A 420,000-nucleotide genomic window follows, 5' to 3' on the forward strand; every position below is an offset into this window, starting at 1 on the left:
GTAGGACCATATGATGATGAGAAGTTAGGATTTTACAAAGTAGCAAAGTATTACTACTACCCAGGTTGGTGGGAACCGAGTGCGAATTTGAGTTATCTCATCAATCTCGATGCATGGAAAGAGCTTCCAGAAATCTATCAATCAGTGATCCAAGTAGCAACTACTATAGCAAATCAAGACATGCAAGCAAAGTTTGATTATCTAAACCCTACTTCTTTAAAAAGAATTTTAGAAAAAGGGGTAGTTTTAAGAAAATTTTCCGATGAAATCCTAAACGAAGCCTATAAGATCACAAAAGAAATTATGGAAGAAACAGCAAAAGAAAATCCAAGCTACAAAAAAGTATATGAATCATGGAAAAAATTTCAAACCCTTACGAAAGACTGGTTAAAATTGGCTGAACTTACCTTTGAGAGTTTTAATTATCAAAAGAGCTGATTCTTTTTTTGGTGATTTCAATTCCAGTCCTCTTCGCATTAACAATGGCTTTAGGTTTAAAGACTTGAATCTTAATGCTTTTTAACAAATGGAATTTCTGGAGTAAATGTTCTCCCAAATCATGAGCTAATTTTTCTAGGAGCTTTGGGCTATGATTTTCACAGAAAGCGAGGATTTCTCGATAGAGTTCTTTATAATTGATTGTGTCAAAGATAGAATCCGAAACAAATGCTTGAGAAAACTCAACCTCGCATTCGATATTAAAAACGACTTCTTGGAACTGGGTTCGCTCTTCTTCTTTTACACCCACTTTCATGATGACACTGAGTTCTTCGATTAAAATTTTCATTATAGGTTTTCTCCACCATCAACAGGAATATTTATACCCGTTAAAAAATCATTTTCGATGATAAATCGAACGGCATGGGTGATATAATCAGGACTACCCGGAAGTCTTAGAGGGATCTTTTTGATGGATTTTTCATAGTAATCAACGGGGTTCCAGCTTTCATTTATGATCCCTTCTTTATTGATTTGGGCAGGGGGTAAAATAGCACCAGGAGAAATCCCATTCACTCTAACATTAGGAGCTAATTCTTTTGCCAACATATAAGTAAGCTTTTCTAAACAATACTTACTTAATCGATACAAGAAATGATCTGTTCGATGGAATCTCAAGCTTGCATCCAAAAAGTTAATAACAATCCCCTGATGCTCTTTCTTAAAAAAAACTTTTTTGATAATATAGCTTGGGGTGAAAAAATTCACATCAAAAATTTTTCTGTAGTTATCATAATCGAAGTTTTCCCAATTATCGAAATCAGGAAAAATCGATGCACTATTGATGACGATGTGAATCTCTTCTTTTTCAATGGTTTCGAAAAAACGCTTTCGATCATCTTCTTTTGAGAAATCTGACTGGATCAAATATGAATTGGGATTATAAGCTTGAATAGAAGACAATACTTCTTGAGCTTCTTTTTCAGAAGTTCGATAATGAATTATCCATTTTGGCTCAAACTTAGCCAAATCCAAAATGATGCTTTTAGCAATCCGTTTTGCACCACCTGTGACTAAGATTGTTTTATTTTTTAGTTCTTCTAGTTTCATTTTGCTTTATGAGCTCTAAGATTTTTCTATGATATGGATCATCAAGAGTAGGTGAATCTGAGGGGGGATAGATGGGAATAAAGTCTTCTATTTCAATCCAATTTTTTTCGTTAGTAGTGGGAATTTCTACATACCCAATCGTGAAGTTAAAAGCACCATAATTTTCTGTCGGTGATAAAGGGATTTGTTTTCCAATATAGACTGGTATTTCTCTTTTCGGACCTAGGATTGTTGCTTTTGGTGAGTTTTGAATCATCTTTGCTAATCCATATGAAAAAGGAGAACTTTTCGTTTGTAGTAAAACAATGATTTTTCCTGTATGAAAGATATCTTCTTTTGTTGTGAAGACTTCTGGATTTTTTTCTTTGGTGTAGATTTTCATGATTTCTTTTTTAGGAAGAAAGATATCTGAAATCAGAAAAATTTCATGTATATCTCCAGTGGATAAATACCTTAAATCCAAAACTATAATGTCAGGTGTGGGGCTATCGAAGAGAATTCGTTTTAATTCCTCACTTGTACCACGAGTTCCAAAGCGGATTTGCAAATACAGAATATCGGTTTTATCCGGCAATTTCCAAAAGGTTTTTCTTATAGGGATTACTTTTAAGTCAGTTCGTATGAGTTGATATGAAATGCCTTGAATGGTTAATTGAAGTGGGGTTTTAGGTTTGCCTCGAATTCTTGCTACGACATCTTCGATTAGAAAATTATCTACGTCCTCACCGTTGATTTGTTGTAAATACTGATTGGGACGTATTTCTGCTAAATAGGCGGGAGAACCTTCCATCACATCCAAAATAAAAAATTTTCCAATAGATTCTTCATAAAGTATAATGCCAACACCAGATAGATTTTCCGTTTCTTTCAAACGTTCTATAGTTGAAGGTGTGATGTATAGATTTCTTCCTTTTTTGGTTTTGAGTAATTCATACACAAAATTTTTATAAAATGTTTCTGATTGGTTTGCGTCTTTTTGAAAGTTTTTTCGTAGTAATTCGAGGGCATAATCCCGGGCATTGAGGTTTGTGACGTTTTGGTTATTGGGGTCTATTTTTTTTACAGCTCTAAAATAATCTTCGTTAATGATTGTATCGGAAAAAAAATAGTGATTTCGAAATTCTTTTTCTAAAGTTTGAAGAAATGCTTCAGGTTCCAAAAGGGACGTTGTTTTTTCTTTACAATAGACAAAAAAAACGAAAAAAAACAAGCTCAAACTAATTACGACTCTTTGCATGTTTTAACCACCATTTGGGATAGATTGCACGCTGACGAAAATACATATCAATCAATACTAAATTAATCACAGACTCAACAATTGGCACTGCACGAGGTAGGACACATGGATCATGCCTTCCACCAACAAGCAGGTTTACAGGTTCACCGCTTTCGGAAACAGTCTTTTGGATTTTATGGATGGAAGCTGTGGGTTTGAACGCTAAGCGCATAAGAATAGGCATCCCATTAGAAATCCCTCCTTGGATTCCTCCTGAGTGGTTTGTGCGTGTTTGTAAAAGGGGAATGTTTTCGAATCCTTCGATATTTTTGATATCTCGATTTTTTTCTATCAGGTCATGTTCGGGTAAATGTTCTTTTCCAGGAACAAAAAAGGAGTCATTATGTTGACTTCCTCGTAATTTTGTGCCAGAAAAGCCACTTCCACTCTCGAAACCTTTGCAAGCAGGGATACTCAAACAAGCTTTTGCAAACTCAGCATCTAATTTATCAAAAACAGGTTCACCTAATCCAGGAGGAACATTTCGCACAATCACTCCAATGGTCCCTCCTAAGGAGTCACCTTCTTTTCGAACCTCTTCTATGAGTTTTATCATTTTTTCTGAAGCTTCTTGATCAGGACAACGAACGGGTGAGGCATCTACTTCATCTTGGGTTTTTGGTGGATTTTCCATCACTCGGGATTCAATTTCCCCAATGGAATTTACCCAGGCAATGGTTTCAATCTCAAGTTCTGATTTTAGAATCTGAGCGGCAATACTTCCTGCAATCACTCGTGCCACAGTCTCTCTTACAGAAGCTCTTCCCCCACCCAATGGAGTTCGATAGGCATATTTCGCATGATATGTATAATCAGCATGGGATGGTCGATAAATATCGGCCCATTTTAAGTAGTCTTCAGATTTTATATCAATGTTTCTCACAATGATGGCTAGGGGTGTGCCCAAGGTCTTGCCTTTGTAAATCCCACTGAGGATTTCGAATTCTTCGGTTTCTTTTCGCTGGGTGGTAAGGCGACTTTGTCCCGGTCTTCTTCGTTGGAGTTGATGTCTGACTTTTTCGAAATCAATTTCTATCCCTGCAGGACATCCATCAATTACCACTCCAATTGCCGGACCATGAGATTCTCCGAAAGTAGTTACTCGAAATAGTTGATTTGTTGTAGAAGACATCTACTTCCATAAGTAGAAAAGATTTTTTTGTGTCAATAATTAGAGAAGTTTTACGGAATTCGAAAAAAACAAAATCACTTGCCATGAAACAAAAACGAAAAATTTTGACTTGCGAAGTGGAGTAAATTCTATGTTTGCGGTGATTGAACTCAAGGGCAAGCAGCACATTATCCAAAAAGATCAAGTCTTTGTGAGTGAACTAACGGGTAAAAGTGAAGGAGAAGAATTCGAGATTGATTCGGTTTTATTAGTCAACAAAGACAATGAAGTAAAAATCGGCACCCCTTATGTGGAAGGAGCAAAAGTAAAGTTAAAAGTAATCAAAAATTTCCGTGGACCAAAAATCCGAGGCTTTGTTTACAAAAGAAAAACGGGTTATGCAAAAAGATGGGGACATAGACAAAATTTACAAAAGCTTCAAGTGATTGATATTCTTGTTTAATTGGTTTGATTGAAGTTCTTATTTCTTTCGATACGGCTGAAAGAATCAAAGAAATACAAATTACAGGTCATGCTCCTATAGAAGAAAGTTATAGTTTGGAATGTGCAGTCGTTTCTACGATTGTAGAGATACTTTCTTTAGAACTCAAGGAATTTGGAAATGACTTCAACGAAATAAAAGAAAAGGGCTTATGGAGGGTGGCTTTCCCTGAGAATTCAGAACTTCAATCGAACTTAAAAAGAATTTTGTTTGCTAAACTACTTTTGTTAAAAAAATTAAGTCAAAGTCATTCAGATACTGTAAATCTAAAAATCAAAGAGGAGTGAACAATGGCACACAAAAAAGGAGCAGGTTCCACGAAAAATGGACGTGATAGTATATCCAAAAGGCTTGGGGTTAAAAAGTTTGGTGGTGAATTTGTGAGAGCTGGCAATATTATTGTGAGACAAAGAGGAAGCACTTTTCATCCCGGAAGAAACGTTGGTATGGGAAAGGATTATACTTTATATGCCTTGGTTGATGGTATAGTGAAGTTTGAGCATATCAATCGCCATAAACAAAAAGTGTCTGTTTATCCTGTGCAATAATCCTTGTGAGCTTTGTTGATGAAATCCAAATCATCGTAGAAGGTGGAAAAGGTGGTGCTGGGTGTGTAAGTTTCCATCGGGAGAAGTTCCAGCCCAAAGGCGGTCCAGATGGTGGTGATGGTGGGAAAGGAGGTGATGTTTACATCATCGCTGATGAGACCTTGAATAATCTTAATTCATTCTTAAGCCAACAGTATTTCCGAGCAGAAAACGGTCAACCCGGCAAAGGTCAGAAAAAACACGGAAGTGATGGTAAGGACCTCATTATCCGAGTTCCCGTAGGAACGGTTTTAATCGATGAAGAAACAAATCAAATCATTGGTGAGCTTGATGTACCCGGAAAAAAAATCTTAGTTGCTAAAGGAGGAAAAGGAGGTCTCGGGAACGTTCATTTTGCCTCAAGCACTAATCAAACTCCCCTATATGCTCAACCCGGGCTTCCCGGTGAGGTCAAAAAAATCAAACTCAATCTGAAGTTAATTGCTGATGTGGGTTTGGTGGGATTTCCGAATGCAGGAAAATCCACCTTGCTTAAAGCTTTAACTTCTCAAAATCCAAAGATTGCTGATTACCCTTTTACAACGTTAAATCCAAATCTGGGAGTCCTAATCAAAAAACACGATTTCGAAGAACGAAGACTTCTAATTGCAGATATACCTGGAATCATCGAAGGAGCAAGTAAAGGCATTGGACTTGGAATTTCTTTTTTGAAGCATATCGAACGAGTTCATCTTATTGTTTATATTCTTGATGTAAATTCATTAAAGCTGGCTAATGAATACAAAACCCTGCGTTGGGAGCTCGAGCAATATTCAAAAGAACTCCTCAAAAAACAAAGCCTTTTGGTTTTCAACAAGATTGATTTGGTGGACTATGACATGGAGTTATTAAAAAGTATTTATGAAGACTTTCTACAACTAGTAAAGCTCTTCGATGAAGAAATAACAAAGATTCCCGTTTTTTTTCTTTCTGCGAAGGATGCTATTGATAATGGGAATTTATTAAAAGATTTTGTTGATAGTTTGTTTTCTTTTTTTCCTCACGTTTCTTTTGCAGAAATTTTATCAAAAAAAAGGGTGATAGTATAATGAACCGAAGTGCATTTCTATCAGAATGGGATCAAATCAAAAGGATTGTGATCAAGATTGGCTCCAACTTGATTGTGGATCCAAACACTGAGCAAATTCAATTCGACTTATTAAATCATCTGATTGATGAAATTTTGTTTTTACGAAACCAACAGAAAGAAGTAATCCTTGTAAGTAGCGGTGCCATTGCTTTGGGGAAAAAGAAAATTAAAACTTTAATCCAAAATGATTCTTATCAAAATCCATCTGTCATAAAAAAGCAAGCCTTAGCATCCATTGGACAGATCGAATTGATGAAATTTTATCAGAACTTATTTGATGAGAAAAAAATTTTGATTTCGCAGATATTAATCACCGCAAAAGATTTTCGGGATCGGGAAACCTATCTTAACATTGGACATACCTTACAAGAGATCTTAAAATTAAATGTCCTTCCCGTAATCAATGAAAACGATACTGTATCAACAGATGAAATCAAATTTGGTGATAATGATTTTTTGTCTGCGGCGGTTGCGGCTTTATTGAACTCTCAGCTTTTGATTTTACTGACCTCTGTAGAAGGTTTTTTAATCAATAACCAAAGGGTTTCGTTTTTGGACAAAATTGATTCTGAAATCATCAAGCATGCAAAAGGACCACAAGGTTTTGGTAGTGGTGGGATGTATTCAAAAATCAAGGTTGGTAAGTTATGCCAACAAGCGGGACTACATCTGGCTATTCTTCCAGGTAAAGAAAAACATGTTTTGAGAAGATTCTATCAAGGAGATGATATTGGGACCTTGATATATTCTACAAAAAGATTTTTAAGAGCTCGAAAAAAATGGCTTTTGTTTTCTCGTTCCAAAGGGGCTATCATTGTCGATGAAGGAGCTGAGAAGGCTTTACGCTATAAGAATTCGTCCCTTCTGTGGGCTGGCATCAAAAACATCGAAGGAAGCTTTACTTATGGCGATGTTGTAGAAATCAAAAATCAAAAGCAAGAAATTTTAGGACGAGGCATCATTAACATACCTTCACGCATCTTAAGAAATAGATTGAATCATGAACAATATCCTTTAAAAGAGTTCTTTCCCTTTGAGGTGATTCATCGTGATGATTTAATTTTAGAAGATTAAGTTGCCCGGGGCGGGACTTGAACCCGCACGGGCTTTTGGCCCCCAGGATTTTAAGTCCTGTATGTCTACCTGTTCCATCACCCGGGCGTTGAGGCGTCGGTGGGATTCGAACCCACGATCGGGCTTTTGCAGAGCCCTGCCTTAGCCCCTTGGCCACGACGCCATGATTTTTCTCAAAAATCTATCATCAAGTAGAATCCGAATATGAAAATTTAACTTTCATGTCAAGTCATTTTATTGATCCTCCAGCTTGAGGCTTTTCTTAACCGATCATTGATGGCAAAACCAAGACCTCGATTTTCCACATTAAAGGCAACAATACCATCAAAGTTTTTTTCTAAATCATGTAGTGTTCGATATAGATTTTTCGCTATCTCAAATAAGTTTTCGTTGTGTGAAAGATGAAAGACACTATCATGATGTGGAAAATTTCCATATACAATAAAAGCCATTTTTTGTTTTTCTTGTAAAAAATTTCGTAGGGTTTCTTTTTCTGGGAGAACCTTATTTTTAGTAATGATTTCATCTAATAATTGTGAATAATCTATGATTGAAACTTTACGAAAATCATCGAGAAATTCTTTAGATAGTAAGATCAAAGGAATTTTGGGAAGGTAATGTTTTTCTAAAAGTCCTGGAGAGTGTAAGGTTTCACCTCCTTTTTTTTGATTTGAAACAATAACTTCATAACCGAGTGATTCAAAATCCTCTTTTGTAAAGATGCCTGGACGAAGAATTTCAATTGTGCTTTCATCACGAAATAAAACCACGGTCGATTCTATTCCCACATGACAAATCCCTCCATCCACTACATCTACTTTTTCTTGAAAGTAATCCCTGACCATTTCGGCACTGATTGGACTAAGTTTCGTAAAGGGATTGGCAGAAGGAGCGGCAATGGGCTTTTCAACAGAACGAAGGATTTCTAAAGCAATGGGATGATCAGGAATACGAAATCCACAATAGGGTGAACCTCCCGTAACTATCTCGGGGATCGTCGTTTTTTTTGGGAAAAGAATCGTCAAAGGACCTGGCCAAAATTTAAATAAAGGTTCATGGTAGTCTTTTAAAAAGACATATTCATCGAGCTGGTTCGGAGAACTAATATGACAGATTAAAGGGTTGTTTAAGGGTCTTTTTTTTAGTTCAAAGATTTTTCTTACCGCATTTTCGTTCGTTGCCAGTGCGGCAAGACCATAAACCGTTTCTGTAGGGATTGCTACAACTTCGCCTTGTTTTAGTTTTTCTACAGCTTCTTCAATAGAAATGATCATTTCTTAGGAAGTAGTTTCGCTATAAGAGGTTTTTCTGAAAAGGTTTTTTGGGCTATCTCTAAAACATCTTCTTTTGTGATGGCTTCTATTTCTTCTATCAAAGTTTCTACAGGGTTTCGATAATCATCTTGTAACATACTTTGTAGTAAATAACCGCTTAGTCCTTTGATAGTTTCAATCGAGGACCAAATCTGAGTTTTGATAGTATTTTTTGCGATCATGAAAAGATCATCACTAATATACTCATTCATAAGGGATTGGAGTATTAACTGGACCTCCTCTTTTAGTTTTTCGATTTGTTTGGGATCAATACCTGCAAAGATTTCCAAAATAGAAAAGGACTGATTTCGCAAAATGCTCGAGTAAATTTCATAGCAAGATAAACCCAATTCTTCTCGAACTCGGACATACAAAAGCGAAGAATCCATACCACCCAAAATATAATTCATAAAATTCTGCTTGATTCTGTCCTTGTGTTTATACGGAAGAGCAGGAAAAAGCATAAGAAAATACCCTTCTTGAATTCCTTTTTTCTGTAAGAGGAGTTCTTGTGGTCGATATTGTGCTTTTGGATAGGAAGGTTTTTTGGAGGTTGGCAAATCTTTAAATAATAATTCTACTTCTTTTAGAAATGACTCAACATCAATATCCCCAACAATAGTAATAAAAGTATTCACCTTTCCGTAGTATTTTGTTTTGAATTGTATCAAATCTTCTCGTTGAACTTCTTTTATATTTTTTTCTGTCCCTAAAATGGGATGATACTCGGAAAGAAAGTGCTTCATGGATTCTTCGAAAAGATATTGGGTAGGGTCGTCTTCTGCTTCTCGGTATTCACTTAAAATAGGCTGAATTTCTTTTTGGAGTTCATTTGCAGGAATCAAAGGATTCACATACATATCTGAAATAATGGGAAAGCCTTTGTGAAAGTTTTCTTTCAAAATTGAAAGAAAATAATTTGTATGATCATAATCAGTATATGCATTCAAATGTGCACCTAATTTGTTGTAGGAGTGGATAAACTCAATGCTATTAGGATAATGTTTGGTTCCTTTAAATAGCATGTGTTCTAATATATGGCTATAACCCCATTCATTTGGTTTTTCAACTTGTGAGCCTGTTCTATTGACAATTTGCAAATAAACGAGACTTCCGCTTTTAGGGATAAAACCAATATGAATATCGTTTACTTTGAAGTGAATGGGTTCAAAGGATTTGAGCTCAGTAGATTTTTGAAAATGAAAGATCTCTTTTTTTAATTTTGTTTTGAATTTTCCTTTCTTTAGGGATTGGGATTGGGAAGGGGATTTTTTTTTCATGATATCCAAACTATCTTAAGTTAATTATTAGACATTCTCTTTTCGTTAACAATCAAAAGAAATACGTCAATACCCGATTTCGATAAATGTCGAAAAACAAATCCATGTAATATGTATGAAATTGAAAGTCCATGATAAAGCCATTGTGTCCACCTTTATCCGTAATGTACAAATGAATATTGGGAATATCTTTAAAGAACTGAAAGTCTTCAACGGGAATGATAGGATCGTCTTTGGATGTGAGGATGTAAATAGGAATACTTAAATTTTCGTAGGAAAAGTTTGTTAATGTATATTTCGCAAAATATTCTTCTACGGATTTGTATTTGGTGTATTTTAAGATACCTTTTTCTGTGAGTTCCATCAAAGAATCAATTTTGAGAAGTGGCTGAAAATGGTAAAGGTAAGGGAAGTAGTATTCTTTAAGTTTTAAAGATTGTTTCCATTTACTAAGAAAATAGGATTTATAGATTTTATCTTCATCAATCACCATAGTGGATTTTTTTGGATCTATAGCAGGGGATACAGCAAACACAAATTCTAGGCGACCATTTTCTTGTCTTTTTTGTTTTTTTCTTTGGCTATAAAGTAGAGCAAATCGAATAGCGAAATTCCCTCCCAAAGAAAAACCAATAATAAACGTTGGTAGGGAGTAGCGATTCATGATTTGCATGATGGCATCATAGACTTCTTCAATCAGAGTTCCCATGAAAAGCCCTTCATTTAAGTGATGGGTGTTTCCATGATCGCGGAAATTAAGCCGAAAGACATGGAATCCATTCGTGATAAGAAAGTTCCCCATTCTCAAAATATAAGAAGAATCACTACTTCCTTCCCAGCCATGTAGTAGTATCACAATCCCTTTTACTCTTTGTTTTGTGGTCGACGGAGTGAAGTATCCCAAAAGTCTGGTATTATCTTTCGTTATAATTAGTTCGATTTTGGAAAGTTGACTTAAAAACTTTGCTTGATTTCCAAACTTTAAAGAAGAAAGACTGGTTTGCAAGAAATTGTTCTGCAACATCTTGGGGATTTTATAGTAGATTTCGTGAGTCACCATGATAATCAATCGTAAAATAAAAGATTAAATGTCAATTATAAAAATTTTAAAGTTTTGCAATTTTTAAAAAATAAAATTCATATAAATCACTCTCACTAAAAATGAAAATTCCACATAAATCCCAAAGTCTGTTCATTTTTTGTATTTTTTGTTTCCAAAATATCGACAAAAAATAAAGTAAGAAACAAGAAAGAAAAACCCAAAGTGGATCCAAATCGTATTTGATCTTGGTTGTAGTTTTTTATGAGCTTTCTTGCATTTAAGCTTTCATAGATTAAATAATTTCTAATAAAAGGGTTATTAGTTGTTCGGTTAACAAAAATCAAGTAATCTAACAGAGATAAGTTATTTTTGTTTAAAAATAAAGACGGTCGTTGAATCTTCTCGTAGTCCTTTAATTTTTGGTATTGAAAGCCAACTGCTGCGAGGGACAATAAAAAACCATATTTGATAAAGTATCCTTTGTCTTTTTTTCCTTCTTCAATGAGAATTTGACCAGGGACGGTTCTACGAATTCTTCTTTCTAATTCGACTACTTTTGGTGAGACTTTAGGTATTTCTTGAAAGTCAGTTATTTGTTTGATTTTGATCAAAGAAAGGGCAGGGATAGTGGTGAATTTTTTTTCTGAGTTTTGAATGACTATTTCATAATTCTTTGCTAAGAGCTCTTTAGTAGGGATTTCGATGAAAAGATTTTCGCCATTAAATTCATATTCTAAAGGTTTTTTCTCTAAACCTTCTCGTAAGAAAATTTTGGCATCATTTGTGATTCCCGAAACCTTCATTCTAAATTTTTGGGTGTCATCATCAAAATCGGTTAGTGTTTCAATACTTTCAACTTTTGGTGTGGGAATATAGATGATTTCAAATTCCTTCCATTCTGTGTAATAAAAAACTTCATTTTTTTGGTTAAGAAGTCCAAGACGTTTTTTATATCTTCCTGGTTTGATTTCTACAGTAGCTTCCGTTCCTTCAATTTCTTTTGTTAGTAATATTTTTTCTTCAAGATCTGCAATCTCTAATCGATATTTTCTTACATTTTGCACCGCTGCCCATCTTTCGGTGTAAAATATGGTTTGTTCTTGGGACTGTAATTTTATTGTGATAAAAACAAGAAAAAAAACAATCAAGACTCTCATTCAATTACGATTCGTTCTGGTGTTAAAAATTCAGGTTTGGATTGAATTTGGTATTCTAAAACAAATCTTACACCCACTTCGTTCGTTGGTATAATTCGTTCTTGGATTTTGCGAACCCCTTTTACACGAAAATCGTATACTCCAATTCCGAAATCCTCTAAGTTTGTGAGGACCACTTGATTTTGATTGGTTCGGTTCTTCAAGATAGGAGTTCCAGCTTTGAGTAATTCGTATTCATAGTAATCAACGTGCTTCGCTCTTTCCCATTGGATTGAAATTTGATTTACGGACAGAAGATTAAAGGTTTCGTTATTTTTTGGAATTATGATTCTTGTGGGTTTAGGTAGAAAATACATAAAAAACTTGGATGATTGGGTGTCTAAAACATCATTTGTATTTAATTTTCGTATATCTACTCTCCAGAAGTATTCTCCTTCTGAGTTCAATAGATTTGATGGTACAAGGAATTCTTCTTTTAGGGTTTTATTTGTTAAAAGAGGCTTTTGAAAGTTGGGTTCTTTTGCTAAAGAAACTATAAACTCTACTTCTCTTAGTTCATAGGACCATTTCAGGGGAATTTCTTTTGCATCCTCAAAAAGAAAAAGTTCGTTATTTCTGGGGAAGCTCAAAGTCAATCTGGGAGTTTCGATGACAAAAAAGGTTCCCACGTCAGAAGGGATTTTATCTTCGTTTATGATTCGCCAGTAATAGGTTCCAGTAGGAAATTCTCTTTTTACATCAAATGTGGAAACGGTGATATTACTTTGTTCGAATAATATTTCATTAAATTTGGAATCTTTGGCAATTTGGATTGTTTGTTTATTGGGTGAATCAACCCACCATTTGAAGACATAATTTTTCGTTTTTGTATGAAGAAAATATTCGTTTAAAGGGGAAATCAATTTTGCTGGTTTGAATTTTTCAAGTTCTTGGATTTGGAAAGATTGTACATCTGAAGTTTCTGTCAATTCTTCTAAGACACCTAAAGCAATAACTTTCCAATAGTAAGTTTGAGTTTGAACGTCAATTGGGACATTCACATTGTTAACAAACGTCGAAATCCTTTTGGGATTTGTAAAATTTGGATTAGTATCAATCAAGAGTTCATAGCCTTTTGCTAATTCCAATTTTGACCAAGAGAAATTTATATTCAACTCGGTTTTGGTTTTGAAAATTTCTAAGTTTTTTGGTGTGAAGAGCTGAGGTTTTTCTTTTTGGAAAACAACGAATTTTCTATAAGGAAATAGCGTGTGATCTTGATTTTTCTCGACGATCTTCCAGTAGTATGTGCCAGGCTTAAGTTGGATTTGGGCAATTCTTTTTATAGGGATTTTGATTAAAGTTGGACGAAACATGGAATTCATAGAAACCCAGAGCTCGTAATTTATTTCAGGATCACCTTGGTATTCAAACTCAATTACTTTATCTTTCGTGGTTGTGAAGAATCGTTCATCCTCTAAGGGTTTTATCAAGTTTAGCTTCATTTTGGTTTTTACGATTTTATCTTCGGTTTTTTGAGCGATTAAGACTTCATCTTTTTTGATTTCTTCTTTTTTTCCTTCTTTGATAAATTCGGCTTTTCCTTGTTGTAGTTGGATGTTTACACTTTCTTTGGTGTTGGTGATTTTCGCCTCCGCTGATTTTAAATCGATTTCCGAATCTCCGGTTTTGACTTTCACGTTGGTTTCTGCAGTTTTCGTTTCTAAGCTCCCGTAATTAAAATCGATCTTGGTTTCTTCTTTTGTGAAATTGATCACGATGAAAGAGTTTTCATTTAGGGCAATTTCAGTTCCGTCTTTAAGTTTCAAAACAGCTTCTGAAAACTCTTCTGTTTTGATGGAGTCTCCGTTATACACGGGATATTCATTTTGGAGTAATTCCCAAAGATTTTGGGTTTGAAGTTTTCTCAGAGCTGTCCTCTTTTTGAAAACAATCTTCCCGATTGGCTCTTCCTCAACAACATAAGTGGCATAAATATCTTTGTATAGTAGATAACTCAGAATTCCTATGATCAAAAAAGCTATAACAAAGAAAATATAATCCTTTTTACTTGGTTTGAATTTGATGTAATAGGGTGCTTTGGAGGTCATTTTTTATCTTTTGATGATTTTGATTTGTCTAAAATTTCGAATTTTTCTTCTTTATCGTCTTCGAGGACACTTTGATCCTCTGTTATCTGTGGTTTCCAATGGATACCTGCTATTTGTCGTAATTCTTCTAAGGTTTTCGGAGCCGTGGGATCATCTTTTCTTCCCAAAACACAGTAAATGGTTTGAGGTTCATCTTTCCCCTTTACTTTGATGGCGGGCATCTTTATAACGTTGAAAATGTCTTTTACTCTTTCATAAGCATCTTGGGATATTAAGATATCCGTTGCAAAGGGTTTGTTGAGTCCTTCAATTCGGCTTGCTAAGTTAACTGCATCTCCAATTACAGTGAATTCTAAACGTTTCTCGGAACCAATTTGACCGGAAATCACTTCTCCAGTATTGATACCACATCCAAAGTTAACCACAGGAAGATTGTGTTCTTTGTTGTATTTATTGAACTCAATTAGGGCTTTTCTCATCATGAGTGCGGCATTAATGGCATTTTCGGTATCATTTCCTTCTGTATAGACGGCACCCCATGTTGCCATGATGGCATCCCCAATGAATTTGTCTACAATGCCATGAGTTTTTTCTACACAATCAACCATCAGAGTGAAATAGCGATTTAAGTATTCCACAACCTCTTCTGGTTTCATTTTCTCAGACATCGCAGTAAATCCCCGAAGATCGGAAAAAAAGATAGTGCAAACTTTTTTCTCTCCACCTAATTGGATTTCACCTCTCAGAGCTTTTTCAGCTATTTCTTTATTAACGAATCTTCCGAAAGCATCTTTCATTCGCTCACGTTCTTCAAGCCCCTTCACCATTTTGTTGAAGGAATAAGCCACTAATCCCACCTCGTCTTTGCTTCTTGGAACTACACGAACAGAATAGTCTTCTTCTTCAACTCGACCAGTTGCGAATGCAAGTTCCTTCAAGGGTATGGAAATATTATTCGCAAAAAAGTATACAATTACCACACTCAAAACCAAGACAATCCCTAAAATGTATAGGTTTCTTCTTTGAGTGGCAAAAACTTGTTGAAAAGCAATATCCGACTCCGTAATAGAAACAATCCCCATACCTCCAACAGCAAGTTTTTTAAAAGCGCCTATATATTCCTTACCACCAAAAGGGAAAGTATATAACCCATTATCCACTGTGCTCTTTTGCATAGTTTGGATGATGGGCAGATCCTGAACATTAGCTTGAAGTAGAGTGATATTTATGTCTGAATGTATCAACAGCTCTGAATAACGATTCACCAATAAAGTTTGACTTCCCACTTGGGAAGGAAAGTCATTGATGATTTTTCTTGCGTTTAAAAAAATCAAAGCATACGTATTAGGTTCAAACTTGATGGGGGCTATCATTAACAACACAGGTTTATTTAAAACTTTTGAAACATTGAATAAATTAAAAGTATTCGTTAAGGATTGTTGGATTTTCTCATTGTAGATAGAAATCAAACCCTCAAAATCCTCACGAATTAAGGCATCAGCTTGCATTAAGTTGTAATTATTCAACCATTTTTGTATGGTAAAATTTATATCTTGGGCTTTCAAAATGGCAATCGAATAAATATAAGGGTTTTCGAAAGTAAAAAGATCAATGTAGGTTTCATTTGACTTCATGTGGTTTTGATAGATGAATTCACTTGTGATGTAGATTTGGTTGACTAAGTCTTCTAATTTCTGCCCCAAAATTTGAACCAAATTGCTATTATTCGTTTGGATTTGAGTTTCTATATCTCTTTTGAAAAAGTAAGAGGCAATAAAAATCATCAAAGAAAGCGATAGAGTTACTAACACACTAATAATTCCTAATAGTTTAATTCGAATCGTAAATTTTGATAGTTTAAACCCTTCCTTTCCAGAAGTAGAGAAATCAATATTTTTGATTATTTGAATATTTTCTTTTTTTTCTTTTGTAGTGTGTATTTCTTTTTGCTCCATTTTTGGTTTTTCATTTAGAGTATTTGTGTTATTTTTGTTTTCATTGATTTTTATTTCTGTTTCTTTCAGATGTTTTGTTGTTTCGTTTGTTGTTGGGTCAGTTTTTTCTAATTTTTCTATGGTCTCTAAATCTTTTTGACTTTCATTTACTTGTTCGAATTCTAATTGAGTGGTTTGAGGGGTGTTTTTAGTTTCAGTTTCCTTGTTTTTGATTCGTGTGATTTCTTCTAAAATTTCCTGCTCAAGATTTAAAAATCTTCCGTCATCGTGAAAGGGGTCATGAGAAAATTTCTTTTCAAAGATTTTTTTTAATTGCTCCGACTCTTTTGAGAAAATAAGTATAGTTCGTTCATTTTCTTTTAGATACTCAAAGATTTTATCTTGATGAGCCAAAAGATTACGCTCTAACAACACAACTACTTGGATATTGTTTTGGATGCAATGTATGGCATATTTTTCATAATCTTGGTTGAATTTCGGGACTATAAGTATGATTTTTCGAATATCATTTTTTTTTGTTTTTTCACAAAAAGTTCGTATGATATCTTGATTTGACGAAGAAAAAATTTCTTCAATCTCAGTTTTTGTAATATAAACTTTGTAATGGATGTTTTTTGGAAGTATTCTCATTTCTCAGTATATATAAAAACTTATCGATTTTATAAGCAATCTTTTTTAAAAATAAAAATTCAAAAAAATTACTTTTAGTTCTCACTTAATACAAGTAATACAAGTAAAGATTTAATTGCTTATTTAAAGCAAAAAAAAACTTTGGATAAAAAAATCGTAAATATGATTGCTCAAACACCTTTAGTTAGCATAAGAAACGTAGCCATCATTGCTCACGTTGATCATGGAAAAACCACATTGGTAGATGGGCTTCTAAAAGCTTCAGGTCAAATAAAAAAAACAGAAGAAGAAAGGATTTTAGATAATTTAGAGCTGGAAAAAGAAAAAGGTATCACCATCAAAGCTAAGAATGCATCGATTTATTATAAAAATCATAAAATCAATATCATCGATACTCCAGGGCATTCGGATTTTGGTGGTGAAGTAGAAAGAGTTTTAGGGATGGCGGATGGAAGTCTTCTTTTAGTCGATGCAGTTGAAGGTCCCATGCCTCAAACACGTTTTGTTTTAGCCAAGAGTTTAAAGTTAGGACATCGCCCAATCGTAGTCATAAATAAAATCGATCGAGAATTTGCTAATCCTACAAAAGTATTGAATGACATTTTTGACCTTTTCGATGAGTTAGGTGCTACGTCAGAGCAGTTGGATTTTCCTGTGATATATGCCTCAGCAAAGTTGCAATATGCCACAAAAGAACTCAAACTTTTTGGAATAGAACTTCAAAAAGAACTCCAAAAATCAAACGAAACACCCACTCTTGCTCCAATTTTGGATTTAATCATTGAGCATTTTCCCAATGCCTATTCCGAGGAAAAAGTGAAAATGCCTCTACAACTACAAATCCGAAATTTGGATTACGATGACTACGTAGGAAGGGTTGGTGTAGGAAGGATCTTTCAGGGGAAAATTAAAAAAGGCGATATTGTCGATCTTGTCAAAAACGAAACCAATCAAATCATACGGGGGAAAATCACCAAAATTTTCGGTTTCGATGGTTTAACAAAAATAGAACTCAATGAAGCTCACACAGGGGATGTCGTGGGAATTGCAGGATTTGAAGAAGTCAAGATAGGAGACACCCTTTGTGAAATCGATAAAATCATACCAGGACCTCGAATTGAAATCGAAGAACCCACAGTTTCTATGTTTTTTTTGGTTAATGATTCACCGTTTTCAGGAAAAGAAGGAAGGTTTGTTACAACTCGACAATTGCGGGAAAGACTCTTCAAAGAAACCTTGATTAATTTCTCAATTCGTGTCTATGAAGATGAAGAAAAAAAAGATCGTTTCGAAGTTCAAGGTCGAGGTGACCTACAACTTGCAATCTTGGCGGAGACTCTGCGAAGAGAGGGATATGAACTTCAACTTTCCAAACCCGAAGTCATTCTAAAAACTGATCCCACTACTCAAAAAAAATTAGAGCCTTACGAAATCGTCGTAATAGATGTTCCAGAAATTTATAGTGGAAATATTATTCAAGAACTAAATCGTCGAAAAGGCATCATGCAGTCCTTTGAAACCTTTTCTCATGGAACCTGTCGGATTGTGTATTTAGCTCCTACCAGAAGTTTATTTGGTTTTCGTAGTTTTGTTCTGACAGAGAGTAAAGGAACAGCGGCTTTTACATCACGATTTTCCCATTATGATACTTTTTTGGGTAGTATTTCGAATCGCATTAATGGAACTTTGGTTTCTATGGTGGATGGGATAGCAGTAGCTTATGCTTTGTGGCAACTTCAGGAAAGAGGAAGGATTTTCATCGAACCTGGAACTGCTGTTTACAAAGGAATGATTATAGGAGAACATTCAAGAGAAGGAGACTTAGACGTAAATCCAACAAAAGAAAAAAAATTAACTAATGTTCGAGCAAGTGGTTCTGATGAAGCCATTCGCCTCATCCCACCCATTAAAATGAACCTCGAACAAGCCATTGAATTCATAGAGGAAGACGAACTTGTTGAAGTCACTCCTCTCAATATTCGTCTTAGGAAAAAATATCTAGATCCCACAGAAAGAAAAAAGATGTCAAAACTTTTAGTGCGTTAAAAGATGAGTGATAATATTGATAATGTTGTAAAAGAAACTCCCATCATTGCCAAAGGATTTGATTATGAGACTTCAAAAAAAACAGACAAAAAAATCCGGATGCAGATAGTTTCCACTCCAAGTTTGTTGAAGCCATTTCGAAATTTTGTTTATGAAGTTTCTGTGAGTTTTGGTATCAAAAAAGAAATTGCGTTCGATTTAAAATTAATTTCAAATGAAGTCGTTTCAAACATTATCAAGCACGCATATCGATTTGAGTTAGGATGGATTTTCTTTGAGTTTTTATTCCATCGAACTTATGTGGAGCTCCGATTTCGTGATTTTGGTAAATATAGTGTTCAGCCGACAGATTTTGTAATGAAAGATTTGTCTGATATTCGAGATAGAGGAATAGGTTTGTATTTGATTTCAAATATTTCTGATTATTATTACATAAAGAATTCAGAAGAGATGGGGAATTTATTTATAGTCAAAAAGAGGATTTAAATGATTATACACATCCCTGACTTAAAAACCCGTAATCCGATCATTTCTATTGCATTAGAAGAATCATTGGCCTTTTATTATAGTAAAGTTGAAGATTTTACGGCACTTCTTCGATTTTGGTTTAATCCTCCAAGCATTATTTTAGGGAGAAGTTGTAAAGTTTTGGAAAACATAAATAGTGAAGTTTTAATCGCTTTACACAATAAACAAAAGAAGTTTTTAAAAGATAAAAATATATGTTTGGTTCGAAGACTATCAGGGGGTGGAACTGTTTATCATACCTACGGGAATTTGAACTACACTTTTATAATTCCTTTGAAGAAATATCCTGAATTCTTTTCTATACCTAATTCTTATAACATCATATTGAATTTTCTCATCAAAGCATTGAAAAAGCAAAATATAGAAGCTCTAATTCAAGGGCTTTCGGATTTAGTAATAGAAACCAAAGAAGGCTATAAAAAGTTCTCAGGTAATTCCCAGTTTCGAAAATACCATATGTTGGTTCATCATGGGACGTTGATTTTACAAAAAAATGTGATAGAAGAAGTCCAAAAAATACTAAAACATCCACCTAAAGAACCAGACTATCGGATGAAGCGAAGTCATGAGGATTTTTTGACTACACTACCCAAAGAATTCGATATTTCTCTTTTTTATGAAAGCCTTTTAGAACAACTTCAAGACTACTTCCAGCAGGATCAAATCCGATTTGTTAATTATTCAGAATCAAAAGAACTAAGAAAAATACTCATAGATAAGGTAAAAAATGTATATTCTAGTTCAGAATGGATATATCAAGGAAAGTATACTCAAAAAGAAATTATTTTAGATTTTTGATGATTTGGAGGTAAGAATAAAATGCTAAAATCAAATCTATTCAAAACTGATCCTGAGGTTTATGAAATCCTAGTTAAAGAAGACCTCAGACAAGAAAATTCTTTAGAGATGATTGCCTCTGAGAATTTTGTAAGTAGGTCTGTATTAGAGGCTTATACTTCTACGCTGACCAATAAATATGCCGAAGGTTATCCCGGAAAAAGATACTACAATGGCTGTGAGTATGCTGATGAAATCGAAACCTTGGCTATAGAGAGAGCAAAAAAATTATTTCGTGTAAAACATGTGAATGTGCAGCCACATTCGGGTGCTCAAGCTAACGCTGCAGTATTTTTAGCATTCTTAGAGCCAAAAGATGTTTTTTTAGGGATGGATTTATCTCATGGGGGTCATTTGACTCATGGTTCGAAAGTCAATTTTTCTGGTAGAATTTATCAGCCAGTTTTTTACGGAGTCCGAAAAGAAGACGAAAGAATTGATTTTGATCAACTCTATAAATTAGCTAAAGAACATAAACCCAAAATGATTATAGCTGGGTTCTCTGCTTATCCTCGTGTTTTAGATTTTGCAAAATTTCGAGAAATCTCAGATGAAGTAGGTGCCATTTTGATGGCAGATATAGCCCACATTGCGGGAATTATTGCAGCGGGCTATCATCCATCTCCTGTGGGTGTTGCTCATGTGATTACTACGACTACTCACAAGACTTTACGAGGACCCAGAGGTGGTCTGATCATGACTGATGATGATGAGGTTGCAAAAGTGATAAATTCCCGAGTATTTCCTGGCACACAGGGGGGACCTCTTATGCACGTAATTGCTGCTAAAGCGGTAGCGTTTGGAGAGGCACTACAACCTGAGTTCAAAGATTATATTAAAAAAGTATTAGAAAATGCCCAGGTTTTGGCAGAAACTTTTCTTCAAAGAGGTTTTCGAATTGTAAGTGGTGGAACTGATAATCATATTGTCTTATTGGACGTAGGAATTAAAGGACTTACAGGAAGCAAAGCAGCAGATGAACTTCATAAAATCGGTATCACAGCAAACAAAAACACCATTCCCTTTGATCCCAATCCTCCGGCGGTGGCAAGTGGGGTGCGGTTTGGTTCTCCTGCTTTGACAACACGTGGGTTAGGGAAAGATGAATTTAAAAAAATTGGCAACATCATCTGCGATTTATTAGAAAATATTGACAATGACACCGTCAAAGAGAAACTCAAAGAAGAAGTAAAAGAAATTGTCAAAAGCTTTCCTATGAACTATTTTCGATTAGAATAAAAAATAATTTTTCGTGAACCGATATGAAGATTGACAAGAGAAAGAAGTTATCTATAGAGAGGTTAGGATGAAGAATAGGCAGTTTCCACCCAAAAATAAAAAAGAAGAACATCGAATTAACCGACAAATCAAAGCACAACAAGTGCGTCTTGTCATTGAAGGAGAAGGTGCAAGAATTGTCAGTCTTCAAGAAGCTCTGAAGATAGCCGAGGAGAAAGGTTTGGATTTAGTGGAAGTTTCGCCTAATCAAGATCCACCTGTTTGTAAGATCATGGATTATGGTAAGTGGAAATTCGATCAAAGCAAACGAAAAAAAGAACAACAAAAAAAACAACATGTCATTGAAGTCAAAGAGTTAAAATTAGGTCCAAACATCGGAGACCATGATTATCAAATCAAGCTGAAGAAAGCCATTGAGTTTTTACAAGAAGGAAACAAAGTTCGTTTGAATCTAAAATTCAAGGGCAGGCAATTAGCTTATCCTGAACTAGGAATGGAAATCATCAATCGTTTTTTATCAGATACCCAAGATTATGCAACCATAGAAATACCACCTAAAATGGATGGAAAACAAATCCTCGCAGTTATCGCACCAAAACATAAAAAATAGGATTGCAACCTAAAGCTTGAAAAAAAATTAGTTAAATAGCAAAGGAATTTGTATGCCAAAATTAAAAACAAAAAGTTCTGCTTCTAAAAGATTTAAGTTTACAGCAACGGGGAAAGTAAAAAGAACAAAAGCGTTTAAAAACCATAACCTTACCCATAAAAACTCGAAAAGAAGAAGAAGGTTAGTAAAGGGTGGTTTTTTACATCCAACAAATAAAAAATTAATTTTATCCATGTTTCCTTATTCTAAATAAAAAGAGTCAAATATGAGAGCAAAAACAACAAAGATACATCACAAAAAGCGAAGGAAAATTTTGAAGTTAGCAAAAGGTTATCGACAAGCAAGGCATAGGCTTTATAGAGTAGCCAAAACCGTCGTGATGCATGCTGGACAGCATGCTTATAATTCAAGAAAGCAAAAAAAGAGGAATTTTCGTTCCTTGTGGATTATGAGGATTAATGCTGCCTCAAGGAATCATGGATTATCTTATTCACAACTTGTGGATTTGTTAAAAAAATCAAATATTAAATTGAATCGTAGGTCCTTGGCCAATATTGCATTTTTGTATCCTCAAGTATTTGATAAAATCGTATTAAAAGTAAAAAAATAAAAAATCTGAATATAGATTGTCTTGGAGAGATAAATTTTTCAATCAATATCACAATTTTTTATTTACAAAAACAAAAGAGATGACGTTAATTACTTTAGAAAATTTTATTAAGGAGTTAAAATGATAACTCTTGAACAATTAGATGAATTAGAGAGTAAAATTATAAAAGCGTTAGAACTTATTAGCGATCTTCGAACAGAAAACTCAAGGTTAGAGGCAGAAAATCAAAAACTAAGAGATGAGTATGAAAAAATCAGTCAACTGTTAGAAAAAAAAGAAAAAGATATTAGTTCATTAAAAGAACAATTAGAAAAAGCAAATTTAGAATTAGGGCGTTTAAAAGAAAACGAAAGTGTCTTAGAAAAGAAAATCTTACAAATCCTTGCGAAATTAAATTCAGCTGAAACAAACTTTGCAACAAAAAGAAAAGACATACAGGATTCTAATGTTTCAGACAAAATAAAAGATGATTTAACCATCATAGAAGAAGACTCAGAAATTGAAGTTAAACTTGAAAAGCCTATTGAAAAACCGCAATTACTGGGCTTATCTTCAAAAAAGACTGATATAATTGAGAGTATTGATCAAGTAAAAGAACAATCTAATCTTGTTCGAGAAGCAACGCAAGTATCAGAAATGAATGATGATGAAATCATTGTTCTTGATGAAGATGAAGATGAAATCATTTTATCAGATAATTTAGAAAACGAAACGATTATAGAAGAAACTGCGGATACAATCATAATCGAAAATAGAGAAAAGCGAAGTGATATTTCTTCAGAAGAAAACTATCAAAAAGATGAAAACAAGGAAACCATTGTTGCTGTGGATGATGAAATTATTTTAGATGATGACGATATTGGTATCTTTGAGCTTGAGGATGATGAAGACTTTTTAATCATAGAAGAAAATGAAAACAACAAACCAACCTAAAAAAAATCACAAAGTAAGGGTAGAAATTTTTGGTCAAGAATATCAACTTAAAAGTGATAATACCAGTGAAGAATACATGATGATGGTAGCAAATTATGTTGACTCCAAAATGAAGGAGTTATCATCCCAGTTCTCACATCGATTATCCCACACTCAATTAGCCATTTTAGCTGCTATAAATATCACAGATGAGCTCTTTCAAGAAAGAAATAAAGCTATTTCAGAAGAAATTGTTCTTAATAAAACAAAATACTTAATTCAATTATTAGAGGAAGGGATCTTGGGGGATCCCGTAATTTAATTTCATCTTAAATCAACTTGTTTTGCGAACAAAATATTGGGTAGTTTTTGAAAAGCTTCTAATTGCTCTTTCGTCAGAAGATCATCAATTTTAATGACGGATTTAGCTAGCTCCCCTTTTTTGGTTCTGGATAATTCTAAGCTTGCAATGTTGATGTTTTCTTTTCCTAAAAAAGTTCCAATGGATCCAATCACTCCTGGAACATCTCGGTTTTGAATAATGAGTAATATCCCTTCTGGTTCAAATTCTAAGTCAAAGCCGTCCATTTTCACAACGATAGGTTTATTCAAAACTACCGTGTATTTAAGCTTTTGTAGATGATGATCATTTTCGAATTGAACATCCACACTACTAATGAAGTCAGATGTAGATTCATTGAAGTTTTCTATAATCCTTATTCCTCGTTCTTTCGCTAAAACTAGCGCATTCACGAAATTGACATTTTCATCACCAGAAAATTTCGATAATGCTCCTTTTACTATGCCCATTTTGATGGGTTCCACTTTTTTCTTAGCTATTTCTCCATTATAGGTGATCTGTATTGTTTTTAGGGGACTTTCAATGAGGTTTGCTAACAATTTACCTACTTTTTCAGCCCCAATAAAGTAAGGTTTTAAATAATCCATATCTTCGGGGTCCATACTTGGGAAGTTAATCGCATTTCTTGCAATCCCTTTTGTAAAAAACTCAATGACCTCATCAATTGTTTCCATTGCTACAGCAAATTCCGCCTCGGCTGTGGAAGCTCCTAAGTGGGGAGTCATGATGCAATTCTCAAACGGAATTAATGGGAAGTTCGGAGGAATAGGTTCTTGTGAAAAAACGTCCAAAGCAACACCACCAATGTGCCCTGATTTCAGTCCTTCAACTAATGCTTCTTCGTCGTAAATCCCCCCTCGAGCACAGTTGATCAAACGAACTCCTTTTTTTAATTTATGAAGATTTTGTTTGTTGATAAGGTTTTGCGTTGTTTCCGTTAAGGGTGTGTGGACGGTGATGATATCGCTTTTTTCTAGTAATGTATCCAAATCCACAATTTCGATTTCTAGATGTGATAAATGTTCACGGTTGATATAGGGATCATATCCTAAAACCTTCATTTGTAGACCCTTTGCTCGTTTTACCACTTCTCGTCCGATTCTACCCAAACCGATCACTCCCAGCGTCTTATTCATTAACTCAATACCTAAGAATTTACTTTTTTCCCATTTTCCTTGCTTCATGGATTGATTGGCTTGAGGAATGTTTCTTGCCAAAGCAAACATTAAGGCTATTGCGTGTTCGGCTGTGGTAATGCTACTACCACCCGGAGCATTCATAACAATAATGCCTCTTCGTGAGGCTTCGCTAATATCAATATTGTCTACACCGACACCAGCTCGAACAATCAGCTTGAGCTTTTTTGCATGTTCGAAAACTTCACCTTTGACTTTCGTTGCTGAACGAACAATCAAACAATCCACATCTTCGATATCTTTTAAAAGTTCTTCTTTGGAATGTCCGCCTTTATAAATTACCTCGAAGTTCGGAGTGTTTTTGAGTCTTGAGACTCCTTCTGCATCGAACTTATCTGAAATAAGAACTTTATAAGTCATGAGTCCAAGTTTTTGTTCTCCAAGTTAGTGAAAAGAAATAATTTTAATTTTTAAGTCTATGATGAAATAAAAAATGATTTTGCAGAGAGTTTTCAAAATTCGTTTTACAAAAATTTACTAAGAAAATTTTCAATATTATGAACGCAAAACAGAATCAATTGTCGTTTGTCAAAGTTTATGAGATTGTCTTTATTTTGGTTTCTATCGCAAATTATTTAATTGTCGTCTTTGATGCTTTGTATTTATACAAATTGCCTTATTATCATGGAACATTGAGGGATATATTGCTACATTACTATCCAGAACAATGGAAATCCCGATTTGATATTATTTCATTATGGGATTCTTTAAAGGGGATTGAACCACATCGATTTAATTTACGTTTTGAAGAGGAATACCAAAAGCTCAAAGAACTTTATCCAAAACTTGCTGGTGCTACCCCTATTGAACGCCTTGGTATTGAAAGAGAAATTGATAGACAACTTCAAATTCTCACATCCCTTACAGATGAAATGATTGATAAACGAGGAGTGGATAGTCATTTTTACATTGCAGGGAAAGATGGGGTTTTAGAAAAAATCAAAAACAAAATGAGGGCATACAAACCCAATCCCGAAAACTCTGCAAAACAATCATTCCGTGAGTTTTTCTCTAGAAAAAATTTGGATAATGATCGTTATATCCAAGAATTCGAATATTTCGATAAAGAAATTTTAATCTACATTAGAGAAAATTACTTTCGTTGGATTGATGAAGATGGAGAGTTAAAAGACTATTTCTTTAAGATTGATCGTTGGTTTGTTTTGTTTTTCTGGTTCGATTTTCTGGGAAGATGGATTTTGACGGCTCGAAGATACTCGAGGTGGTACTTGTTTCCCGTTCATCACTTTTATGAAATTTTTAATTTATATCCTCCGCATCATAATACGTGGTTTCGGCTTCTTCGTATCATTCCTATTTATGTTCGTATGAGGAGAAACCGTTTTCTTCCTGATGAAGGGATTTTACCTGAAATCATTCACGAAAATGCTAAGGTGATTGCGGATGAAATCTCAGGTTTGGTGCTTTTGAATATCATTGAACAAACCAAATCCCAGATTGCCCAAAAAGGAAAATTTCAATTAGAACCCCAAACCATTGAAGTCTTGCAAACGATTTTAAAAAAACAAATGGAAATCTTCAGCTTTAAAGTCATGCCACGTTTAGAACCCCTGATTACCGAAATGGTGCATTTTTCCATTAATCGTGCGGCAGAACCGTATCTTCTTTCTCCCATTGGACCTGTGGTTCGTTTGTTATTACTTAACATTCACACAACAGTTAGAGAAGGGCTTGAGGCTTCCTTCAATAGTCCAGAAGGATTAGAACGGCTGAACAAAATCCTTCAGACTTCGTTAGAAGAAACTTTTAATCATTTTGAAAAACAAGAAAACCAAGACCTTCTCATAGAAGACATCGTGAAGTTCTTGGAAATCTTGAAGATTGATTTAGAAAACAATTTTGTCAAAAATGGAAATATAACTACTTGATTTTAGCGTAAAATTCACTCAATTTTTCTCGTAGGGTCTCAAAATAAGAAAAAATAGCAGGGACTAAAACAACCGTTACAAACGTAGAAAAAAGTAAGCCTCCCACGACCGCGATTCCCATCGCTGTTCTACTTTTAGAGATTTCTCCATGAAGTCCCAACGCCACAGGAAGCATTCCACCAATCATAGCAAAAGAGGTCATCAAGATGGGACGAAGTCGAACCATACCTGCTTCTTTGATGGCTTCGTCTTTGGTCATTCCTTTTTCTCGTATATTTTGCATAGCCCGATCCACCATCAAGATTGAATTTTTTGTCACAAGCCCCATAAGTAAAATCAAACCAATCATACTAAAAAGATTGAGCATTTCCCCGGTGATGAGAAGAGAAAAAAATGCTCCACTAATGGCAGGTGGGATAGCAAAAAGGATTGTGATAGGGATGATGAAAGACTCATACAAAGAAGCCAGAACCAAGTAGATAAATAGTAATGCTAAGCCAAATGCGACGATGATGTTTTTTACTAAATCCTTGAAGTCCTCAGTTTGACCGATAAATTCATAGCTAATCCCAGGGGGTGGGGGATTTTTTTTGATGATTTCTCTGGTCTTCTCTTCAGCAGATTGCAATGCACCACCTGGAGCTAACTGGGCATTGACCTCGATGATCCGGGATCGGTCTCTTCGAAGGATATTGGCTGGAGCATACGTATTTTTCAGTTCACTGATCTCAGAAAGTTTGACGGGTTGAAAATTCAAGTTTGGAACATACAAGGTTTCATAATATTTTTGCAGATTTCGTTGCTCGGGTTTGAGTCGAAGTCGAACGTAATACTCATTACCATTTTCTCGGAACTTTGCCACCTTTACACCTTCAACAAAATATCGTAGTTCTAAACCTGCCAGTGCTGGAACAACCCCAAGTAATTGAGCTTTTTGAGGATCAATCTTGATTTGGAACTCTGGTTTTCCGGGTCGATATGAGGTATCAAAGTCCGTAAGATCCTGGATAGTTTGAAGTTCTGGTAAAAGTTTTCTTACATATTCATCAAGTGCTACGATGTCATTCCCTTTGAAAATCAATTGATAAGGATAATCCACACCTCCTGTGACGGGATTGTAGTCAGAGATTTGAAGTCGGTATTTTGCGTAGTCTTGAAGTTCTTCTCGTAACAGGTCCTTAAATTCCGTAGTGGTGAGATTTCTTTGGGTGGAAGGAACCATTTCTACACCTATGATGGCTTGGTTGGATTCTCCTGTATTTGTCCCAATCGTGATGAATAACTTTTGGACCTCGGGATGTCGTGATACCTTTTGATAGAGCTCTAATGCCACTTTTTCGGTTGCTTGGAGAGATGAGCCAGGTGGTAGTTCAAAAGTCATCAAAAACTCACCCGAGTCAAACTGAGGAAGAAATGTTTTTTGCACAAACAAAGAAGAAACCAAGCTCAAAATGAATACAACGAGAAATATCGTAATAACAAAGATTTTATGCCTCAGTGTAAAGTCGATGGTTCGTTCATATTGAACATCCAACCAATCTTGTAGCCGTTCGAAATAGCGAATGATGAGATACTTCTTTTCTGAGATGTGTCCACCGAAGTATGCCGAGAGCATGGGTGCCATCGTGACAGCATCAAACAAGCTAATGAGCATTGCAAATACAACCGTCAAACCAAATTCTTTGAAAAACTGCCCAACAATTCCTGTAAGAAAGCCAATCGGCAAAAATACAGCAATCACAGTGGCAGAAGTAGCCACTACTGCTAAAAGAACCTCCATTGTTCCTTTTTCAGCTGCTTCAACGGGTGGTTTTCCCATCTCCATGTGTCGGAAGATGTTTTCCCTTACAACAATGGCATCATCAATCAAAAGCCCAATACTCAAAGACAAAGATAAAAGTGTCATCACATTTATGGTAAAATCTGCAACATACATTAAGATGAATGCCCCTAACAAAGAATTTGGGATAGCCACTGCGGTGATAATGGTAGAACGAAAATTCCCCAAAAATAGATAAACAATCACAATCGTAAGAAAAATCCCGATGTAAATGGCGATCGCTACATCTTCTACATTGAGTTCAATCCATTTAGCCCCATCTCGAACTTGATACAAAACCAAGTTTCCCGGTTTGGTTTTTAGCTCTTGGTTTAAGGTTTCTATGGTTTTCTTTACTTTATGGACTACCTCTACGGTATTCGTTCCTGATTGCTTGTAGATCTGAATAAAGATTGCCGGACTTATTCCTTCGTCTTTGTTGTATAAGTAAGTGATGGTAGTTTTGTCTTCTAAACCATCACGAACTGTTGCAATGTCTTTAATCTGAATAGAGCTTCCGAGATCTCCAAAAAATATCGTAGCATTTTCGATTTCTTTAAGGCTTCGAAATTCTCCTATTGTGCGAAAGTTCAGTTCTTCTTGAGAAAGATCAATTTTTCCTGCGGGTATATTGGTTCCATAGTTTTTGATTCTTTCCGCTAAAAGTAATAAGGGTAGGCGATAAAAGTTCAGTTTGTCTTTATCTACTTCGATGTGGATTTCTCGTTTTTGTCCTCCTAAGATACGAACACCTCCCACGTTGGGAATTTGCTCAAATCGGGGTTTGATTTCATAATACGCCACATCATAGAGCTCAGCAGGGGGTAAATTTCCTTTGAGGGCTAAAATGTAAACAGGTTGATCCGCTGGGTCAAAACGAGAAACCAAAGGTTCTTCTGCGTCCTCAGGGAAATTTATCTTGACTTTGTCAATTGCGTTTTTCACTAATTGCTCTGCATAACGAACATCCGTATCCAAGGAAAACTCAGCAATCACCAAAGAAAAACTTTCTTGATTCCTCGAGGTTACGTGTTTTATCCCGGGCAGTGTGCTTAATTCTTCTTCTATGGGGCGGGAAATCAATTCTTCGACTTCTTCTGGTCCAGCTCCAGGATAAATTGTGCTAACAACAATAAAAGGAAAAGAAACATTAGGAAAAATATCCACTCCAAGCCGTGTCAAAGAAATATAACCCACTGAGATCGTAAAAATAAATATGCTTGTGATGAAAACTGGTCGCTTGATAGAAAGCCTTGCAATGTTCATAATATTCTAAATTAAATTTAACTGATTAGTTAGTCAAGTTATGGAATTTTTTACTTCCGATAATAGGAATTATGTCGCATTAGGTTTTCTTTTTTCGTTGGGCTGCGTAAACAATCCCCATGGCGTTTAGTTCTGCATCCATCTCGAATAAGAAACGGCGTTCCTCAGTTTCCATCATTCCCAGTTGTTTCAATTTTGTCCTGAAATATTCCATGAGTTCGTTTTTGACCTGTTGATGTTGTTCTTCTTGGGATTTATTACTTTTTACGCACCAGTCAAGGAGCTCTTCTGAGAATTTGAGTCCTTCCTTGAGTTGGTTTTTGGCATTTTCTAGATCTTGAATCATGCCATAATGAGTTAAAAAAACCTTATCACATTTTGTCTCTAAGATTTTATCTATCGAAAGGTAGGCTTCTTGAGGATCGAAATCCGTGGGGGTCGTCGTTGGCACGATAAAAAGTCCTTTTTCTTGTAAAGCCGGGTATGCCAAGCCAAAAGAATCTCCACTGAATACGCCATTGGTTTTGGAGTCGTAGATCACGAAGTGATGGTTGGCATGACCTTTGGTATGCAAGAACTTCAATTTTCTTGATCCAAATGTAATTTCTTCTCCGTCTTCAATGACTTGAACTCGGCTTTCTTCTATCGGAAGGATTTCTCCATAAAGTTGTCTAAATCTTTCTTCCCCATAGACTTGGATGGAACTTTGGATCAAACGACTGGGATCGATCATGTGTCTTGCAGCCCTTGGGTGTGCTAAAAGCTTTGCGTTAGGAAAAAGTTCCATGAGTTTTCCTGCACCACCTGCATGATCCAAATGAACATGCGTAATAATTACATAATCAACATTCTCAAGCTTGATAGAAGAATTTTTCATTTCCTCTAAGATATAAGGAACCGCATAGTTGGTATTGGTTTCGATAATTGCTGCTCTATCTTCTTCTATCATTAAGTAGCAACAAGCAATTCCTTCTCTTACGTAGTGTGCATCGATGATTTTGATACTATCAACAGTCTGTGTTTGCATAAGGAAAAAATATCATAGAACAAATAAAGGCAAACAAAATTTAGAATTTTTCTTTTCTTAAAATATAAACTTCGTTGAACATGGGTATCCAAAAACCATAAGATTCCCTTTTTTCATTTACATAACAACCCACGGGGAAAGCTCTGATGGTTCGGTTTATGTCTTTTGTGTTTTCGATGATTTTTGGTTTTGATGGTTTAATGCATATCTCGGGATTTTTTTTATCCCATTCAGAACAATCATGATGCTGTTCAATGGTCTTTTCTTTTTTTATGTGAAGAAGAATTTGATTATCTTTGATTTCGTACGTTCCATATTGATACGTTTCAACAAGTGAAATCAATCTTCCTTCTTCATCAGCCACCATGTGAGAAAGATGATAATCGATTTCGCTATCATAATCTGCCATGTAATTTACAAACTGATCTTTGTCTTTGAATTTCCAATAAATATCATACCCTGCATGGGGAGTGCCATCACAAAGACCTATATCAATACCAAAAGTCAAATTACTAAGATTTGGAATTTTATTTTCTATTTTAGCAAACTCGGGAAGAAACGAAACAAACTCTTGTTGGACATACCCAATCTGGTTTTGGATTTCAATTTTTTTCCATTCGCTTAATGTATATGGATCATAAACTTTAACCCACTCTTCTTCTGAAATGCGAAATATGACTTTTGAGCTTAAATTCGGTTTTTCATAAACATAAATGGGATACTCGAAATTCAAATCTTTCAATCCAACTATTCCTATGTTAACAACATGGTCTGGGTTATTTTGATGGTTTTGATTTTGCTCAGGCTTCTCTTTACAATTGAATGTTCCAAAAAGAACAAACAAAAACAAAATCTTAAGAAAGACTAACCTTAACATATAAAGAAAAAAACATGGATAAATCCTTTGTCAAGTGATCGCATAGTTAATTTTGTTTGTCATGGATTTAAACCAAAAAAAGTTGTTTTTGTGTTCGAAGTTCGTATTTATATAACACTTAAAGAATCTGTTTTGGATCCGCAAGGAATGACTATCTTAAAAAGCCTTAAAGATTTAGGATACCATCAAGTGGAGAATGTTCGCATGGGGAAATTCCTTCAACTTTGGATCAATGAAACCAATCCTGAAGTAATAAAAACCATGACAGATGAAATGTGTAAAAAGCTCTTAGTGAACGAAGTAATTGAAACCTATCATTACGAAATCATATCCCATACTACAAAAAAGTGAAAGCAGGTGTTATTACTTTTCCTGGTTCAAACTGTGATCGAGATGTTCAATATGTTTTGGAGAATTTTTTTTCGATTAAAACTTCCATTTTATGGCATAATCAAACTTTTGATGATAAAGGCTATGATTTGATAGTTCTTCCTGGGGGATTTTCTTATGGGGATTATCTTCGCTGTGGTGCTATAGCCAAATTATCCAAAGCCATGAATTCTGTTTATGAACATGCAAAAAAAGGAAAACCCATTTTGGGGATTTGTAATGGTTTTCAAATTCTTTGTGAGGCAAAACTCCTTCCCGGAGTTCTGATACGAAATCAAAATTTACTCCACATAGCAAAAGACGTCCCTATCGTAAAAGGAAATTTTGAACCTTTTCAGCATTTATCTCGAACTTATTGGATACCAGTTTCCCATTCGGAAGGAAATTACTATGCCGATGAGGAAACAATCAAACAGCTCAAGGACGAAGGAAGGATCGCTTTTTATTACGAAATCAATGTTAATGGCTCAAAGGAAAATATCGCGGGTATCTTGAGTGAAAACAAAAAAATCTTGGGTATGATGCCACACCCTGAAAGAGCCACCGATCCTCTAAACGGAAAAACAGACGGCTATATCCTATTAAAAGCCATACTTGATGCCTTATTATGATTTTATGATTCTCATAGGAGTTTCATTAAACCAAACAGCTCTGGACTGGGATGGAAATTTAGAAAGAATCCTTTTCTCGTTGGATTTCATCAAAGAGAAGTTTTCTTTTGATAATACGGCGAAAGTTGTTTTGTTCCCAGAACTTACGATTTCGGGCTATGGTTGTGAAGACGGTTTTTTGATGTCATACACAAAAACAAAATCATTAGAAAATTTATATCTAATCATAAATCATACCAAACAATTACCAAATACTTTAGTTTTTGTTGGACTTCCTTTTTACATGAGGGGAAATCTATACAACACAATGGCAGCGATTTATAGTGGTGAGCTCTTGGCTATTGTTCCAAAAAGTTATTTGGCTGGTGAGGGTATTCATTATGAACCCCGATGGTTCGTGCCATATAAAGCCAATTGGAAAAGGATACAACATGAAATTTACAAAAAAGAGTTTGGTTTTTACTTCGGTCAGGGAATATTTGAATTTGCTAACATCCGGATGGTTATTGAAATTTGCGAAGATAGTTGGGTAGTTCATCGTCCTTCTTTGCGTTTTTATGGTCATGATTTGGATTTGATTTTGAATCCTTCCGCTTCGCATTTTGCTTTGGGAAAGCACAATATCAGAAAAAACATTGCGATCACTATTTCGCAATATCAATATAGTTATTACTTAAGTGTGAATTTGTTGGGGAATGAAGCAGGGAAAGCCATCTACGATGGAAGTATTCTTCTTTCTTTGAATGGAAAAATGCTCTATGAAAATGAACGCTTCAGCTTTTCAGATGTTGTGATTCGAAGTTTTAACTTGGATTTTCGGGAGGTACACAACAAACGAGATCGCATATATTCACGTAGAAATGATAGAAAAAAAACAAAACAAATTGAAATCTTAAAAATTCCTTTGTTATCTCAAAAAAGACCCATATTTGAAGCTACAATTCAAACCGAAGAAACAAAAATAAAAAACGAAAATTTTATTCTCATTGACTATAGTCATGTATCACAACTGCCTTTGATTGAGAATCAACACCAAAATGAATACCAAGAATTTTTGGATGCAGAAAGGCTTGGATTATTTGATTATTTAAGAAAAACCCAAAATCAAGGATTTACGATTTCTTTATCGGGTGGAGCTGATTCTTCTGTTTGTGCCATTTTGGTATACCAAATGGTTCGAAAAGCTGTCATAGAAATGGGAATAAAAAATTTCCTAAAGAAATCGAAACTGCCAATATCCTTGGAAGACTTCTCTTCACTTACAGAAGAAGAACAAATCAAATCCCTTATGCCCAAAGTATTACATACAATCTATCAAAAAACAAAGCAAAACTCAGAACAGACTTTTCTATTGGCAAATGAATTAGCAGAAGAAATCCAAAGTGATCATTTTAATTTAGATATTCAAAATGTGTTTGAGTTTTTGATGGATCATTTAGAAAAAACTTTTTCGATTCAGTTTGATTGGGAAAAGCATGATTTGATTTTACAAAACCTACAATCTCGCATCCGAAGTCCCATCGTTTGGACCTTAGCCAATTTGACCCACTCAATCTTGTTAACAACTTCGAATCGAAGTGAAGCAAGTGTAGGTTACTCAACGATGGATGGTGATACTTCTGGGGGACTCGCTCCAATTGCTGGCGTTGATAAACCTTTTCTTTTAGGATTTTTGGAATTTATTTCGAAATATACGGATAAATACACCAAGCCCATCAAGACTGCTCAGAAGATTGCCAACCAGCCACCATCAGCAGAATTACGACCATTGGAAAAAAAACAAACAGACGAAAAAGACCTCATGCCTTATCCATTGTTAGCCATGATTGAAAAATTAGCAATCGAAGAACTTCTTTCTCCTGAGGAAATCAAAACAAAACTACTGAACTACAAAACAAAAAAACTCCCTCAAATACAATATTCCCTCCCCTATTTCGAGAAGTTTCTTATAGTGTTAGAAAACATCTCAGAGTCTCAATTAGATAATTACATTAATACCTTTTTTCGTTTGTGGCAGCAATCTCAATGGAAACGAGAGAGATTTGCTATTTCTTTTCATATAGATAGCTATAATGTGGATCCAAGAGGATGGTTTCGTTATCCTGTCATATCGAAAGCACCAAAAATTAAAAAAAATAATTGACACAAGAAGATTATTAATTGAATTTTTGCTATGTTATCAATAGAAAGTAAACTTGCAACTCTACTTCGAGAAAAAACAAAAATCGATAAAGAATCTTTTACAAAACATCTTGTTCATCATTTAGAGTACACTGTAGGAAAGTATGTTTATAACACCCATGAAAAAGACATCTTTTTAGCATTAGCGTATACAATTAGAGATTATCTTATCGATAGATGGAATGAAATAAGTGAAATTTATAAAAAACAAAAAGCAAAAAAAGTCTATTATCTATCCATGGAATTTTTGATGGGGAAAATGCTAAAAGCTAATTTAATCAACTTAGGACTCTATGATTTAGCAAAAGAAATAAGTAGGGAATTAGGCTTTGATTTAGAAAAAATTTTTGAAGAAGAACCAGATGCAGGTTTAGGAAATGGAGGTTTGGGAAGGCTTGCTGCTTGTTTTTTAGATAGTTTGGCTTCGTTGGATTACCCTGCAACTGGCTGTGGTCTTTTGTATGAGTATGGCATTTTTGAACAAAAAATTTATCAAGGAAACCAAGTAGAACATCCTGATCACTGGTTAGAAATTCCTAGTCCATGGCTCATCCAAAGAAGAGAATATATATATCCAATTGGATTTTATGGAAGGGTTGAGGAATATGTTGATTTTCATGGAGTAAAAAGAAGAAAATGGATACCCGACCAACAGGTCTATGCTCAAGCTTATGATATGCTTATTCCAGGGTTTCAAACGAACACAGTTGTGAATTTACGTTTATGGAAAGCAGAAGCATCGAAAGAATTTGATTTTAATTTTTTCAGTCATGGGGATTATGTAAAAGCTGTCCAAGAGAAGATTTTTTCAGAAAATATTACCCAAGTGCTTTATCCAAATGATAATAACCTTCAAGGAAGAGAGTTAAGATTAAAGCAAGAATATTTTTTAGTCTCCGCTACCATACATAATGCCTTGGTAGAAGTTTTTTATGAATATGGAGAAGAGACATTAGATCATAGCAAAATTCCTGAGAGAATCTTTTTTCAATTGAATGATACCCACCCTGCTATTGGTATCGCAGAATTCATCAGGATTCTGGTTGATGATCACAAGCTTGATTTCAAATACGCCTGGGATTTGGCAAAACAATGCTTTGGATATACGAATCATACTGTCATGCCTGAGGCATTGGAAAAATGGGATGTGGATTTACTACGCTATTTACTTCCAAGACACTTAGAGATTATTTATGAAATGAATCACTATTTCTTGCAAGAACTTCGTCAAAAAGGAGTGAGTGAAGATATAATAAGAAATGTTTCTTTTGTTGAGGAAACACTTCCTAAAAAGATTCGCATGGCAAATTTAGCTATCGTAGGATCAAAGATCACAAATGGTGTTTCCGAAATCCACACAGACATATTAAAGAAAAAAGTTTTCAAAGACTTTTATCAACTCTTTCCAGAAAAATTCCAAAACAAAACAAATGGAATTACTTTTCGTCGATGGTTGTTTAGTGCTAATGAAGAATTAGTAAAGTTAATCCAAGAAGCGATTGGAACAGATTGGATGAAGGATTTTACTTTATTAAGAAAACTTGAGAATTATCTCGATGATAATCAATTTTTAAAAAAGTTCAAAGATATAAAGTATCAAAAGAAACTACAGTTGACAAAGTATATTTATAACACTTTAGGAATCAAAATTGATCCCCAAAGTATCTTTGACATCCATGTAAAAAGAATTCATGAATATAAGCGTCAGCATTTAAACTTGATGAGAATTATTAACGATTATTTCTATTTGAAAGAAAATCCTGATGCTGCTTATTATCCGAAGGTGTTTATTTTTAGTGGTAAGGCAGCTCCAGGTTATTATCGAGCAAAGCTAATAATCAAGCTTATTCATGCTGTTGCTGATAAAGTCAATCATGATAGAGACATCGGAGATAAAATGAAAGTAGTATTTTTACCCAATTATGGGGTGTCTTTAGCTGAGCTCATCATCCCAGCAGCAGATATATCTGAGCAAATTTCAACTGCGGGAACTGAAGCCTCTGGCACAGGGAATATGAAGTTCATGCTCAACGGGGCATTAACCATTGCTACCCTCGATGGAGCAAACATTGAGATGCTCGAAGAATTAGGACACGATAACATTTATATTTTCGGAAAGACCATTCAAGAGTTAGATGAATTACGACCCAAATATAACCCTGTCGAAATCTATAAAAAAGACGAAGTAATCAAGAAAATACTTGATTCTATTTTTTATAATGTATTCAATCCATCGAGACCAGGAGAATTCCAAGAACTATTCCATGCTTTAACCTATGGTGGAGATGTTTATTTTCTTTTGGCGGACTTTCATGATTATTGGAAAACTCACAGAACGATAGAAAATGATTTTCAGAATGAAAAAGAGTGGACTCGAAAAATGGTAATCAATACTTCGAGGTCTGGAAGATTTTCTTCGGATCGAACCATTGAGCTATATGCAAAAGAGATTTGGGGACTAAAACCGATCCAAAACTAAGGGATTTCTTTTTTCTTTCCATAAAAATAAATACCTTGTTTGATGATTAAACCCTTTTCGTAAAGATTTTGGGCGATGTCTGCAATACTTTTGAGGGCTTCTTGGGAATGAAGGTTTTGGGAGTCTTTTTCTCTTTCAATGGCAAAGAACAATAACTTTTTTTGTTTTTCGTTCAAGATACTTAACAACGTTGCTGATAGTCTCGGATCCATCACAGGAAAAGCAGTGGCTAAAACATTCAAAGGAGTTTCTTGCAATACGTAATATAAAGCTAAACTATCAAAAAAAAGTAAATCTTTTATTTGTATGGAATTTTGGTTGAATTTGTTTTCTTTCATGTTTCTTTGTATTTCGATAACTAAAAGAAAACCTTTGTTTCACTTTTATCAAGTTTTTTTGTTATAATCCGAGTTTTTAGGTATGAAAAAGAAATTCTTATTGTTTATTTTGGCTTTACTTTCTTTTGGATTGAATGCCGAAACAAGGATTTATTATTACAATGGAGCAATCCAAGATTTTGTTCAAAAATTCATCGATGAGCTTTCTGAGTCAAAACTCAAATTTCAAATTGTTAAATACTATAATGAGAATACCGATGGAGTTTTAGGGTTTCGAATGTTGATTTTGCCCGGAAGAAGATTAGTGGATATAAGAATCATTGATGATCATCAAAAAACCACAATCGTAAAAATTTTTTATGAAAATCCATGGGATGGGAAAATGTTTCATGACATGTTCACAAAACTCAAACTAAAAGAACAAGGAAATCAGAATTTTGATGATTCGTTGCCGCCGGGTTGGCCAAGAATTAACTAATCTCTGCGTTCTCGATCATGATTTACGTAATTGTATAACCACAAAATCCCAAAAGCTCCAATAAAAGCGGTGATTAAGTTCACACGAACAAAAAAGCTTTCACCGAACTTGGGACTCATAAGCCAATTTACTAAAGGAATAAACCATGAGCCAGAAAGTAAAGTAATCAAAACAGCACCAATAAAGCCAATTATCCAAGCTCCGATAAGTTTACCGGGCAAAGCTTTTCGTTTATAGACAAAATAATACCATGCTCCAATGAAAGACACAATAGAGTAAGCTATGATTTCTGCAATGTATTGTAGAATTTGTATGATGGTATCATCCATAATAATGGCTCCTCAATGATTTCTAACGAGATTAAAAGATTGTCATTAAGAGACAATAAAATTTTCTGATTTATCACTTTATGAATATCGATGGTGAAACAAAAGTATATGGTATCATTGGAAATCCTTTATCCCATAGTTTAAGTCCCATCATCCATAATCACATATTTTCACATTATAAAATGAATGCTGTATATATTCCTTTTGCTGCAGAACTCAACAAAAACGAAAAAAAATATATTCAAACATTATTAAAAAACTTTCACGTTCAGGGTCTATCAGTAACGATTCCCTATAAAAGTTTTGCTTATGAAATTGCACATCTGCATGATGAGATTTCGAAATTCACTCATGCAAGTAATACATTGATGTTTAAAGATCAAAAGATTATGGCTTACAATACTGATGGCATTGGAGCTCTACGTGCATTACAAAAAGTGTCATCTCTTCATGACAAATCAATTTTGATTTTGGGTTATGGTGGATCCTCAAGTGCCATAACAGGAGCCTTGATCCACTACGAAAAACCCAAAAGAATCGTCATCACAGGAAGAGACCCCAAAAAAGGAAAAAACTTCCTCAAGAAATTTAAGGGACACCCAGTGGAGTTCATCGAAAACGAAAAATTAGAAGACAACTACGAAATCATCATAAACACAACACCTATTGGAATGAAAAACTTTCCAGAAAAAAAATTGTTTATCGATGAAGGCTTGATTAACAAAGATCAAGTTGTGATGGATATTGTGTATAATCCCATCGAAACTCCCCTATTGAAGCTGGCAAAAAAAAAGAAAGCAACAGTAATTGAAGGTTATTGGATGTTTCTTTATCAGGCAATCTATCAAAGCGAGCTCTTTATAGAAAAAAAAATTGAAGAACCTCTCATTCAAAAAATCAAGCAGTTAATCCTAAAAAACTTAAAATGACTTTTTTTGAAGAGGATCTAAACAAAAGAGTCAATCCAGAGAAATCACGAAACTTTTCAGAAGCATTTTACGAGGAACATCTATTAATTTTAAAAAAAATTTATAAAAAAATTCAAATTTTATTTCCCATCAAGCCATTAAAAATTAGCATCGTAGGAACCAATGGGAAAGGTTCTACAGGAAGTTTTTTGTCTCAGTTATTTTATCTTGATGGTGATACTGTTGGACTTTATACTTCTCCCCATTTAGTTTCCATTACGGAAAGAATTCAAATCCAGCAAAAGAGCTTGGATATCCAAACCCTAAACTTTTACTACCAAAAGTTTTTTGAAACGATATTACAACCAGAATTTTTAGATGAATACCAAAAACTTACGTATTTTGAAGCACTTACAATTTTTTGTGTGTATTTGTTTTATGAGAAAAATCTTCAAGTTCAAATTTACGAGGCGGGTTTAGGTGGAAGGCTTGATGCAACCAAGATAGTAGAACCGGAGGTAGTGATTTTAACTACCATCAAGTTGGATCACACAAAGATCTTAGGATCTACCCACGAGAAAATCCTAAAAGAAAAATTGGGAATTATCTCTTTAAATACGAAAAAGCTTTTTATCGGAGATCAACAGCTAAGACCCTATATAGAAAAAATTCCCATAAATGTTGAGAAAATTTACTATTTTTGTTTACGACCGCATTGGATCTATTTAGAAAATTTCAAGGGTTTTGCCTGTTTTGTTTTTGAAAATCTGAAAGAAAAAAAAGTATCTCTAAAAGTTTATCGGGAGCTCAAGAGCCCTCAAGGACGTTTGGAAATACACAAAATCCAAAATCAGTATTTTATTTATGATGTTGCTCATAATGTTTCAGCAATTTATTTTTTTTTGGTTTCATTAAAGAAAAAATTTGCTGAACTTGGTCCCGAGAATTCTCTTTTTTTGGTGGGTTTTTTGAAGGATCGAAGTTATAAAAATCTAAATCGGCTCTATCGTTGGACCAAAATCCAAAGTTTTGTTTCCAACCCAGTGATTGTAGGAAAGCCTGAGTTTTTAGAACAAAATACCTCTCAAAATCAAGTTCTTTACTTCCATGATTTAAAGGAATTTATAGAAAACATAAAAGAAAAAAAATTCATTATTTTTTGTGGAAGTTTTCGTCTTTATGTATTATTTGGAGAAATCATTAATTACCAAAAAAAAGCACTTACGGAAACATGATGGCAGAATCGAAAATCAACTGGCAAGTTCCGAGAAAATTGTATTTTCCGATACCAAAAGAAGAACTCCAACAAAGGATTTCGAGGCTGCAGAATTTTTTAGATAGGAATTCCGTTTGTGTTGTGATTTCGGCTATCCCCACTCTGTCGTATGATTCGATTTATTACCGTTTTCGCCAAAATACGGATTTTTTTTATTTAACAGGGTTGGAGATTTCTCCTGCGGCATTGATAATCACACCTGAGAATGTGATCTTGTTTTACAATGAACCAAAATCTGAGGATGAAATTTGGACCGGTGTCAAACCCAATCATCAAGAGATTCGTTCTTATTTAGAATTTATTGAAAATGTATATCCTTATGATTCCTTTAAGGTCAAGCTCTTTGATTTTTTAGAAAACAAAAAAAGAGTTTATTTTCCTTTTGGAGTGAATGAAGAGTTAGATCGTTATTTTTTTCAAAATCTTGAATACAAAATCCGAAGGGGAAGAGCTAATGTTTATTTCCCTACGAGGATTTTTCATTCATATGAGTTATTTTTTGAACTTCGTATCAAAAAATCAGAATACGAAATCCAAGAGATACAATCCATCATGGAAATTACAAAAGAAGGATTTTACCAAGTATGGAAAAATTTAAAAACATGCCAGTATGAATATGAACTTGAATCCATACTAATTGAAACCTACAAAAAACATGATGCTCAACCTGCTTATCCGCCCATTGTTGCTCAGGGGGAAAATGCCTGTATCCTTCACTATGTCCAAAACCGAGATAAGCTAAACCCACAAAACTTAATTCTGATTGATTCAGGTGCCAGTAAACATTATCTAAATACTGATATTACGAGAACCTTTCCTAAAAGTGGAAAATTTATCTCTATCCAAAAGATGCTCTATGAAGTAGTTTTGGAGGCTCAAAGGAAAGCTATCGAAGTATCCCAAATCGGAAGTTGTTTTGAAGATGTACACTACTCTGCTTTACTGGTGCTTATTGATTTCCTAAAACAAGAAAAAATCCTTCAGGGTTCGATAGAAGAAATCATCGTAAAAGAACTTTATAAACCATACTTCATGCATCGGATTGGTCATTGGTTGGGTTATGATGTTCATGACAAGGGATTTTATCTTTTCCCTTTCAAGAAAAAGCATGATCGTATCTGCCGAAGTCAATATTACCAAAGATTTCATCAAAAACCATCACCGCCTTATAGAAAGTTCGAAGAAAACATGATTTTGACGATTGAACCCGGGTTGTATTTTTCTCATGGTTTGGAGGTTCCAGAAGAATGGAAAGGGATTGGAATACGAATAGAAGATAATATTTTGATTTCAAAAGGAGTTCCAAGGGTTTTGTCAGAATCCATTCCCAAAACCATTCCAGAACTCGAAAATCTAATCGAATCGTAATTTTTTGACAAGGAATCTAAAAATATTTAGTTGTTAAAAATTCAAAATCCAAAAGAGTGTGATTTATGATTGCAGAAATCCCACTTGGCTTTACTATTCCTGGAACTTCCATCAATTCCATCTCTACGTTTAGTTTAATGATGATGTTGGCTTTTTTAGTAGGTTCGTATTTAGCCGCTAAAGAAGCCATGAGGAAAAACTTAGACTCTAAAGCCGTAGAAACCCATGTGTTTTTATCAGTAATCGGAACCATCATTGGAGCAAAGATTGGATTTGTTTTTGAGGTTTGGGAAAGGATTTGGATACCTGATCCTGAAGGCTTTTGGACTACCCTTAAATACGTTTTGTTTTATTTTCATGGCATGGGAGAAAAATACCCTGGAATTGCCGTTGGCTTGTGGGAGTCTCTTTTTAGTCGTGGTGGTTTGGTGTTTTATGGAGGAGTTTTTGGAGCAGCTCTATTTATCTACATTCATATAAAAATCAAAAAACTTGATACTTGGACGTATGGAGACATCTACTCTATGATGTTAGCGATTGGTTATGGAATTGGTAGAATGGGTTGTTTAATTAGTGGTGATGGTTGTTATGGCTATGCCTCGAATGTTGACATTCCTTTGCTTACAATGGTCTACGGACCCAAATCTGTGATGAGCACTATGGGGGTTCGGGTTTGGAATACTCCCTTGATGGAAGCTGTTTTGAGTTGGATTTTATTTGCTTGGATGTGGTTCAAAGGACGTCACATGAATTTCAAACCCGGCTTTATGACAGCTCTCTTGATGATCTACAACGGCATTGCAAGGTTTTTGGTTGAGTTTCTTCGCCTCAATGATGCTGTGATACCGATTTTACCTCATCCGAGTTATAACGGTCAGGATTTAATACATCATAATTTTTGGCCTGGAAATCCTCCGGCCTACTACTTCGAAAATTGGCATTGGTATGGATTCACCCAAAGTCAAATTGTCGGTATTGTGATTGCTATTGCCGGATTGATTTGGCTTTGGCGTGGAAAACTCTATCAAAGAGAGACTACAGCATAGATTAAAATTGAATTGTCTTGTTGTTGAAACAAAAAAAATCAATCTATGCAAAAAAGAAATGAACACATAAGAAAATTAGAATTGATTATAGAAAAAATTATCGAACAACCGGAACTCCATGCAAAATGGTTAAATACTTTGAGCTTTTTAGAACATTCGGGTTCCCGAAAAATCCACAAAGCAAACTTAGGAAAATACATAAACGAATCAATACTATCCCATGCAAGTGAAGAGGCACGTCATGCTTATTTTTTCAAAAGAATGATGAAGAAAGTTTTACCAGAGAAGAGCCAAGAAATGAATTATCGTTATAGCAATCTTTTGTTGGGTTTTCAAGCTTATCGCTATTTCCATGGATTGGATTTACAAGTATATCGATATTTCAAACAAAGCTATAAACGAGAAGACCTGCGTTTTATCTGCTATGCCTATGTTACGTATCTAATAGAAGAACGAGCAAGTTTGGTTTTTGGAATTTACGAAGAACGCTTAAAGAAAAAATTACCTGATATTTCCATTATGAGTGTCATCAAAGAAGAAGAAAAACATCTGAAAGAAATCTATGAACTACTTATTTCTTTTGATCCCAATCATTCTGAAAATCTGGCTTATCTTTCAGAAGTTGAAGCAAATCTTTTTGAACAATTCCTCACTCGTCTGGAAAAAAAGGTTCTTCTTTCCAGTGAGGATTCAGTGTTGGTTCAGTGAGAGGTTCGTAAGAAAAATCTTGATCATACATGCCTTTGACCTCGTCTAGCATCTTTTGTTTTATAGGGCGAGGTCGCCCTTCTTGGTTTAAAAACTGAGCAATGATTTCTAATTTTGTTTCTACTCGATTCAAATGTCGCTTGATGATACGTTCAAAATCCAATTGCTTATGGATAATTTCATATCGGTGGGTTTCTATCAAACCCAAATCCAACGTAAAAACGTAAGCACTTGCATTTTCTGCATATTCTTTGGCTTTCTGCCAGAATTTCAAAGCTTCGTTATAATACGTTCTTGCGATCAGGAAAGAAACTTCTAAATCATCCGCAACATCCAAATCATGAAAATACAAGTGCCTTTTATCGTATAAAGAACCCAAACGTAAATACATTCTTGTTAATAACAAATGAATTTCCATAAACATTAATAAACGGTATTTATGGTATTCTTCTTCGTTTTGGATTTTACACAGAGCATTTCTTGGATGTCGAAATTTTGATGAAAGCGCTAAGTATAGATAATAAATAGCCTCTTTGAGCTCTGGAACATTATAACCAATTTTTAGACCGTATAACAAGTAAAAATCCTCTAAAAACAAGGGTTGGAATTTCTTTTGATGATTAGGTATCCAGTCAGAAAATTTTACCCAACGACCTGATCGATCGTAGTAATAATTTAGACGTAACTCTCCGGATGGGTGCTGTGGATAGTAGGGATCCTTGAGTCCATAGGTTTCTGATGATAATTCGTTTGTAATAATGAGAAAAAATAAAATTACAATTAAAAATTTAAACACTAAATTAAAAATCGGAATTTTAAGAAAAATCCTGATACTCAAACTCGAATGGGGGTATAACCTGTATCTTCAATGGCTTGATAAATTTCCTCGAGTTGGATACGGTGTTCGTATTCCACTTCTACTTCTTTTTTTTGGTGATTGGCTTTTGCATTGATGACGTTGGGAATTTTTTTTACAGCATTTTCTACTGCCATTTCGCAATGGCGACAAGTCATACCTTCCACTTTGATAATGACTTTCATAGCATTTTAATAATTTACTATTTCAGGAAAAACGATCATAATGATGAGACCTATGAGTTGTATTATTATGAATGGCACAACTCCACGATAAATGTCCTGGATTTTGAGTTCTGGTGGAGCTACTCCTTTTAAATAAAACAAAGAAAACCCAAAAGGAGGTGTCAAAAACGATGTTTGGAGGTTCATTCCAATCATCACACCAAACCAAACCATGTCAATGTCTAACTTTATAGCGGCAGAGACCACCATGGGAACGACGATAAACACAATCTCAAAAAAATCAATGAAAAACCCCAAAATGAAAATCACAAAATTCACGAAAAACAAAAATCCCCACTTTCCTCCTGGAAGATTCGTAAGCAAATGATCAATCCAAACATCCCCATTGAAACCACGAAAGACTAAGGCAAATACGGTTGAGCCAATTAAAAGAAAAACCACCATAACTGTTAGTTTTGCGGTATCATCCATGGCTTCTTTGAGGTTTTTTAGATTGAGTTGCTTGTTAAGTGCGGCTAAAATCATTGCTCCGACTGCACCTAAGGCTCCAGCTTCTGTTGGAGTTGCAATCCCAGCGAAAATGCTTCCTAAAACCATCAGAATCAAAAACAAAGGAGGCAGGAGAACAAAAATTACTTTTTTGATGAGCTCCACTGTGGGGATATTACGAACTTCTTTAGGTAATGCAGGCACCAAATCAGGACGAACCAGTGCTACAATGATTATAAAAATAATGTACAATCCCGAAAGAAGAAGTCCTGGATACACGGAACCCAAAAACAAATCCCCGACAGACACACCCAATTGATCTCCTAATACCACCAAAACCACACTTGGAGGGATTACTTGTCCTAAGGTTCCTGAGGCACAAATCACCCCAGCTGAAAGTTCTTTTGAGTAATTGTATCTTAACATGATGGGAAGAGAAATCAAGCCCATAGCAACCACTGTGGCTCCTACAACACCTGTTGCAGCTGCAAGAAGAGTTCCTACAAAAACAACAGCGATTGCTAATCCACCTCGAAGAGGTCCGAAAAGCATTCCTATGGTTGTAAGCAGATTCTCAGCAAGCTTGGATTTTTCTAAAACTGTGCCCATGAAGATAAAAAACGGGATGGCAAGAAGAACATAATTGGACATGATACCAAAGAGTCTTTCAGGAAGTGTATTAAAAAAAGAAAAATCAAAAATACCAAGCAATATGCCAATGACAGAAAAGAAAATCCCAGTTCCTGCTAAAGCAAAAGCCACAGGATAACCACTGAACACAAAGATTAGTAATCCAATAAACATCAGAGGACCAAAAATGTTTTCCATCATATACTTTTCTCCGTAATAGGTCGATCTTCGGGGAATTCTTTATGAGTTTTTAGGTGAATATAATTTTTAATAAAATACGATATACCTTGTAGAAGTAAAAGAACAAAAGAGATGGGCACAAAAGTCTTCAAAGGAAAGCGAGGAAGTCCCCCGGGATCAGGGGACATCTCGAGAACCTTCCAAGAATTCACAACAGAGGGTATTGAAACCACAATCATCAATAAACTAAATGGCATGAGAAAAAAAAGAGTTCCAAAAAGATTGATTTTTGTTTTTACTTCATCCGAAAAACGATTGTAGAGAATGTCAATCTTGACATGAGCATTGTGAAGAAAGGCATAAGACCCTCCCAAAAGAAAAATCAAACTAAAAAGATACCACTGGGTTTCAATAAACGCATTCGAACTCAAATCCAATCCCAAATATTTACCCAAATATCTCGTGATAGCATTATATGCAGAAATGATGGTCATGATCCCAACAAGCCAAATGTGGAATCTACCTATCTTGTTAATAAAAGCATCGATTTTTGTTGATAGAGATATCAACTTTTCAAATTTCTGGTTTTCCATAGTTTTCCATAGAAATAAAGCTACTTCAAGTTAAAACCAAAACTTGCATAGGTTAGTTCTGTTGTTTTGAACCAATCGTTAATATCACCACGGAATTTTTTCCAAGAATCATAAACTTTTTTATATACTTTATCTTTTGATGCTAATTCTTCCATAATTTCTACTGATTTTTTATATGCTTCATTCATGATTTCATCAGAGAATTTTCGAAGTTGAACACCTTGTTTCAACATTTTTTGAAGTGCTTCTGGATTTTTGGCATCATACTTTGCGACCATATCAACATTTGCATATCCACATGCTGCTTCTAAGATTGCCTTGTAGTTTTCTGGCAAACTTTCCCAAGACTTTTTGTTCACTAAGAATGTTAGGGTTGTTCCAGGTTCCCACCAACCTGGGTAGTAGTAATACTTTGCTACTTTGTAAAATCCTAACTTCTCATCATCATATGGTCCTACCCACTCTGTAGCATCAATCGCTCCTCGCTCCAACGCTGGATATATGTCTCCTCCCGCCAACACCTGAACATTCACTCCCAAAGCACTCATCACCTTCCCACCTAACCCCGGTATCCTCATCTTCAATCCCTTTAGGTCTGCCAAAGTGTTGACTTCTTTTCGGAACCATCCCCCCATCTGAGCTCCTGTGTTTCCACCGGGAAAGTTGATGATGTTGAATTCACTGTAGATTTCACGTATAAGTTGAAGTCCACCTCCATGATAGAGCCAAGCGTTTTGTTGTCTTGCGGTGAGTCCGAAGGGAACTGCGGTATCGAAGGCTAAAGCTTCGCTTTTTCCTGTGAAGTAGTAGGAAGCGGTGTGAGCCATTTCGACGGAGGCGTTTTGGACAGCGTCCATGACTTGGAGACCTGGGACGAGTTCACCTGCTGGATAGACTCTGATGTTGAATTTTCCGTTGGTCATCTTGCGAACATATTCTGCCATCACCTCAGCACTACCGTAAATGGTATCTAAGCTACGAGGATAGCTCGAGACACAACGCCACTCAATTTTAGGAAGACTTTTGGCTTGTGAAAACAAATCCCTCAAAAGAAGAACACTACTACTTGTAAAAAATAACTTTTTAAGAAAGCCTTTTCGTGAAAACTCAAACTTCATAAAGACTCCCCACGAAAAGTCATGATAAAAGATAAAAATTTAGTTTCTTGGTTTCATGACAATAGAATTTTGAATCATTCTAAATGGAAATTGACTTTTTTTTAGAAGAATTAATCGATAAAGTTTTATATAAAAAAATTTATAAAATTTCTTCAATTTTTCATCAAAACCATTTTGAGTGTTATCTTGTTGGTGGTTTTTTGAGGGATGTTTTATTGAAGCGTGCTTATCGTTCAAAAGATATTGATATAGCCACCAATGCAAGACCAGAAGAGGTAAGCAAGTTATTTCACAAAGTCATTCCAACTGGGATCAAGCATGGCACCGTAACAATACTTTTCGAAGGTTTAAAAATAGAATGCACCACTTATCGCAAAGAAGGAATCTATCGAGATCATCGACATCCGGAAAAGATCGATTATGCAAAAACCATCTACGATGACCTGAGTAGACGAGACTTCACGGTCAATGCCTTTGCTTATGATGTTTTGAGAAACAAACTCATTGATTTATACAATGGCATGAGTGATCTTGAGAAAAAAATCCTTCGTTCTGTGGGTAATCCCATTGAGCGTTTTTTAGAAGACGGTCTTCGTCCAATACGAGCTCTGAGATTTCTTTCTACATTAGGATTCAAACTCGAGGACAAAACAGAATCTGCCATCAAGAACGAAGCTGTTCGAAAATCCATCCAAAGTATATCCATCGAAAGGTTTACGGACGAACTTTGGAAGTCTTTTCAAGCTAAACAAACTTCTTTCATGTTAAAGAAACTATATGAATTAAATCTATTAGAATTGTTTTTACCAGCTTCATTCTTAAAAATCAAAGAACCATCAAGGTATTGGTTTTTGTATTTGGATCAGTTTTCTAGTGATGTTTTCAAAATGGCACTTTGGTTTTGGAGTCATAAATTTTCTTCTTATGAAGTAGGAAAGCATTGGAAATTCTCCAACGAAAAAATCCAACACATTTCTTTATATATCACCTTGATAGAAGATTTTATCAAATATCATCCCTTTTCTGAATTCACAAGTGATGAAATAAATCACAAGCTCCTACAAGATTACTCAAAAATAGAAATCCAACGGAAACTCAGAGGCTTTCGAGAAATCTTGAGCAAAATCAAAAAAGAATTAGGTGAAAACTCATTAAAATTCCTAGATAACTTCAAAGAATGGTTTCTGCAAGAATCATTCAACTTGAATGAAAAAAAAATTCAAACTTCAAAACTACTTTTAGAGTTTTATCTGTGGTTGAAATTTTCTTTAGATAACGAACCTCTGGTTATTAAAGACTTAGCTGTAAATGGTATTGACCTACAAAAAGCAGGGTATCAAGGAAAAAAAATTGGGGAAAAACTACAAGACCTATTGAACTTAGTCTTGGAAAATCCCCAACACAACCAAAAAGACTTTTTGATTAGTAAATTAGTCAATCCATAGTACTTTGATTTTTTTGAAAATGTCTGTATTATCGTAAAAACCTTGAAAAACTTCGGCACCTGGTCCATGAGCAAATACGGGAACTAAAACCCCTGTGTGGCGTGTACTTGCAAATTTGGTTTGGAATTCCCATTGGTTAGGTTTCTTTGGATCAGGCTTACCGCTGGTGATGGTAAAACCGCCAGTTTCGTGATCTGAGGTTGCAATCACCAAGGTCTCTTTGTGCTTTTGAGCAAATTCTAACGCAACGCCAACAGCTCTATCAAAATCCAACATTTCTTCTAACAAATACGAAAAATTGTTATCATGGGATGCCCAATCAATTTGTGAACCCTCAACCATTAAAATGAAAGGTTTGTTCTTTGCCTCAAAGACTTCTAATGCTTTTCTTGTCATGACTTCTAACGCATCTTTGGGACGAGATTTCGAATAATCAGACCTTTTGGATAGATAATCATAATATTCTAAGTTTTTATTCAGCTCTGTTTTAATAGCAGGTGGAAGTCCATCCTTTGCCAGTAATGCTATGAACTTTTGATTTGGATCCTTCACACGAAAACGTTTTATCTCGCTTAAGTCATAAAATATGCGATAATTTTTTTCTTCTAATTTTTTGATTAAATCTATGCCATCGGGTCGGTTTTTAAAGTATTCAATACCACCACCAAAAGCAACGTCAGGTTCAATCTCAACCACATCCATTGCTAAATCATAATAATCTTCTCGATGTGGAGCATGAGCCAGAAACACCGCTGGAGTTGCATGAACAATCGAAGATGTCACCACTACTCCAAAAGCATATCCTTTTTCTTTAGCATACTCCATAATGGTTTTGATGGGTTCCTTTTGCATGTTGACCGAAATTCCATTGTTGTAGGTTTTTTGTCCAGTTGCGATGGCAGTTCCAGCGGCAGCTGAGTCAGTAATTAAGTTATCCAAAGAATGGGTCGTTGTAAAACCAATGTGCTGGAACTTCGTTATGTTCAAATGTTTGTTAGAGCTATACATCGCAGCTGAGATGTGTCCAATCCCCATTCCATCACCAATAAGTAAAATTACATTCTTTGGCTTTGTATTGTATATGAGTAGTAAGGGCAAAATCAAGATGAGAAATATTGATTTTTTCTTCATGTTTAACGCATTAAACTAACAGAAAAACTTGTAAATTTCAATTTATGTAAAAATCTTTACAAAAAAGTAAAAAAGAGAAAAACTAGGAATTTTATAAAGCTGTTTGACTAAATATTGAAAAAAAAATTTTTAGTTATTTTATGATGACTCATTACCGTGAATATGAATTGGTAGTTATTTTGAGTCCAGAGCTTTCCATTGAGCAAGCCAAAGAAACACTAGAAGAAATATTTCAAGAATTCCAAGTGAAAAACTTAAACTTAGATATAAAAGGAAGACAGGATCTCCAATACGAAAGACGTAAATTCACAAGTGGAATATATGTTTTTGGTGATTTCATCATGGATAAAAACAAAACATCAGAATTGAAATTTAAACTCCAAACCCACCCAAAAATTTTACAATTTTATTTAAAAAAAAGTTCAAAAAAGAAAGACATAATACAAAAAAAGAGTAACTAACTTTTAGTATGAGTGATATGAACTACGTTTTTTTGATTGGGAGATTAACGGCAGATCCAGTATTTAGAGTTGCACAATCATCGGGAGGTTCCTTTTGCACGTTTCACATAGCCAACAACCGAAGATTTAAAAAACAAAATGGTGAACTTGCAGAGGAAACCAGTTTCGTTCCTTGCATTGCGTGGGGGAAGCTTTCAGAATTTTCACGTAATTACTTAAAGAAAGGGATGCTTGTTGCCATTGAAGGAAGACTACGTCAAAATTCATGGCAAAATGAAGAAGGAAAGACTGTAAGCACAATCAATGTAGTAGTAAATAATATTCAGATTTTAACTCCAAAATCCCAATCTGAAACATCCCAACAACGGGAAGAACCAGTATCCTCAGAAGATATCAATCCTGTTTTGGATGGAACGGAAGACGATATACCGTTTTGATTTTAAATCAGGAGGAACTTATGAAAGTAATTTTAAAACAAGATATTCCCAATTTAGGTGATGCTGGTGATGTAGTTAAGGTATCCCCAGGTTTTGCGAGAAATTACCTAATACCGAAAAAATTAGTGATTCCTTATGATGAATCCAGTAGAAAAGTATTAGAACATCAAAAAAGAATCATCGAAATAAAAAGACAAAAAAGAAAAAAACAAGTCCAAGAAATAGCAAAGATTCTCGAAGAACTTAAAGAAATCGAAATACCCATGCGAGTTGGAGCAAAAAATAAGCTGTATGGATCTGTGACACCCGCAATTGTGGCAAAGGCTTTAGAAGAGAAGGCTAAAGTCTCGATTGACAAAAGAAAAATTCTATTAAACGAACCTATCAAACAATTGGGAGATTTTAAAATCAAAATCGAATTATCTGATGAACATCAAGTGGGAATAATAGTCAAGGTGGTGCCATATCAAGAAGAAAGTCAGGAAACACAAGAAAAAGAAGAAATAACAAAAACAGAAGAAAACAAAGAAATTTCTCCCGAGGAAACCAAAAACAACTCATAGGAGTTGTTTATTATTCCTACTGAATCCAGCTTGGATTTACCCAAAGACATAGAAGCAGAAATCCAAGTGCTGGGCGGTATCATGATACGCCCAGATATTTTCTTTCAGATTTCCCATATCATCAAAAGTGAAGACTTCTTTTTGAGGTCTCATCAAATCATTTTTAAATCTCTTGAACATTTAATCCGTGAGTCTGATTCAACAACAGAAATTGAGCCAATTCGATTTATTCAATATTTAGAAGATCACAACAAATTAGAAGAAGTCGGAGGAGCTGAGTATATATTTTCCATCACTGATAAAACCACCTCTCCTACTAATGCCATCCATCATGCTATAAGGATTCACAATTTTTCCGTCAGAAGAAAGCTAATTCAAAAATTATATGAACTTGCAAACAAAGCCTTCGAACCCCACGAAAACGAAGCAAGCTTTATTAAAACAGTCGAAGAAGAATTATTGAAAATCACGGGAGAAAGCATAGTCTCCAGCATACAACCGATTGAAAGTTTTAAAGAAGAATTCCTACAATACATTGGGAAACTTTTTGAAGCAAAAGGAGGATTAACGGGTCAACCTACGAGGTTTCATGAACTCGATCGCATGACATCTGGTATCCGAGGTGGAGAGTTGATTTTACTTGCGGCAAGACCCGGAATGGGAAAATCCACTTTTGCTCTAAACATTTCCATGAACATTGCCATGTATTACCAAAAACCTGTTATCATTTTCTCTCTGGAAATGAGCCGAATGGAATTAATCTTGAGGATGTTGAGTGCTGAAGCCCAAATCAATCATAGTGATCTTAAGCGCGGACATATCCCACGCCATAAATACGATGCCATCAAAGAAGCCATAGCAAGGATTTTTTCTTCTCCCATCTACATTGATGATACGGGAGTTTTAGATATTTGGGATTGCATAGCAAGAACAAGAAAACTCGAGATTGAACTACGTCGACAAGGGAAAGAACCTGGCATTGTCATCATCGACTACTTACAACTTTTATCGGATCCTGAGACCAAAAAATTTGGACGTCAAGTGGAAGTAGCCAGTATTTCCCGAAGCTTGAAGCTTTTAGCAAAAAAAACGAATCTGCCCATTCTTGCTTTATCTCAAATGAATCGTTCTGTTGAGCAAAGACGAGGTGAAAACGCACGACCTCAACTTTCGGATTTACGGGAATCAGGAGCTCTCGAGCAAGATGCAGATATTGTAATGTTTATCCACAGAGAAACACAGTTCGACCAAAATGATGCAGAGGACCCCGAAAATTTCGGAAGAGCGGAAATCATCATTGCCAAACACAGAAACGGACCATTAGGTAGCTTCAAACTTGCCTATCGACCAGAAATGTTTCGTTTTGATAACTTAGAAAGTTTTTAAAACTGCTTTTGATTTTTTCAAAAAAAAAGTAAAATTGAAAGATTATTACTTTGTGATGAAAGAAAAAAGAAAATATATTTGTTCTAACTGTGGTGAACTTCATCTAAGATGGAATGGTAAATGCCATAAATGTGGCTCGTGGAATACTATCATCGAAATCGATGCAAGCACCATTGAAGAAGATCTCAAAGACATTCACATTCAAGATTTATCGGACATCAATACAAAATTAGATTATCGGATTAAAAGCGGTATACCGGATTTGGATTTGGTTTTGGGAGGAGGATTTGTTCCAGGTTCGTTGATTTTACTAGGAGGTGAACCCGGTGTTGGTAAATCCACTTTAATGCTCACTATTGCTGAAAATTTTGCCAAATCCCAAAAAAAAGTTTTGTATTTCTCAGGAGAAGAATCACCAGAACAAATCAAAATCCGAGCTGAACGTTTGAAAATCTCAGGAAAAAACATTTATCTTTCCAAAGAGACCCATTTATCAAAAATCATCGCTCTCGTATTGAGGGAAAAACCAGAATTGGTAATCATTGATTCTGTGCAAACCATTCAAACCGAAAACGGAAATTTACCTGGGACGGTATCCCAATTAAAATACGTAGCTTTTCAGTTGATGGAAATAGCAAAGCAAACCTATATTCCCATGATTTTGATTGGACACATCACAAGAGAAGGAACCATAGCAGGACCTAAGCTTTTAGAGCACATGGTGGATACCGTGCTTTATTTCGAGAGTGATCGTTTAAATCATTTTCGAATCCTTCGGGCTATAAAGAATCGTTTTGGAAATGTGGGAGAGGTAGCCCTTTTCGAGATGCATCCTGATGGCTTGAAGGTTTTACAAACCATCCCTCAAGAAATCCATCGAGTGCCAAGCGCCGGTTGTGCTTACTCAGCCATTTTAGAAGGAAGCCGTTCCATCGCTGTGGAAGTCCAAGCATTGGTAACAAGAACCAATCATGGACCAACAAAACGAATGGCGGAAGGTCTTGATGTTCGAAGAGTGATACAAATTACTGCTGTGATGGAAAAGTTCCTAAAAATCAACCTTAACGAGCAAGATGTATTTACGAACTTAGCAGGTGGTCTAACTGCTCACGAACCGGGATTAGATTTAGCGATTGCAACGGCAATCCTTTCATCCCACTGGGAAAAACCGATTCCTAAAACAAAAGCATTCTTAGGAGAAATCGGACTTACAGGAGAAATCCGCCCTATCCCCAGAATCAATGCAAGAGTAAAAGAACTTCATAATCTGGGAGTCAGTTCCATCATAATTCCAGTTTCCCAAAAAAAGGAAGTCGATTTTCTTGATCTTGATATAAAAGAAATTGAACATATCAAAGACATTCAAGGAGTATTTCATGAAGAATAAATCGCTTTTATTGTTTTTGATATTCGCCTCATGTAGTGCCGAACCAACAAAAGTGGATGTAGAAAGGGTCATCAAGCATTTTATTCAACTACGAATTCAAAATGAAATCACAGGATCAAAACAATCCGATATGGAACTTTTTTATATAAGTTGCAGGAACAACCGAGTGAATTGCGATAAAGTATTAGAAATCCTAAAGAAGGAAAATCCTGAATTCTATCAAACTCTCACACAAAATCAATAAAATATGATTGGAATGGGGATTGAAACTTCTTGTGATGAAACCAGCATTGCCTTCGTAAAAGAAGGAAAGGTTTTATTATCGAATGTGGTGTATTCCCAAATCAAAGAACACCAAAAATTCTATGGCGTTGTTCCTGAAATTGCCAGTCGTTCGCACTTATTAAAAATCAACGAAGTATACGAAAAAGCCATCAAAAGCTCCAAAATCCAACCAGAAGACATTTCCTATGTTGCCGTTACAAACCGACCTGGGCTGGTGGGCTCTTTGATGATAGGAGGACAATTTGCAAAAACCTTTTCTTTGGTTTATCAAAAACCCATTGTAACTGTAGATCACGTTGAGGCTCATTTTTATGCAAACTTCTTGGAACGACAAGAAGAACCAACCTATCCCTTTTTGGGCTTACTTTTATCGGGAGGAAATACCGCCATTTATCATGTGGAAGGTTTAGGAAAACTCCAAACCATTGCAAACACACAGGATGATGCTCTTGGTGAAGCTCTCGATAAAGCATCAAGTCTTTTACAATTAGGCTATCCGGGTGGACCTCAAATTGAAAAGATGGCAAAAAAACACCAACCACAAAAAAACGATGAAAAACTCTTCCCAAAAATCTTAAAAGATCTACACGAAGAAGAAATCACTTTTTCTTTTTCTGGAATCAAGACTGCTTTATTATACCTTATACAAAAACAAAATTCTTTTTCTATTCCAAATATTTGCTATGACTTCCAAGAAACATGTTTTGAACTTGTTATCAGAATGCTAAAACGTGCCATCATAAAAACGAAAATCAAAAGGGTTGAAGCCGGAGGTGGGGTTTTAGCCAACGAGGAATTACGAAAAAAGCTCCACGAATTATCCAAAGAAATGGATGTTCAAATCTACTACCCAAAAAATAAACTCTTTTGCACTGATAATGGAGCCATGATCGCAACTTTAGGTTATTATTTATTCAAAGAAGGAAAAATTTCTGATCTTGATTTTAATGTTTATTCACATCAACTGATTTAATGATAAAAATTTGAGTTGTCAAAATAGCAATGAAAAAAAATCTTTCACAATCTTTCATAAAGCGAGTTTATTATGGGTGTTCCAAAGAGGAAAATCTCAAAAGAAAAAAAGCGAAAACGAAGGTCCCATCATGCTTTAGGGAAACCCAATCTGGTGACTTGTAAGAATTGTGGGAGTTTGATCAAACCACATCGAGTTTGTCCAGTTTGTGGGTTTTATAAAAATCGCATTGTCTTAGAAAAAATTCGAACAAGAACCTAAAAAAAAAAGAAACATCCCGAAGGATGTTTCTTTTAAATCATTGAGCTCGCTCAATCATTAAAGCACCTGCTACCCCACCATGAGCGCAAGCCGTCGTAATCACTCGATTGATGTCGTGGTTGTATTGAAAATCCATTACAGCATTGGCTATTAGACGGATCCCCGTTGCACCAAAAGGGTGTCCTATGGCAATAGAACCACCGTAGATATTGATTCGCTTTTCTTCAAAGCGTTTTTGCCAATCAAATCCTGTTTGGAGTCGTATCTCTTCTAAAGCTCCCGCAGCGGTTGCAGCAAATGCTTCATGAATTTCAATGGCATCAATATCGTTAGGAGATAACTGAAATTCTTTTAGTAATTCCAAAGTTGCTACTGCTTGTCCAATTCCCATGATGTTAGGATGAACTCCTTTCATCTTCCATCCTGTGAGGTAAGCAAGGATTGGTAGTCCCAGTTCTTTTGCTCTTTCTGGTGTTGTCAAAATCAAGCCTGCGCCTCCATCAGATCTAGGAGAAGCATTAAAGATGGTCACGGTTGGACCAATGTCATTTTTTAGGTCCTTTGCATATTTTGTTTTGAATTCCTCCCACTTCATAGCTGGGTTATCAAAAAGTAAAGTAGCTCTTTCCATGCGGCTGGGGTTTTCAACAATACCTTTTCTTAAAAGGACCGCCTCATCTGCCTTCAAAGGATTTCCTTCATCATCAATTACTTCTATCATGAAGGGTTCGTATTTACCTTCATTAGTTGCCTCATAAGCCCTTTTGAAACTTTCATAAGCAAGATGATCTTGGATTTGTCGAGAGATTTTATAATTTTGAGCAACTATTTCTGCCGTCATTGCCATGCCATAACTTGTTTCTCCATCCCCTAATCCATCTTCTAAGGTATCTCTGATTTCGACTCCTTCGGGGAGTTTATCTGGAAGTAATTTGATTAGTTTATCCAAACTTCCGGTTTTTTTGTTTTGTCGGGCGTTCTTAATGATAAAAGGCATTGAAGTTTGGGATTCTTCTCCAATCACAAGGAAAACGGAACCCTCACCTAAAAGTATCCTTCTTGCCGCTTCTACTACTGCTTCCATGGATGATACACAATTTTGATTTACCGTGATGGCGGGAATTTCATCCGGCAGTCCTACGAGATTGGCAATGACCCTCGCTGAGTTTGGAGCAAACGGGAAACCTTCACCTACAATCACACCATCAATCGCTGTTTTGTCTATCCCAGTTGTTTTTAAAATATCTTCTGCTACCATTTTTCCTAAGTGATGGGCAGGGAATCTTCCTAAGCCTTTCGCAATTTGAGCAAAGGGTGTTCTTCGAATGGAGCAAATAGCTAACTTTTTTTCTAATTTCATAAGTCGAAAAGAATTTGTCGAAAAACTTCGTCAAATCATGTTTTGACTCACAAATCAATTTTTTGATATAACTCAAATTACAGTAAGATTTACTTGATTTTATTTATGTAAAAAAAAATTTACAGCATGCATTCTGTAACTGCTGACTATATAAAAACAAAAATCCGAACCATTCCTAATTGGCCAAAAGAAGGCGTGATGTTTCGGGACATTACTCCCCTATTTCAAGACCCAAAAGCTCTTAGAGGTTTCATGGATGCCTTCGTACAAAGGTATATTGACAAAAAAATTGATGTCGTTGCTGGAATTGATGCTCGTGGTTTTTTGATTGGGGTTGGAATTGCCTATGCCCTGAATGTTTCTTTTGTTCCCATTCGTAAAAAAGGAAAACTCCCGTGGAAAACCATCTCTCAAGAATATGAACTCGAATATGGAAAAGAAGAAATCGAAATTCATATTGATGCCTGCAAAAAAGGAGATCGGGTAGTTATCATAGATGATTTGATAGCCACTGGTGGAACCATGCTTGCGGGGATTGAACTCATCCGTAGGTTAGGTGGTGAAGTCGTGGAAGTCGCTGCCATTGTGGATTTACCTGACCTTGGGGGTTCGAAAAAAATTCAAGAACAAGCTAAAGTTCCTGTTTTTACAATCTGTGAGTTTGAAGGTCATTAGTATTTTTTTCTTTTCTTGTGTAGTTTTGTGGGCAAAGCCTAATAAACCACCCTCTTACGAAGAAGGGAAAAACCTTGCCAAAACCTTAATCGATAGTATCTTTCCAAGACCAGAACAATCACCCTCATGGGAAATTCATTATGCTCCAAAAGGAAAACGTATTTTGAGAAAAATAGGTCCTCAAGGATGGATTTACTATTACCAATACCAAATCAAGATCCCCCTCTATCGAAACTTAGATGGAAATGTTCAAGCCCACTCCTTTCGAGAAGAAACGTTCTTTTTAGTTATCCAACCTCAAAAGATAGAAATTTCCTTTTTGCGAGAGGATCTTTTACCCGGCCATTCGGGTGTCTTCCTTCAATAATTCGAATTTTTTGAGTAAGGATTCCACTTGGGGTTCTCTTCCTCGAAATTGTACGTAGAGGACGAGAGGATCCTCTGTGTTTCCTTTTTCTAAGATGGTTTTTCGAAAGCGTGTTGCAACATCACGATTGAAAATGCCTTGTTCTTTGAAGAACTGATAGGCATCAGCCTCTAAGACTTCTGCCCATTTGTAGGAATAATACCCTGCAGAATAACCCCCAGCAAAGATGTGAGAAAAACTTGTGGCAATACATAGTTCTTTTGGTTCTTCAAATAATCGTGTTTTTTCTGTGACTTTTCGTTCAAACTCTTGGATATCGGTAATCTCTTCATATGGTGTCGTATGAAAATACATATCCAAAAAACCATATTGAAGTTGAGTGAGAAATTGTATCCCTGCATGGAATGTTTCTGATTTTTTTATGTTATTTAAGATTTCTTGTGGAATAGGTTCTTTGGTTTGGTAATGGCGAGCAAAAAGGTCCAAAGTTTCTTTCTCTCGTAGCCAATTTTCCATGATCTGAGAAGGGAGCTCTACAAAATCCCAATAGACATTTGTTCCTGCTAAACTTCGATATGTAACATTCGAAAAAAGTCCATGCAGTGCATGACCAAACTCATGAAATAATGTTTCCACTTCTTCCAAAGTCAATAGAGAAGGTTTGGTTTCTGTGGGTCTTGTAAAATTGCAAACAATCCCAACATGAGGGCGTATCACTTCATCAAAAAACAAACCTTGCTCTCTAATAGTGGTCATCCATGCACCGCTTCGTTTTGTCTCTCTGGGAAATAGATCAAAATAAAACAATCCTAAAAATTTCTTATCTTCATCATAAACCTCATAAACTTGAACCTCTGGATGATAAACAGGAATGTTCTCGTTTCTTTGGAAAGAAAGTCCATAAAGCTTGTTTGCCACCAAAAAAATCCCCTCAATCACATTTTCTAAAGAAAAATAAGGTCTTAGAGCTTCTTGATCTAATTGAAATAATTCTTTTTTGTATTTCTCCGAATAAAAACGATAATCCCAAGGATGAAGTTTTTCTTTTTCGGGGAAATTTTTTTTAACCCATAATTCCAATTCTTGTAGTTCTTCTTTGGCTTTGGAATAAACATACTGATAGAGTTTTTCTAAAAACTCAAAAACGTTATTAGGGGTTTTTGCCATTCGTTCTTCTAATACATACTCTGCATGATTTTGATATCCAAGAAGCTTAGCTCTTTTCTCTCTGAGTTCCAAAATACGCTTAATGATAGGACGATTGTCAAAATTTTCTTGTAAAGCCCGACTACGATAAGCAAGATAGAGTTTTTTTCGAAGTTCTTCTTTTTCTGCATAGGTCAAAAATGGTAAATACTCAGGAAATTGGAGGGTAAAAACATAGCCCTCTTTGTTACGTTTTTTTGCGTTCTCTTTGCCTTTTTCTTTCAGGAATTCTGGTAACCCTTTCAGATCTTCTTCGCTGGTAAGATGTAATTCAAAAGCATTTGTTGCTTTCAGAACATTTTCTGAAAATTTTGGAGAAAGTTTTGCTAATTCTTCATCGATTTGTCGAAGTTGTTGTTTTTGATCTGGCGGAAGTAAAGCTCCATTTCTTTTGAATTGATTCCAGTAGTATTGAAGGAGTCGTTCTTGTTCTTTGTTTTGAACTCCTTTTTTGGTTTGATAAACATAATCAACTTTTTGAAATAACTCTTCGTCTAAAAAAACATCATTAGAAAACCTTGCTAAAAACGTGGAAACTTCTTGAGCTATTGCTTGGATTTCTTCAATACATTCTGCATTAAATAAAACTTGAAAAATGGAATGAACCTCAAACAACTCTTGGGGAGCCACCTCCAAAGCCAAGATGGTATTATTAAAATCAGGAACTTCTGGATTGTTTTTGATTTTCTGGATTCTTTCTTTTGCTAACTTTTCATAATGTTCCAATGTGGGTAGAAAATCCATTCCTTTTCGTTCAATGATTGTTGTAAAATCAATCGGCTGATGTGGTTGAAGATGAAGTAAAGGATTATAAGTATCACTTTTCATCATGAGAATAAAGAAACTTTTTTTCTTTTTTTGTCAAGTGTCAACCCAACCTGATGTTAGAGTAGATATTGACCTATAATTAGTCAAAAAAAAAGTTTATCGAATGAAGAGTCGTTGGCAGGAGTTGTGGAAGTTTCTTTTGAGTCGATATTTTTTAATCCCCATCAGTTTAATTGTTTTTTTAGAAATCTTTCTTCGATTGGGTTGGTATGATTTTTTTCTCAAACCCCAATCCTATGCAGCAAATATTTTGAGGATCAAACACATCATCAAAACATCCCCAATAAAACCCAATTTCCTCATTGTAGGTACTTCCGTTCCTCATCAAGGGATACTTTTAGATTTGTTGAATGATTTAGCACAAGCTAATGACCTCCACTGGAAATTCCAGAGCATTGCAACACAAGCAGCTTTTTTAGAAACCCAAACTCTACTTTTGGAATATACCCTTCAATATCATCCGCAGATTAAATACATTATACATTTTGCTGATTTGGATTTTCCATGGCAACAAAGCCGCAATTTAGAAACTGCCAATCGTTCCATGTTAGCTCAGTTTGAGCTCCAAAAAACAATGGAGTTGTTGAAAAAAAATGAATATCAAATCACTTTTGAGGACTATCGATTTTTCTATGTGAAGATTTTCACTTACCAACAAGATTTAAAGGATTTTCTTTTGAATCCTTTTGGCAGATGGAAGAGCATCAAAAAACACCAAGAAAAATCAAATAGCTTATATCCCTATATCAATGATGCAAAATATAGCATTGGGATCTATGCAAAAACGATTCATGAATGTATAGAGAATGCAACGAAGGGAATCCCTTTCTTTCAAAACCAAATCCAAATAACTGATGAACCTCACAGAAAAGCCGTTCTCGATACATGCAGACTTTCGGAAATTGAATTGATGAACGAACCAGAACGAGAACAAAAAGAAAGGCTATTTATCCTCAGACTTTCTAATTTATATAAAATTATTCAAGAACAAAATTTAGGTTTGATTGTTGTTTTCCCACCCTATTCCTTTTTTGCAAAAAATCTTCGAAAAGAAGAAAAATTTGAATTCTGGAAAAAGACTCTCTTTTCGTTAAATCCAAATGTCATATTATTGGATTTACGTTTTGTTTTGGATGATGAAGAAAACTTGACTTACTTTTATGATACAATTCACTTAAACCAATATGGCGCAGAAGTTTTTACTCGAATTTTTTTCAAGAAGTTATTAGGATTACAAAAAAATTTCGTTTTCAGAGAGCTTAGATAAAATTTATTACTTTGTTTTCATATGAAAATATGCTATTTTCAACACGTTGATTTCGAAGATCCTGCAGCGATTTTCGATTGGGTAAAAGAGAGAAATTATATCATAAATGGTTTCCATATTTATCAAAATCAAATCTTCCCAAATATTGATGATTATGATCTTTTTATCTTCATGGGGGGGTCCATGAGTGTTTATGAAGATGACCAATATCCATGGTTGAAGCAAGAAAAATACTTTCTCGAGAAAATTATTAAACAACAAAAAAAGATTTTGGGTATTTGTCTCGGAGCTCAATTAATAGCGGAAGTATTGGGTGCGAAAGTATACCCAAATCATCACAAAGAAATCGGATGGCATATAGTCAACTCCACTGATGAAGCAAAGAAATACGGTATTTTTCCTGATGTATTCCATGCATTCCATTGGCATGGAGATACTTTTGATAACCCGAATGGTTCCAAACATTTGTTTTATAACGATGCAACCCAACATCAAGGCTTCGTATATCAAGATCACGTTTGGGCTTTTCAGTTTCACTTAGAAACTAACTTAGATAGCATCCAAAAATTATATCATCATTCGAAAAGTGATTTGAACGCTTTAAATCAAACCTATATTAAACCTTTCAATATCGAAGAATCCATGATCCATATTCCAACTTCGAATGGAATACTTTTTCGTTTTTTGGATTTTCTAAGTGGGTATCAAAAATAAAAATGAGTCTCAATTTTAGCGAAAAATTTTCCTTTTGACAACATTATGACAACTTTAATTTTTCATATGATAAAATCTGGAATAAAACTATATCAAAGCCAAAAAAGGAACCATATGAACTCTTTAGGCGTCATCAAAGTAAGTCATGAAATGATGGATAGTTTGGAGCTCTTAACCCCTTGGAAAGAAGGCTTGGATTTCTCCAAAGTAAAAGAAATCATCCAGCGATCTCCTTATAAGATTGATAGTTTTGTTTTTCTTTCTACATGCAATCGAGTTGAAGTTATTTACAAAATCCATGATCCTCAAAACCACAAAGCATTTTATCATTATATATTAGAAAACTTTCCCAAAATCCCTATTCAACCTGAACACATTACGGGAAGACCTGTTGCATTACATCTTTTAAAACTTGCTGCGGGTTTAGAATCCATGGTTCTGGGAGAAACCGAAATCCGATACCAACTCAAAGAAGCAGTAAAACAGAGTTTCCAGAACCAGCTCTTAGATTCTGTTATGAATCAGTTTTGGCAATCCATCTTTCGTGAAAGTAAGGAAATACGAAAACATATACCATCCAATATACCATTATCAATATCATCTTTAAGCATAAGAAACTTAGAAGAAAAATTAGGAGGTTTCGCAGCCAAAGAAGAACTCTTTGTTGTTATTGGATCAGGTCCTATCAGCAAAGCAAGTGTTGAATATATCAAAAAATGGAATGGGAGTAACGTCATTTGGGTAAACCGAACCCTCGAAAAAATACAAGAAGAAGCAGTAAGACTTAATGTTGATACAATTGGATTGGATGTGTTTTTAGATCAAGAAAGATTTCAAAAAATATACTCCCAACCAATTTGTGCAATTGTGACCGCCACTTCTGCAACATACCCCATTTTGACAAAAGAAATAGTTTCGAAGATCAAGAAGCAAAAGTTAGTCATTATGGATTTAGCAATCCCGAGTGATGTAGAAGAGGAAGTAAAGACTTTATCTAACGTAACAGTAGTAGATCTCCAATCCATCAAGGAACAATTAGAAAAAAACAAGAAACGAAGAGAAGAAGCAGCTAAAAATGCGTTAGAAGTTTTAGAAGATTCTTTTTATCGAGTAGAAACGGTATGGATTACTTCTATGTCATCACCCATGATTAAAGAAATCCAGGAGAAGGTACATTATCATTCTCGAAAAAGATTAGAGAATCTTTTCCAAGGTCACCTACAACACTTAAGCAATCGTGATAAAAGGATTTTATATGACTGGGCAATTCGTTTCCATCGAGAGATGAACCGTATCCATCGAGTTGGGATCGAAAAAATCCTAAAGTACTATTACACAATATCCCAAAAATAATTCATTCCCCATCAACAGCGCAGCGAAATCCAAAGTGATGAAAAGGTTGATTTTTGGGAAAATGAGCCCGTCGGTTATAGCCTTGAGCGTATTCTCCTTTCCACCACCAAGAACCACCTTTTACAATTTTTCGTTTTGAATAACATTCCATTTCACCTTGACATGGTCCTTTCGGTTGATGAGAAAGGCAATCCATTCCGCATATTTCATAATTTTCCGCATACCAATCATGAACCCACTCCCATGCATTCCCTGCCATATCATATAAATTATAACGAAATGCACCTTTGCTTCCTATCTTCCAAGTGGTTCCAACGCCACAGCCTGTTTTCTCATTTTCTTTGATTACTGCCTTTTGACAATCTGCTGGTTCATTTCCCCATGGAAAAATTTCTCCTTTTTCGCCACGAGCTCCTTTTTCCCATTCTGCTTCTGTCGGTAATCGCTTTCCTTTCCATCGACAATATTCATGAGCTTGATACCAATTTACTCCCACCATAGGTTGCATAGGATCAGAAAAGCCTTGATAATTAGGCTTTGCAAAAGAACAAATCCCTGCTTTTACACATTCCTGATATTCACCATAAGTAACTTCATATTGATCAATCCAATAAGAGGTCAAATAAACTTGATGCTCAGGGAAAGTATCATGAACAACCTTTCCTGTGTCTTCATCGATTGAAGGTCGATTGGATCCCAACACCACATACCCTGCTGGCACACAACTCATCTTTGAGTAATCAACGTTTAGTATGGATTTTTTACATGGTTCTTCAGGTTTTGTAAACATTTCTGACGATTTTTTGCATGAAGTTATAACAAGATTGTAACATGATATACTTATTACTAATAAAATTTTTTTCATTATAAAATAAGTAAATATTATTGATTGTGTTTTACAAGCATTTTATATGGTAATAAGAAATGGAAACAAATACATACCAACCATCCCGTGAGAAATTAAATGAATATTTAATCCAAGTCAAAGACTTAAACATTATTCCTCCAGTTCTCATACAAGTAATGGCACTTCCTGATGACAATGAGCTGAGCTTCAAAGAACTGAGTAGACTAGTCCAGACAGATCAGATTTTGGTTTCACGAATCATCAAAATTGCAAATTCCCCATTCTACAATCGTGGGATCGAAATCACGTCATTACAAAATGCCATTGCTCGTTTGGGTTTTCGCTTGATTCGTTCTATGATTGTGGTTGCCATGAATGATTCCATTTTTGCTCATGGAAACTATCGAAAATTTCGAGAAGAAGTTTGGCAACATTCTATCGCTACTGCCATTTATGGATCCAAACTAACAGAACAGTTTTTAGGAAAACAAGAGATTGATAAAGGGATGATTGGAGGTCTCCTACAAGACATAGGCAAGGTAATTCTCAACATGATTGATCGCAAAAAGTATGTTGAAGTTTTAAGAGAATTCCTCGAAACCAAAAAAGACATACGATGGATTGAAATAGAAAAGTTCGGGGTGGATCATACCCTAATGGGGTATGAAGCATCGAAGTTTTGGAAATTACCCAGCTTTGTTGTAAAAACCATCGAAGAACGACATTTACCTTTAGAAGAAAAAAGTACTTTGGGAGTTATTTTAACTGCCGCTGATATTTTGGTTCGAAAAGCAGGCTTTGGATTGTATACAGAAATTCATGAAAAAGAATACAAAGAGATCGATCTACACTTAAAAGGTGAATTATCCAAAATCCAACTCAATGAAATTCAAAAATACATCAAAGAAAATGAACTATATAAAAGTATTTTGTTTACTTAACTCTATAAGCTTTGATTCTTTCAATCTTTCCTTTGAGCTCAATAGAAGGGATTTCTTCGAATTGGTATCTTTTCTTGATTTCATCAGATAAAAACATAACTAAATTTTCATTTGCTAAAACTTCACTAGGTCCTGCAATCGATTCTAATCGAGCTGCGATATTGACGGTATCTCCGATGGCAGTATAGGACAGCTTTTGGAAGGATCCAAAATTCCCCAAAGTAGCTACACCTGATGCAACGCCAATACCCATTTTAGCATCGATACCATAGGTTCGCTTCCAGTTTTGATTCCACAATTCAAAAACACTCTGCATTTCCATAGCTGCTTGTAATGCTAAATCCCTGTGGGCTTCATTTGGTAGTGGGGCACCAAATATCGCCATAATGGCATCTCCGATATACTTATCAATCAAACCATTGAAGCTCAAAATTACTTCCGTCATGGCGGTAAAGTATTCATTCAAAAACGAAACGACATCCGTAGGTTTCATTTTCTCTGCAATCGCCGTATAGCCACGAATGTCAGCAAAAAGGACACTGATTTCTCTTTCTACACCTTTTTGTTCTAATGGTATTTCGCCACTGATTATTCCGTTTATAATATTGGGATCCACATAAAGTCCAAAAATGGTTTGAATCTTCTTTTTTTCTTCTTCTAAGCGAATCTTGTTTTTGTATTCTCTTTCCAACTCTTCTTTCATAATGATAACCATTTCCCTGAGTTCTTGGATTTGTTCTTCTGAAATGCCTCTCGCAATCTGTAAACTTCGGATCGAGTCACTAATTTGTTTAAATAATATCTTATTATTAAATTGGATTCGAAAATAGTTTCTTAATTTGTTTTCCAACAGAAAATAATCTAAGTTCTTTTTATGGAAAAATTCTATGATGCCGTTCTTATAAACATAGTTTTCAAACATGATTTCAGAATAATTTGATATCACTACCACCATTGTTTCTGCGATAACTGGCTCATTCACTAAACTATCGATGAAATCAGCAGGATCAATCCCCCATTCTACTTCTGTAATCAAAAAGTCTATCTCTCTACCTTGCAAAATAGGTATAATTTGCTCTTTTTCTGTGGTAGTGTAAACTAAGACAAATTCCCTGAACCAAAATTCTAATTTTTTTTTAAGTTTATCAGCGAATTCTTCGTCAGGATCAGCTATCAAAATGTTTAAAGTATCTTTCTCGACCATAGATATTATCGCTTATTAATTAATTCTCAAATAAATACAAAGTTAAAAAAGTTTAATACTTTATCACGTCAAGATTTCGAAGAATTTTGACATAGTGAGTTGCATTTTACTTGCAAGTTTAACAAAAATAAAATTCAAGATTCATAATTCCAACGAAGAGGATGTAAATGATTAAATATTCAGACCTTAATTTCAAAAACATCAAAAATGAAATCGAACACCGAATGAAATCAAAAGATCTTCATCCTCTTATTATTGAAGATTTTATAAAAAAAGTTCATCGAGTTTATTCAGGAGAATCTGGTTTAATGAATTTTCAATACGTAGAAGAGTTAAGTCAAAATGACCTAATTGATTTAGAAAAACTACCCTATCAATTAGATTATCATTCTGAGCTAACGAAAGAAATTATTAGTAGAATTGTGTTAATCAAACTAAATGGTGGCTTAGGAACATCCATGGGTTTAAACAAAGCAAAAACTTTACTCAAAATCAAAGACAACTTGACCTTTTTGGATGTGATCATAAAACAAATCGAAATCCTAAGAAAATCCACCGAAATAGAGGTTCCTCTACTTTTTATGAATTCTTTTAATACTCACGAAGATACCCTAAAATATGCTGGCATTCGAGGAATCAATTCCTCAAGAAATCTTCCAGAAAGTTTTATACAAAACCAAGTTCCAAGAATCGAACAAAAGAGCTTGAAGCCCATAGGTGATGGCACACAAAATAAAGACTGGTGTCCTCCTGGTCATGGAGATGTTTATATTTCATTAAAAATTTCTGGGATTTTAGATAAGCTATTATCTATGGGGATTGAATATGCCTTCATTTCCAATGGAGACAATTTAGGAGCTACATTTGAACCATCAATTTTAGCCTACATGATAGATCAAAATTTGGATTTTATTAGTGAAGTGACATTAAAAACCCCTGCAGACATTAAAGGAGGTATCCTCTTTCGCAATAAACTTACCCAAAGGATAGAGCTACTGGAAACCGCCCAAGTGCCACCTGAGAATAAAAAAGACTTCGAAGATACAACAAGATTTAAAGACTTCAACATCAATAACCTTTGGGTGAATCTGAAGTCTTTAAACAAACTCTTACAACAAGGACAATTAGAACTAAGCTTGATTGTAAATCCCAAAGAAGTTGATGGAGTTTCTGTGTTCCAATTAGAAACTGCTATGGGTTCCGCCATTGGACAATTTCCCAAAACAAAAGTAATACGGGTCCCAAGAAGTCGTTTTGCCCCTGTAAAAAAGTGTAATGACTTATTAATTAAACGAAGTGATGTTTATGAATTTGATGAAAAATTCGCTTTGGTAATGAATGCTTCTATAAAAAGTGAACCCATCGTCAAACTTAGTCGTGAATACGATCATATTCAAGATTTTGAAAACTACTTCCAATTCATCCCTTCTTTAAAAGAATGCACTGAATTAACAATCAACGGAAAGATCATTTTTGATAAACCTGTAAAACTCCAAGGGAAAGTTACCCTAAATAACGAAAATGATGTCCCCCTTCGTATCTCTGAAATTTATCCATGAAAATAATAAATCAAAAGTATATCTTTCTTTTAGCGTTGGTTTTTGTCTTCATTTTGAAAGATATAAATGAACCTTTGTGGGAGCAAGATGAAGCAGCCTATGCAGGTTTTGGACTACACTTTCTGATTCATCCTGATCATCAATTTATCCCTAATTTTCCTTTATCAGAACCTCATCGTAAACCTCCACTTTTGTTCTTTTTTATCGAGAATTCTTATCGACTTTGGGGTGTTAACGAGTTTGCCGTTCGTTTTATAAATTTAGTTTTGTCTTTATTTTTTTTGATTTCTCTGCCTATTGCCTTGAGGATTTACTTTCGAAAAAGAGAGATTGATTTTTTCGTTTTGGGGATTTTGGTTTTCTTTTCTTTTTTGATCATAAATACCTATGTTAGGATTGCTCTGACTGATTTCCTTCTTTTGTTTTTTCAGTTTTTAATGATTTTTGTTAATTATGCCTGGTATCAAAAAGATGGAGCTCAAAAAATAAGTCTTGGGCTTATTTTGATTTTCATTTTGATCATAGGAACCTTAATCAAAGGTCCAGTCATACTTGTTAATTTTTTATTGATTAATATTTTTTATATTTTTTTGTTGTTTATCGCTAAAAAAAAATTTGATGTATTAAAAAATATTTATAAAATAATTATCATTTTTATATTTTCAATTTTACCCATATCCTTTTGGTTTTTATATCTATATCAAAGCAATCAACGTGAGTTTGTAATTTGGTTTCTGGATTGGTATATTTTCAAGAGAGTGGGTGGCTCTGTGTTTGGTCAAACGGGTCCACCAGGTTATTACTTTCTCTCAATCCTGATAGCTTCTTTTCCTTGGAGTTTAGAAACTTTTAAAGTTTTAAAATCAAGTTTTTTTTATATTCTGAAAAAAATCAAGTTCTTTACCAAAAACAAAAAAGTCAATCTTTCCAACAAAATCCTTTATGAGATAAGTGCCTTTTTTTCTTTGTATTTTGTTTATGAATTTCTTCCATCAAAATTACCTTCATATATCTTAGCTTTTTATGTGGTTCTTTGGATTTGGATTTTACGTTTTTTGGTAAAAAATCCTATATCTTTCCCTTCCCTTTTGGTTCGAGTGATGCTTGCCGTAGTTGCCATTCAAACATTTTTATTCTTCACCTCCGACATGAGAAAAACATCAAAAGTATTGGGTTCTTTTTTGCAAAGGCACTGTGAGGATAAAAACGTCTTCATTTCAAATCAAATACGACTACCCGGTATTGTTTGGTATTATGTGAAAGATGACTCTCTAAACAAAATAAAAGAAAAATATCAAAAGATTCACGTTCTACAAGATTATATAAAAAGAGCTCCCCAACTAACAACGCAAAATAATTGCTTCTTACTTTTGAAAAGCGAATTCGAAATATTTAAAAACATCATCCATAAAGACAAACAAATCCTTCATAAAGAAGGCTGGATTTTTGATAAATTCAAAAAAGAAGAGTTTGTTATAGTTTATTGAACCTCACAAAAATTAGGAATTTCTTTGTTTAATCGAAAAACTGGGTTGGTTATAAGAATCCCACGAAGATCGAAAACCTCGATTCGAATAAACTCGTAATTCAAACCTTTGAGGTTGATTTTTCCATGCTGTTGGTTATGAAATTCAATGATTGTCTGATTATGTTTGGTTTTAAAAGAAATCTTTTGGACAGGTTCTTTGAAAGTAATCGAAAAAACATTTTCGTTTGATATGATTTCTTTTAGAGGAAAAGCAAAGCTAGTTTCTGGAAAGTTTTGTTTTACAGCCACGTAGCGTCCCTTGCAAAGACTTCTGAGAATATCTTCTTTTTTTGGTGTGGGAGCTTCTATCAAAAGATAACGCTTCAACGCTTCACTCCCATAATCTTCATTGAAAAAAAGCCATTCCCTCCATAAAGTTTTAAACAACGATTCATTTAAATACGTATCGATGATTTCTTTTGAAAAAACATGCAAGTCATCCGATGAAAAAGAAAAAACAGGTTTTCCCTTTGATAATACCTCATCCCATAAGTCTAAACTATCACCAAAGGGGGTAAAAACCTCCATGGCTTGAAATCCTTCCAAATCAACAATCATATCAGCGGTAAATCCATTTAGCAACTTAGGATGATTCAAAACAACAAAAGTAGAACCACGTCGGATTTGGGAAATCGACCATTGCAGATTCTCAAGCGAACGAAAAAAAGGAAAAAGATCAGGAACAACAAAAGAAGCCTGAATTGACAGAAAATGCTGCTTTTTGTTATTTAATCCCCACTCATAGACTGGGATGTAGGACTCAACCTCATGACCGAGAAAATCAGGATAAAAAATATGGTTATAATCCGAAACCGAAATCACATCAAAACCAAATTCTCGATAAACTTTATATAAAGACTCGATTGAGTGTCTTTCATAATGAAGTAAACTCTCAGAATGCATATGAAAAGTTGCTTTAAACCATTTTTGCTGGTTTGGATTATCATAAGGAAAGTAAGAAAAACCATTTTCTTTTGTTAGCCAAAGCGTTTTATTCAAAGGCTTAGTGCACGCGAAAAAAGAAAATAAGTTCAAAAGTATCAGACTAAACAAAATCGTAAAAATTAAAACAAAAACTATAAAAATGTTTTTTATATATAGATTTTGCATATGTTATTTAAAAAAGTTTCATACGAATTTAGAAATCAAAAGGTATTGACAAGAAAAAAAAATTTTGTATGTTTGTTTGAGTGAGAAAATATAAGTTCCTATTATTATTTATATTCAGTTTCAATGTTTTATGGGGGGAAATTCCTTTTTTGAAGTTCACTCAACCACTCGAGGTTACGATAAAAAAAGAATTTTTAGTTAACAATGTACAAAAACCAAAAACAACGAAAGGTGATCTTTTTTTCGAATTACCTACATTATACAATCTTCCATACGCTCCAAATCAAAACGAATTTCTAACATATCTAAACCTAATGGATAGCTGGTCCTTTCAAAATTTTAATAGATTAGGAAAATTTGATTTCACTTTTCTTCCCTATTACCATGAAAATCAACTTCCATGGGAGACTCATCAAAGAACTCTGTTTTTCCGAAGTTCTTTGTCATACTACATCCCTTTACAAAAGAATCGACATTTATATACTTTCTTTGGTTTCACCAATGAGCAACGTTTTACATCACAAACATGGGATCTTCGAGAACCCATCATCGAATACGGTAAAATATTCTTTACCCCAGGGATTCAACTCCAAAGTCGAAGCATAGTCTTAAAGACCCTTATAGAAATGCCACTATATCAATATGACTTCATAAACAAAAACGGAACCCTACATCCTCTCTTTCAAAGGGATAACTTTAAGACCCAAATCCAAATCCAAATCCAGCATTAGTTTAAAAAAACATCTTTTGGGATTTGGTAGGTTTTCAAAATTTGTTGATGTTCTTCTTTTTTGCTGAGATCCAAGTATAGTTTTCTTTTATCTGAAAATTCGATTTCAATGATCTGTTCTTGATGTTCTTGGATGATGGAATAGAAATGTTTTAGGTTGAAGATAGGCTTTCGATTTATCTTTGCAATAGGCTTGAACTGAAAGTTATTTAAGCCTACATTAACAGGATGGTGCAATATATCAGAGATAATCACAACCTTGTCTTTTTCATTGTGATCTTTATAATGCCTTTTTGTATCATATAGAAATGCTAATTCAATTGCCCTACTACGCCATTGCTTCCCAAACCTTTCAACCAAAAAAGAATGACTGAGTTCAATAAAAACAAATCCTAAGATTACGATGTAGGGTTGAGTTCCATAAACCTTCCAGGGTATTCTCTCAGGGTGGCTGGTTGATGCAAAAAAAGATCGCAAGACAATTTCTACTTCCATAGGTTTGAATTGACGGAGAAGTTTTACTTTGATTTTTTCTTCTGGTTTTCGATAACTGCCATCGGTCTTTCTTGAGAACAAAAGTTCCCAATCTTGCAATCCCAGCAAAGGATCATCATAGAGACAATCCATTTTTGGTTTGATGCCATCTATTTCTAAAATCACATCTCCTACGTTCAAAAATCCATATGCACTAGACCCTACAAGGATTTCCTTGATCATACAAGCTTGATCTTCTTCAGATAATCCAAAGTAAATCTTAGCATCATCTCTTAGAGGTTCAAGTTGAGTACCTCCAACGACAAAACCTTGATAAGTCTTTTTTGAGTATGTTTCCAAAAAATGAACAATGCGGGATACCGGAACAAAGTGTAATTTTTTTTCTCCTTTGTAAGAAAAAAAACCAATAATTTTATCTTTTACAAAAGCAATCGAACCAACAATCAAACTTTCTGAACTTGCAACCGAAAATATGGGAAGCCTTGTGAAACCATAATCAGAAGTGAGGTTGTATTCACTCACTACAAAATTTTTCGTTGTGATTTTTTGATTTTCATAAAATGCTACTTGGATATTTTGCTTGATACTTGGTTCTACTCCAAATGGGATTTTACGCCAGTGAAAATCTTTAACCTCCAGCCCTTTTACGTTAATGATACAAAAATTAATCTCAAAATCTGCAAATTCCAATGTTCCAACATACCGCTTTTTTTTGTATTCTACATGGATTGTGATTGCGTGTGGTAGCTCATCACATTGAGTCAAAACCATTTGAGAGTCGATCAAAATCCCATATTGTCGATAATCATCCCCTACTTCCACTTTCCATGGCTGAGTTTTGTTATAACGAACGGTGGAATATTGGATTTCTATCAAAAATGTTTCCAAGAAAGAAATGAAATCCTGAGACAACAATCCTTTAACAAAAAGAACAAAAAAAACAAAAAAATTCCCCAAAAAAATGAAAACTCTCATCTTTTATCCTTTATAAAATGATCATTTTGTATTTGATAGAACTTCATGATTCTTTGATGATTTTCTACAAGTTTTTCTGATGAAAGAATCATAGGCAAACTCTCTTCAAAAAACTCAAATACAATAAACTTTTTTCTTTTGGTTTCTTCATGGAGAAGATCATGTAGTTCCTTTAGGTTTTTTATTTCTTTACCATTGACTTTGTGTAAAATTTTATATAGGTAGAATCGAAGTTTTTGATTATCCCCAAACGGCAAGATGTTATTTAAGATAATGATTTGATCGTGGATTCCTCTCTGATTTTGTAAAGCGAAGTAGTAAGAATAAAAAATCTCTGAACGTTGGTGTTCCAGCCATTTAGAAGAAAAGGCATTTAATAAATTTGCCTCTAAGGGTTGAAATACCAACCCACTAAATAAAACATACACAGGAGGATAATCGTATGATTTTCTTTGGAAATCCAAAGCATGGGTAATCTTTGCAGGAAAGGAAATATCGATTACTTTTCCCTTTCGATAAACTTTGACTTGGATCTTTTCATCTTTTTCTAAATTATCTACTAATTCTATATAATCACGATATTCTCCATTCAAAAAAATTTCTCCATTTTCTGTGATAGGATATCCTTGGATTTCTAAAATTACATCACCTTGTTCTAAAAATCCTTCGGCACTTGATCCTGGTAAAATGTCATAAACATACAAACCATTTTGTTGATATCTTTTAGGAAGATTCAAAGCCTTTTTTAACATAGGATTTTCAGTGGTTTGAGTCAAAACTCCCAATTCAATATAACCATCATAAGCGCTATCCAGCTGAATATCGCGCAAAAACTTTTTTAAAACTGGTGGTGGAATTAAATATCCCAAGTTTTCTCCCGAGCGTAAAACTTGAAAAGCCATTCCCACAACTTTACCATTCTGGATGGCAGGACCTCCTGAATTCCCAGGGTTTATCGCTGCATCCACCTGTAAAATCAAATGACTATCAATCCCACTATGAGTATAGGTATCAAAATCAATTCGTGATACAATCCCTTTCGTAATGGAAATTCTTTTTCCTCCAATTGGATAGCCAACCACAATCACGGGTGAATTAATTTGCGGAGTTTCACCGATGGATAATGCCTTTGCGTTATCATAAAAATTTTCTCTTGAGCTCAGATTTTCATCAATGTCCAACAAAGCAAGATCACAATCATGAGCGATATGAACCACTTTTGCAAAAGAAAAAGAACTTTGGTTCGCTCTTTTAACTCGTATCTGGATGGCATTACTCACCACATGAGCATTCGTAAAGATATACTTTCGATTTTGAACTTCGATGATGAAACCACTTCCTGTATTTTGCTGTATTGAAGGTCTTTGCCATGGAAATTCATAATTGTATTTGTATCCGTAAGTTTCAACATATACTACTGATGAAAATAAATCCTGCTCTTCTGTTTGTGCGAAAAAACGAAAAATAAAAAAAAGAGTCAACGTTTTCATTATGAACCCTTTTTATGATATGAAAATAAATTCAATTTTCTTTTTTAGAATGTACTAAAATCAGAAAAACTACCAACGAATTCATATAAAAATCAAAAAAATCCAACAATACCCAACAAGAAAATTAATAAGAAAATTATCTAATCAAAAAAAAGCACTTTTGAAATGATTAAAAAGTTTCACAAAATCCGCTGGTATTGACTTAAAGAAAGATTCCATACGGAAACACCACAGAACCGTTCTCCTTCTGGACAATAGGGTTTTATTTGAGCTTCCTTTCGTAGTTTGCAAGGAGCTCCAAAGAAACCTTTGAATTGAGGTATTGCTTCTTCGATTTGCCTTATTTCTTCTACCGATGCATGAAAGATCTCTTCTTGGGCATTATAGCAAGTTCTCATCTTCCATTTGTGAATGAGGTAAATTAACGTCCCCGACTCATAATAACGAACAGGAAAGGCATTCGGTAGTAAATACACTACCAAATCTCTTTGATTTGTCCTTTCGACAAACTCATTGATTTTTGCATATAGACGATTCATAAATGAAACATAATACTCTAAAATTTCTTCGTTTTCTTTGATGAGTTTGGGAATGATATAATCAGGTTTTCCTGTATAGTGCCTGATTAGATAGGGCTTTGACGATGGGACCATCCGATGACGTTGATCCTGACTATCAGCGGTATGGGAAATCTTCTTTTGAAACACAAAATGAATATGATTAAGGATTGAGTTCAGTTTTGAGTGCATGGTTTCATTAAATACCGAACCAAGGTGCTTGTTTTTTGTTGGAGAAAAGAAAAATGTCAAAATCTCGTCATCAGACAAATTTTCGTCAACGAAACCAAAAACGCTATAAAAACTCTCTTTGAGGATTTCGATAGGGTTAGAAGTAAAACTGACGAGTTTGGAAAACAACTCTCCTTGTTTGGCATCAAAATACTCAATAAATTTCATTGCAGTCATTGATGAGATTTCTTGATAATGTTCTTTAAAAAAATGATATTCTGGAGTTTCTTCCAATGGGATTGGGTCTGTGATTTCTTTGGCATAGAGGGGATCGATCTTGTTGATATTTTCCCACATTTTTTGCACAAGCTCAGAAATTTCATCTGGGACATCGTTTATCATTGCCATCCTTCGGTATCGATGTAGTGTCAATCCATTGACAGTATGATAAAGATACGTAAAGGTCGCCAAAGGTAAAACATATCTTGCCAGCTCCATGGCTTTTTTTTCAATATCTTTTAACCATTTTTCTTTTGTCTTTTTTCTGTAAGGAAAGATTCGAAAATACTCTTTTTCAACGAAGGGTTTGAGCTTTTCGATAAAATCATAGTAAGTATTCATCTGAAACTCTATGATTTCGTTATACAATTCACTCCACTTTTCGTTTTTTCGGACAGCTTTTGGAACATAAAATTGATCTTTTTTTACCTTCACATAACGTTGACTTACTTGCTCAGAGTTGTAATAGGGATGAGAATGCAAAAAGGACCAAACAGCAATCCGACTGATATTCTTGATGGCAAAAATGAATTGTGGATGTTGTCTTGTTGTGAGATGTCCACCTTCTAATGTAATTTTCGCTACTCTGTCTCTAAGAACGATAGAAGATTCATCTTTTGAAATTTCTTCTGGATAAATAATTCCCTTTGAGGAATAACAAGTTCTCGCTGTTGCTATGGAAAGATCAAAAGGACGTTTCGTATAATCAATTAATTCTACAATAAGTTCTTTCATCAGAAAGAAAGTTCACTCTTTTCTTCCTATAATGGTAATACCCCAACTGTGAAAGGTCCCTGTATCTTCTGGTATTTTATCTTGAATGGAAATACGAAATTTTCCATTGGCGGATTCTTCTAAAAATCGAGCTATACCAAAACTCCATTCTTTTTCACCACGATCGCAGGAAATTCTCTTGATGGGGTTTTTTCCATCTGAACAATTGTGGGGTTCCATTAAAACCGCTTCTGTTCCAGAAGGTGAATATGCTTGAATTAAAAGATCACCCCAATAGTTATGAGTGATTTTGACTTTTATATCTACCCATTCTATTTTTTGGATATTAAATACTGTTGTTGAAATTTCTTCCATAATTGCATTCCCATTATCTGGAATTTGTTTTTCAACAGAGACATTTTCTATCTTACATTTTCGATATTCTCCTAATGGGGTCCATCGACTTGCCAATTCCACAGCTTTAGAAACATTTACCATTCCAAAACCATATTTGTGATTGATCCAATAACCTGCGGCATTCATTTTCCAATCCTTGTCTTGTGGATCATTTTTCGTTGCTGACTTAGCTAAGATAACTTTCACATCTCTCCAAGATAAATAGGGATTTGCTTGTAAAATCAAAGCAATTGCACCAGAGACCAACGGAGTAGAAGCCGAGGTTCCATTAAAGTTTTTGGTATAATTTCTATCAGACAAATCACTCTCAAATTTACTTATGTACTTTGAATTATAACCATAATCGCCTCTCAAATCCGTAGTTGTTAAACCAATAAAATCATTCCCCATAGATGGTGCACAGATCCATAAATTGGCACCATTCTCAGAATACTCTGCTTTTTTTCCGTTTTTTCCGACTGCGCATACAGCAATCACTCCATGAAAATTCGCATAGCCATCATAGTTGGAATTATCAGCAATTAATTTCTGACCATTGGATTCAAAATAAGCGCCATTTCCTGCGGCATACAAAAATATGGTTCCTAAACCAAACCTTCCCTCTTTGAGTCCATGAAGTATGGCATCTTTCCAAATTTGAGGAGAATCATGAAGTAATCCTGTTTTGTCAACAGGACCCCAACTATTATTTGAAATCCATACATGATATACATCACGCTGTATAGAATCAACAATGTTTGTGATTTGAGACACTAAAATGGAATTAAACACACGAAGTCTACTTCTTGGTGCAACTCCTCGAACTCCCAAGAAATTGTCCTTTGCTGCAATGAGTCCAGCAACCATAGTGCCATGAATCGAGTCATCTTCTTCTAAGTTTCCTGTTGGGTCAAAATCGTTATCTCTATAATCAAAACTTTTTGAGATTTCTATGTTTTCGTTTAAATCTTCATGATGAATATCAACACCATCATCGATGATAGCAATTTGAACGTTTTTTCCGCAATGTTTTGTCCAGACATCTTTCATTTGTAAATCTGCTAATGGATTTTGAAAATGCCACTGGTAAGAAAACAAAGGATCATGTATAGAAAAACAATTTTCCTGTTCTGTTTGGATTCTTTCTTTTGATTTGTTCGGAGGAATGTCAATGCACTCAATTTTAGGAACGGATTTTTGTTGGAATAACCACCACAAAATCCAATACTCTTGGTCATATTCTGATTTCTCTGATATAGTACAATAACCCACCAAAAAAGAAAATATGACAATCCATCTTTTCATTTTGCAATCATTAAAAAATCATTCTAAAAAAGATTTCAAGAATAAAACCCCATGAAGTAATCATATAATTCTTTTTTGATAGGATCCCAATTTCTTTGATATTTTTGTTCTTTAATACCTGCACGTATTGGGTATTGACTCCGGATTTTAGAAAAAAAAGAAACATGTTGTTTGAGCTTAGTTGTTTCCTCCATGATACTCGAGAAAATTTCGATTTCGTATTGTTTAGGAAAAAAATCACTTACTTCAAAAGAAAATTCAAACTGAAAATGATGAGAAAAATCTTTCAATATTTTGAACATCCCTCGAAACCGAGACTGCCAATGATAACCAGCTGTATGTGGTGTAGAAATCTTTAATCTTTTCGAGAGAAAATACTCAGCTTTAGGTGGTTCGAAATAGTAAACATCCATGATGGAATCAAAATTTTCTATACAATACAAATATGCTTCTTCTGTAAAAATTTTCCCTCTTGAGGTATTAATGATGATTGAAGATTTTAAATTTTTTAAAAACTCTAAATCAACCATGTGATATGTTGGATACTGATCCTTGGTTAAAGGGACGTGAAAGGTAATCACATCGCAATGACGGATCTCCTCTAAGTTTTTTTTATACTCCTTTGGAAAAACAAAAGGATCCACAGCGATGATCGGAATACCAAAATCCTTCAAAATTTTTCCTAATAGACTCCCAATTCTTCCATAGCCAATGATTCCTACACAAAAATCTCTTTTTCGCCATCTTTGATAATCCAAAACATATGAGAGAGCTGTTAAAACATATTCAACAACGGAGTCTCTATTTTCTCCCTCCGCAGAAAAAAAAGGAATCTTTACTTCCCTGAGAAAACTCTGATCCACATGATCCAACCCTGTTGATGGTGAACCGAAAGAACGAGGTTGATGATTTAAGAACTCCACTAACTCTTGATTAACCTGAATGGCTACAGGAACCAAAAATAGCAGAATTTGATTTTTTTGAATTAGATTTTTGAATTCTAAAGATAATGCTTTTTGATCTAAACTCTGTTTAAGATGATGTAGAGAATAAAAGTAGTAATCTAACTGATTTTTTTCACAAAAAGAATCTAAGAGTTCTCTTACTCCATGGAAATCATAAACATTTGGAATGAGGATGAGGTTTTTACGAACCGGTGCTTCCATAATGCTTTTCTCCTACCCTCCAAAACAACAATGATAAAAGAAAAAATACTACACCAACGGGAAAGGTTCCATAGATAAGCATAGGATGTAAAAAAGCTTCTTTTTTATCTAAAAATAAATGTGCAGGGTAATAATTTACAAAACCTATTGGAAAAATAAATGTAAGAAAAAATTGAACAAATCGATTATAAATATTGAGCGGATATAAAATAAATTCTCTTGTTGAAAAAACAACTAAATGTTGCAAGCTATCATTCTTGATGGCAAAGAAACTCACACCAGCAACAAAAATTCGTATCGCTCCAAAAATCAAAGAACCTCCTATAATCGTTAAAACAAAAAGAAAAATTCTTTTTAGATCCCACTCAATGGGAAGAAAATGGTGAGTTAAAATTAAAGCAATGATACCCAAACCAAAATGGATCAATCCTGTCAGATCAAAATTCATTGAAATGATTTGTCCTAAGGTATTCAATGGTCTGAGAAGAATACGATCGTAATCTCCTTTACGTATGAACTCACTAAAGAACAAAAGACCAGAAAACACGTTCGAAGTAATTCCATAAGAAAAAATAAAAAGAGTATAAAGTAAACTCAATTCCCCTGGACCCCACCCTTGAATACTTCGAAAATTATAAATCATAATCACAATCACAAAGATTTGAGAAAGATAAAAACTAACAATCGATAACAAAAAGACATAAAATGAACCTCGATATTCCATTTTTGATTGAATAGAACTCAAAATCAAGCGAAGATAAGTATTATCTATAAACATCAACCACCTGCAATGGTAAGTTTCCTCAAGCCCAGTCGATATAAACTATAAGATAGTAAAAACAAAATTGTAGCCTGAACAAGGTAAGAAATCAAGATATCTCCAAAGTTAGTAAAACTTTGAGACTTCACTAAAACCAAGGTTGGATAGTAAAAAAGATAAGGAAAAGGAGTAAGAAGAATCAAATCCTTCATCCCCTCAGGAAAAAAATCCAAAGGGATGATGGCTCCGGAAAAAAGAGTCGTTAAAGATAGATACACAATCCAAAAAGGAAAAGTCTCAGTAAAGAAAAACGACAATGAACTGATCAAAAGAGAAATAAAAAGGTGAATCAAAAAAGACAAACCAAACAAAAGAAAAAACTTCAAAAGAACAACACCATCAAAAGAAAAAGAAATTCCAAAAAGAAAATAACTCACCAAAAAGATTGGAAACCCTTTTGACAAAATTTGATACAAAAAAAGCCCAATTGTATCAGAAAAGAAAATGATGGCTAAAGAATAAGGTTTCATGAGATCAACAGCAATTTCACCGGTTCGAACCTTCGTGGTAAGGAAGCCTTCATTTCTTGGAAATATTGTTTTAATAACCATCGCAATAATGACATAAGCGGTCATTTGCTCTGAAGTAAAGGGAAGATTTGTTTTTTCTTTTAAAAGGGTCTTCCATAAAGTAATAAAAATAAAAATATACAAAAAAGCATTCAGTAAAGAAGCAAAATATTCAAACCGATAGGCAATAGCTTTTTGAAAACTCATGGAAATGTATTTTAAGTAAATCATAATTCAACAAACTGATTCTTATAGAGCTCCTTTAAGGTTTCTTCGAGTTCTCTTTTTTTTACGTGAATGTCAGCAATCAATCCCCCATGCTGTTGGATGTACGAAATTACGTGATTTACACTTTCATGAACGGGGATTTCGATCTCGTAATACTGATGATTTTCATTTTTGAGGATACGAAAGAAAGAATGATTTAATTGTAAAGGTTGTTCTAAATGAAAAACCACTTTTTTAGTTTTTTGGTAAGTTTGGATGAATTGCTCTAATTTTCCATCGTAGTAAATTTTTCCTTTGTCAATTAAGATCAAGCGTTGAGCGAGGAATTCAATATCACCAATATCATGGGTAGTCAAGATGACGGTAACTTGACGTTCATGATTGATTTTTTTTATTGTATTTCTCACAATATCTTTTGTGAGGATATCCAATCCAATCGTCGGTTCATCTAAGAACAAAATATCAGGATGATGAATCAGTGATGCTGCTAAGTCAGCTCTCATTCTTTGCCCAAGGGACAACTTTCGAACCTGCTGATACAAAAAGGGCTTCATCCCTAAAAGTTCTACAAGTTCATCGAAACGTCTTTGGAACTCTTTTTTTTCTATCTTATAGATTACCCTCAGCAATTCAAAAGACTCAATGAGAGGAAGATCCCACCACAATTGGGTCCTTTGTCCAAAAACAACGCCAATATTACGAACAACCTGCTTTCGTTCGAAAAAGGGTTCTTTTCCGTTTACTAAAACCCTACCCGAGGTTTGTTTGAGGATACCTGTTAGGATTTTGATGGTGGTGGACTTGCCTGCTCCGTTGGGTCCTACATAACCTACAATCTCTCCTTTAGAAATCGAAAACGAAATACCATCAATTGCTCGGATGGGGATTTTTTGTCTTTTGAATAAACCCAATATAGAACCCAACAAACCTTTGGGTCTTTGGTATTGATAAAAGATTTTAGTCAAATCCTCAACATAGATTTGACCTTCTGTGGTTTTCATAGATTTTCTTTGATGCGGTAAACTTCAGAAACATCCTTATCACCACGTCCAGATACCGAAATAAGAACATACGGCTTTTGGTTTCTTTCGTGATACTTTTGGATTTCTTTTTTGGCTAAGGCAAAGGCGTGAGCTGTCTCAAGTGCTGGTGTGATTCCTTCCATTTGGGATACTTCTATAAAAGCCTCTATGGCTTCTTCATCTGAAATGGCATAGTATTCAGTTCTTTTGATGGAATGTAGATATGCATGTTCTGGTCCAACACCTGGATAATCCAAACCCGCAGAAACACTATGAACGTTATAAATCTGCCCTTCTTCATTCTGAATAAATAGCGATTTTGTTCCGTGAAAATAACCTGTTTCTCCGAATTGGATTGATGCTGCGTTCTCTCCTTTTTTGTGGGAGATTCCTCCTGCTTCGGCTCCTAAAAGACGCACTTCAAAATCCGTTAAAAAACCATGAAATATCCCAATGGCGTTTGAACCTCCCCCCACACAAGCCACAACAAAATCTGGTAGTCGATTCGTCTTTTGTAGAAATTGCTTTCTTGCTTCTTTACCTATGATAGATTGAAAGTCCCTCACAATAGCTGGGAATGGATGAGGACCAATCACCGAACCAATCACATAATGAGTATATTCGACTGTTTTTGCCCAATCCCTCATGGCTTCATTAGTGGCATCTTTTAAAGTTGCATTACCTGATGTGACTGGGACGACTTCAGCTCCAAGTAGCTTCATTCGATAAACATTTAGATTTTGTCTTCGAACGTCTTCTGCCCCCATATAGATGGTGCATTGAAGACCAAACTTTGCTGCTGCGGTTGCGGTTGCAACACCGTGCTGTCCGGCACCTGTTTCGGCAATCACTCGGGTCTTTCCCATTTTCTTCGCAAGGAGCACTTGACCAACAGCATTATTGATCTTGTGGGAACCAGTATGATTTAAATCCTCTCTCTTGAGCCAGATTTCAGCTCCCCATTCCTGAGAAAGTCTCTCGGCTTTCGTCAAAAGAGAAGGTCTTCCACAAAATTCTTTGTAGTAGTAATTCAATTCCTTGATGAATTCTTTATCCTTAAGGAACTTTTTATAATTTTTTTCTAATTCTTTGATGGCTGGGATCAAAACTTCGGGGCTATAAACCCCTCCAAAGATTCCGTAATAGCCATCTTTAGGAACGAGCTTTCCTGATGAAAAAGGATACCTTGCTAATTTCTTTAAAAACTTTTTGTCTTTTTTCGATAGTGTTTTTGTTTCCATCATGCTTTTGGTAGTTGTGAATATAGATAATCTCGTAATTCACGGATTTTTGCGATTAGTTCCTTTTCATCTACAAAAAACTTCTGATTTTCTTTGCGTAGGTAGATTTCTATTTTGCCTTCTGAAAAATAATTCGAACCAAGAGTAATTCGAATGGGAAAGCCGATTAACTCAGAGTCCGTAAGTTTTACCCCTGCTCTTAAATCCCGATTATCCCATAAAATATCAAAATTTTCTTTTCGCAAGGTTTGATAAATCTTTTCTACTTTTTCTTTTTCTTCTTCTGTTTTTGTGATGTCTACTAACACAATCTCAAAGGGAGCTACACTAATGGGCCATGTGATCCCCTTTTCGTCATGATTTTGCTCGATGATTGTTGCCATGGTTCGATCAATCCCAATTCCATAACAACCCATGACAGGATAAATCCGCTTTTGATTCTTATCAAGAACAGTAAATTCCATTGATTTTGTGTATTTATCTCCCAACTTGAAGATATGACCTACCTCAATACCCTTGTATTGCTTGAGCTTTCCGTTTCCATTGGGGCTCGGATCTCCTTCTACTGCTAAAGCCAAATCAACGAGTTTTTCGTGCCAGTTTTTGTCAATCAATACAGGATGAAAATGAGCAATGTGGTATTCTTCCTTATTTGCGCCTGTTATCCAACTTTTTTGAGTTGCAACCGATCGATCGAACAGAAGGATAACGTCATTGGACTTTAATTGCCATGGACCAGCATAGCCGGGGACACTGCCAATTCGATAAAAATCCTCTTCTTTGGCTGGATAAACTTCAGTAGCTTTGAGGTGATTTTTTAGTTTGACTTCGTTAATTTGCCGATCCCCTCGGATGAGAATCATCACTAATACTTCTTTTTCTTCTGGTAAATCAGCTCGATAAAGTAACGTTTTTAAAAGTTCTTGGGAAGATTTTCGTAAAAACTTTGCCAAATCATCAATGGTTTTACAATTCGGAGTAGGAATCTCTTTGAGCTCTTTTTTCAAATGTTCAATTTCTTCTTCAGTAAACTTGAGCTTTTCATCAGTGATTTCAGGGTATATTACTGGAGTTTTTTCTTGATTGCTTCGATAAGAAAAATCTTCACTTACAAGTAGGGTTTCTTCGCCAATATGGGATAAAACCATAAACTCCTCAGAAGCACTTCCTCCCATAGCACCCGTGTCAGCCTCTACTGGTAATGTTTCTAATCCCACCCTTGCAAAGATTCTTCTATACACTTTTCTCATCTCTTCATAAGTTTGATTAAGGGAATCCTCATCTAAGTGGAACGAATAAGCATCCTTCATGATAAATTCACGGCAGCGAATCACACCAAACCTTGGACGGATTTCATCCCGAAATTTCGTATGAATTTGATATACATTGATTGGTAAGTCCCGATATGAACGAATGAATTTCTTTAATAAATCCGTAAACGTTTCTTCGTGAGTCGGACCTAGGACCAAGTTATTTTCGTGCCGATCCTTCAAACGAAACATTTCTTTGCCCATCGTATACCATCTACCAGTGCTTTCCCACAACTCAGAAGGAACCAAAATTGGGAGTTGGAATTCCAGAGCTCCTGCTCGATCCATTTCCTCTCGAACGATGGCTTCTATTTTTTTGATCACCCTCAAACCTAAGGGAAGATAATGATAAAGTCCAGAACCTAATTTTTCAATCAAGCCTGCTCGTAGCATCAAACGATGGGAAGCAACAACGGCATCTTGTGGGTCTTCACGTTTTGTATAAAGAAAAAAGTTTTTCATTGAGTTCGAAAATTTCTTATTTGTTTTGTTTACAATCCTAAAACAAATAAAACATCACGAAACATGATCCACAAACCTAAAGAAAGTAAAATAATAAAAGCCACTCTATGTAAATTCTCAATCAAACTTAAGGGGAGTTTTTTTCCTCTAATGGCTTCTATGAGAAAAAGCACGATGTGACCTCCATCCACTATGGGAAAGGGTATCAAATTAATGACCATCAAGGCAATTGAAATTGATGCCATCAAAATCAAGTAATCACGAAAGTCGGTTTCAATCACAATGCCAGCTAAAGCAAACATCCCAACCGGTCCCATGGTATTATCGATAAAAGAAATCCTTCCCGTGAATAGCATTTGAAAGAACTTCGGATAGATCATTATATTTTGTATTGTGTTTTCATAAGCATAAGAAATTGCTCCAACCAATGAGGCTTCCTTGGGAATTGTGATTTGCTCAATTACATTATTCGGTCGAAATCCCATCAAACCAATCTTAGATACACTTAGATTTGCTTCAAACTCGGCACTCCCAATACGAAAACGATACTTCTGATTTTGATTTTTAGAAATGAATTTGTAGATTTCTTCAAAGGAAGTTGTTGTAATCCCTTCAATTTGTAAGAAATTCAAGGCTCGTAAATGCTCAGGAACATAAGACAAAAGCTGAATTTCTTCTATGGTTTGATTATATTTTAGATCCTTGACGTTTCTAAAAGTGATTCGATATTCTTTTCGAAAAGGAACTTGGATCTCAAGGGTTTCTTTAAACCAAGGCACCAACCATGGATATTTTTCTCTTTCTACTTTTACGTTAACCACCTCTTTATCTAATCCTCCCAAGAGCTCTTGGAGTTCTGATGTGGATTGAACTTTTTTTCCTTCAACTTCAATGATGACATCTCCATCTTTAAAATACTTCATGGCTGGGTAATTCGTCGGTTCAACATCTTTTTGGAACAACGACAAGAGTTTAAACTTTACTAAATCTACAAAAGGAAAATCAACTTGGATTTTTCTTTCGCCTGGGATTCGAATACCGATTTGGGACCTTCCTGTTGAGTCAACTTCGGGAATGACTGTTATATTTAAAATTTTTTCTTCTTGGTTTTCGATACGTTTGATTTGAAAATCCAATGGCTGTCCACCTGAAAGTAAAATTGTTTCTTGGATGTCTTTGAAATCATCAACTGGTTTTCCATTGATGCTTAAGACATAATCGCCATTTTTGAGGCCAGATAATTTTGCGGGAGAATTTTCCATTTCATCCCACAAATAAATCATGGGGGGATTATCTTTGGGAAGAAATCCAACCACAAAAAACAAAAGAAAACCCAAAATCAAATTAAACAACGGACCTCCAATAACAGGGATGATACGTATTAATGGTGGTTTGGAAAAAAAACCATAAGAGACTTTATCAACATTGTGATAATCCTGTGCGTAGTCATCACCATAAAATTTCACATACCCACCAAAAGGAAAAGCAGTAATTTGGTATGTAGTATCTTTGAATTTCACCTTCCAGATACCCTTTCCAAATCCAATGGAAAAAATCTCAGCCTTTATACCTACTAATCTACCCAAAAGAAGATGTCCCAATTCATGAACTATGATGGTTATTCCTAATAATGCTATACCACCGAGTATGATCACTAACATATTTCTACCTCGTATATAAAGTTTTATAACGATTGATTACGTATTCCTTTACTTCTCGATTTATCTTTAATATAATATTGAAATCATGAATTTCGACAATAGGGATATTTTCCAATGCATCTTTTATAATCAAGGGAATTTCAGTAAAGTGAATTTGATCATTCAAAAACAAATCTACGGCAACTTCATTACTTGCATTCAATACGATTGGAGCTGACTTTCCTAATGTTCCTGCTTCTATGCATAGATAAAAACCCGGATACTTCTCTTTATCAACGGGATAGAATTTTAAGCAAGGCCAATTCTCGGGTTCTTGGAATTCTTTTAATTTCTCTGGGAGAACTTCAGGAAAAAACAAAGAATGAGCTATGGGAAAAATCATGTTCGGAGGAGATGTTGCTAACATGTAACTTCCATCATTAAGTTGAATCATGGAGTGAACAAAGCTATCTTTATGGATTTTTACATCAATTTTTTCATAAGGCAGTCCAAAGATATAATGAGCTTCTATTACCTCGAGACCTTTGTTAATCAAGCTTGCAGAGTCAACAGTGATTTTTTTTCCCATATTCCAAGTTGGATGTTTGAGGACATCTTCTTTTTTGACTTTTTTGAGCTCTTCTGTGGTATAGTCTCGAAAAGGACCTCCTGAAGCTGTTAAAATCAACTTCCGGATGTTTTTAGGATTTTGAGATAATAATAACTGAAAGGCGGCGTTATGCTCAGAATCTACAGGTATCAAAGGGGCTTGATATTGTTTTAACATTTGAAAAATCAACTCACCTCCAACAACCAATGATTCTTTGTTGGCAATACAAAGTTTTTTTTGATTTTTGATGGCTTCTATCGTAGCTTCCAAACCAATTGATCCTGTAAGAGCATTCAAAACTGTATCTCCCTGAGAGTGATTTATCATTTCCAAAAGTCCCTCATAGCCTCTGTAAAATTTAATCTTTACGTTGTGGTAGTTTTTTGTGAATTCATCAAACTTCGATTCGTCAGTAATGGTAATTTGTTTCGGTTGAAACTCCTCAATCAACTTCGGTAATTCTTTGATGGATGTATGAACGCTGATTTCTTCTAATTGGATTTGAGGAAACCTTCGCAATACTTCTAAAGTTGTTTTTCCAATCGAACCAGAAGCTCCCAAAAGAGTTAATTTTTTTGTTGGCGCTGCATATTTTAAATTTAGTCGTTCTCTAAAATCCATCGGTTTATAGAACAAATAAGGTTTTAATATAAAAATAAAAATATCCTAAAGGAAAAGTAAACAACATTGCATCCACTAAATCCAAAACCCCACCATGACCAGGTATGATCGTAGATGAGTCTTTCGCTTTTGCATCTCGTTTGATGGCACTTTCGACCAAATCACCAAATATGGTAGCAAACGAAAAGACCAAAGTCAAAATAGAAGCCTCCCAATAGGAAGGAAGAATCAATAAACTCTTAGACGAAAGATTTGAAAGAACCTTAATCCAAACGTATAAAAAGCCTAAATTAAAGAGATTTGCAAATAATACACCGGCAATATAGCCTTCCCAAGTTTTTCTCGGGCTTACCTTCAAACCTGCATTATGTTTTCCAAACCATCGTCCCCCAAAATATCCTCCTACATCGGTCATGATGGTAGAGAATGCAACGAAAACAAAAATAAAAATCCCTTCATCCAAAGAAAGCATGGGAAGAACAATTGATAATGGCAAAAATACATATAAAACTCCCGTAATAGTGCTCATCACATTGTAAGTATTCCCCTCAATAGGACGAAACATCATACTATACGTTTTAGTAACAATCACGAAAATCACTAAAATAGGAATGACGGGATTTTTGATATTTTGATATGTTTCTAAAAAATCTAAAAAAACAGGTGGGAATTCCAAATGTTCTTTTGACTCGTAAAGAAATTGAGCATAATATGAAATCAATATCAAGAAACCAAAAAAATGACCTAAAAATTTTATGGGTCTTCCTGAAACACCTCTATCCACCAGACGATAGTATTCCTCGAGCCCCAAAAAAGCAAAAAGATAAATGAATAATAATGCGGGAATGGCATAAAGAAAATACAAAAAATTTAATAATAAAATTACTATTCCACCAATAGAAAACCCAGCTATGATTCTTTTTAAAGTTTCACTCATTTTGTCTATTTTTTGTTTATAGTTTTTTCGAAAAGTAATTCTTTACACAGGTATCAAACCACCAAATTTTCTTTGTCTTGTGGAATACCAATCTAAAGCTTTTATTAAATCTTCTTTCGTAAAATCAGGCCATAAAGTATCCGTAAAGTAAATTTCCGCGTAGGCATTTTGCCAAAGCAAAAAATTCGAAATCCTTTTTTCTCCTCCAGGTCTGATTAAAAGATCCACAGGAGGAAGTGGATAAGTATATAAGCATTTTTCAAATTCTTCTATGTCGGCTTTTGTGTAATACCCTGTTTTTTTGTATTGTTCAATTTTTTGTTCCAAAAGCACATTACAAGCATGTAGGATTTCTTGTTGAGAACCATAATTTATGCAAAAATTTACTATTAATTTACCAAAAATCTTTGTCTTTGCTACAGCTTCGTTTAAAACTTGCTGATTTTCTATGGGTAGTTTTTGCGTGTCTCCTGATACTTTAATCGAAATTTGTTTTTCGATGCATTCATCAATATACTTTTGAAAAAACTCTTTCATTAGCTGCCATAAAAATTGGACCTCTGATTTGGGACGCTTCCAATTTTCCGTACTAAACGTATATAAAGAAATATAAGGTATTTGAAGTTCCAATACTACATCGATAAGTTTACGAAGATTCTCGCCTCCCTTCCGGTGTCCTTCCGTTCTTGGTAGGTTTCGGCGCTGTGCCCATCGACCATTTCCATCTAAAATGATGGCCACATGTTTAGGAAGTTTTTTTTCAGCTTCACTCATCAGAATTGCATTATACTTTCTTCTTTTTTGTGAGCCAAGTCTTCTAAGATTTTTATGTGTTTATCGGTGATCTTTTGAACTTCGTCTTGGTAATGTTTTTGTTCATCTTTTGAAATATTAGTGATTTTCTTTAGGTCATCCAAAGAATCTCTTCTTACATTTCTTATGGCTACTTTGGCTTCTTCTAATTTTTGTTTTACTTGTTTGACTAATTCCAAACGCCGTTCTTTGGTCATTTCGGGCAATACTAATCGAATCACAGATCCATCGTTTTGAGGGTTGATATTTAAATCACTTTTTTGTATTGCCTTTTCTATCGCAGTCAGAGAATTCTTATCGTAGGGCTGTATTACAATCAGTCTTGCCTCTGGAACTGATATAGTAGCTATTTGGTTTATAGGAACTTCAGTGCCATAATATTCTACTAAAATTCCATCCAAAATGCTTGGGTTGGCTCTACTAGACCGTATGCTATTCAATTCTTTCTTAAAAGCTTCTATGGTTTTATCCATCCTTTTATTGGCTTCTTCTAAGATACTCTTGATTTCAGAATATACATCACTCATACTCAACCTCCACATCATGGGAAATCAAAGTACCTACTTTTTCTCCACGTATTAATCTTGATAGGTTTCCATCTTTAAAAATGTCAAACACAATTACTGGTATATTATTTTCCATGCATAAGGCTAAAGCGGCAGCATCCATTACCTTCAATTGTTTGTGAAGAGCTTCTTTATAAGGAAGTTTGATATATCTTTTCGCTTTATGATTCTTTAAAGGATCAGAGTCATAAACTCCATCGACTTTAGTGGCTTTTAAAAGAATTTGACATCCAACCTCAATTGCTCTTAGTGCTGCTGTTGTGTCCGTTGTGAAAAAAGGGTTCCCTGTTCCCGCTGCAAAGATAACCACTCTATTTTTCTCAAGATGGCGCATCGCCCTTCGACGGATATAGGGTTCTGCAATGGATTTCATTTCTATTGCAGTTTGAACACGGGTGACTAATCCTATCTTTTCACATGCATCTTGCAAAGCCAAAGCATTGATAACAGTTCCCAACATCCCCATGTAATCAGCTGTTGCACGATCGATCCCAGCCTCTGCTGCAAGGTTTCCTCGAATGATATTCCCACCCCCAATCACAACGGCAACGTTTATACCTTGATCATGACACATTAAAATCTGTTCAGCTATTTTTTTTACCAACTGAAAGTTAATCCCAAATTCTCCTCGATTATTAAAGGACTCCCCTGAAATTTTTAATAAAATTCGTTTATAAGGAAACATTTTAGGAACCTACTTGAAAACGAGCAAAACGACTTACACGGATATTTTCGCCAAATTTGGCAATGTGCTCTTTTATGTATTCTTCTACGGTTTTCTTTTCATCTTTATAAAAGGGTTGTTTTAGCAAACAAACTTCCTCGTAAAATTTTTGTATCTTACCTTCGACGATTTTTTCAATTATATTTTCAGGTTTTCCTTCATTTCGAAGTTGCTCCCTTATGATTTCTTTTTCTTTTTCCACAATAGCCGGATCTAAATCTTCGGGAAGAATCGACAAAGGATTATAAGCAGCTACTTGAATAGCCAAATCTTGGGCTAATTGATAGAATTCTTCGTTTCTGGATACAAAATCAGTCTCGCAATTTACTTCCACAAGGGAACCTATTTGTCCATTTGTATGGATATATGAAGCTATTAAACCTTGATTTGTAGCTCGATCCATTTTTTTTGCTGCCTTCGCTATCCCCTTTTTTCTTAATACTTCAATCGCTTTTTCGATATCTCCATTGGTTTCTATTAAGGCAGCTTTACAATCGGTGATCCCAGCTCCTGTCATTTCTCTTAATTTCTTGATTTCTTCAGTAGATGGTGTATACATAATTTCTCCTTTGCTTTCCATTAAGTTTTTTAGGTTTCTTCTTTATCTAAATAGTCTTGGTATTCTTCACTGGTTTCATTTTCATAATCACCATAAGGTTCATCTTCAACAAACTCACCAGTCTCATCATACTCACCTTTATATTTAAGAGAATCTTGATGATCATCATATTTGGATTCATCATAATCTTCATCCGTAAATTGTGAGTCTGTGATTTTTCCTTCTTTTCCTTGAATTACGGCATCTGCCATAGTTTCTAAAAATAATGAAATTGCCCTTATGGCATCATCATTACCAGGAATTGGATAATCAATCAATTCTGGATTACAATTGGTATCCACAATAGCAAATATACGAATGCCCATTTTCCTTGCTTCTTTGACAGCGATACGTTCTTTGTCAGGATCGATAATAAAGATATTTTCAGGAAGTGTACTCATGTCTTTGATTCCTGCTAAATGCTTTCGAAGTTTTTCTAACTCTCGCCTGAGCATCAAAACTTCTTTTTTGGTTCGAGCTTCTAAATGCCAACTATTCTCCTCTTCCATTTTTTCTAATTTTTTGAGCCGTTCAATGGACTGTCTTACTGTTCGCCAATTGGTTAGCAATCCTCCGGGCCATCTTGTATTTACGTAAAACATCCCGCATCGTTTTGCTTCCCTTTCGACTGCACTGCGAGCTTGTTTTTTGGTTCCCACAAAAAGAACTCTCTCACCACGACTGGCGGCATCTCGTAAAGCCTCAAAAGCTCGCTTCGCCATCTGGACCGTTTTTTGTAAGTCAATGATGTGAATTCCATTACGAGCCATGAAGATATATGGCTTCATTCGTGGATCCCACTTGCTTGTCTTATGTCCAAAGTGAACACCCGCTTCTAATAATGTTTTCATGGAAATCTTTGACATAACACATCCCTTCTACGATGGAATTTTGTATAATAAATAAACACCTAAAAGGATACCCATTATTGTTGCAGGAGTTAATTGTATTGTTAATTCTTCGATAATGTAAAAATCCTTGATTTGAATGCCGGGTTTGGGAATCAAAGGATAGTTTAGAAACTTCAACCCAAAAACAGTTTCCAATAACGAACCCATAACTGCACCTATCAAACCCGATAAAAGAACCACTACGACAATAAAACTTATGGAATGCTTTTTCACTTAGTCAAAAAAATTGATCCAACATTTTGGTCAAATTTTTTTCTTTAATCAAAAACGTTTCAACAATGAATTATTCAATCTACAACCAAGATAATAAAGCAAAAGAATATCAAACACAAAAAGGTTCGTCTTTAAAAGTCGTATATTTCTTTTCTTTAGTAAAAAATAAAAATACCTTCCGATTTGTCTTGTCTTTGAGCATTCCCAAAAGTTGATTTGGACACTTGCTTAACGTAAAGGTTTTCATTTTCAATTTTTTCAATCATCCAGAATTTTCTTTTTCCTTTAGAGAGAAAAAAATTATCAGGGTAAGTATCAACATAGCCGATTTTTTTTGTTTTCAATATTAATAACCTTAAAGCTATTAGAATAAAGTAATAAAGTATATTCGAATGGATTTTTCCTTAATAACTCAAATTCTATAATTTTTCATCCGGATAATACTTTTGATAAATCTCGTGAAACTTTACATAATCTCCTTTGGTATTCATGAACTAAATGATTGAGTATTTCTTTTAAAAAGTTAGTTCCTTCATTTTGTAGAGATGTTCCACTACGAACAAGCTCAGACTCTTCTTTCACTTCGTAGAGATTTTTATATCATCCACTAATGGTTTCATCTCTTCGGTTTGATAATAGTAGCGAGAAAATTTGTAGAACCACAACACTCCTATCACGAACATAACAAATTTCTCCTAATAGATATTAGATTTTCTCTTGCCATTTCGAAAAAAGTTTCTATTACCTTTTCTTTATCGTCTCTACTTGTTTCGAAAAAAATCAGGATGACGGCACATCAAAGAATCCAAAGACTCAGGAGTTGTAATCAAGTGGTGGTATGCACTGACAAAATATAGTCAATATTGATTACTGTTGAGTTTCGATAAATTATAACTCAAATGTATCCATTATATTCATTGAATTTGCTTTTTTTGATTTTTGTTGGGAATTCAATTCTGAAGCAAATAATTCAACCCCAACAAAACTTCATGAAGATAAATTTCTGTGTGTATAAAAGCCTCACTCCATTGGCTTTTTTTCTGAAAGATAACGAGTTGATAAGCTGAAAACAAAAGTTTCAAAAATTGCTCATCTTGTAGGCTTTATATAATAAGTCTTGATGAAACTGAGAAAATCCATTGATAACCCCATCGATGCTTTTTTTGTTTTTGAAAATTTTTTACTTTCCGTCCAAACCATAAAGAAAATTCATCTTCTTTTACTTCTAACGTATACAAGAATACCCATTGAGAGTCTTGTTTTTCGTAAATTTCATTAGTATTTTCAGAGTAGTATTTGAGTTCGAATCCTATTCAATCCTTTCTTTCAAAATGAGAAATAATTTTTCATCATAAGTTTGTAGCTTGTTATCTTTTCATCGAGGTTTTCTACACCCTTCGAGAACTCATCAAGGTAAGTTTTTCGAAATTCGTTTGTTTGATTTCTTTCAAATTTTGTTTTAGTTTATAACGTGGCTTGGAATTTCTTTTGTTTTACTTGCTGATTAATCATTCCAAGTTTTGAGTACTTTATCTAATGATTTTTTGATAAACGTAAATTTATTTTTTGCTTTTGTATAATGTCAATTTTTTTTACAAAAGCATTTAGCGATTGATGATAATCTTATATAAATTTGAATCCATGAAACCTCCTATCACTTTATATAGCAATTGAAATCCCAGAATGTTTCAAAAATAAAAAAAAATTAAGAGAAGTAAAAAAAATTTCATGTTCTTATGAGGATGTTTTGAGGTTGGTGTTTAAATTTTGGAGAAGCTCTAAAAAAAAGCGAAAGCGAGAGTTTTGCTGTATTCTTTGGTGTTCTTTTTCTGTGGTTATAGGACCAACGAAATTATATCGTAAACGTAAAGGATTGGTGGTGAAAATCAAGGTTTCGGGGGTGCCCGTGATGATTTGATCCACGTCAATACGAAATGGTGGTTCCATGATGATCATAGGGATTGGGATGTTTCTTTTTTTTTGATCTTCTTTTAGAACTTTTTGCAAAAACAAAAAGCTTTCTTCGTCAAAAGGTCGATTTTCAAACTCTGGAGGAACAAAAGGAACGTTTCTTTCAATACTAGGTTCTACTGCTAAATACATGGAAAACCCAAACTCTCGTGCTTGTTCGTAAATGAGCTTAATGGCAGGAAGTTCTTCAATGCAAGGACCGCAAGTAGGGCTATAGAAATTCAAAATCAAGACCGGCTCTCGTATTTGGGTTAGAAAAAAGCGCTGGTTCTCCAAAGTTCGAACAGGGATTGTTTGAAAAAACAAATCATACTCATATTTTTTTTGGCACGAAATCAAAAATAAAGAAAAGAAAACCAAAAGAAACTTTTTCATAAAGACAATTTCTTGAAGATACCCTCAGGGATATGACGAATAATGAGCATTATGTATTTCCAAAACCATTTTGTGTATAAAACATTTTTTTTCTTTACCATGGAATGATAGATATCTTTGGCTACTTCTTCTGGTTCTGCTGTCAAAAGTTTGGGTAGTGTGAGATGTGCCGTCATCGCAGTTCTTACAAACCCAGGTTTTACCGTCATAACATGGATATTTTCTTTAAACAATCGATTTCTCAAACCTGACAAATAAGCAGTATAACCCGCTTTTGCGCTACCATAGAAATAATTACTTTGTCTTCCTCGATCTCCTGCCACTGAACTCACTCCTATGATGACCTTTTCAGAGGAATTTTGTGCCTTTAGAAGTTCTACTATTCTTTCAGTAAAAAGAGAAGGAAGCGTATAATTAACCCGAATGATTCTTTCGGCTTCTTTTGGATCTGATTGGGCTTTTTGTTGATCTCCTAAATACCCCACGAAGCAAGCAAAGATTTGAAAATCTCTCGGGAGCTGTGATATCACTGTTTCGATGGAGTCTTTCTCGATATCAAACGGAATGGCTTGAACATCAATATGATAGCGAATAAAAAGATCATTTTTGATTTTTTCTAACTTTTCTTGATTTCTTCCTAAAAGGGTCAGGTTGATTTTGTTAGTCCCTAGTTCCTTACAAAAAGCATATGCCATGTCAGAGGTGGCGCCTAAAATCACTGCCCTTTGGTAATTCATATAGTTCTCCTTTTGTTAGTTTGTGATTAATCCAAGCCTTTGGGCTTGTAAGGATGTAAACTGATTTTGAGGATCATATTTTTTTTTCACTCTCAAGAAATCTTCAACTGGGTAGGTGGAATAAAACATTTCTTTTTTCATCCTCGCATCTTTTGTTAAATACAATCTTCCATTGTATTTGATGACGATTTCATCCAATTTCGAAAGTAATTCTTCCAATTCAGGTTGCAAAGGAAAATCCAAAGCCAACGTATAACCTTCTTTAGGAAACGAAAACGGAAATTCTATCACTTTTTTTGATCCCTCTTGCGGGATTTTGTTAGGATTACCAAAAACTTTAAATACCACTAAAAAAGAACCCATTTTTCGTTTTGCAATTTCTTCAATGATGTGCTTCGTTCCATCCAGTCCATTTTCTTTGGGTAGAACAAACTGATATTGAACAAAACCTCTTTTTCCGTAGATTTTGTTCCATTCCAAAAGAGAGTCCAAAGGATAGAAAAAATGATCATAATCAACTATTTGAGGTTTCCCTAACTGGAACGAAGTATGATAGTAAAGAAAATTAAATATTTTCACCACGAGTGGGTTTAACACAAATGAAGGAAAATAAAAAGGTATCGTCAACGTTCTTCTTTTGGGTATTTCCAATGGCTTATCTCTAAGTTCGAGTGGTAGATCTTCTAATTTTGCATGATCCCCCGTAAAAAGGATTCCTCTACCCAAATTCCGTCCTGTTGCCAAACAATCCATCCAAGCTACTGTATAAGGTGAGTCTTCATGCTGATGAAATAAAGTTAACATTTCTTCTAAGTTTTTTGCTTTATAGGTTATTTGTTTGATGTAGGCGGTTTCAATTTTTTTCAGTTTTATGGTGGCAGTTTTGATCGCTCCTAAAAGTCCCATACCTCCACATATATACTGAAAGAGTTCTACGTTTTTTGTTGGTGAACATTCTATTTGTTTTCCACTGGCAAGAAGAACCTCCATTGAGACTACGTGCTTACAAAAAGAACCTTCTTTATGATGGTTTTTCCCATGAACATCAGAACTGATAGCACCCCCAATTGTGATAAACTTAGTCCCAGGAGTTACCGGCAAAAACCAACCCTTAGGGACAAAAACCTCCAGAATTTCTGCAAGACTTATACCCGCCTCACATGTTAAATATCCTTTTTCTTCATCAAAGTGAAGAAAATAACGATTCTTAGTCGTATCTACAATCCTCTCTCCTAAACTTGAATCTCCGTAGGATCTTCCCAAACCCCTAAGAGTGAAGCTCTGTTTTGATTTGATGAGATGATGGATTTGTTGGAATTCGAAGATATCGGCTTCAATTGTAGGGTAGTTTCCCCAGTTCGAAATGATTTTTTTCACATAGTCATATTTTTTATGAAACAGAATATGTCTATTGCATTATACCTTCTTAGAAAGAACACGAACTAAAAAATCCTCTATTGAGGTAGCCACATCGAATTTTTCTTGATCGGGCATAAGAGCTTTTTTTTGAGCATCAACCTCTTCCATGGCTTCTTTTAGCAATCGATTTCCATTCCTTGCAATGTATCGTTTTGAGATCAGAACAGGCCATTGGTATTTGGGATCATTAAGATTGATTTTTGGGGATTCTGGATTATGGGGAAGAATACGAAAAGAAAAGATTTTTCCTTTGCCATATTTTTTCAAAAATTGAATTAAAAAATCTTCGTTTTTTTGAAACTCAGGGATGCGCTCGATTAATGTTAAACGATTAGGTAGCTCTTTTCGACTCCATGCTTCATCTAGTACATCAAGAACCTTTTCTAATAGCTCTTCTGCTTTCTCATCTCTTTGGATGACTTCCCCTACTTTTTTTCGTTCTTCTTCGAGTTCTTCTGTTTTTTCTTCTTCGAATTCTTCTATTGATTTTTGAGCGATTTTTTGCTTAGCGATTTCTTTTGTTTTGATTTGTGCTTCTTTTTGTTTTGATTGGATTTGCCTTTGAACTTCTTCTTGTTTTAACTTTTCTTTCAGTTTTTCTTTTTCTTCTGGTTTGACCTTTTCTTTTCCAAAAAGCATCCTTATAAGTTTAACAAACCAAGGGAGGTGAGAAAATAATACATCATCCTCAACACTCTGATAAATTTTCAATTGTTCACCTTGCAAATATCTGTGAATTTCCAATTGCATTAAAACACGTATTTCAGTATCATCATTTTTTTCATAGAATTGTTTTCTTGCATGAACAATCGCAGGAAAGGCATTTTTTTTATGTAGTACAAAATTCAATACTCGATTGTTTATAAGAAATTCAGTATGAAGCACATCAGGTTGCGAAATGAAAGTCACAAAATCCACTTGGGATAATGATTTAAGATTCTGTGTAGGAATCACAAATTCAATTTTTTGGAGTTCTTCGATGGCTTTTTGGAGTTTTTGTTTTTTCTCTTGTTCTTCTTTTATTTTGTAAAGCTTGATGAGTTCTTCTATCAAAATCAAAAGTTCTTGATGTAAATTTCGTGATTTAACGTCTGCATTCTGGATTTGACTCAAAAACTGCTCAAGTTGAGGAATTTGATAATCCCCCGTAAAAGTGAATAGACTCGACTCCATCGATAATCTCGACAAGAGAAGCTGCATGCGGTCTCGAAGGCTTTCCTCATCAGGAAATTGCAAAGTAAAGAAATTATCTTTTTTTACATATGAAATTAACTTCTCATTGATTAAATCTTGTATGATAGGTTTTACAAATACACGATATGTTAAAGCTTTTTCCAAGGGAGTTTTATCTAAAGGATTTTGCAAGTAGTATTGTATCACAGCACCAGCATGGGAATTGTAGTAATTGTGTTCATTGAGGTTCTTCAAAATAAAGTCTCGATGATCTCCTTGCCACTTCGAATTCTTTCTCTGTATCCATTTTTGTATAGCATCAATACTTTTGGTTTTATAATAATCAAAATACCTCTTGTAGGAAATTCCATCATTTTGAAGTGGTCTACATAAAATCAAATGAGAAGTCAAATATCCACCACTCACTATAAAATCTACAGCAGGAAACATAATTACTACATTTGCTTTGAGAGAACCTTTCCCTATTAATTCTTTAATGTACTCTTCAAATTTATCTTTTGGTAAATTAATGTCTTTTTGGAGTTGATAATAATCTAATAATACTTTGTGTGTTTGAAACTTATTGGTTGCTTCTAAGATAGCATTAAAAATAGTATAGATGCCTTTATATTTAAAATCACCACGAGACTCAAGGGATTGAACATAATCTATCGCTTCTCGATAAGGTAAAACCTCGATTTCTGTTTCTGTATGAACTTCTTCTTTCATATTCTTCATTAGTAGATAGAAATTGTCATTTATGGCATTTTAATTTTATTTACATAAAAAAATCAATTTTTTTTCTCAATGACAAAGTTAAAAAATAATTTAAGGTAATATATGATAAAACTGAAAAATCTTCGTGATGTTCTCCCTAAACAGGATGTTAAAGAAAAATTTGTCAAAGAAAATTTCAACGACATTGCAAGGTATTATGACTTGTTCAATGATCTTTTTACTTTTCGTTTGCATAGAAACTGGAAGAAAAAATTAATTAAAAGCCTATCTTTAGAAAATGTAGAACGAGCGATTGACTTATGTTGTGGAAGTGGAGATATAGCCATTTACATGGCAAAATCTCCCAATATACAAAGAGACTTTAAAGTCATTGCCTGTGATTTTAGCGAAGAAATGTTGAAGTTATTAAACCAGAAAATTCAAAAACAAAATCTAAACGGAAAAATCGCTATTCTTAATAGTAATGTTTTAAATCTACCTAAAGAATTCGAAAACTCTTTTGATGTAGCCACAGTGGGATATGGCGTTCGTAATGTCAAAGACAGAGTCCAGTTTTTTCGAGAAGTTTATAGAATTTTGAAAGACAATGGTAGGTTCGGTATTTTAGAAGTGGGAGACATTCAACCTAAATTTTTACGTCCTATTGCTTATTTTTACATGAAATACCTCATCCCATTGATTGGATACTTTTTACAAAAAGAGAAAGTAAACATGTACGCATATTTGCCAGCTTCGGCTTTGGAATTTCCACCACCTGATGTAATCAAAAGGGAACTTGAGTCCGTTGGCTTTCAAAATGTCACTTACAAAAGAGTTTTTTTTGGAGCTTCAGTGATATATACTGCTTACAAATAAATTAGAAATAAAGATGAGTAAAACTTTTTTGGTTTCACTTAAGCGAACCAAATGGGAAAGAGATTTATTAAAGTACGGTTCCGTCAAGGAATTAAAAAGAATTTATCGATTGCAAAATCAAATTTTTCAAAGAGTTTATTCATCCCATGTAAGACAAAAAAAATCACAAGAAAAACTCATGAAAACATTTAATCACGATGCTACTTTCATTTATCGTGAAGAACTCTCTATACCCTTTGTTAAAAATTTTTCTTTTCTTATAAGTTTTGGTGGAGATAATCATTTTATTTATACAGCTCGATTTGCTTCTCAACCCATCATTGGTATTAACTCAGATCCAAAAACTTCTACTGGTGCTTTGTTGTATTTTCATGTTGATAAATTCATCGAACATTACAAGAAAAAAAAATTCTACGAAAATCAATACCTCATCGAAGAGTGGACCCTCATAGAGGGCATCATTGAATACCCTGATGGAAGTAAAATTTCAACAGGCAAATGCATTTCAGAAACCATCATCAGAAACGAATTTGCCGAAGCCATGAGTCGATACTTAATACGCATAAACCAAAAAGAATATGAAGAACAAAAAAGTTCAGGATTGCTTTTATCAACAGGTGCCGGTTCCACCGGTTGGTTTTATAATTGTCTGCCTCACTCCATCCAACTTTATGAAGATGCCACTTTCCCAAAAAACGCAGAGTATTTTAAAATCATTGCACGAGAGCCAGGCTTCAATCGAACCCATAAATTCAAATATCTCTATTGCACTTTACATAAAGATGATGTATTAGAAATCATATCCGAAATGGATGGGGTGATTGTGGTAGATTCTCATCCGGAGTGTAGTTTCTCTTTTCCCCCTGGTTCAAAGGCAAAATTCTTTTTAAGTAAAGAAAAACTGAAAGTCATAAAACCCTATAAAAATCAAAATTTGTAATCAATTATTTATTTTCTTAAAACAAATGAATTATTAATTTCTAACTAATGCCAAAAGAAATTAGTCACATTTACTTTGCACAACAGATACTTGATATTCTACCTGAAGAAATTCAAGAAACCATTTCAAAACATAAAGAATTATATTTTTATGGCTCTGTTGCACCCGACATTTATTACTACTATCTGCCACTGAATAAAAGTTACCAAAAGCTTGCCAAAATGGATATAGGGAAAAAAATACATGATTCCTCAAACAATTTGCAGCCTATCCACCATTTACTGGATGATTTAAAAAACTACCCCTATGAATTAAAAAACAAAATTTTGTGTTTTGTGGCAGGATATTTAACTCACGTAGCCGCCGATATTGTTTTTCATCCTTATATTTACTCCATTACAGGGCACTATTTTCATAATGACTCAAAAATTCAAAATTTTGCTCAGAGAAATCATCGTTTATTCGAGACCTGCATGGATTTATTTATCTTAAAGAAAATTTATAAACAATCCATAAAAGAATTTTCCCTACACCAAAAACTTACGATTCCCAAGAAAGATAGTGTCATCCTAGATCATTTTGGTAAAGCAATCAAACAATCTTTTCTTGATAACATTTTTTCTGAATACCTAGTTGTAAAATTTACTCATTATTGTTATAAAATGCATATTTCATTAATAAAACTATTTCAAAAGAACTTTATTCCTAAGTTGCTATTTGGCATTCAGAAGGAACTATATAAACATTCCACATTCGTTTTGTTTTATTATGATTTCGATTTTTGTAATCACTTTGATTACGAAAATTTTGATCCAGCTCCCCATCCTGTTACTAACGAAACCATAACAGGAAATTTTTACACTTTCACTGAAAACATCAAGAAAATTGGATATCAATTTATTACTTCCATTTTTGAAGCCATTTATGAAAGACCTTATCTACCCCAAGAATGGGAAAAGTTAATTCCACATTATTCTTTAAACACTGGATTAGTAGGAATACATATCGATGAAATGAAACACTTTCATATTCATCATGGATTTCAAGTCTAATCCCACTTGATGCTTTCAAGAGAAGCCTGAGCGTCTTTTTTTATACCTGTTGGGAAAGAAGACTGTATTACCTTCATAAGAGGAACAAAAGAACGTTTATCACCTAAGGCTCCTAGGGATTGTATCACAGCAGATACCAGACGAATATTATCAGCTTGCGGTCCTCTTTGGAGCTCAATATTCAAAGCATCAACTAACTCAATTGAAGCCATACTTGTATTTTTCCAAAATCTTCCTAAGCTCCTTGCAGCTTCGATTCGAACATCTTCATGTTCATTTACGTCTTTCAGTCTTCTTCCCAAAACAGGAATCACGTTTTCAGTACCTTTTTCATAAATAGCAAATACCCCTAAGGCACGACAAATATTAATCCTCAAAACATGGTGATGTGGTTCATTCGGATTGGGAGTCAAAGCACCAATCAAGGGGTTATACATTTTCTCAGGGGGAAAGTTGGGATTTTGTGCATAAATCTGCTGAACTATCACCGCCAAACGATCCACTGCTGCTTGCTTATCTTCGATACGTATTCCCGGGTCTGAAAGTAGTTTGTTGATTTCTTCTATCCCTTTTTCATTTGGCGGAATGCGATTGAAAATGGGTATAGTCTCTTGACCAAACAAAGGAGCCATAAAAAAAATCAAAAAAACAAAATAAAGCTTTTTCATAATTACTTCCTCTCTTTGGTATTAACATATCGTATGTATTCATTTATGACTTCTACTAGGTCATGAAATTGATCGGTTTTTCGGATTCGGATTTCTTTTACCGTTCCTGTTTCTATCATTTCTCTCAATGTTCGTTTGATATTGAAGATTGGTCCTGCCATACTATGAGAATAAAATAAACTAAAAATTACAATGATCAACAAATTCAAAACGCTTGTAAACAAGATTGGTTTCCAATAGAGTTGAAAGGCATTATAAGGTTTTCCTGGTTTGGGAATTTGAATAATTTCCCCATTCTCTTGAACACATTGAATCGAGTTTTGTATATCCATACTAAAGAGTAAACCACCTTCTCTCGTTAACAAAATGAAAGGATTTTCCCTTAATAGCCAAAGAACGATTAATGTACCCAATAAAACAAGCACAATCAATACAGCAAATCGAATCATGAAATCATTCTGAAATTTCTTATCAATATAATAACGCCACCGAATAGCTTTTTCTTTATTTTCCATAACTGCTCCTTGTTATATTCTTATCGATTTTGAGGAAACAATAATAAATCAATCATAAAATAAAAGAAGTCCTCTTCTGAAGCCTTTTGTTTCTGGAAAAACCTTCTTTTCAACAGACTGATTTTCCCATTGGATTTTCCAAATTTGTAATTGATTTGTATTATCTATGAAATAAAGATTATCGTTTCTATAGAAAAGACTATTAACTTTGAATTTAGGTAGTTTACCACTCCAAATAGCCTTCCTTTCAAAATGATAAATCTCAACCTGTTCTGTATCTTTGAGAATCGAAACAATTGTGTTATCAAAAAATAAATATTCACGATTTTCTAACTTTGGAATTTTTTCGTCGATGGAAAAATCTCTTAATAAATATATCGATTTATTCGTTTCTATTAAGAAATAATCATGAAATCTAAACGTATTCAAAAACATTTCCCCATTGGATGTTTCATATAGTAATTCCTTTTCTTTTTCGAAAATCTTGTTTTTGTCTTTATTTTCTACGAGTTGTTTATAAACTTGATTTTCTTTTTTTAGTATTAAATGACCTTTATGGTATAACATCGGTTCAGCATCAACAGTATAGTAATTGTCTTTGTAAAAAATATAAAATTCCTTATCGCAGTCTTTATTTGATAGAACTATCATCAAAGGCTGATATTTTATAACCTTGCACACTTTATATGAAAATTCCCATTTTTTTACTTCTTTGCCAGTTGGAATTTCTAAAGCAACTATGCTTCTATCACTCACCACCCAAAGATAATAATCTATGGCAACTTCTTTGATATTTTCATTAAAAGTAAGTTTATAAATTATTTTTTCTGAGTGACGTTGAATATAAGCGATGGTTCTTTCAGTATAAAAAAAGAGACCTTCATTCGTCGAAAGTAATTTCATCTCTGGCATTTCTTTCGAATAAAAAACCTCATACGGTACCTGGTTTTGCGTTGAATTTTCGTAGAGTTTCTTCACTCTTTCATAAAACTCGGAATCAGGATAATCTCTTAAAAACTGTAAGCTTAAGCTTTGGACTTCTTTTGTTTTTTTTGTAGCTTCATAAATCCTCAAAAGTCCCCAGTAATAAATATCTCTTTTTTTGAGTTCTATTGCTTTTTTTAAAAGTCTCTCGGCTTCGATATAATTTTGCTGTTTGTATTCTAAATACGAAAGGTAATAGTATGCTTCACTAAATTTAGGATAATACTTTATTATAGATTGTAGTTCTTTTTTGGAAATATCATATTCATTTTGATTCAAAGAAATCAATGCAGAATTTAATTTCGCCATGACCACTTCATACGAATCTTCACGTGAGATATCTTCAAAATATTTCTTAGCAGCAACATCTCCAAGAGAATGATACAAAGCTACCCCTTTTGCTACTTTTGCAGGAAAAAAGTCAGGCTTATAGAGTAACGAGTCTTCAAAAAAAACCAAAGCTTCTGAATATTTTTTTTGGTGAAGCTTGATAATCCCTAATTTGTAATAAGAAAAATAAGCATCTTCGTATTTTTTGATGATTTCACGAAATCCCTTTTCTGCCTCATCGAAACGCTTTAGTTCAATCAATCTTGTATAGAGAGCTTCTTGGATTTCAACTTCATCTGGTTGGTTTTTTTGAGCTTCAGTCAATAGTTTGAAACCTTGAACCTCATTACCTGTTTGAAATTCAATCTCCGCCAAACGAACTAAAATCATGGGCTTTTTCCATTTTTGATACACTTGCTGATAGAGTTCTTTTGCCTTTGTGTATTCTTCTTTTGTATAAAGTTCCTCAGCTTTTTGTAGTATGGGAACTAGGTTTTTGTATTTTTGATTTTCTTGGATGATTTTTTTGCTTGTAGTATAAAGAGGATTTTCTGGATCGAGTTCCATAGACTTTTGGATATATTCTAATGCTTTCTCAAAATTTTTTCTTTGATTTTCTTCATAAGCCATGTGGTAGTATACTAAAGCTAGGTTCAAGTTTGGGATTTGATTTTGAGGGTTTTGTTTTTTTAATGCCATATTCCATTGAATGGCTTGATCGTATTGTTTTTCTTTAATCAAAAGTTCATTGTATAATGAAGCAAATTCCGTTTGATTCGAGGCAATTTTTTTGATAGTTTCTTTGAATTGTTGGTATTTTTGTTGATTGGTTTTTCGATAATAATCCGAAAGGGCACGATGAACCGCTAAAGAAGTTTTTTCTTCTTCAAGGGCTTGAAGATAATATTTTTCTGCTAATTTATTATCATTCAACTGAAAGTAATAATCCCCATAAGCTAATGACACTCCATAAAAAGGGAAAGTCTTATGTGCTAAATCAAGGGAACTTTTAGCTTTCTTGAAATCATTCTTTTTTAAGAACTCATAAGCATTTTGGATTTGTTGTAAGGCTAAAAACTTTTTCTCCTCTTTTTTTTCTTCAGCTGTAAGGTTGGAATGTTTTAGAAATTGTTCTAAATGGTATTTTGCTTTGGGAAAATCCTTGTTCTCTAAGTATAAAAGATAAAGTTTTTTGTGGAGTTCTTTTGAATGAGGATCTTTTTGTAATAACTTGATGAATTGAGAAATGGCTTTTCGATACTCCCCGCGTTTCTCATAGTAAAGTCCTAATAAGATTTGTAAATTAATATCATTGGGAAATCGAGATAGCCCTTCTTCCAAACAACTTTTGGTTTGTATCAACTGATACATTTCTAAAAATGTTTTACATAAAAGAGAATATCCTTCTGGATTTTTCTGGATTTCCAATGCCCTTTGGAATTGTGCAACTGAGTCAGGATATCTTTTTTGTTCATAATATAAAATACCTAGCTGCGTATAACCAATCGTTTCTTTTGGAAATTTCTCGATGATCTGCTTATAATTACGTTCAGCTACACTCCATTGTTTTTGAAGGAAAGCACGATTCCCTTCTTCTAACAACTGAGAGAGTTCTAACTGAGCTTTCCCCCTTTGATAATATTCTGATTTAGGTTCAATAGCTTCTAATTGTTGATAAAATTTTGAAGAATTTTGAAAATCCTTTTTCTCGTAGTAAATATCCGCAAGCAATAACAATACATTTTTTCTATAAACAAAATCTTCTCTATTGAGCTCCTCTAATAATGGAATTGCCTTTTCATAATTTCCCGTTTCTTTGTAAAGTAATCCTAATCGATAAACATAAACATCTTCTTTGGGATAGAGTTTTACTAATCTTTCAAAACGTTCAATTGCAGAAGATACATCATTCAACGAGGAAAAAACCAGACCCAACGTCAGAAGGAGTTGTTCATGATTGGGATTTAAAACTTCTGCTTTTTTTAATGAATCTAAAGCAGATTCTAATTCATTCAATCGATAATACGAAATTCCCATTAAGTAGTAGCCATCAAATGTTGTATGGATTTTTAGGGACTCTTGAGATAATTGTATGGCTTTTAGATAATTTTGGTTTTGATATTCCAAATTAGCTTGGTTCAAAAGTCTTTTTGCTTCTATTAGCTTTTTTTCTTGTTCATTTACAAGTTGAGTAACTTCTTTTTTAGGTGGTGCTTGACACGAGAAAAGAAGAGTTGAAGCAATGATAAAAAAAAATATATACTTCACTATAACCTCCTATGGCTTAGGTTGAATATCCCATTGGCGTTTTTGATTAAAATCCCATCGTTTAGAAGTAAAGTAAAACCATCGACTCAGTAAATTCATAGACTTTTGATTGGAAATAGAAAGCTTTTTGATAACCAACTCAGAGTTTGACTGGTTTTCTAAACCTACCATTACATATTTAGAAAGAATCTTTTTCTCGTAGAGAGTTTTAGTATTAACAAAAATAGAAAGTTCCTGACTTTTCGTGTCGTAGTCAAAATAAAGATAAAAACCTTCCTTTGGGTAGGTAATCTGATAGTTATAAATATGCTTAAGATTAAGCAGTTCATTTCCATCATATACAAGTAAATAATTATGAGACTTATGGACAAGAACTTGGAATTTTTCAAAATACAAAATTATTTGAAATTCCTCACCATCCAAAATCATTTCTAAAGCAAGATCATCACAAATGAAATGAGAAGAAAATATTTTCTTTTGGGGAGCTATCAACAGCCCATGTTTGCTTATAACTGACTTTATTTTTTCTTGCTTTTGATTTGATTCTTCAAACCAAAGAAAAGAATCCTCTTCCCTAAAAGCATTTGGACGAAACTCTACATAGTAATCCTTCGGGTAAAAAAGATAATAACGGCTATTTCGTGAAAGATAGATTTCTCTTTCTAAATCATATACTTTGTTTTTGTCTTCGAGAGTAAAACGCAATACATAATTTCCCACTGGAATTTCAGAAAGATAAACAGAACTACCATAAGATTCACCATTGACGAAAATTTGAAACCTCGTATCATTCGATGACAAATTCAAAACATTTGATGCCAACATATCATCAGTTCGCAACAAAATGCGATGATGCTGATCTTCTTCGACAATGAAAGGGATTTTTTGTGGAATGTTTTTGTGTTCATAGTACATCAATTCATATTCGCCTTGGGGTAGTTCTAGTTCGATTGGGGTAATGCCACGATAAATTAAGTGCTCCTGCTGATAAATCCATGCCTCGTTTTTATAAGAACTGTAAATCGATATTTTTCCTAAACCGAAATCTTTAAATTTATTTAAAAATTCCTGAACATTTTGTTCATCACTCGTAAACATACGAAAACTTATGGGAAATAGAATTTTACTTCGCTTCGGATCTACTAAAACATGGTTTTTTGATACTTCTTTTTGGATTTTAACCATCAATCCTGAGAAATCATAGCGTTTCTTTTCGTTTTGGATCAAAAATCGGATTTCGAAAAAAAAATTGTCGTTGTCTTGTTCTTGATTCTTTTCTTTCACGAAAATCCGAAGATGATGAGTAGCATCTTGTTCTGTTGTTTGAAATACAATGTTTGGATATTGCTTTTCTATGGCACGAAAAATATAATCTAAAAATGTATTTATGGCTTCACGACTTTGTGGGTCGATATTTTCTGAGTATTTCATACTCTTAATGCCAATAATAAATTTCGATGGAAAAGATTTTTTAATACTTTCTTTCTGATCTAAGTTGATTACTCGTTTTTGAATTTTTTGTTCATCTTGGATGGAAATAAATCGTGAGACTTCCCTTGGAATTTCCGTTTCTTGCAAATTGGCACAACCAAAAAGAAACAAAAAAAAAAGAGAGGTTAACTTTTTATTCTTCATTTAAAACAATATTTAATTTTTTTTAGATTTGTCAATATGTGTTTTTCTTTACTTTTCGATTTGCTTGAACCAGTTATTGAATTCTTTGTGATATTGCACTAATCGTTTTAAGAAACCACGACGTTCTTCTATCAAAAGGGCTCTGGCTTCTGAAATAATATCGGCTATGCTTTCACGATGGAATGCAAGATGACTCAAAAACAAAAAACGAATTTCCCCATTTAGTTGACTTAGGTCTAATCGAGATAAACCCCTCCAGAATTCCTCTAAACGAGTAAATGACAGTTCCAAGTCAGAAGGAAACGTGCTGTTAATTAATGCCACTTTGTCTGTGATTTCTCTTAATATTGAGAAAAAGTTTTCTACTTCATCTTTGGTGATTTTGGTTAAATCCTTTTTTTCATCAAAGAATGCTTTTAAAAAATTTTTTCTTTCTTCTGAAAGGTCCTGTTTTGCATATGCCGCTTGTAAAGTATCAACAACTGTCATTTTATCAGAACCTCTTTTCGCCATAGCCCGACTCCATTCGATTTCTCATCGAAACAAAAAAAATATTGACCATAATTTTTTGATAATGTATTGTGTAAATATTTTTATAAGTTTATCGAAACTTTTTCGAAAAAATTCAATTACCCAGTTTGAATTTGAGATTGTGAAATTTCGATAATCACTCAAGCTTCCGACTAAAAGAAAATAAGCAACACTTGATATTATCAAAAAATCATAATTAAAAACTTGACTGATTGAAAAATAAGTTTACGAAAACAATATGACGAAAGAGAACAGTTTTTGCAGACCTTTCAAAATTGCTGTGTCGAATATAAGTCTAATAGGATAATCATATGGAACGGAGCTGGAAAGATTATTACAAAGACTTAGTAAAAAATGGAAGGAGCTAGTGTTCATTAGCTTCCTGTTGCTGTTTCCTTTGAAAAAGAAAAAGTCAAATATCTAAAACATATCATAAAAACAAGAGGCGAATTTGAATTTATCCTTTCTTTAGAAAAACATCTAAACGAAAAGATGCATTTTTTCAGCAGTTTGATTGGTGTTTTTTTCCAAGATTGATGAAAGTTTGAAATCTACCTACCCTACTTTGATTCTAAAAGCAATAATATAGCGAAATTCATTCCTGATTTTATCTTTTGGTTAGTAAAAGGTGAGCATTATTACTTGTTGTTTGTGGATCCAAAGGGAACTGAGCATACAGACGCCATGAGAAAAATTGATGGCTACGTGAGTTTATTTTTCAACAATGGTAAAACCAAAACAGTTTCTTACAAACATCAAAATAAAAACTCCCCTGAAGAATACATAGAATGCAAAGTGATGGTTCTTTTGAGGATGTTTACTGAAAAGGCAAGGTACCCAAAGAGTATAAAATTTATCTGAATTGAAAGATATTCTATCCGTTGCAGAACCAAGTCTTTTTCGAGTCTTACATGAAATCAAATTTGAAGACTTGTTCGTTGATGAAGTGAGTTTCTTGTTTTCGACGTTTCAAAGATTTTTCAAAATTTGGGTTTTCGATATAAAAATAGAATCATTTTAAAAAAAGCCTAATAATTATAAAGATGCACAAGAAAATCACTTTCGATCATAAAATACAAAAACTTATTCATTACTTCACATCAAACTCAATTTCATAATTTTCGGAAAAAACATTGACATAAAAAAGATAGAAAAAAATACAAAGAATGAATGAAAGTGAAGCTGTATGGTGTTCGAGGTTCGATCCCCACCCCTCTCTCTACGAAAGAATACCGAATGAAAATAAAAGAAATCCTAAAACGAGCCATCCGACAATCCATAAAAGAAGATCAAATCGATGCGTTCATAAAAGGACTCCCACTCAATCTTTCTTATGTAATTGGAGGAAATACTACGTGTGTGCGTGTTCAAACAAAAGAAAAGTTTTATATCATCGATGCAGGCACTGGTCTTCGAGTATTAGGGGAAGAAATCATAACCATGCAAAAAGAGACGTCTCGATCTCATGATTCAAACCGGCTATCACAAACTATACCCAAAGAACTCCACATTTTTTTGACTCATACACATTGGGATCACATACAAGGTCTGCCATTTTTCAAGCCATTGTATTTACCAGATTATACTTTACACTTTTACTCACCTTTTCCGGATATCCAAGAACGATTGGAATACCAGACAGAACAAAGATTTTTTCCAGCTCCAATTACAAAAACAGCTAGTAAAAAATTTTATCATTACATACCACCCAAAAGCATTTTTACATTAGAAAAAGAAATAGAAATCACCACATTCCCTTTAAAACATCCTGGGGGTTGCTTTTCCTATAAGTTTATAAATAAAGTCACCGGAAAAACTTTTATCTTTGCAACAGATGTGGAATTTACAGGAGAGGACTTTATCGAAAGATCAGAATTTTTGGAATATTTTGGAGGTGCAGATGTTTTGGTATTAGACGCCCAATATACTCTGGATGAATCTTTCATGAAAATTGATTGGGGACACACAAGCAATACTATGGCAGTGAACTGTGCTACCCAATGGAAAGTGAAAAATCTGTTTTTAACCCACCACGAACCTACGTATAAAGATAGTATGATCTACGAAAACTACAAGCACGCGATTGAACATCGAGAGAAATTGAATGCCTCAAAGCCGAATATTTACCTTGCCATTGAAGGGTTAGAAATCGTTCTGTGAACTTTCTACACAAAAAATATTTTCTTTTGAATGGTCTCATGCTGGTTTTTGTTTTCGGAACTTTTTTGACGTTATTGGAGTTTGAACTTTTTTTACACAAAAAAAACTACGAATTCTTGATTCATCGATCTATGAATACTTCAAATCGTGTTTTTGCAAAAATTGAAACCATACAAAACAAATCTTTCTTTGGATACGAACATTATTATTTTACTTTAAGTTTTTGGTTTCAAGGGAAAAAGCAATTTCAAAACAAAAAAGTATCTTCGTCTTTGTATTACCGCTACAAAGAAGGAGATCAAATAGAAGCCATCGTAATTAAAGATCTTTTTGAGAATCCAAAGATATTTTTGATTCCTCAAATTTTTAGCGAGATTGAGCTGGATAGAGCAAAATACAAAAATCTTAGTGAAATTAGTTGGATTTTGATAGCCATTGGGATTTTGTTTTTGTTGATTTCTTTTGTTGTGAAATCCTAACTATGTTAGAAAAAAAACTTTCTTTTGGTTTGACACCTTGTCCGAATGATACGTTCATTTTTTATCAGTTCTTGAAAAATCCCTTCATCGAGGGGCAATTTCATGACATTGAGGTTCTGAATGAATTAGCTTTCCAAAAAGCTCTGCCCTTGATTAAAGTTTCTTGTGCCACTGCCGTAAAACTCCAGGATTACATAATTCTTTCAGCTGGTGGAGCTATGGGGTATGATTGTGGTCCTATTCTGATTTCGAATTTTCTCAATCATGCCGAAACATGGGAAGATCTTTACACATCCAAAATTTATATCCCCGGAAGACACACAACAGCAAACTTTTTATTTCACCAATTCTCTAAGGAAAACAAAATCCCTTTTGAAAAACTAAGCATTCACTACGTTCGCTATGATCAAATCCTTCCTTTGCTCGTGAACAATCAAGAAAGGGCTTATGGAATCCTTATCCACGAGGAACGCTTCACGTATAAGAAGCATTCACTAAATCTTGTTTTGGATTTAGGCGAGTGGTGGTACAAGGAAAAAAATCTTCCCATCCCTTTGGGTTGTATTGTATTACATCAAGAATATCATGCTTATAAAGAATTTATTGAAGATAAGATTCGCGAAAGTTTACTTTACTCACAAAACCATTATTTTGAGGTTTTAGATTTCATGAAAAAGCATGCCCAAACTATGGATGAGGATGCCATCAAAAATCATGTTAATCTTTATGTGACAAAATTCAGTTATGATGTTGGAGTGGATGGCTGGAATGCCATCCAGATGTTGAAAACTTTCATTAACCAGAGTTAAACTACAAAAGAAAAATCAATGCCATAAGTAAAAATACCGGTTGTAAAATCAAGATTGAATAGATCATATATCCACCAAAGCTAGGCATTTTTATTCCTGCTTGTTCGGCAATTGAACGAACCATAAAGTTCGGTGCATTTCCGATGTAGGTATTCGCACCCATAAATACAGCTCCTAAAGACACTCCCACTAAAAGCATAGGATGATTTTGTATGAACTCTTGCACAGTTAGAGCTCCTTGTGCCGTAGTGAAAAACACCAAATACGTTGGAGCATTATCCAAAAAGCTTGAAAAAAGTCCTGTTGCATAGAAATACTCAATTGGGGTATCAAGTCCTAATTCTCCTCCATGAATTCGAAGGAGTATCAAAGCCGGAACCATCGTAATGAAGATACCAATAAATAATGCTGCAACCTCGATAATAGGATAAAAGTTGAAGTCATTTTCTTTTCGATATTCTACGGGTGTTGTGAGTTTTGAAAGTAAAATTAAGATCAAAAACAAAGGAACTTGGATGAGTTTATAGTATTCGTTTTCATGAATGAGGGATTTGAAGGGTTCATAGTTTTCATTGACGAATGCAACAACAAGAATCACACCGAGCAACCAAAGAAAGTTAATATATCCTTTAATCGTGATGGGCTCAACTTGTGTATCATCAGCTCTGAGATCTTCTTTGGTTTCTTTTTTATACATGATGCTATCCCAGATATAGTAAATGACTAATAAAGTACCTACAGTAAACAACCATTCAGGGAAAAGTCGAAACGTCCAAGTAAACGGAACTCCTCGTAAATATCCCAAAAACAAAGGGGGATCACCCAAAGGCGTCAAAAGTCCACCAATATTTGAAACAAGAAAGATGAAGAAAATCACAGTATGCACAACGTGTTTTCTTTCAGAGTTGGATTTCAACAAAGGACGTATCAAAACCATAGAAGCTCCAGTTGTTCCAATGAAAGAAGCAACTACGGAACCAACGAATAAAATTATGGTATTGTTCATTGGAGTGGCTTTAATGTCCCCACGAACTAAAATCCCACCACTTATGTAAAACAACGCCCCCAATAACGAAACAAAAGGAATGTAATCAAGAATGATTTGGTGTTTTAAATCCCCTAACCTTCCAATCGAAATCAGATATATAGCCACAGGTATCCCCAAAACCATTGAAACAATCAGTTTATTCAAGTTGCTATGCCACCAGTGTTCTGCAACTAAAGGTAATATCGCAATCGCAAGCAATATCAACACAAAGGGTATGACTGACCAAAATGCGGGTTCTATACCGTTATGCATATCAGCTCCTTGTTGAATTAAATTTTATTTAATTTGTTTCTTTTTTTTTAAAAAAAAACCAATAATGAAAAATCTATTCAAGAGTCAATTCTTTATCGAATACCAATATATGCACGAAATCCAATATACGCTATATAAAACGACAAAAGCACAATGCCTTGTATCCTTTGGATTGTGTGTCGCTTACCTAAAAACAACAGAAAAAACAAAATCAAACTTGATAATACAGAAACCAAAACATCAATATTGTTTTCTTCAGTAAACCTTAAGGGGGACAATGTGGCACTAACGCCTAAAATAAAAAACACATTAAAAATATTCGATCCTACTACATTTCCAACGGCTATGTCGGAATTTCCTTTGTAAGCAGCAACTCCTGTTGCAGCCAACTCAGGAAGCGAGGTTCCAACAGCCACAATGGTCAAACCGATGAATGCCTCACTTAAACCGACGAACTTCGCAATCTCTACAGCTCCATTGACCACCCAATCACCACCTAAAACTAACATCACTAATCCAACCACAACATATATAATTGACATCCATAAACTGAGTTCTTTTTTGGGGACCTCTTCTTCGAAGATTTCTCCTTTCTTGGCGATAGAAAAAATATAGTAAAGAAAAATCGTAAAGAAGAATAAGATAATGATACCGTCGTTATGAGAAAGTTGGTTTCTTTGAGTGGAGTCAAAAAAAACATCATTTGCCATTACCATTACAACTAACGATCCAAGTAAACTAAAGGGGATTTCTTTCCATACGGTGCTTTCACGAACGGTGAGTTCTTTGATGATGGCACTGATTCCTAAAATTAACAAAATGTTAGCAATATTGCTACCTAACACGTTGGAAATGGCAATATCGTCTTGACCGCGTATCGAAGAAAGTATGTTAACGGCTAATTCTGGTGAGGAAGTTCCCATTGATACGATGGTTAACCCTATGACCAAATCTGAAATACGAAATTTTCTTGCTAATGAGGAAGCTCCATCTACTAATAAACTCGCACCTTTAATCAATACAAAAAAGCCTGGGATAAACAAAATATACGTTATCAGCTTAGAGGTTTCCATGAACAACCAAAAAATGTTTGAACAAAAATCTGAAAAGTTGATTTGTGATTTTTAAGTATAACTCCAATAATATAAAAAAAATACTTGTTTACTTACAAAACGCATGATTTCTTACTTTAAAAAAACAGGTCTATTTATGAATGTCTTAGAAGAAACAACGATTCATGTTGGAGTATCTGAATGGAAGGTAGCGAAAAGTCCAGCAAAACTAAGAACTACTTTAGGTTCTTGCGTCGGGATCGTTCTTTATGATAAGACAAAAAAAATTGGAGGGATTAGCCATGCCTTATTAGATGAACCTCCAACTGGGAAGATCATCAATCGAGGAAAATATGCAAGAACTGCCATCGAAGAACTGATAAAAGATTTAGAAAAATTAGGAACTTCGAAAAAAAACCTCACAGCAAGGATATTTGGTGGGGCAAGTATGTTTCAAAACAGTGTTTCTAATATTTTCCAAAACATAGGTGAGAAGAACGTAAAAGTTTCTCGTGAGGTTTTAGAAAGCCACCAAATTCCAATTGTTTTTGAAGATGTTGGTGGACATAATGGGAGAACCATTACTCTGTTTTTAGATGATGGAAGGATACTTTTACGTAGTGGAACGATTGAAAAATATATATACAAAGTATAGGAGAATTTATGACGATTTCCTTCAAACAAGAGGTCCAACAAACACTAAATAACATAGAGAGATTACCTTCCTTTCCCGAAGTCGTTCATAAAGTTCTTAAATTACTACGTGATCCCGATGTTGAGTTTAAAGCTATATCAAAAGAACTTGTCAAAGATCCAGGACTTACCGCAGATGTAATTCGCTTATCAAACTCGGCTTATTACCATCCAACAAAAGAAATCCGTTCCATTGAAGAAGCCATTAAAGTTTTGGGATTAAAAGTATTGAAAGAAATCGTAATGGTAGCTGCAGCACGTGGAATTCTGAAACAACCCATAGAAGGTTATAAATTAGAAAGTCGTGATATGTGGGAACATTCACTTATGGTGGGGTATCTATCCATGAACATAGTAGAAAAACAAAAAATTCCCAATGTACCTAAAGATGTTGCTTTTACGGCTGGACTTATGCATGATTGTGGTAAGATTGTTCTTGCAAGCACATTCAAAAAAGCCATTTTATTAATACAGCAGGAATATCAAAAACATCCAAATGTTAGTTTCTTAGAATTAGAAAAAAAGTATATCGGTTTTACACACCCCGAAATTGGAGCTTTTCTTTTAAAAAACTGGAACTTTCCTGAAGAATTGGTTGATTCTGTTTTACATCTTTATGAGCCAGAAAAATCCACGAAAAATCCAACATTAACCTCTCTGATACATGTTTCGAATTGGTTGGTAATCTCTGCGGGAATAGGGGTTGATGTCATGGGAATGAATGAAACCCTAAGTCCTTTTGCTTTAAAACAAATCCATTTCAACAACTCATTGATACAAGAATATTATGAATCCATACCCGAGCTTATGGGAAACATAAAGGATTTAATAGAACTATGAAAATAGCCCTGATTGGTCCAAGAGGTGCGGGAAAATCAAAACTATCACGAAAACTTTCAAAAAAAATTGAATGGGTGGCATTTAGTACTGATATTTTGATTTCGTATGAAGCAGGTGGAAAAACCATCAAAGAAATTGTAGAACAAGAAGGCTGGTTTTCCTTTCGTAATCGAGAATATGAAATCTTAAAGAAACTTTATACTATGGATCGGATCATTATTGATTGCGGCGGTGGAATCTTATTTGATGTCGATCCATACACTCAAAAAGAGATAGAAAGCCAAAGAAAAATTGAACTTTTAAAACAAAATTCTTTTGTCATCTATATTCAGCGAGATCTCGATTGGTTATTGCAAAAAAATATTAATAATGCTCAACGCCCTAGTTTAAGCCAAGACGAAGATTACGAGACCCTTCTTCTTAGACGTCTTCCTGTGTATAAAAAATATGCTAATTTTGTTCTGGACATGAAAGATAGAGAAATCGAAGAAGGTGTAGAAGAAATCTTGTTCTTCTTAAGAAAGAAATCTCTATATTCAGAAATTTTTAATAAATGAGTTGTATCTTTTTTATATATAGCTTTTTTATGAACATAAGATGAATTTCCCCAACGACATTCCTAATATAAAAACTTTTGGTGAGTTAAAAGAAAGTGGATATCGCTATCGAAGTATTAAAGAAGAAATGGCTCAGAATTTAGCAGAAAAATTAGCTAAAAAACAGCCCATCTTTCCACAAATTCACGGATATGATGATACTGTGCTTCCACAACTATATCACGCAATCTTAGCAGGACATAACATTGTTCTTTTAGGTGAGAAAGGACAAGCAAAAACAAAAATCATGCGCTCTTTGGTGGAACTATTAGACCCTTATTTTCCCATCATAGAGGGAACTCCTATTCCCGAAAGTCCCTATCGTCCCATCACAAAAATGGCAAAAAAGTTGATAGAAGAAAAAAAAGAAAACACTCCCATTCGATGGCTTCATAGAAGTGAAAGATACGGAGAAAAAATAGCTCCAGGAAGCAGAATCTCCGATATCATCGGAGATATTGATCCTGCCAAGATTATTCATGGAACATCCATGGGAACAGAAGAAGCTCTGCATTATGGACTCCTTCCGAGAATGAATCATGGGATTTTTGCCATCAATGAATTACCTGATTTAGACTACTTAGTACAAGTTGCTATGTTTAATATCTTGGAAGAAGAAGACATACAAATTCGAGGGCTTCCTATCCGACTTCCGCTGGATGTTTGTATTTGTTTTACTGCTAACCCTTCGGAATACACAAGATCAGGGAAAATCATCACCCAATTGAAGGATCGTATTGGTGCAGAAATTCGAACCCATTATCCCAAATCAAGAGAAATCGGACTGCAAATCACTAAACAAGAAATCCAAATCCCAAACATAAAACCTGATGTGATTGTTCCAAAGTTTATAGAAGAAATCATAGAAGAAATTACAATCCAAGCAAGAAGGCATCCACTAATCAATCAAAAATCAGGAGTCTCAGCGAGATTATCCATTGCCAATTATGAAACCATTGTTGCATCAGCAAGGAGACGAGCTCTACTTTTAAATCAATCGATTGGATATGCAAGAATGACGGATTTTGGAAACATCTTTAGTTCAAGTTTAGGAAAGATTGAGTTAGACCCTTATCGAGATGAAGCTGTAACGGAATTTCAAGTGATAATGAAACTCATTGATCTTGCTATTAAAGAAGTTTTTGAAGAGTACTTTCCAGAAAAAAAATACCATACGGAGCTTGAAAACATTGTAAAACAAATCTACGAGGCAGAAGTTGTTGAAATCTCTGATTCTATGCCATCAAGTGAATATAAAAAATTTTTAAAAATAATACCTAGTCTTTTTGACTTACTGCGTGATCAAAATTGGAATCAAAACGATGAACTCATGGCTTCGGGAATTGAGTTTATCTTTGAAGGTTTGACAACGAAAGAAAAAATTAGCCGCAGAAGATTAGGTGAAGTAGTAAGCTTCAAATCCGTGGATTTATACTGATGCTTCCTTTTACCCACAAAGTCCTTTTTGTATTAGGAAAAGGGGGTGTAGGAAGAACTACGATTTCTACGGCTCTGGGATTGTATTTCGCTGAATTAGGGAAGAAAACTCTTATCATCCAATGGAGTTTAAAGGATCTCATATCACCAATCTTTCAAAAAGAACCCGTTGGTCATAAACATAAAGAAATCTATCCCAATTTATACATAATGAACTATGATCCTGAAATCACACTCAAAGAATACTTTGTAGATCATTTAAATATGACGTTATTTTACAAATTCATCATCGAAAATCCGCAAGTGAAGAAGCTACTTCAAGCAACTCCTGGTTTAGAAGAGGTGTTCTTTTTAGGAAGGATCTTTTGGTTAGTGGAACTAGCCAAAGAAGAACGTGGTTATGAGTTTGATAAGATCATAGTGGATACTCCTGCTACAGGGCATGGTGGTGCTCTTTTCGGAGTAATCTCAACGATTTCTAACTTTCAGTTTCAAGGTCCTCTCATTTATGAAACAACACGAGTAGCTAAAATGCTTCAAGATCAGGAAAAAGTAGGAACAATTCTAGTGACCCTTCCCGAAGAATTGCCTTTCGAAGAAACAAAAGAACTTTATTCATTGATTAAAAAAGAAATGAAACGAAATCCTATAGCTCTTTTTGTAAATAAAAGCATTCAATGGTATTTGAATGGAACCTATAATTTCAATACAAACTTATTTGAAAAGTTTGATGTTTATAAGGATACAATCAAAAGTGTTTACTTGTATTTGAAAAACAAGTTTGATTATGAAGTCATGATAAAAAATGAGTTTAAAGAGAAAACTAACGTTTACTCCATTCCTGATTTGATTTTCATGAAACAAAATTTTGATCAGTTTACGAGAATTCAAAAAATCAAAGAATTTTTCACGGACTATGGATAAAAAACCAAAACTTCATATTTTTTTGGGTGCTGGTGGCGTAGGTAAAACCACTCTTTCTGCCAGTTTTTCTCTTTATTTAGCATCCATTGGAAGAAAGGTTGGTCTATTAAGTATTGATCCAGCGAAAAGACTTAGGACAGCTTTAAATTTTGATAATATCAGTGAAAAAGGTAGCCTTTTTTGGAAGAATGATGAAAATGGTGGAGAAATTCGCGTTGCCATATTGAATTTACCTGACAGCCTTAAGCGTTGGATTCAAGATGAAGGTTTAACTATTGAGCACCAAAAACAATTATTCGAACATCCATTATATCAGACATTAGCAGAGAAAATTGCTTCAGCAGTCGAAACCTTAGCTCCTATAAGAATGGCTGAATGGATAGAACAATATCCAGAAACAGAAGATTTAGTCATTGATACAGCTCCAGGTATTCATGCAATAGATTTTATTTTACGTCCCGAAAGGCTACTTGCTTTTTTTGACAGTAAAATTTTGCAATGGATAAAATGGTTTGGTGGTGAAGAAAAATATATTTGGGTGAATGGTAAAAAGCAGGTTATTTCAGAAAAGAATTTCTTTCAGAAACTACTTCGAATGAGCGCTAAGTCAATCTTATCTGCCTTAGGAAAAGCGGGTGGTGAAAATATTTTACTGAGTCTTGCTGAGTTAATACTTTTAATGGATCAAATTTTTTATAAAATGGTAAATCGCCTACAGGAGGCAAGAGATTGGATAAAAAACGAAAACACCTCAGTGTATTTTGTTTTTTCATCAAGAGAAGATTCTGTTGCAATAGTATTAGAAATTTATCAAATCTTACAAACTCTTTTTAAACATAAGTCTTTTTTTATATTTAATCAGACTATTCCAGAATTACTTTATCAATCTCAGGAATGGAAAGACTTTATATCCCAAAATGAAGTACAAAACAAAATTGATATTCTTTTAAGAACATATTTAGAGAATTATCCCAAAATCAAACAAAGTATATATGAAAAACTTCATGAAAATTCGATAGAAAAACAAACCATCATCGAAGTCCCTTTGTGGTCCTCCATTGAAACTCAAGACAACCTAAAAATCAAAGATTTAATCCAATTAGGTTCTTTAATGAAGCCATCTATATTTTTATACTGAGAAGTTTTTTTGATTTACAATCCAAAAGAAAAATCCTAATATATAATATTATGAAACAATTTGGTGATTTTCATTCACTAAAGGGTAATTTTCTGATTTCTGAAACTACCATGTTAGATCCAAATTTCAAAAATACAGTTGTATTAATGATTGAACATAATGAGGATGGAGCTTTTGGACTCATTGTCAATCGTAAATCCAATCTAACTTTAGCAGACATTTTACCAGAATTTCAATCCCAACGCAGAGGTAGTGAAACTCCTATCTACATTGGAGGTCCGGTTCAACAAGAGTTTTTATTTGCTATTCATTCTCCCCTCTATGATCGATCTATTTCCACTACAGCGATAGAAGTCATCAAGGGTGTCTACTTTGAGCCTGGATTTCGAAATTTAGAGCAATATTTTAAAGACGATTATTGGAAAGATCTTCCATTAGATGATAAACCTAAAATCCGACTTTACATTGGGTATTCAGGCTGGAGCCCAGGGCAATTAGAAAGAGAAATTCAGGAAGGTAGTTGGATTTTGCATCCAGCCTCTACAAAAATTATTTTTCACCCAAATCCTGAAGAAGGATGGAAGGATGCTCTACGTCAAAAAGGAGGTATTTACAAAATCTTTGCCGATACAAATCAAGATCCTTTCATGAATTAAGACAATCGCACTACCATTAAAGTAGCATCATCCATCATCTCAAAATTCCCAATATAGTTCTGTACATCTTCGAAAATTTTATGAACCAATTCTTTTGGATGTAAAAAATGATATTTTTTTATTACCTCAACTAATCTCTCTATCCCATATTGCTCATAATTCTCTTTACATGCTTCTGTTATTCCATCTGTATATAAGACTAAAAGATCACCTGGATCATAATGATATAAGTTTTCTTTGTATTCTACTTTTGGTATAGCTCCTAAAGGTGGACCTTTAGCTGATATAAATTCTACTTTTTGACTTTCTGTTCGGTATAAAATTTGGTAGTTATGTCCAGCTGAGGCTATTCGTAGTCTCTTTAATTCCTTTTCGATTTGAACTAACATTACTGTAACAAACAAACCTATACGGGAATTTTTTATTAACTCTTCATTTACTTCTTGTAAAGTTTTCATTGGTTGTAAATACCTTGGTATATAGCTACCAAGAAGAGTTTTTGAATACTCCATAAATAAAGCAGCGGGAACACCTTTCCCTGATACATCAGCAATAACTAACGATAACATATTATCATTATGATAATAAAAATCATAAAAATCACCCCCCACATCTCGACACATTTGATATCCTGCTCCCAATTGGAATCCTGCAATTTCCGATGGTATATCTGGAAGGGAGTTTTTTTGGATTTCTGCTGCGGTTTCTAAATCTTTTTTATAGATTTTGATTTCGAATTCTCTTTTTCTTGCTTCAATGCGCTGATAGGCTGAAGCCAATTGATTTGCAACAGTTTGTAAAACTTTTAGCTCAAATTGATCAAAAGGCATTCCATTGATTTTATCTGCCACATTCAAAATGCCAATCACTTCACGCTCTCTTTTTATAGGAACTGATATAAATGATTTAGTCTTATATTTACTTGCATTTTCAGTAGAAATTCCCAATTCTTTGACTACATCTTTTATGAGTAATGGTTCACCTGATTTCAATACAATAGAACTAATACCTCTAGTAGGATCGATTCGTATATCATTTTCCTCTAACTGAAAACCTAAAGTTCGTTTCACATAGAATTCACGATTTTCATCTTTTAATATAATAGATAATCGTTCTACTTCCAATACTTTTGAAATTGCCTTCAAGATACCATCGAGCAGTGGTTCAATGTGATCATATTGATAAATAGCTTGAGAAATTTCAAAGATACAATTCAATTCATCCATACGAGTTTTTAACTCATTATATAACCTACGATTATGAATAGCTATGCCTGCCATCCCTGATAAAAACATTAGAAGTCTTACATCTTTTTCTTTAAAATCCCTACCATCTAAGGTGTTAACTGCCTCTAATACACCTATTATTTGATTCCTTGCCAACATGGGAACGGCTATTAACTTTTTTGTTTTAAAACCACTGGATTCATCAATTTCACGATGAAGTCGTGGATCATTTTGAGCATCATTAACTATGATAGGCTTGAGGGTTTTTACACATTCCCCTGCAATACCCTTTCCTGCTGGAACTCTTTGTCTTGCTAATAGATTACTTCTATCACCTCTTGCAATATCAAAGACTAAATCGCCTGTAATTTCATCATATAGAAGCAAGGAGGCTCCTTCTGTGTTTAGAAGTTCCCGTGCCGTATCCATGATTATAATCAAAAGACTATGCAAATCTTGCTCCGAATTGATTCGATATACAATATCACTGATTTGAGATAAAGTCAAATAATTACTTTTTTTAAAAAATGAAGTACTATTACTCATATAAGTTCAGATTTTTTTGATATATTTTTTTTAGTTCACTTAATATTAAGTAAGTTGCATTACTCTGATTTAATGTATAAAAATGTATTCCATCAATATCATTATTTATCAAATCTTCACATTGTTGGATAGAATATTCAATACTTACTTTGAGTAAATCCTCTTGAGAGTCTTTGTATTTTTCAATTAATTTTTCTAAGTTTTTTGGTATATGACATTGAACCATTTGAGTAAATTTTTGGATTTGTTGGTAATTCGTGATTGGCATTATACCCGCGATGATGGGAACATGAATTCCCATCTTTCTTGCCATGTCCCTGAAAAGATAAAATTTATCATTATCATAGAACAATTGCGTTATTAAAAAATCAGCTCCTGAATCAACTTTAAGCTTTAAATACTCAATATCTTCTTTTAAAGTTTTTGCTTCTGGATGTTTTTCTGGATAGCAAGCAGCACCAATAGAAAAAAAATCATTATATTGAAGTTTTATCCATTGTATTAATTCATACGCATAACGAAAATCATTAACTAAATGAATATCCTTGTTTTTTGGTAAATCTCCCCTTAACGCCATAATATTTTGGATATTTGCTTTTTTATATTGATTTAATAAAAAACCAATTTCTTCTTTACTTGAGCCTATACATGTAAGATGTGCCATGGAAACTAATAAGTCTTGATTTTGAATTTCTATGACCAATGCCTCTGTTTTTTCTTTTGTTGAACCTCCAGCTCCATATGTTATGGATACAAAATCAGGTTTTAATCGTTTCAAATCTAAAAGTGATAATTTAAATTTCCTTTCAGCTTCCTCCGTTTTAGGTGGAAAAAATTCGAATGAAAATGTTGGCTTAGTGTTCAAAAGAATGTCTTTGATTTTATGCATAAAAAATTTGTCGTTGTATATTTTTAAATACAATTTTTGTATTTTTCAAAATAAGTAAATCGATTTTTAATGTAATTCATGTTATCATGGTAAAACAAAAACCGATATTATAGAATAAAAAATGTCATCTAAGATTCTTTTATTATTAAAGAAATTTCGTGAATTACCTGAAAATAATTTGTCTTTAATCTTATCCCTTATTTTAAATATAATTCAACTTACAATTGTAATATACACAAGTGTCTTCATTCTACCGATTTCATACTTAGAGGCATTGAAATGGTTTTTTTTATTCAATTTAATTTTATTAACTCTTGAGAGTTTAGTAAAACTACTCTCTCAAAATAAACTCTTTCGTTCCTATTCAAAACTTGAACTTCTGTCATCATTACCCTCGTGGATTTTAATCATTTTCTTTCCTGAGAACTTTTATGATGCTCCGGGGGTTCTACTCATAAAAGGAATGTTATTCTTGCGATTATTTCCATTGTTACAAATCCTTTTAGAAGAAAAAACCTTTCACTTAAAAGAACACTTACCCATATTTTTCAATAAGATGGTTAGTGTAGTCAGCATAAGTAGTTTCATTTTTATCTATTCTGGTGGACTTTTTACGATAATGCTATATGATAAATACATTCAAAAAGAGAAAGAATATCGAATATCCCAAATTACTCATCTATTAAAAATTTATTCCATTGAGGAACTACCAAATCATTATCCTCAAAAATGGATATTAAAGATTGAGCGAAGAAAACAAGATAAACATTATGAGATTTTTTTCATTGATAGGGAAATGTTAAAATCATCATTAATCCCTAATATTCATTTCTCTTATGTGGTTGGAAAATTTCCTGATGAAAGCATTATAGTGAGTTTTTTAGATTTGTATCAGAATAAGAATTATCTTGAGTTGATTTACATGATCACATCTTTACTAATGATTGGAGGAATTTATTTTTTGTTATATTTTTATTATAAAAAGTTTGTATTTTTACCCTTGGAAAAAGGAACTATTGTATTGGAACTACGACTTATGGGAGAAGACATAAAAACAACTGACCTACCAGATTTGAAAAATCAACACAACGAAATCATAGAATTCATTAAAAAAAGTGATTTGTTATATAAAAAACTAACTGAACTAGAACGCTAAAATCTTAAAAGGTTAATAGAACTGGTATTTTTTTTACTCCTTGTTTTACAGTACCGAGAGCTTTACCGATGACAGTGCCTGGTTCAAAGCTTCCATCGTATTTCTCTGCACAACCTGATTGAAATGAAGACATTAGTAGATCTCCTGGTTCTACAGGTTTATATTCAGCAACCACTCTAACCAATGCTAAACCAAAAAATGCAACTAAAACATAATTATGATCTTTTTTATGTTCAAATTCATTCTTTATGTTTCCGTTTAAAATGATGGAAGCTGATTCAACAACAACACCAATTACCTTATTGCTTTTTTTATGATGACATTTTTGAACATATCCATCCTTTTGGGAAGACACAACCACATCTCCAGGAAGAAAATGTTCTTTTTCTTTGACTGGTAGATAAATTCCAATACTAGCTTCATAAGGATTATTTGTATTTAGCAAAAAAATATTATTCATAAATACACTTTTACCTTGCACCCACAAAGAAAATTTGTCTAGGGGTTTCATCTGTAAAAGATCTTCAACATATCTTCCTTCTTTGATTCCCACTAATAAATCAATAAACCTTTCAGAATAAAAGCGTCCTGCTATTCCATTCAAGGAATTTCCATAAATTGATGTTCCAGTTTCTGAGAGTCCTACTACACCTTGATAATCTCCATAGCCTACAATTCCTCGAAATCTACCTTTACCAACAACTCCACTTCCTTGACCTACGTTTATCCCATAAATAGGGCTATAATCAAACGGTGGAGGTAAACATTCTTCATAATGTTTCCCCATTTCTTCTTGCAATTTGATTGTTCCAGTATGGGTACTAAAATCATGATGTAGCGGTGCATATTCATGTTCATGAGGTAATGGAATTCGAGCATCATAAAGTCGAGGATCATCCCCTTGAACAACGGTATTTGGGGTGGATCTTCCTTTAGGACATAACTGCACGATTCCGTAGGAGTATTCAGTTGCTTTTTTGAGTCGTCGGTCATTCCCTTGAACCACTACCCCCTCTCGATCCTCACCATCCTCTGCTAACTCCACTATCCCCTTACTCGTCGTCGTCGCTGGCTTCAAACGATCATCATTACTTTGTACTGCATGAAGGGGTTTTTCCTCCCGATTTCTAGCAAAACGAACTATCCCAGGCATATCTTCAGAAGCGTATTTTAAACGCCGGTCATTCCCTTGAACCACTACCCCCTCTCGATCCTCCCCATCGGATGCTAATTCCACTATCCCTTTTGAATCTACTGTTGCATCTCTAAGCCTACGATCGCTAGCTTGCACCACAACCCCTTCTTTTACTTCGCCATCTAAGGCTAAGCGAACAATTCCAGAACGTAATACCGAAGCATAGGGTATGTTAGATAAACTAAAATTATAACTTTTCTTCTCTAATGGATCAGGTTCAGCATAAAGTTCAACCTCAATAATTTGAGATATGTACTTACCATCCCTCGTTATGTTATTTTCTTTTATGAGAATTTTTATATACCTCATATTAATGGGATAAAATTTCCATTTATACCACGTACCTGGTTCAGCAAAAAAGCCATTTTCTTCTATGAGTTGATACCAAACAATATTATCATCACTATAAGATATCTGAAAAGAAACAGGAAATAGTGTTTCTTTATGATCTTTTGATAGTAAACGGATCTCCGTTACTCGATTAACAGATCCTAAGTCTAATTCGATGAATTCTTCTTTGTCTTCTTTCTTGAGGGAACTTGACCAACCATAATCTTTTCGCTCATCGATCAAATTTTCTTTTACCCATAATCGATCTAATTGACTTGATGCTTTGATACTCACAACTCCAGAAATACATACTTTTATCGTCCCTATGGCTACTTGATGAATACTTCTTGTTTGACTTTTTTGATGATAAACGAATTTGATGTATTTTGCTTGTATTAAAGAAAAATTCCAAACATATTCTTGATCCTTAGGAAATCTAAAACCTGCTTCTTTAATGATTGGTTCCCAAACTTTCCCATCCATCGATATTTCAAAACGAAATGTCTCTGGCGCCAAATCATAAAGTTCTGGATGTGCACTTATGCGAATTTGGTTAAAACTAATTATCTCCGAGCTTTTAAATAGTATGGATTCAATTTCTTGGATTTCTTTTCTCTCAGAAAGGAAATATTCTAAATAACCTTCTTCTGATATTCGATATATACCACGAGCATAAACTTCTTGGAAAGAATAAACCTTTGGATGTGAAATCCTTACACTACTCATAAGCTTATCAACCTCCAGAATTTTTTAGCTAAATTTGCTGATTAAATTATTAACTCAAACAAAATCTAAATGTCCTAAAATGTTTTCTGCTATTTCAGGACTTTTACTACGAAAAATCCATTAATTAGTCTTTCAATCTACGCACAATTATGTTTAAAATTTCTTGTTCTCACTTAAGGAAAATAGTTTTTTTGTTCTTTTCTTGATTTTGATTTTCTTTTGTTTTTACTCCATCATTATAGTTAAATCGATTGAACTTTTTGAATTTACTGTTTTTATATTCCTTTTTCGTTTTTTATCTATAAGTTTGTCTATTTTTTCCTTCTTTAACGACCTTAAACGACTGAGCTACACATATCAAAAAATTCTTGTGATGTAAACCATATTCTTTACAATGATCTAATATTGTTTTTGAATTTGTATATACTCAGTAAATTTCCAATACTCATTAGCTTATAAAACTATTTGAAGCATACTTTAAAACACTCTTCTTTAAAAATGATTTTCTTCAACTACTACCCATGATATGTGTCTTAAAAGCTATATAGAAATGAGAAATAACTGGTTATTTTATTATTTTTGATAAACCTGTGCTTAGAGTAGTTGGGTAATGAATGTCCATAAGGTTTTTATATCTGGAATTATTCATCTTTTTATTTAAATTCGCCATACCATTGATAGAGAATTTCGCTGCTTGGGCAAGTATTAAAACATGCGATAAGGCTACCATGCATTGAATAATGATGGTGAACAATTAAATTAATAATAAAATAACCATAAACTACCCTTAGTGATCAAAGTGAGTCCTTTAAAATAAAAAAACATCAAAAATGTCAGTGTTGACTTCACAGCTAACCCTAATGTTGATGGTATAATATAGAAATTTTTTATCTTCGTTTCAAAAAATAATTTATTAATGATTTATAACAATATCTGCTAAAGTCTTCACAAGATCCCAAGAATCCAAAGAAAAGAAAGGAAGATTAGGTCAATAAATTTGCTTGTGCTATTAGCTTGTCGATCAACATCAATTAGTTATGTTCGGTATCCCTTTTTTGCTAATGAAACTACCAAATTTGTCGTAGTGGTTGTTTTTTCTTCTTTTTGATTTGCAATGGCAATAGTAATGTTTTTCTTAGTCTCATTTTTGTTCGGAAATACACGAAATAAAATTTAAATGTCGAAGAATATTATAACGTCGACTATCTTATACGATGCAAAGCTTATGAGATTTGATTCTAAAATATTGCATATTATAATGACAAAACAACGATGGTTAGATAAATTACTTAGTGATTATGCACTTTTTAAAATTCAAGCTCAAATAGAATTCATCTTGATTCAATGTAAAGGAAAATTTAAAGATAAATATTTATTGTTAGAAACCGTAGATAAGAACATTCAAAATTTAAAAAATTTTGATTCCTTAATTCAAGAAGTCCAAAGTGGATTTGATGAAAAGCTTTACTTTTTCTATGACCGCGAAAAGAATCCCCAATTTTGGCTAATGTTCAAAATAAACCCAAATTTACATCAAGAAGGTTTTATTGATCTTGCTTTTATTGCTTTTTTAAAAGAAATTGCTTATATAAATAACAAACTAAGAAAACTTCCTATATGGTATCAAGATATACTATGGAATAATATTCCAAAAAACAAATTTTTATTTATACAATCAGAAATCGGATCAAGAGAAATCTTATTTACAAAAACCCTACTAAGAATTAAATTTCCTGATAGAAAAATTTTACTATTTGAACCAAGTAGATTATCTCATAAAATACAATCTTATGAATTGTTTGGTATTCCACCTGGTGAGCGATATAATCTAAAAACTTCAATTCCCATCATAAATTCAAAAAAAGAATGCATAGTTATAAAAGAAATTTCATATCTAACTGAGGAAAATCAGAGAAGGCTTTTTCACAAATTAAGTAATGATAACTGGAATGATACCTTTTGGATTTTCACTAGTCATTATGATTTAAAAAAGCTAGTAGAAAATGGAATGTTTTTATTTGAATTATATGAAATCATAAAAAACCAAATGGTAATTATCCCCCCATTGAGAAAAGTTCGCCCTAATGAACTTGAGATGGAAGTAAGAAAATATTTAAATTATTTAAAAAAAAAATATCGAAAAAAGGTTGATATTAGCGAGGAGGTTCTTGATATATTAAAAAAACACAATTGGCCAGGGAACTTAACTGAATTTTACAAAACAATTGAAACAGCTTTTTTTCTAACTATGGATGAAGTTATAACAAAGAACCATGTAAAATTACAACTATGGGAACTTTATGAAAAAACAGACTTGGAATTAAGGAAACATATAGAAGAACTTGAAAAAAAGTTGATATTGATTGCTTATAGAATGACTGGAGGTAATTACTTGCAAATGGCAAGAGCATTAGGTATATCCAGAGGTTCACTCCAGTATAAACTACATAAATATAACTTTTATAAAAAATAGAATTAGAATAAAGCATTATAACACTATGAGTGAAATTGAAAAAAAAGAAATCAATGATTTTATTTATATATACAATTTAAACTTAAAAAAGTTTTTAGTCATTCGCAAAGAAGAATTAATTACAAGTAATGATTGGGAAGAATTCCTTGTGAAAAAAGGGAGGAAAATACCTTTTATATTATTTGTTGGCTCTGATATTGAACCCCTTGTTGAAAAAATAGGAGATGTCAACTTTTATAATGTGAGAAAAAACAAAATTGAGTTATTTTATAAATATACTGAAAACCAAAAAAACTATCGAACAATTATTAACGTTAATATACCCTATGAATATTATCCAGTTTTTGTTAATCAAATAGACAATATCAAAAAAGTAATAAACTTAGAACATAAAAAAAATTATGATACCATTATTTTTTCACCCAAAATAGACAGGATGGGGCTATTACAACTAAGGGTTCATTTTCCCTTAACTACTCTTGTTCAAGTAGATGAAAATACTTCAAGAAATCAAATTAACAAAAACAACTTATCAAAACAAAGAATGACCGATATTGTTGAAATCAAAGGGATTGATTTTGCTTTAAAGAATCCAGTATATTCAGCTAGGTATTTTTTACGAAGATTGGAGTGGGACAGAATGTATGAAATACCGATTAAAGTTTCATGCAAGAATGATGAAGTAGAAATGATATTAGCTTTTATTCAGCTAATGATTGAAAACAAAAGTAAAAATTTAGAATTAGAGATACATAAAAATGAAATACTAAAACTAAAAAAGTATTACGAATTTGTATTATTGATCTTAAAAAATGATTATAAAAATCTTGAACAATTTTTCTATGAAAACGAAGATTTTCTTAATAACGAGGTCTCAGTTAGAGATAAACTCTTACAATTTCTACAGTCCTACAAATATTTCAGAACCCAATCACAAAAAAAACTAACACGTGAGGAAGAAATTCAACTTTGGGAAATTGAAACTTTATTAAAATTTAAAGGTTAAAAATATAAGAACTAAATAATTATGAAGGTAAATGAGTATATTACATTACAATTTTTTTAATAAAATATAGTAGAATAGATCTTATTTTACAGAAAAATGGCAATTACAAGGAAATAAATATGGCAACAGCTAAGGGAAATCAAGGGATTCAAAAACTTTTAGCAGCTATGCGGAAGTTAATTCGTGAGGTGAATGACAGAGAAATTTGCAATCGTTTAGAAATCTTAGCAACATCTGAAAAAGAAGACATTCCTTCGGATTTATTAAAAGATTTATTAGACAACCCATTAAATTTCGATGCAAATAAAATCCCTGAACCTTATACACAGTATGTTAAACATTACATCTATATGGTAAAAAGAGAAAACCGAATTCAACAAAGAAAGGAACAAGAAAAAGGTAGAAGAAAAAAAAGAAACAAAGAAGATGACGAAGCGGAAGAAAACAATAAAGATGATTAAAAATCCATGTTAAAAAAATAACAATATTGATATAAAATTATCGTCATTTAATGGCAATTTTTTAACAGATATAATAAAATGGCAGAAGTCATAAGAATAAAGGTTAAATGTCATGCTTGTGGTTATGAAATGAAGGGAACGGCTAAATACGGTCCTGGGCATTATGTTCCAGATGGACTCGATTTTGAATTTATTGCTACGGGGAAAATTAAAACACAAAAAGGGGTTCGCGTAAAAGGTGAAGTATATATTGTCTGCCCAAAATGTTCTGTCAAAAATAAGTATGAAATATAGACCCAAAAAATGACCAAAATTAAAAACTTTTTAACTCATTGTTTAAAAATAACCAAAAACAAAAAAGAGACTAAAATTAATTATTAGATTGTATTTATAATGTAGTTAATTTTTAATTAAATTTAATCAAAAAAATATGATTATATTTAATCACTTTAAGCGAGGAATAGCTATTCAATAGACTTTGTTCGTTTCTTGTAAAAATACAAATAAATACTCGGTATATAGCTTTTTCTTTTAAATTGATTAAAATTAATCAAATAATCGTCTTGGATAAATTATTATTAAATTTAATCATAAAATTTATCTATTTTAAAATTAATCAAAATTAAACATTTTAAAAAGTTTTCAAACATTCGCATTTAATTAATACTAAAAAAAGAATCTACACTCCTCTATTTTGATTAAAAATCATCATAAAAATAAAAATATTCCTTTTATTAATTTGTACCTTTCCAACAATGAATAATGACTTCAGATTTTTTCAATCCTTGCTTAAATCAAACCATAAAGTTGCTAAAAATAAAGTATTTAATCTTCTAATTTATCAAATTATCAAAAGCTATAACAAACTACAAGATTGAGTTTCTTCAAAGTCTTTTATCTACTTACTCTATTCAACTAATTATACAGATATCGAAAGTTTATTGCATGCATACGTTTGTTTTTAAAAGACATTTATATTTAACTTTACGATAAATCTAAACTAAATTATTTAGATTTATGGAAAATGAAGGACAAAACATTGGTTTACCAAATCAAAAGATTTCATCCAATTTAGAACTTTACTCTCATACTGTTGAATCTTCCATAAAAATTACTGAATCAATTGAATCAAATGAAATTAAAAAATCAAAAGAAAAAATCCCCCTATCAACCCAAAGGCATAGTGCTGCTCACATCTTGGCTCAAGCAGTTAAAAGACTTCGCAATAATGTTAAGTTAGCCATCGGTCCAGATACAGAGAATGGGTTCTTCTATGACGTTCTCGTTGATCCCCCCATCAAAGAAGAAGAACTCAAAGAAATCGAAAAAATCATGAAGCAAATCGTAAAGCAAAAACAAGAGTTTCATCGATTTTATCTTCCAATCGATGAGGCTATCGAATATTTGAAGTCACAAAAAGAAGACTTCAAAGTAGAAATGGCATTAGAACTGAAAGAAAAAGGAGAAAAAGAACTCTCATTTTACAAAAATGTTTCCCCTGATGGTAAAACCATATACTTCATAGACATGTGTAATGGTCCTCACGTTCGTCATACTGGTGAGATTGGAGCTTTTCGGTTAGTATCCGTTTCTGGTGCTTACTGGAAGGGAAACAAAAACGAAACACAACTTCAGAGAATCTATGGTCTTCTTTTCAATACCCAAGAAGAATTAAACAACTACGAAAAGATGTTAGAGGAAGCCAAAAAGAGAGATCATCGAAAGCTGGGAGCTGAATTAGAAATCTATACTACTTCGGAAATCGTAGGTCCTGGTCTAATCATTTGGCTTCCTCGTGGATATATCATCAAAGATGAACTAGAAAAGTGGGCAAAAGAAACAGAAGAAGAATGGGGTTATCAAAGAGTCACAACTCCACTCATAACAAAAGAAGAACTATTTTACACAAGTGAACACCTACCCCACTATAAAGAACACATGTTTCCACCTATGGAATTGGATGATGGCGAGAAATACTACATCAAGCCCATGAACTGTCCTTTTCATCACTTGATATTTGCTATGAGACCAAGGAGCTATAGAGAACTACCCCTAAGAATAGCTGAATATGGTATTTGTCATCGTTATGAAGACTCAGGAGCTCTTTTTGGACTCATGAGAGTTCGTTCCATGACCATGAATGATGCTCATATTTACTGCACAGAAGAACAAGCTGTGGAAGAATTCGTAAGAGTGATTGAATTACACAAATACTACTATCAAGTTCTTGGGATCAAAGATTTCTGGATGGTTTTAGCACTGAGGAATCCAAAGAATAACAAGTATCATGGCAATGACGAGATGTGGAAAAAAGCAGAAGAACTCACTCGAAAAGCCATGGAAATCTCAGGCGTTGATTATGAAGTTGAACATGATGGAGCAGCCTTTTATGGTCCTAAGGTAGATTTTCAAATCAAAAGTTCAATCGGGAAAGTCTTTACTGCTAGCACTTGCCAATTGGACCTTTTTATGCCAGAAAAATTTGATCTGAAGTATGTAGACAAGGACGGAACTTTCAAACGACCTGTTGTCATCCATCGAAGCCCCCTTGGAACCCACGAAAGATTTGTTGGGTTCTTGATTGAGCATTTTGCCGGTGCCTTCCCCACATGGTTAGCTCCAGAGCAAGTACGCATATTGCCAGTGAGTGAAAGTTATTGGGATTATGCTAAACATGTTTACGATATACTGAAAAAAGAAAAAATCCGCACTCACATAGAAGTAGACGAAACCTTAGCAAAAAGAATACGAAATGCTGAGAAGATGAAAATTCCTTATATGGTTGTTGTCGGTGAGAAAGAAAAACAAAATCAAACCATCAATGTAAGAAATTACTTTACGGGGGAACAAAAAGAATGGGAAATTTCTGAATTTATAAAAGAAATAAAAGAAGAAATCAAAACAAAAAGAATACAAGAAAAAACTAAACCAAAAAAATAATTTAATACTTTATACTCAGAGATTATCTTTTAAAATTTTTAACTTACTAGAAAATTTTATCTTTCATTCTGAAAAAGTTATTGTCTTTTGTTGATATCAAATTATTCTAAAATTAGAATTTTTACAAATTTAAAAATAGGAGGTGGAGAATGTCAAAACTCAAAGGAACAAAAACTCATGAAAATTTAAAACATGCTTTTGCTGGTGAATCTATGGCTAACCGAAGATATCTTTATTTCGCGAAAATTGCTGATATCGAAGGTTATCCCGATGTTGCAGGTTTATTTCGCGATACTGCTGAGGGTGAAACAGGACATGCTCACGGACATTTGGAATATCTAAAACAAGTAGGAGATCCTGCAACTGAACTTCCCTTTGGAGATACCATCAATAACTTAAAGAGTGCTGTGGCTGGTGAGACCTACGAATACACTGACATGTATCCAGGTATGGCAAAGACTGCAAGAGAAGAAGGTTTCCCTGAAATCGCTGATTGGTTTGAAACCTTAGCAAAAGCAGAAAAATCCCATGCCGGAAGATTCGAGCAAGCTCTAAAGGCAATCTCATAAGGAGCAATCGCTCCTTATTTTTTAGGAGGAAAACAATGGAACTTATTTCCCAAACTGACACTCAAGATGCAATCTATGATCCTAAAGAACCAAAATACTGGGATCGTGCTTCCTTGAATCGTGAGTTGCTTCGCACTTTTGATATATGTCATGGTTGTAGAATGTGCTTCAATTATTGTTTTTCTTTTCCAACATTATTCAAGGCATTAGATACTTACGCTGATGGTGATGTAAGAAAAATCAATCAAACAGATATAAACGAAATCATACAAAATTGTTATCATTGTAAACTATGTTATGTAAATTGTCCCTATACAGATAGAGATAAACATGCATTCAATTTGAATTTCGCAGCATTAATGCAAAGAGCTGTTCATATTCAAGCAAAAGAAAAAGGAATATCCTTTCGAGATAAATTTCTGCAAAATGCTGACTTGGCAGGAAAACTAAATACAGGTCCAATTTCTGTTCTAGTCAACTATGTATTCCAAAGTGAAATCCTTCGTTCTGTCATTGAAATGCTTTTAGGAATACACAAGAAAAAAATAATGCCAAAATTCCATAAATCCAGCTTTGCAAAGTGGTTTGAAAAACACAAAAAAAAGAGAACTCATCAAAAAGAACAAATTAAACACAAAGTTGTTTTATTCTCAACATGCTTTGTAAATTTTAATAATCCAGAAATTGGAAAAGATGCAGTTTTTGTCTTAGAAAAAAATCAGGTACATGTTGAACATCCAAAACAAAATTGTTGTGGCATGCCCGGCCTTAATAGTGGGGATCTTTCTTTTGCACTAAAAAAAATCAAAAACAACATTCAATCATTACTACCTTATGTAAGAGAAGGATACAAAATAGCTGTAATCAACCCAACATGTTCATTAACATTAAAAAAAGAATATATTGATTATGCAGGTCTCTTAGGAAAGACCAAAAAAGAACAAGAAGATTGGACCAATAAAGCAAAAGAAATTTCTGAAGCTACAATGGACATTCATGAATATTTAATGACTCTGAAAAAAGAAGATGCCTTCAATAAGGATTTTCAAAGCACACCTGAAAGTATTGCTTATCATGCACCTTGTCATCTTCGAGCTCAATGGAAAGGATACCCTTCACGAGATTTGATGAAATTGATACCAAAAACTCAAATTGGATTTGTTGCCGAATGTTCTGGACACAATGGAACATGGTCAATGAAAAAAGAATTTTTTGAAAAAAGCCTTCATTGTGGCAATAAAGCTTTCCAACAACTTAAAGAAAAAAATATGAACGTCATATCAACCGATTGTCCTTTAGCCGCCATACAAATCAAACAAGGAACAAACTCAAAAGATATACCTTTACATCCCATACAAGTATTAGCCAAAGCTTATAAAAAACCTGAAGAAGGCGGATTCCCAAAATCAACATCGACATGAGGAGAAAAAAATGAAGAAAGTCATCTTTGAAGACATCCTCCCCATTCATGAATATAACAACAGAAGAAATGAAATTCGCGAAAGAATATTCAAAATCAAAGCTCCAAGAAGATTCCATTTAGGTGATTTTTTTACTTTTTTATTTGAAAATAAAGAAACAGTGTGGTATCAAATTCAAGAAATGATAAGGATTGAGGGCATTACTGACTACAATGCCATCATGCACGAAATCAACACATACAATGAGTTAATTCCAGAAGCTGGTGAAATCAAGGCTACTTTATTGATAGAAATTGATGATGAAATCTATCGAAAATATAAGCTGAGAGAACTATTAGGTTTGCATAATCATGTATTTTTTCTTTTTGAGACAACAAAAAATGAGATGAGAGAAATTTTAGGAGAATTCGACGATAAACAATTCAATCGAGAAAGAATTTCCTCTGTGCAATATATAACCTTCAAGCTTAATAAAGAAGACCAAAAGGAATTTTTATCATCAAAAGTAGCTGGTATTAAAGTAACACATCCATCATATCATCACACAGGTTTTTTCAATGAAGAGCAATTAAGAGCCATCAAAGAAGATTTCGAAAAAACTCTTTTTTAAAATTCAAATTCTTATTCTTTCAAATATTGAAATTAAGATTTTTTTCTGAGTGAATCCAATTTTGATTGATATTTTTTTTTTAAAATATATAGTCTTATTATGTATATCTATCCTCCTTATTATCAAGGGGTATACAACAATTCATATGTGCCTAACTACGTTAGATTTTATGAAACTAGAAGAAGTGAATTTTTAGAAAGGCTTCAATTGTTAGATGAAATCCTAAAAAATTGTGAAGTCTGTCCTCATGAATGTCACGTCGATCGTAACCAAACTTTTGGATATTGTAGAATTGGTAAAAAAGTCAGGGTATCTTCTTATTTTCCTCATTTTGGAGAAGAAGATTGCCTAAGGGGTTGGAGAGGTAGTGGAACCATTTTTTTTACATTGTGTAATTTAAGGTGTGTATTTTGCCAAAATTATGATATAAGTCAAAACTTAGATCCTCACTCAATGGAATTAGAGCCTGAGCAATTAGCTAACATTATGATCTATCTACAAGAAAAAGGAGTTCATAATATCAACCTTGTAAGTCCTGATCATGTTGTTCCTCAGATCATACATGCTCTATATATTGCCATACAAAAGGGTCTGAGAATCCCGATTGTCTACAATTCCAACGCTTATTCATCATTACAAACCTTAAAGATAATTGATGGTTTGATTGATATTTACATGCCAGATTTCAAATTCTGGGATTCTTTTTTAGCAAAAAGATACACAAAAAGCGAAGATTATCCTGATGTTGCAAAAGAAGCCATCAAAGAAATGTATCGTCAAGTCGGGGATTTCGAACAAGATGAATATGGAATAGCAAAAAAAGGTTTGATTGTTCGACACTTGGTGATGCCAGGCATGGTGGAGGATTCCAAAAAAATATTAGAATTTTTAAGTTCCATCTCAAAGAAAATTTATTTAAACATCATGTCTCAATATAGACCATCAAACAAAGTTATCCAAAAACCTGATCAATACAAAGAAATCAACCGTCGTATTACTATCCATGAATACAGACAAGTTGTTGAATATGCTCATGCATTAGGATTCGAAATCATTGATGCTGATCTATAAAATCATTGCCTTTCTGAAAAGAAGTAATTCTATTATCTCATATGCAGGAGTGGACCCCAGAAATTGATTTCAAAAAAGCTGATTTCCAATACAATAAAGATAAAAAAGTATCTGAGTTTGTTCAACCATCAGACATAAAAATTCAAACAACAAAAAACAATCACAAAGAAATTACGTTTTCCCCAAAAACAAAAGAAACAACAAAGAAAGAAACAGAAAAAAAGATTCAAAAAAAGATTCAAAAATGGATGCCCCCAAAGCTCGAAGAACTTAGTAACAAAAAGAAAGAAAACTCACCAAAAGACAAAAACAAAACCCCACTCAAACAAAACACAATCAAAGAAGAAAAACCACAAGAAATAAAAACAACTCAAAACGACCAACTCAAAGAATACCTCAATGAAATTGTTATGTCTTATCTGAAAGAAACCACAGACATTTTAAAGAAATGGTATTGGGAAAAAGAAACAATCAAAATCAAATATATAAATATCATTTTAAGAAGTTTAAAGAAACATTCATTGGTTTCTGTTTTTCAGCTATTTACTCCCAATGAGAGAAAACAATTCATTCAAATTTATAAATATCCTATCAAGTTCAATCAAGGAGAAATTCTCTTAGCCAGAAAAGAATTTTTAAATCAATTACAAAACCTGATTCAATGATTTGAATTTTTCCAATTCCAAAGGTGAATGAAATAGTGGTACATCGGGATGTTCTTTTTGAAAACTTTTCATACGATATTCACTTTTAAAAAGAACAACAAGATTTTCCTTTTTGTCTTTTACAATCAAGTCATATGAACTAAACTTTTGTGCATCTTTGGGAAGAATCCAGCGAGAACATTCAAAAGGTAAGAGCTCTAATCGTGTTGGAGATTGGTATTCATCCAAAAGCCTTGATTGAAAAACCTCAAACTGAAGTTGTCCAACCGCTCCAAAAATTTGGGTGCCATCTGGCAAATAAAACACTTGAATGACCCCCTCTTCTGTGAGTTCTACAATCCCTTTTTTGAAACTTTTCATTTTCGATGTATCTGTAAGTATGAATCTTGCGAATAATTCTGGTGCAAACTCAGGTAAGGGAGTTACCTTTGGTTCTGAACCAGTGTAAAGAATATCTCCTATCTGAAAAATTCCTGAATTGATTAAACCAATGATATCACCTGGATAAGCTTCGTCGATGGTATTTCTTCGTTGTCCAAAAAAAGAAACTGGGCTTGATAACTTGATACTCTTTTTTTTATAGGAAATTTGAACATCCATTCCCTTTTCGAATTTCCCAGAAACAATCCGTATGAAGGCCACACGATCTCGATGTGCCTTATTCATATTAGCTTGTAATTTGAAAACGAAAGCCATAAACTGTTCAGGATTGATTTCGACAATATTTCCATCAATAAACTTGATAAACTTTGGCGGTGGCGCAATCTGAATGAATTCATTCAAAAAAAGTTCAATTCCAAAGTTATTCAAAGCACTTCCAAAATATACAGGTGTGATCTTTCCTTCATGAAATTCTTTCAAATCAAATTTTGGTAGTATCCCTAAAGCCAGCTCTAATCCTTCTTTGAAGTTCTTGAATGCTTCCTCATCCAAGATTTCTTTCAAATAAGGATCATCCAAACCTTTGGTCTGCACAGGTGCTTTATACATTCCTCCTAAGGTTTTTTCATAGAGATAAATCTTTTGGGTTTGGATATGATAAACTCCTTTGAAATCCTTCCCTGAACCTAAGGGCCACAGCATTGGTGTAGTGGATATGCCTAAAACCTTTTCTACCTCATCTAAAAGCTCAAATGGATCCTTTGCTGGTAAATCCATTTTGTTGATAAACGTTATTATAGGGATGTTTCTTTGACGGCAAATTTGGAATAACTTGATGGTTTGAGGTTCGACACCTTTAGCGGCATCAATCAGCATGATGGCACTATCAACAGCCATCAGGGTTCGATATGTATCCTCTGAAAAATCTTCATGTCCTGGGGTATCTAAAAGATTTAAAACAAAATCATTGTATTCAAACTGCATGGCGGAAGTTGTGATTGAAATTCCTCTTTCTTGTTCTAACTTCATCCAGTCAGACTGGGTTTTTCTTCGATCTTTTTTGGCACGAACATGTCCTGCTAATTGAATGGCACCTCCATAAAGGAGAAGTTTTTCTGTTAGGGTGGTTTTTCCTGCATCAGGGTGCGCAATGATAGCAAACGTTCTTCTTTTTTGAATTTCTTGATAAAAATGATTGTCCATAGAGCTTCGAAATTCAAAATTTTTGTATACTTAACTGATACAATATATTTTTGAAAGCGATAATGATAAGAATTGGGTTGTAGATTTAATAAGATTTATATCCTATCGAACCTATGGGAAATTGGATTTCTTCTTTTGACAAAACCCTAAAGTGCACCTCATCAAAAGGTTCGGAATCTATTTTCGATGCAAGCTTTAGTATATAGTGACCTGTGTTTAAAGCGTGATAGTAATCTCGCAAAAAAAACTCACCATCTTGATATTCCACTTCCACAAGTCTTAAATCAATCTCAATCGGTTGCAAAGTGTTCGTAAAATTATATAGCACGGCATAAAATTTTTTATCTAAAAATAAGCGATTTTCAAACTTATACATCCACCATATCGTATCATCTTCACTAAAATATAAGTTTTCCCTTCCCAAATAATATTGATTTGGTTGAAATATGTACTTTTCTAATCCAACAATGTTTTCTAAATTTACAGCTCTCCAATAAAAATCCCCTTGATAGGTTCTGCCACAAAAAGTAATTAAAAAGACGAGCAAAAGATATTTCTTCATTTTTAAAGTTTTAATTGCTTATCATTTTCAATCAAAATTTCTGCATGTTTTCTTTTTATCGCAAAAAGCCTTTGCATCGCATAAATTTGTAAATCTTTTCTTTGGTATTGGTTTTTAATGTATCGGATGATATTGTATAAAGAATTCTTAACAAAGAGTCCATCTTTTAATATTTTTCTGATTTCTTGTTCATCTTGGATTCCATAAATTTCTTTATAGGCAGATAAAATCAACTTTGCGCTATCTGACTCTGAGTCCGAATAGGTAATCAAAGCGTTTTGAATTTTCATTTGTGTTTCCTTTGCTTCTTCTCCTAAGAGAGATTTGAATTTTTCATTCAGAAATTTTCCATATGCTTCAGAATAAAAAACTTTGTCTTTGGGAAGGGTTTCTTGTTTTTCTTTATTTATTTTTGTTTCTCTTTTTGTTGTTTTTGCTTCAAATCCTTTTCTTTTGTTGTTTTTTAGTGGTTCTTTTCGTTTTTCCTCTTTTTGTTTTAGTGGAATAACGGTTGCAATATTATCTTTTTTGGCTGTAGGTTCTTCTTGAGTTCCTTGGTTTTCTTCTTTCAATAAAGCTAAAATCCCAGCTTCCTGTATACTTTCATCAAGGTTGGGATTCAACGTTAGTTTTTCAAGAGTTTCTTTCAAATCTTTCTTTTGTTCTTGATTCAGTTCTGGTATCACTGAGCTGATGTTCTGAATTATGATATTTTTCGTAGAATCAGGTGTTTCAGGATTTTGTAATACTTCTTGATAAATGTTATAAACTTTTTCCGTTTCTCCTATTTTGGGTAATAAGCTAATAGCAATGTCACGATTGGGACTTTGGGGATCCGTAGAAGCATCAATCAAAACTTTCTTCGCTTCATCTATCTGAAACTCAGATATGGCTAAAAATGACTCCTCAACATACTGTTGTTTTTCTATGGATTCAACTAATACTGGCAAACTTTCTTCGTATTTTGTTTTTTTAAACAAATCAATGATTTCTGGATCTAATTTTTCTATGCCTAAATAAATCAAATCCAAAAGAACTTCAGCTGCTTCTTCGTTTTGTTCATTAAGTAGTTTTTGTTTAATTTGTTGATTATACAAACTTGGATTTTTTGTTATTTCAGTTTTGATGAAATTTTTGGTTTCAGGATTTTCTACATCTGTTGCCAAGCTCTCAATAATACTACTTTGATAGACTTGATATGCAGGAGTTTTGTATAGATCTATTAAATATTCCCTAGCCTTGGGAGTATCATCAATTGTTTCTTCCAAAAACTGAATGTAACTTTCTTTTAGATTATCTGGGATTTTATTTTTGTCTTTATGTAGTGATTCCAATATGATTTCTTTTTGATTGATTTCTGTTGTTTCTTCGTATTTCTGATAGCTTTTGTCTAAATCTTCTTTTTGAACGGTTCTACACGAAATAATGATCAAAGAAAACAAAAAAAATATGACTATAATCCTCATTATATTTTTTATCGGTTTTTGGCTATTTTTTTTATCAATTTATGAGAAAGAAAAAATTCTTTTCAATCCCAATCAAGCAAAAACTTTGTCTTAGTGATTAAAAGAATATTATTAATTTCAATACTTACCCTAACCTCATGCAATGATCCTTTGTATCAAAAGTGCGAAGATTTTTGCCAAACTGTTGAATCTTGTATTTTTTCTCAGAAACTACCACTCTCAGAAAAAGAAATCCAAAACCTTACGAAAAAGGTTCATTATCACTGCATTGATTCATGCATAATTTATCACACAGAAATTATTGAATGCTTCCAACAAAAAGAAACAGCCCGTCAATGCCAAAGTTTGATTGAATGTAGTCTTCCAATTTTTATTCATCAATGACATGATGGAATTACAAAAAAAACATATTTGGTTTTTGCGTATTACCATTTTATTGTTTGTTATTTCCTATTTATTTTTTCTTCCACAAGATGTAATGGACATTGACTCAACCCAATACGCAGAGATTGCCCGAGAAATGATAGAAAACAAGAACTTCCTCTCCTTGAAAGACAATGGAAGAAAATACTTAGACAAACCCATCATGACGTTTTGGATCATTAGTTTTTTCTACTCCCTTTTTGGGATTTCTAATTTTTCTTACCGCCTACCTGCAACTTTCATGCTGTTAATTTCCCTTTTTGGAATATACAAAATTACCAAACTTACTTATCAAGATAAACAAAAAGCATGGATTGCTACGCTCTTTTATGCATCCTCTCCTGCTGTTTTTTCGATGCTTACAAGTCCCATCATCGACATTTACCTAACGACTTTTTTGATTTTAACTTTTTTGTTTTACTATTATGGAATTCATGAAGATCCAAAATACTTATATTTAATGTATCTATTTATTGGGATTGGTTTTATAACCAAAGGTCCGATTTCATTGGTTATTCCCCTTCTTTCGATATTTGGAAATCACTTATTAAAGAAAGACTTTGAAACCCTAAAAAAAATAAAACTTTTTTCGGGATTTTTGATTGTTTTTCTTATTGTTGGATTTTGGTCCTTTCTTTTGTATTTGGACTTTGGAATTTATGGACCTTACTTTTTCTTGTATTTACAATCTTTTGGAAGAATCACTAGCAAGTTCTATGATACCGGCTGGGATCCATTTTATTTTTACTACACGTTTTTATTTTCAATACTTCCCTTTGGATTGTTTTTTGTTCTGATTACTTTTCAAAAATTAAAAGAAATTTATAAAAATTTTCAAATTTCCTACTTAGAAAATAAAAGATTTAATGAATTTTATGACTTTTTATTTCAAAAAGACAGAGTATTGTATTTATGGTGTTTCTTGATTTTATTTTTATTGAGTTTTTCTAAGTTTCGTTTGCCACAATATGTGTTTTGGCTTGTGCCTCCTGCAAGTATTCTCTCTGCTCATTGGTTTGTAGAAAGCATTCATTCAAAGAAGCACCATTCATTTTGGGTGGTTCCATTTTTCTTGATTGTGTTTCTTGTTTATTTTCGTTTTTTTAGTGAGATTGAATTTCATATAGTTTTTTCTATTTTTCTTCTAATTTCAATAGTAATTTTAATTTATTTTCATCAAGTTTATTCTCTTGGAATACGTTTTACTTTTATTACGGTTCTTTTGGTTTATGTTTACGGGATAACTTCGATTTATCCTTTTCTTGTAGAGTATCAACCTGCAAGTAAGATGGCAAAACTTATCCCACCAAAAAAGGACTCAAAAGAGATTCTTTTTACCTATGGGATTCCTTATTCCCACAGATCCTATGCTTTCTACACACAAAGACTCACAAGAGCTCTTGAGATTAAAAAAGAGTTATTTTACCAACACCTTCAAAACTATCAGGAAGCTTATATTGTTGTTCATTATCAATTATACGAAGTTTTCAAAAATGATTTCAAAGATGTAGAGCTCCATGAACTCGGTAAATTTCCTTTTTATAAGGTCTCACGTCCTACTTGGGATTTTTTTGAACCAAAAAAGCGAGAATCCAAACTACAGTATGTTTATCTCATCAAAGCCATAAAATAGAAACGATTTTAAAGGGAATGACATAGTCAGGCTTTACCAAGATTTGGTATTATATGAGAATTCTTTCGGGTATTCAACCAAGTGGTAGACCTCACATTGGAAATTATTTTTCTATGATGAAGCGAATGGTGGAATACCAAAAGGATCATGAGCTATTTGCCTTCATTGCAAGTTATCATGCCATGACAACGGTCCAAAAGGCTGAAGAACTCAGAGAAGGAATTATCAACATCGTTATAGATTTCTTAGCAATTGGAATGGATCCAAATAAAAGCACATTTTGGGTTCAAAGTGATGTTCCCCAAGTAACTGAACTTTGTTGGATTTTATCAAATTTCATCACCGTAAACCAACTGGAATTAGCCCACTCTTATAAAGATAAAATAGCTCAAGGTATCAAACCCAATGCCGGATTGTTTTTTTATCCTGTTTTGATGGCAGCGGATATTTTAGCCTTCAAAACCGAAAAAGTTCCTGTTGGAAAGGATCAAAAACAACATTTGGAATTCACAAGAGACATAGCCGAAAGGTTTAATCGCAATTATGGAGAAATCCTATGTATTCCTGAACCTGATATCAACGAAGAAGTAGCTGTAATCCCGGGAGTAGACGGAAGAAAAATGAGTAAAAGCTACAAAAACGCCATTTACTTTTTTGATGATGAGAAGAATATAAAAAAACAAGTCTTTTCAATTGTCACTGACTCAAAAGGAATCAATGAACCTAAAGATCCTGATACTTCGGTTTTATATCAAATATATAGTTTGTTTCTCAACGAAGAAGAAAAGAAAGTCCTTCGAGATCGCTTTCTAACTCCTGGAACTGGCTACGGACAACTCAAACAAGAACTTTTCGAAAAGATCATGGATTATTTCGCCGATGCTCGAAAAAAAAGAGAAGATTTAGAAAAAAGACCCAATGATATACGTGATATTCTCAAAGAAGGAGCCACGAAAGCTCGAGCCATTGCCGAAGAAGTTCTACAAGAAATACGAGAAAAGACAGGATTACGTTATTAAAGAGATTTCCAACGAACAACAGGTGGTAAGTAAAATTCAGGAGGTTCAAAGCCAAGTAAAACCAATAAAGTGCTCGCTATATTTCCCAAACCATATTCTCCATTGATGGGATTGAGTTCTAATTCGTCCAAATAGGGGCTTATAATCACAAATGGGACCGGATTCAATGTATGGCTGGTTTTCGTAGCATATTTTCCATTTTTTTGCTTGAGGGGTTGACCTGTTTTTTTATCTACTTCAATCATTTGTTCGCAATTCCCATGATCAGCGATAACAATCATGGTTCCCTTTAGTTCGGTGATCACATCATAAAGTCGTTTAACCTGTTCATTTAAAGTTTCCACAGCTCTGATGGCGGCTTCTAAAACACCTGTATGCCCCACCATATCACCATTCGCATAGTTTACTCTTAAAAATTGATATTTTTTACTTCTTAGTGCCTCGATAAGAGTATCGGTGATTTCTTTTGCTTTCATCTCGGGTTTTTCTTGAAAGGGAACTCTATCTGATGGAATTTCCACCCAATCTTCTAGTTCTTCGTTAAATTTTAATGAGTTGTTTCCATTCCAAAAGTAGGTAACATGACCAAACTTCTGGGTCTCTGATATGGCATATTGATAAATCCCCATGTGAGCTAAGTATTCTGACACTGTTTTGTCTATTGCTGGTGGAGGAACTAAATATTTTTTAGGAATCTTTAAATCTCCATCATATTCCATCATGCCGGCAAAATGAACCTTCACTTCTGGATCACGGACAAACTTATCGAAATTCTCCTCTGTGAAGGCACGACTGATCTCAATGGCACGGTCACCTCGAAAATTATAAAAAATCACCACATCTTGATCTCGAATTGGTCCAACTGGTTTTTGGTTTTGATCCACAATCACAAATGGGGGAAGATCCTGATCAATTTTATCGGGATAAACTTTTCGAAAAGTTTGGATGGCATCCAGGGAACTTGTAAATTTCCATTCTGCTTCTCCTTTCACATGCGTTTTCCAACCCAATTCTACCATTTTCCAGTTGGCTTCGTAGCGATCCATGGTAATCACCATCCTACCTCCTCCAGAAGCTACCCGATAGTGTTCTCCTGTTGGGTCTAATTCTTTGAGGAATTTTTCTAATTTTTCTAAATAAATTTCTGCGCTCTTCTCTGGCACATCCCTTCCATCTAACAAGGCATGGACCCGAACTTCTTTTACCCCTAATTCTTTACACTTACGGATCATGGCAAATAAGTGATTGATGTGACTATGGACATTTCCATCAGAAAGAAGTCCGATAAAATGAACAGTGCTTCCTTTCATTCCATAACCGGGTTGTTCGTTTGTTCCAATGTATTCTTTCCAAACCTCACTTTGAAATAACCTTCCTGTTTCTATAGCTTGATTGACTAAACTTGCACCTTGAGCAAAGATTCTTCCAGCTCCTAAGGCGTTATGACCAACTTCTGAATTTCCCATGTCATCATCTGATGGCATTCCAACAGCAGTTCCATGAGCTTTTAAAGTTGTGAAAATTCGCTTAGGTTCCACCCCAGGCTGAAATAACATCTTCAAAAAATCAGCTTTTGCTAAATCTAAAGCATTCCCAGGATAACCTTCCTTGATGCCTTTATAAAGACCCACTCCATCGAGAATAACAAGAAGTAATGGTTCTTGAATTTTCTTTGACAGGCGATTTAGCTTCATTATAGATATTAAACAAAGAAATAGGTTTTCTTCAAGTAATTTCTTTTGATTTGATTTCTTTTTGTAGATTGAGGAGTTTTTGGTAATTTTTTTCTAAAACTTCTTCACATTTTTTATAAGTTTCATAACGAATGATGATGTGATTTAAAACCTCTCCACCCAAAAAAACAAGATTTTTGGTCAAAAGAGAATAATTTTTCAAAAGCCTTTCAAAAGAAATACGAAATAAAAAAGACAAATTTTGTGTTAGAAAGATTTTTAGGATTTCTTTCCAATTTTTGGGTTGGTATTGTTCTTTGATTCGATAAAGTTCCAGCATCAAAGGAAAACCAGGAACGAAACGACTCAAAAAAACCCCAATTTTACTACTCAAAAGAGATGAAAAAACATCTTGGTTTGTGAAGCTTTTTTTTTGGTTTGAGATAATCTGATAAAATCTTTTTTGGAACTCTTCTTTGTGTAAATAACTTTCATACAAGAGAACATTCAAGAACTCTTTGTGAACATCGAGGAACTCCTGCCTTTTTTGTTCATTGCTTAGACCGTCATAGTCCAACACAATAAATGTAAGTCTGTCATTCAGAAAAATGGGCTTTATTTTTTGTTTTTCTTCTAACAATTGATTTCTGTTTTTATATCGATTACAAAAAATTATCCAATTTTTTAAGTAGTATTCTTCGATTTCTTTTCTCGATATATCTGGGTTGAATTTTTTTATTAGGTTTACTTTTCTAAAAGCAACATAGAAGGGAAAGTAATTTACAATTAAAGATTTTTTGTAAATTTCATATAATTTTGGTTTTAAAACATCGTATCTTTTCCTCCAAAAACGATTCCTTATCCCCAAAAGAGATTTGAGTGAAAGTAAATTCATAACTTACTTCAAAAAATTTAAAATCAAAAGAAGGAAATTCAACATTGTAATAAAAACCATGATAAGAATCAATCTTCGACTCGGGTTTTTTGATTCTTTTTGAGGGATATTCGAGATGATTTTTTTTTCTAATTCTTGAATTTCTTTCTTCAAAGCCAATAGTTTTTTGTTATATTCTTCTTGGTTTTTATACAAATAGAGTAAAATCTCTCCATAAACTTCTGAATATTCTATCAATCGTTCTTCTAAGTTTTTTCCTGTAAGGCTATGGGAGAACTTTTGCAAGGATTCTGAGATAGCTTTAAGAAAATCACGTTCTTCTGGATTGTTTTTGATTTCCATGGGTTTGAGGTTATAATTCCTCATCAGCGTCGTAGGAAATCATGGTGCCAATTCCTTGGTAAGAAAATAATTCCAACAAAAGTGAATGAAGGATTCTGCCATCAATGATATGGGCACGCCTTACTCCTTTTTCCAAGGCATCCAAACAACATTGAACCTTGGGTATCATACCACCCGTGATGACCTGCTTTTGGATGAGTTCGTGGATCTGATGAGGATGCAAGCGATTAAGGACTTGTTGTTGATGCATGACTCCTGGCGTATCAGTCAATAAAATCAACTTTTCTGCTTTGAGGGAACTTGCAATCGCACTTGCCATAAAATCAGCATTTATATTGAGACTTTTTCCTTCTTCATCTGGGCTCACAGGAGCTATCACAGGAATATATCCATTAAATATTAAATCCAAAAGAATTTTTGGATCTACTTTCTCTATGCTTCCTACTCTTCCCAATGAGATTTCTCTCATTGTCCCATCAATTTGTTTGTAAATCTTAGTAATTCTCGCTACTGCTAAATTAGCATCTCTTCCTGAAATTCCGATGGATTTTCCTCCATGTTTTTGGATCAAAGAAACAATTTCTTTGTTTATGTAGCCCGAAAGAACCATCTCCACAATTTCCATGACTTCATCACTTGTGACTCTTTGACCATCTACAAACTCAATGGGTAAATTAAGTTTTTGCAAAAGCTCATTGATTTTGGGACCACCACCATGCACAATCACGGGATGAATACCAACAAACTTTAAAAGCACTACATCCCTTGCAAAAGAATCCCGTAGTTGTGGATCCTTCATGGCAGCTCCGCCATACTTGATGACTATAATTTTTTGATGAAACTTTTGGATATAGGGTAAAGCTTCTAATAGTATCTCAGCCCTTATACTTTCAGGTATATGTTCTTTTACTTCCATAGCTTTATGCATTTTGAGTTTTGAACATTTCGATGAAGTGATTGATGGATTCTTGATCTTTTTTGAGGGAGTTGGTATAAATTTCTGCAATTGCAGCTTCTATTGCTGCGCCGAGAAGAAAAACTTTCGAAGTAATTTGGATTCGATACTTTCTTTTGGAATGGTTTTCATCTTTTTTTTCGTAAATTGATTCTCCTTCAATTAAAAACAAATGATCTAAATTCCCAAAAGGAACCACTTTGAATTTATGAACATTCGTTTCAAAATCAAATTCTGATTCTTCTACAAGAGTATCAGCTCCCTTGGGTAAGACTTGAACTAACACAGAAGGCAAATTTGTCCCTATCGAAATATGCCGAACCTGAAAGAGTTTATGGTTATCTTTTTCTTCTTTTATGATTTTTACATTTTTTAATTCAGGGAATTTATCCAAATGATCATACCTTTCCTGTCTTGCCTTTAATAAGAGCTCCAAAGGTACAGGGAATTCTTGTTCAATTTCTACTAACTTCATTGTTCTTCTATGTTTTTTTTTGGATGGGCTTGTCTACAAAAATTCAGAATTGAAAATACAAAAAGTTCGGTGTATCCGTCGAGGAAAAAATCACAATAGCCAATAAAAGAAATGAATTCAAAAAAATCAAACGTTTCGGCTTAGCTAAAAAAAACTCCCAGTCATATTTGTTCATAAAAAACTCAAACCCCCATAGTAATGCTAAAAAAAATCCATAGTCAAGAAACTGAATTGGTGGGAAAACCTCTAAAAATTTCAAAGACTCAGTTATGTTTTCAAAACCAAAGAGACGTCCAATCATAAAATTGCCTTTTTCCAATGTCTCAGCACGAAACCAAATAAAACCAAAGTTCAAAGAAAAAAAGAGGATGACCCTCGAAAGTATTGGCAGGATGAAGAAATTTCCAAATTGTCGATAAATCCAAAATTGGATTTTTGAACCATCATATAATCTGTGAACTACAATCATCACATACTGCCAAAGTCCCCACGCAATAAAATGATAATCAGCACCATGCCATAATCCTGTTACAAACCAAACGACCAAAATGTTGAAATACATCCTAAAAGGACCTACTCTACTACCCCCCAAAGGGATATATAAATAATCCCTTAGCCAGCTGGTTAGAGAAATATGCCATCTTTTCCAATGTTCGGTGATGTTTTGTGCCGCCATAGGGTATTGAAAGTTGATTTCAAACTCATACCCAAAGAAACGTGCTACTCCTCTTGCAATGTCAGTATACCCTGAAAAATCCAAATAAATCTGCCATCCAAAACCCAAAGAAGCAATCCAGATATCTACAGGATGATACGCAGAAGGATTTGCAAAAACCGTATTGACAGCCTTCGCCAAGTTATCAGCCAAAACTAATTTTTTAAAATACCCCATTAGGATTCGACTAAACCCAATTTTGTAGTCCTCGAAGGTGATTTCTTTAGGATTATCCATTTGTTGAAAGAAGTTCTTTGCTCTCACTATAGGTCCTGCCACCAACTGAGGGAAAAAAGAAACATACAAAGCAAAATCCACAAAGTTCTTGCGGGGCTTTATAATCCCACGATACACATCAATCGTATAAGACATAGATTGAAAGGTATAAAACGAAATCCCAACAGGTAAAACGATATCCAAATACGAAAAAGCATAGTGTGTGTTTTTTAAACCTAAAATCTCATTAAGAACATCCAAGCCAAAATTTGTGTATTTGAAAAATCCTAATATTCCTAAATTCAAGGCAATTGAAATTCCAAGCCATGCTTTGGGAGAGATCCAACGTAGTTCTTTGGGTATAGATTCATCTCTTGATGACTCAATTCCTAAAGCTGCAAGATAATCGATAAAAGTAGAAATAAAAATCAAAAACAGGTATTCTGGTTTGAAGACTCCATAAAAATAATACGAACTAACTAAAAGAAAAAGCCTTACTCCTCTTGGTTGATCCTTTAAGAGATGACCAACAATCAGAGTGATCAAAAAAAACACTAAAAAGTGAAAAGAAGTAAAATTCATTTTGGTTTGAGAATTCTACATGCTTCTTTGAGTCAATAGAAAATGGAATTCTATTTTATCCCCTGATCATACAAGATACGTGAGATTTTATAATGAAGATAATTTTGATATGTTTTTCTACAATAGTTTCGGCTTTCTTGAACAGGCAATATTTCCAAAAAATAATTAAAATCTCCCTGATAGTATTTTTGCTTCCATTTTCTGAGGTTTCCTGGTCCTCCGTTATAGGCAATGGCAGCCCAACGAAAATCATTATCATACATTTTCAGCAAATCAGAAAAAAACTTTGTTCCCAGGTGAATAGAAACCTCAGGATGATATAAATCATAATTGGGGATTTTTAATTTAGCATTCAACCACTCTCCAGTTCTTGGAATGATTTGCATAAGTCCTATGGCACCAGAACGACTTACTGCATCTTCACGAAACATACTCTCTTGACGCATGAGCGCATAGATAATGTCTTCGGAAACCCCATACATACGTTCATATTTTTTGACTATATCTCGATAGGGTCTTGGATATAATCTCTGAAGTAAATGTGGAGGCAGTCGAAACGGATCCTCTGGTATTCCTAAATAGCGAGTCAATTGCCGAAGGGCATGAACCTCTACAAAACGATTTTCACTTCGATAACCTGCAATTACTAAATGTCTAAGATACTGATAATGATTATGGGTTTCTTTGTAATAGTCCCTGAAAAACTCAAAGGCAAATTCATATTCTTTGAATCTTAATAAAAACAAAACCTCCTCTGGGGTATAAACATCTCTTGCATAAAAAAGGGAATTCTGGAGATCTATCGCTTTAGAATCATAGTAAAAAGACAAATTTCTTTTTGATAAAAAAAGCAGTGCTTCATCTTTATATCCATGATAAACAATCCATCTATGATAATCAGATATGGAATTCACTCGATACCAATGCTCACTATAAGATATATCTTTTGTTTGAGAAGAAACCTCATCCCATATATTTTGTATGTAATAACTTCCTGGGGCAAGGGAATAAAAATTTTCTAAGATGATTTGAGCCCGATTTAAATCTCTCTGAGAAGTCTTCAAAAAAACATAATACCAATAAAAAAATCGTCCTGCTTCGGTTTGACGTGGTAGTTTTTGATAAGCTTTCTCCCAGTAAAACGAATCTCGAAATTCATAATCTTGATCTTTCCGAATTAACAAGAATTCCATTAGTTGATCATAACCTTGTGTATCGTAGTGATAGTGATTTAAGTATTGCAAAAGCTCATCAAAATAAATTTCTTCGAAACTCTGATTTTTTTCTTTAAGGGCTTCAATTGATTTTAGATATAACTTCCATATATTTTGATGGTGAGTTTTTAGGAACTGAAAATGCTTCATGGCATCATGAACGACTGAATACGCTTTATCATCCAAAAGTTCCTTTAGCCAGTTTTCCAAAATCTCTGGATTTTGAGTGATATAACTGTATCCTCTCTGCAAAAGCTTCAAGAAAAACTTATATTCTTTTTGTTTTAGTAAGAACTTTCCATCACAAAAAAAGGTCTGAGATGTGGAAGTTATCACAATCTGATTCATAGAAAACTTAGATAAGTACTCTCGAGCCTCTGGGGAAAAATAAAAACAAGTTGTATATCGATAATAATTAACAGGCAGTGATTTTTTTATCTCTTCCCATACAATTTTGGGTAAATCTTCTGTGCGGGTTTGTAGTGCTGCTTCTATGTAAAACGGGATTGCTTGTTGTGGTTCTCCCTTTTTTTGATAAATCCTTCCAATGAAAAGATTTATCAAAGGATTTCGCAAATTGGGATATTGAGAGATCAAAAATAAAGCATATTGTTTTTCTTCTTCTGAGATGGCATCCCAGTGATTGTAGATTAACTGTAAATAAGATCGAAATAAGGTTCTTGTGATAGTGTTGTTGATTTGAAAGTTAGCTTTTTTTAGAATTTCTAATTGTAGCTCGATTGTAGGTTCTTTGCTTTTTTTTATAAACTCTGAAGCTCTAAGCAAAGAAAAATTATTTACCGTATTTTCCACATGCTTGTAGGTTTTCAAACACTGTATAATTTTATCTTTTTCAGGACAATGTATGCCTGTGGATTGAAGATATAATTGAACTACTTCAATCACATCTTCTTTATCATTGTTTTCTTTGTCTTTTTCTAAGGCTTTTGCGTATAAAAAGGCATGTTCTCTTGTGAGGGGTTCTTTTTTTTTGAAGTATTCTAAAATGGCTTTCCATTGGGATGAACGCAAATAATAAATCAACTCCGAATCAACACCATACAGAGATACGCCCGCAAAGAAAAATAAAACAATCAACTTCCACATAAAAAATATCGGTTATTGATAAAAACAAAATTTAATTGATAATAAAACAAGTAAATGCATTTTAGAATGTAATCTAAAGAACAAGAATGAATTTATCTTTTGAGGCAAAATATCAACAATTTCAGAAAGAACTTCTTCCTTTACTTAGAACTGATGAGGAACTTTGGGATTTATTTTTTCTTTCTCCTATTGAAAGTATGGAATTATTAATCAATCGAGACTTTGGGGTTTTTTTTAAGCCCTATGTTTTAGGCGAGTGGTCCGTTATTTTAAGTGCTTTAGAAAAAGCAAAGCATGATTTTACTTTCTTTTATCAAAACATCAATCTTTCGCTTCATCACAAAGATATCGTAGTTTCTATGATTCGATATTTTTTGTTTTTAGGAAGTCATAGAAAAATATTAACCATTTTTTTAGAACTTTATAAAAAAAAGCAAATCAACGATTGGTTGCTGATCATTTGTTATTTTCTTTCGATGGAAATTGACGATTTGAGTAATTATCATGTTTTCATTAATAAAGTATTTGAAAACAGAATCAAAGGCATCTTAGAGAAAAATACTTTTTTATTCTCAACGATTTATGAAAAAAAAGAACTGATCAGGAATTATTTTTCTTTCAAGGATTTCTTGGATGTTTATGTTTCAGCAAGTCAAAATTTTCAAGAAAAACACATAATATATTTACATTCATGGTTTTTTACTCAAGCACTTTTGTTGGGAAACTATTTTGTAGCTTATCGATTTTTACAATGGTCAATAAAAAACTTTAAAACCCATTTCTCAAGAGAATACTTTAATAGTTTGAAGTTTAAGTTAGGATTGATTTTCGCTATACATCATAAATTTTTTTTTATCAAAAAAGAAAAAGTTTTTGATTTTCCGTCCACCGAGAAAGAAGTATTTCTAAATAATATTCATACTTATTTTTCTTTATTAGACAAAAATGATTTTGAAAAAAAAATTGTATCTTTAACTTTTGATTTTCATCTTTTTGATTTTTTGTCGTTATATCATTTTTTCTTCGAAGAAATATTTTTAGACAATTTTGAAATATACAACATAAAAACAAATTCATGGAAAGAAAAGAAACTTAATTATCTACCAACCCAAGAAATAAAGATCAATCCTGAGGAGTTTTCAAAATTTCTCAAACTACAAACTCATTCAAATATTGAGGAATTCTTTATTAAGAACAAGGGTTATCTTTTTTTTCTTAACAGATACAAAAAAATACTCCCTTCTTATATGGGTTATTTTCCTTTAATCAAATTTCTTATTGGTATTTTGTATGAAAGCTATCAACCTTCCAAAACCCTTGAATTTTACAAATCCAATCCGCATCCTCTTGTGAAGCTCAGGATGGAGCATTTAAAAAATCAATATAGAAATGAATTTTCAAAATCACAAACCGAAAATAAAATTATAAAAAAAATTGAAAAGTTAAATCCGAACATTTTCATGACGGATAAGATAGAAATATGAACTTCAACATAGAAGAAGCTCAAAAGATCATAAAATACATAAAAAGCATGCAAACGATTATAAAAACGTCCACTAATTCTGAGCAAATAGAGCGAATCAAAAAAGACATTGCCAAATACATAAAAAAATTACAAGCAATAGTTCCTGATTTTAACCCAGCCAAAGAAACCATACAAGAGCTAGAATTACGATTACAAAATATCAGTAACAAAAAAGACATTAGCTACGAAAGAAACCTAATTGAAGATGTTTTCCAACAAGAAAGGATTTCTTGGGAAACAAGGATTCCTTATTTAAAAGCTACTCCACATTCGAACGATTATGAATTAAACTTTCTTTATAGCGTGATATCCTTAATACAAAAAGAATACTTTCCTGCAATTACAGAACAACAAATCCAACTGGACTATACCCATTCCCAAGAACGACAAGTTCTTAGATACCAGTTCGATGAATTGTTGCGAGATTTACAAACCTTGATTGAAACAATTGAAGACTATGCGAGAGCTGAGACTCCCGATTTTCGGGAACAATTACTTAAAATGAAAAACAAACAAACACGTAACTTTATTTTTAATTCCAACGAATACCTCAAAAAATTGAGAGATTTTATTGCAAAGCTTCTCATCGAGTATGATAAAAAAACCTTTGTGATCAAAAATCCTGAAAGTAAAATCAACTTTGATCCTCGTTTTGATGAAGCCAAATTACTCCATGGCTACTCTATACGACAAGCCTTAGAGGAATTTTTGGATTTGCTGGAATATACGATAAAAAAAATCAATTTGCCAGATTTTAAACAAAAAAAATTATGAAAGTAAAATCAACTATATTATGAGGAAACTATGGCGATCGTCAAACCTGCAGTTGACGTTACCAACTCCACAATCGGCGAAAATTCCTATTTTAGCGGAAGATTTTACATCAATGGCTCTTTGAAAATTGATGGAAAGTTTGAAGGAAAATCCTTACAAGCTGATCAACTTTATATTGGACCTACAGGAAAGGTAAAGACCAACATCACAGCATCAACAGTCATTGTGGAAGGTATCGTAATCGGAAATATCTACGCAAAGAATCGAGTAATGCTTATGCCAACAGCCCGAATCTTAGGAGACATCACAACCCCCGAATTAGTCATACAAAATGGGGTTATCTTGGAAGGAAGATGCATGATTTCAAATGATTTAAAACATTCGGCAAAAGACTTCATCTTCGCTGAATACGAAAAAGATAACCTTTCAGAGGAAAAGCTATTTGGCAAAAAAACAGGATAAGTATCGATTGCATGATTTTCTTTTTCTCACTGGCGGAGATCCAGCAAGTATAAGTCCAGAAATCATCCGAAAAGCCTTAAGTGCAATTGGAGAGAACTACCAAAACCTCAAAATTATTTATTTTTTCAATTCATCCCGAAGCGAAAAAGAAAAAATCATAAACCTTTTAAAAAACTGGAATGTTTTCGTCATAAACAAAAAAGAAATCAAATCTTTCTTCGAAAGTTTAAATTCTATTACTACACAAAATCAAAATTTACTTATACTATATAGAATAGGTTTTTACGAAAAAACCTATCCTACCATACAATCAGCAAAACTTTCTTTTACAGCTCTAAAAGAAGCCATTTCTTGGATCCAAAAATTTGGTTGCAAAGGTTTGATTACTGCTCCCATCTCCAAAGAATGGATAGGAAAGATTGAAAAAAACTTTTCTGGTCATACTCGTTATTTAGCAAAAGCATTTCGAACTGAGACTCTCATGATCATGTATTCAAAACAGTTTTCTGTTGTGCCAATCACAGAACATATCCCCATCAAAAAAGTTCCTCAAGAATTAAAAAGAATTTTAGAAAACCCTAAGTTTTTGGACCTATTAAAAAAACTTTACCATTCTTATTCATTCAAAAAGGGTTGGGGAATAACGGGATTGAACCCTCATGCAGGAGATAATGGTTACATCGGTGATGAAGAAAAAACCATACTTTTGCCTTTTATCAAAAAGTTGAAAAAACATAAGATTTCGATTGAAGGTCCTCTTTCAGCTGATGGATTATTCATGCCGGAAAAACTCCAAAACTACGATCTTATTTTTACATGTTATCACGATCAAGGCTTGATTCCTTTCAAAGCTTTGACAGGAAGAAGTGGTGTCAATATTACGTTCGGACTGCCTTTTCTTCGTAGTAGCCCCAGTCATGGAACTGCTTATGACATTGCTTTCAAAGAACAAGCTGATTTTACTAGTATGTATCATGCCATTGAAATTCACTGTAAAAAAACTTTATGGAGCTAAATCCTCATTTGAAGGATTTTGCCACAATCACGGTCGTTTTTGGTGTGATATGGGGAGTTTTTAGTATACTTCATCTTTTTCACAAGGCTTATTCTTTTTTTTGGAGAATTTCTATTGTTGTATTGTTTCTTTTGTTTGTGGTTTTAAATTTTTCTTTATTTCACTCGACATTTCTTTATTGGAAGAGTTTTTCGTTGTCTCACCTAAATGACTTTTTTAAAGAACTCAATCGTCTTTTCGAAATATTAGAAGTTTTTATTTATTTTTCATGGCCTTTCATACTAATGTATAGTTTCTTTTCTGCGAAAGAAGATATCTATGTAAATCGTATTAAAATGTTTATTGTTGTCACTTTGTTCGTTTGGCTTATTCATTTTGTTTCTAAGAACACTTTCATACAAAATTTTTATCAAAACTTGATTGAAAAAAAAGAAAACATACAACCATGAAATCATGAATAAAGAAATAAAATTTTCCAATAAAAAAACGAAAAAAACTTGTATTAAAAGTTTTTTATAAGGATTAGTCATTTATGAAATTTCAAGGAGTTTTCACAGCAATCATCACACCTTTCACAAAAGATGGAAGTCAAGTCGATTACGATGCGTATGCAAGGTTGTTAGAAAAACAAATGGAAGCAGGAGTAGCAGGCGTTGTTCCGTGTGGCACCACAGGAGAATCCCCCACCCTTTCTCACAAAGAACACATTGAAGTAATCAAAAAAACAGTTGAGATTGTTAAGAATAGAGCTCTTGTTATTGCAGGGACTGGTTCTAACTCAACAAGAGAAGCAATAGAACTAACAGAAGAAGCCTGCAAATACGGCGTCAATGCAGTAATGTTAGTTAGTCCCTATTACAATAAACCCACTCAAGACGGACTATATCGACACTTCAAAGCCATTGCTGAGGTATCCTCAGTTCCTGTCATTTTATACAACATCAAAGGAAGAACAGCTGTCAACATAGAACCCGAGACCTTTGTTCGTCTATCGGAAATCCCAAATATTGTTGCTGTAAAAGAAGCAAGTGGAGACCTAAACCAAATGGCAAAGATACTCCATTACACAAAAGGAAAAATTGCCCTTTTATCGGGTGATGATAACCTCATTCCTGCGGTTATGGGGATTGGTGGTGTGGGAGTAATTTCTGTAACATCCAACATCTATCCGAAGCGAATGGTAAGAATGATGGATTATTATCTTTCGGGACAATTCGACAAAGCAAACCAAATGTTTTATGAACTTTTTGACTTTATGAATGCCATGTTTTGGGAAACCAATCCCATACCGGTAAAAACTGCGGCAGGGATTTTAGGTTTATGCGAACCTACGTTAAGATTACCTTTAAGTGAGATGTCTCCTGATAAAGTTGAAAAACTCAAAGAAGTAATCAAAAAAACAGGAGAAGATCAATGATCAAAATTGGTATTTCCGGAGCTCTCGGAAGGATGGGAAGAACCATCGGAGAATTGGCACTAAAAGATCAGGATTTTTCTATCCTATTGGCCTTAGAAAGAGAAAACCATCCAAGTTTGAATTCTGACTATGGAGAAACGTTATTACAAAGCCCGAAGCAAGTCTATGTCACCTCATCTCCTGAACCAGGAATTCAAAACACTGAGGTAATCATTGATTTTTCTAATCCAGAAAATACCATCAAACTACTTCCCTTATGTGAAAAATACCAAAAAGCAATGGTCATTGGAACAACAGGTTTTCAAAAAGAACAACTTGAGGTAATACAAGAGTCCTCCAAAAAAATCCCTATCTTGCTTTCACCCAATATGTCTTTGGGGGTGAACTTGTTGTTTCATTTAGTTGAACTAACCGCAAAAGTCCTAAAAAAACAATTCGAAGTAGAAATCATGGAAATCCATCATTCTAAAAAAAAAGACTCACCATCAGGAACCGCCGTCAAACTAAAAGACATCATCTTACAAGAACATGGTTGGGATGAAAGCAAAACCATCTATGGAAGAAAAGGTATGATAGGTGAACGTCCATCGGATGAGGTGGGGATCCATGCTTTACGTGGAGGTGACGTTGTAGGAGAACACACAGTATTTTTCTTTGGAGAAGGAGAACGGATTGAAATTACCCATAGAGCTACATCACGAGTTATTTTTGCAAAAGGAGCATTATTTGCAGCAAAATGGATTTATCAAAAATCTCCTGGTTTCTATACAATGAAAGATGCACTAAACCTATAAGCTATGGAAGAGAAGTTCAGATTTTTCTTTATTTTTCTTGATATAAGCTTAGTTGCGTTTTTTTTTTACAAAATCTATGTTTTGTTGAGTCGAACCCGAGCAATACAATTACTTTTTGTGATACTTTTGATTATTGTTTTCGATTTCTTTTCGAAGGAATTTCAACTAGAGACCGTATCTTGGATCATAAGGAATCTTAGTGCTTATTTGGTTTTTGGTGTCATTGTGCTTTTACAACCAGAACTTCGACGACTCGTAGGTGAAATCGGAAACATGCCCTTATTTACGTGGTTGAGTTCGAAAGAAGTTTCTTCGTTGGAGGTGATTACTCAAGCTGTGATTGAATTGTCTCGAAGTAAAGTCGGTTCTATCATATGCATCATCCAAGACATAAAACCAGATTACATCATAAAAAAAGGGGTCAAGTTGGATGCCATCATTACAAAAGAACTTCTACTAAGCATTTTTTATAAAGAAAATCCATTGCATGATGGAGCAGTTTTGATCGAAAAAGATCGTATCATCGCTGCGTCTTGCATATTACCAGTATCGGAGTCTCCCTTGCTAAAACCTTATCACGGGGCAAGACATCGAGCAGCAATGGGAATGGCAGAAGAAACTGATGCCATTGTGATTGTTACCTCTGAAGAAACAGGAGAAATAAGTATATTGTATAATGGTGAAATCCTTTCACCAATCCCAAAAGACGAGCTAAAAACAAAGATATTGGAACTCATAAAAAAATGAAAAGGGCAAAAGAGTTTTTGAAAAATCTATTCCTTAACCGTTGGAAGGCTAAAGTAGGAAGTCTCTTGATAGCAACACTTTTTTATTTTTATGTTCTTTATACAAAAAACATTACAAAAACGTTTTACTTAAAGGTTGAACCACCCAACCTTCCTGTGGGTTTAGTGTTTAGTGAAGAACCTCCAACATTTGTCAAAGTAACTTTCTCGGGTCCTCAAGAATTGATGGATATAGATAGAAACAGCTTCAGCTTATATATGATCAATCCTGGACCAGGACCAGGAAAAAACAAATTTCGATTAGAACTTTATCCTCCTCTACCCGCCAATCTACAAGCCAATATTGAACCAGCAGAAGTAGAACTTCTATTGGATGTTAAAAAGAAAAAATACCTTCCCATTGTTCCAAAAGTGGAAATACCACTAAACAAAAAAATTCTGTATTGGAATATATCTCCTAATTCAATCGAAGTCGAAGGACCGGAAAAAATCATAAACAAAACCGACAGAGTCTATTTAAGCAAAATCAAATTAAACGAAAATAATACTTTTTTTTATGATAAAATCTCAATAGGAGAACTACCCAAATTCATCAAAATTTCAGAAAATCAACCCTTCGAAATTCAGGTAGAAATCCGATATGCTAGTGAAGAGGAACTAAAAACAAAAATAGAAAAACTATCGAGTGAATATCACTTTTTCGAAGAAGAACTCAAACTCCAATGCAGTAATATTCTCGATAAATTAGAACTTAAAGAAGTTAAAGTAAAGGTTTTTTATATTTCTAAGTATTATTTAACAAAGGACTCAATGACTGCAGAGACCTTTTGTCCTGTGGAGTGGAATCCTGTTTTAGAAATCATCGAACCAGGTGACTTTATTCCAAATCTTCCTATCGTAATTCGAACAAGATCAGAATTCAAAGAATTTGAGATCATAAAAATGGAACCTTTATCTTCTGATTTAAATTTTACTTTACGAAAAAAAGTTCTTATTAACCAGTTAGAACGAGGATTAAAGGAGCATTTAATCCAATGATTATCGGAATAGGAGTTGACATAGTCGAACATCATCAAATCCGTAGGATTTACGAAAAATACAAAGATAAATTTTTAGAAAGATATTTTAATACTGGCGAAATTGAATATTCTTTGAGCAAACGGGATCCAATACCTCATATCTCTGCCCGATTTGCAGTAAAAGAAGCAACCATCAAAGCTTTAAACATCAAAGATCGGATTGGACTATACTACAAAGAAATTGAGATTGCAGGCAAAAATTTTGGAAAAAAAGAATTAAAACTCAAAGGAAAAATCCTTGAGATAGCCAATGAGAAAAACATCAAGAAGTATCATTTTTCATTAACTCACTCAGATCAATATAGCATTGGAATAGTAATTTTCGAGGGATAACTCACAACTAATTCTATAGGTTGAAATTCAATTTTACGATTGAGTTTGATTTCTAAGAGTTCCTTTCGCATGCTCGCCATATCGCAAAGTAAGCGACATACTTCCAAATCGTCTGACTGGACAAGAAAACGACAAACTTGATTTTCCATTTGTATTTCTATTTTTGTTTCACATGGGATCCGAGTAAGTCCAATCGAAATCCGTAAGATACCTGCATAAAATTCTACCAAATTTTGCTCGAAAGGTGTAAGAAGCTTCATTTCTAAATGTTTTCTATCAGGATTAGCTTTTCGATGATACCTTGCAATCGTAGCAATGAATTGTAACTCTTTGGTTGTGAAACCTAATAAATGCTCTGTATTAGTGATGATATAATAACTATGTTTGTGGTGAGCATTATGAGCTATCGAAATTCCAATGTTATGAAGTAAGGAAGCATATTCTAAATATTCTTTGTGGGATAATAATTCTGGATAGTATTTTCCTAATTGCTTTACGATTTCTAAACTGACTTTTGATGTTGCTTCGGGAATTTCTTGTTGAAATTTTCTTAGAAGTTTGATACAGGAATTTCTTCGAATTTCTCTTAATTCTGTTTTTTTACTTTTTCGAAAAAGGATTTCGTAAATCACTCCTTCTCTTAATCCAAAAGGTGAATAGGAAAGTTTTGTGATCTTAAAATTTTCTAAGATTGTGAGAAGTATTAGAGCTCCAGCTGGTAAGATGTCAGCTCTTTTTTCATCAAGTTTGAATTTCTTTTGTCTTTTTTCTGATGTATCGCTTTTGAGTAATTTTTCTGTGAGATCTTTGACTTGATGAAAATAGATTTCTGAATTTGAATCTTCGTAAAGAATTTCTTTTATGGTTCTTAAGGTTCCAGAAGAACCTACAACGATCTCGAAGTTTAACCTTTCATTTATAAACTCTTGATAAACATCGTAAATGAAATTTTGGATGTAGTTTTTGGCATCTTTTAAATTTTTTTCAGTGATGATTCCTTTAGGGAAAAAACGTTCTGTGATGCGAACAGCCCCTAACTTCAAAGACCGAATGAAAAGAGGTTTTGCTTGATATCCCAATATGATTTCCGTTGAACCACCACCAATATCGATCACTAAAGCTCTTTTATCAAATATAGGAATAGCTTGTAATACACCCAAATAGATCAATCGAGCTTCTTCTTGTCCAGGGATGACTTTTATTCTTATTCCTGTGTGTTGATAAACCTTTCTAAGAAATTCCTGCTGATTATTTGCTTCTCTTACTGCTGAGGTTGCAATTGCTTGGATGATGGCATTATGTTTCTGAGCAATCACTTTAAAATGCTTTAGTGTTTGTATGGCTCTTTCTTCAGCTTCTTTTTTTATGTAGTCATAATCTCCTCCTCCCTCTCCTAATCGAACAACTATTCTCTCTCGATCTAAGATTTCTATTTGATCCTTTTGTTTTTTAGCTATGATCATATGAAATGAATTCGTGCCTATATCAATCACTGCAATGGGTCTTGACAACATACCCCCATGAAAATTCAAAATCTTTAAGTTTCAATGAAAATAAAATTTTCTTGATGATGGTATTTCTTTTGAGATGTTTGCAGTTATGATTGAGTTCTACGGTTATAAGAAATGTCAAACTAGTAATAAAATTGAATCCTACCTAAAAAACAAAAACATTGAATACCAATTTATTGACATCTTAGAAAAACCTCCCTCAAAAACTTTACTTCAAACCATCATGAAGGAAAAACAAATCGAACCAAAAGCCTTCATCAACAATTGTAGCGCCCCATATAGAGAAATGAAACTCAAAGATAAATTACCAACTATGAATAAAGATGAAGTTTTGAAGCTCTTAATAGAAAATCCAAAACTTTTTAAAAGACCTTTGGTAGTAGATAAAACCAACAAAAAATATACAATTGGAAATGAAGCCCTAAAAGAGTTTTAGTTTTTCTTTGAACTGATTTTTTCAAAAAACAAAAACACATTTTCTAATTCAGAGTCCCAGTAAAGAAAATCATGTTTATGTTGTGCTTTTAAATGAAACTCTATGGGAATTTCTGGGTGATGTTTCTTCAAAAAATCGTAGAAATGCTGAGAATGAAGATATGAAACCACTTTATCTTCTTTTCCATGCCCCAAATATAAGGGGGTTTTCCAACCTCGATTTTGGATGATCCAAATAGGGTTATCGATTGTTTTCCATCTTTCAGGAAATTTTTCGTATTCTCCATAAGTAAGCCTCATGAGGTTGTCTTTGGGAGTTATCGTCTGATCAAAATCTCCTGAAAGTGAAGATACTGCCGTAAACAATCCAGGATTTCGCGAAGCCAAAAGGACAACCCCTCTACCCCCCGTAGAAAGCCCCAAAGCAAAATTCAAAAAGCCTTCTTTTAAAAGGTCATGTTTTTGAAAAAATCCAAGAACATCATTCTCCAAAAAGACCATGCCCGGTTTTTTGTTCCATTTGAGTTTGGTTTCGGGGAAATAAATAGACTCATACACACTCACACCCATCTCTGGTGCAATCGCCATATACGAATTCTTTTCCATAAAATCCAGTAATCTTGTTTCTAAAAACCAGCGTTTTCGGTGAAATTTCCATCCCGGTAGAACCAAAAGTATCTTATAGCAAGTCTCGTTTAGCTTTGAGGGAAGATAAACATCTACGAAAACACCTTGAAGGTCTACCGTATAGACTCGATATTCTTTTAAGGTTTGGATAGGGTTTTGATTTATGTTTTTTTCAAAAGTTTGAATCACTTCTTTTGAATAGCATTCTTTTGATTGGAGTTCCAAATGGGTTGCTACTAAAAACAGCAAAATGAAAAATTTAAACCTCACTTTTCTTTAATCGGAAATAATCCTGCAAACCCTTTAAAAATGTGCTTGTGAAGTATTTCGATAAATCTTCGTGTTTATGAAGCCAGCGATATTCCAAATGCTCGGAAGAAAGACGGATTCTACCACCTAAGTATTTACCTTCATACAATACTGCTACTGCTTCAACACCTTCCTTCAAAACAATGTGTGGAAAAACAAAAACGGGATTAGGTTGGATTTCGTATTGGATTTCATGACCCAACTCTTCTTGGATTTCTCTTTTTAGAGATTCTAGCCAGTTGAAAAATTCATTTTTACTTACGATTCTTCCGCCAGGAAGATCTCCAGCTTTTGTGATGGAATCTCGAAGATACAAAAAAAAATTTTTATCCCAAAGAAGTAACTTTAAACTGATTTGAAATTTTTCATTCATATTCTTTTTCCACCAGTTCATAATTGTTGGATTTTTTTATAATTCTTTTTTGGATTTTTGATGCACACTGTTGTAATCGTCTTCGAGTTATTACCGAATCTTCCCAAAGTTCAAGATGATGCCGGAGTTCTTCTTCGAAATGAAAATGAAAAGTCGAAAAATAATCCAACAAAAACTGAAAAGTTTCATGGGTATAATGTTTGAGTTTTTGAAAAAAACCTATAAGAACTCTTGAGGTTTCTATGATTTTAAGCTGATCCTCCTTGGGGATTTGCTTAAGAATTCCAATAGCAAACATGGGTACTGGTTGATGCTTTACGGATTGATTATAATATTTTCTTTTGATTACTTTTTGATTTAGGATGGCTCGTTCAAAAACCTCAATCCATGCAGGTGTGATTTTCGCATTCGTTAATTCAAAAATAGCCAACAAAACAAATAAATTTACATGCTCGTATTCTTGTGGATAGCTTTCAAAGAAATTCATATTTAGATATCCATTTTCTAAGTAAAACCTGGTTGTTTGATAGATTGAAAATAACTCCTTCCATGATATACTTTTAGGGATTTTGAACTTCGTGTTTTTTTGTAATTCATCGTTGAATAGATAATCTCGAACCCAATTCGGATGGGTTAAAATAGTAAAACTCAAAAGGACATACCTTTCAAAAAATTTATCTAAATTTTTTAGTAATTTTGATATGATTTCGTGTGAGGTTTCTTCATCATTTTTGATTTGATACAGATAATTGATTGCTAACCAGACATCCATTTCTTTCGTAGTTTTTAAAAACTCCTGAGCTGAAGCATGAGGGAATTCTCCTCCAATGAATCGAAAAACAAGAAAATCAATCTCATAAAACTTTTGTTTCTTAAGTTCTCTATATTGATGTTCATCCGTTTTCGCTAAAAACGGCATGTAGGCTTCTTCAAGAATAGTTTGAAAATTCTGATAATTTTTTAATTCCTGATGAATAAAAAAAGCCTCCATGAGCTTTTGAAATCCTAATTCTAATAGATTTTCATGATTCTCAAAATCCTCATATTCCAAAGAAATTACTAATAGTTCTAATAAAAAATTCTGTTCGGGTCGTCCTTCTTGAATCCAATTCCCGATTTGCCTGAATAGCTCTTGAATAAGAAAGTTCTCCGCTTGTTTGTCCTTGGATTTTTTATATTCTCGATAAGCTGAAACAATGTTCATGTCTTCTCGCCTTTTTGTTAATTGTGATCTAAAATTGATGGATACAATAATACTGAAGATGATTTATCTTCCATCAAATACCTACTTAAGCTAAGTTATTAAAGCTATTTCTTAAATCAATCCGAAAAATCATCCTGAAAAAAAACATGATTCTAATCCTTCAAACAGGGATACTCTTTTTGGCTTGAAAGATGTTTTTTTAATTGTTTCAAGTGTATTGAAAAAAATCATATCTTTATGTATTTAAATACCCTTTATGATTTATTACGAAAAAATGAGAATGCATATGATGTCTTTGGGATTGGGAATGCGATTGTGGATTTATTGGTTTTCGTTGATGATGAATTTGTAGAAAGTCATCAACTTCCCAAAGGTCATATGAAGCTTTCTACTTCTGAAGAACAGGCAAAACTATTATTTGATTTAGAAAAATTTTCTATTCACATGGCATCAGGTGGTTCAGCCGCAAACACGATGATTAGCATTGCAAACATCGGAGGGAAAACTTTTTTTACAGGAAAAATAGCAAAAGATCCAAATGGAGAATTTTATCGTGTAAACCTCAAAGAAGCTGGAGTTGAATTTGACGTTCATCCCATAGAAGAAACCGAAGGCTCCACAGCCACATGCATTGTCTTAATCACTCCAGATGCTGAAAGAACCATGTCTACCCATTTGGGAGTTTCTATTTTACTTCATGAAAACGACATCCAAGAAGAAATCATCAAAAAATCAAAAATGGTTTACATAGAAGGTTATCTTTGGTTAAATCCTATTACAAAACAAGCTGCACTCAAAACTATTGAAATCGCAAAGATGCATCAAGTTCCTGTAAGCTTTACTTTTTCAGATGGGTTTGTTGTTGCTCAATTTCGTGAGGAATTCGAAGAAAAAATCAAAAATCATGATTTTGATGTAGTGTTTATGAATGCAGATGAAATTCAATCGTTTTTTGCTATGGAAGATTACCAAAAATGTCTTCATGAGCTAAGCAAATTTGATAATTTATTTTTTGTTACAAATAGCGAAAAAGGAGCAAACGTAGTCTATAAAAACACAATCATTCCAGTAAGTGGTTTTCCCGTAAAAGCTTTAGATACAACGGGAGCTGGTGACTACTTTGCTGGGGGAACCCTTTTTGGTTTAACACGTTTAAAGACACCCGAACAATCAGCCAAATGGGGAAATTACTTAGCATCAAAAGTGGTTCAAGTTCAAGGTGCTCGCTTAGATAAAATCTACAAAGACGAAATCACAAAAATCAAAGTATAATGCTAAAAATTCTACACCTAAACCCTACAAAGACCTGGAGAGGAGGCGAGCAACAAACCCTGTATTTAGCCAAATACCTTCAAAACCAAAAAGAAGTCGAACAAATCCTTGCAGGAACATATCATTCAGAATTACAAAAAGAATGTCAAAAACGAAATATCCCCTACAAAAGTTTTCCTTTTTGGAATGAACTCGATGTTTACTCAAGCTATAAGTTAGCAGAATTCCTAATAAAAAACCAAATTCAAATTCTCCATTGCCATACGGCAAAAGCCCACTCTTTGGGACTTCTCACAAAGTGGTTTTGCGAAAAAAAGAAATATCCCATCAAATTGATTATCTCAAGAAGAGTTGATTTTTCTTTTAAGAGAACTTCATTCTTTCATCAAATTTCTCGTTGGAAGTATCATTCAAACCTTATCGATTGTTATATTGCTATTTCTGAAAAAGTAAAATCTGTTTTGATTAGTGATGGGATCGATCCTCAAAAGATAGAGGTGATCTACTCAGGCATTGATTTGGAAAGATATAAGAAATCTACCAAAACTTCAAAAGAAACCCTAAAAAAAGAATTCCAGATCACAGACGAAATCATCATTGGGAATGTAGCTGCATTAGTGGATCACAAAGATCATGAAACCTTAATCTTAGCGGCATCAATCTTAAAATCTCAACCTCTACCAAAATGGAAAATTATCATTGTTGGTGATGGAGAAAAAAAACGGGATTTACAAACACTCATACGAAGACATCAACTCGAAAACGAAATAATTTTAGCAGGATTTAGAAAGAACGTGTTTGATTTTTACCAACTTTTTGATATCTTTGCTATGAGCTCAAAAGAAGAAGGATTAGGAACTTCAATTTTGGATGCCATGGTTTTTGGACTACCGATTGTAGCAACTAATGGCGGAGGCATTCCAGAAATTGTCCAACACCAAAAAGGAGGATTTATATCCCCCATACGAGACTCTCAGAAATTCGCTACTCATTTGAAAGAATTAATACTTAAACCATCAATCCGAAAAAAGATGGGAAGGTTCAATCAGGATTTTGTCAAAAATTTTGATTATCGAATCACAGGAGAAAAAACCCTCAATCTCTATAAACGTTTATGGCAGGAATAAAACTCACATAATTTTTATTCTAAAAATGAGTTGACAAAGAGAGAATCTTGAAATTTTCAGTTTTAGCAATCCCAAAATTCAATTGCTAATTACAAAAACTAATTGGAGGAAATATGGAAACTTCTTACGAAAAAGGAAAAATCGGGATTCACACAGAGAATTTACTTCCTATCATCAAAAAGTGGTTATACTCTGAAAAAGAAATTTTTATTCGCGAGCTTATTTCAAATGCTTATGATGCCATTGAGAAATTAAAAAAAGTCATGATGTATGAAAACATTTACCAACCAGATAAGTTGGATTTTGCCATAGAAGTCAAATTCGATAAACTGAAAAAAACTCTACACTTCATTGATAACGGCATTGGAATGACCAAAGAAGAAGTTGAAAAATACATTGCTCAAATTGCTTTCTCAGGCGCTCAAGAGTTTGCTCAGAAATATCTAAAAGATCAATCATCTGTTGATTTTATTGGGCACTTTGGATTAGGGTTTTATTCTTCGTTCATAGTTAGCAAAAAAGTAGAAATCCAAACGAGAAGTTATAGAGAAGATGCTGAACCAGTTTATTGGGCAAGTGAAGGAAATGATGAATACTTGATCGGGAAAGGCACAAGGGAAGATCGAGGGACAGAAGTAATCCTTCATTTAGATGATGATGCTGCTGATGAATACTTAGATAATGTAAAGCTACAAAACTACATCCGCAGATATTGTGATTTCTTTTCCGTTCCTATAAAACTAGAAGGATTACAGGTGAATTACCAAAAACCATTATGGCTAAAAAAACCCATTGAAACCCAGAAAGAAGAATATATAAGTTTTTATAAATACTTATATCCTTTTGATGAACAACCCCTGTTTTATATTCATTTAAATACTGATTATCCTTTCCGACTTCAAGGTATTTTGTATTTCCCCAAAATACGTCACGAAATGGATTGGAACCAGAACAACGTAAAAATTTTCTGCAAACAAGTTTTTGTTACAGACGAAGCACAAGAAATCATCCCCAAATTCCTTGTAGCATTGAAGGGTGTTTTGGATTTACCAGAGCTACCTTTGAATGTTTCTCGCTCTTATATTCAACAGGACCCAGAAGTAAAAAAGATTTCATCCCACATAGTAAAAAAAGTCGCTGATCGAATCGTAGAGGAATGTAAACAACGCCGTGAAGAATACGAAAAAATCTGGAAGGACATTTCCTTGTTCGTTAAGTATGGGATGTTAGAAGATGCAAAATTTTATGAAGATGCAAAAGAAGCATTGCTATTTGAAGTAATATCGAGTGAAAATTTGGACAAAAGAACCTATAAAACTTTAAAAGAATATCAAGACAAAAACAAAGAAAAAACAGAAAACAAAATCTACTATGCAACGGATCTGAAGTCTCAAGGACCTGCCATCCGACTTTTACTGAAACAAGGCATCGAAGTGATTTATCTGGATCGATTGATGGATGCTCACTTTATGTCATTTTTAGAGCTCAAAGAATCCAACATTCATTTTGTTCGTGTTGATTCAGAAGTTTCACAACATGCCATCGATAATGAAACAAGGCTATTCGATCAAGATCAAAAAACAAACAAAGACAGAGTAGAAGATCTTTTCCGCAAAGCCCTAAATAATACAAAAATTATCGTTCGTGCAGAAAGTTTAAAGACTGAAGAATTTCCCGCTATGATCATTCTACCCGAAACCTATCGTAGAGTAAATGAACTTGCTTTTCTCTACGGAGAGAAAGATCGTTTTACTATTCCCGAAAATCACACTTTACTTTTGAACTTGAAGAATCCTTTAATCCAATATCTAAGTAAGCCTGATTTGATTACTGTTGATGGAAATGAAATCAATCCCAAAAAATTAGAATTAGCAAAGCAAATCTACAATTTAACAAGAATTTCACAAGCATTGGTTTCTCCAGAAGAAATGCAAAGCTTCGCAAAAGAACTCTTTTCATTCATTGAAAAGAATTTTAAATGACTTTTATGTCCCTGTTTTTTTTTGTGTTTTCTCAATGAGTTTGAGTAATTGAAAAAACTGTGACTTTTGTTCTTCGATATCGATTGCTTTTAGGGTTTTAGAAATAAAATCTTCTATTTTTTTTGAGACTAAAAAAAACTCTTTCTTTGGCTTTTCTAAAAGGTGCATATAGGTATAAAAGGTTCTTAATCCTTTTAAGATGTCTTCTTTGATTTGATTGTGATGGGAGTTATAACCAAAATTTTCAATCGAACGAAAAAAATTCAAATTTCCTGCATTATGAACAACGGGTATTTTTTGTCCTTTTTTGTTGTAAAAAAACCCATCTTTGATATAAAACTCTTCCAAGCAAGTTACAGGAATAAAATTATATTTTGTAGGTAGCTCTACAAAACCTTCTTTATGGAGGACATAATTAATCAAAATTTGATCAGGACCGAATTGATGTTTATCTTTTGTTTTTGAAACAAGAACCTCACATAGATGTAGCATCTTTTTGTAAGGTGCTATTATAAAACCTGCATTGATCATTTTTTTTAAAATCAATGTTTCTTTTAATTCATCTATATCTTCTTTGTAGAAATAATCAGTTTTAATGAAATAATCAAAAAGTGGGGCTAAATCTTCACAAACAGCTCTGTATTCGTCTATATGTTCTTCGAACAAAAACGAAATATCATCTTGAAAAATCAAATCCCCGCTATCACACATCAAGATTTGCTCATAGGGATGAATCTTAAGAAATGAATAGAGATCACGAAAACGCAAATTCACAACATGTCCATCTCTTGTGCAAGAGTGGACAAGTATTTTGTGTTTTTCTAAATAAAACCTTTGGGCTTTTGATAAACCATAATCTAAAACCAAAATTTGGATTTTACTTAATCGAACATTTTCCCATAAAGAATAAAGCCAATGTTCTACGAGAAAATCCCCGTATTTTCTATCACTTGCTGTTGCGATTAGATACTTTTTTTTCTTTTTCATCAAGCAAGAGGCAACTTAACGTTGATTTCTTGCTGAACTATATATCGTATCTTCTGAAATAAAGCCAATAACTCATCCCTATCAATTTTTTGTTCTTTTTTGTAAGTAACAAAAACGGTTCGATAATAAGGTTCTTCTTCGATGATTTGATAACCCTTTTCCCTCATGAGTTCTGCTACTTTTTGGGCATTTGACTTTAGTGTTGCTATTGTTACTGCTATTGGCTCAGCTCCAACATGATGAATGTGAAAATAACAAACAACATCATCTATGTCTAATCGATCAATTTCTTTTTTAATTTCTGAAAAAGTAACCTTCTCTCTCGGTCCAGAGGGGTCCTTATATTTAATTAAAATCCGATTGAAGTATCGAACTTTTCTTCCATCAGGATTGATTTCGATACCATTGATGATTCTTCTTTCATCAGTGAGTTCTTTCATTAAGAACTCTCCGCGACCTCTGCTGCTTTCAAAGTCAAAATATTCAGAAGTAACATCTCCTTTTAAAGCATTTTCTTCGATATCCTTGAGGGTATAGGTTTTTCCTTCTGGCATCTCATGCTTGAAACTACAAGATATGTAAGGATTTATAACATCATTATAGATATCGATTTTAACAATTACATATTTTCCGTATCCGTGTTCAATTGCATTTTGAATAGCCTCTGTAACCATGATTCTAACAGAAATAGGATCTATCCCAACAAGGTGAGCTAAGCGATAAGCTTGAGTTTTGATTTCATACATCGTTCCATATTTTTCATTGATGCGTTTCCCCATCTCATTTTGCATAACCTCTTCTCTATCTATGATTGCTTTATATGACAAGTGACTTATGGATTTTTGAAGGTATGGGGATTCTTTTATGTAATTTAATTCTTCAATCAACTCTTGCTTTTCCCGTTGTAGTTTCTTGATTTGCTCTTGTAGTTCTTCAATTGTGTGGTCGTTTTGAAAATACATAAAAAACTCCTTGTTTTTGGTATAATTAAACTTAATTACTGTTCGTATCTAATTTTCTTTATGTTAAAAAACAAATCTACAAAAATTCAGATTTTGAAGAATGTAATTTTCACATCAATAAATTTTTTAAAAACAGATTATAAATTTTTTTCTAAAATCGAAATCACTTTCTGATAAGCTTCTTCTACTGAGTCTACGACTTCGAATAAGAGCTTATCTTCAGGTGAAATTAATCCATATTCCACTAAAAAATCAAAATCAATCAAGCGATTCCAAAAATCTTTTCCATAAAGTAAAACTGGAACTACGTTTTTAATATTTTTTGTTTGTTGTAAAGTTAATGTTTCGAATAGTTCATCTAAGGTTCCAAAACCTCCAGGAAAAGCAATCAGAACCCGTGCGTAATACAAAAACCAGAACTTTCTTGTAAAAAAATAATGAAAATCAAAGTTCAACTCATGAGTAATATATGGATTAGGTAGCTGTTCTTCGGGGAGTTCAATGTTGAGCCCAATGCTTATACCACCAGCATCATGTGCACCACGATTAGATGCTTCCATGATTCCTGGTCCTCCACCACTACAGATGATAAATCTCCTTTTATGTTTTTTTGCAACGTTTTTGGACCAAAGAGTAATTTGTCTTGCTAATTCTCTTGCTTCATCGTAATACTTTACTAATTCCACTATCTTTGAACCTTTATGTTTTTCTACTTCTTCAGGTGAAGGTATTCTTGCAGAACCATAAAAAATAATCGTATCCGTGATACCAAATTCTTTAAATTTCTTTAAAGGATAAAGATACTCAGCTAAAATCCTTATGGGTCTTGCTTCTTCACTAAACAAAAATTCTAAATTTTCAAAAGCAAGAGGAGGACGTCTTTTTTTGGCTTCTCTGTTATTCAAGAAAATTCTACTACTCATAGAATTATAAAAAAATTTTAATTTTTACTCTCTGCAAGTGGATTTCTTGTTTTCATGCTAAATAAAAAAAAATTTTTCATTACAACATGAAAATCGCAATTGATGTTCGTCCTCTTTACTATTCAGGCACAGGGAACGCTGTTTATCTCTACAACATCCTAAAAGAAGTGCTCAAACTTTCCTCAAACTGGAAGTGGTATTTAATCACCAATAAAACTATAAGTGAAGAATACGAAGATTTACTTTCTTTTTCGAATATTCATTTAATCAAACAAAATTCTCTATTCGCAAAAGCAAGTCCCCTTTGGTTTCACTCAGTATTTCCTAATATTTTAAAAGCCAATCAAATTGATATTTTTTGGAGCTCATTATTTCTACTACCTTACAATATGAAAAAAAGATACCCTATCCCTACTTTATTGAATATTCATGACTTAAATGCTTGGATTGCTCCTGAAACCATGGTTTACTGGAAGCAATTGTATTTAAAAACCTTTACTCGAAATTCTCTACTTCATTCTGACGTAGTGATGTGTTTATCGCATACAACTAAAAATCTGATTCAAAAAATTTTCCCCACTGAATCAAAAAAAACAAAGCTGATCGTTGTGTATCCAGGATTGATTGCTCCTCCCAAAGACACAAAAAAGCCCAAAGAACTAAATTTCGATAAATTTTTATTGTCCGTAGGAACTTTAGAACCAAGAAAAAACTTTGAAACTTTGATTCAAGGATATCTTCTTGCAAAAGAAGAAAATAAAAATTTACTTCCTTTAGTGATAGCAGGAAAAAAGGGATGGAATTTATCGCCAATTCTAACACAATTAGTAAAAAATGAATTCAAAGAAAAAGATATTTATTTCGTAAATTCCCCAAAAAAAGAAGAACTCTTCTGGCTTTATGAAAACTGTTCTTTATTTTTATTTCCCAGTATCTACGAAGGCTTTGGACTACCCATTTTAGAAGCTGCCTATTACAAAAAGCCTCAAATTTTATCAAAAATCGAAATCTTCGAGGAAATAGGAAAAAACTTCGATGGCATATTTTTCGTAAAGGAAGTAAAAAACCCTCAACACTGGAAGAACGCTATCTTGCAGTTTTTTTCCCAAAAAACTCCATCCATTTTGAATACTCAACTTTCTTTATTCGATTACACAAACTCAGCTAAGATTGTTATTGAAACTATCAATCAATTTGTGAAGTGATCATTTAGTTCCTGTTCCAGTAGTTCCTGGGATCATACTTTGAAGTTCTTTTATATATTCAATTGTGCAACTTTGGAAGCTCAAGTTCTCACAAGGAGTTGTTTTAATACAATCCATAATTAGCTTCAAAGAGCGAGCTTGTTCAGCCTCCAACTTCGAAAAAAAATTAATACAATGCTTTTGCAAATCTTGAAACTGACTCAAACTTTTATCACACTCAACAATTTTTTTACAAACTTCCACAAACTGAGATGTATCTTTTTGTTCTTTTTTACAATAGAATAATACTAAGAATGCCAGAAAAAAAACAAATAGAATTTTACTAAGTTTCATTCTTCACTCCTTTATTTTTGATAAAATTTTCTTTAGGATTTGTGTAAAGAACTATTTTTTCAAAGATGTGCTCTGATAATCAGGTATTAATTGTTTGATGATTTTTTTGATTTCTTTTTTGTTTTTGGCTTCTTTGATGAGTTGTTCAACAAGTTCTTGAAAATTATCTGGGATTCCATTCAAAATCACTTTTTTTATTCCTTCATAGTTGGTAGAGTGTATTAACTCATCATCATCGTGAAATTCTTCATTGAGCTTTTCTCCTGGTCGAAGTCCGGTTATTACAATCGGGATGTCTTTATGGGGCATTTTTCCCTCAGAAAGTATCATAAATTTTGCCAATTCGTAAATATTGATGGGCTCACCCAAATGTAAGAAAAACACATCATCATTAGGAGTAGCAATTTCCATTGCCTTTACTAAGAGCTCACAAGCTTGATCAATCGACATAAAAAATCGGCTCATATCTTTGTGAGTGACTGTAACTGGACCACCTTTTTGAATCTGTTCTTTGAATATAGGAATCACACTTCCTGAACTATTTAAAACATTCCCAAATCGAACGGAGGTGAAGATTGTTTCTGACTGTTTTTGGAAATACTGACAGATCATTTCTCCAATTCTTTTAGTAGCTCCCATGATGCTTGTAGGTTTGATGGCTTTATCTGAGGAAATGAAAATAAACTTTTTGACGCCATGGAGATGAGATAACTTCACTAAGTGGTAGGTTCCCATGACGTTTGTTTTGATGGCTTCTGTGGGATGATCCTCGAGCATGGGAACATGTTTTAAAGCCGCTGTATGAAACACTACATTTGGATTCTCAAGAACAAAAATCTCCTCTAATCGCTCATAATCTCTTATATCTGCTAAATAATAGGGATACTGGAAGTTCAAACGATGAGCTATTTGAAACAATAAATATTCACTATGATCCAACAATACAATATTGTCATACCCATGATCCAAAAGCTTCAAGACTAAACCAGAACCAATAGAACCACCAGCTCCTGTGATTAAAATTTTATCTTTTGAATTTTTTTCTCTTATAAAGTTCATAATTTTTTATCGAAAAAAGAAAAGAATCCAAAACCTTTAATTCATGCAAATTTTTTTTATTTAGTTTCATGTAAATCAATTCGAACGTTTAGAAAAGCGTTCACCGTATAAAAAAAATTTTTTGACTTTGGTTTTCCATACATGTTCATGCTTTTTTAAGTAAGAAAATAAATCATTGGGACTGACTTTATCACTTTCAACAAATCGAAATAGTTCCTCATCCCCCAATAGATATAGGACGGCTAAATACTCAGAACGAAATTCATAAACACCACGGAACCAGTCAAAATCCTTCGTCCATTTATGCAAATACCGCAAAATCAACAAAGTAGTAAACAAAGAATGATATTTCTTTTCGTCAGTTATATGGATTTGCCAACCATGACATATTTCGTTTTTGAATTTATGATAATTGGGAATGAACGTCATCGGACGTAATACAACCCCAAGCTTTTGAAATTCAATTGAATTTGAAATTTTTTCTTGGATTTTTTTATCAATGAAAGGTGCACCAAAAATTTCAAAAGGTTTTGTTGTGCCTCTACCTTCACTAAGATTCGTTCCTTCCAACAAACACTGCCCTGTGTAAACTTTTGCTGTCGTAGTCGTTGGCATGTTTGGGGAAGGATAAATATCAAAAGGATTTTGTGAAAACCTTATGATTCTTTTATCTTCTTTGTCTTCAAGGATGATTTCTCTTTCGGGATATAATTTTTGTATAGGAACTTCTTTGTGATAGGGAACAAATAGAAATTCAGATTGATTGCGGTTTTTGATATTGATCCAATAGTAAAAAAGTAGCTCTGCAGGTGTAAGTCCATGACGATGAAGGATTCCTTCTACCCCGACAAAAGAAACAAATTTCTTTTGTAAAGGTGTTCCTTCAAAGCTTCTTTTATTATTATGAAAAGTGGGATTGATTCGATCTAAAACAATGATCTTGATTCTAAGTTGATAATCTACGATTGCTTGTAGAATATAAAGAACCGAGGTCAAAAACGTATAATAGCGACTCCCTACATCTTGAATATCAACCACAAGAACATCCAAATCCTCTAAATCACGTTTTTGGGGTTTTAAAGAATCAAAGGTTTCGCCATACAAACTTATCCATTGAATATCTGAATATTTTTGATAAATACTTTTTGACGTAATTGGGATTTGGTCCTGTAATTCAGAAAAAAAACCGTGTTCCAAAAGAAATACCTTTTTGGGATTTAAGATTTCAAAACTATACTTTGTAAAATAAAAAGAAAATGATACTTGATTTGCAACTAAACCAAGATTAGCATTCTTAGGGATAATTTTCTTTGAGTTAACAAGAAAACGTTCAAGAGAAGAAATATACTCAAACACAAGGAGTTTCTATTTTTTTTAATACTTGATTAAGCCCTGAACGTCCTACACAAGAATAAATTTTTGTATGAGTAATTTGGTGTTCTTCTAGATGATATTTTGTTAAAATCGATGTGATTTTTCCTGGTCCAAAATCAATGATATAATCAACCGGTTTTTCTTTATTCAAAACTGGAGCTACGGCTTTGTCCCAATATAAAATTTGATTCATCATGGCATCTGCCAAATAAACTGAAAGATTTTCTATTTCTTGCAAATTGACTCCATCATCGGTAAAAGAAATAACGGGAACTTTAAGATCTTTCCCTGTAATTTTGATTTTTTTACAAACCTCATCATTATAAAAGTCATAAATTTTTTCCTTCATTGTATCCCAACGATGAAAAGGAATGGAAACGGGAACATAACTCCATTGTATGTGTTTTCTGTGAAATTCATCAAGATATGACTTCCGAAAGAGAACCAAATCCTTTGCATGTCCTGTAATCACAAAGATTGTCTTTGCATTGATCAATGAAATCTTGATAGGAAATTCCAAAACCTCAGGATACTTTCTATGAAATTCTTCAATATAATTCTCAAGTTCATTGAAGGTAATGTTCGATACAACTGCCATAGGATAAGGAATATCACGATCAACTTTTAGACTCCATTCTTTTAGCTCATTTGAAACTTTTTGAAAACCATAGGCTTTCTGAGAATAATACCCTGCCATCGTATACCAAACGATAAAGTCAAAAATAATTTCTAAAAGGTCTTTTCCTTTTTTTCCCAAAGCAAAAATCACTGCTGCTTGCAGTCCTCCGCTATGACCTGTTGCCGCCAATACATGAGGTAAAAATTCATCAGGATCAAAACCATTTTTGATGAAAGCATATAAATTGGCTAATTGGGTGATTTGATTTCCTGGAAAGGTGATAGGACATATAGATAAATATTCATCTTTTGGTTTCTTATGCTTTTCTAACCAAGACTTTAATGGAAATCTTTCTGGGAAATAAATTTCAACTTCATCTTTTAACTGATCATGATTCATACAGTAATCAATAGCCTCAAAAGCTACATAAAAGAATTCTTTTAAATCCTCTCTTTCGTAAAGAATCTGCATTTCCTTCAAAAAGGAATTTCCCTGACCACCGAATTGAATGAAGAATTTTTTATCATTCAATTTAGCTTCACATAACAAAGATGGCATCATAAATATTAATCCAAGCTTTTATTGTTTGATATTGAGTCAATTTCAATGAATAACGAGATTTTAATTGACATGCTTCATAAAATTAAATAAATAAAAAACTCAAAACTGTATCAAATACATAAAATTACATTTTCGTATGGAGTAGAAAATGAAAGTAGCTTCAATTGAAACAGAATTACTCATTAATGAAATTATCAAGCAAATAGAAATCATTAAAAAGCTTAATCCAGGCATTGAAAACATTCAAGAGCCCAAAAAACGAGATGGAAAATTAAAAAAAGTCCTTATCTCAAATAGAGGCGAGATTGCAAAACGCTTTTTTCTTTCCCTCAAGGAAGAGTCCATTCCTTCGGTTGCCGTTGTAACTGATCCTGATCGTGGCCAGTCATGGTATGAAACTGCTGATGAAGTGATTTTTATTGGAAATGCCATGAATTATGTTCGCATCCCTACTATCATAGCAGCAGCAATCCTTTCTAAATCAAATGCGATTTACCCAGGTTATGGGTTTTTATCCGAAAACCCTGATTTTGTTGATTCCATCAAAATTGCTTCTGAATACTTTCAACGAGAAATCATATTCATGGGTCCTGATTCTTCCATCATGAGGAAAGTTGGAAATAAACTTGATGCTCGCAACTTAGCAAAACAATATGGAGTTTCTCTTTTTGAGGGAACTGATTCCATTCAATCTTTGGAACAAGCCTATACTGAAGCAGAACGGATTGGATACCCTGTCATCGTGAAGTTAAATGCTGGCGGTGGTGGAAAAGGAATGCAAGCAGTCTTCAAAAAAGAAGATTTAGCTCCTGCCATTGAATCTTGCAGAAGAATTGGAAAGACCTTGTATGATGACGATAGCTTTTATTTAGAAAAATTTATAGTCAATCCTGTACATATTGAAGTCCAAATATTTAATGGTTTAGCTGTTGGACTTCGAAAGTGTGCCGTTCAAAGAAGAAATCAAAAAATCATCGAAGAAACTGGTGATACCTTTCTATCAAACTATACGAAACTGTCTTTCTTGGCAGCAGCAGAAAACATGGCTCGGATTTCAGGTTATAGCAATGGCGGTGGAGCTGGAACCGTGGAATTTCTTTATGACCCTGACACCGATACATACGGATTTTTGGAAATGAATACTCGTCTTCAGGTTGAACACCCTGTCACAGATCAGACTTTGGGGATAGACTTAGCAAAATGGCAAATCCTTCTCTTTGATGGAAGAGAACATGAAATCCCCTACGAGAAAGTGTTAGAAAGAAGATTCATCAACCAAGAACATACGATTGAATGTAGGGTTTATGCAGAGGATCCAGAAAATCAATATTCCCCTACTCCAGGTAAAATTGAAGATTTAGATTTACCTACTTTCAATGGAGTTCGTTGTGATTTTGGTTTTCGTCGTGGAGATCGAATTCTACCTGATTATGACCCTATGATTGGTAAGGTCATAGCTTGGGGTTCTACAAGAAAAGAAGCTGTTGTGCGAATGGAAAGAGCTCTCAATGAACTTTATATCCGTGGCGTCACATCAAATTTGAATCAACTCTTAAGAATCATACGCTCTGATGTATTTCGCAAAGGTGACTATAGCAACCGCATTTTGCTTGATTATCAAGAGCTATGTTATCCTGTATTAGAAGAAAATCTACTTATTCAATGCAGTATTTTTAGTGCAATCACGGAATATGTAAGAACTATACAAGAAAAAGTAAATGAACTTTTCCAAAATAGAGACTTGGAGGTAATCCTAAACAAAGCTGAATTATTTCAACTGCCTGATAGCTACGATGCAGAACTATACGGAAATAAATATCTAATCCAATTCTTACAAAATGGCTTAGAAGAGTTTGAGGTTTTCGTTAATGAAATTTATTTTGGCAATATCAAATTTCTACCTTCTTTATCAATAGGAGATGACTACACTGTTCGTTATCAAAATAAGACCTATACCATTCGTGTAGATAGAAGACATGCCTACAATATAGTTCGTTTCAATGATGATGAAGGGAAAGTACACTACTACAAAGTAAGAATTAGTTCCAAAGGCGATACAGGTAAAAAGGATCCTATAGGGTTGATTCGTTCTCCTATCCAAGGCACGTTTGTGAAATTTATGGATGATGTTCGAATTGGAAGCAAAGTAAAAGCTGGCCAACCCATCATCATTTTATCGGCTATGAAGATGGAATCTACGATTAAATCTCCAATTGATGGAACAATTGAATATCTTATTGAAAATGGTGATCCCAACAGATTAATTTTATCAAAAACCGCAGATGGAAAAATCATCGGAAAATCCATTAGTGAAGGTGAGGTTTTATTTTACGTAAAACCTGATAAAATCGAGGTATCTAATGAAAATGAAACTACTTATACTAAAATTCATATCAATCCAACTACCGACAACCAAGAGAAATTAGATTACTTTATTGTATCGAAGAAGGAAGAAGAAATACAATCCAACATAGATACCCTATTCCCATCGATAATCAGGATTTTAGAAAATATCTATTTAGGCTTTAATATCGAGAACAAGAATTTGGTCAATAAAATCATTCACATTTTAAAGACATTACCTAAAAATTATGACATTAGCAAAATCTTTAACGAAAAACTCTTTCTTGATTTGATACTAACTTATAGTGAAATCAAAAGATTATTCTCACCATTAATTGTAACTAAGTCTTCTTATTTTAGAGAAACGTTTCGTTTGTTTAACAACTGGGAAAATTTTTCTTATCAACCATCAGCTAACTATTTATTTGTAATTAATGAAATTTTTAAAAGATATGATGTAACGGACTGGAGATCAACCTCAGAAGAAAACCAGCGAATTTCTAAAAAAGCATTCTACTTTATCTTGAGGGCTTTTCAAGCTACAAGAGAATATATCGAACCCATTTTATTGATCTTAGATATAATTGGTGGGTTCAAACGACCTTCGAACGCTTTGAAAAATACTTTGCGTAAATTTGTTAATCAAGAAGAAGCAGAACAAGACCTAACCATTGCAGAGAAAATAACTGAAACCTTAAGCAAATTAGGCATCTCTCGTTGGAGCATTGAGCTGGTGTATTGGGTATCAAGAAAATACCTTCAAGATTTAAGAAAAATCACTTCTGATCCTCTTTATTATCCTCACATCTCGAGAGAAGAAATAAGAAAAAACATAGAAGAATCTCTAAAACAACCATACAACGACCTTATTCCCGATAATTTAATCATCAAACCACTAACCAGAAAAGTTTTAGAAAAGAAAATTCAATTCTTAGGAAATCGGTATACAATCCAACGTTTATACTCTCCAATTTCAAATGTCTTGATTTATTTACTAAAAGAAGGTGAGAAGGAGTTCTATTTTGTATTTGGAATAGTAGAAAAAGTCATACCAACGTATGACAAAGATGGTAATCTAGTTGGCAGTGAGAATGTGGAAATAGCCAATATCAACGCTGTGAAAGTTCTAAACTCCTATCAATCCATCAATAAAAAACATGGTAATTATTTAGATATAATTGTAGTCGATGAGGAATTAATTTTGGATTTATCTTCCGAGTCCAAAATAATATTCAATTATGATGTTTTGACGAATATGATGTTTCGTCTTTTACCATTTTTCAATGATCCTGCGATCACGAATAACATTGTTTCTGTCATATGCAAAACACCTAACAGCGAAGAACTCATAGAAAAGCAATTTTACGTAACTCAAAAAGAGAAAAAAGTAATTCTAAATATTCTAACTGATGAAAATCCCATATCGCCTTATTTTAATCCTAAAACAGAAGATACAAAAACTTCACATGTATACCGTTTAGGGAAATGGCCTGTTGAGTTATGGGTGAGAGAATGTTTTGATGTTGGTTCTTATAAAGAAATAAGAATCCCTGGTATTGATTATCAAAACACTCCTGATGAAGTAATCCCCGTTGGAAGTAAAATCTACGAAGGAAAAATGAATAAGATACCTGCCATTTTTTATCTAAAAGACTCACGGATTAGTGGAGGAGCTACAGGAGATTTAGAAGGTTTGAAGTACGTAGCTGCTTGTTGGTTGGCTAGTGTCAAAGGATATCCTCTTTATGTTTTTAATGATGGTGCAGGAGCAAACATTCGACAAGGTATGGTCTCATTAAATCGCGCGGCGGAAGGCTTTTTCATGAATGCTCTCATTGGTGGTAATTATTCTCCGAAAAAAATCTATGAATATATCAAAATTCATGACGATGGCAAAATCTTAGAAGTTATTAACAAAATAAATCAAATGCTTAGCATAAAAGAAGAAGAATTACCCACAACACCAAATACATTTATTGTTGCTGTAGGTGTGGGTTCATCTACAGGATTGGATGTATATGGTTCTTCTCAAGCTGCCATTCAAGTTATGGTAGATGACGAACAATCCTACCGAGTTTTGACAGGTTCTGCTGTGATTAAATCCGTCACCGGAGAAGACCTCACCAACTACGAAATTGGTGGTGCAAGGGTAATGAGCCGACTTACAGGTACAGTGGATCTTGTTGCGAGGAGTAATATTCATCTTTTGGTAATTCTTAAAAGTATCCATGAACTTTTTGCAAAAGGACAAAAACTACAAACTATCCAAAGAAAACCAATTGATTACAAAACAAAACTCAACCCTGATGACGTATTAAATGCTGACATCATTAGAGCTAATTCAGATCATGGTAAATATATCCCCTTCAAAGAAGAATATTATGGTTCTGGTGCTTTGATAGGAGGCTTCGCAAAAATCGCTGGCAGACCCATCCTGATTATGGGTCCAAGAAACCGGTTTGGACTACGTTCCTATCAATCTTTGCTTCGTGCTATTGATCTTTTGATTACAGCCAGAAAATTAAATTCTGATCAAATTATTGTTGTTGGTGATGAATGGTTTATTGAAACCCCACGAACTGATTCACTAACCCTTCGAGCAAGGCAAGATTTCCTAAAATTAATGACCATTAAAGCTGGAACAAGAATCCACATTGCTACGACAGTTAGAGGACTTCAAAAGATCATGCTTCATTCAGGAGCTGATGCTTTGATCTTTATAAGAAATCGAAGTTTTAGCGAAAAAGAAGAAGAATTCATCAAAAACTCTTCTACTCATGTAGTCCATTCATACGAAGAAGCTTTTGATCTATCACTAAAAATCATTCAACTTCTCTCAGAAAAAAATGAATCAGAAAAAATCATACCACCATCCAAAGAACCTATAATTCCCGAGAATCCTGCCATGCCATTCGATATAATTGAGAATGTAATCTCACGGGTTTTTGATGAAGGAACGTTTATCGAATGGTGGAAAGAAATGAATGATCCTCAAAAAGGTCCGAGCTTAATCACTGGCTTTGCAAAACTCAACGGGAAGACTGTAGGTATCTTAGCAGATCAGCCAGCTATTTTAGGAGGAGCTCCAGATGCACCTGGAACCGAAAAATTCCGAATATTTACTGAACTGATAGAAAGAAATAAAGTACCTTTAATTATGATTTCGAATGCTCCAGGATTCTTACCAGGAACAAAACAAGAAAGACTGCGTATCCAACAAATTGGTGGAAGATCCTTGGACGTAAATGTTTTATCGACCATACCTGTTGTTTCCGTCACACTGAATCAAAACTACGGAGGAAGACAAATTCATGCATTCAGTAAATTCTTAAGACCTTGTATTATTTCTTTCTCATTAAAAAATTCCATTTTAGCTGTGATGGGTGCTGATTCTGCTTTTGACCTGTTCTATGGGAAAAAATATAATGAGCTCAAATCTCAAGGAAAACATCAAGAAGCCGAAGAAATGAGAAGTAATTATATAAAAGACTTTAATGAAAAAGCAAAAGCTGAAAATGATGCCTATAAAACAAACGTCTTGGATTTCATGATTGAAGATATAAAAGAATTAAGGCAGGCTTTGATAAAAGGATTAGATATGGCAATAGAGAAAAATAAACTATTAGAAAATGTGATTTGTTAGTTTTTATTTTCTATTTTCGAAAACTGATGGCTTCTTGATAGGTTATGGAGTATGCGTTTTGATAATCTTCCTTTCGTATAGGACAATTATGAATCTTACAAATTTTGCAGTATTCTCTATTACACGGATCAATGTGGGAGTGAAACTCCCCTTTGATCTTGGCATGATGGATCACTTTTTCTTCGAATTCATGAACTAATCTGTTAGCTTCGTGAACAGAGTAGAACTCGGGAACCACTAAGTGAATATCGATGTGATAATAACTTCCCGATTGTAAAATTCTTGAACCATGAACTGTGATAATTCTTTCATCGTTTATCTCATTAATAGCCTTAATGATGGTATTCAAAACTTCCGAATTTTCTGAGTCCATCAATTTTGAAATTGAACTAAGAACAATTTTTATTCCTGTATAAAACAACCATAACCCAAAAATCAAAGAGACAATGGGGTCAAAATAAACTATACCACTAATCATGACTAAAATAAGCCCAATCAAAACACCAATAGTTGTATAGAAATCAGAGAGTAAGTGATAGCCATCTGCTATGATGGCTTCTGAAGTATATTTTTTTCCATTACGAATGAGAAATAATCCTAATATGCCATTGAGAATACCTGCAAGGGAATTAATTAAAAGTCCTTTTGTGATTTCCTTCAATTCTATCCCAATAAAGAATTTTTCAATTGATTCATAGATAATTAAAACACTTGCAAGTAAAATCAATCCTCCTTCAAAAAGGGATGAAAAAAACTCAATTTTGCCGTGTCCATACGGATGATCTTTATCAGCTGGTCTATTCCCATAGACAATAGCAAATAAAGCAAAAGTCCCAGCCATGATGTTCACAAAGCTTTCTAATGCATCTGACTTTAAAGCCATTGAACCTGTAAGATAATATGCCCATAGTTTTAAAAATAAAATTCCGAAATTTGCTATTACAACAAAAATCATAAAGCGGATCAAAATCTGATTTTCTTTATAAACATTTGTTAATTCATTAGCCCAGTTGTTGAGGATTTCAATGAAATTCTTTTCTGTAAATTTCATATTCTCTTTGACCTCAAAACAAAAAAAGATTATTTATAAAAAAGAAATAACAAAAATCCAAAGCCTTGAAATCTTTTACAAAAATAAAACATAATGAGTCTAAATTTCAATATGAACCCGAAAGAAAGAAAGGTTAGTATAGCTCCAATGATGGATTGGACCGATCGTCATTTTCGTTACTTTATCAGACTCATCTCAAAATATGTGGTTTTGTATACAGAAATGATTCCTGAGAATTCTCTTGTTTTCAATGAACACCATCCTAAGAAACTAAAAGAAATTTTAGATTTCCATCCGAGAGAAAAACCCTTGATTTTTCAAATTGGCGGTTCCCGAATTGAATTTATAAAAAGATGGATTGAACTGATAGAAAAATGGGGTTATGATGGGATAAACATCAATGCAGGATGTCCGAGTAGCAAAGTTCAAAACGCAAACTTTGGTGTCATTTTGATGAACGACCCCCACAAAGTAGGAAAAATGATCAAAGAAATCCAAAGACATACTAATTTACCTGTGTCCATCAAACATCGTTTAGGTTTTAGATCCAATCAAATTGACAAAACTCAATATGAGGATTTAAAAAACTTTATTGAAACTACATCCCAGTATGGTTGTAGGCATTACATTATCCATGCAAGGTTTGCTTTTTTAGAAAACTACAGCCCAAAACAGAATCGTTCCATTCCACCATTAATGTATGATTGGGTATATCGAGTCAAATCAGAATTCCCTAAGCTCCATATTGAAATTAATGGTGGCATCTCCTCTATACAAGAAATCCAAAGGCATTTAGAACATGTTGATAGTGTCATGATTGGAAGAGCTGCCTATGAAAATCCCTATTTTCTCAAAGACATTGATTTTCTGTTTCTTAAAGAAGGGTCTCAAAAAAGTAAAATCGAAATCTTTCGTTCATTTTATTCATACGTAATTGAACAACTCGAGGAAGGTATATACCCACACCAAGTAATCAAACATACATTTGGTTTATTTTATGGAGAAAAAAATGCGAAAAGATGGAAAACTCTTCTTTGGGATAATCTCTTGATGCTAAAAAAGAAACCCATTCATCAAATCCAAAAACAAGAAGTAATAGAGATTTTAGAAAACTCACTATCAATATTTTTTAAATCAAATGAAATCCCCTATACGAAAAAGTAGTTTATTTCTATTAAAAAAGGCAATTGAAGAATACCAACAAGAAAAAAGCCTAAGATTAGCTCAAAAGATTCAAAATCAATATGCCAAAGTGGTGTTGAAACAACTTCCAAAATGGAAAAATTTACAACCCAGCAATAACTTAATCGTTGCTGGTATTGATGTGGCTATCAAACCAAATACCCAAGATGCTATTGCTGGGATTGTGATTCTTGATTCTCATCACAAGATATTCCAACAATACTATGTTAAAAAAAACCTAATATTTCCTTACATTCCTGGATTTCTTTCTTTTCGAGAGGTAGAAATTCTTATTGAGCTATTCGAAAATATTCATATAGTTCCAGATGTTTTGTTTATTGATGGTCAAGGTATTGCACATCCGAGGTTTGTTGGGATTGCAGTGCACTTAGGAATCATTTTGAACCTTCCTACTATTGGAGTAGGAAAAACAAAACTGATTGGTCAATACAAAAACTTTGCATTAAAAAAAGGAAATTATGAAAAACTGATATATAAAAACACCCACATAGGATGGGCTGTATGTACCAGAGATGATTCCCAACCAATTTTTGTTTCACCGGGCTGGAAGGTGAGCATGACGTCGGCTCTGGAACTTACGTTAGCTTTTTCAAAATACAAAATCCCTGAACCAACAAGAATTGCCCATAATTACGTAAATTCAGTGAGAAAATCCTTCTTTGGTTGAACTCAATAAACTCTTAAGGTAATCTGGTAATCTTCTTGGTTTTCCTTCTAAGGAAATACAAATATGGATTGTATGACCTTTCACTAAAATTCTTTGACTTTCCTTCTCGTAGATTGTATAGGCTATTTTGAAGCGATTTGCTTCGATAGAAACCAACTCTCCAAAAATTTGAATGATGTCATCATACTTGGCAGGATAAAGATACTCACAAAAAGCCTCTAAAACGGGAAACATTAAACCGTCTTTTTCCTCGATTTCTTTATATGATCTTCCTGAATTCCGGATAAGCTCATTTCGTAACATCTCAAAGTATCGAAAGTAATGGGCATAATAAACAATTCCCATTTTATCGGTATCACCATAAGGAACCCGATATTCTATAACTGCCTTCATCTTTGCTCAAACTCCGCTGGTTGATAGCCTAATTCTATAACTGGACCTTTCCCTTCTCGAAGGATTTCAATGTCTTCTTTCGTGCAGTCAATAATTGTGCTATATAAATTCTTTTTTGGACCATCATCAATCACAGCTTCCACCAAATGTCCATAGAGCTTATCTAAATGTTCTGGATAAGTGATGTAGTCATCTTCTGTTCGAACAGATGTGGAAACTAAGGGTTTATCAATTTCTCCGTATTCAAATAATAATCTATGTAAGGGATGATTAACGATACGAACACCTACTTCTTTTCTCTTTCCAACACCTCTTCGATCCATTTCTTTACTCGCTGGAAAGATAAAGGTATAAGGTCCTGGGGTATAGTTCTTTATAAGTTTAAAAGCCCTATCGGGGATATGCTTCACATATAAACCAGCCATAGAAATATCTCTACAGAGTAAACTTAAATGGTGTTTTTCATCAAGATTTTTTATTTTATAAAGGCTTGAGATTGCCTTTGGCTGATCAATCAAACAAACCAAAGCATAAACAGTATCTGTTGGTAGAATGTAGATTTTTCCTTTTTTGAGATCATCAACAATTCGTTTGACGATTCTTTTCTCGGGATTAACTGGATGAATTTTGATTAACATAGACTTTCCATAGAGGCTGATATTTTTTTATAGGGATTTCGTAATTATTTCGATTTGGGAAAATTTTTTTAAAATTTTCTTCAAATTGGTCTTCTTCGAAGTTATGATAGTTGATTTCAAAAGAACTTACGTCTTTGTTATAAGGTATTCTTTCTAAACACAAATCGAAAAAAAGCTCTAACAAAGTTCTGGATTTTAAGATCTTATCGAAATCAAAGTAAAAACTAATAAACCGATAAAAAATATAATCACCCATAAATCGTGAGTAATAAAGATTCTGGTATATTTTTTTTTCTTGATTTACGTTTTCATGCATTAAAAGATAATCATCGAATTTCCCTGATTGAAGAAATTCTACGATTAATTGGTAATAAAGATTTTCTTTATCCTCTTGTTTGACTCTACAATCATAGGCTTGACATAACGAAGCTCCATAAAAAGAAGCATCTTGAGTTTTGGGATCATTAGTTAAAGTTGGGTGTATTAAACACCCAATCTTATTATGCTCAATGATTCCTAAAAAAGGACAGACATAAATTTCATTGGAAATTTTTGGAATTGATTGTTCTTTATTCTCTCGGAAATGACGATATAATATTAGATCCATTCTTCTATAGTTTGATTTGTTGATTTGAAAAAAATTCTGAGTTCTTTCTTTTAATAAATCGATTATCTCTTTTGTGGATAACTCATGATTGAAAATACCACAACAACTTCCACAAGAAAAAACATTAAAACAATAATTCATATTGTAAACTTAAACAAAAATTCTTTTGTTAAAGGTTGATATTCAATAAACCTTTTTAATGACAAAACAAATTGATCAATATTGAGGCATATCTCACCAACATGTTGATCTAAGAAATTCTTTAACTTTTGATCTTCTTTGAAAATGGGTAAGATATGGATTGATTTTTCTTCTAAACCTTTAAATAAAATCGAAGGATACTGAGAACCCATATTATAAAAAAATTGTAATTTTGTCAGACTCATAAAATCAATTAGTAGATTTTCCAGTATATATTGAATGCTAACTAAATAGGTCTCTTCTTCTGTAAAAGTCGTATCTATACTTGCATTTTTGATTTCTCTTATTAATCCTATTACTTTCTGTATATCTTCTTTATGTATCAAAAAAGACTTTATGACTGATAAAACTTCTGATTGAAAGGTAATCAAGTGTAATCTCTTAGCACATAAAACAGAAAATTCAAACACTTCATCAATAGATGTGGATAAACCTTCCCAAATTTTTTTTTCGATCATAGTATTTGAAAAGATCTCTTCTTCAAATAAATGAGTGAGCCTTATGTTATATTTAAAATAAGTTTCGATGATAATGGCTATTATGGTTTGTATAAATCGTTCAAAGATTTTGATTAAGAGCTTTAAATCTTTTTTATCTTCGACAAAGTTTTTATAAAGTAGTGCTATAAAAGTAGGATATTCATTCCAGACTCTTTTTAGGTTCCAATCAGAACGTATTGCATCAAAACTTCGTTTTTCTGGGTATTTGAAAATTTTAGTCAAAGGATTTCCATGAAGTGTATAAGACGCCCAGATAAGTTCTGATAGAGCATATGTTTCTCGAGCAATCTTTCTGGCTTCAAATAGGGCATCACCTATAGTCTTTTCCTCAAAAAGAAAGCGATGGACATTCAACGCAAACTCCATAGTGTTATGAGAATCAGGAATAATCCAATTAGTTCCAATATAATTTGGAACTCCTGCTCGTAAAAAAGCGTTTGCTAATCCTATGTTGGTTTCTTTCATAGCACTTCGACAGGCATTGATGAAAACCAAGGAGGGAGGATTAGATAATCGTTCTATTTCATGACCATATAGGATTTCGTTATTGTAAAGTAAGATCCCTCCTTCAGGATAATCTTCTTGATATACCACGTGACCAGCGAAATGAACTATGTCATAATTCTGAAGTTCTGATAGTAATCGTAATTTTGTGATTTTCTCGCCAATGTAGAGCTGTATATCCAAGTAATTGGTATTGATTTCAGTACTTAATGTCTCGAACAAAAATAAGCCTTCTTCTGAGGCTTCTTTTAAATCCAATGTGGGATTGGCTAAAATCATGATTCTGAGTTTGTTTTTATCTGGGATTTGCTTTGCTTTCCAACTTCCATTGATACTAATACCAATACGAAATTTATCTCCTAAAAACGAAGTGCCATCATACAAAATTTCCCATGGGATATACGCTAATGAACTATCAACATGAAAGAAAAAATATCCTCCTTCTGATTGTTGAATCTTTTTTGCAATCTCGTAGGGGAAAAACTGCGAAAAGAAGGTTTCAGAAAGACCCTTTAGTTTTTTTAGGCTTTGTAGTGCTCCGTCGCTATCTAAATTTTGGACAGACAAAACGTAGAAATTTAAATTTTGAATCTCATGGATGAATTCTCTGATCAAACTTTTTTGGATTTTGCTTTTGTAATGTAAATACCGAGATGGATAAACATCATCAAGGAGATTGAAAACATAAATATCATCTACTGAGTCAATGATAAGATTAAGTATTTCCATTAAGGATTATGTATGAGTTCTATCATTTCTTTTATAGCTCTTTCGAGTCCAACAAAAATGGCTCTACTTATAATAGCATGTCCTATGGAAAATTCGCTGATTTCTTGGATTTTTGCTAAGGGTTTTACGTTCTGATAGTGTATTCCATGTCCAGCATTCATTTGCAAACCTATACTTTTCCCATAATACGCTGAGTCCCTGATTTTTTTTAATTCGTCTTCGTATTTTTCCGGATGAAATTTATCAAACAAAACAGAATATTTACCGGTGTGGATTTCTACTGCATCAACTCCAAGTTCTTTTGCTATTTTGATATGTTCTTGTTCAGGTTCTAAAAAAAGACAAACTTTAATATTATGCTTCTTTAATTTTTGAATATAATCATACAAATAAGTTTGATTTACCGTTGGGTCCAAACCTCCTTCTGTGGTAATTTCCATTCGTCTTTCTGGAACTAAGGTTACAGCATCAGGCTTTGTACGTATGGCTATATTTAACATTTCTTCTGTTGGAGCCATTTCTAAGGTCAAGGGAAGTAATGTGATTTGCCGGATGATTTCCAAATCTCGATCTTGAATATGTCTTCGATCTCCTCGCAAATGAATTGTCACGCCATCCGCTCCTGCAACCTCACAAATCCCCGCTGCCGTGGTTAAGGAAGGATAGTTTGTTTTTCTTGCTTCCCTAAGAGTTGCTACATGATCCAAATTTACAGATAAAGTACGCATCTCAACCTCCAAAAATGGCAATATTCTTTTTTTAAGTTCTCTATTACAAGTTTTTCTTAGGAATTGTGAAACTTAATGAATAAGGAGGATGTTTCACTTTATTAAGAAGCGAAACATCCTTATGTTGTATTTAATATTGTATGGATTCTCTTAGTCTATTTTCCAAATCTTGAAGTTGTTTTTTTAGTTCTTTAGGTAGTCTATCACCAAATTGCTTGTAATGTTCTTTAATGGACTCAATTTCTAATAACCACCCCTCGTAATCGATTTTTAGTAACTCTTTCATATCTTCTTCGGAAACTCCTTCGGGTCGATCAATAGCATCAATCGTAGGCACGATACCAATTGGTTCTACTCTATATTTTCCTTCATTATCCGTTCGTTCAAATATCCACTTCAAAACTCGGATATTCTCACCGAAGCCTGGCCATAACCATTTACCATCTGGAGTTTTTCGAAACCAATTCACATTAAAGATTTTTGGTAGTTTGTCAGGTGTAGTCTTTTTCCCCATATTTAACCAGTGTTGAAAGTAATCCCCCATGTTATACCCACAGAAAGGAAGCATTGCAAAAGGATCTCTTCGAACTGCTCCAATCTTTACGTCAAGAGCTGCCGCCGTAGCTTCAGACCCCATAATAGAGCCCATAAAAACTCCATGTTCCCAATCAAAAGCTTCATACACTAAGGGAATAACTGTTGATCTTCTACCACCTAATAAAATGGCTGATATGGGAACTCCATTAGGATCTTCCCACTCAGGTGCCATTGAGGGAGATTGATATAATGATGCTGTGAATCTGCCATTTGGGTGTGCAGCTGGTTCTTTAGATACCCCAGGAATCCATTCATTCCCTTTCCAATCAATTAATTTTCCGGGCGGATCATATCCTATTCCCTCCCACCATACATCACCATCTTCGGTTAATGCTAAATTTGTAAAGATAGTGTTTTTGCTGATCATTACCATTGCATTATGATTGGTTTTGTGGGATGTTCCGGGAGTAACTCCAAAGAGTCCAGTTTCAGGATTTATAGCATACAAACGCCCATCTTCACCATACCTCATCCAAGCAATATCATCACCAATGGTTTCTACCTTCCAGCCAGGAAGAGTTGATACAAGCATCGCAAGATTAGTTTTTCCACAAGCAGAAGGAAAAGCACCAGCAAAATATTTCACTCTCCCTTCAGGATTTGTGATCTTTAGTAATAACATGTGTTCTGCAAACCAACCTTCATCTCGAGCTTGAACTGAAGCAATCCTTAAAGCAAAACACTTTTTCCCTAACAAAGCATTACCACCATATCCTGAACCATAGGACCATATCAATCTTTCCTCAGGAAAATGAGAGATATATTTTTGCTCTAAAGGTGCGCATGGCCATTTTCCATTGTCTTTTTCACCGGGTTTTAAGGGTTTTCCCACTGAGTGCAAGCAAGGAACAAAATCACCTTCTTCTCCTAAAGCTTCTAATACCTTCTTGCCGATTCTTGTCATGATTCTCATGTTAATAACTACATAAGCTGAGTCTGTAATTTGCACACCAATTTTAGACATAGGGGAACCTATAGGACCCATTGAAAAGGGAATAATATACATGGTTCGTCCACGCATAGAACCATCATAAAGTTTTTTCATGGTTTCTTTGAGTTCTTTAGGATCGATCCAATTGTTAGTTGGACCTGCATCTTCTTTTTTTATTGAAGCAATGAAGGTTCGATTTTCAGCTCTGGCAACGTCACTCGGATCCGAACGAAATAAATAACTATTAGGACGTTTTTCAGGATTCAAAGGGATTGCTAATCCATCATCTACCAGCAATTTAATCAATCGTTCATATTCTTCATCAGAACCATCACATAAGTAGATATCATCAGGTTTACAAAGCTCTGCGACTTCTTCTATCCATTCATTTAGTTTTTTGTGTTTGGTTTTCCATTGCATACTTTCTCCTTTTGTTTTTGTTGTTAAATAAATGTAAATAATTAACCAAGAAATTCTAAATTTATTATAAGTCAAGAAAATATTTAATTATTCAGTATCTAAAATTTTATTTTCGATTTAGATATTTATTTAGTGTTTTCTTAGATTTTGAAGATATTCATCCCATTCTATGGGTAGTAAGTATTTTTTTTTGCTATTACATTCTTTGCAACATGGAACCAGATTTTCTTTCGTGGAACTCCCTCCTCTCGATAAGGGAATTTTGTGATCCATTGTCAATTCTGAGGGTTTGAACTTTCTTCCGCAGTAATAACAAATCCCTTTTGAAATCTTTTTTTTCCACCAAGATGTTTTTCTTAGCTTTCGTGCTTTTTCCTTTTCTTTTTTTAAGTTTTCCTCATTAGCAAAAAAGGATTTTTCATTACTTGGGTACCTTACCAAGTAAAACCTCCGAATGTTGAAGTCGATACCACTGAACAATATCTACAATTGATAAAATTCCATTAACTACATCATTTGTTATAATGGGAATTGTTCTCAATTTTCTTTCCATCATAAAGTTGATAGCATCTCTTAATAACGTTCCGGATGGAAGGTAATAAAACTTTTTATTGACTATAAGTTCTCCAACATTCATAGTTAAATAATCTTTATTAGAAAATGTTTCTTCATATCCTAATCTTAGCAACTCAAAAACACTCACTGTATTGTACGGCTTACCTTCCTTCATAACTAAAAGACTTAGAAAACCGTTTTCTAAAATAATCCTTGCTGCTTTTGCGCAAGGATCATAATAATCAATAGTAATTACATCTTTACTCATTACCTCATCAACTGTGGTCTTTAGGATAATTAAACTTCTTTCATGTAGCTTTTTAATGTATTCTAAGTTTTCTTGTAATGACGTCATATTTTACCCATCAATTAGATATTTTAATAAACCTCTATTCTGTAATTCTCGATATATGTGATGCTGGATTTTCATTCTAACGATTTGAGCTGCTTCTTGTAAAAATGATATGTTTTTTGCTTCTGATCTACTGTACTTTTGAAAATGGATTGGCTTTAAAAATACAATCTTCCATTTCACAGGGAAGGGGAATAAGTTTAACGGAATAGGAATCTTTAAATTTTTATCTCGTAATTCAATCACACCCAAGTTGATGTTTGATTCTTCCGCACCAATAATACAAGTTGGTACTACAAATGCATTAGACAAAATCGATAGTGAAACAAATCCAGGATTGAACTTTCTAAGTTTATACATATAAATACTTGGCTTGAAGTTTCCTTCTTCTGCTTCAGGAAACAAAATAATCAATTTATTTTCTTTAAGATATTTTAATGCTACCTTAAAATCCTGAGGTATAAAACCTAATTTTTCTGATGAATATCGTAAAAATTCATTACTATGCCAAAAATTATGACTCATGATATAAGGAAATCGATGAACAAAATTTTTAATGACATAATGCAAAACTAAAGCATCTATGGCTAAAACCCCACTATGATTGGGAACTATGATCGTTGGTTCTTTTTTGGGTATGTTTTCTAATCCCCTGATCTCGGGCTGCGTATATTTATATAAGAAATTCAATATTTCTCTCGGTATATAATGATAAAGTAATTTTTCCCACACCTCAGAAAAAGCAATCATTACTTTATTTTTTGACAGAATAAGATCATTCATAGAAAAGTTGCAAAATTATACCCATCAATCAATGCCTAGTCAAGCTTTTTAAAGTTTATAGATACTTTTCTTTGATTTCTTCCGAAAGACCTTTTTCTCTGAAGTATTGCGCGTAAAGTTTATCCACGTAATAAATGTGATTGATTAACCAATCATATAAGAACAATGTAAAGTAAAATAAATCATTCAGTTTATCGACTTTTTTATTTTTTATCACATCAATGAATTTTCTGTGTGCCATTCGATGATTCTCAAAATCAGGATATTCATATTCATTCATGATTCTTTCTTCTTCCTTAAAGTGGAAATCTGCATAATCAATCAGTTTTTTTTGTATCATGATATATTCATACTGCCAGTTTTCTGGGTTTTCAAAAATCTTTAATAACTCATTAAAAATTGAAAACAAGTTTTCATGGTGTTGATTCATTAGAGGTATTTCTACATCAAAAATTTCATTATAAACGAACTCTTTTGCTAATTTCATGTTTTCTAATATTTTCTGAGTTTCAGCTATTACTTCTTGATGAAAGTCAAAATAATTTCTGTAACTCTCAATCTTTTTGTTGATGTTTTCTAACTTATGAGATTGTTCTAAATTTTTTGATTTCAGCTCAGAATATTTAGAATATATACGATTTTGTTCTTTTTGATTGAATTCAATGAATTGAAAAATTCCTTGAAAAAACTCCAAAACTTGCATAATTGAATTTCTCTTTAATGACAATTGTTGATATACATGATCAAATTCTTTTGATACTAAACTTCCTTCATCTGCGATTTTTTTTACATTCGTATCCAACTCAGTTATAAGAAGTTGTATTTCCCTTGTTGAATTTTTTGTTTGTTCTGCTAGCTTTGTAACTTCATCTGCAACCACACTAAAACCTTTTCCTTGTTCTCCTGCTCTTGCCGCCTCAATAGAAGCATTCAAAGCTAACATGTTAGTTTTATCAGTGATATTTTGTATGGTCTTTATAATTCCAGTAATTTTTTGATTATTTTTTTTCAGTTCTTCTAATTCATGAAACAACTTGGTTAAAATATCTCTTGTTTTTTCAAGGGTTTTCAAAAGATTTTCAATTTCTTGTAAATCTGTTCGAACGACATTTTCTTTTTTACGAAAGTCATTATACTTTTGATTGAGTTCTTTTAAATTCTTCTCTAATGTAAAAAACTGTTCATTATAAAACTCAAGTTCATCTTGAAAGGAATCAGAGAATCCGCGAAACAATGCAAGTAGTTCATTGAATATGCTTTTTAAGTTAATAAGATCATTTATATTTTTCTGCATCTCATTTTTGATTTGAGTTATTAGCAAACTAATTTGTATAAAAACTTTATATATGAGGAATCTGATTTTTCCTAAATGTATATCAGAGATTTCTTTTTTGCTTCCTTTCACTTCAAAATTCCATTGATCTATCTGAACAAGCATTTGGTGAATTTCATCTAATATACTTTCTAATTCAGTTTTTCTTGTTTCAATGTTTAGCAAAAAATTCTTCTCTTCTCTAAAGGTATTAAATGAAAAATAAGCAAACAAAATATATGCTATGATGACAGATACTTCCAATCCAATAAAAACTAAATTGGTTTTTTCATAATTGTAAACAATTCTATTTTCTAAATGATTTAAAGTTTCATTTAAGATTTTTTCAATATGTAAATTCTGTTCAGTTGAAATTTCTGATTTAATATTAGAAACTTCTTTTTTGATTTTCTGGATTAATTCATTTGAGCCACTAAGCAAATCATATAAATTTACTAAGCGATTTAGTTTTGTTATTTTTGATTCTTCTTCAAATTTTATTTGAAGTAATTCCCAAAAAAATTCATTTATCAAATAAATATTGGGGTCTTCACTCAGCAACAGATGATTTTTGTTCTTAATAAACTTCAGAAGAATTTGATTTTCATTTATATTATTCTGGGGTATCTCTTTTAGTAAATCAGAATCAAGCCTTATGAGTATTTGTTGTATTTCATCTAAATCCATTTGTTGTAATTTAACCACTTCTCTTAAGAATAAAAGTCTATTCCTTTGTTTGGATATAAACGTTAATTGATTAAAATGAATAAAGAGTATAAAAGTCAAAATTATGATTGTGAAAAAACTTATTAATGAAAAATTTATTATTATTCTCCTTTTTACGTTTGTAAACATATTACATTTTTCCTATTTTTTTAGAAAAGCAAATGATCAATAATAAATCAACTCATTTACCCTCACAAAAAATGAAGCTATCAATGTATAAAAGCTAAAGAAAAAACAAGTCAACACATTCAACGAAAAGGAAATCGAGTTGTCTATTAAATTAACTGTATTCTTGGTATTAGATTTCACGCTACTTTGAATCTAAAACATCAATGCCCGGCAATACTTTTCCTTCTATGAATTCTAAAGAAGCACCTCCACCGGTTGATACATGAGATACTTCACTTCCTAATCCAATTTTTTCGATTGCCGAAGTGGAGTCTCCTCCTCCTACAATCGTTATCACTCCATGTTTTGTGATCTCTGCCAGAGCTCGTGCTAACTCGAAAGTTCCTTTTGAAGTTTGCTCAATTTCAAATGTTCCCATTGGTCCATTCCAAAATACCAATTTGGCTTGGCTTAATTCTCTTTTATAGTATTCAATGGTCTTACTTCCTATATCAACACCAATCTTGCCTTCAGGTATTTGCTGTACTTCTACTTCCGAAATAGAACCAATTTGCAATTTTTTCATATCCAAAAAATCAGTAACAACCGCATCAACTGGAAGAATAACCTTGTCTTTGTGTTCTTCTAGTATTTCTTTTGCCACTTGGATTCTATCTTCTTCTACGAGAGAATTTCCAGTTGAATAACCAAGAGCTCGTAAAAACGTAAACATCATAGCACCACCTATTAATAGTTTATCTACAATTTTTAAAAGATTTTCAATTACTAAAATCTTATCTGAGATCTTAGCACCTCCTAAAATGGCATAGAAAGGACGCTCCGGTTGATAAAGAATTTTAGTCAAATATTCTAACTCTTTTTTCATTAAATAACCGGCTACTGCAGGTTTTACGAACCTTGCAACTCCTTCCGTAGAAGTATGGGCTCGATGAGCTGAAGCAAAAGCATCATTGACATATATATCAGCACATTTAGCAAGCTCTTTTGCAAACTCTAAATCATTTTTTTCCTCTTGGTCATAAAATCGAATGTTTTCAAATAAAATGATCTCTTTGGGTTGAATTTCTTGACTTTTCTTTTGGAGTTCTTCTAATGTTTCCACAAAATAAATTTTAGTTTCTGGAAGAAAACTTTTTAATTCTTCAAAAACCGGCCTTAAAGAGAATTCCTCGCTTCGTTTTCCTTTTGGTCTTCCCCAATGGGAAACTAAAATCACTTTTGCATTCAATTCTAATAGTTTTTTTATAGTGGGAATTTCTTCGCGAATTCTCAGGTTATTTGTAACTTTCCCATTATGTATGGGGACGTTGAAATCAACTCTAACAAAAACACGTTTCTGAGAAAAATCCTCAGGTGGTATATCATCTATGCTTTTCTTTGCTAACATAAACCTACCTCTACTTCACTGAATCCATGTACTCAATCAATTCAATCAATTTTACAGAATAACCCCATTCATTGTCATACCAACTTACTACTTTTACAAAATGATCATTAAGTTGGATACCTGCATTCGCATCAAAGATAGAAGTCCGAGGATCATGAATAAAATCAGTCGAAACTACTTCATCTTCGGTATATCCAAGCACTCCTTTCATCCCACCATCTTTTAAATCTCTCTCTGAATATTCTTTCATCGCTTTACATATGTCTTCGTATTTTGCTGGTTTTTTTAATCGAACTGTTAAATCCACAACAGACACATTTGCAGTCGGAACTCGAAATGACATACCTGTTAATTTCCCTTTGAGATCGGGTATAACAAGTCCTACTGCTTTTGCAGCTCCTGTTGATGCAGGAATGATATTTTGATAAGCCCCTCTACCACCTCTCCAATCTTTCTTTGAGGGTCCATCGACTGTTTTTTGTGTGGCTGTTACTGCATGAATGGTTGACATCAAACCTTCTTCGATTCCCCAGATATCATGCAATACTTTTGCGACTGGTGCTAAACAATTTGTTGTACAACTGGCATTCGATACGATATTCATATCAGGTCTATAAGAAGTATGGTTTACTCCCATAACAAAAGTAGGAACATCGTCTTTTGCAGGTGCACTGATGATCACTTTTTTTGCTCCAGCGTTGATATGGGCTTGGCATTTCTCTTTTGATGTAAATAATCCTGTTGATTCAATCACATAATCAGCTCCTACTTCGCCCCAGGGTATTTTTGCCGGATCTGGCTCAGAGAAAACTCGGACTTTCTTTCCATTCACAACTAAGTAGTTGCCATCTACTTGAACTTCAAAAGGAAATTTTCCGTGTGTAGAATCATACTTTAACATATATGCCATATATTCCGCATCTAATAGGTCATTTATGGCAACGATTTCAATGTTAGTTTTGTTATACTCAAATATGGAACGAAAAGCCATTCTACCAATTCTACCAAAACCATTAATACCAATTCTTATCATTATTATACTCCTAAAAATTATTTTACTACAAGGACGCTACATGGTGCATGGTGAACAACCCTATCGGATACAGAACCCAACAAAAATCTTCCTATGAAATTCATTCCTCGACTACCAATCACAATCAAGTCATAATTTCCTTCTTCTGCTATTCGTATTATGGTATCAGCTGCGTAGCCCTCTTCTACACGTCGTTCCCATTTTACTTTTGTATCTTCTAAAATAGGATGGATTTTTTCAAACCTTTGATCGGCAACCCATTTTACTCGATTTACATTTGGTGGTGGTGCTTCGTAATATCCTGGTAATGGTCCAAATTCTTCAATCACTTCTAAGATTGTTAACTCAGCTGAGGCATTTTCAGCAATCACCAACCCCATTTCTAAACCTTTCAAAGAAGGCTGCGAACCATCGATGGGAACTAAGATTTTTTTTATGTATCGCTTCATGGATATCACCCTGAATCAATAAACATTACTATCTTCAATTCAAATTTAATTTTGTAAACAAAAAAATAAGAAATTATACTTTACTTAAAATCCATTCTGATATTTTTTCTTTCGTAAATCCAAATTCTTTCCACAAATCTTGTTCAGGAGCTGATAGACCAAACTTTTCGATTCCAAATACTTTATCTATATCGGCTAATTCATACCACAAATTTGGTACACCAGCCTCAATCACAAAACGTTTTTCCTTCTTCCCTAAGACTTGATTTTGATATTCCTTATCAGCTTTTTTAAATAATTCCAGACACGGAATTGATACAACTCGAGCTTTGACATTCTTTTGTTTTAGAACATCAGCTACTAGTAATGACAAAGCCACTTCTGAACCTGTAGCAATCAAGGTCACATCATATGGATTTTCTTCTTTGAGGACATAACCTCCTTTTCGTATTTTATCCAAATCATTCATTGAATGATCCATTTCGATATTTTGACGAGAAAGCACTAAGATGGTTGGTGATCTGATTGATTTTAAAGCAAATTCCCAAGCAACATATGTTTCAAAGTAATTGAAAGGACGCCATACATAAGTATTAGGAATCAACCTCAAAGAAGAAATATGTTCAATCGGCTGATGGGTGGGTCCATCTTCTCCTAAACCAATACTATCATGAGTGAAAATATAAATAATCCCTAATTCCATCATAGCAGATAAACGAAGGGCATTTCTCCCATAATCAGAGAAGACCAGAAATGTTCCTCCAAAAGGGCGAAAACCACCATGAAGAAAAATTCCATTCATAATGGCAAACATACCAAACTCACGAACACCATAGTGTATATAATCACCTGTAAATTGAGTTGATATTATATCTTTTCCATTTTTCCATAAGGTTAAGTTTGAGTGGGTTAAATCTGCAGAACCTCCTATCAATTCTGGCATTTTCGGTTTGATTAGATTAAGGATAACATGAGATGTTTTTCTTGTTGCTTCTTTTGTGGGAAAGTTTAACTTCATAAGTTCTTTTTCTATTTCATCGAAATCTTTTGGAAGTTCAAAATTCATTCTACGTTCTAATTCTTCTGCCAATTCAGGAAATTTTTCTTTATATCGAAAGAATAATTCCTTCCATTCATTTTCCCATTTTTGTCCTTTTTCTCGAGCATCGAAAGCATCATAGATTTCTTTGGGAATAAAAAAAGGTTCATATTTCCAATTTAGATTTTCTCTTGTAAGTTGAACCTCATCACTACCTAACGGAGCTCCATGAACTACTTCTTTACCAGCTTTGTTAGGAGAACCAAACCCAATGGTTGTTTTACATATGATAAGGGTCGGTTTTGATTTTTGCTTTATGGCTTTATTGATAGCATTTCGAATTTCATCTCTATTATGTCCATCGATTGTTCCAATCACATTCCAATTATAACTTAAGAAGCGTTTTTTTGTGTCATCGATGAACCAATGATGAACCTCACCATCAATCGATATTCCATTACTATCATAAAATACAATCAATTTATTCAATTGCCATTTGCCAGCCAACGAAGCTGCTTCATGGGAAATTCCCTCCATCAAGCATCCATCTCCAACGAATACAAAAGTATAATGATCAATAATGGGAAAATTTCTTCTATTGAATTGTTTTGCTAATAGCTTCTCTGCTAAGGCAATCCCAACTGCGTTAGCAAAACCTTGACCCAAAGGTCCAGTTGTTGTCTCAACTCCTGGCGTGTGACGATATTCAGGGTGCCCAGGAGTTTTCGAATGAAGTTGACGAAAGTTCTTTAACTCTTCTATCGAAATGTCATAACCACTCAAATGCAGAAGGGAATATAGAAGCATTGATGCATGACCGTTTGATAAAATGAAGCGATCTCGATTCCACCAATTGGGATTATTGGGATTATGCTTTAAAAATTCATTCCAAAGCACAACTGCGACATCAGCCATTCCCATTGGAGCTCCTGGATGACCTGACTTTGCTTTTTCTATGGCATCAATACTTAAAAAACGAATAGCATTTGCTAATAAGCTGTGTTCAATAGTAGCTATCATATAACTTACCTACACTATTGAGTCCCAAAATTATTTTCCCTTTGTATCGTAAAAAACAAAATTGTTAGAATCGAATTAAACATAAAACAAAAAATTTATCTGAGATTTCATTGGCTTCTTGTTTGATGATTTTTTTCTTTTCGATATAATTCAAGAACTTTGTTTTAAAACCAAAGTCAGTCTTCGATCCCCAAACTTGGTAAACTTGTTTTGATTTTTCAATCGCAGTTCCAACCAGTTGCAAAACGTTGAAATTTGAATGATGGCAGCAATTCCAAAGCTGATCAAAAAACACAACTCACATCCAAAAGATATTACTTATTTAGCTCTTATTAAAAAGTCAAACAATCTTCAATTCTATGCATTAGTTTCTATGATTTTAGTATGGTCTTCGGAACTTGAACTAAACCTGACATTTTTTCCTTTTATTTACTTATGATTGAAATTACTTGGTTTCTCATGAAAATTGCAGCGGTGCTATTCGATCTTGATGGAACCCTCGCTGAGACAGAACTAGCTCACTTAGAATGTTTCAACTATGCCTTTCAAGAATTTCAACTACCCTTTCAATGGAGCAAAGAACTCTACTCGGAGCTCCTTATGGTAGGTGGTGGGCTAGAACGAATCAAATATTATCTTCAACACTTTCAACCTCATCTTCAACTTTCACACGAGGAAATAAAAAAAATTCATACAGTTAAAACTGAATGCTACAAAAGTAAAATTAATAAACCTGTTCCCTTGAGAATTGGTGTTCTCAGAGTTTTAAAAGAATTAGTTGATAATAAAATTAAAATTGCTCTTGTCACAACATCATCAAAAGAGTCAACCGATGCATTTTTAGCACATTCTCTACCTTCTTTTGTAAACTTTGATCTCGTTATCACAGGAAACGATGTTGAAAACAAAAAGCCACACCCTGAACTCTATTTAAAATCAATACAAAGACTCAACGTAAATCCCGAGAATGCGATAGTCGTTGAGGATAGTCGAATGGGATTACTTTCTGGTGTTAGAGCTAATCTCCGTGTTCTTATAACTCCGAGTATATTCACTAATAACCATGCATTCCACGAAGCTTATTCAGTCATTTCCCATTTAGGCGAACCAGATAATCCATTTCAACATCTACTAAATCGTCCCTTACCCAAAAACTTCGTTGATTTAGAAGTGTTTGAATATATTTTAAAAAACTAAAATGTCAATTATATTTTTTTAATAGTTTGTAGTTCTTTTTCTTCTTCGAAAACCTTTTTTCTTTCCTCCATCAACTGCTCAATTCGAGGTTGGATGATGATTTCTAACGCCATTCCCATTTTTCCACCAGGAACTACTATAGTGTTTGGTCTTGACATAAAGGAATTGTGGAGCATTTGCAATAAATACGGAAAATTCACTTTTTTCGGTTCTCGAAATCTTATCACCACTAAACTTTCATCAGGAGTAGGTATATCCCTTGCAATAAAAGGATTTGATGTATCCACTATAGGAACCCTTTGAAAATTGATATCTGTCCTTGAAAATTGTGGTGTTATGTAATATATATAATCATGCATTCTCCTCAAGATCGTTTGTCGAACTTCTTCTTCGGTATAACCTCGATCTTTTACATCACGATGAATCTTTTGTATCCATTCTAAATTCACAACTGGCACAACTCCAATTAGTAAATCAACGTATTGAGCTATATTGACTTTATCATCTACATATCCTCCATGGAGACCTTCATAAAAGAGTAATTCCGTTCCCTCAGGTATATCTTCCCAGGGAGTAAAATAGCCAGGTTCTATTCCATAAGCTTCTCCTTCTTCTCTGGTATGTATGTATTTTCTTACTTTACCTCTTCCCGTTTCTGAAAATGTTTTAAATAATTCTTCTAATTTGTCTAAGATATTCCCTTCTGGACCGAAATGGCTTATGGGTTTGCAATCTTTGTTTAACTGAGCTTCCTTGATCTTTTCTCTAAATTCATATCGATTGTATTTATGGAATGCATCTCCTTCAACAATAAATGCCTTTATCTTTAATCTTCTAAATATATGTTCAAAAGCTATTCGAACAGTGGATGTTCCTGCACCAGATGAACCTGTTACAGCAATAATGGGGTATTTTCTAGACATATATATCCTATATCTCCTTTTATTTAAATTGTATTAAAAATATACTAATTTTAGTAGTTTATCATACTTATTTGATTTAATCTTTCTAAATCGTGGTGACTTTCTATGTAACGTATAGTTCCTGTATGCCCCCTCATTACTATCGAGTGCGTAATTGCTGTATGTTCAATGATTTTCACTCCTTTTAATAAAGAACCATTTGTGATTCCTGTTGCAACAAAATAAACATCATCGGATTTGATCATATCATCTTCCGTATAAACTTTGTTCATATCATAACCTTCCTCTATCAACCTTCTTTTTTCATCTTCTTTTTGTGGATCGAATTTTCCTAATATCCTTGCTCCCAATACCTTAATAGCAGCAGCTGAGATAATCCCCTCTGGTGTTCCACCTGTCCCTAATAGTATATCAACATCTGTTTGGGGAAAAGCTGCAAGCAATGCTCCCACAATATCCCCATCTGAATGCAATTGTACTCTTGCTCCTACTTCACGAATTTCTTTTATTAAATCTTGATGTCTCGGCTTATCTAATACAAAAACAGTTAAATCTGATACTTTTTTATTCAAAGCTTTAGCAACTCTTTCTAAGTTGTATCTTACCGGTGCATCAATATCAACATAATCAGCTGCTGGTTTGGGAACTACAATCTTCTTCATATAAAAAGAAGGTCCTGCTCTCATCATTGTTCCTGATGGAGAAAGCGCAATAACGGAAATTGAATTAGGACGACCTGTTGCAAGTAAATTAGTGCCCTCAACGGGATCAACGGCTATATCGAAAGCTGGTCCTGTTAGTGTCCCTAATCTTTCGTTAATGTATAGCATTGGAGCTTGATCTTTTTCACCTTCTCCTATAACAACCGTTCCATTGATGTCAATTGACTGAAATATATTCCTCATAGCCTCCACAGCGGCTTTATCGCCTGCTTCTTTGTTACCACTTCCAATCCATTTGGATGCTGCTAACGCTGCTGATTCTGTTGCGCGAAGTAATTCTAATGCTATATTTCTTGTAGGTGTTTCTTTTTTACGTTCAATTTGGCTCATTGTTTATCTCCTAAACTCTCCTCAATATTTTTTCTTTGAACTTTTTTGTAGTTTCATATATATTTGGCGTATGGAAGATAGATGAGCCAATAACAAAAATGTCAACATAATTTAGTAGCACATCAATATTTTCTAAGTTTATTCCACCATCCATTTCTATTAGTGGTGGTGGATTTAGTTCCATTTGGTGAATTAACTCTTTTAGCTTTCTTGCTTTTTCAACAGAAGTTGGAATAAATCTTTGCCCTCCGAAACCAGGATTTACCGACATGATTAAAATCATATCCACATAAGGAAGTATTTCCTCTAAGTTGTAGATTGGAGTATGCGGATTTATAGAAACCCCTGCTTTAGCACCTAATTGCTTGATCTTCTCAACATATCGATGTAAATGCTTAACTGCTTCGTAATGTAAAGTTAAAAAAGAAGCTCCAGCTTCTATGTATTCTTCTATGTATAACTCTGCATTGGAGATCATTAGATGAACATCAAGCGGAATCGAGAACCTTTTATGTATTTGCTTTATAATAGGAAAGCCTAATGAGAGATTAGGCACAAAATGTCCATCCATTACATCAATATGAATAAAATCCGCTCCTCCTTCTATTGCTTCTCGTATGTCTTTTTCTAAATTCAAAAAATTAGCCGACAATATTGAAGGAGCTAAATATTTCATTTCAACTTTCCTTTGCTTGATATTTGATTTTAAAAATCCTTTTTTTTATACTTAAGTCAAGTATTTGCTACTTTTTGAATATATCAAAAATTCCATCGAAATCACCTTTTCAAAGTTGCATTTTTAAACACTCAATCATGGATTTATTTTCATATTCTATGTCCAAAACTAAACTAATTTATAAATCTTTCATCTTATTCTATCCAAAATTTTCAATTTGTAAAAAACCCAAAACCAAAATCAATCTTTATTGAAAAATTATGTTTTTAATTATATGTATTTTCAAATCTTTTCAAAAGTATGATGTTTTGATTTTGCAAAGTGTTGATTAGAAAATCTCTTAGAAAATAATTATCAAAATTGTTTATTTTATTTTCAATAATGTATTTAATTTCGTTTATGTAATTATTGACCTTTATCCATTCGACAAAAAAGGGATAACCACCTTGAGCTAAATTTTGAAATACCCTCTCATTAAAGAAGGGACTCAAGACCAAAAGGATTTCTTTTTTATCTTTGAAGACTTTTTCATAAAGAAATGAGAATATGGTTAGTTGTTCTTTAAGTTCTTTCCCGTATAGATTTGATAGTAAGACCAAATCATCCATATCTAAAAATGTTATACATGAAAGGATTTCTGAGTTTTGCTCTATGATATATGTATTAGTAAACTTTGAATATCGAATGAATTTATATAATGTCGTATGTTTTTCAAACTCTGGATCAATACTTTTTATAAAATCATATAACTTCTCGTATTCATACTCAGATAGAGATAGCTTGCGAATAATTTTTTGTTTTCTAAGTCTCAATATGCGATTGCTGATAGAAATAATAATAAAAAGTAAAAAATAAAAAACATTCATCAAGACAAAGCCATTCAAAAAATAATAAGAAAAAAAACTGATGATCGCCTTTATACTCAAAGCCAAATAACTAATGCCACTTGCGACCAAAACCAATCCATTCAAAATCAAGGCATTATAAAGAAACCTTTTGAACATTTTTTCATGAAAAACTCTGTTGATGATGAAGATATAAGCCACTGAGATCTTTAGTGTAAAAACAAAAAAAAGAAAAAAATATGCATGAACTTCTAAATCCTCACGATTGGGATTAATCCACAAAAACTCATTATGAAGCAAAGGATAAAGGAAAGCAAAAAGATAAATAAAATCAATCACAACAAAAAATAACATAATGAATTTACTATAACCTCAGCAAAATAAAAGTCAATTTTTTTAAGATTAGATAATACTTTATCATCCGCAATATTCGCTTTGATGTGATTTTGTTTTTTGTTATTTTCCAAGTTTCTTAGCAATAAAAATTTCTATGAAACCTCCTCCAACAAAAAACTAGAAACTAGTTTTGGATTATTTTCAGGCTTCCCTTTAATTACGAAACCTCTGCACAGATCTTTTCTTCTGCATATTGCAAAGGTGAATCCAAATAATAACCACCTATCAAAATTGATTTGCTTTAACTTCGGCAAAATAAAAAAGATTGCTTGAAGATCCTTTCTTTAAAAAAAGCGAATATGTTTTTTTTGACAGAAAAACAAAAAAAGCTTTTTTTTGAGGTTTTTTCTTACAACAAAGAAAAAAAAGGATTTGAAGTTTATAACGAAAATCTTTCCATCCCAAAAATTGAATTCGATACGAGAAAGATACAAACCGATGATTGCTTTTTTATCGCCCTGCAGTCCCAACGAGATGGGCATGATTTCGTGATGGATGCAGTCAAAAAAAAAGTCAAAGGTATCATCATCAACGAAGCCAAAAAAAACGAAATCCTCGATCAAATCCAAAAAAATAATCCAGACTATGAACTATATGTGATCATCGTTGAAGATACTTTGTCTTTTCTACACAAAATGGCAGAAATTCAAAGAAATGAATTTCTGGGATTGGTGATTGGAGTTTTAGGTTCAAACGGAAAAACTTCTACCAAAGATTTTTTATGTGAGTTGCTGAATTCTCTTCAACCTACTTTTTGTTCGAAAGAAAGTTTTAACAATCATATTGGCGTTCCACTTACAATCTTAAACAAACCGAACGAAGCAAAAATCATAATTGTGGAAATGGGAATGAACCACAAAGGAGAAATTAAATTTCTTACTTCCCTTACTAAGCCGGATGTCTTTTGTATCCCATCAATTGGTAGAGAGCACATGGCGTTTTTTTCTTCGTTAGAAGAAGTAGCAAGAGCAGAATTAGAATTCTTGGATTTCCTAAACGAAAATCATTATGTCTTCTATCCCAGTGGAGCTCCTCTAAAAGAAGAATTACTTGTTGCTCAAAAACAAAAAAACTTCACTTTAATCTTTTTCGAACTTTCTACGAAAGAAAACGGTTTTGAATATGAAAGCAAACTCCAAGAAAAGGTCCTTCTTGCAAAAGGCTTGTTTTCTAAAAATACGATCCAGTGGAAAAACGTAAAAATCAAAAACCAAAAGCTTCATCATTTTGGGCTTTATAGTAACTTATTTTTGAGCCTTTTGGTTTATGAGTTTGTTTTCAAAACTCCTCTGAGCTCTGAAGTTCTTGAGAAGTTAGAAAATCTAAAACCTACTTCTAAACACCGATTCGAAATCCACCAACAAAAAGGGATAACAATCATCGATGATTCTTACAATGCCAATCCTGATTCTTTTCTTTCTGCTATCCAATCCATTGTAGAACTTTTCAATCCTCATCGTAAAAAAAACGTAGGTTGTTTTATCGGACACATGGCAGAATTAGGAGATTTTAGCGAAATCTCCCATCGGGAAATAGGAAGAGTTCTCGCCGAGAATGATTTTCACCTACTTGGAGTTTGTGGTAATTCTGACGTTTTGTTTCTTTCTGATGAATATCGTAAATACAAAAATCACGTTGTCCCTTATTTTGAAAGTAGTGAATTACTTGCAGAAAATCTTACGAATCTAAATTTGCCCTTTGACCAATACGAAATCCTTTTTATAAAAGGTTCTCGTTCAGCAAAAATGGAACGTATCACTCAAAAACTTCTCGAGGTATTACAAAATGTTTGAATACATTTATACTAATTTCGATGTTCCTGGATATTTTCGTATTTTTGGCTACGTTAGTTTTCGTGCTGTTTTAGCAGGATTGACTTCGATGTTAATTGTTTTTATCACAGGGGATCGAGTGATTTTGTGGTTGAAAAAGCTCAAATTTGGCGAAACCATCCGAGATGACGGACCTAAATCTCATCAATCAAAAGCAGGAACCCCCACAATGGGCGGGATTTTGATTCTTTTTAGCTTGACGGTTTCGAGTTTACTTTTTGGGAATTTTGACAATATCTATTTTAATTTGCTTCTTTATTGCACCATACTTTTAGGGTTTATTGGATTTTGGGATGACTATACAAAAGTAGTTTTGAAGAACAAAAATGGACTTCGAGCAAGAACCAAATTACTTCTAACTTTGATTGTAGCTACGTTTTTTCTTTATGTTTATTACACATCAACACCCACAACAGTCGTAAGAGAAAATGGGATAACTTATAACATCACATCTTTGTTTATTCCGTTTTTGAAGAATCCTGTTTGGACCATGCCCTTATGGGTGGCATTACTTCTTTGGTATTTTGCTATTTTAGGAACCATTCACGGAGTGAATTTGACTGATGGTCTTGACGGATTAGCCATAGGGAATGTCTCCATTGCTACGATAACTTTGGGAGCTTTTGCTTACTTGACGGGAACTCCAAGAATTGCCGATTACTTAAACATTCCTTACGTTCAAGGTGCCCATGAAATTGCTGTTTTTCTATCTGCATTAGCAGGAGCTGGGATTGGCTTTCTGTGGTTCAACGCACCCCCTGCCCAAGTATTTATGGGAGATACGGGCTCTTTGGCTTTGGGTGGTGCTTTGGGAATGACCATCATCATCATCAAAAAAGAAATCTTGTTTTTGGTTTTGGGAGGAGTGTTTCTCGTAGAAGCTCTTTCTGTTATCATTCAAGTCGTATCTTTTAAGCTCACAGGGAAGCGGGTTTTCAAGATGGCACCCATCCATCATCACTTTGAACTCTCGGGATGGCCAGAAACAAGAGTGGTTATCCGCTTCTGGTTGATTGGAATCATCTTGTCTTTGATTGCTATTTCAACCCTTCGCTTACAATAATGGATTTGTCTTCTTCTTTTTTGGTGTTGGGTGCAGGAGGAGTTAGTGGCACATCTACTTTGAAGTTACTTCAAGTTTTTACAAAAAAAATCTATGCTTACGATGACAATCCTCAACTTTTCTTTCCTGAGCCTGTGATTTCTCTTTCTCAAGAAAAGCATCTCTTCTCTGACCAAAATGCTTTTAGAGATTTTTTAAATAATAATGCCATTTCCTATGCCATCATTTCGCCTGGTTTCCCCCGAGCTTCCAACATAGTGAAAACCATAGAGGAAAACGGCATCCCTGTAATCGGAGAATTGGATTTTGGGTATTATGTGATTTTTCATGTTCTCAAAAAAATGCCTTTTGTAATTGCCATCACGGGAACCGACGGAAAATCCACAACCACTCACCTCACGGCACATCTTCTTCGAAGTGTGGGAGTATACGCAATCGAATGCGGAAACTACGGCTTACCTCTAACAGAAATTGCTTGGGAAAATCTTATTAACCATAAACCCATTCCTGAGGTTTTAGTGGTAGAGGCATCATCGTATCAATTAGAAAAGCTTTTTTATTTTGCCCCCGATGTCAGCATGATCTTAAATATCTCTGAAGATCATATGGATCGGTATGTTTCTTTTCGAGAGTATCTTCAAGCAAAGCTCAATATCGTATCTTTATGTCATCAAGATCAAATCTTACTCATAAACAAACAAATCGTAGAAAAAGCAAGAGAACTTCAAATTCCATCATCCATCCAACATGTAAAAAACATTATCATAGACGAAGAAGAAGTAAAAACATCTAATTATATCGAACTCTACGACCAAAAATTCTTTTGGAAAGACTTCCCAGTGGATAATCCCCACAATCGTGTGAATGCCTGGTTTTCCCTCAAAGCAATCGAAATATGCTTTCAAAAAAGAAATCAAATCTACGACCAAAATGATCTAATCAATGGATTAAAAAACTTTCAAGGACTGCCATATCGACTTCAGAAAGTCAAAACCCACAAAAATATACTTTTTGTAAATGACAGTAAATCGACTACAGTTCAATCTTTACTTTCGGCTATTCGAGCCTACCAACACGCAAACATTTTTCTTTTGATGGGAGGATTGGATAAAAACTTGGATTTTACTCCTATCAAAAACCTTGATGTTTTCTTAAAGAAGCTCTGGATTTTTCCTTATGGGAGTGCAGCAAAAAAAATTCAAAATCAACTGGGATTAGAAAAATCTTATGCAAATTTAGAGGAAGCCTTCTTGGCACTTCTTGATTCTCTAAAAAGTCTTCATCAACCCCATCAACCCAATGAAGAATACGTAATCCTTCTTAGCCCTGCCTGTGCCTCGATGGATCAATACAAAAACTACAAAGAACGTGGAGAACATTTTAATGCCTTAATTCAAAAATACGAATCTATATGGAAAGAAATCTGAAATTTGATTTTGTATTTTTAGTATTGATTTTTCTTTTGAGTCTTTTGGGATTGTGGTATTTGTATTCTTCTTCTTCTATTATTGCGTATCATAAATTTAATGATGCTTTTTACTACTCCAATAAACAAACCCTCTGGCATGTGATCGGATATGTTATGTTGATAATCACCATGTTGTTGGATATCCATTTGATAAAGAAATTTTATAAATTGATTTTATATTTCTCTATTTTACTTCTCGGGTTAGTGTTTTTTCCGGGTTTGGGAAAGTCTGTTAGTTCAGATGAATTTTCGTTTGATTTTCGTAGGTGGATTCAGATTGGAAACATTTCCATCCAACCATCTGAGTTCGTCAAAATTGCTTTTTTGTTATACTTAGCGGTGATTTTGGAAAAGTATCCATTAGAAAATTTCCGTGATTTTAAGCGAAATGGTGTTCTTTTTCTGCCAATTGGCGTGATATTCGTTCTTTTGTATTTTCAACCCCATTATGGAACGTTGATTCTTTTGTTTTTGACTTTGATTGCATTGCTTTATATATCTGGATTTCCCTTCAAAAAGATTCTCATTGGTTTTGTAGTTGTTTTGATTTTTCTTGGAATTTTAGCTATTTTACAACCCTATCGTTATGAAAGAATCTTGGTTTGGTTGAACCCCTATGAATATCAATACAACAAAGGATATCAATTAGTGATGTCCTTTCGTGCATTTAAAGAAGGGGGATTGTGGGGAATGGACATTCATCAAGGGGTTGCTCATCGATACTTAACCTTTGGACATACGGATTTTATTTTTTCTTTGATTTCTGAAAGTCATGGTGTGATGGGGTGTTTGTTGCTTTTGTTTTTATATGTCCTTTTGTTGGTTCGAGGTGTGATGTTGGTAAAAAATATTTCAGAGCCATTTCGCTTTTACTTTTCGAGTGGGATTTTGTTGATTTTTGGTCTACAAGTTTGGATCAATATTTCTGTTTCTACGGGGCTTTTACCTACAACAGGGATTGGTCTTCCATTTGTTAGTTATGGTGGGTCTTCTTTGATTAGTTATTACATCATGATGGGCTTGTTCCTAAACTTAACCAACAAAGAAAAAGAACATGGAACTTAGAGTTTTGATAGTTGCTGGAGGAACGGGTGGTCATATTTCTCCCGGCATTGCCTTATACGAAGCATTTCAAAAAGATTATCATGCGGAAATATTAAGTTTAGAGAGAAATCGAAATTACCCAGATTTTCAAAAAAACTCTTTTTATCTGAACTTTTATGACGTTCCCCAATTTTCGTGGAATCTTTTTTCTATCTTTTGGTTTTTTTATAAAATCATTAGAGCTACGATTTATTCCATAAAATTAATAAAAAAACATCAATTTAATTTTATCGTCGGCATGGGGGGATACCCAACCATACCAGCAATCATAGCAGGAATACTTCTTCGAAAAAAAATCTATCTTTGTGAACCGAATGCTTATCCAGGTCTTACTACAAGAGTGTTCTATCGCTTTGCTAAGAGGGTATTTTTGAACTTTACTTTGACGAAAGAATTTTCCCACATCCAGAAGAAAAGCATCCTCACAGGAAATCCCATACGGGAACGAGTCTTCAACAAAGCAAAAAAACGAAAAAGACACTCAAAAATCAAAACCATTTTTTTGGTGGGGGGAAGTCAAGGAGCTAAGCAACTCAACGAAATGATTCTCAACCTATGGAAAAGTTATCCTGATTTTTCACAGCAATTTGATTGGATCATCCAAACTGGTATTCCTCACTTCGAAAGATTTTCTCAAGAAGTTGAAGCCATACCCTTCAGAAAGAAAATTGAATTTTTTGGTTTTTCAACGGAAATCGAAAAGTATTTCCAAAGAGCTGATTTGTTGATATCAAGAGCTGGGGCAGGTATCATCACAGAAGGACTTCTTTATGAAATTCCTATGATTCTCATTCCATATCCCTATGCTAAAGACAACCACCAATATTACAATGCAAAAGCATTAGAAGAGCAACACTTAGCCATCACAATCCCAACAAAAACAACAGAACCCTACGAACTTTATGAAACCATTAAACAAATTAAAAATAATTTCGATAAATATAAATTAGCTTTTTCTCAAAAAAGAATCACAAAAAACCCATCAGAGATTATAAAAGAAATCATTGCTTCTGATGGCAGCTAGATAAATTGAATTTTTCTTTTCATTTCTATTACAAAAGAGTTTACCCCTCAAAAAAGATTTTTAGTTGCCTTAAAAAGTATCAATATCTATTTTTGGATTTAGGATTTGGAGGTGAGTATGGCGTGGTTTAAGAGAATCTTTTTGTTCGTTTTAACAAACATATTAATTATTATCACATTGACAATCGTCACAAGCCTTTTAGGAATACAACCTTACTTGAGTTCTGCAGGGATTGATCTTACTGCATTGGCAATCTTCAGCTTGATTTGGGGAATGGGAGGAGCGTTTATTTCCCTTTGGCTTTCGAAGTTCATGGCAAAAATGGCAATGGGGGTTCAAGAAATCACAATCGATGATCCCCAATATGGCTGGGTAGTGGAAAGAGTCTATACCCTTGCAAAAAGAGCTGGCTTAGAAAAGATGCCAGAAGTGGGAATTTACGAAAGCCCTGAACTAAATGCTTTTGCAACAGGTCCTTCAAAAAATAACTCTCTGGTTGCGGTTTCTACGGGTCTTATTGAAAACATGGATCGAAATGCCGTTGACGGTGTTTTAGGGCACGAAGTTGCTCACATTGCCAATGGAGACATGGTAACCATGACCCTTCTTCAAGGAATAATTAATGCCTTTGTCATTTTCTTTGCAAGGATTATCGCTTTCATTATCAGCAATTTCGTCAAAGATGAAGAATTACAAACCTTCGTTCAATTTGGTGTTATTATCGTATTAGAAATCCTCTTGAGCCTTTTGGGTATGATTGTGGTTGCGTGGTTCTCTCGTTATCGAGAATACCGGGCTGACGAAGGTGGTGCTAGACTCTCATCTCGTTCGAACATGATTCATGCATTAGAAACCCTCAAAAAATACTACGAAATCGAAGATCCGCGAGGAGAAGAATTAGCAACCTTCAAAATCAAAGGAAAGTCTGGTGGATTTTTAGCTCTCTTTGCAACTCACCCACCCTTGGACGATAGAATTGAACACCTAAAAAGCTTGAATATCTAAACTAAATGATAGAAGGGAGTTATTCCCCTTCTATTCTATTTTTTCTTCAATTATTTTCAAAATTACTTCATATACTTTGCCCAATTCTTCTTTCTCGATGATATAAGGCGGAACTATATATAAAGTATTTCCTAAGGGTCGTATCAAAGCACCTTGTCGAATGGAAAAATCGATGATTTCTAAGTTAAAAGTTTTTCTTCGATGATCTGGGAGTCTCACATCTATTGCCGCCACCGAACCAAAATATCGTGTTGATAAAATCTTTTTTTCTTTGCTAAAGTTGTGGTTTTTGAGTTCTTGGAGGTATTCTTTGTGCCATTCTTGGATTTGAAGGATTTTTTGACGGATATTTAAGCTATCATAAAGCCTGATGGATTCCAAACTCACGGCACAACCCAAAGGATTTCCAGTCATGGAATGACCGTGAAATAACGTTTTGCTTCTATCATCAGAATAAAAAGCCATAAAAACTTTTTCTTTGCTTAGAGTCGCAGCAAAAGTAGCATACCCAGCAGGCAATCCTTTACTGAGAGCTACAATATCAGGATAAATATTACTATGTTCAAAGGCAAAAAAAGGACCGGTTCTTCCCGCACCTGTAAATACTTCATCACAAATCATCAAAACATCAAATTCATCACAGAGTTCTCGGATTTTTTTTAACACCACAGGATGATACATCAACATCCCCGCAGCACCTTGGATGAGAGGTTCTAAGACAATCCCACAAACCTTAGAATGATGTTCTTTGAATTGCTTTTCTAACATAACAAACCAATCTTTTAATTCTTTTATTGCTAATGTTTCATCAAACATTGCATCTTGGGAATTATACGTCATTGGAAGCGAGATCACAGGAAACATCAAAGGCTCATAGACCTTATGAAATTCAGAACGAGCTCCCACAGACATGGTGCCAATGGTGTCTCCATGATAACCATTCTCGAGAACGAAAAACATGGTTTTCTCTTTTTTTCCCTGATTTTGATAATACTGGAACGCCATTTTGATGGCGATCTCCATCGCTGTGGAACCATCATCTGAATAAAAGACTTTTGGTAGTTGATGCTGTGTTTTTTCAGAAAGAGTTCTAGCTAAATTTAGGGCAGTCGGATGTTCCAAGCTTGCATAAATTACATGTTCTAATTTTGATAGTTGTTCTTGAAGAACCTTTTGAAAACTCGGATGACCATGACCGTAAACACTCACCCACCAGGAACTAATCGCATCGATAAACTCAATGGGATTCCCTTCTGAGTCATAACCGTAAAGATAAATGCCCTTGCCCTTTTCGATAAAGAAAGGAGGTTTTGCTAATTTCATTTGAGTGAAGGGCCACCAAGTATGTCGGCGATGTAGCTCCAGCAAATGTTGTATTTCCATAAGTCGAGCTTTTTGAAAAAGCCCTCAAAACAAGAAAAAAGCAAACTACTTGATGATGATGTCTCTTAAAAGTTCTTTTTCTTTGGAGTCAAAATAGTCTTTGGTTTCTTCTAAAATTCTTTGAGATATTTCTTTGCTGATATAGTCAATTTTTCGTGTATAGGGTTTGTTGTTATAGGGTTCATACCATACAAAAATCACACCACCAGGAAGATCCCAAATGTCAACACCACGAAGAGTTTTGGGATCCACAGTGGATTTGGTTTTCTTTCCATATTGAGCTTCGATTTTTTCCACGACTTGATTGGCTTCGATAAAGGGAAACAAGACTTTTACTTGGAAAAGAACCCCTTCAATCAGGTTGTGATCCTCCTGCGTAAGATTTTGGTTTCTTAATTTTGCAACTTCATAAGGTGTTTTATAAAAATTGTATCGATATAAAATGTTATTTCTTTTGATTAAGATAAACTGGTCCTTTTGAGCAGCAACAATCTCAATCCTTTCATTTGTGAGGTTGGATGTTGCCAATGTCTTGAAGCCATCATAGACTTGTGAGTATGCCGAATTCCAAGGAGTTTCAGCAAATCCATAGAGACTTAAACTTTGATTTTGTATGTTTGCAAAGGGATTGGTTTGTGGATTCATCTCGTAGGTTTGTGGATAAATCTTCGAAAGAAAAAACACAATGAACAAAAGCCAATTTTTTTTCATATTTCTAATGTATCTTCTCTTGTTCGGGATTTATTTTGATTTTCGTCTGGAGGACTTTCTTCTTCATAATAAGATTGTTCTGTTTGTTGGATTTCTTTTTCCCTTTGGATTTGATAAGCTGCATAGCTTAATAAAATCACTCCATTAATCAAAACAAACAAAAAATGGATTTCGTGATAAACCCCCCAACATGCCAAGGAAATAGAGCTCAAAGCAACGGAAATTCCTGTAAAAAACGATTTGTCGTGTTCAAGGATTTCTTGGAAAATCCCACGAAAATTTCGTTCTTCGAAGTACGCTCTTAACGAAGGCCAAACGATATGAAGCATTCCCACAAAAAGAGCCGATTGAAAAAAATAATTTGGCATTTCGTCAGTAGTAAAATCAGGCTCAGGTCCTGTATCTGGACTTATGAGTCCTCCAAGTAGAGTTAACAACCACGCATTCACAATCCCTAAAAAAAACGTTATATAACCCATAAGACTATGATGGGGATTCATTTTTTGTAATTGGAAGAAAAGAATGTTTTTAAAATCTATTAATTCCTGTCTGGTAAAGATGTCTTTTTGGCGAAGCAAATGTTCCCAATAAGAAATCACCATTACAAGCCACAAAAGCACCAAAAAGAGAATGATCCAAACTAAAAGTATCATACTTGTTTGTTGTGTTTTTTTTGTTTATCGTCAAGTGGGATTTTTTTGATAGGAAAAATAAAGGGCGATTAGAACATCAAAAGAAAAGGTAATGATGTGTGCAAAACATCCCAATTGACAAAGAGTATCCCAAAAAAAAATGGAATTATGATCGTAGAACGAATCAAGAAAGACTCCCTCCAAGCAAGAAAAGAAAAAAATGAACTAAAGTCAAATTTACTTACAAGTGTGTATTCACAGGCAAAAACAGCAGCCATCAACGAAGGTCGAAGGGAACCCAACGACCAAGACCTAATCCAAGCCATCAAAAAGTTCTTAAAAAGCATTGAAGAAAATATCCAATTGGGGAAAGAAAATCAAATTTCCAAAGAAAATTACGAACAAGCCCTCAAAGAGAAAGAAATCTTAATGGAATACCTCCCAAAACAACTTTCAGAAAATGAATTACGAGAAATTATTAAAAATAGTGGAGCAAAAAATATAGGTGAAGCTATGAAGTATCTCAAAGAACACTATCCAGATCAATATGATGGGAAAACGGCTTCTCAAATAGCAAAAGAAATTTTAGGTTAATGAAAGATCCATTTGAGTATTTTCTTTTGGAAGTTTCTCAAGTTTTAGATTCTGACCAATTGGTTTTGAATCCTGAAGAGGTTCAAGTATATTCCGTAGATCGAACGAAAAGTTTTCTTCCCAAAGGAAGGGCAGTTCTTTTCCCTAAAACTACAACGCAAGTTCAAGCAATTGTTCGTTCTGCCTATCAGTGGGGGATTCCTCTTGTTCCTTCGGGGGGAAGAACTGGCTACTCGGGAGGTGCTGTTGCCACCAACCAAGAAGTGATTGTATCTTTGATAAAAATGAATCAAATCCTTAGTTTTGATACCGCACTTCCCTCAATAGAATGTGAAGCAGGTGTGATCACTAAAACCCTCCAAGTGGAAGCCCAAAAGCGGGGTTTTTTTTTCCCAGTGGATTTTGCCTCATCGGGTTCTTCCACTGTTGCGGGGAATGTAGCAACAAACGCTGGAGGAATCCACGTCATTCGTTATGGCTCAATCCGAAATTGGGTTTTGGGTCTAGAAGTAGTGATAGGAACAGGAGAGTTGTTGAATTTCCCTGGGAATCTTTTAAAAAACAACACTGGTTATGATTTGAAGCAACTCTTTATAGGTTCTGAAGGAACCTTAGGAATCATCACCAAAGTATCTTTTCTTTTGACTACACCACCGAAAGATAGCGTGCTCTTTTTGATGGCGTTCTCGAATCTTTACGATGTTTTGAAGGTTTTAGAAAAAGCAAAAAGAGAGCTACCAAGACTTCTTTGCTTTGAGATGTTTGACTCTTCTTGTCTGGATTTGGTTTGTAAAAACCATCAACTTCCCTATCCTTTTCCAAATTTAAAAAACCAATACTTATGGTATGTTATCCTAGAAGCAGAACTTGAAGAAGAACACGAAATCCCTTATGAAAATTTTATCCTTGAGGTTAATAACGATTTGTCGGATTTGACTTTCTCTACTGTTGAGAGTCAAAAACGACAACTTTTTCGATACCGAGAAGAAATCAGCGAAGCCATATCTCTATCGGGCAGGTTTCACAAGAATGATGTTTCCTTACCCATTTCGTATATCCCCCAATTCGTAGAAAAAATCCAAGATGTTGTTTCTTTGAAATTTTCTGATTATGATCTCTATATTTTTGGTCACATGGGGGATGGAAATTTACACATCAATCTTGTTTCTGATTTTGATAAAAGCTCAGAGGAATTCCAACAAGAAACGATTGAGTTTGATGAAACGCTTTACCAACTCATTAAAGAATATTCAGGTTCCATTAGCGCAGAACATGGTGTGGGTTTGTTAAAAAAACCTTATCTTCATTACACACGAAATCCACAAGAAATCACCCTTATGAAGCAAATCAAAACCCTATTTGACCCCAAAGGGATTTTGAATCCAGGAAAAATTTTCTAAAACTTATGCCAAACATACTTCATAGAAAAATCTTGTTGCATTGAGTCCTTTGTTTTTTTATTTCGATTCTATGCAAGAAACTCAAAAATCCACCATTGAAGATAGTCTAAAAGAAATTGTTTCTCTCTGTAAACGAAGGGGTTTTGTTTATCCTGGTTCCGAAATCTATGGCGGTTTAGCAAATACTTTTGATTACGGACCTTATGGAACTGAACTTCTACGAAACATCAAAAACGAATGGTGGAAGGCATTTGTCCACGAAAGAGAAGATATCGTTGGATTGGACTCAGGGATTATCCTACATCCTGAGGTATGGAAAGCCAGTGGGCATGTGGATAATTTCAATGATCCTTTGATGGATTGTAAAAACTGCAAAACCCGTTTTCGTGCAGACAAATTCTTCGAAGAATTGTTTGGCATTGATAGTTCCAGACTTTCTTTTGAAGATATTCAAAAGATCTTTTACGAGAAATTAGAACATCAAGAACTAAAATGTCCTGTATGCGGAGGTAAAGAATTTACCGAGCCACGTCAGTTCAACTTGATGTTCGAAACCTATATGGGAGCTACCAAAGGCTCTGATATCAAAGTATACCTACGTCCAGAAACAGCTCAAGGAATTTTTATTAACTTTAAAAATGTAGTGGATACATGTAGAGTCAGGGTGCCTTTTGGAATAGCTCAGATTGGAAAAAGTTTTCGAAATGAAATCACCGCAAGGCAGTTTATCTTCCGAACAAGAGAATTTGAACAAATGGAAATGGAATTCTTTTGCAAGCCCGGAACTCAAAAAGAATGGTTTGAATACTGGGTGGATTTTTGCTTGAATTGGCTTTATTCTTTAGGATTACGAAAAGAAAATCTACGCATACGACAACACACCAAAGAAGAACTGGCTTTTTACTCCGAAAATACCGTTGACATTGAATACCAATTTCCTTTTGGCTGGGGTGAGTTGTGGGGAATTGCTTCTCGAACAGATTATGATTTGCGTCAACATGTGTTGTTTTCTAAAAAGAACTTAGAATACACTGATCCTGAAACCAAAGAAAAATACATTCCGTATGTCATCGAACCTGCTTTGGGGGTGAATCGTCTGTTCTTGGCGATCATAAGTGATGGATACTACGTCGAAAATCCAGGAACCAAAGAGCAGCGAACTGTGCTAAAGCTGTCTTCGAAGTTGGCACCAGTAAAAGCCGGAATTTTCCCGTTAGTAAAAAAAGATGGTCTTCCTGAGATAGCAAAAAAACTATATTTAGACCTAAAAAAACACTTCCCTGTGGATTATGATGAAAGTGGCTCCATTGGAAAACGCTATTATCGACAAGATGAATTAGGAACCCCTTTTTGTATTACAATTGATTATGAAACAAAAAATAATCAAACTGTCACAATCCGCTTTCGTGATACCACAGAGCAGATTCGAATTTCAATAGATCAAGTAAAGAATTTTCTTCAAGAGAAAATGAACGAACGATAATTTTAGCATGATAGAAATTTTCAAAAAGATTGATGAGCTCATCTCGAAGATTCCCTACCGAGTTCGAAAGTTAATCTTGTTTATTTCCATAGGGCTTTGGGTGATATTGGCATTGATTGTGAGTGTATATGCCTTTTTAGAAGGAAGAAAAGTAGCTCCCGCCATTGGAGAAGACCCATTTAAAGCTGAATTACAAGAAACCATCCAAAAAAATCAGAACCAAGCAAAAACCTATCGAATCATTCTTCCTGATCTTAAAGATCTCGTCAAAGAAGAAGCACCTCTGCAAATTGAATCAATCAATAATCAAAGACCAACATCCATAACAGAAAAAATCGATCGTATACCTCAAGAAAAAATCGAATTACTCAAAGAGCAAGATGAATTGATATTCCCCAATAATCAAGATCCCCTCACCCAGAGAGGAAATTTTTCATTAGAAGAATTTAGAAACCTTCCCGAAAAAAAAGAAGTTCCACCACAACCCAATAAGAAATTGGAACTTATTGAAATCGAAAATTGATTTACAAAAACTTATTTTGATTATTTTTTTCAATCAATGAAAGTAGTCGATTTCAAAGTCTTAGGAGAATACAATAAATTAAAATCGAATGATCGATATCTCATGCACTTACTTCTCTCTTTCGAAACACCTTCTCTAGCAGAACATGAGGATCATATCCCTATTTCTGTTGTTATTGTGATTGATAAAAGTAAATCCATGCATGGTGAAAAATTAGAATCCGTGATTGAAGCTTCTTCAGCCTTAGTAAACTGGCTTACAAGAAAAGATTATGTTGGTATTGTTGCGTATGACACTCATGTAGAAGTGATTCAACCATTGATTTCTCTTACGGATAAATTTTCAGTCATCAAAAAAATTCAGGGAATTACGGCAGGATCTTCCACAAATCTAAGTGGAGGTTGGCTTCAGGGCTTGCGAATGCTACGGGATTTTCCTGATAGGGCTATTAAACGAGTAATCCTACTCACAGATGGAATGGCAAACACAGGTATCATTCATCCCGCTGAATTACGCAAAATTGCAAAAGAACACAGAGAATTAGGGATTACCACAACCACAATGGGAGTGGGAAAAGACTTTTCTGAAACTTTGCTAAAAGACATTGCTATGGAAGGCGGTGGCAATTTTTACTTCATCGAAACGCCAGAGCAATCAAGTGAGATTTTTTTTAAAGAATTTGGAAACATTGCATCATTATATGGACAGGGTTTTGAAATCAAAGTTCAGTTTTCCGAAGGCATTTCTTTTAAAGAACTACTATCTGAGGTTCCCCATGAGCTCCATCACCATGAACTGATCTTAAGACCAGGGGATATTCGTTCTGATGACATCAAAAGTTATATTATTGTGACAGAAGTTGATGGCAATGCAGCATACAAACAACCTGTACTCATAAAAGCAGAAGCATCGTTTTACAACTTAACTAAAAATTCCCAATTCGAGAAAATTTTTTTTGATTTTCAACCTGAATTCGAAAGCGATATTGATTTAGAAGCATATACAAACCCGAAAGTTCGCTTAGAAACCTTGATTGCTTCTACCTCAAAAATTGTGATGGAAGCCTCTCGATTGGTTGCAGAAAGGGATTTAAATTCTGCAAAAGAATTACTCAATCACATGGTAAAGCGTTTATCAGATAATGAGAATTTGGAACCAAATTTAATCCAAAAATTGATCGATAGACTGAATGACATGCTAAAAAACATTGAAGAAAACTTAGCCGTAGCAAGTAAAAAAATGTTAGCCCAAGCCTATGAGTTATCAGAAGCATTTTACATACGAACACAAGCTAAAAGTTCAAAAAAAGGGATTTATGAAGTTTTTTTACAAGGACAGCTGGATCTTTATAAATGTCCTGAGTTGAAAAACATTATCAAAAATGCAATTGAATCTGGATATCGTTACTTCATAATAGACATGACAGATTTGAATTATATCGATTCTTCTGGTATAGGAACCTTAATTCAAATTTCAAACTGGCTTAAAAACCGACAAGGTCTTTTAGTAATCACAAATGTTCAAGGAAACGTAGAAAAGATCTTTGAAATCACTAAACTAAATGAATTTTTTATCATAAAAGATAGTTTGACATCTGGAAGGATTTATATTCAAGAATTAATTGATCAAGAGAATAGATGAAAAAAGCCTCAATAACTCTTTTATTTTTTTTATTGAGTTCTATTTCCATTAAAGCAGAAGTTTACAAGCCCCCAAATTACGCTTTTGGTTCAAACTTAGAGGGTACTTCTTTTTCTTTTGATTTAGGGTTTCGAGAGATTGATGGGGATTACTTTGTTATGTTCAATCCTATTCTTCAATTTCCTTTTATGGGGTTTCGAGTCGGTTTGCAAATCCCTTTGGAAATTCTTGTTTATGACAAAGAGCCAAAACGAGCCTCAAGAGTTCCCTCTTTACGTCCCGGTACTTTTGATGAAAGAGAAGACTACTTAAAAATGGTAAAATATATTGCCTATGGAACTCATCTTTATTTTGATCCAGAGGATAGTTTCAACTGGTCCTTACATTATGGCATGATGACAGATGGATATATTGGTCATCGAACCATCGTGAATCGTTATGTGAGTAGCTATGATCCATCAGTTTGGAGTCCTGGACTCATGGCGGACATTAACAACAACTGGGGAGGAATCGAAATTTTTGCAAACAATGTTTTTCGAAGAGAAGTTCGAGGTTATCGCATTTTCGTACGTCCCGTAGGGATTTATAATAGCATATATAACTTGGCTCACTTCGAAAGAAAAAATATCATAGCTTCAAGAAAAAATCATAATAAAGATTATCTTTTCCAAACTGTGCCCAACCCAGGAAAAGGAGGAAGCCTCAGACAGCATTTACTTCGACCTTTAAAAGAAGACCTCAAAGAAAGTGAGGTAGAATTTCGAGAAGTTTTCAACCCAGAAACGGGAGAAGTAGAAATCAAACCCTTTCCTAAAGAAGAATACCCTTCCCCCATCACTCAACAAGAAAAAGAAAACATAGAAAACCTAACACAAGAACAAGTAACGGAACGCAAACATGGATTTTGGAATCGATGGGCAATTGGATATACAGTTGTAACGGATTATGATGCACCTTTGAGCATTGAGTTCGATGGTTCAGGAAATTTAGTAGTTGATCCTGAGACTAAACGACCAAGAGCTGATAAAACCGAAAACCTTACCATCGTAGGAATTGACACAGAAATTCGTCTCTCTCCATTTCGTTGGTTAGAAATGACACCTTATATAGACATCAATCGAATCAAAAATCTACCCAAAAGTAAAGGAACCCATATTGGGGTCTTGTTTAATGTTAAAATTTCAAACGTCATAAACTTTAGCTTTCGTCCAGAATATCGTGAAGTCACATCCAACTACATTCCGGAATATTTTGATTCCACTTATGCAATTGAAAGAACCCAATATCTCCAAAAAGACACAAATTCTTATACACCCAAGTTAACTTACTTGAAATCCTTACCAAAAGATGGTGCGATAAAAAAAGGATTTTTCATCAATTCGACTTTAGAATTAGTATCGTTTATATTTTTAGAGTTATCCTACGAAAACTATGATGGACCCAATAATTCCAAAATCTTCGTAGGTTTTTATCTACCCAACATCAATGGCATTTTTCTGAATGGATACTACTTAAAGAAAAACTTTGATAAATTCAAAGATGCTTTTGTGTATAAGGACAAGAATGCCCTTCTTGCTGGGGAAATTGGTCTTGTCTTCTTTGGAGGTCTTTATATTAAGTACACCATACAACGAACATGGACCTACAACCCAGAAATTGGCGATTACAGCCCAAACGACGAAAGTTTTATCGGCTTTGGCTACGGAACTAAGATTTAAAAGATTATTATTGCTTTTGATTCTGACAATCACAAACAATAATCTTTTTTCCTATATTCACTATAATTACAATTCTACTTTGATAACTTTACGACCTACTTTGTTACCTGTTTGGTATCCCAATAGGGATTTTTTTTCTTTAGGGATTTCTTTAAAAAACATTTGGTCCCATCAATATGAACGATTCACTATTGATGGTGAAGAGTTTGAATTCCTTCTTCATACCCATAAGGTAGTCAAAAAACATTTCTTCGGAATCAAGATAAGTTTCAAAAATCAAAGTGGTGGTTTTTTAGATCATAGCATCGAAACCTTTCATCAAATTCTTGGGATAACCCAGCAACATCGAAAAAAATTTCCGAAAAACAAACTTCAAATCAGCTATGAACCTTTGGGAGGACTTTATCAATTTTACGATTATTATCCCATTATCAAAAACATAAGACGATCCTATCCAAGACTATACCCGAGAAAAAGCTTTGATCCACCAAAACTTATTCCATTAGAGATCATACCATGGAAAAATAGAAGCTATGTTCGGTTCGAAAATTTTTTTCTCCCTCTCGAGGTTATCCACCGAGAAAGCCAAGAATTCAGTGCTTTTGATAATCCTATTTTTTATTATTATTTTGAACTCTTCGAAAGTTCCCGAAGAAAATTATACATTGGTTCCAACGTAAAGATACCTGCAAAAAATCAATTTAATTATTTTTATTCAGCAGGATGGGATGGGAATATTTTTCTTTCGATTTTACAATCTTATTCAAAAGGCGAATTTCTGGTTGGGATTTCTTACAATTACTATGAATACTCTAAGTTTGAGGATCTCCAAATATCCAAACATCAATGGAGTATCAGAATTCAAGGAAATTTTAATAACGAAAACAAAAACTATTTTTTGGAATATGTATTTTTCAGTAAACCCATCATCAACATGGGACGTCTTGCAGAAGATGGACACTTCTTAGCAATTGGAAAAAAAATCAATAATAGTTCCTATACTACCACGTTGGCGATTATTGAAAACTTTTACCGCTATGCCATAAGTCCTGACATCGGAATTTATATTTCTTTCGAAGTTCCAATGAATACTTAATCATTCTTCTTGGCAAAAGATAAGTTTCGATGTAACTTGATTCTGTATATACTGCTTTTGAAGTTCAAAACATCCTTTTTCGTTTTGTTTGTTTTTTTCTTGTTGTTGCTGGTAGATTTTTTTGTATTCTCTTAATTTTTCATCTTCTTGGAATTGTTCTAAGGGATCTTTCGATGTTTGTAAAAAAGGAATTCCTAGAAAATCCCTTAAAGAAATACAGCTCTCTAACAACATCATGAATAAGAAAATTAAAAAAAACTTATTCTTTTTTTCTTTTTGAGTCAAAATCATGATTCTAGATTCATTTGCCTCATTTTTTCTAAATAAAAGTGAATAACATGGTCATTAGGATTTGATTTTAATATTTCTTCGAATATCTCAAAACTATCTTTGAATTTTTTTGTTTCGAATAAGTATAATGCCTCGTTGTATTTTGGTAGGGTTTCCAATTTTTTTTCGAATTTCTCTTCTTGATCCGTATTAAAACATTCGTAAATTCGAATTGGGTCTATTTTGCCTTTTATCCTCATTGGGATCAATTTTCGTAAGTAGTATTTTTCTTTTTGTCTTATATTTGAAACTGCATTTTCTGTCAAAATGATAGGTACTCCGTAATGACGAGTTAATTGCTGGATTCTCGATGCAACATTCACAGTATCACCAATCACGGTGGTATCTAACCTTTCTTCGGAACCCACTGTTCCCAACATTAGCTTTCCGTGATTTATCCCAATCCCCATTTCTACATAGGGCAAATTTAGATTATACACTGACTCATTAAAATTTTTCAAAGCTCTTCTCATTGCAATGGCGGCATCCAAAGAATCGTCTACAGATTGATCAAACAAAGCCATGATTTCATCTCCTACAAACTTATCAATGATCCCTCTATGATTTAAAATGATAGGACTCATTACTTCGAGATATTTATTTAAAAATTCAAATGTTTCTTTGGTATTAAGCATCTCAGCTATTACCGTAAAGTTCTTTAAATCATTAAACATGACCGTGATTTCTTTTTCCGTTGCATCTCCTTTTTTGATGTCTAAAATACTCTCTTTTTGCAAAATATTCACAAAGTGTTTAGGAACAAATCTTGAAAATGATTCCAACATCAATACTTTCGTTTCTAAAATTTCTCTTTCAGCTTTTTCTTTTTCTTCTTTTAATACATTGACTCGATCTGCCAGTGCTAAAGAAAGTAAAATCACCTCAGATGCAGAACCAATTTGAACTCCGTAATTTGTAAGAAAATTTGATGGCAATAACCCTAATTGCTTAAGAGCCAATAACAACATTCCGACGAGCAAAGCAATCCAAGAAATAAAATAAAACCTTGCTGGCTTCCATCCTTTTTTGTAAGTTAACAAACTGCTCGAGATGGACAAAAATGCAAACAATATGATCGTGTAATTTGCTATCTTGATGGAAATTTCATAAGATAAAATAAAACTTAAAACCATAATCGAAAAATAAATGACAATTAATGCTAAAAACAAACGATAAAAAACCAGAGAATAGTTTCTCAAACGTAAAAACTTCACAGAAAAGATACTACCGAAAAAAGCCAAAAATCCAATACTAAAAGGCATCACCTGATTCCCGAAGTCCGGATAATAGGGCCAAAGATACTCAAATGCATAACCGGTAAAAACTAAGTTAAACAAAGAAATTCCTAAAATATACACGATGTAATAAAGATAAGTCAAATCCTTGATACTCAAAAGCAAAAACAAATTATAAAATACCATTGCCACCATGATACCATAGTAAATTCCTTGCATAAGTTGATTGAAGTGTTCTTCTATGACATAACGTTTATGATTTAATAATCGTATAGGAACTTGGATAGAACCTTGACTTCTAATTTTTACAAACACCCGGTATTCTTTCTGGGGTTCCATTTCAATGGTAACGAGAAAGTTTTTGTGCTGTAAATCCCTTTCAAAAAAAATCCTACGATCCCCAGTCGAAATATGCTTTACCAAAGCTTTGCCATCAAATACATAAAAGTCAATGTAATCCAATAGAGGATAACTAACTTCTAAAAGAATGACAATATCCTTTGAAAAACGAGATACTAAATCAAAATACAACCAATAAGTAGAAGAAGAATAACCAAAATTAGGAACTTTTCTTGTGGATTTTTGAAATTGATGTAAAACCTCGTAGATATTGGAAATCTCATATCGATGATCTTTGTCCTCGAAAAGAGAAACAACATCACCAATTTCTTTAAAAGAAAAATCAGGTTGTATCTCTACCAAAGGACGATAAGCATTTGCCTCAAGAGACATGACAAAGATCAAAAAAAGTTTTGCAAAACTAAACTTAGTAAATGTATTTTGCATTGACTAGAAAATATCTATGTTGATATAAATTTCAACATTATTTCTATTTATAATCATTTTTAAAATTGACTTTAAATAACCTGATGACGTAAATTTAAACCAATGAAAAACTGGGCTATTTTTTCCATAAAAGGAACAGGTTTAATTTCCGAAGAAATCACGAAGTTTTTAGAAATTAAGCCCGATAGAGTTCTTTTTGATGAAAAAGAAGGTATAGAATCGTGGGAACTCATTAGTAAGTCAAGTGGAGATGAAAGTATCGTTAAGCACATAGAAGAATTATTAGAAAAAATTTATCCTCTTCGAAAAAAAATCCAAAACCTTTCCCACCGATACGAAATTCGTTTCATCTGCACCATCCAACGGGAAGCGATGGAATTTATCGAAATCCCACCAAAATATTTGCTGATTTTGGGTTCTTTGGGTGTTAAATTGATAATCTATTGTTAGAACTCATCTAGTATCTCAGCTCCAGGATAAAGCACACTTGATTTATCCAATACAAGATAGAAATGATCGAGAAGAACTTCGTAAAATCCTTTGTCATCTTTTGAGGAAGTATGAATTGAAAATCCCAAAAACTCACTGTACCCAAAAGACTTGTTCAATTTGGGCTGAGAATAAAAATCCTTTGGAAAGATACCTTCGATTCTCTTCCAGCCTCTCCAATCAAGGGTTGCAATCGGTAGAAGCCGCTCTCGTCCTTTGATTTTGAATATTAAAAATAATTTGTGATAACTTTCTTTACTATAAATCCAAATTACATACTTAAAGGGTCGATAGGGGATTTTCTTCGATTCTTTTCGAAGAAAGCGGAAATGATTTCTATTTCCAACTTCTACATAATATTGTATTGACAAGGATTTCTGAAATTCTCGAAGATTTCCCCAGCCAGAAAGTAAAACTGTTTCCAAATCAAAGATTCGAACTTGCTCGTTGTAAGGAGAATCTCTGGGGGTTTTATAAACAAGCCTTAGGGAATTAGGATTAGTGGGTAAATCAAAAAATTCATAAAGGTTGGTTTCGAAATCATCCACCACTTCCACTACATAACGATCAGAAAACTGGTTCAAAAGTCCATCAAGAAGTAAAAATTGATCCAACTCCGATTGGGTACGCCAACGTTCTGCCCGTAAATCAAAGAGAAACAAAAAAAACAAAAAAGCGAACTTACGAAAACTTTTTAGTAGCACTTTCTTATCCTATCGACAGGAAAAAGAAAACTTTACGCTTTCTATTGACGTTGTCATTTTTTTTGAATTTCTGGTGTTAATGAAACTCCTCCAAAAAAGAAAGGCTATTCTTGTTTTAGAAAATGGAGATTATTTTGTTGGAAATCTATTTGGCTATCCTAAAGTAGCTTTAGGAGAAGTATGCTTTAATACCTCAATGGCTGGGTATCAAGAAATCCTTACAGATCCTTCTTACTACGGGCAAATTGTCGTGATGACCTACCCAATGATCGGAAATTATGGAATCAACAAAGAATACTCCCAGTCAGAAAAGATTCAATGTTTTGGATTTGTAGTGAAGCAACTTATCAAGAAACCTTCAAACTTCTACTCAGAAATGACTTTGGAGGAATTTCTTATACAACACCAAACCCCAGGCTTAGAAAGAATTGATACCCGAAGATTGGTCTTAACTCTACGAACCAAAGGTGTGATGCGTGGCGGAATTTTCCCCGATGAGGGAGAATTAAAACCTCATATGTTAGAGCAAGTTCATTCCATCCCAGAAATGAGTGGCCTGGATTTGACAAAATACGTAACCACTAAAAAAGCTTATCGTTTTTCTCAGCAAGAAAAAAAGCACAAGATTGCAGTGTTGGACTTTGGAGTAAAAACAAACATTTTGAGGTACTTAGACGAAGCTGGTTTTGAGGTTCATGTTTTTCCTTCCGATGTGAAGCCAGAAGAAATCCAGCATTTCGACTGCTATTTTTTATCGAATGGACCGGGTGATCCTGCCGCTGTTACTTACGCAATCGAAAACGTAAAAGTTCTTCTTTCTTATCAAAAGCCACTTTTTGGCATTTGCTTGGGGCATCAAATTCTGGGACTGGCTCGAGGTTGGAAAACCTTTAAGCTGAAATTCGGACATCGAGGAGGAAACCAACCTGTGATGGATATTCGAACCAAAAAAGTCGAAATCACTGCCCAAAATCATGGATTCGCCGTAGAAACCAAAGAAGAACAAGAACTAAATATTATCTACGTAAATCTGAACGATCAAACCATTGAAGGTTTTCAAGATAAAATTTTACCCATTCTAAGTGTTCAACATCATCCCGAAGCAAGTCCAGGACCAAACGATGCAAAACATATCTTCAAAGACTTTTATGAAATGGTGGAACGATTTTATGAAGCTACTTAGTCTGATTTTAATCACTGTTTTGTTTTTTTCATGCACCCAACAGAAAAAAAAAGCAAGTAAAAAAATCGAAATACCCGAGTCTGAACTGGGAGAAAAACTCAATACCATTGTTTACGTCGTAGGGAAAAAAGCTATCACCCAATATGATATAGAGCGAGTGAAAAAACTTGTAAACTTCATCAATAAAACCGAATACCGAAACCAAACCCCCGAAAGTTTTTTGATTGAAAAAGCCATCATCGAACAGATAGCCGAAGAAGAAGTCATCATTGTAAACGATGAACGACTCAGAACCGAGATTGAAAAGCGAAGACAAAATGCAAATTTTCCAACCTTAGATGAATTTAAAGCCTTTGTTGAAAAGGAAACTCAGCTTTCTTTTGAAGAATGGAAAGAAGTTTTACGTTATCAAATCTTAAAGCAAATCTTGCTTCAAATCAAGGTTTCTATACCCCAACCAGAAGAACGAGAAATAGAAGAATTTTATAAAAAACACCAAAAACAAATAGGACTGGAAGTTTTATATAGAGAAATCATTTTCCCGAGAACCAATACCATCGCAGAAGAAAAAAGAATTTTTGACATTGCAAAAGAGGTCCATAATCAAATAACAAAAAACCCACAGAGTTTTCCCGAGGTTGCAAGGAATTTACCTGAGAATGTCTCCCGATTTCGTTTTGGTGGAGGATTACGTTTCTGGACATCCATCACTGATGTTGCCTCAGAGGATCCCATCATTGCTGGAGCTATTTATAATCTACCTGTGGGAAGTATTTCGCCAATCTTCAAGAATCAATTTGGTCAATACACAATCTTAAAAATCGAAGGGAAAAGACCCACCCCAATTGAAAAAGTTCGAGAAATCATACGCATGCGTCTTTTTTACGAAAAATCCGAGGAAAGTTTCCAACAATGGCTAAATGAACAAAAACAAAAGTATGTTATTCAAAAACTTGGATAATGTGGGAAGCAAACCTCAAAGATAGAACCTTAGAAGCCATCCTCATTCGTAATACTCTTTCCCATTATGATGAGGAATTGGTTTATTTGTTTTTTCAAAAATTAGAAAGACTTATCACAAACCTAAAACAAAAACTCATTCGAAAAAAATTCTCCATCATTGTGCCCCAGCCATTACCAGTATACTTGATTGACGACGAAAAAAACTTTGGATTTTTTTTTGATGGATTTGAGGTAAAAATAATTCAAGCTACATCCTTAAAAGAAGCAGTAGAAAAAATTTTTCCCGACAAAATAGAGAAGGTTCCTTCTGAAGAAGAATGGATCATTGATATTCCAACAGATTTTTTTTTATATTTTGAGGCAATCTCTCCTTTTCTTGAGGTAGATGATTCTGTTCAAATGATTTTAGAACATTGCACCTATTTGGCTGAGTATTCTTATTGTGATGTTGCCATACCTGGATTTCTCCCCGTTGTTTGTAATGTGGAATTAGCGAAGCGAATCACGATTGAAGGAGAAGACTTCCGTTGGAACTGGAATGAACTCATGCTCAAAAACACACAAACCGTAGATTTAGAGATCTACTACCTTGAGCCTGATTACAGAAAATATCGGATACGCCTTGACCTTCACTCCGAAAGAGAGCAAAAAATTGTAAAAAATATTTATAAAAAATATAAAAATTTTCGTTATCAGGATTTAGAACTCATAATCACAAAAGAAATTGAACTTCTCAGAATTGCTCCCAATTACGTGGAAATCGAAATCACTACAAAAAACGAACTCAAACCTGTGATTTACCCTCACGAAACGAACTCAAACGAAATGGAAATAGAAACGTTTCAAAAGATACTTTCGGATTTACAAGAATTTTCGTTACATCATGCCATCAGTCTGAGTTTTGCAGGAAAAGGAGATCCTTTTTTGAACGAGAATTTCTTGGAGTTTTTAAAACTTAGCTATGAATCAAGGCTATTTCGTAAAGTCTATATTGAAACCTATCTTACTACTTGGAAAGAAGACATTCTTGAGTTGATTCAAAGACATCCTCGATTTTTTTTTCTCATCATCAAACTTCCAACTCTTAATGAAAATCTCTATTCAAAACTTATGGGGAAAAACCTCTTTTCCAAAGTCAAAAAAAATCTATTGGAACTTCCAAAAGATATAACAATTTACGTAGAAATTTTACGGATCAAACAGGTTGAAGATGAGTTGGATTTTATCTTCAAAGAGTTTTCTCAATATCCCCACATCAAACCTTTTATAGGAAGGTATTTCACATATGGGGGAATTTTAGAAGATTATTCGGTTGTAGATTTAGAACCCATTGAAAAAGATTACTGCCGAAGTTTGATGTTTCATGTTTTTATTGATGCAAAAGGAAATGTTCCTGTTTGTCGGCAGGATCTATTCTGCCGCAATAAACATTGGAATATCAAAGAACACAACTTAAAAGATATATTCAAAATCATTGAAAAAGATTACTATCATTTTCTTAGACAAGAATATGACGAGATCATTCCCCTTTGTCGTAGTTGCAAAGACTGGTTTGTATATCTGGAATGAACAATAGTGGGATTTTAATACAAGCAAGAAGTTTCTCTGAAAGACTTCCAAAAAAGGTTTACCTTCCTTTGACAACCAAAAGAAACACCACAAAAAGCGTGATTGAATGGATTTACGAGCGACTCAGTAAAACCCAAATCCCTACTTTTGTGATTATTCCAAAAGAAGATTCAGAATTGAAAGAATACCTTCAAGAAAGACGCATTCCCTATGAAGAAGGAGAACATCACAATGTCAGAAAACGATATATCGACATTGCTACGAGGTTGGGGTTCTTCTACATTGTTCGGGCAACAGCTGATAATCCTTTTGTAGAACCTGAGTTAGTCATTCCTACTTTGAGAGCTCTTATTGATAACCAATTTGACCTTTTTTCTTTTATCGGACTTCCTTTGGGGATTTCCATCGAAGCTTTTACCCTAAATGCTCTTAAAAGAAGATGTCCCGAATATGAATCAGAAGTCTATCAAGAACATGTTTCTTTACACATAAAAAAACATCCTGAGATTTTTCGAGTCCATCACGAAAATTATAAAAATTTTCAACAATACTATAACGAAAATTTAATGAAGCTCAAGGACGAGGAACGAAATTGGTATCAAAAACACCTTCCTCGATTAACCTTGGATCAAAAAGAAGATTACGATGTTATGAAAAAAATTTATTCTGAGTTAGAAGATGACTTTTCGCTTTATGATGTAATTGATCTGTACTTTAAGAAAAAAGAATTATTTTTGGGAAACATGCATGTCTCCCAAAGAAGATTTTGAAAAAGAAGATTTTGAAATTCATCTCTATTCGATTTTTGAAGGGATTGGACACATTCAAAGAGGAATAAATATCTATAAGTTTTTAAGAAAATTTTATAAAAAAATCAAACTATTTATCATAAATGATAACTATCAACAAGAGAAAAAAGAAAAATTAAAAGAACTCATCAATCACCAAGACTCAATTGATTGGGATTATGTTAATTTTAAAACCTTATCAAACTTTGAAAACAAATACTATATTTTGATTTTAGACATTCGAGATCATGATCCAAAAATGATTCTTCAAAACTACACAAATTATTCTACTTTGTGTCTTGATAATCATCACGAAAGGCATCACTCTGATGTTGATTATTACTTTACGCTTCCTCATCCCCAACTCAAAGAAAGTGTATTGGATACCATCAGGAAAAACTTTTTTTCATTTGAGTATCTAAAAGCACTCGATCAACTTCCATCCAAAAAATCAGGAGTTTTGGTGTATTTGGGGATTATGTCTCAAAAGACAAAATATCATGATTTTTTAAAAAACCCCCAAAAAATTCAATCTCTCATAAAACAAACTACTAACGAAGTTTATATTATTGAATCCGAAAACTTCCACACACCAGAAAATTTCTATAAACTTCTAAAGATTGTAGACTACGTCATTACTTATCCGGGAAATCTCTTTTACGAAGGTGTTTTTATGCAAAAAAAGATAATCTGTTATGATCTTGATAGTGAAATTCATCGAAATTTGATTTCAAAATTTCGTAAGGATTTGAAAACACACCACAAAGGTATCTACTACTTAGAAGAAAAGAAAGAAATTCTTACTTTTGATGTTTTTGAATTTCAAAATTTGGATACAGGCAAATATATTTTATCGACTTCGTATGATTTTTTAAGGAAATGGATTGACGAAAAAATTCAATCCTATGCAACAAAATGAAGCATACACCTTTCGATTGCTGGTAATTGTAGTTCTGATTGTTGCCATATTTGCAACGATATTTATAAAAATACTTCCTGCTAAGAAAGAAATAACTCCTCAAGAAATCCAGCTTGATACAAGAATAAATCTTTTCTATAAAATGATTTACTTTCAGATTTTATTATCAAAGGGCTTACCCAAAGAAAATCAAATCACAATGTTTCAACAAATACAGATCCAAATCCAAACCTTAACAAAGCACATTCAACCTACCATCGAAATGGAAATTCAAAACTATATCTTTTTTCAACACTTCAAAAAACAAGGTATTTCAAATTTCAATTACGAAATCCAACAGAAAGTAGACAATCCTCAACTCAAAAACTATATTGATTTTCTTAAAGCTATTTATACAGAAAACTTGATTTGGTTAAAGAATACTCCTTACTTTGAAGAATTTTTTCAAAACCCCTTAAAATTACCTTTGCATAAAATTGCTGTCTTGGATTTTTTTCGATTAATAGATCCACAAAAAGAAAAAGAGTATTTCGAAAAATTTTACCAAGAAACTCAACCCTACCAGTTCGTGATTTCTGTTGTGTTTTTGAGTTTTATTTTTTCTTCGATTTTTGGATTTTTTTTCTTAGTGAAATTCTTTTCAAAAGAAAGACCTGAGCTCTACGGGATACTCATTCGAAGTTACTCAAGTGATAAAATCTGGATTTTCTTTGAAGCTGCTGTGATATATTTGTTTTTATATATTTCAGTTCAGAATTTTTTAATAGAATTTATAAAAAAACACTATAATATCAATTTACTAATTTTTCAAATAGTTTATACCATCCTAATTTTTTTCATAGTGATAGTTTACGTGATCAATGAATTTGGTGCGAAGCATTTTCTGCATACCCTTTGGTCAGAGGTTTATTTTTATGGTTCTTCAACGAACGCTTCTAACGAAGAAGCACAAGAAAAACGAGAAGATGTTCAGACAAACGAAAGCTCCGATCAAAACGAATTTTTCAATAAACTCGAACAAACCATAAAAGAACAAAACCTTAAACCGAAATCCATGATCAAAGAATTTCTTTTTGGTCTATTTGCCTTCATAACAATCTTTCCCATCTCGTTTTTTATTTTAGCTCTTAGTTTTTTACTTACAGGGAAAACTTTTGATTTGAGTGATGCACATCCGATTTCTTTTTTATTTCCTGAAAATTTTTGGGAGGTTATAATCTTAGCAGTAATCATAGCTCCCATCACAGAAGAAATCCTTTTTCGAAATTTTATTTATGGGTTTTTTCGATATAAGTTTTCGATTATCATCTCTTCACTCCTATCTTCTGTGATTTTTGCAGGTTTACATCCACAAGGAGCTGTAGCTATTCCTTATCTTTTGTTTTTGGGGATTAGTTTATCAATCATAAGGGAATATCGTCCCAGTATTATTGCACCAATCATCACCCACATGATGGTGAATGCTTTTGCTTTGACCACTACTTATCTTTTTGTTGAAACTCTGAATTTTTAGTAGATTTTATAAAATTTTTTCAAAATTTGAACTCCAAAAAAACTTTAAAAGGAGAACTTTATGCTTCATCCCAACGAGGCACTATTTCCTGGTGAAAAACCATTCCCTATCATTCCGAGTTGTGAACATTTTGCTGGAAACGAAAAAATGATCTTAAAGGCATTTGGATTTCAAAAAGAAAAAGGTCCCGTTTTTGACATTACAATGGATCTTGAAGATGGTGCACCTAAAGGACAAGAAAAAGAATACGCAGAATTATTTGTTCGACTTTTAAATTCACCTGAAAATGAATTCAAAATGGCTGGGGTTCGCATTCATGACTATACCCACAAAGAATTTTGGAAACAAGATGCGGAAATTATTATCAAAGGGGCAGGAGATGTAGTTTCCTATATCACAATTCCCAAACCTACTTCTGTTGAACAGGTCCGAGAAATGATTGAATACATCCAAGAACTTTGCGACAAGATCGGACTCAAAAGAGAAATTCCCATCCACTGCCTAATCGAAACCCACGGAGCTCTAAGGGATGTAGAAAAAATTGCTCAACTACCTTGGATGCAAGTTTTAGATTTCGGATTGATGGATTTTATCGCAGGTCATTTTGGAGCTATTCCATTATCCAACATGAAAAGTCCAGGACAGTTTGAACATGAACTAATTCGTCGAGCAAAATCTCAAGTAGTTGCGGTAGCATTAGCAAACGGACTGGTGCCATCTCACAACGTAACTTTGGATCTCAAAAACTACGAGCAAACCAAAAAAGATGCAGAAATTGCCAGATACAAGTTTGGATTCTTGAGGATGTGGTCCATCTATCCAACCCAGATTGATGCCATTGTAGAAGCCATGAAGCCTGATCTTTCCGAAGTGGATCGTGCCGTAAAAATTTTAATCGCTGCACAAGATGCAAACTGGGGTCCTATACAATTTGAAGGAGAACTACACGATAGAGCTACATATCGAAGTTTCTGGACCTTAGTTCAAAGGGCAAGGGTTTCGGGGATTTCTCTTCCAGCCGAAGCCATTAAACGTTGGTTTAGTTAATTTTGATTTCCCTCAAGTTAACAAAACTTGAGGGTTTATTTTTGAATAGCCTCATATTTTTGGATTGCTTGTTCTAAAATATTCCACGATAAAGTTGCGCACTTAACTCGAATAGGAAATTTTTTTACTCCTTTTAGGGCTTCAAGTTCTTCGTAGTCTTTTGGCATTTGGATGTCTTGGCGTGAAGTAAGCATTGTTTTGAATAAGTGAATGAGTTCTTTCACAGTTGCAAGGGAACGTTTCTCTACATAACAAGTCATCATCTCTGTGGATGCTACACAAATGCTACAACCCTGCCCTGTAAAACGTATACCTTTAATTTCTTGATCCTCAAGATGAAGATGAAGTTGGATTTCATCTCCACAACCACGATTGACACCTTCTTCGTGGATATTGGCTTCTTCCAATTCACCATAATGTCTTGGATTTTGAGAATACTCAATGATGATTTCTTTGTAGAGCTCCTCTGACAGTTTCATGATTTAACTTGCTTTTCTGATTTTTTCTTCAACTTTGAAGATTTTTACTGCTTTTTGGATACCTTCCACCAAGGCATCAATATCTTCAAAACCGTTATAAAGATATAGACTTGCTCGTGCAGTGCCAGGGATTTGAAGTTTTCTCATCAAAGGTTCACAACAATGATGACCAGCACGAATGGCAATACCCTCTTCGTCTAAAATGGTTCCAATATCATGAGGATGCACACCTTCTAAAAGAAAACTAATGATACCCCCACGTTTGGATAAGTCATTTGTTCCATAGAGTTTTATCCCTGGGATTTCTTTTAATTTGGGAATAGCATATTCCAACAACGCTACCTCGTGGTTATGGATATTTTCTAAGCCGATTTGTTTTAGGTATTCTAATGCCACTGCGAATGCTACAACACCAGCAACGTCAGGAGTTCCTGCTTCGAACTTATTGGGAAGAGGACCTGGTTTAAATCCATCTTTCCAAACAGAAAAGATCATACTACCACCCCCTAAGAAAGGATCCATTTTTTCTAAGAGTTCTCTTCTCCCGTATAAGACACCAACACCTGTGGGACCCAACATCTTATGGGCAGATAAAGCATAAAAATCACAGCCGATTTCTTGAACATCCACTGGTAAATGACTGGCTCCCTGAGCTCCATCGACTACAAACACAGCATTAACTTGTTTTGCATAATCAGAAATTTTTTTCAAATCATGAATGGTTCCCAGAGCATTGGACATATGGGCAATCGAGATGATTTTTGTTCTTTCTGAAAGCACCTCAGGTATTCGTTCATAATCCAATTGATAATCATCGGTCAAAGGTATATGCTTTAGCTTTGCTCCTTTTTTTTCAGCAACCATCATCCATGGAACCAAGTTAGAATGATGTTCCATTTCTGAGACAAGAATCTCATCTCCTTCTTTAAGAAATTTCATCGCATAAGAATAGGCAACCAAATTGATACTCTCGGTGGTATTGCGGGTGAAAATAATTTCTTCTGGTTCTTTTGCATTGAGGAATTCTTTGACTTTTTCTCTAGTCAACTCAAACAAATCGGTTGCTTCATAACTTAAGCGATAGGCACCTCGATGGATATTCGCATTTCTACAACGATAAAAATCAGAAAAGGCATCAATCACCCTTTGAGGTTTTTGAGAACTCGCTGCGGAATCCAAATAAACCAAGGGCTTGCCATTCATATTGGTTTGTAAAATGGGAAAGTCTTTTTTGATTTCTTTATAGTTTAGCATAGGTATTCCTAATCAAATTGAATATAAACATCTTCATTTTGAATTTCTACTTTAAAGATTTCTATGTTCTCGGTTGCAGGGGGTTTTTTCACTTGTCCTGTCAAAAGATCAAACTTGGCTCCATGGCGTGGACAAGTGATTTCATGTTCAGTCAAATCGATTTCTGCTTCGTCAAATGGGGCTCCATCATGGGTACATTCATCTTGAAAGGCTATGATCTTATCACCAAGTTTTACTACGGCTACAGCTCCATATGGAGTTAACTTGCTTAGTATCTTTCCTTCTTTGAGTTCATGGATTTGACAAAAAAGCCACTTTTCCATAAAACTAAAGTCGGTTTATTAGTTCTTGTAAAAAAGAGTCTTTTTTTTCTTGGGACCATTGGGTTTCGTCCACCAAATCCACCATAAAAGCAATTATGAGGATTTTCTTTGCTTCTTCTTCGTTGAGTCCACGAGCTTGTAGGTAAAAAAGAGCTTCCTCGTCTAAATCTCCTGAGGTTGCACCATGCTCACAATTGACGTTTTCTGAACGAACAATTAACCATGGTCGAGACTCGGCTTTGGCTTTTTTACTCAAAATCAAGTTTTGATTCAACTGATGGCTTTCAACTCCTCTGATTTTTGGCAAAGACTCTAATTTTCCAATAAACACAGAATGAGCTCTTTCTTTGACGATGGTTTTATACAATAGTGAACTTGACTGATGATGATTCAAATGATAAATATCCATTTCCATATTGTGATAATTTCCTTTTCCTCCTAAGAAAAAACCAATCCCACGAAATTGGGCATTTTCTTCCAACAATCTGGCTTGAATGAAACCCTTCCCTAAATTTCCTCCTAAATGAAATACTCCTGCATGAACATAAGAATCCCTTTTTTGCAAAATCCGTATCCGATGGAAATGAAAATCAAGGTCATTATAATGCCGAATTTGGTAATAATAAACCCGTGCATTTTCTTCTGCATAAATCAATACTGACGAGGACCAAAAGGACGGAATTTCACAACGAAACTCTTCCGTAATCACAACTTCGGAATTCCTCTCAGCAACCACAATCGTAAAAGGAAAAAAAGAGTTTCCCTCTTGGGGAAGGTGTTGGATTGAAATTTCCTGTTTTTCTTGAGAATTCTTGGGAATTCGAATAATATTCAAGTTTTGCAAAAATGCTACATTCAGAATACCAAAATAATCCACCTCCCAGTTAAACTCCCGAGCCATTTCTTGATCATAATTTGCTAATAAGAGTTTTTTTTCAAAATCAGAGATAAAATCTACGAATAAAGAAGTTCCATTTCTTTTTGTTTCCAGAACGGAATCCTGAAACCGAAAAGTCGAAAAGGGTATCAAATGGATGTTGATTTTTCGCCATGACTCATGATGAGAAGGCGGAAGTTGGGTTTGTTCTAATACTTGGAGAGCTTTGTGTTTTATATTGTTGAGATACTTTGCTATGCTTTCATTGGGAATGGATTGAACCTTCATGTTTAACCTACTTTTTTACGATGGATAATATTCCTTCGTAGCCTTCTTGCTCTAAACGTTCTGCTAATTCCTTTCCTCCACTAAACTGAATTTGCCCATCAAATAAGATGTGAACTCTATCAACTTCGATGTAATTCAATAACCTTTGATAATGGGTAATCAAAATCATTGATCTTTCTGGAGACTTCATTGATTGGATATTTTCAGAAATAATCTTTAACGCATCAATATCTAAGCCGGAGTCAATCTCATCCAAAATAGCAAATTTGGGTTGAATCAAATACATCTGTAAGATTTCATTTCGTTTTTTTTCACCACCTGAGAAACCATCATTTACATAACGAGTTAAAAACTCTTTTCTCATTTGGAGTTTTTCAAAACCTTTTTGGATACGCTCATGAATTTCTCTTAGCGTGAGTTGGGGATGAAAACTCTTCATCACGTTTCTTAGAAAATCCATGGTCGAAACACCAGGAATTTGCGTGGGATGTTGCAATGAAAGAAAAATCCCTTTTCTTGCTCTTTCATGAGTGGGAAGAGATAAAATGCTTTCTCCTTCAAACTTGATGTCACCTTTAGTTACAACATAGTTTTTATGTCCTAAGAGTGTATAGGAAAGCGTGCTTTTGCCGGATCCATTGGGCCCCATAATGGCATGGATTTCTCCATATGGCACCTTCAAATTGATGCCTTTGAGGATTTCTTTTCCTTCCACTTCTACGTGTAAGTCTTCTATTTCCAATAGATATGACATGATGTTTCTCCTATCGATTTACTAAAATTTCACGTTTTAACGTGGGAGTTGTCCTTTTGATGGCTTTTCCATCTTCTAAAATGATTCGAATGAGGCGCTTGATTTCAACAGAGTATTCTACGTTGATATCCCTCACAATATCATCACAAAAACCCGCAACGATCAATAATTTTGCTTCGTCTTCTTCTATTCCTCTTGTTTGCAAATAAAATAAAATCTCATCGTCAATTTTGGAAACTGTGGCTTCGTAGTTTAATCTCGCAGTTTCTGATTCAATTTCATTGTATGGATAGGCATGAGCTTCAGAACGATCATCTAACATCAAGCTATCACACTTTACGTGGCTAATTGCATTTTCAGCAGTTTTTTCAAACTTCACTAAACCTCGATAACTATTGATTCCTCCGTCTAATGAAATTCCTTTTGCTAATACGTTAGATCTTGTGTTTTTTCCTACATGAATGATTCTTGATCCCGTATCCTGAATTTGCTGATTTCCAGCGAAAGCCAATGACAAAACGTCCCCCGTAGAGTTATCCCCCAAAAGCACAATGCCAGGGTATTTTATCGTTTGAGCACCGATATTTACGTCATTCCAAGTGATATGAGCATTTTCATGACACACCCCACGTTTGACTGTCCAATTATACATGTTCTTTTTCCAGTTTTGGATGGTAGTGTAATGAATCCTTGCGTTCTTATGAGCAATTAATTCCACTACAGCTGTGTGAAAGTTGGTTCCATGATCTTGTAGAGATGTACAGCCTTCACTATAAATCAACTCACTTCCTTCATCGGCTATCAGAAGAGTTCTTTCATATTGACCAGAAGATGCCGCTGTGACTTTAAAATACGCTTGTAGGGGGAGGGGAGTTTTCACGCCTTTTGGCACGTAAGCAAAAGAACCACCACTAAAAACAGCACTATTTAATGCCGCAAATTTGTTATCTTCAGGTGGAACAACAGTACCCAAGTATTTTTTTACCAACTCAGGGAACTCTTGAACAGCTGTATCAATATCACAAAAAATGATTCCTAATTCTTCTAATTCTTTTTTGACATTTGCATAGACTGTCTCAGAATCACTCATTGCCTCTAAACCAGCGAGATACCTTCGCTCATGCTCAGGTATCCCTAAACGTTCGAAACTTTCTAAAACCTCAGGATCTACTTCATCCCATGACTTTTTCTTTTTCTTACCCGAACCTACGTAATGAACATACGAATCCAAATCGATTTGAAAACGAGGAATAAAACCCCAGTTCGGCATGGGTTTTGATAAAAAAATCTCCAGGGCTTTGAGTCGAAATTCTGTTAACCAGCCAGGTTCATTTTTTATATGGGATATAGACTCCACTACTTTTCGGCTGATTCCAGGAGGGAATTTATCAGGCTCATAGTATCTTGGTTCTTCTTCTAAAAGGGCTTGCGTCTTCATAATACCGTCCTCAAAAATACTTAAAAATTGTTTAGTATTTTTTTATAATTATATTTAATTTAGAATGATTCTAAAAAAATTAACTCTAATGATATCTTAATTCAAAGATAAATTTTGGCAAGTAAAAAACCGAAATCTTATAAAAATCCCAATTTCTCAATCAAATGCAAGAAAGCGAAAAAAATCCAGAACTTTTTACTAAAACGTTGTTTTTGACTCAAACTCGTAAATGATAAAAAAATCTTCCCAATCCCAAATAAAAGAGCCAAAGTCCATATAGACTATGTTCCAGCACCACTAGCCAAAATGATCTTGTTAACAGAAAAGTTTTCATAAACAAAAAATTTCCCAAAAAAGTAAACAGCAGAGCTACGAAGTTTTCGTAAATGATGTGAATGAACATAAATAGCAAACTATTTACCCAAATGAGTTCTTTTTGAGACGAAAAAAGAGGGGAATATCGATGAAGAAAATAAATTCTAAAAATGAATTCTTGTGGTATCACCGACAAAATGGGATAAAAAATTGAAACCAAGAGTATAATCAAAGAATACTGAGAAAAATCTTTCCAAAAATAAAAGAACCTCTCAGGAAATACGAAATAAACAAAAATAGAAGTCGAAACCACAATCAACAAAAAACGAAAAAAGATGATTTTTAAATAATAGGCATTTTCTATTAAATTTTTTTTCGAAAAATAATCCCTGATTTGGTAAGAGTTTCTATTAATAACATAAAAGAAAACCAAAACAAGAAAAAACAAAAACAACAAAGGTAGCAGTTTTAACAACAAGGGGTAGTCACTGAGAACTCCATGCAAAAAAGAACGAACATTAGGTATTGTGTAAAGAAATGGCAGAAACAAAAAAACCACAAACATTTCTATTACGATAGGATTTCGCAAGAACTTTCCGTGATGAATAAAAGCACTAAGCATAGTTTACAAAAAAATCTCAAAATCCCAAAAGCCATCTAAGAAAGAAAGAAAAATTTTGATGGAGTAATTTGAAGAATTCTTCTTTATGCCATAGGGAATGAAAACCCTAACACATAATGGGATTTCTTTTTCTCGAAGGGTTTGTGATACAATGTCTTTGATTCTTTTTTGTTTTTCGTTTTTTATGTATTCTATCCTTTCGTATGATTGTGGGTAGATTCGCTCTTCTTCATGCCATTGAACTTTCCAATGATTTGGTTCTTTTTGGATGATGGGGGGCTTTAGATACAAAGATGTTTTTCGAAAAAACCAAAGTTTTCTTTTTACACTTTGAATGAGGCATTCTTTCGTTTCGATCTGAATTCTTTTTTGATAAGATTGCAAAATGAATTCTGAAATCACACGATGAGAAAAAGGCGAAATTCCCAAGTTTTTTGTAATTTGATCTAAAAGAATCTTTACCTCCCGGTTCGAAAGTTGAAAGAATAAAACTCTATCCAAAAAAAGAAAATCCCTAAGGGAAATTTGTTCTTGAAAAAACATCAGATTTAAATGGGTAATTTGCCACAAACGACTAGATGAAAACTGCAATTTCTTAAGCGAAGAAATCACTTTGTGGCGAAGAAAATTTCGTTTGAAGGAAACATCAAAATTTGAAACATCAATCTTGTATGGGAGTTTCTGATTTTCCAAAAACTCTAGGATTTCTTTTTTATCGAAGAGAAGTAGCGGACTCAAAATTTTTAATGTAAAAACTTTTTTTGCAATCCTGACAGGAAGGACTCTTTGATGATGAAAATAAACATGATTTAACGAAGAACCCCGTAATAAACGTAAAAACAGGGTTTCAACGTAATCATCCGCATTATGGCCGGTCACAATCAAACAAGATGAAGCTAATTTATTTTGGAGTCGAACAAGGCTTTTATATCGAAGGATGCGTGCCGCTTTTTCTAAGTTCGTTTTTGTCTTTTGGGCGAATTCTCTGACGTTTCTTGATTCTATGTATATTGGCAAATCCCACTCTCGAGATAAATTCCAAACGAAGTCTTCTTCTTCATCTGCTTCCTTTCGAAGTTGATGATTGAAATGAAACAAAACTGGTTGTGTTATCCAATTTTTTTGATAAAAATGCCAATAAAAAAAAGCTGCTAAAACTGAGTCGGGACCTCCAGAAATAGAAATAATGTAGGTCATATTTTTTGATGGAAGAAAAAGATTTTTTAAAACCTCATCTTCGATTTCATCACCTTGAAAAGAATTCCAAACGTCTCTGCTATTGTAAAAAGAAAATTCTCTTTTGTTCATAAAGAAAGTTTGTTTGCAATCTGAGTTTTTTTCATTTTTTTGCCAATGTGAAATTCTGGAACTTCATTAAAAGCATTTTTCGTTATCTTATAAACGATATGTTGAGTATCATCGTTGAACCCAAAGACAACTTGAGGTTCTGGAAGATTTTTATTTATGTTTCTTTCTTTTTGTTTGTGGGATTTTTTGTATTCAAAGCCATCGAGTCGGTTTTTTTACGTTCTCATGAACCACCCAAAGAATTAAAAGAACCCGACACTCTAAGAAATTTATGAGCCAGAATACATTTTATGAGCTCATTCCTTCTGTTCAGTATTATGATTGGGGTAGCACGGATGATCAGAGTTCCATTCGAACTTTTCTGAAAAAGAAACACTCACACTTTCTAACTGAAAAACCCATTGCAGAAGTCTGGAAAGGTGCACATCCTAAAAATCCCTCTCATTTAAAAGACATTCATGATTCATCAAGAACTTACAATTTTTATCAGTTGATACAAGAAAATCCTTCCCATGTTCTCGGAGAGGATTTGTCTTTTAAAAAAGAGTTCCCTTTTTTGCTGAAAATCTTAGAAGCAGAAAAACCTCTTTCTATCCAATCCCATCCTGACAAAAAAACTGCCATCATTTTACACAAAAAGGACCCAGCAAACTATCCTGACTCCAATCACAAACCTGAGATTGCCATCAGCTTAGGGGATTTTGAAGCTCTTTGTGGTTTTCGTCCTCATGAAGAATTATTAAACTTTTTTTATCAATATCCAACAAAGGAGCTATGGGATCAAAAATCAGAATTTTCCTTAAAAAGAATTTATGCAAACTTGATGAATGCTGACAAACAAAAATTAGTAGCATTAACAGAAGAATTTCTGAGTTTTCTTTCGGAAGCTTCACCTGATCCCATCCGTGATCAATGGTTTATTAAACTTTATCAAACATTTGGAAAAGATGATCCAGGGATTTATTCAATTTATCTACTGAATTATTATCACTTAAAAGAAAACGAAGCATTGTTTTTACCGCCCAATACTCCTCATGCCTATTTAAGAGGTTCGATTGTTGAATGTATGACGAACTCCGACAACGTCATACGAGCAGGACTTACAAGCAAATTCAAAGACATACCAACTCTGTTAGCAACCCTCGATTACGAAAAAAAACGCATAAGTCCTTTACGACCAAAAAAAACAAATAATATTTCTAAATTTTATCAAATTCCAATAGAAGAATTTTATCTGGAATTAATCCATTCATCAGACCAAGATTTTGATAAAACTCTTTTTTATCATTTGAAGTTTTTTCCCAGTATCATCACAATTCTACGAGGCAACGTCAAAGTTATTATGAATCAAAAAGAATGGAGTTTTCATGAAGGTCAGATTTTATTTTTTCCTGGTGATTTAAAACACCAAGAGATCATATTAATATTTAGTTCTGAGGCATGGGCGTTTTTAGCCACCACCCTTTTGAACCAAAAAACAAAAGAAAGTTTAGAACTTTGACTTTCTGATTCTTTCATTCTTATATTATTATGAGCAACCCATCGACTAACTTGAGAAATTCCGATTGTCGATAGAATCATACAGTAAATTTTATACTTATGAGTATACAGACGTATCTGACAAAAAGAGAATCCATTAAGCCGATTCTGTTCTACCGAGCTTACTTAGCTAAAGAAGAATTAGAAGCTGTTTTAGATTGCTTACTGGAGGATGAATTTACTACTGAAACCATCCGAGAAAAGTTCGAAAAATTATTCTGCGAAACGCTTAATTTTAAACATGCTTTGGCGGTGAATGCAAAAACAAGTGCTTATCACTTAGCTTTTTTGAGCCTAAAGATTAATGAGACAAATACCATCTGGATGAGTAATTTAGCTCCTGTATCCGCTTTAGATGCTGCAAAATATATAAATGCTAAAATCTGTTTGATAGAAATAGATAAAAACTCTTTTTTTCCTAATCCTGATCATCTAAAAGAAATCATCACAAAAGAAATGAAAGAAAATGATGTTTTCATCGCGGATTATACGTATGGTGCATATTATGAATTCCCTTTTGATCTGCTACAAGAAAAAAACATTCACGTAATTGAAGACATTACAGGAATGTTAGGTTTTCAGATTTCCATAAATGAGGATGAAGTAAATGGAAATATTGGCAAATTCAGTAAAATCCAAATCTGCGGACTTTATCCTGATGATATTATTACTACTGCAAAAGGAGCTATTATACTTACAAACGATAACAAAATCATAAAAGAACTAAACGAAATCACTTACTCAAAAAATCGAAATCTCAACAAAACTGCTTTTGATTATCTTTTAGAAGATTTTCAATCCGCAATAGGAATCCACCAGTTAAACAAGATTGGAAACCTCCTCACACGAAGAAAAAAAATAGGGCATAAATTTTTAGAAGGTCTGAGGAATACTCATCACGAAACATATTTCCAAAACCCAAAATACGATAACTATCATCGCTTCCCTGTGGTCTTCTCAAAGAGCCAAGAAGAAATGACAAGATACTTCAAATCTTTAAAGATCGAAGTTCAACCCATACCTACGCCATTACATAAATATTTAAACGAAACCTTCCAAAAATTTCCCAATTCCGAACGACTCCTGAAAAAAGGACTATGTATACCCATTTATCCTATGCTTACCTCTGGAAATGTAGAAAGAATTATCAATGCTATACGAAGTATTATTTAAAAATGTTTATAAATATCTTCAATTATTTGGTGGGCGTATTTCATGGTTAATATGTCTTTGTGATTGGGGACTAAAGGTTCTTCCTGACCCAAAATACAATGAATAAAATGAAGATGTTCTAATTTTAAGGGATTGTCTTTGTGGACAAAGATTTTTTCAACAAAGGATTCTTGTTTATATTTCAATTCTTCCCTAGTCATCAAATAAGCACTTGATGCCATGCGATAGATATCAATATCTTGTGTGGCAAAATTCAATACTACATAAGATTTCTCTTGAGTGATGGTCAAAGTTCTGATTTTATTTTGGGTGACTCGGCTTGCAACTAAATTGGCTATGGTTCCTGATTCAAATTGTATCGTAGCTGTAGCTAAATCCTCGTATTTTGTGATGGCTTTTATACCACGAGCATAAATAGATCTAATTTCTGAAGGAATCAAATTCAGAATAATGTCCAAATCATGAATCATTAAATCTAAAACTACACCAATGTCGTTGACTCTGGGATTAAAGGGTGATAATCGTTTTGTCTCTATAAAGTATGGATTTTCGATGATTTTTTTGATTTCCAAAATTGCACCATTGAACCGCTCCACATGACCAACTTGAAGTATTAAACCCTTTTTTTCTGCTAATTCAATTAATTCCTCGGCTTCTCGAACAGTCTCCGTGATTGGCTTTTCTACTAATATGTGTTTTTCGGACTCTAAGCATTTTTTTGCTAACTCAAAATGAAATTTTGTAGGAACTGCTATGATCAAAGCATCAGAATCACGTATCAAAGCATCAAGGTTATCATAAGGTTTAACGTAAAACTTTTCGGATATCTCTTTTAATCTTGCTTTGTCAACATCATAAACACCGACTACTTCAATTTTAGGAATAGAAATAGCCACGTTCACATGGTATTGCCCCATGTGACCAACACCAACAATACCTAGTTTGATTTTGTTATTCATTAAGTCTTTAATTTTTTATAGAAGAGTTCAGTAAAGTAAATTAAGGTTTGGAAAAGGTTTCTCTATGGATTCCCATCGACTCGAATTCTTTTTCCAATTCTTTGATGAGCTCTTTTGCCCGATACGAAAGTTTTTGGGGAACTTGGATTTCCACAATGACTAATTGATCACCTTTGTTATGGGTTCCCATAATTGGCATTCCTTTCCCACGAAGACGAAATATTTGATTGCTCTGTGTTCCAGGAGGGATCTTTAGTTTTGCTTTCTTTCCGTCAATCAAGGGAACATCTATTTCTCCTCCTAAAATCGCCAAAGTAATAGGAATAGAAGCCTTTATAACCAAGTCATCCCCTTGTCGTTCAAAGATAGGATGTTTTCTTATGTAAGTTACTACATATAAATCTCCTGGTGGTCCTCCATTTAAACCTGCCTCTCCTTCGCCTTTAATACGGATCTTACTTCCATTCTCAACACCGGGTGGAATTTTTATGTTGATTTTTTTCTTTTTTAAAACTACTCCCTCACCACTACATCTATGACAATGCTCTTTTATGATCTTACCTGTTCCTCTACACTCAGGACAAGGTCTGGTAATAGAAAAGAAACCTTGCATGGTTCGAACTCTACCAGTTCCTTGACAAAAAGAACAAATCTGAGGTCTTGTACCTTTTCTTGCGCCTGTTCCATTACAGTCATCGCAAGTTTCCTTTTTTGAAACTTCAATGGTTAATTCCTTACCTAAAGCTGCATCTTCTAAATCTATTTCTAAGTTATAACGCAAGTCTGTTCCTCTTCGAACATATTCCCCACCACTTTGACGAAAGCTATGCCCAAAAATCTCTTCAAAAAGATCAGTAAAATCACTAAATATATCAGAAAAATCTGTATAAGCTTTGTATCCAAAACCTTGTCCACCAAAACCAGCTCCATCTAATCCTGCTTTGCCATATTTATCATAAATGGCACGTTTTTCAGGATCGGAGAGGACCTCATAGGCTTCCGTGATTTCTTTAAATTTCTCTTCTGCACTTGGGTCATCACGATTTCTATCGGGATGATACTTCAAAGCAAGTTTTCTATAAGCTGACTTGATTTCATCTAATGTAGCATTTCTACTGACTCCTAAGATTTCATAGTAATCTTTATTGGTATTTGTTGGCATAGCTCACCTACCTTTAAATAAAAGCCCCTCAATACGAGGGGTTTGATTTAATTTTTATCTTCATCAACTACTGTATAATCGGCATCTACAACCTTCTCTCCTTTCTTCTTATCATCATTTTGTGCATCAGAAGCATTCTGATAGTTACGAGAAGAACCACCTTGAGCAAATTTACTTCCGAATTCATTAAATAATCTCGATAGATTATCTCTTTCTCGATAGATATCATCAATTCTATCTGAATCCATTACTGAACGTGCTTTTTGGATAGCATCATCAATGCGCTTTCTTTCATCAGGAGAAAGATTTGACTCTCGAGCTGATTTTTCTAATGAATAGATAATATTATCGAGTTCATTTCTTGCTTCTGCAAGTCTTCTTGCTTGTCTATCTTTTTCGGCGTATTGTTCTGCCTCTTTGATCATTCTTTGGATTTCTTCTTCGGTTAAACCACTCGTGGTTTCTACACGGATTTTTTGTTCTTTTCCGGTGGCTAGATCTTTCGCAGATACATGAACAATTCCGTTTGCATCTATATCAAATGTTACTTCAATTTGAGGCACTCCTCTTGGTGCTGGTGGGATGCCCACTAACTCAAAACGTGCCAAAGTTCTGTTGTCTCGTGCCATTTCTCTTTCACCTTGTAGCACATGTATGGTCACAGCAGTTTGGTTATCTGCAGCAGTTGTAAAGATTTGAGACTTTCTTGTGGGTATAGTCGTATTTCTTGGAATGAGTTTGGTAAATACACCTCCTAAAGTTTCAATTCCCAAAGATAGCGGTGTTACATCAAGAAGAAGAACATCGGTGACTTCTCCTGCCAAAACGCCTCCTTGGATAGCAGCACCCACGGCAACGACCTCATCAGGGTTAACAGATTTATTGGGTTCTTTTCCAAAGATTTCTCTTACCAAAGCTTGAACAGCGGGGATTCTCGTTGAACCTCCAACTAAGATAACTTCATCAATATCACTGGGTTTTAAGCCTGCATCTCGTAGAGCTTGCTCACACGGTCCTCTCGTTTTTTCAATCAAATGTTTGACTAACTGTTCGAATTTTGCCCTTGTGAGGGTATAATTCATGTGTTTTGGTCCGCTTTGGTCTGCTGTAATAAATGGGATATTGATCTGTGTTTGATGAGTTCCTGATAGTTCAATTTTGGCTTTTTCTGCTGCTTCTTTTAGTCGTTGTAAAGCCATTTTGTCATTAGATAGATCAATCCCTGTTTCTCTGCGGAATTCATCAATCAACCATTGCATGATGGCTTGATCAAAATCATCTCCTCCTAAGTGGGTATCTCCAGCTGTCGATTTTACTTCAAAAACACCATCACCTAATTCCAAAATAGAAATATCAAAAGTTCCACCACCCAAGTCATATACTGCTACTTTGAGGTTTTTGTGTTTTTTATCCAATCCATAAGCTAACGCAGCGGCAGTTGGTTCGTTTATAATTCTCACCACATCAAGACCAGCTATTCTACCTGCATCTTTTGTTGCTTGTCTTTGTTCATCATTGAAATAAGCAGGAACTGTGATTACGGCTTTTTTTACAGGATGTCCTAAGTAGTCTTCAGCTGTTTGCTTCATTTTTTGAAGAATGAAGGCTGAGATTTCCTGAGGTGTAAAAGAACCATAATCCGTTTCTACTTTCACACCATCAATACCAGAACGAATCACTTTATAAGATACATATTTTAATTCATCCTGCACTTCTGAAAATCGTTTCCCCATGAAACGTTTGATGGAACGAATTGTATTTCTTGGATTTGTAATTGCTTGGTTTTTTGCTAATTGACCTACCAATCTCGTATCTTTATCAACAAATGCAACGATGGAAGGGGTTGTTCTGGAACCTTCGGCGTTTTGTATTACCACAGGTTCACCACCTTCCATGATTGCCACTACGGAGTTAGTTGTTCCTAAATCAATACCTATGATTTTTTCTTTTGCCATATGCTTCTCCTTTTAGTTTTAATTGGGATTTGGATTTGTCTTTTCTGAATCAAAATGATTATGACGATCTGAAATAATTGCTTGTTTGGGTTTACCGACTTTTACAGAAGCTACCCTAAGAACATTTATCTTCTGATTAGGTTCTTCTTTGATATATGCTTTTTTATAAACTTCCAATACTACTTCTTCTTGTAAATCTTCTCGAATTTCCACATCAATCGCTTCCATTAAAGAGGGATTGAATTTGTCTCCTTTTTCCACAGATGGTTTGATAAAGTATTGTCCTAAAATTTTTAGAAATTCTTCGCGTATTAATTCTACTCCCAAGACAAAATTCAAAACTTCTGGATGATTTTGTCTTGAAGATAAAACCATGTCTAAATTATCCAGCACTCCAAACAATTTCTTTGCAAATTCTTCAATACCAATGCTTTTAGAATTTTGGATTTCTTGTTGAACCCTTTTTTTATAATTCAAAAATTCAGCTCTTTCTCGTGCCCATTGGTCTTTAAATAAATCTACTTGTTCAAGGGCCTTTTGAAGTTCTTCTTTAAGGAATTCATTTATTTTTTTTAGTTTATTATATTCTTCTTCTAAATTGATTCCTTTTTGTTCATCTTCTGTTTTAACTGAAGAATTATCATTCGCATCATTAGAATCTTCGCTTTTTACAGATGACTCTACCATTCCTTCTGCGATATCAATGTTTGTAAATTCCATTTTCTCTTTTTCTTCCATGTTCCACCTCCTAACGATTTATTTTGGTAATCATGCTTGAAATCATTAATCGAAAATACTCTAAGATTTGTATTACCGACTTATAGTTCATACGATTAGGTCCTACAACCCCCATTGCTCCTATTTTTCTATCACCCATACTATAACTTCCCGTGATAACACTAAGTCCGTTCAACTGAGGATTTCGATCACCTTCGATAGAAACCACGATATCATCCAACTCCGAAGATTGAACTAAAATATTGCGAAATACTTCTTTTAAGTTATAAAGCATAGATATATCTATGAGATGTTCACCACGACTCTCCAACTCTTCGATAAATCGATCAATCCCAGCAATGATAACGTCTTCCACTTCGTTAAGAGTTTTAAAGTGAGCAGATAAGGTTCTCATAATCAATGATGCATAACGATACATTTCTCCAATAGGAGATACATCACCACTATTTAGAAGTTGATGGATCTCTTTGATATCCATACCACTAAAATTTTCATTTAAGAAGCGAGATATTTGTTCCAAAATATTTCGTGGGACTCTTTCTTCTAAGTGGATTAAACGACTATAAACAGAACCAGATCTTGTGAGTAATATCATCAACACCTCTTCACCACCTACATCTATGATTTCAATATGACGAAGTATATTTTTCTCTAAAATAGGTGGTATAGCAATACCCATGTAATTCGTTAGAATACTAATCAATTTACAACTACTCTCTAAAATATCAGGAATTTCAAACTTTCTACTTAAAAACTCTCTTTGTATAATATTTTGTTTTTCTTTTGAAGGAGAATACGGCGGAAGATCAATAGGTAGGTTCTTTATATAATACCGATACCCTTTTGTTGTTGGCAACCTACCTGCACTCCTGTGGGGTGCGTAAATATATCCCTTCTCATTCAATTCTGATAAGATGTATCGAACTGTGGCAGAACTCCACTTTAATTTATGCCTTTCAACTAATTGTAAACTACTTATCGGAACTCCTAAATCAATATAATCCTCAATCAATAAAAGTAAAACTACCTTTTCACGATGATCTAAAATATCATTAAATTCATCTTCGCTCCATTGTTTGATGGTAATAGATTCATTTACTTTTTTTTCCATCCTTTCTTTCAACCCTTTATTATTATGTATTACTTAAAAATTAGCAATCAATTATTTTGATTGCTAATTTTGTTTCTAATAAAATATTTTTTTTAAAAAAGTCAAGAATTTTTAATCTTTTATCTAATTATAGTAAGCAAATTTAATACCAAAAGGAAGAAATTTTATCTCGTTATTAGGAAAGAAATTAAAAATAAATGTAATTTTTTGGCATTTAAAAAAGTGGTTAAGGACATAATTTTTGTAAGTTTTGCCAATTTTGAAAAGCTTCATTCGTCTTTTTAAAACTATAAGCCTTGCGAAATGCCTTTTTTGCTTCCAAACACTGACTCAGTTCAAAATAAATATGACCAAGCAAAAAATATCTTTCATATAAAAGGTCAAAAAACGCATCTTCTGGCTTCAAAAGTTCAATAGCTTTCTGTAATAAACTTGTAGATTTTAAGAGTTGAGTTCTACATTCTTTAAGAATATCTTTGTCTTTACAATATTGGTAAATAGTGTATGAATACTCATAAAGATTGGCTTCAGTAGAATGAAATCTTGGACAATTTTGGATCTTTTCATAATATAAAAAAGCTTCTTGATAATTTTTTTCTTGATAGTTCCTTTTTGCTTTTTGAAGAATATCAACAAATTCAAGCATACCTGGACACGATAAAAGTTCTTTTAACCAAAAGAAGGCAAAAGTAAAAATTAGAAATTTACGTATGTCCATTCTTTGGGCGAAATTATTTTATAATTAACCTTCAAAGAATGTCTGATTGTTTGTTTGATTTCGTTAAGAATTTGATGAAAGTGCTTATGATACACCTCATGATTTCTAAAGATTATGAATAACTTTTTAAAACGAACTCTCATCAAGGTGTAGTCCTTTTGGTTTTCGAACTTTTTTTGGAAAATTTTTATATCTTCGATTAAAGTTTTTAGATTGTCTGGATCTTGTTGGAACTCAATCTCTACTATAACAGCTTCATTGAACTTATTCGAAACAACTTTTATTTGATTCATAATCAGTAAAAATATTTTTCTTTTCATAAACTTTAATGAATAAAAAGTGAAAACATAACTATAAAAAGTTAACTTATCATACATCAAATCCAAAAAGACATTTAGTCTTTCAATTGAATTCGATTTGATAAAATTTTCTAAATTTTCTTGGGAACCAAAAAAACAAACTAAGACAAACTCAATACTTCCGTATACTTTTTTAAAAAGAATTAACCTTTGTATGGATTTTAAAATCTCCGACGAAAAACGCTTGGTAAAGAATGGGTTTAATAGTAATTCATTCGTTATTTTTACAAATTCCAACATATCATCTTGGATTTTTGTAATCTCATTCATGGGAAATAAATCATCATCAAAATTGATATACAAATTTTTTTTTGTCTCTTCATCGACATTGAACGCTAATAAAGGAAAATAGCCATAAGAAAACTCATTTGATGCAAGAATAACTAATCCATCAAGGTAATTGAAGTCTTTTTTTAGATATTCATGGAGCTTTTGATTTAAAGCAAAAAAATTTTTTTCCAAACTTAACAAAAGGAAGAATTCAAAATCTTCACTATACTTTTTTTTCAGAAAATCTAATATCTCTTTCCTAAAGAATTTATCAAAAAAATATTTTTTCTCATAAAAACTCACCTTATTGAGATAGGACTGAGGTTGATGGAACAGAACTTTATCTTTCAGCTCTAAGAACTCTTGTTCACCAAAAATTTTCTGGCGGATTTTGTTTATTTTTGTTTCTAAAGAAACCGTATCAAATTCAATCATGTATCTTTGCAGTTTATGTTCTAAAAAAGCCTTTTGAATTTCCTTCCAAAGCTTTGGACGATTCCAATCCATTCCTAATTTTTTTCTTGAACATATGCAAAAAAGCAATCAAATTTAATTGATTTTCATTCATAAGGTATTATCTTTATACTAATACCATGAGTTTAATCTATTTTTTCATCGATGGAATCGGGATTGGTGAAAACAACGCAGAAAAAAATCCCTTCTCACGATATGCAACTTCAATCCTACAAGTTTGCACAGGGAAATTATATATAGATAATGGACTTCACAAAAAGTTCAAGGTTTATCCTTTAGATGCTAATATGGGAATTGCAGGACTTCCCCAATCTGCTACAGGTCAGACCAGTCTATGGACCGGAGTTAATGCACCGAAAATCATCGGTTATCACATCACAGGATTTCCAGGTCCCAAACTAAAAACCATCATTTACGATCACTCAATCATAAAAAAGTTTAAAGAACATCAACTAAGAGCTACATTCTTAAATGCATATACTCCAAAGTTCCTCAAAAAATTAGAGAAACTCCCAAGAATTGCCAGTGCATCCACCCATACTCAAAAAGCCTCTGGTCAGAACTTGTTCACAATAAACGATATTCTCAACAAAAGAGCTCTTTATATGGACATCACTCATCATATCATGCATGAATACTATCCAGAACTCAAAGAAGTCGTTCCCATTATGGATCCCATACAACGAGGAAGAGACGCCGTAGAAATTTCTCATAATTATGATTTGGTAATTTTTGAGTATTTTCTATCCGACAAAGCTGGTCATAGTCAATCTTTCGAAGCAGCAAAGTTTATTATCGAAAAGTTAGAAAGATTCATCCAAGGGATTTTAGAAGCTCTTGATAAAGATGATACATTGATCATAGTTTCAGATCATGGGAATTTAGAAGACCTGTCCGTAAAAACCCATACCAACAACTTAGTGCCACTCATAGTTTCTGGAAGATTACAAAAAGAATTTCAAAATTTAAATTACCTGAACGATGTCCCACTTCGTATTTATGAAATCTTTGGTATTGAACCAGAAATCGATGAAGAATACTACATTCACTTATTTTCCCAAGATAAATCCAACGAAACCGAGTCAGTTAATATCGATTTGAATGAAGCTATGATTAACTACTGAAAATTACCTTGTTTTTCCAAAAGGATTTTTTCTGTTTCTTTCAGCCATTCTAACGCTTCTTGGGAATATTTCCCTCTTGGATCAAAATCATATGCTTTCTTAAAGTATTGATACGCCTTTTGAAACTCATCATCATCAAAATAGGAAATTCCTATTTTTATCATCGCCATTTGATCTAAAAGTTCATTCGGATTTGTGATGACACGTTCATAATAAATCCTTGCCAAGCTCTTTTCTTTTTGAGTTTCTTGTAATTCTCCAAGCCGAAAGTACACATTTTCTAAAATCTCATAAATCTTGCTTTTTTGTTTTTCTGATAGAGATTTTTTTTGTAAAAAGTTCATGATTTTTCTTTCTAGTTGAACCAATTGATTATAGGCTTCCAAATAACTTTTTTGATAGATATTTGCTACAGCGATTTTTAATTCACGCCTAAACATTTCAATTTGTTCAGAAAAAGATAAATTATTTTGTTCATTTTCTTCTTTGTGATTGTGAGCAATTTTGTCTTGAGAGGTTTTTTGTTTTTCTTCTTGTTTATCTTTTTTATCTTGTTTATCGTTTCTTTCTATTTTTTGAGTGGTTTCTTGTTTTTTGATGGTTTTTGTATCTTTTGATTTTTTCTCTTCTTTTTGTTTTTCTTTCACTTTGTCTAGTATTCCCGTTGGGGTCTCAAAGTTATAATTTTCGTATTCGATGGGTAGATACTTTTTGTTCTGCTTTAAGTTTTGGGATACCCTCTCAGCATAAAGGTGATCAGGATTGTATCTTAAAGCCAAAAAGTAATTTTTTTGAGCTCTTTGGTAATTCTTTTTTTTATAATAGTAATCACCAAAAGTAGAATGGATTCTTGATTTTAATTCTTTTGAGTTTGTCTTTGCTAAAAGATTTTGCAATATCGCTTTTCCTTCTTCTTCATTATCCCCTAAAAGTAGAATTCTTCCCAATAGGTAATCTATTTCTTCTTCCAGTGCAGGGTTTATGATTTTTCGTGATTTTAATTCTCTTAAGTGTTGAAGGGAACGGTTCTCATCATTTAAACGATATAAAGAATACGATAGTCCAAATTTCGCTAATTGCTTTAAATCTTCTTCCTGCGCGAAAGAGTAGATTTTATTATAAATATCCAAAGCCTTGCGTATTGACTCTACTGAATTTTGCTTCAAGTATTCATCTGCCATGATGAGCTCACTTCTTAATTTTTCTTTCGTGCGTGGATTAGGTTCTTCGTCTTTTATCTCTTTGGGTATGAGGTTCTTTGTGATATCCTGATAAACCAATCGATAATTTTTCTCCAAGCTCGAATAATCAATAGCAATAAGCACAAGCCCAGCAAGAATAAAAATCATGCTGGCTAAAAGAGAAATCCAAAGAGAATTAAAATTCACATCTAACTCCTATTCTAAAGTTCTTTTCAACCAAAAATTAGCTCGTTGAGCATCAAAACTTTGAACGTCAGGATCAACAAAAAACCTTCTTGCCTCATCCAATCGATTCTGTCGATATAATAATACCCCATAATAGAACTTCAATTGTCCTTTCTCTTGATCACTCAAATCTTGTATTGAGAGTAAACTTCGAATTTTTTGTTCAGCATCAGTATATCTTTTCTGTTTGTATATCCAATCTATGATTGTTTGTATTTCTTTTTTAATGTCGAAGGGATTTTTACTTTTTATTTTTTTGGGTTCTTCCTGTTTAGTTTCTAAAGAAGCCTGATTCGTTTTTGTTTGTTTTTCATTCTCAGATTCTAGACTTTGAGTTTGATTAATATTAGTCACGTTAATTTTTGATTCTTCTGTTATGAGGGCTTTTTGATCTCGAGGATTGATAATACGTTGTTCATCTGTTTTAATTTCCACTTCTTCCTGTTGGATTTCTATTGGTCTTTTTAAATAATAAAAAGCAGTGATATTATTTGTATCTGTGTTATATTCTAAAAAATTATAATAATACTTCCCAGCCGGCAGATTTTTGTCGACGTAAACTCCTGCTACCAATGGAAATTCTCCTATAAAAATGCTTTTATCTTTGAGTTCTTCGTATTTTGTAATTTGCATGGGACTACGATAAATCAAAACTTTGATTTTAGAAGAAAGTTCTGGATAGTAGTCCCATATCAGTCTTACTGAATTTTTATCTTCCAATTTGACACTGATACTTTTGATGTTAGTTCTTCGTGACTCTGTTTCTACCATCTCTTCTTTTCCTACTGGTTCTACTGGCTTCTCTGAGTCTTTTTTTAGTTCCGAAGACTCATATTTTGGAATGATGATTGAAAATGTTGTAAAAGTTCGATTGGGAAAAAAAACTCTTAATTCATTTTCATTTGATAAAACAGGAAAAACGGCATAAAAATATCGATCAGGTTTTAAATCTCGATCGATAAAACCAAGCCTACCAGATTGAGCATTCCCAATATAATTAGCATCTTCTAAAGACTTTGTACTTGATATAGGAAAATTACTTCGATAAACACGATAATATTTTACACCAGGTCCAGCATCCACCCAAAAGAGTTGAATAGAAGTTTTATCCACTTGATAAGCAATCAAAGAATCAGGCAAAAACTCTTTGTATTGATAATCAATTCTTTGTTTTTTAAAAGTATGATTAATATAGGACCTTTGAAACTTTAAGCTTGCATATTCTACGTTTGAATCAACATCCAACACACTCACACCATAAAAGAAAGGTTCTCCTTCAATAGGGTTTTCATCAATAAAAAAGGGTTTAATCGTTTCTCCAATAAAAATGGACCTTTTTAATCTTTCCAATGAATCTAAGGGTTCTTTTCCTTTATATACTCTATACTTGATATTTTGTATGGGGAGAGGTTTCCAATTTAGTATCACTACTTTATCTGTATTGATTGCCGATAACTCAGAAATCTCGTAGTCACTTGATGTCAATTTTGATTTATCTACACTTTCTATTGTTTGAGTTTGAGAAACTTCTTTCTTATTTTCTCTTTCTGTCCTATATACAACAAATGGATTAATGGTATAGTTCACATCTGGTTTCAAAATCAAAACCCCATCTCTACTCAATTCAAACGATGTCACAGCGGCATAGTAATAAACTCCTTCTGGAATATCATAATCAATAAAAGAAGTTGTATTAGGTGGTAAAGGTGGATTCGTTAAATTGTAAGAACTCAACAAAATATCCCTTGTAGAAATAGGCCTTGTATATCTAACAACGTAGATAGGAGTATCATTGTTCATAGAAATTTCCCACGTAATTCTTGCCGAAAAAGGATAAGACGGATCTGGCACAACTTTTAGATTGCGTATTTTTGGAAAATCAGGAAATTTTGACGTAGGTGTTTCTTCTGTTTTGGTGGTTGTATCTTTTTGAGTTGGTTGTGTGGGAGCTTCTTTCTCTAGAATGGCAATAGGCAAAGGATCAACCCCTGGAATATTTTTTGCTCGGGTGATTGCATGTTGAGAGCTTTGAAAGATTAAATATAAAAAAACGAACAAAAATGTTCTTTTCATATTTTCATTTACTCTTATTTCGGTTTACTATAAACGAAAATTCATTGTTTGTAAATAAAAAATGAGAGGTCTTCCCTATTACGAAAATCCAGAGTATCACGAATTTTTACTCTCCCACAAACGAAGAGAACTATTTCCAATTGATAAGATTTTTTCTCAAATCCCTTTAAAAGGAGTTCAGAATCTTTTAGATTTTGGTATGGGAAATGGCTATTTTTTGAACGCATTTTTTGAATATGGTGAATCCGATATATTTGTTTGGGGAGCGGAATGCCAAGAAGTATTGATTGATTTCACCCTCAAAAGAAAAGTAAAAGAAAACTTAAAAAACTTTATTCCATTCCATGTAGAAAAAACAGAACATCCTTTGCTACCAGAATGGATTCCCGAAATGGACATGATTTTCATTTCTTGTGTGTTATCAACTTTTGCAAACCCTACTTTAGGAATTTTAGGTACAGGTAGAATCTTAAAAAAAGACGGTTATTTTGTAATCCTTGATTGGGAAAAAGTAGAACTTCCAGTAGGACCCGATATCCATCAAAAAGTATCTTCTGAAAGAATGATGGTATTCATTCAAGAGGCAGGGTGCCAAATTGTAAAAAAACTTCAAATCAATCCTTATGTGTACGGCTTTCTTGCGAAAAAGGACCCAGATAAGTTTATTGATATCTCATACTTAAGACAGCTATAAGACTTCACCAATGAGCTCTATTTCTTCGGCTTCGGATGTTAATGTAAAATTTTTTAAACGAACATGGATAAACTGCCCTTTTTTGTAGCTTTGACTATCTTGAGGCAAATCAACTCGAATATTCAAATAATTATCAGTTAGGATTTTGACATGATTTTTATGATTTTCTTGGACGTCTTCTATGATTCCTTCAAAAACTTGATGGAGATTCTTTTTTACATATTCTAAAAATAATTCTTTTTTCAAATCTAAAAACAAGTGAACTTTTGCTTTCAATTCATTTCTACTAAACAAAGAAATCTTATGTTCACGGATAAAATTTTCTATTTCCGTTCCTTTTCGAAGGGAGAATGGGAAAGGATGAATATGAGCAAAATTAAGTTCTTTTAGGAGTTTCATTGTATTTTGCAAATCCTCTTGAGTTTCAGTTGGAAATCCCACAATAACGTCCGTTCCCAAAAAAATATTGGGGTTATATTTTAGAACTTTTTCTATTCTTTTTGTAAAGGTTATCGAATTATAACTTCGTTTCATCAATCGTAAAATTCGATCAGAACCGCTTTGCAAAGGAACATGCAAGAAATTACAGAACTTAGGATGCAAGGTGAGTTTCGCTAAGGTTTCATTTACATCCGAAGGCTCAATGCTTGAGATTCTCAATCTACTGTAATAAAGTCTATCTAAGATTTTTTCCAACAAATCAATAAATCGAATATTTTCATGACGATACCAGCCGATATTCACTCCCGTTAGAATGATTTCTGGTATCTTTAAGGATTGTAGATAATCAATGTGTCTTAGGATATCATCAATAGGACGAGATACACCACCCCCTCTTGCAAGGGGAATCTTACAATAAGAACACTTACGATCGCATCCATCTTGTATTTTTACGTAAGCACGAGTGTGCCCTATAGGAGCTACCAAACCATAATCAAATGGATTTTGTATTTTTCTTCTTTTTTTTGCTTGATGAAACTCAACCAGAGGACCAGTAGAATAAAGATTTTCTTTTTGTTGAACTTGTTCTAGTTCTTCAAAAATTTGAAAGATTTGACTCTTTTTTTCATTCCCAATGATGGCGAAGACTTCTGGGATTTTTTTTAGTTCTTCGATTTCTGTTTGTGCATAGCATCCTGTTACAATAATCTTTGATTTTGGATTGATACGATGCAAAGATCGGATAATGTTTCGGTTTTTCGAATCCGCTTGATGAGTAACAGTGCAAGTGTTTACTACGACAACATCAGCACCTTCCCACCAATTTTTGTAGGAATATCCCTGACTTATAAATTGCTGTAAAATACCATCGGACTCATAAATGTTCAAACGACATCCTAGGGTATAAACAGCTATGCTTTTTTCATTTTTCATCTCTTGTTAATCGTGCGAGATTGTCTTGTGCAATGGAATAATCATTTTGTATTTGTAAGGCTAATTCATAATATCTTTTCGCTTCTCGTAGAAACGAATTCTTTTCTTTTGAGTTCTTGGGCTGATTTTGAGCATAAACTTCTTGGATGTATCCTAAATTATTATAAATGGACCTTGCTAAATCTTTTTCAATTTTAGAATGTGACAAAATCGTTCGAAAGCGAAACTCCGCTAACTCAAAGTTTTTTTTTGCTAAATAAATAAGTGCATCCAAATACAAAGCCTCCAAAAAATTAGAGTCCTCAGCAATCAAAGCTTCTGTAATTTTCTTTGCTCTTTCGTAATTTTTCGAATAATAAAACGTCTTTGCATAATAGTAGCGTAAATGTTTTTCTTTTGTTTTATCCTGTTTTGCTAATGACATTGCTTTTTCTAAAGCTTGTAAGGCTTGGTTCCACTGACCCATTTGATTATAAACATCTGCGAACAAAATCATTACTTCCACTGAATTCGGATGATCAATAGAAGCATACTTCAAGTGAGCTAAAGCATTTTTATAATCTTTGAGTTCCAAATAGTTGGATGCTGCCAATAAACGAAATTCCAAAGAATTTCGATAAGAATCGAATACTTCTCGTATCTTGTACAAAGAAGCTTCATATTCCTTTTTCTGAAAGAGCTTTAATGCATCCTCGTAATTCGGAGGATAAGACGACAATAGGTTATTGATAAAGATCATAAAGAAAAAAAGAGATAAGTATAAACGAGTCATACTTACTAAATTTTTCTTAAAAACGTTTATAACAATAATTTTTTTCAACTTAACCTTTTTATTGTCTTTCGAAAAAAACTATAATTTTTATTTAGAGGAAAAACAAAGTTCCTAGCAGGGTCAGAAGTTAAATAACGTATGGGTAGTGAAGGTATGAGTTGTAAGAGTTTGTATTCAATTGCTTCGTCACCTATGTAAGTTTCATTATTGACTTTCAAAATGGGGATTTGAAGTTCCTCATTGAAGATAAGTTCCATCTGATTTTGATTCTCTAATATAAGACTAAAAGGGATTTTAAAAAAACCTGAATATTTCTTTCTTTTGACAGAATATTTGTAATGAAACCCTATATAGGGTTCAACCCCCTTGTAGTTCTTAAGAAATTGAACTTCTATTCTTTCAACTTCAGCTAAGATCAAGTTACTTTTCCTTTTGAAGTGAAATAAATACTTATAAGCTAAGTAAAAGAAGATTACTAAAAAACCTAAATAAGTATAGAATGCCATAGTTGTTATATTAAGATGAATTTGCAAATCCATTATGAATTCGTTTTTGTAGTACTTGCTGGTTCAACGTCAAAATCTTCAGTTATTTTGACCTTTTTCAAAGTTATTTTTGAACTTCTTTCTTTACGTTCTTTTTCTTTCATTTCTCTCTCTAACTGCTTTTGCTTGTAAATATCTTCATATTCTTTCCAAAAGTCTTCTTTATAATGTAGCTTTCGCTCACTCTCAATGTAGCTCACAAAAACCTTCGTAGGTTCACGGAATGCTCCTTCAAGAAAACGATTTGCTAAGTAATCCTCGATTTCTTTTTGGATTAATCTTCGCAAAGGTCTAGCTCCATATTTTTCATCGAAACCTTTTTCAGCAAAATATGTCCTTGCAGTTTCATCTATTTCGATCATGATTTTCTTATCGAATAGATATTGGTTTAGTCGATTTATCATGATATCCACAATTTGTTTTATTTGATCTTTATTTAAAGAATTAAATACCACTATCTCATCAATACGATTCAAAAACTCGGGATTAAAGTGTCTTTTCACAGCCTCTAAAGCCTTTTCTTTCTTATTCTCTTCTCTTCTTGCTTCATTTTCAGAAAACCCCATTTTTCCACTTTTTTGGAGTTCTCTTGCACCAATATTTGACGTCATGATGATTATGGTATCTCTGAAATCAACTCTTCTACCATGAGTATCTGTCAAATTTCCTTCTTCTAAAATTTGTAAAAGGATATTAAAGACATCAGGATGTGCCTTTTCGATTTCATCAAAAAGAATCACCGAATATGGATTGCGACGAACATATTCTGTCAGTTGTCCTGCATCATCATATCCAATGTAACCTGGGGGAGAACCTATCAACTTAGAAACTGAATGGGGTTCCATATATTCAGACATGTCTAAACGATAAAGTTTTTCTTCTTTTCCAAAAAGAAACTCTGCTAAAGCTCTGGCTAATTCGGTTTTTCCTACTCCCGTTGGTCCGAGGAAAATAAAAGAACCTGAGGGTTTTCTTGGATCTTTAAAGCCTGTCCGTGAACGACGAACAGCTCTACTTACTAAGTGAATAGCTTCATCTTGACCTACTACCCTCTTTTTTAGTTCTTCTTCTAATTTGAGTAGTTTATTAGCTTCGCTTTCTTCAATCCTTTCTAAGGGAATTCCGGTCCACATACTTACAACTGAATAAATGTCTTCTTCTTGGATTTGAATGGCATAATTCGATAATTTTTCCTGCCAATCTTGTATGATTTCTTCTAATTGAAGTTTTTTGGTTGCGATTTCATCTCGAACTTGTGCAGCAGCTTCATATTCTTGAGCTTTCACCAAATCATCTTTCTTTTTAGTTAATAATTTGATTTCTTCTTCAAGTTCTATGATCTCATCAGGTCGTTTTGAATTTTGAAGTCGAGCTCTTGCACCTGCTTCATCGATAATATCGATTGCCTTATCGGGCAAATAGCGATCGTTTATATATCGTGCTGATAATTTGACTGCCATTTCCAATGCTTCATCCATGTATACAACCCTGTGGTGCTTTTCAAAGGTACTCTTTAATCCTTTTAAGATCATGATAGCATCATCAATGCTTGGCTCTTTCACGTGAATTGGTTGAAATCTTCTTTCCAATGCAGCATCTTTTTCAATGTATTTGCGATATTCTGTCAGGGTTGTAGCACCAATGCATTGGATTTCTCCTCTTGCTAAAGCAGGCTTTAACATATTAGCTGCATCTATTGCACCTTCTGCAGCTCCAGCACCAATGATTGTGTGCAATTCATCAATAAATACAATGATATTTTTTGCATTCTGAATTTCCCTTAGTATTTTCTTTAAACGATCCTCGAACTCACCACGATATTTTGTTCCTGCAACTAAAGAAGCTAAATCCAATGCCACCACCCTTTTATCCATGAGGATATCAGGAACTTCTCCATTGGCTATTCGGATCGCCAGACCTTCTACTATAGCTGTTTTTCCTACTCCCGCCTCACCGATAAGGACAGGGTTGTTTTTCGTTTTCCTACATAGAACTTGTGTTAACCTCGCAATTTCCATTTCTCTACCAATTACTGGATCTAGTTTTCTTTCAAAAGCCATCTGAGTTAGATCCCTTGCAAATTCATCCAGAGTTGGAGTCTTATTTTTTTCGGGAGCTGGTCTTCCCGTTGGTGTGGATTGAGTCGCTTGTGTTGGATTGGTTGAAACCCCTAAAATTCTTAAGATTTCCCCTTTAATTACGGAATAATTGATTTGAAACTGAGCCAAGGTAGCACCAGCTATATTATTGCTATCTCTAAGCAACGCAAGTAGGATATGCTCGGTTCCCACATAGTTGTGTTTTAATCTTCGAGCCTCTTCTTTAGAATAATCAATAATTTTTTGAAATTTATCAGGATTTGGTGATAATTCCAATAGTAATGAACCACTTCCCTGTTTTGCTCTTCTTTCTATTTCTTTTTTTAGCTCTTTTAGATCGACTTGGAGATTCTTTAAAATTTTTATGGCTACCGAATCTTCTTCTCGTAGTAATCCTAATAAAATATGTTCAGGACCAATCATATCATGACCAAGTCGTTTCGCTTCTTGTTGGGCATATTCATTTAAAACTTTTTTAGCTCTTTTGGTAAAATCAAACATAGGATTTCTCCAATCTATAAATTAATTCTTTAATAACAAATGTCATCTATAATAATAGCAAAAAAACTCCAAAAAATTTCCCTTTTCAAACATTTTTTATTTTCGACTCTCATTATATTCAAAAAAATTTACTCGTAAAGCAGTTTTTATTCATTGCATACTCTTTAATATGATTTTTTTTCAGATTTCATTCTAAACGCATGAAATTGCACTTATGCTTGAATATAGAAAAAACTAAGTATGAACTTTAAAAAACTTTTCCAATTCCATTGGATTTAAAGGTTTGCTATAGTAATATCCTTGTCCATAATCGCAATCTTCTCTAAGTAATATTTCTACTTGTTTCTGAGTTTCAATACCCTCAGCAATCGATTTTAATCCAAAGCTTTTTGACATTTGGATGATGGAACGAACTAATCTTAAAGAAGAGTCATCCTCTTCCTCATCTAATTTTCTAATAAAAAATTGATCGATTTTGATAGCATCAAATTTATATTTCAATAAATAATTCAAAGATGAATAACCAGTTCCAAAATCATCGATTAAAATCTTCACATTCATGTCTTTTAACTCGCCTATAAATCTTCTTGTTTTTTCTTCATTTTGCAAAAGGATATTCTCAGTAATTTCAATCTCTATTAAGGCTGGATCAACATGGTAATCTTTGATAAGTCTCTTGAAGAATTTCAAAAATGTTCCATCATGAATTTGATGATAGGAAATATTCACTGAAACAGGAAGAATTGTGTAATCCTTCTCATACCACTCCAAAATTTGTTTAATTATCTCCTCAATAATAAATTCTCCTAAGGGAATAATCAATCGGTTTTTCTCTGCTATAGGAATAAATTTTGATGGGTTTATTATACCTAACTCTTTATCTCTCCAACGTATTAGGGCTTCTACTGAGACAATCTTGTTTGTTTTAATATCCAATATTGGTTGATAAACTAAATAAAAACCTGTTTTTTGAATTTTTGTTTTTTCTTTTGTTTTTAACAGAGAAATATTCTTGAAAAGTAAAGTCTCAATCTTCACTTGATCTAAAAATTCTTTTTCTACTTCTGGATTAATAAAAGCATAGCTCCCTATTCCTTTTTCTTCTTTCGCTCTGTTTAAAGCCATTTCCGCATATTTTAACAATTCATCAGGGGTTTTTGCATTCTCTGGATATAGAGCAATACCCATCGAGGCAGTAAGGTAAAATTCACTTCCATGAATTCGATATACTCGCTTTAAGAACTCAGAAAGATTTTCTACGAAATGGATGCCATCTTCAAAAGTTATTTTTGATAAAATAATACCAAATTCATCATTTCCTATTCTAGCTAAAAAAACATTTAATTGCAAATATTTCTCAATATAAGATCTAATTCGATCTGCAATTAATTGAAGAAACTTATCTGATATTAAAAAACCAACTTTTTGGATAACCAGAGAAAACTGATCAACGTCAATCAAGATGACAAATAAATTATCACCTTTGTAAATTTCTTGATTTAATTTTTCTAAAAAATAAGTTCTGTTGGGTAGATTGGTTAAACTATCATAAAATTGGGATTTTTCTATTTGTTCTTCATAAAACTTTTCTAAAGTAATATCTTCTATGATCTGAATAAAATGAGAAATTTCTAACTTTTCATTTAATACAGGTGATATAAAAACACGAGAAAGAAACAAACTACCATCTTTTCTTTTGTTGATGATCTCACCCTTCCAGTCTTTCTTGCTCATTATAGTATCCCATAATTGTTGATAGAATTCATGGTCATGCAATCCTGATTTCAAAATATTAACATTTTGTCCCATCAATTCATTCATATAATATCCACTCATTTCCTCGAATTTTTTGTTTACGTAGAGTATTTTTCCTTCTTTGTTTATGATTAAAATCCCAAGGCTTGTGTTATCCAAGATTTTCGTTAAGAGAATATTTTGTTCCAATAACCGCATTTTTGTCTTTCTTTCTCTGATGATGTTAATACCAATCCCTATGTTAACAGCTATTTCTTGTAGGATGTGTTTTTCTTCTGGATCGAAATCTTCAAACGAAGAATAAACCATCAAAACACCAATTACCATATCATTCATTGCAATTGGAATTCCAATCACTGATCGAACTTCACCTTTTCTTAATTCACTATCCTGTTGAATTTTCTCTATCAATATTTTATTATTTCTACAAACAATGCTCGCAATATGCTGATTTGCATCTTTAGATTTTTCTCCCCATCCCCAAGAAAGTGGAAGTGAAAGAAAATTTTCTTTTAAAAATGTTTCTAAAAATTCATTCTTTGTATAATAACTTACAACTTCAATAGTTCTTTCTTTGTTATATTTTTTATATCCTACCCAGGACATTAGGTATTTTCCTGTTTCAACAATCACCTTGCAAATCTGAGAAAGCAATATTTCTTCTTCATTCGCAAATAGCAGAACTTTGTGGGATTGGGATAACATGTAAAAGAACTGATTTTTTCGTTCAATCAATTGAATATGTTCTTTTTCTTTTGTAATATCTTTGATAATTCCATATAGAAACTTTTCCTTCAAGAAAGAAAATTGGATAACCATGTTCTTGATTTCATTTCCATTCTGCCAATAGAATTCGTATTCTTTTTGTAAATGATTTAAATTACCTAATGCTATTTCTTGTAGAATATTTTTTATTTCTTGTTCATCTTTTTTGATGTAAGGAAGCAAACTAGACAATCTGACGAAATTTCTATTTATTCCTAAAACTCTTTTTGCACCATCTGAAAGAAAAAAGATGGGATCACGAGATCGATAATAACACTGAAACGAACCTTGTTTAAATACAGCTTCCGTAAAAACCAAAAGTTCATTCAAAACAAAAGTTTTTTTCTTCAATGATAGAACTTGATCACTTCGAATAAAAATGCCAATAATGTATTTTTTTCCATTCCACTCAAAAGTTTTTGAAGTTATTTTGATAGGGATCTTGATTCCATCACTTTTTTGAACATATAATTCTGATAATTCTTTGATACGTCGTTTTTTGATATTATTGTAATTATTCTTTGTATCTTCGATAAAAATTTCTTTATAGAGACTACTATACTCAGGTGGATGGAGCTGAGTTTGGTGTAGCCCAATGATTTTTTCTTTAGGAAGTCCCACTAACTTTTCTGCCATTTTATTTGCGTAAACAATTACCCCTGTTTCCACATCGGCAACAAAGAGAGCTTCAGGCAATTCTTCTAAGATCATCAAGAAATCCATAATTGCAGAATATAAATATAAATAAAAAATCCATGAATTTGACAACTACATATTTTTTCGTTGACAATGGGGTTTTTCGTTTGTATGTAAAATTCATGAAAACCACAAACGAAATTTTACCCCCACCGATATTGACTCTCCCCGCTCAAGACATGTTATATAAACCCAAAAATCCACTCAAAGTAAAAGTATTATTTAAGAAAAAACTAGTTCCTGATGACTATGAGGAAGATGTATGTCATGTGGTATTGGATCTCAGGGGAACTGACTATGTATACACAGAAGGGCAATCTGTTGGTGTAATACCACCTGGGGTCGATGAAAATGGAAAACCACATAAGTTACGATTGTATTCTATTGCTTCTGCTTTTGGAGGGGATCCTGAGTTTCCTAATTCGGTTTCTTTGTGTGTTAAGCGTGTAGTCTTTAAAGACGAAAATGGACAAATCAGACGTGGGGTGGGATCAAACTACATTTGTGATCTCAAAGAAGGCGATGAAGTATTGATTACAGGACCTGCGGGAAAACACTTTGTTTTACCTCAAGATACGACGGCTGATCTGATTTTTTTTGCTACTGGCACGGGTATTGCTCCTTTTCGGGCTTTTGTTCAAAAAATCTTTTTGAAGAATTATCCCCACAAAGGGAAAATTATTTTGTTTTTTGGTTCACGCTATAAAAAAGATCATCTTTATGCAAACGAAATCAATGATGATTTATTAAAATTACAAAATGATCAATTTCGGATTTACTCTGCTCTCTCACGAGAAAATCCCAATCGAAAAGTATATGTCCATCACGTTCTTCAAGAAAAAGAAAACGAAATCGCAGACATCTTAGAAAGAAACAACTATGTCGTCTATATTTGTGGTCTAAAAGGAATGGAAGATAACATCATGAACTATTTTAGAAAACACCTAGAAAAAAAACAACAAAAAGAATTCACTGATGATGAATGGAAAGAAATTCAAAGGGAATTAGAAAAGCGAAATCGCTTTCTCATAGAAACTTATTAGTCAAGATAAAATCCCAAAGTGGGGTTTTATTTATCAAATACTTCTATCTTGACGAGTTCTGGATCCTCTTCATCAATCTTTTCTTTCGATAAGAATTTATCAGTTTCTTTTTTGATGTAACTATGAAGCCATAATAACGATATCAAATTCGGTATTGCCATAAGTCCATTAGCAATGTCTGCAAAACCCCAAACAACATTCAAAGAAGTCAAAGAACCTATGATTACAAAAATCACCCATAAAATTCGAAATGCCATAATACTTTTTACCCCCAATAAATACTCCAAGGCTTTCTCACCATAATAGGACCAACCCAAAATGGTGCTAAAAACAAAAAGTAGCAAAGATATACTTAAAAGAATACTTCCCCAACCACCCAAGATTGAGAAAGTCTGATTTGTGATCTCAGCTCCTTTGAGTCCTAAGGTCCAACTTTCTGTATTGATGATGGCAATTCCAGTCAAAGCACAAATGATAACTGTATCCCAAAAGGTTCCCGTTGAAGAAACTAATGCTTGTCGGACCGCATTTTTCGTTTTTGCAGCAGCTGCAACAATAGGAGCACTTCCCAAACCAGACTCATTCGAAAATAATCCTCTGGCAACTCCAGCCCTAATTGCTTCTCGAACTCCCGCACCAGCAAAACCACCAATAGCAGACTGTCCCGTAAAAGCAGAGGTTACAATCAAATACAAGGTTTGAGGGATTTTCTCCCAAGTAAGAACAATAATCACAAGTAATGAAATCACATAAAAAACTGCCATAAAAGGAACTAAAGCTTCACTTACTTTCGCAATGGATTTGATACCGCCGATGATTACGAGAGCTGTCAGGATTGCTAATGCAATTCCCGTATAAACGGGCTCAATACCATAAGTATCCTTCATAAGGTGAGAAATCGAATTCGCTTGAACCATATTTCCAATCCCGAAAGAGGCAATCACAGTAAAAATAGCAAACAAAACGCCAAGCCATTTCATTCCTAATCCTCTTTCCAAAACAAACATGGGACCACCAACAATCTGTCCATTTTTGTCAATCTCTCGGAATTTTATTGAAAGAAGTGATTCGGCATATTTCGTTGCTATACCAAAAACCCCAGTAAGCCACATCCACAAAACAGCTCCCGGACCTCCAATAGAAATGGCTGTGGCAACACCTACCACATTCCCTGTTCCGATGGTTGCTGCTAAAGCGGTTGCCAATGCTGCAAATTGACTAATATCGCCTTTCCCTTCTTCTCGAGAAACAGAAAGCTTGATTCCTAATCCAATATAACGTTGGATAAATCCTAAACGTATTGTAAGAAAAATATGGGTTCCAAATAACAAAATCAACATGATGGGACCCCAAACAATACTGTTAACTTGATCGATCAATTTTTCTAATTCCATCTTTTATACCTCCTTTTGGTTAATAACTTCAATTTCGTAATAGGGTATATTTTCAATTTTTTTTACAGCATGGGATGAGTTTTGAACATCCTTTGCATGAACAAAAACTTTTGTTTTTTGAAAAGCTTCTTTTTCCAACTTAAACTTAAATTTCTTTTTTCTTTTGGAATAAGAAGAAATTTCAGACAAAGGAAAAATATGCCCATTGCTTCCTAAGAGATCACTTTTTCTGATTTGGGTTTTATAAAGTAAAAGACTATTATGAGGCGGGAGTATGATAGTTTCTTGTGATTTAATGAATAAATTAAATTTCTTCTGAAATGGGAATGCCACAAAATAAAGAACATTTGGTTCTAAAAAAAATTTCACTTTTTTATCAGAAAGATTTACAAGGAAAAGGTATTCCAACTGAAACTCTTTTTGATTTGAGTCTGTGAAAAAATTTTGTTTTTTAATAGAAAAATGCACCTCAAAAGAATGTTCATCAACAACTTTGAAAGTTTTGTATTCCTTCTTCGAGAAAGGAAATAATTTCTTATACAATTCAAGTTTTTCTGGATCATAAGTTTCCACAGGATCAGAAGTAAAAACCAATCCACCAAAGATATAATTGACATACAACAACGTAAGTCTTTCTTCAATAGTTAGTCCGATTTTTTTAGAAATATCCTTTGACTTTAAAGAACGAAAGGACTCTCTTAAATAAAAAACATCGGGATCACTCAAAAAGTTTTTTCCATTGAAAGGATGTCTATGGATAGTGGAATTCAAACTACTAAAAGTAGAAACCCTTTCTAAAAAATGAAAATTCTTTAAATAATTATCCCATTTTTCTTCTACATCACTTCCCACTCTAGCGAAGTTAACATTTCCAAACGTATGAGAAAAAGGAATCCCGCAACCCAGAAGTTTTACGTTACTTTTCCTCCAGTTTACGATTTTGTGAATCAAGCTAAGGGCATCCTGCATTTGTATTGCCCTTGTTTTTCTTTTGACAGGGTATATAGAACTTGCATATAGAAAATCTAACTTTAAGAGTTCAAATCCCCAGTCCTTTACGAATGTTTGCAAAACCTGATTCAAATAATCCTGGAATCCATGATGATAAATATTGATAGAATAAAACCATCCACTCCAAAGTGGATTAAATCCTGCAATCACAGGTTTTTCGTTTTCATCACGAAGTAGCCAATCCTCATGATAATAGAACAAATTTGACTTTTTTTCACATATGAATGGTGCTATCCAAATCCCGGGTTTTATATTATAAGATTTTGCTTTTTCAACTAAACTTTTTATTTTCCCTCGAAAAGAAGGTTTTAGATTTAACCAGTCCCCAACCCTTTCTTGATACCCATCATCAATTTGAAAATAATCAATCGGAATCTTTTCTTTTCCAAAAAAGTCAAGCCTACTCTCTAAGGTCTCAAAATCAATCTTATTGTAATGATAATACCATGAAGTATATCCAGTAATATTTGTTTCGGAGATGGCATCAAGTCTTTCAGAAAAATCATTAAACACTTCATAATAATTTCCATGTTTTATGAGTAAATTCATCAACAAAAAAGATTTGGAAAAATAGTAATTCTGATAATCTTTAATTACTTTCAAAATAGAATTTTTATAATCCAACTGAAATATCGTATAAGCATTCTTTTCATCCAAAGAAGCAAAAAGTAAAATTTTATTATCAGAGCTTCTTAGATAGGTATAAAAATGAGATCGTAAAAAAGCTTTATTAAATTTTTTTATGTATTTTATGATGGTATATTCGCCGAATGAACCAAAGAGCCAACGAAAAAAAAAATTCACATTCATTTGAGAGCTCTTGATGGGAACTTCAAAAGTTTGGGTCCAGTTGTTGTAGCCTTGATGTAAGAAATCCTTGAATTGTTCTATCTTTGGAATGAAAAATTCCAACATGAAAAAATCTAAAGATACTTCTTGATAATCAAGAAACTCCTCACAAAATAAAGTAAAAATACCATCTTGGAAAGAAAAATGCATGACTCCAATCGGAAATTGTATACGAAAACTTTCTGTTAAAGGTTTTTGAACTTCGTAAGAAAAAAAACCATTTTTTTTTTGGTATTGGAACCTTAAAATTTTGATTTCATTAAAATTCATAATCTTTTTATACCATCGCTAATTTTCACAGAAAAAACTTCAAGATTGAAGTTTGTTAAATTTTTATAAACTTTCATGATTTTGTTTCTGTATTCATCAAAATAATCCTTCTTGACTAATGCAATTGCTGAACCACCGAATCCAGCTCCCGTCATCCTAACACCATAGACCCCATCAATCTTCATAGATTCCTCCACAATAATATCAAGTTCCCTACAAGAAACTTCATAATCGTTTTTCAAAGAATAGTGGGACTCTACTAATAACTTTCCTAGTTTGTTTAAGGTTTTCTCTGGATCCCTTTTTTGCTTTGAATGATTTATTAACAACTCTTTTGTTTCTTTTACTCTCTGGTTTTCTGTGATCACATGTCTTGTTCTTCTGATCAAGGTGTCTGAGTGTAAACTCTCTAAGTGAGAAAGATCTGCATCTACAAGGTTTTTGATTTTGTATAATTTGTTTAGAATTTCGTATGATATGTGGCATTCCGTTCTTCGTTCATTGTACTTTGATGATGTGAGTTCTCGTGGTTTTTTGGAATCAACGACCACTAACTCTACATCAGGGAATTCAAAAGGGATATATTCATATTCCAAAGAATGAGTGTCTAATAAGATCAAATGATCTTGTTTCCCCATAGCTACGGTGAATTGATCCATGATACCACATTTAACTCCGACATATTGATTTTCTACTTGCTGGCAAAGGATAGCAAGTTGTGTTCTATCGATCTGATAATCTGCTTTCACAAGAGAATAAACGATATAGCCCATTAAAACTTCAATAGCTGCCGAAGAAGAAAGACCTGAACCTATAGGAAGATCACTTGCAAAATACACGGAAAAACCATTAAAAAAATATCCCTGCCCCTTAATAGCCTGAATAACCCCAATGGGATATTTGATCCAACCTGGATGATTTTTATAAATGCTAAGATCTTCTTCTAAAGAAAATTTATAAACTTTTTTATCAATTTCAGAATAGAGTTGTATAAGAGAAGAATCACTTAACCAAACAGCAGCATATATTCCCTTATCAATAGCAAAAGGAAAGACTTTCCCTCCGTTGTAGTCGATATGTTCACCGATGAAATTCACCCTACCTGGAGAGAAAAAATACCAATTTGGTTCTTTAGAAAAAACCTCTTTGAATTTAGTTTTTAAATAGTCTTTATCAATCATGACTCTACACTTTGTATGTAGTAATCAAATTTCTTTGCAAGTTTGCTTTTTCTTCTGTTAATTCTATCAGTGTTTTGAGTAATTCTTTTTGTGACATACCTTCATATTCCCACAACTTGGGATACATACTGATATTCGTAAATCCTGGTAAGGTGTTTACTTCGTTTACATAAATTTCACCATCAGCATAAAACATATCTACTCTGGCAAAACCCTCACAATACAATGCCTTATAAGTCGACAAAGCAATTTCTTGAATACGTTGGATTTCTTGTTTTGTTAGATTCTCTGCTGGAATGAATAGATCAGCTCCCTGAGGGTCAAGGTATTTTGCTTCGTAAGAATAAAATTCATGATTTGGACGAACCTCTCCTGGAATGCTAACTCGAACATGAAAATTACCTAAAACAGAACATTCAATTTCTCTTCCATGGATGGCTTTTTCAATTAAAATTTTAGTATCAAACCGGAAGGCATAAGAGATCGCATTTTGAATTTCTTCTACACTGGAGGCTTTACGAACCCCTACAGAAGAACCCTGTCGAGCCGGTTTAACGAAAACTGGTAACCCCAGTTCGTTAATTATAGCATCAAGAGAGATATTTTCTCTTTCATAAATCGTATAGCTTTTAAAGGGAACTACGGGAATGTGGTTTGACTTCAGAATTTGCTTCATTGCTTCTTTATCCATACACAAAGCGGAAGATAAGACATCACAACCAACAAAAGGAATGTCTAAAAACTTCATCAATCCCTGTAAACTTCCATCTTCTCCTAATGTCCCATGTGTGATGGGAAATAGGATATCAATTTCGATTGTCTTTAGATTTTGTAAAGAATCCCAATAAAAAAAATTGGGCTTTTTGAAGCTTAAGTAGAGCTCTCGTCGATGGATTGATTCTAATTCTTTAAGATTTGTTGGAAAATGTTCAAAATTTTCCAAAAGAAAAAAATTTCGTTTTCTATCAATGTAGATGGGATAAACTGTATAGTCTTCTTTCAGAACCTCATAAATGTTTTTTGCCGACAAAATCGATATTTCATGTTCTGTGGATGGTCCGCCAAAAATCAAACCTACCACTTTTGTTTTCATGGATATTGAATGACATATTCAATTTTAGAAAACTTTTGCAAGGCTAAATCAAAAGAACCCGTTTCTTTAATAAACAAAGAAGCTCCTCCAAAGTTCTTGAGGATTTCTAAACCCTTGAGTCCGTATTGGGTCCTTACCCACTTTTCGAAGTAATACGCTTCTTTTTCTTCCAATCTGAAATTAGTTTTTTTGCTTTTTTCTTCAATCAAATATTCTAATACTTCCTCTAAACCCAAACCCTTTTGAGCGCTAACTCGAAATATGGGCAATTTTTCCATCTCGGGTCTTACAAATGATAACGTAGATTTCAAAGTATAGTAGGTTTTTTTTGCTTCTTTTTCCTGATCCCATTTGTTTATAACAAAAGCATTAGGTATTTCCATAATCCCAGCCTTCATAAACTGAATTTGATCTCCTGTGAGAGGTTGTAGCACTAGAAGAATAGTATCAGCGATGTGCTGGATTTCAATCTCACTTTGACCAATCCCAACGGTTTCAATGAAAATCCAATCAAACAAATAGAACAAAACTCTACTCACCGAAAAAGTATGTTTACTTAGCCCCCCTAATTCTCGGTCATTTGCTTGACTTCGAAAATAGATACGTTCTTCATATATGGGAAGTCGAACACGGGTTCTATCCCCCAAAAGAGCTCCTCCTGAGATTTCACTGGATGGATCAATTGCTAAAATGGCTACTTTTGATTCCGAAGATACCTCTAAAACCTTTAAAGCCAACTTACCTGTTAAAGTAGATTTTCCCACCCCAGGAGTTCCCGTTATCCCAACAAAAAACCCGCGATGAGAACTTTTCTGCTTAAGGTAATCTATGATTTGGTTTTTAATTTCTATTAATTCTGGCTTTGTGTTTTCGAACAAAGAAATTAGTTTTGCAATCGAAAATTTGTGCCCACTGAGAGTTCTATCCACCAAATCCAAGATCTGATCTTTTGTTTCTGTTGGCATAGCTTATTTGAACTCAAATTAAAACTTTTTCTTTTTGGGATTCTTCGATAATATCCATGATTTTTTCCATGATTTCTATCAAGTGGTAATCAGATGGAGTAAAGATTCTTTTTACTCCCATTTCATAGAGTTTATCAAAATCCTTTTGAGGGATAATACCACCAACAACGACAGGTATCTCAGAAAAAGCATGATGTTTTTTCAGCTCTTCCATCACTTGTTCTACCAACTCTAAGTGAGAACCCGACATGATTGAAAGCCCAAGGATATCTGCATGTTCTTCAATGGCTGAGTGCACAATCTCTTGAGGAGTTAAACGAATTCCAGAGTAAATCACATCAAACCCACAATGTCTTGCAGCAACAGCGATCATCTCTGCACCATTTGAATGCCCATCCAAGCCTGGTTTTCCCACTACAATGCGAGGTCGATGCCCTTTTTGCTTTGTAAAATCTTCCACTCGATTCCGAATGTTCGTCACTTTTGCATCTTCTAAGAATAATCGTTGTCCTTCTATTCCTGTTGGTGGACGATATTCTCCAAAGATTTCTCGTAATGCATCCGCCCATTCACCAGTCGTCACTCTTGCCAAAGCACATTCAATCGATGCCGGCATGAGATTTTCTCCATTCCTTGCACATTCTTTTAAGTATTCCAATGCTTCTCTTACTTTTTTGGGGTTTCGATTTTTTTTGGTTTTCTCGAGAGCTTCTAAGGTCCTTTTTGCTGATTCAGGATCAACTTTGAAGATTCCTCCATCTCCAGCCTGAAGAGGTGATGGCAGACCATCGGTCCATTTGTTAACTCCTACTACGATGATTTCTCCTGAGTTGATTTTACTCATCCTTTCAGACATGGAACGTACCAACTGGGACTTTATATAGCCAGTCTCTAAAGCTACTCGAATACCTCCCATGTCTAAAATCTTTTGGATTTCTTTTTGTGCTTCTTCTTTGAGTTCATTTACTTTTGACTCTATCACGTAACTTCCATCGAAAATATCAGGATACTCCAACAAATCTGTTTCGTAAGCCAAAATTTGCTGAAGCCTGAGAGACCATTGTTGATCCCAAGGTCTGGGAAGGGATAGAGCTTCATTCCATGCTGGAAGTTGTAGAGCTCTACATCGAGCTTTTCTACTGAGAGTTACACCCAGAGCTTCAATTAAGATCCGCCATGCGTTATTCTCTGGTTGTTTTTCTGTTAAACCTAAGGAATTCACTTGAACCCCGTAACGAAAGAGGCGATATTTTGGATTTTTGACATTGTATCTTTTTAAGGTGATTTCATCCCATAACTCCACAAAAGCTCGCATTTTGCACATCTCTTCGATAAAGCGAATGCCGGCATTCACGAAGAAACTGATTCTTCCCACAATCATTTCGAATTGTTCTTCACTGACCTTACCCCTTTCTTTTATGAGGTCAAGTAAACCAATCGCATTCGCCAAAGAATAGGCTAATTCCTGCACGGGAGTAGCTCCAGCTTCTTGAAGATGATAAGAACTAATATTCGAAGGATTCCATTTGGGAAGATGCACAATGCAGTATTCATACATTTCACTGATCAAGCGAAAGCTTGGTTCGGGGGGGAATATGTAAGTACCTCTTGCTAAGTATTCTTTTACGATGTCATTTTGAGTTGTGCCTTGAAGTTTTGAAACCTCCACTCCTCGTTCTTTTGCCAATGCAATATAGAGTGCCAACAACCACATAGAAGTAGCATTGATGGTCATAGAAGTATTCATTTCTTCTATAGGAATACCATCGAACAAGATATGAAAGTCATCTAAGGAATTGATGGGAACCCCAACTTTTCCGATCTCAGGGCGAGCCAAAGGATGATCCGAAGAATACCCACACTGAGTTGGTAAATCAAAAGCTATCGAAAGTCCTGTTTGTCCTCTACTTAAATTCCCTCGATATAATTTATTTGATTCCCAGACATTCGTATGACCTGCATAGGTTCGAAAAATCCATGGTTTGTCTTTGGTTGGATTTCCGTTTTCATCGTAAAGGACGTGTCTTTTTCGTTCTTTATTTCCCATTGGTCACCTCGTTATGTGTGAGTTTAAAAATCAGCATCGGTGACAGCACCAAACTCTGCTGATCCCACAAGTTTGTAATATTTATAAAGGATTCCGTTTTTGTATTTAAGTTCTTTGGGCTTCCACTCTTTTTTTCGTTGATTCAATTCTTCTTCACTTACATGAAGTGTAAGTTCGTTTTTATAAGCATCAATTGTGATTAAATCTCCATTTTTCACCAAAGCAATAGGACCACCAACTTGAGCTTCCGGAGAAACATGCCCCACCACCATACCATAGGTTCCTCCTGAAAATCTTCCATCTGTGATGAGCCCCACTTTATCTCCCAATCCTTTACCAATCAGAGCTGACGTGGGTCCAAGCATCTCCCTCATACCTGGACCTCCTTTGGGCCCTTCATACCGAATGACTACAACATCTCCTTCTTGGATTTGATTATTTAAGATTGCCTCCATACATTCTTCTTCTGAGTCAAAAACTTTTGCCGGACCAGTGATAGAAAAATTTTTCACTCCTGAGATTTTTGCAACCGCACCTCCCGGTGCTAAGTTCCCACGTAGAATAACAATATGACCTCTTGGATATAAAGGCTTGTGCAATGGATAGATAATGTCTTGATTTTCTGGTATGGAAGCATCAACATGCTTTAAATTTTCTTCGATTGTTTTTCCAGTCACAGTCAAACAATCTCCGTGGATGAGTTTCTCTTCTAAAAGGATTTTCATGATTTTGGGTATTCCACCATGTTGATGAAGGTGAACTGCCAAATACTTTCCGGAAGGCTTCATATCTGCTATGTGAGGGACCTTCCTTGCTATGGTTTCAAAATCATCGATACTTAAGGGAACATTCAAAGCTCGAGCGATCGCAATGAGGTGTAACACGGCATTGGTTGAACCCCCAATTGCCATTGTAACCGCAATGGCGTTTTCAAAAGCTTTTCTCGTCATGATCATAGAAGGTGTGATCTTTTCTTTAATGAGGTTTACCAGAGCTTTACCTGAGTCAAAAGCAGAACGTTCTTTTTCAGAGGCAACCGCAGGCATAGTTGATGAATACGGAAGACTCATACCAAGAGCTTCAATCGCCGAAGACATGGTATTCGCTGTATACATTCCCCCACAACTACCAGCTCCTGGTATGGCATGCTTTTCGATGTTTAAAAATTCTTCTTTGGTAATTTTACCCGCATTATATTGACCTACAGCTTCAAAGACAGAGACGATATTGAGTTCCTTTCCGTTGTAGTAGCCGGGTAAAATGGTTCCTCCGTAAACAAAAATTGCTGGGATGTTTAAACGTGCAATAGCCATCATCGCACCTGGCATGTTTTTATCACAGCCACCAATGGCTAAAATCCCATCCATCCTTTGAGCATTACAAACAGTCTCAATGGAATCAGCAATCACCTCCCTACTTACAAGGGAATATTTCATCCCTTCTGTTCCCATGGAAATTCCATCTGAAACTGTGATGGTTCCGAAAACTTGAGGCATTCCTCCTGCTTCGTAAATCCCACGAATTGCGGCTTCTTCCAAATGACGTATTCCAGCATTGCATGGTGTCAAATTGCTATGCATACTGGCTACACCACAAATGGGTTTTCCGAAATCCTCATCAGTAAACCCAACCGCACGAAGCATAGCACGATTGGGAGCTTTCGTATCTCCCTCTGTGATAACATAAGAACGAAAATTGAGCTTATGAGAATTACTCATATCTACTAAATTTATTTTTTTTTAGACTTTGTAAAGAAAAAGTTTATTATTTTAACTTTAGTCTAAAATTCACTTTGACGATCTTTTTTTATGTTGTAAGATATTATATTATGAAAAAGCTTATAGAACATATTTATAACTTACCCATACGTTATAAATTGATGATGATTTATGGACCACTCTTTTTGATTATAGCCATATCCTATACTTTCATTATCGATCAGAATATCCATAAAATTCAAGGATACAATGAAGTAGTAAAATTTATTGAAACTACAAATACAATTGGCAAGTTTATCTATAAAATCCAATATGAGCGAGCTTATACAAGACTTTTTCTAGCTTCAACTGGAAAAGAAAAAGAAGAAGACCTCATCCGCATTCGATTAGAAAATGATACCATCCAACAAAATTTAGTTAACCTCATTGAAGAACAAAAAGATAAACTCCAAGAGAAAAAAATCTATGAAGAAATAAGATCTATTCTTGTAGATCAATATGAAAGAATCAAAAAGCTTAGAAACCAAGTCGATGAATTTGAAATCACATCATCCCAAGCAGCCAATGTTTATACAGATTATGTGGCAAATCTAGTTAAAGTTGTAGGATTAAAAGAAAATGTAACTAAAATTCCAGAACTGAAAGAAAAATTGATTAGTTATATTATCTTACTTTCCTATCATGAGAGTGTAACACAGGAGAGAGGCTTCTTAATTAATGCATTTGAAAAGAAAGCTTTTGTTGAAGATGAATTAAAAAGATATTTAGGGATTTTAGCATTACAAGATGGTTACAAAAATCAATTTTTCTTAATTGCAGAAGATGCATTAAAGGACATATTCAACAAAACCTATAACCTTGACTATGAAAAAGAAGTATTATATTATCGCAACATAGCTCTCAACCAAGATTGGGAAAAAAACATCAAAACCGAAGATTGGTATAACACCGTTAATAAAAGAATTGATAATGTATATGAAATTATTGATAAAACAAGGGATTATATCATCCAGAAATCAAAAAATGAACAAAGAAAAATCATCTTCCAGACAAGCAGTATAACAGGGTTTTTGATTCTCATATTAGTTTTGAGTGTATTTTTTACTGTTATTGTTTCAAAGGATATTCAAAGTAAAATTAATAATCTTAAGTCACTACAAAATTATGCTTCGAAAATTGCCCAAGGGGATCTTACAATAAACATACAAAAATCCGAAGGGAAAGATGAAACAGCCATTATTATCAATAGCTTTATTCAAATTGTAGATATTATCAAAGAATTCATCTCAAATATGCTACAAATTTCAGATTTACAATCACATCAAAGTGCTCAACTAAATACCAACATCCAACAATTCCAAGATATTGTAAAAAACATCAAAGAATTCTCTGTGAATCTTTCTTCTTCTTCTGAGGAAATGACAAGCAACCTAAACGTCATTGCAAGTTCCATTGAAGAAATTAGCATCACAATCAACGAAATCTCAAAACATACAGAAGAAAATCAGAAGAAATCGAATGAACTTTTACAAGTACTTCAAAAAGCTAATCAGATTATTGAAACCTTGAATAAAAGCACTAAACAAATTGAACAAGTAAGTTCTGTGATAAGTGACATTGCAAGACAAACAAATTTACTTTCCTTAAATGCCGCCATTGAAGCTGCAGGTGCTGGTGAGAAAGGTAGTGGTTTTGCTGTCGTTGCAAACGAAGTAAAAGAATTAGCCAACAAAACCCATCAAGAACTAAAACAAGTCAACCAGAATATCCATTTATTACAAGAAAGCACAAATCAAACCAATGAAACCATAAATCTTGTTTATAAAAATTTTCAAGAGTTCAATCACCTAATCCAAATGTTTTCTAGTTCGTTCTATGAACAAACCGCAGCCATCAAAGAAATCAGTAATAACATCAATCAAAATTTGATGGCAGTAAACGATGTTAATAAGAGAGTCAATTTGTTAGAAAGTCATATACAAAACATAGAGGACATGTTAAAAAAAATCCATGAATTATCTCAACAACTAAAAGAAAATTCAAATAAGATACATCTCTTCCTATCCAAGTACAGAACATAGAATCTAAGTAAGACTATTTTATTTCAAACCTAAATAATAAAAAGATTGTCATTGATTTTTTTTAAAATTGCATGTTTATATGAAGATCGATTTGTCGATAAAGCAAGTTCGAGAAAAACTTAAGTATTTATACTTCCCTCACGAGATTGACAGAGCCATCGAACTCATCATCGAAATACGCAAACTAAAAAAAGAGAAGAATGTCGTAATTTTAGGTCATAACTATATGACTCCAGATGTTTATTGGGGTATATCTGATTTTGTGGGGGATTCTTTATTTCTTTCGAAAATGGCCTCAAAGGTTGAGGCTGATATGATTCTTTTTAATGGTGTGTATTTCATGGCAGAAACGGCAAAAATCTTAAACCCAGAAAAAAAAGTTTTGATTTCTGATAAAGAAGCGGGTTGCTCTTTAGCAGAAAGTATCACAGCCAGTGATGTTCGTGGTTTGAAAGAACAATTTCCAGGAATTCCCGTTGTTACCTACATTAATTCCACTGCCGAAGTGAAAGCCGAATCAGATGTTTGTTGCACAAGTGCCAATGCCTTAGAAGTAATTGAAAATATAGATTCAGAGAAAGTCATTTTTCTACCTGATGTTTATCTTGGAAAAAACCTCCAAAATCAAACCAAAAAACAACTCATCCTTTGGGAAAAAGGAAAATGCATTGTGCACGAACAATATACTAAAGAAGACATCGAATACTATAGAAAACAATTTGAAGATTTGTTGGTAATTGCTCATCCTGAGTGTTCACCTGAGGTTATTGAAGTTAGTGATTTTAGTGGTAGCACATCCCAAATGGCAAGTTTCATTGAAAAAAGTTCTAAGAAAAACGTTCTCTTGGTTACAGAATGTGGTATGGCTGATAACTTACGAAGTGAATTTCCTGAAAAAAATTTTATAGGAACTTGCCACACTTGTCCTCACATGAAAAAAATTACCCTCAAGAAAATTTATGATGCCTTACAAGAAGAGAAATACGAAGTTCATGTGCCAGAGGATATAGCCATTAAAGCAAGATCAGCAATAGAAAAAATGTTTCTTATCCCTACAAAACGATCATAACACAAAAAAACTCCAAAATTGAAATCATACTTTACATGAAATGAATTTGAATATTTTTGGAAATGTAGTAGCTATTTTTCAATCTAAAGGAGAAAAAATTGGCAACTCTAAGAAAACCTCGACATAAAATTTGTAGATATGCTGGCTTTTGTCTATATGGTAATCCAAAATGCCCTTCAACAAAAAGACCTTATCCTCCTGGGTATCGCCCTGAAAGTTTAAGAAAGAAAAAAACTCCTTACGGAGAACAACTCCTTGAAAAGCAAAAGCTTCGATTAACTTATGGTATGATGGAACGCCAATTTTACAACACTTTTGTAAAAGCTACAAGATTGCATGGTAATACTGCTGATAACTTCATCAAACTTTTAGAAAGTAGATTGATGACCCTCGTTTACAGACTAAAGCTTGCAAGAACCATCTTTGATGCTCGACAACTTATTAGTCACGGGCATATTACTGTAGATGGTAAAAGAGTAACGATACCAAGTTATCAAGTCAAACCTGGAAGTATCATCGGAGTAGCCGAAAAATCCAAAAACTTAGCAAGAATAAAAGAAGCCATCGCTTTAAGGGAGGGTAAAACTTATCCAGTCCCTTATCTCGAGGTCCAAGCGGATGGAATTTCAGGTAAATTCTTAGGAATCCAAAACATTCAAGATGTTCCTCTTGATCCAAGAATCAACATCTTAAAAGTTATAGAGTTTTATAGCAAGTGATGATTGTTTAGCTAAATATCAATTAGAAGATTCATTTAAAAAGTTTAATAAAGTGATTTGAAAATTTAAGTTGATTTTTCGATAAATAGGCCAGTGGGAAGTAATGGATATTTTTTTAACTCATCATCATTAAAACCTCGCTTTAGTTCTTTGATAAAATTTAAAAAAATTTCTGAAGGTATTTCGTTAATAACCTCTCCTGTTAGATAATTATATACCCTTACTAAAATTTTTCCTGTATCATTATCCACTAAGTAAGAATACTTTATGTTTTTGGAGTCCAAAGTTTGGAAGTGGGTATTAATTGTTTCATATTCACTATTTTTATGATCGTTTAACTTATTATTATCGAATTTATGATTTTGAAATGATCTAACATGAATTTCATTAATGGTAATATTTTTTGTTGCTTCCATAATTCTTTCCTATTACTCTTATCGTATCTTGATTATTTGTTCTTGATAACTGGGTTTTTTTATTTTTTTAAAGCATTCTTCATTCTCATGAGTTTGCCCCGCAAACGAAGAATGGCTTTTGTGTGAAGTTGAGAAACACGGCTTTCTGTTACTTCCAGAACTTCCCCTATTTCTTTCAAAGTTAAATCTTCGTAATAATATAGAACTATGACCTTTTTTTCTTTGTCGGGTAGTTGTTTGATGGCTTCGACAATTACATTCCTGATTTCTTCTTTCTCGATTATGTTGTCTGGATTAAAGGTTGCAGGAGATTCGATTGAGTCAATGAAAGACATCTGATCGCTATCATCATTCCCATACCAAACTTCATTTAGAGATATGACACTTGCCCCTGAAATTTTCGTAAATAATTCTTGCAGTTCTTCAACAGTAATCCCCATTTCTTTTGCGATTTCCTCATCATCAACAGTATGTCCCAAGCGATTTTCAAGGGTAATGATGGCTTCCTCTATTTGTTTTGCTTTTTGCCTTAAACTTCTTGGAACCCAGTCAATATTTCTTAATTCATCAAAAATCGAACCTCGAATCCTTGTCATTGCATAAGTTTTAAATTTGATATCTCTTTCTGGATCAAATTTCTCGATAGCATCTAATAAACCAAATGTTCCATAACTAACCAAATCGTCGAACTCTACTTGTTGAGGCATTCCTACGGCAATTTTTCCAGCTACGTATTTTACTAATGGCGAATACTTCAAAACAAAATACTCTCTAATTTCTAAATCCTTTGTTTTTCGATAAATCTGCCAAAGTTCTTTTTCGTCTCGGTCTTTATATTTTTCTAAAATTTTCTTTCGCATTGTCATAGAAGACACCTACTCATCTTTTGCCAGCATGGTTCTTATAGCTTGTGCCATCAACTTTGGTTCATTTTTGATGGTAATCTTATCTATCAAAATATGATCCCCGAAGTGTTTAGGCTTTGAATCTTTACTACTTGTAGTTTGTATAAGTTCTTCTGATATACCTTCAGATCCTGTATTCGAATAAAGAACTTCTTTGTTGTCCACAATTTCATTCATTTCGTCTGTATGTTCACTTTTTTCCAAACTTAGCTCATCCTCAAAATCAGCTTCTTGAATCGTATTCCTGCGCGAGATAGACAAGCCATCTTCAAAGCCTTCTATCAACTCAGGTACTCTATGTTTTAAAATCAAAAAAGAAATGAGTCCTACAGCACTACTCAACACAACCGAAATAAGAATACTAATTAGAATTGAATATAACGAATTTTGGGAAAACAGCGAAAAAAGCAACGAAATTATAAAACCTAATGATCCTATAACTAAGACAAAAAAAAACATTGTTTTGTTCATATCATATCTTAATACCTATTAATAAAACAAGAAAAGTTTTCAAGAATTTTTTTGTTATTTTCTTTAGGTATCTTGAAAAATTTGAAAGAATTTGCTGAAGAAACCTGAGATTCCGCTTCGGTTCTCATCATGATCTTCGATATTCAAAATTCTTTTTGTGATGTGGTAAATACATGTGGAACTCTTTGCATTAGGATAAGCTATAATTAGGGGTCTTTGAATTCGAATGCTTTTTTGAACAAATTCTTCTTTATATATGAAACCAATATTTTCAACCTCTGCTTTCAAAAATTGAGCAGAAATCTCGATCAATCGATCTGCTACTTTCTTTGCTTCTATGGCTGATTCTACTTCATTCACAATAAGTTTGATTTTTTTGTCAGCTTTATTTACAACTATGCTCTTAATCATCCCATAAGCATCTGTGATAGCCGTTGGTTCAGGAGTTGTTATCACAATTACCTCATCAGCTGATTTAAGAAAACTCAAAACATTTTGTCCAATCCCTGCTCCTGTATCAATGATGAGATAGTCATAACCTACCAGTTCATCCAAATCTTTAATAAACATCTCTCTCTGTTCTTCCGACAAATTAGCCAACTGATAAATCCCATTAGCACCAGCGATGAAATCTATCCCATAATGGGTTTTAATGACAATATCCTTGACTTTCTTTTTTCCACGAAAAACCTCATAGATATTGTGTTCTGGAACAATCCCTAAAAGCACATTCACATTTGCCAATCCTAAATCACCATCCATCAGGAGAACCTTCTTGCCTAATTTAGCAAGCATGATAGAAAAATTCACAGAAAATGTTGTTTTTCCAACTCCCCCTTTTCCTGAAGTCACAGCAATCACTTTGGATATGATTTTATTATATCCTTCGTTAACATCTTGATAAGTGAAGTTTCCTTCGTTCATGGAATCTTCAGGATTTTTCAAATGATCATTTGTGTTTTTGTTAATATTTCCATTTTGCAAAGTTCTCAGTTTTGCAGCTTGATCTGTATAAATCATAATTAATCCCCAATTTGTTTATTTTAGGATTTCTTCTAAAATCCCTTCTACGCTTATTTCTAAAATATCATCCGGCACATTTTGACCATTCATAAAATACGAATATGGTCTCTTTATCTTATCGACTAATTCAAAAAAATAACCAGAAAAATTTACTTCATCCAAACCTGTCAATATAATTTTTTGATAAGGTAATACATTAAAAAATTCCAAGAATTTTTCTATTACTTCATTTCTCATAGCAGCTGATATTACTAAATGAACTTCTTTTATACTTGTTGCATCAACGAATTTTTTTATTTTCATTAAACGTTCTCTGTCCTGAAAACTTAACCCTGGTGTGTCTACAAATATAAAATCACTTCCATCTCTAACCAAAATCTCCTGAAAATCACTCAAATGGTAAGGTGCATAAAAGGGAATCTCTAGTATTTTGCAATAAGTTTTCAGTTGTTCTGCTGCAGCGATTCTATAATCATCTAAACTGATTACTGATAAAGTATAATTTTCATGGATCTTATATCTTGCAGCAAGTTTTGCTAAACTGGTAGTTTTTCCTGAACCATTTGGTCCGACAAAAAATATAACATTCGTTGCTGAATCATAATATCGTATTCCTGGATCAAAATAAAAAAAGTTTTTTAGTTCTTTTTTTACGTGTTCAAGGAATTCTCTTGGGCTTCTTTCTGTTTTAGCAGGCAATTTTTGTTTTAGGACTTGAAAAAACTTTTGCGTAAATTCGTTTGAAAATTGAGACCTTAAAAGCTTATCCCTTATTTTGAGATATAATACTTCATCGCTTTGTAGTTCTTCTGTTTGTGGTGGTAAAGGTTTGTCTAAATTCAATAATGCATCTATTTCTTCTTTTGTGAGTTTTTCCAACCTTAAAGGTTTTGTGATTTCATTCGGAATAACTTTTGATTTTGCTGATTCTGTTTCAGATTTCGTTAAAGTGTCTATTCCTAAATTTCCTTTATCTTCTTTTGCTTTTGGGAACTCTGAGACTTCTATAATTTCTTGTTGAGTGAAATCATTTTTATATTCACCTAATTTTTCTTCTTTTAAGCGTCGTAATGAATGTATGATTTCTTCGATGTTGTTTAAGTCAGTTTCAAATAATGACTCTGTGGCTGAACTTTGTTTTCCAACTTCTAACTTTTTTTCTTTGGTTTGTTTTGAATTTTCTATTTCTTTTACTTGATCAATTGGACTTGTGCTTTTTGTTTCTTCAGGTTTTTCCTCTTTTCCTTTTTTGCTCGTTTTGCTCGAGGTCAGATCAAAATTGAACTCTCTTTTTTTCAAATAAGAGTATGTGTTTTGAAATCGATTGCTTCCATAAGGTGAGTCATCTTCTGGTATCATGACTTCTATTTCGTATAATTTCTTAGATAAAAATCTTGTTCCTAAGATCCCACCTTGGTTGATCTCTTTTGTGTCTAAGATATAAACATTCGTTCCGTATTTCTTCCGTATTTGCATTAGGATTTCTTGTATGGTTTCGCCTCGGAATTTATCGTATTTCACGTTAAATGAATTATGTCTTGATAGACTTTACTTTGGCAATTTTTTTTTAATTGATTTCCTTGATTTCCGACAAAAAACTAAGATGGAAAATAATGTGATTAAAACACTTAACAAAAAAATAGCTTTCATTATATTAATTCTTTTCATTCATTGTAATGAAAATTTTTCTAAAGATTTACTACATGATTTGATGTTAAAACTGGATGTAAAAAAAATCCCTTTTGGGATAGAACCAAAGATATTAGAATCTCAACTAAACAAGTATCTTATCAATAAGGCCCATGATAGGATTGAATTTGCTATCGAGCCATCTCAAGAAGAAGAAAATCAAAAACAAACTCCCATATTGAAAGAAATGGATGATCCTTTCTTGATCAAAATGAAATGTTACTTCTATGATAACCAGTGCCGAATTTTTCAAATTGAAAAAATAGGAAACATCTCATCGATAAAAGAATACTATCAAAATTTCTTAAAAATCAATACTATACGAAAAGAAAACATCAAAAAAGAAAGCCGAAAAGAAGAAGTTACTGAAACAAGAGCTACAATTTCAGAAACATACCAACTGATTGAAACTCAAAATAGTATCATTGAAGTTTATTTAACAACTTTAAAATTCCCAGAAGATGTAAAGAATAATCCTAAAATACCCCTAAGTGACAAGATGAACATAGATGTGCGTATATACTCGAAGAACCATAATCATGGATTGAGCCTAGACTATTTTCTTAAAAATTAGAAAAAGAAACCTAAAAAAAGATTTGAAAATATAGCCTTATTTGATACCTTAAACTCATGGATTTCACCAAAATTGATAATGTTGTAAATCTATTAGGCGACGAAGCGGAGTATTTATTAAATTACAAAGCAAAATTCCCAAAAGAGTATTTACATTTACCTTCGCCTGATTTTGTTGATAAGGTTTTTGGTTTATCTGATAGAAATCCTCAAGTTCTTCGATCCTATCAGCAAATCTTAAGTCACGGAAGATTAGCAAACACAGGTTATGTTTCCATTTTGCCAGTGGATCAAGGGATTGAGCATTCTGCAGGAGCTTCCTTTGCACCAAATCCAATTTACTTTGATCCCGAAAACATTGTCAAACTAGCCATCGAAGGTGGATGTAATGCTGTTGCTTCTACTTTTGGAGTTTTAGGAGCTGTGGCGAGAAAATATGCCCACAAAATTCCCTTTATTGTGAAAATTAATCACAATGAGCTTCTCACATACCCCAACAAATACGATCAAGTTTTATTTACCCATGTTCGAGAATCCTGGAACTTAGGTGCTGTTGCTATAGGGGCTACCATCTATTATGGCTCAGAAGAGTCCACAAGGCAAATTCAAGAAATTAGTGAAGCTTTTTCTTATGCTCATGAATTGGGAATGGTCACAGTTCTATGGTGTTATCTACGAAATAATGCCTTTAAAGCAGACAAAGATTATCATTTAGCAGCGGATTTGACAGGACAAGCAAATCACTTGGGTGCTACCATCGAAGCTGACATCATCAAACAAAAACTCCCAACAAACAATGGAGGTTATAAAGCATTAAAATTCGGTAGAACTCATGATAAGGTCTACACTGAATTAACCTCAGATCATCCCATTGATTTGACTCGATACCAAGTAATCAATAATTACATGGGAAGGGTCGGACTCATCAATTCTGGAGGAGAATCCAAAGGAGAAACAGACCTAAAAGAAGCAGTAAAAACTGCCATCATCAACAAAAGAGCTGGAGGCATGGGACTTATTTCAGGAAGGAAAGCCTTCCAACGTCCTATGCAAGAAGGAATAGAACTTCTCCATGCTATTCAAGATATTTATTTAAACAAAGATATAACCATAGCATAGCAGTTATATTCATCAGAGAGAACCTACATTACGTCAAATGTGGGTTCTATTTTTGATTTCGTTTAAAATAATTTCAGAAGATTTTTCTTTATCCGAAATCCAAATACATCTCCATCCCAAAGATAAACTCAATGCAGAATCCAAATTTTCTTTACAATCATCAAAATAAAGAACCTCATGATATTTTTCTAAATTTAACTTTTTTATCACCGTTTCGTGAATAAGGATAAAAAAATCTGGATCCGGCTTTCGGATTCCTACTTCACAAGAAAAAAACACATAATCAAACCATTCTTCTAGTTCCTTTTTAACGGAAAAAATTTCATGATACCAAACCGTATAATTTGATGCTAAGATTGTAACGAAAGAATATTTTTGTTTGTTCGTTTGGATAAAATGGAACAATTCTTTTGTGTTTTTGAGAAATTCAATTTGTCGAAACATGATCTTTTTCATTTTCGAAATATCAGGCAGTTGATATTTTTTGGGATTCTCCTTAAATGATAAGTTCTTGTATTCATTTTCTAAAAGTTTTCCTTCTTCGAATCGTTTATAAACTTGATGGTCTTTAATTTGATTCCAATGTTTCTTTTGTTCATCACTCAACTTGAAATAGAAATTTTCGAAAAATGGATCACGAATAAGGGTATCCATTAAATCAAAAATCAGAATCATAATTTTTGATAAATAAAAAACAATTCTAATTTTCTTTAATCAATAGTCAAAAAATTTGAAGTCATGGGATTATTGATCTATAATTTTCTTATCACTCTTGCCTTTTCTACTTACCAAATTCTCGCTAGAATCCATCCTAAAGTGAAAGTTTTTCATCAACACCGACAAGAAGGAAAGACCCGTATAAAGAACTTTCTATCTCGACAAAAAGAAAGAAAAATTTTGTGGTTACACGCTTCTTCTGTAGGGGAATTAGACCAAGCATTGGCATTATTTCGATTTATAAAAAAACTTCATCCCCAAATCCCTGTGCTTATTACAGTCTTTAGTGAAAGTGTAAAGAATCTCGATAAGATACCTTCTGATGAAAAGGCATATTTGCCTATCGATTTCCCTTGGCAATGGAAGTTCCTAAATGATAAAGTCTTAGCATTCATCACTTTTACTTGGGATGTTTTTCCAAATTTACTCAAAACATTAAAACTTAAAAATACTTACACATTTTTGTGTTCAGCAGCAATTGAAAAGGATTCTTATAAAATCAGAAATCGAAGTTTTTTTCGCTTTTTGTACGAGAACTTAGATGGAATAGGAGTTGTTGATGAAGAGAATTTGATCCATTTCCAAAAACTTTACTCAGGAAACATCAAAATCACTGGTGATACTCGTTATGAAACCATTTATTACAAACTACAAAACCAAAGCCTAAAAAAAGAATTCGAAGAAAAACTTCAAATCGACCAAGAAATTATCATACTGGCTTCTACATATACAAAATGCGAAGAAGAACTACTTCCACACTTATCCAATTTGATAAAAGAAACTCAAAGAAAGGTTTGGATTTTTCCTCATTTTGTTCAAGAAAAACGAATCCATGAAATCAAAGAAAGACTTAATCAATACCAAATTCCTTATGTAGTTTTTAGTGATGAGGAATTTTTCAGAAAATACCAAGCCAGTCAGGTTGTGATTGTGGATGTTTTAGGGATTTTAGCATATGCTTATACAAGAAGTAAAATTTGCTATGTGGGTGGTGCATTTCATCATCGAGTACACAACACGGGAGAACCAGCCTTTTGTGGTTCCATACCCTTTACAGGTCCGAGAATTTATGCAAGTCCTACAGCAGTTTTACTCGAAAAACACCAGTTTTTGTTTTCCCATTCCAACGGGAAAAGCCTTATCCAACACATGATACAACTACTCAAAGACCCAATCACCCTCAATTCAAAAAGAGAGGAAATGATTAAACTCGTATCAAGCCAATTAGGTGCTTCGGAAAAATTTTATCATGAGTTTTTAAGAAAAGTTATTGTATCAAGCCAAAAATTCCATTCTTTATCATCATGAAGCGAACAATCTTTATTGGGGATGTGCATGGTTGCCTACATGAACTCAAACTCATGATAGACAAAATCAAACCTAAAAAACAAGATAGAGTGATTCTTGTAGGAGACTTAATCAATCGTGGTCCTGATCCAGTTGGTGTAGTAAAATACGTTTATGAAAATGGTTTTGAGTCTTTAATGGGTAATCATGAATATGAATATTTGAAAGAATATCAAACCGAAAAAAAATATCAGATTTTGTACAACGAACTCGGAAAGAAACTTCACGATTGGTTGAGCCAAAGACCATATTGGATAGAAGATGAAAATTTTATCGCCGTCCATGCAGGGCTTCATCCAGATTACGAACTCCAAGAAACCCCACTGACGATTTTTTTGTTTATCCGTGCAATCAATCAGCATTTTATAAATTCTCATTACGGCATCCCTTGGTATATGAAGTACAAAGGGAAAAAAAAAGTAATTTATGGACATTGGGCAAGAAAAGGACTCACAATTCGCTCGAACACGATTGGTCTTGACTCAGGTTGTGTCTATGGTCGATTTTTATCTGCTTATATCTTAGAAGAAAACAGAATCATCCAAATCCCAGCCAAAAAAACCTACTATATTCCTCCATCACTGAAAGGATTATGATTTGTTTTCTAAATAAGATTGTATCAAACTATTCAAAATTTGATAATCTGTTGGTTCCATTGCCGTAAATTTGACAGCACAATACTTTCTTTCTTTTTGCTCATTATTAACATCAAGCCATATACGAACTACTCTACCAATGGCTTTTAACTCACCTTTCAATTCTTTTAGAGAAAACTTGACTAACATATAACTTCCTATAGGTATATCTTGATTGATTTGAAAACTAATTCCTCCTAAACTTATGTCTTTACTTTGGGAACTGACAAAATGTCTATCTGGACTATTTAACAATTCATAATTCACTTCAAAAATTTTATCAACTCGTGGGTATTTTCGTTTTTCCCTAAATTCATTTCTCTCTTTTGATGACATAACTCCTTTATCCCTGATATATTTTTCATATTAAAATCTATCTATGAAATCAATAAAAAAATATGATTTACAATCAAAAAAGAATTGATTATCATGAATATGATGTCTAGCAAAAGAAATGTTGAAGTTCACAAAGAGTTAACAAAATTTTCTGAATTTTTGAAAAAAAAGAACTTGAAGATAACAAACCAACGTCTATTAGTTGCTGAAAAAATTTTTCATATAGATACCCACTTCACAGTTGAAGAACTAACAGAACAACTTAAAGACAAACGTGATGAAATCTCACGTGCAACTATTTATCGAACGGTTTCACTTTTAGTCGAGAGTGGGCAGTTGATTGAGCATGATTTTGGACAGAACTCAAAGTATTATGAGTTTACTAACACTAAAGAACATCATGACCACATTGTTTGCTTAGACTGTGGACACATTGAAGAGTTTACTAATAAGTATATCGAAATTGTCCAGTTGGAGATAGCTGAAAAACTAAATTATGAACTAAAAGATCATTCGTTGATTTTGTATGGAAAATGTAATATCCTAAAAGAAAAAGGAAGTTGCCCAAAGTTCAAAAAAACCGATAAAAAATAAAAACCCTTTGGGCAGTTTCTATGAAGAAGCAAAAACTTTATTATGAAGAAGATCTTTTTTTGGATTTTTACAAAGTTCCTCCGAAACCACCACAAACCAAAAATCCCGAGGAAATTCGAGATTACATAAAAAGACTTACGGACTTTTTGAAATTCCATCAACATCTGTATTACGTCAAGAACAGACCCATAATTTCCAACAAAACCTTTGATGAGAAACTCAAAGAACTAGAAGAATTAGAAAAACAATTTCCTGAGTTTGCACAACCTGATTCACCAACCCATTTGATTGGTTCGGACTTGGATCAAGAATTTCCGAAGTTCCAACACAAAATCCCCGTTCTTTCCTTGAATAACGTATATACCCCCAATGAAGCTCTAAGTTGGGCACAAAAAACGGAATCAGATTCCTTTATCGTAGAATGGAAAGTGGATGGGGCTACCCTTGTTTTGTACTACGTTGATGGAATATTGCAACATGCTGTGACTCGAGGAACAGGAAACGTAGGCGATGAAGTAACGGGCAATGCCAAAACCATTCGTTCCATCCCCATTCAATTAAAAGAAAAAGTTTCTCTGATAGTTCGTGGCGAAGCTTATATGACCTATTCTGATTTTGAAAGATTTAACGAAGAATATGGTAGTTTATATGCTAACCCAAGAAATTTAACCAGCGGCTCTTTGAAACATAAAAAATCAAAAGAAGTAGCATTGCGACCTATCCGCTGGGTAGCTTTTGATGGTTATATTGAACATCCCTCTTTTATGTATGACTCTGATGTTTTACTCTACATGAAAAACTTAGGATTTCCCGTTTTTGAAGACAATGTCGTTTGCTCATTAAATGAACTTCCCAAAGTCATTTCTGAATTTCAAAAAAAAGAAAAAGAAGTTCCTTTTCCAGTAGATGGTTTAGTGATCAAAGTAAACAATAGAATTTTGAGGGAAGAATTAGGCTATACAGCAAACTCCCCACGTTGGGCTATTGCTTATAAATTTGAACCAGAAGTCGGAAGAACTAAAATTTTAGATATTGAAACCTTTGTGGGAAGAACCGGAAGAGTTACTCCCAGAGCTAAGCTCAAGCCCATCAAATTAGCTGGAACTACAGTCTCATACGCAACTTTACATAATGAAGACTTTATTAAAAATCTGGGTATTCGTATTGGTTCAGAAGTACTGGTAAGTAAGCGCGGTGATATTATCCCCGCAGTTGAAGAAGTGGTTGATCCTGGTGAAGGTCCTGAGTTTGAATTTCCCAAGGTTTGTCCATCATGTAAAACGGAATTACGAAAAGAAAAAGAGGGTGTAGACTGGTTCTGCCCTAACCCAGAATGTGAAGAAAAACTAATCGAAACTCTAATTTACTTTTGTAGCAGAAAACAAATGGATATCACGGGCTTAGGAGAAAAAACCATTCGAACATTATTTAAAAAAGGGTTTATAAGATACATAGAAGACATTTATGAATTACCCAAATACAAAAAAGAACTCATACAACTTGATAACTTCGGTGAAAAATCAGTCCAAATCATTTTGAATGGTATTGAAGCATCTAAGAATAAGCCATTTCGTGTGGTCCTGCCCTCTCTTGGTTTAAAGGACATTGGAAACAATGTAACAGAACTTTTATTGGATCATGGCTTTACTTCGATTGATAAAATCATTGCCTTAGTCAAAGAACCCAATGCAAAAGAAATTTTAACATCCATCAAAGGTATTGGAGATGAAATAGCTGACTCCATCATCAAGCAGTTTCAAGATCCAAAAATTTTAGCAAGAATTGAAAAATTACGTTCCCATAATTTACAACTCGAGGAAAACACCAAAAAAGAAAATGAAAACTACGAAAAAATCTTTTTAGGTCAAACTTGGTGCATAACTGGGAGTTTCGAACACTTCAAACCTCGAGAAAAAGCCATAGTAGAAATCCAAAAAAGAGGCGGGAAAATCAGCAACAACGTAAACAAAAAAACTACCCATTTATTGGTAGGAGATCAGCCCGGAAGTAAACTCGAAAAAGCCAAAGAATTAGGCATCCGAATCGTCACCGAAAAAGAATTCTTAGAATTAATCAAATAGCATGATGGTTATAAATTACTCAAAAAAGCAAACTTGTTCCTGAATAATAAAATCCAGCCACAGCTCCTGTAAAAAGACCTGCGAAATTCGCTGCTAATAGAGACTTCCAAGAAATGGAAGCAAGGATTTTCGTTTTTTCTGGCACAATCATTTGAATACCACCGAGAAAAATGGCTAGGGATGCAAAATGGGTAAATCCACATAAAATATAAGAACTTATGAACGCACTCAAAGGTTGGATGGCTTGATTCTTCATAAGTTCTGCTAAATGGTTATAGGAATATACTTCTGTGAGGATGAGTCTTTCCCCCAAAAGCATAGCAACTTTCAAAATGTCTTCTGAAGGAACACCCGTCATCCATACCAAAGGATAGAAAAGATAACCAAATATCCATAGCAATGAAATTTGTGTTTCAAACCCCAATGCTTGAACAATCCCAATGATGATTTCATCCACAAGTTTTACTAAACCTATTACCGAAAGAAGTAGAGCTACAATACCAAAAATCAACTTTAAGCCCGTATTCGAACCCTGAATAATCGCCTCGGCAAGGGACTGTTCTTTGGGATAGGAAAGCTTCATGAATTTACCATACGTGACAGGAGTTTCTACTTCAGGAACAAGGATTTTCGAAAACAAAATTGCTGCAGGTGCTGACAAAATTGAAGCCACTACTAAATGACCCGCAATTTTAGGAAAAACACCCCCTAATGTAAATACATAGATTGCTAAAACATTAGAAGCCACTGTGCTTAACCCCGCTGTTAATATGGTTGCAAGTTCCGAACGAGTCATGGAAGAAATCAAAGGTCGTACAGTCAAAATTGACTCAATCCCAACAAAGATATTGCTCGAGGCAACCAAAGACTCAGCCCCTGAGATCCGAAAGAGTTTGTAAAAAACAAAAGAAAAAAACTCAATCAGATACTTCATGATATTCAAGTAATAGAGAACAGAAATCAAAGCCGAAAAAAACACAATCGATGGTAAAGCTTGAAAAATCAAAATAAATCCTAATGAACCTTCACTGCCAGGCGGGAGTGCTAAAACCCCAAAAAGGAATCTTGATCCTTCATTGGAAATTTGAACCAGCTTTACAACACCTTTGTTGATAAGATCAAAAAACCATATCCCCCACTCCAAACGTAAAAACAAAAAACCCAAAAGCAGCTCCAGAAGAAAAACACCAATGATTAAACGCAAATTCTGTTTTCTCTTGTTTTCTGAAAGAAGAAAAGCCACAAAGATTAACAAGACCATTCCCAAAAAAGAAAACCAGTTCATAGAAACAAAATTTGTAAAAAAGAATGATAATCAATTGTTTTTGGAATTTGTCTTTAGAAGAAACTCTGCTTGTGTTTTTTATTTACCAATAGACTGAAAAGCTTAATACAAAAAAATGAACTCATGCCCAAGCGAACCGACATCAAAAGCATTCTCATTCCTGGAAGTGGTCCAATTGTGATAGGTCAAGCTGTTGAGTTTGATTACAGTGGTAATCAAGCATGCAAGGTTCTCAAAAAAGAAGGGTTTCGAACTATATTGCTGAATTCTAATCCTGCAACCATCATGACGGATCCCGATGTGGCAGATGTAACTTACATTGAACCTATGACTCCTGAGGTATTATTAAAAATCATCGATAAAGAAAAACCTGATGCCATCTTACCCACAGTTGGTGGACAAACAGCTCTTAATTTAGTAATGGATTTGTGGCGTAGAGGAGAAATTCAAAAGCGAGGGATCAAACTCATTGGTGCGAATGCCGAAGCCATTGAAAAAGCTGAAAGTCGCGAAAAATTCAAAGAAGCCATCAAACGAATTGGACTAAAGGTTCCCGAATCCGAGTTATGTGAGTCCTTAGAACAAGCAATTGAATTCAAAAACCGTTTGGGACTTCCTCTTATTATTCGTCCTTCGTTTACCTTAGGAGGAACAGGTGGTGGGATTGCTTTTACGGATGAGGAGTTCATTGAAATTTGTAAAGACGGTTTAAATGAATCCCCAACCCATCAAATCTTAGTGGAACAAAGCATCTTAGGATGGAAAGAATATGAGTTAGAAGTTATGAGGGATTCCAAAGATAATGTCGTTATCATTTGTAGCATTGAAAATTTAGACCCCATGGGAGTTCATACGGGAGATTCCATCACCATTGCTCCCCAACAAACCCTTTCGGATGTTCAATACCAAAAAATGAGGGATGCTGCGATTGCGATCATTCGTGAAATTGGTGTGGAAACCGGTGGGTCCAATATCCAGTTTGCTGTGAATCCCAAGAATGGCGATATGGTGGTAATTGAAATGAATCCCCGAGTTTCTCGTTCATCGGCACTGGCAAGTAAAGCCACGGGATTTCCCATCGCAAAGATTGCTGCTCTTCTTGCAGTGGGTTATACTCTTGACGAAATCCCAAATGACATTACGAAAGTCACACCTGCAAGTTTTGAACCGACGATTGATTATGTAGTTACGAAAATGCCTCGATTTGCTTTTGAGAAATTTCCGGGAACTCCACGTGTTCTGGGAAGCATGATGAAGTCCGTTGGAGAAACAATGGCAATCGGTAGAACCTTTCTTGAGTCTTTCCAAAAAGCGTGTCGTTCCTTGGAGATTGGACGATTTGGTTATGGAAGTGATGGAAATTTAGAAGAGCTCTTCAAAATCCATGAACACAGAGAAAAAGGAACTATAGAATCTTTCTTAGTAGAAAATCTTCATAAACCCAATCCAGATCGAATCTTTTTGATCAAAGTTGCGATGGAACTTCATCACTCAGGAGAACTCAGCTTTCCCGTAGAAAGAATTTATGAACTTTCTAAAATCGACCCATGGTTTTTATATCAATTTGAAGAAATGGTGCAAAACGAACAAGAACTTCATGAGTATTTAAAAACCTCAAACTTCACACCAGAGATTCTAAAGAAATTCAAAGAACAAGGATATTCGGATCGACAATTAGCTTATATCAAACACAAAACGAGGATTGATCAAATCATCCAAGATCCCAACAAAACAAAACCCCAAAAATCCCGAGAAATCCTACAAATTATAAAACAAGAAGAAGAAAAAATCCGAGCTCTAAGAAATGAATACCAAATCAAACCCATTTACCATAGAGTTGATACGTGCGGTGGTGAGTTCGAAGCCAAAACCCCGTATTTGTATTCCAGCTATGAAGAACTCAACGAAATCGAAGCTCCTTCCAATCAAAAGATTTTGATCATTGGTGGTGGACCCAACCGTATCGGACAAGGTGTTGAATTTGATTATTGTTGTTGTCATGCTTCATTTGCCCTTAAAGAGATGAATATTACTTCTATCATGGTGAATTCTAACCCAGAAACAGTTTCTACTGATTATGATACCTCCGATGTCTTGTTTTTTGAACCCCTCACAGAAGAAGATATTCTTCACATTTGCGAGGTAATGAAACCTGATGGAATCATTGTTCAGTTTGGTGGACAAACTCCCTTAAAGTTAGCTCAGCCTCTACAAAAAGCAGGATATAAAATTCTGGGAACCTCTCCTGAAAGCATCCATAAAGCAGAGGACCGAAAAGAATTCAGCCTGATTTTACAAAAACTCCATCTTAATCAACCTCCAAATGGCATTGCTTATGATTTCGATGAAGCTCTAAAAGTAGCAAACCAAATAGGTTATCCTTGTTTGGTGAGACCAAGTTATGTTTTGGGAGGAAGGGCAATGGCAATTGTCTATGATGATGAACAATTACGTTCTTATATGGAAGAAGCGGTTTTGGTCAACCCTGAGCATCCTATCTTGATTGATAAATTTTTAGACAATGCCATAGAATTAGATGTAGATGCCTTATCCGATGGAGAAACAGTGTTTGTTGCAGGGATTTTAGAACATATCGAAGAAGCAGGTGTTCACTCTGGTGACTCGGCATGCATCATTCCACCCATTTCGTTATCCCCCATTATGATCGAAGAGATCAAACGAGCAACAGAACTACTTGCAAAAGAACTCAACGTGATAGGACTCATCAACGTTCAATATGCGATACAAAATCAAACATTATATGTTCTTGAAGTCAATCCAAGAGCAAGTCGAACCGTGCCATTTGTCTCAAAAGCCATAGGCATACCCTTAGCAAAAATAGCTACCAAGGTGATGTTAGGAGGAAAACTCAAAGAACTCCTAAAAGATTACAAAATCCAAAATGAATTCTATGCCGCAAAAGAAGTAGTGCTTCCTTTTAGTCGTTTTTCGAATACTGATATCATTTTAGGACCCGAAATGAAATCCACGGGAGAAGTCATGGGGATTGCTCGTAGATATGAAGAAGCTTATTTAAAAGCCATCATGGCTGCGGGAGAAAAAATCCCTCCTTTTAATAGTGGAGTGTTTATCAGTGTGAGTGATGAAGCAAAACGCCACTTGATTGATGAAATCAAAGTTCTCCACGAACTAGGATATGTTCTTTATGCCACCGAAGGAACCAAAAGATTGATTGAAAAACTAAATATTCCTGTTATCGGTGTTTACAAGCTCATCGATAAAAAATACCCCACCGCTTTGGATTTCATAGAGCAAAATAAAATCAAACTCGTCATCAATATCCCACACTCAAAACAAACCCGAGATGATTCTTTTGAAATTCGTAGAAAAGCCATCCGTTCGAAAATCCTTTGTATTACGACCCTCAATGGAAGTAAAACCTTCATACGAGGACTCAAAAAAATCAATGAAATGGAATTCGATGTTTATTCTTTACAAGAAATCCATCGAATCCGACATTCATGATAAAAATCCTCTGGATACCTGGTTTAGGTGCCAACGAAGTAATGTTTATTCCCATGCTGAAGGAATTCCATCGTTACTATCAATTCCAAATCCAAAACGTATTCTTTAAGTATTATGATGTTCCACCTAATCAAATCCAAAACTTAGAAGAATATGCCGATTTTCTTTATGAGAAAAATCAAACTAAACTCAGTTTTCTTTACGATATTGTGATTGGTTGTTCTTTAGGTGGGATGATTTTACAGACTCTCATTCACAAAAAGAAAATCCAATCTCGAATTTATGTTTTGTTATCTACGGGATTTCATGGTGACCAACTGACATTTCTTTCTAAATTCCTGACCTGGCTGGTGGATTTGATCCCCACCCGATCACGCAGAACCTTACAACTCCTTATTTCTTATTCCTATCGCTATTTTCGTTTTGATTTGAAGTTTGCTTATCAGTTCAGTAAAATGTTTGAAGACTTCCCTACGAACGTTTTTTTTGAGTCCCCAAAGTGGATCCGAAACTGGGAGGGTATCCCCGAAGATGAACTTTTCTCCCCCAACTTCTATGTAATTCACGGAACAAGAGATCCTTTACTTTCTTTCAAAAAGATTCAAAAAACACGAAAACCCAATCTCGTCATAAAAAAAGGAAATCATATCTTATTTGCTCTATACCCAAAAATTTTGACGGAAAAAATTCGGGATTTTTACCTCTCTTACACAAGGATAGCTCAAACAAACTCTCACCAAAAGAAAAAAAGATTTCGATATAAGATATGAAGTTATGATTTTATAGAACAGCTCCCGATCTTTGAGTTTGATCAAACAAAAAAGTTAGCCACCCACATCAAGGGAATGAATTAGGAATCCATGCCATTGGAATTGATATTTCTATTTTTAATGTCTTGATCTCCGAAGTAAAAAAAGTAAACACAACCTTACACAGTTAAACAAAATCGTTTCAATTAATAGAATCCCAACGAAGCAAAAACGAGCTCCTTTTTGAAGAAGAACTCAATGAAGAATTATCCAAGTTCAATCAAAAATATTTTTCTCTTCAGAAGAAAAAAAGAAAAACCACGAACTTGATTATGTAGGTCTTATTGACTATCATGAACAACATACATACGCTTATGAATTATTTGGATGAAAAAGAAAAGACGAAAGCGAAACCGGTTCTCTATCAAAAGGAAAAGATTGAATGGCTTTGTTTTCTTTTATTCATTCATTAAATACAACATTTGGAACATCCATATTTGAAACCATAGCTGAAATTGTCGCAGGTAAAATTTAAAATAGCAAAAAGGGAATACGTGGTAGGTGATACTATCAGTGAAATAGCTCAAAATGAAATCTGAAAAATCATCAATGAAATTTCAATCAGTGGAACGTACAATTTGTTATTAAATTGCTTTGGAAAAGTTGGGAAAGAGTTAAGCTCAGAGATTGATAAAAATTTTTCTAAATTTAGATGATATTGTTTCCAAATTATTTAGATGTTAGTAAATAAAATTGTTATTTCGAATTTTCATTTCTTAAAAAATCACCAAGATCTCTCGCATCCAGTGAGAAAAGCTTGTTTCCCATTCTTGAGAGTTTTGGTTCAAATCCAAATAAGGTAAATTCCATCCTATCGTAAGGAAATCCTTGATTTCTGTGTTTTCTCCCTGATCACCACGAAGGGTAAAGTTTTTGAGCCTTGTAAAAAAAGCACTTCTTGAGAAATACTTTTTGTTTTTTTTGATTTTTTTATTTTCTGCGGGAAATCGAAGGTATAGCTTAATTCCACTTCCGGTATTGGTTGGGCACTTGGCTAAAAATCCCCAATTCGGATGAAGCTGCCAAAAAAAATTGAAATCAATTAGTAAAGTTAATTTATAAAATTTTTTTATTGCCTGAGAAACATCAAAAATCAGTTCTTCATCAAAATGTTTATACTTCTTCCAAAATAAATAATCTATGCGTAAATGATCTTCATCACCAACGTATAATCTTATGACTTTATTTTCATCAATCCCCCAAGAAATGTTGGTAAATTCTTGTTTGATAAGAAACTTATTCCTGATTAAATCTGGGATTTGTAGAGAATCATAAAAAGTAATAGAAAAAACTTCAGATAAGCTCTTCTTCAAAAAAGAACTCGGACTAAGAAAAAATTTTGAAAGAAACCCCATCTCGTAGAGAACTAAATCATAATGGATTGATGGGACATTTCGATTAAGCCTCAAGCGAACACTCACTTCACCTTCTGACTGAAAGGGAATTTCTTTGATGTCTTTGAGAAAAAACTCATTTTCTGGATGGAATTGGTACCGATTCTTCCATTCTTCTTTTAGAATTTCCCATCGAGAAATTGCCTTTTTATTATCTTGAATTTTTTTTGAGTATTCTTCGAAGTAAATTTTTTCTTTTTGGTAAATTTCATCAAGTTCTTGATGATCCAATAATGATTGCAAATCATACTCAAACGTATAATAACAATGTTCACAAAAAGCCTTCTTGGTAGAATAGATTTCTTTTAGTTCTTTCCCGCACTGACATTTACGATTGGTATATTGTAGCATGGGGAAAGAAACCATGTTTTTGCAATGTTCACAATAAATCATGGTATCTTTGAGGGTATCTGATAAAATAAAAACAGAGATGTCCTTACCACAAAAAGGACAGTTCATAAATTAGATTTTGTAGAGTTTTCCGTTTTCCAGTTGGTATCGATTTGGGATCTCTTTCGTTATGTCTCGATCATGCGAAACCAGCACCATTGTGAATTGATATTCATCATGGAGTTTCCACAAGAGCTCCACTACCTTGAGGGAGTTTTCTTTGTCGAGATTTCCCGTGGGTTCATCGGCTAAGATGATTTTCTTTTTTCCCACCAATGCTCGGGCTACTGCCACCCTTGCCATTTCCCCTCCTGAGATCTGCGAGGGATAATGATGAAGTCGATGGGATAACCCCACTTTGTTTAAAATGTCTTTTGCTTCTTCTATTAACTCTTTGTTTCTTGTGGATTTGACTTTTTGATTTTTAATCCATAATGGCATCAATACATTTTCCAAAACCGTGAAATCAGGTAGTAAATAATAATGCTGAAAGATAAACCCGATCACATGGGAACGAAAATTATCGATCATCTTTGTGTCTTCGAAAATGACTTTTTGATTTTCTATGTAAATTTCTCCCAGCGTAGGTTTGTCTATGGTGCCAATCAAGTTCAAAAGCGTGCTTTTTCCAGAACCACTTGCCCCTTCGATAGAAATCACTGACTGCGATGGAACCACCAAATCAATCCCTTGAAGAACTCGAACTTCTTCTCCTTCTGAAATGTAAGTCTTATGAACTTGAAAGAGCTCTATCATAATCAATCGTTTCTGATGGTTTCAACCGGTTCTACTCTCGATGCCATACGTGCAGGAAAATACCCAGCAATCCCACTGAGTATCATCGTAAAAATACTAATCGAAATCAAAAAGATTATATCTACATTCACAGGAAGGTGATCAAAATAATAAATATTTCTAGGAATCAAGTATATAGTAGAGCAATGTTGAAACAAAACCTTACAGGAATGATTTAATAGATCTTCAATAAATTTTATAAAAGATTCTAAATTTTTTGAAGCATAAATCCCCATAGAACCACCAATCAAACAAGCAAAAAAACCAATAAACAAAGAATGACTTACGAAAATGATCAAAATGGATTTTGTGGGTAATCCCATAGCTCTCAACATCCCAATACTTTTTCGCTTTGACTGAACCAATAAGTGAGAAGTTATCCAAATGCCTGCAATGCCAGCCAGAATCAAAAATCCCAAAATCATCATCATTAAGGTTTTTTCTAATTGTAGTGCTGCTAAGAAATTCCCCCGCTCATCTTTTATTGTAGAAATAGAATACTCATAGGGATTTATGAGGACCTCGCGAATCAAGGTCTTGTAATTATCAATACCACTCAAATCCTTTAATTGAACGATGATGGAGGTTGTTTGATTTGGGATTTGAAGAATCCTCTGAGCTGTAGCAAGCGAGATAAAAATCAAATTCAAATCAAACTCATAAAATCCTGTTCGAAAAAAACCTCCAATAAGAAACTCCACCCTTTGGATCTGAACCCCACGAGCAAAAATCCCACCTTTGGGTAGAAAAACAGTGATTTTGTCTCCTAACTGCCAACCATATAATCTTGCCATTTCTTTTCCTATGATGGCTATATTTTCTCTATTCATTTTTTCTAAAAACGCTGAATCAAAATGTATGATTTCCGGAAAGTCTTTGATACTTCCTAATTTCGCTTCTTCGATATTCACGGGGATTGCTCTGATACCTTTGCCTTCAAACCTTCCTTGATATTCCAAAAGCCCATTCACAAAAATAGAAGGAAATACAGAACGAAGATTATTTCTCAAATAGTCCTGGTTATTCCAAATATTGTCAATAATTTCTTGATAGTTATCGATTAACTCATTTGGATTCACATACGAAATAGTAATATGATATCCTGAACTCCATAAAGATCTTTTAACTTCTTGTTGGAAACCATTGAATACCGAAAGAACCACCACCATGATAAAAACCATAAGAGACATAAACATCAAAGAAAGTCTCGTCCCTGTGTGTAATAACGATAATCGGCTTTGTCCCCGCAAATAACGAAAGGCTATAAAAAGTTCTAAAAAATAATTACGATAAAAGAACATACTGACAAAAAAAATAAAAAATTACCAATGTAAAACACTTTCAATATCATGGTTTTGTATTTTATAAATGAAATTTATAAAATATCTTTATAAATCATCAAAAACTCATTCATGATCATGGCGGTTGCACCCCAGATGATCTCGTCTGAGATTCGAAAGACTGGAACAATAATGGGAATTACTTGTTGATTCTTTTTGATTTGAATTTGTTGTCTGGTTCGATTTTTTTCGTCAAGAAAGTCCTCTAAAGAGAAAAGGAAAAGTTTTTCTACTTCTTTGGGATCTATCTTGAATTCGGGAAGTTGTTTCGTATAACCCAAAAAGGGATGAACTAAAAACCTACTCACAGGAATATAAAGAGAACTCAATTTACCTAAGATCTGGATTTGTTCTTTTGGAATACCAATCTCTTCTTCAGTTTCTCTTAGAGCTGTAGTAGAAAAAGTTTCATCGTTTTCTTCGAAAGCTCCACCAGGAAAGCTCATCTCTTGAGAATGAGGACCTCTTTCTTTGGGACGCTTGATGAAAGGAATATATATTCGTTCCTCTTTGGGTATCAAAATAATCAAAACAGAAGCATGCCGATAATCTTGATCTTTTGGTATGAAAAATTCTTCTTGAGAAGTTCGACTACTCATTTCCAACCATGCTTTTATTCCTGGTAATTCGTTATGCCTTAGATAGGAGTCTAGTTTTTTAATTAAAACTTCGAAAGGGTAATTCTTTTTGAAAGAACTCATCTTGATAAAAAAATTCTGTGATTGTTAGAGTGCTTCTTTCCGGATGGTGAACTTCTTCGATTTGGATTTTCAACCAACGCTGATAAATGTTTTCCGAAAACCCCTTGGATTCTCGAAGGGATTGATTAAAAGATGATATATTCCAGAATTGCCAACCTTCTTTTTTCGATACATCAAGAACCAGGAATGACTCTAAAACTGGCTGATCAGGGAAACGATATTCGTGGTTAATTTGATAAAGTTTTTGGGTGTAGAGTTCAAGTCGAATTCTTTTGGGGATTTGGTTTTTTAAATCCTCTTGAGAAAGAAAAAGACCAAAAGTTTTTAGCAAATTCCTTTTGGGAGGATGACAATCCATTTGATGGGTGGGCGAAATCTGCCATACAAAGGCACACTCCTGAACATCAATTTTCAAAGTTTGATGTTCAACAAAAGAAACTTCTCGAAAATTACATAGCTCTTTACAGGAAGTTTTTAGGTTTTTATCAAAACAGTTCTCTGGTTGCAAATCCAAAAAGTAATAATGGGTTGAGTAAACAATCGGTTTATCTAAATACTGCCAATCTTTTACTTCCCAAAAAGAACGTATATGAAAAAGAAATACTAAAGCGGCATAAACCAAAAAAACAAAAAACATATAAAGATACATCAATCCATAAATGTCTTTCTTTCTTCAATTGGCAATGATTTTATTTCAATTTACTTTTGATACAAATTCAGAATTTTGAAATTACAACATGAAAAAAAAAGATGTAGGCAATGGTATCTATCTTGATGGAAAGTGGTCCTTTAGCCACACAAGCGTAGTTGAAAATTTTGATGTTCACATCAGGAAATCCATCCCCTTGTATGAAGAAGGACATCAAATCATTCTAGATGTTTTGAAATTTTACTTAAAACCCTCACAAAAGTATATGATTTTGGATTTAGGTTGTTCATCGGGCATTCTTTTAGAAAAGATTTCTCAAGAATTTAAACATCATTCTTTATACTTAGTGGGGGTCGATAAAGAAGAAAAAATGATACAACAAGCCAAAAAAAGAAACTACTCAAAAGATCATCAGATAGAATGGGTGTGTTCTGATATGGTAGATTATAACTTCCCGAAACATCACATTGGGATTGCTTACTATGTCTTTCAATTTTTACCCAAAGAGAAACGAGTTGAGGTTTTAGCAAAAATTTATCATTCCCTCAAAAAGAAAGGTTTACTATTCTTTTTTGAAAAAACTCATCACCGAAATCCCATTCTCAATAAAATACATTCTCACATACTTTTTGAATACAAAAGACGACAAGGCTATAGCCAAGAAGAAATCCTCAACAAAGAAAAAAGCTTAAAAGGGGTTTTACTTCCAAACACCTTAGAAGAAAATTTTGGATTGATACAAAAGGCAGGTTTTGAAACTTTTACTTCAATTTTTCAATATGGTTCCTTTGTGGGATGGTTGCTTATAAAATAGAGGTTGCTATGAATTTGATTATTTCTTTTGGGAATTTTCTTTTTCGGTGGCGAGATCCTCTTTTTAGTTTGTTTTTTTTGGGAAGCCTTTATGCGTTAACCATCAAAAGTGATTTTTTTTTATTAAAGTCTTTCGGTGGCTTAGAACATGACTATTTTTTTTCTTTTTTGGGATTGATTTTAATTTTGAAAGGCTTGGTATTTCGAACCCTTGTGATTGGTTTTATCTATATCAAAAGAGCGGGAATGAGAAAACAAATCCATGCAGAACAACTCCATAAAGAAGGCTTTTTTGCCCATAGCCGAAATCCCTTGTATCTGGGAAACTTGCTTATCATCACGGGAGGTGTATTTTCGTTTAATTCGTATCTTCATTGGTTTTTGATACTTCCTTTTTTTTATTTTGTTTACTATGCCATCATCAAAGCAGAAGAAGATTATCTGACAAAAAAATTTCAAAATGAATACCTTGAATACAAAAAACAAGTTCCCATGCTAATTTTAGGAAATTGGAAAGCATTCCCTAGTTCTTTTAGCAACTTAAGATTTTCCCTCAAGAGAGCTCTTCGCATCGAACATTCGGTCCACTCGTATGTTTTGTTTACTTTTGTTTTGATCAATATTTTTAAATTTCATTTTCGGTATGATTTTTCTTGGGAGTCGTTTTTGATCAAAGCTTTACTTTTCACTGGTGGGTTGATCTTATTTTATCAAGTTCTTCTCTTTCTCCTAAAGAAATTTCGATTTTTGGAAGATCATGAGAAACCTTCGTAACCTTACTAAAGAAGATATTTTTTTATTGGTTTTTAGTTCTTTCCTATTGATTCTTTTTGTTGGAGGTATTATCAAAAACACTATGGAACAATCTAAAAGTGAGAAGCTTGATCTGAATATTGTTTTTTCTCTTGTTTTGCTGGTTTTTTTGAGTTTGTTCCAAGTAATGGGAGTTTTATCTGTTTTTTGGGAAAAGCATGCCAGAAAATTAAAAAAAATTTATGGTATTAGTTTGATGTCTTTTTTTGTTTTTCTTCCTTTTAGTCTTTATGTTTCGATTTGGTTGTCGTTGGTTATTTATGGAATTTCTACCATTGGAATTGTTTTGTATCAGAAGTATAAATGATTTCTGAGTCCCCCCAAAGTTTTTCCAAGTTATAATAACTTCTTTGTTCTGGCATAAAAAGATGAACAATGACATCAACAAAATCAAAGATCAACCAACCTGATTGTGCATCTTGGGTTTTTGAGTTTTTTTCTGGCATATAGTCGAAAAACTTTTTTTGAAATTCCTTTGCCACCATTCCTAACTGAAGATAGGAATTTGCAGATGCGATGATAAAAATCCCAAAATAAGGATTAACTATTTCTAAGTTCATCACGATGATGTTTTGCATTTTCTTATCATCCAAGAAATTGACGATTTCTTCCACCAATTTACGAACTTCTTGTTTTTCGGAAACTTTTAGGAATTTTTGTTCGATTTGCTCTATTTTTTGGGGTTTTGGTTTTAACTTTCTTTTTCTTCGAATACTCATTTCCTTATGAATTTATTCATTTCGAAATCTTTTCCTAAAATCAAAGACAATCCCACTTCTCTAGTTCTTTTATAAAAATAAATCCTTTTTTCGTCTATGTTTAAAATTTTTCTTATTTCTTTGATAAATAAAGAATTTCCGTTATTATTAACCAATATTGTTTCTTCTAATGGAAAAGGGAAATTCTCCGTTGCCATGACTTTATATTTTTGGGAATCAATGATGGATTTTAAGCGATTAGCTAAGCGATTGACTTCACTGGCATTGAGAATTTCTAATGTGACTTCAATCTCGTTTTGAGTTTTGATGTTTTCTACGACTGATTCATAAACTTCTTTGGATTTCTCGAGATTTAGCACCAATTCTTTTTCGTTGGTTTGATGGTTTGACACCACCATCAACGGAAACTCCACCACCAAAAAATCATAACTTGCCAAAGTAAAGAAAAGTTTTCTCAAATCATCGATATGGATTTCACTTTTGAGGATATTGTGAAGAACCTTAATTTGGTTATCTTTTTCGAAAATGGTTCTTTTATCACGGAGCTGGTACAAAAAATTAAGAAGAAATGTCTCGAATCGAAAATGTCGGTTTTGGGAAGCAATATAGTAATTCCCCCTTTCGTAGGTTTCCAAAGAAACTAAATAGTCCTTCAGATAGTCACTGTAAAACCTACTCTTTCCCTCGAGAAAGAAATGGTCCGATTCTAAAAATTGCAATCTTTGAATAAGAAAGAGTTCCAAACCTTCAAGAAAATCAATCATTTGTTCAAATTGTTGGTCCTTTAAGTGTATCCTACTATTGGGATTTTTCTGTGTGATTTTTTTGAATACTTCGATCTTTTCTTCCCATGATTGGGTTTTGTATTCTTCAAATCGTATGTTTTCTGAAAGAATGTCCTTTTCTTTGACTACATACGAATCAGGATTGAAAAAAAGCAAAAGGGTTAATTCTTTTTCGGGAATGAAAATCCAACGGCTAAAGTTATAATAATTTCCTAAAGTCACAACAAAATCCAAATGGATTTCTTTTTCGAAATAGTCCTCCTTCGAACAACTCAACAAAAGAAAAATGATTATGAAATAAAATTTATAAATTTTCTTAAACAAGTTCACTTTCAAAGTGCTCCAAGGAAATATCCGAATATCTTTCTAATTTGATTTCAGGTGGGATTTCTTCATGAGCAATCACAGCAAAATTCTTTGTTGGGAATAATCGCTCCAAAATATAAAATAACCCAGCTCTTGTGGTTCTACTTGTGATGAAAACAGGATAAACATTGTCTTTATTGGCTTTTTGGTATTCTCTTGCTAAAAGCTGCTGGAGTCTGATCTGAAACTCAGGATTCAATGCCAGAATGAAGCCTTCATCGGGATCCTTGTGGATGCCTTCTCTGAGTTTTTGATCCAAATCGGGATGGATAATGATGGCTTTTAGGGTTTTGGTTTGATCTACATATTCTGATACAATTTGCCTTCGTATGGATTGCCTTACGGCTTCAGTAAGAAGAAAAGGATCTCGAGCAACTTTTTCCCAATTAGTGGAAATTGCCTCTAAGATTTTCACTACGTTTTTGATGGATACGTTTTCTCTAAGTAGGTTTTGGAACACCTGCTGGATGATATCCAATCCGATCTTTTTTTCATTGAGGATTTCGTCCACAATCACAGAATTGTCTTCTCGAACTTTATCCAAGATGTTTTTGATTTCTTGTCTTCCTAAGATTTCGTGGCTGTTTTGTTGGATGATTGAAGATAAATGGGTTGCAATCACAGTTGAAGGATCCACAACATCATAACCCAAATCCTCAGCCTCATTCTTACGTGATGGTTCTATCCAATAAGAACGGAGCTGATACGTGGGTTCTCGAATCTCTACGGCATTGGGGATAGGTCCTTTGGTTTTACCTGTATCGATAGCTAAAAGCTTTTCGGGTTCCACTTTTGCCGTGGAAATCAAACTGCCATGAAGTCGAATGGCATACTCATCGGGTTCTAGGTTCATATTGTCGCGAATCCTCACAGGAGGAACAATGAGTCCTAAATCCATAGCATATCTTCTTCGAAGCCTTGAGATTTGATCTAAGAGGGTTCCTCCACTTTTGGGATCCACTAATGGGATTAAATTATACCCCACTTCAATTTCTAAAGGTTCTGATTTTAGGTGTTCTAGATAGGTTTCGGGTTTTCTTTCTTCTTCTGCCTTTTGTTTTTGGATTTCTTGGATTTCTTTTTCTTTTTGGAGCTTAATGGCTCTCTCCATTCGATAAGCCAAATAAATCAAGCCACCCCCCAGAAGAAAAAGCGTGATCATGGGGAAACCAGGAATCAAGCCCGCAAGTATCAAGAAGAAACCCGTTAAGTAAAGTAAATTTGCATTGCTAAATAATTGTTTTTGGAGTTCTTGGGGTAGAGAATCCTCACCTGAAGATCTCGCCACTACCACACCCGTTGCTGTAGAAATCAACAAAGCGGGGATTTGGGATACCAAACCATCACCAATCGTAAATCTTGTATAAACTTCTAAGGCTTCGTTAAAACTCAAATTCTGTATGGTAAGCCCAATGATCATTCCACCAATGATATTGATAGCCGTTATGACTAATCCTAAACGGACATCACCCTGGACAAATTTCGAGGCACCATCCATAGCTCCATAGAAATTCATTTCTTGTTGTAGAGCTAATCTTCTTCGTCGGGCTTCTGCTTCGTCAATATAGCCAGCACTCAAATCTGCATCAATTGCCATTTGCTTCCCAGGCATGGAATCCAAAGCAAATCTTGCTGCGACTTCAGAAACCCTCGTTGCTCCCCTTGTTATCACGATCACTTGCACCAACGTCAAAATCAAGAAGATGATGATTCCCACTACCAAAGAAAAGGTGCCTCCACCACCTCCAATCACGAATGAACCGAAAGCATCAATGAGAGCTGAATCAGCTGCGGGACCTTTGGTTAAAATCAGTCTTGTTGTGGAAATGTTGAGGGCGATACGATAAATGGTGGTAATCAACAACAACGTAGGGAAAGAACTAAAATCCGCAGGTTTCGTAATGCTAAGAGAAGTAAGTAAAATCAAGATCGAAGAAAATAAACTCACAGCAATCAAAGCATCTAAAAAACCTCCAGGAAGGGGAATGATAATCAAGGCAATGATAAAAATGATCCCAAAACCTAAGATGGAATCTCCACTTGCTATGTATTTACGAATCAAAGCAATATAATCTGTCATAATTACTTACCTATCAGTTTTCTGAATTTCTCAAGTTTTTGATAAATCAAAACAACAGCTCGATAAAATTCTTGGGGGATTTCTTGTCCAATCTCAACACGATGATATAATTCCCTTGCTAAGGGAGGGTTTTCTTCGATGGGAATGTTGTTTTCTCGAGCAACTACTTTCATCAACAAAGCAATGGAGTCTTTTCCCTTTGCTATGACTTTTGGGGCATGATCCAAAGGATAGTTATATTGTAATGCCACCGCATAATGGGTTGGGTTTGTAATCACCACATCTGCCTCTTTGACTTTTCTCAGAGAAGCTCGGTCCTTGAGGATCTCCAGTGCTCGCTCCCTTTGCCTTTTACGGATTAGGGGATCTCCAATTTCTTCTTTGATCTCTTGTCTGACTTCGGATATGGTCATTTTTAAACTTTCGATATATTCATATCTTTGATAGAAATAATCCAAAATCGCTATGATCAATAGAAAGATACCAGTGATGATCAATACTTTAAGAGTGACAATCCCAAAAATGGAGATGGCTTTTTGCAAATCTGTGTTTGAAGATTTCAGCATGGGAATAAGATCATCTTGGATGATGATGTATGTAATCAAAATCACTAATAAAACTTGAGCAATGGTTTTGAGAAGTCCAATGAGGTTCCTTCTTGTTGGAAGTATTCTACGAAAATCAGGAAAGATTCGTTGGAACTGGAATTCTAAAGGTCTGAGGGTAAACAAAAATCCAACTTGAACCACATTCCCCACAATCCCCAAAAGAAAAGAAGCCAAAACCATGGGAAAAACAATCTTTCCTGCATTCCAGAAAAAACCCCATAAAAATTCTCTTGCATCTTCTACGTCAAAATTCTGGATCTCGGATATTTTTTGGAAAGATACTCGAAAGAGCTCGGAGATTTGGTGCACAAAATAAGTCGAAAGTAAAAACAAGACAAATGTAGTTCCTAACAGGATTAAGGCGGATGGGATTTCATTGGTGCGGGGAATATTCCCTTTCTCTCTTTCTTCTCTTTTTCTACGTTCGGTAGGTTCTTCGGTTCTTCCTTCGTCTTCTGCGGCAAATCTTTGAAAATCAATATCATCTAAAACAAAATCCTTATGTAAAATCTCCCAAAGTGTGAGTTCTAAATAATTAGGTTTAGCGATTGACTTTGGGAATGTCATGGAACATCTCCCCCAAAAATTGCAAAGCAATGATAAAAGAGTCCTTCATGATGGAAATCATCACAGGTATGATTAGAATAAACACAATCAAGCCAACAATAATATTGAATTGTAAACCCAAATTCAAAAGATTGAACTGAGGTGAGGCTTTATTGATCACCCCCAGAGCTACAGAAGTAATAAACAAAATCCCCACCAAGGGAAGTCCTAACTTCAAGGAAGTCAAAAACATGATACCAAAGGCCTGATCCAAAGAATTCAGAAAGCCACCTAAGGTTTGCGTATCAAATTGTAGGGTCGGCAATGCAGAAAACGAATAATACAATGCACGAATCACATGTAAATAGGTAGGTAAATAATAACCATCTAACTCAAAATCAACGGTCAAAAAAAGTAAAATCCCCAAAAGGTTTTTCAAAGTTCCAATAATGGGCAAAGAGACTTGAGATTGTGGATCCAACACTTCTGAAAAAGATATCCCCATCTGTATGCTTAAAAACTCACCCGTCATGATGAAAGCGGAAAAAATCACAAGTATCATAAATCCAATCATGAAACCAATGAAAAACTGAGTAAAAAACTCCAACAGATAAGCATAGAAGTTTTCAAACGAAGTTTTGGGAAGATGGAACGAAACCAAAGGGAAAAACAAAAATGAAAGAAAAACAGCAATACTCACTCGAAAGCGATAGGGGATGTTCTCTGACGAAATCACAGGCAAAACAAAAACAATCCCCATAATCCGAGAAAAAATCAAAAGTAAACTCCAAAAACCTTTGAAAAAAGGCTCCATCCTCAAAATCGAATGATCAGATTAAAAAGTTCAATAGTAAAATCCACAATCGTATGGATGATATACGTAGAAAACAAAATTAGCGCAATAAATACTGCAAAGAGCTTCGGCACAAAGGTAAGGGTTTGTTCTTGAATGGCTGTGGTCGTTTGCAAGATAGAAATCACCAGCCCTGTGATTAAACTCAAAATCAAAATGGGGGCAGAGATCTTTAATGTAACGATCAACGTATCGTAAGTTAGTTTTAAGATATCGGTTTCTGTCATTTTCATCTCCTAAAAGTAGGATTGAACCAGATTGTAAGTAATCAAATGCCAACCGTCAACAAGAATAAAGAGTATGATTTTGAAGGGTAGAGAAATGATGGCAGGTGGTAACATGATCATTCCCATCGACATCAAGGTGGAAGAAATAACAATATCGATAATGATAAAAGGAATGAAAATCAAAACGCCAATAATGAATGCTTTTTTCATTTCTGAAAGCATAAAGGCAGGCACCACAATATAAGTATCGATATCATCTAATTTTTGGATTTGAGAAATATCTTTCCCCGCCAATTTAACAAACAAAGCGATTTCTTTTCCCCCATCTTTTCCAATTTGTTTGATCATGAATTTTCGGAAGGGCTCAATCCCTCTATCGAGGAACTCTGTGGTTGATAATTCGTTTCTTAAATAGGGTTCGAGAGCTCTTTCATTGAATTCTCTGAAAGTAGGTGCCATGATGAAGAACGTCAAAAACAATGCTAAGCTAAATAGCACTTGGTTTGGAGGCATGTTTTGCAATGCCAGAGCTCTACGGACAAAATCCAGAACAATCACAATCTTGGTATAAGAAGTCATCATCATGATCAAAGCAGGAGCCAAGCTCAAAATAGAAACCAGTAAAATCAACATCAAAGAAGTAGAAGCCTCTTGTCCGTTTCTTGCAGCTCTTACACCTTCTATCACAGGGATCGTTAGGTTGGGAATTTCTTGAGCAAATAATTCACTAACAAAAAACAAAATTACGACAAAAGTAAATGGAAGAATTTTTTTTATCTTTCTCATATCTCGCTTTCTTTGAAGCGTTTTAACTGATCTTGTTGGATTCGAAGAAGTTCTTCGAATTCTTTAAGAGTGATTTCATCATTTTTCTTATTGGTCAGTTCTGCATAAAAGCTTCGTTGTGGATTCTTCTGGGAATGCCACAATTGAAAAGTTTGAAAAAAATTCTCCCTAAAGAAAGTTTTCCACTGATTCTCATACGCTCTTCTTTTTTGTTGATAGTCTTGATACCAAAGACGAATTTTTTCGGCAACGATGCTGTTTTCTACCACCTGCACTAATTGAATCGAGTTTTCGGAAATTCCCAAAATCACAATTTGACCGGCAATATCAACGATTTGCAGAAACTTCCCCGACATCAGGGGTATAGTTCCTAAGATTTGCACTGGAGAAGCCGTGTCTCCAACAATCCAATGCTTCTTTTTGAGATATTTGATTAAATAATAGAAAAAAAATCCAAAAATCCCGAGAACAAAAACAAATCGAAAAATCAAGCCAGCGACCGTGGGGGTTTCATCGAAAATGACGTTTGCCTGTGGGTTTTCATTGGGTGCTGGATTTAGAGTTCGCTGCGGATTTTGCATCTGGATTTCTTCCATCCAGCTCTTTTCTATTTCTTTGAGTTCCTGCTGAGGGTCCTTTTTTGAGACTTCTTGTGAATATAAATTCCCTATCAATATCAAAGAAAAAATAAGTAATACATAATTTTTTTTACTTTTCATTTTCACCTTTTGAGATTTGATTTGAGTGGAAACAAGATATGACTTTTTTCGATTTTCTTTCAACAACAAAATGAGCGTTAAGATGGATTTTTTTTCTAATTATTTGTTTAGATATCTTTGACAAATTTGCATTGTTTTTCTTCGATTTCTGCAATCCTTGCCATTTGGCGTTTATTCCATTCATCTTCGCTATAGGGTGTATCAAAAAATGCAGCAAGGATTTCTTTTGCTTTGAAGGGGGTTGTTAGTCGTAGGCTAAGTCCTAAGACATTCGCATGATTCCAAATTTTCGCTCCTTTTGCAGTTTCTGCATCAAAACACAAGGCAGCTCGAACTCCTTGAAATTTATTTGCAGCAAGGGTTGCACCAGTTCCGGTCCAACACATAACAATCCCAAAATCGACTTTCTTTTGAGCTACTAAACAAGCCACCTTTGCAGAAACAATTGGCCAATCCACAGAAGACTCACGCTTATCGGGTCCGTAGTATTCCACTTCATAACCACGATTTTTGCATTCATTGATCACAATTTCCACGACTTCAGCCCACTCATCACTTGAAATCGCCACCTTCATGAACTTCAAGTTCTCAAAATAACAAACTTCGTCAATCCCTAATCATAAAGAAAGAATTCCAATTTACAAAGAGAGAAAACAAAATAAATTATAAATAAAAAAAGAGGTGCTACATGGAAGAGGCAGTATCCCAAAATCAAAATAGAAATATAAATCAGATTGTATACAACACAATACACAATCGATTTCGTAGAGCTCGAACTGACGAAGCAAGAAACATACGAAAAAATGCACTTTTAGAGGCAGCAAAGCAGATTTTCTTTGAAAACGGTTATCGCAACACAACCATCAAAGACATAACTGATCGAGCTGGAGTCAGCATAGGAACGTTTTATCTATATTTTGATAACAAACTTACAATCTACAAAAACGTGTTGTTCGAAGGGATATTACAATTAGAAGAACACCTACGAAACTCAGTAAAATCTATCGATGTTGATACTGAAACTGCAGAAAAAATGATTCGTATCCTTGCTAAAGCCTATATTGAGTTCTACCAAAGAAACCCTGAATACTTCGACATCATAGCTGTGTTGAATCTAACAGAAGAAGAATTACGGGAAAATCACACCAAAATCAGCAAAGAAATCCACGTAAAAGCAAGAGACATCTTGAGGTTTATTGAATCAATCATTCGGTTAGGGAAACAAAAAAAGGAATTCAAAGTAGAAAACACTTCTGCGGCTGCCATAACCATCTGGAGTTTATTAGAAGGAATTTTGATCCTCAATCAGAGAAACAACTTGAGTTTACTTAAACAAGAATTAAATCCAATTTTGGATTTTGCAATAGATCGTTTTATCACGAGCCTGAAGGTTTAAATTCGTTGTTCTTTTTCTCTCGCTAAAAAAGCCTCAAGCTCTTGATGGCGTGAATTTTCTGTCTTTTTGAAAACCACTTTTCGAAAAATTTTTAATTCAATGCTTGTAGGATGATATTCGTATAAAATGATACACAAGTTTTTTGCTCTCGTGATTCCTACGTAGAGAACTCGGATTTCTTCGTCGGTTAAAAATTCCTCCCCACTCCATCCTTTTGCCAAATCCAAAAACACCACAGGAAACTCCAACCCTTTTGATTTATGGATGGTCATCACTTGTGAAAGAGGAACTCCATTTTGAAGCCAAAAATTTTTTCGATAATTACTTCGAACAAGAATCATGGCTTGGTAAGAAACCACATAATTCACGATTTTCTCTACGTCTTTGTGGGATTGGATCTCGAAAGACAAAACGGGATGTGGAGATTTTTGCTTTCGAATGGTTCTTACGATTTTGGGAATTTTTTTAGAAGAATACGAAATTACGTGATTCCCTAGTTTGACAATCGGTTCTAAACTTCGAAAATTCTCGTTAAGATAAAAGACTTTTGCATTATGAAAAAACTTTCTAAATTTCAAAAAAGGTTCCACAGTGGCTCCTCGAAATCCATAAATTGCCTGCCAATCATCTCCCACAACAAACAACTTCTTTGGCTGAAGTAAGGATAAAAAATACAGTTGTCTTGGGTCCGTGTCTTGAAATTCATCAACAATCACATTTTGATATGTTTCTTTTAGAATAGAAACCCATTCTTCTTGGTTCTTTAGTCCTTCCAATACGATTTCAATGAGGTCCTCGAATTCGAGAAAGTGGTTTTCTTTTTTGTAGTGCTGGATTTCTCGATACACCCATTCAAAGAGCTCTGGATGGTATTGCTTCAAGTGATTTAACTTTTTTACTATGATTTCATAGGGAATTCCCTTACTTTTCTTTGGGTCTGAAAGGATCAGGTTTTCGATAAACTTTTCTTTTTGCTCATCAAGTAGGATCCGAAATCCTGATTTTGATAATGTTGGATGATATTTTTTTATATAATGATAACAAAAGGCATGAAAGGTTCTGATTTCTACATGAGGATGATATACTTTCGGCAGCCGACTTCGTAATTCTCCACAAGCCTTTCGACTAAACGAAAGAAGTAATAAAAACTCATTCTCTTCAATGGATTTGATGGTATAGCCAATGACGGTTTTCGTCTTTCCACTCCCTGCAGCAGCTACAATCTGTTTATAAGGTGAGTCATCATGAATGATTTTCCACTGCTTTTTCGAGAAACTATTTTTTTCCAACATACATTTTGATTTGTCTTATTTTCCTCAAAATCTTTTGAAAAAAAATTCCTATTTTTGATATTTAAAACATAGATACCTAAGGAGGTGATATGGCGAGTTTAGCATACACGTTTGTTCGTGGTGTTATAGTAAAAGAACCTGAGCTCCGTATCGTTGGCGAAAACCAAAAAGTGGCAATCCTCACCCTTGCTGTAAATCATAGTAGAAAAAAAGAATCGGTGAGTTTTTTTTCCATAGAAGCATGGGGAAAAAACGCAGAGATTTGCAGCAAACATCTAAAAAAAGGAGCAAGAGTCACCATATTAGGGGATTTACGACAAGATCGATGGACTGACGATAAAGGAGAAATTCACTCCCGAACCAAAATCATTGCACGACAAATCCATTTAGAGTTTCAAACAAGAAAAATCCAAAAACAAGTTGCTTGAGGTCAGCATTCGCTGACCTTTTTTTATAACTTAATTACTCGAAGATAAACATTCCATTGAGATTTGGGAATCTCCAAGTTTTGAGTCACCAAATCAGAAAGAGAAATGAATTGTTCATTGGCTTCGGGTAAATGAAGATGAATGCCATATAACCAGTCCTTTTGATCAAAATAAAGTTTATGTTTGATTCTTTCTGAGTTGGGATAGGAATTTTTCAAATATTGAATAAAATCTTTTTGAGAGCACAACTCAAAATGAAGAATATTTATGATCTTTGGTTTTCCGTTGGATGAAAGGACTGCGTGTTGATTGTTTGAAAAAATTTGTAATATTTTTTTGTAAATATTTTCAAATAAAATTTGATCTCGAAACTCTAATCGATATGATACTTCTTTCGGTTTTTGATATTGTTTTACTACTTCTAAATTCATTAAAATTAAATCTTCTGGGAGATTGTTTTCGATTTCTTCGAAGTATTTTGACAATGCTTCTTGATGAAGGTTTTTATAACTATGAAGATAGAGTTCTTCTTTTAGAGAATGCACATAAAGAGGAAGGGAATTTGTTGTATGAAGTTTCTCGGTTTTGTTAAAACCACTGGTAAAGGTCATGGGGAACTTTGCACGCCTTAGGGCTTTTCGAAAAACTTCTACCGTATCCAAATGGCTTATATAAACAAAATCCCTGATTTTTGCATAAGTAAGCTTCACAAGGGACTTGGATACCATTTTCTCTTTTGGGATTGAAACCTTCTTGAAGAGTTCTGGCGGATATTTTGATGGATCTAATAATTCTCTTTTTACTGGGTTGATGTTTTCTTCTGTGATGGCCTCGAACTTCTCATAATCTCGAAGTAATTTTTCGATAGGAAAACCATCGACAACATCTTCCCACGGCATGGGAGTTCCTGGATGTTTTTTCCCCAGCCATAGAGTTTTCAGAGAAACTGGGATTTCTTCCATGATTTCACGCCAGATGTCTTCTCGAAAACCATCGTCCCAAGAATCAAACTTAGCTCCTTTTTGGTAAGCCTTCAAAAGATATTCTCCTACTCTGTGATCACCTCGTGATAATAGTCCTTCTATATATGCCATCCATGGGGAAGGATGACGAACCCATACTCTTTTCGAACGAACTTCGTTTTTGATTCTTTGGATGGCTTCCTCGAAGTATTCGGGGGGTTTTTGTTCTTCCCACTGAAACGTAGTAAAGGGTTTGGGAACAAATAAAGAAACTGTGACATTTACTTTTTTTCGCTTTCCGTGTTCTTCTGCGAGTTTGCCTAGAGCATTTAGCGATCGAATCAAATCATCGACTTCTCTATTTCGCGAATCAGGAAGTCCCAACATAAAATAAACTTTTACTAAATCCCATCCTTTTTGGTAAACCAAACTTATCAAATAGTGAAGATTCTCTTCTGAGACTTTTTTGTGAATCTTTTCCCGTAAAAACTCTGAACCTGCCTCCAATGCGAAAGTAATATTCGACTTTCGAATATCTGAAGTCATTTCCAAAATGGGAATGGTATTTACTTGAACACGAAGACTGGGAAGAGACAAAGAAACCCCCTCAGGACCGTAACGTTTTGCCAAACCAATCACTAAATCCTCTAACCAAGGATAATTAGCAATGGATAAAGAATGAAGAGTCAAAACGTTGTTTCCGGTTTTTCTAAGTAATTTCCCTGCAATTTCAATCAAGCGTTCGACTGCCACGTTCCTAACGGGTCTCTTCCAAAATCCTGCATGACAGAACCGACAACCTTGACCACAACCGCGATTAACTTCCAACACAGTTCGATCTTGGGTGATTTCAATGTTAGGAATCACAATATGCTCTAAATTTGCAAACTCCTCACTACGATAGGTTCTTTTTTGAACCCTTTTTCCCAAATAAGTAGGATAACCACTGGGATTTTCAATCACTTGGTAAAACTCAGGTATTACCAACCCTTCGACATTTTGTAAATCTTTTAAGATTTCTTTTCGGGGTTTTTTTTGCTTTTTGCCGTTTTCAATCACTTTTACTATTTCTATGATGGCTTCTTCTCCATCCCCCATAAAGACACCATCCACAAAATCAAACAAAGGGAGAGGATTCGAAACCGCTGTTCCACCACAAATAATGAAAGGATCATGGTGTCTTCGTTGGCTTCTCAACAAAGGGATGTGAGCTAAATCCAAAGCATACAAAATATTCGTAAAATTCAATTCATGGGCAACATTAAACCCCCAAACATCAAAACTTGTGATTTTTAAAAAATGATCTAAAGAATAAAGTGGGATTTCATATTCTTTCAAAAGAGCTCCAAAATCACTCCAGGGCAAAAACACTCGATCACAAAAAAATCCATTTCTATGAAGTTGATCATAAAGTATTTTTAAACCTTCATTTGACATACCCAGCTCATAAACATCAGGATAGCTCAATACTACTTTAACAAAATGATCTTCAGGATGTTTTTTAGGAATGCCAAACTCAGCTCCAATGTATCTTCCAGGCTTTTGAACCTTTTGCAAAAGTTCATAAATCAATTTCTTATCAACTCTCTCTAGCTTGGGATCGAAAGGAAGTGAAGTTCTCGTAGAAATATCAAGAATATCCTGAGAATACAAATTAGACACTGTCATATCGACTATTTAAAGAAATAGTATTTTCGTAGGCAACCAAAATGTGATTTCGAAAATGCTTCTTTGAGGCAAATCAAAACTTCAAATAATCAAAGCTTTTTTAATAAATTTTGCATTTTGATTTTTAATTGTTCAAGTTTGATAGGTTTCACAATGTAATCTTTGGCTCCAATCGAAGCAAGATAACGTATTAGTGGTATTGAGTTTTCAATCGAAATAAAGATTACAGGAATACTGGGTCTTATATTGAGGATTTCATGAAATAAAACAAAACCATCAACTTTTTTCAAAACAATATCTAAAATGACCACATCCACTTCGTTAGAGTGAAATCGAAACCATTCTAGAAATTCATTACCATCTTGGAATTCTTTTATAATCTTAGAAAAATCTGTGTTGCAGGCAATTCGTAAATCTCTGAGGGTGATAGGTTCGTCTTCACAAACAACAATTCGTTTCATGGTATTATAGATATGAAAGAATTTTTTCCCCCATTTCTATTGTGGATAGATAATTTTCGTTTTGAAAAGCCAAATCCTTAGTGCGAGCACCATCTTGAAGAGCTCTTTCCACTGCATCCTCGATCTTTTTAGCAATCGAATCCAACCCAAAACTATATCTCAACATAAGAGCACCCGATAGGATTTGAGCAATAGGATTAGCGACTCCTTTTCCTGCGATATCAGGCGCAGAACCCCCTGCAGGTTCATATAACCCAAACGGATAACCTTGTGAATTTTGGATCACTGATAAAGATGCACTGGAAAGCATTCCCAAAGATCCCCCCAGAACCGAAGCCTCATCGGAAAGAATATCTCCAAACATATTACTACACAAGATCACATCAAAACGGGAGGGATTCAAAATAAGCTGCATTGCCGCATTGTCCACATACATATGTTCTAATTCAATCTTTTCGTTGTTTTCTTGATTATATCGATGGACATAGTTTGTTACAACTTCTCTCCAAAAAACCATAGTTGTTAGAACATTTGCTTTATCAATGCTTGTGATCTTCTTTCGACGTAGTTTTGCTGAATCTAATGCCACCTTGGTAATACGTTCAATCTCGTAGCGATGATAAATCATTGTGTCATAGGCTTTTTCTGTTTCTCCGAAACCTTCTCTTCCCTTTGGCTGACCAAAATACACATCACCCGTCAATTCCCGAACTACCAGTAGATCAACACCGTTTTGGATTCTTTCTTCTTTGATGGGAATGACTTTTTTCAATGCAGGGTAAAGCTTTACAGGTCTCAGATTTGCAAAAAGTTGAAAGTGCTTTCGTAATGGTAAAAGAGCTCCCCTTTCTGGTTGTAAATCCGGAGGTAGATTCTCCCACTTTGGACCACCAACGGAACCAAAAAAAATGGCATCAGAATCTTCGCATAACCTTAAGGTTTCTTTTGGTAGTGGATGACCTACGCTATCAATTGCAGCACCCCCAACTAATCCTGTAGTCCAAATGAATTCTTTGGATAGATCACCTAATGCTTTTTTGAGAACCTTCAGAGCTACTTCTACTACTTCGGGACCAATGCCATCACCTGCCAATACTGCAACTTTTTTCATATTGTAATTTTTTTTTAGAAAATCAAATCGTCAAACTTTAAAAACAACTATATATAAATTCAGTTTATAAATCTTCTTTATAAAATTTTTTAAATATAGTAGTTGTATTCTTCTTTTATCTTGGGACGTATTCGAAACATAAAACTTCGGTAATAATCATATGCTTCACAAAACTTGTTAATATCACTGAAGATATGTATCACTTCTCTTATGAAAATTAATTGATCTTCTACTTGAGAATTTTTGCTTTTGAGCTCTTTCAAAATCTTTCGGATTTTGGATAAAAAGATTTTTCTTCCTTCTCGGTCATAGCCATTCTTGTTGTATTTGTAAGGGGATAATTCTTTGATAAAGTTACTTGCATATTCCAGAAACAATTCTGGATCTTTTTCGATCTTCGATCTTTCATGATAAGAAAAAGTTAAAAGGTAAGCCCATATAATGGTAATTTTTGCAGCGATTTCTTTAGAATATCGATATTCTAAGCATTTTTGATAATAATCAGATTGAATACAAAAGTTAATAACATCATTCCAGCTTTCTAATGTAGAATTTAAGGCTTTGATATATACTTCATCATCAATCATTTGTAGTGTTAATAATAGAATTGTTCGTTTTTGCAAGAACATTTTCTGACTAAAAACCGAATTAATAAAAACTTAATTACAGAACGAATAAATGCAATGATATTTGCTTGACTTACTTATGCGAAAAGAGATTGGTCTTTTATGGAATATCGAAATGAACCAGTTATTAGCGAAATTTTCGCAAGAGAGATTTTAGACTCTCGTGGAAACCCTACAGTAGAAGTTGAAGTTCTATTGGACGATGGTATTTTGGGAAGAGCCGCCGTTCCCTCCGGTGCCTCCACAGGAGAAGGAGAAGCCTTGGAACTTAGAGACAAGGACTCCAAAAGATATTTAGGAAAGGGTGTTCAAAAAGCAATTCAAAACATCGAAGAAGTGATTGCCCCTAAAATTATTGATTTTTATAGTCCATACCGACAAAAAGAGATTGATCAACTCATGATCGAATTAGATGGGACAGAAAATAAGTCCAACTTGGGTGCTAACGCTATACTTGGAGTAAGTTTAGCTGTTGCCCATGCTGCTGCGAATAGTTTGAGTCTTCCTCTATACAGATACATTGGTGGTCCTTTGGCGGATACCATGCCTGTTCCCATGATGAACATTCTCAATGGAGGAGCACATGCTGATAATAACTTGGATTTTCAAGAGTTCATGATTATGCCCGTTGGGTTTTCTTCATTTCGAGAAGCTTTGAGAGCTGGAGCTGAAATTTTTCATCACCTCAAGCAAGTGTTAAAAGATAAAGGCTATTCCACGGCTGTTGGCGATGAAGGAGGGTTCGCTCCGAATTTGAATTCCAATGAAGAAGCCCTGCAAATCATCCTTAATGCTATTGAAAAAGCCGGCTACAAACCAGGAGAAGAAATCCTACTTGCATTAGATGTTGCTTCCTCAAGCTTTTATGATAAAAACAAAAAAACATATCATATAGAAGGCAAAGATGTGGGCACAGACGAAATGATTCGAATGTATGAGAATCTGGTTAACCGTTATCCAATTATTTCGATCGAAGATGGTTTGTCAGAATTTGATTGGGATGGCTGGAAGATTTTAAACAAAACCTTAGGGAAAAAAGTTCAGCTTGTTGGGGATGACCTTTTAGTCACAAATCCCAAAAGATTACAAAGAGCTATAGAAGAACAAGCATGTAATTCTATTCTCATCAAAGTCAACCAAATTGGAAGTCTCACAGAAACCTTACAAACCATTCGACTAGCCCAAAAGCATCAATTCACCTGTATCATCAGCCATCGGTCAGGAGAAACCGAAGATACAACCATAGCTCATATTGCCGTAGGAACAAGTGTAGGACAAATCAAAACAGGTTCTTTATCAAGAACTGACAGGGTTGCCAAATACAATGAACTCCTCAGAATTGAAGAAGATCTAGATACAGCTGCTGTCTATCTTGGAAAGAAGGTTTTTCATCACATCAACCTCACTTAAATTTTAAACATGTCTAAAAGGCTTGTATTGCCTTTGAGCTTTTTGACCTTTTTTCTTTTTTTGGTTTATCTTTTTATCTTTAGTTCCATAGGGTATTTTGCTTTCGAAAAGAAAAGAAATTCCATCTATCAATTAGAAAAACAAATCGAGGAACTCAAAAGAGAAAATCAGATTTTACAAGAAAAGCTCATCTTGAATGAGAACCAAAATCAAAAAGAATTCTATTTCTATATCATTAAGTTCGAAAACATAAACACAAACTCTTTTTCAGAAACTTCTGGGAAGTTCAATTCATACTTTTTCACATCTCAAGAAAATTTGTTTTTCTTTGCCTTTTTACTAATTGGCATTGCTGGGTATGTTTTTATTTTGCTAACGCTACTTCAAAAAGCTCAAAAGTAGAATTTATTTCTTTTCTTTCGTAATTAAGAAAAAAAAATCGTTATATGTATATCAATCATGATACTACATCCATATTTGAACACTTTGTTCCTATCAAAGCTGAAATTGAAAAAAACTTCATCAGTAAGCGGCAGATTTTCCTATGGGGTCCTATCGATGATCGTTCCGCACAGTATGTTGTGGAAAGGCTTTTATACTTAGATTCGATTGATCCTGGAAAAGACATTTATCTTTTTATCAATAGTCCAGGGGGAATTATCACCTCTGGGATGTGTATTTATGACACAATGCAGATGATCAAATCTGATGTAGCCACAGTTTGTATGGGACTTGCAGCGAGCATGGGAGCATTGCTTCTATGTGGAGGAACCATAGGCAAAAGGTATGCTTGGCCTCATAGTAAAATCATGATTCACCAACCCTTGATTTCAGGACAAATCATCGCTCCTGCTGTTGATTTAAAAATCCATGCCCAAGAAATCAAAAAGACCAGAGACGAACTCAACCGTATCATCGCTGAAAGAACAGGAAGAAACATAGAACAAGTCGAAAAAGATACGGATCGAGATTATTACATGAATGCCCAAGAGGCGTTAGAATATGGGATTATCGATAAGATTTGGAATGGGTTTTAATTTTCATCTAAGAAATCTTTTAGTTTCTTACTACGAGATGGATGTCTCAATCTTCTGAGAGCTTTGGCTTCAATCTGTCGTATCCTTTCTCTCGTAACTTGAAATACGTAACCAACTTCTTCTAATGTATGGATGTAACCATCTTCTAAGCCAAATCTCATTTTTAGGACCTTTTGTTCTCTTGCAGGTAAGGTATTTAAAACATTTCGAATTTGTTCTTGAAGCATTTTATTAGCTGCATGGCGTAGGGGTGACTCGGTTTTTTCATCTTGGATAAAGTTCACAAGTTTGGAGTCTTCCTCATCTCCAATGGGTGTTTCTAAGGAAATAGGATCTTTAGCAATGGTGTTTACAGCCTTTACTTTAGAAACAGGCCAACCTAAACGTTCTGCAATTTCTTCAACTGTAGGTTCTCGCCCATATTCTTGAAAGAAAATTCGAATCTCTTTATTCACTTTGTTGATTTGTTCTATCATGTGGATAGGAATACGTATAGCTCTTGCCTGTTCGGAAAGAGCTCTTGTGATAGCTTGACGTATCCACCACGTTGCATAAGTAGAAAACTTAAAGCCTTTTTTGTATTCAAACTTATCTACAGCTCGGATTAAACCTACATTTCCTTCTTGGATCAAATCATAAAAAGGTAAACCTCGATTTGTGTATTTTTTTGCGATCGATACAACAAGTCGCAAATTCGATTTAATCAACTCTTTCTTGGCTTGAGAAATTTCTCGTTCTCCTCTCACAATAGACTCTCCCCAATCTAAAATATCTTGGATAGAGCAACCGGCATCCTGCTCCATCCTTCTGAGTTTTCGTTCGTTGTTTCGGATGTCCTTGATGATTTCTCTGACCTCTTCAATAGAACACCCCATTTCTTTCTCTACTAAATCCAAATTTTCGTTTTTCTCGATGAAGCGATTATAAGCCTTGATTTGTTTTACGTCTTTGTTGTAGCGAGCTTTAAGATTGAGAAAATGTTTTTGTATCTCTTTGATACGATTCACCATTCCTTTAATTTTATTCGAAATACGATGGATTTCTTTTTGAGATACCCCTAATTCTTTCATTTTTTCATAGATTTTGTTTTGAGTGCTCGTTATGATACTTTGAAGTTCCTGCCATTTTTTAGATCCTTCTACTGTTTTTCGTAATTTTGCTCTTGCCTCTTGTAGTTTTTTATCTTCTTTCTTGACTATCTCCATTGTTTCGAAGAACTTTTTTTCTAAATCCTTGATTTGTTTTTCAGTTAAAGTATATGGTTTTTCTGTATAGATAACATCGGTGATCTTAATTTTTCCTGCCCGAACCTTTGGCATTAATTTTGAGAATTGTAGTCTTAAAATGGTTGAACGTAGAACTGTTTCTTCTATGATTTTTTCTCCATTTTCGATCCTCTTTGCTAAGAATACTTCTTTATCCCCAGAAATCAAAGATATCTGACCAATCTCTTTTAAATACTGCTTAATGGGATCATCTGAGGAATCATCATTTTTTTTCTTTTTCTTTTTTTCTGTTTCTTCTGTGATTTTCCGAAATTCTTCGTCAATATCTTGTTCTTCGTTATTATTGTAGCTGTATTCTTCAACTATACGTATCCCTAAATCATGAAGAATACCAAAAACCTCTTCTATTTTTTCGGAATTGACAATTTTTTCTGGAAGTAATTCATTAATTTCATCAAAAGTGATTTCCCCGTTGGTTTTACCAATTTTGATAATTTGTTTCATTTCTTGAAGTTCCATTAAGTTCATGGTTCCGACCTCGTTTTTGATGGTTTTTAGGTTGCTTTAAGCGTATTGAGTAAAATTTTTTTCTCTCGTATTAATTCATTAATTTCATAATAAAGTTGAGCTTTCAAATCAGGTTCTACTAATCTTAAACGCTCTTGTTTTTCTTGGATTTGTTGGTTGATTTTTTCCAACCGGTGTTTCGTAATCAACTCCCTTAAGATGTTTTCCATATCTTCATCGGATAGAATGTCTTTTGGATAAAGGTGGGAGCTCTGAATTTTGCTTTTTTGTTCGAGTAAATAGGGAGCAAAAATCCGTTGAACGTCCTGTGGGAGGTAAGAAAAGATGACTTTCGGGTCAATTTCTTCTCCTGAAATAACAGTTCTTTCATGTAAAATATTCCACAGAAAAAAAGAAGCCTCATCTTCAAATTCAATGGCTTGGATTTGATTCGAAAAAGTTTTGACCATTTTTGGAAATTTAAGAAGTGTTCCAATTATATCTCTTTCTATAAAAAAGAGTATATTTTTTTTTTGGTCAATCTCTGGGTGAACTTTTTTTTGCTGTGTTTGAGAAAAAAATTTCGTTTTATCTTGGTTAGTGTGTTTTAAGAAGTTTAAACCCGTGATAAACTGCAATTCTTCCTTCAAGAATTGTTGGAGGATATCGTGATGGATGTGAGAGTAAATTTCTTCAAATCGAGAAAGCACACTTTGTTTTTCTGAAAGAGTCAAGTTCTTGTAATATCTTTGTAATTGTTGATTTGAAAAGATTTTTTGGAGTTCCCTCTGCCAAATCTCTATATCATTCTCAAAAACAGGAAAAAGTCTATTAACACCCTCCGAAGACACTAAAACCGAAAACAATAAAAACTGAAATCCTGATATCTGAAATTCCTTCCAAAAAGACGGAATCCAGTAGAGTTCTTGGTTTAGGATTTTGACAGATAAATCAAAAGGATCCATTCCTTCGGGTAGTAAAATTACATGAGTTTTTTCGATGTCATCTTGGAATAAAAAAAGAGTCTTTAAAACAGCATTTCTTCCACTGACATCTCCATCCATCATAATCACAACATTTTTTGTATATCGATGAAGAAGCCTTTTATGATTTTCTGTAAAAGCAGTCCCCAAAGGAGCTACGACATTTTCCAGATCGACCTGATGGAGTCCTAAAACATCCAAATACCCTTCCGTGATGAGAACCTCGTTTCTTCGCTTTATGGACTCAATGGCGAAACTCAACCCAAACAAAGTAGAACCTTTGTGAAAGATGGCTGATTCTGGGGAATTAAGGTATTTTGGTTTTGAATCATCAATCACCCTACCCCCAAAACCGACTACTTGATTCGTTGTGTTGGAAATGGGAAAGATCACTCTATTCCGAAAAAAATCATAAAATTGATTCCATTCATTTTTTTTGATCAAACCCAAAGATAGAAGTCCCTGTGTTTCTTCAGGGAAGAGATGAAGTAAAAACTGACTTGTATTGGGTGCCGCTCCTAATTGAAACTTTGTGATCGTGCTATCCAAAATTCCACGTTGATGGAGGTAATCTCGATAGGGTTTTCCTTCTTCAGAAAGCAAAAACTTATGATACTCAAAAGAAACTTTTTCCATGAGTTTGATAGATTGATTTTCTTGGGTTATTTCCTTTTCTGTAAAAGGAATCCCCGCATATTCACACAAAATTTGCAGAGCTTCTTTGAAAGAAACCTGCTCTTTTTCCATCACAAAGGTGATTAAGTTCCCACCCTTACCACATCCAAAACAATAAAAAATCCCTTTTTCTGGTGTAATTGTGAAAGAAGGAGTTTTTTCTCTATGGAAAGGACATAATCCTACTAAGTATCTACCTTGCTTTTTCAAAGAAACGAATCGACCTACATAACTTTCAATAGGAATCGCAGTCAAAAGCTTTTCTTTTAAATCATACATAGAAAGAAAATTTGATGCGGGAAAATGATGAGAATTTTATTTCGAATTTGATTTCTTTTTTAGTAGCATCATTAGTTTTTTTCGTCTCTTTCGTTCGGCAGTTTCTCTTTTTCTTTTACGGATTTCGGAAGGTTTTTCATAAAACTCCCTTTTTTTGATTTCACTTTGAATCCCAGCATTCACGCATTCTTTTTTGAATCTTCTCAGAGCTGAGTCGATACTTTCTCCTTCTTTTAAATAAATTCCAATCATAGCTTCTCCTAAAAGATGTTAGAAGTTCAAAGGCTTTATTTTTGTCAAGCCATTTTTAAGTTTTTTATAAATGAATTCAAAACATTCTCTTTACCAAAAAAATCATCATAAAAATCCATTTTGTTCCGTAGATTATACTACCAATCACTTCCAAAGGTAGGAGGATTTCCTTGAAGTTATCTCAAAGAAAATTCGAAAAGCAGCTAATTCGATTCATTGATTTCAGAGGGATTGACATATCAGTTCAATTGGAAGATGGAAGCATCGTAAATCTCAACAAAAACAGAAAGTTCGAAAAAGGCTATATCATAAACATCACAAAAACAGGCGAAGAAAAGATCCCTATAAAATCCATTAAAAAAGCAGAGTTTTATATCTTAGAATAACAAGCTTATATGCTTGTTATTTTTCTTTTAAGATTAGTTCTAGTAGTTCTACTTCGTTGATGCTTAAGATATTTTTGTTTAGTAAATCAGCTATGATGATTTCTTGAGTATCAGCTTCTTCATTCTTGATGGTTAAATATACTTCGTTTAGAATTTTATCTCGTTTCTGTCTAACTGAAAGATTCGAGTCGCTTTGAATTTCTTCGATATGTTTACCTAATGTTTTTTCAATCATAAAAGCTGTTTCTAAACTTTTTAGTTTCGAGCTGAACTCTACTGAAAATTCTTTTGATAGTTCTTCAATGTTAATGTAATTTCGAATTAAAGAAAAAAACTTCAAATTTATCATTTCTGAAACCAAAACATGGATGAACTCTTTCTTTTCTGTAAAAATAAACTTAAGCACTTGGAATCTAATTTCATCCAGTGCAAATATCATCAGTATCGGAATGATAATGGGTTTTTTTTCAGTGATAACATTCATGAGTTTCCATAACTCACCTTCTTCTAAATTCAATAGATATCGAAATCTCAAAGTGGTGGTTTTTTGAGCTTGTTGATGATAGAGAAATCTCAATGAATCTTGGATTTCTCTGTAGTTTCTTTTTATCAAGAAGTTTTGATTTTTAGAAAAATCCAATTCCTCAAACAGTTGGGTTATTTTTTCTATATCCTCTAAAACTCCTGAGTTTTTAAAGGTTCCCAACAAAAGTAAACGAACTTCTTCTTCTACTAAATAAAGAACAGAATTTTTTGTTAACTTATGGATGAGTTCTTTTGAGGTTTTCTGATCTGTCATATTCAAAAGATAAATCAAAATACCGCTATATTTTTCTGAAAACTTTTCCAAGACTTCATCCTCTAAATCCAAAAAGACCTTTATGGTTTGTTTGAGCTTCAAAAAGTTTAGATTTTCAAATAGCTTATCTACTCTCTCATAGATAGAGCCTATTTTACCTGTATTAGAAATTAAATGATAATTATTCATTTAGGGAAAAGCATAGATAGAGTATGCTTTCTTTACAAGCCTTTTTTACTTCATTTTTAAAGACAATGATTATTCTATCACGTTGATTTCGTTTTCTTTTTTTTGATCAAAATGACCTTTTGTTTTTTTCGAGTTTGTTTATGAGTTCGTCGGTATCATGATAAAGTTTCATTAAGTCATTTTCGTGTTCGTTTCAAGCTGAAGCCCATAGGTGATGGTTCCAAAAGAAGCATTTTCGTATTCATCCGAGGTGAGGTATTTTTTGATTTGCTCAAGAGCTTCTTTTTTGTTGTCCGAGAAACTACTTTTGACTTCAATCACCTAACCATCGAGGCTATATCCGCCATTCCGGTACAAACACCTTCATGAGTGAGTTTTTGTTTGATACTTATTTTTTTGAATAACTCCTTACCAACAAGTTTCTCAAGAAGTTGCCGTAGGGCATCTCGAATTTCAGCTTCGTTTTTTTGAGTCTGAGCACTCTTGATTTTTTGTATATATTCTTAAACATCGCTTAAATAATTCATAATGATGTTTTCCATTTTTTGCTTTATTTATAATTTCTTTATACTTTCAAATCAAAAATTAATTTTTCTCACAGTGAAAAACTCAGAAAAAACATACACAAAATTCTCGATTTGTCGATTCTTTGATATATAATAATTAAAAAATTTGATATATTCTCTTTTAATGACAAGATTTTTTTAGTTTGATTCCTATGAAGAAAAAGAAACTCAATTTTACCCATCTGCATCTTCACACGACTTTTAGTCTCTTGGATGGTGCTATTCGTATCAAAGACTTAATGGAGTATCTAAACCAACATGAGATGGATTCGGTTGCAATAACCGATCACGGAAACATGTATGGTGTGATTCAATTCTATCAAGAAGCCGTAAAACACAACATCAAACCCATCATCGGCAATGAATTTTACGTAGCTCCGGGGAAAAGAACCGAAAAAAAGTTCGTAGAAAACTTGGCTGATGGAAATAACTTTCATTTAGTTTTATTAGCACAAAACCTAAAGGGCTACAAAAACCTCATCAAACTCACATCCCGTTCTTTTACCGAAGGGTTTTATCGAAAACCCCGAATTGATTATGAACTCTTAGAAGAATATAGTGAAGGATTGATTTGTCTTACGGCTTGTCTGGGAGGTGAGGTCCAAAGCAAAATTCTTTCTGGAAGATTCCACGAAGCCGAAGCTCTTGCCAAAAGACTCAAAGACATTTTCGGAAAAGATCGATTCTATCTCGAAATCCAAAATCACGGACTCAAAGAAGAAGAGATTGTTGCCAAAGGAAACATAGAAATTTCCAAAAAATGGGATATCCCTTTAGTGCTCACAAATGATGCCCACTTTCTGACGCAAAAAGATCACGAAATCCAAGACATATTATTGAGAATCAATCAAAAGAAAACCATTGATGAACCTTTGGAATTTGGATTTAATCAAGAATTCTACGTAAAAACACCAGAAGAAATGTTCCAGGTATTTCCTGAAATCCCCGAAGCCTTCTACAACACCCAAAAAATCAAAGAGATGGTTGATTTGTCGTTCGAATTTGGAAACCCTTTACTTCCTAAGTTTGATGTTCCAAAAGGCTATACCACAAATAGCTATTTACGAAAACTTGCTGAAGAAGGGCTCAAACGAAGATATAAAGTGATCACAAAAGAAATTCAAGAACGCTTTGAGTTCGAATACAAAGTCATCACAGAAATGGATTTTGCTAGTTATTTTCTGATTGTTCAGGATTTCATCAACTGGGCAAAAAGTCAAAACATCCCCGTTGGACCGGGACGTGGTTCCGCCGCTGGTTCACTGATTGCCTATTGCTTAGGAATCACAGAAATTGATCCCATTCGTTATAATTTGCTATTTGAAAGATTTTTGAACTTAGAAAGAAAAGAAATGCCTGATATCGACGTTGATTTTTGTATGGAACGAAGAGAAGAAGTCATCAACTACGTAAAGCAAAAATACGGAGAAGAAAACGTAGCTCAGATCATCACATACGGAAACATGGCAGCGAAAGCCTGCATCAAAGATGTTGCCAGAGTTTTGAAAATGCCCTTTGCGGAAGCTAATCTCTATTCTCAAGCTATCCCCAATACCCCAAAAATTACCATCGAAGAAGCCTACGAGGAATCACTGGAATTTCAAAGATATGTAAATAAAAGTGAACTCCACAAAAAGGTTTTTGAGATCGCAAAAAAGTTAGAAGGAAACTCACGTCAAACGGGTGTGCATGCCGCCGGAGTAGTGATAGCTCCCGAACCTCTGGAGAATATCGTTCCTCTTGCCACAGTTGCCAACCCCAAAGACAAATCTTCCCAAAGGATTTTGGTGACACAGTTTGACATGAACGTTCTTTCTGAAATTGGTTTAGTCAAAATGGATTTTCTGGGCCTTAGGAATTTAACCGTCATTCACAACACTCTAAAAAGAATCCAAAAAAGAAGGGGGATTCAGATTGATATTAACAACATCCCATTGGATGATAAAAAAACCTATCAACTTTTACAATCGGGAAAAGTCAAAGGCATCTTTCAATTAGAGTCTTCTCCGGGTATGAGGGATTTTGTGGTTCGAATGCAGCCAGAGGTATTTGAAGACCTGATTGCTTTGATTGCCATGTATCGTCCGGGACCACTTCAAACGGGCATGGCAGATATGTACATCAACCGTAAAAAAGGCTTAGAAAAAGTAGAATACCCTCATCCCGACTTAGAAGGAATCCTAAAAGAAACCTACGGTGTGATTTTGTACCAAGAACAAGTGATGCAAATTGCTCAAAAGATTGGGGGCTTCAGCAAAGGTCAATCCGATACCCTCAGAAAAGCCATGGGGAAAAAGATCGAATCCAAAATGCAAGAAATGAAAGTTCTCTTTATTGAAGGAGCGGTTCAAAGAGGATATGACTCAAAATTCGCAGAAGAATTATATAACCAGATGTCTGAGTTTGCAAAGTATGGGTTTAATAAATCTCATTCTGCTGCATATGCCATGATTGTTTACCAAACTGCCTATCTAAAAGCCAATTACACCATTGAATTTCTCACTGAAGTTCTCAACAGCGAAATTCACAAAACAGAAAAATTAACTCCTTATTTTTACGAATCCAAAGAATTGAATATCAAAATAGAAAAACCAGATATTAATAAGTCCTTTGAACTTTTTGAAATCGAAAACGAAAACACCATACGCTATGGATTAAGCGCCATCAAAAATGTTGGAGATAATGTGGTTTCCAACATTTTGGAAGTTCGAAATCGAATCAAACAATTTCGAAGTTTCACAGAGTTTTTACAAGAAATCAATCTCAAAACAATCAACAAAAGAGCTCTGGAGTCATTGATTTATGCCGGTTGTTTCGACAATTTAGGTTACACCCGAAAAGGCTTGATTGAGTCCTTGGAATATTTAATAGAGAAAGTGAAAAAAAACAAAGAACCCTACCAAGAAAGTCAAGGGGTTTTGTTTCTTTCTCTTGGGACCACAAATTTACTCATGAAACATGGTTTTTATCATAATAATACTGAAGCACTGGAATATAAGATTTCTAAAGAAGAATTTCAACAAGATGAATTCTTCAAAAAAGAAAAAGAAGTCTTAGGGATTTATTTTTCAGGACATCCTTTGGATAAATATCAATACTTGATACGACATCTAAAAATTACTCCCATTGAAAAGCTATACACAGAAAATAAAACTTCGGAGTTTGAATTGTGCGGTGTGATTCAGGATTTAGAAATCAAAAGCAGTAGGAACAAAAAAGAATATGCTCGGTTTCAGCTTTTAGATTGGACTGGTCAAGTTCAATGTTTAGTTTTTTCGAACTTGATTGAAAGCAATAGAAACCTCCTACAGGAGGATCAAATCGTATGGGTGAAAGGAAGGGCAGACGTTGACGAAGAAACCCAAAACATAACGATTTTAGTAGATGAAATAAAAGCTCTCACCGAAGAACTCTTGGAAGAAAAAGCAGAACAATCCCTACACATAAAAATACAAAGAGAAGTCTTTCAAGAAGATAGCTTTGTTCAACTATGGGAATTATTCAATAAACATATCAAAAATCACAAAGGAAAAGCCCAGATTTACTTTCATATTATAGAAAATGGTAGCACCCAAACTGTGATCAAAGCTCACAGCACTTTTTCAATTTCAGTGAATGATGAACTTATCAAAGAACTAAAAAAAATCGAAGGAATCAAAGGTATTTATCACACTATTGGAACCACCATCAAAGCTTTGTGATCACTGAATATCAAAGTGTAAAACCTGATGGTAAGTACTAAGAATTTCAAGGCTATAATTTCCTTTTGATAAATTATCTAAGTTGATTCTCTCTTTTTCTTTAGTGATGCTGATTTGCTTTTGGCTAATGATTTCTTCATCACGATACAGCTTGATGGTGAGAGCTCCATAGACATGATAAAAATAAATACTTAACAAAACTTCTGATTGTTGAGGAATAAACGAATATTCTACCAGAGATTCATTTTGATTATCTCTTAATACGACTTTATAACTTTTCCCCAATCCATTAGCACGATAATTTGGTATGGGAATCAACTCCACAGGTAAGCTTAAACTCGAGGAAAGAATTTCTATAGAGTTTTCTAATAGTTTTAGAGAAATTCGATTTTTCGCTTTTTCTTCTTGTCTTTGGAGTTGTTTTTGATAGAATTCTTTTACTTGATAAGCATAGAAATCCGGTAGTGGCAACCGCTCATCAGAGTTAATCATCCTATGAATGGCTTGATAAATATCCATAAGTTCCCATAATTCTTTGGCACTCAGCTGATTGATTTGCTTTTTGATTTCTTTTAATTTTTCTTCGTTATTGCTGTTGAGAATTTCATCTACTAACTTTATGATGTAGTAAAATTCCTTTTTTCCCATACACTGCTCCTTCTGCTAATTTGACGTATCTATTTTTAAATCAGTAAAAATTTTTTTAATTCCTGAGACTGCCGAATTTTTTCGTTGGCTTTTTTGAAATGTTGACTTACCGTTGGCACACTAATTTTCAGAAATTGAGCAATCTTGTGGAATGGTACTCTGATCAAGAGTTCTCTCTTTTGAAACCTTTCTAATACTTTTATGCGATTTAAACTCCATTCTTTGAGTTTTTCTTTGATTTCTTTTAATTCATAGCTATCTTCTTCATGTTTCATCAATTCACTTTCTTTTCGTTTTAAATCCAAATATTTCTTATGCATTCTTTGAAGCCGTTCTATCTTTTCAGTTAGTCTTTGGTTTTTTTTGACCAAATAATCTTTTGTTTTAGAAATAAAACTTAATATTTCAAAATTTTCTTTTCCGTAAACTTCCTTCAGGATTTCTATGTCTTTGGGTTCAAGATTAAGATAAAAAAGATACACTAACTTAAAGACTATTCGTGATTGGGGTTCTAAATTATCGAGTTCTTTGTAAAAAATGTCTATTGCATAACCTTCATCTTCTTGCATATTAAAGGAAAATTCTTTACTAAATTGTTCAAATGGAATATACTCAAGATTTTTAAATTTTTTATGATACCTAAACCAATCCATCACTAAATTTCGAAGAACACTATAAAACCAAGTCCGAAAAGAAGCATTTCCTCGATAGGTTTTAAAACGCTTCCCATCCCTCAATCGTTCAAAAGCAAAAAGAAAAAAATCTCCCGCATCTTCCTCAGAAAAATGAAAAGCTCTAATGGGAAAATTATAAATTTCAATGCTATAAATTTCAAAAAAGCGTTGCAGAGCTCCCCAGTCTTGTGATTTACAGCGTTCTATTAATTCCTCAAACTCTTGGGTTTGTTCAAATTGCTTTAATTCAATTCTATCACGACTCACTTTTCATAAAAAAAACAGGAAAGCTCATAAAAGTCAAATTCTATTTCAAAATAAAAAACTTTACAAGAAGGTTCGGAAGGTTTCTTGGGGTTTATGAGAAATAGGTTGTTGCTTTTTTTTCTTATTTTTCTTGTTTTTTTGGGTCCTTTGATAGGTAGCCCAAGTTTTCAATTTCAATGGCCGATACAACCCCAAAAACAAAAACATGTTATTACTTCTACATTTGGTGAATCTCGAATGGATCATTTTCATAATGGCATGGATATATCCGGAGAAGATTTACCCGTTCTACCAATAACCGATGGAAAAATACTTTATTTCGAACACTCGAGGATGTTTCCCTCTTCGAAAAGATTTTTATCTGGCACGGGAGAACAAATCTGGTTAGAACATGAACATGGTATTTGGAGTGGTTATTATCATTTGAAAGAAATCTACTTTCCTACTGATAATTTTACTTTTCGAAGGTTTGATGTTCTGGGAATTTCAGGCAACACAGGAAAATCCTCTTCTGCCCACTTGCACTTTTTTATCACAGAAGAATACGGGAAAAAAATCATCAACCCCCTACTCAGGCTACCTCCAGAAGAAGATACCACAACTCCTGTAATTGAACACATCGCCTTCATCATCATCAAAGATGAAAAAGAAGAAATTTCAATCATCTTGCCCGAAAAAAAAGCAAACATCAAGCTTACACTACCTCGTCCTATTTATTTAAAAGTTTATGATGCCAATAATGTTCCCAAAACAAAACGAATTCCATACCGAATTGAATGGACCTTTCAAAATCAAAAATCTCAAGAAAGTTCATTCTATCAATTTGATTTTATTGAAAATCATCCTAAGGGATATTTACTAAATGGCAACCTCTCTTTTGAGGAAGTATTTTACAAAAACTATGTAAAGCTAAAGACCTTTCCTTATGAGGAAGGAGAAAACCTACTAACCATTAAGGCAATCGACAAAAACAACAACACTACAGAAAAAAAATTTCTTCTTTGGATAAAAAAAGAATATGAATGACTAAACATGAAGTTTTCGAAAAGAGGCAAATAAGTTCTGAAAAGCCTCAAACTGATTATAAAAACTACCTTTGTTTATGATAAAAATAGCTTGGGATTCCATGAGGGTTTCGATTTCTTTGAGTTGATTTTCTTTTAAGGTTTTCCCTGTGCTGACCAAATCTACAATGCCATCAGAAATTTTTAAAATAGGAGCTACTTCAATAGAACCATGGAGCTTGATGATCTCCACACTCATACCCTTTTGGAAAAAAAAATCTTTCGTCAAGTTTGGATACTTCGTTGCTATTCGGATGTAAATTTTTCTCCAAAAATCAGAAGTAGATAAACCCTCAGGGATTGCTAAGGACAAGCGACAAAATCCAAAAGGCAAATCAAGATAATAAAAAACATCATACTGATTTTCAAACAACAAATCCCTTCCGCAAACACCAGCGTCCGCACCCCCATGAAGAACCATTAACGGCACATCTTGATTTCTCACCATCATAAACTGTATTGTGTGAGTTACATCAAAAAAAATTAACTCCCGATTTTGAGGAAGTTCCACATCAAAGTTAAGATTTTTTTTGAAAAATTCTATCGTATCTTCTAGCATTCTACCAGAGGGAATAGCAATACGTAGAGGTTTCATTTAAGGTTCTGAATTAATCAAAAAGAAAAGGGTCAATTCGGATTGGATTTTGGAAATTTCAGGATGATTTTGAATATCGAGCTGATAAACTTTTTTAGATATCCTACGGGCATCTTCTTTTTTTCCCAAATGATAAAGTAATCGAACTTGAGTGAATAATACATAAGCTTTTAGGTATTCATTTGGAATTTCATATTTTAAAATTTCTTCTATGTTGGATAGAGCTCTACTATATTTCTTTTGATTCTCAAAATGGATTGCAGCATTTAAATAGGCATATTGTTTCAATTCAGGATATTCCAATAGTTTTGCCAACTCTTCGTATTGAATGGCTACGTTTTCGTAATCCCGTTGTTCTTGGTAGAGCTCTATTTTTTTAATGATGGCTCGTTTTTGAGCTGATTTGTTTTGAAATTCTTTTTGATAATTTTCTAATTTGTTGATAGCTGTTCCAATGTCACTTGCTCCTGCTTGAAAAATGGGACTTTTCAAGAGTTCTTCGAAAGCCAGCAAAGAACGTTTTTCTAAATTTTCAGTATAAACGTGATAAAATACAATCCCAACGAAAACCACAAGAACAAAAGAAAGGATACCTAAAGACAACTTTAGGTTCTTTCGAAAATAGTAGAAAAGCTTTGCAAGGTAAAGTTCTAATTTTGAACCTTGAAAATCAGCAAATGGATCATAGATTTCTTTTTGTATTGTTTGGGATTTTTCCGAGGTTTTTTTCCTTATGAAGCTTTTACCCATTTTAATTCAATTCATCTTTAAGAATGGCACCTAAAGTGTAAGTCTCTTGATCTTCTTTATTGTTGTATTGCTTAACAATTTCTTTTGCTTTTTTTCGTTCATAATCTTTGATAGAAAGAGATATTTTTTCTTTTACTGGGTCAATTTTGAGTAATACTGCTTGGATCTCATCTCCGATTTTGTATTTGTCTTCGATTTTTTCGTTCTTTTTGAGAGGGATTTTGGACTTATGGACTAAACCTTCATATCCGTCACCAATATCCACAAAAATTCCAAAGTCAGAAATACTTGTAATTTTCCCTTTTAAGACTTCACCTTTAGGATACTTTTGTGCTAACTTCTCGAAAGGACTTGGTTCTAATTGTTTGATTCCACAAGATATTTTTCTATTCTCTGGATCAATCGAAAGAATCTTAAACTTGACAACATCTCCTTTTTTGAGCATATTCTTATCTGGTTCTTTATCCCAACTATAATCTTTTACTCGAATTAAGCCTTCGATATCGTCGAAGATTTTTACGAACGCTCCATACTTCACGATACCTGTTATCTTTCCTTCCCGAATTTCCCCTACTTTGAGTATTTCTGTGATTTTATTCCATGGATTTTCCGTTGCTTCTTTGTAGCTCAAAGAAATTCGTTTCTTTTCGGGATCGATGGCTAATATTTTTGCTTCTACTTCCATTCCTTTTTTGAAATACTTCCTTGGATTGACCTTTTTCTTGGACCATGAAATCTCAGAATTATGAATAAGTCCTTCCAAACCCTCTCGAATTTCTAAAAATGCTCCATACACTTTGATGTCAGTAATTACCCCAGAAACGATGCTTCCGACTGTGAGTTCTCGTTTCGCCCACTCCCATGGATCTTCTGTTAATTGTTTAATTCCTAAAGAAATCTTATTTTCTTCTGGATTTATGGATAATATTTTTGCTTTGATTCGATCCCCTTTACGGTAGTTCTTTCTGAATGGATAATCACTCTTCCAGCTAATGTCATTTTGATGGATAAACCCATCCAAATCCTCTACTCTAATGAACATTCCATATGAGATGATTTTAGTGATAGTTCCTTCAACAATATCCCCTTCTTTGTATTTACTTAAAAACTTTTCCCACTTTTCTTGGTTGATATCCTCTTGGATTTTCTTTCTCGATATAATACCTGTTTTTCTTTCTTCATCAATTTTAAGGATTTTGAAATCGATTTGATCTCCTATGTTGACTTTAGGAATCTTGTTTCTTATTTTGATGCCTATTTCGGATTTTGGCAAGTATAGTTTGATACCATTGATGGCTACAATAAATCCTTTCTTGTTTTTGTGTTCTTCGATTATTTTTCCACTCAAAGGCAAATTGTTTTTGTTGGCTTCTCTGATACGATTCCATGCTTCTCGTTTTGCTGCTTCTAATCGAGAAACCACAGAGTTTCCTTCTATTCCTCCACTTTTTATTACTACTACTTTAATTTTCTGACCAATTGTAGGTTTTTCTTCAAACTCTTCCAATGGACAAATACCTTCTAGCTTTTGACCAATGTCCAAAAATACTTCAGTATCACTAATATCCAAAACCTTCGCCTCAATCATATCCCCTTTATTGAAACGAGAAATATCAAACTGCTCATCCAAGAAGGCCTCTTCTAAGAGCTTCTCAAATTCATCTTTTTCTTGCTTAACCTCATCAAAAGGAGTAGTTGTCATAATATACCCTTGATATTTTATTCAATGATTGCTGGATTTCTTCACCTACTTTTTCAAAATTGCTTTTGCAAGCAACTTAAAATAATACTCAATACCATATTTATTGTAAGATTAGACGTGTCAATAAGGATAGCATCATGAGGAATCCTTAAAGCGCCAAATTTTCGGCTTTGATCTTGATGGTCTCGTAGTGCAATTTCATTTTTAATTTTTTCTAAATCCATATTGAGAACCATCCCTTTTGCTTTTGCATATTGGTGGTATTCTTGATATCTTCGTTGTGCTCGTATTTCTACACTTGCATCCAAGTAAAACTTAAATTTCGCTTCGGGAAAGACTTCCGTTCCCATGTCCCTTCCATCGACTACAACCAAATAAGAACTACCAAGAGAACGAAGGATTTGATTTACTTGACTTCGATAACGAACATCATCTGCGATAAATTTTATCCGTTGGGTTAGATTATATGTGCGCAATTCTTCTTGAAGTTTTTTTTCCTTGTAATAAATAACTTGTTGATGGTTTTCGATCATCACTTGTAGGGGAAACTCATGGGGATGTGGCTGTAGTTCCAAAAATTTGCGTTCGAAGATCTCTATCGATTCCTGCTCGCCGATTTTATCAATCACTGCATAAGTAAAAGCTCTATAAATTGCTCCCGAGTCCAAATGAAGATAGCCAATTTTCTCAGCCAATCGCTTTGCAATGGTGCTTTTTCCTGAACCAGCAGGTCCATCCAAAGTGATGACTTTTTCTAGTTTATTGGGAATTCCCATAAAGAGTGTCTCGATAGATTTTTGCTTTTGTTTGCCATTCCCACCACCAATCCTTCCATTCGTCATTTTCAAAAATCGAAATCAAATACTCGAGTTCTTTTTGATAATCTTTTAAAGTTTGAAGGATATTTTGTTTGTTGGTTGAAATTATATCAAACCACATTTTGGGGTTGGAACCTGCAATCCTCAACATATCCCTTAATCCACCACCCAAAATTGGGATAGGAGATTCTTGATTCCATCTTGTAATGATTTTGTTTCTTCCGATGATGGTTGATAAAACACTCGACAAAATATGGGGTGCATGACTCAAATAAGATAAAACGTAATCATGAGTTTCTGCATCCATCAGAAATACTTTCATTCGTAATTCCTGCCAAAAAGAAGAAACTGCTTCTTGATCTTTGGGATTTCTATCCTCTTGATGGTTTTGAGACAATCGATTGATAATAATACATAATTTGTTTTCGAAAAGATTTTTCACATATCCTTCAGGTCCAGAGTGCTCCGAACCACAGATGGGATGTGCTCCCACAAAACGCAAAGGAAACGAAGACTCCAGTTGCCTTGCTTTATTTTCTATTTGAATTCTTGTCGAACCCATATCTGTGATCAAACCTGAAAACCGAATTTCTTCTAACTTTTCCAACAAATCCAAAGTATCCAAAACGGGTAAACCAATAATAAGAAAATCCACTTCTTTCAACCGAGAAAAAATTTCTGCTTCCTCAGAAAGCCAGACTTCATCCGCAAGTTGATTTTCCAAAATCCAAGTTTTACTCTTTTCATTACGAACAACTCCAATAATTCTCCCCTTAAAAGAAGGATGATTCTTCAATGCATATGCCAAAGAAGTCCCCATCATTCCCATGCCGTAGATGATAACATTTCGAAAAGAAGTTAACACACTCATAACTAATAGTTCAAATTTGCTTTCGGATATGAACCTAAAACTTTCAAAAAAGAAGATTTTTTCTCAATGATTTTCAATATTTTCTGGATTTTTTTTTCGTTTTTATGCCCATCGAAATCAATAAAGAAATTATATTCTCCATAGATACGTTTGGTTCTTCGAGACTCAATCTTAGTCAAATTCACATTTGATTTATAAAATGGTTCTAATATCGAATATAGACTTCCTGGTTTGTCATGAACTCCTACAATAATAGAAGTTTTATCATGATTTGTGATTTCATTTTCTTCTTTATTGGACAGCACCCAAAAGCGAGTAATGTTATTAGGAAAATCATGAATGTTTCTTGCAATGATCTTTAATTGATAGATCTCTGCAGCTAATTCACTCCCTATGGCTACTCCATCTTTTCTTGTTGCTGCCAGTTCTGTTGCTGCTGCAGTGCTTTGGGTTTCAACAATTTCTACCTTTTTTAAATCAAGATTCTGAGAAAGCCAATTCATACACTGTTCTTTGGCAATCCCAATTGTATAAATTTTTCTTATCTTGTTCAAAGGAATATCGTAAGGTGCTAAAAGATTCTGAGAAACTTTTACGTATATCTCTGCATAGATTGTTACTGTGGAATTGACGATCTCATCTAAGGTATTACTCACCGACCCACCAATGGTGTTTTCTACAGGAACAACCCCATATCGTATCCTTTCTCCTAATTCCACTTCACGAAAAATTTCTCGTATGGTTTGGTATGGAACCACAGAGATCGAAGAACCAAAGCGCTTCTGCACAGCTAAATGAGAAAAAGAACCAGGTGGTCCTAAATATCCTACTGAGAATTCCTCTTCCATTTTGATGGTTCCCGACATGAGCTCTCGATAGATTGCCAACAACGCCTCTAAAGGGAAAGGTTCTTTGTCTACTTTAGCTTTGTAATAATCATAGTAAATATTCTTTATGTTTTCATAAATTTTTAATTCACGGGTGGGTTTATAGATGGATTGTTGACTTTGTTTTTTGAGTTTTCCTATTAAAGAAGCGATCTCGGCTCTTTTTAGGATTAAGTGGACAATTTCTTTGTCAATTTTATCGATTTCTTTACGATATTTATCAATTTCTTGTTCTTGCATTCGAATGGAACAAATTCTTGTTTTCTTTTTGCTTTTACAATTCTTTTTTAACTTTCATGATGAAGTTAGCCGTTTTGGCTTTGCTATTCACTCTCTTACTTACCCAGAGCGTCATGGGCAATGAAACTTGTATTCTTTATAGTATTTATGATCAAGCCAAAGGTACTTGGACTGATGAACATGATTGTAATCAGCAAATCCTTTCAAAGAAGTATTCTTCGGGTTCCCTATTTAAAATCTTTCTTGTGAGTGCAGGGTATCATTATCAAAAAATTCAACCTAATCAATTCAAACAAATCCAAACATACATGGCGGAATCCAATAACGATTATTTTGTTGAATTAGTAAAAAGCATTACCCACGAAAAATTAATACTTTACTTTAACCAGCATCTCAACAACTATCTCAAAAGAAAAGTCAGCAGTAGAAACTTCCCGAGTCCTTTTAGTTTTTTACATGGTGGAGATCTAAAATTCAAACCCCAAGAAATTATGGAATGGTTCAAAGAACTATATTTAAGCAAAAAAGAAGATTTCTCTTTTGCAAAAAGAACCCTTTTTAGAAAAGAAGCTTCTTTAGAATTTTATGGCAAAAGTGGGACCTGGGACGGTGCCGCTTGGTTTTGTGGCTTCACGCCAGAGGGAATAGTCATATGCAGTCTAACAGAATACCCGAAACCCCATTGGCAAAAAGCGAAAGAATTAAGCTATCAAAATTTTATCAATCAGTTAGAAAAAATTAAAATCCCATAGAAACTAATCACATTACTAAGTAATTGGAGAAAGCTTCCTAATCACACTCAATGCTCGATAAGAACGATTCTTTTTCTTACGATCAAAACCTTCATAAACTTGAAACTCAAACTCATACCCTTCCATGGCATCGAAATTCATCGTTGGTCCTGGAATGAAAACCTGATCTTGAGTTTCTGTTTCGGCAATATAGTATTTTTTTTCAGGATCAACATATTTGATTTTCGCTTTGATTTTAGTGATGACTTCTGATTCTTTTTCCTTCATCACTTTTGGGATAAAATACAGTTCTTTGTTTCTCCAACGTTTTCTTTCAAAAGATCGATAAGTAAATAGTCTCAAACCAATGACAATGTCGTTTATGTTTTCAGCCAAGCCTTCGACTTCGGATGCCGGTATGGGGATACGTTTATGAGCAGAAGAATAGAAAAATCCTCTTTCTCGTTTTTGTTGATCCCTTGTCCAAACCCCAACCACCAAAGGAAATTCCTCTGGATTAAATTGATAAACTTTTTCAATTTTTTTAACTATTCCGAAATAGTTTTTCCTACGAAGGGCTCTGATATCAACTTTCTGACCTTTTTGAAGCTTTTCTAATTCTGGATGTTGTGCCCAATCTCCTAAGTAGATAATTCCATTTTCTACAAAAGCCGTCTTTCGTTTTGTGGGATTTACATCCACCACTATACCATGCACCAAATCCAAGAAACTATAATCAGGTTCAATATCCTTCGAGAGTTCTTCGTAAAAGGATTGAGGTAGTTCTTCTGGTGCATTTGCTACAAATTTCTCATGTTTTTTTAGTTCTTCCACTTCTTCTTTTGTTGGAAGTTTTCTGATTTCTAAAAGTTTTGTGATATATTTCAATTCCGAACTGCCTTCTTGGTACTTTTGTGCATCAAAAAGAGACTTTGCCAGTTCAATACGAAACTTTATGGTCAAATACGGGTCTTTTGGAGTAATCACTGCTTTGCATAGGTATTGGATCGATTTTTGGACATCTATCTTCTGATAGGCTATCCCCAAATAACCCCATAAATGCCAATCATTTTTCATGGCAGTTAATTTTTGTAGGATTGGGATAGCCTTATCATTTTGTTTGAGCTCTATTAAAATCCTTGCTCGAAAGTAAGGGAGATTCAAATTATCAGGAAATTTTACTTCGGCTTGTTCAAGCCAATTCAAAGTGAATTCTAAAGCTTCTATTTCTTTTTTGTTTAAAGAATGATGAGCCAACGTGCTTGAAACTGATTCCACTAATGAATTGATTTGAACTCTTCCTTTTTTTCGCCGTAAAAAATCTTCATTTCGGAACAGGTCCTCAATCGTATGATTTTTTACGATATTATAGATTTGGAACAAAGCTGAGTTATCTCCTTTTTTGTAAAACCGTATCAAAACTTTTAAAAAATTCGAATAAAGAATATCAGGTGTAGGTATATTGAGCCGTAGGAATTCTTTAACTGCGATTTTATTCCATTTGTTGAGTTTTTTTTGTTTTCGTAGTGCTTGCTTTAATTTTTCGAACAAAACCCAACCTAAGGCTTTTTTGTTCCACTCATTATTAGGGTCTTTTTCTAAATATTCTCTTGCTACTTTTTCTGCTTCTTTGAGTTTTCCTTCTTTTCTTAGTTTAAATGCTGGATTGATATTAGCCATTACCTACCTCTTTACTTAGATTTTGATCAGTTATTTCTTATAGATTATTTATAGAAACTTAAAATTTTTCTTAACTATTATGTAAATACTTTTATAATCTCATGTCATATTCGGTGAATAGCTTATTTTGATTCTAATTTTGTTGTAGGAACTTCCTCAAGACTGTTTGCAAAATTCCTCCATTTTTGTAATAGTCTATTTCAACTTGATTATCTAACCGACAGATAACTTTAAATTCTTTCTCATCAGCTCTCACTGTTAAGATCTGGTTTGGCTTTATGTTATCATCAATCCCTAAGATATGATATACTTCTTTTCCTGTGAGTCCTAAAGTTTCATGGGATTCTCCATCTAAAAATTGAAGTGGTAGCACACCCATCCCTACCAAATTGGAACGATGGATTCGCTCAAAACTCTGAGCTATCACAGCCTTTATTCCTAATAAATACGTTCCTTTTGCAGCCCAGTCTCGAGAAGAACCTGTTCCGTATTCTTTTCCTGCCAACACTATCAAAGGAATATTATTCTTTTTGTATAACTCACTGGCATCATAAATGGTCATAACTTCATTTGTAGGGAAGTAAATTGTGTACCCACCTTCTCGATCCACTAATTGATTGCGTAATCGTATATTGGCAAAGGTTCCACGAGTCATCACACGATCATTTCCTCTACGAGCCCCATATGAATTAAAATCCTCAGGTTGAACTCCCTTCGAAATCAAATACTGACCTGCTGGTGAACTTTTCGAAATAGATCCCGCAGGACTTATATGATCAGTAGTAATGGAATCTCCTACTTTCACTAAACAACGAGCATTTCGTATTTCCTGTAGAGGTGGAATTTCCATTGTCATGTTTTGGAAAAAGGGTGGTTCTTGAATGTAGGTCGAATTTTCATTCCATTCGTATAAAAGTCCTGTTGGAACCTTGATTTGATTCCACATTTCATTGATCATCCTGACATTTTCGTATTTTTTCTTAAAGACTTCTGGTTTGATGTGATTATCTATTATTTCTTGGATTTCTTGTAAGCTAGGCCATATATCTTTTAAGTAAACAGGATTGCCTTTTTGATCAGTACCTAAGGGTTCATTGTATAAATCAATATTGACGGTTCCAGCAATAGCATATGCAACTACCAACATGGGACTAGCAAGGAAATTTGCTTTAACATGAGGAGAGATTCTTCCTTCAAAGTTTCGATTTCCTGACAAAACAGCTGAAACAATCAGATTTCCTTCGTTGATGGCTTTTACGACTTCATCAGGAAGTGGTCCCGAATTTCCTATACAAGTTGTGCAACCATAACCTACCACATGAAAGCCCAGTTGCTTTAAATATCCCATTAATCCGGCACTTTCAAGATATTCTGTCACAACGCGCGAGCCCGGTGCCAAACTGGTTTTGACATACGGTTTTGCTTTAAGTCCTTTTTCTACGGCTTTTTTCGCTAAAATTCCAGCTCCCACGAGGACCGAAGGATTTGATGTATTGGTACAAGAAGTGATTGCAGCTATGACGATATCTCCGTGACGAAGTTCTGCCTTATAGCCGTTTTGAATTATACCAGTGGATTGTAGTTGGCTTTGAGGTAACTCATAACCTCCTTGTTTGATAGACGTTGTAAGTAAAGAATTCCACTTGTGTTTAATTTCTTTCAATGCGACTCGGTCTTGAGGACGTTTTGGTCCTGCCAATGAGGGTTCAACCGAAGATAAATCCAATTCTACGATATCAGTAAATTCAGGCTCAGGAGAATCTTTTGTTCGAAACATTCCTTGTTCTTTATAGTATCTTTCCACTAAATCAACTAATTCTTCATTTCTTCCCGTTTTTCTTAAATAATTTAGTGTCTCTTCATCAACGGGGAAAAATCCAATGGTAGCTCCATATTCAGGTGCCATGTTTGCAATCGTGGCTCGATCCGGAAGGGTTAATTCTTCTAAGCCAGGTCCGAAAAATTCAACAAACTTTTCCACAACTCCTTTTTTTCTCAAAATCTCTGTGACCGTTAATACCAAATCTGTAGCGGTTGTTCCTTCTTTGAGCTTGCCATAAAGCTTAACACCAATCACCTCAGGGATTAACATGTAAAGGGGTTGCCCTAACATCACAGCTTCTGCCTCAATCCCGCCAACACCCCATCCTAAAACACCCAAACCATTAATCATCGTAGTATGAGAGTCAGTTCCAACCAAACTATCAGGATAAACTTCGTTATTTTTTGTTAAAACCACGGTTGCCAAGTATTCTAAGTTGACTTGATGAACAATGCCAACGCCCGGAGGAATTACCCCAAAGTTTTGAAAAGCACTTTGACCCCACTTCAAAAATTCATACCTTTCGATATTTCTTTTGAATTCTAATTCCATGTTTTTCTGAAAAGCCTCATCGCTTCCAAAGTAATCCACTTGTACACTATGATCAATCACCAAATCCACACGAACTGAGGGGTTTATTTTTGATGGATCTCCCTTCATCCTCACCATAGCACTACGCAAAGCCGCTAAATCCACAACACAGGGAACTCCCGTAAAATCTTGTAAAATCACTCTTCCTGGCATGAAAGGAAATTCAACTTTAGGGATATTTTTGGGATTGTATTTCGCTATTCGTAATATGTCGTCTTCTTTGACTAAATAATCATCAAAATTTCTTAAAGCTGACTCAATTAGAACTCGTATTGAATATGGAATTTTTGTAAGTTCAAATTTTAGTTCTTGTGCTAATTTCGGTAAACTGTAAAAAACAAAGGAACCCGTTTTAGAACTTAGTTCTGCTTTGGAAATTTCTTTTAATGACATAAACGACTCCTGGCTGATATGATGTTCTTTTATTCTTAAAGCCTAAGTCAAGAAAAATCATGCCAGTGAGTGTTTAAAAAAGAAAAAAAGAGTCAGATTGCAACCGCAATCTGAATTAAGCTAATACATTGAGGTTTCTTCCAATCCCCTCTTGTTGTAGGTCTTGGATTTTTTGCTCAGTGTTGAAACGTATTAGCCTGTTGTTGAGTTCTTGATTTCTATCTATCGCCATTTGTTGGATTTGATTTACAGCTTCTGCTGATCGGATTGTTAGATCCATTGAAGCAGAAGTCGTAGTTTGTATTGTGTTATGCATAAGTTCATTATCGATAATTAAAATCACGAAATAAAGAAAACAAGAACAATTTGTAAAGCTCCCTCCAAAAAAATTTTGGAGGGAACTCAAACCTAAAAGAGGAAACTTTTGTGATTAGAAAATAAAGGTTACTGCTGCGTTGATGATATCACCGTTGTTGTTTGCGGGTCGCAACAAGTCATTATCTTGATAGTAGTGGGATGTTGCCTTCCAGTCCTCGTAATCTAATTTGATGGAAACGTTAGGATGAGGATAAAACGCTATACCAATCGTTTGTATCCTTCGATTATTGACGGGATCAGGAAGTCCATAAATCCCGTATTTTTCTAATTCTGTTCGAACTTCTGCTCCTGAAATGGAATTTCTAAATCCCACTGAGCTCGGAGTTACATTCGTTAATCTAAATAAATCTGGGATACCTGCTGCGTTATTCAATTCTTTGGCTATTTCAGTTTCGATGAAGAGTTGTCCATTGTTTCTTAGGGTTCGCTTTTGAGTGTTCACATATTCGTTTTTGTAGAAAATCACGGTTTTGTATTTTCCATTGAATAAACTTGCAATATCAAACCCTATGATACCGTAAGCACCTTCTACGGTAGAACCTATGTTTCTATTCGTTTTTGCATTGATGGCTCTTACACCTTCTTCATCAATCCAACCTCTTGCCATAAGAGCTTGAAAAAACCATGCATCTTTTTCAAATCGTAAGTGTCCTTCTCCTATTCTTACAATGGGATTGATTTTTCGAGAAAATTCAAAAACTCTACTTGCAATCGTTCTTATGGGAGCAGCCGCCCCAGCTGCATTAACTTCTGGTGGTAATGGAATTTTAGAAAAATCCAAGCGAGAAAACACATCAACTTTTTCCAAATCTTTCTGCCCTGCACCGCCTATGTAGTATGAACCACCAATTGTCAATCCCTCAATAGGAAAAACATCCATATATGCAACATAAGCCAAATGATCTGTTTTTGCTAAACTACCTCTCGGTCTAGCAGGATTAATCCAAGTGCTTTCACTGATTTGGTTTCCTTCAAGTCCATTCAAAACTGCAACTTTATAAAGAACCAAATCATTCAAAAGCTTACCATGAAACATCACTCCCAGTTCCCTCCATGTTGAAGGAATAATAAAGGTTTCAGTGTAAGGTCTTTCTACTGTGTAAAAAGTTGTAGGCTCATGCAAAATATTTGTAATTCCCGAAGGAACTAAGTGTAATCCCGCCGCAACTTGGAAAGACTCTGTAAAGAGAAAATCGATGTAAGCAAATTCCACAAACACATTACCTTCTTGGATACGGGTAGTCCTGTTAATATTGACAGAGGCTTGATTCCCAGACACTGTACCCGTGTATGTCCCCCCTAAAGCAATGTTATCTGCATTTCGAAAACCTGAGTTCACATATTCTATTTCTGCATTGAGTAAAATCCAATCATTGAATTTATACCCAGCATAGAGAACAAAGCGATGAACATCAGACTGATCTACCCGATAGGGATTTTTGAAGTTTCTATACTTGATTTCTCCATAGCCACCCCATGTGAGACCTTCTTCAACGAAGTAAACCCCTGATGCTGCTGGGCTAAAACCTTGGTAGCTTTTATATTCTTTTGCTGCTTTCTCTCCTCTTAACTTTTCGATTTCTTCTTCTAATATGCGAATCCTTTCTTCTGTTGTGATGGTTTGACGTTGTTGCCCCCACGTAAGGGTTAGTGATGAAACTAATAAAAGAAATAAAATGAGTTGTTTCACTTTTAACCTCCAAATAGAATTTTGATATAGATTTTTATAGGGTATGGTTTTTTGTCAACTGAAAATGAGATTCACTCTCAATTTCACTAAAAATTTGTGCAATACACAATAAAAAAATAATAAATAAAACAAAAAATAGCTTGATGTTTTATCAATTTACTATATAAAAGTAATAAAAATTTAAAAATTTATACATAAAATTGTGTTTAAGTTCAAAAAGTTGTTTATAATGAAATATATACTCCAATCAACTGCAAGGAGCTACTATGGAGATTAAAACCAAAATCAAAAATGGACATGATTTGTTAGAAGCCATGAAAGATAAAGATTTTTATGAATATGTTCTATCGAATACCATTCCTGAACCAGATGATGAATATAAAGAGTTATATCAACGATTTCAAAAAGGAGATCCAAAACTTCAACTTACCAAAGAACACAACATAAAAGGCAGACAATATTTTTTGACCTTTCGTGACCCCGATGTAATTATTTACCCTGTGATCAGAAAAACACGCTTTATGATGAAGGATGGAAAGAAATTCATAGCCTTGCATAAAAATATCATGAATCATTTTAATGACGATGGTTTTTTTATCCCCAAAGGTTGGTTAATCATTACTTCTTCGTTGTGTTCTAAGACTGGGCGTTTCCTTCTTGAGAATGACTTCATGATTACTTCTCTTCTTGATCTTGCTTTGGCTGAGGATGCAGAATTAGACGAATAAAAAATCCCCCTCATAGTAGGGGGTTAATCTTCGATTCTACCTACAACAAAGGTCATATTCGTTGTCGCACTCCCTCCAATGTTTAAGGTTAAACCATTCTTCGCACCAGGAACTTGATAATCACCCGCTTGATCGGTTACTTGCTTATAAACATCCAAAACCATACGCACACCTGAGGCTCCAACGGGATGACCCGCTCCAATCAAACCACCAGAAGGATTTATCGGAACCTTTCGTTTGTTTTTAGGATTACCCTCAAAGTCAATCACACCCTCTTCGATCGCTTGGTATTCTTCTCCTGGCTCAGTTAATCCAAAAGCAGAAATCGATGCATACTCACTCGAGGTAAAACAATCATGTGTTTCTATCACATCAATTTGGTCGATATCCAATTTTGCTCTCCTGTAGGCATCTAAAACTGCTTGTCGTGTCCATGGAAGCAAATAAGGAGTTTTTCGTGCTTCTTCCATTTTGGCTTCGAACGTGATGGGTGCTACTCGATGACCCCAGCCTTTGATAACTGCCATTTTACTTTTGGGTCTACCCGTTCTTCGAGAAAATTCCATCGCATATTCTGGTGTGGCTAAAACCAACATAGCAGCCCCATCTGTTACTTGAGAACAATCAGAAATAGCCAGACGACCTCCAATAAGGGAATTCGTAGACGTTCCTCGTGAACAAGCCTGTTCTTTACTCATGAACCAAGTCCTAGTTTGAGCCAAGGGATTCCTTTTCGCATTCGCATAATTAATCCTCGAGATTTCAGCTAAATTGTCCATGATGCGTTCTTCACCCAATTTATCACCATATCGATAGATAATTTCATCAGCTAATTTTCCGAATAATTTTGGGAAGGGAAACTTGATACCTTTGGATTCTTTTTCATAATAAGCTGCGGTTCCTAAAAAATCACCACCAACAACAGAACTCACAGTCTTCATGATTTCAATACCAACGACAATAGCAACATCATAGTCACCTGCACGAAGATGAGTATGTGCAGCGTCAATCGCCGCTGAACCAGAGGCACAGGCAGCTTCATATCTTGCTCCGGGAACTCCATAAAAAGCCGGATGAACCTCTGTCAAAAATGCTCCCAGATGTCCTTGATTGGCGTATTGTTCCATGTCGAAATTTCCCACAAAAATAGCAATACGGTTTTCTTTGTTCAATCGATTGATTTCTTCGTAAGTCAATCCTACTTCATGTAGGCCATCTTCCACCACTTCCCGAAACATGGATACAAAGGTCTTTCCTTCTTTGGTCCAATTCCGAGCGAAATCGGTTTGAGCACCTCCAAGGATATAAATTGGCTTCATAAATAAACCTCCAAAAAATTGATAGTTAGTTTTTCTTATATAGTTTAAAAAAAAAGAATTTTTAACGCGGATTTAAAAATTCATAATATTCATCATAAAGTATCCAAAGAGCATCCAACCACTTTCGAATATCAACTTCATACTTTTGGTTTTGGACGTGAATCTCCAGTTTTTTTTCTAAAGTGAGCTCAACTTTAGCAAAAGGAAGAAGCTCAGCAAAAATCTTCTGGATTTCCGTTCGGATTTCTTCATCACCAATCCATTCGTTCTTTGAGAGGAGTTTATGAATCCGATGGAATATCAAAAGGGACAAACGCTTATGGTCTAACACATCGGACATACAAAACTGTGGTTGTAGTTCGAGTAAATTCCTTTCCAAAATCTGTTTCAGCAAAATTAATGGCATATGCCAATTTGGGATCTGTTTCGGAAATGCTTTTAGTCCAAAAGAACTTATCATCAGGGGTATTCGGAAAACTCACTAAAAACGTCTTTCGATTCCCAAACAACTTGGCAAGGTAGCTCATTTCGTTTTTCGTCGGCAACCTCCAATCACTGAAACCTGCAAATACAAGATCATCACAGGCAGAAAATGCAGGACCACTATTTAACTCCAAATTTAAGGTATCAAAACAACCTCCTTCAACTGCACAAGCAGAAACACTTTTAGCACCAAAAGTGGTTCCCCCACCAGTTCCTGTGCATGTATTTGTTGTTTGATCCCAAACTTGACCATAACTACACTTCATCCACATTCTATTTTCAGGATCAATGATGGTTCCATTGAAGTTATCTTGGAAGGAAGTCAGTAAATTCCATGATCCCGCTAAATCGATTCTTTCTTTCTTTTCTACACAGCTTAATAATAAAACTATTAAAATCAAAAATATCTTTTTCTTTTTCATAGTAGCTCCTCTATGTTATTAGATTCCTTTTTTTACTTATTCTTAAAATTTTTTTGAACTTTTATGCATTCATGTGATAAAAACGTTGGATGATTTCATGGATTCCTATTCCCGCATTATAAGAAGAACGCACCAAAGAACCAGATTCAACGTGCAAATATCCTAATTTTAAGGCATAATCTTTAAGTTCAAAAAACACCTCTTCAGGATAGAGTTTTTTTAGTTTGGCATGTTTTTGGGTAGGTGGTAAATACTGTCCTATGGCAAGTATATGAACTCCTTTTTCTTTTGCTTCTTGTATCACTTCTTTGACTTCTTCGAGTGTTTCTCCTAAACCTAAAATCAAACTTGTTTTCGTTAAAAAACCTGCTTTTGAAGTGCTTTCTAACACCTTGAGGGAAATTTGATAATTCGATTGAGGACAAATTTCTCTAAACAACGAAGGAACAGTCTCGATGTTATGGGCAATGATTTCGGGCTTTTCATTCCATATCTTTTGTAAATTTTCTTCTTTTCCTTTAAAGTCCGGGATTAACACTTCAACGGTGGTTTGAGGATTTTGTTTTTTGACTTCCCGAATGCAAGAAGCAAAATGAGCACTTCCACCATCCTTTAAATCATCTCGATCCACAGAGGTAATCACAACATGTTTTAGTTTCATTTCTCGGACAGAGTTCGCTAATCTCATTGGTTCTGTGGGATCTAAAGGAAGGGGTTTTGCTGTTTGAATATTACAAAATCCACATCTCCTTGTGCAACGATCCCCCATGATCAAATAAGTAGCAGTTCCCATGCTCCAACAATGGTTGAGATTAGGACATAATGACTCTTCACAAACAGTGTTCAAAAAATTTTCTTTTATGCTTTTTCTGACACTGCTTGAATTCAGATTTTTCTTAGGAATGGGTAGTTCTTTTTCAATCTCAACAGGGATAGCGAATGGGATGGGGATTCGTATCTTTTTTGAAGTTAATTCTTGAGAAATCACAACAACAATAAAATTGAAATTTTTTTTCTTGCAAGCAATTTCATTTACTCGTATTCTTTAAGAAAAATTAAATGTTCATTCTCAATCTTTCGGTAATAGCAGGTTTTTCGATGCTTTTGTGTTCCCTTTTGGTAGGTATGACAAATTCCTTCTTTTATGGGTTTTACTAAATATAACAAAGAATTTTGCTCACAATTGACACGGATTTCATGGAGCTCTAAGTAATTTCCGGAAGTTTCCCCTTTGATCCAAAGTTCTTTTCTTTTGGAGCTATAAAATACTGCTTTTTTTAATTCGATGGCTTTTCTTAAAGCTTCTGGAGTGACATACGCTAACATGAGGACTTCTTTGGTTTCGATATCCTGAACAATTACTGGCATGATGTTGGGAATCTTGGCTACTTCTTGAAGTTTTTGAAAGTCTAATTGCAATTCTGAGATTTCTTCTATCGAATTTATGGAAACTTGAAAATTTTTCTTAATTTCCATTATGGTTGAAAAAAAAAACTTTGTTTGTATGTCTATATTTAAAAAGTATCAAGAACAAGATCAAGACATTCTATTTATTCCAAAAGTTTCCTCGTTTCGTGGTGAAGTGGAATTGATTGGCTCCAAATCCATTGCTAATCGAGCTTTGATCCTTTCTTCTTTTTGCGAAGAAGAAACCCTACTCCAAAATGTTCCAGACTCAGAGGACGTTTCGGTGTTGATAGAAAATCTGCCTTTTTTGGGTATTGAAATCCAAAAGCTTTCTTCAAAGGAACTACTCATCAAAGGTAGTCCCGAATGGAACCCCAAAAAAAATTACTTTAATCTAAAAAATGCGGGAACAGCTCTACGCCCCCTCATCGCTATTCTATCTACAAAAGAAATTCATCAAGACATCGTGATTGATGGCAATGAACAAATGCGAAAAAGACCCATCAAGGATTTGGTGGAGGCGTTATCTCAGATTGGTGTGGAAATTCAATCCCAAAATGGCTATCCCCCCGTCAAAATCCAAAAAGGTGGCTGGAGGAAAAATCAAATCTTTCTTTCAGGAAAAACCTCTAGTCAATATTTGAGTGCTTTACTTTTAGCAGCGCCGTTGACTTTTCAAGAAATAGAAATTTTTATCACAGATGAATTAGTGAGCAAACCCTACGTAGACATCACTATCGCCTTGATGAAGAAGTTCCAAGTGGAAGTCATTAATGAAAACTATCGTTATTTTAACATACCAAAGCAATTCTATCGAAGCCCTAAGACCCTTTGGATTGAAGGAGATGCCACCGCCGCCACCTACTTTTGGACAGCCGGACTACTTTCAGGACCCGTATCTACAAAAGGAATCACTTTGAACTCCATCCAAGGAGATATTCAGTATTTAGAAGTCATCAAGACCTTAGGTGGAAAAGTAGAATTTGATCACCAAAGTGTTAGAGTTTTTCGTCTATATCCGATAAAGGGATTGAGTATTGATATGAATGCTATGCCAGATGCAGCTATGACCTTAGCAATCACAGGGCTTTTTGCCGAAACCTACATAGAAATCTATAATGTCGAAAATCTGAGAGTAAAAGAATCCGAGCGAATCCGAGGTTTACACAATGAACTAAAAAAATTCGGAGCTACCGTAGAAGAAAGAAAAGACGGGCTCAAAATTTATCCACCAAAGCAAATCCCAAAAACTCCCCGTATTGAAACATATCATGACCATCGAATGGCAATGGCATTTTCCTTAGCATCGTTTTTAAGCGATCTGGAAATTATTAACCCTGATTGTGTGAAGAAAACCTACCCCAATTACTTTCAGGATTTTGAATCCCTATGCGTTTTATGACAGATGTAAGAGAAATTTTTAATGCCTTTGACTCTCATGATGATGGTTATTTTTTGATAGAAAATCGAGAAAATACTGCTTATTTATGTGTTTTTCCTCCTACTACAAAAATGGGAAGAAAGGTCACACTTTCAGAGGTTCAAGCTCGGTTAGAACTATTTGAGATTTCTTATGACATTGAACAAGTCAAAACTATTGTGGAAAGAGCTGATGGTAAGTGGCATGCTCTCGGCAACTGGAAAGAACCCGAATCCGAAGATGCAAAATGGGAAATCCTGATCTCAGAAGACAAAAAATCAGCTTACTTAAAAATCACACCACCCGTATACAAAGGCAAATGGATAAACAGTGAAGAAATCTGGAAAGCCCTTAGAGAAAAAGGAATCATCATTGGCATTCAAGAGGAACTCTTAGAAAAAATCATCAATCGTGAATTAGAAGAACTCAAAGACTTCACTCAAAATGAAACATGGGAAAAAACTTTTTTGATTGCTAAGGCAATTGATCCTCAACAAAGCACTGACGGAAAAATACGGTTTTACTTTGATCCCTTTCCTCGAGCTAAGCCAAAAGAAAACCCAAACGGAAAAGTAGATCTTCGAGCTCTTAATGTGATACAAGTTTGCAAAGAAAAGGATCTCTTAGCTGAGATTCTTCCACCTATAAAAGGAAAACCTGGAGTTGACATCTTTGGAAATCCCATCCCACCCATAGAAGGAAAATGTGCTCAAATCGAAGCAGGAGAAAACACAGAACTCATAGATGGTAAACTTTACGCAAAAATTGCTGGGCAAGTAAAAATCCAAACCAACTCTGATTTTACTCATGCCAAAATCCAAGTGATACCTGTTTTGACGCTTGAGAACGTAGATTTCTCCGTAGGGAACATAGAATTTCCTGGAACCGTATATATCAAAAACCGCATATTAGATGGTTTTGAAGTCAAAGCAGGGGAAGACATCATTATCGAAAAATCCGTAGGTAGTGTAAAGTTGTCATCTCAGGGAGATATCATTCTACATGGTGGGATTATGGGGAGAGGTCAAGGTTTTGTTTATGCCGAAGGAAACATTTATGCAAGATTTATCCAAAATAGTCAAGTTTATGCTAAAAAAAGTGTTTATGTTGAGGACTTGATTTTTCACTCTGAGGTTCTTGCAGGAGAAGAAATCCATATCCATCAAGGTCGAGGGGAATTGATTGGTGGAAAATCTATATGTGGTCAGAAACTCATTTCAAAGCGGATCGGAGCTGTTGCCGAACCTCATACTTTGATCTATGTAGGAATCCCACCCGAAACCCTTAAAGAAATCAACAAAATCAACGAAGAAATTGAAAGGAACTCTCGCCTTCTTGCTGAGATTGAAAAAAACATCAAATACTTAGAAAACCAACCAGCAAAACTTCAAGAAGAAAAACATAAAAGATATTACGAAAAACTCAAATTAGCCAAACAAAAGCTCCAACAAAAACAAGAAAACTACCTCAACCAAAAAGAAATCCTACTTCTTTCAAGTAAAGCCCAACCCCAAGGAGAAGTTCACATCCAAGAAATTATATTTCCCAACGTAGAAATCATTTTTGGAAATAAATCCGCAAAATACAAACAAACTAAAACTCCCATAAAGTTTTCTTGTAAAATTGCTTATGACACCAAAAATAGAGTTCCCAAGATTCTTTATGATTAACGTTTCTTTCGCTTGATCAAAGATAAAATCTTTTCAATCCAAGGCATATTGACCCCCAATTTTCTCAAAGCATACGTAAACAAAAACAGAGCCACACCTTCATCAATCCAACCCAAAATGGGAATACCATCCGTAAACTCGGGAAAGAAAATATAAATCAGACTCATCAAAGCAAGTATGAGATACAACCATTTTATTTTTTTGGGCTTTTCTTCTGGCAAAGTTGCTTGATTTTCCATGCAATCAATTTCTTGGAAGATTAGACTTTCTCAATCGATTTTGATACCATTTTAGAATTTCTTCTAAAACAAAATGATAACACTCAATGGACATATGGGTAGCATCAAAAAATGTATTACAGAAAAACCTTGTGTTGGAACTAAAATCCATCAACTGACTTTTTTCAAGAAATGTTTGCATCTTCTCCTTCCAGATTTGAGTGGCTTTTTGGGTTTGTTCCATTTGTTGTAGCATCTCCTCCATCACCGGGGAAACCGGAGGCTTTACGAGAAGATATGTAATATTGTTTTTCTCGATAAGCTCGATGGTTCTTTGGAAAAACTCCCACTGCCTTTTCGAAAAAGAATAATTTTTATACAACCACAGGATGTTTCCGTAAGCACTGATCTCCATTTCTGCTAAATCCCGCATATACCATTCTTTATTGAGAATGGGAGGAAGCCCACACCCTTGGTTTTCTCTCTGGAACCTATCTACTTGATATAAAAATTGATAGATTGGTTCTTGAGGATTTTTGAGTCGCTGCCACAAAACATAAATATCAGGTGGATAACGCTTTCCTGCAAAAAGGTTATAACCCAAAAAGGCGCTGACCTCATCCCTTTCGAATAAAGAAAAATACCGAATCACAAATGAAAAATCAAACGTATAAGGAAGATTTGACCTTCGAAAACCAGGAGAATATTCATTGAATTGAAAAGGATCAGTTTCTAAAACCACAAAATCAATCTTTGATGAAGCATCCAAAATCTTTTCAACGATGTAAAGATAATAGGCTGGTGAGTTTACAGGAACAGAGAAGTTATAAAGTTCCCAATCAGGAAAATTCTTTTTGAATTCTTGATAATCAAAAAACATGAATCGGGAACTTCCCATTACCACTAAGTTTTTCTTTTTTGGCTCTGAGTGTGAAAGTTTTTGGATCAGTTCTTCTTTATATTGGTAATAAAGAAACGTGGGATCTTTTTGGGTAAGAAATTGGATTTCTTTTATTAAGAAAATTTTATCCAAAAGAAAAAGAAGAAAAACTATCCCTAAAGGAAAATAGGCTACGAGGTGTTTTTTCATGTTTGATTTTTCACAACAAAGGTGATTGAACCAAACAACTTAAATGCGAGAAAAATCCAAATCCCAAAGTTAATCCACGTAAAAAACGAGTAAATCGAAAAAAAATCCCTCACCCCATAAGGAAGAAACATCAAAATCCAAACAAAAATCGAAGGAAAAACGAACAATCCATGATGTATCTCATCATGCTTCAAAAAATAAAAAAAATAAGCAACGATCAAAATCCCAAAGGTATGATACCAACTAATCCCAGAGGTGAGCAAAGCAGAAAGAAAAAGAAAATATAAATAATACAAAGTCAAATTTTGATCTTTGAACGAGAAAATCCAGAAGGCAAAACTCAAAACCAAAAGAACCCCCAATACAAAAGAATTTAACGAAGTTATGAGAACTTTTATCGTTTCAAAAGAAAGAGGAACTAACGGTAAACCATAGAGATGCTGCTTAAAATCAGCGAAAGTAAGAAACAACTTCCCCAAAGCTCCAGACAAAGATTGATTGTTAGTATAGGGTCGAACGAATCCGAATTCTTGATAAGTTCCCATGATCAATTCATACCAAAAACGAAAAAATTCCCAGTTTTTCTCCCACCCCAAATAAAGTGATGGCAAAAAAATAGCCAAAAAAATTCCTAAAAACGTCCCCAATAGGACACTATATCGTCGTTGAATGAAAAAGAACAAAACGATAAAACCCGTAATGATTTTTATCATCATGGTAAATCCCACAAAAACCCCCAAAACAAAATCAAGGGTAAAATTTTTGGAGTAGTAAAAAAAATTTAACGTCAAGACCAAAAAGAAGATCAAAAAAAAACCAATATTTCCATTACTGCTGTTTTGAATGAGGTATGGAAATGTAAAAACCAAAGAAAGTAAAATCCCCCTCAAAATTTTTCGCTTAGATCTCACACCTAATTGATATGCAAGCTGATACAAAAGCCACAAAGAAACTCCCAAAATCAAAAGTTGAAAAATCTGAAATACCATCCCCGCAACCTCATAAGAAAAAAACGTCAAGGGTATGATAAGGAATCCAAAAAGAGGAGGATATAAATACGTTCCAATCCCTTTTATTTGGCTTAAAAAATCATATAGCTTTTGGAAATTTCCTTCTTTTAAGAGGGATGGGAGCTCCGACTGGTGGTTCAAAAACCATTCGATTTTTTCTTCGTAGTAAGGGCTTTGATGATTTCGAATTCTCAGTGATGCATGGTAGTAATCTTCGAAATCACTTCTACTTTTCCACTCCCAAGTTTGTGTTGTGGGAGAAAGGATTTCCAATGAATTTATCAACAAAACCAAAAAAAGAACTCCAAAAGAAAAATAAATATTTTTGTATTTAAGAAAAATCAAGAGTATCTTTTGTTTGCATTGTAAAAATATACTTTTCCATGAATTTTCAATTTTCATTGAAATGTAAGTTTTTTTTTTGGAAGTATCTTAGTCAAACGCATAAGCATGATGAAGGAAACTCACATTGAAGAATTAAACGAATATAGATTTGATTTACCCGAAGAACTCATTGCAAAATACCCAGCAATTCCAAGAGACTCCGCAAGACTAATGATCCTCAAAAATCAAACCATCCAGCATGATATTTTCGCTAATATTGATAAATATCTTTCCGAAAAATCCATTTTGGTTTTCAACAACACAAAAGTTTCTCAAAGAAGAGTTTTTCTAAAAAGAAAAAAAACCCAGAAAACCTTCGAGGTTCTTTTTTTAGAACCAATAGAAAACAATCTCTGGAAGTGTCTTATCCGAAAAGGAAGTAAACTCTCACTAAAAGAAGAACTTAAACTCGGAGAATATACCTTCATAATAGAAAAAAAAGAAGAGCGGTTTTATTACGTCAGTTGTTGGATGAACCAACATCCAGCCATGATCGATATCTCTTCAGCTGAAAATTTTTTTCTTCGATATGGAGAACCTCCAATTCCACCTTATTTGAAGCGAAGAGCCAATGAAATAGACAAGATTTACTACCAAACCATTTTTGCCGAAAAACCGGGAAGTGTTGCTGCACCAACAGCTTCTTTACACTTCACAGAACATTTACTTAACAAACTTTATAAAAAACATATAATTCTTTTCATCACCCTTCATATTGGTTATGGAACTTTTTCGCCATTAACAGAGAAAGAACTGAAAACAAAAGAATTACACGAAGAACCCTATGAAATCCCCAATGAAGTAGCTCAGATTCTAAACGAAAACCACAAAAAATTTCCCATAGTTGCTGTGGGAACCACGACCCTCAGAGCATTAGAAGATAACTTCAGAAAATTCCAGCAATTTCAAGCAGGCAAATTCTCAACAAAATTGTTTCTAAAACCACCTGATTTGATTTTATCGACGGAATATCTGATTACGAATTTTCATCTTCCTGCCTCATCACTTTTTATGCTCGTCTGTGCTTTCGGCGGAAAGGAATTTCTAAAACAAGCATACGATATAGCCATCAAAGAAAGGTATAGATTTTATAGCTACGGGGACGGAATGCTTTTACAAAATCAAATCTATTTATAATTTTTTCTAAATATTTACAAATATGAATTGACATTAAGAAATTAAAGATAAACTAAAAAACAATGAAAAATATCCCTGTATTGAAGCAAATCATGGATTTAAAATTTCATCATTTTCATCTGGATCAATTCCAAAAGTTCATTTTAGAAAACATTCACTTAGAATTCTTTTTAAAGAAAGGAAGAATGATCCTAACGCCAGATTATCAAGTTTATTTTGTTAGTAATGAAGACATTTCTGATGAAGAATACGCTCAGATTGAGTCCCTAAAAAAAGAACACAGGTTTTTATCTAAACTAAAAGAATATATTATATATAACTTAGCCATTTACTCAGCTCTGATTGAAACAAATTCTTATTTTATCGAAAACAATAATTATCTTCTTATCTGCCGATTTGTTCCCGAAGCAAATCACAAAAATCACTTCGAATTGAAAGTTTATACCATACATCCTGATGAACTTCCTCATAACTATAAAGATAAACTTTACTTGGGAAGAGACTTTGTGAACGTTCAGTCCTTCACAAGAAAGTATTTGGGAATTTTATCCATCAAAAATAGCTTAAAAGAACAATTAAAAAAGCTGGAAAATCGTTTGAGGGCATACACGACCAAAGAAATCTTTTCCGAAATTGAAAGCGAATACACAAATGAAATCAAAGAACTCATCTCTGAGATTGAAGAATATGTGAATGTTATCACTTCAGATTATCCAGAAGAAATCTCCAAAAAAACCATTCCAGAAAACAAGTTGATACAAGTTAACGAAATTTTTCGAGAAATCAAACACGTCCTGATTGATATCGAAGACTCTATAAAAGAACTCGAAGACAAACTCTTAGAAAGCAATCTACTGAAAGCCGCCAAATACGTAATCAAATTTCGTAAAGATATAATGAATTATACTAACTATATCATCATCAAAATCAACGGAAGGATTTCCGATGCCGTAAATCACATCCACTTATGACTTCCATCGACTTTTTTTCTTCGTAAGTAGGCTGGTTCTTTCAGCTCCTCGAAATCCCATTCGATGAAATCATCATCTGTGTTGAAATAAAGTTTCTTTTTGGTTTTTTCTGGAATGTAGGCTTCAATTACTTCTTCTTTTGGAATAAGTTCTTTCTTGAAATTCTTTGAAGATGGTTGTTCATTCACAAAATTCAATGTATAAAGTGTTTCTTCTTCTTTTTGGAATTGAGATTCCCAATTCTTCACATTTATCGTTTGTTGATTTTCCAAACTCCTTCGATAAGGATATGGTTCTTTTTGAGTAGTTAATTTTCGTTCTTGAGGTTGGATTTCGTCTTTTTTGGTGAAGATCTTTTCTTGCTGGTTGATGATAACTTCTTGAGGCTTTCCAGCTTTGGTTCGTTTTTTGAACCCAGTTGCAATCACGATCACTTGAACTTCGTTTTCTAAGTTTTCATCAATGGTTAGTCCGATGATTTTATTGGCTTCTGGATCCACGTTTTTCGTGATATATTCTGATACATCCTTCCAGTCCTGTAAAGATAAATCCCGTCCTCCAATCACATTCAACAAAACTCCCGTTGCCCCAGAAATATCAGGATTTTCCAAAAGCACATTGTTCATTGCCTGATTGACAGCATCTCGAACTTTATTTTCTCCTACTCCTCTTCCAAAACCTAAAACAGCCTCTCCAGAAGACTTCATGATATTTTTTACATCTGCAAAATCAACATTGATAATACCTGCTTTGTTGATGATATCCGAAATTCCCCTTACAGCATTATAAAGGATCTCATCAATGATCTTTAGGGCTTTCTTGGCAGGAGTATTCGGTTCAATGATTTGGAAAATTTGATCATTTTTGATCACAATCAAAGTATCTACAACCTGTCTTAGAGCTTCAATCCCCATTTTGGCGTTTTTTTCCCGCACCTTTCCTTCAAAAACAAATGGTAAAGTCACAACAGCAACTGTTAGAGCTCCCAAACTTTTTGCTATTTCTGCCACAATGGGAGCAGCTCCTGTGCCTGTTCCTCCTCCCATCCCTGCTGTGATGAAGACCATGTTCGCATTATCTAATAGTTTTGCGATTTTTTCTCGATCTTCTTTTGCCGCTCTTTGTCCGATTTCCGGATCACCCCCAGCTCCTAGTCCCATCGTGATCTTTTTCCCTATGACAAGTTTGTTTTGAGCCTTAGAATGACTGAGTGCTTGCTCATCGGTATTGATTGCTATGAATTCTACAAATTGTAATTGATTGGTGATCATTCGATCCACAGCATTGGAACCGCCCCCGCCAACCCCCACGACCTTAATGATAGCAGGTGGATTTCTGTCTTGATCTAATTCAATCATAATTTTCTCCTATGAACGAATGATTATTTTATTAATGCTTTTTTTTTCAACCAAAAAGGTGTCGAAAGATACCTTTTATTTTTGTATCTTTCTTGGGAGTTTTATTAGAATCGTGAGCTTTATCTAATCTTTCGAACATTATATGTTTTGACATAAACTTGATGAGTCCCATAGCCGTTGAAAATTCAGGAGAAGCTACTTCATTAAACACATCTTCGATTTCAACAGGCTTTCCTATTTTTGAAGGGATACCAAATATTTTCTCAGCAATTTTATCCAAACCTACAAGAAGACTACCGCCTCCAGTTAAGACCACAAAAGAAAAATTTTGCTTATCTTTATCCAATTTTTTGTGTATGATTTTGTAAATTATCTCAAAAAGTTCCTCTGCTCTTGCTTCTAAAACCATGGCTATATCTTTCAAATACACAAACCTTTTAGTACCTCCAGGGCTTGATGGAATTTCGACTTTTTTTGTTGGATCTATGTCATCGTTGAACGCAATACCATCACGTTTTTTTAAAATTTCTGAAATGAACGTAGGTAATTTAAAAGCACTTCCTAAATCAGAGGTGAAATGATATCCCCCCAAAGGAATTGAAAAAGTATACATATAACTTCCATGATTTATCACAGCTACATCAGTAGTTTCATGACCAATATCAATCACAATAAAATTCGAATTTCTTTCTGATTCTTTTATTACTGCTTCAGATGAAGCAATGGCATTCAGAACTAAGTGATCTATTTCTAAGTCTAAATGCTGAAAAATTTTGTAAATGTTTTTTATCAAATTAATAGGTGATATAATGATAAGAACATCTGCTTCTAATCGAGAACCAACCATCCCCAAAGGATTAGGAACTCGCATTTTTCGATCAATCAAATATTCTCTTGATAGAATATGCAAAATACTGTATTCTGAAGGTATTTGGATTTCTTTCGCATTCTGGATAGCTCTATCCACATCTTCATCTGTGATGATGCGGTCTTCATTCGATATGGAACAAATCCCAATTGAACTTTCACTTCTGATTTTGCTACTAGATATATTCACAACTACACGATGAATTTTTGTAATCCCACTCATCTTAGTAGCTTCACTTATGGATGCTTTAACAGAAGCTATTGCCTTTTCAATATTGATAATTTCTGCATTTTTTATTCCTTCTGATAATACATTGCTAAACCCCAGAACTTCTATCTTTTTGTAGGTATTTATCGCAGCAATAACACATTTAGTAGAAAAAGAACCGATATCTACAGCACAAAATAAAGTATTCATAACTCACCAGTAATGATTAAATGTGTGTCATCCTTATGAAGATTTACATAAGCTTCTCTAACTTTATTATCTATCAAAAAGACAATCATTGAAAGGATTTTTTCCATCCAATTTTGGTCATAAAAGTCATTTAATTCCAAACGAATATTCTTTTTAGCAAGAAAAAATTCCCATTTATTTACTTTATATCTGATGTCTGATAACCAAAACAACAAAGAGGGATTTAAGTTGATCATTTTTTTATAATTATTAAGGAATTGATGTATTTCTTCTTGATTTTCTTGGTTACTTTCTTCTATAATGAGAATCGGTATTGTTTCAACGATATCTCGGTTGATACACTCCTCTTTCTGTACGAATTGAGATTGACTAGTAAAATATATGATATTTTCTAAATTTTCTGTGATTTTAAGTATACAAAAATTTTTCTTTTGGAGTAGAAACTGAAGGTCTGCCTCCTCAATGTTTTTATCATCATCAAAAAAAAATGAGAATAATACGATAAATGAACCAATAACTAAAAAACTCAAAGAAACAAAAATCTTTACAACAAAATTTTTATTCTTCATTTCTGTTGGAAAAAACAAATAGCCTCATTTTATTAAGAAGACAAATCATTTTTCGTATAAATAATACAAAGAAAACTTAAAAAATCACTTAAATATTAAAAAATTTTATTGTTAACAAAAAATTTCGCAAATTATTTATTTTTTAACAAGTGAATTTTTTGTAAAAACGTTCTTATTTGATAGGAAATATTCCCAGCTCCCATGAAAACAATGCAATTGTAATTTTGATAAAATAAAATCTCGAATTCATTATCCCTTAAGTAATGAACCTTTTTTCTGATAAACCTACCAATCAACTCTGATGAAACACCAGCGATTGGACTCTCACCTGCACTATAAAGTGGCAAAAGGTAGACCTCATCTGCTAATTCCAGAGCTCTCGCAAAATCTCTGGCTAAACTCAGAGTTCGTGAATAACGATGAGGTTGGAAGACAACAGCGATTTTGTTTTTGTATCTTTCTTTCATGGATAATAATACATTAGCAATTTCAGTCGGATGATGACCATAATCATCGTAAATATCAATTCCATTTACGTTATCAATCAAATCCATTCTTCTTTCGACTCCCGAGAAACGATTCAAAATTCTGATTAAATAATTCATGGAATGTGGATTCTGTATTTCATTTCCCAAAGACCTATAAGATAGTCCAGGATACTCCAACAGTAATGAATATACAGTAGCAATAGCACCCAAGCCATTTTTCAAAAAGTGTTTTCCCGGAAAACGAAAATGAATTCCTTCGTTCTTAGAGTCATAAATCAAATTCTGGTTTTTGAACAAATTGATACGTAGTATATCTCCTTGATAAATACCTAAAAAAAAATAACGATAGAGATTGTGATCTGGCTTTTTTGTCCCAAAACCTATATAAAATTTTTCTTCGACATTGTAGGGAAATTTCTGTAGTTCTAAGTCATCATTGTTGATTATGCTATACATAGCATTTTTAGAAAAATCAAAAAAAGCTTTGGTAAGCCGTTCAAAACTTTGATAATAGTTTAAATGATCTGTATCTATATTTAAAATGATTTTATAATTTGCATTCGATTTTAAAAACGAACCATCAGACTCATCGGTTTCATAAACAGAGATGTTATTTCCACTATGAAATCCTTGAGGGAGAAATTTGGGGTAACCACCCACGATAATAGTTGGATTCAAACACAAGTTCATCAAAATCCAGCTTATCATAGATGTTGTAGAGGTTTTACCATGGGTTCCCGCAACAGCGATTTGATTCTCGTGATTTTGTAATAGAAAATTCAAAAAATCCATTCGATGGAATAGTTGAATTTCTCCTTTACTTGCAAGTTCAGAAGCAAATTGCCTTTCTGGATGATTTTCTGATATAGCAGAACTATACACATAATAATCGCAATTTTTTAAGACTTCTAAATTTGGATGTCCAAAACATTCAATTTGATAAGCATTCAAAATTTTGTAACAATTGTGATTTAAATCATTCAATAAAATATCAGAACCATATACTTTATATTTCATTTTACTTGCTAAAAGTGCTAAAGGTTTCATTCCAGAACCACAAATCCCACTAAAATAGACTGAAATTTCATTATGCATTCTGATAAGGTTTATAATCGCTTCAAAAAAAATCAAGTTTTTATTGACAAAAATTCATAAACTCAGTTTTGATATTTTCATGGAAAAAATAATTCCTTTCAAAAAAACGATTGGTTTGTTTTTGGTAAGTATTTTTGGTATTCCCTTGATTTTTTCTCACTGTCAAACAGCTGAGAAAATTGGTAAGCAAACCCTTATCTCTACTGCTATAGGTTGTGGTGCTGGTTTAGCATTAGGAGCCATCTATGATGAGGTTCAAAGAAAAAGAGAATCAGAGCAAAGAAGAAAGGATTTCTTTGCCGTTTTGAAGAAAAGAAAAGAACAAAATCAAGGGAAGATTGTTGGTTTAGCTGCAGGATGTTTGGCTGGATTAGGAACTGGACTCTATTTAGACTTAATGTATGATGACATCCAAAATCAGTTCGGAGCAAGAGGCATTAATCTAGAAAAAATCCCCGATGAAAAAGGAGAAACGAAAGAACTTCTTGTAAAAATGGATGGGGATATCAACTTCCAGGTGGGAAGTGCTGAACTTCAAGGTGTTGCAAAAGAGAATGTAGCAAGACTCAAAGAAGCTCTGGAGGCTTACCCAGAAACCGCTGTAAGAATTTGGGGACACACCGACAAAACAGGAAATCGAAAATTCAATGAAAAACTTAGCGAAGATCGAGCTAAAACCGTTGCAAATGCATTGAATCTACCTTCTAATCGAGTTGCAGAAGTAAAAGGTTGGGCTTGGGACCGACCTTTGGATGGAACAGGAGCAAGCCCTGCCAATCGTAGGGTAGAAGTAAGAATTATTCCTCTAAATTAAAAACTTCGTGCCACTTCTTTCGAATGAGAAGTGGCTTTTTTTACAAAATCTCCACGCGATTTCTTCCCTTTGATTTGGCAAGATACAATGCTTCATCTGCTCTTTTTAGAAAGGAATTAATATCATCATTTTCTTGAAATAGTGAAATTCCAACACTCACTGTGATAGTCGGTAAATCAATACTTCTAAAATGAGTTTCAATCAACGTTCGTATTTTATCACCAAACATAACAAGGTGATCGTAGTTTATCTCAGGTGCAAGGATGATGAATTCTTCACCCCCCCATCTTGCAAATAAATCGGATTTTCGGATATTGAAACTTATTACCCGACAAAATTCTTTCAAAACCTCATCTCCAATCAAGTGTCCATATTGATCATTGACTTTTTTAAAATGATCAATATCCAAAAGTAAAATACCAAAGGTTTTTGAGTCTTTATAACGTTTATGCTTTTCGATATGAAAATTGAGAAAATTATGAAAATATTGTCGATTATATATTCCTGTCAAAAAATCTACACTTGCTACACGCTTTAAAACCTCTTTTTGTTTCTCTTGTATGGTAATATCGTAATAGGTAACAAAATATTTATCTGATTCCATCCACTTCGCTGAAACTGAAAACACATGTTCTTCATTGGTTTTTGGATTTCTCATGACTACTTTTCGTTTCTCAACTGGTAATTCCAATACTTCATTTAACCAGTTTTCATGATTGTGTATATAACCTTCTTTTTCAATGAAGAACTCACAAATGCATTTATAATGGCTTTTGAAATCTAAAAGGCTTTTAAAACCCAAGAAATCTAACCCATAAGTATTTAAAGCAAACAACTCTTTACCATTACTGACAGAAACAATACATTCTAACGAACTAAAAATCTTATTAATCAAATTATTTTGAAACTGAATTTTTCGATTCAAAAGAATTTGGGTTTTGATTTCATGTAATATTTCATATAGTTCAGAAATAACAACTGGTTTAACTAAATATTTATAAACTCTTTTATCAATAGACTCTTTTAAAATTTCCCTTTCTTCATATGCTGTAAGTACAATTGGATAAAAGTCTTCTTTTATTGCTTTCATGTGTTCAATCATTTTCAAACCATCCATACTTGGCATTCGAATATCGGTAATCACAATCTCAGGAAGGATTTCTTTAAATCTTAGAAGTCCAATTTCACCATCTTCTGCAGTGTAAATAGAATTAAATTCTAATTCTAATATCTTTTTTAAATAATCCAATGCTACTTTACTATCCTCAACAATTAAGATTTTGACTTCGTCTGAAATTTCTAAAATCTTTGGATCAAACTGCATAAACCCTAAAAACGAACAATCACCATGGCTCCCAAACAGCCATCAAATATGAAATTATCACAATGTAAACTACCATTCATTTTTTCAAAATCAAATATGATGAATAAAGTCCCAGACCCTTACCATCCAGCTTTTTCGTTGTATTATAGGGTTGAAATAGCCTTTCTAGAACCTCTTTTGGGAAACCCCTTCCATTATCCCAAATTCTTATTTCTCTGGTTTTTGAAAAAATGTCAATTTTAATGATTCCTACATGATTTTGAATTTTTCTGCGACATTCTAGAATAGCTTCCATTGAATTGTTTAAAATATGTAGCATGACTTGTTTATATAAATTTTTATATCCAAAAACCATAAAATCTTCATCGTTATTAATTATAAATTGTATATTCGAAATTTCCAATGGTACCTTCAGAAATTCCAAAACTGAGAATAATTCATTTCTTACACTAAATTCAGTTTTTTCTTGATCCCACTCGTAAAGGCTCTTAAAATCATTGATTGTGTCTGAGAGTAATTGAATTTCTTGTAAAGTTGCTTCTAAAATTGATTGTAAATCTAAACCTGTATGCATCTCTTTTTTTGAGTGATACATTATATATTGTAGCATCAAAGTGATGTTATTTAAAGGTTGTCTCCAGTGGTGAGCTATGATATTCAAACTTTCCCCAATCGCAGCTAATTTTGATTGATATAAAAACATCTGTTCTTTTTCTTTTTTTTCTTTTTCGACTTTTATAAGATCAGTAACTTCATAAAAAATTGCAAGTGATTCTTTAGAATTTCTTGTTCCATTAATTGGGTACAAAAATAAGTAAAAAAATCGCTCTGGCGAATTTCCCAATCGAACACCCCAGAAACGAGGTTCTTCGTTGGCTTCAAAACCTTTAAATCCATTATCAATAAAGTCTAATAAATCTGTAAAATCTAAATTTCTTAACTTTCGAATAGGCGCTTTTAATATTTCTTCTGAATAATTATTACACTCAATGATCCTATTATTCCTAATGATTCCAATTCCAAATAATCTCTGGTTATATAATAACTGAAACCTCTTATAAAGTGAGATTCGCTTATGAATTTCTTGAGTGAAAAAAGTTTCCAAACGCTGATGAATTTCTTCCATTTCTCGTTCTCGTTGGAGCTTCAATTTTTCTGTAATATCATGAATAATAAAAAAAAGATATTTCTTCTTTTGAACCTCAACCACTGAGGAAAAAATCTCTACTTCTTTCATTGAACCATCAGCCAATCTTTGAGGAATCAAAAAATAATTTAGGAGATTCAAAGCTGCTTGGTGTATTTTTAATTCAAGTTCTTCTTTAGGTATTACAAAGAAATCCAGTAAATTTTTGTTTTTTAGTCTTTCTTTAGTAAATCCATAGAAATTTTCTGCTGACGTATTTGCTTCAACAATCGAACTCGTTTCCGGATCCACTATCAACATGTGAACAGAATGTTTCTCAAAAAAAGAAATATACTTTTCTAATTCATTTTTAATTCTTTCTTGTAGTCGAAACTGACAGGATACATCAATCAAATACCCAACATATATCTCTGGTTCATGATTTTGATTATAAAAACAGATTTTATGATCATCTACCCAAATAATCTCTTGATTCTTTTTTTTAAAGCGATAAGTCTTATGCTTCCATCTTTTTAACTTAAATTCATAACTAAACATTCGGATTTCTTCTTTGAATCTTTCCAAATCCTCTTCATGGATGACATCTGAATATAAAACTTTTCTTTCCAACCACTCTTGAGAAGTATAACCCGTCAAATCTACCACATTTTCTGTTACAAAATCAACTGGCCATTTTTCTTCATTTCTCCAAACAAAAATAACAACAGGTCCCAACTGAAAGATTTCTTTGATAAAATCGAGAGCTAACTGCATTTTAGTAGATTCTTATTGTCTTGATATTTGTGAACTCTCGAATCCCTTCTAAAGAAAGTTCTCTTCCATAGCCAGATTCTTTTACGCCTCCGAAAGGAAACCCAGGATCAGACTTCACCATACCATTCACAAAAACATTTCCAAAAAATAATTCCGGCATGATGTTTTTTACTTTTTTGTAATCTGTAGTCCAAATTGACACTCCAAGTCCAAAATAAGTATCGTTTGCCAAATGTAAAGCATTTTCTAAATTTTTAGCACGAAAGACCATAGCAACTGGTCCAAATATTTCTTCTCGATAAATAGGCATATCTTGATGGATATTTTCTAACACTGTTACGCGATAAAAAAAACCCTTAGGTATATTCGGGCGTTCACCACCAAGCAGAACCTTTGCTCCTTTTTTTACCGCTTCATCGACTTGATGAATTATATTCTCAAGTAAATCCCGTCTTGCTATGGGTCCAATTCTTGTCGTTTCTTTTAGAGGATCGCCAATGTTCTGGGAATACAATTCCATTTGTTGTAAGAACAATTCCATAAACTTATCGTAAATAGAGTCCATGATGATAAAACGCTTAGCAGCAATACAGCTTTGTCCTGTATTTTGACAGCGAGCTAATGCAGCTGTGGATGCTGCTTCTTCGATATTTGCATCATCTAGAACAATAAAAGGATCTGATCCTCCTAATTCCAACACGGATTTTTTTATGTATCTTCCAGAGATTTGAGCAACGGATTTCCCTGCTCGAACACTTCCCGTCACACTCACACCTTGAACCTGTGGCATAGACAAAATGAGTTCTGTAACCTCAGAAACATCATCTTGATGAACAAGAATGGAACGAAATACATTTTCCATCATACCGCTTTCTAACATAATCTTCTCTAAAACTAAAGCGATTCGAGAAACGTTCGGAGAATGTTTTAAAATCACTGTATTTCCTGCAATCAAAGTAGGAATGCTAAATCGTAACACTTGCCAGAAAGGAAAATTCCAAGGCATGATAGTTAAAATCACTCCTAATGGTTCAAAAACAACATAATTCTCTTTAGCATGATTCAATGCTCCCTTTCGAGTTTGAGGTGATAAATATTCTTCAGAATTTTCGTAATAAAATTCACAAAGCAAGGCACATTTTTCAATTTCCGCAATGGCTTCGGTTATTGGTTTTCCCATTTCGATTGTGATAAGTTCAGCGTATTTCCTTTTGTTTTGCCTTAAGTTCTGAGCAAGATTTTTGATGTTCTCCAAGCGATCTTTTAAAGGAATTTTTCTCCATTGATGGAAAGCTCGATGTGATTTTTCAACAATTTCTATAATTTCTTTTTGGGTATGTGCTGTATACTCCCATATGATTTCTTCTGTAGTCGGATTAATTCCTAACAGCTTTTTCATATATTACACAATACGAATATTTCTATCTTTATCAAGTGTTTTTGATTTTGAATACTAAGTAGAAATCAAACTGAAGAGCTTTTATTAATTGACACTCAAAATAGAATGAAAAAATCAAACAATTATGACAAACATAAAAAAATTTATAAATTTTCTAAATAAATTTAAATTCTTTTTGATTCTTATTCTTTTATTTTTCTTATTCGCTTTTTTGACGAATATCAATTATAATTACTTCAATAATTTTGAGTTTTTTTTGGCAAAAACGGAAACCCATGAGAATAAAAAAACGTCAAATATCTACATTTGCGAAAAAGATGAACCCATTAACGAAATCATAAAAAAAACTTATAAATATTCTTTAATATTTTCTTATGAGGAATACAAGAAAAGATTCATACAAGATAACAAAATCAAAAATCAAAATTCAATTTGTTCAACTGATACTCAACTTCAAATTCCTGAGTTTTACCCGAAGGGTTTTTTCAATACACCTTTGGATTGGAACAAACCAGCCTATGCTATCTATGTCCGATGGGATCTGGCTTCGTTAGATCAAATCATGGAATTACTTCCAAAACTCCAGAACACTCCCATCAACTCCCTTGTGATTGACGCAAAAGACATTGTTGGGATATTGAGCTATGAAAGTTCAGATCCTCAAGTAAGAAAATACCAAACTCACCCTCCAACCATCATGGATTTTAACAAGTTGGTTTATTACCTACATCAAAAGAATTTTTATGTGATTGTAAGGCAGGCATTATTCCAAGACATGAATTTAATCAAACATCGCAAAGATTTAGCCATTTATAACCGAAATACAGCTTCCAAAACGATTGAATTCAAAGGACAACCTGTTTGGGTAGATCCAGCCAAAAAAGAAGTTCAAGAATACAATCTAAGAATTTTTAAAGAATTATTGAGCTTTGGTGTGGACGAAATACAATTCGATTATGTTCGTTATCCAGCTGAAGGAGATTTGAGTGGTGTTGTCTATGAACGAGTCCAAAAACCCGAAGATAAAACTAAAATCCTAAAGGAATTTCTTTTTCAAGCGTGGTGGTTAAAGTACCCTACGAAAACAAAACTTAGCTTAGATGTATTTGGTATAACAGGATGGCAGGTAAAACAAGACATCGAAGCTACGGGACAAAATATTCCAGAAATCAGTATATTTATTGATTATATATCACCAATGCTATATCCTTCTCATTTTAATCGTGGGTTTGAAGGTATTCCCAATCCTGCAGATTATCCTGAGTATTTTTACGAAAAAGGAATGAAGTATTTTCATGAGTTAGTGCCAAATTATGTAAAAATCCGACCTTGGATACAAGCCTTTAGATGGCGTGTCACAGAATATAACGAAACCTACATCATTAGACAAATCCAAACAATTGAAAAACATCATGGCTTCGGTTGGATTATGTGGAATGCGGCAAACGATTATCGTATCCCCTTAGATGCCATTCGAAAAAAAGATTTATGATTCTCTGAATTCAAAATGTTCAGGTTTCATAAGAATCAAATTCGCCCCTGCATTCTGTAAGATATTAAGTTTTAATTTCTTTTCTTGGAAAGAAGACACAAACCTTATGATAATACTCGAATAACGAAATTTAGTTTTGATGAACTTGATAGCACTAAGAGTATTATCAAAAAGAAGATCCTCTGATAAAGAAAACTCAAATAGAATTTCTTTTGGTGGAACTTTGATCTCTTTTGTTAGGATTTCATATAGTTTTTGAAGTGTTTTTGCTTTTTTTTGCAGATTTTCTTTTGACGTTTGAACTTTCAAAGAAACTGCCACCCCATATTTTCGTAAAAATTCAATTTTCTTTCTTATTTCAGAAATTTCCTCTTCGATGGAAGCTCCATCAACAATACTCTTTCCTTGTAGGTTTTCTAAGGCATGTTCTAAATCATGCCATCGAGATGAACTCAACATGAGAGGAAATACTCCTAATTTTGTGTGTTGAGAAAGGGTTTTGAAAAAACTCTTAAAGTCTTCTTGATAATTAAACTTTAAGGCATCTATGTTGATAAACAAAATCTTGGCTTCTCTGGGAAGTTCTTGATATACCTCATCAAAAATTTCAGAAAATTGTCTATTTTCTGAAAAAGAAATTATCTTCAAAATCAACTCAGAAATATCACAAATAAAAACGAGATTAGAGTTTGAGTGTATCTCTAATTTCTTCAAACCTGAAAGTTGTAGAGTGTTATTTTCTTTTGGCTTGCGGGGTTGATAACGAGCAACTACTTCTGCAATGTATTGAATGTGTTTAGGTGTTGTTCCACAGCATCCTCCAACGATATTGAGCCATTTTCGTTTCGCATATTCTTTTACAAGCTCTGCCATGAGTTCTGGAGTGTAAGGATAATTTCCTTTCGAATCAGGAAGACCTGCACTAGGATAAAAAATTGTATATACATCAACAAAAGTACTCAAGCCATCAAGAAAAGAACCCAAAAAAGGAGGACCCAACGAACAATTCAAACCCAACGCAAGCAAATTAGGTGCATGCCGAATGGACACAAAAAAAGAAAACACATCTTGTTTTGATAACAATGTTTGGGAAGAAGAAATCGTAGCACTCACCATCAGTGGGATATCTTTGGGATTCTTCGAAAAAAATTCCATCAAAGCATAGATAGCTGCTTTTGCATTCAATGTATCATAAACAGTTTCCAACAAAAGAACATCCACGCCCCCATCCACTAGAGCTCTGATTTGCTCGTAAAAAGATGCTACTACTTTTTGAAATGAAATGTCATTGAATTGAGAAAGACCAACTTCTGTTGGACCAAGAACCCCAGCTACATATCGTTTTTTTTTGAAGTTGAATAGCGATCTGCGACTTCTCTGGCTATTTTTGCTGACTGGTAGTTTATTTCATATACAAAATCCGTTAGTTGATATTTTTCTTGAGAGATTAAATTTGCATTGAAAGTGTTGGTTTCAATGATGTCTGCTCCTGCTTTGAGGTATTCTTCATGAATGTTTTGGATCAGATGGGGCTGAGTAAGTGAGAGTAAATCATAATTTCCTTGTAAGGGAACCTCATGATTTCGGAAGCGACTCCCACGAAAATCTTTTTCATCCAAACGAAGAGCTTGTATCATGGTTCCCATTGCCCCATCCAAAACTAAGATTCTTTTTTTTAGGAGTTCTTTAAGTTCTTGGAACTTGGATTTAGTATCGATAGTGGTCATGTTTGTAAGGTCCGTCAATCGGAACTCCAATGTATTCGGCTTGTTCTGGAGTTAGTCTTGTTAATCTTGCTCCGATTTTTTCTAAGTGTAGTCTTGCCACCATCTCGTCCAAATGCTTTGGTAGAAGATAAACCCCCACTTCGTATTTTTTTGTGTAGAGTTCTATTTGTGCCAACACTTGATTGGTGAAACTTGTTGACATAACAAAACTGGGATGTCCCGTTGCGTTGGCTAAATTCACTAATCGACCCTCCGCCAAAAGAATAATGCTATGACCATCTGGGAACGTATACTTATCCACTTGTGGTTTGATGGTAGTTCGTTTGATTCCAGGATATTCCTTGAGTTTCTTGACTTGAATTTCTACATCAAAGTGTCCAATGTTGGCAACGATAGCACCGTCCTTCATTTTTTCCATATGCTCAATCCGAATCACATCCCGATTACCTGTAGCTGTAACAAAAATATCCGCTTTATCCACCCAGTTCTCAAGAACATCCACAGTATAACCCTCCATCGCTGCTTGCAATGCACATATGGGATCAATTTCTGTCACAACCACTCGACAATGGTTATTTCGTAAGGACTGGGCAGAACCTTTTCCCACATCACCATAACCACAAACCACAGCAATCTTTCCAGCTAACATGATGTCTGTGGCTCTACGAATACCATCTACTAAAGATTCACGACATCCATATATATTATCAAACTTACTTTTTGTTACAGAATCGTTCACATTAATAGCTGGGATTTTCAATCTCCCTTCCCTTAGCATTCGATAGAGTTGCTTTACTCCTGTCGTTGTTTCTTCTGAAACACCACGAATTTCAGGGAGCAACTCTGGATGTTTTTCGTGAACGTAGTAGGTCAAATCCCCACCATCATCCAAAAGTAGATTTGGACCTTTTCCATCAAAATGAAGGGTTTGTTCGATTGCCCACCAGTATTCTTCTTCTGTCATCCCTTTCCATGCAAACACGGGAACTCCTCTTGCTGCCATTGCCGCTGCTGCATGATCCTGAGTGCTAAAGATATTGCAGCTTGACCAACGAACCTCAGCTCCTAATTCCAACAAAGTTTCAATCAAAACTGCAGTTTGTATAGTCATGTGGAGTGAACCAGCAATCCTTGCACCCTTCAAGGGTTTTTCTTTGCCATATTTTTCTCGGAGTGCCATCAACCCTGGCATTTCCTTTTCTGCTAAAATGATTTCTTCTCTTCCCCATTCAGCCAAACTGATGTCTTTTACTTTGTAAGGTATTCCCATAATGTACTCCTTATTATGATTTTTTTGCTTTGAAAAAAATGCAGGTAAGTTTTCCTTTTCCTTTGCCTTTGTAGCTCTGAACTTGTCGAAAGTTAAGTGATAATAACGTGTTTTTTAAATCTTCAGGATAAAAGCCAAGCCAAAAGTCTGCATATTTTTTTCTCATATCTTCAACGTTATGATGCTCTAAATCCGCAATCAGGATTTTTCCACCGGGTTTTAAAACCCGGTGAGCTTCTTTGAGAGCGATTAAGACATTGGGGGTATGATGAAGTGCCATGGAATAAACTACCAAATCCACACTTTCATTTTTAAGAGGAAGTTTTTCCATTTCAGAAGTAAGGAATTCTACTTTGCCTAAAAGATTCTGAGCTCGGAATTTTTCTTTCGCTTTGGATAAACTTAAAGAGCTCTGATCCACACAAATCAACTTTTCTTTGATTTTTTTTACTAATTCCACAGAAACCCAACCAGTTCCACATCCTGCCTCCATAGCTATTTTAATATCTTTGGGTACAAGGCTTAGGAGCTTTTTTCGATAAAAATGAGAATCCACGTATTCATTTTGAGTGGATTCCAAAAGGTCACCAAATTGATCAAAAAATTCAATGCTTTCATTTTTTCGTTTTGTTAAAAAATCAAAAGTTCGAAGCTGATCTTTTTTAAGATATTCCCAAAGGTTTTTGTTCCAAAGGTTGAGGTTTTTTCCGTTTTCTTTTGTTTGTAAAATCGCATCATACAAAGGATGAAGTCGAAATTCCGGTGATATGCCATAATATATTTTTGCCCCACTTCGAACTGCTGTCAGAATTTGAGAATCCATAAGTATTTTTAAATGCCTTGAGATTCTACTTTGTCCCATTTGTAGAATTTCTATCACATCATTGACACATAATGGCTCATAAAGCAAAACAAAGAAAATTCGAATTCTTGTTTCATCCGAAAGACTTTTTAGAATTTCCAAAGTATCCATGTATTTAAATATCAAAATATCAAGATAATTTGATATGTAAAGTAAAAAATATCTTCCTAAAAATCATAAAGTTCAGAGTTCTAATAAGTTTATGAATTCGAATTTTTCTAAACTTTTTCCTTTTTCGAAAAAACGTTTTACTTTAAAGAGGGTTTTTTTATCAATTTCCAACTCTGGAGGTAGGTATGGTTTTTTTCGTGCATCGATAATCAAAGGATTTTTACATCCCCAGTGCTTATCTTTGATAAAGGAAAAAGGACCATAAATATCTGTTGCTGGGTTTGATCTTGTAAAAGTTACCCAAAGAAAATTCGAGAAGTTTTTAGCAACAAATTTCACATCATCACACAAAACAATCAATCCTATTCTCTTAAAGGCTTCGTAGTTTTTTTCTATGTAGTTAATCAGTTTTTTTATCCCCTCATCTTCTTTTTTGTAGGGATTGATCTTGACGGCTAAAATTCCTTTGGATACCCAATCCAAATCCAAAATCCCAGATTCTTTTAGATTTAGCTTATTTAATTTTGAATCATCTCTGTATGATAGATTTCGCTTTTGAGGGTTTGTTGCAGCAAAAATTACTTTCGATCCAATATTGAGTTTCGAGGAAGTATAATCTAATGTATCAATCGTGGTATTCGTGATAAAATGAAAGTCTCTTTCAAAATCAATCCTTTCTAAAACATACTGAAAAAACTCCTCAACCGAGTGTATATCAGGCACATCTTTGTCTTCTGCTACAATCCATAAGTACTTTGCTAAAGACAATTGATTGAAACCCAAGATGGCATTTGCTTGTGTAAGGATTTCCATGGGTTGTTGGCGTTCTTTGGGTAGATAGGGTAAGTACCGTTCACTTCCTACGGCAAGTAGCAATGGGTGAACTCCTGATTCATCAACGGCATGAACCTTTCTCACACCAGGTAAAGAAACAGGTATCATGTCTCCTGTAAGTTCATGTATGATTTTTCCAAAAATAGTATCTTCTTGTGGAGGTCTTCCCACTACTGTAAAGGGCCATATAGCATCATTACGGTGAAAAACCTTTTCCACTTTCACTACCGGAAAAGGATGCCTCAAACTATAATAACCCAAATGATCTCCAAAAGGACCTTCGGGAAGTAAGTAATCTTGAACTTCTCCCACGATACAAAAATCTGCATCAGCTGAAATAAAATAGTCATTGTATCTTGCATAACGAAAAGGACGACCTGCCAAAGCACCTGCAAAAGCAACTTCCGGTAAACCTTCAGGCAAAGGCATCACAGCTGCAAAGGTATGGGCAGGAGGACCTCCCACAAAAATACTAACTTTAAAAGGTTTCTTATGTTTTATTGCTTCGTAATGATGGACTCCAATCCCACGATGGATTTGGTAATGAAGCCCTATTTCCAAATCAGGCTTGTATTGGTTTCCATTAAGCTGAACCCGATACATCCCCAAGTTGGTTTTCATGATGCTCGGATTCTGCACATCATAAGATAACACAATTGGTAACGTGATAAAAGCTCCTCCATCCTTTTGCCAATTTTTGATCAAGGGAAGTTGAGAAATTCGGGTTTCGTTTTCCATGACTTTGGGACGTTTGACTTTTCTTGGTATTGTATTTAAAACCGTAAAGGGAACATCCCAATAAGAAAATGGCTTTAAGCGGATTACTTCAGGTTTTGCTCTGAGTTCTATGAGTTTTTTTACTTTTGGTAAAGTATTTCGAAATATCAACTTTGCTCGTTCATAAGTTCCGAAAAGATTACTAATTGCAGGAAACTTTGTATTTTTGATGTTTTCATAGAAAATGGCAGGTCCTTTTTGTAGAAATAAAATTTCGTGAACAATTGCCATTTCTAAATTGGGATCGATTTCTTCTTTGATGCGAACCAGTTGATTGTGCCTTTCTAAAAAAAGGACACAATCAAGCAGGGAAGAAAACATTAGCGTTTTCGTTCAAAAAATTGAGTCCTTCCAATGAGGGTAGTTCCGATATAACCTCGAACTTTTAATTTATTGTTGTCGATTTGCTCAATATCACAGTCAAAAATTCTTCCAATACGAGTCACTAAAATCTTTCCATTAACGTATTCTTTTTCCGACTTTTTCTTTAAACCCCAAATGAATTGTAAACCTTCAACAGGTTTGTCTTTGAATTCATCAGGGCAATTCGAACAAGTATAATCCGTTTCTTTTGGATTCAAAAGTTTGACAATTCTTCCATGCAAAAGGTCATTTTTAAGATAGATTTCCACTTCTGCCCACGGATTCCCCTGATGATCAAACATAATCCAAGTTCCTACAGGACTGGAAGGATACAAAGGAAATCCTAAAAGAAAAATGAAAATTATCAAAAAGCTTTTCTTTTTCATACTTTATTTTAATTTACTGCTTTTATTTTCTTTGGCATCTTTGTTTCTATCTTGAAAGAAAATTTTTTTCACGACATCTTTGTAGCATTGCGTTCTTTCTCCTGTTTCGGTGCCACTTAGACCTGTAAACCAACTTCCACCAATTTGATATAAATCCATCCAAAACGAGTATAACACAGTAGCTCCATATCGATTACGATAAGTAAACTTTTCTAAAAACTCAGGAAGAGGTCTTTTGACTTTTAGTTCCAAACCATCAGAAAGCTTAATAATGTATTGACTTACAGCGAGTTTATATAGCTTCCCCTTGTCTTTTTTTACTTCTATGAACTCTGGTTTCCATGACAAGAAAATCATACTCTCTACTTGATCTAACGTAATCTCTTTTTGGAATTCTAATCCATCTACGTCATGAATGATCAAAATCTTATCTGGAACCTGGATTTCGATTTTTCCTTTAGACAAAATCCGACCATCACACAAATGAACTTCTACATCATAGCTTTTGAGTTGGTTTTTTTCTTCTTTTTTTCGTTGTTCGTCGGATAATAATGCTCCTGAAAAAACCAAAACTATCAAAACCCAATTCCTTATCCTCAACGTCTCTCTCATACACAAAAACGCTCGGATACTCTTCTCGAGTATCCGAGCTCCCAATCTATTTTATCCTATACCAATACTGTGTCCTACCTAATAATGACACCCCCAAAAAACCACGAACCTTCAACTTGTTGGGTTCTACCAACTCCATCTTGCAACTATAGATATTCCCATTATTCGGATCTAATATCTTCCCTCCTGTATACTCATTCCCCGTCTTCTTCAAACCCCACATAATCCGCAACCCCTCAATCGGCTTATCTTTAAACTCCCCCGGACATTTCTTACACTTCGGATTCGGCTCGCTGGGATTGAGAAGCTTCACTATCCTGCCGTAAAGAACACCATTTTCTTCAAAAATCTCTATCTCCGCTTTGGGCTTTCCTGTTTCGTCATCGATATTCCGCCACAAACCCACAGGTGTCTGTGCAAAACCACTACCAAAACTAATTAACAATAAACTTATCAACACTCTATACATCGACTCCTCCTTGTGTAGCTTTTCAAAATACGTTACTATATTTAATCAACAAAAAAAAACAAATTTAGCTATCAAAAGGAAATGATACCGCAAAGTATAGTAAACCTTTTTTCTGTTCTTGTTCTTGCTGCCAGAAAACTAAATCGGTGATAAGTTCAAACAAAGGATTTAAGAATATTCCTGTCCCCACATTACTTACGATAATAGGAATACTAAAGTAAGCTGGATACGAATGGGTTTGTGTCTCATTACGTAAACCAAATTCAATATCGATATTTTTGTTTACATTATATCTAAGACCAAGTTTGAACCTTTCAATTTTTACATCATAATTCGAAGTTTGATCTTCAATTGATATTACAGAAAAGCCACCGAACAAACTAATGATGGTTTTTTTGAACTTCATATCACCACTGAAACCAGGAAGAAAAGCGGTATTTAAATATTCCGCTACCAATGAAATATCATTGTCAACTTTGATTTGAAAATCCAATCCCAAATATGTTCCCAAAGCGGATGCTTCAAATTGATTATCTCCTATCGAAAGGGAAAGGGCATTTCCAATTGTAATTTCATTATATTGAAATGTTTGTTCATGATACCTCACGCCGAACTTTGGAGTTAAAATAATTTGTTGTAAAGGAAATTCAAATCCTACTTCTCCTTCTAGATCATCAATATCAAAATCTTTAAGTTCCACTATGCTAATGGCTGGTGCTAAATTGATTCCATTATACCGGTAATCAGGAGAAAAGCCAATCAAATTCGCTGTTAAAACTAATCTGTTTTTATTGACTGGCATGATATACTGAAAACCAAAGGGATATAATGTATATGTTGATTTGTTTGCCCAAGGTAAATTAATTCTTCCCAAGCCACCTGGTTGTATCAAATCATCAAGGAAAAATCGACTCTCTAATTCTGGCTCTAATTCTCCTGGCCAGAAACCAACATTGATTTTGAAGGTATCTCCCCATACTGAAGAGATTGCCATCATTAAAATTACTAACTTAAATAAAGTTTTTGCCTTCATTGGAAACTCCTTAGATTGGTATCCAACAATAATTATAAGCAAATACATTATGACAAGAAAAATTCATTTGCAAAAAAAAATCATCATTCTCTGCTTTTCTCTTCTGAACAACTTATCTATGGCTCAAACTAAATCAGCTCAAGAATATCTGGACATGCTCGATCAAACCCTCGAACCTATGAATGGTTATTACAACGGCATGTTTTCATTTTATTTTCCAATGAAACATAAAGAAAACTATGACTTCGAACTCATAAAAAAGAACCATCACTACTTTTGGAATTTATCAAAAGATCAGAATTTCCATTTCCGTTTTCTCTGTGACAGAAAATCTCAGAAGTTATACTTCTATGATAAACGAAGAGATGTTTATAAAAAATTCGAACAAAAACAATTACTTCAAGACTGGAATCATATGCCATTGATTCTTTTTTGTGGCGTGATTTTTCGTTTTGTGTATGACCCACAACGAATAGAAAAACAAAACGACCAAATTTTGATTTACTCTAAATTCTTTTTTCCCTATGATCAACATTCTCTAATCATCCACTTTACTGAAGCACTTGAACTAAAAAAAATGCTGATTTTCGAAGAATTTAAAGATAAAACAAAAAAAGACAAATATCGCATTCTGTTCGGTTATCAATCCTCCTTAGTGATAGAAAAAAACAATCAAAGAGAAATCTTTTTAAGCCAATACCCAACAAAAATTGAAATTTATAAAGTGGAAAGAAACTCTATCGTTGAACTATTTTTTTTCTCTTTCAATCCTGATTTTAAAGTTGATGATGTAAGGTTTTTACCTGAATTTCTTTCTCGATAATGTTATACTCAAATACAGTAAGATTGATTTTAGAAAGTTTAGGAAGAAGTGAAGAGGTAGAATTTTACTTAAAGCGTTTCAAAAGCACGAACTCATCTAATTTTTGTATCTTGATACCTGACTATGACACTCTTAACGAACTTTGGGAAAGTTTTTTATTTTCTATTGAAACTTTGGATAAGTTAGAACTTTTTGCTATTATCTATGTAGGAGGTTATGAAAGCAAAAATTATTTTCCGAAATTTCAAGAACATGACTTTTTTTATCTGACATCCCACTTAGATTTTCTCAATAAAGAAATAAAAAAAACCATAGTTTTTTTTGATGATAATACTTTTTTGAAGTTTTATTTAAACCATCAAAATCAACTTCCTCGAAGAATTCATTTTGTTAGAGGTAAGGGAAGCATACATGATCCAAATAATCAACCTTACAATCAAATACAACCTCTGCTAATCGAAACAATAACCTCATACGAGAAACTTCACTTCAAATTATACGAAGTCCCAGATAAGGTATCAGAAAATGATATTGGTATTTATGCAATAGCTAGCTATTTATACCAAAAAGTTCCTGATATTCACATATCGATTACTTCTTCTTTGATGCTTCTGAAAGAACTTTTTACCATAAAGGGATCTGGAACCCTATTAAGAAAAAATAGTAAAATCATACACTTCAAAAAACAAGAAATCACACAAGAAATTATAACTAAAGCAAAATCTATTATCGAAACGTCTTTTCAAAAAAGACTACTTCCAGATCGTTTAAAAAACATCACAGACATAATCTTTGACGAAAATTTTCAAAGCCTGATTGTTTTGGAACAAATGGAATTTGGATTTTATCTTTCCAAGTTTGCGGTATCGATAGAATCCAGAGGAAAAGGCATAGCTCAGGATCTTTGGAATTATTTAGAAAATCAACGACTTCCCTTGTTCTGGAAGACGCACATTTCCAACTTCATAAAAAAATGGTATGAAAAAATTTCGGATGGTCATACGATTGTTCCTAACTTTCCGTATGTCATCTTCTGGAAGAACATTTCTTATACAACAATTCCCCAAATCATTGAATATCTGATCCAAAGAGGCTCTGATTTTTACGAATAGAGTTTCTATTAATTTTTCTTTATATCCAAAAGATTTTTTCTTTGGATTGGTTGTCATTATGACCTATCTTTTTTTTTTGGTATTTGTTTATATCCAAGAAATACAGAAGATAGGAATTATGAAAAAAACAAGAGTAGTGATTGTTGGTGCTGGATTTGGTGGACTAAACGCAGCAAATGAATTAAAAAAACGAAAAGATTTAGAAATTATTTTGATTGATAGAAAAAATCATCATTTGTTTCAGCCTTTGTTATATCAAGTTGCAACGGGAGCTCTAAACCCTGCTGATATTGCTGTTCCCATTCGAAGCATTTTTTCCCATGATCCCAATATCATAGTCTATTTAGGAAATGTCGTAGATGTGGATTTTGAAAGTAGAAAAGTCTATACAGATTTTGAAGAGTTTAGCTATGACTATTTAGTCTTAGCATGTGGCGCTACTCACAGCTACTTTAAACGAGATGAATGGGAGGAATTTGCTCCGGGTTTAAAATCAATAGAAGAAGCAACAGAAATTCGAAGAAGAATCTTTTTAGCTTTTGAGCTTGCCGAAAGAGAAAAGGACATACAAAAACAAAGAGAATACTTAACTTTCATCGTAGTTGGTGGAGGTCCTACGGGAGTAGAATTAGCCGGTTCCTTGGGAGAAATTACTCGTTATACTTTGAGTAAGGATTTTCGAAACATCAATCCCGGAAGAACAAGAATCATACTAATTGAAGCTAATAACCGAATTCTGCCAAGCTTTCTTCCTGAGTTATCAGAATATGCCGCAAGAACGTTAGAAAAATTAGGAGTAACCATTTGGACCAACACTTACGTTACAGAAGTTGGAGATGGATACGTAAAGGCCGGTGAAGAAATTATACGAGCTAAAACCATTTTGTGGGCTGCAGGTATTGAAGCTTCTTCATTGAGTCAAAAACTACATGTTGAGAAAGACAAAATTGGCAGAGTAATAGTAGAACCTGATTTATCCATTAAAAACTATCCGAATGTTTTTGTGATCGGGGATATGGCAAATTTTTCTCATACGAAAGATGGAGTGCCTTTACCAGGTATAGCCCCAGTTGCCGTGCAACAAGGAAGATTTGTGGCGCAAACCATTATAAGAGATTTAGAGAAAAAGCCTAGGGAGTCTTTTGTATATTTTGACAAGGGGATCATGGCAACCATTGGGAGATTTCATGCAATACTGGAAGTTCGGAATTTTCGTTTAAAAGGATTTCTTGCATGGTTGATATGGGTATTTGTTCACATTCTGTATTTAATTGGATTTAGAAATAAATTGATCGTTTTTATTGAGTGGGCATGGAGTTTTTTTACTTTTAAGCGTGGTGCAAGACTGATACGTAGTAAAATTTGGAGGACAAGAGAATTGGAAAATGCTATTCTTACACCTCATGCTTTAGTTCCCGAAGTTACAATCAATTATGAGAAAGCAAGAAATCGAAAGAAAAACGAATGAAACCTACATTCGATTAATTCTTAATCTAGACGGGAACGGTTCTTATAAGTTAGACACACAAATTCCCTTTTTTGACCACATGTTATCACATCTATCCAAACATAGTGGCATGGATATCAATCTCTTTTTGAGAGGTGATATTGAAATCGATTGCCATCATTCTGTAGAAGATACTGCCATTGTCCTAGGAAGAGCACTCCACGATGCATTAGGCGACAAAAAAGGAATCTCTCGATATGGTCACTTTACACTACCAATGGATGAGGTTTTAACAACAGTAGCTTTAGATTTGAGTGGTAGGTTTTATTTCAAATATCAAGGACCAGATTTACGTTCCATGGGAAAATTTGGCATTTATGACTCAGAATTAACGTTAGAATTTTTAGAAAAATTTGCTAGCAATGCCAAGATGAACTTACATGTGATGGTTCACTATGGCGAAAATCGACATCACATTCATGAGTCAATTTTCAAAGCTTTGGGAAGAGCCCTTAAAATGGCTATCCAAAGAAATAACCAAGAGATTGCTTCTACAAAAGGGATTTTGGAATGATTGTAGTTTTAAATTACAAAATGGGGAATATTCATTCCATCATTAAAGCATTAAGAAAATTTTATCCAGAAATTGAATTCTCTAGTGACAAAAAAATCATCCAACAAGCAAAAGGATTGGTAATGCCCGGGGATGGTCATTTCCACACAGCCATGAATAATTTAAAAGAAAATCAATTGGATAAAGTGGTTCTGGATTTTATTGAAACAGGAAAACCAGTTTTGGGGATTTGCATTGGCTTTCAGATTTTGTTCTCGGACTCCACAGAGGTGATCAAAGAATCAGGATTGGAAATTGTAAAAGGATTAGACATAATTAAAGGAAATGTACGAAAATTTTCTTTTTCGAATTCCGTAAGGATTCCCCACATGGGATGGAACAAACTTCAGCCAAATACTAATATTCTACCCAAACCTCCAAGCTATTTTGAAAGTTATATGTATTTTATTCACTCATTTCGACCAGAGAATGTAGATGAAAAATTTATATTGACGTGGACGAACTACGAAAATGACGTTTTTCCTTCAACAGTTCGTAAAGAAAATATATGGGGTAGTCAATACCATCCAGAGAAGTCCGATAAAATGGGGCTCGAGTTTCTAAAAGATTGGGTGGATTTAGTCAAAAAGCAATGAAGTCAGATTTTCTTGTCATCCCTGCCATTGATATTTATGAAAATCAAGTGGTTCGACTTTACGAAGGAAAATATGAGCAAATAAAAGTGTATTCCTCGGATCCCTTGGAATGGCTTGATTACTTCAAAAAGGGAGGTATTCAAAGAATTCATGTAGTGGATCTCAATGCCGCTAAAGATGGAAATACGAAAATTAACCAAAGAACCATCCATCAAATCCTAAACCACAAAGATAACGTAAAGATCGAGATAGGAGGTGGCATTCGTTCAGAAGAAATCATCAAGTATTATTTCGACATGGGGGTGGATTACCTCATTCTTGGAACCATAGCAGTAAAATCCCCGAAATTCGTTGAAAGCATCATCACTAAATACCCAAAAGAAAGATTGATTGTTGGAGTTGATGTTCGAAACGAGAATGTTTATGTCTCGGGATGGCAGGAAAATTCTTCTATTAACTTATTTAGTTTTTTAAAGCAAATTGAAACCTGGGAAATCCCACAAATCATACTAACTGATATCTCCAAAGATGGAACATTACGAGGACCAAACATTGAACTCATCAAAAGTATTCTTCCAAAAACAAAATTAAAAGTAATTTCGTCGGGTGGGATACGAGACGTACAAGATGTGATAAGACTAAAAAACATTTCTTTTAACAATTTAGTAGGAACTATCATTGGTAAAGCTTTATATGAAAAAACCATCACCTTAGAAGAATTAAAAAAACTCAATGACTTGTAAAAATCTATTTCTGAAAAACCCGATTGTAAATACTTGAACTTGCTAATATAGTAAATATTGCAATCAACACATTCCAGTCATTTTTCAATAAAAAGGTTGATAAAAATATTGGAGTAATCAAATTCAAAGCCAGATAATAAATCCAAAAGAAAAAAATGAGTTTATAGTCTTTATATTCCTGCTTTTGAAAAATTAACAAAAGGTAATATTGATAAAAATAAAGAAGTCCTTTTTGTTTTATCTCCAAATCCAATAATGAATTTTGAAAAATTTTTTTGATAAAAAAGCCTCCAATCAAAAGGAATACTATAAGAATTATAGATAAAACCAAAAAAACTATATTCATAAAAAATGAAATTTTTCACTCATGGGTGAAAGTCAATACGAAAGGTGATCATATTTACAACATCATATGGTATTTCATTCCTCTTTTTCAATTGACTAATTTCCAAAATATCGTATAATTTTGTCAATGTTAGTTTCCACTTTTTTGAAAAAAGAAATTTCAGATTTGATAGAAGAAATCAGAAATATCAAAAAAGAATTTGAACCAGATTTATATATCTTTTTTTTTCCTTCTTTTTTCTATACTAATAGCTTGAACCAAGAACTTTTAAAAGATGTTGTATACCCTTCAAAATGTGTATCTGTTTCTACTATTGCTGCGATGAAGGATAATCAATTAGAATATGATCACTTTGGAGGTGTAGCGATAAAGTTTGAGCGAAAAGGTTTTGTAGATTTCTTTGCTGTGAACAAATTGAAAAACAAAAATCTAAAAAGCCTTAAAAACGAAGTTCTTTCTTTTCTAAAAGAAGATCCAAATTCGACTTACTTGATTTTTTCTACAGAATCGAATTTAGAAATCAATCATCTGCTAAATTTGATATTTAAGAAGAATTCATACCCAAAAGTAAGGTTATATGGTGGAGTAGCATCATCAAACTTGGTTAATTTATTTACTTTTATCTCATTCAATGGAGCAATTATAACCGATGGTTTTGTAATTATTAAGTTAGGAAACGTAATTTCTTATAATACTCTTTCTTTTGGTTTTATATCTATAGGTCGAACCTATCAAATCTCAAAAGCAAAAAAAAACTTGATTTATCTAATTGAAGAGGAACCTGCAAAAATCTTTATCCAAAGACTTTTAAAAGACACTGGAATTGAAATCAAAGATTTAGATGATAAAGAAAAAGTTAAATTCTTATGGGAATTTCCTTTTTTGTTAATAGATAAAAGAAAAGGTTATGTCACATCCATCAGAACACTAAAAAGGATAAACGAAGATGCTTTAGAATTTTATGGATTAGTCGAAGAAAATTCTCTTATAAAACTATCTATTGGAGATAGCGAAGATATCCTCAACGATGTAAACACAAGAGCGATTGAATTACAAAGTATAATTACAAACCAAAAACGAAATCCTGAATGGATTTTGAATATTAGTTGTGCTGCGAGAAATTTGGTTCTTTCTGATGAACAGATGGAACAAGAAGAACAAAGAACTTACTATGATGTTTTAAAAGATTATAAACTTGTAGGATTTTTGAGCTTTGGGGAAATCGGACCTGATCGATTCGGAAATCCAGGCGAATTTTTTAATGAAACATCCATATTAGTTGGTTTCGAAGAAATATGAAATTCAAAATCAAAGAACGTATTTTAAAAAACTTATTGTTAGAATTAACTAATAGTTATGAACAATTACAACTTGATTTTCATTCCTTGAAGAATCAATGCAAAGAACAAATATATAGAGATCATTTAACTGGCTTATTGAATTATGATGGCTTTATGAAAGAATTAAAACGAATTCATCAAGAAAGTCTGATTGAAAATCAAAGATACGGAATTATAATTTACGATATTGATGATTTTAGATTTATCAACAGTTATTATGGACCAGATGTTGGTCATATACTTCTTATTTCATTAGCTGAGTACATGAAGAGTATCATCCCCTTCAATGGAATCGTGGCACGAATAGGAAACAACAAAGGAGGGATTATCATCCCAAACACAAATCCAAAAGAATTGTTAAAGATTTCTTACGAATTAAAACAAAAATTAGAAAATTATGATTTCCGATTAGGTGATACTGTTTTGAATTTTACTTTATCTGGTGGGGTCTCGATTTCTGATTATAATAAAAGTCATAAACAAATTTTAGATGAAAGCATGAATGCTTTATTAGAAGCAAAAGCCAGTGAAAAAGGTTCCATTAAATTCTTTGATGAAACAATCCAAAAAAAATTAGATCGACTAAACTCAGGAAAAGAATTAATTCTAAAAATCCTTTCAAATGAGGGTTTTATCCAACTTTATGTTCATCCCATCTTGAGCTGCAGAGATTTTAGTATTATTGGTGGAGAGATATTGCTTCGCTTAATTGTCGGTGATAAAATTTATAGTCCTAATACGTTTTTAGAATCTGCAATCTACTTTGGCTTAATCGATAAACTTGAAGAAAAGGTTTTATCAATCATTTCAAACCTAAAACTTCCTCTAAAAAATCAAATCTATTTATTTGTAAATAAGTTCCTCAGAAAAGAAGAAAAAATAGAAACCTTACATAATCAACTTTTAATGGTAGAGAATTTCCTAAAAAATAATAATGCTAAATTTGTTGTTGAAATAACTGAAAATTCCCTTTTTGAAAATTATAATCTAATAAAAAACATAATGGATTACAATAAAAATCTTGTGGAACTTGCAATTGATGATTTTGGAAGTGGCTATACATCTTTAAAACACTTATATGAGCTCAATTTTTCATTTTTAAAGATCGATGGAAGTTTGACCAAAAACATTCATACAAACCAAAAAGCTTTAAGTATCCTAAAGGGTATTAATGAAATAGCTCGTTCCTTGCAACTAAAAGTTATCGTAGAACACATAGAAAATAAAGAACAAGTTGAACTTTGCAAAGAATTAAATATCGATTATCTTCAAGGCTATTATTTCTACCAACCCATGAAAATTGAATCTTTCGTTGACTTGGTGAATGTTAATTGAAATCTCCCTGTTTGATATTTTTTAAAGCATTCAATATATCCTGATGTATCAAACCATTAGAAGCAACGATATTATCCAACTGAATATGATAGGGATTGCCCAAAGTATCTGTGATCTTTCCCCCTGCTTCTCGTAAAATCACATAACCAGCACAAGTATCCCATGGCTTGAGGTTTCTTTCCCACATGCCATCAATCCTACCCTCAGCTGTCCAACAAAGATCCAAAACTGCTGAACCTGATTTTCTTATACCTGTTCCTGCTGAAATCATGGCTGATAAATCTGAGACCAACTGATGTAAAATCTCTTTACGATTAAATGGTATACCTGAAGATACCAAAGCAATATCTAACGAAGGTGTAGTAGAAACAGAAATTCTCAGATTATTCTTATATGCACCTTCACCATAAATAGCATGATAGGTTTCTTTCAAAGTAGGAATATAGACTATCCCAGCTACGGGAGTATCTCGAAATGTTAAACCTATAGACATACAAAATAAAGGGTTATTATGGATAAAATTTCTTGAACCATCTAAAGCATCAATCCACCAACTAAAATCCCCATCATTTCGTATTTCTCCTTTGATTTCTGAAATTATTCGGTCTTTTTTGAACTTTTTAGTAATCACCTCAAGTAGGGGCAATTCAGCCTCTTTGTCAGCTCTTTTGATTAGCTCTTGAAAACTATCTAAGATTTTTCCTTTAGAAATGTCTTGTTGAAATGCTAAAAGAGATTCACTAATTTTCGGAATGAAATTCAAGACATAAAATACTCGATCGTAAATTTCATTGATGGGAAATTCAATAATTCCTGTTTCTTGCATACGATTTCCTTTTGATCCTTCTGTTGTTTGATTTTTTTATTTTTTTTATAAGAAGTACAAAAATGAAAAAGCAAAACTTAGGACAAATGAAAAAAATTATTTAACAAATCATCATTAATGGATTTTTTAAAATCTTCAACTTTTATATCATTGTTCAATATTTTTTTGAAGTTTAGATTGAAATCCTTTAATTCTTCTTCAGTTAGTTCTTCTATTCTAATCGTTAAAGGTTCACTTTTTTCCAAATACAAACTTTTCATATATTCTGAAAGAAGCTCCAAAACCTCCCAAATCCTCTTGTATAAGACTTCATAAATAAAAGCTTGATACAACTTTCCTGAGACTTGGCTATACGTGGAAGCAAGAGAGAATAAAGATGCCGGTTCTTTAATTTGAAGAGAAATAAACAAAGGAGTTTGACTTTTTGATTGACTCATTTCCTTTGTCAATTGGAACATTTTGTATTCCGCATTTACTTTTGCATAAAAAACCAATATAGATTTTTGTCCTAACTTATGATGATGCTTCATAACCAAGTGTTTGATTTCATCTAAATCTCTTATGTAGGGTTGTATTTGTTTGATGTATTGATTATCCGTATAACGTGCTAAATAACCAGCCAAGTAGACTTTTACATCATTTTTAAAAGGTGGATGATATTTTTGAAACAATTTCTCCATCCTCACTAAATGAATACGAAAAGTTTCTTTCCAACTCATACTTACTGCATGGGATAATTCAATCTTTTGTAGATATAGGCTGGAAGTTCTTGTGTTTGGTATTCCAAAGTCCAATTTTCCATAGTTTGTTTTTTCAAAACAAGATCCCTGTAGATATCGATGGCTAAATCTTTTCTTCCTTTTTCCCAATAGTGATCTCCCAAAACCATCATAACTTCTAAGTTATTTGGGAATCTTGATTTAAGAAATTTTAAAACTTCTATTCCTTTGTTCGATTGAGTTTTTAGAAGAACTTTCGCATACTCTAACAAGAAAGCATCATAGTTATCTAAACCTATTGACTCCCAGGCACTTGTCCATACTTTGTAATTATCGAATTCTCTGAGGTTAACCTCATCGGCATGTATATAATAAAAAATCCACTGAGTAGTCAATATCGCCACAGATTCTAAGATTTGCAATCTTTTTTGGAATGACTCACTTTTTGTCTTGGCAACACTTTCATCTAACAATGAAGAAAGATTTTCTACATTGATATACTGATAAGCAAAAGGTATGGGTATTAAATGGTTATCTTTGATTTTATTTTTTTCTCCCTTCATAGCCATCTCAATACTTTGATTGATGTATAGTTGAAAATCATCAAAGGATTGAACTTCAATGAATTTCAGTCTTTGATTTGAATATTCGTATTTGAGAGTCCATTTCTGATTGCTTAAGGGTTTTTTATATGTAATAAAAATTAGGTTTTCTTTGCAAGAGAACTGTAAATCCTCTAAAGATGGTTGATCCTTGATTTGTTCCACTAAAAAACTCTCTTGATTTCTTAAATAAATCCCTTTATTCGAATCAATCTTTAGCTCAATCAAATTATCTTCTATCCAACATTGTAAGACTTTACTTTGAGATATCGAGCTCTTTTCCCTTTTTTCGGTCTCAATCACTTGTATTGACTCTTTCAAGCTACCATCATTAGCTAACATTCTTGCATGGCTAAACATCACCGATGAAGAAAGAAGCAAAAAAATTGTAAATTTTTTACTCCCACTCAGGCTAGTGTCAATCATGTTTTAAGCTATTTTATTTATTTTTCACGCTTTGGCAATAATTTTTTAACAATAGATATATCCTCTTTATAAGTTAATGATAATATCAGAATACTCTATCTCAGTTTTCTTTTTCGTCAAAAAGGGTGTGGTTATCTCATAAAGCCATTTAGGAAGTAAACGCTTTAATGTATCAAGGATCTCTTGATTGGTATATCTTGGAGAAAAGTGCATTAGGTATAGTTTTTCAACATTACGAAAATACTCTGCATTTTCGATAATCTCGAATAGATGGATATGCCCCCATCTTCGAGCTCTCTCGACATTACGCTTTTCACAAATATACGTGCATTCTAAAAATAATATCTTTGAGTTTTGCACAACCTCGTTATTTAATACAAATTCAATCTTAGTATCTCCTGAAAAAGTAATCACAGGTTCCCATTTTGTTTCTATAATATCTGGATTTGTCTTTTTTAGTTCGGCAATTTCGTGCCCTGGAAGTCCAATGAACTCTTTTTTTAGTTTTTGTTTTTTCTCGAAAATCACATATCCATGACTGGGAATTCGATGATAACTGGGAATAGCTTGAAAGTAATAATTCCCCTGCAAAGGATAGAGTTGATCATATTGAATTTTGATTAATTTGTATCGGGATTCATATTGTTCAATTTCATTCCAAAGCTTGAGGATTTGATCCAATGGTTCATAAATCTGGGGTGGCACGTAAATCTCAGGAGGTTCTAATTTGCGCAAACTTCGCTGAGAAACTAAATATGCAACCCCTGAAGAATGATCCAAATGCCCATGAGTAAGCAAGATTTTATTATAATCAGTAAGCTGAGGTGAACCAATTCCTGTATCAAACATTAGTTTGAATCTTGGAATAGCTACGGTTGTATGTAGTCCCCCTTCTGTATTCCCAACAAAAACAAAGTCTCTATATCGATATACGGATAATTTCATTCTATAAAGGCTGGTCCGGATCAAAAATTAAGACCTTTCTGTTAAATTTTTTTAATTCTTTTTCCAAGCTTCTCGGTCCTACGACCACAATCCATAACTGATTTGCTGTTATATAGCTTTGAAAATCCTGAATGATTTCTTTTTTTGTAATACTTCTGATCTTTGAAGGAAACAACACAAGATAATTCTCTGGTGTTTGATAAATTCTTTCTAAAACAATTGAGCGAAGAATTCTCGTTGGGTTTGAGAACTCAAAAACATGAGAGTTGATCAGAGCTTCTTTGGTGATTTCGACATCTTCATCACTCACGTACAGATGAAAATTCTCAATCAAATCCAACATGATTTTGAGGGACTCAGGAGCTTGATTCACATTGGTTCCTGTTGATGAGGTAAATCGTCCTTCCTCATGAAAAAACCTGATATGAGAATATGCATAATAGGCTAATCCTCTTTTCACCCGTATCTCCCTCATCATTTTCGAAACAAACGAACCTCCCCCTAAAATGTAATTTGATGATCTTAATGAAAAGTTTTTAGGATCGTTATAAGATGGCACTTTTGTCCCTAAAACAATCACCGCTTGGGGAACATTTTTTTCAATCAAAAGAATAGTATTTTTCAAATCCTGCCTTCCAAGCTTTGGTTTATTTTCTTTATGAAGAACAAAAGGATTTTGGATCTCTCCCATTTCTTCACTCAAAGATGATATCATTTCTTCATAAGGTATTCCTTCTAAATCTCCATCAATCGTAACATGCATTCTTCGAGTTTTAAGGATTTTTTGGTATGCGTGAATCAAATCTCTCTTTTGAACCTTATCGATTTCTTCTGGAGAAATACTTTCAAAAACTTTTCTTGGATGTTCAAAGAGTTCTTTGATTTTTCTACTGGCAATTTGCTCGGGTTTGTCGTTTCGTCTTTTGAGATTGTCTTTAAATTTGAGTTTCGTAGTATGAAGCCTTTCTTCCGAAAACTCAGGCTTTAAAAGAATCTCTTTTAGAATGCTAAAAGCTTTTTGAAAGTTATCTTTCAACACGTACATTTCTACAAGAATTATTTCTTGATGCAAAGAAATCTGAAACTCAACCCCGAGCTCTGCTAAAGCTTCAGAAATTTCTTCTGGACCTTTGCCGTTTGCACCACCATTTTCCCAAACTTCAACCAAGATAGGCAAAAGAGCTGGTTCATCATGGGGTTGGCTTTCTATGCCTCCTTCGAAGAGAATGTTCAAATTCACAATAGGAAGTGTAGGATCATGATAAACATACAAAAACTCATGTTCAGAAATACGTTTCTCTTTGATTTTGGGAATAGTAAAGTTAAGTTCTTTGAAGGTTAATCCTTCTAATATACTATTTTTTCTTTTCAAAAGGCTCAAAGGATTCTCGTTTGAAAGAAAATTTTCACTCTGAATTTTCATAGGCACACCTAACAACAAAATGAAACAAAAAACTTTTAACATTTTCATTTTTTTGGAATGAGAACTGCTCTGGACATTTTTTCAAAAGAAAGATAATTTCTTATTACTTCTTGCACATCTTTGACGCTGATATTTTCTATCTGATTGTAATAATCAAAAATCAGATGGTAATCCCCATAAACCAATTCCGAATAAGTAAGTATCTCTGCCAAATATGAATTGGATCGCATTTGTTTGATAAAGTTAGTCAAATATAGTTGTTTGACTCGTTCTAATTCTTTTTCATCCAAACCATGCTCTTGGATGTTTTGAAGCTCCCTTAATATTCCATCCTGCACACGTTGATAAAGATTGAGGAGTTCTTCTTCATCTTGTGGATTTTTTAAAAGACTCAGATTTGGATAAACAAACATCAAAAACAAGTTCTCGTAGCGTTCTCCAGGATAAGAAGTATAGACTTGAATTTGAGTAGCTAATTGCTCCTTTTGGATGATTGTTTTTTCGAGTCGAGTGTCGGGTCTTCCTACCAAGACATCTGCCAATATCCCCAAAACCAAATCTTCTTTTTGAGGAAAATTAGGTTTTAACCAAGCCAAAAGAAGAATGGGAGAACCTTCTTTATTTATTTTTAGAACCACTTTTCGATTTTGATGAAGAATAGAAGTAGGAATGCTTCTTTTCATTGGTTCTTTGGGATTTTCCCAATCCCCAAAGTATTTCTTTAGGATTTGAATTGCTTCTTCTTCATCAAAATTTCCCACCATGCCAATCACGGTATTTTCTGGTCGATAGAAATTTTTATAATATTCTTCAGCTTGTTCCACTTTGAAAGTAATGATATTTTCCATCCTTCCAATAGTGGGAAAACCATAAGGATGACCTTGATAAATGGCTTCCAGGAGCTTTTCCATAGTGAAACTTATGGGGTTGTTTTCGACCCGCATCATGCGTTCTTCTGCCACCACATTACGTTCAGTGTAGAATTCACGAAAAACCGAGTTTTTTACTCGATCTGATTCTAACTTTGCCCAGAGCTCAATCTTATTAGAAGGAAGTTCTATTTGATAATTCGTAACATCTTTGCTTGTATAGGCATTATAGCCTCGCTGACCATGTATTGAATAAATAATGGAATCTTCTTCTGAGATTTGGAATTTTTTGACTTCGTTTTCGATCAAAGAAATTCGTCTTTCTAAGTTTTGTATCTTTTTTTCTAATTCTTGCAGCTTTTCTTTTGAATGAACTTGATTTTGCTTGAGTTGTGCTTTGTAGTCATCCAAACGATGATACCAGCGATTCAAAACATCCAAGTATTTTTTTTCTCGTTCATAATCGATGGTTCCCACTATTTTCGTTCCCTTAAACAACATGTGCTCCAACATGTGAGCGATACCAGCATTGGATTCGGTCTCATCAGAAGAACCAGCCAGAATTTTCCAATACAATGCCACAGTGGGATTCGAACCATTTTGCATCAATATTACCCTTAAGCCATTATCAAGGGTGATTTTTTTGATTCTTTGCTTAACTGAAATAAATAGGTCCTTGTTTTTTGTTTCTTTTAAAGTTTGTATCGATTGCAACATAGGATTAGCCCAAATATCCTTCAAAATAACAAACAACCAAAGACAAAAAAAAACAAGATTGTATTTTATCATCTCAAATTGTCAAAAAATCAAACCAAAAACTCAAAGACAATTCAATTTTTCAAAGAAACCAAATAAACAAGTCATTCGATAGACAATAGGGGTATGTGGTATTTTGAATAACAAAAACAATTGACGTAGAAGTTTGTCTTTCTATTTTATGAAAATAAGGCAAGAGGGTGAACTTATGAGAAAAGATCTGACTTCGATTTTGCTTTTTCTGTTCGCATTTTTTATTCAAGCGTGTAAACCCAAAGAAGAAACCAAACCTACAGGAATCCCTGAGCCAAAAATCATAGTGCAAACCTCTCAAAACCAAATCAAATTTTCCATAGAAATTCCTAAAGATCACCATGCCTATTTGGACTCCGGAAAAGAGAATTCTTTGATTCCCATTCAATTCGACTGGAAAGACATGATCCAAAATCAAATCCTTCCGAAAGAACCCAGGATGATAGCCAAACCTCTCGGAGTTTATGACAAAGAATACGAAGCTACAGTCCTAAGAGGACAGGGTGAATTTCTATTTGAATTACCTGAAGGGGTATCCGAAAACATCAAGGGGCAGAAAGTTTACATCAAAATACAAATCTGTAACGAAGTTACTGGAATTTGTTATCGTCCTAAAATTTATCCCGTTGCATTATAATTATGGATTGGCTTGATTCGTTTTTTCAAAACATACAAGTTTCCATACATCAGCCGGTTTTTACGGTGAGTGTTTTTTTTGTTGCTGGAGTTTTAAGTTCCTTGTTTCCTTGCTATTATCCCTTGATTCCCATTACCATTGGTTTTCTCCAAAAAAGAAAAGCAAAGTATGTTTGGACCCATCCTTTCGTGTATTGGCTTGGATCTTTGTTTATTTACCTTTCGTTGGGGATTTTGTCTGCAACCACAGGCTTAATCCTATCAAAGATACTCCAGAATGGATGGGTAGTATTAGGAATGGGGCTTTTGTTTTTGTATTTGAGCTATGCCATCATCGATTTTGTGCAATTAGAACCAAGATTTTTTCGAAAATTCGAAGAAAAAACGAAATCTTATAACTCTCTTTTCTTCACGTTTTTGATGGGGATTTTTTCGGGGCTTGCTGCTTCGGCCTGTGTTTCACCTGCTTTAGTAAGTGTACTTTTGTTTGTGGTTCAAACATCATCACAACTAGAAAAAGATCTAACCTCATTACTCTTTGGGATTCTCACAACCACTTCTTATGGTGCTGGGCTTGGTCTTCCCTTTTTTCTTTCTGGGATATTGGGGGCGAAACTTCCCAAATCAGGCTCTTGGATGGAACTTACGAAAAAGTTTTTCTTCGTTGTGATATTTCTTTTAGCGTTATATCAAATCCAAAAAGGACTTTTGGTCTTCAAGATCGAAGAAACTTTCACATATCTTCTTTTGCTCATCATCACCATTGGTAGTGCTTTGTTATATCTATTTATGAAAAACATCATAAAAGACATCTTCCAGCTTCGTAAACTCTATGTTTATACTTCTCTTATTTTTATTGGGGTTTTCTTGTTTTTTTCTGTGCAAATATACGGAGAAAAAATCAAAAGCACTCCTCATGCCTCGATAGAAACTCTTTATCAGCAAAACTATGGCAAATACGAATACAAAAAAAATCTAACTATTTATCGGAGTCTCCAAGAGGCTTTAAATGAAGCTCAAAAACAAGATAAATTGATTTTTATTGATTTTTATGCTGATTGGTGCACCAATTGTGTGGAATTCGCTAAGATGATGGAAGATGATGAAAATTTAAACACACTCTTACAAAAAGCGATTGTTTTGAAAATCTACGATACTGACCCGATTTTTGAGTATTTTGCTCAGCAAAAGGGCTATGAAGAACTCCAAATTGGTTTACCCTTCTTTGCCATCATAGATAAAAATCAAAAATTAGTCTATAAAACCACATACTACAAAGACATAGGAAACTTCAAAAAAGTTATAGAAAATTACGAACAACGAAAAAATCCGTAAAATTATGGAACCCCTCAAAGCGAAACTCACTTGGATACAAAACATGGAAATGGAATCCGAAACTCGCGGGATAAAAGTCAAATTGGATGCTCGACCCGAAGCAGGTGGAGAAAACAAAGGACAAGCCCCCAAGGAAATGGTATTAAGCGGACTTTGTGGTTGCACTGCTATGGATGTGATCGCCATTTTGAAAAAAATGCGTTCTTTACCCGAATACTTTTCCGTTGAAGCAGAAGCAGAACAAACCGACACTCACCCTAAAGTCTTTAAAAAAATACGACTCAAATACATAGCCAAAGGCGTTGACAAAGAAAAATTAGAAAAAGCTGTAAAACTATCCCAAGAACAATATTGCGGTGTTTCGGAAATGCTAAGAAAGACTGCTGAAATCACCTACGAAATACAATTGTTAGATTAGATTAATTTTAGTTTCACCAATGTAGTTGCCTTGCAAATAATCAATGTCAAGTCGATTTACCGCTTCATAAATAGAAGAGTTCTCTACATATTCTGCTATGGTTTTGATATTCAAAATCTTCGACATTTTAATTACGCTTTCAATAAAAACTTTGTCAACATCATTATTAACCATGGTTCGAATAAAGTTTCCTTCGATCTTGATAAAATCTAAAGGAATTTCTTTGATATAGAGATAGCTGGAAAAACCACTTCCAAAATCATCAATAGCAAAGCGAACTTTGAATCTTTTTAATTCTGTGATAAACTCACGAAGTTTGTCTAAATCTTTGATAGCTTCTCGTTCTGTGATTTCGAAAACGATTTTTGATGCATCATAAGGACGAATGATCTCTTTTATCGTCTGTAAGTATTCTGGCACCAATAATGATTTCGGGGAAATATTTAAAAAGAATTCATAGGGTAAAGATAAATACTTCTTTGCTATCTGTTCTAACAAAATCAAATCCAATTCATAAATAAGCCCTAAGTTCTCTGCAATGGGAATGAATTGATTGGCAGTATAAATTTGCCCTTCATCTTGCAATCTCATTAAGACTTCATAGCCTATGACTTTCCTACTATTTTTGTCCACGATGGGTTGAAATACGGGAAAAACGTTTTGTTTTTGATGTTTAACAGTATGAAATAGTATCTTTGTAATATGTCTTCTTCTAGTTTGTACATCGTCTGAAATAGAAGTGGTTAAAAACTTATATCGGTTCTTTCCTTCTTCTTTAGCTTTGAACATGATTTCGTCAGCTATAATAAATAATTCTTTTGCTGTATAGCCATTATCAGGAAAAATCGAAATTCCAATTGATACTTGTAGTGTGATTGTTTCTTGGGACCCGATAGTTCCAACAGGATAAGCAAATTTACTTAATCTATCATAAAATCTCTTCATAATAGATTCCAAAAAATCCTTACTAACATAAGGTAAAATTACCACAAATTCATCGCCACCATAACGAGCTACGATATCTTCTTTACGAAATGTTTCTCGTATCAACTTCGCCAATTCTTTTAATACTTTATCTCCTACTTCATGTCCATAAGTATCATTAACATACTTAAAATTATCAACATCAATCATTAGCAATCCGAAAGGATAGTTATGGCGTTTGGCTCTTTCTACTTCGTAGTTCAAAAGATCCCAAAAAACCCTTTGATTATAAAGTTCCGTTAATGGATCTCTTGTGGCATAATACTCTAATTCTTTTGTATAGATATTGATGGCTTTAATAGAACCAATGATATTGATCATGGTAGCAAGTAAGCTTTCAACAGCTAACTTTTTGATTTCATCTTCTTGGAAAGATAGATCAATTCCAATCCCAACAATACCACCCACCAAAGGTCGATCAATCAATAGAGATTTCGTGATTGTCACTAAATCTGAAAGTTTTAAATCCTTTATTTCTATTCTTTTTTGATAGGGTAATTCTTCATAAGAAAAAAAGATTTTCATTTGTTCGTTAAAGATCGTAGATTTATTTGCAATTTGCAATTTTATATTTTTTTCTATTTCTTTTTTTACTTCATCATCAGGTTGCATGAAGTTAAATTTATGAAATACATACACTATAAGGTGTGTTTCTGATTCCTTAAAGACTACGTAGAAAAAATAAAAATTGATAATCGAACTTATATTCACCAAAATCTTTTTTACATAATCAACCCAATCCTTTATCGCATCGGAGGTAATAATGAACTTTTCTAAGATCTGCATTTCCGTTATTAAAATCTCTCTATCAATTGAAATTGACCGAATTTTATTTAAAATCCTGATAAACTCATTTTTGAGTAAATTCAGCTCTACGAAAAAAAGATTCAAGGATACGAGTTTTTTTGTTGGAACGTCTGAAAGAGTACGTATGTCTTTAGCAATTCTTTTTAAGTTCTGAATCCCCCTTTGAATGAAATAAACAATCAACAACGAAACAAACAAAGAACCTATAACAGGAATAGATAAAAGATAAAAGAAAGTCTGATTCATTTGATTTTTAAATTCATTTAATTTCTCTGAGACATCATTCTCAACAATTACAATTCCTAATACGTCATCAGGCTTTACTCTATGGCATTGTAAACAAGTGGCTTCAGCTTTTAAGGGTTTGGCAAAATAAAAAGTGTCGTCATTGTTTTTGATGACTTCGTTTTTTTCTTTTAATACACTTTTAATGAGTTCTTCTCTTTCTTTGGATGGTCCGAAATCAAAGGAGATTGTTCCAAATTGCTCATCTACCAAGGATGAACGATAAATAAAAATTTTTTCTTTCGAGGTTAGATTTTTTTGCTTAAGGTTATGTAAAAAATTGATGAGCTCTTCTTTGGTCCAACCTCGACTCATGATTTGATACATTGAATCAAAGGTCCGTAAAGAAATTTGTCTTAGATATTCAGCTTGTTGTTCCTGATAAAAGTTCTCAAAAATATGAACTATACTCACATATAACAAGATAAAGACAACAATCGCACTTACAACACCCACTGAAACAATAAAATAGGACAATCTCAAATTCAAACGCATAGCTCTTTTTTAACTATTTTCGATTAAATCCTTAATACCTATAATGCAAATACAAATTCACTTGACTATATATTTTTCATTAAGATTAAGAGAACATGAAAACAAACCAATTTTTAAGACTACTTATTATTTTTTTCGCTACTTCTTTGTTTTCACAAAACATAGATACAAATTTAAAAACCGAAATTCAAAAACTCCTCCAACTTGGGGCTATTGTGATTGATGTAAGAACCCCCGAGGAATATCAAGTCGCTCATTACAAAGGCTCTCTGAATATTCCCTATGATGTGATAGAAACAAAAATCAATGAGCTATCAAAATACAAAGATAAACCCATCATTCTCTATTGTAGAAGTGGAAGAAGGTCTGGCATTGCAAAATCCATTTTAGAAAGACATGGTTTTAAAAAAGTCATCAATGGAGTCAATTTAAGTAATTTCCCCGAAAGTAATGTGGTTAGATAATTAGATTTTCACTCTTTGATTCGCTGGAGGAAGATTTAATTCTTTTCGGTATTTTGTGACGGTTCTTCGGGCAATTCTTATCCCTTTTCGAAGAAGTAGCTCGGCAATTTCTTTGTCTTTAAGTGGGATTTGTTTATCTTCATTTTGTATGATTTCTTTTATATACTCTTTTACTTTATCGACGCTGATGGGATGATCGCGATGAAGTTGCTTTAGCCCTCTCTTAAAGAACGATTTTAGTTCGAAGACCCCTTGTTTCGTATAAATGTATTTATTCGTTGTAACACGAGACACAGTCGATTCATGGATATTCAGTTTTTCTGCAATATCTTTTAATTTTAAAGGTCGAAGATTACTTCCTGTTAAAATGAATTCTTTTTGGTGTTCCACGATGGATTGGGCAACTTTTAGTAAAGTCTGATTTCGTTGTTCGATCGCATACATCAAAAATTGTGCTTGATGGAATTTCTTTCTTAACTCTTCTTTTTTTGATTTGTCGATCTGGGGGTCTTTTTGGAGTTGTTTATAGTATTCTTTTTGTAGTTCTATGTTTTGGTGAACCTTCTCGTTCAGAACCACATCCAATTTATAATCAATCACCTTTCCATCCTCAAAAATCGGCTCAGTAAACACATATACATCGGGTTCAATGTAAATGGTTTCGTCATTACTATATTCTCTTCCAGGGAAAGGATTTAATGTCCTCAGAAGGGAAAAAATTGCCTTTAATTTTTCATCACTATAACCTGTTTTTTGTTTGATGGTATTGAAGTCTTGGTTTTCTATTTCAGCTCTGAAATTTTGAAGTAAATAGATCGCTTCTTTTGCCTCTGGAACATTTCTTTGTTCCAATTGGAAAATCATCGATTCAAAAAAATCAAGAGCTCCACAACCTACAGGATCCAAAGAAGCAATTTTCTTTCGAAGTTGGAGTATCTCTTCTGAATTTAGCCCTAAGTGTGATAAAATCGATTCAGGATTAATCGTCAAAAATCCATTTTTATCTAATGAGGTAATCAAAATCCTTGCAGCTTCTTCTTCTTTTTCTGAGAGTTTGAGTTCGTTGAGTTGAGAAAGCAAATGAGAATACAAAGAAACTCCTTTTGCGGCTATATTCTCAATGGCTTTGTATTTTTTTTCCGTCGCTTCGTAATCGATAAAGCTATCAAAAAACCTCGGGATGTAGTTTCTTTTTTTTACTTTTAGAAATGGGTTGGTTTTTGCTTCTTCTTCTAATCTCTGTAAAAGTTCCTCTTGAGAGTATAGTAAAAGTTCAATGGATTGTTTGAGGGTTTGGGTTAAGATTAATTTTTGGATTTGTTTTTGTTCTAATCTTTGTCGAAGACTCATAAAGTAAAATCCTCTCCTAAATATATGGCTTTGATTTGAGGGTCATTGATCAATTCTTGAGGCTTTCCTGATTTCAGGATTTGCCCCGCATAGAGGATATATGATCGATCGGTGATTTTTAGGGTTTCTCGCACATTATGATCTGTGATAAGAATACCTAAACCCCGCTCCTTGAGATGAAAAATCAAATTTTGAATATCCTTTACAGCAAGGGGATCTACACCAGCAAAGGGTTCATCCAACAAAATAAAATTTGGATTGGTCGAAAGAGCTCGTGCAATCTCACATCTTCGTCTTTCTCCCCCTGATAAAGTATAACCTTTTTGATTCTGAACCTTCTCGAGGTGAAGTTCTTCAATGAGTTCATCCGTTTTCTTTTTGATGTAGTTTCGATCCTTCGTCCACATTTCTAATACAGCTTCAATGTTTTCCCGAACTGTAAGTTTTCTAAAGATTGATGGTTCCTGCGCTAAATAGCCAATGCCTTCTCGAGCTCTTTTATACATGGGAAGGTCTGTTATATCTTGTTCGTTGATATAAACACGTCCCGAGTCAGGTTTGATCAACCCAACCACCATATAAAAGGTAGTGGTTTTTCCGGCACCATTGGGACCAAGAAGTCCTACAATCTCTCTTTGTTGAATAAAGAAAGAGACTTCATCGACCACTTTTCTTCGATGATAAATTTTCACTAATTTTTCCATTCGTAAGATTTTTTCGTTTTCAATCCCCATAGTTCAATCAATCTTTATTTTTAATTCCCTTTCAAACTTGATTTCATCTTTATATACATAAATCACTTTGGATTGAAGTTCAGAGTCTTTTCTTTTTAAGATGGGATTTCCTAACATGATGAGTTTTTCTTCTTCTTCGTGATACTCAGCAAACTCCGAAAAAGCCTCTTCTTCTTTTCGTTTAAAGTGAACGTTCCCTTTGGCAACAAGACGTTTTTTTTCGATGTCGTATTCTATCTCTTGAGCATGTAATTCATCTTTGATGGTTTTCATGTCTTCTTCGTAGCGAATTAGTTTGGGTTTATTTCGAAGCATCAAGAGTTTCTTTTCCAAATCATAAAGCATATAGTTTGCTTCTAAAGAAAAACGTTCTTTTTTGTCTTCGATCAAAACTCTTTTTTGGGACTCGATCCTCTGGATGTTTCTTCCGTATAAAAGAAATTCTTCACCCAACAAAGACTTGGTTTTAGAAACCATTCGTACGTTTCCTTGAATGATTCCTTGTGGTTGATTTTCTTTTGACTTTAAAAAATACTCAATGGCATCTGCCTGAATGAGCATGATTTCTTTTTCTTCTTCTGAGTTTTCTTGTTTTTGATTTTTTTCGTTTGGTTTTTTTTCTGTTTGAGGAGTTTCTAATTTCGTAAGACCAAAAGGATTTTTATCAATAATGATTTTTTGTTCTTCGCTCAAAAAACGAATCTCATCCGAAGTAAAATAAAAATCTTCAGAAATCAACACTGGCTTTTCCCGAATAAAAAATGTTTTCTGATCATCATAATAAACTCCTTCTCCACTAAATAACACCCAATCATCCCCATAAAAATATACATATTCTTTGAATCGGATTGTCTTTTCTGCAAAATTTCGATAGATTTCTTTTGTGGCAACTTTGATGGTTTCTTTTCCACTTTTTAGCTCTAAGTAGGGAGATTGAGAAATACTCACGTACTCTTCATTTCGGTTATAAACACCTTTCGAAGCATATAAGTATATGCCTTGTTCTTTTTCGGATACCACCAATCTTCCTTCAATCACTGCATTTTGATCGGGATCGATTGTGATGATGGGTGCTTGGATGATGGCTTTTTCGTGCTGGATAGTGGCATTGCCTTTTAATTGAAGTTCATAATCTTCTTTGCCTTTCCATTGGATTTTTCTTCGTATCAGTTCCTCAGCATAATAATTTGTGATCACAAGTTTTCGTTTCTTGGTGGGTTCTTTTTTTTGTATCCAATTTCTGGGATCTCTTTCATCAAGAGTATCAAAACTCAAAGGAGCATAAGAATAGTCATTTTTTTTCCATTGGAGCTCTGGAAGCATCCTACAAGAACCTAAACTCCACGACACAAAAACCAACAAAAAAATAAAATAAACCTTCATTGAAGATAAAAACCTCTTGGTTTCCTACAAATCTGAAGTTCTTGTTTTTTGTCGTAGAGCATGCCCCCTTGGCATATAGTTTCTAAATTCTTTCTTTTGATTTTGACTTCTTGGTTTGACTCTAAGTGTTCTTTTTCGAAATGATATTCGAGAAAACTTCCTTCGATCTGGATTTCGTGATCTCTATAGAAAGCATTTCCTTCGATCAATAAATAATTTTTCGTATAATCCAAGACTGCTCGTTCTGATCTTGCTTCTGCTGGATGTGGTAAAAACTGAAGGAACTCAAACTCGTATAAAACGATTTTTTGATCTTTTGCTTCTTTTTCGTCTTGGTAAAGATAAGCTTCCTTGGCATTTAGTTTCCATTTTTTTTGACCAAAACCTTTGTATTCAATTCGCTCAAATTGGTAGATACGAACATTGGCAAAAGGTTCTCTTGTTTGTTCTTTCAAAACGGGATGCGAGTTCCTACAGTAAAAAAAAAGATAAAACAAAAAAAGAAAAACAAATTTCATAATTTCACTGGAATTTTCATTGGGGTGCTTGAGTTTTTACGAGTCGATCGAGGTCATAGAGATGCTTTAAGAGTTCTTCTGCTTGATCCAAAGGAAACTGTGTTGCTGAGTCGGACCATGCGTTTTGGGGATCAGGATGGATTTCCATGAAGATCCCTTCAATCCCAATCGATACGGCTGCTTTCAGTAAATAAGGAATCATCTCTCGATTCCCTCCACTTTGGGTTCCAAAACCTCCTGGCTGTTGGGTGCTGTGCGTTCCATCAAATACAACAGGCAAATCAAAACCTTGCATGATGGGAATTGAGCGAGGATCAAATACTAGATTGTTATAACCAAAGGATACGCCTCTTTCAGTGATGAGCATTTTTTGATTCCCCGTGCTATAAAATTTTTCTTTGATGGAAGAAACATCCCATGGTGCCAGAAACTGCCCTTTTTTGACATTTACCCATTTTTGGGTTTTTGCACACTCGACGATCAAATCCGTTTGTCTAGACAAAAAAGCCGGCACTTGCAAAACATCCACCACTTCTGCTACAATGGGAACTTGATGGGTTTCGTGCACATCCGTCAAAACTGGAAGTTGAAACTCTGTTTTGATCCATTGCAAAATTTTCAAACCTTCTTCTAAGCCGGGTCCTCTTTTGCTTGTGATGGATGTTCGATTAGCTTTATCAAAGCTGGATTTGAAAACATAAAAAATCCCCAATTTTTCCGTGATGGTTTTTAATTTCTCGGCAACTCTTGCTAAAACGTCTTTAGTTTCAATCACACAAGGACCAGCAATCAAAAAAAATGGGTGATGAGCTCCAATCTTTATGTCGAAAAATTCTCGTTCTCTTGTTGTATTGATTATCTTTATTTTTTGAGTTACCATATTATTTTTGCCTGTGTCTTCTTTTAAGTTCATTAATCACATCATCAATCAAAATATCTTTTTCTACTAAGATCACCAACAAATGAAACCATAAGTCCGCAACCTCGTGGATGATTTCTTTTTTGTCACCTGATTTTACGGCTAATAAAACCTCTCCAGCTTCTTCGATGATTTTCTTCAAGATCACATCTTCTCCTTCTTGAAATAGCCTTGCCGTATAAGAACCCTGAGGTAGTTCTTTTTTTCTTTTGATTAAGAATTCTTCTAATTCATATACAAATTCCATATAATACTCCTTTACAAACGAACCGGAATTTGGTGTTTTCTCATTTCTTCTTTTACTTCTTTTATTGTAAAGGTGCGAAAATGAAAAATGGAGGCAGCCAAGACAGCACTAGCCTTTCCTTGTAAAACAGCATCAACAAAATGATGGAGTTTTCCTGCACCTCCAGAGGCTATCACAGGAATGGTTGTAACTTCCACTACTTTTCTTAAAAGAGAAATATCATATCCATTTTGAGTTCCATCGGCATCCATACTGGTTAATAAAATTTCACCAGCACCATGTTCTTCGGCTTTTTTCGCCCATTCGATGGCAGAAGCTCCCGTAGGTGTTCTGCCTCCATTGAGGTAAACTTCGTAATCATTCATTTCGGGATTCCACTTCGCATCGATGGCACAAATCACACATTGACTACCAAAGATTTTCGCTGACTCGTATAACAAATTAGGATTGAGGAATGCTGCTGTATTGATTGAAACCTTATCAGCACCACCCATCAAGATATTTTCCACATCATCTACGTTGCGAATCCCACCCCCCACAGAAAAAGGAATGAAGATATGCTCAGCGATTTGTTCTACGAGATGTCGAACAATCTTTCTTTTTTCTACACTTGCTGTGATGTCTAAAAATGTAATTTCATCAGCTCCCTGATCCGCATAGAAAGTAGCATTCTCAACAGGATCACCCGCATCTACTAAATTTAAAAAATTCACTCCTTTTACTACCCGACCGTCTTTGATATCGAGACAGGGTATCACTCTCACAGCAAGCACATAACCAAAAAATTTTCATGTATTGATAGGTAATCAATTTTTTCTAAAACAACTCATACTGAGAATCTTTGATTTTGTAATAATGGTTCAAAGCAATGCAATTAAGAATTCTTCCATGAGAAGAAATAAAGTGCCTTGCAATACTCAAGTTGCCACCAACTTTTTTTATGTCAATAAAATCCAAGTCTCGGATTTTTCGGATCCGCTCTAAGATAAGGGCTTGAGAAAGTGAAACACCGGGAATTTTTGCCAGCTGCTCCACAGAACTCCTATTAATATCAACAGGATAAGAAGAAATCTCTCGAAAAGCCTGTAAAATTTTTGGCTCAAACTTGATCTGTCTTTTTACTTTCTCATAACTAAAAAGAAAGAAACATTCTAACCACGCAAATTGAGTATGATTTATCAAAAAATTTTTATCAATAGATTTTATAAATTCCATCAAATATTTAATCTCATATGAATTCAAACTTTTTTTATTTTCATTTATAAACAGAAATACATTGTTTAAAATTTTTAATTTGTGATTTTTCATAAATATAAAATTACTTTTCCCTAATAATTTGCAATCAAAAAACTATATGAATGTTTAGTAAAAAATTTCTTAATGTTTATCAAAAAATACAAATAAAGAGTTCAAATTTGATTGACAAAATTTAAACTTAAAAAATCTTAAATTATACCAATACCTACTAAAGGTATTTAAAGTATTCAATGGAGGAAGAGTATGTCGACACAAATCCAAGAACAAGAAAAAAATGAAAAACAAATTTTACAAAAGTTTGTGGATACATTGGACCACTGGCTTACAGGAGAAGATATAAGCCTTAACATATATGGCTGCGTTGAATGTAACCAATGCGGTGAGGCTTGTGCCTGGTATTTGGAGACTGGGGAAATGGACATGCATCCTAAGGTTCGCGCAGACTTCATTAGAAAAGTCTGGAAGCGATACAAAACTCCAATGGGTAAATTCTTGGGTTCCTTGGGTTTGATTGAATCCCCAACCGTTGACGATCTTCGCAAACATATGCATATTTATTGGGAATGCACCGTTTGTGGAAGATGCACATTGGCTTGTCCAATGAATATTTCAAACCGTGCACTGTATCGAGCAATGAGGGCTGCTTATACTGAGTCGGGATTAGCATTTGAAAACCCAACATTGAAAAGTATCTACGAAAATACAATTAAATATAGACACTCTTTTGGACTTACAAGAGAATATGTCTTTGCAAGACCAGGATTATTCTTAGGCTACGAAGGAGTAGAAGTTCCTGTTGATGTAAAAAATGTTGATTATTTCTTTGTATGCCCATCTGCTGGTAATACTCGTATTCCTGAGTATGGTGTGAAATTGATCAAAATTCTCAATGCCGCTGGAGTAAGCTACACAGTTTCTTCTAAAGTAGTAGATACAGGAACTGAAATTGATCATATTGTTGTTCATCATGAGCTTTCAAAAACAATGCTTGAGGAATGGGAACAAGCAGCTTTAGAAGCGAATGCTAAATATGTAGTAGTTGCAGAATGTGGTTGCGATGTGCGAACCATGTATGTCGAAGCGGAAAAAACCTTAGGAAGACCTTTTAAATTACCCATCATCTCCATTGATACCATCATTGAACAAGCTATCGATGAAGGAAAATTACCAGTGGAGCAAATCGATGAGTCAGTGACTTTCCATGATCCTTGCTATGTGACAAGACTTTCAGGACGTGGCGATGAATACCGAAGATTCTTACCAAAAGTAGTAAAAGACTTCCGAGAAATGACTCCTAACCGTGAAAACAACTACTGCTGCAATGGTGGTGCTGGTGGAATGAGACTACCTGAGAACACAGAAAAAAGAAGAAAGATTTCTCGCCTAAAGGCAGAACAAATCAAAAATACCGGTGCTGACTTAGTAACAACACCTTGTGCTGTCTGCTATTTGAATCTAAAAGATACAACTGAAGTCTACGGATTAGCTACACCAGAAAACCGAAAAGCAAGGATGCTATTCGAAATCGTCTACGATGCAATGATGAAAGCCCTTAAAAAACGTGGTGAGGAAGACCGAGTTCGCATTCCAGCAGTATTTAAAAACATGACACAAGAGGAAAGAATTAAGCATAGTTTGTCAGGAATGATGGAACTATTAATTAGAAGCCCAGAGTTTCCTCAAATGTTAGCAAAGCTCAAAGAGGATGCGAATGTGAAAAACTATGCAAGAGAGAATCCTGGCTTCTGGAAGTATTTTGAAAAAATCGAAAAAGAAGTTCTTGCATCAAAAAACTAATTCAATAGGAGGACAAAAATGGAAGGTTTAATAAAATTTTTAGATAGCTACGCATTGATTGCTTTATTAATCAGCGGTATGGGTTTATTATATAAATTGTATTTACACTTTCATAAGGCATTCACAAATCCCTCTGTGATCAGACCATATCGTAATAACATAGCTGATAAAATTGAACCCCGTGGGATTATAGAATCCGTGATCTTATTCTTTAAATCTCCAACAACAAGAGCTTCTCGAGGAAATCCCATCTTTGCTATTGGTGCGATATTATACCACATTGGGATTATCACAGTAACAACGGGTTATGGAATTTCATTAGTGATACTTCTCTACCACATCTTCAATGGAAACCCAATTCCTGATGTATCTACTCATGCCGCTGAATCCTATAATTATTCTTTAAGTAATATCTTTGCCATTATTTTTGGAAATGGAGAATGGCTACAAGCTAAATTCTTATTCGGTCCTTTTGCTGAGTTCTTTGTGTATTTCACATGGATCATAGTGATTAGTGCTTTTGTTGGAAATACTCTCCTTATGGTTGTTCATATCTTTGGTTTGAGTGGCGCAATTACGAAAGATATTGATCCTGCAGCACGTGGAGTTCGTAGAAAAGGTCGATTTAAGTTCTCCCATTTGGCACTAACAGCTTTAGTTTATGCCATCATCTGGACCGAGATATTGGCAAGACTCGAGATCGTTCATGGTATTGTTTACATTCACTCAATCTTGGGTGCTACTATGATCATGATCTTTCCATATACATACTTATTCCATATGTTTTCTGCACCGATTGCTGTATTTTACGGTGCAAGGAGATGGAGATACCGCTACCTTGCTTAATTTTGAACCTCCTCGATTTAAAGCTGGGGTTTTAACACCTCAGCTTTTTTATTTTAAATTATTCTATAAAGAAGTTTACGTTTATAAGAAATCAAATTTATTATACACGTGGAAGAAAAACCTTCAAAAAGCTCTAATTCAATACTTAATAAATACCAAAAAATACTAAATCAAATAAAACAATTAGAAAAAGAAAAGGATCAGCTTTTCCGTGATATAAATGAAAAAAGAAAAACCTTCAAAGAATTGAAAATAAAATTAAGTCAAACCCAAAAAAATTATCAAAATAAGATCAAACAGTTAACTAATGAATATCAAGACTTGCAAAATGACATTCATACCATCCAAAAAAAGATCAATCGCATAAAACAACTTCAAGCAAAACAAGAAACAATACTCAATGAAATATTAGAAAACTTAAACACACAACCCAAGGATCACAAGGATCAATTGACACAAAAACAAGAAATACAAAATGAATTAAAAAAAGTCTTGGAAGAACTCCAAACCTTAAAGCTGAATAGACAAAAACTAGAAAAATTCATTGATGAACTATTGAAGAAATAATTTTTGGTTTCTATCATAAAGGAGTAAAAATGAGTAGTCATCTTTTGCCATCGCAAAAGACTCCCTTTGCGAAAAATCAGGAAATTAAGAAAAAGTGGGTTTTGATTGATGCGACAAATCAAACTTTAGGTAGATTAGCTTCATTCATTGTTCATAGACTTCAAGGAAAATACCGAGTTGATTTTTCTCCCCATCAAGACGTAGGAGATTATGTTGTTGTTATTAATGCTGATAAAGTCAAAGTAACAGGGAAAAAAGAAACGGATAAGATTTACTATCGATATAGTGGTTATCCAGGTGGTTTGAAAAAAGCTACTTTCCGAGAAAAAATTCAAAAAAACCCAACTGAAGTATTAGAGTTAGCCGTAAAAAGAATGCTTCCCGATGGTAGAAGAGGAAGAAAACTCCTCAAACACTTAAAAATTTACTCAGGTCCAAATCATCCACACATAGCTCAAAAACCCGAACTTATCACGATCAATTACAAAAAAATGTAGGATACACTCATGGAAAATCAAACTACAACCCAAACCACAGAAAAAAAGAAGCAAAGAGTGATTTTTGTAGGTAGAAGAAAAACCTCCGTTGCAAGGGTCCGACTTAAAGAAGGCAATGGAAAAGTCATCGTTAACAAACGAACATTGGAAGAATACCTTCCTATTTTACGTCTGCAGAAACATGCCATTGAACCTTTAGAAATCACAAATTTACGAAACCAGTTTGATGTTTATGTGAACGTAAAGGGAGGGGGGATTGACGGACAAGCAGGTGCAATACGACTGGGAATTGCTCGTGCTATAGAAGCCAAATATCCTGAGTTGAGAAAAGTTTTGAAACAACACAAAATGCTAACAAGGGATCCACGGATGGTGGAAAGGAAAAAATACGGAAAACACAAAGCTCGAAGAAGCACACAGTTCTCAAAACGCTAATCATTTTTTTTCAAAAAAACCAGAACAAAATAATGATTTACACATTGGTGATCTCTGCTTACTCTGATTGAAAAATTTTTAAGGAGAGAGTTATGAAAATTGTTCCGCAGTTAACCATCATCGCTTCTAATAAACCTGGGGTATTAGCGAATATTTGTGGCTCACTATCGGATGAAAACATCAACATCACTGGTATAAGTGTTGTGGATCATATTGAATACGCCATCATCCGTATGGTAGTAAGTGATCCTAAAAAAGCCATCCATCTTTTGGGGGAAGCAGGTGTTCCTGTATTAGAAAGCGAAGTAATTGAAGTTCCTCTAAAAAAAGGACCTGGTTCTTTGGAGTATGTAGCTGAAATCTTGGCTAATGAAAATCTCAATATTGAATACGTTTATGCTACGGAGTCTCCTTCGAATGGAGGTGAATCTATTTTATTTCTAAAATCTAACGATAACAAAAAAGCTTTCGAAGTATTACAAAAAAAATTAGATAAGTATGAGTAAAATAGACGGTCTTTGGACCGCCTATTTTATCTGCCAAGAACTTCTTTCATGGTTCGTCCAATATAAGCTGGGTTTTCGACTACCACAATACCTGCTTTTCTCATAGCTTCCATCTTGCTTTGAGCTGTTCCTTTCCCTCCGGTGATGATGGCACCCGCATGTCCCATTCGTCTTCCCGGAGGAGCTGTTTGACCAGCTATGAATCCAACAACTGGTTTTTTCACATTATCCTTAATCCACTCAGCGGCATCTTCTTCGTCAGTTCCTCCAATTTCTCCTATGATGATGATGCCTTCGGTTTCGGGGTCCTCGTTCAAAAGCTTGACGGCTTCTTTGTGTTTGGTTCCAATTACAGGATCTCCGCCGATCCCAATGCATGTGCTTTGTCCTAGACCCAGAGCTGTAAGTTGTGCCACTGTTTCATAAGTCAAGGTTCCTGAGCGAGAAACCACCCCGATGGTTCCCTCTTTGTGGATGAAACCGGGCATGATACCTATCTTGGCTTTGCCGGGACTAATAACCCCCGGACAGTTAGGACCAATCAATCTTGATTTGGAATTTTGAAGAACCGTATATACTCTTGCCATGTCTCGGACTGGAATGCCCTCCGTGATACAAACAATCAATGGGATTTCTGCTCCAATGGCTTCTAAAATGGCATCAGCAGCAAAAGGTGCGGGAACAAAAATCACTGTGGCATTGACTCCTTCTTTTTCCACGGCTTCACGAACAGTGTTAAAAATTGGAACACCATGTTCACTTTTTTGTCCACCCTTCCCAGGAGTTACTCCTGCAACTACGTTTGTTCCATACTCAATCATTTGTTGGGTATGAAAACTTCCTTCTTTACCAGTGATACCTTGAACAAGTAAACGAGTATTTTTATCAACCAATACTGCCATGGGAAACTCCTTTTAGTGTTTTTTTAATACTTCGCGAATTTTTTGAGCGGCATCTTCCATTTCATCAGCCACAATTATGGGAAGTTGTGATTCTGCTAAAATCTTTGCAGCGAGATCCGCATTGGTTCCCTTCAGACGAACAACAAGAGGAACTTGGATTTGAACTTCTCTTGCTGCTTGCACAATTCCATTCGCAACCCGATCACACTGAACAATCCCACCAAAGATATTAATAAAAATGGCTTTTACGTTAGGATCACTCAGGATGATCCGAAAGCCATTTGCCACTGTAGTGGGATTCGCACCTCCACCCACGTCCAAAAAGTTTGCGGGGAAAGAACCAGCATGTTTAATCAAATCCATGGTTGCCATTGCCAAACCAGCTCCATTCACCATACATCCAACCTCACCATCTAAGCGAACGTAATTTAAGTTGTATTCGCTTGCTTTGATTTCCAAAGGGTCTTCTTCGGTTAAGTCTCGAAGTTGTTTGGCTTCCGGATGACGAAACAAGGCATTATCATCATAACTAAATTTACAATCTAATGCGACAAGCTCATTTTCTGTGCTCAGAACCAAGGGATTGATTTCCACTAAAGACGCATCTTCTTGGTCATAGACTTTCCACAAGTTGAGCAAAAAAGGGACACCGGTTTTGATGGTTTCATCAGGCACATTCAATCGATAAAGGATTTCTCTGGCTTGCCATGGCATCATACCAATCGCAGGTTCTATCGGAAGTTTGACGATTTTCTCCGGGAATTTCGCTGCTACTTCTTCGATTTCCATTCCTCCTTCTGAGGATGCCATGATGATGGGTTTATTGATGGAGCGATCATGCAAGATACTTACGTAAAACTCTCGAGCAATTTGGGTTCCTTTTTCTAAATATATCTTGAGGACCTGTTTCCCTTTGCCACCTGTTTGATGAGTCACCAAGTAGTTGCCTAAGATTTTTGAACCGTATTCAATGGCTTCTTCCCTTGATTTAGCGATCTTGACACCGCCTTCTAAAACTTTATTGGATGTTTTTGGATCCTCTCCATCGTAAACGATTCCTTTTCCTCTCCCTCCTGCATGGATTTGTGCTTTGATGGCTACAACACCACCTAAAGAGTCATAAGCGGAACCTATATCTTCTCTTTTCTCTACAACCCGACCATCTTGAACCTTCACTCCATACCTTCTTAGGATTTCTTTTGCTTGGTATTCATGGATTTTCATAAAGTCTCCTGTTGGAAAATTGTGTTAGAATAAAAAGAATTAAAACTCAAAATTTGAGATAAAAACTGAATGTCAAATCACTTTGGAAAGTGCTAAGCAAATAAGTTCATGTTTGGGTATCCAAATGAAGCTGACTCTCTTTTAGTATGAAAATTTTCTTTTAAAAAAAAGAAAAAATTAAATTCTTTATGTAATTTCGTAATTAAACTTACAAAATTTTTTTTAGAAATTAATTAAAAAAATGATTCAGACAACTTCGACTTTGAGGATTTGATCGAAGATTTGGAATTACTTATTGGAGAGGTATTAGAAAAAACTAAAAATTATTTGTGTGATAAGAGATATGAGCTAACACTAGATATAATTAAAGCTATTAATTCCACTTTAGAACTCAAAGAAAAGTTGGAAAATTTCAAAGATGAATGGACTGAGAAATTTCGTCCACAATTAGATGAATCTTTCAAATTGGAAAAAGATTAAAGAAAGGACTTAGAACTCCTGAGGAAAAATTTAAAATTCTTAGAAAGTTTGATTGAGTTGGGTGGCAGCAGAAAGATAAATGATGTTTTGGAGAAAGTCGAAAAGAAAATGAAATACCTTGAACAATCACGATAAAGAAGAACTATCATCACATGAAATTCGTTGGAAAAACCCAGCAAAATGGTGTAGGATTACTTTAAGGATCAAGGGTTATTTATATTATAACGTCACCATGGGGTATCTGGAAAATTAATGATGTTGGAAGAGCTTACTATCAAGGATGGTTAAAAGCCTAATAACTTAGCATCTTCTCCATAAAATAAAAAACCCCGCACGAAGCGGGGTTTTTTTGACCAAGTTGGGTTTACCAACCTGGGGTAATATGGTCAAGCCTCACGGCATATTAGTATCTCTCGGCTAAACGCATTGCTGCGCTTACACCTGAGACCTATCAACCTCGTAGTCTTCGAGGCGCCTTTAGTCCGGTTACCCGGATGGGAGATCTTATCTTGGGGTGGGCTTCCCGCTTAGATGCTTTCAGCGGTTATCCCGTCCGGACATGGCTACCCAGCGGTGCTCTTGGCAGAACAGCTGGTGCACCAGAGGTCCGTCCATCCCGGTCCTCTCGTACTAGGGACAGCTCCCCTCAAATCTCCTACGCCCGCAGCGGATAGGGACCGAACTGTCTCACGACGTTCTGAACCCAGCTCACGTGCCGCTTTAATTGGCGAACAGCCAAACCCTTGGGACCTACTCCAGCCCCAGGATGCGACGAGCCGACATCGAGGTGCCAAACCGGTCCGTCGATATGAACTCTTGGGACCGATCAGCCTGTTATCCC

387 protein-coding genes, 2 tRNA genes, 1 rRNA gene and 3 pseudogenes (1 of these 393 only partly in view) are annotated in these 420,000 nt (G+C 34.0%); 167 read left to right on the top strand and 226 right to left on the bottom strand.

The window, feature by feature from the left end; translation table 11 throughout:
• Positions 1–438: ABC transporter substrate-binding protein (locus tag NZ853_04590; protein MCS7204953.1), on the top strand; the 438-nt coding region annotated here is incomplete at its 5' end.
• On the opposite strand, the gene folB is transcribed toward NZ853_04590, so the two are convergent.
• The 4 genes from folB to aroC are packed head-to-tail and all read right to left on the bottom strand — an operon-like array spanning position 419 to position 3,956.
• The gene (gene folB, locus NZ853_04595) at positions 419–787 is read right to left on the bottom strand and encodes a dihydroneopterin aldolase (GenBank protein ID MCS7204954.1); all 369 of its coding nucleotides are present in this window, start codon (positions 785–787) and stop codon (positions 419–421) included. The two genes, NZ853_04590 and folB, sit on opposite strands and share 20 nt — an antisense overlap.
• A complete protein-coding gene (locus NZ853_04600) occupies positions 787–1,548 on the bottom strand; it encodes an SDR family oxidoreductase (protein ID MCS7204955.1) in 762 nt (253 codons plus the stop codon). The genes folB and NZ853_04600 overlap by 1 nt, the downstream gene beginning before the upstream one ends.
• The gene (locus tag NZ853_04605) at positions 1,523–2,785 is read right to left on the bottom strand and encodes a PDZ domain-containing protein (protein MCS7204956.1); all 1,263 of its coding nucleotides are present in this window, start codon (positions 2,783–2,785) and stop codon (positions 1,523–1,525) included. The genes NZ853_04600 and NZ853_04605 overlap by 26 nt, the downstream gene beginning before the upstream one ends.
• Positions 2,766–3,956 carry a chorismate synthase gene (aroC, locus tag NZ853_04610; GenBank protein MCS7204957.1) on the bottom strand — a complete coding sequence of 397 codons (1,191 nt, stop codon included), beginning with the start codon at positions 3,954–3,956 and terminating at the stop codon, positions 2,766–2,768. Before aroC ends, NZ853_04605 begins: the two co-directional genes overlap by 20 nt.
• 130 nt (positions 3,957–4,086) lie before the next feature.
• Between aroC and rplU the strand changes: the two genes are divergently transcribed.
• The 5 genes from rplU to proB are packed head-to-tail and all read left to right on the top strand — an operon-like array spanning position 4,087 to position 7,188.
• Complete coding sequence (gene rplU / locus NZ853_04615) at positions 4,087–4,398, top strand: 50S ribosomal protein L21 (GenBank protein ID MCS7204958.1); 312 nt, start codon at positions 4,087–4,089, stop codon at positions 4,396–4,398.
• A 5-nt stretch (positions 4,399–4,403) separates the two neighbouring features.
• Positions 4,404–4,724 (top strand): ribosomal-processing cysteine protease Prp, encoded by a 321-nt coding sequence (locus NZ853_04620; GenBank protein MCS7204959.1) that lies wholly within the window; start codon positions 4,404–4,406, stop codon positions 4,722–4,724.
• Positions 4,725–4,727: 3 nt separating this feature from the next.
• Positions 4,728–4,985 carry a 50S ribosomal protein L27 gene (rpmA, locus tag NZ853_04625; GenBank protein ID MCS7204960.1) on the top strand — a complete coding sequence of 86 codons (258 nt, stop codon included), beginning with the start codon at positions 4,728–4,730 and terminating at the stop codon, positions 4,983–4,985.
• A 5-nt stretch (positions 4,986–4,990) separates the two neighbouring features.
• Complete coding sequence (obgE, locus tag NZ853_04630; protein MCS7204961.1) at positions 4,991–6,073, top strand: GTPase ObgE; 1,083 nt, start codon at positions 4,991–4,993, stop codon at positions 6,071–6,073.
• Positions 6,073–7,188 carry a glutamate 5-kinase gene (gene proB, locus NZ853_04635; protein ID MCS7204962.1) on the top strand — a complete coding sequence of 372 codons (1,116 nt, stop codon included), beginning with the start codon at positions 6,073–6,075 and terminating at the stop codon, positions 7,186–7,188. The genes obgE and proB overlap by 1 nt, the downstream gene beginning before the upstream one ends.
• A 2-nt stretch (positions 7,189–7,190) precedes the next feature.
• Here proB and NZ853_04640 read toward each other — a convergent pair.
• The 8 genes from NZ853_04640 to NZ853_04675 all read right to left on the bottom strand — a co-directional run bounded on the left by NZ853_04640 (position 7,191) and on the right by NZ853_04675 (position 16,655).
• Positions 7,191–7,275 (bottom strand) — tRNA-Leu (locus NZ853_04640).
• A 4-nt stretch (positions 7,276–7,279) separates the two neighbouring features.
• A tRNA-Cys gene (locus tag NZ853_04645) sits at positions 7,280–7,351 on the bottom strand.
• Between the two features lie 61 nt (positions 7,352–7,412).
• On the bottom strand, positions 7,413–8,462 hold the full coding sequence (locus NZ853_04650) for an L-threonylcarbamoyladenylate synthase (protein ID MCS7204963.1): 1,050 nt from the start codon (positions 8,460–8,462) through the stop codon (positions 7,413–7,415).
• On the bottom strand, positions 8,459–9,781 hold the full coding sequence (locus NZ853_04655) for an insulinase family protein (GenBank protein ID MCS7204964.1): 1,323 nt from the start codon (positions 9,779–9,781) through the stop codon (positions 8,459–8,461). Before NZ853_04655 ends, NZ853_04650 begins: the two co-directional genes overlap by 4 nt.
• A 52-nt stretch (positions 9,782–9,833) precedes the next feature.
• Positions 9,834–10,841 carry an alpha/beta fold hydrolase gene (locus tag NZ853_04660; protein ID MCS7204965.1) on the bottom strand — a complete coding sequence of 336 codons (1,008 nt, stop codon included), beginning with the start codon at positions 10,839–10,841 and terminating at the stop codon, positions 9,834–9,836.
• A gap of 95 nt (positions 10,842–10,936) precedes the next feature.
• Positions 10,937–11,980 (bottom strand): hypothetical protein, encoded by a 1,044-nt coding sequence (locus NZ853_04665; GenBank protein MCS7204966.1) that lies wholly within the window; start codon positions 11,978–11,980, stop codon positions 10,937–10,939.
• Positions 11,977–14,070, bottom strand: a complete 2,094-nt coding sequence (locus NZ853_04670) for a FecR family protein (protein ID MCS7204967.1) — start codon at positions 14,068–14,070, stop codon at positions 11,977–11,979. Before NZ853_04670 ends, NZ853_04665 begins: the two co-directional genes overlap by 4 nt.
• On the bottom strand, positions 14,067–16,655 hold the full coding sequence (locus NZ853_04675) for a HAMP domain-containing protein (protein ID MCS7204968.1): 2,589 nt from the start codon (positions 16,653–16,655) through the stop codon (positions 14,067–14,069). The genes NZ853_04670 and NZ853_04675 overlap by 4 nt, the downstream gene beginning before the upstream one ends.
• A gap of 162 nt (positions 16,656–16,817) precedes the next feature.
• Between NZ853_04675 and typA the strand changes: the two genes are divergently transcribed.
• The 9 genes from typA (at position 16,818) to NZ853_04720 (ending at position 23,759) form a co-directional block, all read left to right on the top strand.
• Positions 16,818–18,701, top strand: coding sequence for a translational GTPase TypA (typA, locus tag NZ853_04680; GenBank protein MCS7204969.1), 1,884 nt, complete (start codon positions 16,818–16,820; stop codon positions 18,699–18,701).
• 3 nt (positions 18,702–18,704) lie between these two features.
• Positions 18,705–19,187, top strand: a complete 483-nt coding sequence (locus tag NZ853_04685; GenBank protein MCS7204970.1) for an ATP-binding protein — start codon at positions 18,705–18,707, stop codon at positions 19,185–19,187.
• The gene (locus NZ853_04690; GenBank protein ID MCS7204971.1) at positions 19,188–20,027 is read left to right on the top strand and encodes a lipoate--protein ligase family protein; all 840 of its coding nucleotides are present in this window, start codon (positions 19,188–19,190) and stop codon (positions 20,025–20,027) included. It begins immediately after the preceding gene.
• A gap of 21 nt (positions 20,028–20,048) precedes the next feature.
• Entirely contained in the window at positions 20,049–21,305 is a 1,257-nt protein-coding gene (locus tag NZ853_04695; protein ID MCS7204972.1) for a serine hydroxymethyltransferase, read from the top strand.
• Positions 21,306–21,372: 67 nt separating this feature from the next.
• On the top strand, positions 21,373–21,915 hold the full coding sequence (gene infC, locus NZ853_04700; protein MCS7204973.1) for a translation initiation factor IF-3: 543 nt from the start codon (positions 21,373–21,375) through the stop codon (positions 21,913–21,915).
• Between the two features lie 52 nt (positions 21,916–21,967).
• Positions 21,968–22,168 carry a 50S ribosomal protein L35 gene (gene rpmI, locus NZ853_04705; protein MCS7204974.1) on the top strand — a complete coding sequence of 67 codons (201 nt, stop codon included), beginning with the start codon at positions 21,968–21,970 and terminating at the stop codon, positions 22,166–22,168.
• 12 nt (positions 22,169–22,180) lie between these two features.
• Positions 22,181–22,525 (top strand): 50S ribosomal protein L20, encoded by a 345-nt coding sequence (gene rplT, locus NZ853_04710; protein ID MCS7204975.1) that lies wholly within the window; start codon positions 22,181–22,183, stop codon positions 22,523–22,525.
• A 120-nt stretch (positions 22,526–22,645) separates the two neighbouring features.
• Positions 22,646–23,458 (top strand): hypothetical protein, encoded by an 813-nt coding sequence (locus tag NZ853_04715; GenBank protein MCS7204976.1) that lies wholly within the window; start codon positions 22,646–22,648, stop codon positions 23,456–23,458.
• Positions 23,436–23,759 (top strand): cell division protein ZapA, encoded by a 324-nt coding sequence (locus NZ853_04720; GenBank protein MCS7204977.1) that lies wholly within the window; start codon positions 23,436–23,438, stop codon positions 23,757–23,759. The genes NZ853_04715 and NZ853_04720 overlap by 23 nt, the downstream gene beginning before the upstream one ends.
• Before the next feature lie 2 nt (positions 23,760–23,761).
• Here NZ853_04720 and serA read toward each other — a convergent pair whose 3' ends face one another.
• On the bottom strand, positions 23,762–25,354 hold the full coding sequence (gene serA, locus NZ853_04725) for a phosphoglycerate dehydrogenase (protein ID MCS7204978.1): 1,593 nt from the start codon (positions 25,352–25,354) through the stop codon (positions 23,762–23,764).
• Between the two features lie 137 nt (positions 25,355–25,491).
• Between serA and NZ853_04730 the strand changes: the two genes are divergently transcribed.
• Positions 25,492–26,883, top strand: coding sequence for a hypothetical protein (locus NZ853_04730; GenBank protein MCS7204979.1), 1,392 nt, complete (start codon positions 25,492–25,494; stop codon positions 26,881–26,883).
• Here NZ853_04730 and NZ853_04735 read toward each other — a convergent pair.
• The 3 genes from NZ853_04735 to NZ853_04745 all read right to left on the bottom strand — a co-directional run bounded on the left by NZ853_04735 (position 26,876) and on the right by NZ853_04745 (position 31,872).
• Positions 26,876–29,968, bottom strand: a complete 3,093-nt coding sequence (locus NZ853_04735) for an efflux RND transporter permease subunit (GenBank protein MCS7204980.1) — start codon at positions 29,966–29,968, stop codon at positions 26,876–26,878. The two genes, NZ853_04730 and NZ853_04735, sit on opposite strands and share 8 nt — an antisense overlap.
• Before the next feature lie 79 nt (positions 29,969–30,047).
• Positions 30,048–30,995, bottom strand: coding sequence for an MBL fold metallo-hydrolase (locus NZ853_04740; protein ID MCS7204981.1), 948 nt, complete (start codon positions 30,993–30,995; stop codon positions 30,048–30,050).
• Positions 30,996–31,035: 40 nt separating this feature from the next.
• Positions 31,036–31,872: a hypothetical protein gene (locus tag NZ853_04745; GenBank protein MCS7204982.1), complete on the bottom strand. Its 837-nt coding sequence runs from the start codon at positions 31,870–31,872 to the stop codon at positions 31,036–31,038.
• 27 nt (positions 31,873–31,899) lie between these two features.
• On the opposite strand from NZ853_04745, the gene purS reads away from it, so the two are divergent.
• Genes purS through NZ853_04765 form a run of 4 tightly spaced genes read left to right on the top strand, consistent with a single transcriptional unit; the run spans position 31,900 to position 37,533 of the window.
• The gene (gene purS, locus NZ853_04750; GenBank protein ID MCS7204983.1) at positions 31,900–32,223 is read left to right on the top strand and encodes a phosphoribosylformylglycinamidine synthase subunit PurS; all 324 of its coding nucleotides are present in this window, start codon (positions 31,900–31,902) and stop codon (positions 32,221–32,223) included.
• Entirely contained in the window at positions 32,220–32,873 is a 654-nt protein-coding gene (purQ, locus tag NZ853_04755; GenBank protein MCS7204984.1) for a phosphoribosylformylglycinamidine synthase subunit PurQ, read from the top strand. Before purS ends, purQ begins: the two co-directional genes overlap by 4 nt.
• Before the next feature lie 4 nt (positions 32,874–32,877).
• Positions 32,878–35,016 (top strand): NAD(+) synthase, encoded by a 2,139-nt coding sequence (nadE, locus tag NZ853_04760; GenBank protein ID MCS7204985.1) that lies wholly within the window; start codon positions 32,878–32,880, stop codon positions 35,014–35,016.
• A 30-nt stretch (positions 35,017–35,046) separates the two neighbouring features.
• Positions 35,047–37,533, top strand: coding sequence for a glycogen/starch/alpha-glucan phosphorylase (locus NZ853_04765; protein ID MCS7204986.1), 2,487 nt, complete (start codon positions 35,047–35,049; stop codon positions 37,531–37,533).
• Here the strand turns inward: NZ853_04765 and NZ853_04770 are convergent.
• Complete coding sequence (locus tag NZ853_04770; GenBank protein MCS7204987.1) at positions 37,530–37,871, bottom strand: hypothetical protein; 342 nt, start codon at positions 37,869–37,871, stop codon at positions 37,530–37,532. The two genes, NZ853_04765 and NZ853_04770, sit on opposite strands and share 4 nt — an antisense overlap.
• Before the next feature lie 82 nt (positions 37,872–37,953).
• On the opposite strand from NZ853_04770, the gene NZ853_04775 reads away from it, so the two are divergent.
• A complete protein-coding gene (locus NZ853_04775) occupies positions 37,954–38,349 on the top strand; it encodes a hypothetical protein (GenBank protein MCS7204988.1) in 396 nt (131 codons plus the stop codon).
• On the opposite strand, the gene NZ853_04780 is transcribed toward NZ853_04775, so the two are convergent.
• Positions 38,346–38,678: a hypothetical protein gene (locus tag NZ853_04780; GenBank protein ID MCS7204989.1), complete on the bottom strand. Its 333-nt coding sequence runs from the start codon at positions 38,676–38,678 to the stop codon at positions 38,346–38,348. The two genes, NZ853_04775 and NZ853_04780, sit on opposite strands and share 4 nt — an antisense overlap.
• A gap of 80 nt (positions 38,679–38,758) precedes the next feature.
• Between NZ853_04780 and aroE the strand changes: the two genes are divergently transcribed.
• From aroE to NZ853_04805, 5 genes are all read left to right on the top strand, one after another.
• Positions 38,759–39,607, top strand: a complete 849-nt coding sequence (gene aroE, locus NZ853_04785) for a shikimate dehydrogenase (GenBank protein ID MCS7204990.1) — start codon at positions 38,759–38,761, stop codon at positions 39,605–39,607.
• Positions 39,604–40,821: a Mur ligase family protein gene (locus NZ853_04790; GenBank protein ID MCS7204991.1), complete on the top strand. Its 1,218-nt coding sequence runs from the start codon at positions 39,604–39,606 to the stop codon at positions 40,819–40,821. Before aroE ends, NZ853_04790 begins: the two co-directional genes overlap by 4 nt.
• Complete coding sequence (locus tag NZ853_04795; GenBank protein MCS7204992.1) at positions 40,818–42,230, top strand: aminopeptidase P family protein; 1,413 nt, start codon at positions 40,818–40,820, stop codon at positions 42,228–42,230. The genes NZ853_04790 and NZ853_04795 overlap by 4 nt, the downstream gene beginning before the upstream one ends.
• A 65-nt stretch (positions 42,231–42,295) precedes the next feature.
• On the top strand, positions 42,296–43,276 hold the full coding sequence (locus NZ853_04800) for a prolipoprotein diacylglyceryl transferase (GenBank protein ID MCS7204993.1): 981 nt from the start codon (positions 42,296–42,298) through the stop codon (positions 43,274–43,276).
• 45 nt (positions 43,277–43,321) lie between these two features.
• Positions 43,322–43,984, top strand: coding sequence for a hypothetical protein (locus NZ853_04805; GenBank protein ID MCS7204994.1), 663 nt, complete (start codon positions 43,322–43,324; stop codon positions 43,982–43,984).
• On the opposite strand, the gene NZ853_04810 is transcribed toward NZ853_04805, so the two are convergent.
• The 5 genes from NZ853_04810 to NZ853_04830 are packed head-to-tail and all read right to left on the bottom strand — an operon-like array spanning position 43,926 to position 48,035.
• Positions 43,926–44,780 carry a hypothetical protein gene (locus NZ853_04810; protein MCS7204995.1) on the bottom strand — a complete coding sequence of 285 codons (855 nt, stop codon included), beginning with the start codon at positions 44,778–44,780 and terminating at the stop codon, positions 43,926–43,928. The two genes, NZ853_04805 and NZ853_04810, sit on opposite strands and share 59 nt — an antisense overlap.
• Before the next feature lie 38 nt (positions 44,781–44,818).
• Complete coding sequence (locus tag NZ853_04815; protein ID MCS7204996.1) at positions 44,819–45,025, bottom strand: cation transporter; 207 nt, start codon at positions 45,023–45,025, stop codon at positions 44,819–44,821.
• Positions 45,026–45,031: 6 nt separating this feature from the next.
• Positions 45,032–46,345 (bottom strand): TRAP transporter large permease subunit, encoded by a 1,314-nt coding sequence (locus tag NZ853_04820; GenBank protein MCS7204997.1) that lies wholly within the window; start codon positions 46,343–46,345, stop codon positions 45,032–45,034.
• Positions 46,342–46,917: a TRAP transporter small permease subunit gene (locus NZ853_04825; GenBank protein ID MCS7204998.1), complete on the bottom strand. Its 576-nt coding sequence runs from the start codon at positions 46,915–46,917 to the stop codon at positions 46,342–46,344. The genes NZ853_04820 and NZ853_04825 overlap by 4 nt, the downstream gene beginning before the upstream one ends.
• Before the next feature lie 20 nt (positions 46,918–46,937).
• The gene (locus tag NZ853_04830; GenBank protein MCS7204999.1) at positions 46,938–48,035 is read right to left on the bottom strand and encodes a TRAP transporter substrate-binding protein; all 1,098 of its coding nucleotides are present in this window, start codon (positions 48,033–48,035) and stop codon (positions 46,938–46,940) included.
• Positions 48,036–48,118: 83 nt separating this feature from the next.
• Here NZ853_04830 and NZ853_04835 point away from each other — a divergent pair, with 83 nt between their 5' ends.
• The gene (locus NZ853_04835; protein ID MCS7205000.1) at positions 48,119–49,480 is read left to right on the top strand and encodes a hypothetical protein; all 1,362 of its coding nucleotides are present in this window, start codon (positions 48,119–48,121) and stop codon (positions 49,478–49,480) included.
• On the opposite strand, the gene NZ853_04840 is transcribed toward NZ853_04835, so the two are convergent.
• Complete coding sequence (locus tag NZ853_04840) at positions 49,466–50,611, bottom strand: alkaline phosphatase (GenBank protein ID MCS7205001.1); 1,146 nt, start codon at positions 50,609–50,611, stop codon at positions 49,466–49,468. The two genes, NZ853_04835 and NZ853_04840, sit on opposite strands and share 15 nt — an antisense overlap.
• A 140-nt stretch (positions 50,612–50,751) precedes the next feature.
• Here NZ853_04840 and rpsF point away from each other — a divergent pair, with 140 nt between their 5' ends.
• From rpsF to rpmF, 8 genes are all read left to right on the top strand, one after another.
• Positions 50,752–51,072, top strand: a complete 321-nt coding sequence (gene rpsF / locus NZ853_04845; GenBank protein MCS7205002.1) for a 30S ribosomal protein S6 — start codon at positions 50,752–50,754, stop codon at positions 51,070–51,072.
• 8 nt (positions 51,073–51,080) lie between these two features.
• Positions 51,081–51,509 (top strand): single-stranded DNA-binding protein, encoded by a 429-nt coding sequence (gene ssb, locus NZ853_04850; protein MCS7205003.1) that lies wholly within the window; start codon positions 51,081–51,083, stop codon positions 51,507–51,509.
• Positions 51,510–51,529: 20 nt separating this feature from the next.
• Positions 51,530–52,072, top strand: coding sequence for a 50S ribosomal protein L9 (gene rplI / locus NZ853_04855; GenBank protein ID MCS7205004.1), 543 nt, complete (start codon positions 51,530–51,532; stop codon positions 52,070–52,072).
• Positions 52,073–52,075: 3 nt separating this feature from the next.
• Positions 52,076–53,458, top strand: a complete 1,383-nt coding sequence (dnaB, locus tag NZ853_04860) for a replicative DNA helicase (GenBank protein ID MCS7205005.1) — start codon at positions 52,076–52,078, stop codon at positions 53,456–53,458.
• Positions 53,459–53,513: 55 nt separating this feature from the next.
• On the top strand, positions 53,514–54,845 hold the full coding sequence (radA, locus tag NZ853_04865; protein MCS7205006.1) for a DNA repair protein RadA: 1,332 nt from the start codon (positions 53,514–53,516) through the stop codon (positions 54,843–54,845).
• Complete coding sequence (locus NZ853_04870; GenBank protein MCS7205007.1) at positions 54,835–55,089, top strand: hypothetical protein; 255 nt, start codon at positions 54,835–54,837, stop codon at positions 55,087–55,089. The genes radA and NZ853_04870 overlap by 11 nt, the downstream gene beginning before the upstream one ends.
• Positions 55,090–55,092: 3 nt before the next feature.
• Positions 55,093–56,103, top strand: a complete 1,011-nt coding sequence (gene tsaD / locus NZ853_04875; protein MCS7205008.1) for a tRNA (adenosine(37)-N6)-threonylcarbamoyltransferase complex transferase subunit TsaD — start codon at positions 55,093–55,095, stop codon at positions 56,101–56,103.
• 72 nt (positions 56,104–56,175) lie between these two features.
• Positions 56,176–56,364 (top strand): 50S ribosomal protein L32, encoded by a 189-nt coding sequence (gene rpmF, locus NZ853_04880; GenBank protein ID MCS7205009.1) that lies wholly within the window; start codon positions 56,176–56,178, stop codon positions 56,362–56,364.
• 37 nt (positions 56,365–56,401) lie between these two features.
• Here the strand turns inward: rpmF and NZ853_04885 are convergent, their stop codons facing one another.
• Positions 56,402–57,724, bottom strand: coding sequence for a thiolase family protein (locus NZ853_04885; GenBank protein MCS7205010.1), 1,323 nt, complete (start codon positions 57,722–57,724; stop codon positions 56,402–56,404).
• A 126-nt stretch (positions 57,725–57,850) separates the two neighbouring features.
• Here NZ853_04885 and NZ853_04890 point away from each other — a divergent pair, with 126 nt between their 5' ends.
• Positions 57,851–58,399, top strand: coding sequence for an adenine phosphoribosyltransferase (locus tag NZ853_04890; protein MCS7205011.1), 549 nt, complete (start codon positions 57,851–57,853; stop codon positions 58,397–58,399).
• Complete coding sequence (locus tag NZ853_04895) at positions 58,380–58,766, top strand: hypothetical protein (protein ID MCS7205012.1); 387 nt, start codon at positions 58,380–58,382, stop codon at positions 58,764–58,766. The genes NZ853_04890 and NZ853_04895 overlap by 20 nt, the downstream gene beginning before the upstream one ends.
• Here NZ853_04895 and NZ853_04900 read toward each other — a convergent pair.
• Entirely contained in the window at positions 58,734–60,803 is a 2,070-nt protein-coding gene (locus NZ853_04900; GenBank protein ID MCS7205013.1) for a M3 family metallopeptidase, read from the bottom strand. The two genes, NZ853_04895 and NZ853_04900, sit on opposite strands and share 33 nt — an antisense overlap.
• A gap of 100 nt (positions 60,804–60,903) precedes the next feature.
• Here NZ853_04900 and NZ853_04905 point away from each other — a divergent pair, with 100 nt between their 5' ends.
• From NZ853_04905 to NZ853_04915, 3 genes are all read left to right on the top strand, one after another.
• On the top strand, positions 60,904–62,067 hold the full coding sequence (locus NZ853_04905; GenBank protein ID MCS7205014.1) for a hypothetical protein: 1,164 nt from the start codon (positions 60,904–60,906) through the stop codon (positions 62,065–62,067).
• Positions 62,068–62,088: 21 nt separating this feature from the next.
• The gene (locus NZ853_04910) at positions 62,089–62,781 is read left to right on the top strand and encodes a type 1 glutamine amidotransferase (protein ID MCS7205015.1); all 693 of its coding nucleotides are present in this window, start codon (positions 62,089–62,091) and stop codon (positions 62,779–62,781) included.
• 114 nt (positions 62,782–62,895) lie between these two features.
• Entirely contained in the window at positions 62,896–64,134 is a 1,239-nt protein-coding gene (locus tag NZ853_04915) for a hypothetical protein (protein ID MCS7205016.1), read from the top strand.
• Between the two features lies 1 nt (position 64,135).
• On the opposite strand, the gene NZ853_04920 is transcribed toward NZ853_04915, so the two are convergent.
• Positions 64,136–64,924, bottom strand: a complete 789-nt coding sequence (locus tag NZ853_04920; GenBank protein ID MCS7205017.1) for a formylglycine-generating enzyme family protein — start codon at positions 64,922–64,924, stop codon at positions 64,136–64,138.
• 134 nt (positions 64,925–65,058) lie between these two features.
• Here NZ853_04920 and NZ853_04925 point away from each other — a divergent pair, with 134 nt between their 5' ends.
• The gene (locus NZ853_04925; protein MCS7205018.1) at positions 65,059–65,922 is read left to right on the top strand and encodes an HDOD domain-containing protein; all 864 of its coding nucleotides are present in this window, start codon (positions 65,059–65,061) and stop codon (positions 65,920–65,922) included.
• Here the strand turns inward: NZ853_04925 and NZ853_04930 are convergent.
• Positions 65,915–67,126 (bottom strand): adenylate/guanylate cyclase domain-containing protein, encoded by a 1,212-nt coding sequence (locus tag NZ853_04930; protein MCS7205019.1) that lies wholly within the window; start codon positions 67,124–67,126, stop codon positions 65,915–65,917. The genes NZ853_04925 and NZ853_04930 overlap by 8 nt on opposite strands.
• A gap of 167 nt (positions 67,127–67,293) precedes the next feature.
• Here NZ853_04930 and NZ853_04935 point away from each other — a divergent pair, with 167 nt between their 5' ends.
• Together NZ853_04935 and NZ853_04940 are read left to right on the top strand one after the other, a co-directional pair.
• Complete coding sequence (locus NZ853_04935; protein MCS7205020.1) at positions 67,294–68,685, top strand: UTP--glucose-1-phosphate uridylyltransferase; 1,392 nt, start codon at positions 67,294–67,296, stop codon at positions 68,683–68,685.
• On the top strand, positions 68,682–70,172 hold the full coding sequence (locus NZ853_04940; protein MCS7205021.1) for a glycosyltransferase family 39 protein: 1,491 nt from the start codon (positions 68,682–68,684) through the stop codon (positions 70,170–70,172). The genes NZ853_04935 and NZ853_04940 overlap by 4 nt, the downstream gene beginning before the upstream one ends.
• Here the strand turns inward: NZ853_04940 and NZ853_04945 are convergent.
• The gene (locus tag NZ853_04945) at positions 70,166–71,323 is read right to left on the bottom strand and encodes a hypothetical protein (protein ID MCS7205022.1); all 1,158 of its coding nucleotides are present in this window, start codon (positions 71,321–71,323) and stop codon (positions 70,166–70,168) included. The genes NZ853_04940 and NZ853_04945 overlap by 7 nt on opposite strands.
• A 149-nt stretch (positions 71,324–71,472) precedes the next feature.
• Here NZ853_04945 and NZ853_04950 point away from each other — a divergent pair, with 149 nt between their 5' ends.
• Positions 71,473–72,054, top strand: coding sequence for a hypothetical protein (locus tag NZ853_04950; protein MCS7205023.1), 582 nt, complete (start codon positions 71,473–71,475; stop codon positions 72,052–72,054).
• Here NZ853_04950 and NZ853_04955 read toward each other — a convergent pair.
• The 24 genes from NZ853_04955 to NZ853_05070 form a co-directional block, all read right to left on the bottom strand.
• Positions 72,051–73,523, bottom strand: coding sequence for a hypothetical protein (locus NZ853_04955; GenBank protein ID MCS7205024.1), 1,473 nt, complete (start codon positions 73,521–73,523; stop codon positions 72,051–72,053). The two genes, NZ853_04950 and NZ853_04955, sit on opposite strands and share 4 nt — an antisense overlap.
• Positions 73,520–75,013, bottom strand: a complete 1,494-nt coding sequence (locus NZ853_04960; protein MCS7205025.1) for a serine protease — start codon at positions 75,011–75,013, stop codon at positions 73,520–73,522. The genes NZ853_04955 and NZ853_04960 overlap by 4 nt, the downstream gene beginning before the upstream one ends.
• 179 nt (positions 75,014–75,192) lie before the next feature.
• Positions 75,193–76,755, bottom strand: a complete 1,563-nt coding sequence (locus NZ853_04965) for an FAD-dependent thymidylate synthase (GenBank protein ID MCS7205026.1) — start codon at positions 76,753–76,755, stop codon at positions 75,193–75,195.
• Positions 76,756–76,767: 12 nt separating this feature from the next.
• Positions 76,768–78,435 carry a S8 family serine peptidase gene (locus tag NZ853_04970; GenBank protein MCS7205027.1) on the bottom strand — a complete coding sequence of 556 codons (1,668 nt, stop codon included), beginning with the start codon at positions 78,433–78,435 and terminating at the stop codon, positions 76,768–76,770.
• Between the two features lie 35 nt (positions 78,436–78,470).
• Positions 78,471–79,601 (bottom strand): hypothetical protein, encoded by a 1,131-nt coding sequence (locus NZ853_04975; GenBank protein MCS7205028.1) that lies wholly within the window; start codon positions 79,599–79,601, stop codon positions 78,471–78,473.
• Positions 79,582–80,379: an ABC-2 family transporter protein gene (locus NZ853_04980; protein MCS7205029.1), complete on the bottom strand. Its 798-nt coding sequence runs from the start codon at positions 80,377–80,379 to the stop codon at positions 79,582–79,584. Before NZ853_04980 ends, NZ853_04975 begins: the two co-directional genes overlap by 20 nt.
• A complete protein-coding gene (locus NZ853_04985; protein ID MCS7205030.1) occupies positions 80,379–81,137 on the bottom strand; it encodes an ABC-2 family transporter protein in 759 nt (252 codons plus the stop codon). The genes NZ853_04980 and NZ853_04985 overlap by 1 nt, the downstream gene beginning before the upstream one ends.
• A 20-nt stretch (positions 81,138–81,157) precedes the next feature.
• Positions 81,158–82,159 carry an ATP-binding cassette domain-containing protein gene (locus tag NZ853_04990; GenBank protein ID MCS7205031.1) on the bottom strand — a complete coding sequence of 334 codons (1,002 nt, stop codon included), beginning with the start codon at positions 82,157–82,159 and terminating at the stop codon, positions 81,158–81,160.
• The gene (gene trpB / locus NZ853_04995) at positions 82,156–83,424 is read right to left on the bottom strand and encodes a tryptophan synthase subunit beta (protein ID MCS7205032.1); all 1,269 of its coding nucleotides are present in this window, start codon (positions 83,422–83,424) and stop codon (positions 82,156–82,158) included. The genes NZ853_04990 and trpB overlap by 4 nt, the downstream gene beginning before the upstream one ends.
• The gene (locus NZ853_05000) at positions 83,421–85,193 is read right to left on the bottom strand and encodes a proline--tRNA ligase (protein ID MCS7205033.1); all 1,773 of its coding nucleotides are present in this window, start codon (positions 85,191–85,193) and stop codon (positions 83,421–83,423) included. Before NZ853_05000 ends, trpB begins: the two co-directional genes overlap by 4 nt.
• A gap of 29 nt (positions 85,194–85,222) precedes the next feature.
• A complete protein-coding gene (locus NZ853_05005; GenBank protein MCS7205034.1) occupies positions 85,223–86,854 on the bottom strand; it encodes a site-2 protease family protein in 1,632 nt (543 codons plus the stop codon).
• A gap of 4 nt (positions 86,855–86,858) precedes the next feature.
• A complete protein-coding gene (gene dxr, locus NZ853_05010) occupies positions 86,859–88,064 on the bottom strand; it encodes a 1-deoxy-D-xylulose-5-phosphate reductoisomerase (protein ID MCS7205035.1) in 1,206 nt (401 codons plus the stop codon).
• Positions 88,065–88,068: 4 nt separating this feature from the next.
• Positions 88,069–89,001 (bottom strand): phosphatidate cytidylyltransferase, encoded by a 933-nt coding sequence (locus NZ853_05015; GenBank protein MCS7205036.1) that lies wholly within the window; start codon positions 88,999–89,001, stop codon positions 88,069–88,071.
• Positions 89,002–89,043: 42 nt separating this feature from the next.
• Positions 89,044–89,775, bottom strand: coding sequence for a polyprenyl diphosphate synthase (gene uppS, locus NZ853_05020; GenBank protein ID MCS7205037.1), 732 nt, complete (start codon positions 89,773–89,775; stop codon positions 89,044–89,046).
• Positions 89,775–90,341, bottom strand: a complete 567-nt coding sequence (gene frr, locus NZ853_05025) for a ribosome recycling factor (protein MCS7205038.1) — start codon at positions 90,339–90,341, stop codon at positions 89,775–89,777. The genes uppS and frr overlap by 1 nt, the downstream gene beginning before the upstream one ends.
• Positions 90,334–91,065 (bottom strand): UMP kinase, encoded by a 732-nt coding sequence (pyrH, locus tag NZ853_05030; protein ID MCS7205039.1) that lies wholly within the window; start codon positions 91,063–91,065, stop codon positions 90,334–90,336. Before pyrH ends, frr begins: the two co-directional genes overlap by 8 nt.
• A 1-nt stretch (position 91,066) precedes the next feature.
• Positions 91,067–91,663 (bottom strand): translation elongation factor Ts, encoded by a 597-nt coding sequence (tsf, locus tag NZ853_05035; GenBank protein MCS7205040.1) that lies wholly within the window; start codon positions 91,661–91,663, stop codon positions 91,067–91,069.
• Between the two features lie 29 nt (positions 91,664–91,692).
• Positions 91,693–92,568 carry a 30S ribosomal protein S2 gene (gene rpsB, locus NZ853_05040; protein ID MCS7205041.1) on the bottom strand — a complete coding sequence of 292 codons (876 nt, stop codon included), beginning with the start codon at positions 92,566–92,568 and terminating at the stop codon, positions 91,693–91,695.
• A 12-nt stretch (positions 92,569–92,580) separates the two neighbouring features.
• Positions 92,581–92,826: a hypothetical protein gene (locus NZ853_05045; protein MCS7205042.1), complete on the bottom strand. Its 246-nt coding sequence runs from the start codon at positions 92,824–92,826 to the stop codon at positions 92,581–92,583.
• A gap of 429 nt (positions 92,827–93,255) precedes the next feature.
• A complete protein-coding gene (locus NZ853_05050) occupies positions 93,256–93,408 on the bottom strand; it encodes a hypothetical protein (protein MCS7205043.1) in 153 nt (50 codons plus the stop codon).
• Positions 93,409–94,560: 1,152 nt separating this feature from the next.
• Positions 94,561–95,172: a hypothetical protein gene (locus tag NZ853_05055; GenBank protein ID MCS7205044.1), complete on the bottom strand. Its 612-nt coding sequence runs from the start codon at positions 95,170–95,172 to the stop codon at positions 94,561–94,563.
• Entirely contained in the window at positions 95,169–95,909 is a 741-nt protein-coding gene (locus NZ853_05060; protein MCS7205045.1) for an SDR family oxidoreductase, read from the bottom strand. The genes NZ853_05055 and NZ853_05060 overlap by 4 nt, the downstream gene beginning before the upstream one ends.
• A gap of 15 nt (positions 95,910–95,924) precedes the next feature.
• A complete protein-coding gene (locus tag NZ853_05065; GenBank protein ID MCS7205046.1) occupies positions 95,925–97,286 on the bottom strand; it encodes an FAD-binding oxidoreductase in 1,362 nt (453 codons plus the stop codon).
• A 39-nt stretch (positions 97,287–97,325) separates the two neighbouring features.
• The gene (locus tag NZ853_05070; GenBank protein MCS7205047.1) at positions 97,326–99,239 is read right to left on the bottom strand and encodes a hypothetical protein; all 1,914 of its coding nucleotides are present in this window, start codon (positions 99,237–99,239) and stop codon (positions 97,326–97,328) included.
• A 102-nt stretch (positions 99,240–99,341) separates the two neighbouring features.
• On the opposite strand from NZ853_05070, the gene NZ853_05075 reads away from it, so the two are divergent.
• From NZ853_05075 to NZ853_05085, 3 genes are read left to right on the top strand one after another with little or no spacing between them, the layout of a single operon-like run.
• Positions 99,342–100,094 (top strand): ubiquinone/menaquinone biosynthesis methyltransferase, encoded by a 753-nt coding sequence (locus NZ853_05075; protein MCS7205048.1) that lies wholly within the window; start codon positions 99,342–99,344, stop codon positions 100,092–100,094.
• A 13-nt stretch (positions 100,095–100,107) separates the two neighbouring features.
• The gene (locus NZ853_05080) at positions 100,108–101,034 is read left to right on the top strand and encodes an NAD+ kinase (GenBank protein MCS7205049.1); all 927 of its coding nucleotides are present in this window, start codon (positions 100,108–100,110) and stop codon (positions 101,032–101,034) included.
• Positions 101,035–101,081: 47 nt separating this feature from the next.
• Positions 101,082–102,086: a zinc dependent phospholipase C family protein gene (locus NZ853_05085; protein MCS7205050.1), complete on the top strand. Its 1,005-nt coding sequence runs from the start codon at positions 101,082–101,084 to the stop codon at positions 102,084–102,086.
• On the opposite strand, the gene NZ853_05090 is transcribed toward NZ853_05085, so the two are convergent.
• The 5 genes from NZ853_05090 to NZ853_05110 are packed head-to-tail and all read right to left on the bottom strand — an operon-like array spanning position 102,083 to position 108,999.
• Entirely contained in the window at positions 102,083–102,754 is a 672-nt protein-coding gene (locus NZ853_05090; GenBank protein ID MCS7205051.1) for a HEAT repeat domain-containing protein, read from the bottom strand. The two genes, NZ853_05085 and NZ853_05090, sit on opposite strands and share 4 nt — an antisense overlap.
• A gap of 2 nt (positions 102,755–102,756) precedes the next feature.
• Positions 102,757–103,269: a hypothetical protein gene (locus tag NZ853_05095; protein ID MCS7205052.1), complete on the bottom strand. Its 513-nt coding sequence runs from the start codon at positions 103,267–103,269 to the stop codon at positions 102,757–102,759.
• Positions 103,270–103,317: 48 nt separating this feature from the next.
• Positions 103,318–106,851, bottom strand: coding sequence for a tetratricopeptide repeat protein (locus tag NZ853_05100; protein ID MCS7205053.1), 3,534 nt, complete (start codon positions 106,849–106,851; stop codon positions 103,318–103,320).
• Positions 106,852–106,860: 9 nt separating this feature from the next.
• The gene (locus tag NZ853_05105) at positions 106,861–108,486 is read right to left on the bottom strand and encodes a hypothetical protein (GenBank protein ID MCS7205054.1); all 1,626 of its coding nucleotides are present in this window, start codon (positions 108,484–108,486) and stop codon (positions 106,861–106,863) included.
• 48 nt (positions 108,487–108,534) lie between these two features.
• Positions 108,535–108,999, bottom strand: a complete 465-nt coding sequence (locus tag NZ853_05110) for a hypothetical protein (GenBank protein ID MCS7205055.1) — start codon at positions 108,997–108,999, stop codon at positions 108,535–108,537.
• 663 nt (positions 109,000–109,662) lie between these two features.
• Between NZ853_05110 and NZ853_05115 the strand changes: the two genes are divergently transcribed.
• From NZ853_05115 to NZ853_05130, 4 genes are all read left to right on the top strand, one after another.
• The gene (locus NZ853_05115) at positions 109,663–109,878 is read left to right on the top strand and encodes a hypothetical protein (protein MCS7205056.1); all 216 of its coding nucleotides are present in this window, start codon (positions 109,663–109,665) and stop codon (positions 109,876–109,878) included.
• A 309-nt stretch (positions 109,879–110,187) separates the two neighbouring features.
• Positions 110,188–111,177 (top strand): MBL fold metallo-hydrolase, encoded by a 990-nt coding sequence (locus NZ853_05120; GenBank protein ID MCS7205057.1) that lies wholly within the window; start codon positions 110,188–110,190, stop codon positions 111,175–111,177.
• Between the two features lie 38 nt (positions 111,178–111,215).
• Complete coding sequence (locus tag NZ853_05125) at positions 111,216–111,656, top strand: hypothetical protein (GenBank protein ID MCS7205058.1); 441 nt, start codon at positions 111,216–111,218, stop codon at positions 111,654–111,656.
• A 2-nt stretch (positions 111,657–111,658) separates the two neighbouring features.
• Positions 111,659–112,465, top strand: coding sequence for a hypothetical protein (locus NZ853_05130; GenBank protein ID MCS7205059.1), 807 nt, complete (start codon positions 111,659–111,661; stop codon positions 112,463–112,465).
• A gap of 1 nt (position 112,466) precedes the next feature.
• Here NZ853_05130 and NZ853_05135 read toward each other — a convergent pair.
• Positions 112,467–113,741, bottom strand: a pseudogene (locus NZ853_05135) (sodium:proton antiporter).
• Positions 113,742–113,857: 116 nt separating this feature from the next.
• On the bottom strand, positions 113,858–114,838 hold the full coding sequence (locus NZ853_05140) for a calcium/sodium antiporter (GenBank protein MCS7205060.1): 981 nt from the start codon (positions 114,836–114,838) through the stop codon (positions 113,858–113,860).
• Between the two features lie 136 nt (positions 114,839–114,974).
• On the opposite strand from NZ853_05140, the gene NZ853_05145 reads away from it, so the two are divergent.
• From NZ853_05145 to NZ853_05175, 7 genes are read left to right on the top strand one after another with little or no spacing between them, the layout of a single operon-like run.
• Positions 114,975–115,472, top strand: coding sequence for a chemotaxis protein CheD (locus tag NZ853_05145; protein ID MCS7205061.1), 498 nt, complete (start codon positions 114,975–114,977; stop codon positions 115,470–115,472).
• A gap of 8 nt (positions 115,473–115,480) precedes the next feature.
• Positions 115,481–116,350: an HDOD domain-containing protein gene (locus tag NZ853_05150; GenBank protein MCS7205062.1), complete on the top strand. Its 870-nt coding sequence runs from the start codon at positions 115,481–115,483 to the stop codon at positions 116,348–116,350.
• The gene (locus NZ853_05155; protein MCS7205063.1) at positions 116,347–116,907 is read left to right on the top strand and encodes a shikimate kinase; all 561 of its coding nucleotides are present in this window, start codon (positions 116,347–116,349) and stop codon (positions 116,905–116,907) included. The genes NZ853_05150 and NZ853_05155 overlap by 4 nt, the downstream gene beginning before the upstream one ends.
• 40 nt (positions 116,908–116,947) lie before the next feature.
• A complete protein-coding gene (locus NZ853_05160; GenBank protein ID MCS7205064.1) occupies positions 116,948–118,384 on the top strand; it encodes a hypothetical protein in 1,437 nt (478 codons plus the stop codon).
• The gene (locus NZ853_05165) at positions 118,384–119,307 is read left to right on the top strand and encodes an ArsA family ATPase (protein ID MCS7205065.1); all 924 of its coding nucleotides are present in this window, start codon (positions 118,384–118,386) and stop codon (positions 119,305–119,307) included. Before NZ853_05160 ends, NZ853_05165 begins: the two co-directional genes overlap by 1 nt.
• Complete coding sequence (locus tag NZ853_05170) at positions 119,300–120,445, top strand: hypothetical protein (protein MCS7205066.1); 1,146 nt, start codon at positions 119,300–119,302, stop codon at positions 120,443–120,445. Before NZ853_05165 ends, NZ853_05170 begins: the two co-directional genes overlap by 8 nt.
• 50 nt (positions 120,446–120,495) lie before the next feature.
• Positions 120,496–121,101: a YqgE/AlgH family protein gene (locus NZ853_05175; GenBank protein ID MCS7205067.1), complete on the top strand. Its 606-nt coding sequence runs from the start codon at positions 120,496–120,498 to the stop codon at positions 121,099–121,101.
• On the opposite strand, the gene NZ853_05180 is transcribed toward NZ853_05175, so the two are convergent.
• Together NZ853_05180 and metF are read right to left on the bottom strand one after the other, a co-directional pair.
• Positions 121,098–122,873 (bottom strand): SpoIIE family protein phosphatase, encoded by a 1,776-nt coding sequence (locus NZ853_05180; GenBank protein ID MCS7205068.1) that lies wholly within the window; start codon positions 122,871–122,873, stop codon positions 121,098–121,100. The two genes, NZ853_05175 and NZ853_05180, sit on opposite strands and share 4 nt — an antisense overlap.
• Positions 122,866–123,762 carry a methylenetetrahydrofolate reductase [NAD(P)H] gene (gene metF, locus NZ853_05185; protein ID MCS7205069.1) on the bottom strand — a complete coding sequence of 299 codons (897 nt, stop codon included), beginning with the start codon at positions 123,760–123,762 and terminating at the stop codon, positions 122,866–122,868. The genes NZ853_05180 and metF overlap by 8 nt, the downstream gene beginning before the upstream one ends.
• 121 nt (positions 123,763–123,883) lie before the next feature.
• On the opposite strand from metF, the gene NZ853_05190 reads away from it, so the two are divergent.
• On the top strand, positions 123,884–124,918 hold the full coding sequence (locus NZ853_05190) for a hypothetical protein (protein ID MCS7205070.1): 1,035 nt from the start codon (positions 123,884–123,886) through the stop codon (positions 124,916–124,918).
• 4 nt (positions 124,919–124,922) lie between these two features.
• Here the strand turns inward: NZ853_05190 and NZ853_05195 are convergent, their stop codons facing one another.
• A complete protein-coding gene (locus tag NZ853_05195; GenBank protein MCS7205071.1) occupies positions 124,923–127,169 on the bottom strand; it encodes a discoidin domain-containing protein in 2,247 nt (748 codons plus the stop codon).
• Between the two features lie 1,258 nt (positions 127,170–128,427).
• Here NZ853_05195 and NZ853_05200 point away from each other — a divergent pair.
• From NZ853_05200 to NZ853_05245, 10 genes are all read left to right on the top strand, one after another.
• Entirely contained in the window at positions 128,428–129,642 is a 1,215-nt protein-coding gene (locus NZ853_05200; protein ID MCS7205072.1) for a hypothetical protein, read from the top strand.
• Positions 129,643–129,667: 25 nt separating this feature from the next.
• Entirely contained in the window at positions 129,668–130,648 is a 981-nt protein-coding gene (locus NZ853_05205) for a hypothetical protein (GenBank protein ID MCS7205073.1), read from the top strand.
• A 119-nt stretch (positions 130,649–130,767) separates the two neighbouring features.
• On the top strand, positions 130,768–131,109 hold the full coding sequence (locus tag NZ853_05210) for a hypothetical protein (GenBank protein ID MCS7205074.1): 342 nt from the start codon (positions 130,768–130,770) through the stop codon (positions 131,107–131,109).
• Between the two features lie 78 nt (positions 131,110–131,187).
• On the top strand, positions 131,188–131,403 hold the full coding sequence (locus NZ853_05215) for a hypothetical protein (protein ID MCS7205075.1): 216 nt from the start codon (positions 131,188–131,190) through the stop codon (positions 131,401–131,403).
• Positions 131,404–132,126: 723 nt separating this feature from the next.
• Positions 132,127–134,049 (top strand): threonine--tRNA ligase, encoded by a 1,923-nt coding sequence (gene thrS, locus NZ853_05220; protein MCS7205076.1) that lies wholly within the window; start codon positions 132,127–132,129, stop codon positions 134,047–134,049.
• A 149-nt stretch (positions 134,050–134,198) separates the two neighbouring features.
• Positions 134,199–134,618 carry a rubrerythrin family protein gene (locus tag NZ853_05225; protein ID MCS7205077.1) on the top strand — a complete coding sequence of 140 codons (420 nt, stop codon included), beginning with the start codon at positions 134,199–134,201 and terminating at the stop codon, positions 134,616–134,618.
• 35 nt (positions 134,619–134,653) lie between these two features.
• Entirely contained in the window at positions 134,654–136,039 is a 1,386-nt protein-coding gene (locus NZ853_05230; protein MCS7205078.1) for a heterodisulfide reductase-related iron-sulfur binding cluster, read from the top strand.
• 10 nt (positions 136,040–136,049) lie between these two features.
• Positions 136,050–136,649, top strand: a complete 600-nt coding sequence (locus tag NZ853_05235; GenBank protein MCS7205079.1) for a DUF3501 family protein — start codon at positions 136,050–136,052, stop codon at positions 136,647–136,649.
• Positions 136,650–136,748: 99 nt separating this feature from the next.
• On the top strand, positions 136,749–137,720 hold the full coding sequence (locus tag NZ853_05240) for a radical SAM protein (GenBank protein MCS7205080.1): 972 nt from the start codon (positions 136,749–136,751) through the stop codon (positions 137,718–137,720).
• 41 nt (positions 137,721–137,761) lie between these two features.
• Complete coding sequence (locus tag NZ853_05245) at positions 137,762–138,385, top strand: hypothetical protein (GenBank protein MCS7205081.1); 624 nt, start codon at positions 137,762–137,764, stop codon at positions 138,383–138,385.
• Here the strand turns inward: NZ853_05245 and NZ853_05250 are convergent.
• The 3 genes from NZ853_05250 to NZ853_05260 all read right to left on the bottom strand — a co-directional run bounded on the left by NZ853_05250 (position 138,365) and on the right by NZ853_05260 (position 141,997).
• Positions 138,365–139,969: a peptide chain release factor 3 gene (locus NZ853_05250; protein MCS7205082.1), complete on the bottom strand. Its 1,605-nt coding sequence runs from the start codon at positions 139,967–139,969 to the stop codon at positions 138,365–138,367. The genes NZ853_05245 and NZ853_05250 overlap by 21 nt on opposite strands.
• A gap of 85 nt (positions 139,970–140,054) precedes the next feature.
• Positions 140,055–140,531: a hypothetical protein gene (locus NZ853_05255; GenBank protein MCS7205083.1), complete on the bottom strand. Its 477-nt coding sequence runs from the start codon at positions 140,529–140,531 to the stop codon at positions 140,055–140,057.
• 2 nt (positions 140,532–140,533) lie between these two features.
• A complete protein-coding gene (locus tag NZ853_05260) occupies positions 140,534–141,997 on the bottom strand; it encodes a hypothetical protein (GenBank protein MCS7205084.1) in 1,464 nt (487 codons plus the stop codon).
• Positions 141,998–142,346: 349 nt separating this feature from the next.
• On the opposite strand from NZ853_05260, the gene NZ853_05265 reads away from it, so the two are divergent.
• On the top strand, positions 142,347–144,053 hold the full coding sequence (locus NZ853_05265; GenBank protein MCS7205085.1) for a glycosyltransferase family 39 protein: 1,707 nt from the start codon (positions 142,347–142,349) through the stop codon (positions 144,051–144,053).
• A gap of 53 nt (positions 144,054–144,106) precedes the next feature.
• A complete protein-coding gene (gene trpS, locus NZ853_05270; GenBank protein ID MCS7205086.1) occupies positions 144,107–145,072 on the top strand; it encodes a tryptophan--tRNA ligase in 966 nt (321 codons plus the stop codon).
• Here trpS and gpmI read toward each other — a convergent pair.
• The 7 genes from gpmI to NZ853_05305 are packed head-to-tail and all read right to left on the bottom strand — an operon-like array spanning position 145,069 to position 153,246.
• On the bottom strand, positions 145,069–146,766 hold the full coding sequence (gpmI, locus tag NZ853_05275) for a 2,3-bisphosphoglycerate-independent phosphoglycerate mutase (protein MCS7205087.1): 1,698 nt from the start codon (positions 146,764–146,766) through the stop codon (positions 145,069–145,071). The two genes, trpS and gpmI, sit on opposite strands and share 4 nt — an antisense overlap.
• Before the next feature lie 31 nt (positions 146,767–146,797).
• Positions 146,798–147,640, bottom strand: a complete 843-nt coding sequence (locus NZ853_05280; protein MCS7205088.1) for a hypothetical protein — start codon at positions 147,638–147,640, stop codon at positions 146,798–146,800.
• Positions 147,641–147,643: 3 nt separating this feature from the next.
• The gene (locus NZ853_05285) at positions 147,644–148,006 is read right to left on the bottom strand and encodes a hypothetical protein (protein MCS7205089.1); all 363 of its coding nucleotides are present in this window, start codon (positions 148,004–148,006) and stop codon (positions 147,644–147,646) included.
• Positions 147,993–148,898: an acetylglutamate kinase gene (gene argB / locus NZ853_05290; GenBank protein ID MCS7205090.1), complete on the bottom strand. Its 906-nt coding sequence runs from the start codon at positions 148,896–148,898 to the stop codon at positions 147,993–147,995. Before argB ends, NZ853_05285 begins: the two co-directional genes overlap by 14 nt.
• A gap of 4 nt (positions 148,899–148,902) precedes the next feature.
• Positions 148,903–149,412, bottom strand: a complete 510-nt coding sequence (locus NZ853_05295; GenBank protein MCS7205091.1) for a DUF2505 family protein — start codon at positions 149,410–149,412, stop codon at positions 148,903–148,905.
• Positions 149,413–149,455: 43 nt separating this feature from the next.
• On the bottom strand, positions 149,456–150,925 hold the full coding sequence (locus tag NZ853_05300; GenBank protein ID MCS7205092.1) for an MBOAT family protein: 1,470 nt from the start codon (positions 150,923–150,925) through the stop codon (positions 149,456–149,458).
• Between the two features lie 50 nt (positions 150,926–150,975).
• Complete coding sequence (locus NZ853_05305) at positions 150,976–153,246, bottom strand: lytic transglycosylase domain-containing protein (protein ID MCS7205093.1); 2,271 nt, start codon at positions 153,244–153,246, stop codon at positions 150,976–150,978.
• A gap of 86 nt (positions 153,247–153,332) precedes the next feature.
• Here NZ853_05305 and NZ853_05310 point away from each other — a divergent pair, with 86 nt between their 5' ends.
• The 10 genes from NZ853_05310 to acpS all read left to right on the top strand — a co-directional run bounded on the left by NZ853_05310 (position 153,333) and on the right by acpS (position 161,391).
• The gene (locus NZ853_05310) at positions 153,333–154,730 is read left to right on the top strand and encodes a hypothetical protein (GenBank protein MCS7205094.1); all 1,398 of its coding nucleotides are present in this window, start codon (positions 153,333–153,335) and stop codon (positions 154,728–154,730) included.
• Entirely contained in the window at positions 154,727–155,545 is an 819-nt protein-coding gene (locus NZ853_05315; protein MCS7205095.1) for a hypothetical protein, read from the top strand. The genes NZ853_05310 and NZ853_05315 overlap by 4 nt, the downstream gene beginning before the upstream one ends.
• 30 nt (positions 155,546–155,575) lie before the next feature.
• Positions 155,576–156,007: a polymer-forming cytoskeletal protein gene (locus NZ853_05320; protein ID MCS7205096.1), complete on the top strand. Its 432-nt coding sequence runs from the start codon at positions 155,576–155,578 to the stop codon at positions 156,005–156,007.
• On the top strand, positions 155,988–157,022 hold the full coding sequence (locus tag NZ853_05325; GenBank protein ID MCS7205097.1) for a 4-hydroxythreonine-4-phosphate dehydrogenase PdxA: 1,035 nt from the start codon (positions 155,988–155,990) through the stop codon (positions 157,020–157,022). Before NZ853_05320 ends, NZ853_05325 begins: the two co-directional genes overlap by 20 nt.
• Positions 157,013–157,471, top strand: a complete 459-nt coding sequence (locus NZ853_05330; GenBank protein ID MCS7205098.1) for a hypothetical protein — start codon at positions 157,013–157,015, stop codon at positions 157,469–157,471. The genes NZ853_05325 and NZ853_05330 overlap by 10 nt, the downstream gene beginning before the upstream one ends.
• An 83-nt stretch (positions 157,472–157,554) precedes the next feature.
• Positions 157,555–158,439, top strand: coding sequence for a 4-hydroxy-tetrahydrodipicolinate synthase (dapA, locus tag NZ853_05335; protein ID MCS7205099.1), 885 nt, complete (start codon positions 157,555–157,557; stop codon positions 158,437–158,439).
• On the top strand, positions 158,436–159,233 hold the full coding sequence (gene dapB / locus NZ853_05340) for a 4-hydroxy-tetrahydrodipicolinate reductase (protein MCS7205100.1): 798 nt from the start codon (positions 158,436–158,438) through the stop codon (positions 159,231–159,233). Before dapA ends, dapB begins: the two co-directional genes overlap by 4 nt.
• A gap of 3 nt (positions 159,234–159,236) precedes the next feature.
• Positions 159,237–159,980 (top strand): diadenylate cyclase CdaA, encoded by a 744-nt coding sequence (gene cdaA, locus NZ853_05345; protein ID MCS7205101.1) that lies wholly within the window; start codon positions 159,237–159,239, stop codon positions 159,978–159,980.
• Positions 159,977–161,017 (top strand): hypothetical protein, encoded by a 1,041-nt coding sequence (locus tag NZ853_05350; GenBank protein MCS7205102.1) that lies wholly within the window; start codon positions 159,977–159,979, stop codon positions 161,015–161,017. Before cdaA ends, NZ853_05350 begins: the two co-directional genes overlap by 4 nt.
• A complete protein-coding gene (gene acpS / locus NZ853_05355) occupies positions 161,014–161,391 on the top strand; it encodes a holo-ACP synthase (GenBank protein MCS7205103.1) in 378 nt (125 codons plus the stop codon). Before NZ853_05350 ends, acpS begins: the two co-directional genes overlap by 4 nt.
• Here the strand turns inward: acpS and NZ853_05360 are convergent.
• A complete protein-coding gene (locus tag NZ853_05360; protein MCS7205104.1) occupies positions 161,355–162,905 on the bottom strand; it encodes a Ppx/GppA family phosphatase in 1,551 nt (516 codons plus the stop codon). The genes acpS and NZ853_05360 overlap by 37 nt on opposite strands.
• 73 nt (positions 162,906–162,978) lie before the next feature.
• Between NZ853_05360 and NZ853_05365 the strand changes: the two genes are divergently transcribed.
• A complete protein-coding gene (locus tag NZ853_05365; GenBank protein MCS7205105.1) occupies positions 162,979–163,338 on the top strand; it encodes a Spx/MgsR family RNA polymerase-binding regulatory protein in 360 nt (119 codons plus the stop codon).
• Here the strand turns inward: NZ853_05365 and NZ853_05370 are convergent.
• The 3 genes from NZ853_05370 to NZ853_05380 are packed head-to-tail and all read right to left on the bottom strand — an operon-like array spanning position 163,335 to position 165,850.
• Positions 163,335–164,234 carry a prolyl oligopeptidase family serine peptidase gene (locus NZ853_05370; GenBank protein MCS7205106.1) on the bottom strand — a complete coding sequence of 300 codons (900 nt, stop codon included), beginning with the start codon at positions 164,232–164,234 and terminating at the stop codon, positions 163,335–163,337. The genes NZ853_05365 and NZ853_05370 overlap by 4 nt on opposite strands.
• Positions 164,224–164,646: an NUDIX hydrolase gene (locus NZ853_05375; GenBank protein ID MCS7205107.1), complete on the bottom strand. Its 423-nt coding sequence runs from the start codon at positions 164,644–164,646 to the stop codon at positions 164,224–164,226. Before NZ853_05375 ends, NZ853_05370 begins: the two co-directional genes overlap by 11 nt.
• On the bottom strand, positions 164,639–165,850 hold the full coding sequence (locus tag NZ853_05380; protein ID MCS7205108.1) for a hypothetical protein: 1,212 nt from the start codon (positions 165,848–165,850) through the stop codon (positions 164,639–164,641). Before NZ853_05380 ends, NZ853_05375 begins: the two co-directional genes overlap by 8 nt.
• A gap of 237 nt (positions 165,851–166,087) precedes the next feature.
• Here NZ853_05380 and NZ853_05385 point away from each other — a divergent pair, with 237 nt between their 5' ends.
• The 3 genes from NZ853_05385 to htpG all read left to right on the top strand — a co-directional run bounded on the left by NZ853_05385 (position 166,088) and on the right by htpG (position 170,231).
• Positions 166,088–167,122 carry an adenosine kinase gene (locus tag NZ853_05385; protein MCS7205109.1) on the top strand — a complete coding sequence of 345 codons (1,035 nt, stop codon included), beginning with the start codon at positions 166,088–166,090 and terminating at the stop codon, positions 167,120–167,122.
• Positions 167,122–168,249, top strand: a complete 1,128-nt coding sequence (locus tag NZ853_05390; GenBank protein ID MCS7205110.1) for a glycosyltransferase — start codon at positions 167,122–167,124, stop codon at positions 168,247–168,249. The genes NZ853_05385 and NZ853_05390 overlap by 1 nt, the downstream gene beginning before the upstream one ends.
• Positions 168,250–168,362: 113 nt before the next feature.
• A complete protein-coding gene (gene htpG / locus NZ853_05395) occupies positions 168,363–170,231 on the top strand; it encodes a molecular chaperone HtpG (protein ID MCS7205111.1) in 1,869 nt (622 codons plus the stop codon).
• A 3-nt stretch (positions 170,232–170,234) separates the two neighbouring features.
• Here htpG and NZ853_05400 read toward each other — a convergent pair whose 3' ends face one another.
• The 3 genes from NZ853_05400 to NZ853_05410 form a co-directional block, all read right to left on the bottom strand.
• Positions 170,235–171,218, bottom strand: coding sequence for a glycosyl transferase family 8 (locus NZ853_05400; GenBank protein ID MCS7205112.1), 984 nt, complete (start codon positions 171,216–171,218; stop codon positions 170,235–170,237).
• A complete protein-coding gene (locus NZ853_05405; GenBank protein ID MCS7205113.1) occupies positions 171,218–172,180 on the bottom strand; it encodes an ATP-binding protein in 963 nt (320 codons plus the stop codon). The genes NZ853_05400 and NZ853_05405 overlap by 1 nt, the downstream gene beginning before the upstream one ends.
• Before the next feature lie 137 nt (positions 172,181–172,317).
• Positions 172,318–173,103 (bottom strand): LOG family protein, encoded by a 786-nt coding sequence (locus NZ853_05410; protein ID MCS7205114.1) that lies wholly within the window; start codon positions 173,101–173,103, stop codon positions 172,318–172,320.
• A gap of 86 nt (positions 173,104–173,189) precedes the next feature.
• On the opposite strand from NZ853_05410, the gene NZ853_05415 reads away from it, so the two are divergent.
• Positions 173,190–174,308, top strand: a complete 1,119-nt coding sequence (locus NZ853_05415; protein MCS7205115.1) for a glycosyltransferase family 4 protein — start codon at positions 173,190–173,192, stop codon at positions 174,306–174,308.
• Here NZ853_05415 and NZ853_05420 read toward each other — a convergent pair whose 3' ends face one another.
• The 4 genes from NZ853_05420 to NZ853_05435 form a co-directional block, all read right to left on the bottom strand.
• Entirely contained in the window at positions 174,309–174,641 is a 333-nt protein-coding gene (locus NZ853_05420) for a hypothetical protein (GenBank protein ID MCS7205116.1), read from the bottom strand.
• A 51-nt stretch (positions 174,642–174,692) separates the two neighbouring features.
• Complete coding sequence (locus NZ853_05425) at positions 174,693–175,700, bottom strand: polysaccharide biosynthesis protein (protein MCS7205117.1); 1,008 nt, start codon at positions 175,698–175,700, stop codon at positions 174,693–174,695.
• Between the two features lie 75 nt (positions 175,701–175,775).
• Entirely contained in the window at positions 175,776–177,056 is a 1,281-nt protein-coding gene (locus NZ853_05430) for a DUF1343 domain-containing protein (protein MCS7205118.1), read from the bottom strand.
• Positions 177,049–178,254 carry a hypothetical protein gene (locus tag NZ853_05435; GenBank protein ID MCS7205119.1) on the bottom strand — a complete coding sequence of 402 codons (1,206 nt, stop codon included), beginning with the start codon at positions 178,252–178,254 and terminating at the stop codon, positions 177,049–177,051. The genes NZ853_05430 and NZ853_05435 overlap by 8 nt, the downstream gene beginning before the upstream one ends.
• Before the next feature lie 148 nt (positions 178,255–178,402).
• Here NZ853_05435 and NZ853_05440 point away from each other — a divergent pair, with 148 nt between their 5' ends.
• On the top strand, positions 178,403–184,240 hold the full coding sequence (locus NZ853_05440) for a carbamoyl-phosphate synthase subunit L (protein ID MCS7205120.1): 5,838 nt from the start codon (positions 178,403–178,405) through the stop codon (positions 184,238–184,240).
• A gap of 10 nt (positions 184,241–184,250) precedes the next feature.
• Here the strand turns inward: NZ853_05440 and NZ853_05445 are convergent, their stop codons facing one another.
• The gene (locus tag NZ853_05445; GenBank protein ID MCS7205121.1) at positions 184,251–185,291 is read right to left on the bottom strand and encodes a cation diffusion facilitator family transporter; all 1,041 of its coding nucleotides are present in this window, start codon (positions 185,289–185,291) and stop codon (positions 184,251–184,253) included.
• Between the two features lie 111 nt (positions 185,292–185,402).
• Between NZ853_05445 and dusA the strand changes: the two genes are divergently transcribed.
• Together dusA and NZ853_05455 are read left to right on the top strand one after the other, a co-directional pair.
• The gene (gene dusA / locus NZ853_05450) at positions 185,403–186,455 is read left to right on the top strand and encodes a tRNA dihydrouridine(20/20a) synthase DusA (protein ID MCS7205122.1); all 1,053 of its coding nucleotides are present in this window, start codon (positions 185,403–185,405) and stop codon (positions 186,453–186,455) included.
• Entirely contained in the window at positions 186,430–187,161 is a 732-nt protein-coding gene (locus NZ853_05455; GenBank protein ID MCS7205123.1) for an endonuclease V, read from the top strand. Before dusA ends, NZ853_05455 begins: the two co-directional genes overlap by 26 nt.
• Here NZ853_05455 and NZ853_05460 read toward each other — a convergent pair.
• From NZ853_05460 to NZ853_05535, 16 genes and pseudogenes are all read right to left on the bottom strand, one after another.
• Positions 187,135–187,554: an acyl-CoA thioesterase gene (locus tag NZ853_05460; protein MCS7205124.1), complete on the bottom strand. Its 420-nt coding sequence runs from the start codon at positions 187,552–187,554 to the stop codon at positions 187,135–187,137. The two genes, NZ853_05455 and NZ853_05460, sit on opposite strands and share 27 nt — an antisense overlap.
• A complete protein-coding gene (locus NZ853_05465; GenBank protein ID MCS7205125.1) occupies positions 187,551–188,192 on the bottom strand; it encodes an L-threonylcarbamoyladenylate synthase in 642 nt (213 codons plus the stop codon). Before NZ853_05465 ends, NZ853_05460 begins: the two co-directional genes overlap by 4 nt.
• The gene (locus tag NZ853_05470) at positions 188,167–188,940 is read right to left on the bottom strand and encodes a hypothetical protein (protein MCS7205126.1); all 774 of its coding nucleotides are present in this window, start codon (positions 188,938–188,940) and stop codon (positions 188,167–188,169) included. Before NZ853_05470 ends, NZ853_05465 begins: the two co-directional genes overlap by 26 nt.
• Complete coding sequence (locus NZ853_05475; protein ID MCS7205127.1) at positions 188,937–190,733, bottom strand: CHAT domain-containing protein; 1,797 nt, start codon at positions 190,731–190,733, stop codon at positions 188,937–188,939. The genes NZ853_05470 and NZ853_05475 overlap by 4 nt, the downstream gene beginning before the upstream one ends.
• Entirely contained in the window at positions 190,733–191,461 is a 729-nt protein-coding gene (locus NZ853_05480) for a pyridoxine 5'-phosphate synthase (protein ID MCS7205128.1), read from the bottom strand. Before NZ853_05480 ends, NZ853_05475 begins: the two co-directional genes overlap by 1 nt.
• A 130-nt stretch (positions 191,462–191,591) precedes the next feature.
• Positions 191,592–193,409, bottom strand: coding sequence for a phosphoenolpyruvate carboxykinase (GTP) (locus NZ853_05485; GenBank protein ID MCS7205129.1), 1,818 nt, complete (start codon positions 193,407–193,409; stop codon positions 191,592–191,594).
• A 129-nt stretch (positions 193,410–193,538) separates the two neighbouring features.
• Positions 193,539–193,850 carry an HNH endonuclease gene (locus tag NZ853_05490; protein ID MCS7205130.1) on the bottom strand — a complete coding sequence of 104 codons (312 nt, stop codon included), beginning with the start codon at positions 193,848–193,850 and terminating at the stop codon, positions 193,539–193,541.
• The gene (locus NZ853_05495) at positions 193,831–194,319 is read right to left on the bottom strand and encodes a CBS domain-containing protein (GenBank protein ID MCS7205131.1); all 489 of its coding nucleotides are present in this window, start codon (positions 194,317–194,319) and stop codon (positions 193,831–193,833) included. Before NZ853_05495 ends, NZ853_05490 begins: the two co-directional genes overlap by 20 nt.
• 3 nt (positions 194,320–194,322) lie before the next feature.
• A complete protein-coding gene (locus tag NZ853_05500; protein ID MCS7205132.1) occupies positions 194,323–195,099 on the bottom strand; it encodes a 1-acyl-sn-glycerol-3-phosphate acyltransferase in 777 nt (258 codons plus the stop codon).
• 55 nt (positions 195,100–195,154) lie between these two features.
• Positions 195,155–195,586 carry a hemerythrin family protein gene (locus NZ853_05505; GenBank protein ID MCS7205133.1) on the bottom strand — a complete coding sequence of 144 codons (432 nt, stop codon included), beginning with the start codon at positions 195,584–195,586 and terminating at the stop codon, positions 195,155–195,157.
• 75 nt (positions 195,587–195,661) lie between these two features.
• Positions 195,662–196,393: pseudogene (locus NZ853_05510) on the bottom strand (methyl-accepting chemotaxis protein).
• Between the two features lie 1,054 nt (positions 196,394–197,447).
• Positions 197,448–198,653, bottom strand: a complete 1,206-nt coding sequence (locus NZ853_05515; protein MCS7205134.1) for a phosphoglycerate kinase — start codon at positions 198,651–198,653, stop codon at positions 197,448–197,450.
• Positions 198,654–198,663: 10 nt separating this feature from the next.
• Entirely contained in the window at positions 198,664–199,686 is a 1,023-nt protein-coding gene (gene gap / locus NZ853_05520; GenBank protein ID MCS7205135.1) for a type I glyceraldehyde-3-phosphate dehydrogenase, read from the bottom strand.
• A gap of 17 nt (positions 199,687–199,703) precedes the next feature.
• Positions 199,704–200,135 (bottom strand): universal stress protein, encoded by a 432-nt coding sequence (locus NZ853_05525; GenBank protein ID MCS7205136.1) that lies wholly within the window; start codon positions 200,133–200,135, stop codon positions 199,704–199,706.
• A gap of 73 nt (positions 200,136–200,208) precedes the next feature.
• The gene (gene tkt / locus NZ853_05530; GenBank protein ID MCS7205137.1) at positions 200,209–202,194 is read right to left on the bottom strand and encodes a transketolase; all 1,986 of its coding nucleotides are present in this window, start codon (positions 202,192–202,194) and stop codon (positions 200,209–200,211) included.
• Positions 202,195–202,258: 64 nt separating this feature from the next.
• The gene (locus tag NZ853_05535; protein MCS7205138.1) at positions 202,259–202,489 is read right to left on the bottom strand and encodes a hypothetical protein; all 231 of its coding nucleotides are present in this window, start codon (positions 202,487–202,489) and stop codon (positions 202,259–202,261) included.
• A gap of 140 nt (positions 202,490–202,629) precedes the next feature.
• Here NZ853_05535 and NZ853_05540 point away from each other — a divergent pair, with 140 nt between their 5' ends.
• Positions 202,630–203,391: an HAD-IA family hydrolase gene (locus NZ853_05540; protein MCS7205139.1), complete on the top strand. Its 762-nt coding sequence runs from the start codon at positions 202,630–202,632 to the stop codon at positions 203,389–203,391.
• An 8-nt stretch (positions 203,392–203,399) separates the two neighbouring features.
• Here the strand turns inward: NZ853_05540 and NZ853_05545 are convergent, their stop codons facing one another.
• From NZ853_05545 to NZ853_05560, 4 genes are all read right to left on the bottom strand, one after another.
• On the bottom strand, positions 203,400–204,314 hold the full coding sequence (locus tag NZ853_05545; GenBank protein ID MCS7205140.1) for a phosphoribulokinase: 915 nt from the start codon (positions 204,312–204,314) through the stop codon (positions 203,400–203,402).
• Positions 204,315–204,364: 50 nt separating this feature from the next.
• Complete coding sequence (glpX, locus tag NZ853_05550) at positions 204,365–205,366, bottom strand: class II fructose-bisphosphatase (GenBank protein MCS7205141.1); 1,002 nt, start codon at positions 205,364–205,366, stop codon at positions 204,365–204,367.
• Positions 205,367–205,376: 10 nt separating this feature from the next.
• Complete coding sequence (gene rpe / locus NZ853_05555) at positions 205,377–206,042, bottom strand: ribulose-phosphate 3-epimerase (protein ID MCS7205142.1); 666 nt, start codon at positions 206,040–206,042, stop codon at positions 205,377–205,379.
• Between the two features lie 266 nt (positions 206,043–206,308).
• Positions 206,309–207,241: a hypothetical protein gene (locus tag NZ853_05560; GenBank protein MCS7205143.1), complete on the bottom strand. Its 933-nt coding sequence runs from the start codon at positions 207,239–207,241 to the stop codon at positions 206,309–206,311.
• 341 nt (positions 207,242–207,582) lie between these two features.
• On the opposite strand from NZ853_05560, the gene NZ853_05565 reads away from it, so the two are divergent.
• The 6 genes from NZ853_05565 to htpX all read left to right on the top strand — a co-directional run bounded on the left by NZ853_05565 (position 207,583) and on the right by htpX (position 214,779).
• Positions 207,583–209,076 (top strand): UDP-N-acetylmuramoyl-tripeptide--D-alanyl-D-alanine ligase, encoded by a 1,494-nt coding sequence (locus NZ853_05565; protein ID MCS7205144.1) that lies wholly within the window; start codon positions 207,583–207,585, stop codon positions 209,074–209,076.
• A complete protein-coding gene (gene mraY / locus NZ853_05570) occupies positions 209,069–210,178 on the top strand; it encodes a phospho-N-acetylmuramoyl-pentapeptide-transferase (protein MCS7205145.1) in 1,110 nt (369 codons plus the stop codon). Before NZ853_05565 ends, mraY begins: the two co-directional genes overlap by 8 nt.
• Entirely contained in the window at positions 210,178–211,605 is a 1,428-nt protein-coding gene (gene murD, locus NZ853_05575; protein MCS7205146.1) for a UDP-N-acetylmuramoyl-L-alanine--D-glutamate ligase, read from the top strand. Before mraY ends, murD begins: the two co-directional genes overlap by 1 nt.
• Positions 211,590–212,711, top strand: coding sequence for an FtsW/RodA/SpoVE family cell cycle protein (locus NZ853_05580; GenBank protein MCS7205147.1), 1,122 nt, complete (start codon positions 211,590–211,592; stop codon positions 212,709–212,711). The genes murD and NZ853_05580 overlap by 16 nt, the downstream gene beginning before the upstream one ends.
• The gene (locus tag NZ853_05585; GenBank protein MCS7205148.1) at positions 212,701–213,774 is read left to right on the top strand and encodes a UDP-N-acetylglucosamine--N-acetylmuramyl-(pentapeptide) pyrophosphoryl-undecaprenol N-acetylglucosamine transferase; all 1,074 of its coding nucleotides are present in this window, start codon (positions 212,701–212,703) and stop codon (positions 213,772–213,774) included. Before NZ853_05580 ends, NZ853_05585 begins: the two co-directional genes overlap by 11 nt.
• Positions 213,775–213,891: 117 nt before the next feature.
• Positions 213,892–214,779, top strand: a complete 888-nt coding sequence (gene htpX / locus NZ853_05590) for a protease HtpX (GenBank protein MCS7205149.1) — start codon at positions 213,892–213,894, stop codon at positions 214,777–214,779.
• A gap of 30 nt (positions 214,780–214,809) precedes the next feature.
• On the opposite strand, the gene bioA is transcribed toward htpX, so the two are convergent.
• Genes bioA through NZ853_05605 form a run of 3 tightly spaced genes read right to left on the bottom strand, consistent with a single transcriptional unit; the run spans position 214,810 to position 217,526 of the window.
• Positions 214,810–216,162: an adenosylmethionine--8-amino-7-oxononanoate transaminase gene (gene bioA / locus NZ853_05595; GenBank protein ID MCS7205150.1), complete on the bottom strand. Its 1,353-nt coding sequence runs from the start codon at positions 216,160–216,162 to the stop codon at positions 214,810–214,812.
• A gap of 45 nt (positions 216,163–216,207) precedes the next feature.
• Positions 216,208–216,873 (bottom strand): hypothetical protein, encoded by a 666-nt coding sequence (locus NZ853_05600; GenBank protein MCS7205151.1) that lies wholly within the window; start codon positions 216,871–216,873, stop codon positions 216,208–216,210.
• Entirely contained in the window at positions 216,870–217,526 is a 657-nt protein-coding gene (locus NZ853_05605) for a hypothetical protein (GenBank protein ID MCS7205152.1), read from the bottom strand. The genes NZ853_05600 and NZ853_05605 overlap by 4 nt, the downstream gene beginning before the upstream one ends.
• A gap of 147 nt (positions 217,527–217,673) precedes the next feature.
• Between NZ853_05605 and NZ853_05610 the strand changes: the two genes are divergently transcribed.
• The 7 genes from NZ853_05610 (at position 217,674) to NZ853_05640 (ending at position 225,960) form a co-directional block, all read left to right on the top strand.
• On the top strand, positions 217,674–218,099 hold the full coding sequence (locus NZ853_05610; GenBank protein ID MCS7205153.1) for a GatB/YqeY domain-containing protein: 426 nt from the start codon (positions 217,674–217,676) through the stop codon (positions 218,097–218,099).
• Positions 218,099–219,499, top strand: coding sequence for an FAD-binding oxidoreductase (locus tag NZ853_05615; GenBank protein MCS7205154.1), 1,401 nt, complete (start codon positions 218,099–218,101; stop codon positions 219,497–219,499). Before NZ853_05610 ends, NZ853_05615 begins: the two co-directional genes overlap by 1 nt.
• Positions 219,500–219,569: 70 nt before the next feature.
• Positions 219,570–220,982 carry a glycine--tRNA ligase gene (locus NZ853_05620; GenBank protein ID MCS7205155.1) on the top strand — a complete coding sequence of 471 codons (1,413 nt, stop codon included), beginning with the start codon at positions 219,570–219,572 and terminating at the stop codon, positions 220,980–220,982.
• 7 nt (positions 220,983–220,989) lie between these two features.
• Complete coding sequence (locus NZ853_05625; GenBank protein ID MCS7205156.1) at positions 220,990–221,505, top strand: hypothetical protein; 516 nt, start codon at positions 220,990–220,992, stop codon at positions 221,503–221,505.
• A gap of 36 nt (positions 221,506–221,541) precedes the next feature.
• Positions 221,542–223,146 carry an anti-sigma factor antagonist gene (locus NZ853_05630; GenBank protein ID MCS7205157.1) on the top strand — a complete coding sequence of 535 codons (1,605 nt, stop codon included), beginning with the start codon at positions 221,542–221,544 and terminating at the stop codon, positions 223,144–223,146.
• A complete protein-coding gene (locus NZ853_05635) occupies positions 223,143–224,864 on the top strand; it encodes a hypothetical protein (GenBank protein MCS7205158.1) in 1,722 nt (573 codons plus the stop codon). The genes NZ853_05630 and NZ853_05635 overlap by 4 nt, the downstream gene beginning before the upstream one ends.
• Positions 224,865–224,943: 79 nt before the next feature.
• Positions 224,944–225,960, top strand: coding sequence for a DUF3187 family protein (locus NZ853_05640; protein MCS7205159.1), 1,017 nt, complete (start codon positions 224,944–224,946; stop codon positions 225,958–225,960).
• Here NZ853_05640 and NZ853_05645 read toward each other — a convergent pair whose 3' ends face one another.
• Both NZ853_05645 and NZ853_05650 read right to left on the bottom strand, forming a co-directional pair.
• Positions 225,961–226,197 carry a hypothetical protein gene (locus NZ853_05645; GenBank protein ID MCS7205160.1) on the bottom strand — a complete coding sequence of 79 codons (237 nt, stop codon included), beginning with the start codon at positions 226,195–226,197 and terminating at the stop codon, positions 225,961–225,963.
• A gap of 50 nt (positions 226,198–226,247) precedes the next feature.
• Entirely contained in the window at positions 226,248–228,257 is a 2,010-nt protein-coding gene (locus NZ853_05650; GenBank protein ID MCS7205161.1) for a hypothetical protein, read from the bottom strand.
• 156 nt (positions 228,258–228,413) lie between these two features.
• Here NZ853_05650 and NZ853_05655 point away from each other — a divergent pair, with 156 nt between their 5' ends.
• Positions 228,414–228,761: a DUF4279 domain-containing protein gene (locus NZ853_05655; GenBank protein ID MCS7205162.1), complete on the top strand. Its 348-nt coding sequence runs from the start codon at positions 228,414–228,416 to the stop codon at positions 228,759–228,761.
• Here NZ853_05655 and NZ853_05660 read toward each other — a convergent pair.
• A complete protein-coding gene (locus NZ853_05660; protein MCS7205163.1) occupies positions 228,758–229,504 on the bottom strand; it encodes a hypothetical protein in 747 nt (248 codons plus the stop codon). The two genes, NZ853_05655 and NZ853_05660, sit on opposite strands and share 4 nt — an antisense overlap.
• A 79-nt stretch (positions 229,505–229,583) precedes the next feature.
• Here NZ853_05660 and carA point away from each other — a divergent pair, with 79 nt between their 5' ends.
• From carA to NZ853_05695, 7 genes are read left to right on the top strand one after another with little or no spacing between them, the layout of a single operon-like run.
• Positions 229,584–230,687, top strand: a complete 1,104-nt coding sequence (gene carA, locus NZ853_05665; protein MCS7205164.1) for a glutamine-hydrolyzing carbamoyl-phosphate synthase small subunit — start codon at positions 229,584–229,586, stop codon at positions 230,685–230,687.
• Positions 230,674–231,648: a peptidyl-prolyl cis-trans isomerase gene (locus tag NZ853_05670; GenBank protein ID MCS7205165.1), complete on the top strand. Its 975-nt coding sequence runs from the start codon at positions 230,674–230,676 to the stop codon at positions 231,646–231,648. Before carA ends, NZ853_05670 begins: the two co-directional genes overlap by 14 nt.
• Positions 231,648–233,219, top strand: coding sequence for an SPASM domain-containing protein (locus tag NZ853_05675; protein ID MCS7205166.1), 1,572 nt, complete (start codon positions 231,648–231,650; stop codon positions 233,217–233,219). Before NZ853_05670 ends, NZ853_05675 begins: the two co-directional genes overlap by 1 nt.
• On the top strand, positions 233,216–233,989 hold the full coding sequence (locus tag NZ853_05680) for a hypothetical protein (GenBank protein ID MCS7205167.1): 774 nt from the start codon (positions 233,216–233,218) through the stop codon (positions 233,987–233,989). Before NZ853_05675 ends, NZ853_05680 begins: the two co-directional genes overlap by 4 nt.
• On the top strand, positions 233,967–234,926 hold the full coding sequence (locus NZ853_05685; GenBank protein ID MCS7205168.1) for a hypothetical protein: 960 nt from the start codon (positions 233,967–233,969) through the stop codon (positions 234,924–234,926). Before NZ853_05680 ends, NZ853_05685 begins: the two co-directional genes overlap by 23 nt.
• Complete coding sequence (locus NZ853_05690) at positions 234,913–236,439, top strand: CPBP family intramembrane metalloprotease (GenBank protein MCS7205169.1); 1,527 nt, start codon at positions 234,913–234,915, stop codon at positions 236,437–236,439. The genes NZ853_05685 and NZ853_05690 overlap by 14 nt, the downstream gene beginning before the upstream one ends.
• Positions 236,440–236,499: 60 nt before the next feature.
• Positions 236,500–237,486, top strand: coding sequence for an aldolase/citrate lyase family protein (locus tag NZ853_05695; protein MCS7205170.1), 987 nt, complete (start codon positions 236,500–236,502; stop codon positions 237,484–237,486).
• Between the two features lie 35 nt (positions 237,487–237,521).
• Here NZ853_05695 and NZ853_05700 read toward each other — a convergent pair whose 3' ends face one another.
• From NZ853_05700 to tilS, 8 genes are all read right to left on the bottom strand, one after another.
• On the bottom strand, positions 237,522–237,965 hold the full coding sequence (locus NZ853_05700) for an SUF system NifU family Fe-S cluster assembly protein (GenBank protein MCS7205171.1): 444 nt from the start codon (positions 237,963–237,965) through the stop codon (positions 237,522–237,524).
• Between the two features lie 3 nt (positions 237,966–237,968).
• On the bottom strand, positions 237,969–239,219 hold the full coding sequence (locus NZ853_05705) for a cysteine desulfurase (GenBank protein ID MCS7205172.1): 1,251 nt from the start codon (positions 239,217–239,219) through the stop codon (positions 237,969–237,971).
• Positions 239,220–239,227: 8 nt separating this feature from the next.
• Positions 239,228–239,542, bottom strand: a complete 315-nt coding sequence (locus NZ853_05710) for a Rieske 2Fe-2S domain-containing protein (GenBank protein ID MCS7205173.1) — start codon at positions 239,540–239,542, stop codon at positions 239,228–239,230.
• 4 nt (positions 239,543–239,546) lie between these two features.
• Positions 239,547–240,707: a SufD family Fe-S cluster assembly protein gene (locus NZ853_05715; protein MCS7205174.1), complete on the bottom strand. Its 1,161-nt coding sequence runs from the start codon at positions 240,705–240,707 to the stop codon at positions 239,547–239,549.
• 7 nt (positions 240,708–240,714) lie between these two features.
• Positions 240,715–241,461 (bottom strand): Fe-S cluster assembly ATPase SufC, encoded by a 747-nt coding sequence (sufC, locus tag NZ853_05720; GenBank protein ID MCS7205175.1) that lies wholly within the window; start codon positions 241,459–241,461, stop codon positions 240,715–240,717.
• A gap of 10 nt (positions 241,462–241,471) precedes the next feature.
• Positions 241,472–242,899, bottom strand: coding sequence for a Fe-S cluster assembly protein SufB (gene sufB, locus NZ853_05725; GenBank protein ID MCS7205176.1), 1,428 nt, complete (start codon positions 242,897–242,899; stop codon positions 241,472–241,474).
• Positions 242,900–243,116: 217 nt separating this feature from the next.
• The gene (locus NZ853_05730; GenBank protein ID MCS7205177.1) at positions 243,117–243,836 is read right to left on the bottom strand and encodes a CPBP family intramembrane metalloprotease; all 720 of its coding nucleotides are present in this window, start codon (positions 243,834–243,836) and stop codon (positions 243,117–243,119) included.
• 3 nt (positions 243,837–243,839) lie between these two features.
• A complete protein-coding gene (tilS, locus tag NZ853_05735) occupies positions 243,840–245,144 on the bottom strand; it encodes a tRNA lysidine(34) synthetase TilS (protein MCS7205178.1) in 1,305 nt (434 codons plus the stop codon).
• 47 nt (positions 245,145–245,191) lie between these two features.
• Here tilS and NZ853_05740 point away from each other — a divergent pair, with 47 nt between their 5' ends.
• The 3 genes from NZ853_05740 to NZ853_05750 all read left to right on the top strand — a co-directional run bounded on the left by NZ853_05740 (position 245,192) and on the right by NZ853_05750 (position 247,856).
• Positions 245,192–245,419 (top strand): hypothetical protein, encoded by a 228-nt coding sequence (locus NZ853_05740; protein MCS7205179.1) that lies wholly within the window; start codon positions 245,192–245,194, stop codon positions 245,417–245,419.
• Entirely contained in the window at positions 245,416–246,645 is a 1,230-nt protein-coding gene (gene manA / locus NZ853_05745; GenBank protein ID MCS7205180.1) for a mannose-6-phosphate isomerase, class I, read from the top strand. The genes NZ853_05740 and manA overlap by 4 nt, the downstream gene beginning before the upstream one ends.
• A 98-nt stretch (positions 246,646–246,743) precedes the next feature.
• Positions 246,744–247,856 carry a DegT/DnrJ/EryC1/StrS family aminotransferase gene (locus NZ853_05750; protein ID MCS7205181.1) on the top strand — a complete coding sequence of 371 codons (1,113 nt, stop codon included), beginning with the start codon at positions 246,744–246,746 and terminating at the stop codon, positions 247,854–247,856.
• Here NZ853_05750 and NZ853_05755 read toward each other — a convergent pair.
• From NZ853_05755 to NZ853_05785, 7 genes are all read right to left on the bottom strand, one after another.
• The gene (locus NZ853_05755; protein MCS7205182.1) at positions 247,853–248,815 is read right to left on the bottom strand and encodes a Gfo/Idh/MocA family oxidoreductase; all 963 of its coding nucleotides are present in this window, start codon (positions 248,813–248,815) and stop codon (positions 247,853–247,855) included. The genes NZ853_05750 and NZ853_05755 overlap by 4 nt on opposite strands.
• Before the next feature lie 40 nt (positions 248,816–248,855).
• A complete protein-coding gene (dnaJ, locus tag NZ853_05760; protein ID MCS7205183.1) occupies positions 248,856–249,977 on the bottom strand; it encodes a molecular chaperone DnaJ in 1,122 nt (373 codons plus the stop codon).
• A 47-nt stretch (positions 249,978–250,024) separates the two neighbouring features.
• Positions 250,025–251,932, bottom strand: coding sequence for a molecular chaperone DnaK (dnaK, locus tag NZ853_05765; GenBank protein ID MCS7205184.1), 1,908 nt, complete (start codon positions 251,930–251,932; stop codon positions 250,025–250,027).
• Positions 251,933–251,950: 18 nt separating this feature from the next.
• Positions 251,951–252,670 (bottom strand): nucleotide exchange factor GrpE, encoded by a 720-nt coding sequence (gene grpE, locus NZ853_05770; protein ID MCS7205185.1) that lies wholly within the window; start codon positions 252,668–252,670, stop codon positions 251,951–251,953.
• 10 nt (positions 252,671–252,680) lie between these two features.
• Positions 252,681–253,781: a heat-inducible transcriptional repressor HrcA gene (gene hrcA / locus NZ853_05775; protein ID MCS7205186.1), complete on the bottom strand. Its 1,101-nt coding sequence runs from the start codon at positions 253,779–253,781 to the stop codon at positions 252,681–252,683.
• A 226-nt stretch (positions 253,782–254,007) separates the two neighbouring features.
• The gene (locus NZ853_05780) at positions 254,008–254,427 is read right to left on the bottom strand and encodes a hypothetical protein (GenBank protein MCS7205187.1); all 420 of its coding nucleotides are present in this window, start codon (positions 254,425–254,427) and stop codon (positions 254,008–254,010) included.
• A gap of 50 nt (positions 254,428–254,477) precedes the next feature.
• Entirely contained in the window at positions 254,478–255,635 is a 1,158-nt protein-coding gene (locus NZ853_05785; protein MCS7205188.1) for a hypothetical protein, read from the bottom strand.
• Positions 255,636–255,721: 86 nt separating this feature from the next.
• On the opposite strand from NZ853_05785, the gene NZ853_05790 reads away from it, so the two are divergent.
• Positions 255,722–256,726, top strand: coding sequence for a metalloenzyme (locus NZ853_05790; protein ID MCS7205189.1), 1,005 nt, complete (start codon positions 255,722–255,724; stop codon positions 256,724–256,726).
• On the opposite strand, the gene NZ853_05795 is transcribed toward NZ853_05790, so the two are convergent.
• Together NZ853_05795 and NZ853_05800 are read right to left on the bottom strand one after the other, a co-directional pair.
• A complete protein-coding gene (locus NZ853_05795) occupies positions 256,720–258,114 on the bottom strand; it encodes a hypothetical protein (GenBank protein ID MCS7205190.1) in 1,395 nt (464 codons plus the stop codon). The two genes, NZ853_05790 and NZ853_05795, sit on opposite strands and share 7 nt — an antisense overlap.
• Positions 258,115–258,123: 9 nt before the next feature.
• On the bottom strand, positions 258,124–260,226 hold the full coding sequence (locus tag NZ853_05800) for a hypothetical protein (protein ID MCS7205191.1): 2,103 nt from the start codon (positions 260,224–260,226) through the stop codon (positions 258,124–258,126).
• 61 nt (positions 260,227–260,287) lie between these two features.
• On the opposite strand from NZ853_05800, the gene NZ853_05805 reads away from it, so the two are divergent.
• On the top strand, positions 260,288–260,920 hold the full coding sequence (locus NZ853_05805) for a class I SAM-dependent methyltransferase (GenBank protein MCS7205192.1): 633 nt from the start codon (positions 260,288–260,290) through the stop codon (positions 260,918–260,920).
• On the opposite strand, the gene mtaB is transcribed toward NZ853_05805, so the two are convergent.
• The 5 genes from mtaB to NZ853_05830 form a co-directional block, all read right to left on the bottom strand.
• Complete coding sequence (gene mtaB / locus NZ853_05810; protein MCS7205193.1) at positions 260,915–262,294, bottom strand: tRNA (N(6)-L-threonylcarbamoyladenosine(37)-C(2))-methylthiotransferase MtaB; 1,380 nt, start codon at positions 262,292–262,294, stop codon at positions 260,915–260,917. The two genes, NZ853_05805 and mtaB, sit on opposite strands and share 6 nt — an antisense overlap.
• A complete protein-coding gene (locus NZ853_05815; GenBank protein ID MCS7205194.1) occupies positions 262,284–263,066 on the bottom strand; it encodes a tetratricopeptide repeat protein in 783 nt (260 codons plus the stop codon). Before NZ853_05815 ends, mtaB begins: the two co-directional genes overlap by 11 nt.
• 44 nt (positions 263,067–263,110) lie before the next feature.
• Positions 263,111–263,605 (bottom strand): hypothetical protein, encoded by a 495-nt coding sequence (locus tag NZ853_05820; protein MCS7205195.1) that lies wholly within the window; start codon positions 263,603–263,605, stop codon positions 263,111–263,113.
• Complete coding sequence (locus tag NZ853_05825) at positions 263,605–266,211, bottom strand: ATP-dependent Clp protease ATP-binding subunit (protein MCS7205196.1); 2,607 nt, start codon at positions 266,209–266,211, stop codon at positions 263,605–263,607. Before NZ853_05825 ends, NZ853_05820 begins: the two co-directional genes overlap by 1 nt.
• A 234-nt stretch (positions 266,212–266,445) precedes the next feature.
• Positions 266,446–269,499 (bottom strand): EAL domain-containing protein, encoded by a 3,054-nt coding sequence (locus NZ853_05830; protein MCS7205197.1) that lies wholly within the window; start codon positions 269,497–269,499, stop codon positions 266,446–266,448.
• Positions 269,500–269,549: 50 nt separating this feature from the next.
• Here NZ853_05830 and NZ853_05835 point away from each other — a divergent pair, with 50 nt between their 5' ends.
• The gene (locus NZ853_05835) at positions 269,550–270,470 is read left to right on the top strand and encodes a hypothetical protein (GenBank protein MCS7205198.1); all 921 of its coding nucleotides are present in this window, start codon (positions 269,550–269,552) and stop codon (positions 270,468–270,470) included.
• 26 nt (positions 270,471–270,496) lie between these two features.
• Here the strand turns inward: NZ853_05835 and NZ853_05840 are convergent, their stop codons facing one another.
• Genes NZ853_05840 through ilvD form a run of 7 tightly spaced genes read right to left on the bottom strand, consistent with a single transcriptional unit; the run spans position 270,497 to position 280,998 of the window.
• Positions 270,497–271,864: a sodium:alanine symporter family protein gene (locus tag NZ853_05840; GenBank protein ID MCS7205199.1), complete on the bottom strand. Its 1,368-nt coding sequence runs from the start codon at positions 271,862–271,864 to the stop codon at positions 270,497–270,499.
• A 3-nt stretch (positions 271,865–271,867) separates the two neighbouring features.
• Complete coding sequence (locus tag NZ853_05845) at positions 271,868–273,994, bottom strand: alpha-galactosidase (GenBank protein MCS7205200.1); 2,127 nt, start codon at positions 273,992–273,994, stop codon at positions 271,868–271,870.
• Positions 273,991–275,175: a galactokinase gene (locus NZ853_05850; GenBank protein MCS7205201.1), complete on the bottom strand. Its 1,185-nt coding sequence runs from the start codon at positions 275,173–275,175 to the stop codon at positions 273,991–273,993. Before NZ853_05850 ends, NZ853_05845 begins: the two co-directional genes overlap by 4 nt.
• A 4-nt stretch (positions 275,176–275,179) precedes the next feature.
• A complete protein-coding gene (locus tag NZ853_05855) occupies positions 275,180–276,268 on the bottom strand; it encodes a D-alanine--D-alanine ligase (GenBank protein ID MCS7205202.1) in 1,089 nt (362 codons plus the stop codon).
• Complete coding sequence (locus NZ853_05860; GenBank protein MCS7205203.1) at positions 276,265–277,233, bottom strand: P-loop NTPase fold protein; 969 nt, start codon at positions 277,231–277,233, stop codon at positions 276,265–276,267. Before NZ853_05860 ends, NZ853_05855 begins: the two co-directional genes overlap by 4 nt.
• Before the next feature lie 13 nt (positions 277,234–277,246).
• Positions 277,247–279,280 (bottom strand): protein meaA, encoded by a 2,034-nt coding sequence (locus tag NZ853_05865; protein MCS7205204.1) that lies wholly within the window; start codon positions 279,278–279,280, stop codon positions 277,247–277,249.
• Between the two features lie 23 nt (positions 279,281–279,303).
• Positions 279,304–280,998 (bottom strand): dihydroxy-acid dehydratase, encoded by a 1,695-nt coding sequence (gene ilvD / locus NZ853_05870; GenBank protein MCS7205205.1) that lies wholly within the window; start codon positions 280,996–280,998, stop codon positions 279,304–279,306.
• 110 nt (positions 280,999–281,108) lie between these two features.
• On the opposite strand from ilvD, the gene NZ853_05875 reads away from it, so the two are divergent.
• The 3 genes from NZ853_05875 to rpsD all read left to right on the top strand — a co-directional run bounded on the left by NZ853_05875 (position 281,109) and on the right by rpsD (position 284,867).
• Positions 281,109–283,079, top strand: a complete 1,971-nt coding sequence (locus NZ853_05875; protein MCS7205206.1) for a methyl-accepting chemotaxis protein — start codon at positions 281,109–281,111, stop codon at positions 283,077–283,079.
• Between the two features lie 79 nt (positions 283,080–283,158).
• Positions 283,159–284,148 (top strand): quinolinate synthase NadA, encoded by a 990-nt coding sequence (gene nadA, locus NZ853_05880; protein MCS7205207.1) that lies wholly within the window; start codon positions 283,159–283,161, stop codon positions 284,146–284,148.
• A gap of 98 nt (positions 284,149–284,246) precedes the next feature.
• Positions 284,247–284,867 (top strand): 30S ribosomal protein S4, encoded by a 621-nt coding sequence (gene rpsD, locus NZ853_05885; protein ID MCS7205208.1) that lies wholly within the window; start codon positions 284,247–284,249, stop codon positions 284,865–284,867.
• Between the two features lie 65 nt (positions 284,868–284,932).
• On the opposite strand, the gene NZ853_05890 is transcribed toward rpsD, so the two are convergent.
• The 5 genes from NZ853_05890 to NZ853_05910 all read right to left on the bottom strand — a co-directional run bounded on the left by NZ853_05890 (position 284,933) and on the right by NZ853_05910 (position 289,203).
• A complete protein-coding gene (locus NZ853_05890; protein ID MCS7205209.1) occupies positions 284,933–285,283 on the bottom strand; it encodes a flagellar protein FlaG in 351 nt (116 codons plus the stop codon).
• Positions 285,284–285,342: 59 nt separating this feature from the next.
• Positions 285,343–286,143 (bottom strand): RNA polymerase sigma factor WhiG, encoded by an 801-nt coding sequence (whiG, locus tag NZ853_05895; GenBank protein ID MCS7205210.1) that lies wholly within the window; start codon positions 286,141–286,143, stop codon positions 285,343–285,345.
• Positions 286,144–286,158: 15 nt separating this feature from the next.
• Complete coding sequence (locus tag NZ853_05900) at positions 286,159–286,659, bottom strand: hypothetical protein (GenBank protein ID MCS7205211.1); 501 nt, start codon at positions 286,657–286,659, stop codon at positions 286,159–286,161.
• Between the two features lie 63 nt (positions 286,660–286,722).
• Positions 286,723–287,679, bottom strand: coding sequence for a MinD/ParA family protein (locus tag NZ853_05905; protein ID MCS7205212.1), 957 nt, complete (start codon positions 287,677–287,679; stop codon positions 286,723–286,725).
• A gap of 18 nt (positions 287,680–287,697) precedes the next feature.
• Positions 287,698–289,203, bottom strand: a complete 1,506-nt coding sequence (locus NZ853_05910) for an AAA family ATPase (protein MCS7205213.1) — start codon at positions 289,201–289,203, stop codon at positions 287,698–287,700.
• 190 nt (positions 289,204–289,393) lie between these two features.
• Between NZ853_05910 and NZ853_05915 the strand changes: the two genes are divergently transcribed.
• Together NZ853_05915 and NZ853_05920 are read left to right on the top strand one after the other, a co-directional pair.
• Complete coding sequence (locus tag NZ853_05915; protein ID MCS7205214.1) at positions 289,394–289,945, top strand: hypothetical protein; 552 nt, start codon at positions 289,394–289,396, stop codon at positions 289,943–289,945.
• Between the two features lie 56 nt (positions 289,946–290,001).
• Positions 290,002–291,063, top strand: a complete 1,062-nt coding sequence (locus NZ853_05920; GenBank protein MCS7205215.1) for a class I fructose-bisphosphate aldolase — start codon at positions 290,002–290,004, stop codon at positions 291,061–291,063.
• A gap of 33 nt (positions 291,064–291,096) precedes the next feature.
• Here NZ853_05920 and NZ853_05925 read toward each other — a convergent pair whose 3' ends face one another.
• Positions 291,097–291,738 carry an HAD hydrolase-like protein gene (locus NZ853_05925; protein ID MCS7205216.1) on the bottom strand — a complete coding sequence of 214 codons (642 nt, stop codon included), beginning with the start codon at positions 291,736–291,738 and terminating at the stop codon, positions 291,097–291,099.
• Positions 291,739–291,801: 63 nt separating this feature from the next.
• Here NZ853_05925 and NZ853_05930 point away from each other — a divergent pair, with 63 nt between their 5' ends.
• Together NZ853_05930 and NZ853_05935 are read left to right on the top strand one after the other, a co-directional pair.
• Entirely contained in the window at positions 291,802–293,088 is a 1,287-nt protein-coding gene (locus tag NZ853_05930; protein MCS7205217.1) for a hypothetical protein, read from the top strand.
• Entirely contained in the window at positions 293,085–293,723 is a 639-nt protein-coding gene (locus NZ853_05935; GenBank protein MCS7205218.1) for a metallophosphoesterase, read from the top strand. Before NZ853_05930 ends, NZ853_05935 begins: the two co-directional genes overlap by 4 nt.
• Here NZ853_05935 and NZ853_05940 read toward each other — a convergent pair.
• On the bottom strand, positions 293,718–294,098 hold the full coding sequence (locus tag NZ853_05940; protein ID MCS7205219.1) for a PilZ domain-containing protein: 381 nt from the start codon (positions 294,096–294,098) through the stop codon (positions 293,718–293,720). The genes NZ853_05935 and NZ853_05940 overlap by 6 nt on opposite strands.
• Positions 294,099–294,200: 102 nt before the next feature.
• Here NZ853_05940 and NZ853_05945 point away from each other — a divergent pair, with 102 nt between their 5' ends.
• The gene (locus NZ853_05945; GenBank protein ID MCS7205220.1) at positions 294,201–294,692 is read left to right on the top strand and encodes a transcriptional repressor; all 492 of its coding nucleotides are present in this window, start codon (positions 294,201–294,203) and stop codon (positions 294,690–294,692) included.
• Positions 294,693–294,712: 20 nt separating this feature from the next.
• On the top strand, positions 294,713–296,773 hold the full coding sequence (gene ligA / locus NZ853_05950; protein ID MCS7205221.1) for an NAD-dependent DNA ligase LigA: 2,061 nt from the start codon (positions 294,713–294,715) through the stop codon (positions 296,771–296,773).
• Between the two features lie 19 nt (positions 296,774–296,792).
• On the opposite strand, the gene NZ853_05955 is transcribed toward ligA, so the two are convergent.
• A complete protein-coding gene (locus NZ853_05955) occupies positions 296,793–298,058 on the bottom strand; it encodes a nucleoside transporter (protein ID MCS7205222.1) in 1,266 nt (421 codons plus the stop codon).
• 123 nt (positions 298,059–298,181) lie between these two features.
• Between NZ853_05955 and carB the strand changes: the two genes are divergently transcribed.
• Together carB and NZ853_05965 are read left to right on the top strand one after the other, a co-directional pair.
• Positions 298,182–301,544 (top strand): carbamoyl-phosphate synthase large subunit, encoded by a 3,363-nt coding sequence (gene carB, locus NZ853_05960; protein MCS7205223.1) that lies wholly within the window; start codon positions 298,182–298,184, stop codon positions 301,542–301,544.
• A complete protein-coding gene (locus NZ853_05965; protein ID MCS7205224.1) occupies positions 301,541–302,314 on the top strand; it encodes an alpha/beta hydrolase in 774 nt (257 codons plus the stop codon). The genes carB and NZ853_05965 overlap by 4 nt, the downstream gene beginning before the upstream one ends.
• Before the next feature lie 755 nt (positions 302,315–303,069).
• Here the strand turns inward: NZ853_05965 and NZ853_05970 are convergent.
• The 5 genes from NZ853_05970 to NZ853_05990 form a co-directional block, all read right to left on the bottom strand.
• Positions 303,070–304,206, bottom strand: coding sequence for a hypothetical protein (locus tag NZ853_05970; GenBank protein MCS7205225.1), 1,137 nt, complete (start codon positions 304,204–304,206; stop codon positions 303,070–303,072).
• A 3-nt stretch (positions 304,207–304,209) separates the two neighbouring features.
• Positions 304,210–304,893, bottom strand: coding sequence for an ABC transporter ATP-binding protein (locus NZ853_05975; GenBank protein MCS7205226.1), 684 nt, complete (start codon positions 304,891–304,893; stop codon positions 304,210–304,212).
• 2 nt (positions 304,894–304,895) lie between these two features.
• A complete protein-coding gene (locus NZ853_05980; GenBank protein ID MCS7205227.1) occupies positions 304,896–306,233 on the bottom strand; it encodes an ABC transporter permease in 1,338 nt (445 codons plus the stop codon).
• A 74-nt stretch (positions 306,234–306,307) separates the two neighbouring features.
• Positions 306,308–306,973 carry a CoA pyrophosphatase gene (locus NZ853_05985; GenBank protein MCS7205228.1) on the bottom strand — a complete coding sequence of 222 codons (666 nt, stop codon included), beginning with the start codon at positions 306,971–306,973 and terminating at the stop codon, positions 306,308–306,310.
• Entirely contained in the window at positions 306,930–307,610 is a 681-nt protein-coding gene (locus NZ853_05990) for a hypothetical protein (protein MCS7205229.1), read from the bottom strand. The genes NZ853_05985 and NZ853_05990 overlap by 44 nt, the downstream gene beginning before the upstream one ends.
• Positions 307,611–307,710: 100 nt before the next feature.
• Between NZ853_05990 and NZ853_05995 the strand changes: the two genes are divergently transcribed.
• Genes NZ853_05995 through NZ853_06005 form a run of 3 tightly spaced genes read left to right on the top strand, consistent with a single transcriptional unit; the run spans position 307,711 to position 309,555 of the window.
• Positions 307,711–308,436, top strand: coding sequence for a methyltransferase domain-containing protein (locus NZ853_05995; protein ID MCS7205230.1), 726 nt, complete (start codon positions 307,711–307,713; stop codon positions 308,434–308,436).
• An 8-nt stretch (positions 308,437–308,444) separates the two neighbouring features.
• A complete protein-coding gene (locus NZ853_06000) occupies positions 308,445–309,209 on the top strand; it encodes a hypothetical protein (GenBank protein ID MCS7205231.1) in 765 nt (254 codons plus the stop codon).
• Positions 309,193–309,555, top strand: coding sequence for a hypothetical protein (locus NZ853_06005; protein ID MCS7205232.1), 363 nt, complete (start codon positions 309,193–309,195; stop codon positions 309,553–309,555). The genes NZ853_06000 and NZ853_06005 overlap by 17 nt, the downstream gene beginning before the upstream one ends.
• On the opposite strand, the gene rsfS is transcribed toward NZ853_06005, so the two are convergent.
• The 9 genes from rsfS to NZ853_06050 form a co-directional block, all read right to left on the bottom strand.
• Complete coding sequence (gene rsfS / locus NZ853_06010) at positions 309,518–309,967, bottom strand: ribosome silencing factor (protein ID MCS7205233.1); 450 nt, start codon at positions 309,965–309,967, stop codon at positions 309,518–309,520. The genes NZ853_06005 and rsfS overlap by 38 nt on opposite strands.
• Positions 309,964–311,076: a LytR C-terminal domain-containing protein gene (locus tag NZ853_06015; protein ID MCS7205234.1), complete on the bottom strand. Its 1,113-nt coding sequence runs from the start codon at positions 311,074–311,076 to the stop codon at positions 309,964–309,966. The genes rsfS and NZ853_06015 overlap by 4 nt, the downstream gene beginning before the upstream one ends.
• Complete coding sequence (locus NZ853_06020) at positions 311,069–313,198, bottom strand: flagellar biosynthesis protein FlhA (protein ID MCS7205235.1); 2,130 nt, start codon at positions 313,196–313,198, stop codon at positions 311,069–311,071. Before NZ853_06020 ends, NZ853_06015 begins: the two co-directional genes overlap by 8 nt.
• Positions 313,199–313,200: 2 nt before the next feature.
• On the bottom strand, positions 313,201–314,373 hold the full coding sequence (locus tag NZ853_06025; GenBank protein ID MCS7205236.1) for an EscU/YscU/HrcU family type III secretion system export apparatus switch protein: 1,173 nt from the start codon (positions 314,371–314,373) through the stop codon (positions 313,201–313,203).
• Entirely contained in the window at positions 314,348–315,166 is an 819-nt protein-coding gene (gene fliR / locus NZ853_06030) for a flagellar biosynthetic protein FliR (protein ID MCS7205237.1), read from the bottom strand. The genes NZ853_06025 and fliR overlap by 26 nt, the downstream gene beginning before the upstream one ends.
• 2 nt (positions 315,167–315,168) lie before the next feature.
• Positions 315,169–315,432 (bottom strand): flagellar biosynthesis protein FliQ, encoded by a 264-nt coding sequence (gene fliQ / locus NZ853_06035; protein MCS7205238.1) that lies wholly within the window; start codon positions 315,430–315,432, stop codon positions 315,169–315,171.
• A gap of 9 nt (positions 315,433–315,441) precedes the next feature.
• On the bottom strand, positions 315,442–316,218 hold the full coding sequence (fliP, locus tag NZ853_06040; protein MCS7205239.1) for a flagellar type III secretion system pore protein FliP: 777 nt from the start codon (positions 316,216–316,218) through the stop codon (positions 315,442–315,444).
• Positions 316,215–316,937, bottom strand: a complete 723-nt coding sequence (locus tag NZ853_06045; GenBank protein ID MCS7205240.1) for a flagellar biosynthetic protein FliO — start codon at positions 316,935–316,937, stop codon at positions 316,215–316,217. Before NZ853_06045 ends, fliP begins: the two co-directional genes overlap by 4 nt.
• Before the next feature lie 107 nt (positions 316,938–317,044).
• A complete protein-coding gene (locus tag NZ853_06050) occupies positions 317,045–317,512 on the bottom strand; it encodes an RpiB/LacA/LacB family sugar-phosphate isomerase (protein MCS7205241.1) in 468 nt (155 codons plus the stop codon).
• 113 nt (positions 317,513–317,625) lie between these two features.
• Here NZ853_06050 and NZ853_06055 point away from each other — a divergent pair, with 113 nt between their 5' ends.
• Positions 317,626–318,333: a TetR/AcrR family transcriptional regulator gene (locus NZ853_06055; GenBank protein ID MCS7205242.1), complete on the top strand. Its 708-nt coding sequence runs from the start codon at positions 317,626–317,628 to the stop codon at positions 318,331–318,333.
• Here NZ853_06055 and NZ853_06060 read toward each other — a convergent pair.
• The gene (locus NZ853_06060) at positions 318,330–319,625 is read right to left on the bottom strand and encodes a UvrD-helicase domain-containing protein (GenBank protein ID MCS7205243.1); all 1,296 of its coding nucleotides are present in this window, start codon (positions 319,623–319,625) and stop codon (positions 318,330–318,332) included. The genes NZ853_06055 and NZ853_06060 overlap by 4 nt on opposite strands.
• 89 nt (positions 319,626–319,714) lie before the next feature.
• Between NZ853_06060 and NZ853_06065 the strand changes: the two genes are divergently transcribed.
• Positions 319,715–320,053 (top strand): single-stranded DNA-binding protein, encoded by a 339-nt coding sequence (locus tag NZ853_06065; GenBank protein ID MCS7205244.1) that lies wholly within the window; start codon positions 319,715–319,717, stop codon positions 320,051–320,053.
• A 23-nt stretch (positions 320,054–320,076) separates the two neighbouring features.
• Here the strand turns inward: NZ853_06065 and NZ853_06070 are convergent, their stop codons facing one another.
• From NZ853_06070 to NZ853_06085, 4 genes are all read right to left on the bottom strand, one after another.
• On the bottom strand, positions 320,077–322,683 hold the full coding sequence (locus NZ853_06070; protein ID MCS7205245.1) for a TIGR03960 family B12-binding radical SAM protein: 2,607 nt from the start codon (positions 322,681–322,683) through the stop codon (positions 320,077–320,079).
• An 89-nt stretch (positions 322,684–322,772) separates the two neighbouring features.
• Complete coding sequence (locus NZ853_06075) at positions 322,773–323,144, bottom strand: response regulator (protein ID MCS7205246.1); 372 nt, start codon at positions 323,142–323,144, stop codon at positions 322,773–322,775.
• Between the two features lie 4 nt (positions 323,145–323,148).
• Complete coding sequence (gene leuB / locus NZ853_06080; GenBank protein MCS7205247.1) at positions 323,149–324,255, bottom strand: 3-isopropylmalate dehydrogenase; 1,107 nt, start codon at positions 324,253–324,255, stop codon at positions 323,149–323,151.
• An 89-nt stretch (positions 324,256–324,344) separates the two neighbouring features.
• Positions 324,345–324,842, bottom strand: a complete 498-nt coding sequence (locus tag NZ853_06085) for a hypothetical protein (GenBank protein ID MCS7205248.1) — start codon at positions 324,840–324,842, stop codon at positions 324,345–324,347.
• 141 nt (positions 324,843–324,983) lie between these two features.
• On the opposite strand from NZ853_06085, the gene eno reads away from it, so the two are divergent.
• Genes eno through NZ853_06100 form a run of 3 tightly spaced genes read left to right on the top strand, consistent with a single transcriptional unit; the run spans position 324,984 to position 327,328 of the window.
• Complete coding sequence (eno, locus tag NZ853_06090) at positions 324,984–326,291, top strand: phosphopyruvate hydratase (protein MCS7205249.1); 1,308 nt, start codon at positions 324,984–324,986, stop codon at positions 326,289–326,291.
• 9 nt (positions 326,292–326,300) lie between these two features.
• Positions 326,301–326,693, top strand: coding sequence for a bZIP transcription factor (locus NZ853_06095; GenBank protein MCS7205250.1), 393 nt, complete (start codon positions 326,301–326,303; stop codon positions 326,691–326,693).
• A gap of 44 nt (positions 326,694–326,737) precedes the next feature.
• The gene (locus NZ853_06100) at positions 326,738–327,328 is read left to right on the top strand and encodes an ATP-dependent Clp protease proteolytic subunit (protein ID MCS7205251.1); all 591 of its coding nucleotides are present in this window, start codon (positions 326,738–326,740) and stop codon (positions 327,326–327,328) included.
• Here NZ853_06100 and rpoD read toward each other — a convergent pair.
• Genes rpoD through rpsU form a run of 3 tightly spaced genes read right to left on the bottom strand, consistent with a single transcriptional unit; the run spans position 327,325 to position 331,250 of the window.
• Positions 327,325–329,082, bottom strand: a complete 1,758-nt coding sequence (gene rpoD, locus NZ853_06105) for an RNA polymerase sigma factor RpoD (GenBank protein MCS7205252.1) — start codon at positions 329,080–329,082, stop codon at positions 327,325–327,327. The genes NZ853_06100 and rpoD overlap by 4 nt on opposite strands.
• A gap of 26 nt (positions 329,083–329,108) precedes the next feature.
• Positions 329,109–330,998, bottom strand: a complete 1,890-nt coding sequence (gene dnaG / locus NZ853_06110; protein MCS7205253.1) for a DNA primase — start codon at positions 330,996–330,998, stop codon at positions 329,109–329,111.
• Positions 330,999–331,034: 36 nt separating this feature from the next.
• Positions 331,035–331,250 carry a 30S ribosomal protein S21 gene (gene rpsU, locus NZ853_06115; protein MCS7205254.1) on the bottom strand — a complete coding sequence of 72 codons (216 nt, stop codon included), beginning with the start codon at positions 331,248–331,250 and terminating at the stop codon, positions 331,035–331,037.
• 170 nt (positions 331,251–331,420) lie between these two features.
• Here rpsU and NZ853_06120 point away from each other — a divergent pair, with 170 nt between their 5' ends.
• Positions 331,421–331,636, top strand: a complete 216-nt coding sequence (locus tag NZ853_06120) for a hypothetical protein (protein MCS7205255.1) — start codon at positions 331,421–331,423, stop codon at positions 331,634–331,636.
• A gap of 16 nt (positions 331,637–331,652) precedes the next feature.
• Here the strand turns inward: NZ853_06120 and NZ853_06125 are convergent, their stop codons facing one another.
• Positions 331,653–332,624, bottom strand: coding sequence for a hypothetical protein (locus NZ853_06125; protein MCS7205256.1), 972 nt, complete (start codon positions 332,622–332,624; stop codon positions 331,653–331,655).
• A gap of 171 nt (positions 332,625–332,795) precedes the next feature.
• Entirely contained in the window at positions 332,796–332,945 is a 150-nt protein-coding gene (locus tag NZ853_06130) for a hypothetical protein (protein MCS7205257.1), read from the bottom strand.
• A gap of 397 nt (positions 332,946–333,342) precedes the next feature.
• Between NZ853_06130 and dnaE the strand changes: the two genes are divergently transcribed.
• Positions 333,343–336,891 carry a DNA polymerase III subunit alpha gene (gene dnaE / locus NZ853_06135; protein ID MCS7205258.1) on the top strand — a complete coding sequence of 1,183 codons (3,549 nt, stop codon included), beginning with the start codon at positions 333,343–333,345 and terminating at the stop codon, positions 336,889–336,891.
• Here the strand turns inward: dnaE and NZ853_06140 are convergent, their stop codons facing one another.
• Both NZ853_06140 and NZ853_06145 read right to left on the bottom strand, forming a co-directional pair.
• Positions 336,892–337,539: a hypothetical protein gene (locus NZ853_06140; GenBank protein ID MCS7205259.1), complete on the bottom strand. Its 648-nt coding sequence runs from the start codon at positions 337,537–337,539 to the stop codon at positions 336,892–336,894.
• Positions 337,540–337,574: 35 nt separating this feature from the next.
• The gene (locus NZ853_06145; GenBank protein ID MCS7205260.1) at positions 337,575–338,480 is read right to left on the bottom strand and encodes a sigma-70 family RNA polymerase sigma factor; all 906 of its coding nucleotides are present in this window, start codon (positions 338,478–338,480) and stop codon (positions 337,575–337,577) included.
• A 93-nt stretch (positions 338,481–338,573) separates the two neighbouring features.
• Here NZ853_06145 and NZ853_06150 point away from each other — a divergent pair, with 93 nt between their 5' ends.
• The gene (locus tag NZ853_06150; protein MCS7205261.1) at positions 338,574–339,506 is read left to right on the top strand and encodes a M23 family metallopeptidase; all 933 of its coding nucleotides are present in this window, start codon (positions 338,574–338,576) and stop codon (positions 339,504–339,506) included.
• Here the strand turns inward: NZ853_06150 and hisG are convergent, their stop codons facing one another.
• The 6 genes from hisG to pheA are packed head-to-tail and all read right to left on the bottom strand — an operon-like array spanning position 339,507 to position 345,407.
• Positions 339,507–340,139: an ATP phosphoribosyltransferase gene (gene hisG, locus NZ853_06155; protein MCS7205262.1), complete on the bottom strand. Its 633-nt coding sequence runs from the start codon at positions 340,137–340,139 to the stop codon at positions 339,507–339,509.
• Positions 340,140–340,889, bottom strand: coding sequence for a tetratricopeptide repeat protein (locus NZ853_06160; GenBank protein MCS7205263.1), 750 nt, complete (start codon positions 340,887–340,889; stop codon positions 340,140–340,142). It abuts the gene before it with no gap.
• Position 340,890: 1 nt separating this feature from the next.
• Entirely contained in the window at positions 340,891–342,591 is a 1,701-nt protein-coding gene (locus NZ853_06165; GenBank protein ID MCS7205264.1) for a S1 RNA-binding domain-containing protein, read from the bottom strand.
• A gap of 53 nt (positions 342,592–342,644) precedes the next feature.
• Positions 342,645–343,367, bottom strand: coding sequence for a (d)CMP kinase (gene cmk, locus NZ853_06170; GenBank protein MCS7205265.1), 723 nt, complete (start codon positions 343,365–343,367; stop codon positions 342,645–342,647).
• Positions 343,351–344,280, bottom strand: coding sequence for a prephenate dehydrogenase/arogenate dehydrogenase family protein (locus tag NZ853_06175; protein ID MCS7205266.1), 930 nt, complete (start codon positions 344,278–344,280; stop codon positions 343,351–343,353). The genes cmk and NZ853_06175 overlap by 17 nt, the downstream gene beginning before the upstream one ends.
• Before the next feature lie 2 nt (positions 344,281–344,282).
• Positions 344,283–345,407 (bottom strand): prephenate dehydratase, encoded by a 1,125-nt coding sequence (pheA, locus tag NZ853_06180; protein ID MCS7205267.1) that lies wholly within the window; start codon positions 345,405–345,407, stop codon positions 344,283–344,285.
• A 56-nt stretch (positions 345,408–345,463) separates the two neighbouring features.
• Here pheA and NZ853_06185 point away from each other — a divergent pair, with 56 nt between their 5' ends.
• Positions 345,464–346,159, top strand: a complete 696-nt coding sequence (locus NZ853_06185) for a hypothetical protein (protein MCS7205268.1) — start codon at positions 345,464–345,466, stop codon at positions 346,157–346,159.
• A gap of 15 nt (positions 346,160–346,174) precedes the next feature.
• Here NZ853_06185 and NZ853_06190 read toward each other — a convergent pair whose 3' ends face one another.
• The 4 genes from NZ853_06190 to NZ853_06205 all read right to left on the bottom strand — a co-directional run bounded on the left by NZ853_06190 (position 346,175) and on the right by NZ853_06205 (position 352,692).
• The gene (locus NZ853_06190; GenBank protein ID MCS7205269.1) at positions 346,175–347,818 is read right to left on the bottom strand and encodes a tetratricopeptide repeat protein; all 1,644 of its coding nucleotides are present in this window, start codon (positions 347,816–347,818) and stop codon (positions 346,175–346,177) included.
• 133 nt (positions 347,819–347,951) lie between these two features.
• Complete coding sequence (gene acnA, locus NZ853_06195) at positions 347,952–350,624, bottom strand: aconitate hydratase AcnA (protein MCS7205270.1); 2,673 nt, start codon at positions 350,622–350,624, stop codon at positions 347,952–347,954.
• 115 nt (positions 350,625–350,739) lie between these two features.
• Positions 350,740–350,940: a hypothetical protein gene (locus NZ853_06200; GenBank protein ID MCS7205271.1), complete on the bottom strand. Its 201-nt coding sequence runs from the start codon at positions 350,938–350,940 to the stop codon at positions 350,740–350,742.
• Positions 350,941–351,054: 114 nt separating this feature from the next.
• Positions 351,055–352,692, bottom strand: a complete 1,638-nt coding sequence (locus NZ853_06205; protein ID MCS7205272.1) for a hypothetical protein — start codon at positions 352,690–352,692, stop codon at positions 351,055–351,057.
• Between the two features lie 266 nt (positions 352,693–352,958).
• On the opposite strand from NZ853_06205, the gene NZ853_06210 reads away from it, so the two are divergent.
• Positions 352,959–353,420, top strand: coding sequence for a hypothetical protein (locus NZ853_06210; protein ID MCS7205273.1), 462 nt, complete (start codon positions 352,959–352,961; stop codon positions 353,418–353,420).
• 23 nt (positions 353,421–353,443) lie between these two features.
• Here NZ853_06210 and NZ853_06215 read toward each other — a convergent pair whose 3' ends face one another.
• The 5 genes from NZ853_06215 to NZ853_06235 all read right to left on the bottom strand — a co-directional run bounded on the left by NZ853_06215 (position 353,444) and on the right by NZ853_06235 (position 357,120).
• Positions 353,444–354,739: an acetyl-CoA acetyltransferase gene (locus NZ853_06215; GenBank protein MCS7205274.1), complete on the bottom strand. Its 1,296-nt coding sequence runs from the start codon at positions 354,737–354,739 to the stop codon at positions 353,444–353,446.
• A 61-nt stretch (positions 354,740–354,800) separates the two neighbouring features.
• Positions 354,801–355,079: a hypothetical protein gene (locus NZ853_06220; GenBank protein MCS7205275.1), complete on the bottom strand. Its 279-nt coding sequence runs from the start codon at positions 355,077–355,079 to the stop codon at positions 354,801–354,803.
• Complete coding sequence (locus NZ853_06225; protein ID MCS7205276.1) at positions 355,057–355,644, bottom strand: DUF1566 domain-containing protein; 588 nt, start codon at positions 355,642–355,644, stop codon at positions 355,057–355,059. Before NZ853_06225 ends, NZ853_06220 begins: the two co-directional genes overlap by 23 nt.
• A gap of 61 nt (positions 355,645–355,705) precedes the next feature.
• Positions 355,706–356,632 (bottom strand): lipoyl synthase, encoded by a 927-nt coding sequence (gene lipA / locus NZ853_06230; GenBank protein MCS7205277.1) that lies wholly within the window; start codon positions 356,630–356,632, stop codon positions 355,706–355,708.
• Positions 356,633–356,676: 44 nt separating this feature from the next.
• Positions 356,677–357,120, bottom strand: a complete 444-nt coding sequence (locus tag NZ853_06235; GenBank protein ID MCS7205278.1) for a phosphoribosyl-AMP cyclohydrolase — start codon at positions 357,118–357,120, stop codon at positions 356,677–356,679.
• Between the two features lie 28 nt (positions 357,121–357,148).
• On the opposite strand from NZ853_06235, the gene aroA reads away from it, so the two are divergent.
• Positions 357,149–358,453 (top strand): 3-phosphoshikimate 1-carboxyvinyltransferase, encoded by a 1,305-nt coding sequence (aroA, locus tag NZ853_06240; protein ID MCS7205279.1) that lies wholly within the window; start codon positions 357,149–357,151, stop codon positions 358,451–358,453.
• Entirely contained in the window at positions 358,450–360,141 is a 1,692-nt protein-coding gene (locus tag NZ853_06245) for a FapA family protein (protein ID MCS7205280.1), read from the top strand. Before aroA ends, NZ853_06245 begins: the two co-directional genes overlap by 4 nt.
• Here NZ853_06245 and NZ853_06250 read toward each other — a convergent pair.
• From NZ853_06250 to NZ853_06260, 3 genes are read right to left on the bottom strand one after another with little or no spacing between them, the layout of a single operon-like run.
• A complete protein-coding gene (locus NZ853_06250) occupies positions 360,138–360,380 on the bottom strand; it encodes a hypothetical protein (GenBank protein MCS7205281.1) in 243 nt (80 codons plus the stop codon). The two genes, NZ853_06245 and NZ853_06250, sit on opposite strands and share 4 nt — an antisense overlap.
• Before the next feature lie 4 nt (positions 360,381–360,384).
• A complete protein-coding gene (locus tag NZ853_06255; protein ID MCS7205282.1) occupies positions 360,385–361,449 on the bottom strand; it encodes a DUF1574 domain-containing protein in 1,065 nt (354 codons plus the stop codon).
• Positions 361,446–362,861: a DUF2029 domain-containing protein gene (locus tag NZ853_06260; protein ID MCS7205283.1), complete on the bottom strand. Its 1,416-nt coding sequence runs from the start codon at positions 362,859–362,861 to the stop codon at positions 361,446–361,448. The genes NZ853_06255 and NZ853_06260 overlap by 4 nt, the downstream gene beginning before the upstream one ends.
• A 48-nt stretch (positions 362,862–362,909) precedes the next feature.
• Here NZ853_06260 and queA point away from each other — a divergent pair, with 48 nt between their 5' ends.
• Both queA and NZ853_06270 read left to right on the top strand, forming a co-directional pair.
• Positions 362,910–363,980: a tRNA preQ1(34) S-adenosylmethionine ribosyltransferase-isomerase QueA gene (gene queA, locus NZ853_06265; GenBank protein ID MCS7205284.1), complete on the top strand. Its 1,071-nt coding sequence runs from the start codon at positions 362,910–362,912 to the stop codon at positions 363,978–363,980.
• A 62-nt stretch (positions 363,981–364,042) separates the two neighbouring features.
• Entirely contained in the window at positions 364,043–364,951 is a 909-nt protein-coding gene (locus NZ853_06270; GenBank protein ID MCS7205285.1) for a hypothetical protein, read from the top strand.
• On the opposite strand, the gene ftsZ is transcribed toward NZ853_06270, so the two are convergent.
• From ftsZ to NZ853_06290, 4 genes are all read right to left on the bottom strand, one after another.
• The gene (gene ftsZ, locus NZ853_06275; protein ID MCS7205286.1) at positions 364,936–366,309 is read right to left on the bottom strand and encodes a cell division protein FtsZ; all 1,374 of its coding nucleotides are present in this window, start codon (positions 366,307–366,309) and stop codon (positions 364,936–364,938) included. The two genes, NZ853_06270 and ftsZ, sit on opposite strands and share 16 nt — an antisense overlap.
• A gap of 46 nt (positions 366,310–366,355) precedes the next feature.
• Positions 366,356–367,594: a cell division protein FtsA gene (ftsA, locus tag NZ853_06280; protein MCS7205287.1), complete on the bottom strand. Its 1,239-nt coding sequence runs from the start codon at positions 367,592–367,594 to the stop codon at positions 366,356–366,358.
• A complete protein-coding gene (locus NZ853_06285) occupies positions 367,591–368,163 on the bottom strand; it encodes a hypothetical protein (protein MCS7205288.1) in 573 nt (190 codons plus the stop codon). The genes ftsA and NZ853_06285 overlap by 4 nt, the downstream gene beginning before the upstream one ends.
• A 131-nt stretch (positions 368,164–368,294) precedes the next feature.
• On the bottom strand, positions 368,295–369,746 hold the full coding sequence (locus tag NZ853_06290; GenBank protein MCS7205289.1) for a Mur ligase family protein: 1,452 nt from the start codon (positions 369,744–369,746) through the stop codon (positions 368,295–368,297).
• A gap of 79 nt (positions 369,747–369,825) precedes the next feature.
• Between NZ853_06290 and NZ853_06295 the strand changes: the two genes are divergently transcribed.
• A complete protein-coding gene (locus NZ853_06295; protein ID MCS7205290.1) occupies positions 369,826–370,560 on the top strand; it encodes an OmpA family protein in 735 nt (244 codons plus the stop codon).
• A gap of 40 nt (positions 370,561–370,600) precedes the next feature.
• Here the strand turns inward: NZ853_06295 and NZ853_06300 are convergent, their stop codons facing one another.
• The 3 genes from NZ853_06300 to NZ853_06310 form a co-directional block, all read right to left on the bottom strand.
• A complete protein-coding gene (locus NZ853_06300; protein ID MCS7205291.1) occupies positions 370,601–371,884 on the bottom strand; it encodes a diguanylate cyclase in 1,284 nt (427 codons plus the stop codon).
• 76 nt (positions 371,885–371,960) lie between these two features.
• Entirely contained in the window at positions 371,961–373,784 is a 1,824-nt protein-coding gene (locus NZ853_06305; protein ID MCS7205292.1) for a PAS domain S-box protein, read from the bottom strand.
• Between the two features lies 1 nt (position 373,785).
• A complete protein-coding gene (locus NZ853_06310; GenBank protein MCS7205293.1) occupies positions 373,786–375,183 on the bottom strand; it encodes an NAD-dependent succinate-semialdehyde dehydrogenase in 1,398 nt (465 codons plus the stop codon).
• A gap of 256 nt (positions 375,184–375,439) precedes the next feature.
• On the opposite strand from NZ853_06310, the gene NZ853_06315 reads away from it, so the two are divergent.
• Entirely contained in the window at positions 375,440–376,675 is a 1,236-nt protein-coding gene (locus NZ853_06315; protein MCS7205294.1) for a putative glycoside hydrolase, read from the top strand.
• On the opposite strand, the pseudogene NZ853_06320 reads toward NZ853_06315, so the two are convergent.
• The 9 genes and pseudogenes from NZ853_06320 to NZ853_06360 all read right to left on the bottom strand — a co-directional run bounded on the left by NZ853_06320 (position 376,670) and on the right by NZ853_06360 (position 385,119).
• Positions 376,670–377,968, bottom strand: a pseudogene (locus tag NZ853_06320) (homocysteine S-methyltransferase family protein). The gene NZ853_06315 and the pseudogene NZ853_06320 overlap by 6 nt on opposite strands.
• Before the next feature lie 38 nt (positions 377,969–378,006).
• The gene (locus tag NZ853_06325; GenBank protein ID MCS7205295.1) at positions 378,007–378,420 is read right to left on the bottom strand and encodes a homocysteine S-methyltransferase family protein; all 414 of its coding nucleotides are present in this window, start codon (positions 378,418–378,420) and stop codon (positions 378,007–378,009) included.
• Positions 378,383–379,672 (bottom strand): adenosylhomocysteinase, encoded by a 1,290-nt coding sequence (ahcY, locus tag NZ853_06330; protein ID MCS7205296.1) that lies wholly within the window; start codon positions 379,670–379,672, stop codon positions 378,383–378,385. Before ahcY ends, NZ853_06325 begins: the two co-directional genes overlap by 38 nt.
• Positions 379,673–379,685: 13 nt before the next feature.
• A complete protein-coding gene (locus NZ853_06335) occupies positions 379,686–380,645 on the bottom strand; it encodes a metalloregulator ArsR/SmtB family transcription factor (protein ID MCS7205297.1) in 960 nt (319 codons plus the stop codon).
• 72 nt (positions 380,646–380,717) lie between these two features.
• Positions 380,718–382,577 (bottom strand): UbiD family decarboxylase, encoded by a 1,860-nt coding sequence (locus NZ853_06340; GenBank protein ID MCS7205298.1) that lies wholly within the window; start codon positions 382,575–382,577, stop codon positions 380,718–380,720.
• Entirely contained in the window at positions 382,577–383,005 is a 429-nt protein-coding gene (locus NZ853_06345) for a DUF2147 domain-containing protein (GenBank protein MCS7205299.1), read from the bottom strand. The genes NZ853_06340 and NZ853_06345 overlap by 1 nt, the downstream gene beginning before the upstream one ends.
• Positions 383,006–383,008: 3 nt before the next feature.
• The gene (locus NZ853_06350; protein ID MCS7205300.1) at positions 383,009–383,605 is read right to left on the bottom strand and encodes a hypothetical protein; all 597 of its coding nucleotides are present in this window, start codon (positions 383,603–383,605) and stop codon (positions 383,009–383,011) included.
• Between the two features lie 58 nt (positions 383,606–383,663).
• A complete protein-coding gene (locus NZ853_06355) occupies positions 383,664–384,086 on the bottom strand; it encodes a DUF2147 domain-containing protein (GenBank protein MCS7205301.1) in 423 nt (140 codons plus the stop codon).
• Between the two features lie 64 nt (positions 384,087–384,150).
• Entirely contained in the window at positions 384,151–385,119 is a 969-nt protein-coding gene (locus NZ853_06360) for a hypothetical protein (protein MCS7205302.1), read from the bottom strand.
• A gap of 49 nt (positions 385,120–385,168) precedes the next feature.
• On the opposite strand from NZ853_06360, the gene NZ853_06365 reads away from it, so the two are divergent.
• From NZ853_06365 to NZ853_06400, 8 genes are all read left to right on the top strand, one after another.
• On the top strand, positions 385,169–385,942 hold the full coding sequence (locus NZ853_06365; protein ID MCS7205303.1) for a hypothetical protein: 774 nt from the start codon (positions 385,169–385,171) through the stop codon (positions 385,940–385,942).
• Complete coding sequence (locus NZ853_06370) at positions 385,942–387,054, top strand: hypothetical protein (GenBank protein MCS7205304.1); 1,113 nt, start codon at positions 385,942–385,944, stop codon at positions 387,052–387,054. The genes NZ853_06365 and NZ853_06370 overlap by 1 nt, the downstream gene beginning before the upstream one ends.
• 58 nt (positions 387,055–387,112) lie before the next feature.
• Positions 387,113–388,522: an NAD(P)/FAD-dependent oxidoreductase gene (locus tag NZ853_06375; GenBank protein ID MCS7205305.1), complete on the top strand. Its 1,410-nt coding sequence runs from the start codon at positions 387,113–387,115 to the stop codon at positions 388,520–388,522.
• Positions 388,488–389,075 (top strand): imidazoleglycerol-phosphate dehydratase HisB, encoded by a 588-nt coding sequence (gene hisB / locus NZ853_06380; protein MCS7205306.1) that lies wholly within the window; start codon positions 388,488–388,490, stop codon positions 389,073–389,075. The genes NZ853_06375 and hisB overlap by 35 nt, the downstream gene beginning before the upstream one ends.
• The gene (gene hisH, locus NZ853_06385) at positions 389,072–389,710 is read left to right on the top strand and encodes an imidazole glycerol phosphate synthase subunit HisH (GenBank protein ID MCS7205307.1); all 639 of its coding nucleotides are present in this window, start codon (positions 389,072–389,074) and stop codon (positions 389,708–389,710) included. The genes hisB and hisH overlap by 4 nt, the downstream gene beginning before the upstream one ends.
• Positions 389,707–390,453, top strand: coding sequence for a 1-(5-phosphoribosyl)-5-[(5-phosphoribosylamino)methylideneamino]imidazole-4-carboxamide isomerase (gene hisA, locus NZ853_06390; GenBank protein ID MCS7205308.1), 747 nt, complete (start codon positions 389,707–389,709; stop codon positions 390,451–390,453). The genes hisH and hisA overlap by 4 nt, the downstream gene beginning before the upstream one ends.
• A gap of 472 nt (positions 390,454–390,925) precedes the next feature.
• Positions 390,926–392,098 (top strand): FIST C-terminal domain-containing protein, encoded by a 1,173-nt coding sequence (locus tag NZ853_06395; GenBank protein ID MCS7205309.1) that lies wholly within the window; start codon positions 390,926–390,928, stop codon positions 392,096–392,098.
• Positions 392,095–393,474, top strand: coding sequence for a GGDEF and EAL domain-containing protein (locus tag NZ853_06400; GenBank protein MCS7205310.1), 1,380 nt, complete (start codon positions 392,095–392,097; stop codon positions 393,472–393,474). The genes NZ853_06395 and NZ853_06400 overlap by 4 nt, the downstream gene beginning before the upstream one ends.
• Here the strand turns inward: NZ853_06400 and NZ853_06405 are convergent.
• The 6 genes from NZ853_06405 to NZ853_06430 all read right to left on the bottom strand — a co-directional run bounded on the left by NZ853_06405 (position 393,467) and on the right by NZ853_06430 (position 400,001).
• The gene (locus NZ853_06405) at positions 393,467–394,300 is read right to left on the bottom strand and encodes an inositol monophosphatase (protein ID MCS7205311.1); all 834 of its coding nucleotides are present in this window, start codon (positions 394,298–394,300) and stop codon (positions 393,467–393,469) included. The genes NZ853_06400 and NZ853_06405 overlap by 8 nt on opposite strands.
• Before the next feature lie 77 nt (positions 394,301–394,377).
• Positions 394,378–395,019, bottom strand: a complete 642-nt coding sequence (locus NZ853_06410; protein MCS7205312.1) for a hypothetical protein — start codon at positions 395,017–395,019, stop codon at positions 394,378–394,380.
• Between the two features lie 2 nt (positions 395,020–395,021).
• Positions 395,022–396,047: a hypothetical protein gene (locus NZ853_06415; protein MCS7205313.1), complete on the bottom strand. Its 1,026-nt coding sequence runs from the start codon at positions 396,045–396,047 to the stop codon at positions 395,022–395,024.
• A gap of 66 nt (positions 396,048–396,113) precedes the next feature.
• Positions 396,114–396,992: an MBL fold metallo-hydrolase gene (locus NZ853_06420; protein ID MCS7205314.1), complete on the bottom strand. Its 879-nt coding sequence runs from the start codon at positions 396,990–396,992 to the stop codon at positions 396,114–396,116.
• 1 nt (position 396,993) lies between these two features.
• Positions 396,994–398,415 (bottom strand): insulinase family protein, encoded by a 1,422-nt coding sequence (locus tag NZ853_06425; protein MCS7205315.1) that lies wholly within the window; start codon positions 398,413–398,415, stop codon positions 396,994–396,996.
• 44 nt (positions 398,416–398,459) lie between these two features.
• Positions 398,460–400,001 (bottom strand): insulinase family protein, encoded by a 1,542-nt coding sequence (locus NZ853_06430; GenBank protein ID MCS7205316.1) that lies wholly within the window; start codon positions 399,999–400,001, stop codon positions 398,460–398,462.
• A gap of 247 nt (positions 400,002–400,248) precedes the next feature.
• Here NZ853_06430 and NZ853_06435 point away from each other — a divergent pair, with 247 nt between their 5' ends.
• The 3 genes from NZ853_06435 to NZ853_06445 are packed head-to-tail and all read left to right on the top strand — an operon-like array spanning position 400,249 to position 402,462.
• Complete coding sequence (locus NZ853_06435) at positions 400,249–400,710, top strand: protein-disulfide reductase DsbD family protein (GenBank protein ID MCS7205317.1); 462 nt, start codon at positions 400,249–400,251, stop codon at positions 400,708–400,710.
• Between the two features lie 2 nt (positions 400,711–400,712).
• Positions 400,713–402,044, top strand: a complete 1,332-nt coding sequence (locus NZ853_06440; GenBank protein ID MCS7205318.1) for a thioredoxin family protein — start codon at positions 400,713–400,715, stop codon at positions 402,042–402,044.
• A gap of 4 nt (positions 402,045–402,048) precedes the next feature.
• Complete coding sequence (locus tag NZ853_06445; GenBank protein MCS7205319.1) at positions 402,049–402,462, top strand: OsmC family protein; 414 nt, start codon at positions 402,049–402,051, stop codon at positions 402,460–402,462.
• Here NZ853_06445 and NZ853_06450 read toward each other — a convergent pair.
• The gene (locus NZ853_06450; protein ID MCS7205320.1) at positions 402,454–405,015 is read right to left on the bottom strand and encodes an EAL domain-containing protein; all 2,562 of its coding nucleotides are present in this window, start codon (positions 405,013–405,015) and stop codon (positions 402,454–402,456) included. The genes NZ853_06445 and NZ853_06450 overlap by 9 nt on opposite strands.
• A gap of 113 nt (positions 405,016–405,128) precedes the next feature.
• Here NZ853_06450 and NZ853_06455 point away from each other — a divergent pair, with 113 nt between their 5' ends.
• Positions 405,129–405,497 (top strand): rhodanese-like domain-containing protein, encoded by a 369-nt coding sequence (locus NZ853_06455; protein ID MCS7205321.1) that lies wholly within the window; start codon positions 405,129–405,131, stop codon positions 405,495–405,497.
• Here NZ853_06455 and rpoN read toward each other — a convergent pair whose 3' ends face one another.
• The 8 genes from rpoN to NZ853_06495 are packed head-to-tail and all read right to left on the bottom strand — an operon-like array spanning position 405,498 to position 411,863.
• Positions 405,498–406,847, bottom strand: a complete 1,350-nt coding sequence (gene rpoN, locus NZ853_06460) for an RNA polymerase factor sigma-54 (protein ID MCS7205322.1) — start codon at positions 406,845–406,847, stop codon at positions 405,498–405,500.
• Positions 406,844–407,551: an LPS export ABC transporter ATP-binding protein gene (gene lptB, locus NZ853_06465; GenBank protein ID MCS7205323.1), complete on the bottom strand. Its 708-nt coding sequence runs from the start codon at positions 407,549–407,551 to the stop codon at positions 406,844–406,846. Before lptB ends, rpoN begins: the two co-directional genes overlap by 4 nt.
• 33 nt (positions 407,552–407,584) lie before the next feature.
• A complete protein-coding gene (locus tag NZ853_06470) occupies positions 407,585–408,964 on the bottom strand; it encodes an LptA/OstA family protein (protein MCS7205324.1) in 1,380 nt (459 codons plus the stop codon).
• A complete protein-coding gene (gene lptC, locus NZ853_06475) occupies positions 408,961–409,482 on the bottom strand; it encodes an LPS export ABC transporter periplasmic protein LptC (protein ID MCS7205325.1) in 522 nt (173 codons plus the stop codon). The genes NZ853_06470 and lptC overlap by 4 nt, the downstream gene beginning before the upstream one ends.
• Before the next feature lie 16 nt (positions 409,483–409,498).
• On the bottom strand, positions 409,499–410,362 hold the full coding sequence (kdsA, locus tag NZ853_06480; protein ID MCS7205326.1) for a 3-deoxy-8-phosphooctulonate synthase: 864 nt from the start codon (positions 410,360–410,362) through the stop codon (positions 409,499–409,501).
• Between the two features lies 1 nt (position 410,363).
• Complete coding sequence (locus tag NZ853_06485) at positions 410,364–410,648, bottom strand: phosphoribosyl-ATP diphosphatase (protein ID MCS7205327.1); 285 nt, start codon at positions 410,646–410,648, stop codon at positions 410,364–410,366.
• 11 nt (positions 410,649–410,659) lie between these two features.
• A complete protein-coding gene (gene hisF, locus NZ853_06490; protein ID MCS7205328.1) occupies positions 410,660–411,421 on the bottom strand; it encodes an imidazole glycerol phosphate synthase subunit HisF in 762 nt (253 codons plus the stop codon).
• A 43-nt stretch (positions 411,422–411,464) separates the two neighbouring features.
• The gene (locus NZ853_06495) at positions 411,465–411,863 is read right to left on the bottom strand and encodes a hypothetical protein (GenBank protein MCS7205329.1); all 399 of its coding nucleotides are present in this window, start codon (positions 411,861–411,863) and stop codon (positions 411,465–411,467) included.
• A 285-nt stretch (positions 411,864–412,148) separates the two neighbouring features.
• Here NZ853_06495 and NZ853_06500 point away from each other — a divergent pair, with 285 nt between their 5' ends.
• From NZ853_06500 to NZ853_06525, 6 genes are all read left to right on the top strand, one after another.
• On the top strand, positions 412,149–413,702 hold the full coding sequence (locus tag NZ853_06500) for a (Fe-S)-binding protein (GenBank protein ID MCS7205330.1): 1,554 nt from the start codon (positions 412,149–412,151) through the stop codon (positions 413,700–413,702).
• An 18-nt stretch (positions 413,703–413,720) separates the two neighbouring features.
• A complete protein-coding gene (locus NZ853_06505; protein ID MCS7205331.1) occupies positions 413,721–414,548 on the top strand; it encodes a hypothetical protein in 828 nt (275 codons plus the stop codon).
• A 108-nt stretch (positions 414,549–414,656) separates the two neighbouring features.
• Complete coding sequence (locus tag NZ853_06510; protein MCS7205332.1) at positions 414,657–415,115, top strand: hypothetical protein; 459 nt, start codon at positions 414,657–414,659, stop codon at positions 415,113–415,115.
• Positions 415,116–415,144: 29 nt separating this feature from the next.
• Complete coding sequence (gene rplM / locus NZ853_06515; GenBank protein MCS7205333.1) at positions 415,145–415,612, top strand: 50S ribosomal protein L13; 468 nt, start codon at positions 415,145–415,147, stop codon at positions 415,610–415,612.
• 9 nt (positions 415,613–415,621) lie between these two features.
• Positions 415,622–416,047, top strand: a complete 426-nt coding sequence (gene rpsI, locus NZ853_06520; protein ID MCS7205334.1) for a 30S ribosomal protein S9 — start codon at positions 415,622–415,624, stop codon at positions 416,045–416,047.
• Positions 416,048–416,139: 92 nt separating this feature from the next.
• On the top strand, positions 416,140–416,553 hold the full coding sequence (locus NZ853_06525; protein ID MCS7205335.1) for an ACT domain-containing protein: 414 nt from the start codon (positions 416,140–416,142) through the stop codon (positions 416,551–416,553).
• Positions 416,554–416,579: 26 nt separating this feature from the next.
• Here NZ853_06525 and sucD read toward each other — a convergent pair whose 3' ends face one another.
• Positions 416,580–417,455, bottom strand: coding sequence for a succinate--CoA ligase subunit alpha (sucD, locus tag NZ853_06530; protein ID MCS7205336.1), 876 nt, complete (start codon positions 417,453–417,455; stop codon positions 416,580–416,582).
• Positions 417,456–417,467: 12 nt separating this feature from the next.
• Positions 417,468–418,679: an ADP-forming succinate--CoA ligase subunit beta gene (sucC, locus tag NZ853_06535; protein ID MCS7205337.1), complete on the bottom strand. Its 1,212-nt coding sequence runs from the start codon at positions 418,677–418,679 to the stop codon at positions 417,468–417,470.
• Between the two features lie 282 nt (positions 418,680–418,961).
• On the opposite strand from sucC, the gene NZ853_06540 reads away from it, so the two are divergent.
• Entirely contained in the window at positions 418,962–419,159 is a 198-nt protein-coding gene (locus tag NZ853_06540; GenBank protein MCS7205338.1) for a hypothetical protein, read from the top strand.
• Between the two features lie 118 nt (positions 419,160–419,277).
• Positions 419,278–419,412, top strand: coding sequence for a hypothetical protein (locus NZ853_06545; GenBank protein MCS7205339.1), 135 nt, complete (start codon positions 419,278–419,280; stop codon positions 419,410–419,412).
• Between the two features lie 129 nt (positions 419,413–419,541).
• Here NZ853_06545 and NZ853_06550 read toward each other — a convergent pair.
• Positions 419,542–420,000, bottom strand: a 23S ribosomal RNA gene (locus NZ853_06550); it runs 2,509 nt beyond the window's last position.

The sequence above is a fragment of the Leptospiraceae bacterium genome, from assembly GCA_025059995.1.
Lineage (GTDB): Bacteria > Spirochaetota > Leptospiria > Leptospirales > Leptonemataceae > SKYB61.

Coding starts and splice junctions, on each gene's coding strand:
- NZ853_05310 (MCS7205094.1), top strand. CDS start 153,333: ATGAATTTATCTTTTGAGGCAAAATATCAACAATTTCAGAAAGAACTT.
- mtaB (MCS7205193.1), bottom strand. CDS start 262,294: ATGAAAAATGAAAAAAGCATAGCTGTTTATACCCTAGGATGTCGTTTG.
- NZ853_05210 (MCS7205074.1), top strand. CDS start 130,768: ATGGCAACAGCTAAGGGAAATCAAGGGATTCAAAAACTTTTAGCAGCT.
- NZ853_05945 (MCS7205220.1), top strand. CDS start 294,201: ATGTCTAGCAAAAGAAATGTTGAAGTTCACAAAGAGTTAACAAAATTT.
- NZ853_05330 (MCS7205098.1), top strand. CDS start 157,013: ATGGAGCTAAATCCTCATTTGAAGGATTTTGCCACAATCACGGTCGTT.
- ssb (MCS7205003.1), top strand. CDS start 51,081: ATGAGTGATATGAACTACGTTTTTTTGATTGGGAGATTAACGGCAGAT.
- NZ853_05190 (MCS7205070.1), top strand. CDS start 123,884: ATGTCATCTAAGATTCTTTTATTATTAAAGAAATTTCGTGAATTACCT.
- NZ853_05730 (MCS7205177.1), bottom strand. CDS start 243,836: ATGCTTAGTGCTTTTATTCATCACGGAAAGTTCTTGCGAAATCCTATC.
- NZ853_06225 (MCS7205276.1), bottom strand. CDS start 355,644: ATGAAAAAGAAAAAGATATTTTTGATTTTAATAGTTTTATTATTAAGC.
- NZ853_04945 (MCS7205022.1), bottom strand. CDS start 71,323: ATGCAAAATCTATATATAAAAAACATTTTTATAGTTTTTGTTTTAATT.
- NZ853_06270 (MCS7205285.1), top strand. CDS start 364,043: ATGAAAAATATCCCTGTATTGAAGCAAATCATGGATTTAAAATTTCAT.
- NZ853_05195 (MCS7205071.1), bottom strand. CDS start 127,169: ATGAGTAGTGTAAGGATTTCACATCCAAAGGTTTATTCTTTCCAAGAA.
- NZ853_05375 (MCS7205107.1), bottom strand. CDS start 164,646: ATGAATGAAAAATTTCAAATCAGTTTAAAGTTACTTCTTTGGGATAAA.
- NZ853_05700 (MCS7205171.1), bottom strand. CDS start 237,965: ATGAAACTGTCAGAGGAGCTCTACAAAGAAATCATCATTGAGTATTCT.
- NZ853_06525 (MCS7205335.1), top strand. CDS start 416,140: ATGAAAATTGTTCCGCAGTTAACCATCATCGCTTCTAATAAACCTGGG.
- NZ853_05160 (MCS7205064.1), top strand. CDS start 116,948: ATGAATTTCCCCAACGACATTCCTAATATAAAAACTTTTGGTGAGTTA.
- NZ853_05545 (MCS7205140.1), bottom strand. CDS start 204,314: ATGTCTAGAAAATACCCCATTATTGCTGTAACAGGTTCATCTGGTGCA.
- NZ853_05975 (MCS7205226.1), bottom strand. CDS start 304,893: ATGATAGAGCTCTTTCAAGTTCATAAGACTTACATTTCAGAAGGAGAA.
- NZ853_05440 (MCS7205120.1), top strand. CDS start 178,403: ATGAAAGTAGCTTCAATTGAAACAGAATTACTCATTAATGAAATTATC.
- NZ853_05235 (MCS7205079.1), top strand. CDS start 136,050: ATGAAGAAAGTCATCTTTGAAGACATCCTCCCCATTCATGAATATAAC.
- NZ853_05900 (MCS7205211.1), bottom strand. CDS start 286,659: ATGAACAAAACAATGTTTTTTTTTGTCTTAGTTATAGGATCATTAGGT.
- NZ853_05365 (MCS7205105.1), top strand. CDS start 162,979: ATGTTTGCAGTTATGATTGAGTTCTACGGTTATAAGAAATGTCAAACT.
- nadA (MCS7205207.1), top strand. CDS start 283,159: ATGAAGATCGATTTGTCGATAAAGCAAGTTCGAGAAAAACTTAAGTAT.
- NZ853_06255 (MCS7205282.1), bottom strand. CDS start 361,449: ATGAAAAAACACCTCGTAGCCTATTTTCCTTTAGGGATAGTTTTTCTT.
- NZ853_05400 (MCS7205112.1), bottom strand. CDS start 171,218: ATGAAAAAGAAAAAAAAGTATCTAATCGCAACAGCAAGTGATAGAAAA.
- NZ853_05630 (MCS7205157.1), top strand. CDS start 221,542: ATGAAAGTAGTCGATTTCAAAGTCTTAGGAGAATACAATAAATTAAAA.
- NZ853_05915 (MCS7205214.1), top strand. CDS start 289,394: ATGTTAAAACTGGATGTAAAAAAAATCCCTTTTGGGATAGAACCAAAG.
- NZ853_04925 (MCS7205018.1), top strand. CDS start 65,059: ATGGAAACAAATACATACCAACCATCCCGTGAGAAATTAAATGAATAT.
- NZ853_05500 (MCS7205132.1), bottom strand. CDS start 195,099: ATGAATGATCTTATTCTGTCAAAAAATAAAGTAATGATTGCTTTTTCT.
- NZ853_05755 (MCS7205182.1), bottom strand. CDS start 248,815: ATGAATAACAAAATCAAACTAGGTATTGTTGGTGTTGGTCACATGGGG.
- pyrH (MCS7205039.1), bottom strand. CDS start 91,065: ATGTTTCCTTATAAACGAATTTTATTAAAAATTTCAGGGGAGTCCTTT.
- NZ853_05475 (MCS7205127.1), bottom strand. CDS start 190,733: ATGGAAATACTTAATCTTATCATTGACTCAGTAGATGATATTTATGTT.
- NZ853_05980 (MCS7205227.1), bottom strand. CDS start 306,233: ATGTTCTTTTATCGTAATTATTTTTTAGAACTTTTTATAGCCTTTCGT.
- NZ853_05005 (MCS7205034.1), bottom strand. CDS start 86,854: ATGTTAGTGATCATACTCGGTGGTATAGCATTATTAGGAATAACCATC.
- hrcA (MCS7205186.1), bottom strand. CDS start 253,781: ATGGAAAAAAAAGTAAATGAATCTATTACCATCAAACAATGGAGCGAA.
- rsfS (MCS7205233.1), bottom strand. CDS start 309,967: ATGAGTATTCGAAGAAAAAGAAAGTTAAAACCAAAACCCCAAAAAATA.
- NZ853_05465 (MCS7205125.1), bottom strand. CDS start 188,192: ATGTTAATCAAAATTCATCCAGTTAATCCCGAGAAAAGAATCGTCAAA.
- dnaK (MCS7205184.1), bottom strand. CDS start 251,932: ATGGCAAAAGAAAAAATCATAGGTATTGATTTAGGAACAACTAACTCC.
- NZ853_04605 (MCS7204956.1), bottom strand. CDS start 2,785: ATGCAAAGAGTCGTAATTAGTTTGAGCTTGTTTTTTTTCGTTTTTTTT.
- tilS (MCS7205178.1), bottom strand. CDS start 245,144: ATGAACAAAAGAGAATTTTCTTTTTACAATAGCAGAGACGTTTGGAAT.
- mraY (MCS7205145.1), top strand. CDS start 209,069: ATGTTTGAATACATTTATACTAATTTCGATGTTCCTGGATATTTTCGT.
- murD (MCS7205146.1), top strand. CDS start 210,178: ATGGATTTGTCTTCTTCTTTTTTGGTGTTGGGTGCAGGAGGAGTTAGT.
- kdsA (MCS7205326.1), bottom strand. CDS start 410,362: ATGGTAACTCAAAAAATAAAGATAATCAATACAACAAGAGAACGAGAA.
- NZ853_04840 (MCS7205001.1), bottom strand. CDS start 50,611: ATGAAGAAAAAATCAATATTTCTCATCTTGATTTTGCCCTTACTACTC.
- NZ853_06220 (MCS7205275.1), bottom strand. CDS start 355,079: ATGTCCGATGTGTTAGACCATAAGCGTTTGTCCCTTTTGATATTCCAT.
- dapA (MCS7205099.1), top strand. CDS start 157,555: ATGAAATTTCAAGGAGTTTTCACAGCAATCATCACACCTTTCACAAAA.
- leuB (MCS7205247.1), bottom strand. CDS start 324,255: ATGAAAAAAGTTGCAGTATTGGCAGGTGATGGCATTGGTCCCGAAGTA.
- NZ853_06400 (MCS7205310.1), top strand. CDS start 392,095: ATGAAATTCAAAATCAAAGAACGTATTTTAAAAAACTTATTGTTAGAA.
- acpS (MCS7205103.1), top strand. CDS start 161,014: ATGATTATCGGAATAGGAGTTGACATAGTCGAACATCATCAAATCCGT.
- htpG (MCS7205111.1), top strand. CDS start 168,363: ATGGAAACTTCTTACGAAAAAGGAAAAATCGGGATTCACACAGAGAAT.
- NZ853_05320 (MCS7205096.1), top strand. CDS start 155,576: ATGGCGATCGTCAAACCTGCAGTTGACGTTACCAACTCCACAATCGGC.
- NZ853_05525 (MCS7205136.1), bottom strand. CDS start 200,135: ATGAAGCGATACATAAAAAAAATCTTAGTTCCCATCGATGGTTCGCAG.
- NZ853_06285 (MCS7205288.1), bottom strand. CDS start 368,163: ATGAAGAATAAAAATTTTGTTGTAAAGATTTTTGTTTCTTTGAGTTTT.
- rplI (MCS7205004.1), top strand. CDS start 51,530: ATGAAAGTAATTTTAAAACAAGATATTCCCAATTTAGGTGATGCTGGT.
- NZ853_05055 (MCS7205044.1), bottom strand. CDS start 95,172: ATGAAAAAGTTTCTTTTGGTTTTCTTTTCTTTATTTTTGATTTCGTGC.
- pheA (MCS7205267.1), bottom strand. CDS start 345,407: ATGCAAGAACAAGAAATTGATAAATATCGTAAAGAAATCGATAAAATT.
- NZ853_05905 (MCS7205212.1), bottom strand. CDS start 287,679: ATGATTTATACAGATCAAGCTGCAAAACTGAGAACTTTGCAAAATGGA.
- NZ853_05860 (MCS7205203.1), bottom strand. CDS start 277,233: ATGCCAACAGAAACAAAAGATCAGATCTTGGATTTGGTGGATAGAACT.
- NZ853_05445 (MCS7205121.1), bottom strand. CDS start 185,291: ATGAAATTTACAGAAAAGAATTTCATTGAAATCCTCAACAACTGGGCT.
- typA (MCS7204969.1), top strand. CDS start 16,818: ATGATTGCTCAAACACCTTTAGTTAGCATAAGAAACGTAGCCATCATT.
- NZ853_05170 (MCS7205066.1), top strand. CDS start 119,300: ATGGATAAAAAACCAAAACTTCATATTTTTTTGGGTGCTGGTGGCGTA.
- rplM (MCS7205333.1), top strand. CDS start 415,145: ATGAGTAGTCATCTTTTGCCATCGCAAAAGACTCCCTTTGCGAAAAAT.
- metF (MCS7205069.1), bottom strand. CDS start 123,762: ATGCATAAAATCAAAGACATTCTTTTGAACACTAAGCCAACATTTTCA.
- NZ853_05285 (MCS7205089.1), bottom strand. CDS start 148,006: ATGAGGAATTATAACCTCAAACCCATGGAAATCAAAAACAATCCAGAA.
- NZ853_06375 (MCS7205305.1), top strand. CDS start 387,113: ATGACCTATCTTTTTTTTTTGGTATTTGTTTATATCCAAGAAATACAG.
- dnaG (MCS7205253.1), bottom strand. CDS start 330,998: ATGTATGATTTAAAAGAAAAGCTTTTGACTGCGATTCCTATTGAAAGT.
- NZ853_05995 (MCS7205230.1), top strand. CDS start 307,711: ATGAAAAAAAAAGATGTAGGCAATGGTATCTATCTTGATGGAAAGTGG.
- NZ853_06405 (MCS7205311.1), bottom strand. CDS start 394,300: ATGCAAGAAACAGGAATTATTGAATTTCCCATCAATGAAATTTACGAT.
- NZ853_05965 (MCS7205224.1), top strand. CDS start 301,541: ATGATAAAAATCCTCTGGATACCTGGTTTAGGTGCCAACGAAGTAATG.
- NZ853_05110 (MCS7205055.1), bottom strand. CDS start 108,999: ATGGCGAAAAGAGGTTCTGATAAAATGACAGTTGTTGATACTTTACAA.
- NZ853_04900 (MCS7205013.1), bottom strand. CDS start 60,803: ATGATGAAAAGTGATACTTATAATCCTTTACTTCATCTTCAACCACAT.
- NZ853_06420 (MCS7205314.1), bottom strand. CDS start 396,992: ATGAAATTATCCGTATATCGATATAGAGACTTTGTTTTTGTTGGGAAT.
- NZ853_05925 (MCS7205216.1), bottom strand. CDS start 291,738: ATGATTCTGATTTTTGATTTAATGGATACCCTTATTCGTGATCCATTT.
- trpS (MCS7205086.1), top strand. CDS start 144,107: ATGAGAATTCTTTCGGGTATTCAACCAAGTGGTAGACCTCACATTGGA.
- NZ853_04800 (MCS7204993.1), top strand. CDS start 42,296: ATGATTGCAGAAATCCCACTTGGCTTTACTATTCCTGGAACTTCCATC.
- NZ853_06340 (MCS7205298.1), bottom strand. CDS start 382,577: ATGTTTTCTTCCCTGCTTGATTGTGTCCTTTTTTTAGAAAGGCACAAT.
- NZ853_05120 (MCS7205057.1), top strand. CDS start 110,188: ATGAAAGTGAAGCTGTATGGTGTTCGAGGTTCGATCCCCACCCCTCTC.
- NZ853_06505 (MCS7205331.1), top strand. CDS start 413,721: ATGGAAGGTTTAATAAAATTTTTAGATAGCTACGCATTGATTGCTTTA.
- NZ853_05145 (MCS7205061.1), top strand. CDS start 114,975: ATGAATGTCTTAGAAGAAACAACGATTCATGTTGGAGTATCTGAATGG.
- NZ853_04740 (MCS7204981.1), bottom strand. CDS start 30,995: ATGCAAACACAGACTGTTGATAGTATCAAAATCATCGATGCACACTAC.
- NZ853_05350 (MCS7205102.1), top strand. CDS start 159,977: ATGAAAAGGGCAAAAGAGTTTTTGAAAAATCTATTCCTTAACCGTTGG.
- cdaA (MCS7205101.1), top strand. CDS start 159,237: ATGGAAGAGAAGTTCAGATTTTTCTTTATTTTTCTTGATATAAGCTTA.
- fliQ (MCS7205238.1), bottom strand. CDS start 315,432: ATGACAGAAACCGATATCTTAAAACTAACTTACGATACGTTGATCGTT.
- NZ853_06360 (MCS7205302.1), bottom strand. CDS start 385,119: ATGAAGGCAAAAACTTTATTTAAGTTAGTAATTTTAATGATGGCAATC.
- NZ853_05675 (MCS7205166.1), top strand. CDS start 231,648: ATGTGGGAAGCAAACCTCAAAGATAGAACCTTAGAAGCCATCCTCATT.
- rpmA (MCS7204960.1), top strand. CDS start 4,728: ATGGCACACAAAAAAGGAGCAGGTTCCACGAAAAATGGACGTGATAGT.
- proB (MCS7204962.1), top strand. CDS start 6,073: ATGAACCGAAGTGCATTTCTATCAGAATGGGATCAAATCAAAAGGATT.
- NZ853_05685 (MCS7205168.1), top strand. CDS start 233,967: ATGTCTCCCAAAGAAGATTTTGAAAAAGAAGATTTTGAAATTCATCTC.
- NZ853_06020 (MCS7205235.1), bottom strand. CDS start 313,198: ATGACAGATTATATTGCTTTGATTCGTAAATACATAGCAAGTGGAGAT.
- NZ853_05200 (MCS7205072.1), top strand. CDS start 128,428: ATGACAAAACAACGATGGTTAGATAAATTACTTAGTGATTATGCACTT.
- NZ853_06085 (MCS7205248.1), bottom strand. CDS start 324,842: ATGATTGATGATGAAGTATATATCAAAGCCTTAAATTCTACATTAGAA.
- rpsI (MCS7205334.1), top strand. CDS start 415,622: ATGGAAAATCAAACTACAACCCAAACCACAGAAAAAAAGAAGCAAAGA.
- NZ853_06210 (MCS7205273.1), top strand. CDS start 352,959: ATGGAGATTAAAACCAAAATCAAAAATGGACATGATTTGTTAGAAGCC.
- ftsZ (MCS7205286.1), bottom strand. CDS start 366,309: ATGATTGAATTAGATCAAGACAGAAATCCACCTGCTATCATTAAGGTC.
- NZ853_05180 (MCS7205068.1), bottom strand. CDS start 122,873: ATGAGTAATAGTACTTCATTTTTTAAAAAAAGTAATTATTTGACTTTA.
- NZ853_04835 (MCS7205000.1), top strand. CDS start 48,119: ATGGAAATTGACTTTTTTTTAGAAGAATTAATCGATAAAGTTTTATAT.
- rpmF (MCS7205009.1), top strand. CDS start 56,176: ATGGGTGTTCCAAAGAGGAAAATCTCAAAAGAAAAAAAGCGAAAACGA.
- NZ853_04915 (MCS7205016.1), top strand. CDS start 62,896: ATGAACTCTTTAGGCGTCATCAAAGTAAGTCATGAAATGATGGATAGT.
- NZ853_06045 (MCS7205240.1), bottom strand. CDS start 316,937: ATGAAAAGTAAAAAAAATTATGTATTACTTATTTTTTCTTTGATATTG.
- dusA (MCS7205122.1), top strand. CDS start 185,403: ATGAACCCGAAAGAAAGAAAGGTTAGTATAGCTCCAATGATGGATTGG.
- NZ853_06165 (MCS7205264.1), bottom strand. CDS start 342,591: ATGACAACTACTCCTTTTGATGAGGTTAAGCAAGAAAAAGATGAATTT.
- NZ853_06235 (MCS7205278.1), bottom strand. CDS start 357,120: ATGGAAATTAAGAAAAATTTTCAAGTTTCCATAAATTCGATAGAAGAA.
- carA (MCS7205164.1), top strand. CDS start 229,584: ATGAAACTCCTCCAAAAAAGAAAGGCTATTCTTGTTTTAGAAAATGGA.
- tsf (MCS7205040.1), bottom strand. CDS start 91,663: ATGTATACACCATCTACTGAAGAAATCAAGAAATTAAGAGAAATGACA.
- NZ853_05920 (MCS7205215.1), top strand. CDS start 290,002: ATGGATTTCACCAAAATTGATAATGTTGTAAATCTATTAGGCGACGAA.
- NZ853_05600 (MCS7205151.1), bottom strand. CDS start 216,873: ATGAAAAAAAATTGGCTTTTGTTCATTGTGTTTTTTCTTTCGAAGATT.
- NZ853_05670 (MCS7205165.1), top strand. CDS start 230,674: ATGAAGCTACTTAGTCTGATTTTAATCACTGTTTTGTTTTTTTCATGC.
- frr (MCS7205038.1), bottom strand. CDS start 90,341: ATGAGTGATGTATATTCTGAAATCAAGAGTATCTTAGAAGAAGCCAAT.
- eno (MCS7205249.1), top strand. CDS start 324,984: ATGGAATATCGAAATGAACCAGTTATTAGCGAAATTTTCGCAAGAGAG.
- NZ853_04940 (MCS7205021.1), top strand. CDS start 68,682: ATGAAAATAATAAATCAAAAGTATATCTTTCTTTTAGCGTTGGTTTTT.
- NZ853_05940 (MCS7205219.1), bottom strand. CDS start 294,098: ATGTCATCAAAAGAGAGAAATGAATTTAGGGAAAAACGAAAATACCCA.
- NZ853_06485 (MCS7205327.1), bottom strand. CDS start 410,648: ATGGAATTTGTATATGAATTAGAAGAATTCTTAATCAAAAGAAAAAAA.
- NZ853_05610 (MCS7205153.1), top strand. CDS start 217,674: ATGATCGTAGAACGAATCAAGAAAGACTCCCTCCAAGCAAGAAAAGAA.
- NZ853_05825 (MCS7205196.1), bottom strand. CDS start 266,211: ATGTTTGATTTTACCAAAAGAGCTAAAAAAGTTTTAAATGAATATGCC.
- NZ853_04690 (MCS7204971.1), top strand. CDS start 19,188: ATGATTATACACATCCCTGACTTAAAAACCCGTAATCCGATCATTTCT.
- NZ853_05800 (MCS7205191.1), bottom strand. CDS start 260,226: ATGAAAAGAACATTTTTGTTCGTTTTTTTATATTTAATCTTTCAAAGC.
- NZ853_05230 (MCS7205078.1), top strand. CDS start 134,654: ATGGAACTTATTTCCCAAACTGACACTCAAGATGCAATCTATGATCCT.
- NZ853_05155 (MCS7205063.1), top strand. CDS start 116,347: ATGAAAATAGCCCTGATTGGTCCAAGAGGTGCGGGAAAATCAAAACTA.
- NZ853_05835 (MCS7205198.1), top strand. CDS start 269,550: ATGAAAACCACAAACGAAATTTTACCCCCACCGATATTGACTCTCCCC.
- NZ853_05645 (MCS7205160.1), bottom strand. CDS start 226,197: ATGATGTTGTTAGAGAGCTGTATTTCTTTAAGGGATTTTCTAGGAATT.
- NZ853_05875 (MCS7205206.1), top strand. CDS start 281,109: ATGAAAAAGCTTATAGAACATATTTATAACTTACCCATACGTTATAAA.
- NZ853_05585 (MCS7205148.1), top strand. CDS start 212,701: ATGGAACTTAGAGTTTTGATAGTTGCTGGAGGAACGGGTGGTCATATT.
- NZ853_05785 (MCS7205188.1), bottom strand. CDS start 255,635: ATGGATTGGAATCGTCCAAAGCTTTGGAAGGAAATTCAAAAGGCTTTT.
- NZ853_06455 (MCS7205321.1), top strand. CDS start 405,129: ATGAAAACAAACCAATTTTTAAGACTACTTATTATTTTTTTCGCTACT.
- NZ853_04765 (MCS7204986.1), top strand. CDS start 35,047: ATGTTATCAATAGAAAGTAAACTTGCAACTCTACTTCGAGAAAAAACA.
- NZ853_05970 (MCS7205225.1), bottom strand. CDS start 304,206: ATGAACTGTCCTTTTTGTGGTAAGGACATCTCTGTTTTTATTTTATCA.
- NZ853_06365 (MCS7205303.1), top strand. CDS start 385,169: ATGACAAGAAAAATTCATTTGCAAAAAAAAATCATCATTCTCTGCTTT.
- htpX (MCS7205149.1), top strand. CDS start 213,892: ATGGCGTGGTTTAAGAGAATCTTTTTGTTCGTTTTAACAAACATATTA.
- uppS (MCS7205037.1), bottom strand. CDS start 89,775: ATGAGTGAAGCTGAAAAAAAACTTCCTAAACATGTGGCCATCATTTTA.
- NZ853_05315 (MCS7205095.1), top strand. CDS start 154,727: ATGAACTTCAACATAGAAGAAGCTCAAAAGATCATAAAATACATAAAA.
- NZ853_05070 (MCS7205047.1), bottom strand. CDS start 99,239: ATGAAGAATATGAAAGAAGAAGTTCATACAGAAACAGAAATCGAGGTT.
- NZ853_05255 (MCS7205083.1), bottom strand. CDS start 140,531: ATGAAGAAATATCTTTTGCTCGTCTTTTTAATTACTTTTTGTGGCAGA.
- NZ853_05390 (MCS7205110.1), top strand. CDS start 167,122: ATGCTAAAAATTCTACACCTAAACCCTACAAAGACCTGGAGAGGAGGC.
- NZ853_04780 (MCS7204989.1), bottom strand. CDS start 38,678: ATGGATGATACCATCATACAAATTCTACAATACATTGCAGAAATCATA.
- rplU (MCS7204958.1), top strand. CDS start 4,087: ATGTTTGCGGTGATTGAACTCAAGGGCAAGCAGCACATTATCCAAAAA.
- NZ853_05060 (MCS7205045.1), bottom strand. CDS start 95,909: ATGAATTACCAAAGGGCAGTGATTTTAGGCGCCACCTCTGACATGGCA.
- NZ853_04990 (MCS7205031.1), bottom strand. CDS start 82,159: ATGAAAACCACAGAAGGTCAAATCTATGTTGAGGATTTGACTAAAATC.
- NZ853_05805 (MCS7205192.1), top strand. CDS start 260,288: ATGAGAGGTCTTCCCTATTACGAAAATCCAGAGTATCACGAATTTTTA.
- NZ853_05435 (MCS7205119.1), bottom strand. CDS start 178,254: ATGATGCCATCTTTGTTATGTGAAGCTAAATTGAATGATAAAAAATTC.
- fliR (MCS7205237.1), bottom strand. CDS start 315,166: ATGGAGCCTTTTTTCAAAGGTTTTTGGAGTTTACTTTTGATTTTTTCT.
- hisG (MCS7205262.1), bottom strand. CDS start 340,139: ATGAAACCTCTACGTATTGCTATTCCCTCTGGTAGAATGCTAGAAGAT.
- NZ853_04970 (MCS7205027.1), bottom strand. CDS start 78,435: ATGAAAAGATGGATTGTCATATTTTCTTTTTTGGTGGGTTATTGTACT.
- NZ853_04980 (MCS7205029.1), bottom strand. CDS start 80,379: ATGTTTATAGATAATACTTATCTTCGCTTGATTTTGAGTTCTATTCAA.
- aroA (MCS7205279.1), top strand. CDS start 357,149: ATGTCTATATTTAAAAAGTATCAAGAACAAGATCAAGACATTCTATTT.
- NZ853_05295 (MCS7205091.1), bottom strand. CDS start 149,412: ATGAAGTTAGTAGAAATTGAACAAGAATTCCCTGTACCTTTGGAGCTC.
- argB (MCS7205090.1), bottom strand. CDS start 148,898: ATGGAAGTAAAAGAACATATACCTGAAAGTATAAGGGCTGAGATACTA.
- rplT (MCS7204975.1), top strand. CDS start 22,181: ATGAGAGCAAAAACAACAAAGATACATCACAAAAAGCGAAGGAAAATT.
- NZ853_05260 (MCS7205084.1), bottom strand. CDS start 141,997: ATGAGGATTATAGTCATATTTTTTTTGTTTTCTTTGATCATTATTTCG.
- NZ853_05955 (MCS7205222.1), bottom strand. CDS start 298,058: ATGAACTGGTTTTCTTTTTTGGGAATGGTCTTGTTAATCTTTGTGGCT.
- NZ853_05540 (MCS7205139.1), top strand. CDS start 202,630: ATGATTGAAATTACTTGGTTTCTCATGAAAATTGCAGCGGTGCTATTC.
- folB (MCS7204954.1), bottom strand. CDS start 787: ATGAAAATTTTAATCGAAGAACTCAGTGTCATCATGAAAGTGGGTGTA.
- NZ853_05215 (MCS7205075.1), top strand. CDS start 131,188: ATGGCAGAAGTCATAAGAATAAAGGTTAAATGTCATGCTTGTGGTTAT.
- grpE (MCS7205185.1), bottom strand. CDS start 252,670: ATGGAAGAAAAAGAGAAAATGGAATTTACAAACATTGATATCGCAGAA.
- NZ853_06425 (MCS7205315.1), bottom strand. CDS start 398,415: ATGAAAATTCAGAGTGAAAATTTTCTTTCAAACGAGAATCCTTTGAGC.
- NZ853_05710 (MCS7205173.1), bottom strand. CDS start 239,542: ATGGAAAAGTGGCTTTTTTGTCAAATCCATGAACTCAAAGAAGGAAAG.
- NZ853_05000 (MCS7205033.1), bottom strand. CDS start 85,193: ATGAAAAACTTTTTTCTTTATACAAAACGTGAAGACCCACAAGATGCC.
- lptB (MCS7205323.1), bottom strand. CDS start 407,551: ATGGAAAAATTAGTGAAAATTTATCATCGAAGAAAAGTGGTCGATGAA.
- dxr (MCS7205035.1), bottom strand. CDS start 88,064: ATGGATTTTAGAGAACGACTAAATTTAAAATATGCAGCGCCAACAAAA.
- NZ853_04720 (MCS7204977.1), top strand. CDS start 23,436: ATGAAAACAACAAACCAACCTAAAAAAAATCACAAAGTAAGGGTAGAA.
- NZ853_04955 (MCS7205024.1), bottom strand. CDS start 73,523: ATGAGAGTTTTCATTTTTTTGGGGAATTTTTTTGTTTTTTTTGTTCTT.
- whiG (MCS7205210.1), bottom strand. CDS start 286,143: ATGCGAAAGAAAATTTTAGAAAAATATAAAGACCGAGACGAAAAAGAA.
- NZ853_06370 (MCS7205304.1), top strand. CDS start 385,942: ATGTTATACTCAAATACAGTAAGATTGATTTTAGAAAGTTTAGGAAGA.
- NZ853_06430 (MCS7205316.1), bottom strand. CDS start 400,001: ATGTTGCAATCGATACAAACTTTAAAAGAAACAAAAAACAAGGACCTA.
- NZ853_06355 (MCS7205301.1), bottom strand. CDS start 384,086: ATGTATAGAGTGTTGATAAGTTTATTGTTAATTAGTTTTGGTAGTGGT.
- NZ853_04790 (MCS7204991.1), top strand. CDS start 39,604: ATGACTTTTTTTGAAGAGGATCTAAACAAAAGAGTCAATCCAGAGAAA.
- NZ853_06200 (MCS7205271.1), bottom strand. CDS start 350,940: ATGCATAACACAATACAAACTACGACTTCTGCTTCAATGGATCTAACA.
- NZ853_05085 (MCS7205050.1), top strand. CDS start 101,082: ATGCCAAAAGAAATTAGTCACATTTACTTTGCACAACAGATACTTGAT.
- NZ853_05305 (MCS7205093.1), bottom strand. CDS start 153,246: ATGTGGAAGTTGATTGTTTTATTTTTCTTTGCGGGCGTATCTCTGTAT.
- NZ853_04975 (MCS7205028.1), bottom strand. CDS start 79,601: ATGGAAGCACCGGTTCGTAAAAACCTCATCCTCATTCCAAATGTTTAT.
- NZ853_04815 (MCS7204996.1), bottom strand. CDS start 45,025: ATGAAAGTCATTATCAAAGTGGAAGGTATGACTTGTCGCCATTGCGAA.
- NZ853_05705 (MCS7205172.1), bottom strand. CDS start 239,219: ATGCTAAACTATAAAGAAATCAAAAAAGACTTTCCCATTTTACAAACC.
- NZ853_05420 (MCS7205116.1), bottom strand. CDS start 174,641: ATGAAACTTAGTAAAATTCTATTTGTTTTTTTTCTGGCATTCTTAGTA.
- gpmI (MCS7205087.1), bottom strand. CDS start 146,766: ATGAAGCTAAATCGCCTGTCAAAGAAAATTCAAGAACCATTACTTCTT.
- rpoD (MCS7205252.1), bottom strand. CDS start 329,082: ATGAACTTAATGGAACTTCAAGAAATGAAACAAATTATCAAAATTGGT.
- NZ853_05680 (MCS7205167.1), top strand. CDS start 233,216: ATGAACAATAGTGGGATTTTAATACAAGCAAGAAGTTTCTCTGAAAGA.
- NZ853_05485 (MCS7205129.1), bottom strand. CDS start 193,409: ATGCAATGGAAAACCAAACACAAAAAACTAAATGAATGGATAGAAGAA.
- NZ853_05560 (MCS7205143.1), bottom strand. CDS start 207,241: ATGTTATTTTTTGTTGTGATTGATTTTATTTATCTTTTTGCTTTCCTT.
- hisA (MCS7205308.1), top strand. CDS start 389,707: ATGAAGTCAGATTTTCTTGTCATCCCTGCCATTGATATTTATGAAAAT.
- NZ853_04985 (MCS7205030.1), bottom strand. CDS start 81,137: ATGAGTTTTCAAAAAGCTATTGCCTATCGGTTTGAATATTTTGCTTCT.
- NZ853_05250 (MCS7205082.1), bottom strand. CDS start 139,969: ATGGACAATCATTTTTATCAAGAAATTCAAAAAAGAAGAACGTTTGCT.
- NZ853_05845 (MCS7205200.1), bottom strand. CDS start 273,994: ATGAATTTTAATGAAATCAAAATTTTAAGGTTCCAATACCAAAAAAAA.
- NZ853_06215 (MCS7205274.1), bottom strand. CDS start 354,739: ATGAAGCCAATTTATATCCTTGGAGGTGCTCAAACCGATTTCGCTCGG.
- NZ853_06005 (MCS7205232.1), top strand. CDS start 309,193: ATGAGAAACCTTCGTAACCTTACTAAAGAAGATATTTTTTTATTGGTT.
- lptC (MCS7205325.1), bottom strand. CDS start 409,482: ATGAAATTTGTTTTTCTTTTTTTGTTTTATCTTTTTTTTTACTGTAGG.
- NZ853_06500 (MCS7205330.1), top strand. CDS start 412,149: ATGTCGACACAAATCCAAGAACAAGAAAAAAATGAAAAACAAATTTTA.
- NZ853_05280 (MCS7205088.1), bottom strand. CDS start 147,640: ATGAATTTACTTTCACTCAAATCTCTTTTGGGGATAAGGAATCGTTTT.
- NZ853_04910 (MCS7205015.1), top strand. CDS start 62,089: ATGAAAATATGCTATTTTCAACACGTTGATTTCGAAGATCCTGCAGCG.
- NZ853_05245 (MCS7205081.1), top strand. CDS start 137,762: ATGCAGGAGTGGACCCCAGAAATTGATTTCAAAAAAGCTGATTTCCAA.
- NZ853_05415 (MCS7205115.1), top strand. CDS start 173,190: ATGAAAATCGCAATTGATGTTCGTCCTCTTTACTATTCAGGCACAGGG.
- manA (MCS7205180.1), top strand. CDS start 245,416: ATGAGCCAGAATACATTTTATGAGCTCATTCCTTCTGTTCAGTATTAT.
- NZ853_04870 (MCS7205007.1), top strand. CDS start 54,835: ATGAAGAATAAATCGCTTTTATTGTTTTTGATATTCGCCTCATGTAGT.
- NZ853_06305 (MCS7205292.1), bottom strand. CDS start 373,784: ATGCAGTTAGCTCTCGATTTTATCAAAGAAATCTTTCAGTTGGGACCT.
- rpsF (MCS7205002.1), top strand. CDS start 50,752: ATGATGACTCATTACCGTGAATATGAATTGGTAGTTATTTTGAGTCCA.
- NZ853_04930 (MCS7205019.1), bottom strand. CDS start 67,126: ATGGTCGAGAAAGATACTTTAAACATTTTGATAGCTGATCCTGACGAA.
- nadE (MCS7204985.1), top strand. CDS start 32,878: ATGATTCTCATAGGAGTTTCATTAAACCAAACAGCTCTGGACTGGGAT.
- NZ853_05565 (MCS7205144.1), top strand. CDS start 207,583: ATGTTTTTTTTGACAGAAAAACAAAAAAAGCTTTTTTTTGAGGTTTTT.
- carB (MCS7205223.1), top strand. CDS start 298,182: ATGCCCAAGCGAACCGACATCAAAAGCATTCTCATTCCTGGAAGTGGT.
- NZ853_05090 (MCS7205051.1), bottom strand. CDS start 102,754: ATGAAAAAGCTTTATTTTGTTTTTTTGATTTTTTTTATGGCTCCTTTG.
- NZ853_05815 (MCS7205194.1), bottom strand. CDS start 263,066: ATGACTCGTTTATACTTATCTCTTTTTTTCTTTATGATCTTTATCAAT.
- NZ853_06435 (MCS7205317.1), top strand. CDS start 400,249: ATGAGAAAAGATCTGACTTCGATTTTGCTTTTTCTGTTCGCATTTTTT.
- NZ853_06245 (MCS7205280.1), top strand. CDS start 358,450: ATGACAGATGTAAGAGAAATTTTTAATGCCTTTGACTCTCATGATGAT.
- NZ853_06100 (MCS7205251.1), top strand. CDS start 326,738: ATGTATATCAATCATGATACTACATCCATATTTGAACACTTTGTTCCT.
- ftsA (MCS7205287.1), bottom strand. CDS start 367,594: ATGAATACTTTATTTTGTGCTGTAGATATCGGTTCTTTTTCTACTAAA.
- gap (MCS7205135.1), bottom strand. CDS start 199,686: ATGATAAGAATTGGTATTAATGGTTTTGGTAGAATTGGTAGAATGGCT.
- NZ853_05455 (MCS7205123.1), top strand. CDS start 186,430: ATGAAATCCCCTATACGAAAAAGTAGTTTATTTCTATTAAAAAAGGCA.
- NZ853_04715 (MCS7204976.1), top strand. CDS start 22,646: ATGATAACTCTTGAACAATTAGATGAATTAGAGAGTAAAATTATAAAA.
- NZ853_04960 (MCS7205025.1), bottom strand. CDS start 75,013: ATGAAAACGTTGACTCTTTTTTTTATTTTTCGTTTTTTCGCACAAACA.
- NZ853_04665 (MCS7204966.1), bottom strand. CDS start 11,980: ATGAGAGTCTTGATTGTTTTTTTTCTTGTTTTTATCACAATAAAATTA.
- NZ853_06175 (MCS7205266.1), bottom strand. CDS start 344,280: ATGAGTGTGTTAACTTCTTTTCGAAATGTTATCATCTACGGCATGGGA.
- NZ853_06415 (MCS7205313.1), bottom strand. CDS start 396,047: ATGATTGACACTAGCCTGAGTGGGAGTAAAAAATTTACAATTTTTTTG.
- dnaE (MCS7205258.1), top strand. CDS start 333,343: ATGAAGAAAAAGAAACTCAATTTTACCCATCTGCATCTTCACACGACT.
- queA (MCS7205284.1), top strand. CDS start 362,910: ATGATGAAGGAAACTCACATTGAAGAATTAAACGAATATAGATTTGAT.
- NZ853_05300 (MCS7205092.1), bottom strand. CDS start 150,925: ATGAATTTTACTTCTTTTCACTTTTTAGTGTTTTTTTTGATCACTCTG.
- dapB (MCS7205100.1), top strand. CDS start 158,436: ATGATCAAAATTGGTATTTCCGGAGCTCTCGGAAGGATGGGAAGAACC.
- NZ853_06260 (MCS7205283.1), bottom strand. CDS start 362,861: ATGAAAATTGAAAATTCATGGAAAAGTATATTTTTACAATGCAAACAA.
- NZ853_05855 (MCS7205202.1), bottom strand. CDS start 276,268: ATGAAAACAAAAGTGGTAGGTTTGATTTTTGGCGGACCATCCACAGAA.
- NZ853_05780 (MCS7205187.1), bottom strand. CDS start 254,427: ATGCTTGAATTTGTTGATATTCTTCAAAAAGCAAAAAGGAACTATCAA.
- NZ853_04805 (MCS7204994.1), top strand. CDS start 43,322: ATGCAAAAAAGAAATGAACACATAAGAAAATTAGAATTGATTATAGAA.
- NZ853_05405 (MCS7205113.1), bottom strand. CDS start 172,180: ATGTATTTTCAAAACGACCACACAATTGAAGAACTACAAGAGCAAATC.
- NZ853_06140 (MCS7205259.1), bottom strand. CDS start 337,539: ATGGGAAAAAAGGAATTTTACTACATCATAAAGTTAGTAGATGAAATT.
- serA (MCS7204978.1), bottom strand. CDS start 25,354: ATGACTTATAAAGTTCTTATTTCAGATAAGTTCGATGCAGAAGGAGTC.
- NZ853_05715 (MCS7205174.1), bottom strand. CDS start 240,707: ATGAAGGTTCAATCCATTCCCAATGAAAGCATAGCAAAGTATCTCAAC.
- NZ853_05425 (MCS7205117.1), bottom strand. CDS start 175,700: ATGAACTTTATAAGAGAAAAAAATTCAAAAGATAAAATTTTAATCACA.
- NZ853_06025 (MCS7205236.1), bottom strand. CDS start 314,373: ATGACATTCCCAAAGTCAATCGCTAAACCTAATTATTTAGAACTCACA.
- NZ853_04670 (MCS7204967.1), bottom strand. CDS start 14,070: ATGACCTCCAAAGCACCCTATTACATCAAATTCAAACCAAGTAAAAAG.
- NZ853_05165 (MCS7205065.1), top strand. CDS start 118,384: ATGCTTCCTTTTACCCACAAAGTCCTTTTTGTATTAGGAAAAGGGGGT.
- NZ853_05635 (MCS7205158.1), top strand. CDS start 223,143: ATGAAAAAAGCCTCAATAACTCTTTTATTTTTTTTATTGAGTTCTATT.
- aroE (MCS7204990.1), top strand. CDS start 38,759: ATGAATATCGATGGTGAAACAAAAGTATATGGTATCATTGGAAATCCT.
- NZ853_06050 (MCS7205241.1), bottom strand. CDS start 317,512: ATGAAGGTGGCGATTTCAAGTGATGAGTGGGCTGAAGTCGTGGAAATT.
- NZ853_06125 (MCS7205256.1), bottom strand. CDS start 332,624: ATGAATAATTATCATTTAATTTCTAATACAGGTAAAATAGGCTCTATC.
- NZ853_05820 (MCS7205195.1), bottom strand. CDS start 263,605: ATGGATTTGCAAATTCATCTTAATATAACAACTATGGCATTCTATACT.
- NZ853_05650 (MCS7205161.1), bottom strand. CDS start 228,257: ATGTCTCTTGAGGCAAATGCTTATCGTCCTTTGGTAGAGATACAACCT.
- NZ853_04735 (MCS7204980.1), bottom strand. CDS start 29,968: ATGAACATTGCAAGGCTTTCTATCAAGCGACCAGTTTTCATCACAAGC.
- tsaD (MCS7205008.1), top strand. CDS start 55,093: ATGATTGGAATGGGGATTGAAACTTCTTGTGATGAAACCAGCATTGCC.
- NZ853_06070 (MCS7205245.1), bottom strand. CDS start 322,683: ATGACAGTGTCTAATTTGTATTCTCAGGATATTCTTGATATTTCTACG.
- NZ853_05790 (MCS7205189.1), top strand. CDS start 255,722: ATGAGTTTAATCTATTTTTTCATCGATGGAATCGGGATTGGTGAAAAC.
- NZ853_05140 (MCS7205060.1), bottom strand. CDS start 114,838: ATGGAAACCTCTAAGCTGATAACGTATATTTTGTTTATCCCAGGCTTT.
- NZ853_05505 (MCS7205133.1), bottom strand. CDS start 195,586: ATGAAATTAGCAAAAGAGTTCGTTTATAATGAAATTTTTGATGTAGAA.
- NZ853_05240 (MCS7205080.1), top strand. CDS start 136,749: ATGTATATCTATCCTCCTTATTATCAAGGGGTATACAACAATTCATAT.
- NZ853_05695 (MCS7205170.1), top strand. CDS start 236,500: ATGCTTCATCCCAACGAGGCACTATTTCCTGGTGAAAAACCATTCCCT.
- NZ853_05095 (MCS7205052.1), bottom strand. CDS start 103,269: ATGGAAAATAAAGAAAAAGCTATTCGGTGGCGTTATTATATTGATAAG.
- infC (MCS7204973.1), top strand. CDS start 21,373: ATGAAGAATAGGCAGTTTCCACCCAAAAATAAAAAAGAAGAACATCGA.
- NZ853_06300 (MCS7205291.1), bottom strand. CDS start 371,884: ATGCAGTTTGATCCAAAGATTTTAGAAATTTCAGACGAAGTCAAAATC.
- NZ853_05615 (MCS7205154.1), top strand. CDS start 218,099: ATGAAAGATCCATTTGAGTATTTTCTTTTGGAAGTTTCTCAAGTTTTA.
- NZ853_06190 (MCS7205269.1), bottom strand. CDS start 347,818: ATGGCTAATATCAATCCAGCATTTAAACTAAGAAAAGAAGGAAAACTC.
- sufC (MCS7205175.1), bottom strand. CDS start 241,461: ATGTCATATCTATTGGAAATAGAAGACTTACACGTAGAAGTGGAAGGA.
- NZ853_04675 (MCS7204968.1), bottom strand. CDS start 16,655: ATGAGAATACTTCCAAAAAACATCCATTACAAAGTTTATATTACAAAA.
- NZ853_05515 (MCS7205134.1), bottom strand. CDS start 198,653: ATGTTAGCAAAGAAAAGCATAGATGATATACCACCTGAGGATTTTTCT.
- NZ853_04730 (MCS7204979.1), top strand. CDS start 25,492: ATGAACGCAAAACAGAATCAATTGTCGTTTGTCAAAGTTTATGAGATT.
- NZ853_05380 (MCS7205108.1), bottom strand. CDS start 165,850: ATGAACATTGTTTCAGCTTATCGAGAATATAAAAAATCCAAGGACAAA.
- NZ853_05460 (MCS7205124.1), bottom strand. CDS start 187,554: ATGAAGGCAGTTATAGAATATCGGGTTCCTTATGGTGATACCGATAAA.
- rpe (MCS7205142.1), bottom strand. CDS start 206,042: ATGAAATATTTAGCTCCTTCAATATTGTCGGCTAATTTTTTGAATTTA.
- NZ853_06410 (MCS7205312.1), bottom strand. CDS start 395,019: ATGAGTTGGAAAGAAACTTTTCGTATTCATTTAGTGAGGATGGAGAAA.
- NZ853_06185 (MCS7205268.1), top strand. CDS start 345,464: ATGATGAAGTTAGCCGTTTTGGCTTTGCTATTCACTCTCTTACTTACC.
- NZ853_05935 (MCS7205218.1), top strand. CDS start 293,085: ATGAAGCGAACAATCTTTATTGGGGATGTGCATGGTTGCCTACATGAA.
- NZ853_06295 (MCS7205290.1), top strand. CDS start 369,826: ATGGAAAAAATAATTCCTTTCAAAAAAACGATTGGTTTGTTTTTGGTA.
- NZ853_04685 (MCS7204970.1), top strand. CDS start 18,705: ATGAGTGATAATATTGATAATGTTGTAAAAGAAACTCCCATCATTGCC.
- NZ853_06495 (MCS7205329.1), bottom strand. CDS start 411,863: ATGGAATTTATAAAATCTATTGATAAAAATTTTTTGATAAATCATACT.
- NZ853_05205 (MCS7205073.1), top strand. CDS start 129,668: ATGAGTGAAATTGAAAAAAAAGAAATCAATGATTTTATTTATATATAC.
- NZ853_05495 (MCS7205131.1), bottom strand. CDS start 194,319: ATGACGTCATTACAAGAAAACTTAGAATACATTAAAAAGCTACATGAA.
- NZ853_06470 (MCS7205324.1), bottom strand. CDS start 408,964: ATGAAGGTTTATTTTATTTTTTTGTTGGTTTTTGTGTCGTGGAGTTTA.
- tkt (MCS7205137.1), bottom strand. CDS start 202,194: ATGATAGCTACTATTGAACACAGCTTATTAGCAAATGCTATTCGTTTT.
- NZ853_06250 (MCS7205281.1), bottom strand. CDS start 360,380: ATGGAAAATCAAGCAACTTTGCCAGAAGAAAAGCCCAAAAAAATAAAA.
- NZ853_05750 (MCS7205181.1), top strand. CDS start 246,744: ATGAGTATACAGACGTATCTGACAAAAAGAGAATCCATTAAGCCGATT.
- NZ853_05175 (MCS7205067.1), top strand. CDS start 120,496: ATGAAACAATTTGGTGATTTTCATTCACTAAAGGGTAATTTTCTGATT.
- NZ853_06445 (MCS7205319.1), top strand. CDS start 402,049: ATGGAACCCCTCAAAGCGAAACTCACTTGGATACAAAACATGGAAATG.
- NZ853_05840 (MCS7205199.1), bottom strand. CDS start 271,864: ATGGAATTAGAAAAATTGATCGATCAAGTTAACAGTATTGTTTGGGGT.
- NZ853_05075 (MCS7205048.1), top strand. CDS start 99,342: ATGATAAAACTGAAAAATCTTCGTGATGTTCTCCCTAAACAGGATGTT.
- NZ853_05605 (MCS7205152.1), bottom strand. CDS start 217,526: ATGATACTTTTAGTTTGGATCATTCTCTTTTTGGTGCTTTTGTGGCTT.
- sucD (MCS7205336.1), bottom strand. CDS start 417,455: ATGGCAGTATTGGTTGATAAAAATACTCGTTTACTTGTTCAAGGTATC.
- NZ853_04660 (MCS7204965.1), bottom strand. CDS start 10,841: ATGGTGACTCACGAAATCTACTATAAAATCCCCAAGATGTTGCAGAAC.
- NZ853_06060 (MCS7205243.1), bottom strand. CDS start 319,625: ATGTTGGAAAAAAATAGTTTCTCGAAAAAGCAGTGGAAAATCATTCAT.
- NZ853_06310 (MCS7205293.1), bottom strand. CDS start 375,183: ATGAAAAAGCTGTTAGGAATTAATCCGACTACAGAAGAAATCATATGG.
- hisH (MCS7205307.1), top strand. CDS start 389,072: ATGATTGTAGTTTTAAATTACAAAATGGGGAATATTCATTCCATCATT.
- NZ853_06065 (MCS7205244.1), top strand. CDS start 319,715: ATGGCGAGTTTAGCATACACGTTTGTTCGTGGTGTTATAGTAAAAGAA.
- fliP (MCS7205239.1), bottom strand. CDS start 316,218: ATGAGAAAGATAAAAAAAATTCTTCCATTTACTTTTGTCGTAATTTTG.
- NZ853_06150 (MCS7205261.1), top strand. CDS start 338,574: ATGAGAAATAGGTTGTTGCTTTTTTTTCTTATTTTTCTTGTTTTTTTG.
- ilvD (MCS7205205.1), bottom strand. CDS start 280,998: ATGAGTAATTCTCATAAGCTCAATTTTCGTTCTTATGTTATCACAGAG.
- NZ853_04935 (MCS7205020.1), top strand. CDS start 67,294: ATGATTAAATATTCAGACCTTAATTTCAAAAACATCAAAAATGAAATC.
- ahcY (MCS7205296.1), bottom strand. CDS start 379,672: ATGGGAATACCTTACAAAGTAAAAGACATCAGTTTGGCTGAATGGGGA.
- NZ853_05470 (MCS7205126.1), bottom strand. CDS start 188,940: ATGAATTATTGTTTTAATGTTTTTTCTTGTGGAAGTTGTTGTGGTATT.
- NZ853_06345 (MCS7205299.1), bottom strand. CDS start 383,005: ATGAAAAAGAAAAGCTTTTTGATAATTTTCATTTTTCTTTTAGGATTT.
- cmk (MCS7205265.1), bottom strand. CDS start 343,367: ATGGGAATTCCCAATAAACTAGAAAAAGTCATCACTTTGGATGGACCT.
- sufB (MCS7205176.1), bottom strand. CDS start 242,899: ATGAAGACGCAAGCCCTTTTAGAAGAAGAACCAAGATACTATGAGCCT.
- NZ853_06075 (MCS7205246.1), bottom strand. CDS start 323,144: ATGAAACGAATTGTTGTTTGTGAAGACGAACCTATCACCCTCAGAGAT.
- aroC (MCS7204957.1), bottom strand. CDS start 3,956: ATGTCTTCTACAACAAATCAACTATTTCGAGTAACTACTTTCGGAGAA.
- NZ853_04745 (MCS7204982.1), bottom strand. CDS start 31,872: ATGTTAAGGTTAGTCTTTCTTAAGATTTTGTTTTTGTTTGTTCTTTTT.
- sucC (MCS7205337.1), bottom strand. CDS start 418,679: ATGAAAATCCATGAATACCAAGCAAAAGAAATCCTAAGAAGGTATGGA.
- NZ853_05990 (MCS7205229.1), bottom strand. CDS start 307,610: ATGTTTTTTGTTTTTTTGGTTTATGCCGCTTTAGTATTTCTTTTTCAT.
- NZ853_06000 (MCS7205231.1), top strand. CDS start 308,445: ATGAATTTGATTATTTCTTTTGGGAATTTTCTTTTTCGGTGGCGAGAT.
- NZ853_06055 (MCS7205242.1), top strand. CDS start 317,626: ATGGAAGAGGCAGTATCCCAAAATCAAAATAGAAATATAAATCAGATT.
- radA (MCS7205006.1), top strand. CDS start 53,514: ATGAAAGAAAAAAGAAAATATATTTGTTCTAACTGTGGTGAACTTCAT.
- rpsB (MCS7205041.1), bottom strand. CDS start 92,568: ATGTCAAAGATTTCCATGAAAACATTATTAGAAGCGGGTGTTCACTTT.
- NZ853_06160 (MCS7205263.1), bottom strand. CDS start 340,889: ATGGGTAAAAGCTTCATAAGGAAAAAAACCTCGGAAAAATCCCAAACA.
- NZ853_06395 (MCS7205309.1), top strand. CDS start 390,926: ATGTTAGTTTCCACTTTTTTGAAAAAAGAAATTTCAGATTTGATAGAA.
- NZ853_05930 (MCS7205217.1), top strand. CDS start 291,802: ATGGGATTATTGATCTATAATTTTCTTATCACTCTTGCCTTTTCTACT.
- bioA (MCS7205150.1), bottom strand. CDS start 216,162: ATGGAAATACAACATTTGCTGGAGCTACATCGCCGACATACTTGGTGG.
- NZ853_05985 (MCS7205228.1), bottom strand. CDS start 306,973: ATGAGTTCTTTCAAAAAGAATTACCCTTTCGAAGTTTTAATTAAAAAA.
- NZ853_05890 (MCS7205209.1), bottom strand. CDS start 285,283: ATGGAAGCAACAAAAAATATTACCATTAATGAAATTCATGTTAGATCA.
- rpmI (MCS7204974.1), top strand. CDS start 21,968: ATGCCAAAATTAAAAACAAAAAGTTCTGCTTCTAAAAGATTTAAGTTT.
- NZ853_04600 (MCS7204955.1), bottom strand. CDS start 1,548: ATGAAACTAGAAGAACTAAAAAATAAAACAATCTTAGTCACAGGTGGT.
- NZ853_05130 (MCS7205059.1), top strand. CDS start 111,659: ATGTTAGAAAAAAAACTTTCTTTTGGTTTGACACCTTGTCCGAATGAT.
- NZ853_06440 (MCS7205318.1), top strand. CDS start 400,713: ATGGATTGGCTTGATTCGTTTTTTCAAAACATACAAGTTTCCATACAT.
- NZ853_05480 (MCS7205128.1), bottom strand. CDS start 191,461: ATGCGTACTTTATCTGTAAATTTGGATCATGTAGCAACTCTTAGGGAA.
- NZ853_05620 (MCS7205155.1), top strand. CDS start 219,570: ATGCAAGAAACTCAAAAATCCACCATTGAAGATAGTCTAAAAGAAATT.
- glpX (MCS7205141.1), bottom strand. CDS start 205,366: ATGAGCCAAATTGAACGTAAAAAAGAAACACCTACAAGAAATATAGCA.
- NZ853_04920 (MCS7205017.1), bottom strand. CDS start 64,924: ATGTTTACAAAACCTGAAGAACCATGTAAAAAATCCATACTAAACGTT.
- NZ853_05850 (MCS7205201.1), bottom strand. CDS start 275,175: ATGATTGATAAAGACTATTTAAAAACTAAATTCAAAGAGGTTTTTTCT.
- NZ853_04655 (MCS7204964.1), bottom strand. CDS start 9,781: ATGAAAAAAAAATCCCCTTCCCAATCCCAATCCCTAAAGAAAGGAAAA.
- NZ853_04820 (MCS7204997.1), bottom strand. CDS start 46,345: ATGATGGAAAACATTTTTGGTCCTCTGATGTTTATTGGATTACTAATC.
- NZ853_04650 (MCS7204963.1), bottom strand. CDS start 8,462: ATGATCATTTCTATTGAAGAAGCTGTAGAAAAACTAAAACAAGGCGAA.
- NZ853_04905 (MCS7205014.1), top strand. CDS start 60,904: ATGAAGAGTCGTTGGCAGGAGTTGTGGAAGTTTCTTTTGAGTCGATAT.
- NZ853_05015 (MCS7205036.1), bottom strand. CDS start 89,001: ATGAGTGAAACTTTAAAAAGAATCATAGCTGGGTTTTCTATTGGTGGA.
- NZ853_05655 (MCS7205162.1), top strand. CDS start 228,414: ATGAAAAACTGGGCTATTTTTTCCATAAAAGGAACAGGTTTAATTTCC.
- NZ853_06095 (MCS7205250.1), top strand. CDS start 326,301: ATGTCTAAAAGGCTTGTATTGCCTTTGAGCTTTTTGACCTTTTTTCTT.
- NZ853_05360 (MCS7205104.1), bottom strand. CDS start 162,905: ATGTTGTCAAGACCCATTGCAGTGATTGATATAGGCACGAATTCATTT.
- NZ853_05625 (MCS7205156.1), top strand. CDS start 220,990: ATGATAGAAATTTTCAAAAAGATTGATGAGCTCATCTCGAAGATTCCC.
- NZ853_04830 (MCS7204999.1), bottom strand. CDS start 48,035: ATGAAGTTTGAGTTTTCACGAAAAGGCTTTCTTAAAAAGTTATTTTTT.
- acnA (MCS7205270.1), bottom strand. CDS start 350,624: ATGTCATTAAAAGAAATTTCCAAAGCAGAACTAAGTTCTAAAACGGGT.
- NZ853_04965 (MCS7205026.1), bottom strand. CDS start 76,755: ATGAAAGAACTTATTGTAGAATTAATTGATTATACGAAACGTCCTTTT.
- NZ853_05385 (MCS7205109.1), top strand. CDS start 166,088: ATGTATTTAAATACCCTTTATGATTTATTACGAAAAAATGAGAATGCA.
- trpB (MCS7205032.1), bottom strand. CDS start 83,424: ATGATGGAAACAAAAACACTATCGAAAAAAGACAAAAAGTTTTTAAAG.
- rpoN (MCS7205322.1), bottom strand. CDS start 406,847: ATGAGTCTTCGACAAAGATTAGAACAAAAACAAATCCAAAAATTAATC.
- dnaJ (MCS7205183.1), bottom strand. CDS start 249,977: ATGCCAACAAATACCAATAAAGATTACTATGAAATCTTAGGAGTCAGT.
- NZ853_06290 (MCS7205289.1), bottom strand. CDS start 369,746: ATGCATAATGAAATTTCAGTCTATTTTAGTGGGATTTGTGGTTCTGGA.
- NZ853_05125 (MCS7205058.1), top strand. CDS start 111,216: ATGCTGGTTTTTGTTTTCGGAACTTTTTTGACGTTATTGGAGTTTGAA.
- thrS (MCS7205076.1), top strand. CDS start 132,127: ATGGAAAATGAAGGACAAAACATTGGTTTACCAAATCAAAAGATTTCA.
- NZ853_04825 (MCS7204998.1), bottom strand. CDS start 46,917: ATGGAAAACCAGAAATTTGAAAAGTTGATATCTCTATCAACAAAAATC.
- NZ853_05580 (MCS7205147.1), top strand. CDS start 211,590: ATGGAAAGAAATCTGAAATTTGATTTTGTATTTTTAGTATTGATTTTT.
- NZ853_04770 (MCS7204987.1), bottom strand. CDS start 37,871: ATGAAAGAAAACAAATTCAACCAAAATTCCATACAAATAAAAGATTTA.
- hisB (MCS7205306.1), top strand. CDS start 388,488: ATGAGAAAGCAAGAAATCGAAAGAAAAACGAATGAAACCTACATTCGA.
- NZ853_05105 (MCS7205054.1), bottom strand. CDS start 108,486: ATGAAGAATAAAAAGTTAACCTCTCTTTTTTTTTTGTTTCTTTTTGGT.
- NZ853_04695 (MCS7204972.1), top strand. CDS start 20,049: ATGCTAAAATCAAATCTATTCAAAACTGATCCTGAGGTTTATGAAATC.
- NZ853_04890 (MCS7205011.1), top strand. CDS start 57,851: ATGCATTCTGTAACTGCTGACTATATAAAAACAAAAATCCGAACCATT.
- rpsU (MCS7205254.1), bottom strand. CDS start 331,250: ATGATTGGAATTTATTTAAAAGAAGGAGAAAGTATCGACTCAGCTCTG.
- NZ853_04885 (MCS7205010.1), bottom strand. CDS start 57,724: ATGAAATTAGAAAAAAAGTTAGCTATTTGCTCCATTCGAAGAACACCC.
- NZ853_05225 (MCS7205077.1), top strand. CDS start 134,199: ATGTCAAAACTCAAAGGAACAAAAACTCATGAAAATTTAAAACATGCT.
- NZ853_05690 (MCS7205169.1), top strand. CDS start 234,913: ATGCAACAAAATGAAGCATACACCTTTCGATTGCTGGTAATTGTAGTT.
- NZ853_05865 (MCS7205204.1), bottom strand. CDS start 279,280: ATGGGAAATAAAGAACGAAAAAGACACGTCCTTTACGATGAAAACGGA.
- NZ853_05150 (MCS7205062.1), top strand. CDS start 115,481: ATGACGATTTCCTTCAAACAAGAGGTCCAACAAACACTAAATAACATA.
- NZ853_06335 (MCS7205297.1), bottom strand. CDS start 380,645: ATGGATACTTTGGAAATTCTAAAAAGTCTTTCGGATGAAACAAGAATT.
- NZ853_04795 (MCS7204992.1), top strand. CDS start 40,818: ATGATGGCAGAATCGAAAATCAACTGGCAAGTTCCGAGAAAATTGTAT.
- NZ853_04775 (MCS7204988.1), top strand. CDS start 37,954: ATGAAAAAGAAATTCTTATTGTTTATTTTGGCTTTACTTTCTTTTGGA.
- NZ853_05080 (MCS7205049.1), top strand. CDS start 100,108: ATGAGTAAAACTTTTTTGGTTTCACTTAAGCGAACCAAATGGGAAAGA.
- NZ853_05410 (MCS7205114.1), bottom strand. CDS start 173,103: ATGAGTAGTAGAATTTTCTTGAATAACAGAGAAGCCAAAAAAAGACGT.
- ligA (MCS7205221.1), top strand. CDS start 294,713: ATGAAGAAGCAAAAACTTTATTATGAAGAAGATCTTTTTTTGGATTTT.